Source organism: Paenibacillus sp. MT86 (assembly GCF_058792535.1).
Genome location: NZ_CM179499.1, coordinates 2,329,043 through 2,790,415, shown reverse-complemented (window position 1 = coordinate 2,790,415; position 461,373 = coordinate 2,329,043). Strand labels below are relative to the sequence as shown.

Genomic DNA, 461,373 nt, shown 5'->3' with positions numbered 1-461,373 from the left:
TTGCTCCTCTGAACCTATCACAGCTTACGGGGCCGGTCAATTACAATGTTCTTATAGCATTTATCAGTTTTCCTGATAAATCGGTTTTCCTAACGTTTGCTGGATAAAAGCAAGCCGAATTATGGAATATCGCCATCCCCGAATGGTAATGATACCAATGATAAGGAGGAAGACATCGGATGCACAATCATGACTGCAATTTTACGCCGCTGAAACGCAAATTAAAGGAACAGCTCTCGGATATCACGGGCCATCTGCAGCAGGTTATCGTCAATTTAGATCAAGACGGCTCCTGCCTGTTAGGGGAGCTGGACTCGATACGAACCAAGTTCATGGAAGCCGAATCGATTTCATCAACGTATTATCTCAATTGTTTTCTCTTCCCCTTCACCAGCAAATATCAAGAAATCGCGAAATCTGTATACCATCTCAGCCAAAAAAATCTGGGTGCGTTGATTGTTATTCAACGCGAGGACGGCCTGGATTCCATAATAACGCCCGGCATTCCCTTGTCGGCAGAAATCACGAGCCCCCTGCTTGAATCCATATTCGTTCCAGGCAGTCCGCTCCACGATGGGGCTGTGCTCGTGCGCAAAGATATGATTATTTCGGCTGCGAACGTGCTCCCGTTAACCGCCAAAACCTACGGGGATCGCAAGCTCGGAACCCGTCACCGTGCAGCCATAGGACTATCCGAGATCAGTGATGCCTTGGTCCTCGTTGTATCGGAAGAGACCGGGAGAACCTCCTTCTGTATGGAAGGCACAATGTATCCTTTATCCATCAGCAGCCCCTAGCATTGGCTGTTGATTCATTCTGCCTCCTAGAAGCAAATGAAGAGTTACCCTCTCTGACCGAAGCCGACATATCTCATTAGACTAAACCTTGAAAAAAAGAGCCGCAGATGCTGAGTCTGCGGCTCTTTTTATGGATCCAACCGATGGTGGATCTTTATGCAAAGGTATAGGTCCAGAAGCGCTCCGTTCCGAAGCGCTGCTCCACTTCCTTGGCCTTCATCTGTTTCTTGCCAAGCAGCTCGGCTGCTTGGAATTGAGAGCGATGAGCTTGAATGGAGTTCAGCTTCTGCACCATAAACATGGATACGTCTTGGTAGACATCCGGTTTACCCAGTTCCTGTTCACAGTTGTTGGAGAAAGCCAGACATTGGACCACGGGTCTTTCTTCGGCAGGCATCCGACCAATCGTTCGAATGACGGCCGCGCCTGTTGCATCATGATCGGGGTGCACGCTGTATCCTGGGTAGAACGTGAACACCAGCGATGGCTTGATCTCCTGAAGCAGAGAAGCAATCACGCCGTCCAGTTTGTCCTGATCCTCGAACTCAATCGTTTTATCATGGAAACCAAGCAATCTCAGATCCTGTATGCCGATGGCTTTGCAGGATTCTTCCAGCTCCGCTTTGCGTATCGTTGGAAGCGTAATGCGATTCGCGAAGGGAGGAATGCCCATATTGCGGCCCATTTCCCCCAGCGTTAAACACGCGTAGGTTACATGTGCGCCTTCAATAATATATTTAGCCAGCGTTCCGGACAAACCAAAAGCCTCGTCATCCGGATGCGGCAATACGACCAGTATGTTTTGCTCCATCGATCCTCGTCTCCTCTCTCTATTAAAAAGGTTCCCGGCTCAGCTGCAAAGCGACAACCAGTTTCCCCTGACTGTCATGACCCGCCATGATGAGCCGTTCGGTGTCCGTCTGCTCGAAGTGGGTGAGTCCTTCCGTATATACCCAGCCTTGGCCCATCTTCAATCCGACCCTGTAAGGTCCGTTGCCGGATATGGAACCATGACTGTAACGAATGGTTGCGTTCGTTATAAAATTAGCCGCCGGGTGTTTGGAGCTGTCATAATGGGCAGCATAGGCGCCTGTCGTCATCTCAAGATGGATATATAAATCCTGATCCTTCAATTTATCAATCATTTGCTGTACTTCAGTTTGATTTATGAGTTCCATATTTCCCTCCAATATAAAGAATCACTACGCCATAAGCAGTCGATAGGATAATTCTATCATAATTATTGAGCAGGACGAAAACCCTCAAAACCGATGAACAAGATTATCTCTCGGCAAAGAGAGTTGCGTATTCCGGCTGTGCCGCATAAACGCTTAGCTCGTGCTCAGATATAACCGTATAGCCTTCCCGGCGCAGAAGAGCCGTAGTCACGCCATAACCGGCCTGTTTCACATTGTCAAATTCTCCGTTATAAATCATGGCACTTCCGCAGGAAGGACTTCCCTCTTTCAGGACGATCAGCAAGGCTCCAAGCTCTTGTGCCATTCGAAGAGCCTGGTATGCACCTTGGATATACATCTCGGTCACGTCTCTGCCCGATAGCTCCACCACTCTGGCATTTCCCGCCAGTACATCATCCCCGTTCCCTCCAACGATCTCCGCAGGTTCTCGAGGGATGGTGAATCCACCCAGCAGTTCGGGACATACGATTACGGCTTTCTTCGCTTCAACGAGCAGCTGAATATTCGTATCCATGCTGTCAGTCGCATTATAGCGAACTTTCATACCGGCTAAACATGAGCTTACAACAATCACAGATGCCACCTCAAATCTTTCGTTCATACAAACTTACAATCGAAGCCGTTCGCCCTCATTCAAGTATCATGAATCAGAACCCAAATGTCAACGAAATGCAATGAAGAGCTGCCGCTGCGTTCGGAAGCCCTTAATGCCAAAAGTGTATCCATTTTACGAACCAGACCGCTTCTCTCCATCATGACTCATCTCAGCATGGGAGCAACCCTCTTAAGGAAATGATTCATTAAAATCGGCAAGGAAATCAGAATCGGCGGATCATCCAGCCGGGGAACGTGGAGCGTAACATGAAGATGCGGCGTCCTGGCGTACGGCTTTACGATAACGGGCTCCTTTGAACGGGTACGCAGCGTAGTGGACTGAGGAAGCAGGAAATCGACCGCCTGCATGCCCCATGGGACCGAAGTAGCCATCAAATAATACGTGCCGGGTCTGACGTCGGTAAAACGAAAGGAGCCGACGGATGAAAGCAAAGTACCGTATAGGGGAAACCCTTCGGGGATCGGCTTGGCAAACAGCCCGATCAAAATCACGCCCTGAAAGGGAGCCGCGGCCTCGATCGTGCCTTCAACCGTCAAATCGGGATTTTCTACCGGCATGGACTCGCGCCAGCTGTTCAGCTTCTGCAGGGCTAACAGATGCTCGTCGGCCTCCTCCTTCGAGTTCCGGAATTGCGAAGGGGTCACCCCCACCCTCTCTGTGAAGCGTGTCGTAAACGTCCCCAGACTCTGCTGGCCGATCTCCATGGCGATATCCCGTATGCTTAGATGCGTATGTAACAGCAAATCCTTTGCCTTCTCCAGGCGAAGCGATGAAACATAATATAACGGAGGCAGCCCGATTCGATCCTTGAATATACGCGAGAAGTGATATGGGCTGTACCCGATGTAATCCGCAAGCGTTGATAACGGGAGAGGCTCGTAAATATTCTTGTGAATATAAGCGATTACTTCATCGATTTCAGCATATCGATCAGTCATCAGGTCTGCACCATCTTTCATACCGGATATGTTATGTATGGATTCCAATTCATCTCTGTCGAAGAACAATTGTTCGCATTCATACTATCATATCCATTTAAAAAATGGAAGCATTTGCAATGCTATTTTCACGAATTAAATAATTAAAATTGCAACTAAAAAGCCGCGCTGGTTGCACGGCTTTCATCATCTTAATCCATATCCGGAATATGGATTTCCACTTCTTTTTTGCTTTGGGAGGATCGCAGAATACCGTCCAGTATCGCTTGATTGCGAAGCACCTGCTCACCCGGAATCGGCGCCGGCTTGCCTTCGCGCACCGCGCTAACGAAATCCTTGATTTTCTCCTGGAATACATTCAGCTCATGGCTGATCAGCGGTATTGCGCTTTCGGTATGATGGCCCTGGATATCGTGGAACAAGGAAATCGAGCCTACCTTCCCGTCCCATACACCGCTCCAAGGGCCTGAGCCTGCAGGCGTAATCTTCATGCCCGCGTCCGTCCCAAGGAACATCGTTGCCCCGAGCGTATCCATATGCATAGCCCAGGATGTTTTAAAGTTAAGCACAAGGTCGCCTTCAAACCGAATGATGGCTACCCCGAAGTCCTCTACGTTAAACGCTCCGGCTTCCGCATGGTATTTGGGATTCGTCCCGAAATAATTCGACGTATAAGCGGATACCGTTAATGGCTTGGGATATCCCAGGGCGTTCAGCGCCATGTCCAGGGAATAGCATCCGATGTCCGCCATAGCGCCTGCCCCGGCGATTTCCTGGCGTACAAACGTGCCGCCTGGCATTCCCCGTCGGCGGCCGCCCCCGGTTTCCACATAGTACACTTTTCCAAGCTCGCCGTTCTGGATCAAATTCTTAATGATGCCCATGTTCGGGTCATATCGCGGCTGGAAGCCTACATTAAGCATATTCCCGGTCTTCTTCGAGATTTGAACCATCTCGATCGCTTCATCCAAAGTGACCGACATCGGTTTTTCAAGCATAACGTGTTTGCCCGCCGACAGCGCATCGATCGTCGTACGGTAATGAGCGACGTTCGGCGTACAGATGCTTACGCCGTCCAGGTCAAGATCCAACAATCTGCGGTGGTCATCGAATCCGATGGCTCCCTGCAATCCCCAGCGCTCAATAAACTGATCGGCTCTGCCGGGTAAAATATCAGCTACGGCAACAATTTGCACATCGTCAATTTGTTTATAGTACTTTGCATGCTCCCCCGCAATGCCGCCGCTTCCAATAATTCCAATTCGAATGGTTTTGCCCATGGCTGATACTCCCCCTACAATTTCACATTCATGGCTCGGTATGTTGTTGGCGTATATCCGTATCTCTTTCGGAAAACGGTATGCAGATAACTGCCGCTGGAGAAGCCTTCGTGAATGGCGATTTTGTCAATCGACCAATTGGTATCGATCAGCTTCCTGCACACGGCTTCCAGGCGGACATGCTCCAGGATCTCGCTGAAGGACTGACCTTCCGCTTGCTCCTTGAATATCCGCTGCAGCTGTCTTGAGCTGATATGCAGCTTCTCTGCGACGTCATCCAGCACAACCTCACCCGAAGAATTCGCATGGATATACTCCAGCGCCAATTGATAACGGTAAGCCTTCATATCGCGCGAAGGCAGCTCCGCTTCCGATGGCTCGGATTCATATGCGCGCACAGCGCGCAGCAATATCTGAATAAGGCATTGCTTGATCGTTGTGTACAGACCCGAATATTTCTCCTGCGAAGCCTGATAAGCCTCAAGAAAATAAGGCATCGCGCGATGGATGTCCATCGCCGGCTTCATCGGCAATTCTCTGAGCTTCTCCATGCAGTCATCGGCTTCCGCCATTTCCCAAGGATCCGAAACAGGCAGTGCCGGGCTCTCAGGCTCGGAAATCTCATCGCGGGGAATGATGTCGACGTGCAGGCATAATTCGTCCATCGGTTCCGCGGTATCCGCTTCCTGATAATGAAGCACGTTCGGACCCGTTAAATAGAACATCCCTTCCCGCAGCGCATACGGCTCATCCTCCATAATAACGGTCCCCTTGCCGCGGGGTATGAAATGAAATTCATACTCCGCATGCTTATGGAAGGAGACAATCTTCCCGGGCGGGAAGGTGGTCAGATGAAACCGAAGGACCCGGATCTCGTAACGTCCCCAATAGACCCTAAGATCAAGCCGCTCCAAGGCATCCTGCCGCTCTTTCATCATTTCGTATGGAAAATGGTTATTCATCCCGGTGCATCATCCCTGTATCTTATGCTTGAAGTTCATCCAATCTTACAGCACGATGCTCCTTGGCCGAACGATTGGCTGCCTCCATCAATTTGGTCAATTCAACCGCATATGCGATATTTTCTTCGGCAACGGTATCTTCTTGAATATGAGAAATCCATTGTTCAAAAGCACTTGCGCGGTTCGCCGGTACCGGCAGCTCAACCCAAGCATCCTTGTACTCTTCTTTTTTCGTTGAACGAATCAGAAGCTTGCTATCCGGCGTACCGTACAGGATGGTTCCATCCGTGCCATGAATCTCGATCGTGAACGGAGAGAAGTTGTTAACGAATCCGGCTTCCACCACGCCGACGGCACCCGCCGCCGTAGAGAGCGTGGCAACGGCGTTGTCTTCTACCTCTTTGCCGGTTATGTATCCGAAATTCGCTTGGACGTCAATGGCTTCCTCGCCAAGGAACAGGCGCGTCAAATACATCGGATGGCAGCCCAGATCGATCAGGGCACCCCCGCGGCACTCCTCCAGGCTGTAGAAATGCTCAGGCAGCCAACCGGCGGTTGCGCCATTGTGGGACAAGCGAACGCGAACGAGCGTCACGGTTCCCAGCAATCCCTGCTCCAATACCTCACGGATCGCCAGCGTATAACCGTCATTCAGCCGCGGTAGCGATACCGTGAATTTGACCTGATTCTCCTTCACGGCTTTAATGATATCATTGACCTCCTGAAGGGTTGCAGCAATTACTTTTTCCGTGAAAATATGCTTGCCTGCCGCTGCGGCCTTCAACATGACTTCTCTGTGCATGGATGTCGGAGCATCCACGATCACGGCATCAATATCGTCGCTTTGCAGCATGTCATCCAGCGATTCATGAAAACGCACGCCTTGCTTCTCGGCGGCTTCTCTTCCCCGCTCCGGATTCTCATCCCATACCGCTACGATCTGAGCATCGGGATGCTCCTGCGCTTGTTTCGTATAATCCCATGCGTGCACATGCCAATAACTAATTTTTCCGATTCTGATCATTCTAGTCACCTCAGTATCTAATATTAAGACATCATGCCATTAATCTATCACACGTACCGCCTGATTCACAGTGTAAAATTGCGACAATCAAGTTAGAAATCACGACATGGCCTTACACAAAGAACCCCGTCGTATGACGGAGTTCAATGTGATTTCGACTAAAATCCAAATCGTTCTCTGGCTGACGTGATGTGGGCAATGTGGTGATTTCCATGCCATGCATACATGCCTGCGGCGTATTCCAAACTCGTTGTTCGCTGGTTTTCGGGATGGTAGAACGTTCTCAGATAGTCCCCATCCTTCATATTCTCCAATAAAGCGACCCATCTGGCATGTAATCCGTCGATCAATGCAAGCGAAGCCTCAATGTCTTGTGTCAATGAATCGTGCAGGGCAGCCCATTTCTGTTCGTCATACGGTTTAATCGTCGGGTTCTCTTCCGTCAACGCAAGTTTAAACCGGATATAGCTGTTCATATGACTGTCAGCAAGATGGTGAACAACCTGGCGGATCGTCCAGCCGCCCTCGCGATAAGCCGTATCCAGTTGTTCGTGGCTTAACCCCTGGACCGCTGCCCTCAGCTTCTCCGGCATTCCCTTAATCTCTCGGACCCAGACTTTCCTGTGCTCAGGCGACGTGCTGCCTCCCAAGTCAAACTGTCCTATCGGATACCTCAAATCCATGTTCCTCTCTCCCTTCCATTATGTTTGAGATCATTCCATGTCATGATTTTAGCATCTCCGCCGAAAAATAATAGTGTCTGCACTCCTGATGGATGCTGCTTATTTCCGTCGAAAAGGCCCTCGGCATCTGCCAAGGGCTTCTCTCCTGCTACATAACTGGAATGTGACTACATGGAGACCAGTATTCCTTCGATTTCGTTCATCTGTCCAGCCGTTAAAGGTTCAAAAGCAACGGCTCCTATTAGTTCTTCCGCTTGCCTTCTCGTTTTGAAACCCGGAATCGGAATCGCCGCGCGGCTTCTTCCCCAAATCCATGCTAACGCTCCTTGAACTAAAGTACGGTCTTCACTCGTCAAAATCTCCCGCACCGCTTCAAGTTTAGCGAGGAACGACGGTACGGCCTTACCCTCCTTGAAATAGGCGACCCAGTCGTGACCGCTTCCTCGCACATCTTGATCATTGAATCGGGTGTCCTGATTAAATTTCCCGCTTAACAGCCCCATGGCCAAAGGCGTATTATTGATGCTCGCCAAACCATGACGTTCGCAAAGGGCAAGCATCTCCTTATTGTCACTGAGAACATTCAGCACGTGCTGAATGGCTGCCGCTTCGGATCGCTCTGCAAATAACTCGGCATTGGCCGTATCCCAGGTACTCCAGCCATATGTACGGATCAGCCCTTCTTGACGAAGACCGTTTAAGGCATCAATCACCGTTTCCACCTCATCCGGTCGTAATCCGCCTACATGAATCTGATAGAGATCGATATAATCCGTATCGAGTCGCTGAAGAGACCGCTCGCAAGCGTAGCGGATATAATCCGGCGTAACATTATAACGCGTAAAAACTTCCTTCGTTGTTTCATCATAGGTATATCCGAATTTGGTGGCTATCACGGCTTCGTGCCGCTTTCCTTTTAATGCGCGGCCAAGCACCCGTTCGCTATGCCCGGTACCATAAACGTCTGCCGTATCAAAAAAGTTAACGCCCCTCTCCAGGGCCGCATGAATCCCTGCAACGGATTCACGTTCGTCCACCTCGCCCCATCCGTCGGACAAGCCGTCCAACGTAAAATTCCCGCCCATTGCCCAGCAGCCTAAGCCGAGCGGGCTTACCGGGATTTGCGATCTGCCTAACGTTCTATCCATGATAGTTCCTCCCTTTTCGAATTGGTTCGCCTTCATTATAATTAGGAAAATGGTTTGTGATGAGATCCAATGATGGTGAATTTGGAGGAACCAATTAAAGGAGGGATACGGTGTACGGCATTTATATCGACCGTGAATCGAAACGATCCGTTACCCATCAGGTATGCCAGCAGCTGCGAAGGCTGATCGAATCGGGACAGCTGGCAGCGGGAGCACGGCTGCTTCCGACCCGGGTTCTGGCCAAAGAGTGGGGCATTGCGCGCAATGTAGTCATCGAGGTATATGAGCAGCTGACGGCTGAGGGATATTTGGAAGGGCGCGTAGGATCAGGCACCTATGTAGCGGGCGGGATAATACCTTCTCCCCGTCCACGAAACGAGCCATCTGTCGGCGAGCAGCCGATCCATAAAGTTACATCGACTGAACATTCGCACATGATCGATTTTGCCGCCGGCATTCCCGATCAGAAGATGTTTCCAAGGCACATCTGGGCCAAGTACTTGAAACAAGCTGCTGAGGACTCCGTGAATGCAAACCATGATTACGGTCACATCAAAGGTGATAAGATGCTGCGCTCTGCCATTTGCGACTATGTATTCCGGTCCAAGGGCATCCAATGCTCATCCGATCAAATCGTGATCGTGTCCGGCGCTTCCGAAGGGTTGCTCCTCCTTGCCAAATCGTTAGCTTCCAGGTTTCATTCCATCTATATCGAAGACCCCACGATCGATATTACCCGCGATATTTTTCAGATGATGAACTATCGGCTTGTGCCGGTTGAGGTGGATCACAGCGGCATGCGCATCGACGCCGTGACGAGTTTCGCACCAGGTCATCTGGTTTTATTAACGCCGTCACATCAGTTTCCTTCCGGCAGCGTACTATCCATACAGCGCAGACATCAGGCCATCCGGATGCTGGAGGAAGCCGACTCCTTCGTGATCGAAGATGATTATGACAGCGAATTCCGGCTTCGAGGAATCCCGGTGCCTCCTCTGCAGACGCTCTCGCCTTCGAGAGTCATTCACGTGGGAACATTCAGTAAAACCTTAACGCCGAGCCTCCGGATCGGATTCATGATCGTCCCGCCTGATCTAACCGATGCCATAACCGAGATGAAAGATAAACTGAATATACATACCCCAACCGTCATTCAACAAGCGCTAAGCCAATTCATTCTGGACGGCCATCTGGAACGGCATATCCATAAGATGAAAAAAGTGTACAAGAAACGCCGCAATGTATTAACGGAGCGGCTCCATCACTTGTTCGGGCAGGATATTTCCATTGTCGGCGATGATGCGGGGATGCATCTTCAGGTGATATTCGGTCCTCAAGCTTACGCTCTCCTCCCATGGAACGATACGGTCTCATACGGGTTTCGCGTCGAGCCTGCTTCTAATTACAGAATCTCGCCATCGCGTCCTCCGGGTTCGACAGGGATCGTATTGGGATATGGAAACCTTTCGACGGAAGAGATCGAAGAAGGCTTAAGCAGGCTTTACGCATTTGCTTCCCCTTGCAGGGATTCATCTTGATTTGCGGGCATATCTTCCCTTCTCCAAACAACAATGGCTCGGTTCGCTTTACGGCGAACCGAGCCATATCTGTTTCATCCTCAGGATCTTGCCATCATATCCCTTCAATCCGGTCAAAATTACGCAGCGTCCGCAGCGCATTCAGTGTCATAACGCCCTTCCATTCTTCCTTGGCCGACGGCCATACCTCTTCGAATTGGTACCAGCTCCAATTCGGCTCCCAGGCCCCATCTTCGCCCTGGTTCTCTATAAGCAAATCCAGCTCCGCCGGAAGAAGCGCTCGATATTTTGGAAAGTAAGGAGAGTTCGGCGTGTCCATAATGCTCAGCGGTGTTGCCCCGTATCCCTCCCGGCTGCCGGGGTCCAGGCTAATGCAGTTGTCCATGAAAGCCTCCAAAGCCTCCCTGATCTCCGATGCCTGTTCCTTTGGCAATCGCTCATTCAAGCGCAAGTAACAAAACAGTTCATGCATTTCTTTTAAATCGCTGGTTCGATTCAGATAGTCCAGAGCATAACGAACCAAGGAATCCAGCGATTCCAGAGGATACAGCTCCCGTTCATCGATAAAATAAGCGATGATGTCTGCATTGGGATTGCCCCAATGGTCCTTAAAAGCGCCGTATTGCCACCAAATCGCTCTAGGTGACTGCTCCGCTTCTTTGGGGATAATGTCCCATCCTGAGCGTTCAGGCACATACGTATGCTCGAGATACTGTAACGCGGATATAACCCGTTCGTTCCGCTCGGGATGATTCGGATGTAACCGGAGGATCTCCAGCGCTCTGGTCGTCGCCAGGGCGGATGATTCCTTGCAGCGAAGGTCAGGCTCAAGACCATGACCGAATCCGCCATCCTCGTTCTGGTAGCTGGAGAGCTCAATCAGCACATCCGTAAACGACCCGTTCTCGAATTCATATCGGAACAAGGCCCGTTCAAGGCTTCTGGCCCCCTGCAGCATATATTGCCTTGCTTGTTCCCATCGTATCTCGTTTAGCTTCATCACTCGGGTTCCATCTCCTCGTAGAAAGTGATTCGATTGCCGAACGGATCCGTTACACGTACCTCTTTGCTGTTCCATGGGGCGATCTCGATTCCGGGTCTCTGATACGGATAGTTCTGGTTTGACAGCTGTTCGTGAAAAGCTTCAATTCCTGCGATCTCCACGCGAATGGCTGCTCCAGGGGAGCAGTCACCGTAATGCTCCGTTAAATGGATCAATAACGAACCTTTGGATATTTGCATGTAAAGCGGCGCCGAATCGTCAAACCGGTGCTCCCAGTCCAAGGTGAAACCAAGATACTGCAAGTAGAATTCCCTTGCCTTCGTTTCGTCGAACACCCTGAACAACGGTATGATTTTGCTCATGCCAGCCCCTCCCTCCTCTCATCATTCGTTTACATTATGTATGTGCTGCTGTTGACTTAATTTAGATCTTATCACAATTCACTTCACAGCTCGTCCCTATCTTATATAAACTAAACCCGAGCAAACCAATGATCCTTCGCCGGGTCATGGATCCAAACTATTCATTCCTTGTCGCGTTGGTCAGTTTCTTGGCCTTCTCGCGTTTCACGCGGCTCCAAACCAGCAGAACGAGAAACGAACCTGCCAGACAGAGAAAGATGACTTTCAAATAATGCTCCACTACATTCAGAATGTACTGCCACTGCTCCCCGAAAATAAAGCCTATGCTGAAGAAGGCCAATACCCATGCAGCCACTCCCGTGTATCCATATATCCAAACCGTCCGATAGGGAACTCGAATCATGCCGATGAAATACCCGATAAACTGCCTGACTCCGGGTATGAAAAAACAGACAATGAGCAGCTTGTTCCCATACTTGCTGTAATACGCCTGTGTTTTCTCCACAAGGGACGGCTTGATGAACAGCCATTTTCCATAGCGTTCAATCAGCGGCATCCCTAACCGGTAGCCGAGGATATAGGTAATGGTCAGTCCCATCGCCGCTCCTATAAAAGCAGATCCCATGGCCGGAACCATGTCGATGACCCCCTTATAGGTAAGGAACCCGGTATACGTCAGGGTAGTATTTCCTGGAGGAATTGGAAGAGCAATAAAATCAAGAGGGAGCCCAATCAATAACACCAGATAACCATATTGTTCAAACAACCGCTCAACCAATTCAAACAAATTCATTGGGAAAACTCCTTCGTCTTACCGATAACTGTCATGGTAGTGGTGCAGGGCTTCATTCACATAAACTTCCCTGTTCAGCACCTCGTAGGGCACCGGGTTCTTTTCTTCGGCCCATTCTCGCGAAGGGCGGTAACGCCGTTGAATCTCCATCAATCGGGTCAGAACCGATAGCGCCGAATCTTTATGCGTGTTAATGGCCGCTTTTCGCTTCATCTCTTGCAGCAAGGACGGATCCGTCATTAGCGTCATGAATTGAAGCTGCAGTTCTCCCGCCATAGCTTGACGAGCCACGCCAATGCCAACCAGGTAGTCGGCATTATCCTGCTCTTGGCCAGGCAAGGGTTTAACCAACAGCATGGGACGTTCCATCGTTAATGCTTCGGAAATCGTGAGACCTCCCGGCTTCGTCACCATCAAGTCGGCCATCGCCATCAATTCATGCATACGATCCACATAACCCATGACGGTGATTTGCGGATGCTCCGCAAACTCTTCCAGCAGCGATTGATATAATTTCATATTGCGTCCGCACACGACCATAAACCGAACATCCTGCGGGTATGCCCTGGATTTCAAGAGCTCGATAATTTCTTTATCGATCATCCCTTCTCCGCCGCCCATGATCAGCACGACCTGCTCGGATGGTTTCAAGCCATAATAATCGCGCAGCCGTTCCTCATCCACCGGTTGACTATAGAGCGGGTTGACGGGTATTCCGGTCACCGAGATTTTTTCGCTCGGCACGCCTTTGCGCTCCAATGCAACCTGGACCACATCGGAACCCACCATGTAATAATCCGTATGCGAATGGATCCAATAGCTGTGATCCGTATGATCCGTCATGACGGTGGCCGTCGGCACGTCCGTGTAACCCATAGCTTTCAACAGCGACATGCCTGCCGCTGCCGGCGGAAACGTACTGACTACGATAGCCGGCTTTTCGATTTCCAGCATTGCGCTCAGTTTTTGAAGACTGAAGGTACTGAAGCGTTTCAGCATCTGAATGAGCGTGTTTTCCTCGCGCGTTTTTTGGAACAAATAACCGTAAACGGATGGAAAATGCTTCATCCACTGCACAAAGAAAAACTGTCCGGCCACATGCAGCCGCGGATGGGTTAACTCCATGTAATCAATGACTTTAACGCGCAGATGAGGGTATTTTCTTTTTGCTGATTCCACAATGGCCTTTGATGCCTGGTTATGACCCTCTCCCAGACTTCCGGTTAATATGATGATTTTTTGCTCATATATGGATCTCATTGATATTACTCCTTATCTAACGTTATGTGTTTCCCAAGACATGCATCAGGTAAACGACCAGCCATCCCGATCCGAATCCGATCAGGCTTCCCGCCAGACAATCGGTCGGGTAATGATATCCCCAATAGATACGGGATAGACCGACCAGCGCAGCCAGCATGATCAGCAGTATCGTCGGCAGCGGCGAAACCAGAAACAGCAGCGGGGTAATGACTGCAAAAATCGCCGTCGTATGACCGGAAGGGAAGGAGTAATCCTTCAGCGGGAAATTTCCGATCTTTACCTGCTCCAAAACCCGGAAGGGACGATCTCTTCTGACGATACTCTTGATGAGGACCACGATCAGATGGCTAACGGTTAACGCAATGGCACTCTGATATGCCGTTATATCCCAAGCTTCGAATGCTGCCCAGGCGATAAGCAACGCGCTCAGAATGGTGAAGGTGGCTCCGCCGAGATGGGTGATGCCGCCGAACAACCGGTCAAAGGCTCGGTTGCTGATCGTCTGGTTGCACCAGACGAATACCCGGTGATCAAAACTTTGCAGTCGCTTTATCATTCATTCTTCACCTGCCGTTACGTCAATTGAATCTTTTGGTCCCTTCACCACGGGGACATCCGAACGTTTATCCCTGCTCTTCTTGATAAGCCGCACCGTCAACCAAATGCCCCCGATCAGAGCACCTACGGACAACAAAATAATCGTAAGCACGCTGTCCACCATATTCTCGGCAGCACGGCCATATACGTAGAACAGCACACCCACCGTGTAGAACTTCACGGCGCGTCCGAGCGCTGCATAGCTGATAAGCTTCCATAAAGGATAGTTCATGCAGCCGGATAGAATGGTGAATATTTTGAAGGGAATCGGCGTAAACGCACCGACCAGGATAGCGGCTTCGCCATGCTTGGTGAACAAAGCGGTGGCAGAATCATACCATTTTTTCTTCATGATCTTGGTCAACACCAAATGACCTGAAGCCTTGCCGATTCCATATCCGATGGGCGTTCCGATCAAGCACCCGACAAACCCGATCGTGGCGAGCCAGATCGCACGATCCGGACTCAAGGCACTTAAGGACAACTGCGAGAACAGTGCCGGAATCGGAAAAATGATCGCGTCGATCATGGCATGAATGAATAATCCGATATCGCCTAAATTACGTAAAAAATCCATCAGGCCTAATCTCCTCTGCTTGGCTGACCCTTGGGCAGCCCGTGTATCGTGCGATATCGTTGCTTACATACGAATTTGAAATCATCGGTTCACATTCCTCTCCCGTATCATGTTAATGCAAGGATATCACGAATGGAGGAGGATGCCTTCCGTCTTCAGACGATAATGAACCTAGACTTAGGTCTAGATCCTAATAGTAGATATAATATAGTAGATATAGTATAAACGAGTTTTATGATCAATAAGTTGGGTTTATAACCAATTGGACCAAAAACAAAAAAACAGCTCAGCCGCAATGTGCGCGGCCAAACTGCCAGGATCCAAGACCAAGCCCTATTCAAATTGGCAAATCCTCAGAACGTCCCCGATGGAATCCACGACATGATCGGCTTGCGACAAATCCTGATTTCCCGAATTCGGGTTCACGAAGCCGATGCATGTCATGCCGGCCGCCTTCGCTGCAGCAACGCCATGCCGGGCATCCTCCAGCACCATGCAGTGCTCGGGCTCCACGCCTAACAATTCAGCCGCTTTGAGGTACACATCCGGCGCCGGTTTTCCTTTTTCCACTTCTTCACCGCTCACGACGCATTCGAATTGATCCAGGAGATCGAACTTGCGCAAGACGGCCGTAATAAATACGGGAGGCGAGGATGATGCAATCGCAGCAGGGATACTACGTGCTTTAAGTTCAGCCAGAAGCTCCCGAATGCCGGCAATCGGCTCCATTTCCCGAGAGGTGAGCATCTCGATTTTATTGGACAATTGGTATTCGATAATCTCCGATACGGATTGCGCAAGCTGATGCTCATGTTTAATGGCTGCCCACATCTCCGGATTGGTCATGCCTACATACTTCTCCAATTGTTCATGGGTTATCGAGGATCCGTAGTAGTTCATCACCTGGATATCCACTTCAAAGTGCAGCGGTTCGCTGTCAATTATGACCCCGTCCATGTCAAAAATAAATGCCTGTATCATGTTCATGCTCCTTTGCTGAATGTTCTGTTAGTTAACCCCAGATGAGATCGAGCACCGTTCCCAGCACTCCGGATTGATGTCCGCGGAGGACATCGGGATTGAATACCTCGACGAAACCGCACCGCGTACAGGATACGAAGAGATAATGATGATAGTCGATATCGAATATTTTGCTTATGCCCGTACCGCTCATGCTGACTTCCTGCGAGCTGCATTCACGGTGACCGCAGCGGCGGCAATGGAACTTGCTGGCCATTAATTCCTCAATGCTTAGGTAATCCATTTCGGCTGTTGAATCGTATCGGTCGGTAGTCTGTTCATTCGTCTCTGTGCTCAGATGCTCCGGCAATACCTCATGCTTGCATTCCGGACACATACTATCAATCAACGTTACCTCCTGCGCACACCATGGACACTGAACCACCTCTGCACCTTCCTCCCTTTTCGCATGGAACCTATTGGAAAACCCTCAGCATAATTGAAACATCTAGAAAGGATTATATTGCCCCAACTTCATCGATCTGGCCAAAGCACGGTCATTCGGATGAAATGATGTCGTGAAGCTCCTCCAAAGTATGTATTTCATACTTGGGGTGAATGGACGTCGGATTGGCCTTTCGCTGCGGGTTATACCAGCAGGTATCTATCCCGTAACGGATGCCTCCTTGTATATCGGAAGTTAACGAATCGCCAACAATGAGCACCTCGCTTTTATCCGGGTGGTTTAACTTATCGAAGGCGTAATCGAATATTCCTTCGTGCGGCTTTTGAGATCCTGCATCCTCCGAAACCACGATACATTCAAAGGAATCGCACAGCGCCGATCGGCTGATACGATTAAACTGCACTTCCTTGATTCCGTTCGTGATGATGGCCATGCGTTGACCGCGCTCGGACAGTTGACTGCACAGCTTCTCTGCCCCTTCCATGAGAAAGGAGCCCTGTCCTAAATACTTTATGTATATATTGCTAAAGGCTTCAGCGTCCAAAGCGCATTTGATACTATGTTCCTCCAGGAGTCTTTCGAACCGAGCCGTACGCAATTCGCCCTGCGTCACGATCCCCTGCTCGAAATCGTTCCACAACTGCTGGTTTATGCGCCTGTAACTGTCTACGATCGCATTCGTGCACTCCTGGTGGATTTCGCCAAAAACGCCGGCTAACGCAAACGCCTCCGATTGGGCATAGTCGTATAGCGTATCGTCCGCATCAAATAAAATAACGTTGTATCGCAAGGCTGGGCCTCCTTTCTTGCTGCTTAACTTCAACCATTACCCTTTCGCTACCCAGCATAACATTTTATTCATCCGGATTCATCGAACCATTTTCGGATGTCGAAGTTAATCTGGATTGCCGGTTCAATTCCTGGATCCTCTGCCTTTGTTGATGATCTAGACGGTCTCTGTTACTCTTCACCAACTCCGTCAGACGCATGAAAATTAACAATAATATCGTAATGATTACACCTGCTGAGAACACCATCATTGCCCATTCGTCCACGCCTAAAAGCGTGATCAAAAGCAATTCCGTCACAATGAAGATCCCCGCTCCAAGGGCAAGCTGTTTCATTGGGCCTCCCTGTTACTCATCGCATAATTTATAGTGATGATACCGCTCCTGCTCAAGTTCGATCTCGCCGATATAGGCAAATCCGCACTTTTGGATTACTTTATTGGAAGCATGATTATGAACGACGGCGATTGCGTTGAGTTCTCGCTCCCTTGTATTCCGGAACAAATAACGGATTAACGCCCGCACGGCTTGGGTGGCATATCCCTTATTGTAATACCGATTGGAGATTCCGTACATAATCTCCCGGTTAGGCGGGGGCAGCTCTTCCTTAGGACCGCTATTGCACCAGCCGATGCACTCGCCTGTTTCTTTCAAGACGATGGCTAACCGCAGACGCAGCTGCCCCACATCCCCGCCGTCTTGAACGGCTTGCAGGAACCGCCGATTCTCCGGCATTTCATAGTCGGTTAACCATTCTCGCCGCTGTTCCCTTGATACATCCCAGCCAGGCAGGAACTGTCTGATCTCCGGTTCGTGCGTGATCTTGCAGATCGCATCCAGATCTTCCAACAAATATTCCCGAAGGAAGATGTCCTCACATTCAATCGTAAAGGGCTTACCCTGGAAATCGATCGTTGTCTTGCTGTTCAATATAACCCCTGCTTTCATTCGCTCAATGATTCCTCGCCATGATCCATGTTATCAACTGATCGGGCCGTGTAAACATATAGTCGGGTTCCACCGCAAATTGTGCATTCTGAACGGTATCAAACCAATGCGCCCCGATGGTTAATACCTGAGCTGATTTGCCAGCCGCAATGTCGGCATCGCTGTCCCCGACAAAAACCACGTCCGATGTCCTCAGACCCAACAGTTGAACGGCTTTGAATATCCCTTCCGGGTCCGGTTTGGAACGTTCAACCTCATCTCCCGTAATGGTAGCGGCAAAATACCCGTCCAGTTTCAGGTTTCTTAAACATATATCCAGGCATCTTCTGCTCTTGCCCGTGATAATAACCATGGGTAAACGTAAATCCGAAAGCTTCACAATTAGATCCTGTACGGCTTCCGATACCTGCACATGCTCTTGAAAATTCTGCTCAAACACTTCGTAATAATATTCTACGGCTTCATCAACATGGGCCGGATTCGAAAGATAATTGGCAATGATCTCTTCCTCCGTTGGCCCAAACGTCTGAACGATCTCGGCATCGGTCAACCGCTGGCCTTCGTACTTCAAGAAAACCGCCCGGAACGCTTTAAACGAGAGCGGCAGCGTATCTGCTAAAGTACCATCGAAATCAAACAGCACCGCTTGTATGGTGTTCATCCCAAAGCTCCCCTTTCACCTCAGAATCCGACTGAACAACACGACTTGCTCAGACCAAATCCAGCTTCATCTGAATGGTAATCATTTTCCGATCGTCATCTAACGCCGTGATGCGGACATCGAACGGCTCGAACCCCAACTTATGATAAAAAACAAGCCCTCTGGAATTGGTATTATGACAGCTTAGATAAAAACGTTCCATTTCGTATTTTTCTTTGGCGATGTCCATCATGGTACGCAACAGCTTCTGCGCTGCACCGAGTCCACGGTGCGACGGTGCAACAACGACATTGCCAAGCCACAACGATCCATCCGCATCTTCATAAAAATTCGCGTAGGCGACGACCTGCCCGGTGGATTCTTCAACGATAACCGTGGGATCAAAGCGGTTCTCAAGCAAACTCAGGATTTGATCCGGCGTCAAAGGGAATTCCGATCTCGGGCTCATGTAAAACAGTTCTTCCGGCGTTTGAGGAAAGCTGCAAATCGCTTGCAAATCCTCATCCCTCAGCGGTCTATGCGCATACATATTTTGAGGTCCTCCTTACTAAGCTATTCGGGCAATATACATGCCTCTTCCGATCAAGCCTTGCGTATCGTGCTCCACATCCAGTCCCGCTTCCCGAAATGCCCCGATCATCTCTTCCACGGTAAACAGACCCATACGATGCTCCTCCGTGTAATGCTCGATTCCAACCTCGCTGCCAAACAAATACGAAAAATTCATGATCGAAACATTACCTGCGCGATCCGAATGGGACATTCTGCTCATATGGATCCCATGGCGCTCGGTCGTGATCGTGTCCACTCTTCCGGTTGTCCAAACGTCCGGCGTAAGCCATGGCTCAACTAGAATGATACCTTCCTCGTTCAGATGTTCCCTAAACTGCACAAGGGTTTGAACCAACAGCTCCGGCGTCTTCACATACCCGATGGAGCTGAACAGACACATAATCACGTCATACTTCCGGCCGAGTCGAAAACGGGTCATATCAGCCACCGAATAATCCCCCTTGGGATTCTTCGACTTCGCTATAGCTACGAATTCGGGGTTCAAATCGATTCCATCGATTGCATAGTGCTGCTTCAAGAAAACAGCGTGTTCCGCCGTACCGCAGGCTACATCCAGAATGGTTTGGTACACCTTGCTTTGTCTTTCGATATATTCCCGGACCTGCCGCGCCTCCTGCTCATAGTCCTTGAAGCTGTAGATCACGTCATAATACTTCGAAGATAAGTCAAACATGATTTCACCAACTTTCTGTATCCTTCATGAGTACGGTAGAAAAAGGGAAAACGCGATTTATGACTGCGAACAGCCCATTTGACTAAAAAGACCCAACTTAGACAGCTTCATCTAAGGCGGGGTCCTCTGTGGCAGGCATCTTCCATGATTATACAACTGTTCATTCGATTGGGTAACCCCTGGATCTGGATCCGATAAGCTCAGATTCACCGGTTCATACGCTACGGATGCTGCCTTTATCCTTCGATACGCTTATGTCTATACCAATAGGAATAGATCTCCCTGTACTGAAGACGATCGTACAACCGGTTTGCAGCAACATTGTTCTGGACCACTTGTAGATAGCTGCTTGCGGCTCCATTCTTCTTGGCCCAATGCAGAATATGTAAGAGTAACTGTTTTCCGAACCCGCGATTTCGGCATGCCGGAGCTGTGGCGAGATCAAATATGCCGACGACGCCTTGCTCTATTGCCCCGATCCCGCATGCCACAGGCTCAGCATGATCATATAGGATGAAGAATCCGTATTGAATCACGGAATAGTTGAACAGCTTTCTTTTTACAGCCTTATATTTCTCGGATATTCCAGTTATCTCGGTCAGCACGCTCAGCCATTCATCCGTCAGCCGTTCTTCGATCTTAACCTCCTTATGCGTTGGAAGCTCCAGATGATCCAGATGATCTAACACCCTCAGACTGGTTGGATCGAGTATGGAATAACCCCTGGAATCCAACATACGGTCCAGCTCCTGCGGATTGAACGGGGTGATTTTAAATACGACGTCAAGCCCAGCCTTAACATATAACCGCTCGCATTCATGAATTTGGGCGTCAAGGTCTATCGATGGATCCGTGTATAAGGCATTAATCGAGTTGGATCTCTTCGTATAACCGTCTGCAAAACGTAACAGCCACCCATGGTGCGTCAAGGTTTGAAGCGCCGGCCAAGCGTTTAAGGCAAGTTCTTCGATTCTCTTTAGCACGTATACCACTCCTACCGTATGATAGGAATTAATATACATTTATTTGTATTATTATTCAAGTAGAATGATCTTCTTCATGTATCCTGCACGCCACTCGATTCTGCTAATTCCTTGGATCTATCGGCGATACTAAACACAATGGGAACGTCCGTCATCCTTCTTCTCCATATCATATGGTCGATTCCGCGCCCCCAGTGATCTTGAAGGACGTAATCGGGTTCACCTAGTTTCTTCTTCCATATTTTCTGAGCACGCGTATATCCGCTATCCAAACAAAATTCCGTTATCCCCTTATTGAGCAGCGTAAGATACATGATTTGAAGCATCAGACTGCCGATTCCCTGTTGCTGATAATCAGGATGCACAAATACGGTTCCGATTTCAACCACGTCACGCAGTACTCCATTGGAACTTTTCCGTATCAATGCATTGGACGGGCCAAACTCCATGCTGCTTACAACGCTGTTGTCTATAAGTCCGATCAGAAAATACCTCTGCTCTCCGTTCGTTGCAATATCCGCGTTCAAGCACCTAATTTTGCTGTCAATCTCCTGCTCGATGTCCTCCGATAAATCTGCCAAGCCTTCTTTGGCAAACGTATCGGTAATCACGAACCGGAAAAAATGCTCCATCGCTTTCATATCACTACGATTCGGCCGCCTAATCTCTACATGAAACATGAGGAGTCCTCCTCCTATTGTCAATTACATATAGACTCACCATTTTTGGGTGTGTTTGATAACATGGGCTTTTATTTCATCCTTTTGTTGATCCGATAGCTGAACGGGTGTCCAGGAATGATTGTCGGGGATGTGGATGGTTAGAGGTGTTTCAAGCTCCTTTTCTTGGCTGCTGGAATCCTCGTTCGGTATATTTTTCCATCTTTTATGACTCTGATCATACACCCTGGTTTTCACAAACTTCCCTCCGCTATCGTAATAGTCTTCAATCGCTCGTACACGCGACAGCGTGGCCCCTTGATTATCTTCATGATTGGTTATCGAATTCACTTTTTTATAACCTGAAGACATGTTGAGTCCATCTGCAGTTATCATCACATCTTCAACGATAAAAGCCTCAATGTGCTCTACCCGCTCCCCTCCATTCTGACAAGAGCATAATGCCAACACGATCCATAGGATACAGATCCACGAACCCGTTTGTCGTATGTATTTCAGTAACACGCCTAACCTCCTTGTACATGGATCCCTTCGGGAGCCAATAATATGCTCAACTCCGCAGCCGTGTTCTGTACGAACCTCTCCACTTTATCTCTTACTCATCAAAATACAAAAACTCAGCACCTTCCGTACATGGAATCTCAGGTCCCAGTCTAGATGTTGTCATGATGAAACGAGAAGAATAAGTGTAGAGACTCTCTTCCACATGATCTACTCCATACGTTCGTTACGGAGCACCATGTGAAGGTGGTCTTCCCATACACCGTTTATCTTCAGGTATTTGATCGCCAGACCTTCCTCATAGAAGCCCAGTCGTTTCACGACGTTCATCGAGGCTTTGTTTCTCGGCATGATGTTGGCTTCCAAACGGTGCAGCTCCAGCGTATCAAAGCAATAGCCGACCACGGCGCTCAGAGCTTCGGTCATATACCCTTTTCCCGTATGAGATTGCGCCAGCTTATACCCGACATGAGCCGATTGAAAAACACCCCGCACGATATTGCTGATCGCAATCGAGCCGATCATCTCATCGTTTTGATGCAGCCACACTTTAAGCAGGGAACCGTCAGCGATGCTTCGACTTTCCGCTGCCAGAATCTCAGCCTGTTTCTCCAGGGTATAAAACTCCGCTTCCCTGGCAGGCTCCCAAATCTTCCAAAACTCATCGTTCCTGACGATAAAATCCAACACATCCGCTGCCCGTTCCCGATCCACGGTTTTCAACTGCAGACGTGAAGTTTGTAGCGTTATGGACATGTGATGCTCCCCCTGAACAGCTTTAAACAAAAATTGCAACACCATATCAATCCCTGGGGTATCATGCTTTAGCATGGATCGTGTAATTCCACGGGCTTCCCCCTCAGGCGTCAATCGGTATTCAAACTGCATAATCGTATCATGGGCAAAATAAATATACTCTACCTCAGGCTCGTCTTTAAATACCACGACGGCATAAAAAGGAGGCAGCTTAACGCCCCAGATGCCTTGGACCGACTGGATTTCATCCTGCGTATAATGTTCTTCTTCAAGCAGGTAGGTTTTCACCTTCTTGGCATAGATCATTTTGTTGGCTTGCACATACACAAAGGGAGACAAAAGCACAAGCACTAGCAAAACCAACAATGCGATTTTGATTTTCTTCATTGGATTCCCTGTTGTTTGCATAGCATAAAATGACGCCTGACCTCTTCGTAGTTCTCCCGAACACTTCGGCTCCCGTCCACGAACATCACCTTGAATCCGCGGTCCAAGGCATCCTTGGCCACGTATCTCGCAAACCCGATATCCCGGTCCATCCAGTTTCGAAACGCGGCGCCGGGATCATCGCATGATACCAAAATTTCGTGGATCCATTCCCGTTTGGCATAATGCTCCTTCTGGAATGCCGGAACCGGGACGATCCATATCGCATGATGCGGGCTGGGTACCAGGTGCTCGACTTTTTCCGGCAATAGAGCCGCACCTTCAACGATGATGGGGCTCGTGTCCGGCAGGGCCGAAACATCATCCATAATCATGCCAAATTCCTCTCGGTAAAATTCCAATTCTTCCTCAACCTGCTGCTCCACCGGCCGCGACCACAATGCATTCCAGGACATATCCTTCAATCGGGACATGGTGGGGTGCTCCGACGGATGGCATATGGTCACATGCTTCTCGTTGAATAGATCGCATTGATAATAGGTGCAGCTGTAATCCTTCGCCAATTTTTCGGCAATCGTCGACTTGCCCGAGCAGGGGGAGCCTCCGATCCAGTATACATGGGAGTAGTCTTTTTTCTCGCTCTGCATCGTATCACGCCCCTCTGTCGCCATCACTTCTTAACTCGTTTCGAATGTCCAGCAACACGTTCCAAATTGCCCTCAAATATACCACAACGAACAAAAAGCCCACAACTAGTATCAGTGCGACCAGCTCCATGTTAACTCCCCACCTTTACTCTGCGACTGGGCATCCCGTCGACCTAAGATCTACGGATCTTATGCCCCGGAAGCATGTGGTTACGCAACTTTATCCCTTCATTTATTATAACTGTCTTTTCTGCGACAAAGTTACGCTATCCTTGCATTCATACCAGATGTCCTAAACAACAAAAAGAACCGGTTCAAAACCCGGTTCTTTCATTTAAGCCTATGATACTTACTCCTCTCCCTGAGCCTAGCTCACCACGGCATCCAGTTCGGACTCTTTCCGTTCATGCTCAGGTACCAGCACCTCTACCACCACTCTGGTCGGCACGCAAATAATCTGTTGATAAGGTTCCGAGATAAAACCCATGTCCAGCGCGATTCGCTTCGGAGCATCCGAATATATCATCTGGATCCCGTAGTCATAAACTTTCAATGTATTGTGTCCAAACTTGGTCTTAATGTCGATGATGCGTTCGTCCCCGTTCAGTGGGACGGTTTCGTATTCTTTGCCATTCACCGTGATCAGCGCCTGAAGCTGACCCTGCTGATATTCCACGTGACTATGCTTCCACCATTGCAGCCCCGTGAAGGATCCAAGGATCAGGATGATGGCGAACAAAATCATATCCCCGCGTCTTATTCTGGACAAGGTGCTCCCTCCCGACGTGCAAAGTCTTCGGAACCCAAGTATGAACGATGCTCGAAGCCGTGGAAATGAGTTTTGTCACATTCGCTATCCGGGTTAAACGGCTGCCCGGTTTTATGAATTGATGACTGTTTTGCTCCAGCAAAATATTCAGGACGGCCAGTCGCGACCTTGGCACAAACCTTTGAAAACGTCCTTCACTATGTAGACGAGCATTACATGGATCCTGATTTGACGGTAAAACAGCTGGCGCACATGGCTCGATTATCTTCGACCTGGCGTTTCACGCCTATATTCCAGGAACTCACAGGGAAGAAACCATTGCATTACGTAACCGATTTGCGTATTAACCGTGTCAAAGAACTTCTGCTACGGAAAAATGAGCCGATGCGATCCATTGCCCAAGAAGTGGGATACACGGATGAGTACTGCTTCAGTCGCCGTTTCCGCCAGATCACGGGGATGTCGGCTTATCGACAGGGCTGTACCAAACACGAGGGTTTCAGCCGACGGAACCTGTCCGTACGGTTCTGAGCGACGGGATGGGTATTCTATGCATGCCTCATTCTTCGATCAATACATTTCCGTTGAACGGCATGCACAGATTACATACCGCCCATAGACTCTGGCCCCCTGGTAACACCAGTCCCGTCCGACATAAGGATGTACGTATTGCGAGATGCAATCCTGACACTTGGCCCGATGTCCCACCGGATCGCTTGTATACCACCACCCGGAAGGATAAGGACATAAGCCCTTGCAATCGTTGATCACCGTCTTTGGCGTGCAAATGATATAATCGGACGGGCAGGAGGCATCTGCGCCGCAGCCCGTGCAATATTGTCCGTGCGGAGGTCTGCAGGGCCCCGCGGCAAACGCTTGTTTGAGGATATCGTCATCGTTGGGCCGTACCAACACTTTGGCGAGCGCCTCGGCCGTCCTTTGCGCGACTTTATTCAGGATCGTCTTGCGGTTCATTTTCCGGGTAACCCGGCTGATCAGCACCTGCGTCTCTTCGTCCTTGCTCTCCGGCTTCCTCCACATGCTCTCACCTCGTCTTAGGAAACTCTTGATGCTTTCGCATACGCTTCAAGCTGCTCCCGGCTGTTGACCAGACCCTTATGCCGGATGATGCCGTTTGTATCCACCGCATAGGCGTAAGGCGTGACCTGTACATCCAAGTGATTTGCGAACTCCGAGCTTACGATCAGCACCTCATCGTCATATGCTATTTTGCGGACATAATCCGAAGCCAAATCCGCGGACGAAAATAACAGCAGGATCGGTTTCACGTTATTCATCATGGCGATCCGTTGAAAATCCGGCAGGATCTCGGCGCATTCCTTGCACGTCGGTGATCCGAACAGCATGAGGGATGGCGTGCCAATCAGCTCGCTGGTGGACCACTCGGCTCCTTGCAAGGTTGTCGTTGTGGCTCCGGGCATTTTGTTGCCGACCGGGATACCGGACTGATTCACTCCTCTTGCGGTGCCCATTACCATAATCCCGAGCTGCCGGAACAGGACCAAATTCAGAATCACCAAAGGCACGACCAAAATCCACAGTATGGCATATGAGATCCAGAAGAACGTGTTCATCGCGGCCTCCTCTACCTTCTTTTTATCTTTGAAATATGCGGTGCGGCAATTCCGCGGTATATTCGGATCGCGTGTAAGGCATCCGGAACCCCTACTACAACAAACAGCGCAAGCAGTAACATCATGCCTTCCATTAGCAGACCCGTTACTGTGAACGACTGTTGAAACGCAAGCCTTGCGGTATAGCTGCAAACCAATCCCGCGAAGCCCATCGCCAGATTAAACCCAATCAACGGAAACCCCAGCCTGGAGCTGATCTGAGGCCCGAAGCAGCCGCAGTCCACCCTTCCTTTTTTACGGATGAAACAAGCCACGCCCAGTCCTTGAATGAAATAGAGCAAGGAAATGCCCAGGAAGCTGATCAACGACGGAAAGCTGTATACCAAGGTCACCGTCAAAATTTGCAGAAGAATGAGCAGCACATGCAGCCGGGCTCCCCCGGGGAATGGATCCGGATCACCGAAGGCTCGGCCCCAGACATAACTTGCCACCGACAATAGCATGGGAAGCGTAACGGATATCGCAAGAACATCGTACATGGACCTATATGCTCCTTTTTGGCTTCATCAGCTGATGATGCAGATGATGGCTCCCATGATCAGCAGCATGGAAACCGACAGCCGCACCGCGGTCAGCAGCGTGAAGCTGTATACTCTTCTTTTAAGCATGCGGTAGACGATGGACCGGCTCAGAGGAAGGCTGAACACGGTGCCTCGAACCATTCCAAACGTCGCGCCTGCCAGCAGGCTCAACCACCAGGGAGCCGCAAACAAGGAAACCACGATGTAGGCATGAAAGAGGACGCCCACTTGCAGCGTGATAAAACCCAAGCCCAAAATCAGCCCCCATAACGCCGCGGATCGGTACCCTGCAGCCTTGATCCATTCCGAGGGAACGATAAAATTTCCGGAGGGTAGGATTCCCGTTTTTTGTATCAACTCCAAGACCAGAAACACAACCAACAGCACAACGATGACGTAGTTTTGATATAAGCCCGCGGGGGTTAATTTCAGCACATAATTGATGCCCCCGAGCGCAAGCCCCGTTACGGCGCCGCCAAGGGTACAGGTCACGATATAGACTAGCGCATATTTGAATTTACTGACCTTCGTGCTGTCCAGGCTGCCTAGCACGTTCAGTCCGCAGGTGGTATCCACGCTGGCCACTGCGGCACCGACAGCAAACATAAAGAGCAGCATCGTCAACAAGCCATGCCACCTCCCCACAATCCCGTTACATGAATCCTTAACACTTCATCTTATGAGCGACAGCCTGTCGATTATTTGCACGAATCTCCGATGGCTTGGGCATATTTGCCCGTGGCTATCTTATCCAGAAAAAAGAAACCGTCCATGGATGATCTCCGTGGACGGTTTTTCTGTAAGCTATTCACTTTTTCTAATTAAAACCAAACATAACACGCTTGCCTAACCGCGTGGAGCCGATTTGGTCCACTCCATATAAATCCGGTCGTTGAAGCCTTTCTCATCCGAGTCCTCGGATATACGCTTAAACTCCCGAAATCCTAATTTCTGATATAATCGAAGCGCGGTTTGGTTGCTGTCCGTCACTTCCAGAACGTAACGCCTGTATGGCAGCTCCGTCATGACGTGTTTCATCAAAGCGGTTGATACGCCTTTGCCGCGTGCTTTTTCGGTTGTGGCCACGCATTCGATATATCCGGTCTCGTCATCATAGGGCAATGCCGGGTTGAATTCGTCCTTCATGACGTTATATGCAAGCTCTCCCGTCTTGTCTCCAAAAGCATCCTGAAGCGGGGCTAACGCGACCGGCATGGCCCGCTGCCCATTATGGGAACAAGCCAAGATTCCGACTATGATTCCCTGGACCTCCGCCACATAAAACACCTCCGGGCTGAACAACGTCCGGAAGGCGTTCTCCAGCATGTTCCGTTCTCGGGTGAAATAAGACAACTCCTTATAATACCCGTTAACAAACACCTCGGCCACTTCGCCGCGAACATCGCGTTCGTAATCGGCCATGCTTCTAACCGTGATCGCGCACATCGTGATTACCTCCTGTCAAAAATGTAGTCTGCGCTTCATTTCCTTGCGGAATCCCTTGTCTGCAATCAGGCACATCCCGCCGAATGTCAGCAAGGCGTACACCGCCGCAGCTACGGCTGTCCATAATACATGCGACATGCCAACGGCATACAGCAATAAGGGAACGATACCAAGAAGGATCAGAGTTAATAAGTAACCTGCGAACTCCCGCCAGCCCATTTTTCGCGAACAGCATATAACGGTAATGAGCAAGGTTGCCGCCATCATCAGGAACGGAATGACATAGCCGGTCGACCAGTAAGACGTTCCCGACGCCACGTTGATCCACAGCAGCATACCGGACAGCCCGAGCAGCTGAACGATAATTTTGCCGCCGAGATGCGACCCGGACATCAGGGTATGCCTGATGGACAGCCACGCATACAACACGCAGGGTATGAGAGTTAAACTCCACCATACCTCGCGATTTCCAAGTAGGTTAATCAGGACGGATATCCCCATGACGGATACCGCAAGAAAGGTAAGCCACTTGGATACAAGACTGCTGCTCGCATGCTCCTCCTCCGCAGCCTCATAGACGGGATACCATGAATTACTTACGAGGTACTTATCATCTTTACCTTGCACATTCCTGCGGCATAAGGGACACGCTTGATGCGCCGGATCTACGGATACGCCACAGCTTTCGCATTTCATGCGCCCATCCCCCAATCATTGCTGACAATCGTAATGTCCAATTCGCTTAGGCTGGCAAGCTGGCGAAAAAAGCGCATGATCACATCGCTTTCGACGATATTTCGCGCAAACGTGATGGTGAGCTGATCGTTGATCGAGCTGACGGCACAGTTCATGGGACTTTTGGCTGTGGGATACATCGTGGTTTCCATCGCCTCGATATGCGAGGCCATGCTAGCTGGAATGTCGACTCGACCTAGGTTGGTAAGCGTAAGCGTTTTGGCTTCTTCCCCGAAATGGTCAAAGCCGTAACGGATTGCCAGATCCTTTAATTTCAGCGGCGTGAATCGGGAAAACAGGTTTTTTTCGTACTTCATGCTGCCGGCCATCGCTTGGCTTAAATAAGACTTGGTCGTTTTCTCTTTCATCTGTGCATGAACGATTTCGAGCACCTGCTCGAATGTCATGCCTTCCTTTAGTTGTACACCAATGTTGATGACCGCAAAAAAGTTGCGGAGGCTGCTGGAAGGGAACATTTTTCGCAGGTTCACCGGCATGCTGATCACGACCGGACGGTTATCCTTATTGAAAGGCAGTGTGGTATCGTAAACCGCCATAATCAAAATTGCCGTCAGGTAAGCGGTAAGGGTTGCTCCCTTCTGCTTGGCTGCCGCATTCAGCCGCGATGCGTGAACCATCCCGTGTATGACGTTGTGTCCATAAGGCGAGAAACGGGTGCCCGGAATTTGAAGTGCATCCTGCATCCTGGCGTCAGGAGTGGCCGAAGTATAATGCGCTTGAAAGCTATCTTGAGCTTCAGCATATCGGGCAAATGAAGCGGGCGGCAGAATCAGGCCTTCCTTGTCCTCCATGTCCTCGCCGAGCAGAGATAAATACTGGAATACCAAGGTTTTGAGGAACTCCAATGCCCCTCCTCCGTCCGTTAGAGCATGAAAAATTTCCACGCTGATCTTGCTGCCGTAATACAGAACCCTTACCAAGCTTCCGTTCTCATGCGAAAGAGTAACGGGGGCACAGGGATAGGCGGATTCCTGCTCCACCGTCAAGCGTGTCTCCTTCTCCCGCAGAAATTTCCAGAACAGTCCATTTCTTAGCTCGACATTGAGTAGAGGAAATCTCTTAATCACGCTATCGAGCGCCTCTTGCAAAACCGATGGTTTCACCCGGCTTGTCAGCATCATCGACAGCCGGTAGGTGGATGAGTTCTCCCTCCCCGCAACCGCGGGGAACAGCTTTCCCGCGTGGTCAAGTTTATACCATTCTTCCATGTACGTTCTCCCCGTTTCTTCATGTTCTCCTGTTTAAACAGCATACCGGTCTACTATATGGATATATCGCCCTTATACTCAACCTTCTACCGCAGCCGATACGAAGACCGCGTTCCCCTCTTCATGTGGCTGTCTCCGATCTCCCATCGAAAATCGCTTCCTTAAAGAGGATCGGGTATGAATCAACTTCATCGGTACGAGCAATTCGGTTCTTCGATCGATGCGGCTCTTCCCCTCCGGGTGCATCACGGACAACAGCATGCGCAGATAGGAAGTGGTCAGCTTCTGGAACAGATCCGGTTTCATTGCTTGATGCTCAAAACCAAGTCCATGCGTTAATCCCCGGTGAAGCAGCGTAATCCCGACCAATGCGTTAACCTCGCTGAACTCGGACTGGCTTTCATAAGCCCGGCTAATCTGCTGCATGGATTTTCTTCCAAGTCTCGCAATCTTCAGGGCCGCGCGGTCCGGCCCTTCTGCTCGAATGAGCTTCAGCACCGTCTCATTATCCAAATGAAGCTCGCCTACCAGATCCCCATCCTGAATGACCGTGGAATCCTCGCAGACGATGCGCTCCCCCCGATGCTTCTTGATCATGACCGTGCATATGCCAAAACGCGAGATATGCGAGCTGCGGAATCTGGAAATAAAGCTGAAGAAGCGTTCCCATATCATCCAAGTGCTCTGCATGATGGTTTTAAATGATTTTTGCAGCAGATCCAACACCCCATTTTTTGATGAATATTACATTCCATCATTAGTCAGGAAAAAATCGTTACTCACATCTTAATGGAGATCTGCGCAGGTTCACACCGCCTCAGGTATAGAGTTTTACTCGGTCTCCAGGCGGAGGCCCATTTCAAACTGCTCTTGTCGATTGAATGGACGCCCATTCGAGCACAACAAAAATAACCTGACACATGCCAGGCATCGGTTCTAATCGATCTTTTTCGTAATATTTAAAAAGTAAGCGCTTTAAATTTGCGCAGCATGGTATTTTTAGGCTCTTCCGATCATGATGGCTGCCGTTGAGTCCATTTGGTTTACATCAAAACTGACAAGGATGTGACTAAGATGATGCTTTCACATTTACGAAGGTGCGGGCTTTTGTTTCTGGCGGCCGTTCTGTTTACTACACTCTGCGTTCCATTGCCGCAGGTTAAAGCGGCAGCGTTCATTACGATTGACTCCCATCAGGACGGGCAAGCTATACAGCCGGGCGTAACGGAGTTATTCGGAACCTATTCCGGGGTGTATGAGCTTCAACTCATCGTGAACGGTGAGTTCATGGCGGATGTTCAGATGGAGGATCCAAACGGCGATGACAGCGGGAACTGGTCCTATAAACTCGACACAAGCCGACTTGACGGCCCCGTCGAAATGGTCCTGAAAGGCAATGACGTGATAACGCGTTATGGCATCTGGTCTCCTTGGATTCACTTGAACATCGATAATCCTGCAGCTGATACACCGGAAGTGGAGATTACCAGCCCAACCGAGTCTACGCTGCAGCGCAACAAAATGAAAATCAACATATCCGCAGAAGGGAAGAATCCGATTGCGCTGGTTGAGCTCCGCATCGACGGCGGCGACTGGCTGCAGGTTTCCCCTGCCAAGAACGGATATCAATATACATTGGATCTACGACAATCCCCTCGCCAGGTTCATAGTCTGGAGGCAAGGGCAACCGATTCACGCGGCAATACAGGTTATAGTCTGACGGTCTATGCAAGAACCGGGGGACAGACGTCGGCTCAGCAAGATCAGGATTTCGCAGCGGTTACGAATACCGTTTATATGTCGGATGATCATATCAACCCACATCTCGCTAATGTAATGGGTGATGTTTACAATCCCTCGGCGACGAATCCTGAGACGGTAACCAGCAGCACGTATGACCCGGAACCGCTGCCGGATCAGGATCGTGCGATCTGGATCTGGGAGAATGCCTCCTATCCCCTGGTCCTGAATCCGAATTCCCGAGCCGTTCTCTCTTCTATGGCGAAGGATGTTACGACTTTTCATCAACGTCCCATCACGACGCTCTATTTGGCTGTGGGGCAATATAATGGAGCAAAAATGTTGGAGGATTACCGGAGCGAAGTCCAACAGTTCGTCGAGTGGGCTCACGCCGAGGGTTTTTATGTTCAAGCTTTAATCGCCGGGGGGACCGTGCCGCCTTACTTCGGAGCCTACAGCCGATATCAAACTCACGCCGTGCGGGAGTTTGAGCAAATCCTGAATTACAACCTGGCTTCCGGCGATTCCGCTCGCTTCGACGGCGTGAACGTGGATACGGAGCCGTATATCCTGCCGGACTTCAAAACCGCAAAGCCCTCCGTCCAAATTCAGTATCTGGATATGCTGCAGCTGCTCATGGAACGCAAACAAGCATCGGGACTCACCTTGTCGGTTGGCGCAGCGATCCCGAGATGGTATGACACTTCGGCCGATGCGAGCAATATCCCGTGGAACGGGCAAACCAAATGGCTGTCTGAACACATTCAGGATACCGCCGATTACATCTCGATCATGAATTACCGCGATCAGGCGGATGGCAGTACAGGCATTATCGCGCAAGCGCTGAATGAGCTGGCCTACGCCAATCTGATCGGCAAGCCGAAGTCGGTTGTGATCGGTGTCGAGACCAAAGACATCGCGGATGGCGGGGATCCCGAAACCATCAGCTTCCATGAAGAAGGACGAATTTATATGGAGTCGGAGTTAAACAAGGTGTACGACACTGTTCAGAATGATCCAGCGTTTGGAGGCATTGCCCTCCACCATTACTCCTCAATCTTGGATTTTCCAAGCGAATGGGGACCTGGCGGCTATACCTGGCAGCCTCCTGCGGACCATGAACCGCCAAGCGCGGTCAGCGGAGCGGCAGCTATCGCATTTGATTATCAACGGATCAATATAACCTACGATATGGCTATGGATAACAGTGCCGTAAATGCATACCGGATCTATCGTGGGACCGAAGCCGGCTTTGAGATTGGACCCGCTACTTACGCCGGAACCTCGAAAGGACTTTCTTATAAAGATACAGGGCTGCTGCCGGACACCACCTATTATTACAAAATCACTGCAGTCGATATCAGCGGCAATGAAGGAGCTCCCAGTTTGGCTGCATCCGCATCAACGATGCCGTCTGCGATGAAACCGATGGTGATCGACCAGATGAACATCACTTACACCGCCGGCATCGCCAAAGTCACTTTTAAGATGGTCGATATGGAGACAAGAATGCCTGTTGCGGCCAAGATCAGCGGACGATTCACCCATATGGCAGGCAAATACGTTACGGCCGCGACGAGTGCGGAAGGCATATTCCAATCGCAGTCCGAGCTCGTCACCGTATCCCGCGGCGAGATCGGCTTCCTGCCGAGGCGAATCATGGGGGACTCCTACTACTGGGCAAGTGCTTATGACCAACTCCCGTATCCAACGGTGATATGGGAGCCGTGAAACTCAGTTTGTATTTCAAAGCTATATTCAGATAGAAGATGCGCCCTGGCTTTAGGCCGGGGCGTATTGCTGTTATTGCACTGTCTGCATCAAAGAATGACCGTTCTCCCTCAAATATTGCTGGGTAAACGGTCGCTTCATTTCTTTACTAGGCAATGCAGCACTACGCATGCGGATCATGCTTCCGATCCCTGTTGCCCCCAGATTTCTTATGATCCTATTATATGGTGAAATCCGGGGACAAAGGGGACCTCTCTGCTTCTCCAGCATGATTCCGCCTGCTCCGTTGAGGCTAGATATCCATACAGAAACCTCTCTGTGATCATGATGGTTTGAGACCACCACTCATCTAGGAGAGGTTTCCTTATTTTATATAAAATCTACTTAAGTTGTACAAATATCATGCTTATTAAGGAAGGGTGTTTAGGAATGGTTTCACCGTTTTGGCAAGCGCGTAATTCGTAGTCGCATCCCAGTTAATGGACCACGTCATTGCTCCCCGTATATCAGGGTATTTAGCCACAGGCTTATAACTTCCACAGTTGTTTCCGGTTGCTAGACAATTCAGGGCATTATTTACGACCGCTGGAGAAACATATCCACCTCCGGCAGCTGAAGAGGTAGCAGGTACTCCTATTCCCAATTGGGAAGGCGATACCCACTGCAGCGTTAAGTCCGAAAGAGCCGTCAGGAAATCAACCGTGCCTTGGGAATAGCATTTCCCGTCGCGTCCTAACATGCATCCAGAATTATAATACTGGACGTTAATTACGGTTGTCATATCCTTCAGATTGTTATATAGCTGCATGTAAGAAGTGTTTGGATTCTGCATGTCTATCGTTTGGGGAGCCATCGTCAGAACAAAATCATTTCCTACTTTTTGTTTTAGTTGGCGGATCGCATTGGTTACATTAGGTACATTCATGCCATGCTCCAGATCAATGTCTATCCCGTCAAGCCCATATTGAGTGATGATTCCGTACATGCTGTTCACAAAGTTCGCTACATTCGGGGAAGGATTATTCAAATTAATGTTCCCTAATTCCCCTCCAATGGATATGATGACCTTCTTACCTTGAGCGCGTTTAGCCTGAATATCCGCGATTAGTTCGGCACTGGTGTACCCGCCAAGAGCTGCGGATAGTGCGGAATCAACATTGAAAGTGACACCACCAGGGTTAGCAGGATCCATCTCGGCAAACGCTAAAACAATGATGTCGTACTGATCCGGTATATCTCTAACTTTCAATTTGCTGGCACCATTGACAAAGTTCTGCCAGTACCCTGTCAATATATGCTTCGTCGGCTGGGGACCCCCACCCGTTCCATCTGAAGTGGTGGCATTGACGATCGCACTGGCAGGAGAAAGGTTCCCGGCAGCATCCTTTGCAATGACCTTAAAAGAATATGTCGTGTTCGGTGAGAGACCCGTTATTGTCGCTGTCGTTCCTGTAACAGAGATGGCAAGGGATGTTCCTCGGTATACATCATATCCTGCCACACCTACATTGTCCGTAGATGCTTGCCAGGATAAAGTAACGGTTGAAGAGGTGATTGCGCTTACAATTACATTCGTAGGAGTTGTCGGAGCTACTGTATCATTACTTCCACCACCTTGAACAAACTGCCACAATGCAGGAACATTGGGTGGTTCCCATCCGGGTAATGAGGTATGAGATTGAATAGCTTTATACGCCTTCCCGTCGTACGTCACGTTGTCGTTAACGACATAAGATACATTGGGTGCCCAAGCGCCCCGTTCTGCTGCAGAAACTTCAAGGGGAAAAAAGTTCATAATCATAGACATGACGACCATTAAAGGCAATAACATCACTCTCGATTTGTCCGGCAATCTGGATAAATCCCTTTTCATCCATTAATCCCTCCTCAATCATTGATAATTAAACGTTAGCCTATCTTGATGTAAGCCGGCATCACCTCCTTGATGAAAACTATCTTGTAAATTTTAAAACCAAGTCGATGCATTGTTCTTACTCAATTTTGATTCTTTTACGTATTTTGTAAGTTGATTGATATGTAAAAAATTTACTTTATATGTTAATCATTATCAATAGCTCAAAAGGATCAATTTGGTGAAAAGAAAAACCACAAGTCGAGTTTTAATCGAATTGTGGTCAGAACATTTCATTTTTTCAATTTCATCCAATCTAGGATTTCATAAAAGGACCGAGTGCCCGATCGTCCCAAACCTGCACTTCAATATACCGCTCAGGTCCATGACGACCGTCTTTGTTCCAATCTTGAGGCCAGCCAAACTCGTCTACAAGCTGAAGGATTTCGTTTTTTACATATACCTTTCCTCTATAAGGCTTGTCGTCTTGATACCGCATGGTCGGAAATAAGTCGCCATAAGTGAAACTCATCATTTCGGGTTGCATATCATCCAGCAGAATCCTGATTACTTTTCCATTCGGATACCATTCCTTAATCCATTCGCAAGATCCAAGCGTCATGTAATGCGGATATTCTTTTGTTGGTTTGCCGCCTTTGGCCCTGAATAGAGCTCTAGCCCGTGCTTCCAGATCGCGACGGATGATCATATAATCATCCGCACGTTGACTCGCAAACCAATTTTTGTTTTGTTTGAGCCTCCTCTGTACCTGCAACGCTTCTTCGATGGATAGCGAGGATAGATTTTGAAAGGGTCCTGTTGCCGCATCATAATAATGATATAGATATAAATCCATGGCGACTGTCCTTTCTTCGTCAACCTGTGTAATGGTTTGTTCCAAACTTTAATTACCGCTGTTCATACTCGAGTTTCTTCTTCTCACGATCTATGTAGGCATATATATTTGCGATTTCTTCTTCATAGTTCTCTTGAATTTCAAAATAAGGGACATTCGATGACGCACACTTTTCACGGAATACATCATGCTCATGAGTATAGTCGGCAACAGTTCTCTCTTCAGGATACATTCGCGCTTCGATAGCATTGCGGTGTTGAACGATGTTGGATTGGAAATTCTGCCGGATGTACGAGGTGGAGAATCCTAAGAACAAGGAAATGATGTGTTGTGAATAGGACGGCTCAAAATCTTGCAGATGATGAGGCAGAATGTAACAGCCTTCAATGATTAGATTTTGCTTGTTTTCGATGTTTGTCATGATGATCCCTTTGATGATCGGCCATAATTGTGCACCGATATGCTCGGTTGAATCCACCGGCGTGAAACCGCAGTTCATGTCGGCTCTGTACAAGCCCATTTTCAAATGATCGATGGACAGATAAGGCACGTGATACTTTTCAAGTAATTGTTGAGCCATATATGTCTTTCCCGTGCAGCTGTTTCCGCTGATTAATATGATCATTTACATGGCGTCCTCCCTGCATGCTTGATGCTTCGTTCAAATCTCTGGAATGATTTCATGAAGTGTGCTACTCATCGAAAAATCGTAAGACTTCGTTGTTAATTCAAGTATTCTCGACTCATAAATGCAGCCCATCGCTCTCAGTTCATTTATTAAAAACTCATTTAGGTCGTACGTGTGGGTCAACAAGATGCCCGCTTCTTGAAGATCTGCAATGCAGGCCAGTTTATTCTCTAAGCAAGCCTCTTGAAAAAACTCCCGCACTTTATTGTTCAATACATCATATTTATCATATTCCTCTACATTAAAGGTTGGTCCTAACTCACGCGCAGTCATTCGTTTGACGCCGATTCCGTTTATGGTTTGCACAACTTCTTTGGAACGCTCCCTCAGCATGTTCTGACGGTAAGAAACCGGTTCTATCTTTTGGATTCCCAACTCATGAATAAGTTTGGCTTCTACGGCTGATAAATGAGGGTGCGTTTCAACAGCACTCGGTTCTTGACTTGGTTCATTAACCGTGGAAAACATATTTATCATACATTTATAGGTTAAAAATAAACCCAGGTAATCCCTTATGTTTCTCGCAATTAGAGTGACATGAAACTCCTCTGATGGTAAAGCTTGGACAAACACGACAGGGGCATCCTCGAGATCAGTCACCGATCCAAAATCGGTCAAAAATCCGAAATGCTCGCCTCCAAAAGCGGTAAAGGCAAATGGAATTACATCCAACGGATGGCCGCTGTATGCAAATTCGGCGTCTTGATTGTTAAGATCATAATCCATATAGATTTCCAGAATATCGTCCAGTTCCACCTCGAGATCATGTACGATTTGCTCATTCATTTCTTTCATCTTGAGCAGCGTTGCGGGTATAGGGTACTTTTGATTCCCTCGTCCAAACATTTAGAATTCCTCACTTTTCATTGACTACATTTCCGATATCATTTTTTCCAGTGGTTCTCGGCTGACTTACAAGACGTTTGTCACCAACATAGGTCCCACTTGTTCTATCCATTTATGCTCTTGATCGGCCAGCAAGGTTTTCCATCCAAGGTCGATAGCCGGTTTCAGGTTCTTTTCCTGATCATCAACATAAACAACCGTCAGTTCTGAACGTTCGAATTGTTTCACAACATGTTTATAAATTTGCAGATCAGGTTTCCTCAAACCGACTTGATTCGAAATGGTAATGCTCCTAGCATAAGGTTCTACTTTTTCTAAAATCGGCTCCAGCCATTCCTTGCAATGATTGCTTAGTACATGGATATCCGCGATTTCGCTCCATTGCGCCAAGTGATTTAATCCAGGAAGCGGCTGCAACGATTGAGTTATTAACTCCCTGGCTTCCTCTTTGTTGATTTGCTTCATTCGCAGGCTCATCCATCCCCAAAACTCATCTTCCTTCATCTTTCCTGTCCATAAGTCTCTACGAACCTCATCAAATTGTACCCTGATATCTTGAAACGAGATTTCGGAGCCCTCCGCTAATGTAAGCCAAAAAGCAGATGAAAAATTACTCACCAATACGCCAGCTAAATCCAATACCAGTTGTGGTTTTGCCGTCATCGTCTCGTCTCCTTCTATCTTACTGAATTCCTGAGATCTATGTATTCGTGTTTACGAGGGACCGTCCGCATAAACACTAGTCGTCATTGCCGACTTCCCAAACTAACAATCGTATGCCTTTGATGCCTCGATTAATTCCTGATGGTTATCCAGTTCTTCAAGCACTCTTTGTATATCGCTTCTTTGATAGCTTCTAACTATAATCATATGTTTGATATGAAGCCCTGGTGGGTCAATATTTGCCCTATTCAAATTATTATTCAGTAACCTTTCCGGCGTATACAAAATACTCCATCTTTTAGAGCCATCACCGAAAACCATAGTGATCTCTATCCAGTTCCACTCATCTGGGTCATCAACTACTTCGTCATCAAATTGCCAGCTAATTAACTTAGGTATATATGTATTTTTAATCTCCATTGCAACCGCTCCTTTCGTATGAGGTTCATTAGGAGCTACTTTAAATTAAAGCCACCTCCACGAACTTCGCCTATCCTTAATCGCAATGCGAATCCGAAGTTCGTGGACTTTTCACACTTTCAATCCATGGGTCGAACCGCTAAATCCCCACCATCACATTGCCGCCGCATACCGGAATATAAGCCCCTGTGATAAATGATGACAAATCCGAGGCCAGGAATGCCACGGCATTGGCAATCTCCTGGTCCGTTCCGCGGCGTTTCAGGGGCACGGAAGCTTCGTAGGAGGCGCTATGCTCGGTACCGTTCTCCCGATCGCGGTCGCTGATCGTCCAGCCGGGCGCGACTTGATTGACGGTGATCCCATGCTCGCCGATTTCTTTCGCGAGTACGCGGTATACGCCGTCCATGCCGCGCTTGCCAGCTACGTAGGCGGATTGACTCGGAAAGTTCTGGATCGAACATTCGGTATTGATGCCGATGAAGCGGCCGCTCTTTCGCTCGATCATGGCAGGCACGAAGGCTTTTGCCAGGTAGACGCTTTGCATGACGCAGGATTGGAACTGGCTCTCGTAATCTTCCGGCGCTTGCTCCAAGACAGACGTCCATTGATAGGATTCCACGGCATTCGCAACGATGATATGAGGCAGCATGCCAAAGTGTTCAAGCACTGCATCCCGCATGGCATTCACGGATGCTTGATCCGTCACGTCGGCTTGCACCGTGTACGCGCGTCTGCCCATCGACTCCACCTCGCGCTGAAGCTCTTCCGCCTTGGCTAAGCTTCCCCGATAATGGATAACCACATCTGCGCCGCATTCCGCCAAGGTTCGGACCATGACCCGGCCCAATTGGCCCGCAGCACCGGTGACTAACGCAATTTGATCCGTCAAATCCAACTTCATTGTTCATTCGCTCCTCTACGTTTGACTGGTGATTTTCGCCTATCATACCATAATCATCTACTGCTCGGCATGATAAAAAGACCGGAAGCTATCTCCCGGTCCTTACCTTTTAAACTCTTTCATTTAACATCTTACACAGCAAGCGCTCATCTGCTAGACGAGCCATCTAACGTTTAAGGTTCAAAACCCTTCTGACTGACAAATAGCTGCTCTTGCGGAAACGCCCTGTTGAATCGATCGTAGACCACCTGATAGGCGGCGGGATCATACCATTCTTCCAGACCAAGCTTCTCGTACAATGCCTGAACGGGCAGCCGTTTCGTACGTTTGCCTCCGCTGCCGTCCCCCATGAAATAATCGTCGATGCACACGCGATTGACGAGCGGTCTGAGGATCTGAGGAAATGCCTCCGTGCTTGGAAGGACGGGAGCAATCGCTGCTTGCGTTGGTATACCTGCGTCTCTTAGCAGCTCAAGGCTTTTCAGTCTGGCTTGGATCGGCGGAGCGGAAGGCGTAAAATGCTTGCGAATATCCTCTCGATCGGTCTCGACCGTCATGCTTACCCGCACGCGTGCTCCTAACTGCTGCAGCAAATCGATATCCCGTCGGACCAACGGACTGCGCGTCTGCACCAGCAGGAAATCCGGCGGCTCGCTAACCATGGCCTCCAGCAAGGCACGGGTCACTTCTTCCTTGGCCTCAATCGGCTGATAGGGATCGGTACTGGATGACATGAAGATCGTGACGGGCCCCTTGGACTTGGCACGCTTCAGTTCTTTACGCAGAATGGCAGCAGATTCGAGCTTAACGTCAACCCAACTTCCCCATTCCTGATTTCGGAATATCGAAACCGGCATTTGCCGGACGTAGCAGTAGGAGCAAGCGAAGGTACATCCTGTATACGGATTCAAGGTATGGCTGTATCCATTCAGGAAACCGGTTCCTTTATTGAGCAGGGTCTTCGGCGTTTTATAAAGCACTTCATGTTTCACCTGGGACACCTCATTCCTATACTTTCTTCTATTATACGACTTCCCTCCTTTCATTACGAATGAGTGAATGCGCATCCAGCTCCTTTACTTCGCGTCATGAAAAATAATCCCCAGGCTGTATCTTGTCCCCGACGTGACCGTGCTGACGCCATGCCGGAGCGTAGTCCGGTAATATCCCCTTGTTCCCTGCACCGGACGATGGTTGGTCGGAAAGATCAGTCCCGCTCCCTGATCCAAGGCGATCGCATGTCCCCGGCTCTGTGCCCGCGGCCGCTGCTCCACCAGCAGAAACTCCCCGCCCGTGTAATCGACTTCCTTCTCATTCAGCACAAAGACCGCTTGGAACGGAAAGAACTCATCACCGTACAAATCCTGATGCAGGCAATTATATCCGCCAGCTTCATATTTTACAATCAGCGGCGTTGACCGCTCCTGACCTTGGGCATGACACATCCCCAGAAACTCATCCAGACTTGCCGGATACTTCTCTTCATGCCCTAGCCGGCTCAACCAGCGGTTCACCGTCAGCGCAAGTTCAGGATACAAGCCTTCCCGAAGCTGCTGCAGCGTTTCGGGAAGCGGCGCCTGATAATATTTGTACTCCCCCAGTCCGAACCGGTGCCTGGCCATTTGGATCGTGCTGCGAAAACGCTGCTTTTCCGTATACGTGCCTATGATCTCTGCGCATTCCTCGGGCAAGAGCAGCTTGGGAATGACCGCATATCCCTGTTCATCCAAAGCTGCCTGTACGGCAGGCCAATCCAGATTCTTTATGCGCTGCAGCAAAGGATTAGGCATACTCCTTCATCTCCCTCACGGAGACGTTCATTCGCTCCAATTGCAGCAATCTTGTCTTCATTTCAAGTCCCCCGCGATATCCCGTCAATGCGCCGCTTTTGCCGATTACCCGATGACAAGGCACGGTGATGAGCAGCGGGTTCGCCCCGATAGCCGCACCAACAGCACGCACAGCCGCCGGCTTGCCGATCTGGTGCGCAATGTCAGAGTACGTGAAGGTTTGCCCATACGGGATCTGGCACAGTGCATTCCATACCGCCATCTGGAAATCGGTACCCTTGTAATCCATTGCGAACTCAAACCGTTCCCGTTTCCCCTGAAAATAGTCCGCCAGCTCGGCGGCATATGGCTGCATGCCCTCATCATTCTGGAATAGTTCACAGCCAGGAAATTTCGCGTTCACCCATTCCTCCAGCTCTTTGAACGGTTTATCCGGTGATCCGATATAACATAAACCTTGCGGCGTGGCCGCGATATATATGTTCCAGTCATCATGCCGCAATCGTGTCCAGCTAATGATCGAATGATTAGATTTCATGATTATGCACCTCCGCACTCGTATTGTTCATATATTGCCCTCGATAGCTTAGGGGGGTCATTCCCGTCTTTTTCTTAAACAGCGTGATAAAATAAGCCGTGTTCTCTATGCCCACTTGATGGCCGACATCCGAAATAGCCAGGCTGGTATTCGCAAGAAGCTCTTTGGCCTTGCCGATCCGGTAATCCTGAATGTATTCCATCGGAGTCTGCCCTTTGACCCGCTTAAAAATCCGGTGCAGATGGTACGGACTGCCGTGGCTTACATCCGCCAAGACATCCAGCGTCAAATGATCCGTATAATGCGCATCGATATACTCGGCAACGAGTTCGATCCATTCGTGGTCCGGCAGGCGCTCGCCGGTCGGCTTGCACCTTTTGCATGGCCGGAAGCGTTCGGCCCTCGCTTCATCCGCGGTTCGAAACACGCGCACATTTTCAAATTTCGGGGGCCTGGATTTGCAGGATGGCCTGCAGAAGATTTTCGTCGTCTGCACCGCGTAGAAAAATTGGCCGTCACTGTCCTTGTCATTGTCGATAATGGCTTTCCACTGGGCTTCGGTCGGTTGTATCCGGTTTGCCACGTTTCCTCACCTCCGCTAACATTATAACCACAGGAAGATCCGGTTGTACGCTTTTTGGAATATAAGAGCAAGATAACAAAATTATGAGGTCCGCGTTTATGGTACAACTAGTATAGAGTAGATCAGGAACGAAAGGAAACGATGATCATGCATGAACCGGACTACAATCGCGGCGACAAGCCGTATACCATGGACCAACAACAACGGCTTCCCAAGGACAGCTGGGAGGATCATATCCATACGCTAAAGCTATTCGTGCCGAAGGAATTCAGCTTTCAGGAGAACCTCAATTATTTGCAAAGATCGCCGAATGAATGTCTCTTTACGATTCGGAACGACAGCATCTACCGGGCGATCCCGCTTGAAGATGACGTTGCCGTGATCGAAGTCAGCGCCAGGAATCAAGCGCAAGCGATCCTGGTTCGATTTTTGGGGAATACCACCCCGACCGAACCAAGCAAGCGGGCGGAGGTAGCCATTTATGTCCGGGACTGGTTCGATCTAAACACCGATTTAGTGCCGTTCTATTCGATGGCAGAGACCGATCCCCTGCTCAGTCAAGCCGTCCAGTCCTTCTACGGGCTTCGCAACATGGGCATTCCCGATCTGTTCGAGGCTTTATGCTGGGGCATTCTGGGACAGCAGATTAACCTGGCTTACGCGTATACGCTAAAAAGGCGTTTCGTCGAGGCCTTCGGCAGACGCATCGAGTGTGAAGGCGAGGTTTACTGGATGTTTCCAAGGCCTGAGGACATCGCGCCGCTGCGTGTTGAAGATCTTGGTGGACTTCGGATGACCGTGAAAAAATGCGAGTATCTCCTCGGAGTAGCTGGGCTTATGACGGATGGAAAATTAACGAAAGAACTGCTGCTGGAAGCAGGCAGCTTAAAGAAAGCGGAGAAACAACTGGTCGGCATCCGCGGCATCGGACCGTGGACGGCCAATTATGTGCTGATGCGCTGTTTACGAATGCCGGCGGCTTTTCCCATCGATGATGTGGGACTGCATAATGCCATCAAACATCTGCTGGGTCTGGAGGCGAAACCGACGAAGAGGGAGATTCTGGAGTTGTCCGCAGGATGGGCGAACTGGGAATCTTACGCCACTTTTTATCTGTGGAGGTTTCTCTACTAACAAGTCCACACATAATAAAGAGGACGTCTCCCTCTTCTGCCATACAACAGACAGCTGGGAGACCTCCCCTATGATCACTTCATGGATCGGAGACTGCTATTCAATGAAATACAGTTTACCGTCAACCTCAAGCGAAATGGCAGATTGCGAAAGATCATCCTTGAGTTTCTTCGCATAGTCTACCACTTGATTGAGCGAATCCTTGTCGAGTTTCTCGGCAAAAGCGTACACGATGGTTACTTTTTCCTTGATCAAGGTTTTGTTGTTATCCACCCAAGCCCCTTCGCCCGGTATTGCCGTTGCCCCGCCAAACCAGCCGGACAGCTTCGTCAACGCTTGATTGACAAACTTTTGGTGAGCCGCATCCGTGATGGGAATATCCCCCTTTACGGTGGAAGGCACGTAAATCTTCACGACGTGATCCAAGTGGAACTGATTGTTCAGGGCGCTCTGCGTAATGGCCGTTGCCGTCGGATTGCCCTCTGCGCTAAAAGACTGCTGAACCGGTACTACGATAAGCGTTAACAATAATGCCGCTGCAAATGCGATTAGCCAACCTTTTCTTTTCATGTCCATTTCTCCCTTATGTATAGTTTCGTGTCCGTACGGAATCAGCAGAGTTTCAGTTGTTAAATACACTTCTTGCCATCTGTACGGTACAAACTAGCACATATTATATACTGACCTTTGCGTATCAGCTATGGGACGTACGGATTATATTATGCAAAATCATGTAAAAAAGCCGATATTCCCGATGAACAAACTTAGGGAATTCAGCTTTGGTCAACTAACTTCTTATTTTATCGTCCCGATCCAGGATAAACTCTCCACCGTTCGATGATCCATGCTGCCGTTCAATATGGCTTGCACGTCATGCAGCGCCTCTTGCAAGTGGACCCGCTCGCCTGGCAGTCCGGTATAAGCTTCAGCAACGTAAAAAGGCTGCGTTAGATAAGCTTCGAGCCGTTCTCCCCGCTCATAAACCTCCATTTCGGATGACGGAATGGCCTCCAATCCTCGTACTTGAACCAACGAACGAAGCTCCCGATAGCGGCGAAGCAGCTTCTGGGCCCGCTGTTGGACCGCTAAGTGAGCCTGATCCAGATGAACGCCTTCTAATACGGAAGAGGTGGAATATAACGGGTTCACGGCAGGAAACAGATGTCTTGCCGCCAGATCGGCATCGAAATACCACAGCGTCTCCAGCGGCCCGTAAGGCATGTCTTCATCAACAACCGCACCTTTGAGGTCCACAAGAAAAGTCGTGATCTGCTGCATGCCTTCCTGTTGAAAACGTTCCTGTAGATCATAGATTTTGCCGGTTAAGACATGCTCCCGATCCGCGGCAAACACAATTTCTTTATCGGTATTCGCATGCGATACCATAGAATAGATTTCTTCTATTGAAGAAGCAACCCGCTCTACGTCATTCAGCATATCCTGCAGCTCCGGATAGTTCCCTTCCGGCTTCAGCAGAATCGTCATATACCCTTCCTGCTTGAAGTGATGAAACAACTCCCCGAGCAGCACCAGCTGCCCCATACCGGGACGAGCTACCAGCCCGACGGTGCCGCCTTTTGCCAGAGGAGCGAATAGATCAAGAGGCTTAATGCCCGTTTCGATCATCTCCACACTTTCCCCGCGCAGGATCAGTTCGTCAAGGCTGCATTTCGCCAAGGCTGCCAGCGCGGCTATGGTGCGAACTTCCGCCCGGCCTATGGGTATTTTTCCCGTACATAGATTGGAAACCGTGGCGGGCCGCAATCCGACGGATTTGGCCGCGCTGGTCAGGTTCGGAACCCTTTGTCGTAAAAGTGATACATTCAGCTTCAGATTGTCCAAGTCCGTACACCCTTCTTGTGATAGTTTATTGATTTCTTCTTAATCTCTCTCAGAAAAGAGTCTGCGGTGCGAACAAACTCGTCCGCATCCGGTTCGAAAATATTATGATCATGCTGCTCGAATTCCACGATTCGTGCCTGCGGCAGCGATAGCTTATATTGTTCCACTGCTTCTAATGATAACCCGGGATGCGGTTTTGCGCCACGTATAATGAGAACAGGGCATGTGAATCGGGACAGGTCGCTCCAAAATTCTACCTTCGCGGAATCCTTCTGCAGGGCATGCAGGGCCGATGGTTTCATCCGGTCGAATAGCTTCTTCCCTCTCCAAGGCGGCAGCGTTGCAAAGAAATCCACCCATCCCGCTGGCAGCTGGGTATGTATCGCCGGATAGTCTCCGATGATCAGACCTTCAATGCGTTTCGGGTTCCGAATGGCATAACCTAATTGATAGGCTACCCCTCGTGAGTACCCCATGAGTACGAACTGTTCCAGTTCAAGATGGCGAATGGCCGCATCCAGATCGCTGATATGATCCTCGAGCGTGTATCCCGAATCAGGAGAATCACTTCGGCCACGGCCTCGGAGCGTAATGACAACGATATGCCTGGGCGACAGCGTTACCATTTTTTCCATAATGTCGATATAATCCTCGGCCGACTCGGAAAGCCCCGGGATGATAACCAGTGAGCTTTGTTCATTTCTAAGTTCCCGATGTACCTCCGTCACATGAATATGTAACCCATGGTTATTGACCATCGTTTCGTATAACTGCATGCATGAGCCCTCCTATAAAATCTACATTTAAAAAAACCAACACTTGGTGCATTCGTTCACCTCAACGCGCCAAAAGGCAAAAATGCATGCACGCCCTTCAGGATATTCACGATCTGGGTTACTCTCAGATCCACCGTCAAGGTGGCGTATGCGTACGCCTCCGTTCTCGAAATGGAATAAAGCTCTGTCATGAGATCCAGCATCCCGCTCAAGGCCATCCACATCGCTTCGTCCAGGTCCTCGTGGAATCCCATCGTCAGCCAACCGGTACTCGTCTTTGCTCTGGGCATCTTGATGGGCATGTCGTCACGGACATGAAAGGTTAGGCTCACCTTCTCCATGGGACATTCCAAAGCGGGACCGCTAACTTCGCCGTCGCCTTGAGCCGCATGTCCATCCCCTGTTGAGAACAGCCCGCCATCTACCGGAATCGGCAGATACAAGGTGCTCCCGGCGGTTAATTCTTTGCAATCGAGATTTCCTCCATAAGGGCGCGGCACAAAAGTCGTATGCTGACCTTCTTCCTCCGGCGGCATGCCCATAATCCCCATGAATGGCTTCAGTCCGACGCTGTACTTGAAATTTTCGAACTGACTCCTGCCAGTCATTGTTTTGGCATCCAATTCAAAGTCCAATGTCATTTCCTGGGTATCGGTCATGCCCAGCTTCTCGTTCCAATAGCTTGGAAACCCTCCGGCAGAGGTCCAACCCCACGGCCCGGGAACGACCTCGTTGATCTGAATCTCCAAGGTAAGACCCGGTTTAGCCCCTTGGATATGCACGGGACCCAATAAGGCATGCCCGAACTGCTTCTCCACCCGCTCCGGCGCACGCTCCGTAAACTTCGTTCTCGGCGCTCCCGGAGCAGAGCGCTTCGCAAGTCCCCATCCCGCATCCAAGGTTCGATACACCACGGTATCCCCGGACTGAATATATAGTGCCGGTTCCAGCTCCTTGCTAAAAAATCCGTGAAGCGTGTGAATATCCGGTTGAAGACTATGGATTGTTGACATCCGTTTCTCTCCCTTCACAACAACCATGATTCGATTGGACTTTTTCAATGTGAACCTCCTTGTTACTTTATAGAGTATTTTAAATTACTTTAATAGTCAATAAATTTTACTCTGAGGAGTAATAATTATTACCCTTACAGCGAACACCTCCGCTTCTCAGTTCGCTATGATCCTACAAATCCTTGGTCCACGACAAAGTCCCCAACCCGACCACGCAAGCGCGAAGGTTGGGGACTTCCCCACCAAAGATCATTTCCTTACAACAAAAAAAAGAACCGTTCTCTTGGCAGTTGTACTGCTAGGAACGGTTCAACACCATATTCAACGCAAGCATGCTAGTTCATGATGGAGCCTTTATCATGACGTTCATGTTCATTCGGAAACAACCCATTATACTCCATCCTCGCTTCATATCTTTACGCTGGAATCGCGCACGACCATCTGCGGCATCAATTTCACGGCCCGCTCCTCCCTCGGAATTCCCATTATGCGATCCATCAGGATCTGGGCCGCTTTTCGGCCGATTTCCTCCTGCTGCAAAGCAACGGACGTCAGCTTGGGATATACGCGGGAGGCAATGTCCAGATTATCCATGCCCACAACGGCAACGTCATGGGGAATTTTTAATCCGGCTTCTTCGCAAGCTTTCATGACGCCGATCGCCATTAGATCGTTCGCGGCAACGATGCCCTCCGGGTGGTCGGGCCCTTGCAGCCACGCTTTCGCCATCGCATAACCGCCGCTTTCCGTATAGTCGGATTCGGCGATAAAACGAGGAATCAAGGGGATTCCTGCCTCCAGCATGGCATCCCGATACCCGCAGAACCGCTCATGGCCGGTCTGCTCGCTGAGATTACCGCCGACATAGGCGATGCTGCGCAGGCCTTGCTTGATCAGATGCTCCGTGCTTTGCTTGATTCCGTCATACGTATCCACATATACGTAATCGAAGCGGTCGCTGCCATCCGGCGACACGTATTTATTCGTCAGCACGACCGGAGCCTGCAGCGCATTGATAGCCCCGATATTTTCTTCTCCAAAATCGAAAGACACCATGATCATGCCGTCGGCGACGTTTTCCCGAAGCGTCTGGATCGCCTTCATCTCCTCCTGGAGCCTGTGCTTGGTGTAGAACAGAATCATCAGGTAATCATGCTCCTCCAGCACCTGATTGATGCCGTTGATCATATCGAAATAGAAAGGGTTGCATATATCCGGAACGGCAAAAATGATTTTATTGGTTTGCCTCATTTTCAGCATCTTCGCTGCATGATCGGGCGCATAGTTCATTTCTTGGGCAGCCGCCAGAATTTTGCTCTTCGTCTTGGGACTGCAGTAACCTCTCCCCGACAAGGCTCTGGACACCGTGGAAGGAGATACGCCTACCCGATCTGCAATGGTATAAATTGTATGTTTGTCCATCCTATCCTCCATTAACGACCATGAAACCGACAAGCAGATGCAAAAGGGTCCATGGCTTCACACTATCACCATACCGGAAGCTAAGCAATAGCGCCTGCTTATATAACCTCCCGCTCATCGTTATCCGGTAGTTCCGGGAATGGCGCATGGGGCTCCGCCTGATACCAGAACGCCGTCGATGCAATATCGCTCTGCTGCGGCAGGTATCTGCCTCCTGACCTCCAGCCGAGATCCTGGATCGTGACGCGAAGATCGCTTTGGAAGCGGATCGGATCCATGACATGCCATCGATACATGCCGAAGCGCTGCTGGCTGCGATATAATCCGTCCGGCTTCAGCACTTGGTGCATCCCCAGATAAGGCGTCGAGTAGGTTCGGTACGTACCGATCGGCTGTTCCCAGTTCCAAGCTCCGCCGAAATAATCCTCCGTTCCCGTACCGCAGATGGTCGGGTAATCCTGGTCCCCGTCCATATAAAACTTGATCTCCCCTTCGCCCCACCAGCCGCTGTTGTTCACCTGCCAGGCTAGGTAAGTCCCTACATAGTGCCCCTGTCCCTTCACGCCATCCAGGATCGTGTAAACGTCCTTATAAGGAACGGGATTCGTTCTCCGCCACTGTGCATGAAAATAAGCCTCTTCTTCGGGGATGTCCGTCAGGGTATAGTCGATTTGGTAGTAAAGGACCGCCTTTTCCGGCGCGCGATTCTCCATCGTCAATCGGGCTTGCTTGCGAAACGGCATCTGCCAGTAGCTGTTCATGCCGCCGGCCGGATTGACGGCAACCGGAATCGAATTGACATCGCTACGTTCACCCCACCCGTTACAGAACAAATCGCCCACCGGAACCTCAACCGAAGGGTCCTGCTCTTCGTCCCAATACATGCGGATAATCATATTGCGCCACAGCGACGGATGACAGGTCAGCCAAATATGCTGAATGGCCCCAGGGCCTTGAATGTCACCCATAGTAAAGGTTTCTCCCGGCATAATCTCCACGGAAGGAGACACCTTCCAGCCCGCGCCCAGATCCCTGGAAGCCGCTGCACCCGTGCCGTCCGTCGCCATGCCCCCTTTTCCTTTCTCGCCGGTAAAATTCTCCGCGCTGATGGATCTCGTCTGCGCATTAGACAGCTTGGATAAGTTTCCGAGATGCATGTTGAGCCCGTTAAAGTTCATCATCCGTAATCGCTCCTTTAATGTGTGATATCGTATCCGTACCGGTCTTTCAACGTCTGACCCAGATGGGCCTTGATCCGCAGGTAAGCTTCGGCGGCCGCGCCGTTCCCCCAATCAAAAATGGTGAAAGTCCCCATGCCCCGCCCGTTCTCACCTACATCGCCGTCATGACCGTAATTCTCCATCATGAAGCCGTAATCCTTCTCGTTAAAGAAAGGATACGCCCGTTCCCACTGCTGTTTTGTTTTTATATTCTCGGGGCAATACATCATGGCAAAAGAGGCCTGCAATGCGGCAACACCGCGTTCAATATATTCCGGCTGGTCCAATTCCACGCCATATTGAAGGATCAGCTCGGCAAACAGGCTTTGCCTCGCATCATTCCACTCCCCGTCGCAGTTCATGACGCCGAATCCGCCCAATACGTCAACATACAGATAGGGAGGCTGCCAGGAGGCTTGCGTCATCAGCATTTCATCCAGCACACGTGTGCCGAGTGTCAGATATTGCATCTCGCCGGTCGTCTTGTACATCTGAAATAAGGCCTCCGCCGTCCAGAACATGGAGAAATTGCACTGCTTGAACATGTTATTCCTAACCACCTTGCAGCCGGGGAGCTCTTCGCGGCCATAGGAGCAGCAGGACCAATACGTCTCGAAATCCTCCCATCTGCCGGACGGCACGATCTCGTTGACGACAACCTCCAGCGCCCTTACTGCCGTTTCCAAATATGTGGGATCCGGCCGCATGTCGTGCAGCTTCAGCAAAAACGTGACGGAGAGCGACGTCTCCGGAGACTCTCGAAGAATATCCAGCGGCGCTAACGTCTCTTGGTCAAGCCAGGCCGGAAAATAGCCCTTCTCGTCCTGAAGAGCCAGAAGCGCATCCGCATAGCGTACGGCGTATTCCATGAGCCTTGGATCCGGCTCGATTTCATCATGCCAGCGAAGCATGAGCAGCGCCGTCCAGCTCATGTCCAGCACATGGTAAGGCGCTTCCGCGATCGAGCCCCAAGGATCGGCCGGATTGCGATTGGAATTCCCCCAGAAGGCATGGTCCCAACTACCTGACCGGTTAACTTCCTGTCCCTCCACCATCACCCGCTTCATCTCCGTCGCAATAACGGCGGGAAAGAACCCGCTTCGCTGCGGAGCAGCAAGAGCCAGCTCTTTCATGAGCCTGGCCTTGCGAACCAGTTCCGGATCATCCTGTTTCTTACCGTAACGATAGAGGCCTTGCGCTGAACGAAGGGAGCTGAACCACGCTTGGTTCCAGATCGATCGGCTTTCCCGTTCGTTCGGAACGCCAGGATAATTCGGGCTTTGACTCACGTCGGCAATGAATACGGGAGCCCCGACCTTCAGTCCGTTCCATTCGAATTCCTGCCACACCGTATCTTTCCAATGGCGAAAAGCCCAGTCGTACGCATGTTTTACATAGTGTTCGAGAGGAGCTCTGTCATGGATACCCTGACGGAGTCGGGAGTGACCCCATCGCTCCCATAAAAATTGCAGCACCGGCCGCCAGGGGTTCAATGCAGCTTGATCATCCTCCAACGTCATGAGGTAGAAGCCGATGCAGAACGTTCCGGGCGAATAAGCAGCACCCTCCACCTTCTCAAACAGCACGTGATCACTCACACGGGTCCGGCTCATTCCCAAGACGAATTGGTTGTTCGGAGCATCCAGATCCAAGTACCAACGAGCGTCCGCATCCTTCGCGATCAGATCCAGATCCGGTATCAGTGTGAGCAGTCTGGTGCCGTCATGAGCAATGAGGGCAGGCGACCGAAAGCAGTGCTGATCCATCACATGCCGGGAAGTCGGCGTTATATGAGGAGCCCAGTGAAAATACGGCTGGAACGCAGGCTCCAGGCGCAGCTGCCAATCATCCTGTCGAATCTCCTGATCCAGCTCAAATGTCATTATGCAGTGATAAGTGCCTTTATCGATTTGTTTAAGACTCAGCTTGGGAGCTGCACTCCCTAATTGGTCATAATCCCACCGCTTTACATAAGCGTCCGGTAATTGTGCCATAAGTCCTCCATTCTGCTCGTTTTCCGGCAAGAAATCCCCCGCCAGCGACACGTCGTCCATTCTTTAACAGGCTGAAATCGTCAATCTGATCCAATTGTCCGACGTCGCCGCCCCAATTTCTATCATCCTCCGCCTCAGAAAACCGCGTCATTGTGCCAAGTTAAGGCGAAGTCAGTTCCAACATTGCTATGCTTCGTGCCGGCAGCTTAAGCAAACGCAATCCGCCTTGTTCCATGGAGCAATCAATGGCCGGCTCTCCCGCTTTCGTGTACAGCTGCCCGGTCACTGTCGTCTTTCCGAAGTCTTCCGGACGGAGCTCGATGCTTATTGTCTGCTCCTCTCCGGTCACATTCGCAAAGAACAAGCCGACATCCCCTTGATCATTCTGCCATGCCGAGTGGATAACGGCGTCTGTCAGCAGTTCTCCCGAGTTGTTATATTCCGGCGTATCCTTGCCGTGGTTGTAATGAAACCACTTCATCGGCGTCATAGGAACGTCGAAGGAGAGCGGCCGAAGCATCGTGCCATACGACCAATACGGCTTCGCGGCACCGATTCGCAGCCGTGCATACAGAGCCAAGTAATCGGCCCTGTTCGCCGAGAAGGCATACCCGCGCGGTTCAAACGGATAATAATGCTCCTCTGCGGTATTTTCGTTGCCGTCCAGCGCCTCCATCGGACTGTACTCGTAATTCAATTCGTACAGGCCGCCCCAGAGATACGTGCGTGCTACCGTAAAATAGTAAAGCTCTCCGATTTCCTCGGTCAGCTTGCCCCAGCCGTCCAATCTCAGCGCGCCGTACTCGTGATATACGTAAGTAAACATCGGGATGAGATAGGCCGCACCTGTTTTAAGCAGCTCCCGGATCGGCCATCCTTCGAGCGGCGCCGCCGGCTGCCCCCCTGCCCGGGCTTGATAGTAGTCGATCAGATCCAGCATCGTTTCATTCATCATCTCGGTACCCATGGGGATATAGCGTCCGGCTGTTTCGCACATGGCCGCCTTCGTATCGGCAAAGTTCCGCCGGTAAGCCTCCTCAATGATGCTGCCGGCTCCGACCGGATGACCGTGGCTGTCATCCATGCAGATCTTCAGAATGTTGTTGGCGGAGATATCGTAGTAGATCGAATCGATGTCATCGCTCTGCTGCAGTGCCGTATCCCGCCTCACATGAAAATCGTGGGTGTACGGATGCGCCGGACAAAGGAACGGAAAGCGGTAAGCATCCACGCTTTTTTTCAGCTCGGGGAACTTCTGCTCGGCTGCTCTGCCAAGCTCTCCGTCGGCTCCGTCAAAATGATAAAGGTAATCGAATTCGAACGGAGCGAAGCGATGGCCCAGCTTTCGGATCAGAGCGATGTTTTCTGGGTTGAAGCGGGTCGGAAACCAATCATCATATCCCCCCGGCACGCCGCTGCCGAAGGTTTGCGGCCGATGCGTCCAATCGGGGCCCAGGATGTGGAGCATCGGCGTTCCGATGCTGTCGTTGTATTGTTGTATCCATGCCGTACGATCCGATCCCGCATTGATACCGAAGGTTGCCGCGCCCATATCCTCATGCAGCCATGGACTGCCTTCCTTCGCAGCCCTCTCCGAAAGCTTGCCGCGTCTACACCACTTCTGTTGCACGGCCCAGCACTTGTACCGGTCAGCAGCTTCGTACCAGCCGCTTCCTGACAGAATCGACACTTGCACCGGATAATGCGGCTTGATCCCCTTGCCGGGTCCCATATCACTGCAGCCATGGATCACGGAGGCTTCCAGCAAGCCGTTCCCGTTCTTGAAGAAATTGAGCCATTTCGGATGGCCCAGGGCAGCGAGTTGCAGCCCGCCCCTGTCTTTGCCGTAATAGGCAAAAAACTGCATCGTTGCCCCGGAGAAGCTCTCCGGATACGGCATGAAACGAAATCCGATTCCGTCCGTTTCAAATACCTTCATCGGGTTGTTGACCTCAAAGCCGGTTGCAAAGGAATGGGCGATATAATCCTCCTCGCCGTGCTCCGTGATCGTGGTCAAATTCGGAATAACCGGATATTCCAGGCTCAGCAATCGGATTCCCGAATGGTTCTCTGCTGCGCATCGGAAATCAATGCAATCCGCTTCTTCTGCGAGCTTTACGGAAGCCGTGACGATCATACCTTGCTGCGTGTCCCAGCTCAACTGAACCTGATCTGTCCCGTCTTCCGTATTTTCCCTGCTCCATCCGAAGTTCTGAAAGGAGCTGCTGAAACCCGCGTCCGTCTCCAAGCGAAATGGATCCGCCGTGCCCGTATCCGCGATAAGCCCGATTCCTCTAACGTTATCGCGAATGCCTCGAACCGTGCCGTCAATCTCACTGATTTCCAGCCGGATATGCCTGTTCTCAAGTATAATCATGCCCCACCTCCACCTGTTGGCTTAGAATGTTACTTCAAACCGGAGATTTTGATTCCTGAAATGATGTGCTTCTGGAAGAAGAGGAACAAGATAATGGTCGGCAGGCAGGAAAGCGCCGATCCGGCCATCAGCATGCCCATTTCGGTTGCCCGTTCGGAACGGAAAGTGTATAAATATTGCATGATTTGAAAGAGCTCCGGGTTGGTGATCGTCATCGTCGGCCATACGAAGGAGTTCCAATAGGCCAAATAGGAGCCTATGCCCACGATGACGAAGACCGGAAACGACATTGGAATGAAGATATGCGTAAAAATCTTGATCCTTCCTGCTCCGTCAATCAACGCCGCCTCTTCAAGCGCCATCGGAATATTCAAGTAGAATTGGCGGATGAAGAACATATGACCCGCGGAAGCAATGCCGGGCAATACGAGCACCGCCAGCGTATCGAGCATTCCCATCTCATTCACCACAATGAAGGAGGTCAGCAGAATGGCCATGCCTGGAATGAACATGGTGACGATGACATAAACCCACAGCATCGTCTTGAACCTGAATTCCAGCCTGGCGAAGACGTAAGCCGCGGTGGCGTTCACGGCCAAGCTCAGCGCCGCGAAGAGAACGGCGCCCCCGAATGTGACCAGCATCGATTGAATGAAGGTCGCGTCGCTCAGAATATCCGTGTAATTCTGAACCATCCATTTCTTCGGGAAGAAACGGAACGGCGTTGCAAGCACCTCCGCCTTATCTTTGAAACCGGCAATGATGACCCAGAGCAGCGGGAACAGCGCCATGATCGTCACCAGTCCGGTCAAGAGCGTCATCAATGTTTTTTGGACACCGTTTAACGATTTCATCATGTTATCCTCCTGCCTTCTTATCCGTCGATCGCTTTTTCCGAATTCAGTACTCTGAAGATAATGGCCGAAATACTGCCAAGGACCACAAACAACAGCAGCGATGCCGCGATGGAGTTCCCGACCATGACGTCGTTTCGGAAGTGGTTCAGGATGTAGAGGTTCGGCGTCGTGGTCTCGCTGAGCGGGCCGCCGCCCGTCATGACGAGGGACAGCTCGAACTGGGAGATTTGCGCCGTAAATCCGGTTACGAGCAGATACAGGATCACATTGCGCATGAGCGGAATCGTGATGTACCACATGCGAACGAAGGTGCCCGCCCCCTCGAGTTCGGCAGCCTCATAGTAACTTTTTGGGATATCGTGGAGGCCTGCCAGCATGATGAGCGTCGTGAGTCCGAAGCCCAGCCACACGGCTGGAGCCGCGATGCTCGGCAGCGCCGTTGCCACGTCGGCAAGCCAGGCTTTCGGCTCCGATCCGAACAGCCCGATGATGTAATTGGCCAGGCCTCCGGCATAATCGAAGATGAAGACAAAGATGACCGACGCCACGATTCCGGAAATAATGGTGGGAATGTAGACGGAAGTCTTAACAACGCTTGCGAAACCGGAGCCCAGATTCTTAATGATGTTCGCGAACAGAAACGAGAGAATCAGCATCGTCGGAACGACCATCAGCGCGAACTTAAGCCCTACCCAGATGGATTGGAGAAAGAGGTCATCGGTCAGCACCATATAGAAATTCTGCAAGCCCACAAAGGTGGAATCCTGATAGAAACTCCAATTATAGAAGCTCACCCGCAGTGCATAGAAGAACGGAATGATGACAAAGACGGTCAGCAGGATGACGATGGGAGCGAGCAGCATGTAAGCCACGCCGTTGTCCTGCCGATAATTTTTCTTGAACATGTAGCGTCACCACCATTGGCCAAGGATGAAGCAGCCATCCGAAAATAACATTTCGAAAACCGGATTTCCGGACGGCTGCCAACACTATTTTTTCGGATTCGTACCGGCAAGCTTATTCTTCGCGATGAAATCGTTAATGTCTTTCTCTGCCTTCGCCAGCGCCTTATCCACCGAAGTACCCTTCATGGCGGACTCGATGGACGTGGCGAGCGCGAAGCTGATGTCCCACGGATAAACCGGCTCAGCCTGCGAATGCGGAATGATCCGCTCGGATACGAGTGCACGCCATTCATCCTTGGATGCATCCGGATCGGATTTCATCGCTTCGTCCACGGATTTGCGCGGGGAGAACTTGGAGAACTGGGACGTCTTGAAAAAATCGATCATGATGTTCGGGTCGCCTGCGAGCAAATAGGAGATGAAATCGGCCGATTCCTGCGGATGCTCGGATTTGCCGTCCACCGCCAGCGACCAGCCGCCGAGCGTTGCCGTCGGCTTCGTCAAATCGCCGTCCATCGATGCCATCGGCGCAATCCCTACCTTATCCACCATGTCTTTATAGGTGTTGCGAAGCTGACCGATCGCCCAGGAACCGCAAATCTGGATGGCGATCTTGCCTTCGCCGAAAGGCTTGATGTCCGCATATCCGGCCAACGCCTGCTTCGGCATGACGCCGGACTGGTACGCTTTTTGGTAAAAGTCCAAAACGGCCTTGTAACCGTCATTGTTCACGTCCGCTTGGGACCAGTCCTCCGTAACCGCCAGATGACCTGCCCCGTTATACTGCAGCCCCCAGCTCGACCAGCCCAGATCCGGCGCAGTTTGCGCAATCGATAAGCCGAACACGCCTTTCTTGGTCAGCTTCTGGGCCGCATCCAGAAGCTCAGCCCATGTTTTCGGCGGCTGATTGGGGTCAAGCCCGGCTTCCTGGAACATATCCTTCCGATAGAACATCACGGCAGACGGCTCAACCAGCTTCGGATATGCATAGTACTGACCGTTAACGGATACGAAGTCCTTCATATTGTCGTACAAATCATCGAAGGCTGAAGGCTCCATTAAATCGTTCAGGGCCATCAGTTGACCCGTTTTTGCCGCATTGGCCACATTGCCGTAGTTGATCGTTCGGATGTCCGGTGCCTTGCCTGCGGCCTGCGCTGCTTTCATCTTCTGGTCCCAGGCGTCGGCCGGAACGATGGTCAGCTTCACTTCAACCTCGCTCTGGGATTTATTGAACTCGCCGACCCATTTCTTGAACCAGGCATCGGTGGTATCCTCGAATTTTTGCGCCCAGAAATCGATCACAACCTTGCCGCTGGCTTCATTCCCGTTGTTTGCGCTTTCATTTTCCGGTGGATTGCTTAAAGCTCCTCCTCCGGGACCGCCAGATCGTCCGCCGCAGCCCGTAACGAGCATCGCCAGAACAAGAACAACGGAGAACAGAACAGGCCAGGATTTGAAGCCGATGGTTTTTTTCTGCATCATGAACCCTCCTTATAATGGATCAAACTATTTAAACGCTGGTCCGCATTTAAACCGATCATTCTTGGAATCCGCGCCTCACTTTTCGAGCGAAGCCTTAAACCAGAAAACATTGTAGGGATCCCATAAAGACAATGTGAAATAGATCGTCTGCCCGTCATTCTCCGTATACCGATCGTTCATATAGGGCCCGTATAGCCCCGGATAATCCTCGGCTCGGACCAAATCCAGGGGCTCGCCCCATGGCCCCCAAGGCGTCATGCCTTCACGTATGACAACCCCTTGGCCTTCCTTCAAATAGGTCATCAGCCAGCGTTCCAGATAAGAATTCCACACTACGGACAGCTCGCCGACGGTGTCATCCACCACATACCTGGCATCCTTCATATCCGCGCTCCACCTGGGACTGCCGTCATCGTTCAATCCGCTGTAATATCGGTACTCGGACATATTCTCGATGTGCTCCTCGCCCACCTTCATAAGCTGAACGCCGCCAAAGCGGCCCGAAGGAATCCCCCAAAAATAAATATCCGAACCGCCTGCTTCATTCTCCACCTTATAGGGGCTAACCTGGATGAAATTGCTGTCTCCCGGCCAACGGAGCCGGTCCTGCAGCTCCCAGGTTTCACCGTTATCGGTCGATTTGGCCACGCTGCTGTAATTGGCGTCCCACTTCCCCGGATCGCCCCAATGGTTGACCGACATGTAGTGCATATACAAGGCGCCGCCTGCCGCAATGCCATGGGTCGGAATTTTCGTCATTTCTTCGTAATCGATTTTGGCGGAAGGCAGCAGTTCCTTCGCCGTGCCGAATTCATCCGTGATCATTCCCTCGAATGCGATACCGTCAGCCGGATGAGCGTCCGTTGTATAGGCTATCGTATTGGAGCGCCAATAGCTTCCCCCTCCGCCTGTCTGATCAGGCGCCCTCTCGCCGAACGTATCCCCGAACACGAAGTAAGTTCGTTCCCCGTCATTCATCATGGAACCCAGATCGGTGCCGTACACGGCGTATTGATCGGTACGATTGGGGGAGGATTCCCCGGTTAATTGCGAAACCTGCTCCACGCCGGTCATGCCTTTTAATAATAAGCTTTTGTCTGTCGCATCAAGCAGAGGATTCACCTTGCCGCCCCCCGCGCAGCCGCATAACAGCAAAATCATGCCTGCGAAGAGGGCATTTTTCCATTTCAAGCTCATCTCCCCTTTCGATCTGATTGTGGATTCCTCTATTCCACCCGTGAACATCAGGGATTGTTATGACCGAATATCTGTTTCAAGCTTGCAGGATTGAGCGGCTTCGTATCCGGCATTGGCAAGCGTTTATCCACCTTTGGCAGCTTCGGGAAAGAACGATGGGGTTCCGCCTGGTACCAGTACGCCGTCGAGGAAATATCGTCGCTCCGATGATTGTTATGACCGTGCTCGATCGTGACCTTGATGCTGCTATCGAACATGATCGGATCCAGGATATGATACCGGTACGTGGAGATTTTTCCGCTCCAGTTCGGGCCGCCGCCCATAATGATGCCATGATACGGGGTGCACACCTCCTGCTGCGGACACCAGGCCGTATTGAAATAATCCTCCATGCCCGTGCCGTGCAGAGTCGGAGGCCATGGCTCCCCATCGATGAAGATCATGTCGTCTCCTTCGCCGTACCAGTTCCATTCCCGCGTATCGCGGAGGTTATGGACATTGAAGTTGCAGCCGATGTAATGGCCCTTCCCAACCGCGTCCAAAATGACATAGTTGCCGCTGCCCGTGGTATTCTTGCCGCCGAATTCGTAGAAAGCGTTATCCACCCCGTGATCCGCGATCCCGTCGGTCGGATTTTCCCGGTGCCACTGGGCATGGAATCGCAGCTCCTCCTCGGGCAGCTTATCGTACGATTCATAATCCACATAGAAATAAAATTTAATCGGATGCTCCGCTTCGCTCTCGATCGTTATACGAGCGCCATTCCCATACGGCATGCGAAAAAAGCTGTTGAATGCTTTGCCGTCCTCGGGACTCATCATCAACGCCGCTGACGTATAATTTTTGGTGAGGCCGTGCCCCATTCCGAAAAAATCGCCAATCGGCGCTTCCACGCTGGGCTCGGTCTCCTGGTCCCAGTACATGCGGAGTACGATTTTGCGCGGCAGATACAATTCCTCGGCAGGGGCGTCGGTCGCCATGGTCATCCAAATATGGGTGATGGCACCCGCTCCCGGAATGCTGCAAATTTCGGTCAGGTCGCCCGGCTGGATGGAGAAGTAATCCTTATTCCCTCCCGAACGGTCGTAGCTGGATTCCCTTTTTCTTTTTCCGGATCGCTTGCGGCTGAGTGAAAATAACGCTGTTTGATTGTCCATGGATGATCGCTCCTTATAAGTTGATGGCGTTGGTAAAAAGCGCTTCTTAAAACGATTTGCCAACAATGTGACATCGATTGCAGAATGGGTGGTTAAGGAATGCAGGCCATGCTACCAACACGACAGCCTGCATTCCTTATGTGAGTCATAACCCGTTGTCTATCCTCGGGCCGAATCCGTTGATCCTTCAGAGTTAAAACTGCTTCTTAACGCTTTCAACCGTTTCAACACCCCATTTTCGTCCCTGCCCAAATAATCATGAAGTCCTTTATACTCCTTGTATAACAGGTCATACATTCGGACGTTAGCTTCAATCGGCTTGAATGTTTCTTCCCGAACGCGGGCCATCGCCTCCGAAGCTTCCACGATGCTTCCATATCCTCCCTGATCTTTGCCTGCCGCAACCGCACCGAACATGGCTGCGCCAAAAGCGGCCGTCTGGACGGTATCCGCGATCTTGATCTCTTTGCCGGTAACATCGGCATAAATCTGCATCAGCAGCCGGTTGCGCTGCGGCAATCCGCCGCAAGCATAAAGCTCCTGAACTTCAATGCCGCTATCAGTAAACGCCTCGATAATAGCCCGGGTACCAAAGGCTGTGGCTTCGAGCAGGGCCCGATAAATCTCCTCCGGCTTGGTCTGCAAGGTGAAACCAAGCATGACGCCGCTAAGATCGGCATCCATCAGCACGGAACGGCTTCCGTTCCACCAGTCCAGGGCAAGCAGTCCGCTTTGTCCAGGCGCGTATCGGGCCGCTTCCTTCTCGAGCCACTCATGAACGCCAAGCCGCTCTTCTGCAGCCTTAAGCCTAACGTATTCCGGAACTGCCTCATCCACATACCAGGCGAATATATCGCCAACGGCCGATTGTCCTGCCTCATACCCGTAATAACCGGGAATGATCCCATCCTCGACGACGCCGCAAATGCCTTCGCCGGTCACTTCTTTGTCGCTTAAAATCAAGTGACAAGTAGAGGTTCCCATAGCGAGTACCAGCTTCCCCGGGGTTACGACGCTGACGGCCGGTACCATCGCATGGGCATCGATGTTGGCTACGGCTACCGCGGTTCCCGGCAGAAGCCCCGTCATCGCCGCCATACTTTCGGTTAATCCGCCTGCTTTCGAACCCAGGGGCTTGATCGCTCCTCTCAGCTTCGTCTCGACGAGATTTCCGAACCTTGGATCGAGTGAATGCAGGAACGCCTTGGACGGATAACCCTCCCGTTTATGCCAATTGGCTTTATAACCGGCGGTGCAGCTGCTTCGCGCGAGCTGGCCGGTCAATTGCATGACCACCCAATCGGCAGCTTCCATGAACAACACGGACCGTTCATATAATTCGGGAGCTTCCCTCAGAATCTGAAAAGACTTTGCAAGCATCCACTCGGAGGACAGTTTTCCTCCATAACGCGCAAGAAATTTCTCGCCCCGCGAAGCTGCGGCTGCATTGATCAGGTTCGCTTCTTCCTGCGCCGCATGATGCTTCCACAGCTTCACCCAGCTGTGCGGATGGTCCCTCCATTCCTCCGTCATACAGAGCGGGGTCCCGCCTGCATCCAGCGGCATCATCGTACATGCCGTAAAATCGATGCCAATGCCGATGACTTGATCAGCCGATATCGCTGCATCCGACAGCACGCGGGGGATCGATTGCCTAAGAACCTCCAAGTAATCCTCCGGATGCTGCAGCGCCCAATCCGGCTCCAGCTTCAAACCCGAATGGACCAGCACCTCGTCCATGACTCCATGCGCGTAAGGCGTCACATGCGTCGCTACTTCTTGGCCCGTCGTGATATCGACAAGCAGGGCCCTGCCCGATTCCGTACCGAAATCAACCCCGATGGTGTATAACTGCTTCATATCATCTGCCTCCTATTTGTACAAAGGACCATAAGACGCGCATGCCCGGTAATCGGCAGAAACCGGCTCCAGCCCGCCGAAAGCGGTCCAAGCGCTTGGCCGGAAGATCCGCTCCTCCGGCACGTTGTGCATGCATACCGGAATGCGGAGCATCGACGCCAAAGTAATCAAATCTCCGCCGATATGGCCGTAACTCATGGCGGCATGGTTGGATCCCCAATTACTCATTACGGTGTAAACATCCTTGAACAGTCCCTCGCCGGTAAGGTTCGGGACGAACCAGGTCGTCGGCCAAGTGGGGTCGCTTCGCTGGTCCAATACATCGTGCACGGCCTCCGGGAGCTCCACGGTTATTCCCTCCGCGATGTGAAGGACCGGTCCGACACCCGCGACCATATTGATTCTGGCGATCGTTGACGGCATGCCTCCCCGCGTCGTGAAGTCCGTGGAGAATCCCCCGCCGCGGAAGAAATCAATAGCCGGACACCACTTGACTGCATCCAGACAATCCTGGACTTCCTCCTGCGTGATGTCCCAGAACGGCTTCATGGCCGGCTTGCCGTCTTTCGATTGCCTTCCCGTTCCGTCTAGGGCAGCCGGTCCTGAATTGATCAGGTGGATCACGCCGTTGGCCGCAACGCCCTCCAGCTCGTATCCCGTCACTCGCTTCACGGCATCCGGACTCCAGTATGTACGAACGTCTGCAAACAGATGGGCCGCATTCGTCAGGAGATGACCGAACAGCATCGTGATTCCATTCAGATTGTCATTCTCCGTTGCGACGATATACGGCTCCCTCAGACCGTTCCAATCAAAAGAGGAATTCAATATCGCCTCCATGAAATCCCCCGTCGGAAAGTAATCCGTCCAGGCACGCTGTCCTTGGAATCCTGCAGCCAGTGCATGTCGGCCGAGCGCTTCTTCTCCATATCCCATGGCCGCCAGCTTCGGATTGCCCACCATCAAATCGCGTGCAATCAGCGCCATCTTCGCGACGGTTTCCCAATCCTGTTCCTTCTGTTCTTCGGACCGCTTTAAATGCTCCGGATTAACGTCCGTTCCCGGCTTGCAATTCTGTTTAATCCAGGCCAGTGCCCGCTCATATTCGTCATGATCGTAAATTTCCAGCTCGATCCGCCTTACGAATTCGGTCATATCCACATATTCGTTGCGCATCCCCAGATACCTCTGAAAAAAGTTTTCGTCGACGATGCAGCCCGCGATGCCCATGGATACGGTGCCCATCGATAAGTAGGAGGTCCCCTTCATGGTCGCTACGGCAAGGCCAGCCTTGGCAAATTGCAGAAGCTTCTCCTGAACATCCGCCGTTATTTCGGTATCCCCGATATCCTGTACATCGCGTCCATAGATGGAGAAGGCCGGCAGCCCCTTCTGATTATGCGCTCCCAGCGCCGCCGCCAGATATACGGCCCCGGGACGTTCCGTCCCGTTGAAACCCCAAATTGCTTTTGGCCTGGTAGGGTGGGTATCCATCGTTTCCGTCGGATAGCACCAGGATGGTGTCACCGAAATGGTAAGACCTACATTCTCCCTGGCAAATTTCTCTTCGGTTCGTGCGGCCTCAGCTACCCCTCCGATACAGGTGTCGGCAATCACGCATTCCACTGGAAGCCCATTGCTGTGCCTTAGCCGTTCGGTGAGCAAGCGAGCGGTTCGTTTCGCCATATCCATGGTGACATCCTCTAACGATTCCCGGATACCACCCCGCCGGCCATCCACGATAGGGCGAATGCCGATTTTAGGCAATTCGTTCTGCAATCGATTGCAGATGTTTGATTGATTATGCATCTCCATCATCCTCTCTGTTTTTAGAGCGGCGGCATGTACGATCAGTTCAGCTGTTTGACTTCATTGCTGTATATTTCATAAGCCGGTGGATCCTGCCGGACTTCTTCCCGTATTCGGCTTAGAAGGATTTCTCCGGCCTTGATTCCCATATCGTAGGGATGCTGCTCCATGTAGTAGAGCCCCGATTCCTTGAGTAAAGGCCCGGCTTCCACCTCGCCAAAAGAAGCTACTGCCATGTCGGCAGGAATCTTCAGGCCGCTGCGCACAATCTCGAGCAGGACGCCAAGGCTCATGCGGTTATTCAGGGAAATGATGGCGGTTGGCCTGCGTTCTGCGTTCAGAAATTGCTGAACTGCCCGGATTCCGTCCTCCGTGGAAAAATCTCCGTTATACACCATGGGGCCCTCGTTCAGGCCAAATGCCTTCATCGCGTTCCGGACGCCTTCAAGACGTTCCCTCCCCGTGCTTGATCTCGTTGGCCCGTTAACTACGCCGATAGCCGTATGTCCTTCCTCCAGCAGCTTCCGGGTTAGGCGCGAGGCTCCCTCGGTATTGTCCTCGGCTACCAGATCGAGCATCGATCCTGTTTCCGGCGAGTCCAGCTTCCTGTCCACGAGCACGATCGGCATGTTGGAATCCGCGATCTGCTTGATCGCCGGGTCGTTCCCGCCCGACGTTGCCAATACGACGGCATCCACGCGCTTTTCCTGCAGAAGCTTTAGCAATCGTCTCTCCTTCTCCGGGTTTTCGTCCGAGCTGCAAAATATTAACTGAAAGCCTTCTTTGCCTACAATATCCTCAACGCCTCGGGATATGCCCATGAAATAGGGGTTAGAAAAATCGGGCACGATCACGCCGATCATGTACGTCCGGTCCTGCTTCAGGCTGCGTGCGATGGCGCTTGGACGATAATTCAACCGGTTCACGGCCGCCATCACCCGCTCTTTAATTTCTTCGCTTACGTAATCGCTGTTGTTAAGCACTCTTGAAACGGTTGCCGTTGATACTTCTGCTGCCGCTGCTACTTGTTTAATCGTTGCTTTTGCCAATCATCGTTCACCTCAAAATATCATCCTGATTCCTGTATGTAATCGATTACGTAAACGATTACATACACAGATTACAAGAAGGGACATGCTGCTGTCAACCCTCTTTTTTAGAATTTTCCGAAAATACAGATCCGGGCGGAACGAATGCGTTTGGCAGCAGGAACTATTCCGCGCAAATTAAAAATCACCGCCTTCGATGGCGGTGATGGAATGCCTATAATGCGTGCCGATTTTCTAGTCTACGCACTTTCGGGCAGCCCACAGCCCGCTCTCCCGAATCAGATGACGCACGGATTCTATCCGAAAAGACGGCAAATGATGACCTGGCATCAGATATACCACCCGGCCGGAGCCGTATGGATGTGCCCACGCCGCAGGCCAGCGCTGGCCGTCATGCTCGTATTCCGCAAAGACGACCGTTGTTTCATGCGGACTCAATTCGAACCGATAGGGTTCTTCATCGATCGTAAAATCGGTTAAGCTCTCCACGATCGGATGGCTCCCCGATTGATATCGAACGGGCAGCGACGTATATGCCGGATGTCCCGTAAATCGCCCGCCGATTAACTTTTCCAGCTCCGTGCTCCGCTGCAGTGAGATGCCGTTGTGGATAACTAACAGCCCCCCGCCGTTGTGCACATAGGATATAAGCGCTTGTACCTGATTTTCGGGCATCTCCTCATCCGAAAACTCTGCGTACGATATGAACAGATCATATCCCTCCAGCTTATCTTTTTGCAGTACGGCGTAATCATCCGTGCATTCAACGTCCATCGCAGGTTCGAAGATGGTTTGCAGCTCGCGGTCAATCTGCGTAAACGGATGATATTTCGCTCCCTCGTATTGTCCCAGCGCAATGGCTTTCATTGATTTGCAGTCTCCTCTCCCGCCCTTTTACCAGGGCCACACTTGTCCTTCATAATCCAGAAAAATCGGCTGTTCGCCAACGTATGCCTTATGGTCCATCACAAGGTTCATGATGCGATCGGCAGACACGTCCGGCGGCACGGCCGCTTCTTGATTCAGTTCGCCGCTCATGTAGGATTGCAGCCACCCGGGATAGAACACCATGACCTGTCCTCCATCGGCTGACAGATGCTGATGCAGTATCGAGGATTGCATATTGAGCGCGGATTTCGACATACAGTAACCGTACATCTCCTTGCGTTTATTTCTGCTAACGCTGCCGGCTTCGGATGAGATATTGACCACGAGCTTGTTATTTCCTTGAAGCAGCAGTTCGATAAGAGCATGACTTACCCGAAGAGGTCCAAGGGTATTGACGTTGTAGATTTGGGCCATGTCGGCAAAATCCAGTTCGCCCTGAATGTTCGCCAGATCGGACCGTTTCGTGATGCCGGCATTGTTTATGAGCAGATCCAAATGCGGCGCCTTATCCCGGATCAGCTTGGCTGCCTGCTGCACGCTGGCATCGTCGCCGATATCAAGCGGAATCAGCTCCAACTGGTCCGGATAATCCTCCAGCAATCGATCCAGCGCGTCCCAATCCTCCATATAGCGTCCGGCAAACACGGTGTATCCGTTTTCAAGAAGCCATTTCGCCAAGCTCAATCCCAACCCCCGATCGGCTCCCGTGACGCAAGCGATTGTTTCCAATGGGCAACAACTCTCCTTTATCCATTAAATGCGGTGCAACCGACATACGGGAGTTTCCCCAAATGCCATTCCTGCGTAATCTCTTCTAATGCTCTTTAGCAACCGTTTAAGCATAACCTGATACTGCTACACATTTAGCTTGATTTTCATCTAGGAGTGCTTTAGAGCAATTGGTCGTTTAAATATTCGTTTTTGGACAATATGGACCTAAACCTTGAGATGGTACGATGACCGATAGGTACATCATTCGCCTTAAACAGCATGATTCCTCTCAGACAGGCTATGGCTTCAAACAATTCAAGGTCATGTTCATCATAACGATACTCGGCACAACATGCGGCACGATAGATGGAGGCTTGCTTTTCGCTTGCAAATACCCACATTACGATAATCGACCAAGCAACATCATATCTGGGATCCCCCCATTGGGCGTTCGTCCAATCGATTACCGTCAGCTTGTCTTTAGTCTCAAGAATATTGCCTAGGTGGTAATCGCCATGGATCAAACATGATGGTTTCATATCCGCACGCTGAAGAAGTTCTTCCAGAAGAATCCGGATATCGGGGTGCTCCTCGATGCGAGGAAAGAAATAATCAATGAACTCATATCGGGGTAATCGGTCACCAATAAAATCTTCAAGCGGGAGTTTATGTATATCCGCTAAAATCTTCACCAGCTTCGTTAGTTTACGCTGATCGACCGTTTGCACGGGCGTTCCGTCATAACTGGTCAGCAATGTTGAATCGCCATTTCGGTTCGTTCCCCAGCCCACAGGCTCAGAGACTGAACTTCCATGCGTGAATAATGCATTCAAAATCTGATATTGAGCATGTACATTCGGCTTGGACGCTTTGTTCCATACTTTCAGTACGTAGTCTGCCGTTGGCGCGGCGATTTTCATTACCTCTGCCTCCAGCCCCGAATCCAAGGAGACTGTTTGAAATGAACCTTTATGATCGAGCAAAACTTCAAGGGTATTGCTTTGCTCCACCCAATTGATTTCCCGCAATGGGTTTCCGATGTTCATCACAGCCTTTCAGAGGATGTTAGCTTAGCGCTTAGTGTCCAACAGCTTACAAGTTCATTCGGTATACCCCAGCCTCCCCGAGAAAATCTTTCCTGGTCAATCCTTTTTCTCCAAGCAATATCCGATAATTCGTTATCGTACCATCATGTGAAATAAAGAATATTTTTTTATAACTTTCCCCGATCCACTCTAACAACCGCGCAGCATATCCTTCGAAAATATTCTGTTCGATCCTATTGATCCCTTCTTTCCAGCAATCCAAATTGAAATCAAGAATTTCAGTATCTCCATACAGATCGGTAATTTCCGTTTTAGAAAGGATGTGATCGCAAGCTAAAAAAGGAAGTTCGGGGTTCTGAGGAAACATTCTCGGACCAACCAATGGAGAAATAATGAAGTCCATGCCATTTTTTATAATCGTTGCCGTCTCAATTGTACGTTTAGTGGGACTTACAAGAACTAAATCATCAGGATCCATTTTAATTTCATTTCGTAGCTGCGTTACTTGAAATTTGCCGTACTCTGTAAGACTAGGATGGAGCGTATTCAACCGATTTGGATAATCGTTGAGATGTTCTCCATGACCGTGCCGAATAAATGTGAACTCCATATCCGCCCTCCTAAGATCAAATCCCATATTAGGTATTCTATGATTTAACTGAGTAATCCTGCCCGTTAGCTAATGAACTATGTGCAGTGAAATATAACTAAATGCTTATCTAATCGGTTCATGAATTGCGGAGAGTTTAAAAAAGGCAGCCGATCACAAATGATCAGCTGCCTTCTAATTTGGATAGGAGCAATCGATTCCCGTTAACTTAGATCAATGGATCACATTTGTAGTCTTAGTGCAGCCTACCCATTATTCCGCGAATCTCCCTTTGCTTCATTATGCTGCGGAATTAATTCATATAAAGCACGAACGTCACAACCGATGGAATCGGCGATCGATATGGCAATTTTGAGTGGCATCACTCTTTTGTTCTCCATAAAGTCGTATACTCGTTCCGGTTTAATAAGCAAGTCTTTTGCCAACCATTCCGCTGACTTCCCGGATTCCACCAATCGTTCATTCAGTAAGCAACGTCCTAGTTCAAATTTCAAGAAATTATGACCTCCCACATAAGATTTACTTAACCTTAAGCGTTGTCCGTTGCCAGCTTGAATATACTTCATAAATGGGCCCGTAACGATGAAGTTCTCCATACGTCTGCCCCATTTGTTGGACGAGTTCCATTGCCGGGCTATCGCTGCCCATGCAACAATTTGCTCCATTTATTATTTATAGATGGATAAGGATATTGATAAGTTTCCCGAATGGGTCCCTAACAAAAAAACGCCGAACCCCCCATGGCTCCTCGGTTGGTCCATACTCAATTGGAATTCCTGCTTCTTTTATCCGAGTTAACGCCTCATCAAGATCATCAACCTCAATTGACAGATCAGGCACAGGTGCTCCGGAGCCTCCCTCTGATAGGAAACTAACCTGAGTGCCCATTTTCTCATGCGAACCGTATGTTGCAATAAATCCCATATCCATTAGTTGATCAAGTCCAAGTACTTCCCCGTAAAAATACGAAGCTTTGGAAATGTCCTGCGTCGCAACATTTGTAACAATTCGTTTGACCTTCATTTTTCATCCTCCTAAAGTTTTGATATCAAATTTTTACTCAACAATGGTCCCGTTCGAGGAACAACCTCATCCTTCTGCTCTCAGAATACCATAGTTTTACTTTTATACAATTATATATAAATTTGTTTTCACTCTATTCATAAAGACGATTGGGAAACAGGTATATATACGTGGCTTCGTGTTTCCAGCTTATGCTTTATCATTGTTTATGGCAAATTTATAGGCTTCTTTCTCTCATCTACCCTTTCGTCATCTCCCTCATAATCAACAACGCGTTCAAGAATAAGCCCAGCGAGATGACGGGATGTGCCGCTGCCGCAAAACCGATTTCTTCCGAAAAGACAGCCGTCGCGAAGATCAGAAGGATTAGGCCGATCAGCACCAAACTCTTAACTTTCATGCCCTTGGGCAGTCTGGCCGGAAAAGACAATATAAACAACAATACGGGGATAGGCGCGAAGTACATGGCGAAATTACCATGCATCCCCCATTGAGACGAATCCACGAACAGCGCGAATCCAGCCAAGAACACCTGTAGCGCGATGCAGATCGCAAAAAGCACGTTCAATATACTAAAACCTAGCCGCGCATATTGAGCGGCTGCCGGCAGCGAAGAGCGGATTGCGGTTATTTTTTGTACTTCCATCGTTAATTCCTCCCTTAGACTAACCTTTCGGAAACCGCACGAATGGTGTAAGGGTACGGATCCAATTGAAACTCCCCTTCTTTGGAATCGAGAATCGTCATTCCGATAGGATGAACTTCCGGAATCTTCATCGAAGGATACCATCCGATGGCCATATCCCCCAGGATGAACATTCCGTACTCGTCACCGAGCATCTGAAACGTCTTTCCGTCCCCGATATAACGCGTGACGTCAAATCGAGAATCTAGGCGCTGAACGGCCTCGGATACGCTTCCGCGAAGCGGAAAGCCGATCTCGCTGACATTCAGAATGGATTCATGATCGAAAGGCTCTGATAATGCATTATCCATTCGATGCCGCGCGATGAACTCCACCAGATTCCCCGAAGGATCCTCGAAATAGAAGGCATGCGCATCCGTTCCTTCGAAATAGGCGATATCTTCGTTTGCCTGGATTCCAGCAAACGGAAGCGGTGCAGCGGAAAGCACCTGACAGCCTTTGGCCAGGAGCCAGCTTTTCGCTTCGCGAATTTGGTTCTCGGGGATGTTCATTGCCAAATGGTAGGACGGCCGTACCCCTTCCTCCTCCTCTCGAACGAAAGTCAACCTCGTTTCACCGGCAACGATCGTGATGGAATGTTCCGTGATATCTGCTAGAGCAAATCCAAGTCTTTCAGTGTAGAACTCCTTCAGTTCAGCTAACCGGGCGGTTCTCAGTTCCAATTCGATGATTCTCATCTCACTACCTCCTCTAGATATTTGAGTTTGTCAGGTCTCTCGCTAAATAAAGAGCCGCGGTCAGTCCGGCAATACCTCCACCCACAATGGCCACATCATGCTTTGCATTCAATCGAAGAAACCTCCTTCATGCGTTGTCATTAAACAAGACAGGAAGGAGGCCGATTATGTGACAAAATGAAAACAGCGATCTAAAAATAGCCCGTATAGTGCAGCCCACAATTGTCGTCTATCTTGATTCGATTCTCCGCGCTGAGTGTAAAGGCTATTTTTAGGCCCGGCCCGCAATGGATACATATCCCGCATTCATGAATACCTGCGGTGCTTACCGCTTGTTCGCATTCTTCATGCACTACGGAACAAGGGTTGCGACATCTTTCAGAGGTAATCGCAATATTTCTGCTCATTCCTTTTGGTGATTTGGACATAGATTCGTACAACAAAAAAACCGCGATATCCGCGGTTTTCGAATGTGTTAACATACCTGCTTAATTCTTAGCGATTCTGGTCCGATCCCCGATCAGAGGGAATTCTCCGATCCGAAGCTTCGCGCTTCCGTACGGAACCAACTCCAATTCCGTAACGGGCTGGCCGTCCGTGTTCGGATGCAGCGGTGGGTTTCCGGCGTTGTTGCCTTCCATTTTCCAATCCCGGATCAGCTGGCCCTTCACCTTCACCCGTACAGGCGCATCGGCAGCCAGGAACGGTTGACGGACCACCTCCCGCTCCAGCACCTCGAACGACGTATCGGCCATCAGTCCGTATTTCCATGGGGAAGCAGGATAGAGCTCCCAATCGTGGAACATCTCACGCTGCCGGATCATCTGCCAGTTCTCCTTCACAGGCAGCACGTACACCAGCGGTCCTCTTGTAATGCTGGTTGCATACATGCTGCGTGACTCGGTCTTCACTTCCATAGGCAGATACAGTTCCAGCAGATCGCCGCTCTGCCAGGTCTGCATGATCTCGGCATAACCGGACTCTGCCTGAATTGGCATTTCGCGCCCGTTCAAGGTAATGACGGGATGGTCGCACCAGGCCGGGATGCGCAGCGATATCCGGAATGATTCCGCGCGTTCAAGCGACAGATGGATTTGAATGCGATCCTTGAATGGATATTCGCCGGTGACCGCAATCTCAGCGGACACGCCCTGGCGGCCAACCGTTGTTCTAACCGTGCAGGGAGCATAGGAAACGGCAACTACCCCGTCCTCCTGGTCCTTCATCCACAGGTGCGAGGCCAGCTTGGGCCAGCCCTGATGCATATTGGCCGTGCAGCACCCGAAATTCGGCTCCAGACCGAATACGTTGGCATCGGGACTGTTGCTCCAAGCCCGCGGAGCGACGTTGCATATCATTTGGTTGACCTGCTGATCATACTGATGCGAGGTCCAATCCGCAGAGATGGCGGCAGGCAGCGCATTAAACGCGACCTTCTCCAAAATATCCCCGAAGCGTCCCTCCCCGAAAATGCGCGTCAGCTGCTCCATCGAAAACATATACTCGACGACGGCACACAATTCAACCCCTTGGCTCGGATGGGTGCCGGACAACCACTCGTCTCCCGAGAACATGCCGTGCGCTTGCCCGTGGTACGTCATCAAGGAATCGATGCCCCGGTGCACGCTTTCCCGCTCCACCGGATTTCCGTGTAATTCATACAGCACGCCCGGCGTTTTGATGCCCATCGCCACGTTCACGACATGGGTTGTCCAATCCCACTCTTCAACCTTGCGCCAGAACGGAAAATCATGAAAAATACCGCTCCAGTCCGTGGTTTGTTCCGCGATCGTATCCGCAAGCTGCAGCAGGAAAGGCTGCGCCGTTCGTTTATGCAGCCACGCGATGCACAGCAGCATCTCGGCCCCCCTGGTTTTGGCCCAGCCCCGCAGCGGCTGTTCCTCAATGACCGAATGGACGTAAGTAAAGAACTTGGTCAGAAACGGAATGATGCGTTCGTCGCCCGTTGCTTCCTCATGCTGCATCATCACTTTCAGCATGATCATATAATGCCACCAATCCTGATCCTTATCGATATCCTGATTCACGGAGGTGATGCGCGCCGGACCGAACATGCCGTTCTCCTGCTGGCTGGCAAGCGACCACTCGACCCATCGATTCGCTTTAGCGATCAAAGACTCGTCCTCCAGCAAATAAGCTAAAGGAAGCAAACCGTCGACATAATAAGGTCCCCGCTCCCAGCTCTCTCCCTGGCCGCCAAGCCATCCGTTGTCTGCTCCGACGTCCTTCCACTGTTCCTCCAGATGTCCCGTAAACCCGCTTGCTTGAATCTCCAGCTGATCCTTAAGCCAGCCGGCCGGCTTAATCGCTCTAAGCGGCAAACTATTAAAAGCCGTCTGATGCAGCATCGACTTCCACGCTCCTTGTTCTGTCTTATAGGTGCTTACTCAGGTAGAAATATATCATCTCAACCGGCGTTTCCCTATACACAGAAACAACATCTTTTTATCCGATTACAACATCATGATTTATTGAATCCGGAGCAACAAAACGATTATCATGGAGAAAAGCCAGTTGGAGAAGGAGGACCGGCCGGAGATGATTTTCCAGTTTACGGCTCCGCCATTGCCGCATTATATGATTTGCGGAGAAGATACCTACCAGGAGGGAGATCGACATCCGGATCGGTATAACATCGGTGTCTTTGATCTGATTCTCGTGACCAGAGGGGAGTTATTCCTGGAAGAGAACGGAGTATCTTACAGCGTAAAGGCAGGGTATCACCTGATTCTAAGACCCGATGCCGCACACCGTACGTACCTGCCCTGTCAGGAGGAAACCCATTTTTATTGGCTGCATTTTCAGACGGTCGCACCGTGGATTGAAGCGGAGGAACGGATCCCGTTTGCCTTATCGCAATCGGATCACCCTTATGTGCAATTTGATAATTTCTCTTTCTATATTCCCAAGTACGGAGAACTGTCTTCGAAAGCGCAGGCCGGACGTCTGATTGAACAGCTGCAGCTGCTTCAGCAATCGCCATCTTCCGCGGCACGCTGGAAACAGCAGCAGCTGATGCATGAGCTGCTGCTGTTGTTCCAAGCCGAAGAAGAAGGAATCCAGCAGCAGCATCCTCATTATGCCATTGCCGAACGAACGGCCAACTATTTAAGAGCACATTACAAAGAGCCGGTCAGCTACCAGCAATTGTCCGATGCCATGCACTTTCACCAGAATTATATTTCCATTTGCATGAAAAAAACGTTCGGCTGCACGCCCCTGGAGTTTCTGACGCGGCATCGGATCGAGCAAGCAAAACGCTTGCTGATCCACACCAACGAGCCGATCGGACGCATAGCCGAGGAATCCGGGTTCGGCTCGTTTCCGTATTTCATTCGCTGCTTTGTTCGTTATACCGGGTTTAAACCCAACTCTTTCAGGCTAAAGTACCGTTCATCCCGATAGCATGCCATCGAATGCGTTAGGCTTTGGCTTGCTCAGAATACGCTTCGTACCAAGCCGCCGTCAATCCGGAGTGCCGAACCGTTGATCGCGGAGGATTTGGGACTGCTCAGGTAGGCGACGAAATCGGCAATTTCCTCCGGACGAATCAGCCGCTGAATAATGGAAGTCGGCCGATTTTCCTTCATAAACCGCTGTTCGGCTTCTTCGATGGTAAGATTCTCATCGGGATACAGCGTATCCAGCATCATTTCGACGCCTTCCGTAAGGGTGGAGCCGGGCATAACGGTATTCACCGTGACGCGGGTTCCTGTCGTCAACTCGGCCAAGCTCCGGGAAAGGGACAGCTGCATCGTCTTCGTAGCGCTGTAATGCGCCATCTCCTGGGACGGCATGACGGCTGCTTCGCTCGCGATAAAAATAATTCGGCCTTCATTGCGGCTGATCATGTTCTGCAAATAGTGTCGGGTTAAACGGACGCCGCTCATAATATTCGTCTCGAAGAACCTGAACCATTCCGCATCCGATATATCGAAAAATTCGGCAGGCTCGAAGATGCCTAAATTGTTGATTAGAATATCAACGACCGGGGCGGCTTCCCTGACCTGATGGCAGCCCTCCTCGGTTCCGAGATCCGCCACGGCATAACGCAGCTCGGCATCCGGATGGACGGCGCGAATGTCATGGATCGTCTGCTTCACCTTATCCTCGTGTCTTCCATTGATAATGACGGACGCTCCTTCGGCTGCCAGCGACATGGCGATCGCTTTGCCGATGCCCGATGTCGAGCCTGTGACCAATGCGACTTTACCCTGTAAATCCAAGTTCATGATCCTCGCTCCTTTTCGTTATGTAGGAATGGACCCTCCCGATCCCCACCAGGGTGGAGAAGCTCAGGAGAGTCGCACTATTCATTACACTTAAATGCTTGCGGTAAACGCCGATTTTTTAGAAATCAAAATTGTCCGGGTCCGGTCCCACACGGTGATCCTGATTCAAGCTGTCGATGCGCTGCATATCCTCCATGGACAATTCAAAATCAAATAGATCGGAGTTCTCGGTGATCCGATGCTCTTTGGTCGATTTCGGAATCGTCACCACACCGTTCTGTAGATCCCAACGAAGAATGATCTGCGCGATGGATTTATGATGCTTCTTCGCGATGATCTGAAGGTCCTCCTGATCCAGCAGCTGACCCTGCATTAAGGGAGACCAAGCTTCTAGCTGAATATCGTTCGCCTGGCAGTACGCCTGCAATTCTTTTTGCGTTAATCGGGGATGATATTCCACCTGGTTCACCATCGGTTTGATGTCGGTTTCCTTCATTAACTTCTCCAGATGATGGATTTGGAAATTGCTCACGCCGATGGCTTTTACGCGCCCTTGCTTGTACAACGTTTCGAGCGCCTTCCACGCCTCTATATATTTCCCTTCAACCGGCCAGTGTATAAGGTATAAGTCCAAATACTCCAATCCCAGCTTTCGCAAGCTTTCCTCATAAGCCTTCAAAGTCGATTCATAACCCAGGTCGGCATTCCACACCTTGGATGTGACGAACAGATCTTCTCTTTTTAATCCGGTAGCTGCCAAGCCTTCGCGAATGCCCTGTCCGACACCTTCTTCATTGCCGTATATGGCGGCGGTGTCCACGCTCCGATAGCCGTGCTGAATGGCCGTACGAACGGCATTCACCAGCTCCGGTCCTTCTTCAACTTTAAATACGCCTAGACCAAACCAAGGCATGTTGACGCCATTATATAAAGTGGTTGTATCTTGTAAGTGTTTTGCTGTCATGTTGATAAACCTCCGAAGTTTTTTTGGATAGTGATAAATTGATGAACCTATTGTGCAGTATCTCCCATGATCCGCTCCGTCATCACCTCCCTTCATCCTAAATGTTGCTTCATGCCGCTGGCATATCCGGTTTATCCGATTTATTATCCGAATCCTTTCGTTCCAGCTTCAAGCTCCAGCCCGTGAGCACGACCGCACCGGCCACCATCAGGGCTCCGATCCATGCCGTATGAATCAGGCCCATGGAATTCGTGATCAAGCCGCCTAGAAATGCGCCGATGGCGATACCGGCATTAAATGCGGCAATGTTCAGCGCGGACGCCATATTCACGGCTCCGGGCGCAAAGCGCTCGGCCAGCATCACAACGTAAACCTGCAAACCCGGCACGTTCATGAACGCCAGGAATCCCATAAGAATAATCGTGATGAGTCCCGCCGCTTGAAACGGTGCGGTAAACGTAAGCGCGAACAGTACCAGGGCTTGGGCTATAAACATATAGAGCAAGGCTTTCAGCGGGTTGCGATTGGCCGCCTTTCCGCCGATCACGTTACCGACTGCAATGGCTATCCCATAGACAAGCAGGATGACGGCCACCGTATTTTCGTTAAAGCCTGTTATATCCTGAAGCAATGGGGATAAATAAGTGAAGACAACAAAGGTCCCGCCATAACCGAGTGCCGTAATCAGGAGCATGAGCAGCAGTCTGCCGTTCGTCATCAATTTAGCCTGGTCGCGGAATGAAGTCCGTTCTCCCTTAGGCAGGTCCGAAGGGACCAGGATGCTGTTCGCAATCAGCGCAACGATGCCGACGGCAACAATCGCGACAAAAGCAAACCTCCAGCCCAACTGCTGACCGATAAACGTTCCGAGCGGAACGCCGGTGACCGTGGCTACAGTAAGGCCCGTGAACATAATGGAGATCGCCGATGCCCTGCGGTTCTCAGGCACCACGCTTGCGGCAATAATCGAGCCGATCGACATGAATACGCCATGTGAAAAGGCCGACAGGACCCGTGCTGCAAGCAGGACGCCAATGGAAGCTGCGCTCGCTGCCAAGCTGTTACCGATAATAAAAATGATCATAATCCAGAGCAGCAAGGTTTTCCTGGACATTCTGGATGTGAGCGACGTGAGAATCGGCGCACCGAAGGTAACGCCCAGCGCATACATCGACACAGTTAATCCGGCTGTCGTCACGGAGATATTCATATCCTCCGCAATCAACGGCAGAAGCCCTACGCTGATGAATTCCGTTGTTCCAATGGCGAAGGCACTGACGGCAAGCGCTATTAGCGCAAGCAAACTTCTTTTTTTATCTATAGTCATGATGTTCCTATTTTCCCCCTATCCTATTCTCTTGCTTGTATATTGTAAAAATATGACGTATGGTGTAATCCAGCTGGCAAATGCTATTATGATTCATATCATCACTTGTGTGAAGAACGTACTTTTTTGTAATGTAGGTACCTGACAGTACCCTAGGCACTTTTTAGTGCCTATCAAGAATAGGAGGCTCCATATGCAAACGAAGAAATACAATATAGCCGTCGAAGCAACATTGGAAGTAATCGGGGGCAAGTGGAAATGCGTGATCCTCTGCCATCTGACCCATGGCCGTAAACGGACCAACGAGTTGAAGCGCCTCATGCCGCACATCACCCAAAAAATGCTGACGCAGCAGCTGCGAGAGCTGGAGGAAGATGGCGTGATCAATCGCATTATTCATAATCAAGTGCCGCCTAAAGTGGAATATGAGCTCAGCGAGTACGGCAGAAGTTTGAGCGGAATTCTAGATATGCTCTGTGCATGGGGCGAAAAACATATTACGAAAGTATACGGGGACAAATTCAGCGTGCTTGAAGACAGCATCCTGAACGATAAGTTAAAAGTCTCAGACGAGCCCACAACCTCAGATGCACGCTTGACCTGATTTATAAGTATAAGCACTCCTGATACAACAGCAAGGGCAAGGTCCGTGATCACGGACCTTGCCCTTTTCATATATTCCATCTCTATCGCATGTTCGAAAATTGATTATTTCGCATTCTCCTTCTCTTTTTGGCTGACGATCATGTCCGTCACTTCCTCGGCCTGAGCCAGGACCGCAATGGGATCAAACGGCCAGAATCGCTTGGCATCCAGATAAAACACGCGATCCTGCTTCACCGCTTCAATCGAAGTCCACACCTTATCCTTCTTATCCATCTCGGCCCCGTTGGACTCATCAAAGAAAATATAATCGCCAGCATAATCTTTGAGCACTTCCAAGGAAACCTCCTTGTAAGTCACGTTGGCATCAATCAATTCCTTTTGGATCGTTGCCGGAGGCGTTAGCTGGAGTTCCTTATAGATGGCCAAGCCCCCGCGATAAATGCCGTCACCGTACAGGTAGAAGGTTTTGCCGAATGCGCCGAAGATCGAGAACGTCTCACCTTCTTCCAACACACCGTTCACTTTTGTGCGCAGCGCTTCGATTTTTTCATCAAAACCGGCAAGCCATTCTTTTGCTTCTTCTTCCTTGCCAAGGATTGCGCCGAGTCCCTCTACTTCTTCGTGCACGCCTCGATAGGTTTCATAAGGAAGAATGACGGTCGGTGCGATTTTGGACAATTTCTCGTATAGCTCCGGGTCCGAGTTCGCGCTGATAATCAGATCGGGGTTAAGTTCCACTATCTTCTCCGCAGAGCTATCCCCGGTGTTCTCTATGCCATCGATCAGGTCCTGGATATGGACGTTCTCCAAATCCGTCGCGGTGGCGCCTACCGGCTTTTCACCGAGCAGCAGCAGCGTTGGCAAGTAGGCATCCACTACAATACGCTGAGGATCCGTCGGAATTTCGATGTCTCCGTTAATTGTCGGCACCTTTTTGATTGTTGGGGCTGAGGCTTCAGTCTTCGCAGTATCCGTCCCTGTTGCTGTTTCGCCTGCGGAACCGGCTTGATTCGCCGTATTTCCATTTGCGCCGCATGCCGAGATGAAGATCGAGCATAAGACAAGGATGGTGAGCATGACGCGTAATTTTGACTTGAACATATTTTACATCCTCCTAAGTATGGTGTTAGTTGAATCAAGCCCCGAATTGAGCTCGATGCAAACGGCTGTATATGCCGTGCGTCGCGAGCAGATCCTCATGGGCTCCTTGTTCGGCGATGCCTTTGTCCGCAACGACCACGATGCGATCCGCATTCTTGATGGTTGCGAGCCGGTGGGCAATCACCAGCGTCGTTCGTCCTTCCGAGAGCTCGGCAAGCGCCTGTTGAATCGCCGCTTCGGTTTCCGCATCAAGCGCGGACGTCGCCTCGTCGAGAATGAGGATCGGCGGGTTCTTGAGGAACATCCGGGCTATCGACAGTCGCTGCTTCTGTCCGCCGGACAGCTTCACGCCCCGCTCGCCAATCAAGGTGTCCAGCCCATCCGGAAGCGAAGCAACCAGCTCTTCAAGCTGGGCACGGCCCACCGCTTTCATGATGTCGCTGTCGTCAGCATCTAACCTGCCATAAGCGATATTTTCGCGGATGCTGCCATCAAACAGGAACACGTCCTGCTGGACGATGCCAATATGGGAACGAAGGGATTGCAGCGTCATGTCGCGAATATCGATCCCGTCTATCGTTATCTTTCCGGCTTCCGTGTCATAGAAACGAGGCAGCAATGAGCACAACGTGGTCTTGCCCGCTCCGGACGGCCCTACAAGCGCGACGGTTTCGCCTGCGCGAATGGACAAATGGACATCCTCCAGGACGTGGTCTTTGTTCTCGTAACCAAAGGTTACGCCGTGAAAGGCAATGTCACCACGTACATGGCCGAACGGCTTGGCACCCGGCATATCCGCGACGTCGGGTTCGCTTTCCAGAAGCTCCAAATACCGCTTAAAGCCGGCGATTCCCTTCGGATACATCTCAATGACCGCATTGATTTGTTTAATCGGACCGAGGAACACGTTAGACAGCATGACAAAAGCGATAAATTCCCCGTTGGTCATCCGGCCCTCAATCACGAACCAGGTGCCGCATACCAGCACGAACAGGGAGATGAATTTCATCAGGATAAAGCTGATCGACGAGTTCCAAGCCATGATGCGGTAAGCAATCAGCTTCGTCACGCGAAAGCGGTTGTTGTTCTCGGCGAAACGCGTGATTTCATGCTCCTCGTTCGAGAAGGCTTGAACCACGCGGATCCCGCTGACGTTGTTCTCCACGCGTGCATTGTAATCGGCAATATCGGAGAACATGCGCTTGAACGCTGCCGACATTTTCCCGCTGAAATACAGCGATAAATAGATCATCAAAGGAACGATCACAAACGTCATCACGGCAAGCTGCCAGTTGATCCCGAGCATGATGCCCAGCGCTCCGGCAAGCGTCATGACGGCGATGAACAGGTCTTCCGGGCCATGGTGGGCAATCTCACCGATATCCATCAGGTCGTTGGTCATTCTCGAAACAAGATGTCCCGTCTTGTTGTTGTCAAAAAAACGGAAGGATTGCTTCTGAACCCGATCGAACAGCTTTTTGCGCATATCCGTTTCAATGTTGATACCGAGTTTATGACCCCAATACGTAACTACGTAATGCAGGAAAGAACTGACGACATAAATGCCGAGAAGCCCAAGGCAAGCGTATAAAATCCACTTCCAGTTCCCGCTTGGCAGCAAGTCGTCGATCACGCGGTTGACGGCTACCGGGAATATCAATTCCAGCAAAGCGGCAAAGATAGCGCAGCAAAAATCCAATATGAATAGCCCTTTATAAGGCTTGTAATAGGAAAAAAATCGGCGCAGCATAAGGACCTCCTTAAATCCGTAATGGCGTTAAAAAATGTGCAAGCCCTTACCCGTCGCAAGATTGCGCTAGATCCCAGCGATCTTGGGCAGCTAAGCTTTTGTCCTGGATAGCAGGTACAGGAAGTACGGAGCGCCAATCACGGCAACCACGATCCCGGTCGGAATCTCGGACGGTTGAATGATCCAGCGGCCCAAAGTGTCGGCAGTGATGACCAGCAAGGCTCCGACCAGCGCCGTTACCGGAAGCAGCATTTGATGCTTCGCACCGACCAAGCGCCTGGCCAGATGCGGCGCTATAAGCCCGACGAATCCGATGCCGCCGCTCACCGCGACGCAGGAGGCAGCCAGACCGACCGCCGCTGCCAGCAGCTTCAATTGCTCCCTTGTAACGGAGGCTCCCAGTCCGGTCGCCGTCGGCTCTCCAAGATTGAGAACGTTCATCACCTGCGCTTTGTACATCACGAAGGGCAGCAGCACAAGCATCCATGGGAGCAATGCCAGGACGAACTTCCAGCTCGAGCCCCAGATGCTGCCTGCTAGCCAGGTGGCAACAAACTGATATTTTTCCGGGCTTAAACGCAGCGTCAGCACGATCATAGCCGCACTAATGCCGGCCGCTACGGCGATTCCCGTCAACAGAAGGCTCGTCGGCTTAAAGCCTTGATTCTTCTTGTAAGCCAGCACGCATATCAATGCCGCGGTGCCGCCCGCACCAATCAGGGCGAGTACCGGCAGCAGAAAGACCGGAGCCGCGGCCGTGCTCGGAAAAAATGAAATGAACAGCATAACCATTAATCCGGCTCCCGCATTGATCCCCAAAATGCCGGGGTCCGCCAGCTCATTACGGGAAATGCCCTGCATAACGCAGCCGGATATCGCCAACCCGGCACCAATCAGAAGCGAAATGACGATCCGCGGCAAGCGGAATTCGAACAGCACAAGCTCCTGTTTGTCCGTCCCGCCGCCAAACAAGGTTTTTATAACCTCAAGTGGCGACAAGCGAATGACCCCCGTGTTCATGCTGATGAGAAACACCAGTATGATTAATGCACCCAGGACAGATAGCGTCATAATCTTGCGCTTCCTGCCTTTACGCTCGTGCATGGTATTGGTAACGGCATCCATCTACAGCTCCCTCCTTTCTTTGCGTGCCAAGTAAAGGAAGAAGGGCACACCGATCAGTGCGATGATCGAGCCCACAGGCGTCTCGTATGGGGGATTCACCATTCTTGCCGCCAGGTCGGCTATGACGACCAGCAAGCTTCCCAGTACGGCCGAGCAGGGAATGATGAGCCGGTAGTCCACGCCGACAAGCTTCCGGGTAAGGTGCGGAATCATCAGACCGACGAAGCCTACCGCACCGACAACCGAGACGGCAGCCCCCGCCAGCACCAGCACGATTACCGTACCGCCCAGCTTGACAAGTCCCGTTCGCTGACCGAGTCCCTTGGCGATATCGTCGCCGAGGCTGAGCATGGTAATGGAACGCGACAATGCTATTGCGCCCAATATAGCAGCTGCTATCCAAGGCAGCATAATTTTCAGATGAACCCACTTAATCCCCGCCGTACCGCCGGCATACCAGAACGCCATGTCCTGTCCGACCTGAAAATACAATGCGATGCCTTCGCTCAGCGCGCTTAGCAGAGCGCTCAGCGCCGCACCCGCCAGAACGAGACGAACCGGTGTGAGACCGCCTTTTGCCATGGAACTGACTCCGTACACGAGCACGGCACCCAGGCCAGCCCCCAGGAACGAGAACAGAATCAGGTACATATACGGCAATCCCGGAAAAAATGCAAAGCAGATCGCAATGACAAATCCGGCTCCCGCATTTAATCCGAGCAGACCCGAATCAGCGAGCGGATTTCGGGTCATGCCCTGCATGATCGCACCCGATACGGCAAAGCAGGCACCCACCATCGCTCCGCCGAGGACCCTCGGCAGCCGAAGCTCCTGAATAATCTGATGCTCCGTCACATCGGGATTAAAGAAGAACACCGCTTCCCATACATTTCGCAGATCGATGTCGGCCGCGCCGAGCGATATGGATAAAGCTATGCCAAGCACCAATGCTGCCACGCCCCCGGTAAGAATCAGGGTCGCAGCCCATGGGCGCCCTTTGATATTGGCGTGGGTCTTGGCATCCGTAATACTTGGATTGGACGTGTTTGATGACATCATGTTCCCCTCAATTTTATGATATTGATTATCATTATCATTGGTAACTATAAAATAGACACCTTTCTTCGTCCATGGACAATTTGAATTTCTCCTTGGAAAAAAGTCCATGTCCAAGTCAAGCACTTTTTTCCAGGTCAATCGCAGCAATCCGAATTAAGTGTTCGTTTAAACCCTGATTTGTTGTCTGTTGACATATAAGCCGCCGGTCCATTACAATAAATGCTAATTGAATGAGGCGATGGAGTTCGCCATAACCGCTTCCATAGCTAATGACTCCTACCAGAGGTCGCTTTCCTGGTAGGAGTCTGTTTGTGTATGGGGGGTTAGCGGCGAATCTATAGAAACGGGTGAGCTTGCATGATGAAAAAATGGATTGAGAGCGCCGGGAAATGGTCATTGGCCATGTTATCCGGTTACTTCATCAAATGGGTCGTTCTGGGAAGCCTCGTGGGATTGATGACGGGCAGTGCCTCCGCCTTCTTTCTCTACAGTCTGGACTACGTGACCTCCCTTCGCTTGGGAAATCCATGGCTGTTATACCTTCTTCCCTTGGGAGGCGCCGCAGTCAGCTTCCTTTATTACAAGTTCGGCAAGAGCAGTGCCAAGGGAAATAATCTCATCCTGGAACAAATTCATGGCGGAACCGAAAGCATTCCATTGCGAATGGCGCCGTTGGTCCTGATCGGTACTTTAATCACCCATCTATTCGGGGGGTCGGCAGGTCGTGAAGGCACCGCCGTTCAGATGGGGGGCAGCTTGTCGGAGTGGCTCGGCAAACTTATCCGCGTAACGCCGGCGGATCGAAAAATACTGTTGATCTGCGGAATCAGCGGCGGTTTCGGATCGATCTTCGGCACGCCGCTGGCCGGCACGCTGTTCGGGCTTGAAGTCCTTGCCATCGGGCTGGTCTCGCATCAGGCTCTCCTGCCTGCATTCGCGGCCAGTATGGTCGGAAACCTGACCGCTACCTCTTTATGGGGCGTCAGCCATCTGCATTATCCGATAGGAGATATTCCGGCATTGGGTTTTATGGTGATCATGAAGGTCGTCTTCGCCTCATTGACATTCGGTCTGACAAGCCGGCTGTTCAGTGAGCTAACCCATTCGCTCAAGCGGTGGTACGGTTATGTTTTTCACAATCCGATGGTCAAAAGCGCTGCAGGAGGCGTCATCATCATTGGGCTGGTCTACCTGCTCGGAACCCGCGATTATCTGGGGCTGGGCATCCCGCTGATTGAAGCGGCCTTCGCTGGCGAAGTTTCGCCTTTTGCTTTTCTGGGCAAAATTATCTTTACCTCGCTGACGCTCGGAGCAGGGTTCCAGGGAGGCGAAGTCACCCCGTTATTTGCTATCGGGGCAACGCTGGGCAGCGCATTGTCGGAGTGGATCGGATTGCATGCCCCTTTCTTGGCTGCTTTAGGTTTCATCGCGGTATTTTGCGGAGCGACAAACACCCCGATTGCTTGCTTTATTATGGGAATCGAGCTGTTCGGCGGTGAAGGCGCGGTGTATATGTTTATGGCCTGCGTCATCAGCTACCTCTTTTCCGGTCACTCCGGCATATACACATCGCAACTTATAGGCACTTCCAAACACCCGCAGCTTTCGTACCCGCCGGGCACGACCCTTGCCGGATCGAAGGCGTTTAACCAACGCAAAGACAACAAAAAGACGTCCGAGTAATCGGACGTCTTTTGCCTTTACACCGAGCTTTTACGAATCGAGCGGTAGCTGGAGAGTGCGAGGATAACCGAGATGGGAATGAGCCACAGGGACAATTCAAAGGCAGTGTATCTGACAACCCAGTCAATCACTTGCCCCCACCAGCCGTAGTGGGTGACCAGAACGCTGGCCCCCGACAATAGAATGAAATAGGCCGCGAACATAACAAAGGTCTTGATGCCGCGATGACGAAGATAGAACACGCCGATTCCTATCCCGATAAAGGCAAAGGTAAGCAGCAAAATGAAATAAATGATGAATTGTTCGAATAACGTGCCGTCATTCAAATACGGCAGTTTGAAGAACGATAACCGTTCTCCCCAAGAGCTCGTTAAGCTTTCTATTTCGGCTAATGCCAATAATATAATCGACGTTAAGACGCTGTACGATACCACCATCAGAACAGAGCCCAGATAGAAGTCCGTTCTTCGAATGCTGAATCCGAGGGAGAAGGGAAACAGCTGGAGCACCGATACCAGAGCCGCGATAAACACATAGATAAAGATCGTTGCCAAACCCCCGGCATAGATCGCTTCACCATTAACCATTACGCTAATAATGTAATTGACCAGAAAGCTGAATGCCGTGATGGCCCAGGGCAAGTAAAACCAGGATAGTTTCTGTCTCGAATAAATATGGATTACGCCAGGAATTCCGTTCATGGTTGGACCCCCACCTTTTCGCGCTTAGTTAAATATACGATCAATTGTTGAAGGGAAACGGGGGTTGTTTCCAAGCCCAATTCCTCCGCCTCTTTTTGCAGCCTCGTTGTCGCGCTTCCCATCACCGTGACGGACAACATGGAAGCGAACGATTCCCGATGTATCACTTCGTGCCCTTGAATAAACGATTCGACCGTTCCGGAAGGACCGACGATCTTAAACGCACGCCCCCGCAAGTCATCCGTAGTATCATCAAGTAAGATTCGGCCGGAATCAATGACGATAATATGCTCCAGCAATCTGCTGACCTCATCAATCAAATGCGTGGACAGAATAATCGTGCGCGGATGATTCGTGTAATCCTCGATCAGATGATCATAGAACAGCTCCCTGGCCACGGCGTCCAGTCCAAGATAAGGTTCATCAAAGATCGTTATGGGCGCGCGGCTGGCGAGTCCGACGATGATGCCTACCGATGAGAGCATGCCGCGGGACAATCTCTTTACGAGTCGTTTCATAGGCAGCCGGAAAACCTCGATCAGTTTATTCGCATATGCCGCATCCCAATTCGGATAAACGTTGGCGGCAATTCCCATAACGTCCTTGACCGTAAAGATATCCGGATATTTCTGGCCTTCCTTAATGAAGCATACCTGCCGGATCACCTTATGATTTTCGTATGGATGTTCTCCGAATACGCGAATCTCCCCTTGGCTCGGGAACAGCTGCGCCGTTATCATCTGCATGATGGTCGTTTTGCCCGCGCCGTTCCTGCCCAGCAATCCATAGATCTTATTCGCCTCGATGGTAAAGCTTACATTATCGACAGCCGTCGCATCCTTGTATGCCTTGCTCAAATTCTTAACTTCGATCACGGTTTGGCTCATCAGTCTTGCTCCCCTCTGCGAATCATTTCCGACAATTGATCTTTGGTAATCCCAAGTTTGGCCGCTTCCTTAACCATGGCGACCACATACTGTTCATAAAACTCCGTCTTGCGCTTCTCCATCAGCAGTTCACGAGCTCCAGAAGCTACAAACATGCCAATCCCCCGTTTCTTGTACAAAATTCCTTGATCGACCAGCAGATTAACCCCTTTGGCAGCTGTAGCCGGATTGATCTGGTAAAAGGCTGCAAACTGATTCGTTGATGGAACCTGCGTTTCCTCAGGCAGTCGTGCTTCGATGATGTCGTCTTCAATTTTGTCGGCAATTTGCATGAATATCGGTCTGCTGTCATCAATCTGAAATGCCATTTACCTCACCAACTTTCGTTTATAACCTCGTTACATAATTGGTTAGTTACTTATGTAATTAACCATATAAGAGATGAGCTTCTTTGTCAATGGGTGATCGGAATTTTTTTACAACGCCGTGCCATGAACATGGACTTTTGTCCTAAACAAATAGTCCCTGCAAGCCGATAAAATATAGGCACTAATACTACGCCCAATACAGATATAGAGACAAAGGAGCTTGAGAGGAAACATGAAAAGAATCATTGCAATCGTTGTACTGGCCATGCTGACGGTCATCACGCCGCTTTATGCCGCATCCGCCCCCAAAAATTTGGCCTACGTGGACAAGAACAGCCAATCCTTCATCTCGGTCGGGGTACTCAAGACCTATGACGGTGTAAAGGTAGCTTATACAGCTGCAGAGAAGAAACTCAACATCACACGAGACGATACAGCCCTCACGCTGTACCTGGGCAGCCGAAATGCTTATGTAAACGGCAAAAAGGTGCAGGCAAAAGCAGCCCCGTTCTCCGAGAACGGCACCACATATGTACCGCTGCAATTTGTCAGCCAGCATCTTGGCCTTAAGCTGTCCTGGAGCAATAACAGATCCACCCTGAACATTACGGACGGCAGCGTGTCAAACACCCTTCCCGTTCTTTCGGGGAACATGATGACCGGTTCATCCAAGGCCGTGACGTCGGCCAGAAAAACATTTAAAGTAGGAGCGCGTTCCTTCAGCGCCCAGGTCGTCACCGTTTCGCTGCTCCATCCGAAGGTGGAGCTGGACGTTGTTTTGGCAGGCAATAAAGCAGGCAAAGTCGAAGACTTGCGGAGCATAGCGAAGCGCAGCAATGCCGTGGTTGCCATCAACGGGACGTTCTTTGACGCCTATACTTCGGGAGCGTACAAAGCACCGTACGGTTATTTGGTCAGCAAAGGCAATATTTTTCACAAGGCCTCGGGAGATAACCGGACGATCTTCACCTATGACAGCAACAATCTGGCGACGATGATGCCGGGACTCGACTTCAAATCCGTATATGAAACAGGCCGTATGGAAGGAGCACTTCAAGCGGGTCCGCGTCTGTTGACCAATGGCAAGGTGACGCTGGACGTCAAGAAGGAAGGATTCAAGGATCCGAAGATACTGACGGGCGGCGGTGCGCGAAGCGCGCTCGGCATCACGAAGGACCACAAGCTGATTTTGTTGACGACAGGCGGCGCTACCATTCCCCAACTGGCGGAAATCATGAAGCAGGCAGGTGCCTACCAAGCGATGAATCTAGATGGCGGGGCCTCCAGCGGATTGTATTATAACGGCTCTTACTTAACGACGCCAGGCCGTCAGATCAGCAATGCCATCGTCGTAAAATATAAATAATGAACCCTCTCCTCTGGTTAACCGGATCTTCCGCCGGCCGCCAGAGGAGTTTTATTTTATGAGCAGCACTACCTCCGTCTCGAACCGCATATGCTGATCAAAGAAATGTTTCACTATGAGGACCATTTGTGTAAATATATAGCAAACTGTCTATCGGGAGCCATGGGATAGTTTGTGGTTGATTCAGCGGGGGGTGAATTCCATTACATCGTCAATAGCGGTTATTCGGACGAGAGTCAGGGACACCATGGAGCGGATATACGGGGTCTTAAGGGAATGGATCGGAAAATATCCTATCCTTTCCAAGGTTTATCACTTGTTTTCCTGGATTTCCTTGGCGGTGCTCGTTGTAAGTCTGGTTCTGATCGAAGAATCGCGTACCATGCTTGTTCAATATTTATGGTCCTTCTACGTGCTGCTGCAATTTTGGCTGTTAAGCCGGAGCAAAACGGTCGCCTGGAAGCAGGTCAGCTTATTTGTTCTCTCGGGCGTTCTCTTGGTCATTCCCTTGACCAACGGGACCATGCAGGGTCTGCATATGATATTCGGAGGACGGACGACCGACACATGGTCATTTGCCGTCATGACCCCCATCATCGAGGAAATTTACAAGCTGCTGCCGCTGGCAGTATATTTGTTTTTTTCAAGAAGAGCCACTTCATTGAGCCTCGGCGATTACGTATTATTGGGCGCTGCTCCCGGCATTGGCTTTCAATTTATGGAGGAGCTGTCTAGACGGCTGGTCCAAAGCAATTACGGAGTTTCTTTTCTTGGCGGCAAAACGCTGCATTGGGAGTTCTTCGATTGGTTTCCCGGCTACTTCGAGGAAAGCTTTATTCCTACCATGATGAATGTTACGCATCCTGTACATAGTTCCATGATCGCGCTCGGCATCGGCCTCGCTTTTCGTTTCTCCAAACGCCTCACACGCTGGGCCTATGCTTTTCCGGCGATCCTGCTGCTCTGGGCTATCCTGAATCACGCGGCCTGGAATGGCCAGAATCGGCTGCCGGATTGGATACTTGCCCTTCATGAGTGGACCGGGGAGGGCTACCGAACCGAAGGATTCTTCCTGACCCTGCTTGTTCTCGGCTTGTTCATCGACTACTGGGACCTGCATCGAATACGGGATCGATTGCCTGTGCTTAAGGGGGAAGCCCTCATCAATCCGTTAACGGAGCTTTGGCAGATGACGCGGGCTTTGTTTACGGACCGGAAGCGCCTGGGCTACTTGATCGGTTTCTACCGTGAGCGGCGCGAGCTCGGATACTCGCTGCTGTACGGCAATCTCGAAGCCGCGGACCAAAGGGATCAGGTTCAGGACAATGTAAGAAAGTATTCTGCCGTACTGGGAGCCATCGGAATCCTCATGCTAGCTGCCGGGATCCTATCCAGCGTTGGCGACTTCATGACGGCAGCGGACTCCTCCTGCTTTGCGTGCCTGTTCGACTCCCTCCAGAATTGGTGGGATCGGCTTAGCGGCTGGGAACAAGCGGGAATCATATTGGGTGCCTTTGCCCTGTCCCTGCTGTTTGTCAGCTTCTGGCCGGCACTCGGCATTGCCATGACAGGTGCCGGCATTGCCGCAGGGGGACACGAAATCGCTGGATACATCCGCGATCCGAAGAAGCTGCTTTCTCCTCAAAATGCGGCCGCTGCCGTGTTAGCCGTGATCCTCAGCCGGATCCCGGTCGGCAAAGGCCTCTCGTGGCTGTCCAATAAACTGGGCCCGCGGGCAAGAAGATGGTTCGATTCGCTCACCGATAAATTCGGCTCGAAGACGCGCGAAAAGCCGGATGGGCCCCATGAACAACCGCGAGAGAATCCACGGAAGCCTGACGATGACCATGAGCATAATAAGCCGGACGAAGACAAACCGAATCAAGATAAACCGGATAACGAAAAGCCTGATGAAGATAAGCCGAGTGACAAACCCGATAACGAAAAGCCTGACGAATCAAACGACACCCCCCAAGAGGCACCGAGATATTCCGGGGAGCTGCAGAAGGTCAACAAGCCGGACGCGGCCGCCGATGCGCTGGCGGAACGGCTCGGCGGAGAATCAAGGATGAAGTTTGATTCCGATCCCATCGGCCGGGAATTCGACGCGATTAGCGATGAATACATCGCCCAGACCAAGCCTGCCCTCCAGCAGGTGAACAAAAAGGTGCGCGATCAAATGAAAGCGACCTTCGAAGCTGCCGAGCAAACCGGCAGAAAGGTCTATTATCATTTTGAAGGGGAGCCTGCCCAATCGGTTATTGACAAACTGCATGAATACAGCCAAAGATATGGAATAGAAGTCCACATCGATACCGATCCATTATAACGACAAGGAGTGAGCTTTCATGTACGAATTTCACGGCTGGGCTACCATTCAAGAGAGTCCTGCGGAAGCGGATGCCGGGCAGCTCGATATGATCATTCAGAAAATACAGCTTAAAATTACCGAATTCGCATGGGGCAGCGGCTTGTTATCCTTAAATGCGGCCAACGGCTCATATTATCTTCATGTCGGCGGGTTTACCAACCGCAAGGGAGCCGAAGCTGCCGAGATTGTAGCGTTGTACCAATTGATTGGCGAAATCGCTCCCGGTTCATACGGTTTGCTGTACACCCGGGACGATGAGAACTTGGAAGGCTACGATAACGAGTTCCGGGTTCAAGTGCTGGCACGCGGACAATTACAGGAGCAGCGCGACGCGTTCCTCTCTCCTTGCGTGCCGGTGATCGAAGATCAAGTCGACTAACGACGATATCCGTAGGGTCCTTGCTTCGAATCTATGCGTTCCGTTGTCTTAAAAAATCCCGCATCCCTTCATGCCATGTTTCCATGGAAGACGGGGTGCGGGATTTCTGGTTTATTTGAATATGGCCTGGTTCGTAGTAACACTTGGCGAACGAGCTTTCAAAAAGGCTTAAACACGTCCATTCAATTCATCGATCGTTGCTTGAACGATGATTCGCAGGCCGTTCAGCATCGTTTCATGCGATAGGGTCGGCAGGGTCGGCTTCTCCACGGCCATCTCCGTCGAAGCCGGAAAATGCACGAAGCCGGCAATAGCAGACCGTTGCTCGCGCCGGATTTCATTCAGAATCGCATACATCGTATTGTTGCAAATATACGTTCCGGCTGTATTGGATACCGATGCCGGTATCCCTGCTTCCTTCAGCCGGTTGACCATCAAACGGATCGGAAGGGTTGAAAATAATCCGTCCGGTCCGTCAACGTCTATAGGCTCGTCTTGGGGCCGTGCACCCCGGTTATCCGTCATCGTCGATTCCGGGGGTATGTCCTTGATGTTAATCGCGATCCGTTCCGGCGTAATGGCGGTCCGGCCCCCCGCCACGCCGCAAGCGATGACCGCATCGGGTTCGCCTGCCTTCATCTCCTGCAGCAGAATGTCCGCGCATTCGTCGTAATGCACGGGAAGAAGCAGCGTCCGGATCTCGGCGCCGGGAAAGACCTCTTGCCGGATCTCCTCAACCAGTCTCTCCGTAGGATTGACGGAACTCCCGCCAAAGGGCTCAAAGCCTGAAATTAATATTTTTAACATATGGCATATCTCCTGTACTCGGTTATGTAAGCTGCCTGGGTCATTCGTAAATATTTAACTGATCATTACGATTGGATCGCTTGTACGTTGACGCCCTCGGCTTCAAGCCGGGATCGCAAGGTGGTGGCGAATAGCGATGCGTGCGCACCGTCTCCATGTATGCAAACGGTGTCCGCTGTTATCGGGATCAGCTTGCCGGTCAAGGATACCACCACGTTTTCCTTAACCATCCTCACCACCTGCGCGACGGAAGCTTCGGGATCGGTGATGACGGCATCCGGCCGATTCCTCGGCGTGAGGGAGCCGTCGTCCTGGTACGTGCGGTCCGCAAACACTTCACTGGCTGTTCGAAGCCCTGCTGCTTCCCCTGCCGCGATCAGCTCGCTGCCCGCCAATCCAAACAGAATGAGGGTCGGATCGATTTGTTTGATGGCGGAGGCAATCGCGTCTGCCAGGGGCCTGGAGGCTGCTGCCATATTATAAAGGGCTCCATGCGGCTTTACATGCTGAAGCCCGGCCCCTTCCTGTATCGCAAAAGCCAACAAGGCCCCCACCTGATAGGTGACCATGTCATAAGCCTCAACGGGCGTAATGTCCATCCTTCTTCTTCCGAAACCGGCCAAATCGGGCAAGCCCGGATGCGCGCCGATGGCGGCGCCTCTCTCGACCGCCTGACGCACCGTTGCCCGCATGACGGCCGGATCGCCTGCATGGAATCCGCAAGCGATGTTAGCCGAGGTGATGCTTCGAAGCAGCTCCTTATCGTTGCCCAGCTTGTAAGCTCCGTAGCTCTCTCCCATATCGCAGTTCAGGTCCACTCGAACCATGGCGAAATCACCACTCCTTTAATTTATGCTTGATCATCGCTTCCATCATTCGAATCTCCCGGGCGCGGGCCGCGTATAACCGTTCCGCTGCCGCCAAGGAAATTTCCGCAAAACGGATGCTGGCGCCTGGCGGCAGCTGGGCGATCAGCGGAATATCGACCGAAGCCACCTGCGCGATTTTGGGATAGCCGCCAAGCGTCTGCCGATCCGCCATCAGAATAATCGGCTGGCCATCGGAGGGAACCTGTACCGTTCCCAAAGCAACCGGCTCGGATATGTATTCCTTTGCTTGCCTTAATGTCAGCGGCGGACCGGACAATCGGTAGCCCATACGATCCGATTGCGGAGTAACGGTGAACCGATCCCGGAACAACGCTCGCTGGCTGTCGTCGTCAAAATCATCGAATTGACGTCCGTTCAGGACGCGCACCACCGCATCTTGCCCGGTGAAGTCATACCCTGAAGCAGAAACGGACCATTTCGCGGTGAGAAAGCCGCCGGAATCGTCAACATGAAGGTTTCGTTCAGACGAATCCACCGGAAGCCGGGAAGGATGGGCATGCAGCGTATCCCCTTGCTTGAGTGCTCTTCCCTCATATCCGCCGATACCTGCCCTTAAATACGTGCTGAGGCTGCCCATGACCGGCGGGACATCAAATCCGCCGGATACGGACATATAAGCGCGGCACCCCGCTGCCGGCTGTTGAAAGCTCAGCACACGCCCCGCTTTGACCAGCACCGAGCGCCACATGGGCACCTTTACGCCATCGATTAGCGGCAATAAATCCCCGCCTGTAAGGGCAATCCAACAATTGTCGTGAAATTCAACGGCCAATCCTGACCATGTGATCTCCAGAACGGCGTGTTCACCCTCATTGCCGACAAGTCGGTTGGCAAGCCGATAGGCATAGTCGTCCATGGCTCCAGCCGTAATGATACCGTACCTGCCGTAACCCCGTCTCCCTGAATCCTGAAGAGTCGCCAGCAGACCCGGCTTGATGACGGTCATGCTCATAGTCTCACTTCCCTTAACCGCTCGTATTCCTCGGCTTGAATGGGCCGGAACCGAATATACTGCCCGCTTTTCAACAGCGTTGGCGGCTCGGCGCCGGGACGAAACAATGCGAGCGGCGTCCGGCCGATAATCTGCCAGCCGCCCGGCGTTTCAATCGGATAGATGCCGGTTTGCGTCCCGGCGATTCCAACGGAACCAGCCGGTATTCGCAGTCTGGGCGTCTTTCTCCTCTGGGTTGCGATTTGCTCCGGGATTCCTCCTACATACGGAAACCCGGGGGCGAAACCGATGGCATAGATCAAGTAATCCTGCCCGGAATGAATCTTGACGACATCCAAGGGCGACAGATGATTCTTCCGGGCCACCTCGTCCAAATCGGGCCCGAATTCGCCTCCGTAACAAACCGGAATATCGACAACCTCGTAAGGCCTCCGGTTCTCGTCTGCCGTGTTCGCATCCATCCGCTGTTCCAGCATCGAGCATACATATGCAAATACCGTATCGAATCCGTCAGGCTTTTCGATCTTATGAAAATCGTAGTAAACCGCGATGCTCGTAAACGACGGGATACATTCGATCCAGCCCATAAATGGCTCCCGTTCCAATCGCCTCGTCATATCTGTGACCTGACGATGCACCTTCTCGCTCACGAAGTCCGCAAATTGAATGAGGACGGCCGAATCCCCAAGGGGGTAGAGCGTATAGGACTTGCTCATCGTACATCCTCCGTTCTGTATGTACTAACCTGATCTCCGTCTATCCTGAAAGGATTATCCCTATGATAGCAGAGAAACAGGCATTCGTTGAATACGAAATTCTATTATCATCGATGAACATGAGAAACGGTCAGCTTCGTTCCGAACATGCCGCCGGATGCTGTTGCTGCCCTTTTTGCATAAAATTTAGGCATCCTTGGCAAAATACAGAAGTCGTACTAGCATAAGGAGGTGCCACTATGAGCGAACAAAACCGTAACGGCAACGAACCGACAAAAGCGGAAGTCCAGACTACGAAATTGAACAAAATGCCGGTTCCAGGTGAATTTGACACCGAGTTCTCTGCCGAAGAAGCAGCCGAGGTGTTTGAACAGCAGCAGCCTAACGCGGGTCAAAACACCGATAACCAATCATAATAACATGCAGAAGACCTCACGTATGATCCTTTACGGGATCACGGTGAGGTCTTTTTAGTCGGTCATCTAACAAGCGAACCGGATTTGCGGCTTAAAGCACCCCGCCCTGGATCAGTGTTTATATCCCTTTGGTGCCAATCCGCTTCGCGAGCTCCGCCAAATCCTGCCCTTTGAGGGCGCCCTCCACCAGCTGCGGAAGAAGCGCAGGAGTGCATGCGAAGCAAGGGGTGCCGTCCCGGGACAGCTGTTTGGCTACCTGCTCGTCATAGAAGGGTTTACCCTCGTCGGATAAAGCGAGAAGACACATCGTCTTGACCCCCGCTTCCCGCAATTCGCGCATGCGCCGGATCAGTCCGGCCTGATTGCCGCCTTCATACAGGTCTGAAATGATGATGAACAGCGTCTTTTTCGGCTCCTCGATAAACTGCTCGCAATAAGCGACCGATTTATGAATATCCGTCCCGCCGCCGAGCTGGATCCCGAACAGCATATCCACCGGGTCATGGGCACACTGCTCGGTCAGATCAACGACTTCCGTATCGAAAACCACCACGCGGGTGTCCAGCGAGGGAATGCTGGCAAATATGGATCCTACAACCGAAGCCCAGATCACGGATTCCGCCATGGAACCGCTTTGGTCGATATCCACGATGACGGTCCATTCTTTGCTCCGTTTGGCTCTGTCAAAATAATAAAAACGCTCCGGCACGATCTGTTTGCGGTCCGCATCATAGTTTTTCAGATTGCGCTGTATCGTCCGCTTCCAATCGATCCCGCTGAGCGAAGGGAGCGGCGTATGCTGCCTGCGGTTCAAGGCCCCGGTCACCGCCCGGCGGATATCCTCGTGAAGGCGCTGAACCAGCTCATCCACAACCGCCTTCACCAGCTGTCGTGCCGTGTCCTTCGTTTTCTCGGGGATTTTCCCCTTCAGGGACAGCAGCGTGCCGACCAGCTGTATATCCGGCTTGACCGTAGCCAGCACCTCGGGCTCAAAAAGCAGCTGCTTCCAGCCTTTTCGTTCCATGGCATCATTCTGGATGATGGACACCACGTCTTCCGGAAAAAAGGAGCGGACGTCACCCAGCCACTGCGCGAGCCGAGGGGCCGACTTCCCCTGTCCGGCTCCCCGCTGTCCCGAGGGCGCGCTGCCTGCATCCGTCCCGCCGTCCGTATTATCGTATATTGCAGCAAGCGCGCGGTCCATGATGCGTTCTTCCTCCGACAGCTGAATGCTCCCGTCGGGACTGAAGCCCGCTAGCTGAGGCTCTGCCGACTGGCCCAGAATGAGCCGCCATCGCGATACTTGGTTGGATTCTTGCATACTGCTCATAGTCTAAAAATCCTCAAAATCAAAATCATTCAATTCGTCCAGCATTTTTGCTTCTTCCTCCTTCAAGTCACCGGTCAAAATCTCGGCAGCCTGCTCTGCGTTCACGCCCCAAAGTTCGCCAAGCAGCTCGGCTATCATCGTCTTTTCCTTTGACGAGAAGCTGCTGAACGCCCTGCGCAGAAAAACAAGGGCGCGCGCGAACTCCTCATCGTCCAGGGACAGGATGTATTCATTCAGCTGCTCCCACAAGCTTAACCGTGATAGCAGGGCATAACGGTTCCTCATCGATAAGCCCTCGAACCATCCCGCCCCCAAATCGGCCGGAATGCCGGGGGAGAGTCTGCGCGAAACTTCTTCGGCGCACTGCTGCGGGGAAATCGCGTTCCGCTCCATTAAGACCGCGCATGCATACCCCGACAGCCGTGCATTGAGGTCATCCCTTTCCGACAAATGCCGAAGCTCTTGCAGCCAAAGTTCCTCGTCTACCTGCTCGGTATGCTCCATCGCAACGCTGTTCAGCTCATTCATAGCGGTGATCATCGAGCTGGACACCTCATCGCTGCACTGGCTGCCATCAAGCAGGAACAAGCAAGCGCGCATAAACAGCTGCTGAAGCAGCGGCACTAACGGCTCCGTATCCATTCGCCGGACCCCGCCATAACGGATCATCACGGATAACGACCGGGAAGCGGCCGCGATCTGTACGACATCACGGCTGTCCACAGCCAGCTTCTGCAGGGTCTGCCTGCCTGCTTCCATCTGGTGAATCATCCCGCACTCATAGGCGATTCGGATAAGCGAAGAGGCTTCGGCAATCGAGCTGCAGTCCGCCAGCTTCTGTTGGAGCATATAAGCGGCAGCTACTTCTACCGTCTCTCCCAGCAGCGTGGACTCCACGACCTGGATTTCAACCTCGGGCGTCCATTTCACAACCCAGTGCTCCGCCCACGCCGCCTGCTCCTGCCCGCTCGGTCTCGCGCTGACGAAGTCAATCCCCAGCAGCTTCAAGCGGTGAAACAAGAAGGAACGGTTCAAATCCAGAAAGGCGGATTCTTTCGAAGCAACCCTCCGGTTTTCGCGCAAATCCAGAATTAAATCGTTGGCCACAACCGATTTATATTTCTCCAGCTTCAACCTTTTGAGCTGGCGGTTCAGGTCGTCCTGGATCGGCGTCTGGCTGACGCCTTCGGCCAGCTCGCCGAGCGCCGTACCGATATCCGTTCGGGCAAGCTCCTCTGCCACGACGGCAAGCTCACCGCGCCCAAGCAGCGTCTGGGCCGCATCCCGCAAATCCCGCAAGGTGGGGATGCCGCCCCCATGGAGCACGGCGAGCGACTCCGCCAGCCGGACGGCTTCGATCACTTCTGCCGTTGACCGGTGGGTCCCTTTCTTTCTCATCGAGCCTGCCACCAAGGATAAATACTGGTGCGGCAATTCCGCTAGCGCGCCCTTCAGCATCCGTTCCCACATCATTTCAAAATAATGGGGAGCCGCATTTCCGGCACCGTAGCCGGAAATAGACGACAGTTTATAGTAAGAGTATGGCATCAGGGTCAGTTTGGTTGCCCGGGAAGGCAGCTGAGTTAATTCCTCGTCGCTCATCGGGTTTGACAAATCGCTAAGGGCAGGGGCATGGTATGCCCCGCAGACGACGACAATGCGTTCGGGCTCATGCCCCGCCGCAATCGCTTCAACAATCTGACGGCGCATGTAAGACTCCCGGACGGCATTGTAGGCGTACTCCACTGCATCCGCAACCCGTTCTCTCTCCTCCGAAAGCTCTCGCATCTGCCCGGAAAAAGCCGTTATGGATTGCCGGTAAGACCCCGCGTTTAAATTATGTTCATAACTCCGCTCCCAGTACATATCGTAATCGTATTCGCCAGCAAGCTCGGCAATCCGCTCATATACGGATTTTCCGGCCGGCAGGCTATCATCCGACGGCTCTGCCGCACCTGAAACGCTTCCCGGCTTCCCGTCTTCGGACTCTTTCCCGCCAGAACCGCCTACCGGGCTGCGGCGGAGCTCCTGAAGGCATACGGCAGAGGACGACGGCAGATCGATAAATGCGGCATAGGCTCCATGCTTCTGCGCCCATTTCATCGCCTGATATTCCGGAGAATATACCGCAAAAGGCCAAAGTACGGTTTGTACCGGCACTTCTTCGGTAAATGCCAATATGGCAACCGGCGGCTTTGTCGTAGCATGGGCCAGATGCCGGATTTCCCCGCTCGCGTCAGACGGTCCTTCAATGAGGACGGCGGTGGGATCAATCTCATCCAGAAAGTCTAATAGATGCTTCGCACCAGCGGGTGACAAGTGCCGAACGCCAAAAACATGGATGCCGGCGGCATTCACTTGTTTATCTCCTTACATGCTTGATATAAGCCCCGCCACTCGGCACCGCGCTTTTTCATCACGTTGTCGAGATATTCCTTCCACACGAGCCGGTCCTTATCATCATCCTTCACGATCGCGCCTTGGAGTCCTGCCGCCAAATCCTCGTCGGTGAGCTCCCCGCTGCCAAAGCTGGCTGCCAGCGCCATGCTGTTGGTCAGGAGCGAAATCGCTTCAGCCGTCGAGATTACCCCGGCAGGAGACTTCACCTTTTCCTTTTTATCCAGGGTCATGCCGCTGCGCAGCTCGCGAAAGATGGTAACTACCTTAAGCAGTGCTTCATCTGCAGGAGCAGTAGCCTGAAGATCGTAAGAGGAAGCAATCTCCGACACCCGTTTCTTCACGATTTCGATTTCGGTTTCCAGATCCGCAGGAGCCGGAAGCACGATGATGTTGAAACGGCGCTTCAGCGCGGTCGACATCTCATTGACCCCGCGGTCTCTCGTATTCGCTGTAGCGATAATCGAGAAGCCTTTTCGGGCATTCATTTCTTTTCCGAGTTCAGGCACCGATATCGTCTTTTCGGACAAAATGGAGATGAGGGCATCCTGTACCTCCGAGGCGCAGCGGGAAATCTCTTCGAACCGGGCGATCCCGCCCGCTTCCATCGCCCGCATGATCGGGCTCTGCACCAGCGCTTCGGGGGTAGGGCCTTGGGCAAGCAGCATGGCGTAGTTCCAGGAATACCGCACGTGTTCTTCGCTTGTTCCAGCCGTGCCCTGTACGACCAATCCGGAATTTCCATAGATTGCTGCCGCCAGATTTTCGGACAGCCAGGATTTGGCCGTGCCCGGTTCCCCGATCAATAACAGGGCGCGGTCGGTTACCAGGGTAGCGACCGCCATCTCGATCAGTCGTTGGTTTCCGATATATTTAGGCGTGATTTCCGTCTTGCCGGCCTTGCCGCCAACGATGAATTTGAGTACGGATTGAGGGGACATCTGCCATCCGGCAGGAATTTTCCCGGTATCCTCCTTGCGCAGCGCTTCCAGCTCATGACGAAACAGTATTTCCGCGGGCTGACGCATGATATCTTCCAATTGCTCTTGACCTGCTCCCATGGTTCCACTCCTTAATATTTATTGTTCTTTCATCTTGCGAAGGATATATCGAAGCTGATCCTCGGCGTTGTCCTTGTAGTTACCCAGGACCGCATGAACGCGGTCATGATAATCTGCAGGCAACCGGCACAGCTGCGAGAATGTAAAAGGCTCGATCATGTAGCAGTCCTGATTGCGCTTATCCTCAAGAGCGGCCACAACAGCTTCAAACAGCTCTTCATCCTTTATGCCGGTACGAACAAGACCCATAATAATCAGATTGGCAAACCGGTTGCGGAATTCCGGCGAATTCTGCAGCTTTGCCAGCAAATACGATTCGGCTTTCCGATGTCCCCGGCGGGCGAACGCGCTGACCAGCGCCAGCTCATCCTGCTCGATCAACAGCTCCAGCCATCTGTCATCCCAGCACGCCAGCAGCTGCTCTTGCGGGAGCATCTCCACGTAATACGTGTAGCTCTCCTTGCCCGCAAACGGCATTACTTCCTCATAACGCTTATACTGCCTGGTGATTACCAGATCAGATAGGGTATCCAAAAGCTTTTTCCGCTCTTTGGCCGCGTTGCTGAGCGGCGACGAGGCGAAGCCTTGCAACAGAACGTCCTTGTATTGTTCATATACGCGTTCAGGCGGCAGCACGCGCGTTGCTTTTTGGAATACCTCGCGGACATAAGAGCCGCTGTGTCTATATTGCTCTAAATCATTCTCCGCATTTTGGCGCAGCAGTTCCCTGGCTTCCCCGGAATCCACGCGATTCATGTAGATGACCGCTTCATTCATCAGATAGGTCCATCCCAGAGACTTGATGTATAAGGCATACTGCTGAAGCACGTTCCGGTACAGCTCCTCGAGCTCCGGATTTTGTTTGTCGTGCAGGGCCCACAAACAGCGTTTCACCTTGATCCAGCTTTCCTCCAGCTTTTGCTTGTCGCCCAGGGATTCGGAAACCGATTGAAGCTCCGCCGACAAGTCTCGTACAAGCCAATCCGTCAACAGGGCGGAACGGCATCTGCCTAAGGCAGGATTCACCAGCTCTTTGTCTTTTCCTTGAGCGGCTTCATACAACCGCCCCACGGCTTGATCGGAACCGTTCTCGGCCAGCGCGCCGTAGGCCGCCTCGCGGATGACCTTCTTCTTGCTCCTGCTCCATTCCATCAGATCCGCTTCAAACTCTTCGTACGGCGCAAGCAATTTGATCGCCATGCACCGCACCTCGTCGCTGCCGATCTCGGCCGCTTGGCGGATCAGCTCCAGCGCTTCCTTCCCGCCTGCTGCCGCCATCACCTTCAGCTTGCGTGATTCCGGCTTTCCGCCCGCCGGATTAAAGCTTTCCATCAGAAACGGAACGATTTCCGGGCCGTACGCCGGCAGTATCTCATTGGCCGCGAGCTCGCCAATCTCGACGTAGGGGTCATTCAACGCTTCGATTGCAAGGTATACCAGACGGAAATCTTGGAACACCCCTTCCTTCCACGCTTCTTCTATGATCTCGTAACGGCCGCTGCCCGTCGTGGTCAGGGCGGTCTGTACTGCTGAAAGCTTGCGGTAGGATAAATGGGATGACAGCGGAACCGGATGATGGTCTGCCTGAAACAGTTCTCCCTCGGGTGCTGTCGTTCCTTGCGTATGCAGCACGGAGCTCAGCAGCTGGTTTAAATCCTGAAGCAACTGTGCGGACTGGTTTTCCTTCCCGGAATCCGGCTCGATCAAGGCAAGGATTCCTTCGCCCAATCGTTTGAACACGGGAGCGCGTTCTCCCAGTTGTTGAAACTGCGGCAGCAGCCGCTTCAGGCGGAAATCGCCTGCCGCGAGCTCGCTGCCGGCGATATATAAACGCCTAACCTCTTGGTTAAGCTCCTGCAGTAATGCCGTACTCATGTTCGCTTTCCTCCTTCGTTACCCTGCTTAGTACAATAGCCGGATGATTTCGTTCGTCGTAATGATGCTTAGCGGCTGTGCCCAGAGACGGCCCGTCGCAAGGTTGTGCTCAAACATAACCAGCATGGATACGCTGCTCAGCTTCTCCTCCGGCAAATACCGCAGCATCGGCACGGTTGGTTCCATATACACATCGGCCAGCCCGATCGACTGCCCGGATTCATCCGTAATGGCGTATTGCCCTTCAGCGTTCCGGCCGATCCCGGATACATGCAGCAGCATGACGGGGTTGCTGTCGCTAAGCGGATTCTTGAGCTGGTTCTTCACCTTTTTAACGGCTTCAGCATAAGAACCTGCCGCATGGTTGCGAATCCATTCCAGATCCTCTTCCGTTACCGGACTTGAGGTCATTTCTTCAAAGCGAACACGCCGGTTCATATCTCCCGGGTAGCGATACAGTACAGGGACATGGGCTTTATCAAAGAAGCTGTCTTCTTCCCGCATCAGCTTGGCGGCTTTATAAGGACGGTATTGGATCGTTCGGTGGATTTCGCCGCTGTCCTTCTGGATCCAATATCCGGTATCCACATGCTCCAGCCGCGCATCGTCGGCATAACTCAGAAATGAAAGCTGCACCAGCTCTGCTCCTTCGTTCACTAACCCATAGCTCTGCAGCTCGGTCAGCTGCCATGCATGCCCCAGCCATTCCTCTATCGTCGACTCGTGGTCCAGCCTCATATCCGGATCCTCAAGTTTTGTGGTCAGGAACTGTTTGCCCTTCTTGATCATTGCGTTCATGACGGCAAGCTGCCCCACCGCATATGTATAAGCTTTCTCCTGGTCTTCGGATGACAGAACCAGCGCCAGGCGGCGGAGTTCCGTCTGAGCACCCGATAAGTAATAATTGCCCATCTGCTTCACATGCTCCTGGATCCGCTTATGTTCTTTTTTGTCCAATGTCCCGAGACCGTTCCGGATCAACGAGTGTATAAGCTTTTCCAATACGTCCAAGCCTTCCAGCTGCGCTTGGAGTTTCTTTTTTAACGCCGATTTGTTAACCTTCTTCGGTTTGGGTGCTGCTCCTTCGGCTGCTTCTTTGAGCTTGCGCTCTTCCCGCTTCTCCGCCTTCTCCCGCTTGGCGGCCAAATCCTCCGGCACCTCGGCGGGGGTGAACGACGCTCCGCCTGCATAAGCATATAGCAGTCCAAGCACATGTTTGCACGGAAACTGCCGGCTCGGGCAGGTGCACCGCATGACCGGCTTCTCCGGCACCGCAAAATCGGCAGACGGCTGGTAATCGGAACTTCCGCTGCCGGCACAGGTGCCGAACAACACGGCTTGATCCTCGGAATGATGCAGCTTGAGGAAACGTCCTTTTTTTACCAGACCTTGCCCGTTCTTAATGGCGGCGCTATTCGGTGCCTGCGAATCGATCCATGTCTCTGTAATCTCGACCAAACTCATACCCTCCTAAATCAAATCGCTGCGTTCAATAAACAGCAATAATATCCATTACGTTTAATCATATCGAATCTTCGCCCTGCTCCCTACCCTTCTAAAGACCTATTTAAGAACACCCATTCCTATTTAATCCATCATCCTCCTCCTTAAATGGAACATATTGTTATATTATGCTGCCGTTAAAATAAAAAAGAGCCGGCTTAGCCGGTTCTTCGAAATTTGCTATCACCCAGGAGTAGACGAACGCGCGCAATGCGGACTTAAAGATCGCCTCCGGCGTTCGCTTATCCCTTTTGTCTCCGATGCCGTTAGTCTTTTCGCGCTTGATACCGCCCTGTTCGAATCTCGAGAATATACGATTCAGGGTGGGGCATGCCGGACTCCAACGCATCCTGCACGGCTTGTTCGATCGGATACGGCACACGGATGCATTGAATGTTTAACGGCGCGGGATCTTCGCTTCCATAGACTCCCTCCAGAACGACGTAAGACGCCTCGGGCAATTCAAGTGGATTGCCGACGCTGCCGGTATTAAACAGCGTTCTCCCGTCCAGATGCTGGTGATAGGCATTATGGATATCGCCGTAACCGGCGACGTCCGCAATTCTCGGGCTGCCGCACAGCGGGGAGCTGTGAAACAAGGTAGCCCGCTTCTCCTGGTCATCCCAGGGCTGGATCCGTTCGTACACGCTTCGCGGCGAAGCATGAAACAGCCGGACCCATTTACCGCTCATCATGAATTCTATGACATAAGGGAGGCCGGCAAGATATTGCAGCCTCTCGCTTCCGAGTCTATGCTGATGCCATAGCAGCGACGGATCATCGGTCTCATTGCCAATAAAGTCGTCCCAATTCCCCTTAATGACCTGCTGGCAATGGGTTCGTACCATATCCACCGCCACATCGCCGTGCGGGCCCTTGCCGATCAAGTCGCCCAGGCAATAGATGGTTTCTATTCCGCGGCGTTGGATATCCCTAAGAACCGCCTCCAGTGCAGGGATATTTCCGTGTATGTCGGAGATTAATGCAAATTGCGCCATCAGCCGGCCTCCAAACTTTGTTTATTTCGGTTTGCTATGGTTATGGCGGAGTTGCTTTTCGTATATTCATCCTATGTCTCTTTTTAGCCAAGGATGAACCGGTTCAGCGATTCACGCCGTGCTCCAAAATCAGGTCTTTGGATTTACCAATCCAGCACTTCATTTTCCATACAATATTAACTTATAATGAAAATAGTTTGAAGCTATTCTATAAGAAAGTCAAAGGAAGGAGGTTTTGCCGTTCCATGCATTGCCGTCCGGAAGCGTTCGGGCACGCGATGCTTGTTTCAACTACATCGGCAGTACATAACGTGCATTGGAAGGAGGCAATTATACGCCGGAACGTGCCAAATCCTTATTTTGGATGTTTTAATTTTTAGTCTATTGTATTAAGGTAATCATATATTTTTACTCACGCAAGCTTGGTAACTGAATAAGATTTAAGCATCACCGACTTCACCACGTTAGGAGGCTGACGATAGTGAATACACGCAGGATGGTTAGCTTAGGGTTACTGATTCTTGTCTTGATCATCAGCGGTTGTACGGGAAATGCTTCAACCGAAAAAACGAAAACGCTTACACTTTGGTATTGGAACCGAAGCCTGGACGATGAGCTGATTAAGTCTGTTGAAAAGGAGTTTCCGGGTATCCGCATCGACGCGCAAAAAATCGGAGGCGACTTCAAATCGAAATTAAAAACAACGCTGGCCGCCGGCTCCGGAGGGCCGGACATCGTCGCATTTAACGACTGGGTGGCGGAGCTGTTTACGAGTTCGGATCGCTTCTACGATCTGTATGAGCTTGGCGCCAAAGAAATCGAACCGGATTTCCTGGATTGGAAATGGAAGCTCGGCGTTACGCCGGAAGGCGCCATGATCGCCCTGCCGATCGATACGGGGCCAACGGCTTTATACTACAGAGCGGATTTGTTCGAGGAAGCCGGACTTCCGACCGAACCGGAAGATGTCCACGAGCAGCTCGGCTCCTGGGTTCAATATTTCGAGGCGGGACAGAAGCTGCAGGAGCATTTTGATCAAAAAGTGAAAATGCTCGATAACATCACGAACATTTATACCCAAATCAATGCCCAATCCGATCGCATCTATTTTGCCGAGGATGGAACGTTCATCGGCGAGTCTGCGGAATCCTCGATGAAAACGGCCTGGAATACGGCGGTAAAGGCCTCCCAAATGAAGCTGAGCGCCAACGTCAACACTTCTTCCTCAGAGTGGAATGCCGCCATGAACAACGGGCGGGTCGCTTCCTTTGTCGGTGCGGTCTGGATGAAGGAAATACTCATGCAGGCGGCGCCGGACACCACCGGCAAATGGAGGGTAGCCCGTGCACCTGGCGGTGACGGCAACAACGGCGGTTCCTTCCTTGCCATTATGAAGACAAGTAAATATCCGCAGGAAGCATTTGATGTCATGAAATACATTCAGAACCCGGAAAATCAGGTTCAGTCCTTTAAGAAGATCAACCTCTTCCCTTCCGCCAAGGACGCGCTGGATGCACCCGTCATGAAGGAACCCGAAGAATTTTTCGGAAATCAGGCGACCGGCGAGGTGTTCTCGGAATCTGCACGAAACGTTAAGCCGGCTTATTTCGGCGGGAAGTTCGCGAATGTCAACGGCATTGTCAATCGAGAGCTGTCCTCGGTTGCCCTTCAGGGCAAAAATCCCGATAAAGCCTGGGCCGACGCGCTGGCCAGGGTCAAAAAAGAACTGCTGCGCTGACCAAGGTTCTTGTTTTGCGAGGTATGGCTTTCCGATTGTTAGGAGTACTTAAATACCAACCGCTACAGGAGGTACAGTACGATGGATAATCCAATGCTGAATCGCACGCCCGTGGAACAGAAGCCTGTTCCCAAGCATCCGAAATCCCAAGACCGACTGTCTGCACAGATCTGGAAGCACCGCAAAGAATATTTGGCGATATCCCCTTTTTACATTCTATTTGCCATCTTCGGGCTGTTCCCGATCGCCTTTTCCATGTTCCTGTCCTTTCAAAAATGGGACGGCATCGGCGAGATGACCTATAACGGTCTCAATAACTATCAATTCATGCTGACCGATCCGGAATTTTGGAGAGCCGTCGGCAATACACTGCTGATCTGGATTTACTCCACGATACCGATGCTGTTCATCGCGCTGGTCGTGGCTTTCCTGCTAAATGCATCGTTCGTCCGTTTCCGCACCTTCTTTCGCATCGGTTATTTCCTGCCCAACGTCACCTCGCTTGTTGCGGTTGCCATCGTGTTCGGCACGGTCTTCTCGAACAACTACGGTCTCCTCAACTATATGTTGTCCTTGCTCGGCCTCAACTCCGTCGAATGGTTGAATAAGACGTGGGGCATTCAGCTAGCCATTTCGGTCATGGTTATATGGAGATGGGCGGGATATAACGCCATCATCTATCTTGCCGGGCTGCAGAGCATCCCGACGGTTCTGTACGAGGCAGCCAAGATCGACGGAGCCACCGGCATTCAATCCTTTTTCAGAATCACCATTCCCAATCTAAGGCCCATCATTCTCTTTACGGTCATTACGTCAACCATCGGCGGCATGCAGATCTTCACCGAGCCGCAAGTGCTGGTCGGCAATGACGGCGGCGTAAGCGGCGGCGGGATGACCATCGTCCTCTACCTGTACCGCGAAGCCTTCGTGAACAACTATTTCGGATATGGCGCTGCCGTCGGCTGGGGCATGTTCCTGCTCATCGCCCTCTTTTCCATCGTGAACTGGAAAATGGTGCAGGGCAGTCCTTCCAATGACTGAAAATGGGGGTGAATCGTATGTTCAAATGGAAATCCATTCTGCTGCACACCGGGTTGATCGCCGGATTGATCTTATCCATTTTTCCCTTCTACTGGCTGCTTGTGATGGCGACGCGCACCACTTCGGATATCTACAGCTTTCCTCCGAAACTATGGTTCGGTCCGCACTTGCTTGATAACGTGTCGAGGGTTCTGAGCAGCATCGACTTCTTCGGCGCCTTCTGGAATACCCTGTTCGTCGCTTCCGCTTGTACGCTGCTGGTCTTATTCTTCGATTCCCTGGCCGGATTCACGTTCGCCAAATTCCAGTTCCCGGGCAAAAAATGGCTGTTTGTCCTGCTGCTTGCCACCATGATGGCGCCCGCACAATTATCCTTGGTGCCTTCGTTTGTCATTATGGCAGAATTCGGATGGGTGGGCACCTACAAGGCCCTGATCATTCCGGGAATGGTCAACGCCTTCGGAATCTTCTGGATCAGGCAGTATGCACAGGAATCGGTACCTTCGGAGCTTCTCGATGCCGGTAAAATCGACGGCTGCGGTTTCTTCCGCCTCTATTGGAACATATCGCTGCCGATTCTGCGGCCCGCTTTATCGTTCTTGGCAGCCTTCACGTTCATCGGGGTATGGAACGACTATCTGTGGCCGCTCATCATTCTAAATGATGAGAACAAGTTCACCTTGCAGGTTGCGTTATCATCATTAAACGGAATATATACCACCGACTATTCGATGGTCATTGCCGGCACGCTGCTCGCGGTCATCCCGCTGATCGTCATGTTCTTGTTCATCAGCAAGCAATTCATTTCCGATATCGCCGCAGGCGCGATTAAGAGTTAACGGCAAAGGAGCTGCCTCCAGGTGTTATGCCTGACAGGCAGCTCCTTTCTATATTCCGGTCCAAGACGTACGCGCTACGGCACCATGACCAGCTGTTCATTTTCTTTCGTCCCTGCCTCTTCTGCTGAATCGGCTGTCTCCTCCCTTTTCAGTTCTGCCGTTTCATCCAGCTTTTTGCGTCCCATTAAAGTTGCTGCCAGAAGCGCTAACGCTGCAGGAACGATAGCCCAGGCAAACGTAGCCGCGATGGAGGAAGCGAGCGTGTCCGAGATCGGCTTGAGCAGGTCGGACGGAATCCATGATCTCGTCTCCGGTGCCAATAAGATGTGAGGATCCTTAAGATCGAATCCTTCAGGAAGCCCACCGGTGTTCATCACGTCCGATCCCGATGTTAAGGAACCGGTGAAGGATCGGCTCTGTATCAACCCGAACACCGTAATGCCAATGGTCATTCCAAGCGACCGCGTGAAATTGAAGGTCGAGCTCGCCATCCCGCGCTGTTTATAGGATAAGCCATGCATGACCGCCGTTCCCAGCACGGAGAACGATCCGCCGATGCCAAGCCCGATCAGAACCATGTACAGGGTAACGATGAACCTGCTGGATTCCGCGGTTAACGTCGAAGCGAGCACCATCCCTCCCGTAAACAGGATCAGCGTCGGGATCATGATGCTTCGATACGAGATTTTACTCATCAGAAAACCGCTGACCGTCGCCGTGACGACCGAGCCCACCATCATCGGCAGCAGGACCAGCCCCGAGTTCGTTGCGCTTCCGCCGAGCACGCCTTGTATGAAAATCGGAATGTAAACGGAAGCCACGATGAAGGATCCTCCGCTAAACAAGCCGCACAGCACGCTTGAGGTATAGAGTTTATTCTTGAATAAATGAAACGAGATGATCGGCTCCTCCGCCCTTCTCTCGGCAAGCACGAAGAGCACAAGCATAACGGCGGCAGCACCAAACAAAGCCAGGATGAACCAGGAATCCCATGCCCATTGCTTCCCTCCAAGCTCAAGCGCGAACATGAAACAGATCACGCCCGCAAGGAGCGTGGTTGCTCCCTTCCAATCAATCGGCTGTTTGGAACGTTCATGCGATTCCTTATAGAATACCGTCACCATCAGGAAGGCCACGATGCCGATCGGCAAATTAATATAGAATATCCATTGCCAGGTAATATGATCCGTAATATAAGCGCCTGCGAGCGGCCCGAAAATGCTGGATAATCCAAAGACGGCTCCGAACAAACCGGTGAGCTTTCCGCGCTTCTCCAGCGGCACGGTGTCGAACATGATCGCGAATGCAATCGGGATGAGCGCACCGCCCCCTACGCCTTGCACGGCCCGATACAGCGCCAGTTCCGTGATGGAGCTTGCCGTACCGCACAGCACGGAGCCCAGCATGAATACAATCATCCCGAACACAAAGAATTTTTTGCGCCCATACATATCGGACAGTTTGCCGAAGATCGGCATCCCCGCAAGCTCGGCAACCATATACGCGGAGGTCACCCATACGAAATGATCAAGTCCTCCGAGCTCCCCGACGATGTTTCCCATGGCGGTTGCTACGATCGTATTGTCCATGGAGGCCATCAAGATGCCGAGCAGCAGGCCGGCAAGCACGATAGGCAGTTTGTTGTTGTTGGCTGTTTGTGTCTTCAAGTTCTCATACACTCCTTCTAAGTAGGTTTCCTTAGTACTGCAGTCATTGTAAATCGAAAAGTATGACAGGTGACTGTCACACTTTTGTCCCCGATTCCGTTATTTTTTATCAAACGCTCTTATTCAAGCAGCCTAATGGCTTTATGTTCGCATGCAGGGTAGCGTATAATCGGTTTATCTTAGCTCATGCCAAGGAGGTCATGTGATATGAAGATCAGTGAATTATCGCAGCGCAGCCAGGTCAGCGCACGCTCGATCCGGCATTATGAACAAAAAGGCCTGCTGGAAGCCGACAGACTCGATAATGATTACCGCCATTTTAACGCGTCCGCCATCGAACGGGTCAAAATGATCCAATTGTACTTAAAGCTGGGCTTGACCACGGATCAAATTCGCGTATTGTTTCGCGGTGAAGTCGCTTCGCCGGACGATTATGAATATTGCGAAGAAATGCTCTCCTTTTATGAGGACAAATTAAGCAGCGTGGACAGTCAGATTGCAGCGCTCCATGAATTGAAACACCTGCTGGAAAGGCAAATCTCCCGGACCCTTGGCAAAAAGAAGAGTCAGCAGCAGCCCTCCGCAACGTGATAGAATGAAGTGTACATCTGAAATGGAGGATATCTACATATGGACAATTTCGAGAAAAATCTGGAGAAATACGCGGAGCTGGTCGTGAAGGTTGGCGTAAACGTTCAACCGGGCCAAGTGCTGATCATCAATGCTCCAATCGAGACCGTAGAGTTGACACGCCGCATCGTGGCCAAAGCATATGATGCAGGCGCCAAATATGTGCAAGTCGACTGGGAAGACGAAAAAATCACCCGAATTCGCTATGAGAAGGCACCGGAAGACTCCTTCCATTATTATCCGCAGTGGCAGGCCGACGCCATGCAGCAGCTCGCTGAAGGCGGAGGAGCCATTCTGCGCATTAAGGTTCCGGATCCCGAGCTGTTCCGCGGCATTGATTCGGTAAAAGTATCTACAGCCGTTAAGGCTGCTGCCATGGCTAACGAAAAATATCAGGTATACGTCCGCAACAATAAGATCAGCTGGTCGCTCATTAAGGCGCCTACCCGAGCCTGGGCCAATAAAGTATTCCCGGACCTCCCCGAAGAAGAGCGCATCCAAGCGATGTGGGATGCCGTATTCCTGATGAATCGGGTAGGCAGCGAAGATCCGGTAGCCGCGTGGCGGGATCATATCGCCGGACTGAAGCTGCGCCAGAACCACATGAATGCCAAACGCTACAAGAGTTTCCACTATCGTGCGCCGGGAACGGATCTGCGCGTCGACATGCCGGAAGGTTACCTTTGGCTCGGCGGCGGTGACGAGAATGAGGCCGGGGTGTATTTCGTAGCGAATATGCCCACCGAAGAAATCTATACAATGCCTCATCGCACGGGCGTGAACGGGACCGTATCCAGTACCCTTCCGCTGAATCTGAACGGCCGCCTGGTGGAAGGCATAAAGCTCACGTTCAAGGACGGCAAGGTTATTGCATATGAAGCCGAATCCGGACGGGAGCATCTCACGACGCTGCTGGAAACGGACGAGGGCGCCTCGTATCTTGGAGAGATGGCACTCGTGCCGCATGATTCGCCGATCTCGCAGCTAAACCGCGTCTTCTATAACACCGGCATCGATGAGAACGCCTCCTGCCACTTTGCGCTGGGAAGCGCCTATCCCGTGAATATCGAAGGCGGCACCAAGATGAGCAAGGAAGAACTGCTGGCTCGCGGAGCCAATGTCAGTCTGACGCATGTCGATTTCATGATCGGTTCCGCTGAACTGGACATTGACGGCGTGCTGGCGGACGGTACGATTGAACCCGTATTCCGCGGTGGACGGTGGGTCTAAAGTTCGTTTGGGTAAATTGGGGCGCCTTAGCGTGCCGTTTGGCGTCATATGACCAGGGGCAACCCTTTAAGCCTACAACTGTAAAAAAGGCGGACACTGGAGCAATTGCTCCATGTCCGCCTTTTTCTATGTTCTACATTCGTATGGTTACTTTACTCTGCATGCTCCAGCATTCGAAGTATCATCATGACCGCTTCCGCACGGGTCGCAGATTCCTGAGGTGCAAACCGGTTACCCGAACGTCCGTTCACGATGCCGGCCTCGCCCGCGGCTGCGATTTCCTTCTCTGCCCAAGCCGGAATATTCTGCTGATCGCGGAAGTCCGTTCCGGCACCTGGCTGGGTAAGGCCTAGGTAGCGTACGATCATCACCGCCATTTCCGCACGGTTAACGGATTCGTTCGGTTTGAATGTCCCGTCTTGATATCCTTTCACGATGCCTTCGGATACGGCCCATTGAATCGCTTCAAGCGCCCAGGATCCGATGGAGGAGCTGTCTTTGAAGTTCAGTTTCTCAGATCCCGCTTGACCTTTCAGTGCTTTTGCCATCATCACCATAAATTCGGCACGCGTGACCTGACGGTCCGGTTTGAAGGTCTGATCCGGATAGCCGCCAACGATGCCGAGCGAAACCGCCTGCTCAATCGCGGATGAAGCCCAATGTCCGCCGATGTCGGTTAACAGCACCGGCTGGGGTTCCGGCTTCGGTTCTTCTGTCCCTGCTTTCGCCTTACGGTGTATGGTTAATTGATAGGTTTTGGTCGCACCGTTCTCGGCCCGAACCACCAGCTTCAGGACGTTATCCCCTTCCTTCAGCTTGATGACCTGATCATTCTTCAAAACCTCTCCTTCCAGAAGGACAGCGGCCTTGCCATGCGCAGCCCCAACGCGGAGCTGCACGGATTCCGCATCCGTTTCAAGCCGGTACTCCGTCGTGCTTTCGTTGAACGCAGGGGTTAATGCAGCCGCTACGCCGCCAATGATGACTTCCAGCGCTTTTAATTGATTGTTTCCGGACAAGGGGACTCCACCGCCAGAGGATTCCGATCCCGATGACGGAGGATTCTCGGATGAAGGGATCACCGAAGCGTTATAGGCGCGGATCGCGGCTTGCAGTGCGGTCATTGCGTCCTTGACATCCTTCGCAGTTGCATGATCCTGCTGCGCTATGGCGCTGGCGTTTGCAATCGCGTCACGGAGCGCTGACCTTGCGCCTGCCGGATACTGCCCTGGCGATGAGCCTTCCCGTGTTTCGTCGAGCCTTTGCTGCGCCGAGGCGATTAATCCGATTAACTCGCTCTTGTCCACTCCTGCAGCCGAAGTCGTGACCGAGTTATGGAGTCCCACGCTCTCGCCGGCAGCGTTATAAGCTTTGACGGTAAAATGATAACGCGTATCCGGCGTAAGCCCGGCTGCGGTATGCGAATACACATCGCTGGTCACGGTCACCACCGGTTCCTCCCGGCCTTTCAAATATACGCGATATCCTTCCACGCCATCGCTTGCAGCCGCCTCCGGCCAGCTCATGGTTACACGGCTCGATGTGATCTCCGAAAATTCCAGCTCCCCGGGCGTCCATACCGGCGCACCCGGTACGTCTACAGCGCTCGTGATCACCGTTAAGATCTCGCTTGGTGGCGATTCCGCTCCATGCTGATCCGAGGCGGTTACTTTGAATTCGTACGGGGTATCCGGCGTAAGCCCTGTCGCTTCGTATACGCTGTCCGTAACGGTAGCCACTTGCTGTCCGTCCTGATACACATGATAGCTCACGACTTGCTGGTCCGGACGGTTCACAGGGTCCCAACCGATTTGAACCGAGGACGACGTGACCTGAAGTGCTTTCAGATTAGTTGGGGCCGCGAGATCCCCTTCATCCGTTGTGAATGTCCATACGTCCGATACCGTTCTTCCCCCGAATTCATCTTGGGCGACGGCATACCAGGAATAGGTTCCATTGGATAACAGTCCTGCCCACGGCTGAGTAACCTCCGTGCCGCTCGCTGCCTTTTGCGGCGTACCGATGGCCTCTCCTCTCAGATGATTCACCTGAATCGAATCGGTGGCTACCCGCTTCAGTTTCGGCTCAAGATCCAGGTTCATCGTAAATTCATCCACGCCCGGATTCGTATAATAATTGTACTTATCCAAATAAGGAGAGTACGTATTCACGTAAATCTGATTGCTTTCCTTATCAAAATGCAGCAGTCTCAAATATCCGCTGCCGCCGTCCGCATGTCCTTGATAGTCCGCCAGCATCTGATACACGGTTCGGTCCGTATTGCCGTCACCGTCATCGTCCAATTCGTTCTTAAGCAGGCTGGCTCCCGTGTAATGGCCGCTCAATACGGCAACCACGTTCGGATTAGGGACGACTACTTCCTTGTACAACTTGTTGCCTACGCCGGAACGCGTTCCGTTCGCGAGCATGTAATCATGGAAATTCAGGAATGCGATACGATCCGGATATTCAGTCAGAACCTCGTTCATCCACTTGATATCCTCGTCTTCGACGCCCCATCCCATATACATCATGATGAAGTCGTTGCCTTCGACGGAGACCAGATCGTAATGTCCCCGGTTGTTCTTGTAGGAGCCTCCGTAATAGGGCTGATCCTTATAACGGTCTTCCCCGAAATATTGACCGTAGGTCGTGTAATCCCAATCGTAGCTGCCCACGTCATGATTCCCGGCAAGCACGCCGTGCGGCAGCTTGGCATCCTCCAGCATGTTCATGTAAGCATCGGCACGTTTCCATTGGTATTCGGCTGTTGGATCATTCACGATATCACCGGTATGGAACAAATATTTGATGTTCATCTCATCGATGGAATCAACGATCCATTCGAACTGCTTTTGCTGAATATGCGGATAGAGCTCCGTCAAGAACTGCGTATCGGATACCCATACAAAGGTGTAATCATAATCCCCTCGGGAAGGAATTTCATCCTGTACGATCACATCGACTTTGTTGTTCTGTACATAGTCCGCTGCCGTCAGTTCGCCTCGAAGCGTAAAATCATCTTCAGACTGGGCAATATGCTTGGTTATTTCCGTCCATTTGCTCAGCTTGTGGTTCCACGCATACATCGTGACCTTGCGGCCGGACACCGTGTGTCCTTCCCAAGCGACTTCGACGCTGTCGCCGGGCTCGACGGCATGCTCCAGCTCTGCCTCGAACCGGATGTATGGGAATTGAGACGTTGAATCTACGGTGACATATTCATCGTTGGATTCGGATACCCGCTTCAATTCCTCTTCGGTCAGCACAGTTTCGCCCGCAGGGAATCTATCCTTTGGCGGTTCTTCGTCCGAAGCGTTCTTGGACAATTTCACCCGATCCCCGCTTAAAGCATGATACGAATAAGCCTGATGGAAGGAGACCTCGAGCTCGTCATCCGATGGATCGCTGACTTGAACCTTCAGCTCCGGCGACAGCCCGGTGCCGCTCTCCTTATCTGCCGGCGACACCAACACAGGTTTATTCGGATGCTCCTGAGCCGTGTTAAACGTCACGGTTCGTTCCGAGCGGTTGCCGATCTTGTCCACTGCTCGAATTTCCAGCTTATGATCGCCTGGTTCAAGCTCAGCCGAGGAAGTATTGTACGGCAGCTGGATGGCGCGTCCATCGAGCGTAACCTCGACCCGGTCCACGCCCGATACGCGATCCGTGGCGGTCACATCGATCGGGATGCCGCCCTTGTAACTCTTGCCCTCTTCAACGGTTTCGCTAATTTCCGGTCCGTGGTTATCTACCTGAACATCGGCAGCTGCTTCAGACTGACCATTGACCTTCAATTGAATGGAATGCGTTCCGTCAGAGACGGCCGAGGTATCCCATGCGTAGGACAATGCATTTACTTTTTCGGCAGGAATGTCGAATTGAAAAGTTACGAAAGGCAGGAAACGTCCATCGTCGCCCAGGTCATGGATCCGTGCGGGATCGCTGTATTGCGGATCCCGGATTTCCGTTCCGTCGCCCAGGAGCAGCCGCACGTTGCGCGCATTGAAATCATCCATATTGCCCGTCGGCTTGTCGTCATCGAAATAGGTCTTCTCGTTATCGCCGGCCCGAAGGGTAATTTCGTTCGATCCGCTTGTCAGCCACTGCGGTTCGATCGGGACCACGATGGTTTGATAACCGTCAATGTTCGCCTCCGTCTCGAAAAGAACCTCCTTGCCGATGGTTACCGTGTTGATTCCATCGTCAATGCCGTCGCCTTCAAATATAAAATAGGCGGAATGCTCCATGGCGGGAGTGCCTTGAACCGGCGTTCCGTCCACTTGAAGCTCCAAATCGGAAGGCCCAGCCCCATCAGCTGCACCCCGAATATACGTGATGCCCGTAACCGTTTGTTGATCTTTAACGTTCAGGCTCGCGCTTGCACCGCTGCCCGTGAGATCAACCTCATATTTAGGGCTCTCCACTTTCTTAAACGTGTTGGACACCGTGAAGAAATACTCCAGCTTGGCATGTCCCAGCAGCTCCAGATAAGGTATCGTATGATGATAGCCTTGCTGTCCTTCCTGAAGCTGTACGACCTTGTAATCGTTCTGTCCGTCGACACGATACGATAACGCGAGCGATGTCACCATTCGGTCATCGTGCGCTTCTGCGGCGATTTCCAGATTGTCTCCCGGCTCCACGTTCGTGGTGGTCGTCCGATTGACAACGGACGGCTCCTTGGTCACGTCGATATGTACCGGCTCCGCGGGCACTTCCGAATGCGCGAGCGAACCCGGCGTAGCCTTATGCTCCAGCTGGGAGATCCGCTGCATTTTTAGACTTCCGTCTTCGGGATATTTATAGAAGATACCCTGATCGGGACCGTTATGAACTTCACCGTCGTTGTAAAACGCGGACACGACCGGGCGGCCGGTGTTCGTTACGACCACGAGCTCCCGCATGCGCGAATTGGACATGCCGCCTGAGAATATTTTGACGACATCGGTGTTTTCGTTCAGGTTGGTACCGTAATTATGATTAAAATCAGCAATCGTGGATTTGCTGTTCTGACCGTTTATGATCCAGAAGACCAGCGTGCCTCCGGATGGAATGGTCACCTCGTCGGGTACATGAGCCCACAGGGTGTCGCTCTCCAAGTAACGGTAGCGTATCTTATAATTGCTGAAATCGATGGCTTGATCGGAATTGTTGTAAACCTCGATAAATTCGTAACCGTCGGCGGTTCCTACGTTCGTGGAATCAGGCACAAGCTCGGTGATCAGCAGCTCGGGCACTGGGTTAAGCGCAGTGGGTGTCTGGGCGGAAGCTTGTCCTGCGAGAGCAGTAAACGAGGCAGACATAACGATACAAAGAATCAAGAAACAGGAAATACATCGTTTAAGGACGATCTTAGACATGGAAAACCTCCTAGAAATGATTTTTTGAGCAATCAATTCAGTTTCCCAATTCTCCAGGTCTCCATGGGATCTCCAAATTATAATTAAAGCGTTTTCAACATAAAATCCCTCGCGATTTCAACTTAGGCTTTTCCCCTTGAGGGGTCCTTTTCCTCTTCACCTCCCAAGATCAATAATTGCATATTCCGATCGTTTTTTAAACCACTTTATGTAAAATTTGATAAATGATATAAAGGTCCCGATATTCGCTGAACCTCTAGTACAATAGGACAACTTAACGCCGCGTCTTTCTGTCCATGGCATATGGCTCATCCGTTTCTCAAGGTACATATTTCGGGATCCAACAACCTCTATTGTTCGATACTTCAGCACTATGAACGACTTATTTTCAATACATCTTTGAGCAACAACTCCCGCTCCGGCGTATCTTACATACTGTAACTATTGCTTAATCCGCACAAAAAAAAGACCCCGCGAATGATATCGCAGGATCCTTATCAGTGGGAAGCGATTTTATTATTCATTATGCAGCAATTTTCCAATTGCTAGGGTGCCTTACCTGAAAAGAATCGAAGAAACTTCGCTCTCCTTCTCCTTTTGCGAGTGTTCATGGCGAATCAACTGCCTTTCGGAATGACATGATGTTCTTCCGTCCGTCGATTGACAATACCACTTCCCACTTGTTCTATATTTACCCGGTCCACGGGAAGTGAAACACGCCGGCCCAAATTTCCTTCGAAATCGGATGCCGCCTATGCCTCCTCCGTCACCTTGAATCCACTATAGCGGCTGTTCATTTTGCATCGTTCGGGACAGCTCTACCAGCTTGTTCATGGTTTTCCAATTCCGCATCGTCATCGGTACGCCGAACTTTGCCATTTGCGCCGCCAGCTTGGAATTCCGAACGCTTTCCTTAAACAGCAAATAGATTTCTTCTCCGATCGCTTCAAAAGTTTCTTTATCGTTCACGTAGAGCCTCAATCTCTCAACGTCATCGGGAGTCGGTGCTTCCGGCAGCATGGCAACATAAAGACTCTCAAACTCCGATGCTGCCTCCGCCGCACGTATCGTTTCTTCCGAAAAAGGACAATGCCGGACGATGCCCTCGATTTCCTGCGAGGTTCTGAGTATCACGGTTATCTGGAAGCCGAACGCTTCTTGTATTCCTTGCTCCATTTGGACCTGCAGCGTTTCCTTGGAATCCGCAGATTCGAAGAGCACGTTTCCGCTCTGAATGTATGTTTGCACGCGGGCTAGGCCCATGCCTTCAAGCATTTTTCTTAAATCGGCCATTTTGATTTTATTGTGTCCGCCGACGTTGATTCCTCGAAGCAAAGCGATATAGATGGTCATTTGAGTATCCTTTCCATAATCATACCTGCCGTCTTCTCGCCGTTCGCGATGCAGTCCGGGATCCCCACACCATAATATGAGCAGCCGGCAAGCATCACGTTAGGATAAAGGTCTTCCATTGCGAGCTCCAGCGACTCCACGACCTGCCTGTGCTTCAGATGATAGTTCGGCATATTCTCATGCCATTTGGTAACTTCGCAGGACACGGGTTCAGCCTCTAAACCTAAGCTCTGACGGATATCCTCCATCCCGACATGCTTCAATTCTTCGTCCGACAATCGGATTAATTGGTCATAATACGGATTGGAGCTTTTGTAGAATAAACGCATCAATAGCCGATTATTCTCGGAGGTGTGCTCCCATTTCCGGCTCGTCCAGGTGCATGCGTCACACTTCAGCTTCGTCCCCTTGGCCGTAATGAATCCCGTGCCGTCGTAAGGAAGCTCTTCATCTCGAATATCATAGGCCAGATACACGCTAATGAGCGACTTCGTATACAATTGGTCAAAATCCTCGTGAAGCCGCGGATCTTCCAGCAGCTCCTTCGCGCTTGATCCCAGCGTGCTTATTACAACAAAATCCGCTTCCATCTGTTCGCCGTTCGCCAGCATCAATCGATAGCCGTTAGGCGTTCTCTCCAGCTTCTCAGCGGCAACGCCCTTGGAGATCTTTGCGCCTGCTTCTGTCAGGCTCCGTTCCAGTGCGTCAATCAACACCGAGACACCGTCTTTGAAGGAAATAAATTTCTTATTGCCGGTGCCAAGGAACTTCTGTTTATTCTCGGCCAAACCGCCCATGATGCTGCCGTAGGTATTTTTGTACTCCAGCAAATAGGGGAATGTGGACGCAATGGTCAGGTCATGGAGCTCCCCGGAATAGACGCCCGATATGACCGGAGCGATCTGGTTCTGAACAATTTCCTTTCCTAGAAAGGACTCAAGGAATTCTCCCAGGGAATCATGCTTGGTGAACGTCTCATTCGGCGTGTAATAGTCCTTGAGCGCTTCCACCTTCCCCTCCGCGGATACCAGCCCGCTTTCGGCCAAGGATTTCAAGCTAAGCGGTATGCCGAATACGCTCTCCTCGGGAATTTTTTTTAGGCCGTCGGTTGTATATATGAAAGAAGTCCCCGTGGCATTGTACACAACCTGGTCCGTTATCTGAAGCTCCTCCAGAAGCGGCGCCACATTCGTTTTCCGGGATACGATCGAATCCGCTCCGGTTTCCATAATAAATTCACCGTTCTGGACGGTTCGGATTTTGCCTCCCAGCACATCGCTTGCCTCAACCAGCACCAAGTCCATGTCCCGTCGATGATGTTTCAGCTCTTTTTGCAGATAATATAAGGTCGAAAGTCCGGTAATGCCGCCGCCGATGACTACGGTAGTTGTCACTGTACATACACCTCTATTATGTAGGTTTATATCAATAATATATAATGTTACGTTAACATTGTATCCAATTCCTAAGTATATCATAGTGACCGTTCATTCGTTGGGTGCCATTCCCTCAATATTGTGAACAGAACCGTTCACAGCCACCGATTTCCCGGACATCACCCCTGAACAATCTATAATTGTTCGTGCTGAACTCATGATCCAGGTGCTGGGATGGTCGTCGACAGCAAAAAACTCCGCGAGATCACTCGCAGAGTTTTTTTCGTGGGAAGCGGTTATATCCTTTTTGACGCTATCATTCCATTGCTTTAATAGCTTAAGGTGTACGCCGGAATAATTCAGGCTGTGTCGTCCTTATTCCTTGTTTCGTTGTACATGGGTATCAAATCCTTTCGGTAATTCCGACTTAACGTCTTGTTATCCGTCTGGTGTTGATGTGTTTCCACTTCCCACTTAGGATATATATACCCGGTGCATGGGCGATGAAACAGGTCAGGCATTCCTTTTTTGCGCCGCCCGGGTACGTCTTAATTATCCTCCGTCAAAACTTCGAGCAAGCCCGCCGGGAGCTCATACTTGCGGTTGTTGATCTGGATGCTTTTTAATTCCTCAAGAAGCGAATCGTCGCTTTCCGAATCCTTAATGGCCTGCACTTCGCGATGCAATTGCTCCATCTGACGGTCCAGCGCGTTGGCGGTATCCGCCGCCTTCTTAAGCTCTTCGAGCAGGTGCTGGGGAACCGACTTATTATATTTGTAAAAGATCTTATGCTCCAGACTCGCCCAGAAATCCATGGCAATCGTTCGAATCTGGACTTCAACGCATACCTTCTCCACCCGGTCAGAGAAAAAGACGGGCACTTCCACTAACAGATGCAAGCTTTGGTATCCGTTCGGCTTCGGATTCTTGATGTAGTCCTTGACGTTCAGGACCGTTAAATCGCTTTGATTCTGCAGCATGTCGCTGATTTTGTAAATGTCGGTAATGAATGAACAGGTGATTCGTAAACCCGCAATGTCCTTAATGTTATCTTCTATGGAACGGAGCGATATGTTTCCGCCCTTGCGAAGCAGCTTCTTCATGATGCTCTCCGGCGATTTCAGGCGGGATTTCGTATGCTCGATCGGGCTATAGTCATGAAGAGCCTGAAACTCTTCTTTTAATATCTCCATCTTGGTTTCGATCTCATCTAAGGCGAATTTGTATTTCATCATGAATCGGGTAATTTCGTTCCGAATGATTTTGAGCTGTTCGATTTGCAAAGAATTCATGGGATACTTCCTTTCGATTGTGTGATTCAGAGCCGTGACGACTCGAGTAGTAAATAAAAACAAAACGCGTTGCTAACATTCTAGAAGTTCTGTCCCTCTTTAAATAGTAGTTGATATTGAGGTGCGACTGCAACTTTAGTGCAATAACGTCAAAAAGACGCCGCAACTACAAACGTCGCAGGCGTCTTTATCTTATGCTTATTCATTCCAATCATTGCGGCAAGGATTAAGCCGCTAAACCAACCTGGATTCAGGAGGACAGTGTAGAAAACATCTGGCCCAATTTCGCAGCAGCTTCGATCTCCAAGGCCTTAATCCCCTCTACCAGCGATATGGCTGTTGCTGCTTGTTCTGCCGTATTAGGCTCGCCACCCTTCGGAAATGGGAACATCCCATGCAGGACACTGAACTTCTTGCAGATCTCCGTATACAGCGCGGCGGCATCTTCGAACGATGTCGTCAAATCCGGACCGTCCTCCATTGCTTTCGGCCAAGCGGTCACCAGTTCCTTGAAGAACTCGGCGGCATAGTACCGGGCATCCCGCAGCACTTCGATGTTGTAAGCATGACCATTCGGCTCTATTTCACGACCATGCAGCGATTCAATCCAAGCATCGTAGGCCGCAATTCCCTTCACAGCCGTCGGCACCGCGTTTTCCTTTCCTTCATATAACTCGGTGGCGGTTTCGAGTGCCAGTCGCAGCTGCTGCCGAAGCGTCAAATCCACGGAACCCTCAATCGCCAGGACGAATATTTCTTCCAAGACGCTCTTGCCTAGATTTTCGTAAGGCAGCGTATCGACTCTTCCGCACTCCTCCGCATATAAGGTTCTCGTCTCGTCATCGTACCCGTACAGCGTTCCGAACTCCGGAAAGAAAATATCCCAGGCCAGGACGGGATATCCGCGATCCAATGAGGCATGGATCAAATCAAGGGCTCTTGGCAGCTCTTGATGAATGCTGCGTTTATTCATCGCTCCCTTTTCCATAAGGGCAGGATCCAGCAGATTGGCGTTTGTCCCGATGCCGTCCGACATGCCGTCGACGAATTTGGAATGGAAGCCGATATTATGAAGGCCGCGAGATAAAGATTCGCCGAAAAAATAGGCGGTCGGGCCCGCGATATGGACATCATTCGGTATGATATTGATCCGGAATGCATGCCCTGTCAGCCCCATGACGATCGGCAACGATAGCTTGCGGTCTGTAAACTGAAGCATTTTGTACGTGGCATCCGCTGCGGATGTCCAGGTTTTGGTTTCTTTCATCGGTCCTTCGTAAGGCAATATGTTCTTCTTCATAATTCCCAGGTCCCTTCTCGTCTTAATATAAGCGTCAACGGTAACGCGGATTTTTTCTTGGATCACTTTTTTCCGTGATCTCGAAATAATCTGGTACACATTGGCCGAAGAGAGCTGAAACAAGTCGGCAATTTCCTGCGGGGACAGCTGATCGAAAAAATGGGATTCGAAAATAAGCCTCTCGCGCGGCTTCAGGCATTGAATGATGCCGGTTAAAGCACGCAGCGTTTCCTGCTGCACGAGGCGTTCCTCCGGTACGTTAAAACCCAAGGCCGCTTCGCTTGCGGAATGGTTGAGCCTGCCCAGAATGCTGTCCAGATCGTTCCATTGCTCCAGACTCCCCGAACCGTTAACTCTTCCCATGCCTTCTAGCTCGGTGAAAGTCTGCTCTTTGCACGCGGAGCTCCCTTTAAGGCGGGTATAGGCCTGATTCCGGACGATGCGGTGCATCCATGGAAGGAACCGCCGGGCATCCACCAATTTGCCAAGATGCATGAATGCTCGGATCAGGGCATCTTGCACCACGTCTTCTGCTATGTAGGACTCCCGCGTTATCGCTCTGGCATAACCATACACCTTGGAGCGATGGCGCCGAACAAGCTCCCCGAATGCTTCCCGTTCCCCTGCCTGCGAGTATTTCACCAGCTCGTCATCTTCCATCTCATCCCATTGAATCGCGCTGTCTGCTGTCGTTTCCAATTGCTCGAACCCTCTTTCGTGTCGTTGACTACTTATATGACTTGAGAAGATCGTCATTTCTGACAATATCACCCGAGAAATAGTATAGCTTTTTTTTCGTTTGAAGCGACAAAAAAACGTCCCAAGCTGACCTGAACCCTCGGTCGCTTGGAACGTTCCCCGGCTTTTCACGCTTATATGGCATCCGCGGCGGCCTGTTGAACCTCCCGGCGAAAATGTCCCGGTTCAGGACGCGTTAGGCCCAGATGCTCCCTCAGTGTATGGCCGCTGTATTCGGAACGGAACAGGCCCCGTTCTTGCAACACCGGGATAACCGCATCCACGAACTCGTCCAGATCTCCCGGCAGCACCGGAGGCATGATATTAAATCCGTCGCAGGCATAGCCTTCGAACCAATCCTGCATCATGTCGGCCAGCTGCTCGGGCGTCCCGACAAATGGCATATGACCTCTCGAGGTCAGTATCTTTCTTCCTAACTCTAAGATCGACAGATTATCCTGATAAGCCATGTCCATATATAACTGGACCCGGCTTTTCATGCCGTTGGATGCGGCCACGGGGTCCGGGATGTTTCTTGGCAGCGGCTGGTCCGGCGGATAACCGCTCAGGTCGTAATTCAGGAACCCGGACAGAACGGCGATCGCCGAAGCTGGCGGAATCAATTCCAGCAGTTCTTGCGCTTTGCGCCGTGCCTCCTCCTCGGTTGAGCCGATGACAGGGGACAGGCCCGGCATGATTTTCAGGCTTCCGCTCGCTCTTCCATATTGGGACAGCTTCGAGTGCACGCTGGCGTAAAACGCCTGCGCTGCCTTCTTGGACTGCTGTGCCGTAAAGATGACCTCGCCATATTGAGCGGCAAAGTCCTGTCCCGGACCGGAAGAACCGGCCTGTATCAGGACCGGGTAGCCTTGCGGCGCCCTCGGAACGTTCAGCGGGCCTTTCGTGGAATACCATTGCCCGTTAAAGTCCACGGGACGCACCTTCGCTCCATCGGCAAATTTCCCGGACTCCCGATCCAGCACAAGCGCATCGTCCTCCCAGCTGTCCCATAACCGGGTAACCGCTTCAACAAACTCGCGTGCCATTTCGTAACGCAAGCCATGCTCCGGGTGCTTCGGCTTGCCGTAATTGTGGGCTTCGATGTCCAACTGGGACGTCACGATATTCCAGCCCGCTCTTCCCCCGCTGATCCAATCGAGAGAAGCAAATTTCCGAGCCACGTTATACGGCTCATTGTACGTTGTGGAGACCGTGGCGGTCAGCCCCAGTTTGTCCGTCACGGCGGAGAGTGCGGATAACAGCGTTAACGGGTCCAGCATGCCGGAAGCGGAATTTTCGACCTGGGTCACGTACAGCAAATCGGCAAAAAACATCATGTCGAACTTTCCCCGCTCTGCCGTGGCTGCCAGCTGCTTATACAGCTCAATGCCAAACATGCCCTCCACGTCCGAGGTTGGATGACGCCATCCGGCGTGATGATGTCCTGCATAATAGATAAACGCTCCCAGGTGCATCTGATGATCTCTGCGGTTGGTTGTCCCCATCTTCGTACCACTCCAATTCATATAAAATTGTCAGCCAACCATCCTTGATCAGCCCTTATATGTCTCTCTCCAGCCCAGCAGCCTGGATTCCAGCCGGCGTACAACGGAATCGGAGAGCTTGCCCACGACCGCAAAAATAATAATGCCTACAAACACAATGTCCGTTTGGGAATAGGCTCGGGCGTCTTGAATCATGTATCCGATGCCCGCGCTGGTCCCCATCATCTCCGCTACGACCAGCACAAGCCAGGAAACGCCGAGCGACAGGCGGATGCCAAGCAAGATGTTCGGCAGTGCAGCCGGTACGATCAACCGGATCAGCAGCTGCAGCTTTGAATATTGAAAGATCCTCGATACTTCATATAGCTTTGCATCCACGCTGCGAATGCCAAGGAAGGTATTTACATAGATCGGGAAAAAGGCTCCGAGGGAGATCATGAGAATCTTCGAGAATTCCCCGATGCCGAACCATAGAATAAACAGCGGAATCAGCGATAATAACGGTACGGTACGCAGCATTTGAAATGAAGGGTCCAGCGTACGCTCCGCCATTTTGCCAAGCCCCGTGGACAATCCCAGAGCCAGCCCCGTCAAGCCGCCCAGCAAAAAGCCCGATAGCGCTCGAAGGAGACTGATCCGAAAATGCTCCCACAGCTCGCCGTCGGCCCCCAAACTCGCGAATTGCTTGGCTATCGTAAGCGGAGTAGGCAGCAGGGACGCCGAAATCCAGCCAAATCCGCCGGCTGCCTGCCATAAAGCCAAGATCGCTGCGGGCACAAGCCAGGCATGGAGGGGCTTTGGAATGGCCTTCAGCCAGTCCCGCCCCCCTGTTTCTGAAGTGTCTGCATGACTTCTCATGACGGGTCGCCTCCCTTATAGCTGTCCTGCCAACGCAGAAGTCTGCCTTCGAGCCCTTTGACGAGGGAATCCGACAGCTTCCCGACGAGCGCAAACACCAAAATTCCGACGAAGACCACCGTGGTCCAGGAGAAGGAACGCGCATCATTGATGATATAACCGATGCCGGAACTGGAACCCATCAGCTCCGCCACAACCAGGCCAAGCCATGCCACCCCGATCGAGAGGCGTATGCCGAGGAAAATATGGGGCAGCGAAGCGGGAACGATCAGCCTGCGGATCATATCCCAACGGCTGAATTGCAGGACGCGGGCTACGTCAAACAGCCTGTTGTCCACGGAGCGGATGCCGAGGAATGTGTTCACGTAGAGCGGAAAGAACGAGCCCTTGGCAATAAGCAGGATTTTCGAGGTTTCCCCGAATCCGAACCATAGAATGAACAGCGGCGCAATGGCCAGATGGGGAAGCGTCCGCAGCATTTGCAAGGTAGGATCGACAAGCCGCTCGGCCTTGTACGAGAAACCAACCCATATCCCCGCGGCCAAACCGAGGCTGCCGCCGAGCAGAAACCCGAGCAGCGCTCGCCAGGATGAGATGCCCAAATGCCGAATCAGCTCGCCGGAGCTTGTTAAATGAACGAATTCCTTCCAGATATCGAGCGGAGTCGGAAGCAGGATCGGATTGAGCCAACCCATGGCCCCAGCCGCCTGCCACGCGATGATGATAAAGAGCGGAACAAGCCAGCCGATCCATGCATGGGTAAGTTTAAACAGGAACCTGCGGTCAATCCGCTTAGGACGGAGACGGGTTTCGACGGGGTCGGCGGTCACGACAACCGCCCCTTTGCTGATCCCTTCCGGGAGCATAAGCGCTACCTCCTTTCAATTTCAGATGATGTGCCGCTTATTGGCTTGCAGCCTCAATGTACTGATTATCAAACACCTCTTTGACCTGGATTTTTTTGCGGATCGTTTTTTGCTCGAATTGGAAGTCGGCGGTTTTCTGCTGCTCCGCGATGATGTCATCCGTTACGGGAATGTTGATCGACCTTGAACGGTCAAACGTGCCTTGAATGACTTCCTGCGGGATGCCACGCTCATCGGCGTAACGTTTAATCGCCTCCGCTTCGTTTTCTTTCTCCCAGGCGAGAGTCTTGTTCAGCACGGTCAGATAGAGCGTGACCAAATCCGGATATTGATCGGCAAAATCCTTCCGCACGATATTGAACGAAGGCGACAGGACGCCAAGCTGCTCGCCGTCCGCCAGCACGTTGCCTTTGCCTGTCAGCGTGTTCAAGGTAATGTACGGGTCCCAGGTTGCCCAAGCATCGACGCCTCCCGATTCGAATGCAGGCTGGGCTTCGTCGGGCTGAAGCTGAATGATTTCGATGTCGGATACCTTGAGTCCTTGATCCGCCAATCCCCGGTACAAAAAGTTAAAGGCATTGCTCCCTTTGGTTACCGCTACCTTCTTTCCCTTCAGATCACTGAGGGTCTGCGCAGTGCTATCCGGCGGCACGATGATGGCCACATTCTTCTGGCCGTGCAAGCTCTGGGAGATGACCTTAAACGGAATATCGGCCGCCTGGGCGGCGATAATCGGCATATTGCCGAGCCCCGCAAAGTCCAGACGATTCGAAGCCATCGCTTCGGTCATGGGAGGGCCGCTCTGAAACTCTGCCCACTCCACCTTGACGCCTAGCTTGCCGAACTCCTCCTCGAACCATCTCTCCTCGCGCGCCTTGCCGAACAAACCGCCGCTTCCCTGGACCCCGAGCCGTACGGTCAAATCTGTGTATTTGCCGTCTGCTCCCTTCTTGACGGCTTCAGCCGCGGGCTGGCTGTTTGCCCCGGCGCAGCCGGATGCGAAGACGGAAAGGATAAGCAATAGCATAATGGCGACGTTCTTTTTCTTTATATTCATGATCAGATTCTCTCCCCCTGTTCTCGTTCTCTATCGTTCATTTGGTTTGACGCTCGACAACCCTGGACCGATTAAATTCCTGCACCGGTATCGAACTCCGGTTCTTCCACTTTCTCGAACTCTCGCAGCACTTTGGTTCGCAGCTCCTGGAAGGAGGATCCGGTCCGTTTCCGCGGAAACGGCAGATCGATCGGCAGGATGGAACGAATATGGCCCGGTCTCGGGTTCATAATGACGACCCGCTCGCCAAGAAACACAGCCTCATCCAGATCATGGGTAACAAATAGCATGGTCGTGCGGTTATTTTGCCAGATGTCCAGCAGCACCTCCTGCATATGGGAGCGAGTGAACGCATCCAGCGCGCCAAAAGGTTCATCCAGCAGCAGCACGTCCGGATTCCGCAGCAGCGCCCTGGCGATGGCTACCCGCTGGGCCATCCCTCCCGACAGCTCCCTGGGATATGCCTTCTCGAAGCCTTTCAGCCGAACGAGCTCAATGAATTCATCCACCTTTTTCCGGACGTCCTTCTGCTTCAGCGATAAATTGCCTGCGATATTCTTTTCCACCGTCAGCCATGGAAACAAGCGCGGCTCTTGAAATATAAACCCCTTCTCAATGCTTGGGCCCGATATCGGCTTGTCATTCAGCAGGACGCTTCCCTCGTACGACGTATCCAGGCCCGCAACGATTTTGAGCAAGGTGCTCTTCCCGCAACCGCTCGGTCCGATCAATGTGATGAATTCCCCTTTACGAACCCGCAAGTCAATGCCTTTCAGCGCCGTAACATTCCCTGTCGGGGCTTGAAAAATTTTGTTTACCTGTTCAATAATCAATGTATCTGCTGACATTTTCCTCACCATCCCCTATTATAATTATTCACACCTGTTTACTTGGTTAAGAGGTGAAAAAAAAGAGATATCACGCTGATCAAAGTACGCTCAATCGTCGTACTTGTTCCTATGCGTGATATCTCCAGTTATCTGGTCGATAATCTTGGTATTCATTTGGTATGCCGTTATATTACAACTGCTGGTAATGGTTGTCAAACCTTTTTTTCGTTCCCTGGTAACAGGTTTGTCAGAATATATTCAACACCAGCAATGGACAAATACCGCCCAATAATGCGACAATATACTCTGCATGTCATATCTTATATAGTAAGAATAACGAAATTTGCACCATTGCGCTTATAAAAGCAACATTGCACCTATAGGAAGGGAACGAAAGCATGGCTCAATTATTTTTCAAGTACGGCTCCATGAACAGTGGTAAATCTATCGAGATTTTGAAAGTCGCCCATAACTACGAAGAACAGAACAAACCGGTGCTTCTCTTTACGTCCGCTCTCGATGACCGGGATGCCGTCGGTTATGTATCGTCGCGAATCGGCCTCCGCCGTGAAGCGATACCTATATCCGATACGACCGATATCTACGGGATCGTGAAGGATCATCAGCCTAAGCCCTACTGCGTTCTTGTTGACGAATGCCAGTTCCTGTCCAAGGACAGCATCCTCCAGCTCGTTCGAATCGTCGATGAGCTTAACGTGCCTGTCATGGGCTTCGGACTAAAGAACGACTTCCGCAACGAGCTGTTTGAAGGCAGCCGCTGGATGCTGATTTACGCCGATAAAATCGAGGAAATGAAGACGATCTGCTGGTTCTGCGAGCGCAAAGCGATCATGAACCTTCGCGTCATCGACGGCAAGCCCGTCTATGCCGGCGAACAGATCCTGATCGGCGGGAATGATACCTACTTCCCTGTCTGCCGCAAATGCCATACCAATCCCCCTTTAGCATAGGACGTTATCGCAATCAAACCACCTTTTTACGTTAGGAGTTGGTCATCCATGCCGATCGTCAGACCGTTATTGACCGACCAGGACTTTCAAGAAGTCATGGAGCAGCAGATCCGTATACGCATCTTCAAGGATAATCATTTGATTGATTCAGGGAGTCTTGTCATCCGTTTCACCGACGATACCGTCATTACGCAATCCAGCGTCAGTTCGCTCGGCTATCACAAACGGGACGAATGCGAGTTTTTTGAAGTACGGAAGTGATCGGCGGATTGCCGATCACTAAAACAGCGGCCCTCTGCAGAACTTATCTGCAGAGGGCCGCTTCGTTAATCAGCATATCAAGACGATAGCTTAAACGTATCCCTAATGAATATCGGACTTTGCCATGCTTCCGCCCAGCACGTCCGCGACATTTTGAATCGAAATAAATGCGTTCTTGTCTATCTCCTGCACCACGGTCTTCAGCTTCGCAATCTCCAGCCTGGTGATGACGCAATAAATCATCTGCGTGTCCTCTTTCGAATATCCGCCCTTAGCATAGATCATGGTCGTGCTGCGTCCCAGACGCTGCATGATGGCACTCGAAATTTCCTCATATTCGTTGGATATAATCGTAACGGATTTGGACTCGTCCAAGCCCTCTACCACAATATCCATCACTTTTGCCGCTATGTAGTATGAGAAGATCGAATACATCGCCGAATCTGCACCGAATACAAACCCTGCGGTAATGAATATGAAAACGTTGATGATCATGATGATCTGACCGACCGGCATTCGCAGCTTCTTGGACAGCAGGATGGCTACGATCTCCGTCCCGTCAAGCGCACCGCCGTAACGGATGACAAGACCGACCCCGAGGCCCAGAACCAATCCGCCGAATAATACCGCCAAAATCTTCTCGTTCGTGAACGGATCTACATGATGCAGGAAGGTTGTCGCCACCGAAAGCACCACGATTCCGTACAGCGTGGAAAACGCAAACGTTTTGCCAATCTGCTTGTAACCGATAAACAGAAACGGTAAGTTGATGATAAACAGGAATACCCCCAATTTGATGGGCGTAATCGATGATAATACGATGGAAATACCGGTAATTCCACCATCGATGATTTCGTTGGGCACCAGGAAGATCTCAAGCGCCACGGCCATCAGAATTGCACCGACGGTGATAAAGATGAACCGTTTCAGAATTTCGCCGACTGTCAGTTTTTTGTGATTTTTGACCATGCCATTCTCCTTTTGTATCATTTTTCACACGCTAAAGCCTGTCGAAGAACCATTGTATTAAAAAAAGGAATGGCGTGTCAATGTTGACACACCATGTCACATGGATCTTTCAGACCATGACCGGGTCCCTGGACATAAGGAGTACAGTCCCGCCCCATATACCTTTCGATCTATTCCTGACCCATCGCTGCAGGGCATGACCGAATCGACTGGAACCAGGCAGGGCCAATACTTGCAATTTATAATATTGATTCCGGTTATGATATAATATATTCCATCCGCGATCGACGAGAAAATACATAATTTACCCCAGGCAGGGAGAGGATTTACTCATCATGTTGGAATGGCTTCAGAACGTGTGGACCCATATGAAAGAAATTGACATGGATCAAGTGCAGGGATGGCTGCAGCAGTACTCGCGGCTGGGTCCCATTCCGGGTATTTTGCTTCCATTTATAGAGGCGTTTCTCCCCTTTCTGCCCCTCATCGTCCTGGTGATGGGAAACTCCGCAGCCTATGGTTTATGGTGGGGATTCCTGCTGTCCTGGATCGGCGTTTGCCTTGGATCCGTCACGGTGTTTTGGATTGTTCGCAAGCTGGGAGGCAAACTGGGATTGCTTATACAAAAAAGAATGCCGGGATCCCAGCGTTTCTTCCATTGGATTGAAGAAAAGGGCTTTACGCCGATCTTCATCCTGTACTGCTTTCCCTTTACGCCTTCCTCGCTGATCAATATCGCATCCGGCATCAGCACGGTATCGGCTACAACGTTCACGATCGCCGTTATGGCAGGCAAATCCGTGATGATCTTCATGGTGGCATTCATCGGACATGACTGGCAGGCCTTTATCCAGCAGCCTTGGCGCATTCTTATCGCGGCCGTCGTCCTCTGGCTGTTGTGGCTGGCCGGCAAAAAGATGGAAAACCGTTACCATCACGATGATCAGCCCGGAAGCGTCGTCATCAGCAGTAAAAAGAAGAAGCGTTAGATGTTTAACAAGAAGACCCGCCGGTCCCGATTGCTGGGATGGGAGGGTCTTCTTATTTATGGGCGTGCTATGTTGGAAATCATCATGTTCACTCCAATACGTATGCCGCCAGTTTATGCACCGTTTCAAAGCCCGCACGATGATACAGCTGGAGCGCCCCTGCATTGTCCTGGTCCACGCATAGCGAGATTTCTTCCAGCTGCAGGACCTGGAACAAATAATGGAGCGCTTGATCAAGCAGGATCCGGCCATAGCCTTTGCGCCGGAAATGTTCGGATACCGCAATGTACTCTATGCTTCCTTCCTGGAATTCGGGGTCTCCCTCCACATACACATACCCGGCGAAACGGCCATCTTCCGTAAGTATGAAGAGCCGGTGATCCTCATCCAGCTTCCGCAAAATAGACTCCGAGCTGAGATAGGTATTCGGGAAGGCCTTGCCATGCAGATCCGCGAACTCATCCCAATACTCGGGCGTGATATCCTGCAATCCAGGCGCGGCATTCGTTAACAAGGTGGATTTTTGGAATCTCAGTACATGATGCACGCCTGTCTTTCTTCCCCCTTTGTCCTCCATAAACCTCGCAGCGGACAGATGAGCTGCATTATAAAATCCGAAATAGCGTGATACGCTACCATTCAGCTTCGTTGTTCCTTCAACCCATAGCTCCTTCGCCAATCGATGCCAAAGCTCGCCTTGTCCATCGATAAAAGGTCCCCATATCTCAGCAGTTCCCTCTTGTTCGTCCACATCGAAACCCAATGCGCCTACGATCTGATCTTGATCATAGATCACGGTAAATCGCTGGCTGCTCAGCCGGCCATTTTCCGAAAAATCTTCCAGCAGCGTGCTATAAATCTCCCCTTCCTGTTCGCCGCAATATCCGACATGATGATGACGATCCCCATTCATTCGGGCAAGAAAGGAAGACAGCTCTCTTAATTTCGTTTGATCTGTATCCAATACCATCTGTACACATTCTCCTTGTTCAGGATCAGCTTTCCTAGCGTGATATCCCATCACTCCGCGAACCCGTTTTGGTCAATTTTACCACGGAATGATATTCGTGAGCCAGGCATGCAATCCAGAAATGGGCTTCCCATATGCTTGGAAAGCCCATCTCATCTTCTCCATTATTCATCGGGAACTTGTTTACGGTTTGCGGTCATCCTTTCTCGGAATGTTCGGCCTTCCGGGAATCGCGCATGCGTTCACGTTCGCGCTTGAGAGCAGGCTTCAGGTCATCATGAACGCTTTTCTCCCACATGGATACCCCAGACCGGTAAGCCGCCCTCCCGTTCAAGTGGCCGGCAACCGGACCCGTAATGAAAACGAACACGATCCCCAGCAGCAGCTTCGCGCTGACATGCTCCAAGTAAAAGGTGAAATACAGAAATGCGCCCGCAAGAATAAAGAGGACGCCAAGGGTAGCGCTCTTCGTGGCTGCGTGGGATCTCATGTACACATCCGGCAGGCGAATCAGGCCGAATGCGCTCAATGCGCCGAGTAAAGCTCCGAGCAGCACCATCAGCGCAATCAGAAACTCACCGATCTGACTCATCGTTTGTGCGTTCAATGACGTCACCCCTTTCGATATATCTGGCGAGTGCGGTCGTTCCGATAAACGTTAGAATTCCGATCAGCAATATGATGTCGAAATAGACCGTTGTGCGGAAGAGCATGCACAGCACAGCGATCATGGACAACAGGATGATTCCGATCGTATCCAGCGACATGATCCGGTCGTTCATGGAGGGTCCCTTGATCAAGCGATACAAGCAGCCCAGGATGGCAAGCGACAAAATCACCAGCGAAGCAATCAGCATGCTCTGGATCATGTGCGGGTCACCTCCTTGATCGCCCGTTCGAAGGTACCGCGAATCTGATTCGACAGCTCTTCGACGTCCTCGATATCCATCGCATGAATATAAAGCGTCTGACCCTCGCGCGACACTTCCAGGGTAAGCGTTCCTGGCGTCAAGCAGATCAGGCACGATAGCACCGTGATCTCCCAATCGGATTTCAGCTCCGTGGAGTAAGCGAAGATGCCGGGACGAACGTTCAGCTTCGGTCTTATGATCTGACCGATGACCGTGACGCTCGATTTAAACAGTTCGCTTAGAAACAAGAGCAGCAGCATCAGGATGGACCACAGCTTGCGCAAATAGAAGTCGTTCGGCCAGAAGCGCCGCAGCATATAAATGAGCAAGATGCCGATCAGGTATCCAACAATGAATTGCTGGGGAGACCAGTTATTGTTCAGGAACATCCAGACAATGGCAATGATGATATTTAACAGGATTTGATGGCCCATATCCACTACTCCTTTAATACGGCATGAATGTATAGTGACGGATCGGATAATACGGCGCCTGCTTGGGAGGTATAGGAATATACCCATTCTGAACCGACCCCCAGGACAATCACTATGATGGCAAGCCCGATCGCTCCCGCATATGCGGTCCGATGGATTCTGACCGGCCGCGATTCGTTAAGCCCTGGGAATTCGCCCCAGAATGCTCCCATAAACACTTTGATCAGGGAGTAGAGCACCGCCAGGCTTGATGCCAGCGCCAATCCCGTCAGCGCATAATGACCCTCGCTCAGTCCGCCGCGAACGATAAGGACTTTGCCAAGAAATCCGCTAAGCGGCGGGATGCCGACCAGCGCCAGCGCCACGATGAAGAACATCCACCCTACCAGGGGATGGCGCTTCATCAGGCCGCCCATATCGCTCAGCTTGCTCGCGCCCGCGCTCGCCATGATGATGCCGCCCAGAATAAAGAGCAGCGCCTTAGCGATCATATCATGCATCAAATAGAACACGGCTCCGTTTAAGGAATCGGAGGAGGCCACTGCTACACCAAAGGCGATGAAGCCCACGCTAATGATGATGTTGTAATTCAGGATGCGTCCGAGATCCTTATACGCAACCGCGCCCAAGCTGCCCAGAACGAGCGTGGCCGCAGCCATCCAGCCGATGACGGCGTGAATGTTGCCGGTATCGTGATGGAAGATCAGCGTAAAGGTTCGGATAATCGCATATAACCCGACCTTCGTCAGCAGGGCGCCGAACAGAGCCGTTACGGCCGCCGGAGGTGCGCTGTAGGAACCGGGCAGCCAGAAGAACAGGAACAAGCCTGCCTTCAGTGCGAATACGATCAGGAACAAAAGGCCAATGACCGACAAGATTCCGTCCTGCTGTACTTCTGCCACACGCAGGGACAGATGCGCCATGTTCAGCGTGCCGACCGTGCCGTACAAATAAGCTACGGCTGCAACAAACAAGGTGGATGAAATAATGTTAATCAGCATGTACTTCAAGGTTTCTCTCAGCTGTCGCTTGGTGCCGCCCAGCACGATCAGCGCATAGGAAGCGATCAGCATGACCTCAAAGCAGACAAACAGGTTGAACAGATCCCCCGTCAGAAACGATCCGATCACGCCTGCCAGCAGAAATTGAAAAAAGGGATAGAAGTAATGCTTCTCTCTCTCTTCCCCGATGCTCCGAAAAGCATAGAACAGGCAGGCTCCCGCAACGATCAGCGTCGTAAGCACCAGCAGTGCCGCCAGCATGTCCGCCACGAACACGATCCCGTACGGGGGCTGCCATCCGCCCATATGAAGCGTCTGGATGCCTTCGTTACTCACCTGGTTGACGATGAACAGGGCGCCAAGCAGGTTGATTAGAATACTACCCGCGCTGATCCACCGCTGCGCGCGGACGTATTTGGAACAGAAAATAAGCATGACGGCCGTAACCAAAGGAATCAGGAGCGGAAGCACAATCACGTTATTCATCGTCCATCCCCCTTAACTCCTCCATGTTGTCCGTGCCCAAACGTTGATATGCTTTATAAGCCAGTACGAAAAAGAACGACGTGACGCCAAAGCTGATGACGATGGACGTCAGTATCAATGCTTGCGGAACCGGATCAACGTAAGAGGAAGCCTCCTCGCCAAGCAGCGGCGCAGCCCCGGTCTTCAGCCTTGACATGGTGAGCAGCAGCAGATGGACGCCGTGGGTTAACAGCGAAGTGCCAAGAATGATCCGCAGCAGGCTCTTGGATAAGATCTGGTAGATCCCAACCGCGAAAATAATTCCGATGGCAAGCGACATATATAGTTCCATGGTCAGTTATCCCTCCCGATCGAATTGATGATGGTCATCGTCACGCCGACTACGGCCAAATAAACGCCGAGGTCGAAGAGAACCGCAGTAGCCAGCTCCGTTTTCCCGAGCAGCGGCAGGTTGAAATAACCGAAGGAATGACTTAAGAACGGTGCGTTAAAAGCAAAGGAGCCGATCCCTGTAAGCAGGGCGATGGCAAGTCCCGCCGCCGTAACCTTCCGGAACTCGAAAGGCACGATCTTGCGGGTCATATCCATGCCGAAAGCCATGGATAACAGAACCAGTGCCGCAGAGGTCATCAGTCCTCCGATAAATCCGCCGCCCGGCTCATGGTGTCCCGAGTTGAACAGGAACCAGGAGAAGGTTACCACGATAAAGATAACCACCTTGGATACGGTTCGAAGAATGACATCATTGCTGTTGGGCAGATATGCCCCTTCATAACGATCCCGCTCTCCCAGAATCCCTTCTCCCAAATCGATTTTGATCAAGGCATAAATTCCAAGGGATGCAATGCCCAGAACCGTAATTTCAAGCAGGGTATCAAAGCCGCGGAAATCCACCAGAATGACGTTGACGATATTTTTGCCGCCAGCGGAGCGATAGCTCTCTTGAATGAAGTAATCCGCAATGGAGTCGAAAGTCCTGCCACTGCTCGCAGCCAGGGCGATCAAGGTCACGACAGCACCGACGCCTGCCGAAATAAGCAGATTTCTCCATTTCAAGCTCATCGGCACCTTCTCCCGCTTCAGCTTCGGCAGATGATAGAAACAGAGCAGGAACAGCATCACGGATACCGTCTCGACGACCATCTGGGTCAGCGCCAAATCCGGCGCCCGGAACAGGACGAAGAACAGAGTCACCATGTAACCGGCAGCACCGGTCAATATGATCGCCATCAACCGCGTCCGGACGAACGGCAGCGCGATGACCGGAATGACCAGGCCGAGTATGGCGACGGCCTCATAGAAGGACATCGGCGCGTAAGCGGTCCTATCAAAACCGATATTGTCGACCAACAGAAGCCCCCCGCCAAGAACGGCTATAAAAAACACGAAGATATACATCACGTAATGACGGAGAGAGCCTGTCATGTAGGTTGAGGTCAGCGTTTCGCCGCCTCTTTCTAGGACTCTCAATCCCCCGTCATACAGCTTGTTCCATGTCCATCGCTTCATCAGCGATGTATTCAAAATTCGAGCTCTGCCGTGAAGCTTATACAGCACGATACCGAGAACTATGATGCCGATGGTCATGAAAATCTCCGTCGTCCAGCCGTGCCACATTTCGATGTGTACGTGAAAACGATCCTCCGCCCCGAGCAGCCCTGGATGAATCGCGGCCATCGCCGGTTCGATGAGCGTTTGGGACAACAGGTTCGGAAACAAACCGAACACGATGGCGAGCGATGCCAGAATGACCGGTGGAATCAGCATTCCCAGCGGGGCTTCGTGCGGCTTCTTCTCCAGCTTTTCAGGCTGGAAGCGTCCGGTAAAGGTTTTGAAGACCAGGATCATGCTGTACAGGAACGTAAACACGCTGGCAATCCAGGCGACGACCGGGATCAGTATGCCCCAGGTCTCTGCATTCCAGAAATTCATGTCAGAGGCCTGAAGGACCGCCGTAAAGAACATCTCTTTACTCAAGAATCCGTTGAACGGAGGCAGCCCGGCCATGGAAAAAGCCCCTATGACCGCCACGGTAAACGTAATCGGCATGAGCGACATCAGCCCGCCGAGCTTCCGCAGATCCCGGGTGCCCGTCTCATGATCCACGATGCCGACGACCATAAACAAGGCGCCTTTGAATATGGCATGATTCATCAGATGAAAGATGGCCGCCGTCGTCGCTTTCGCGTAGAGCAGCGTGTCCACGCCGCCTCCATAATAAGCGGCGGCGGAGCCCAGGCCGAGCAAGCTCATGATCAGCCCCAATTGGCTGATGGTGGAGAATGCCAGCAGCGCTTTTAGATCCGTCTGCTTGATCGCGCGGATCGAAGCGTAAATCAGCGTGGTCAAGCCCGTTATCGCTACGATCCAAAACCAGGATGCCTGCCCGGCAAACACCGGACTAAACCTGGCCACCAAATAGATCCCGGCCTTCACCATGGTCGCGGAGTGCAGATAAGCACTTACCGGGGTCGGTGCTTCCATCGCATCCGGCAGCCAGATATGGAACGGAAATTGCGCGGACTTGGTGAAGGCCCCGAGCAGGATCAGAATCATGGCCGGAATAAACATCGCATCTCCGGCAATGCTCCCTACATCGGCGACGATCTCCCGTACGCTAAAGGTGCCCGTCATGGCATAAAGCAGGATAAACCCCGCGAACATGGCAAGTCCGCCGAATACGGTGATGAGCATGGATTTTAAGGCTCCGTATCTGGAGCGGTCCCGATGATGCCAGAATGCAATCAGCAGGAAGGACGAGATACTGGTCAGTTCCCAGAAGCCGTACAGCACCATCAAATTATCGGAAAGCACGACGCCCAGCATGGCGCCCATGAACAGAAGCAGGTACACATAGAATCTGTGAACCGCTTCCTTGTTTTTATCCATATAAAAGATAGAGTACAGGACAACGAGTGAACCAATGCCGGATATTAATAGTGCAAAAATCAAGCTTAATCCATCCAAATAAACGGTAAAGTTTATTCCCGCGCTTGGAATCCATTCCAGGACGGCTTGGAGCTGTTCACCTCCCTGAATGGTTGGGATAACTCCCAAAAAATAGGCGAACAGGGCAATCGGGACCGGCAAAACCACCCATCCGGTGTGGACGCGGCCGATGAGCTTGTAGGTCAGCATAACCACAAGCGCTACGATAAAAGGTGCCAAAACGGCGATGTGCAGCAAAGACAAAGTCTACTCCTCCTATAGTCCGATTTTTCCTTCATTAGTAGTATTTCCCCATAATTTAGGCATAAGTCCAAAAAAACACAAAAAGAGCCCGCTGTTGGCAGGCTCCTCCAGGTAAAACCATATGGTATTTTTTCGAATCACACTGAAAATCAGTATATCTTGAGATCAAAGCTTTGTCAAAGGGTATGTCGGGGAATGAAGTGGAGGCTCTCGGGAAATTACTGTATGTAAAGGAGTGGTTCCCATGATGATCAAAAAAGCGGCAGTTTGCGCCTTCGTCTTTCTCATGATATTGACGGCGGCCATCGTGATGAATCTACGCACGCAGTCCGCCTACCTACAGGAAAACCCGTCAAACGGCGTATATCACATGCAGCATTCCCAAGGAGGAGCCCCCTTGTTCTCTCCCCGGGAATACGTGAAAATCATTCGCCATTCACCCGAAACCTTGCCGGATCAGCCTTAAGCAAACGCAGAACCCAATCCGTGGGCCTATCCATGAAATTGGATCTCATTATTCTCCTTGCTTCGTTTATTTCTTCGCATCCACCACGAAATGATCAGGATGACGGCCAGCGCCGCAACGATTCCAGCCGCATAATAACCGTACCGGTTAATCAGCACGCCAATATGATCGACGACCTGATCGCCTACAAACATGCCCAAAGAAAAATAACCGGTGGTCCACACCAAGGACGCGGTATACGAGTAGATCGCAAACCGGCGATACGGCATTCCCTTCATCCCGACCGCATACGGAGTAACATTGCGCAGGATGGGCAAAAAGGCGCTAATGCATATGGCATAATTGCCATATTGGCGGGTCAAGCGTTCGGATACATCGAGAAACTGGCGAATCTTCGACTTTTCCCCTACGCGGTTTAACAGCTTGCTGGCGGTAAAGCGGCTAAGCATGAAACCGACCGTCGATCCCGAGCACACGCCGAGAAAGGTCATGATAAAAGACGGGGCCGGCGATAATATCCCGGATGCCGCCAACGCTCCGCCAGTCATGGCCACGACTTCATTCGGCACGGGAAGCCCGACCAATCCCAGGCATAATACGAGGAATAATGCGTAATGCCCGATTTGTTCAATAAAATTCAATAGCGTATCCACGCCCTGGCCCCCTAATCCGTCCCTGGAATATATATCAGCTTATATGACAACGCGGCTTTCGCAAACGTGCTGTAGACGAGGATATGAACTGGACCTGAGACCAGGTTTGTTTGGAATTATGCTCGTTCAGAGATTTTTAAATGCCGAAATGAAGGACCCCGGATCCTCCTTCACCGTGTACGAATACACCCCTTGCTGGGTATGCAGGTACAAGAAACCTCCGCCGTCTCCCATCGGCCGATAGGACAGGTCAAACACCTGCCGGATCGGAAACTCCCGGTATTTGGTTACGATTCGATCCTCGTACAGGAACATCTCCCGCCCTTGCTCTTCCGTTCGTTGTTCAATGCCGTCCACGATTCGGTTGATTTTGTAGTACGGCTGTACGGCTACCCAATCCACAAGCTCCCTCCTTGCCGTCTTCATATTCTCACTTGGAAGATCGCATGTCTCCCCTCTTCTTCCTGCGGCTCTTCATTCGTTCCAGCAGCTCCAGCGCCCCGATAAAAAGCACGAATACCACGAAGAGTGCGGCGGCACGGCCAGGCTCGATCAGACCGGTAACGGACGCTATAATGCCTGTAATGCCTACAATAATAATACCTATTACAGATAGTTTCCAACCTGTTAACATATGTATGCTCCTATAAGTAAACATAATTGCCGTCCCATATGATCGTAGACCTTCATGATCAACCAACTCTCCGGCACACACGGAATGTATCATAAAGAACACCCTATATTCAAGTTATGGCCGCTATGCCCGAATCCAGAATTTCGATTGCCAACCTGCGATTCATTTGCAATAATTTACACATGGAGAGAAATGATAGTCCCGCCTCCGCATACCAAAATAGACAGGAGGAGAATGTATGAACTCAACAACCTGGATACTGCTCATTGTATTCATCGTGGTGGATGTATGGATTATTTCTTTTTTCGTTAAACGCTCGTTACGAAAACAAAATAGCCAGCTGGTCCCTAAGGGAAATAAGCCTCGGCGAGGGAAAATACCGGAGCTGCCGCCGATCGTCAAGGCCGGAAGCCCGGCAAACGAGCTTGTCGGCAGACTGGAGGCTGCGCTGCCCGATACTTATCAGAGCATGCTGAAACAGCGCGTGATGAGTGAGCATCCGGACATGTCCGAACAGGAATATGAATGGAGATGGCAGGAGCTTAAACGTTTCTTTATCATGTGCGCCGTATTGGACCGCGTACCGATGTTCAGCAAGGACGTCGATGAGGTCTGGCATGAAATGCTGATGTATACATACGAATATCAACAATTCTCGGACCGCTTTCTTGGCCGGATGCTTCACCATGCTCCCAACACCGGTACCGAACAAGTGCCGATTCCGAATGAACGCGCCTGGTTCGATACCGTATATGTGCAATTATTCGGCTGGCATGAATACAGTGCCAAGCTATGGGGAGCTTTCTTCCGCGTCCCGCTGCCGCGTGAAGAGCTGGACCTTTGCACCTCCCCCCATTTTGCCGTGAATCATGGCCAGAAGCGCTTTAATGCCTGGACCTATGAGAAGATTCCTGCAGCACGCATGGCCATTGATGCTATGATCCGGGATCTGCAGGATCGGGTCAGAACCGCTCAAACCGAGCCGGGGCGTCAAGAGAAGAGGGTCAACTTTCAGAATAGCGATGTGCTCCTGGCAGCGGCCGTCTATTTTGCCTGGAATGCACCGGATCAATTCACTGATCATATGATCCCGGATGAGCGCGAGCTTCATAAGAACAACAGCAGCTCCTCCTGCACCTATGCTTCGGCTTGCGGCTCAGGCGGCTCGGATTCCCATGACGGATCGTCAAACGATGGTTCATCAGGCGGCGGTTCCTCCTGCAGCAGCGGGTCCTCTTGCAGCAGCGGTTCGTCCTGCAGCAGCTGCGGAGGCGGCTGCAGCAGCTAAATACAAACTTAACAAGAATGCTTGCTTATTCATGAATCGAACAAAAGCATGGACCTGAGAATTCAGGCCATGCTTTTTGTTATATCCAGCGTTCAAACCCCGCCATATACAACTTGGCCTCGTCTTACCTTGATATCGCCAAGCCAGTTAATATTAAGAGATTTCGTATTAACCCAAAACAAATCCGGATGATCCGACACTTGAAAATGCAAATGCGCTTCGGTTGAGTTGCCGGAATTTCCGCATAGACCTATCAGATCCCCTGCTTCGACCTCAGAGCCTTCCTTCACGCATACCGATCCCTGCTTTAAATGTGCATATAGGCTATATTCTGAATGTCCATGATCGATGATGACATAGTTGCCGACGGGCTTGGTTTCGTTGGTCTCACCCACAGGCTCATTGTCCCTGATGTTATTCTCGATACCCACCACCTTCCCGCGGGCACCAGCAAGAATCTCCTCTCCAAACGCGAAGTAACTCTCATTCTTGGCTGGATCTCCTTCATAGGACATGGCGTTCTCCGTCTTGATGACGTCTATTGCGTACCGCTGGCTTTCCTCTGCGTAATGGTAATTATCCGTAACATTCTCGCCGCCCCAGAACACATACCATTTCCCCTTAAACGGAGCTCGGAAAACCGTGACGGTTTGCTTGGCATCCGATTCAGGAAATCTCTCAATAGGCGATAGCATAAGCCCTACAATGGTACCCGTTTCATCGATCATCGCTTGAATGCCTTTTTGCCCGCTATCATCCATCCAGTTTATCAATCGGATTTGGTTGAGCGTGTCGTCCAACGTGATATGGAACGTTTTTACTCCTGCCGTATACTCCACTGCCATCGCTTCAAATTGTTCGATCGTTGCAAGTGAACGCAAATCCTCTCCGAACAGCTCGTACAGCTTGCGATGTTCCCCATTCAACAGGAATCTAGAAACATCTACCATATTCAAACCTCCTTAATATTCAAACCCAATGTTATAAATAGTATATCTGACGAAATGAACCTGCATTGAAACAGAAACTTAACATTGGTTAAACTTTCAGTTCCCGTAGGTACAGATGCCCGGAAAAACAGCCTTCCTCTACAACTAAAACAAAGAAGCACCCGAACCCATTCGTCAAGGTTCAGATGCTTCTATTCTTAATATACATACAGCCGATTAATGGTTAGATGTGAGTACCAAGCCGGAACGGGTTTGCGGTCCGACCTTGCGCACGGAAACCTGATTTTGCTCGGCCCAACGCGTGAGACTCCGAATGCCTTCACAATTCTTCTCTTCAAATTTAAAGCAGCAGTACATCGGATTTACGCTCTTATCCTTGAGGCTAATTTGAAAAGCGGCTTTATGGCAACCGGAAACCTTGATTTCGCGGATCTGTTCAGCGTGAATCTCTACGCCGTTGATCGAAATCGTCTCCGAATTCTCCTGAATATTCACTTCCCGCTTCACCAATCTCGCATAACCTTCAATAGCCAGTGCCGCAACGACAACGACATTCACGGCCATCTGCATATAGAAGAAAAAAGGATAGGAATATTCGGTCAAGGTGGCTACCTGAAATAGGATAATGCTAAGGACAAAGGAAAACAAAATAACGTCTTTCATTCTGGTAGAGTAATGGATCGCATATTTCATGATTAATCAGCTCCGTTCATTCTGTAAGGGTTTTCATTTAGCTCTTACCTTATTATAACACCATTGTACATAATTTTGACACATATCATTCACATTTTTGTCAAAAAAATTATTTGCCTCGCTCCTTATCCTATGCTTATCCATTTCGCGTCGTGTCGTTCATGGTCCAACCAAAATATAAATACACGGTTTGTTTCCTGACAACAAAAAAAGAGAGCATCCCGCCAGATCCAAGATCCGTTGGGACGCCCTTCGCTTCAACACTTTTATCTTTACTTGGTTAACGCCGTATTTCCTTCCTTTCCCCGAAACCATTTCATCACGACAGATACGGTATCAATAAGGGTAATGATCACAATGATGTAAATGAGGCCGTCCCTGGATCGATCCCAAATTGATTTTACGGTCTCATACGCTTCATCCCCCGGTGTTACGAAACCTGCTTGAACGAGCTGATCCATGAATGTCGGATTCCAAATCGTCATATCGGAGAACAGGATCACCGTAACGATAACGGAAGCAACGTTAAATATGACATGCATGACGGCAATCTGCGGCGTCCACTTTCTTGTGATTAATTTCCTGGCTTCATTGAATATGCTGAAGGCGGTAAGAAGCCATATCAGCGGTAAATACTTGGCGAAGGCAGCCTGTTCAAACACCGGAATGGCGATCGAGTTTTCGTCGAATCGATGAACACCGATCAGGTTAATGGAAAACGTGAACAGGACGAAGAACAGCACGGAAAACAGGATGCCGAGCACAGGCTCGATCGGTTTAATCCGAGCGGCTGGTTCCGGAATTGCCGGCAATTCCGAGGGTTTCCATGGATCATCGGGGACTTGGCGAGCCCCGCGGTATTCGATAAAGGCAAAAATAACGGTAACCCATGCAAATCCGTGGATTCCCACGCTAAGCAGCGAAACAAGTAATTCCAGCAGCTTCTCGGCAGTGGGTTCCGTGCTTGTAAAGAAATCAATGATGTAGACGATGCCAAGAGCAACGGCTATCGAATACAGTACGATCCTCAGGACGGACCAATAGCTGTTAATCAAACCCGGACCTATGAGATACCTTTCCCTTCCTCTGTACCTGGCTGCCATTTCCCCGGGCGGGCCGAGCTCAAGCAGCACCTGCTCCACCTCTTCCAAACTTGCGGTCTCTACGCCGACTCCCCGGTCTTCCAGCATGTCTTCGACGAGTCCTTGAAGCTCCTTCTCAATATCCGTCCGCTGCGATTCGGGCAGCTTCTGGGTCACCGCATAAATATACCTGTTAATCAGATCCATCACCTTAGTCCTCCTTGTCATTCACAAGTCCCTCCAGACTTGTCATCATATCCTTCCATTCATGGTAGAGCTGCCGATATATGTCCTTGCCTGTCTGACTTATGATGTAATATTTTCTGGGCCGGGCTTCATTCGTATCCCACTCGCTGTTAAGCAAGCCTTGTTTCTCCAGCCGACGCAGCAACGGATAAAGCGTACCCGCTTCCACGTTGATCCCCCTCTCCTGCAATATGGTCACCAATGAATATCCATACTGCGGTTCGGACAACTGACTGAGAACACCAAGGATGATCGTACCCCGCCGAAGCTCCTGCACCATACTGTTTAGAATTTCTTGATCCTCTGGCATATCATCATCTCCTGGAAATTATTATACTGTACATCACACACTAATGTAAATAAACAATTAATGAATTCATAAAATTATTTTAGTTAGCCTAATGTTAACGACGCCAAGCTTGATGGCTACCATAATTCGAGCATTTCCTTGTACGCAAAAAAAGGTTATCCTACAGCCGTGACGGACTGTAAGATAACCTTCTCTAATTACGCTCACGCATTACCGGGTTCCTGATCATGTTCACTTTCAGGGAATGATATGCCAATCTCCATCGTTCGATGGCAGCTATATGTTCAGCCGCCTATCTCGAATTTCTGGGAAAACCGTTCTGGTATTGTGCCGGAATCGCGATCTCCTTCTGAAGCACCGTTGCTGCTTCTAATGCCCAGTACGGATTGCGCAGCATTCCTCTTCCAACAGCGACGAGATCAGCGTCTTCGTTGCCTATTACCGCATTCGCCAAGGCGGGTTCATCCAAACGGCCCACGGCAATGACGGGGACTTGCAGCGTTTCTTTGATCTGTCTGGCTAGCGGTACTTGGTAGGCTACGTGGGTGCCCGGTCTTCCTTCCGCCGCGATTGGTCCTTCGCCGCCAGCGCTGACATGGAACATGTCAACGCCTGCAGCCTGATATACCCTGGAAAATGCGATGCTCTCTTCGATGCCATAACCACCCGTAACATATTCTCTAGCCGAGATTCGCATGATTAGCGGCATGTCCTCAGGCATTTCGCTTTTTGCGGCTTGAATCACTTCTTGGCCGAACTTGGTTAGATCCTGGCCGTATTCATCCGTTCTCCGGTTGGTCAGTGGAGAATGGAATTGATGAATCAGATAGCCGTGGGCTCCATGCAATTCAATCGCGTCAAAACCGGCCTTCACCGCACGGCGTACAGCCACGCGGAATTTTTCCACCATCTGCTTAACTTCTTCGGTTGTGAGCGCCCTTGGCGTTTTCGAGTGCTCATCGAAAGGAATAGCCGATGGGGCAACGGGCGTTTCCGCGTCCTCCGCTTTGCGTCCGGCATGCGCAATCTGAATCGCCGCCTTCGCGCCATGCTGATGTATCGCTTCAACTATGCGGGCCAAAGCGGGAATCTGCTCATCCGACCATAACCCAAGATCATAATCGGAAATACGGCCGTCCGGTTCCACATCCGTCATCTCCACGATAACGAGTCCGGCTCCGCCGATTGCCCGGCTTGTATAATGCAAATAATGCCAATCGGTGGCAATGCCGTCTTTGTTCGTTACCGAGTATTGGCACATGGGGGGCATAATCACCCGGTTTTTCAGATCTAACGATTTCAATTTATATGGACTGAATAAATGTTCCATTCAGAGACACGCTCCTTCTATCCTCATGATATTGATCTCTTTAAACAAAATGCATGCACATGCATCTAAGTTAGCAAAACAAAGACCATTCGTCAAGAATGGCTGTTGAAACGAACTAGTTACCCTCGGATATGCTTCAATGCATCTTCCAGACCATGCTTCATTTTGGGCATTGCGAATTGCTGCTCCAGCACGTCTTGGACCGTGTTCTTGGCTTTTTGCAGCTTCTCTTCGCCAATCGGAGTCAGTGACGTGTAGATTCCTCTCCTGTCATCCTCGCAAATCGCCCTTTGCATGGCGCCGCAGCCTTTGGCTTCAAAGCGGCTGACCAGTCTCGACATCGCACTCTGGCTTAGCCCCACCATCGTTTGCAGCTGCTGAAGCCTTAACTTTTGCCCGGGAGCCTCGGACAGAAATAACAGCACGTAAAATTCATTCAGCGATAAATCGTGCTTCTGCTGGAGCTTTTGTTCCAGCTCGTTGGAAATCAATGCATGAATCTGCGTCAAGGATAGCCAACTTGTGATGAGTTGTCGCGTTTGATCGGCTGACATAGGGTCTCCACCTGTTCCGGTATATTTCCGCCAGAAGGTTCGTATTACCATATAGCGGTCACTGTCAGTTATTAATAATAGCAAGTCCCTGTTTCCGTCGTCAAACCTGCGACTGGGCGCAGCTGCGGAACAGAAATACATGCCAGTCCTCACGCACCGCAAAATGCGCTAAGACTGACACGCTGTCCAGGCTTTTTTATCGTAAAACCCGTTACTTAATCTCCTGCGGCTCCTTGCCCAGCAAACCGAGCATGCGAAGTCCGTATTGTATTCCGTCTTGGCCGACATCGCGGGTGACATGCCTGGCCGCCTGCTTCACGATCTCCGGCGCATTGCCCATTGCCACGCCGTGGCCCACGTACGACAGCATCTCCAGATCATTCAGATAATCGCCAAACGCGACGGTATCCTCCAGATCGATGCGCAGCAGCTGAATCAATTGTTTGATTCCTTCGGCTTTGGAGCCCCCTGCCGGTAACACGTCAATTCCATAGGGGCCCCAGCGCACGAAATCGAACCGCCCTTCGAATCTTTTTACGTAATCGGCCTCCTCATCCTCGGTACAGAATACAATGGCTTGATATATATCGCGGCCCAAGTAATATTCCGGATCGTATTCCGGGATCGTCAGTTTCAGCTCCCCCCAGCTGGAATCGATATGGACATGCTCGGTTACGTTCATCTTCATCGCTTCGCTGCCGGCATAGATAATCGGATGATCCAGCCGGACCGCTTGTTCCGTCAGCTCCTGCAAGGCATCCTCCGCCAGAGGATTACCGTAGATCGGTTTGCCTTCATAAACCACATACTGACCGTTCAAGCAAACATAAGAATCGATGCCAAGCTCTTCCCGCAGCTCCTCAAAATGATAGGGGGCGCGCCCCGTAGCAATGGCTACGATATGGCCGGCCTTCTTTAATTCAGCAATGGACTCCTTCGTTGTCGCCGGAACCTGCTTCTCATGATCCAGCAGCGTACCGTCAATATCAAAAAATAGGATCTTCTTCATCAATAACGCTCGCCTCTCTTTACGTATATTCAAGCTTGTAACTGTATTGTAAATGATGAAAAGCATTTCAGAGCAAGCCATAATTTTACCAAGCCCTCTGGGACCAAGTCCAGCTAACGCCAAAAAATGCAGGGGAGCACTCTTTTCAGATATCCATTTTTATAGAACAAGAAAGCCGGTCAGCCAGACGATTTACCAGCATCCGGACCAAAAAAAGGCCCGCCTGTTCAGGGCGGACCTTTCGCTTATGGCTTTATTTCGCTTCCGAGCGGACCTCTTCAAGCATCTTATCATTGAATCCGAACATCCAGGTCAGCACGAACGTAATCGCCATCGCCGTCAGGTTGCACAAAATGTAAAGAGGAAGCTGGCTGTTCAAGTACAACAGCGTGCCCGGGATGACGGTAATGGCCATGCCTGTGGCCTCAAGCTGAAAGATGGAAGCCATGAAACCGCCCACGCCGCCGCCGATCAAGGCGATAACAAACGGTCTGACGTAACGCAGGTTGACCCCGAAGATCGCCGGCTCGGAGATTCCCAGCAAGGCGGAGAATGCCGATGGCAGGGATAATGCCTTGAGCTTTTTATTTCTCGTCTTGAGTCCGACAGCCAGACAAGCTGCACCCTGTGCTGCCATGGCGCTGGTCACGATCGCATTGAACGGATTGCTCCCTGTCTTCTCAAGGAGTTGGATCTCCAGGAAGTTGAAAATATGATGCACCCCGGTGACCACAATGATCTGGTTAAAGAAACCGATGACCAGACCCGCGATACCGAACGGCAGCTCCAGCAAGAACGTCGTCGCGTTCAGAACCACTTCTTCCAGGGAGTGGAACACGGGGCCGATCGCAAACAGGCCGAGGGTTATCATAACGAGCAAGGTCAGAAACGGGGTAACGATCAGATCAATGGCGTCAGGAATGCGTTTTCGCAAAAATCTCTCGAATTTCGCGCCCAGCAGTCCAATGAAGAATGCCGGCAGGACCGAGCCCTGATACCCGACAACCGGAATGAAGTCAAAGATCATGAGTGCCTCAGCCGAGCCGTTCGCCACGCTGTACGCGTTGGGAAGAGCCGGGTTAACCAGCATCAATCCCAAGACGATACCCAGCACGGGGCTGCCTCCGAACACCCTGAACGCGGACCAAGCCACCAAGGCGGGCAAGAAAGCGAAAGCCGTATCCGTCAGTACCTGGGTGAAGAGCAGGAAATTAGCCGAGATATCATCCGGTGTCGCACCGAACCAGGCAAGCACGGTATCCTGGGTCAGCAGCCCCCGTAATCCCATGAACAAGCCAGTGGCGACCAATACCGGGATAATCGGCACAAACACGTCACCGAATGTACGAATCGCCCGCTGAAACGGATTCCCCGACTTTTTCGCCTGAGATTTCAGTTCTTCCTTGCTTGTGCTCTCCATTCCAAGGGATTCGACCGCTTCAAAAATCTGATTGACGGTTCCTGTTCCGAAAATGATCTGGTATTGCCCGGAGTTGAAAAAGGCTCCTTTGACCTTGTCGATCTGCTCGACCTTCTTCTGGTCAATTTTCTTCTGATCATGAACCATGATTCTCAGCCTGGTGGCACAATGGGCAAAGGAAGCGATGTTCTCCCTGCCGCCAATGGCTTCCACTACCTGCCTTGCGATTTCCCGATTATCCGCTGCCATGTTCATTCAGCCCCTTCTTTATCTTTTACGGCTTCGGTCAGATCCCATTTCTCGACCTTCAAGCCGGCACTGCCGTTCTGTACGAAAAATCGAATGTTTCGGCTGTTCCACTTCGGAAAAATTCTGCTTGTAAACACCTCTTCGCCATCGTTGATGAACAGCTCGACCGAAGAAATGTCCACGAACAGATGAAATTTGATCGAATTTCTTTCGGTTGGCAGCATACAGGATCGTTCCGCTCCGTAATCACTGACAATCGTTGCACCCGAAGAAGAGCGATCCAGCGTAACCTTCCGTTGGCCGGATTCATATCGAATAACGGTTCGTTCCCCTTCGCCAGCCCGAAATTCAATGCCAACGACGTCCGCCTCGATGGCTTGGAACTCGCATATCATTTCGAATGCGGTTCCTTGAACCCCCTCGTAACTCCTCACTTCGCTGTGAAGCGTATCCACTGCCTGAGCGGCATGATCGCGGAGCGCTTGAAGCTCGGGAACCGGCTGTTGAATCAGCCTGCCTTCACGGAACGTAAGCATACGCGGAAGCGTCAAACAATGGGCCCAGCCATGCGAATCGGTGGGATACCCGATATCCGGCAAACCCATCCAGCCCACCATGATGCGCCGGTCTTTCTCATCCAGCATGGTCTGCGGCGCGTAGAAATCAAAACCTCTGTCCAGCTCGCAAAAGGGACCGTGATCAAACTCCAGCGTATCCCTATTGAGCGGCTTGCCTGAAATATAGCCGGATTGGTAAATGTTTCGAAAATGGTCGTCCTCCGGAAGCAGCCCTTGCGGGGAAAACAGAAGCACGCCCTGGCCATCCAGTTCAAAATAGTCGGGGCATTCCCACATATAGCCGAAATGCTGAAGTCGGGTTTGTATCTCCCCCTTGAATTCCCAAACCAACAGATCCGAGGATTCATAAACGACAGCCGCACCTGTCTGATTAACCCTTTGGGCACCGATGACGAACCGGTACTTGTCTTTGTCTTGCCATACTTTCGGATCCCGGAAGTGTTCGGTATATCCGTCCGGCACATGGTCGATCAGCGGCTTATCGAGCTTCGTGATGGATCCGTCGCGGTCCATCACAGCCATGCATTGATAAGATTGCCTGTTCCATTCCTCATCCCGGGCATTCCCGGTATACATGAGGCATAGTTTGCCATCTTTCACGATACCGCTGCCCGAATAAGCGCCATATGCATCATGCGGGTGACCGGGTTCAATAGCGATGCCTTGGTTCTGCCAAAACACCAGATCTTTCGAGGAAGTATGGTACCAGTATTTCAAGCCGTGAAACGTGCCCAGAGGAAACCATTGGTAAAACAAGTGATACTCTCCGTTGTAATAAGAAAATCCATTGGGATCATTCATCAGGCCCATGATGGGCTGCACGTGAAATTTTTGCCTCCATTCGCTCAATCGCACTTTCTTCCTTAAGGAGGAAAGCTCTTCGGGAGAAGCCTGATCCAGGCGTCGGTATTTCAGTTCTCTGTCCATATCTCTTCTCCTTATAAATAGGCTTCCTGAAAAATCAAGCAGATCGTGCTACGCGTGCACGCGAATAAATCCAACTGCAGTGGAACCGGTTCCAATCAAAGGTAAAAATAATGAACTCAGTTCCAATACCAAGCAAACACTCGGTTTGGAACCGGTTCCGTTATTTGAAGTATAAAATACCTAATTCAGATTGTCAACGCTTTCCCGATGAATCATCTCGCAATTCATGACCGTCAGGAAATCCACCGGCTCGTCGTTGACCAGCTTCATAATATGCTGTGCCGCGAGGTGGCCCGCTTGGAAATATCCATATTTCACCGTTGTTAACCCGGGATGAATCACCTCGGTTACGTCGTATCCGCCAAATCCGGTAACGGAAAGTTGGTCGGGAATAGGGATGCCTTTCATGTGCGCCGCTTTCATCACGCCCAGCGCAATGTTGTCCGTGGCGCAGACCACGGCCGTTGGCAGCGTTCGGTTCAGCTCAAACATGGAGCATGCCGTCTTCACACCATCCGACATCTTGAATCCACTCTCATAGAGAACCGCTTCCGCCTCTTCATACTCGCTTACCGCTTTGAGGAACCCTTCCTTCCGCTTGACTCCGACGGCTACGTCCTTTTCCGTCACCCCGATATAGGCAATTTGACGATGTCCCATCGACAGCACGTACCGGCCCATGTCATAACCTGCGGCATAATCGTTATAGATCATGCTGTGGACATGGTCATGCTGTTGTCCGAGCAGAATGACCGGAATGCCGATCTCTTGAATCGCGGCAAGATGTGTTTCCGTCACCTGCGTGGCGAACAGAATAATGCCTGATATTTTTTGTCTGGCGAGATCATACAGCGCTTCGATCTCCCTGGATAAATCCTGGCTTGCGTTGATGATCAGTAGCTGATATCCGTGTTTTCTTAATTCTTCGTCCATGCCGGCGACAGTCTGCGATGCGGAGAAGGAGTCCAGACGCGGCATAATGGTGCCGATCATGCTCGTTTTTTTCGCTTTCAGGCTTTGCGCAAAAGAATTCGGGATATAGCCGGTTTCCTGAATAACCTGCTCAATCTTGCGGCGTGTCGCATGACTGACGGATCCTCCGTTCAAGAAACGGGAGACCGTGCTTTTGGCAACTCCGGCTTTGTGGGCAATATCGGCGATCGTGTTCTTCATGCCAAGATCTCCGGAGCCGTTAGCAGCGCTGCATCGAACGGATCATTCTCTGGAGCTCCCTGTTGTCCCGCACAACAGGCCATGATTCGTATAAACATGAATCTCTCCCCTTCGTATTTCTCTTATTCCTAACTATACCATGACGTCCAGGGGTCCGTGAAATGGGGCTCCAAGCCTAGCATTGCATGGTCCATATTGGCTTCTATGTTCCAGGCTCTGGCATGAAATGAAAGATTCGAAGGGGATGATTCATGGGTGCAGCCTTGCTTCACGTGCAAGTAGTCAAGTGCATTCCCTTAAGCTTGGACGGTTCGCTCGGCCGATTCGACGGTATGCTTCAGCAAAGTCGCTATCGTCACGGGGCCGACGCCCGCCGGTACCGGCGTGATTGCGGAAGCCGCCTTGGCGCAGGCTTCGTAATCGCAGTCCCCGATATTCCCTTTATTGTAACCGGCGTCCAACACGACGGCACCCGGCTTGATCCAGTCCCCTTGAATGAAATTAGGCTTGCCTACGGCCGCAACCACAATATCCGCTTGGGACACAATCTCCCCAAGGTTCTTCGTTCTCGAATGGCAGATCGTAACCGTGGCGTTGCGATTGAGCAGCATCATCGATACCGGCTTGCCCAAAATCGGACTGCGTCCGACCACCACCGCATGCTTCCCTTCGATCGGCAAGCTGTAATAGTCCATAATCGCGATAATCGCCGCCGGCGTACATGACGGGTAATCGGCGAAACCAAACGCATTTTGCGAGAACCCGAGCGTGGTTACTCCATCCACGTCTTTTTTCATGTCGATGGCATCAAAAGCCGCCCGCTCATCGATATGGTGCGGTACCGGGTGCTGAAGCAGAATACCGTGGACGTCCGGATCCTCGTTCAGTGCTTGAATCGCGGCGATCAGCTCCTCCGTCGTTGTCGATGTCTCCAGCACTACTTTTTTGGATATGATGCCAAGCCGCTCGCACGCATTTCCCTTCATCCGCACATAGGTCGCCGAAGCAGGATCATCGCCAACCAGAATCGTTGCCAGACAAGGGGTTACCCCTTGCTGTTTCAATTCCTGTACCTTCACCGCCAGCTTTGCCTTGATATCATCGGATACTTTTTTTCCATCCAAAATTACGGGTTCCTTACTCATGCTAATCCGCTCCTTCGCCATTGTATTAAAAAACATAAAGAGGCAAGGCGACTCGAACGTCTCCTTACCTCTTGCCCAGGCGTACGGCATATGATCCCATGTGCTCCCTCTTGGTAACCCAAGCTACGCCAGTAACACATGGATAACTTTTTTTAATATATCACGACTTTGGACTTCGCGCCACCGGCTATGCGGCCGCCCTTTAATCGTAAAGTTTTTGATTTGTTGCCTGAAATCACGTATGTTGCCGATGGTACAAGCATAGAATGTCCTAAGAACAATTCGTTCCAGGAGGCCTTGATGAGATATCCGGCGATCTTCAAAATGCTGCCCTTTATACTGCCGCTTGTGTTCGTGATTCCGGTCTTGACGATATGGCTGCAGAAGGACTTAAACCCCATACCCAGCCAAGACCTGCAGCAGGTTAAAACCGTCTTCACGGGCATCTTCCTTGAGGCACTTCCTTTCATTTTGCTTGGAGTGCTGCTGTCGTCCCTTCTGCAGCTGTTCGTAAAAGAGCAATGGGTGCGGCGTCTCACGCCGAAGAATCCGATGGTTGGCGTCCTGTTCGCTTCCATGCTCGGCATCCTGTTTCCCATCTGCGAATGCGGGATGATCCCGGTCGTTCGCAGGTTGATGCTGAAGGGGATGCCCGCCTATATCGCCGTCACCTTTATCCTCAGCGGTCCTATTCTGAATCCCATTGTATTCGCATCAACGATCATGGCCTTCCGTTCGCATCCCGAAGTGACGATCGGACGAATGGGACTGGCTTTTGCAGTCGCGGTGACGACGGGTTTGCTCGTTTATGTTTTTTCAAGAAGCAGCCCCCTGAAGCGTTCCTTTCAAGAGTTCGCCGAACAGGGCTCCAGCAAGGGGGAACGTTTGTTGCATGAGCATCCCAAAACCTGGAGAAGCATGTTTGTCCACGCCGGAGACGAGCTGATCGAGATGTGCAAATATTTAGTCCTGGGCGCTTTCCTGACGGCCTGCATCCAATCCTTCATTCCGAGGGAGGAGCTGCTGGCTCTGGGGAACGGTCCTGCCGCCTCCTATCTGTTCATGATGGGATTTGCCTTCATCCTGTCCCTCTGCTCAACTTCGGACGCCTTCGTGGCATCGGCATTCACGCACACCTTTACCGTCGGCCCGCTGGTTTCCTTCCTGGTTCTCGGCCCGATGCTGGATTTCAAAAGCCTGCTCATGCTGTCGGCTACCTTCAAGACCAAATTCGTGATCGGCTTAAGCCTGCTGGTGATTACGCTTGTCTTTATCGGCTCTGTAGCCGTCAACGCGCTATTCGGCGGTTAGGTGTAGTAAACAAACTGGAGTGGCAATACACGAAAACGGTTGGAATAACGGCACCTTCAGGCTGTTATGCCTTCGGATATCCACTTGAGATTGGAGGTGTTCGGGACGTGAAGCCCCGTCTGAGCCTGCGAAGCCACTATATACTGCGATCGCTGCTTATCGCAGCTCTGGCCGCCTATATCATGCATCTGAACGCATCAAATTCGCTGGACTATTACTTGGCTCCCCATATGCAGACCCTGCTTCTGCTCTGTCCGGTGCCGCTGTTGTTCATAGCTTTCGGCATGCTGTGGCACGCCATTGCGGGAGCTTCCGGCGAGGTGTGCGATTGCGAGCACCCCCTGCCCAGCGGACTGATCAAAAACATATCGGTTTACGGGTTATTCACGGTGCCGCTGCTGTTCGGCCTGCTCCTGCCGGACCAAGCCCTCGGCAGCGATATGGCGGCCAAAAAAGGCATGATCTACACCTATCCGAACCCCGATGTTCGCCGTAAAACCGAAGAGCGGAATGCTTCCGCCGTTTCGGGCATGGAGAAGCATGGAACGAATGATGACCTGGCGGCAGCGGAGGACATCGCACTGAACGAGCGTTTTGTTCCCAAAGACATCTACAGCGTGGAATTCGCGGAGCTGGCCAAGCGCTTATATACCTTACCCGTCATCCGAGTGGAGCCGGACATTTTCTCGGAGACCGTTGGGGCCATGGATATGTACAAACAGCATTTTCAAGGAAAGGCCATCACCGTCCAAGGATTTGTTTTCCGCGATGGACATATGAACGAAGACGCCTTCGCCGTCAGCCGCTTCCTCGTGATGTGCTGCACGGCAGACGCCGTCCCGTTCGGGGTCATGGTGCGCGCCGCGAATGCTTCGTCATTCGCGAATGACTCGTGGGTTCAGATCGATGGCACGATCCAGGTCACCACCTCGGACGGTAAGGAAACGCTGCAGATTCAAGCGGAACGGATTCAGCCGATCGAGCAGCCGTCATCCCCTTACATTTTCACGAATCCCGACTCTGTCGCAGAGTTTGATGAACTGTATTCGAATGATATCGAGACCAAGGAGGTAATCAATAAATGAACAAGATACCCGTCGTGCTGATTAGCGGATTTTTGGGGAGCGGCAAAACCACGCTGCTCCTCAGGCTGCTGGCGTATGCCGCCAATCGGCAATGGAGAACCGCCGTCCTGATGAATGAGATGGGCGAACAGGACGTGGATGGCGATATCCTATCCGGTGAAATGCCTGATCTTCCGATCGAGAAGCTGCTTGACGGCTGCATCTGCTGCACCAAACGAGACGAGCTGGGGCAAGCCCTGAAAAGCCTGTTAGATCGGAAGCCCGATCTCGTCTTCATCGAGACGACCGGAGTGGCGAATCCTGAACAGATTCTTGAGGATTTGCAGGATCCGTCATTGGCTGATCGAATATCGATCCGTGGCAAAATCGCCTTGGCCGACTGCAGCAAATTCCTCGAGTATAACAGCTTCTTTGCATCCAGTCGCGAGCTGGTCCGTACCCTGCGGGGACAAATCAGCTTCGCGGACTGGATCATCCTGAACAAGGCGGGAGAATGCGAAGAGAAACAGATCCATAAAGTCATTACCTCCATTAGAAAAATCAATACGACGGCAAGCCTGTCCGTAACCGACTACAGCCGTTTGGATGAGCATGAAATGTGTACGGCCCTTCAGCTAGAGCCAACGGAGAATCATAGCCATTCATCTCATGCTTCCAACCGGCAAGGGAGTCCTGCGGAACGCCTGCAAGGCAGCGCATGGACCAGCGAAGAAGATCGGAGCAAGCTGGGGCACCGCAACCATGAAGGAGCTTTCATTCATAATGAGCATCGCCATGGTCACGGAGAAGAGGCCGGGCATGGCAGCCATTCCTATACCGGCCTGGATACCTTGACTCTATCTGCCCCGACCCCTTTCCCGCTTGAGATCAGCCTCATCGAAACCTTTCTCGCTGCACGCGGTTCCGGCCTGCTACGGGCCAAAGGATATATTCAGCTCTCCACGGGTCCCTCCCTGGTTCAGTGGGCAGGTTCACAGCTTGCCATCGAGCCCAGCACGCTGAAGCTGCAGCGGGGCTATCTTACGTTAATCGGCCATCGCCTGGACAAAACGCGCATTGTCCAGCAGTGGGAGGACTTGCTCAGCGGCGTGGTGCAGTGACATTTGAATGCATGCAGGGATATGAAAAAAAGATAAGGAGATCCTCAGGGATCTCCTTTTTTTCGGTTCGTTTATGATTAGTCCCTAGGATAATTCACTTCCATAATATCCATAAAAGGAACCTTCGTAATGACGCCGTTCTGTTTCATATGCACCTTCCCTGTGCGGGAGTCCATTTGATCGATTTGTCCGCGGACCGCCTCTTCCCATCCCCAGACCGTCAATACAATGACCGATTCCTCCTGGTAAGCTTCCGTTAGCTGATTTCCGAGCTCTTCCAGTACAAACTCATCCCTAGTGGGTCGCTTTGGAACTTTTGCTTTTGCCATAATCTTGTCCTCCTGATTTATGTTGTTCATGCGTCAGCATTACATTCTCAATGAAAATGAATCTTTCATCCATTCTATGAATTAGGAATCTACTACCTATTATACATCAAATGCGATTCAGAATTCTCGGGCTCTCCCAGGATTCAGAATATCTGAAGGAACTATGGACTCGATTCGCTTTTTTATACAAAAGACTTGATTTTCAGAAAATAATCCTATATGATTGACCCATCAACCATTGACCAGTCAATGAATTGAAGGAGGTCTTTATCATCTCTACATGCCATACACAAGACCTGCTGTACTTGCTAATGCATCTGAATAAGCACATTGCGACTCGGTTTGAACGATGTGCCGGTGTTAGTCCCAATCGGCTGGAACTCCTCTGCAAACTGACCGGCGGCGAAATTAGCCAGTCGGATCTCCAGAAGGCAGTGTCTATCGATCCAGCTGCGGTGACCCGTCATGTTCAACAGCTGGAAGCGGAAGGATTGCTTCTGCGGACGAGATGCGAGAATGACAACCGGATTACGTTGGTTCAGCTAACTGAAGTGGGCAAAAGTAAAGTCGCAGCGTTTAAGGCGGAGAAAGATCGATTTATGGAGGAACTGCAGGCAGACCTCACGGAATCAGAACGACTTGCGCTTGTTCATGCTTTACAGAAATTGAACAGCCAGATTCAACAGATGAAACACCCAAGCAAAACCGATTAACTTATAGAGACTAAAGGAGAGAATACCATGTCTGTAACGACCCTAAACAATGATTATAAAGAAATTATTACTTCCCGCCGCTCTGTGCGGGTATACGACCCATCGGTCAAAATCAGCCGTGAAGAGATGACTGAAATTTTGGAAGAAGCGACTTTGGCTCCGTCATCCGTTAATCTTCAGCCTTGGAGATTTCTAGTCGTTGATAGCCCGGAAGGAAAAGCGACGCTTGAAGAGCTTGCACCAGGGAACAAAACACAAGTTTCAACTTCTTCGGCAGTCATTGCGGTGTTTGGAGATATGAACGCATTCGACAATGCAGATGAAATTATGGGCACTGCTGTGGAACGCGGTTATCTGCCGCAAGAGATAAAAGATCAGATGATGGCGAACTATACCGATCTGTTCGGACGTATTCCGGCACAGGCTTTCCGCGAAATGATCCTTATAGATAGCGGCTTGGTTTCCATGCAGCTTATGCTTGCTGCCCGTGCCCGTGGATATGACACGAACCCCATCGGCGGATATGACAAATCCCGAATTGCAGAAGCATTTGGTATGGAGAAGGAACGTTATGTGCCGGTCATGCTCATCTCGGTAGGTAAAGCTGCCAAAGAGGCGCGTTTGACGACTCGTCTTCCTATTGATCGTATTGCAGAGTGGAAGTGAGGTCACAGCGATGATTATTATTCATGCAGAAATGAAAGTAAACGGCGAACGTGAGGCTGAATTTCTGGAATCCGTAAAAGAACTTATTGAAGCATCCCGTGCGGAACAAGGAAATGAATCTTATAAGCTGCTCAAAGATACGGAGCAGGATAACACGTATCTCATGGTTGAACAGTGGAAAGACCAGGAAGCTGTGGGGCTCCACAATGCGAGCAGCCATTTTCAGGCGTTTGTGGCTAAAGCTCCAAAATACCTGACAGCTCCGCTAAACGTGCAGGCCTATGCAGGCCAACTGATCAACAAATAATGAAGCAAACTACAATCCGTATTAAAAAGCCAACTCGTTTAGACGAGTTGGCTTTTTTAATTCTATTACCGCATTCCATATCGGATCGAACAGATAAGCAGCCTTACAGCGATAGCTCTTCGATGGCCATCCATGGCAGCGGATTGTGAAACGTTGACCAGTCCAGCTGCATTTCCCGGTCGGTCAACAAACACTCGTCCAGCTCCCGCTCGATTTGTTCCTGTTCCATCCCAATCCCGATCATCACGAGCTCGGTCATCCGATCTCCCCAGACGTTATCCCATTTCCTCCGAACATCCGGCTCACTTCGTAACAGCTCCTGCTGCTCCTGCTCGGTTAAAGCCGCGACCCAGTATCCTGCAGGCCCGAACTGAATCGAAGGCCCGGCCTGGCTTACACTTGCCGCAACATCCTCGCGCACGGCCAGCCAAGCGATCCCTTTCGCACGTACGACTTCTTCCGGCCAATCACCCATGAATGCCGCCAACCGCTCCGGATGAAACGGTCTTCTTCTCCGATAGACAAAAGAGCTGATGCCGTATTCATCCGTTTCCGGCACGTGCTCCTCCTTCTGAAGCTCCTGGATCCAGCCGGGGGACTGACTGGCTTTTTCAAAATCGAATAAACCGGTATTCAGAATTTCCTCAGGTGCCACTTGTCCCTTCACGGTGCGGATGATTTTGGCGCTTGGCTGAAGTTTTCGCAGTATGCCCTCTACCTTGGCCAATTCGTCCTCGCTTACCAGATCGCATTTGTTCAACAGCAGCACATCGCAAGTCTCTACCTGGTCGATTAACAAATCCACCACTTCCCGCGTATCCTCTTCGCCCAGCGCTTCCTTCCGATCAAGCAGGCTTTGCCCCGAAGAGAAATCTTTCCAGAATCGGTTCGCGTCCACCACCGTTACCATGCAATCCAGCCGGGCGAGATCGGACAGCTGTACGCCGGACACCTCATCCGGGTAAACAAAGGTCTGCGCAACGGGCACGGGCTCGCTGATTCCCGTCGATTCGATCAGTATGTAATCAAAACGATTCTCTTGAGCCAGCTTCTGAACTTCCTGCACCAAATCTTCCCGGAGCGTGCAGCAGATGCAGCCATTGGACATTTCGACCAGCTTCTCATCCGTTCGGGACAGGCTTCCTTCCCCTCTCACCAAATCCGCATCGATGTTCACTTCGCTCATGTCGTTCACGATGACCGCTACCTTCAACCCTTCGCGATTATGTAGCACATGATTCAGGACCGTCGTTTTGCCTGAACCGAGGTAACCGCTAAGAACAGTAACCGGAATTCTATTGTTGTAATTCATCAAATGAACTTCCTCCATTCGTTAATCGTAATAATTACGATTTATGGTATGATGATATATCCCCTCCATTAAATTGTCAATCCTTCACGTTTAAAAACATTTCTACAAGCAGAAAAAATCTCCGCAATCAATTTCAAAATATTCCTTTACAAGAATATTCTCTTGATGGTATATTACAATTAATCATTGGTTAATATTTACAAATAAGGAGGATACGTTATGAGCCAAGACGTAATTTCGTTCATTGAAAACCTGAGTTTGCCTTGGCAAGCAGAAGTCGGCAAAAAGCTTCGACTTATGGTCCATGAAGCCATTCCGGAGGTAGAAGAACGGATTCAGTACAAAAAACCGCATTTTCTCAAAAACGGACACTATGCAGCCGTGATTTCGCCATCCAAAGATGCAATCGCCTTTATGATCATGAACACAACCAATCTAGAAGTCCCTTCAACTTTCGATGGTCCACCCGAACGGAAATGGCTTAAAATTCGAAAAGACGATACTCCTGACTATGAACAGCTATCCGAATTATTAGTTCAAGCATCAAGTTCGTTGTAATAACCAGATCGGGGGTAAGGTCCCATGAAACAGACAACGTTGAACGCGCTAGCCGAACCTAACCGATTACAGATGGTCGAACTGTTACGAGAAGGTCCTTTAACCGTCAATCAGATTGCTGAACGTCTTCAAATCCGGCAACCTCAGGCTTCCAAACATTTAAAAATATTACATGAAGCTGGACTGGTAGAAGTCCAAGCGGAAGCTAATCGACGAATTTATAAACTACGTCCTGAACCGCTTCAAGAAATGGACGAATGGTTGGACTCGTTCCGCAGTATTTGGGAAAAGCGCTTAGATCAACTTGAGGATTATTGGGAAAAAATACAAAAGAAAAGGTAGCTGCCGCTACCCTTCTTCTTAGGAGGAATTCAAATGACCGAGCAAAGCAAACAAGGCTTACTTCTGTCACGTGTTTTCAATGCCCCCCGGGAACTGGTTTTTAAAGTTTGGACCGACCCTGAACACTTCGGCAAATGGTGGGGTCCTCAAGGGTTTTCCTTAGACGTTATCAAAATGGATGTACGTCCCGGAGGCATGTTTCTAGGCTGTCAGAAGTCTCCGGACGGCAGTCAAGCCATGTGGGGTAAATTTGTATATCAGGAAGTTATCGAACCTGAGAAGCTGGTATTCGTTCAATCATTCTCTGATGAGAAAGGGAACACGATACGTGCACCTTTTAACGCAAACTGGCCGCTTGAAATTATGAATATCATCACATTTGAAGAAATCGACGGAAAAACAACGCTTACCATGCAGGGAGGCCCCGTAAACGCGACCGCGGAAGAACGGGCAGCGTTCGATGAAATGGCTCCAATGGTGAAACAAGGATTTGGCGGTACTTTTGATCAACTCGCTGAACACCTTGAAAGCCAGCTATAATTACATCGATTAAGGAAGCTCAACCGAGCGGAGGCGAACCTGTTGGTTCGCCTTTTTTTTATTCTTCAGAATGCAGCATCATCACGCTCGAAAACCCCCCTTAAAATTTAAGGAGGGTTTTTCATACTTGCATTCGCATGCAGGTTCGAGAAATTACAGCTTTTGGGCGACCGCTTGTTCCGCTGCCTGTACATCGTCTTTATTCTCAGGCAACTCGCCGTCTTTCCAGATGACTTGTTCGCCGTAATCTTTTCCCCAATCGTACATCAATTTCAAAATCGGCATCAAACTCTCCCCGTAAGGAGTAAGCGAATATTCCACCCGAGGGGGAACCTCAGGGTAAACCACGCGGTGGACCAGCTGGTCTTCCTCCAATTCACGAAGCTGATTGGTCAGCATTTTTTGCGTGATGTGGGGAATCATCCGGTTCAGTTCACCGAAGCGTTTCACGCCCTCCAAACCGAGATGCCAGAGGATGATCAGCTTCCATTTGCCGCCGATGACCGCCAGGGTTAACTCCTTATGGCAGTTTATTTCCTTCAGATTAATTCGCTGCTTGACCTCGTTTGCCATAATGCATCACCCCTTCTTCCCTATAGTATACAACGGTTGCGGGGATATCATCAAAGCGGCAAACTTATCATCATTACCGTTTCTTCTTATTCCAAATTGGCATGCAGGCTAAACATTTGGTCTGAGCGAAGCTTGCTTTTTTCCATCAATCTCAGGATAACCGCATCGAGCACGATCAGCATGCTTTGCTCAAATAATGAAGCCATCGGTTGAACGGTGACGAGGATATCCTGATTCTGCTCCTTCGTTGTTCCCGGAAGCTGGACCATCGCATCCGAAAGCTTGCCGATACTCGATTCCGGTCTCACGGTTACGACCGCAACCGCGGACCCGATCCCTTTGGCTTTCCGAGCCATGGATACCAATCCTTGCGTTTCGCCGGAGCCCGAACCGATAAGAAGCAGGTCATTCGCTCCGATGGCCGGTGTTACCGTATCGCCGACGATATGAACCTTAAATCCCATCTGCATTAACCGCATACCGAAAGCCCGGATCATCAGGCCGGATCTGCCTCCCCCTGCCAAGAAGACGGCATCGGATTGCACGATCCGTTCAATCAATTCCTCGATCTGGCCAGCATCCACCTGCTGAACGGATTCCGATAACTCCTTGGCAATGACGGATGCATGTTGAAAGATGTTATGACTCATGGCGACTTATGCCTGCTTCACAAGCTCGTTCATTTGAGCCGCTGTGGCCTTTTTGTCGGTTTGGCTTGTAATTCCGCCGCCGACGATGACGAGATCGGGATTTGCCTGAATCACCTCAGGGAGCGTCTCCATTTTGATTCCGCCCGCAACGGCAGTTTTGGCTTGTTTCACGACACGTTTGATCGCCGCCAATTCCTCGAATGAGTTTTTGCCTTCCGCCTGGTGGTCGTAGCCGGAATGAACGCAGATGTAATCCACGCCGAAAGCATCGATCTCCCGCGCCCTGCCTTCAATGTCCTTTACATTGATCATATCCACCATTACCTGCTTGCCTTGCTTGAGGGCTTCCGCTACCGCGCCTTTGATCGTGGAATCGTCGGATACGCCAAGCACCGTAATGATATCCGCACCGGCTTCGGATGCCTTCATCACTTCATAACCGCCGGCATCCATAATTTTAAGGTCGGCCAGCACGCGCAGATGCGGGAACGCCTCTTTAATCGCTTTGACGGCATGAAGCCCTTCGTTAATAACAACCGGCGTACCGATCTCCACGATATCGATAAACTCGGCTACCTCTGCCACGACTTCTTTTGCTTCCGGAATATTCACCAAATCCAACGCCAATTGAAGTTCCATATTGTCAATCTCTCCTTATGAGTGTATTGGTTAATAACTACACGATCATTGTAGAGTAGACAGTTTACTTTACGGAAGTACGTACTTATAAGTGAGATACTTACGTGGAAGTAAGTAATAGGGAGGGACAAGGGTTCTCAGGTTTTCGTTTATTTGCGGATCGTTCGTCTCGATGCTGGTAAAAAACAATTAAGCCTGTTTGTTCACTTTAGTCCAGTCTTCGGCTGTGGTTTAATATAGTTGTCAGGCCGGACAAAATGATCGGAAAGGAGGCTGAACGAATTGATTCAGAATATGGAGGTGGCATCCGCGTAAGCGGGTGTCGCGTTTAGGGGAGCCCCGTACAGGGCTCCCTTTCATTTGAAATCCACAGAACCGGAGGTAACATGATGTCCTATTCACGTCAACCTGCCGTTATCGTTGTCACCGGCGTCATGGCTTCAGGGAAGTCGACCGTAGCCCAGCTGCTGGCCGAGAAGTTTGATCGCGGAGTCCATTTGCGGGGAGACTCGTTTCGGAAAATGATGGTCAGGGGCAGGGAAGAAATGCTTCCGGATGCTTCCGACGAAGCTATGCGGCAGCTTGCCTTGCGCTACAAATTATCCGCCTCCGCTGCCAAAGCTTATGCCGAGGCCGGTTTTCATGTCGTTCTGCAGGACGTCATTCTCGGCCCGGCGCTGCAAGAAATGACCGTTATGTTAAGAGGCGTTCCCGTGTTCGTCGTTGTGCTGAATCCTTCCGAGGATACCATCCGTGCCCGGGAACAGAATCGAGGCAAAAAAGGCTACGGAGTCTGGGGCATTCATGAGCTGAACCGGCGGTTAACCGACGAAACGCCCAGAATCGGCCTCTGGCTGGATACTTCCGATTTAACACCCCAAGAGACCGCCCAAGAGATTTGGAAGCGGATTTGGGATGAGGGTAAGATCCATTAACCCATACCCTGCATCTTCACGACCGGACTTCCTGGTTAAAAACAATTAAGCTTGTTTATTCACTTCAGTCCTGCCGCCGGCCGTGGTTTAATATAGATGTCCGGCTGGACCAAATGATCGGAAAGGAGGCTGAACGAATTGATTCAGAATATGGAGGTGGCATCTGCGTAAGCGGATGCCGCGTTAAGGGGAGCCCCTACAGGGCTCCCCTTCATTTCATTTATTCATAGATTACGGCTTTGATTTCGTCGCTATCGATATTGTTTTTGTCGTACCAGTAGAACCCCGTATCGATCTGCGGTTCGACCTTCTCCCCTTTGATGGCCGCCACGGCGGCTTTTACCGTCTCATATCCGATGCCGACCGGATTTTGCGTGATGGCTCCCGCCATCGTTCCGTTCTTGATCGCGTCGATCTGAGCTTTTCCGGAATCGAATCCGACCACGATGATTTGGCCTTCCTTCTTCATCTCCGTCACCGCATTGATGACGCCGACGGCGGAGCCTTCATTCGCGCCGAATATCCCTTTTAAATCCGGATGCGCCTGCATCATCGCTTTGGCCAGGTCCGTCGACTTCAAGTGATCCCCGCCGCCATATTGAATGTCCACGATCTCGATATTCGGATACTTCTCTTCGATCTGCTTCTTGAAGCCGTCGCGGCGGCTGACCCCGGTTACGCTGGTCTGGTCATGGACCACCATGGCGATTTTGCCTTCATTCCCGATGAGCTCCGCCATTTTGTCCGCCGCGAGCGCCGATGCAGCCATATTGTCCGTTGAAGCCGTCGTCACCGGAATGTCGCTTTCCACGCCCGAATCGAAGGCGATGACCGGAATGTTGTTTTCCTGGGCTTTTTTCAGATAAGGTATGGAGGCCTGGCTATCCAATGCGGCAAAGCCGATCGCGTTTGGTTTCTTGTCGAGCGCGGCCTGCAGCATTTCGATCTGCTTATCCACCTGGGATTCCGTTTCCGGACCTTCAAAGGTAATCCGCACGCCAAGCTCTTCCCCTGCTTGCTCGGCACCGGCTTTCACCGCCTGCCAAAACTGGTGCTGAAAGCCCTTGGAAATGATCGGGATGTAGATCTCTCCTTCGGCTTGAGAACCGGCTCCTGATCCGGATCCGCCCTCGCCTGGACTGTCGGTACCTCCGGCAGCGTTATTGCCCGATGAACCGCAAGCCGCCAGCATGCTTGCAGTCAGCAAAAGAATCAGAGTTAATACGGAAAGCTTTTTCATAATGCAATCTCCCCTTGTTTAGACATATTGGTACAGCTATAGATCTTCCGTTATGGAAGCTTCTATCGAGATCAAGCCAACCTACGGCCAACCGAGCTCCGGAGCAAGCACTAGTAAGGGCTTACGCTTTGCGTCTGCGCAAAATATCCGCATACACCGCGAGTATAATAACGAACCCTACAACAACGGTTTGCCATTCCTGGGGCACGGACAGAATGCGCAATCCGTTCGTCAGCACGCTCATGATCAACGCCCCGATCACCGTTCCGATAATGGTACCCTTCCCTCCGCTGAGCGAAGTTCCCCCGATCACGACCGCCGCGATGGCTTCCAGTTCATACCCGGCACCCAGCGCCGGATTGGCCGAGTTCAGCCTCGATGCCATCATGACGCCCGCCAAACCGGTAAAAGCGCCGGTTACGGTGTAGATCACGATTTTCCAGAAGCCCACGTTGACGCCGGACAAGCGGGTCGCCTCCTCGTTGCTGCCCAGCGCAAAGTTATACCGGCCGAGGATGGTCTTCGACAAGATGAGATAGCCGAGGATCGCCGCAATGAAGAAAATGACGACCGCATTGGGAATATCGAGCCCCGGTACCAGCCAGCCCAGCACGCTGCCCTGGGACACCTCGGCAAAGCTTTCGGCATCGTTGAAATAGACCGGTTTGGCCCCGGAGATGATGAGCGCGAGACCTTTGGCGATCATCATCATCGCCAGCGTTGCGATAAAAGGCGGAATCTTCATTTTCGCCACCGCCGTCCCGGACAGAAGCCCGCACAGGGCGCCGGTCAAGATGCCGCCAAGAATGCCGACGGGGACCGGCAATCCCCAGAAGGTGATGCATACCCCGGTCATAACGCCGCTCAGCGTCATGACCGTCCCGACGGACAGGTCGATGCCGCCGGTAATAATGACAAAGGTGGATCCCAAAGCCAGCACGCCGATTACCGCCGTGGAAAGAAGAATGCCCACGATGTTGGAGAACTGAAAGAAATTGCTGGACGAGAACGTAAAGAATAGGACGAGAACGACCAAGCTGGCAAGAGCCAGCACTTGCTGGAGCGCGCCCGATTTGATTTGAATGTTCATCTGCTTGTTCCTCCTGACGTGAATAGATGACGGCGACGGCGTCTTACATCCTCGCTGTAGCCAGATGCATTATGCTTTCTTGGGTCGCCTCTTCATGATCCAGCTCGCCCGTAATCCGGCCTTCGCACATGACGAGAATCCGGTGGCTCATCCGAAGAATTTCCGGCAGCTCCGACGAGATCATGATGATCGACTTGCCCTGTGCTGCAAGATCGTTCAGCAATCGGTAGATTTCGCTCTTGGCCCCAACGTCGATTCCTCGCGTCGGCTCGTCGAAGATCAGGATGTCGCAATCCCTCGTCAGCCATTTGCCAATGACGACCTTCTGCTGATTGCCCCCGGAGAGGAACTTGACCTCCTGATCGACATGCGGCGTTTTGACCTTCAATCGCGACACCATATCCTCCGCCTGCTCGCGAATCCTGGCCGTATTCATCCAGCCTCCGGGACGGAGGAAGCTGCCGTATGAGGCGATAGCCACATTGCTCTTCACGTCGAGATCGACGACGCATCCATAGCGCTTGCGATCCTCGGATAGATAGCCGATCCCTTGCCGCACCGCATCGTGCGGGCCCTTGATCGTTACCTTGCGGCCGTGCACGCGGATCTCGCCGGATTGGATGCGGTCGGCGCCGAAGATGGCCCGGGCAAGCTCGGTCCGTCCCGCGCCGACGAGGCCGGCAATGCCAAGAATTTCTCCCTTTTTCAGAGTCAGGTTAATATTCTTCAAGTTTCTGCCTTGATTCAGTCCTATAACCTCCAATACCGTCTCGCGCTCACCAGCCGTCCTCTCCGGCTTCGAGGTCTCGTAAATCTGCCGACCGACCATCTTCGAGATAATGTCCTGGGTCGTGACTTCAGCCGTGGATACCGTATCGATGTACTGCCCGTCGCGCATCACTGTAATGCGATCCGTGATTTGTTTGATCTCATCCATTCGGTGGGAAATGTAAACGATTCCAACTCCGCTCTCGCGAAGCTGCCGTATGATGCGGAACAAATCCTCAATCTCCGTTTCGCTCAAAGCCGCTGTCGGCTCATCCATCACCAGCACATCGGCGTTGTAGGATAATGCCTTGGCGATCTCCACCATCTGCTGCTTGGCAACCGTTAATTCCGAAACCTTGATGGAGGGGTCCATGTCGAGGCCCATCCGTTCGAACAGTTCCTTCACCTGCCGGTGCAGCGCCCGGTCGTCCAGAAACAATCGGAGCTTTCGCCGCGGCTCCCGCCCGATGAAGATATTCTGGGCGACCGTCAGGTCAGGGGCCAGATTCAGTTCCTGATGAATCATGCTGATTCCCGCGTCCTGAGCCGCTTTCGGGTTCGATAACTCAACGGGCTGCCCTTTGAATTCGATCGTTCCAGCATCCTTCTGATAAACGCCGGTCAGGATTTTCATCAGGGTTGACTTCCCTGCACCGTTTTCACCCATAAGGGCATGGACTTCACCGGCCCGCAGGTCGAACCGGCAGTTATTTAATGCAAGTACGCCCGGAAATTCCTTCATGATTCCTTCCATCTGTATCAGCCATTCGCTCAACGTCACTCACCTCTCTAGCTGGCACCTTTTATGAATCATTGTACAAACCGCTACCCCGCGAAGGAATGGAATATTCTCTGATCGATGTTGAATAATCTATGATCCGCCGCAGAAACCCAAAAGAGAAGAAGCTACTCCTCCACAAAGGGAAAGAGCAGCTTCTGGTTCTCCTCGGTATACATATTGTCCTTATTGATGATAACGGAATCGGTGTATATATGCCGGGGCATCCTGTCGCCCTCGATAACGGATACGGCTGTTTTGATGCCCAAATAACCGATGTTGAAGGGCTTCTGAACGATCGTGGATTGCAAGACTCCCTCTTCGAGCAGCTTGACTTCCTTCACCGAGCTGTCGAATCCGACCAACTTGACTTTGCCCACCAGCCCCAGTTCCCGAATCGCTCTGCCGGCCCCCACCGTAGAAGGCTCATTCAGTCCGACGATTCCATTCAGGTCAGGCCTTTCAAGCAGGAGCTTTTTCGTGATTTCGTACGCCCTCTCCTCCTTGCCTTCGCTGTAGTAGGTGCCTACGATTTCCGTGCCGCCGAGCTGCTCCAGAATGCTTCGAACCCCTTGCTCCCTCTCGATCTGCGTCGAGGTGCCCTGCACGAAACTGATGATAGCAACCTTGGCATGTTCCGGCAGGCGCGACGAAAGCTCCTTGCCGGCCTTCTGTCCCGCATTCACATTGTCGGTCGCGATCAAGCTCTGCGCGTAATCGCCATTCACGGCGGAATCAATCATAATGAGCGGGATGCCGGCCTTACGAATCGACTCTGCTACGGGAACCAGGCGATGATAATCACCGGCGGCCAAAACGATCGCATCCGGCTTCTGCTTGACGGCTTCCTCCAACAATTGAATCTGCAAGTCAACCTCGATTTCCTGAGACGGTCCTACCACCGAGACGTCAACGCCGAATTCCCGGGAAGCCGTGTTCACCCCTTCAATCAGTACCCGCCAGAATTCATTCTCGTCCAGCGCCTTTACGCCGACGATGATCTTCTTGGTTCCGGGTTCTTCCTTGGACCACTGATAAACGGCATAACCCAGAAGAAGCAACGGAATCAGCAGCAGTACCATATAACGCATTCGCAGGTACGACTTCAAGGCACATCCCCCTCCACACGCTGCCACTCATCTGCATGAACGGCCGGAATGACCAGCGTTACGCTTGTACCCGATCCGGGCACGCTTGCATAGCTAAGACCATATTCCGTTCCAAAATATAACTGTATCCGCTGATGAACATTCGCAATGCCAACGCTGTTTCTCGATCGTGTGCCTTCTTTGGACGTGAGCAGCGTCTCCACCTTGGACTGATCCATCCCGATGCCGTCGTCCTTAACTTGAAATTCGATGCGGGTATCTCGACGCACCCCCGTAATCGTGATCGTCCCCGGCCCTTCCTTGTTTTTGATGCCATGATAAATGGCATTCTCCACCAGCGGCTGCAGCAGCACCTTCAGCGTCAGATACGGGTAAAGCCCGCGATCGATATCCAGGGCAAACGTGATTTTGTCCTGATAACGCATCTGTTGTATTTTCAAATAATTCGTTATATGCTCCACCTCGGTCGCAATCGGTATCATTTCCTTCCCCTTGCTGAGCGAAGCCCGAAACAGCCTGGCTAAAGCCGATGTCATCAAAATCACCTCGTCATGCTTCTTGCTCTCGGCCATCCATATGATGGAATCCAGCGTATTGTAGAGAAAATGGGGGTTGATTTGGGCTTGCAGGGCATTCAGCTCGCTTTTTCTCTTAATCTCCTGCTCTACCACGATTTGATACATCAATTCCTTAATCTTCAGCACCATCACGTTGAAGCTGCGGGCAAGTCCGGATATTTCCCTGGAATGCCCCACCGGGACCCGGATGTCGAAATTCCCCTTCTCCACCTCCATCATCTTCTCTTGCAGCTTCTTGATGGGACGCGTCAGATTGCGCGAGAGGACGACGGAGAACAGCACGCCGACGACGAGGCATAACAATCCCGCTATAGCAAAAGACAGCTGCATCTGCTTCTTATTGTCCACCAGCTCATTCTCATAAAAAACGCCTATGATTTTCCAGCCGAAATCCGTGTTCTTAATGCTGTAAATCCGGCTCGCGCCGTCCTCCTTCACGACAAAACTTCCATGTTTGTCCTGCAGCACCTGGTCCAATCTCTCCGTTTTCAGATTGCTGTAAAGCAGCTGCTGCTGGGGGTGATAAACAATCCGGCCTTCGCGGTCGATAACGAACACATACCCCCGGTTCCCCAGATCGAGCTTGCTGAGCATATCGTTAATCACTTTGAAGTTAAGATCGATTAGCAGGATGCCAAGCCCTTGGGTCGAATCCATGCCGCTGAGCTCACGGCTAAGCGATACAACCCAGCGGTACTCTCCCTTAATGACGGGCTGTACATGCGAGGAAGAGATCACCGTCTGTCCTTGGTTTTCCTTCGCCTGCCGATACCAGGGCTGATCGGATATTTCAATATAAGGATTTAACTCCGCGTTGGACCGATCGGATATGAAGGTTCCGCCCGCTCCGAAGATGTTGATCGAAGCAATGTCTTTGCGCGAAATGCGAATCGAGTGAAAATAATCCGATATCTTCGCCTTTAATACCGCCAGCTGCGCAGGCTCCAGCTCGTCGGCCGAGGCCAGGTATTCTCTTACGTTCGGATTGTTCATCGCGGCCAGCGAAATGTCCTTCATGCCTGTAATGTAGGTTTGGATATTCGCATTGACTTGATTGATCAGCTCGGAGGTATAACTTTCCGCCGTTTCGCGAACAGCCGATTCGGACAGCCGATAGGAGATGAAGATAAGCAGCAGCGCCGTGAACAGCACGAGCATCACGAAGGAACTGGCAATGCGGGACTGAATGCTTTTGATTCGCTGCGGAGTCTTCATGGCTGTACCCCGCCAGACGCCATTTTGTTCCGGTACTCCGTCGGGGTATCTCCGGTATGTTTCTTAAACAGCACGCTAAAATATTGTGGATCCTGATAGCCGGTTTTCGCCGCAATTTCATAGGTTTTTAACAAGGAATGCTTCAGAAGTTCCTTCGCTTTCTCCATGCGGACTTCCGTAACGTATTCGACGAAGGTCTTCCCGGTATGCGACTTGAACAAGGCGCTGAAATAACTCGTGCTCATGAAGATCCGGCTGCACACGGTCTTAATCGATAACTCCGCATCCTCATAATGCCGCTGGATGAAATCGACCGCCTCCAGCATCTGGGAGCGTGTAATATCCTTTCTGGTCTTGGCTACGTCCCTTAACGCCTGCTCGCATACCTCGTTTAACCATCGCTCGATCTCATCCAAGGACCGAAAAGAATACAGATCGGACAGCAGCCTCTTTTCCTTGCCGATCAGCTCGTTCCCATTGCTGCCGATTTCCATCAAGGTTTGAAGCACGGAAAGCATGACCCGAAGGACCCGTACGTAACAGATCTCGATTGAAATTGAAGCGCTTCCAAGTTCGCTGATCAGCCGCCGGATGCACGCCTTCACCTCTGAGCCTGTGCCCGCCCGGATTGCCGAAACCAGCGCCGTCTCCGTTTCGATCCCATCCAGGAGAGGACCGCTCCCCCGTTTTTCTAGATCGGTGATATGGACCACCTGATCGCGGCCGATCAGAAGCCGGTACTCCAGGGCGGCCTCCGAGGCCTTGCAGGAATATCGTATGTCCTGCAGCTGGCGGCAGATCGTTCCGATGCCAACCGTGACCGTGAATTTCATGAACTGCTTGGTGGAGCCGCGAATATCCTCCGCCAGTTCCTGGGCCCGGGCGTGCAGATCTTTCTCGTCGGAGCCCGACAGAATGGTCATGACCTTATTCTCTTTGTACCGAAACACGGCCGCACCAGGCTCACCCGCCAGGATCTCCTGCATGATGTTGTATAAGGCAAAAGCATGCAGTTCATTATCGGCGTGCTGTTCATCTGAGCGCAGCTCATCCATATCCGCTGCCATGGCGATATACAGCGGCCCGCGCAGCGGAATATCGAAATAAGCCAGCCGACTCTCCATTTCGGACCGCTTCATCGGCGATGACGCCAATCGTTCCAGAAAACGTTCCCTAAGCAGGACCAAGCTCTCGTTCAACTGCTTCTTGAGTCTCTTCAAGTGCTCGGTGTGACCGCGCTCCTCATCCATTTCCAGCTTGAGCTTGTCGAGCATGTCCCTTAATTCCGCCGCCGTAACCGGTTTCAAAATAAAATCCGTCACCTGCAGCTTCACCGCCTGCTGGGCGTATTCGAAATCGTCGAACCCGGTCAGGATGATGATCTTCGTCTTAGGAAAACGTTCCGTAATATGACGGGACAATTCCAAGCCATCCATGTACGGCATGTTGATGTCCGTTAACACGACATCGGGCTGATGGCGGGTTACGGCCTCCAACGCATCTCTGCCGTTCTCGCAATCCCCGATGCATTCATAGCCATGCTCCGACCACTGAATCCGGTTTCGGATCCCTTCCCTTACGATCGGTTCGTCGTCCACAATAAGAATCGTATACAATCAAAGCCTCCCCCGTTCAAAAGCAAATCCATTCGCTTTGGTTTATCGTGTTACGAGGTGAATAATACAGGAAAAGCCCTTCGGCAGGCAACTGCCAAAGGGCTCCAGACTTCATGTTTTATTTCCGGGCATTCATCCACGTCATGAAATTATTCACCACGATATCGATGAAACCGATCGTCGGTTCATGGATCAGCTTGCCGGACTCATCCATCTTCTCGTGCACGGCGCCGATATAAACTTCATTGTTAGGAAGCAGCGGCGAGGTGATGCCAACGGAGAACAGAATGTCCCGAAGATGCTCTTGGGCGCGAACCGTTCCGAGCTGCCCCATCGACGCCCCCATGATCCATGAAGGCTTCCCGTTCATGACCTTATCGACGCGCGATAACCAATCCAGCGCATTCTTGAGCACGCCCGGTATGGAATAATTATATTCCGGGGTGATCCACAATACGGCATCGGAAGCGGCAATCCGCTCCTTGAATTCCTTGACGGCCGCAGGAGGGTCCAACTCCGTGTCTTGATCGTAGAACGGAAGATCGCGAAGATCCACGATATCAAAGGCGATCTGATCCGAATAGCGCTGCTTCAAATATTCCGCCAGTTTCCGATTGTACGACTCTTTTCTAATGCTTCCCACAACGATTGCAACGTTCATGATATCCTCCAGTTCTATGCCTTTCCAGCACACATGATTCAGTTATTGGGTAACTTATTTTAGCGTATCACCATATTTTACCATTGTCAAAACAACCCCTACTTCATTAGGGAAAGCAGCTTGCACACATCGCGTTCCAGATCTCCCCTTCTTTCAACAGGCACATGCCGCAGCAGCGCCATGGCGGCGTAAGGAACCTTGATGGCATGCGGATCTTCATACAGCCGGCTCCAATAGGCCGATTCCGTGATGGAAGCCTTGGCAGGCGCATCGATCCCCTGAGCCATAAGCGCTTGAGGTCTGAGACGGTTAAGTTTCGTTTGGAGCCGGTGATTGCCTTGGCCCAGCTTGGCCAGCTGGGCATAACCGAGCCGTTCCAGCTCAATCAGCGCGTGGGCGTGGGTAATCCCATGCTCAAGCTCACCGGCAAAAAAATAATATTGGCCATCCACATGCTGATCCGGCAGCACGTGATCCAGCTCGGAAAGTGCGCGGCATGCCAAATCGGACGCATCCCGGTAAGGCGGTATTTCCGAGAGTGAGATTTCCGATAGATCCAGCTGCGTATAATCGTCAATGCCGTAATACCTTGCAAGCTTATGTTCACTCGCTGCATCGTCCATGAGCTTAAGCAAACCTCTCACGATGGACGGAGTCAGTAAGTCCGGACGGTCCCGCAGCGCTTTCAGTCCGAGCACGCCCAGGGTCACGCCGTGGCCCGAGGTGCTCAGGCTTGTCAGGTTGGGCAGAAGCCCTTCCAGCAATTGATCCATCAATTCAGGCTGTGCGGGCTCGGATGGATACGGTTCAAACCAATCTTCATGCTGAGCGCGCAGATGACGGCAATTGGCAGCCAATCCATGAAGCACATCTTGAGGCAGATCTTGCTCCTTCTGCATGTAATACGCTGCCAAATACGCTCCGCCGACATGCCCTTCAAACCAACCGACTTCGCCGCCGCGGCTCAAAGCCGTGAGACCGTCTATCAAATATTGGTCGTCAATGACCGGGTTCACCTCCTCCCCTTCGGCGGCACTCGGCAGATTCAGCTTGGCTGCAATGTCCTTGGGAAAGCTGGTTATCTTCAACCTGATGCTGTAGCCGTACATTCTAAAACGCAGTCCCTCATCGTTATCTGATAGGATCATCCGCCGATCCAGGGCCGAGCGGACCCGGTCTATAAATCGCTCGTCGGTGACGCCATACGTTAATTCCAGCGTCGGTGCCAGCGCGTACATGGAGATCGGGATCCATTTGCGCCTCGTGGATACCACAACGGCATGGGCCGTTCCGCCGATGACAAAAGCAAATTGTTCCGATTCCTTGGCGATGGTGAATCCGAGCGTCCGCTGCATCCACAGTCGGGCAGCTACCGGATCCTCGACAGGCAGTCCCACTTCTCGCAAATAGAGGACGCCATATTTACCGCTCGGGGTCAGGACCCCTTCCTTTATATCCGGATGGGCGATAAACTCCAGCAAATTTCCATCCCCATCCCTGAAGTATACGTTCACGCCCGAATCGGAGGATTCGACCACCTTGCCGTCCGGCCATTTCAACAACGGCACCTGCTCCGCGAGGCTCCGGACGGTGGAATCAAATTGGGAGAAAGCCACTTCAAACGCGATATGGGCAGGGGCTATGGGTTCAAACACCTCTTCAAATACAAGCGTGAAATCGGGTGTAGGCTGAAATGCAATTTCGGCCTCGCTTTCTCTGACGACCGGGAATTGAAGCAATCCGTGATAGAATTGCTTCACTCCCTCGATGGAGACGGTCTTTAATGTTAATCCGGCGAAATGGGTGATCATGAGATTTCAGCCTCCACTTTATTGCTGATCTTCTTAACCAGCTCCATAAAGATGGAAAGCGCCTCTTTCGCCCGATAATCCAGCACGATCGTGCCCTCAGCCGCTTCCGATTCGTAAATGGCCCGTTGAGATCCGCCGATGGAAATCCATTCCGGACTATTAATACCATGCAAATTGCGTATGGTGGCCTGCATTTGCTGCAGTGAACTTACGCCGACCGCCCCGCCAGCCGAGCTTACCGATAAGACGGGTTTGCCCGAGAAATGCATCTGCCCCAAATGATCCAGAGCATTCTTCAACACGCCGCTCATCCCGCCGTGATACTCCGGGGTAGTCAAAATGACGCCGTCCGCCTCCATTAATAAACGCTGCAGCTCACGCACGCCCTCATGCCGATTGAATATTTCGTCCGGGGAATAGAACGGGAGCGGCGTTTCATACAAATTAAACAGCTTCACTTCGACGAACAACCGGTTCATTTGCGCTTCCAAGGCTTTGGCCAAAATGGTGCTTGTCGCTTCTTTGCGATTGCTGCCTGCAATAATTACGATCTTCATGGTAATGCCTCCCTTATTCGTATTCGAATGTTTTGTTAAATACATTGTAGTGGAGGCATGCCATGAAATCGTCAACATATCGAGTGATTTTACGAGCAAAAGCTCTCATGCCTTCGGCTGAGAGCTTCTACGACTATAGTCTGAGAAATGATCATTATGTACGGTTATATAGCATAAGCAGCAAATCCCTAATCCTATACGATTCCATGCTTAAGCGCATAGATGGCAGCCTGTGTCCGGTCGGCAACCCCCAGCTTATCCAGCAGGTGGCTGACATGGGTTTTCACCGTCTTCTCGGTAATATAAAGCGCTTCGCTGATTTCCCTGTTATTCATCCCGGAGGCAATCAGCTGCAATACTTCCTGCTCTCGGCGGGTAAGCTTATCGAGCTGCGCAGCTTCCTGATGGCTGGATCCATTGGCCTCATCCTCTCCCGCCGGGGAAGTAACATGCGTCATGAGCAGGCCTGCTGCATCCGGATGCAATTCGACCTGTCCTTGGAACACGCGTCGAATCCCGGCTACCAATTCCTCCGGCTCGATATCCTTCAGGAGATAGCCGCGAGCACCCGCTCGAATCGCAGGCAGAACATGATCGTAATCAACAAACGAGGTCAGTACGATCACTTTGATATGAGGCAGTTCTTTTTTCAAACGTGCCGTGGTATCGATGCCATTCAATACAGGCATATTCAAATCCATCAACACGACATCAGGCAGCAAAAGTTTGGCCTGTTCCAGCGTCTCTTCGCCATTCGCGGCTTCTCCCACCATTTCGATATCCGGCTGCGTCGCCAGAAAAACCTGGAGGCCCCGCCGTACCATGGCGTGATCGTCAGCTATTAACAATCGGATCATCGGTTATCCCCCCTTTCTCTGTTGTGACCGCCTTCAAGGGTATCGTAACCTCAATGATGGTTCCCTCCCGGTGCACGCTGTATAAACGGAACTGGCCTCCGAGCGATTCGGCCCGCTCCCGCATGCTGGACAGGCCGATGGAATGCCGCGTCAGCTCGTTCCATCGCTGCTTGGTTATCCCGCGCCCTTGATCCTCGATCCGAAGCTCCGCTTCATCGTTTTGCAAGGACAACGCTACCGTTACTTCCTTCGTATCCGCATGCTTGCTCACATTGTTCAGCGCCTCTTGCCCGATCCTCCACAACGCCTCTTCCGCGATCCGCGGCAGCTCCTGCATCCCGGTGATATGTGTACGCACATGAAGCTTCAATCGTTCGCCGTATTGCTTTAGACCTGTCATCAGCCCCTCCTCAAGTCCGGGCGGGCGAAGCTGCATAATCAGCTCCCGCATTTCCTTTAGTGCGCTTTGCGATAATGACTGGATATCGCGGATCGTGTCCTGGAGCAAGCTTTTCTGCCCATCCGGTTCAGCGGCAATCATCCCCCCTACACCTTTGGACATCATCACCAGCGAGAACAGGGTTTGGCTTACCGAGTCGTGCAGGTCCCGGGCCAGGCGATTTCGTTCATCCATCCTTGCGAGCTCCCTCCGGTTCTCCTCCAAACGGATGCGCTGAAGCGTCATGCCGATATGCTCCGCTATGGCCTCGATAACCTCCATGTCCGCCCGATGCTGGTCTCCATACTGATCATAGCCCACCAAAAGCATCCCGGTTAAGGAGTCCGAAGCAACCGCAAGCGGTACCGCAACGGCTCGACGAATGGGAGCTATCCATCCTTTCTCCACCAGTTGATCCGCAAGTTGCTGCGCATCCGGATCGCCGACCGGCTCTGCTGAGCGCTTCACTGCATCAGGACCGTTCCGAGCCATGTCGGCTAGCGGAAATTTGGCATGGGGCAGCGTGGTCTGTCCGCCGCTGTATAGCGCACGCAGCGTGATTTCCTGGCCCACCGGTTCCAGCAGCGCCGCAACCGGCCAATCAAAATAACGGCCGAGCAAACTCATCACCTGCTCCGTTAATTCGGCCCGGCTCACCGCTTGGGATGCATAAGCGCCTAGCGCGCTGCTATATTCTCCTAGCCGGGCGAACAAATCAGCCCGACGCTGCTCAGCCGCGTACAGACGCATGCGCTCGATGGCGGTGCCGATTTGGTAGGCTACCGATTCCAGCAGCGCCAGCTCCTCCTTGGAAAAATGAAGCTTCCCGGGTGCGGCCACATTCAGCACGCCGAACCTGCGGCTGCCGGAACGCAGCGGAACGGTAGCATGATGGGTAATTCCCTCCGTGTCGCCCCACTGATAACGAACGGCGTTATCCAGACGTTTGCAATTCAAAATGTTCACGGCATTTTTCAGTCGGCCGTCATCATAGCGCTCCAGGCACCAGCAGCTGCCGCACCTCATCGGTTCGTCATCTTCCCGTCTCAGAGCGGGCGGCAGATTCCGGCCCGCTACGAATTCATGCGTTCTCTTCTCTTCCACCAGGAACAGCCAGCCGGTCGTAAGTCCGGTCAGCTCCAGCAGTTTGCCGATAACAACGTCCAGCATGGGGGCTAACTCATTGGATTCGTTCAGCGTTTCGGCAATCGTCTTCAACGTGATTAACTCCTGGATATGCGGGTCGTGAGTGGACATACAAGCAAGCTCCTTCTTTATTTTGCATTCTGAAGTAACTATATTATATAATCCTGTCACGCACCATCCAAATTCCGAATGGAATTCCTGGCCGGTGCAGATCATTCATCCCATGAATTGTGGTAAAAAACAATTAATATTGTTTTATCTCTTGCAAATTTCCACCTACATATGGCTTAATATAGAAGTCGGGCCGACGAAATGAGCTGAAAGGAGGCTGATTGCAATGATTCAGATCCGTGAGGTGGTATTCGCGTAAAGCGAATATCCGTTAAATGGGAGCCCGCCGCGGGCTCCCTATATCTATTTTCAACTCCAATAAAACCAAAATCTAAAAAAACCAATTTCACGAAAGGAGGAGGGCAAGCATGATCAATGCAATTGTTTTGAAACTCAGCGATAGCTTAAATATGTACACAGAAAGAGGAGGGCATCGATGGGCCATTACAAGAACGGAAGAGAAGTGCTTCCCCCCGAGCTGCTGCAGCAAATTCAACAGTATATAGACGGAGAATTACTCTACATACCGAAACAGAGCGAGCAAAGAGCCGGCTGGGGAGAGTTAAGCGGTTCCAAACAACGCATCGAAAGTCGCAATAAAGAAATGTATCGCGCTTACTGCAAAGGACGGTCCATTGAGGAATTGGAACGGACCTACTTCCTGTCTGGAGAAAGCGTGCGCAAGATCATAAGTAAACTTACCCGCGTAGGGACCTGAACCGATGAGGTTTAACGGTCTCCGCACGGATTAACATAGGACTGTTCCCACGGGGTACAGTCCTTTTCATGTTGCATGGATCGAGCACGGTGAACCCGTGATGTATCGTTTTTAGGGCTGTTCGGCATTTTTACCGCATTGCCACCCTGTCCGATTGGTCTGCACCATAGAAAAGGCCCGGCTGCAAACGAGCTGCAGCCGGGCTTGATTGTACCCTAAAGTTCTTCCCGCTTCTCCCCGGCTACATCCCATCGATGGCGGAATTTCTCCAGCCTCGGATGCAGAACCGGCGGCTCGGACAACAAGATCAGCCTCAGCTTCACGATCCATTCCTCGAAGGAAGAAAACGAAGCAAACACGTTAGCTACCTCCGGAGTCATGAGAAGAAAATGGGGACTTCCGTACTTCTCGACCAGATGTCGAAGCGCCGTATCGATCGGCGTGTATTTTTTTCGCTTCGACTCGAACGATTCAATCACGACCGAAGGTCTTCCAAGCTCCTCAATCCATTCCTGAAGCTGTTTCTCCCGCTTGTAATAAGGGCTCCCCGGCTCCTTGAACATCCGCTTCACCGTCTCTTCGTGCAGCGGATACAACACCAACTTTGCGAAGGATCGTTCCTCCAAGATGGCAGCCGCCTGCTCGAGGGCCACCTGATCCTGCTCAAAAAGATCGTAGAATATCAAGGTGCCTTTCGTGGTCGGCTTCGGGGGCTCGTAGCCGTATGGGACATATTCCAAATTGCGCGGCATGATGGAACATCACCTCTCTTTACTATGATGACTGGGATGAAAGCTTCGGCGGTACACGATGCTTGGTGGCCTGCTCGAAGCCGTAGGCTAACCGAATCAGCACCGGCTCGCTATAAGCCGTCCCGATGAATGTAATGCCCTGAGGACCTTTGGTGTTGTATCCTCCCGGAGCTATGATCCCATTCTCGGCATAACCGCCGGGAACGGTAACCGAAGGATACCCTGCGCGGGCAGCCAGATCGGGTCCATATTCATTACCCAGAAACAGCAGCGCGTCCAGCTGATGCTCCCTAAGTACATGGTCAATCCCCATGGTGCCCGCCCTTTCCTTGTTCCTCCGCCTGCTCTCCAAATACTCTTTTTCGGTCAACGCACCGCTCGTTTCCTCGGCCCAAATCAGCGTATCCTGTCCATATTTCAGGGCTGTGTCGGCGTGTGCCTCATTATAAGCGATAACCTCAGCTAATGAATGAACCGGCAGCGACGGAGCTACATTCGCCAAATAATCATTGACGTATTTCTTGAATTCATAGCGAAGTACGTTGGCATCCCAGCGGGTGCCCTGGCATGGCAGTTCCACCGGATCGATGATGGTCGCGCCTTGTTCGCGAAGAACATCAATGGCAGACTCTACGATATCTAGTCTATCCCGATCCAGATGCTTATAGTAATATCGGGGAATCCCGATTCGTGCCCGCTTCAGATAACTGGCGTCCAGAAACTTCGTGTAATCCTCTACCCTTGCTTGAGCAGCTGTCTTGGTCACCTCGTCCAGGTCATCCGCACTTGCGATCGCGCTAAGCAGAATCGCGGCATCTTCCACCGTTCGGGTCATTGGACCTGCCGTATCCTGCGTATGCGTGATGGGAATGATGCCCGTCCGGCTTACCAGACCGATCGTCGGCTTCAAGCCAACCAGACTGTTCTGGCTGGAAGGGCTGATAATCGATCCCGAAGTTTCCGTGCCGATGGCTGCCGCAGCCAAATTCGCAGCCACTGCAGCTCCGGAACCGGAGCTCGAACCTCCGACGAACATTTCGCCGGGACCGTAGGGATTTAAAGTAAGCCCGCGTCTTGACGAGTATCCTGCCCACATGGTCGAGGACATGAAATTCGCCCACTCGGTCATGTTGCTCTTGCCCAGAATAACGGCCCCCGCCTCTCGGAGTTTTGCGGCAACAAAGGAATCTTTGGCGGCGTACGAATCGGCCAGCGTGATGGAGCCGGCGCTCGTATGCAGCCGATCCCCGGTGTCGATGTTGTCTTTGAGCAGTATCGGAATCCCGTGCAGCCGTCCCCGTGCTCCCAAGTTTCTGCGCTCCTGATCCAGCTCTTGGGCAATCTGCAGCGCATCCGGGTTCACCTCTAGAATCGAGCGAAGCCATCCATCGTATAACCCGATCCGTTCCAGATACAATTGAACCAGTTCGACCGAAGACATCCAGCCTTCTTCCATGGCATGCTGCATATCCGCTATGGTTGCTTCCACAATCCATGTTCTTTTATCCAAGCTCATATATGGTCCCCCTTATTTTTCTGATCTTGCGGCAGGTGTGGGGTTTAACGTTTCATATTTTAGCCTCCAGACGTTTCAAGTCCCTATTCAATTCGGGACTCAGACACGAAACTCCTTCTGGCACGCAATCGGTCGGCATCTTAGCGGCTCTCTCGTCTCCCATGGCGGCTTGCTCCTCCTAACGTAAACTAAACGCAGGAAGCGGACCAAGAATGACTTCTTGATCCGCTCCGCTTAACTTTCGCATGCGCTTCAAAACCGGTGCCCCATGCTAGCGATACCACTGGGCCTGCTTATTGAACATCTCGGCATAATGGGCTCCCTGTCCGATTAATTCCTCATGTTTTCCCTCTTCAACGATTCTCCCTTCCTTGAGGACGAGAATGCGGTCCGCATGTCTGCAGCTTCCCAATCGGTGCGATATGAAGATGGCGGTTTTGCCTTCGGTCATGGACATCAGGCTCTCGAATATCGCGGATTCCGTAAGCGGGTCTACGGCCGCCGTCGGCTCGTCCAGATAGATCACTTCGAATTCCCGATAGAACGCCCGGGCGATCGCGACCTTCTGCCATTGGCCCTGAGACAGTTCGCGCCCGCCGGAGAAGCGCGTACCCAGCTGGGTTGCTACTCCGTCCGGCAGCGAATCTACTAGCGGGGTCATCGCGGCCTTCTCCATGGCATGATTCAATCGGCGATGGGCTTGCCGGTCGTCCGGATCATGCTCACGCAGCGCAATGTTAGCCTCAAGGGTCCATTCATATCGATAAAAATCCTGGAACACCGCCGTTACTTTGCTGCGGAAGCTGACGGTATCATAATCCTGGATCGGGATGCCGCCATAGCGCACAACGCCATGCGTCGGTTCATACAAGCCTAGCATAATTTTTACGAGCGTGCTCTTCCCCGCACCGTTCTCCCCGACAATGGCAACCTTTTCTCCGGGCTTGATGCGAATCGTCAAATCGTCAAGCACAGGCTTATCTTGATTCGGATAGCAAAAGGTAACGCAATCGACTTCGATTCCTTCCCGCAAAGGCGTGGTCATCGGCAGAGCTTTTTCCGGCTGCGGAACCGGCGTATCCAGAAATTCGAACAATTCGTGGATAAACAGACCGTCATGATAGATTTGCCCGATGTTCTGACTGATGTTCTGGATGGAATATCGCGTGTCCTGGACCGCTTGATAGAGGGCGACATAGCTGCCGATGGTCAGTTTGAGGCGTGAGCCGAGCCATACGAACACGGCTAAAATGCTAAAAGAACAAATCGTCACCGCCCCTTCCACGATCAGGCGATTCTTCATGTTTTTCCGCTCGACGCCCAGCATTTCATACGTATTTTTGAAATGAGCATTTTGCATTAATCTGAGCCCTTGATACACAAGGATTTTCAAACATAAAAAAGGGACTTCACCCCAATTTGGAGAAGTTTTCAAGTGACCAAACCCAAAAACTCCGAGAGGAAGTGAAGTCACTTGTATATTCTCCAAGAAAGTCTATTTTCCTTTGAGGATCTGTTAAAAATGCAATCAAAAGATCGATTGCCCATTTTTTTTAGCGTCTTGGATCTTCGCCCTTATGCCAAGCAATTGAGAAGTCGTTCACCCCGTGGCGCTGACGGGCACTGTAGAGAAGGAATTCTTCGTGCACTTTTGGCTGCGCCGCTTGAGCATATTCAAACGTTTACTGGCTTGCATCATCGATTGGAAACAGATCTTCGATTTCGCTATCAGTGTGGACTTTCATTAGATCGCAAAGCACCGTCTATTTCTACGCTAAGCCGGGTCTTCGCCGAACTGACAAAGAAAAAATTGGCACAGCAGCTATTCGAGAATCTGGTCAACCTCTGTCAGCAAGAGGGCATCATCGACGGCAGCCACATTGCGATCGACAGCGCCGCCATCCATGCTTATGAGAAGAAGCAACCCAAGCGCAAAAGTGAGCAGACCGGCGATGCCAACTGGGGCGCAAAGTTCGATTCATTCGGCCACAAAGTCACTTGGTTCGGATACAAACTCCACCTAGCTGTTGACACGAAAAGCGAACTTCCGCTAGCACTAGAAGTCACGCCCGCACATGTCAATGACGGAGAAATGGCACCTGGTCTGATTGCGAAGGTAGCTGCCAAAACGAGCGCGAAATTCTTTATGCTCGATGCGGGCTACGATCAAATGAAAGTTTACGAAGCCGCTCGAAACGTGAAAGCGCAAGCCATCATCCCTCTGAACCCCCGAGGAGAGAAAGAACCTCCTGCCGGGATGACAGCAACCGGAACGCCATGTTGCTCGATGGGGTTCGCCATGACTTACTGGGGTGCTGACGGCGATTACTTGAAGTTCCGTTGTCCTCATGCCACGGGCAAAGTCGACTGCCCATTAGGCATGGCGGCTTGCTCGACTTCCAACTATGGTATGGTCGTCAAGGTGGATGCGAAGGACGATCTTCGGCGATACTGCAGCCCTCATCGAGATACAAAACGCTGGAAGGAGCTTTACAACAAGCGTACAAGTGTGGAACGATGCAACTCCAGAATGAAAACCTATCTTTCGGCTGATGGCATGCATGTCTGGGGCATCCAGAAAGTAACGACTCACCAGTATTTGAATGCCATCGTGCTGCTTGTATCCGCTCTTTCCATTGTTTCTAGAAAACAACAAACGGCAGCTTAAAAATTGAAACTGATGAAATTCTGCTGGTCTGCCCATTTTTAGAATCGAGTCACTTAGTAGTCTGGGGCTATTGATTTCTGCTGTCTGTTACACAAAAACGGAATTATGCAAAATGCTCAAATAGATGCCCCGCCATTTGTTCAATAAATAATCTTTGGCATGAAACAGCCGGATTTCCTTGGCCGCTTCCTTCGTCTGCAGCAGTTGGTTCATGTAGGCCGCCATACGGGACGAAGCCGTCTGCTGATGAATGACCACGAAGCGGGAAGCCCCCTCTTTCTTCTGGATGATCAACAGCGGAACGATCAGAAGCAGCATAACGATAGGCAATATGTAATGAAAGCTGAACAAGAGCACGAGCAAACCCGTCAACGTGATGAGGTTCTGAATAATCGAGAACATGTAAAACACCATGTTAAAATTCCGCATATATTCAGGTTGCGAAGAGCACGCTGCAGCTTGTCGTAGCTTTCCGGAGATTCAAAGAATACGAACGGAAGCTTGCTTAGCTTCTCCGACACTTGGAGATTAAACCAGTAGGATACATAAGCATTCATCTTTCGCTCGGTATACTTTTGAAGAGATGCCAGCACGAGGCCAATCAGAATGACCGCCATCTGGAGTAACAGCCAATACAATGCTTGGTATGGAGCTTGATCCCGAATCAACACGCCGGTAACGGCGTCTATGACTTGAGCCGTAATATAAATCTGGGCAACGGGCAAAAAGGCCTGCATTAAATAAATCATGGTCGATCTGGTGAACATCCGCGGAGAGACGCGGTACACCTGCTTCATAACCTCGAACATCAGGTTCGCATATTTCATGTTGTATAACCTTGAGCCTCCTTCGTCGCTAAGCCGATTTGTTTAGGGCTGAAGGTTTAGCATGAGGCAGCTGGTTGATCATTTGTTCTAAATGATGCAAATAATTCGTGACGCTTTTGTTGATGACGAGCTGCTCCTCGGACAGGTAGAACGCCAACGGAAACCGGTTCACTTTAAACGAATCGATCATAGCCCGGTCTGCCCACACGACCTGCATATCGGTTAACTCATTGGCAACCGCCATTTCTGCGGCCTCATCCGCATCATGGGCATATAGGAATAGCGTGACCGAAAGATCCGGATGCGAAGCCATAAACGCTTTGATGGCCCCGTACGTTTCTTTGCAGGCATTGCAATGGTTCATCGTGAACAATAGAATTTTGGGCTTGCCGTCGTACAAATTCACGGTATCACCGGCCATGCTCGTATAGGCTGCCCGAGGAATCTGCGTGCCAAGCTCGAGCCCTTCCTTCGGAACCGCAGGCATCTCGTGCCCGGTCACGACTGTCTGCGGCTTCAACTTCAACTCCCGAACCTGACGGTACAGTTTGAACACGAAGAAAGTCAAGCTGAATATCAAGCCATACTGAATCACGAGCACGGTCGTAATCAAATTCATGGATTCGTTCCCTCCTTTGCCTGTAATGAATCAAGAGTATACGCATTCACCGCCACCAACGAAATAACGGCAATGCCGCCGGCCGACAGCATAGTAAGAACCGCTTCTTGGGCCGGCATGAGAAAGAGATTCACGGGTTCGGACAAAAGCCAAATTAGCGCATTCAATATACCTAAGCATGCAATCCTAACGACCGTATTCAAGCCGAGGGCCTCACTAGACCATGAGCCAAAGCAGCTGCATTGGATCTCCTGATTCTGCACCACCCTGGCTTGATAAACGGCGTAGCCGAACCCTGCCAGCAAAGTAAAAATCGCGATCTGCGCAGCGGCTCTGCTCCAGGAAAACAATAAACCCGCCCCGGCTGCAATCTCAGCGGCGCAGATGAGAACAGGTACAATCCGTAAGCGGCCTGCAGGCATCTGCAACCGTTCGATCGTCGTCCTGAAATCCGCTAACGATAACAGTTTCGACACTCCCGAAAACACAAACACCAAGGTCAGAAACAAAAGGCAAAGCGCGCTCATGGACACGGTTCATTCTCCTTCCCGACAACCAGTGGGACCAAGCCCCCATTCGATGACTTTGATATCTTGCTTGGACTGCACCTTGCCGTTTTTCTTCGCTGTTCACCCGTTCACGATCATACTGCAATGGACCCAAAACCATATTCGACCCCTCACTCTTCAACCGTAATAGGAAGCCGCATGCCCTGCGTGAAATATAAACAGCGGAACAAGAAGTTCCGCTGTGTATAAGTGATAGGTTCATGCGTTTACAAAAAATTAACAGCCGCAAGTATATCTCTCTTCGGAACCGTTGCCGCAGTCCCATACTTCAAGACGAACGCCGAATTTGTCGCGTCCGCATTGCTCCGTAGTGTTACAGGAAGTATGACGAAGAATGCACATTAATGCTCACCTCCTTTCAAGTCATGAAGTTCATTCATTTATATGAAAGGTGTTGCTATGCAAAAAGCTTTGGAGTATGTTGAACGCTGGCTATAGGGTTCTTCCAATTTTTTTATGCCGAGTCGTTTGTATGCGGGTTCAATTTCTGAGGGGTGTAAGTGGTTTATGCTAACTAGCTGGCTTGCAGGATAATTTTAATATACTATATTTATCATTTCTTACAAGGATAATATCTTATAGTGAAATAATAGAATATTACCCTTAATTAAAGAAATTACATACACAAAAGGCCGCCCCATTTTGTTAATCGGGGCAGCCCTTTGCTTACCAATTTAACTGATGATCGTAATGACCGGCGCCGAAATGGTAGGCTGTGTCGTGATGGCGGAGGCCGTATTCGTGAAGCTGGCAATTTCCAACAGTACCGGTATTCCCGCCGGAACATCCGTCGTATCGAGCACCAAGCTGGCGGTTGTCAAAGTCGATAACGCAAGCTGCTGCAGCATCCCGTTAATATACACATTAAAGTATTCAGTGCCTGTCAACGCGGGAAATGCCGTCACGGGTGCTTCGGCATCATCGATGAAACTCGTGGCCGGCATGGTAATCGAGTCTGCACCGATCATCGCTTCGTCGACCAGCGCAAAATAACGGGTTACGGTTGGCGTTACCGTCGTGGTGATCGTGCCGCCGGTTGCAACGGGAACCGATGCGACCGCGGTAATGATAGGTTTAATAACTGGCATTATCTTCACTCCTCTCTTGTCTTAGATAGAAAAAATATGGCTGTGCCACATTATCATTAAATGATAGATTCTGAGATTTGGTTCTGACATTCTCCCACTATATAAAAAAACAAACAGTGAATGAATCCATGCTCAGGCCAATATATCACCGAAGAAAGGATAAATGTCCACTCGAGTCCTTCTCCAATGACATAAACTAAGTACAGACATTCATCCGGGGGAGGGGGGATAAGACTGAAAACTCCCGTGATCAAGCGGAAACGATATCGAATTCTAAAAGCTGCAGAATATCGAAAACGAAGGAACTGCAAGAAGCGAAAATACAAACGAGTCGTGTCGGCAGGCAAACGAAAATGGAGATGCAACCCTAGATCCACTCATTGGACCACCCCCTCAGCTCTTCAGCATAGACGTCAAGTGGGACGCAGTCCAAAAAAATTCTTATCGACACTATTACCTCTATTCCCTCAAGTCGTTCCTGGGAACCCGGGCTTGGCGGGGCCAGCCGGGCTCCAAGGACCCCAGGGCATTCATGGCAACCCTGGCTCGGAGGGGGCAGCGGGCATTCCCGGACCGGTGGGACCCCAAGGCCCTCAGGGCGCTCTAGGCACTCCAGGTGTGGAGGGGCCGGCGGGCATTCCCGGATCGATGGGACCCCAAGGTCCTCAGGGCGCTCCAGGCAACCCTGGCATGGAAGGCCCGGCGGGCATTCCCGGACCGATGGGACCCCAAGGCCCTCAGGGTGCTCCAGGCAACCCTGGCATGGAAGGCCCGGCGGGCACTCCCGGACCGATGGGACCCCAAGGTCCTCAAGGCGTTCCAGGCACTCCAGGTATGGAAGGCCCGGCGGGCATTCCCGGACCGGTGGGGCCCCAAGGTCCTCAGGGCGCTCCAGGCAACCCTGGCTTGGAGGGGCCGGCGGGCATTCCCGGACCGATGGGACCCCAAGGCCCTCAAGGCGTTCCAGGCACTCCAGGTATAGAGGGGCCGGCTGGAATCCAGGGGCCCACGGGGCCGCAAGGCCCTCAAGGAATCCCCGGAAGCGTCATCGTGCCGGAGATTAACGTGCTGCCGACCACGCTTCGCTATTTTTACGTATTGATGTCCGAGGTTAGTCTGGATGATCCCTTCGTCATATCTGCCGGACAATTTACGGATGACGACGGTAACCAGGCATTTCAGAGCATTATGGTAGGTCCGAACAGCTCCTCGACCGTTTATATCAACGGCATGATTCAGGAAGGCCGTATCTACACCATCACTTCGGAGGCACTAACCTTATATTCTCCCGGCGATGTGCTTCTGGCCGGAACGCCCATCTTGCTGGAGGTGCTGTATCTCACCGTTCAGGTGGTAGCTTGAACGGTGAGCAAAATACCCCGCTGCGGCGGGCAGCAAGGTTCGCGCAAAAAGACATCTCCGCAAGGAAGATGTCTTCTTTCTCTGCTTCTTAACATGTTACCGAAATAAACGGTCCCCTCTCTTTCATCTTATCGAATTCGACTATTCGGCCCGGCTATCGATGACTTCATAATCGAACCAGTCGAACAGCGCAGGGGTTGTTCCATTGTCGCCGAATGCATACATAGCAATCATTAACCCTGTAAATCCGCCGGCTACTTCCGTCGCAAGCAGATGGGTTTCACCTGATCCCATATTCAGGACCTCTGATGAACTTTGTCCCATGGAGAATCGGAAATGCTCGGGCATTGCTTCGATTCGTAACACGACAGGCCCCTCCGGACATCGACTGGTTTGTTCTACGCTAAGCGACCCCACGGTACGTCTGAATACGATCGTTTTTTCCCCGTTTATAAGCTTTACGGCCAGATCATAATGATACCTTTCATTCATAAATACGGTTAATCCCGCTTCTTCTCCCTCGTTTGCAGGCTCAAAGTCCAGAGCAGCGGATATATTGCAAGAAAAGTGCTTTAATCGTCGCCCGACAAAAGCAGGGCATGCCGCGTCGTTCAAGGACGATGGGTTGCCCCGCAGCATGAGATATCCCGGATGTTCCTGCAGCGACCAGCTCCCTGGCAATGGGTTGCGCAAAAAGACCCAGTCCAAACCGAGGGAGGCGTGATCGAAATCGTCTCTGGACGGCTTTGCGGGCCACCGGCATTCCGGCAGCTGAGGACTGTCCATTACCTGCTCGACCCGTCCCTCGAAACCGATGCTCGGCCAACCGTCCGCGGTCCATGTGACCGGAGCCAGATAAGTTTCTCTGCCGAGATGATGGCGCATGGGGTATGAAACAGGCCTGATTCCCAAGAAAACGGCCCACCACGTGCCATCCTGAGCCTGCACCAGATCCGCGTGCCCTGTCGCGTGTATGGGGCTTCTCCTGCTTCGATGGGACAGAATCGGATTATGGGGACAAGGCTCAAACGGCCCGTAAGGATGTCGGCTTCGCGAGACCGTGACCATATGTCCATACTCGGTTCCGCCCTCGGCAATCATTAAATAATACAGATCGTCTATTTTGTATAAATGCGGGGCTTCCGGACTGGCTCCCCCGGTTCCTCTCCAGATTAAGCGGCTTTCCGTCAGCTTCTTGCCGCTTGCAATATCGATTTCACATTGATAAATGCCCTCTCCCTCGTCGCCGCAGCAAGCCGTCTGAAAATAGACGCAACCATCGTCGTCGAATAGCATCGAAGGATCGATGCCTTGCTGGGCGACAAGGATCGGGTCAGACCAAGGACCCGCAGGATCCGTGCTTTTGACGTAAAAGTTGCCGATTCCGCTGACGTTGGTTGTCGTCATATAATACCAGCCCTCGTGATAGCGAAGGGTCGGGGCATAAATTCCCCCTGAGCTCCCGGCGTTCTTAAGGGGCAGTTGTTTTTCCGATGTAAGGCAATGGCCAATTTGCTTCCAATTTACCAAGTCCTTGCTATGAAAGATGGGAACGCCCGGGAAATACTCAAATGTGCTCGTCACCAAATAATAATCTTCGCCAACACGGCAAATGCTTGGATCCGGATAAAAGCCCGGTAGGATGGGGTTGCTATACTTCATGAAACAAAACACTCCTCTGCACTCCTTATTTATGTCTAAGAAACGATGGTCTATGAAACAATGGCGAAAACAGATTGGCATAAAAGAGAGGCAGCTTTTGGGCCTGCCCCTCAAATCAAACGGTTCAGTTATTCCACAGCTCCACCCGATCACGAACCAGCTCCGAATATTCCTGCTCCATTTTTTCCGCCCCGGCAGCGTTCAGATCTTGAATGAACTGATCGTAAAGGGCATCGAATTGGGACGGGTCCGCAAGGATGATCTCCGGAATGCTTTTGCGAACAATCTCTTCAACCCGCTTGTAGGTGATTGCAATGTTGGAGTCGATCGGCGGGGAAATAAGATATGCCGCGCCCCACGGCTTCGTCGGAAATTCCTCCGACTTTGGCCAGAGATCCTTCCACATTTCCGCACCATACGCTTTCAGCGTCTCTTTGGCTGATGGCGTATAATTGGCCTTGATTTGTTCCGGGAAGTTGGTCGTATAATAATTTCCGGTCGAATCCTTCGCGCCGTCGCCATAACGAGGAAACAAACTGTTATATAATCCAATTCCGCTCTCTTTGGTAAAGCTGGCGTTGTCGTTAACTTTGCGGTCCTGCACGTCCTCCGGAATGACGCGTTTGCCGTCTTTGACATTGTAATGCTCGCCTTCAATGCCCCAGTTCATCAATACTTGCCCTTCTTCGGAAGCCAGATAATCCAAGAACTTGATGATCCGTACCGGATCCTTCGCGGATGTCGTGATGCCTACGCCCCAGCCTGCTGCATACCCCGCATTTTGGAACGAAGCATCCTTGGTCGTCCCATCCAATTGGATCGGGAATCTCGCATAGGTACGGTTCTCTTTGCCGGCCGTTCTCAGCGCATTCGTCGGGTTTCCAAACCCCCAATCGGCGTCAATAACGCCAAGAACGCGGCCTGAGGCGATCTTTGCTTCGTACTGGTCCGTCTTCTGAACGAACGTTTCATTGTCCAATATGCCCGTAGCGTTGAGATGATTCAACCAGCGGAAGTATTCCTTGTCCTCCGGACGTCTGTAGTGCAGTTTCGCTTCATACGTTTCCGGATCAACATAATACTCCCCATCCCCTGACAAACCGGTAGCAATCACGGCCGCATCCGTTACGGAGATCATGAATCGCCAGCCATCCGCATTGAGCGTCAACGGAATCGTTGGCTGACCGTCGATCGTCGGGTGCTTCTCATAATAATCCTTCAGCGCCTTCTCAAAATCCTTGACGGTCTTAATTTCCGGATAACCGAGCTCTTTCAGCACTTCATGCTGGATATGAAAGTTTCCGCCGGCATCCAATTGCTGATGATCCACCGCATTCAGCGTCGGAAGAACATAGATCGATTCATCCTCGTTGCTCCACTTCAGACGGTTCATGTAATCCCGATAGAGCTTTTTCAGGTTCGGTGCATGTTCTTCGATCAAATCGGTAAGGTCGATAAAAGCGCCCGAATCAACGAACAGATTCGCATCGCCTTTAGCGAAAACGAGATCCGGATATTCACCGCTCGCTACCATCAGCGGCAGCTTCTGATTGGAACCGTCAACCGCAAATTCGGCTTGGATCGTAACGCCCGTCGTCTCGGTCAGCTTTTTGCCGACGGCATCCTGCATACTTGCCCAGTTCGCGTTCGAATCGGCGCTGAAATACGTAATTGTAACCGGTTTCAAATCTCCCCCTTCGCTGCCTGCGGAATTGCCGCTGTCACCGCTGCTGCACGCAGCCAGAATAAAAGTAACCAGCAGCATCATGGCCAAGAGCAGCGATAATCCCTTCCAGTGTTTCATGCCTTTACCCCCTGTTCAATATCTTCTTGTCAGTCGCCAGCAGATCATGCTTTCGAGCTTTTTTGTATGAATGGTTTAGAGCGACTCACTTTCAGGTCCTATTATATCTTCTAGTTTTGTCCTTATTCCTTGATCTTAGAGCCGGATTATAGCATGATAAGGACATCAAGATGCGACATAATATACTTGGGAGGGTGGCCGAATGAGAAGCGTACATTTGGATTGGTTTACGACCGATGAGCAGTTTCAGTTCTTTATTCAATATGGCGGACACGAAGAGGACATGTACGTGCATCACCATGTTGATTTCTCCGAACTCGTTATCGTTTTGCATGGTCATGCGACCCATATCGTCAACACAGAGGAATCGTTTATCAAGAAGGGGGACGTCTTTGTCATTAACGGCACCACCTCCCATGGATATAAAGACCCGCATGAGTTTCGTATTTGCAACATCATGTATAAGCCCGAGATGTTGGAATTGGCGGGTCCGGAGTTCAAAAGATCGAACGGGTATCAGGCGCTTTTCGTTCTGGAGCCGTATTACCGCAATATCAACCACGCCTTGAGCAAGATGAGCCTGCCGATCTCTAGTCTGGATTACGTATCGTCCGTTGTTGACTTCATGATTGAGGAATACGCGAACAAGCTGCAGGGCTACCAGACCATCCTGCGTTCGCGATTTATGGAGCTCGTCGTCCAGCTGTCACGGCAGTATGAAAAGCAAGAGCGTCACGGAGCCCAAATTCATCTGATGCATTTGGCGAAAGCCATCTCCTTTATGGAGGATAACTATTTGCTGCCCATTTCCCGTGAAGAAATTGCGGCCAAATCCAATATATCCGTCAGGCATCTGAATCGGATATTCCAATCCTATTACCAAACAACGCCTTTCGCCTATCTTCTGCAGCTCCGCTTGGAGCACGCATGCAGGCTGTTAAAGACGACACCCCTTCCGATTTCGGAAATTTCTTATCGGAGCGGATTCAATGACAGCAATTATTTTACCCGTCAGTTCTCGAAGGTGTATGGCCTATCTCCTAAAGTGTACCGAAAGCGCAGGTAAGCACTTTGCATGGCGCGAGAAATACCGTCCGCCACAAATCCGTGAGTTTCAATGCAACCTTGGATCCTGCAGCAGAAGCAAACCGTTCGAAAAAATCATCCTACCTTTAAATTAGCTAAATCGAGGTGAACTTTATGAGAATGACTTCCACCGATATGCAAAACTATTTCGGAAAGTATCTTAAGTTAGCTGAGGCTGGCGAGGACATCATCGTGACGAGAAACGGCAGAGATATTGCCAAATTAATAGCCTATGCCGGCACAGATGAACCTGTCCTGAGAGAGGAGGCTGTAAAGTATACAGCCGACAATGACAACGTCACTTACGAGGATTTCCTGAAACTAACCGAAGGCTCGGAACAGCGCCACGAGCTGATCGACGGGATCGTGTATAACATGGCTTCCCCTTCATACAACCACCAACATGCGGTTAATGAACTGCACGGCACATTTTACAATTGGTTCAAAGGAAACCCTGTACACCGCTGACTTCCCCACTTGATATTACATTAAAGAAGGAGGAGGCAAATATCTGTGTCGTACAGCCGGATCTGGTCGTCATTTACGACAAAGATCAAATCGATGAGAAGGGAAAATATATGGGTACGCTGACCTCGTCGTCGAGGTGTTGTCTCCGCCCACGCGTAGCAAGGACATGATCCCGAAGCTTGATCTATACCGGCAATGCGGCGCAAAAGAGTATTGGATCATCGATCCGATGAAAGCTCAAGTCATCCTCTTTTCCTTGTCCGACGGCGAGATCGCGGATGTGAACTACTTCTCGCAAGCCCATGACTCTTTTGCGGAATCCAAACTTTATCCAGGCTTACAGGTTTCCATGCAAGATTTGTTTGCGTGACTACTATACCTTAGGAAACAACCGCCTATTGGCCACCTGCTCTGCAAATTCAATAAGCATTTTCTAGCGTATAATTGTCTTCTTACGCCCATTCATGAAACCAATCCTCTTCTGTCGGCGTACTAAAAGAAAGCACTCACGCTGGTAAACGATCGTATATTTCCTAGTACTGCTATCCAAATCAGCATCAGGTGAAAGTGTTTTTATTCGTAAACGCTATATAAAAATTATTTGAAAGAAGGAATATCATATGATTATGACAACAACATCTACCATTGAAGGTTACCCGGTTAAAAGGTATATCGGCACTTGTGAACGGCGAAGTCATTATGGGCGCTAATGTAGTGAGGGACTTTATGGCCTCCATTACCGATTTTGTTGGTGGGCGCTCGGGAGCCTACGAGAACAAGCTGCAGGAAGCAAGGGATGTAGCGTTTGCCGAGATGAAAGACAAGGCTGAGCGAATGGGGGCCAACGCTATCGTAGCGGTGGACATCGACTATGAGGTCATTCGTGAGGGAATGCTGATGGTGGCCGTCAGCGGAACAGCAGTGGTGGTATAGCCTGTACAGTGACGAACGACGCCAATCAGCCAGTTATCGGCTTATGGCAGTTTGATGAAGCCACGACCAGTCAGACCGATTACGGTCTGACTGGCGCTGTTTTCTCCATCAACCATTGGCATGAAACCGACCCGTCCGTTTCCATCTGAGTAAATCTCCATTTTCAACCGCCTGTGCGGATTTAGTTTTTTGGCTGTGCCTCAAACCACTTCAGGAAAGCATCAGCAATCACCGCTCCTGCTTGGCCGTTCGGATGCGGATCATCGGAAGAGCTCATATACTTCGGCTCGATCCGATGTTCCTCCGGAGCAGGGCAGGACAGAATATCTGCGATATCGAACACGGCGTCCACGCCTTCCGGAGGGCGGGTGCGAATCGCTTCGTTGACGGTTCGCCATACCGCTTCCCTGTCTCCCATAAAATTGAACGGGGGTACTGTAAAGAGAATGATTCGAGCTTTTGTTCCATCTCCCCTCTGTTTCAAACGCTTTACAATCGCTGATAAATCATCCAGCAGTTCCTGGGAGCTTCTCGCTCCGATATCGATATCGTTTACCCCAAGCGCTATTGCAACAATATCTCCTTCGGCTGCCTTCGCTAGCCACGGACCGTCTGCCGAGGCATCATATGCCCTTGCCCAGCCGGAACCGATATTCCATACGCTGTAGTCCTGCCCGAGGCCATCCGCAATGCGGGACACCCAGTACTGGTAGCCGTCTTTCGCGGTTCTTACGCCTTGTGTAATAGAGTCCCCTAGGAAGATCATCCGCTGCTTGACCGATCTGGCATACCCGGCAAATGCAGGCATGACCAAGCGGCTCGCTGCCGGGACGAACGCTGCTCCAAACTCGTCATCCGCCTTATTCCCTTCAGCTTCATAAGCCGTTACAAGCAGCCCCTCCGTATTGTATGGCACCGTTTTACCTGATGAAAGCGTCGTAATCGTCCACGTGAACGCCAAATCATGTCCCTTGGGCAGTTCGATCTGCAACGGATCGCTCCAAAACGTCTCGCCGGGAGCTACCGTTTTACCCGGATTCCCGTCAAACATAACCTGCACGCTTGTCCCAGGCACAACCTGCCCATCCCGACCGATGCCGCCATCGGCAGCATAAGCCGCTTCAATCCGCCATGCTCCCCCTGGCATACTCCCTTTGGCCACCGAGCCCACATCCCACGTGGAATCTACCGAGTTGCTGTGCCAGAATCTCAGCTCAAGCTGCCCGGACTCTCTCGGTTTGATATAGGTACGATAGGTGCGCGTCATTACATTGTCTTGCTCCATAATATAATTGGTTGCCGTTGATACGACCGATAAAGATGCGTATGTTCCTCTCACAATATCTCACCTTCATTTTTATGATGGTTTGTATTTGCCAGAATCATCTTGGCGTCTTTCTTTCCCGCTGTGTTCCTGCGTTGCCTGTTCTCCTCCATTGACTTGATCATCATAAACACCAGCTGAGGTTATCTGGCCTAATGCTCATTGTAGTTCAATCCGGCGGTGTTGTGTTTATTTTTTACGCATGATGATGAAAACCGCTTGAACCATTGGAAACCGAAAAAAAAGACCGCCGCAGCGATCTCTTCTTTAACACTTGCATCGGTTAGTCTAAACGACTACGCCCTTTTTAAGGATAACATTGGCATACAGCGCTTGTTCGCCCGTCGACACGATGGCATACGCATTCTTGGCGCGTTCATAGAACGAGAAGCGCTCCATCTCGTCGAAATCAACGGGAACGGCGTGAAACTGCTGCACGATCTTGCGATAATCCTCCCAGATCGGCGTTTCCACGGTATCTCCGGGGGTGACGGCCATCAGCGCTACCGGGGATTCGACGTACGTATCCAGCGGAAATAACGGCAATATGGCGTTTAATAACGCAGGGATTCCGTGTCCGTCTGCCCGGACCAACCGCCGGGCGTGACTGGCTGCAGGGAAATTGGCGTCGCCGAGAACGATTTCATCCGCGTGCCCCATCTCCATAAGTATTTTCAGCAGCTCAGGCGAGAGCAAATGAGATATGCCTTTTAGCATGGAACGACATCCTTCTTTATCAGATTTTGAAGCAAGTTGAGAATCTTAACAGGGAGCTGTCAGTCCCTGAACGCTCTCATGATCACGGCTGTGCCTGCTGCTGTCCGATCAAGGACTTGTAACGCCGGAACGCCGCCTCCCAATCCTCACTGGATTCGGGTTCATACCAGGCCAGCGGAAAAGACCGCTTCACGAGCTCGACTCCCTCTTCCCTGCTGCGCAGCGTGCCATTGGCCACAAATTGAACCAGCATGTTCCCGATGGCGCTGGCTTCGACCGGACCGGCCCATACCGTACGGCCCATGGCATTCGCCGTGTACCGGCATAACAGCTCGTTTTGAATGCCGCCGCCAACCATATGAAGCCCATCGTACGCTTGCCCTGTCAGGACTTCCATCCGTTCAAGCACTTCCCGGTATCTTAGGGCCAGGCTTTGCAGTATGCACTGGACATACTCACCGGCGCTTTGCGGAACGGGCTGCCCGGTCTCCAGGCAATAATCCCGAATTTCAGCCGTCATATCGGCCGGATTCATGAAGCGCAGATCATCGGGATGGATGAGGCTGCGGAAAGGCTCCGCGTCCTCCGCGAGCTCAATCAGCTCTGCATAAGAATACTTCAGTCCCTCATTTTCCCACTGCCGCTTGCACTCCTGAAGAATCCAGAGGCCCATGATATTCTTCAACAATTGAAAGGATTGATAAGCCCCACCCTCATTGGAGAAGTCTTCTTCCAGCACGTCCGGGTGAACGAGCGGCTCCGGCAGCTCGGTTCCGAGAAGCGACCAGGTCCCGCATACGAGATAAGCAAACCTGGCGGCGTTCGCCGGAACGGCCACCACGGCGGATTCCGTATCGTGCGACGCCACGGCAATCGCTTCGATCGCCGGAACGCCAAGCTCTTGCGCCACGGCATCCTGCAGCCTGCCAATCACGCTTCCCGGCTGTACGGTTTCAAGGAACAAGGACGAGGGAAGTCCCAGCTCATCCATTAACCGTTCATTCCACTTGCCTTCCGTAACATGATACAGCTGGGTCGTGGTTGCCATGGTGAACTCGCATGCTTGAACCCCTGTAAGAAAATAATTCAGAAGATCCGGCGTGAGCAGGAACTTGTCCGCGATATCCAGCATCGGCGACTTCGCCTTAATCATCGCATTCAATTGGAAGATGGTGTTGAACGGCATGAATTGCAGGCCGCTTTCTTGAAACAGCCGCTCTCTGCCAACCTGCTTGCAGGTTTCCTCCACCATGCCTTCCGTCCGGAGGTCCCGATAATGATAAGGCACTCCGATGAGCTCCCCATTTCGGTCAATCAGTCCATAATCGACGCCCCACGAATCGATGCCATAGCTGACCGGCCGATAACCGTCCTGAAACGCTTTACGGATGCCGTGCTTGACCTCCTGGAGCAGCATCGGGAAGTTCCAGTGCAGATGATCTCCCATCTGAACAGGGGTATTGGCAAAACGATGAATCTCCGTAATCTTCAGTATGCCGGGGGAGTCATGATCAGAAGCGGTGATTTCGCCCAGCAGCGCCCGGCCGCTGCTGGCCCCCAAGTCAAACGCAAGCACCGCAGATGAATTGCTCATACGCCGCATCCTTTCTCACCTTAAGTACGATACCGATTCAAATTTCAACGACCCGAGATCCGAACCTTAACTCGACATTTATTTCATCTTCTGCAGAAGCTGAATCCGATAATCCTCGCTCTCCAGAGCAGCAATATCGTCTACTTCCTGATCTGTCAGCGGCACCGGCGTGCCGGCCGCCTTGGCGCTCAGGTAAATTTTGGAGCTTTCTTCAACCACTTGGGTCCGGTAGTACGCTTCGCGCAGATTCCGGCCGGTTGTGACCAGTCCATGATTACCCAGCAGTATGGAGCTGGCCGTGGTCACTTTCTCCGCGACGGCATCTGCCAACAAATCCGTCGTTGGTATGATGTACGGGATATAAGCCGTACGGCCGACCAATGCCGCCTGATCGGGGAACATCACCGGCAGCTCCTGTTCCACCAGCGTAAAGGCAATGCAATGGGACGGGTGCGTATGCACCATGGCCCCGATGTCAGGGTTGCTGCGGTATCCGTACAGGTGCATCAGCACTTCGGAGGAAGGCCGCAGTCCAATATCGGTAATATCGCCCGTCGGGATATCCACTTCGATCCATTGCTCCGGCTCGATCTCCTCCAGCGCGAAGCCGCTCGGGGACAAATACATTTTGTCCCCTGCCCTGGCGCTGATGTTCCCTCCAGGCCCTACAACGAGTCCGCTGTCGACGATTTTTTTGGCATATTTGCAGAGCTCGTTTCTCGTTTCTACATTCAGCATGATTCGCTCTCCTCTCGAATGACCTTATTTATATAGAGGACCGAAGTTCTGGCAAGCGCGGAAATCGGCGCTTTCCGGATCGGACGTTCCAAACATGCCCCATGCACGCGGGCGGAACACCTCATTAGCGGGCACATTATGCATGTTGACCGGAATTCGCAGCACCGAAGCCAGGGTGATAAGATCTGCTCCGATATGTCCGTAACTGATCACGCCGTGATTGGCGCCCCACTGGTTCATGACCTCATAAACGCTGGAGAAGGCTCCCTCTCCCGTGAGGTTCGGTACGAACCAAGTCGTTGGCCATGTCGGGTCTGTACGCTTATCGAGCGTATCGTGCACCTCCGACGGCAGGTCCACAGAATAGCCTTCGGCGATTTGCAGGACGGGACCAAGTCCTTTCACCAGGTTAAGGCGGAACATCGTCATCGGCATGCCGCCGCGCGTCAGGTAGTCGGTCGAGTAACCGCCGCCCCGGAAATACTCCAGGTTAGCCGGTCTCCACTGCGTGGCCTTGAGCGTGCGATCAACCTCTTCATCGGTGATATCCCAGAACGGTTTCATGGCCGGTTTGCCGTCAAGCTCCTGCTCGCCCGTTCCGTCCAATGCAGCCGAACCGGAATTGATCAAATGCAGGATGCCGTTCTCCGCCTTGCCTTCAAGCTTATAGCCGGTAACCCGTTCTACCGAAGCCGGACTCCAGTACGTCCGCACATCCGCGAAAATCTGTGCCGTATTGGTTAACAGGTATCCGAACAGCATGCCGACTCCGTTCAGGCTGTCATTCTCCGTTGCCACGATATACGGCGAACGTCTGCCGTTCCAATCGAAGGAGGAGTTGAGGATGGTCTCCAGAAAGTCTCCGTTCGGGGAGTGATCCGTCCATTGGCGCTGCCCCTGGAAGCCGGAAGCGATCGCGCTGTGGCCTTGGGCTTCCTCTTCGAAACCAAGCTCCTTCAATCGCGGATTGCCGATCATCAAATCACGGGTGATCAGCGTCATTTTGACGACGGTTTCCCATTCGAGGTCCTTGCGCTCCCGGCTGTTCTGCAGATGATCCGGATTGTTATCCGGTCCTTCCGTACAGTTCTCCTTCACCCAAGCAAGCGCCTTCTCATACTCTTCAGGATCATAGATTCCTTCTTCCAAACGGCGCGTAAACTCGCTCATATCCACATATTCGTTCCGCATGCCCAGATATTCCTGGAAGAAGCTGTCGTCCACGATCGAGCCGGCGATGCCCATCGACACGGAGCCCATGGACAAGTACGATTGTCCGCGCATATAGGCCGCAGCCAGCCCGCTCCGCGCAAAGCGCAGGAGTTTCTCTTGAACGTCATCCGGAATGCGGGTATCCCCTTCATCCTGAACGTCTTCGCCATAGATGCCGAATGCGGGAAGTCCCTTCTGCGCATGGGCCGACAAGACGGCTGCCAAATACACCGCGCCCGGACGCCCTGTTCCGTTGAAGCCCCATACCGCCTTCGGACGCGAAGGATCCGCATCCATCGTTTCCGTTCCGTAACACCAGCAAGGCGTAACGGTTATCGTCAGGCCGACCTCGGCATTCTTGAACTTCTTGGCCGCTGCGGTCGCTTCGGCAACGCCGCCGATGCAAGTATCCGCAATCACGCATTCAACCGGCTCGCCGTTCGGATATTTAAGCTCTTTGGTCAGCATCTCGGCGACGGCCTTGGCCAGATTCATCGTCTGTTCCTCAAGGGATTCCCTTACCCCTCTCCGTCTGCCATCTATCGTAGGGCGAATGCCGATTTTCGGAAATCCGTCCCGCCATCTGTAATCGTTTTCAATTGTCATGTATGTCACGCCTCCCTATAAGGATTATGACATCATTGTAAGTTGATTCGGGCTCAAGGATAACCCACTATATTGTTATATCGGTCCCCAATTTCAGCAAGACAGTGTACCTATGCGTAAGCGGGTTGCAAACGATTTCGGCATCGAGGAGCAATATGCATTATAATAGGAAAAGGATGCTGCTTTCAGGAGGGACGAGACCTTGCCAAAAATCGAAATCTCGCATAGTAAAAGCGATCACTTCCGCTTCATCAAAAATCCGCAGCTGCTCTTTGCCGGCCAGGTCGTGGACGAGGACTTCTTTTATGGCCCGCCGCAAATCCACGATTTCTGCGAGATCATCTATGTGGTTGAAGGTCGCGGAGAATTCACCATAGCAGGTAAAGTATATGAGCTTCACAAAGGCGATGTCGCTATCTATAACCCTGGCATTCCCCATGAGGAGAAATCCATCACGGACGGGCCATTCAAGGTAATCTATTGCGGCGTGGATTCGCTTCACATTGAAGGCGTACCTCAGGGGATGCTGCTGCCGGCCTATGTCGAGCCGGTCATATCCTGCGAGAAATACGCTTATAAAGTGGAGAGCTATCTTTCCGAGATCCTCCGCGAATGCGATTCGCAGGTACTGGGATATGAAACGCTGAGCACGAACCTGCTGATGTCATTGATTACCGTGATTTATCGCATCGTGGACGTTAAACACCAATTCCAATCCTTGAAGGGCAAGAATGAAATCGCGCTGCGGACCAAGCACTTTATCGACGCCAACTACACCCAGAGCATCAGCCTCAAGGACATTGCCGATACGATGTATGTCAGCCAGCATTATTTATCCCATCTGTTCAAAAAAGAAGTCGGCGATTCCCCCTTCAATTACTTGATATCCCGCCGGATTGAAGAGGCCAAGCGCCTGCTGGCGGATTCCGAAATGCCGGTGCATGAGGTTGCTTCCCAAGTCGGCTACGGCAACGACAAGTATTTCTCGATGTTATTCAAGAAAATTACCGGTCAAACGCCAAGCTCGTTCCGGGAACAGAGCAAAATGGCCGTGGAGTGAAGGAATTTTCGTTTGTTTTCCTTTCAATAAAGCAGGCAGCCGCAATGGTACGGCTGCCTGCTTTATATATATTACTGTCATATGTCCTTCTATATCGTCAAAAGTATGGAGCATGCTTGATTTTGACGGGGCCGACCGTTTCGATCCTGCTCTGGCATCCGAGACGGTACCCCTCTTCGATTTCTTCCGGATCCAGGCGCCGTTCTTCGGACAGATTGGGTTCGGACAGATACTCGATTCCCTCCACCACCATGCAGCGGCAGCGCGCACATGTCCCTCTTTTGCAAAAAGAGTTCCAATCCACCTCATTCCGCTCGGCCAAGTCAAGCACCGTCATGCCCAGAACAGGGGCCACGCTGCGCTGAACCTCGCGGCCCGTAAGCTCGATGATCCGGTCCGGCACGGCTTCCATTCTCTCTTCCGCTGCCGGGAGCGACGATTTCTCTCCGCTGTTCCCGCCCTTTTTGTTTTTCCAGAATTTAAACACGCCTTTATCCCCCTATGCATGTACAATCATCAGGTTATGTATGAATTCCTTCAATTATTATACTGGAAAGTTTAAAAAATCAACATCCCTACTCTTATCGATTCTATGACATCATGCAATTGGAACTCTATGAAAATTTTGCTATACTAGCGTATGCTAAAAGCAAATTCCATATTCTATGAGAATCATTCTATTATTTTATTGGGTTGGAGGGAAAACAATAGCATGCTGCATAAACCATTAGGAAAAACAGCCGTCGCTGCCGTTCTTGCCTTATCTCTGCTCGGAACCGCTCCCCATAGCGGCCAGATACAGGCTGCGCCTGCCATTTCGGTAAAGCTGGATGACGTTGCGCTTACATTCGACGCAGCTCCCAGGATAGACAAAGGGGTCACGTACGTGCCGTTCCGGACGGTCGGTGAAGCGCTGGGCATTCAAATCACGTGGAACAGCAAGACGCAAACGGTGAAGGCCATTGGCGAGGTGAAAGGTCAAACGACGGAAGTGCTGCTTCAAGTCGGAAGCACGAGCGCAACCGTCAACGGTAAAAAAGTGAAGCTGGCCGCTCCCCCTGTCCAGCGGGAAGGCCGCGTTCTGATTCCGCTGAGCTCGTTCAGCAGCCAATTCGGCGTTAATGTCGGCTGGAATCAGGCGACTCGCACGGTCTCCCTCGTGTCGCCGCAGCGCGAAATGCATCTAAGAGCCTTTTACGCTTTGCAATCTTTCCAAGAGCGGGATCTCGTAGCATCCATGAATTCAGTCGCCTTCGGCTGGAGCCGCATTGATCGGGAAGGTCAGTTTACGCTTCAAGGCGACGAGTATCGTCTGCCTGCGGCGGCCGGCGACGTGACTCCGCAATCGATTGTTGCGGATGCAGCGGATCGGGAGATTAAACCGTACCTTATGGTTTACGCTTTGGACGGAAACGGCGAATTAACCAAAGTCCTCAGCGACAGCAGCCTTCGCCAAAAGTCCATTGAGGGCATCACGACCGCGGTGGCGGATAACGGATTCGGCGGCGTGGTGCTTGATTTCGAAGGGCTCGGTTTTAAACTGGATGCCGCGAAGCAGCAGAAGCTGCTTAATGATTACGTCAAGCAATTGAAAGCGGCATTGCCGAGCGACATTGCTCTGTCCTTAGCGGTTCCGCCATTGAACAGCGCCTATAAAGGCTATGATTACAAGACGCTGGCCTCCCTTGCCGATGATCTCATCGTCATGGCGTATCAGTACAATCCGGTTGGCACCAAAGCCCAGGTTCCTGAACCCAACAGTCTGGTGGACCAAGCCATTCAGCAGGCACTTCAGGCAGGCGTTCCTAAGCAGAAGCTCCTGCTCGGCATCAGCTTAAGCAGCGAAACCGCCACATCCGTCGACGATAAGCTCGGCTTGGCCAAGCGCTATGATCTGAAAGGTGCCGCTTTCTGGCGTCTGGGCTTGTTCCGTTCCTATAATAATGGCATGGAAGCCGCCGTGAATGCCTCTGTCGTAAAAGAATAATCTAGTGAATCCTTTCGCAGAATCCCAAATTATAATCTTCCATAAAAAAAGAAAGCCTGACAAGATCATCTCTTGTCAGGCTTTCCGGTTATGTATCGAACTCTAAACTGCGTATTCCAATTAGCTCGCGCTTCCTACCAGTTTAGCATAGTTCTCTTGACTCAGTACACGGCGCGCCGTTACATAACGCGGTTCGTAATAGGAGTCGCTAAGCTTGCTGATTCTTACGCCCTTGCTGCTGGAAGCATGCGCAAATTGTCCATCTCCAATGTAAACGCCCGCATGGGAAATGCCGCTTCCGCTTGTATTGAAGAATACCAAATCTCCGACTCTCAGGTCCTCGCGATCCACATGAACCCCGGCTTTAGCCTGACTCTGGGATGTGCGCGGAAGATCCATGTCGAAATTTCTAAACATATACAGAATAAATCCGGAGCAATCAAATCCGCTTGTCGTTGTTCCGCCCCATTTATAAGGCGTTCCTACCAATTGCTTCACTTGATGCTGAAAATTCGGTTGTTGATCAGCATAAGCTGATACGGCACCTGAAGAAAAAATAATTGCAGATCCAAGCAATGTGATGACAAATTTCTTCAAAATATGTTCTCTCCTTCGATGCCTACGGAGTTAGCTAAGGGTTCGGTTGAAGGTTCCCTATACTCTCTATGGTACAAGAATAATTCACCCAAGACGGTTCCCCCGTTTTCACAAACGAAATTCGGCAAAATTCATTAACATTTTGTAACCTTCTCTTAATATAGTATACAAGCAAGGATGCTGTCAATAATATCCTAGAAATCTATCACTATATGTTAATCAATGTCGTATAGGCTGAAAATTTTCATGTTTTTTCATTATGCCATCTCGTATACTCATGACAATTATGTAACACTCCATCGAACCTCCGGCGACGTTTTGTTAACGGGCATGCAACTTTTTTGCAGTTCGGAACGTTTACATATTCAGACAAGAAATCAAAGAGGTGATCCTTCGCTTATGAGTCAAATCACGATGGCTGAAGCTTTGGCAGTCCGGGCAGCAATCAACCGTCTCATGAATCAATTGATGACGGAACGCTTGAACAACAGCAGCACGATCATTGAAAAAGGGGAAACGGCGGAGTATCCTGCTCGCAGCGTGGATGCCATTACGGAAGAGATCGAAGCCGCCGCAGCGGATTACAGAAAGCTGGATCTGCTGATGGCAATCTCCAACACGACGCAGACCATTAGTTGGAACGGCTCCGACATGACCATCATGGAGGCGATCGAGCTCGCCAAACAAATGCGCAGCGATATCGGACAGCTTGCCCATCTCGGCTCCCGCAAGAAGCTGGAGCGCCAGAGCGGCCGGGGAAGCGGAGATGGCGCCGTAACGCTGTTTAACGTGGCCTTATACGATCCGGAAGCTTATCAGGCGCAGGCGCGCAAGAAGGAACGCGAAGTGACCAGGCTCTCCTCACTGATCGAGCATGCCAACCATACGAGCATGATTACGTTCGACGCATCAAAATACATGGAATAGCGGAAGCCGCCGGCTCCAAGCCTGCAGGCCGCCTCGCGTGCGGGTTTGGAGCCGGCGGCTTCCGTCGGCGGGCGGGAAAGTGCGGGCAACCGCTTATTGTTTGTCGGATACAAACAAACCTAATAGGAAACCAAAAACTCGACTCCAGTGAAAACGGATGACGGCTTACGGTTTACGCCTATCACCTGTCACAAGTTACGGACTTCGCTTACGCAAATATGATCGCTCCGTTTCCCGCTCTCTTCATGAATAATCAGAAAGCCGCCCTTGAGGGCGGCTTTTGTTGCCTTTTCTTACGAATATATTATTGGAACAAGGCTGCGGCTCCCACCAGGCCAACATCGTCCCGCAGTCCCGCAGGAACGATCTCGTAGGTTCCTAGATAGGACGGCATGACCAGCTTATCCGTCATTTCCCGAAGCTGCGGGAAAAGAAGCTCGCCTGCTCTGCTCACACCCCCGCCAACCACGATGCGATCGGGGTTGAAGCTGTGAATGACGTTAACCAGTCCAAGTGCCATGTAATAGACGGCACGATCGATGACCTCCACTGCGACGGGGTCATGAAGACGTTTAGCCTCGAATACATGCCTGGCGTTCACGCCTCCATCGGCTGCGGCCAGTTCAGAAATAACGCTGGTCTGGGTAAGCATCCGCTGGGATGCTGCCAGGCCGATGGCCGTTCCTGAAGCAAACACCTCCCAGCAGCCATGGCTGCCGCAATTGCACTGCGGACCGCTGGGATCAATGATATGATGCCCAAGTTCCCCTGCAAAGGAATTGCTGCCCAGAAACAGCTTGCCATCCAGCACGATGCCTGAACCGATGCCTGTGCTGAGCGTCACGTAAACCATGTTCGTCGACCCTCGGCCGGCACCTCTTACATATTCGCCCCATGCGGCTGCATTGGCATCATTCAGCACTTGTACTTCCGTATTCAGATCTCGTTCCATCCAGGCTTTGAGAGGGACGTTGGTCCATTCCGGCAAATTCGTGCCGTGAATGACAATGCCCTCCCGGCTGTTAACCGTTCCCGGCGAAGCCATGCCTACGCCTCGAAGCGGGTGGCCGCCCGACACGCTGCGAATCATGTTCGTAATTCTCGCGACCACTTCCTCGGCCGTACGCGCTCCGGCTGTCTCCATTTGCTCCCGGTTCAGCAGCTGTCCTTCGGAATCAAAGAGCGCTGCCGCGATCTTCGTACCCCCAAGGTCAACGCCAACCACAAATTCTTGCTGTTTATTCAATTCGGTTTGCAATTTTTGTTCACCTGTTTCCGATAGGTTTGCTACTTCTATTGATGTAAGCTGTCAGCCAAGGATCGCAGTTCAACCGGATCAATGGGCTTCAGCCCTGATCGGCCATACCGGACAGCTGAGCCGAAATGAACCTCGCTCACGCCGGTCTGGTCGATGAAATCGCGTATGATTTCCCACTTCAGGCCATTCCCGGCCAAAATCTTAAGCCCGGTGCCTGCGGCTTGTTCCACAAGCTCGCGAATCCTCGGGATCGCTTGCGGTGCCGGCTGCGGTCCTCCCGACGTCAAGACGCGGGTGACGGCCGGATATTTCTGCAATGTACGCAGCCCTTCGAATTGATCCTCCAATTCATCAAAAGCCCGGTGGAATGTCACCTGCATATCGCCCGTCCATTCCAGCATTTGGGCCAAGGCGGCCTCGTCGATCTTTCCTTCCGGAGTCAGCATGCCAAGGACCACGCCAGCCGCACCCGCCTTGCGGATCGCCTTAACCTCCGCAACCATGGTTGCTATATCCAGCGCGTTATACACAAAGGATCTGCTATGGGGCCTTACCATCACATGGACCGGAATCCGAACGGCTTTCACGACCTCTTCCACGAGACCGATGCCCGGCGTGAGCCCGCCTTCGGTGATCGCCGTGATCAATTCCAGACGGTCCGCGCCATTCTTCTCGGCTGTGATGGCATCGTCCACGCATGTTGCGATAATTTCAAGCAGCATGTTCTTCACTCCTTACTGTCGTTGGTTCGCTTATGCAGGGCGAAACTGCTTCTCCACATAGTCCGCCAGCAGCCTGGCTCCATAGCCGGTAGCCCCTGCCGCGGAGTGAGGGAATTCCCGTTTATACTGGACCGTGCCTGCCATATCGATATGCACCCATTTCATGGTCTCCGCCACAAAATGGCGGATAAACAACGCAGCCGTTATGGCACCTGCCAAAGTCGACGTGCCGACATTCCTCAGGTCGGCATAATCGCTTCTAAGCTCGGATTCATACTCGTCCATCAGCGGCATGGGCCATAAGCGCTCTCCGTTGCGCTCCCCGATCTCAACCAAATCGGCCGTTATCTCTTGATCGCCCCAAATGCCGGCAATTTCCAAGCCCAATGCCGCACCGACATTGCCGGTAAGAGTTGCGATATCGATCACCTTGTCTGCGTTAAGATGGGCCGCGTGCAGCAGCGCGTCCGCAATGATCAATCTTCCTTCCCCATCAGTATTCGCCACCTGAACGCTCAAGCCGTTCGGATAGTGAACGACGGAAGAAGGAAGCATCGCATCCGGCCCCGATAAATTATCCGCTACGGCGATCAATGCCGTAACCCGTACCGGAGATTTCCGCGATACCAGTATATCCATGGCGCCCACGACGGCGGCTGCGCCGCCCATATCCATGCGGGCATCGCTGATGTCTCGGCCGATCTTAACGTTCATGCCGCCCATATCAAAGGTAACGCCTTTGCCGATAAGCACGATATGAGGGTATTCCTTCCCGGATTCCGCTCCATTGTAGGAAATCTCGATCATGGCAGGCTCGTATTTGCTGCCGGCACCCACGGCGATCAGTCCGTTCATCTGCCGGTCGTGAAGCTCTTGACCGCGGTATACATGAAGGTCTACGGGCGCTTTTTTGAAACGATCCTCAACGACCGCAACAAACGCCTCCGGATTTAACGTCTCGGGTGATTCATTCACCAAGTCTCGGGTGAGCTGCGTTCCTTCGATCCGGATTTCCGCCGTCCGGATGACGGCTTCCATATCTTCACGGGAAAGCCCTTCCCAATCATCTTGTCGAAGATGAAGAGACAGGGCCTGTAGATTGGCCGTAACCCCGCGATGCTTATTGAATTGATACAATCCGTACAGCCAGCCTTCCAGCCACGCTTGGAGCTCTTCCTCCGCCGAGATACCTGGAGTTACCCCGACATCGCGGGCTGCCGGTCGGATCAGCACGGCGCTTGATTTATTCTCCTTGAGCAGCGCTCTCGCGGCCGAAGCGCCCGTTCTTCGCACTTGCTCCGAAGTGAGGTTCGAACGTTGCCCCATTCCGGCAACGAGATCGTCCGACTCGTGCTCGGAACGTCCATAGAACCAGGTCAGCGTCTTGCTTTGCTTCCGGGATTCCGTTACGCGGTAATGAGACTCCTCACCCTCATAAACCGCATAGATCGAAGTATCTGCCAGCTGAACTTCATCGATGGTAATGTTCATATCGAGCCCTTACCTCCTTTTATGAGAAAATCGCGGTCTGTTACGCCTTCTTCATGATTTCTTCGTCATATAAATGGCAAGCCACCTGATGTCCCGGCTCAATCTCACGGTATACAGGCGTAATCTGTTTGCATACTTCCATGCAGGAAGGACAGCGGGTATGGAATCGGCAGCCTGTCGGCGGATTGACCGGGCTCGGCAGATCCCCCTTTAGAATGATCCGTTCCTTCTTCTGCTTCGGATCCGGAACCGGCACCGACGACAACAGCGCTTGCGTGTAAGGATGAAGCGGGCGATCGTACAGCGTATCCTTATCGGCCGTCTCCACGAGCGCGCCCAGATACATAACGCCGATCCGGTCGCTGATATGCTCTACCACGCTGAGATCATGGGAGATGAACAGATAGGTCAGGCCGTATTCTTCCTGAAGATCCTGCAGCAGGTTCAATACCTGGGATTGAATGGATACGTCCAGTGCCGATACAGGCTCGTCGGCTACAATCAGATTGGGGCGCACGGACAAGGCTCGGGCAATGCCGATGCGCTGGCGCTGCCCGCCGCTGAACTCATGGGCGAAGCGTTCGGCATGGAAGCTGTTCAAACCGACCGTTTCCAACAGCTCGCAAGCCAGTTTATCGCGCTCTTTGGAACTCAGCTTGGTATGAATCAACAAGGGTTCCGCTACGAGCTCTTTGACTTTCATTCTTGGATTAAGGGAAGCGTACGGATCCTGAAAGACCATCTGCATGTCTTTGCGCAGCGGACGCATCTGATTCTCGTTGTATCCGCTAATGTCGGTTCCGTTAAAAATCACTTCGCCGCTATTCGGCGTCAGCAGTCGGGTCACCAGCCGGCCGGTCGTCGATTTGCCGCAGCCGCTCTCGCCAACCAGGCTGAAGGTCTCGCCCTTATGGATTGCGAAGGAGATGCCATCCACGGCACGGAGCTGCTTGGACGTACCGAAGAACCCTTTTTTCACCGTGAATGATTTCTGCAAGTTTTTTACTTCTAATAAAGGTGTTTCTTTCATGCGGTTTCTCCTCCCTTCGAATGACCTTCCTGTGTCAGCCAGCAGCGGCTTTTGCGATGTTCTTCATTTACTACGGGGAGAAGCTCCGGCTCCCGGGAGAGGCACTGCTCCATGACAAACGGACACCGCGGAGCAAATTTGCAGCCTTGCGGCATATTCCGCAGATCCGGCACATTCCCGGGAATGGATTCCAAGCGGCGCACCTTTTGTCTAAGCTTGGGGACCGAATTAATGAGTCCTTTGGTGTACGGATGCTGAGGGTTCTCAAACAATTCCTCGACCGTCGCCTCTTCGACGACCCGGCCAGCGTACATGACAACCACCCGGTCACACATTTCAGCCACAACGCCAAGGTCATGGGTAATGAGCAGCATGCCCATTTCCTGTTCCGTCTTGAGCCGATTCATCAGATCCAGGATTTGAGCCTGAATCGTAACGTCCAGGGCGGTAGTCGGCTCGTCCGCGATCAGCAGCTTCGGATTGCACGACATCGCCATCGCAATCATGACCCGCTGGCGCATGCCGCCGGACAATTGGTGCGGATAGTCGTCCACGACCTCGTCCGCCCGCGGAATGCCAACGAGTTTGAGCGAATCGATGGCATGCTGCCGCGCTTTTTTGCGGCCGTATCCCAAGTGCAGCATAATCGCTTCCTCCAGTTGCTTCCCGATCCGAAGGACGGGATTCAGCGACGTCATCGGCTCCTGGAAGATCATGGCCAGCTCGTTTCCGCGATAGCGGCGCATTTCTTTTTCCGACATTTGTACGAGATCCTTGCCCTCAAAGCTTACCGAGCCCCCGGATATTCGGCCGGGCGTGTCTTTAAGAAGCCTCATGATGGACAGGGAGGTCACGCTTTTGCCGCATCCGGATTCACCCACGAGCCCGAGCACTTCGCCTTTATTGATGTGAAAATCCACGCCTGCTACGGCAAGCACCGATGAGCCATCGCGTTTGAATTCGGTTTTGAGACCTTTAACTTCAAGCAATGTTTGCGTCACGATCTATCCCCCCTATTAGTTTTTCGTCTTCGGATCAAGGGCATCATTCAGTCCGTCACCGATCAGGTTGAATGCGAGCACGGTCAGGAATATGAGAAGCCCCGGGTAATATACGATATGGGGTGCAATACTCAAGTAGTCCCGACCCATGCTGAGCATGGCGCCCCAGTCCGGTTCCGTCGGCTTGGCCCCGAGGCCGAGAAAGCTTAACGAGGAAGCCGCCAGTATGGCGCCGCCGATTCTCATCGATACGTTGACGATAATGCTGGGAACCGTCTCGGGGAAAATATGTTTCCAGATAATCCGGTTATGCTTGGCACCCATGGACCGTGCTGCCTCTACATATAAAGATTCCTTTGCGGAGAGCGTCACGCTTCGAATGATTCTGGCAAACGACGGGGTCCCGAAGACCGCCACCGCGATGACTACATTGGATAAGCCCGGCCCCAGTATCGCCACGATACCGATGGCCAGCAGCAGGTCAGGGAACGAGAACATGACGTCACTGCCCCGCATGATGAGGCGATCCAGCCACCCGCCATAGTAGCCGCTAATCAGACCAAGAATCGTACCGAGAATTGCGGATATAAAAACAGCGCTTAAACTGACCGCCATGGTCAACCTTGTTCCGTCAATCAAGCGGCTCAGAATATCACGGCCGTACTCATCCGTACCTGCCCAATGAGCAGCCGACGGGCCTTGCATCATCGCATCATAGTTCGGCTCATTCGGAGGATACGGAACGATATGCGGACCGATCACCGCCAGCACAAGTAGTAACAAGATAAATCCGCTTGATATTACGGCAAGCTTTTGCTTCATGAATTTAGTTGTAAACGCTCTGAATTTGCCAGTTGCCTGGCTCTTTGCAAGCATATCCTCCGGCGCGGAGGAATGGACCGTCACTGTTGAATTGTCGCTCATGGGTTCCCCCTCCTATTTCGATGCATACCGGATTTTTGGATTCAGTACACCGTACAATAAATCAACAATCAGGTTTATCAGGATAAATTCAGCTGCGAACAGCAATAGAAGCGCTTGAATCACGGTGTAATCCCGGAACGCGATGGAATCTACCAAGAGACGCCCCATGCCGGGAATACTGAACACCGTCTCGACCATAACCGAGCCGCCCAGCAAAAATCCGAACTGAAGGCCCGCTACGGTCACGACCTGAATCAGGGAGTTGCGCAGCGCGTGTCTTCCGACAACGACGAATTCCCGCAGACCCTTCGCCCGTCCCGTCCGGACATAATCCTCGCGCATCGTTTCTAGCATCGAAGTACGGGAGTATCTCGCCAGCATGGACATAATCCCCGCTCCCAGCGTAAAGGAAGGCAAAATATAGGATTGCCAGCTGTCGACGCCTCCTGTAGGGAACCAGCCCAGCTCCACGGAGAAAATTTGAATCAGGACAAGACCAAGCCAGAAGCCTGGCAGGGAAATACCGGATATCGCAGTCAACATTCCGAGATAGTCCGGCCACTTGCCGCGGTTGACGGCAGATATGATACCAATAATCAGACCAATGACCAGTGCCCAGCCAAGGCTGGTAAAGGTCAGGACAATCGTCGGGAAAAAGCGGCTTTCCAACATGTCCGTCACCGGTAAGCCGGAAGTAACGGATACACCCAAGTCACCCTTCAACAGATCACTCATGTAGTTTACATACTGCTGCCATAGCGGCAAGTTCAAGCCTAGCTGCTCTCGAATCCCGTTGATCTCCTCAAGGGTGGCATCCTTACCTGCAACAAGCCGTGCCGGATCTCCAGGAATCAGGTGAATGAACATAAATACAAGGATGGATACAACGAACAACAGCGGGATTACACCCAGCAGCCTCTGAATTGCATATCTTCCCAAAGGATGTGCCTCCTTTCAACATGCCAGCTTTTAAAATACGATGGGCCGCTTCCTTATTGATTCAAGAGGCGGCCCACCACAAGGTATACGTTTAGCAAGCTCTTCGCTGCCTGATTATTTGACTTCTGCGTTGATCACGCTGATCGATCCGTCCGGTAGGGCCTTCACGCCTTCAAGGTAAGCACGTTTGCCCGTGATGACCTGATCGACTCCGAGGAATACCCAAGGAGCATCTTCCCAGATTTGTTTTTGGATGTTTGCATAGATTTCTTTGGCATCTTCAGCTTTGACGGATGCGTTAGCATCTTTGATCCATTGGTCAACGTTGTCGTTCTTGTAGTAAGCGGTGTTGGAACCCGCTGGCGGGAAGAACTCGCTGCTGAACAGACCTTTTGTCGCGCCGTCGGCATCGCCAGACGAAGGAGACCAGCTTACGTACCACATTTGAATTTTCGCGTTTTCCGGCGTAGCCGAGTTAATCTGATCGGACAGGGTTGCACCTTCCATCGACTTCGGTTCAGCTTTGATTCCGACGAGGGCAAGCTGCTGCTGAATAAACTGCATGCCTTTTACCGTTTCGGAATCATTCTCTCCCCAAATCTCAGCTTCGAATCCATCTGGATATCCTGCTTCAGCCAAAAGGGCTTTGGCTTTCTCCGGATCGTAATCATAACCGGATTGCTCGGAGTAGTGCTGGGTCATGGAGGACATGGAAGAAGTCAGCTTCGAACCCAGTCCGGATTTAACGACTTTAATGTAAGCATCTTTATCAATGGCATAGTTGATGGCTTGACGAACCTTCAGATCGTCGTAAGGCTTCTTCATCGTATTCAGCGTGATATAACGCACGATCGTAGAATCAGTCTTATCGATGACGATATTGGAATCGCCTTCTACTTCGGACACTTGCTCTGTCGGCATAGGATAAATGAAGTCCGCTTCTCCCGTTTTCAGCATCGCGATCCGGGAACCGTTCTCCGGTACCGGTTTGAACGTAATGCTGTCCACCTTCGGAAGTCCTTCTTGCCAGTAATCTTCATTCTTCACAACGACAAGGCGGTCGCCTTGAATCCATTCCTTGAATTTGTAAGCTGCCGTACCTACTGGGTTCTTCGTGATGTCGGCGCTTTCCTTAAGAGCCTTCGGGCTGATCATCAGCGCCATGGCCGTCTTGTTCAAGAAAGCGTTATACGGCTGGCTAAGGGTGATGACAACGGTGTGTTCATCCGGAGTTTGAACATCGGCTACTGTTGAGAAGCTCTTGCGCATTCTGAGGTTGTTCTTTTCATCCATGATGCGATCCAGATTGGCTTTTACCGCTTCAGCATTGAAATCCGTTCCATCATGGAACTTGACGTTCTGGCGCAGATTGAATGTGTACGTCAGGCCGTCTTCGCTGATCTTGTAGTCTTCAGCCAGCACGGGAACGAGTTCCATTTTCTCGTTGAAGCCCATCAAACCTTCATACATCGTGCGAGCACCGGAAATGGAGTGCGTGTCTCCGGCATTGTGAGGGTCAAGCGTGATGAAGTTGGCGTTAATCGCAATGACAACATCTTTGTTATCTTTTGTCACCGGCTTGCTCTCGCCGCCGCCTTCACTTGCCCCTTCGCCGCTTCCGCTGTTTCCGCCGCAGCCTGCCGCAACAATCGTAAATGCGAGCAGCAGCATGAGCAGTGACCATGTTCTACCTTTGAATCTCATTGTTTTACTCCCCCTTTGATGTAGTGAATATCTATAGATTCACTCGCCGCTTCGGCATGTAACAGCCTGCCTGCCGCTTTGAGTTCCTCACCGTTTAAGCATTCCATTCGTACACAGCGCGCCGTTCACCGACAAGCGTGCCCCCATCGTTGAAAATGGCATTTGGAACCAGCTCATACAACCGGTCAATCGTAGACTGATCGCTGTAGCCGAGACGCTCCAGGATGGAAGCGATGATGCACGGCCATACTTGCTCGGAGCCGTCGGATACTTTGAGCGAGATCGCCAAGCGTTCTTTCCGAAGACCGATGCCGTACACGCCCTTCGCGCCGCCCTTGGCTGTCAGGTTGTGGTCCCTGAGCAGAGCTGAGCACACAAACTTGGTGTCTGCAATGATATCCGGATACTCGTTCATCAGCTTCGCCATTCTGGCTGCAGCTTCTGCAGTCTCTGGATCCTCGATCAAATCCGGGCATGCCAGCTTGAGGAAGGAATACCCGATACGATCCAGGGGAAGCGCGAAGATGGGAAGTCCGCAGCCGTCAATGCCTTGCGGGATCGAGGAAACCGGAACCTCGGCGAAATAAGCCAGCGTCTCGAGGATTTCTTGCTGAGCCGGATGCCCCGGTTTGTAATACGTGCTTTCGTCCCAGCCCATATGCTTGCATAGGGCAATCAAGCCGCTGTGCTTGCCGGAGCAGTTATGGAAGATTCTGCGCTTCTCCTCATGATCGCGATGGCGCTGCGCCTTGGCATCCTCATTCAATGGATAAGTTGCGCAGCAGTGAAGCGCTTCTTCCCGAATGCCGGTTTTCTTCAGAATGGATTCCAATGCATCAATGTGGAATCGCTCGCCCCGATGGGAGGCGGCAAACAAGGCCGTTTCTTCCCCCGTTAGTCCGTACACTTCGTCAATCCGGCGTTTCATTACCGGAATTGCCTGGAACGGCTTGGCCGCCGATCTCAGAAAGGTCATATGATGCGGATCGCCCGCTGCGTATACAACCTTTCCGTTCTCGTCTACGACGCTGATCGCGCCGTAGTGCACATTCTCCAATACGTTCCCGCGATATTCCTCTACCAATGGCACAAATCCCATGTTCATGCTCCCCCGATCTCCAGATGAATTAATTCAATTGAAAGTAACGATCCTGTGCGACAAGCCCCGACCCGATGGTGACCCCATGCTCGTGAAGCTCCGAGCGAACAATCGAAAAGGAATCTTGAAGCGGTTCCCAGATATACTGCGAGTAGCACAGATCCGTGATCTCTTCGTATACTTCGGGAAACTTGTCCAGAAACTCGCCGCTCAAAATGACGCTGTCCGGATTGTACATGCTGACGACGTTATTGATCGTAATCGCCATATAGGCAAGGGCCCGATCGATCAAATAGCTTGCCCAGCGCGTTCCGGCCCGCCTCTCCGCGAACAGCTCCTCGATCGTGCGGACGGGTTTGATTTTGCTGGCTTCCGACAACAAGGACGGTATATTGATATACGTTTGGAGGCATCCGGCTTTCCCGCAGTCGCACATCATGCCTTCTGGGTCCACGGTCGTGTGACCGATCTCCCCGGCGCTGTTCGTCACCCCGCGGTAAATCTCCCCCTCCAGAATGAGCGCCGATCCGACGCCATTGCCGAAGCCCAGGAGCACCGTACGGTTGGAGCCGTAGGCCGAACCTTTGAGCTGCTCCGCCAACGCCTTCACCTTCAGCTCATTGTCCACGACAGCTTGAAGCCCGGTTAGTTCCTTGAGCCTCTCGGCGAGCCCCACATTCTTCCATCCCAGCTGTACCGAAAAATTGACGATGCCGGCGTCGACATCGATGATGCCCGGCAGTCCAACGCCAATGCCGACCACCCGTCTTCGGTCGATATCGCATTCGGCGATCAGCTCTTCAATGGTTTCCGCAATCCGGGTCACCGTGACATCTGCCGTTTCATCGGATGATCTTGAAAAGCTTCCGCTGCACAATACGTTACCCTGAACGTCAATGAATCCGATATTCGCTTGATGGCGATCCAGCTCGACGCCGATCGAGATGACCGCCGTATCCAGCAGCCTTATTAAGGAAGACTTTCTTCCGCGGCCGGCCGAGGCCTGCTCTTCCGTTTCGTGAACGTATCCTTCCTCCGTCAGCTCCGATACGATCCGGCTGACCGTTGTCGGACTCATGCCCGTCTGTTTGGCTATGGCTGCTCTTGAAATCGGCTGTTCATTCTTGATGATTTGAAATACTGTGAGTCTGTTCTGCCGCTTCATAAAGTCTTGATCATGCTTTTTCATGAAGACATCCCCTATTTAATTTCACCAGTAGATTAATTAGATCAATTTTCCAAGTAAAAAGATCCGAAATCATCAAAAAACAGTGATTAATATCAGTTTTAATATTTTTATTCTCCAGTGATATTAATAATAAATCGTGTTTTGTAAAAGTGTCAATATATATGACACATTTAAATAAATATTTTTTTGATTCTGGAAATGTAAGCATTTCACTTTTTTACGAAAGAAATTCAATCTCCTGCATACATACATATGACCTCCCATCACGCACAATATGACATGAACATGACGTAAAATCTCCTAAAATGTAGGTAACAACGTCGTTTCACCCCAACAATAAAGCCACCCGAGAAAAGAATGATTGGAACATTCTTCATCCCGAATGGCTTTAAGAGCAGTAAATTATGATATTTTCAGTATTCACCCAGATCGCTAGGGACTTCGTTGCATCATCCGCCTAAAACGAATTAAACCACCCGAGAAATTAATTCGAGGGGGCCTCGAATATCCCGGATGGCTTATGTATAGATCGAAGCATGAACGCAGTTCAAGTCGCTCTATTTTGCACGCTATTGATCTCTTTTAAGTCTCTTATCTTTAATCTTAATCTCTTAATCTCTTAATCTCTTAATCTCTTAAATTTCTTATCTTTATCTTTAGTCTTTTAATCATTCCCACCAGCGGAGGTTTGAGGATAGCCGATCCTTTGGGAGTCCGTTTCTACCTTGCCTATTTCCATTTCGGAAACGGACGGACAACAGAGCGGATAGACTCAAACCGGAGCGCCCGATAGCCGATCCTTTGGGAGTTCGTTTCTCCCCTGTCTAATTTCATTCCGGAAACGGACGGACAACAGAGCGGATAGCCTTAAACCGGAGCGCCCGATAGCCGATCCTTTGGGAGTCCGTTTCTACCTTGCCTAATCCATTACCGGAAACGGACGGACAACAGAGCGGATAGACTCAAACCGGAGCGCCCGAGCGCCCTACTTGTTTTTGTAATATTCAACCGCTTTATCGAAATAATGCTTCTGGTCTTCCGGCAGATCCTCAAAATAGAAGATGGCCGCCACCGGACAAGCCGCTTCGCAAGCCCCGCAGGAGATGCAAATATCGGTATCGATGTAGAACTGGTCATCTCCTTCTTCTATACAATCCACAGGGCAAACGTCAACGCATTCTCCCGCCTTCTCTTCGATACAAGCTGAGCCGATAACATACATCCGTGATTCCACCTTCCCAAGTGTTATAAGAATCTTTTAAATTCTATGACGCACTATCATTACAAAAAGCCCATTACTCATCCATTGCTTGGTTTCTATACTTTTTATACTAAAATATATCATAATTATGTGGTTAATCATGCCAGTTGTCAACAAACCGCGAGAGAACAGCCTCGAAAACGCCCATTCCGGTTGACTTATAGAAGGTAAAGACATAAGATGAGACATATTGCTTTTTAACCTTTTTTGTTGCAAAAGAAAGCATTCATCGAGAAACAAGGCGGTGATTATAGTGGATCAAGAAGTTGCATACAGCACCCGCGAGTATATCATGCAAATGTTGAAAATAAATGGTGAACTCAGCACGAAATCCATAACCGAGGCACTGGGCATTACAGGCATGGCCGTCCGTCGCCATCTGGAGAGCTTGAAGAATGAAGGGTACATCACGTACAGAACCGTGAAGCAGCCGATGGGAAGACCCGTCTCCCTATACAGTCTTACCGAATCTGCAGAGGATTTTTTCCCTAAGAACTATCATTCGCTTGCCCTCGATCTGCTTAACGAGCTCCAGGACGAAGCTGGTGACGAAATGATATCCTTACTGTTCGACAAGCGCAAAGACACGTTGCTAAACAAGTACACGCCGACGGTAAAAGCCGAAACTCTCGAAGATCGGGTTGCGGCACTTGCCCAGATTCAAAATGACAACGGATATATGGTGGATTACCAAAAAGTCACGGATGAAGAATATGTGCTTGAAGAACTGAACTGCCCGATTTCCCAGGTAGCCAACCGGTACCAGCATGCATGCCGCTGCGAGCTTGATCTGTTTCAATCCTTGCTGGAAGCGGATGTGGAACGTACCGAATGTCTTGCCAAAGGCGATAAGAAATGCGTGTACCGGATCCGAAAGCAAGCTGAAGCCAAACAAACATAATATCTGTTATTGCCACTTCAGGCTCCTTCCATACGGGAAGGAGTCCTTTTTTTGTTAAGAGATAAGAAAGTATAAACTTCAGAGGCTTACCTACCTTATCTCGCAAGAAAAACCTCCGCTATATGCGGTCTGTCTTCTGAGAAAGTACGTCGATAGACGTTTTTCTTATAGCACTTGTCCTATCCTATTCTCTTGAATCACGAGTCATGTATGTTTCTCGGAATTATTCCAGTACAAGCAGTCGATCATCCTGATCGGACGGCACGCCCCGGCCATCGGTATTGTTGGTAATGACATAGGTTTTGCCGTTATGGACTTTAACGTCTCTTAATCGGCCTTCGCCTTCCAGTTCGGTCTCGAGCGCGTCTTTCTCCGGCTGGAACCGGTACAGCTTCTGTCCCCGAAGGGTCGCCACGTACAAGCGGTCCTGCTCGTCAAAAGCGATGCCGGAAGGAGCAATTGCCGTTTCGCCGCTATGGTAAAGCGGGAGTTTCATGCCTTCCAACGTATCATCGCCATAAATTTCGGGCCAGCCGTAGTTGCTGCCAGCCGTGATTTCATTAATCTCATCGTGTCCGCCCGGCGTGCCGGAAGGCCCGTGCTCCGAGCTGTAGAAATCCCCATCCGAATTCCAGGCCAGGCCCTGCGAATTCCGATGCCCTAACGTATAGACGTAGGAACCAGCCGTCGGATTGTCCGCTGGGACTTTCCCGTCCAGCGTTAATCGCAATATTTTGCCTGCCAGGTTCTCCTGATTTTGCGCAAGCTCACCCTCGCCCGAATCTCCCGTCGTAACATAGAGCATCTCGTCGGGACCAATCGCGATTCTGCCGCCATTATGGACGTTGGAGCCGGGAATGGACTCAAGGAAGACTTGGGACTCTGTCCATTGGTTTCCCTTCAACTCCAGCAGGACCAGCCGGTTCATGAGCGCTCCACCCTGATCATAGGTATGATAGGCGAAGGCTTTTCCGGAATCCTGAAAATCAGGAGTTAATGCAAAACCCAGAAATCCCCCTTCTCCTTGATGCGAAACCGGCTTCTCGGTATGTACCGATTGTCTGTTCAATGTGCCGTCCTTGATCTGAACGATATTCCCTTCCCGCTCGCTGATATAAATTGTCTCGCCGTCAAAATCGATGGACCAAGGCGTTCTCAATTGCTCGGCAAGCACCTGATAGGATGAATCCGGAGTCGCTTCCCGCCTCTCCTCCTGCGTTCCTTCGTTCGCCGAAGGGGACGACTGGCTTGTACAAGCAGCAAGTAGCAGCAGCGCTGCTGTAAACATCATGCCGAACGTCTTTCGTTTCAAATCCAGCACCTCCCAGGTTTGTTTAGGGTTCCGGTGTCATAATCAGGATGTCCTGCTCTATGCCCTGCAAAGAACTCATCACGATATCCTCATCGCTAAACGATTCGATCCGGCTGCCCGTAACATAACGGGTTTCGTGCCCTCGTCCGGTTATAATAATCCTGTCCTCGTCACCGGCCATTTCCACTGCGCGTTGAATCGCTTCTTTGCGATCTAAGACAACCTCCCAGTTTCCCGATTCGCGGGAAGTTAAGCCGCCCAGCATCTCGGCCATGATCTGCTCCGGATCCTCCGAAAACGGATTGTCGGCCGTGAACAATACATAATCCGCATACGAAGATGCAATATCGGCCATGATCGGCCGTTTCGATCGGTCCCGCTCGCCCCGGCAGCCCATCACGCATATCATTTTGCCTGAAGTAATGGCCTTGGCGGATTGCAAGGTTGCCTTAAGACCGTCCGGATTATGCGCATAATCGACCACCACGCCAAAACGGCGTCCTGTTTGTATTTCTTGAAACCGGCCATGAACCCCTGCAAATTGTCCCAAACTTTCGCGGATTTCTTCCAGCGGTATCCCTTCCAGCAGGCAGGTCGTCATGGCGGCCAGCGCGTTGTAAATGTTGTGTGCTCCATGCACCTTCAGATTAACTTCGCTGCTTCCCCAAGGCGTTTCTGCATGAAAGGCGCAGCCTTCCCTTGTGTGATGAATGTGCGTTGCCCGGACATCCGCCTGATTCTGAATGCCATAGGTTATGATCTGAGCGGATGTGCGTTTAGCGTAATAAGAGGATGCATCATCGTCAGCGTTCAAGACGGCCTTCTTCAGCATGTCACGGTTACTGTTGCCCAGTTGGGCGAACAGCAGCTCCTTCGTATTGCGATAGCTCTCCATTGTCTTATGGAAATCCAGATGATCATGCGATAAATTCGTGAAGACGACGGTCTGAAAATCGCATCCGCGGACCCTGCCCATATCCAATCCGTGCGAAGATACCTCCAGAACACCGTATTCTCCGCCATGCGAGATCATCGTATGAAAATAACGCATAAGTTGGATCGTATCCGGCGTTGTATTCAGCGTCTTCTCCGCATGATTTCCGATTTTCATATACAAGGTGCCGATGATCCCTGTTTTGCGGCGGGCGTCGTTAAGTATTTTATCTACCATATGGGTCGTCGTTGTCTTGCCGTTCGTCCCGGTAATCCCGATCAATTTCAAACGCTGCGTAGGATCGCCATAAAAAGCGTTTGCGAGAATCGGCAGGATTCTTCTGGTGTCCGGTACGGTTATCAGTGTTACGTTTTCAGACAGTCCCGAAAGCTCCCGCTCGGCCACGATGGCTACAGCCCCGTTTCGTATCGCCTGCTCGGCGTAATCGTGGCCGTCCACGTGATATCCCGGAACGCAGACGAACATGCCGCCTGGCCGGATTTCTCTTGAATCTGTATCCAGGTTCGTGATATCCACGGAAAGACTGCCCGTAATCGTCTTAAGGATCAACCGCTCCGTCAGTGATTTTAGAATCATGTCAGCTTCCTCATCTCGTGATGTAATCATAATCCCAGGGTCTGGTGGCAGTGTGATGTATAAGATGTAGAATTTACGACTATGTATCGTTTTAACCAGCATTTCTAATTAACCTAACCAAGCAAGGGCATTCTGAAACTGAATTAGCGGACTTTGTTCTGCTACGGCCCGATTTCTTTGGAGGAGTTCACTTTATGCGCTTACGCCATATCACATCTAACAAAGTGGTGACTGGATTCGCTAACCATGTTACCCTGAAAGTAAGCGGTTGCATTAAGCATGACGATGTATGCAGCCTGTTCTATAAAGAACGCGGACAAAGGATCTGAAAATCCATATCTGCCTGAAAGGGGATCTTTCGATGGGACCGTTCACCGACGATTTGCTTCGCCATAAAGTCGTTTTAATTACGGGAGGCGCCACGGGCCTGGGGCGCGCCATGGGAGAGAAATTCGCGTTGCTGGGCGCAAAGCTCGCCATATGCGGACGCCGGGAAGAAGTGCTGCAGCAGACCGCTGAGGAATTAAAGCAGAAGGGCTGCGAGGTATGGTACAAAAGCTGCGATGTTCGCGACCCTGCGCAAATCTCGGCTCTTGTTGAAGCGGCAGAGCAGCATTACGGAGGCATTGATGTGCTTGTCAACAATGCGGCCGGGAACTTTATCAGCCCCACGGAGCGCCTTTCTCCTCGGGCTGTGGATGCCGTGCTCAACATCGTCCTGCACGGCACCTTCTATGCCACCCTGGAGGTCGGCAAACGCTGGATTGAGCAAGGCAAAGGCGGGACGATGCTCAACATTGTCACCACGTACGCTTCAACAGGCTCAGGCTACGTTGTCCCGTCCGCGGCTGCCAAAGCAGGCGTGCTTGCGCTGACACGTTCCTTGGCCGTGGAATGGGCCCCGTACGGCATACGCCAGGTAGCCATCGCCCCGGGTCCGTTCCCAACCGAAGGCGCCTGGTCAAGATTATCCCCTACGCCGGAACTGGAACAGAAAATGATCGACCGCATCCCCCTCAAGCGCGTTGGCGATCCAGAAGAATTGGCTAATCTCGCCGCCTATCTGATTTCCGATTATGCCGGCTATATTAATGGCGACGTGATCACCATCGACGGCGGCGAATGGCTGCAAGGGGCAGGGCAGTTCAACGACTTATCGGAAGTGACCCATGAGCAGTGGGATCGGCTGGCCGAGCTGACGCGCAAAGGCAAATAGGATATACGCAAGAAAAGCAGCTATCCATCTACTTTCACCGAAGACGGAAACGGAAGAAGGAATAGGTGTGAATCGAGTTTTCAGTTTCTCTGAAAACGTATGTATCTCTATAATCTAAATGAGCCCCAAGCCGGGAGCATCCAACGGACTGCTCCCGGCTTGGGGCTCATCTTGCATTAAAGATTAAATATTATGTTTCGTAGGAATCTACCAGCAAGGCATATACGATGCCGGGTCCGTGAACGCCAATCGTCAGATCGTTCTCGATATCGGCGGAACGGCTCGGACCCGATATGAAATGGATTCCTGCTGGCAGCTGCTCACGTCCGGCCTGATCGAACTGAACGAGAATCTCGCCTAATCGGGTAACCATTCGCTCGACTGGAATAATAGCCATCAGCACGGTCGGCAGCAGGCTGACCGAACGGCCCTTATGCGGGGCGGACTTCACCGTAATCGAACCGGTGTAAGCCGCAGCGTAATCGGCCATGACAACGCCGAAGTCGGCTCTGGCAGCGACTGCCTTCCAGTCGGTGTCCGCCGCTTCGTTCCAGGAGAGAACCAGCGCATCCGGCAGACTCTCTTCCAGGCCCAGTCGATCCAGCGCGTCCTCCTGCTGACGAAGAATCGTAGCTGCGCTCATCTCCATCGCTTTATCCCTGATAAACCGGGTGACCTCATCGCGATGGCTCAGTCTGACCACATGGCCTCCGGCTGCTTCAAAGTTCGCGGTAAACTGCGTAATTTTCTCCTCGAGCGACCAATTAAATTCTTTCCAGAAATCCGGGGCACCGCGGAAAGGGTGCTCCGGAGCGGAGCGAATCCGATCTCTACCCAGCTTCGCGGCGATCCCATCCATGAACAACTCCTGCTTCCTGCGGGATTGTTCTTCTAAACGGGTTAACCAGCCGCGATCGGTTTCGTTAGTCATGCGCGTTCTCCCCCTTTCCGGATTTCTGCTGGCGAAGCCGCTCGCTCAACCGATCGGCGATTACAGGATCCATGGTCCCCGAGGTTCTGCGAATATCCTGCTCCATTTCGGGCCATCGATCACGGAAGGAATGTTTGGGGAGGCTTGGGGTCACCCTGTACGAATTCCATCCCTTCAAAGGACCGATTCTCGTTCGGATCTCGCCGCCCCGCACGACCAGCTTCTGACCCCATTTTCCGAGGGATACCACGCTGCGGTAACGCTTGGCATTACCCATGACCGCCGAGAAGCCTTTCATCCCCATCGCTTCCAGCTTATCGCCGCGTCCGGCTTCAATCTTCCGGCGGCGCAAGGATACCAGCATGTCATGCAGCGGGATCTTGACCGGGCATGCTTCATAACAGGCGCCGCACAGGCTGGATGCGTTGGCGATATCGTCCCATTCCGCGACGTTTTTGTTCAAGGCCGGCGTTAATACGGCACCGATTGGGCCGCTATACGTGCCTCCATAGGCGTGCCCGCCAATATGGCGATATACCGGACAAGCATTCAGGCAGGCGCCACATCGTATGCAATTGAGCAGCTCCTGGAATTCCGGATCGCCGAGCTGGAGAGAGCGCCCGTTATCAATTATGATAATATGCATTTCGTCTGGTCCATCGGCATCCAGCTCTCTCTTCGGCCCGCTGATGCCGGACATGTATACCGTCAGTTTCTGGCCGGTCGCGGACCGCGGCAGCAAGGTTGCCATTACCTCGAGGTCAGACCATGAAGGAATAATCCGCTCCATGCCCATTAGGGTGATCTGCGTCTTCGGCACGGTGGTCACCATCCGGGCATTGCCTTCATTCTCGAACAGGACCATCGACCCCGTCTCCGCGATGGCAAAATTACAGCCCGTCATGCCAATGTCCGCTTCGAGAAATTTCTCGCGCAGTTTCATGCGGACGAAACCCGCCATAATCGCCGTATCCGGCGGCAGCGCTTCGCCCGCCTCCGCGGACAGCAGCTCTGCGATCTGATAACGGTTTTTGTGGATGGCGGGAATTATAATATGGGAAGGCGTTTCATCCGCAAGCTGAATGATGTACTCGCCGAGATCCGTTTCCACGGCCTCCACCCCGATGGAATCCAGTGCCTTGTTCAGGTGCAGCTCCTCGGACACCATCGATTTCGATTTGACGACGGATTTGGCCGACTTATGCTCCGCAATCTGCAGGGAGATCGCAACCGCTTCTTCTGCCGTCTCCGCAAAATGGACATGTGCTCCGTTCGCCCTGGCCTGCTCGGCAAACTCATTCAAATAATAATCCAAATGCGCAATGGTATGGAGCCGGATCTGGCGCCCCCGTTCCCTCCACGCATCCCAGTTCCCATGCTCCTCCGACGCCAGCTTTTTACCAAGCCGCAGCCGTTCTGTCGTAAACTTCACCGCATTGCGCAGAAATTCATTGTTCAGAGCGTAACCCGCACGCTCCTTCACCGTCTGCGCTTTCGTCTCAGCTGTGCTCATGCACGCTCACCCCCTCGTACAAAAGCTCGGCCAAATGCTTGACCTGAACCTTCTCGCCCCGGTGTCGCAAATTGCCGGCAATGTTCATGAGGCAGGCCATGTCAAGTCCGACCAGCACGGACGCCTCGGTTTCCAGCACATGATCGCTTTTCTCCGTTACCATCGCGCCCGAAATATCCGCCATTTTCACGGCAAACGTTCCCCCGAACCCGCAGCAATCCTCGGCAAACGGCAAAGGGACGAGCTCCAGCCCTTTGACGTGACTCAGCAGTTTCATCGGTTCGTCCTTCACCCCGAGAAGGCGGCTGCCGTGGCAGGAAGGATGATAGGTTACCTTGCGCGGATAGACGGCGCCAACATCGGTCACGCCCAGCACGTCGACGAGGAATTGCGTAAACTCATAGCATTTGGATTGAAGCGCTTTCGCTTTATCCAGGTAAACGGGATCGTCCTTGAACAAATCCGGATAATGATGAATCATATACGTGCAGGACCCCGAAGGGGACACCACAAAGTCGCTGTCGTCAAAAGCGTCCAAAATCGTCCTGGCGCTAATGCGCGCCTCTTCCCAATAACCGCTGTTGTAGGCAGGTTGGCCGCAGCAGGTCTGGATTTCCGGGAATTCCAGCTGCACGCCGTACCTTGCGAACAGTCTTGCCATCGATTCAGCTACCCGCGGGAACAAGGCATCGCTGAGACAAGTGACAAACAATGAAATCTTCAACCTCTTCACCCCGCTAATCGTCAGGATAGGCCGATGAGTCGGCCTCTAGCAAGAACCCCCCGGAACGGGGGGATTCCATGTTGATATGATCTAGCAACTTGATTTATACGGATTCGATTCGAAGACCCAGCGCCCGATAAGGCGCCGCTTCCTCTTCCGTCAATCTCCGGTCGGTGATGATCAGGTTCACTTCGGCGAGGTCGGCGACCTGCGCAAAAGCCTGCGTGCCGAATTTGCTGGCATCGGCAAGCAGAATGGTCTCATCCGTCATCCCGATCATTTTTTGCTTGATTCTCGCCTGCAGCTCATTGGATTCGCTCAAGCCCCGGTCCATGTGGACGCCCTTGCAGGAGAGGAAGGCTTTATCCACGTAATAAGCTTCCAGCGAACGCTCCGCCAGCGGACCGACGAAGGACAAGGAGCGATGAGCCAGAATCCCGCCCGTCGAGATGACCTGAACGCGCTCCTTGGTGCTCAGCTCAGCGGCCACCTTAATCGAATTCGTCAGCACGGTAATCGGAATGTCCGGTATGATCTTGGCCATGTACCACGCGGTTGAGCTTGCATCCAGCAGGATGCGGTCGTTCGGATGGATTCGCTTGACCGCTTCCTCCGCAATTCGCTGCTTCTCCAGCGCATGCATGATTTCCCGTTCAGCATACGGTATTTCCGGCTGAGACCGCTGAATTTCCGGTTGATCCTTCACGCTAACCGCTCCCCCGTGGGAACGGCGCAGGCGCCCTGCTTGCTCCAGCCTGTCAAGGTCGCGGCGAATCGTTTCCTCCGTTACGCCGCAGAGCTGACTCAGCTCGGAGACGCGGATGCTCCCTCTTTCGTTGACCAACTGTACTATTTTCTCATATCGTTCTGCAACCAGCATCATACCGCCCATCCTTACTGTTCGTATATTCTATCTCTTCCCGGTCCGCTGACCGAACACCCCGTAAGCTTCCTCCCATAAGGGAGCATCCTGCGGCTCGTAGGTCTTGACCGGGAAGGATTCCCTAATGACTGCGCGCGCTTCCCATATATCGGACAGCTCACCCTGCGCAATGAACTGTACGGCCATATTGCCGATGGCGCTGCCTTCCGCAGGCCCCGCCCATACCGGCTTCCCAATGGCGTTCGCCGTCCACTGGCATAATGTTTCATTATGAATGCCACCGCCTACCATATGCAAGCCCTGAAATTTCCGTCCGGACAATTCCTCGGTCAACTCCAGCACATATCGGTATTGCATGGCCAAGCTTTCCATAATGCAGCGCACAAGCGCGCCATCGTTCTGCGGAACGCCCTGGTTCGTGCGGGCCGCATATTCCCTTACCCGTTTCGGCATGTCACCCGCAGGGAGGAACATGGAATCGTCTGGATCGATGAAGCAAGCAAATGCCGGTGCCGCTTCCGCCATATGAACCAATTCGGGATACGAATACGACATCCCTTCCCGCCCCCAGGTCCGCTGACATTCCTGCAGGATCCACAGCCCCATGATGTTCTTGAGCAGCCGGTACGTGCCGTATGCGCCTCCTTCATTCGTGAAGTTCAGCTCGCGGGCCCTTTCATGAATGACCGGCTGGTCGACCTCGGTCCCCATCAACGACCAGGTGCCGCAGCTCAAATAGGCGAACGACCGCTCCAATGCCGGAACCGCAACCACGGCGGAAGCCGTATCATGCTCTGCAACCGCATAAAGCGGGATGGATGGAAGCCCCAGTTCCTCGGTTACGGCAGGCCTTAACCCCCCGACATGGGTACCGGGTTGAACCACAGGATGAAATAACCCATGAGGGATCTTCAATGAATTCAATAGATGATCATCCCAGCTGGCCGAGTGCGGGTTATACAGCTGCGTCGTGGTCGCATTCGTGAATTCGTTCGCCATCTCGCCCGTCAAGAAGTAGCGCAGCAAATCGGGGATCATTAAGAATCGCTCAGCCTCTTGAAGCAGATAGGGTTTCTTCCGTTGGAGCGAAGCAAGCTGGTACATGGTATTGAACGAAAGAAATTGAATGCCGGTCCGATCAAAAATTTCTCCAGGCGTCAGCTCGCGGAAGACCTGTTCCATCACGCCATCCGTGTGCGTGTCCCGATAATGATACGGATTCATGAGCAGCTCCCCGCCCCGATCCAGGAGACCGAAATCTACCGCCCAGGTATCAATGCCGATGCTCGACGGCAAGCGATGTTTCCCCTTCAGCTTGAGCAAGCCCTGTTTCATCTCATGGTAGATCCGTAAGATATCCCATTGAAAGCGGTCGCCGATTCGAACGGGATCGTTCGGGAACCGGTGAATTTCCTCCACGCCGATGGTGCGGCTGTTCAGCTGGCCCAGCATCGCCCTGCCGCTGCTTGCTCCCAAATCAAATGCAAGAACGCTCAACGCTCCCCAGCCTCCTTGTCAGATCATAATCAACGGTTCGGGCATGAACCCGATGACGATTCCATCTCTTCTCATGCCTGCGAACGCTTCAGCAATACGTCCAGTTCATACTGTTTCACTTCGGACAGCCACTCTTCTCTGACCGGTACTCCCAAACGTTCGCAGTAGTAATCCCACACCGCTCCGAACGGATAGGATTTAAACTCTTCGGTCAACGCCAGGCGGGTCGTGTAATCGCCTTCAAGTTCAGCCTGCTTCAGCCGATCGACCGGTTCAAGCTTGGCGCGCAGCAGCGCCTTGATCGTATTGCGGGTTCCGATAACCCACGCGGCGATGCGGTTAATGCTGGCATCGAAGAAATCCAGTCCGATATGGGTAACATCCAGCAGATGATTGCGCACCAGTTCGCGTCCGATCTCGGTCAGCTCATCGTCCATGATGACGACATGGTCGCTGTCCCAGCGCATCGGCCGGCTGACGTGAAGGAGAAGTCCATCGGTGAAAAGGGCGAGCGACGACAGTTTGCCGGCAATGCTCTCGGTTGGGTGAAAATGACCCGCATCCAGGCAGATCAGCTTGTTGTTCCGAATGCCATACCCCATGTAGAACTCGTGCGAGCCCACAACGTAGGCTTCGGAGCCGAGCCCGAACAGCTTGCTCTCGACGGCATCCAAATTCCATTCCGGATTGATCTCCTCGGCAAAAATCTCATCCAGCGAATCCTTCAGCCGCTGTCTCGGTGCCATTCGGTCTACCGGCATATCCTTGTAACCGTCCGGAACCCAAATATTCGTCACGCAGGTCTGACCCAGCTGTTCTCCGAAATAAGCTCCGATTCTTCGCGAAGCCTTGCAATGCTCAATCCAAAATTGACGGATCGCCGGGTCGGCATGACTCAACGTAAACCCGTCCTTCGACTTGTCGTGGGAAAAGCAGGTGGGATTAAAATCGAGTCCGATCCCCTGCTCCTTGGCCCAATCCACCCAGGACTGGAAGTGCCTCGGCTCCAGCTGATCCAAATCAACGGACTCGTCGGTATCCGCATAAATCGCGTGGAGATTCACTTTGTGGGATCCGGGAATGAGCGATAACGCTTTTTCCAGGTCGGCCCTCAGCTGGTCCGGCGTTTCGGCTGCCCCGGGATATTCCCCGGTCACGGAAATGCCGCCGGACAGGTCCTGATCACGGAACAGGAATCCGCGCACATCATCTCCCTGCCAGCAATGGATGGAGATTTTGATGCGCTCAAGTTCCGTCAAGATTTGGTCCACATCGATGCCATGCTGCCCATAGAGCTGTTTAGCTTCCTCAAAGTTCCTTGCAACGTCCTGCCTCATCGCATATCCTCCCATATGAATGAGGACAGCCGGGTTGTATCAACCCAGCGCCCCATCTTAATAAGAAATCTTGATACCTTGCGTTAGGTTGGTTACTCATTCATTCGATTATCGAGTAAACGCTGCGGGCACTCCCCCGTCAATCGTCAGCATGCAGCCGGTCGTCTTCGATGATTTGGACGAAGCAAAGTAAGCAATGCCTTCGGCAATGTCCTGCGGGTAGATGTTCACGAGCAGTGTCGTGCGTTTCCGATAGTGCTCTTCCAGCTGATCCGGTTCGATCCCGTAGGCTGCAGCCCGCTCGTTTCTCCAGTTCGAGTTCCAGATCGCAGAGCCTTGCAATATCGCGTCAGGCAGGATCGTATTCACTCGGATGCCGTATTCCCCGCCCTCGGCAGCGATGCAGCGGGCCAAATGCGCCTCGAGCGCTTTCGCGGAGCTGTATGCGGTCACATTTTTTCCGGCATAAACGGAGTTCTTCGATCCGATAAACACCATGCTCCCGCCAATTCCCTGTACCTTCATCAAGGAGAAGGCTTCTCTGGCCACGAGGAAATAACCTGTGCCCAGCACGTTCATGTTCAGGTTCCATTCCTTTAGAGACGTCTCGTCAAACGGGCTGGACGTTGCAAGGCCCGCATTGTTCACGATAATATCGACACCGCCATAAGTTACGGAGGTTTCGCGATAGGCGCGCTGCACGGCCTCTTCGTCGGTTACGTCCATTTTAACAGCAAATGCCCGATTCTCCCCGTACTTTGCATTGATTTCCTCGGCAACCTGCTGCGCGCCTTCGAGATTTAAGTCCGCCAGCACGACATGGGCTCCTTCGGCTACCAGCCTGCGCGCCGCGGCACTGCCGATCCCCCCGGCTCCCCCGGTGATAAAAGCAATCTGCCGCGAAAACTCCGCTTCGGCCGGTGCAAGGCTCAATTTATACAGCTCCAGCGGCCAATACTCCACGTTGTAGGATTCGTTCTCGCTCAGGGATACGAAGTCGCCGAGCGCCGTTGCGCCGCGCATGACCGCGATTGCCCGGTGATACAGGGCGCCGCTGACTTGCGACATCGCCCAGCTCTTGCCGGTGTTGATCATTCCGATTCCGGGAATCAGGATGACGCGCGGAGCCGCTTCGAACATGACGTCGCCTTCATGATGGTTGCGTTCAAAGTAGGCTTGATACTGCGCTTTGTATGCCGCAATGCCCTCGATGAGCTTTGCCTTAAGGCCTTCGATATCTTCAGCGTTCGGCGTCCAATCGATGAAGAGGGGAACAACCTTGGTATGAACCAAATGATCCGGACAAGCGGCGCCTACTTGGGACAGCTTCGGCGAATCGATGCCGCCGACGAAGTCCAGCACATCGTCTTGATCATCGAAGGACAGGATCATTTTCTTCGCGTCGCTGACGGCTCCGCGTACGGCAGGCATCACTTCCGCAGCGATGCTCCGGCGGATTTCCGCGGCAAGCGGCGCATGCTTCCGGCCGCCGAACAGCTTGTCGTTGTTCACTCGGGCTTCAATGAAGGCTTCCGCTTCACTTATGATGCGAATCGTCTGTGCGTAACAAGCTTCCGAGGTGTCGCCCCAGGTTACAAGGCCGTGCTTCTCCATAAGCACAAGCTCGGCGTTCGGATTAGCCAGCACCCCTTCCGCGATCATCTTCGACAGCGTAAAGCCAGGGCGGACATATGGAACCCACACAAATCGATCGCCGAAAATTTCCCGGGCTAATTCTTTGCCGTTATGGGCGCAGCACAAGCTGATAATGGCATCCGGATGCGTATGATCCACATGCCGAAACGGCAAGAACGCGTGCAGCAGCGTTTCTATGGATGCTCGCGGGTGCTTCGCATCTACCATGCAATGACCCAGGTATGCCACCATTTCCTCATCCGACATCGAATCTCGTTCGAACAGCGGCCGGATATCCTCCATGCGCAAGCCTGTGAAATTGCCCGCTTTCATGGTGGCCAGATCGGATCCGCTGCCTTTCACGTACATTACCTCGACGTCGTTGCCGCGAAAATCCTGAATCGTTGTTTTACTGGATGTGTTGCCGCCGCCCCAGTTGCATACGCGCCGGTCGGCACCAATCAAATTCGAGCGATAGACAAGCTCATCCAATGTATTTTGTGCCTGCTGTGCCTTTGATTGTTCCCATAAGCTCTGAACCATGAAGCTTCCCCTCCGATTGACCATATGAATTTGCTTTCATTTGTTTCCCATATTAACACGCCCGTTTATTTTTGAATAGTATATTTTCAAAAATAAACAAAGATATTATATTTGTTTGTTTGGTTTTCAATGTAAATCCCGTACAAACAAAAAAGCAGCTCTTGTCAGAGCTGCTTTACGAACCGAGCTGCTATATTTGATTTATGAATGGTCCGTGCCGGAGCCCGCGGCCGCCATTTGATCCGCTTTTGCAATTCCTTCCAACAATGCATCACGGAATGCAATTTCATCCTCGTTGACGTAACCCGTGAATACGATTTCCGAGATGTCCTTATGGTTGAAAAAGATGTTGGAATCCGCGGTCAGATTTCCGTGAGGATAGAAGCAGGCAACGTAATCCCAACGCTTTAGCGTCTTGGAGTCGTTCTGCATCCGGCCATAGATCATCAGCGTCTGGTCCCAATCCTTGAACTTGACTACAGATCCGATTGGCAGCAGCTTCTGCTCCGTTTGCTCATGCTGTTCCATGTTGATCAACCCTTCATTATTTTTTTACCGATCCAATAGACAATCGACACTACGAGCGGTACTCCAATGAGAAAGGATAGGCAGATGACGGCTTTTTCCGCTGCCGCGTAACTCGTGTCCAGCAGATTCGGAATCACCGTGCCCAGAACGCCGACGATAGCAATAATCACCATTATGTATTTGAACCGTTTTTGTCTGTCGCCCATAGGCTGTGCGCCCCCTTCTATTTTACCGTAATCGCTCCGCCGACTCCGACGAGGCTTGCTCCCGGTCCCAACGGGATGTGGAACTTCAAGCCGCTCTTGCCCACCTCCGCGGATGCGCCGAGCACGCCCAGTGAAGCGGAACCTCCGATGTGCAGCTCTTTATCCGTCCAAGGAAGCGGAATATTCACGCCGCCCTCATATTTGTTTAATGTAGCCTCAGCTCCGACGCTAAGCGTACCGTCCTTGACCGCCGCCTCGACTTCGGCCTTCACCAGGCTAACCGATCCTTCGACATGATCATTCGCATAGCCTGCTTCAACAACAGCCCCGCTGGCATGCGCTCCTTCGGATAAGCTCGCTCCCGCGCTGCCTGTTATTGCTTTGGCATAAAGTCCATTCTCTTCGTGCTTGATTACGCTGCCTTCCACTTCTACTCCTTTGAGCGCTGCGTCCAGCGGGTTGCTTGAGGATTTAGCGGCCACGCCGGAAGTCTTGGATGCAGCGCCTGCCGCCGCAGCGATTCCCGCTCCGGTTGCCGCCCCGGCCATAATGCCCGCGCCTGCTGCGGCTCCTCCAGCTGCAGCACCGTTCACCATTTCATCCGTGGAACGGAATTTGACGGAAATTTGCTTCAGCTCGGCGGATATCGTTTGCAAGCACTCCACAAACTTGAGCATCGTCGTCCTGGCATGCTGATAATCCCCGTAAAACCGCTCGCGGGTCATCCCTTCCCACTGACCTTCCATTTCGTGAATGCTTCGCTGGAGCCGCTGCACCAAATCGCCGCTAAGTTGCCCTGATTGGGCAAATTGCGCGGATACCTGCTCCAGCTGCTCGGGTGTAACTAATATTCGATTGGACATAAATACGGACGCCCCTTCTGTCTCGCCGCCCTGCTTCTTCAGGCAGTCTACAAACAAATTTCAATTCCATAAACTATTAAACCGATCTACCAAGCAATAACCACATTTTTCAATTTTAGTAGGTATACAGGAAAGGAACAATCAAGCGAAGGATTCATTTTCATCAGGTCCCGATCTAGTAAAAAAGCACTGACCTCCTCATTCCCCATGCGGAAACAGCCATCTCATCCCCGGCTTAAGCCCAGCCATGAAATCATCCCGGGGTACGGTGCCCATTACATCCCCAGCCCGTTAAAGCAGCTCCCGTTCTCTTGTACATTAGAAACAATTCATCTTTCCGAAAGAGGGTATTCATTATGAACCGACTTGCACGTGAAGCGGCCAGCGGGGCATACCGGCTGTATAAACAGGAGACATGGCTCATGCTGACGAGTCTGCTCGGCTTTTTGCTGGCCGGAATTTGCGGGGTATGGGTGCTGCTCCATGGCGGACCTGTCTCACCGGACGGAGATGTCTCCAAAGCCTTTTCCTTCAACGCGGCCCTGGGAATATTCATCCTATCAACCGCAAGCGTTCTACCGGTTTCCGGCATGCGGCCACGAAGCCAATCGATCTACCGCTGCTGTTACATTCCCCTAGTGTTGTTCTCCTACTTCGCCGAGACCGTACAACATTTCCGCGGCGTCGATCCGAGGTTCGTTCGGAACGGTTCATCCTTCGATCATGTCATCTCCACGATTTTTCCTGCCGTTGCGCTTCTGCTCATCGTGTTCTACCTGATCCTGGGGGCTCAATATTTCCGCAAGCGTGTAATAGAGGCCCATCCGGAGCTTGGTCTCGGCATCCGTTATGCCATGATCGCGGTGCTGGTATCTTTTGCGGCAGGCATCTGGATTTCCATCAACGCGGGTCGTTTCACCGGGATCGGCGGCAATATCATTTGGCTGCACGGACTCGGGTTTCATGCACTGCAGGCCATTCCTTTGGTGGCCTGGCTGTCCATGAGAAAATCCGTCAATGCTGCCGTCAAACCGATAATCATCCATATCAGCGGCCTCGCCTATTTATTCGGACTGATCGCCATCGGATGGCAGACGCTTCTCGGTTACTCCGTGGCGGAATGGTCCTTGCTGCCGATTCTGGCGGGCAGCTGTTTTCTCGTTGCCTTTACCCCTGTGATATGGCTGATCAGTCAATCCGATGCATCCGCCGAACCCTTCAACCGTACCCAATCCACGCGAAATTTATAAAATGGACATAGAAAAAGAGACAGTATGGGGCACCTTCCCCGACTGTCTCATCGAAAACTGCTGGCCTTGATCCATATCCTGATGTGGGTTTAGATAAATAAAAACGGAATGAGGAACAACAAGGCAATGGCTTCCCAAGCAAGCACATTGCCTGCGAAACCGTAGCCTCCATACGGTCCAAAACCGCCGTAGCCGTACGGTCCAAATGCGGACGTTTGTGCACCGCCTTTGGTCGACTTCGAAGATTTTCTGCCCTTTTTCCCTTTGGCGGACAATATATATGCGGATGGGTTCGCAAATTCGAGTTCAAGACCCCGATCATGTACACCGCGAATCGTCCCCACGACTTCCGTCCCATCATGCATGACAGCGCAAACGGTTTTGCCGACGTAACCTTTGCATCCTTCTGCCGAAATTGGTATTGGCTGCAATCCTTCTCCCCCTCCCAAGCGTTTGTGTATTATATTCCTCCTGGGGAGAAGGCGGCAGAGATAGAAGTCCACGCAACCAAAATTCCGCCATTAACCTAGCTTAATCGCTAGCCTTGCGGTAAGCTCTGGCCATGATATCTTCGTCGATCGCGCCTTGAAACCGTTCTGATACGATGCCGCCAGGCGAAATGACGTAGGTGGTCGGATAAGCCACCACCTCGTACCGCCCGGTGTTCTCACCATGCTGGTCGTACAGGACGGGAAAGGTGATGCCGTTCTTCTCAACAAAAGACTGTACTTCGCTCTTGCTTTTTTCCAGATGGGTCATATTGACGGCCAGTATGATAACGTCGTCATCCTGATGTTTCTCGTAAAAATCCTGCATATAAGGCATTTCGACCTTGCAAGGCGGACACCAGGAAGCCCAAAAATTAAGGAGTACGGTTTGCCCGCGGTAATCGGACAGCTTGATCTCCCTGCCTTCTGAATCGGTCAGCGTGAAATCCGGCGCGCGAAGCCCAGGCTTCAAACCTTCCGCTGCGATTTCCTGGCTCCCCTCTTGGTGGGACGGTGCGGCTGCTTCCTGCTCGCTGGCCGTGTCCGAAGCGAAATCATAGATGACCCACGCGAAGAGAGCCGCCATCACGACCATAACCGCCTTGTTTTTTCCTAATCCCAGCGTAAGGAATTGCGGCAGCGGTGCCTGAAAGCGAAGCCAGCTGACCGTCAGCAAGACGCCGAACATCAGAGCATAGAATAAAGAAGGCGTCACACTCGCACCATCCGCCCACAGCCACTGAAAGAGATACCCTGCCGTTCCGCTTGCAAAGGCCGATAACAGCGCCGATTTCAGCAGCAGGCCAGACTCCCCCCTCTTCCTGTTCCAGCGAAGTGCAGCGTAGACGATAGCGAGAACAACCCCCAGCCATATGCCCCTGACTCCCCCCGTCATGTAGATCAGCGAGGTCGGATGCTGGAGGGTGCGGATCGGATCGAATACCAGCATCCCGAATTTCCATGAGAGAAAACCTATGATGATGACGGATAAATAGGTGTCCAGGATCCATTCCCGCTGCGGCATCTGGCGCAAACGAATGCGAAGTGCGGCGAACCCGGCCGCGGCGCAGATCAGAAATATCACCATATCGGCTCGGATCATCAACGGACCTATCGGAATAATACTCAAATGCGAACCTCCTATAGTGCGGCAAAATCAAAAATCGAGTTACCCGCCGGGGTATATCTCCATCATAGTGGATTCTCTCATTAATGTAAAACCGAGCGAAGACCTTCAGGAAGATGAGCGGATTTGGTCAAGGGAACTCCAAAGCAGTGCCAATTCGGCATGTCTTTTTCCCCCGATGACAATCTCTTTTTGCTTCAGCTCTTGAGCGCCCATATATCTATAAAATTGCTCGGCTTTATTGCCTACCAGCACCCAAACCGACAACGAACGATATCCTCTCGTTTGCAGAAATTCCTTCAACCTGGCAAATAGCCGTTTTCCCCATCCCTGCCCTTGAATTTCTTCCAAGAGATAGATCGCGTAGAGTTCTCCTTCATGGGAGATCTTCTGCTCTCGCTCCGTCCCGTACGACATAAACCCGTAAACCTTGCCATGTTCGTCTGAAATAACCAGTAGCTGTTCGTCTTCGGGCATATTGGCAAGCTTCCTGCGCCAGCCTTCTACGCGGTCCGCAACGGAAAGCTTTTGCAAAAAATCATCATCGACGATCCCCCTGTACGTCGTTTTCCAGCTGTTTACATGTACGCTAGCAATGCCTTCGGCATCTTGCTCATTTGCAATTCGAATCTGCATGGTCTTCCACTTCCTCCTGTTCCTCTCTTGATCTCTTGGTATTCGCGGAGAGGCTCGAAGATCCTCTTTTTATCATTGATTGCTTCATCCTGATGACGCTAAGCCCACAACTAGCATAAATAAAATGTATCGGATACCACATGGCGCTCGGATGCCCGTGAAAGGAGGGTCTGTACATGAATAAAGCAATGATACGGCTTGAAGATATCGGCCCTGGCGGATGGTACGGGACGGAAGAACAACAAGCAAAGCTGCTTGTCATCGCAAGATTCCTGCACCAGCTGCAAATCCCCTTTCATCTGGCCGTTATTCCCCGTTATGTTGATCCGGCGCAACATACGGACCGTTCGATAGCCGACCTGCAGGATGAAGCTTCCCTTCGGTTTGTGCGGCTGCTCCGCACGATGGCAGCGCTCGGCGCCTCGCTTGGCATTCACGGCTATACGCATCAGTACGGGAGATCGGCAAGCGGTGACGGATTCGAATTTGCATATTCGGAATGCACCGCCGATTGTCCGCCGGATGATCTCCCCGAGGCTGTGGCTTCGCTCCTGCAGCTGCAGCAATCCTATGCCTATCGGCGGGTTCAGCTGGGGCATCAAGCGTTCCAAACGGCGGGCTTTGCCGCGGCCTGGTTCGAGACGCCGCATTATGCCGCATCGCCGGTTCAGCGGCAGATCATCGAGATCTGCAACGGGGTCCTGTACGAATCTCCGCCGGACGAACCGAATGCGAAGACAGCCGTGCTCCGGCACAACCTGGACGATCCGTTGACGAACGGAACAATCTATGTTCCCACGCCGCTTTATTATGTTTCAGGCCATAACATCGAAGCCGAAGTTGCTCGCATGGAACAGACTTTAAAAGATTTCACGGGTGAACGCGAACTGGCCTCGTTCTTTTACCACCCTTATCTTGAATTTCCATATATCCGATTCCTTGATGACGGCACCGTGCATTATGACCAACACTCGCCGCTCAGAAGGATCCTTCGGTTCTTCGAGAGGGAGCGTAAATCGTTTGTATCCTTAACCTCCATCCTCCCCTTCATACCGGATTTCAGGGAAACCGGGCTGTCGGACAGGTTGAGCATGAAGCGTCCCAAGTTTCTGCACGCCAAAAGAAACAAGCTCCCGAACCGATGGATCATTCGGGACGAGGCCAGCAACACATGGTACGCCTTGGATCTTGGGATCCGGTCCCCCCTTAGAATCCATAATGGCATACATTCGATACGTCCGCTATCGGCCGACTGGCCGCCATCCCCTAGCGGCACCGCAATGACAGGCGATTTCGACGGCGACGGCTTTATCGATGCGGCAGTATGGCATGCAGAGCTTGGGATATGCCATGTTGCCTTGGGCGCCGGCAGCAGCCGTTTAGCACCTGACGGGATTTGGCTGTCCGAGCCCGGAGCCCTGAATTGGAAATCCTTAACGGGAGATTTTAACGGGGACGGCAGAGATGATTTATTTCTATGGGATGACGTCACCGGTAAAGCGGCCATCGCTTACAGTTCCGGGGGGAGCTTTTCTCCTCCCCTTATTCAGCATGAGGTTTCCTTACAGAGCAATGATATGATACCGTGCATCGGAGATGTAAATGGCGATGGCCTGGATGATCTGGTGGTGTGGAACTCCGCCTCCGGAGCATGTCAGGTCTGGCTAAGCAGCGGTACACGGCTTCGGAATGCCGGCGTTTGGTATTCCGCCGAGGATCCCTTTGGTTCGCCCCTGTCCGTGGTGTTAGGGGATGTCGATGGAGACGGGCCGGAAGATTTGGTTCTCGTTCAACCTGCTTCAGGTAAGTGGTTCATCCTGTACAGCTCGGGAACGGCCTTCGGGCGGCAGGAAGAATGTTTTGGGCCATGGGCTGCCGGAGAACAGACGACGCCTTTCCTTGCTGATCTATCGGGCAACAGCCGCGTCAGTCTGCTGGCATGGTCACCGAATCGGCACGGCGGAACCCTGGACGCCGCCATCAATGCGAGGGACCGGACAATGGGATAAGGACATGTTATACTTCTATTCAAACCTATGCGGTGTGTTCCGTTAAGTTATTATTTCAATTCTTATTCCTATGTTTGGAGGAAAAAATCATGGCACCCCCCAATACGGCCGGTTCATCGGCACCGATCAAAATCGTGAAACCCAAGCTCCCCAAGCAGCTTGAGCCTGTGATCCTGTCCGACGCCGGTGTTGACGACGAATCCTCGTTCGTTCAATCCGCTTGTCAGGACGAGACGCTTGTCTATGTTACGGCCAACAAGGTTCAGTTCGACCAAATGATCTTCGATAACGTGACGTTCCAGCACGTCACGCTCCATCATGCCGAACTGACGGACCTCGTGTTCAATCACTGCGACTTGTCCAATGTTGATCTCAGCGAGGCCATCATGTATCGGGTACAATTTAATCATTGCAAAATATTGGGGCTCGACCTGACGGCCGCCACCATTCGTAATGTCGTATTCGACCATTGTACGGGCGACTATGCCACGTTCCGGTTTGCCAACATGAAGCAGGTATCCTTCCAATCGACATCGCTCGTCAAATCGGATTTTTATCATTCCGAGTTAAGCAAGGTAGAGTTTATGGACTGCCAGATCGATCAATCGCAGTTCTCCGGCACGAAACTTGCGGGAATCGATCTAAGCCGAACGGACTTCCACCATATCGGCGCAACGCTGGAAGATCTTCAAGGATGCATTATATCGCCGCATCAAGCCATTCCGCTAACGAAAATATTCGGTCTTGTCGTAAAAGAATAACCTCTTGTCGCTCCATTCCAGTTCGGAATAGACAGGTTAGCCAGTGCGATATAGAGTTCCCGACACAGTGTAAAGCGGCTTACCCCGGGTCCAGTTGACCTTTGGGGTAAGCCGCTATTAACATGTGACGCAATATTATTGATCCAGGGTGTACTTCGGCAAATCAAGCGGAAGCGGTGCCGGGATGTCGCAGGTGCTGGACATCTCATACCGTTTGCCGACATCTGAAGCATCATGGAACCCCCACATGGCTTCAAGCACATGATAGGCAAGCTCGCCGCTCGCTCGATGAGCTCTTCCGCTCCGGATGGCGTAGGCCATATCCGCAGGGCCGATCCCCCTCGTATTCTCGTTATACCCCGGAAGCAGAGGTTCTTCCGTCCACTCGGTTTCACCGGTCAATCGGTATTTTACCGGCCCGCCGAAGGTGTTGGGATCCGGAACGAGAAGCGTACCCTTGGTGCCGTAAATCTCAATATTAGGAAGCGTGCTGCCTCCGAACACATCGAAACTCGTAATCAGCGTGCCGATGGCTCCATTCTGAAAATCGATAAGTCCGGCTACATGCGTAGGAATGTCTACCTTAATCTTCTGCCCTTGCTTCTTCTCGCTGGTAATGGTCCGCTCCGCGAGCGCAGCGCCGATCATTCCGCTAATACCGCGGATCGGTCCCAGCAATTGGACCAGTGCCGTCAGATAGTAAGGCCCCATGTCAAACATCGGACCGCCGCCGGCGGCATAATAAAATTCCGGATCCGGATGCCAATGCTCATGTCCGCGGCTCATCATGAATGCGGTTGCTGCGATCGGCTTGCCGATACGTCCATCCTCAATCAGCTTCAGGGCCGTTTGGATACCGGCTCCAAGGAATGTCTCGGGGGCGCATCCTACCAGCAGCCCTTTGGCTGCTGCCATGTCCAACACCGCTCTGCCTTCTTCCCGGGTTACGCCCAGCGGCTTCTCGACGTACACATGCTTTCCGGCTTCCAATGCATCCAGCATAATTTGCGCATGAAGGGCAGGAATCGTCAGATTAATGACCAGCTCAATTTCCGGGTCCGCGAGCAGCTCCTCGGTGGTATAAACATTCGGGATATTATATTTGGCGGCCTGTTCCTCGGCACGGGCTCGATCGATATCCGCACAGGCCGTCAGCTCCAGGATGTCGAACTTGTGGCAGTTTTCCATATAAATGCCGCTGATTTTACCGCAGCCGATAATGCCTACCTTTACCTTCTTCATGATCCCAGTCTCCTTCTGCCTTTATTGGCTGTCTCCCATGCCTGTGTAGCCCTGACCTTCGGTAAAGAAACTCATGTCCGAGCCGGCATACAATGACTTGCCCTCGGCGGCCCACAGCAGTCCTCTCCGCATCATTTCCTTCACCTGCGGCATGTCGACGATATCTGCATGATGACCCAGCGAATTGTAATAGACCCGTCCGTATCCCCAGCGCTTCGTCCACGCCACCGGCATGTCAACCGCTTTGTTCAGCAGATGCGGTCCTGCCGCAACCGGAAAACGGGTGGTGGCCAGCACTTCGACGGCCGGATCCACATGCAGATAATACTGCTCGGATGCCACGGTGAAATCCTGCAGCCCTTCCACAAGCGGACTGGAGCTGGATTTGATCTCGACCCGGTACTCCACTCCGTCGTTCCCCGGATGCGCAACCCAGTTTCCTCCCGTCATGAACTGCCAATCCACATTATTGCGGAAAGAATCGCACATCCCGCCATGACAGCCGGCCAAGCCGGTTCCCTTCTGCACGGCAAGCGATACGTTCTCCACTTGCTGCTTCGATATTTCGCCCATCGTCCATACCGGCACGATCAGATCCAAACCCTGCAGCTTCTCAGCATCGTTAAATGCATCCAGCGTGTCGGATACTTCCACTTCATACTGCTCGCCCCGAAGCAATTCCGCAAAAATGCCGGCAACCTGCTCCGGTTCGTGTCCGTCCCAGCCGCCCCATACGATTAAAGCCTGTTTCATGCGTAGCACTCCTTTTTTATGTGTCCGGCCAAGCCCTGGCCGAATGACTATGATTACATTTCAGACAGCTGCACCCAGCGGCGTTCTTCAATCGATTTATCCACGGCTTCCAGGACGGCTTGGCATTTTACGCCGTCCGCGAAATTAGGCACGGGCTGCCGTCCTTCCGAAATCGCGTTCGACAGCTCAAGGATTTCATGCGTAAAGGTGTGTTCGAAACCGATCGTATGCCCCGGCGGCCACCATGCTTCCATATAATCGTGTACGGGATCGGTAGCCAGTACCCGGCGGAAGCCCTGAACGTCCTCATCGTCGGTCGTGAAGTAAACCTCCAGTTCGTTCATCCGTTCAAAATCAAATTTCACGCTGCCCAAGCTGCCGTTGATCTCGAAGGAATTGGTGCTGCGGTGTCCCGCGGCAAACCGCGTGGCCTCGAAGCTGCCCAGCGCCCCATTCTCGAAGCGGGTCATGAATAACGTAGCGTCGTCTACCGTAACTTGGCCCATGGGGCCGCCTTCGCTTCCTTTTGCGCTTAATCCGGTCATCTCGCTGGCAATGGGACGCTCCTTGATGAAGGTCTCGCTCATCCCGATTACTTCCTGCATATCCCCGACCAGATAATGCGCGAGGTCGATCAGGTGAGCGCCCAGATCCCCGTGCGAGCCGGAGCCGGCCACTTCCTTCTGTAACCGCCATACCAGCGGGAACTGCGGGTCCATGATCCAGTCCTGCAGAAACCAGGCACGGAAGTGATAGATCTGGCCCAATCTGCCGCTGTCAATCAATTTCTTGGCCAGTCTTACGGCCGGAGAAAATCTGTAGTTAAATCCGACCATATGGGTGACTCCCGCATCTTCCGCAGCCTGCAGCATCTCTCTGGCGTCGGCCAAGGTCAGCGCAAGCGGCTTCTCACAAAAAATATGCTTGCCGGCCTTTGCCGCGGCCATGGCAATTTCCTTATGGGCGTCGCTTGGAGCATTGATATCGATCAGATCGATATCCTCCCGATTCACGAGCTGTTTCCAATCGGTAACGCTTTCACGCCAGCCCAGCTGATCCGCCGCTTCTTGCACGGCCGACGCATTGCGGCCGCAGATGGCCACCATTTCAGGCTTCAGCGCCTTCGGAAAAAACATCGGAAGGCTTCGATATGCGTTGCTGTGGGCTTTGCCCATGAATTTATATCCGATCATGCCGACACGTAATTGTTTCATCTTTCATTCCTCCTTGAATAAGGGTTCATTGATTTCGATGAAGCGAAGATGCGCGGACCACTAGGCGAGTAGGCAGCTGCCGATGCAGCGCGGCGTTCGATCCGCTGCCGTCAGGCGAATCGGAGTCGTCCAGCAGGCGGAGCACATGCTCCGCGGCAAGACACCCCAGTTCATAGAAAGGAACTCTTACGCTGGTAAGCGGCGGGGTGCAGAGCTCTGCAGCCTCCGAGTCGTCATAACCGACAAAGGCAGGCATTCGATCTTCTGCAATACCTAACGCGCGCAGGCCCTGCTGCAATCCGATCGCCATGCGGTCATTGGCCGCAAACACCGCTTCAATCCGGTCCAGCTTCCCGGCGATTAGCTCAGCTGCGGCATACCCGCTCTTGCGGCTGAAGTTGCCCTCGAACAGCAAGGATTCATCCGGCTTGATTCCCGCTTCGTTCAGTGCCCGGGTGTACCCCTTCAGCCGGTCGCGACTGTTGGAATACTGGGGCGGGCCATTAAGAAAAGCAATCTGCCGGAACCCCTGCCCGATCAAGTGATGAACGGCTTGATAGCTGCCTTCTACATGATCCGCATCCATGACGTGAAACGCCTCGCCGTCAAAGTATTGATTAATAAGGCAATAAGGGCGATCCGCTTCACTCAGCTGTTGGATGGCTGCGCGCTCGCCTTCATCGTCCCGGGCGCCGAGAATGATGCAGGCATCCACCTTCTGGGTACGAAACAGGTTCAAGTAATCCATCGAACCGCCGGGTTCACGGAACAGCATCAACAGGTCATGCTTGCTCTCCAGCGCCTTACTGCCGATACCGCTTAGGATCTCCGAAAAATAATAGGCGGAGAATATGCGAGCTTTCGGCAGGTAAGGCATAACGACGCCAAGATTACCGCTCCTGCGCCGCGCAAAACTGCGGGCTAGCGCGCTTGGGGTATATCCAAGCCGATCCGCCGCTTCCAGCACGCGCTGCTTGGTCTCCTCCTTGATCGGCCCGACCCCGTTCAGGACGCGGGATACCGTTGCTTCCGAAACGCCGGCCAGCTGTGCTACCTCTTTACGACTAGCGATAATCATCAAGCCTCCTGCAATTTATGTACGCGCGTACATTTTCTCATGGAGCATGGCAGTTGTCAACCGCTTTCCCATCCTTCATCCTATTCTTTTTGAAACCTACATATTGTTCTTGCACCGTCTTATCGGATGTGCAATAATCATCCCCATAGACTTATTAAATACGTTTAAAAAGAGTGGAAGAGGTGATTCATACGCGCAAAGAAGCTTTGCCTACGCCGCAATCCATGAAATTCGCCGTCCGGCGCGCACTCCGTTCGTCGCTTCTGGAGCTGGGGAGCGGAACCAAAGCCGAGCTCAGCGAAAGACTCGGCATCAGCTTTCCGACGGTGAGCAAAGTTGTGGAGCTCATGGTGCAGGAAGGTGAAGTCAACCTGCTCGGACTGGATGAATCCAGCGGCGGCCGACGTGCGAACCGCTATGCTTTTAATCCGGATTACATGCTCGGTCTCGCCGTTTATTATGAGAAAGAGCAGAGCGTATACACTGTTTTTAATTGGAACGGCGACTTGCTCGAGCGGAAGGCTGAAGACGGCATCCTTCATCATGGACCGGAAGCCTTGGCTTCCCAAATGGCAAACTGGACCCGCCGTTATCCAGAGATTCGCTCCATCGCCGTTGGCATGCCGGCGGCGGTGCGGGACGGTATTATTTTTCATGTGCCGTCGTATGGAACATTCCAGGATTACAATCTCCAATCTTACCTGGAGGATCTGTTCTCCATTCCTGTCATCATAGAGAATGACATGAATGCTGCCGTGCTCGGTTACCACAATCTCAGCGGCTCGGAGGAGGCTTCCCTCGTATACGTATACCTCGGTCACAACGGACCGGGGGCCGGACTGCTCATTAATGGAAACGTCGTTCGCGGCCGCTCGTTCTTCACGGGCGAGATCGGCTTCGTCCCGATGAGCGAGGGCAGCAATTTTCAAGACATATTGGAACGTAATCGTTCTGTGATGAGCAGTCTCATCGAGCCGGATCAGGAGCAAATCGATGCGTTAAGCCGGCTAAGTGCCGCCTTCGCCGCGATTCTCAATCCCGATGCCATTCTGTGGTGCGAGCATAATCTCTCGCCCTCCGCCCTGCTCTCCATTAAAGAGCGTGCTTCCGCCTACGTGCCGGAGCGGCATCTTCCCGAAATGCTGCTTCGCGATTGGGAACACGACTATCTAGCCGGCTTGCAGCGGATCGCTCTGGATATGATGATATCCGATACAAGCGCAATGTAAAATTCAACAATGACGATTGGGGATTAACCGTGAATACTGACCTTCAACCAAAAACAAAACCTAAATTGAGCAAAGACTACACCCTGCATTTGGCAACGATCTTTCTCGGCTTTATCATATTTGGGATATCGGAGAATATTAAGGGGCCCGCCATTCCGCGGATCCAATTCGATTTTCGATTGGATGAAATGCAGATCGGCACCTTGCTCTCCCTGAACGCGCTCGGGTACCTGATCGCATGCTCTTTCACCGCGCTGTTGACCCGGAAGATCGGAATCAAGTGGGTCAGCATGGCTGCCTTCGGATCGATGGCCATCTCGGGCGTGTTGATTTTCCTGTCCCACAGCTACCCTCTGTTTACCGCATCCTACTTCTTAATGTACATTGGGAACGGTATGCTGGAGATCGGCCTCGCGATATTGTCAGCCCGGATCTTTGTGCGCAATACGGGCACGATGATGAACCTGTCCCATTTCTTCTACGGTATCAGCTCAACGGTGGCCCCGATGATTGCATCCGGTCTCATGACCGTTACCGTGTTTAATTACACGCTGGATTGGCGGGGTATGTACCTGGCCATGCTGATGTTATCCATACTTCCCATGATCCCGGCACTCATGAGTAAGTTTCCCGGGGACGATCTATCCGAAACGGAACGGACTCCGCTGAAGCTGCTGGTCAAAGATCCCGCGCTGTGGCTGGTCGTCATGATCCTATCCTTCGGCGTCGTATCGGAGATGGCGGTTGGCGGTTGGCTCGTCAACTTTCTTGAAAAATCGTACAAATGGGAACCTGCAGCGGCAGCCGGCATGCTATCCGCGTTCTTCCTCTGCTTCTCGGCGGCACGCCTGCTGCTTGGCCCGATCACGGACCGGATCGGCTTCACGCTGTCCATCATCATTCTGTCCGGACTGACCGGAGTATGTACGTTTGTCGCGATTTTCGGCGGAGAATCCTACGCCTTCCTGTTTGCGGCGGCAGGCATCGGGATTGCCCCGATCTATCCGACGGTTATGGCTCTCATTGCCAAAAGATATCCGAATGAGAGCGACACCGCGATTACGTTCACCGTCACCATGATGGGGATCGGCAGCGTCATCGGCAATTACGCGATCGGCGCGATCACGAACGGATTCAAGCAAATGTACGGTAGCGGTACAGAGCTCGGCCTGCTGCGCGGGCTCCAGGCCGGCTATGGCTTCATTGGATTATGTGCCGTTCTGTGCTCGCTATTCGGTATCGTCTTGTACCGATATTTAAAAGTCCGCAAGCAATTAATCTGATACTCATTCCAACATGAAAGGGAGCCCTCTCAGTTTACAAGAAGGCTCCCTTTTTGTTTATCCATCGTCGGTCTGTTCCGGCCGAATTAACCCAAGTCGGGTGTGTCGACAAGCTTGATGCTTGCCGTTTCGGTATGATGCAGCTCAAATACCAAGATTTCATTCCGTCCCTGCTTCAGCAGCGGTCCAGGCAGATACAGCGCTGCTTGCGGCCCTTGCTCCCAGTAGCGTCCCAGATTGAATCCATTGACCCAGACGACCCCTTTTCCCCATCCGTCTAAGCGGATAAACGTATCGCCAATGTCATCCACATAGAATTCGCCGCGATAGAAGGTAGGTCGGTCCTGCTGTTCAAAAGGCCCCTCCAGCGGTTGAAACGGTGCCGCATTCGGATGATCAAGCGGTAAGGGATAGATGCTCCAGTCATACAGGAACTGGTTGTTCATTCGGACTCCCTCCGTGATTCCTTTATAATCCTTCAGCTTTGGACCGTAATTGATGCGTCCCATATTCTCGACAACGATCTCCAGCTTGGCGCCGGCTGCCGGAACATCGATTGGCAGGGCTTTGGGATCCCAACGTTCGACCGTCCCTTGATACTTTCCATCCAGGAATACCTGTGCCCGGTCATGCACCTCTTGCAGATGCAGGGACTCCCCTTGGCGCGGCCCGGATATATGCGTTGCGTAAACCGTGAAGCCATAGCTTTGGCCCAGCCGTTCCATCGGTACGGGTGCCGTGCGTTTCTGCTCCTCGGAAAGCGCAGGCAGATGCTCCAGCAGGTCGGCATAGTGCGTCATGCTCACAGAGCCATAGCTTATTTTCTTGACAGGCTGCGGAAGACTTGGCAAATCGGAGAGCTCTTTTCCCTGATGCTGTGCGATCGCGCTTCGAATGGCTTCGAATTTGGCCGTCACGTCCCCGCACTCCGAGAGAGGCGCATCATAATCGTAGCTGGTTAGCGTCGGCTCATACTTTTCGTGAAAATTCGCCCCGTTATAGAATCCGAAATTCGTTCCGCCATGAAACATATAGAAGTTCACGGATGCATTCAAGTCCAGCATTTCCTTGAACACGGCAGCAGCATCCTCCGCATCCCGGGTATGGTGTGGCTTCAGCCAATGATCAAACCAACCGTTCCAGTATTCCATGCACATCAGAGGATCTTCCGGACGGTACTCCCGCAGTTTATCAAAAGCCTCCTTCGTTCTTGATCCGAAATTGACCGTGGCAAGCACGCCGGGAACGGCTCCGCCCTGCAGCATTCCGTCCGTGGGACCATCCGAAGTGAACAGCAGCACGTCCACGCCCCGCTTGATCAAGCCATCCTTTAGATACTCCAGATATGCCGTATCATTTCCGTAACTCCCGTACTCGTTCTCGATTTGCATCGCAATCACGGGACCACCCTTGGAGGTCAGTAACGGAACCAATCGCGGAATCAGCTCATCATAATATTGGTCGACCTTCTCCAGATAAACCGGGTCCATGCATCGAAGCTGAATATCCGGATTTTGCAGCAGCCAGGATGGAAGTCCTCCAAATTCCCATTCTGCGCATATGTAAGGGCTCGGCCGAAGAATGACATGCAGCCCGAGATCGCCGGCGATACGGACGAATCTTTCCAGGTCGGCAATGCCATCAAACACAAATTGTCCTTCCTTCGGTTCATGCAAATTCCACGGAATATAGGTTTCCACCGTGTTCAATCCGCAGCTTCTCAGCTTCATCAGCCGATCTTCCCAATATTCCGGAACCACTCGAAAATAATGGATGGCACCAGACAAAATCTGAATCGGCTCATCCCCCAGCAGGAATTGTTGGTTAACCGCTTTCAATTGAGCTTTCATAGCTTGTTTCCTCCTAACACGTTTCATTTGCTTTCTATTGCCATCATCTATCAAAATCCCATGCTGCTCAATCTCCAAATGGGGCATTCTTTATACCTTTTGTGCCGAATCATCGTTATGATACAATATAAGGCATCATTATCGGCGTTTTGTATGCCCAAAAGGAGCCAGCTGTCATGGATATCGCTTTTCGCTTTCCCAATATGATTCAAACGCTGCAGGTAACCGGATGCCATTTTGATTCCCAGCCGCCAGGCTGGAGTTATCCGAGGCATCACCATCACCTGTTCGAGCTGCTATACTGTCTGGAAGGCGAAGTCCTGCAGGAAATTCATCGGGATTCCATTCAGCTCCGCGAAGGGGAATGGCTTCTGATCAAATCCGGGGTGCCCCATCAAACCTCGAATGCATCCAACAAGCAGTATGGGTACTTCAATGTTCATTTCGATCTGGATGATGCAGAAATTCGAAGCTCATTATCCGCTGCCCCTTACCGACATATTCGCCAGCACGAAAGCGAGCGCAGCAAACTGGCTGCCTACGTTCAAGAGCTGGAGGGAATCGTCCGGCGCAGCCAGCCGGCAGCCCATTCGGTCCGTCCGGAGAACCAGCCCAGCGATTACAATCTCACTTTTGAGGACAGGCTTCTGCTCCAGTCCTACACCCTGCTCATCATCCATGATGTGCTCTCTCTCTTGAAGAGGCAGGATGCGCTGAAGCCGCCCCGCGCTTTATTTGCGGCAGCAGGCACCCCTAAACCATCCTCCCTGCTTGCAGCGGATGCGGCTCATGCCATCGAAGCGAAGCTGTCGTCGGGATTGACCGAAGAGATATCGGTCATGGCTGTGTCCCAAGAGCTTAATTTAAGCCGAAGCCAATGCTCCAAGTTATTCCGCCAAGTGTACGGGATCTCGCCAAGACAATATATCAGCCGCCAGAAGCTCAGCCTGGCCAAAGAGCTGCTGGTCACGACCCATCTGCCGATGAACGCAATCGCCGACAAACTCGGTTTTCGCTCAGCCAGCCATTTTTCCAGGCAATTCCGCCGCTGGACCGGGCAGTCGCCGACGGAATACCGGCCCAGGCACTAAGCCATGAACAGCATTAAAGAACCTCCAATATCGAGTACCAGAACAATAGCCATCCCTTTGAGGATGGCTATTGTTCTGTATTGGCTGAACTTCATCTAATCATATGGCATCATGATTGGATATTGTATAATCCAAGTATTTTTAGTTAGTTACTTGACATTCAATAGTTAAATTGAGTATGATACAACCTATAGTTCTCAGCTATATTTAAGTTAGTTGATAACATTTTAAACCAAAATGACAAGGAGTGGTCTATTTCATGGGTAGTTATTCTTCTGCAGGCACTTTCATAATTCGGGTGATTCTGGGGGTCATCTTTATGGCTCACGGTTTGGATAAATTCCAGAGCGGCATCGGGAATATCGAAGGATTCTTCGCAAGTCTGGGAATTCCTGCCTTTATGGCAACCGTTGTAGCCATCATCGAAATCGTGGGCGGAATTGCGCTGATTATCGGTTTGGGAACGAGAATCGCTTCTCTGGTTCTTGGGGTCGTGCTTGTCGTGGCGATTTTTCAGGCGAAGCTGGGCATGGGTTTCCTGGGTGGCTATGAACTGGATATCGCGCTGCTGGCCATGGCCGTACATCTTGTTCTAAGCGGCAGCAGCCTGCTCTCGGTTGATTCGCTGTTCAGCAAGAAGAACAAGGCCTAACGCGGACAAGAGCGTCCTCAAGGTTGTCGGAGCGTCGATTCCATGAAAAAGAGCTGTGCGCAGATCCATTCCGAAAGGAATGAGACTGGTACAGCTCTTTTTTTAGTGATTTCATGAATAGAAGCTGCCTCCCGCTTCCGCCGCTGAAGCCGGCTTCCGCTGCAGCCTCAGGATTGTGAACGACAGCCCTGCGGATATGGCAATACAGATTGCCCCTGCAATGTAAACCATGCGAATGCCGAGCGTATCCGCGATAAGACCAATAACGGCAATCGATACACTTGTTACCGATGATAATAAGATATCCCGAGAAGCATATATTTTCGGCAGCATGTCCTGATCCACACTGGATTGGAGAGCGGTTTGCTGCGCCACATCCCTCAGCTGATAGGCCGGCCCCATCGCAATACATAAGATTAAAGCCACAACCGGGATACTGTTCAGGCCGTACCACAAAGTAAGCAGACTGAATACCGCGGAACCCGCAGCCATGCAGGGTATCAGATTTTTCTGGATGAAGGAAGACAGCAGCAGCATCAGCAAACCGCCAAGAATGGCGCCGACGTAATAACTGGCATTAATAAATCCCCACCAGGCCTCGCCTTGATGCAGCACTTCCTTTACGTATACCAGCGTGATCGCTCCCACCCAGATGGTTCCGGCTATCCCCTCAACCATATCCATGATCGTGACGATTCTTAGCGTAGGAATTCTCCACAGATAGAACCAGCCTTCACGGATTACTTCCCAGCTTGCTTTCCCTCGTCCGGCTGCAGCAGGAGCTTTCGACTGCATGAATCGAGCCGCAATCCAAAAACACAATACGGATAGCCAGATGAGCGTACAGCTCATGATTAATGTCGGCATATGTCCGTAGCGTATGACCAGAAACCCCGTAAACGTATACCCGGCAATCTGCAAGGATTGGCTGGTCACGGATAACGAGCTGTTGGCCTTTACCAACCGGTCAGGAGCAACCATTCTTGGTACCATGGACTGGATCAGCGGGTTCCCCCAACCTTCGGTAAACGCTATGAATAATATGAAGATACACAATATCACGACCTGGGATGATATGTACGGGAACAAGACTACCAGCGTGGTCAACAGCAGGGCTTTCAGAACTTGAAGCCTCAACAGCAGCTTGGAGAAGCCGAATTTCTCCATGACGAGCGGAGCCGTAAAGCCGGCGGCAAACCGCGCCACTGCGTTAAACAGCGGGAACAATGCAGCAATAAAAGCCGAACCGGATTCCTGATACATAAAGGTAGTCAGCACCATGATATAGACAACGCCTGCCAGCGAAATGCTCGAGTGCGCGGTCCAGTAATATAAAAAGCCTCCTTCTTTCATGTCACACCCTATCCTAACGTGCCGATCTTTTTCTATTAGTCATAACATAGGTTGTAAGTTTCTGTAAAGCTAATGAACCCTTCCCGTTCTAAAAAAGCCTGCTCCCATGATCCATCTATGAGAACAGGCCTTTGACTATGCGTTATTTTCTATGAAACACTAACGGTGATCGACCAACGGTCTTGCCCCGGGCACGGGCAGCGCTTGTCTTTCAGCTTCGCGGCAATCTGTACGATGCATCCGCACAGCGTACACGTGGTGCCCCTTTGCAGTTTAGGGCATGCGAAGCACGCACGAAGACGGGCATCATATTCGTCATCCGGCACGCACCGGTCCGATGAGAACATCGGGGAGGACAGCACGCGCGTTATCTGCTCATCGCTGACCCGGTAATCGTCATGACAACCTTTACACCGATTATCCGCCATGACCTTCGTTTATTCCGCCGTGATCTCGAGAACGGTAACGGACATCGGTGCCAGCTTCGCACGCAGTACGTCACCTTCCTGTTCAAATGCAGTGAATGCAGCCGGCTTGAGAACCTCCGGCGATTCAAAGGTATTATGAGCGTCCAGCGAATCGGCGGCAAGCTGCCGGCCTACGATTTGCTTCACCGCACCGCTTAATCCCCGAAGCTGGATCTTCACGTCGCTCTGCTCCGCGTGACTAACATTACACAAGCTTACATGGATTTTGCCGGCTTCATCCCTCGAGGCCGTTACGGATACTTGCGGGATCTTCTCGCCATTCATCTCATAATCGGCCCCGCTGTGATGGGTAGCCAAACGTTCGGCATCCTGATGCACTTTGTACATATCAAACACATGATAGGTCGGGGTAAGGATCATCTTCTCGCCTTCGGTCAAGATGACGGACTGCAGGACGTTGACGATCTGCGCGATGTTTGCCATCACCACCCGATCGTTATGCTCGTGGAATATATTCAGCGTCAAACCCGCAACCAGGGCATCACGGATCGTATTCTGTTGGTACAGGAAGCCAGGGTTCGTGCCGGGCTCGACATCAAACCAGGTGCCCCACTCATCCACGATGAGCCCGATGCGCTTATTAGGATCATACTGGTCCATAATCGCCGAATGTCTCGTGATCAATTCATCCATATGGAGTGCTTTCTTCATGGTGGTGAACCATTCCTGTTCGCTGAATCCGGTGGCAGGTCCTTTGCCTGTCCAGAATTCGCCCGGAATCGTGTAATAATGAAGGCTTATGGCATCCATGTACGGATGTGCTTCCCTCATGACGGTCTCCATCCAGCGGTAATCGTCCACATTCGGGCCGCAGGCAATTTTGTAGATCTTGTTCTCGCCATAGTTGCGGACGTAAGTCTGATAGCGTCTGTACAAGTCCGCATAATATTCCGGCCGCATATTGCCCCCGCAGCCCCAGTTCTCGTTCCCGACTCCAAAATATTTCACGTTCCACGGCTTCTCGCGGCCATTCTCCTGACGCCATGCGGCCATCGGCGACACGCCGTCAAAGGTCATGTATTCAACCCATTCCGACATCTCCTGAACCGTGCCGCTGCCGACATTGCCCGATATGTAGGGTTCGCAGCCCAAAAGCTCGCAGAGACGCAGGAATTCGTGCGTGCCGAAATGGTTGTTCTCCACAACGCCGCCCCAGTGCGTATTTACCATCTGTTTCCGATTCTCCCGCGGCCCGACGCCATCTTTCCAATGGTATTCGTCGGCAAAACAACCGCCGGGCCAGCGCAGAACAGGTATATTCAGCTGTCTCAACGCATCCAGCACGTCATTGCGGATCCCTTCCGTATTAGGTATCGGCGAATCCTCGCCCACCCAGATTCCTTCATAAATGCAGCGGCCCAGATGCTCGGAGAAATGTCCATAAATATTGCGATTGATTTTGCCTTTGGATACGTCCGAATGAATGGTAATAACCTGACTCATGACTTTTTCCGCTCCTCGCTATTATTTTATAGATATTTATATGAAACAGTTTAAAAATCTTTAAAACAATGATATCGATCAATTCCGATTCCGTCAACCAATAATTTAAACGCTTTCACTATATGGCCTTATTTTTTGCCAAAAAAAAAGACCAGCCCACAGCCGATCTTTCGATCCAGCTTTGAGCCAGTCCTTTTTAACGCGCGGCCCGATTTAAAAACTCGCGGGTCCGCTCCATCTTCGGCTGGTTAAATATTTGATCCGGCGTTCCGGCTTCGACTACTTGTCCGTGATCCATGAAGATGATCCGGTCCGCCACTTCCTTGGCAAAACTCATCTCATGCGTCACGATCACCATTGTCATGTGCTCCTCGGCCAGCTGCTTGATGACGGCCAGCACCTCGCCGGTCAGCTCGGGATCCAGCGCCGATGTCGGTTCATCAAACAGCATGATGTCCGGATTCATCATGAGCGCCCGAGCAATGGCCACGCGCTGCTTCTGACCGCCCGATAGATTTCCGGGGTATACATCCGCTTTATCGGACAAACCGACCTTTTGCAAAAGTGCGGTGCCGTTCGTTCTAACTTCTTCTTTGCTTTGTTTCTTGACATGTTTGGGCGCGAGGCCCAGATTCTCCTGTACCGTCAGATGCGGAAACAGGTTGAAGTGCTGAAATACCATGCCCATCCGGGACGTGATCGCTTTGATCTGCGGCGGACTGGAATACACGCCGTCCTTCACCAAATACTGATCCTGCACCTTGATCGATCCGCCGTTGATTTCCTCCAGATGCACCAGGCTGCGGAGCATGGTGCTCTTTCCCGAACCGGAAGGCCCGATGATGGCAATCACTTCATTCTTCTGAATCTCAAAGCTGACGTCCTTCAGCACGTCCAGCGAGCCGAAGGATTTTTTCATATGGGTTACTTCGATAATTGCCATTGCGCGACAGTCCTTCTATTCATATTTGAATCGGCGTTCCAGAAATTTAAACAGCAGCGTTAACACAAGCGTCATCAGCAGGTATATCACGCCCGCAATAACAAACGGCATAATCGTGAAATCCCGATTGACCGCCGTATACGCGAAGTGCAGCAGCTCCGGTACCGCCACGGCATACAGCAGCGCCGTATCTTTTACCAGCGTAATGGATTCGTTGGATACCGCAGGCAGGGCTACGCGGAACATCTGGGGCAGAATTACTTTCGTGGTCGTCTGCCAGCGGTTCAAGCCCAGCACCTTAGACGCTTCATATTGTCCCTTGTCAATCGCCAAGAGTCCTCCGCGGAAGATTTCCGCAAAATAAGCGGCATAGTTCAGCACGAATGCCAAGCATGCGGCTACAAAACGATCCAAAACGAGATATTCTCCGATCACCGGCAGCACCGGCAGCCCAAAGCAGAAGAACAGCAGCTGCAGCAGCAGCGGGGTACCTCGAAAAACATATATATAGGCATTGGCTAACCAAGCCAGCGGCTTGATTGCGCTTCGAACCATTAACGTGAACACAAACCCGAGCGGAATGGAGGCCAAAATGGAAATCAAGAACAACAGGATCGTGGTCTGCGCGCCCTCCAGCATCGGTTTGCCGATTTGAACGATGTAATCCATACTCATATCTGCTTAACTCCTAATGGAAAAACTTCCGGAATGCTGAAGTTCTCCGATGATTTCATTGTACCGACCGATTGGAACAGAAAACCGGAGCCTTTGGTCAAAGTCCGGTTTCTTGGAATACCTATGGGAGGTTGGATGACCAACCTCTTGGGAATGCTTACTTCAACACTTTGTCTTCCCCGAACCACTTCTCGGAAATCTTGGCGGCCGTACCGTCGGCATTCATTTCGTCCAAGGCTTTCTGCAGGCTTTCCAGCAGTTCCTCATTGCCTTTCTTAACTCCGATCCCGTACTGCTCCGGCGCCAGGGACTCCTCCAAAATCTTGTACGTTCCCTCTTCCTTGGACATGTAGTATTTCATGACCACTTCGTCAATGATCACGGCGTCTACGCGTCCATTCTTCAAATCGCTCAATGCCAGCACGTTATCGGGAAATTCGGAAATGTTCTTCACTTGCTCGTGAATGGCATTGGCGCTCAGCGCGTCGGCTGCCGAGGATAGCGACTGCAATCCGACCTGTTTGCCGGCCAAATCGCCGATCGTTGCGATATCCGAATCGTTCAGCACCGCGACGACCTGACTGTTCTCCAGATAAGGCTTGGTGAACAGCACTTTCTCCTTGCGCTCATCGGTGATGGTATAACCGTTCCAGATCAAGTCAATGCGGCCGCTGCTAAGCTCGGATTCCTTCGCTTTCCAGTCAATTGGCTGGAACTTGACTTCCTTGCCCATTTTCTCGGCCGCTGCGCGGGCATAATCAATATCAAAGCCGACAATTTCATTGCTCTCGTCGCGGAATCCCATGGGCGCGAACTTGTCGTCAATTCCGACCACCAGCTCATTCCCCCCGCTTGCCGAGCTCGAACAGCCGACTACAGTAAATAAAAGCATGAAGCCTGCTAACACGGATGCTATCTTTTTCACCAAAAAATCCCCCTCGTAGACGTTAAGCGCAGTCATATTCTAGGATCTGCATCAATCCTCGTCCTATGCATAACTGCTTTTTCACTTTAATACGTTATCAAGACTCCATGATAGCATATTAGCAGAGAAGAGTCGATAGTTTCATAGAATGGCCACTTTTCACCATTTGCATGAAATTTATGTATTTTCATCCTATTTTAAGGTTATTTTAAGGATGAGTTCAGTTTAGCGGGAAAGAATGATGGACTGTAAGACCAACAACATGAAAGGCGGTAAACAACAATGACAACCCACTTGAAGTCAGTGAAGCGGTTGGTGCTGCTCGCCATCGCTGTAGTCATGGGCCTCGCTTATCTTCCCGTCTCGGTTTCGGCGGAACCGATCGGACAGCAATCGGAATCACCGGCTGTTCCTTCGTCCAAGGACGAACGCGGGCAACATAAACCCGGCCATATGTTCAAGGCCATCTCCGAGTTTCTGAAGCTGGAGCCGCAAGTTCTCCGGGATAAACTCAAAACCTCGACCCTCGCGGAAATAGCCAAAGAGCAAGGCGTATCGCGGGATGCCATGAAAGCCAAGATCATGGAGCTGCTGAAGGAGAAAATCGCTTCGCATCCAAAACAGCTGGGCAAATCCATCGATTACTCCGCAGCGGCGGATAAGCTGCTTGACGCCAAGGGCGGATGGCACAAGCAGCGGATGCATCAGCGGCACGGCCGGCTGATCTCGGATAGCGACGAGCTGGCCAAGCTGCTGAAGACAACGCCGGACCAACTTAAAGCATCGCTTCAATCCGGAAAATCGCTGGCACAGATCGCGAAGGAGCAAGGTATACCCGTCCAGTCCGTCATTGATCAGCAAGTCCAGGCACTCACGAAGCGCCTGGATCGGAAGCTGTCCGAGGGCAAGGTGACGAAGGAAGAATACGAGGAACGGAAATCCAAGATAGCACCCTTCGTCAGCGACGTGGTCAACGGCAAAATCAAACCGATGAAACACCAGCACTACAGCAAAGATGCCGGTTAACGCTTGCCGTTAGGCTTAGAAACAAACATAAGAGCCGCCCATCGGTAGGATTAACCGAAATGGAGCGGCTCTTCATCAGTTCGCTTCTCTATTTTTCATGATAAATTAAGGTACATACTGTTGGATGATCTTCACGACGACGCCGTCTTCAACGGTAATATGAAACGGAAACCATTTCATGTCCACGATATCATCCTTTTTGTAGATGTCCGCGAATTTGCTCAGGCTCACCGGCTGATTCCAGGAAATCTGGGCATCCTCATATCGTCCGGTATGGTCGTACAGCTGGAGCAGCACTTCTGCATCGTCCGCTACTGGAAGTTCGATATGCTCTTCCGTATCGTTCACGATATAATAGCCGTCCGGGGCCTCGGTCATCTCAGGGTCCTGCTCCCGTTCGCGGAACACCTGATTCGCTTCCTCTCCCTCATACCACTCGATTGGATCTACTAGAAGAAAGACCTTGCCGTCTTTGATCTCCAGTCCGTTTATGTAGGCAGCTTCCTGATTCGAAGCTTTCGGAACCGGCTCATAATTGTTGCCTGAGGCTACACCGACGGTTGTCATCATGATCAGGACAAGCAGCATCATTGCTCCCAATTTCCAAGCCGACCTCTTCATCTTCTCATCGCTCCCTCTTCATACTTCTATTATAGATCAGATTTATACCACTTTCTGCCTCGGAATCCGACTCAACAAACATTAATGGTCATTAACCCAATTCTTGGGATTTGAAACACCTATGTACTTGTCGTTCCTATTTCTTTCCTTCATTATACGAATCGCCGCCGTAAAAAGGATGTCATTTCGATGTAAATTCATTACAATATTTCAATTTTCGAAAGCGCTTCATATAGGTTGGAGCGGTCCTGCATGATGCAGAAATCCGAGAAAACAGCAAAACAAAAACAAGCCCGCCCCGCTGATTCCTCAGTCGATGGTCAGGCTTGTTCCAATAACCAGCTATTATTGATTGAATGCTTCGGTCAGAACCGGAACGATCTGCGATTTACGGGAAACCACGCCTTTAAGAAGCGCCTTGTTCTCCGACAGAGATACATTGTACGCTCTCTCCACGGCTTTGGACTCTTTACCGAGCGCCAGCGCGATGGAATCGTTGTTCAGGATGTCCGTCACCACGAAGACAAACAAGTCCAGGTTTTTGTCCGTAATAATCGATTGAATCGCATCCTCGAGTTCTGCTTGGCGGGACAATACATCATTCGTATCCACCGCGTTGACCTGGGCGATTTCGACTTTGGCACCGCCCATTTGGAATTCCTTGGCATCGAGGGAGATCAATTGAGCGATGGTTTTGTCGCTCAGATCAGCACCTGCCTTGAGCATGTCCAAACCATAGCTGTCGGCATCCACGCCGGCGATTTCAGCCAGCTCGCGAGCAGCAGCCACATCCTCGTCCGTGCAGGTTGGAGATTTAAACAAGAGGGAGTCCGAGATGATCGCGGACAGCATCAAGCCGGCAATTTCTTTGCGAACGGCTACGCCCTTCTCCTTATAAATCTTGTTCAGGATGGTAGCAGTGCAGCCGACAGGCTCCGCACGGTAGTACAGCGGATGGCTTGTCTCAAAATTAGCGATGCGGTGATGATCGATAACCTCGATTACGCGAACCTGATCAATGTCGCTGGCGCTTTGCTGACGCTCGTTATGGTCCACGAGAATGACGTCCTGCGCTTCGTTTGCAACCGTCTCAACGAGGCGAGGCGCCTCTACTTTGAAGAAATCGAGCGCGTACTGCGTTTCGCCGTTTACGTCACCAAGACGCACGGGCTCGGCCGACAGACCAAGCTGGTTCTTCAAGTCAGCATATGCAATAGCAGAGCAGATGGTGTCCGTATCCGGATTTTTGTGTCCAAAAATTAAAGTTTTAGCCATATTTAATGCCCCTCTCGCAACATGAATTTCATCGTTTATACCAATAAACAGATGATCACCTATCTGATTATAGCGTTAAATTCTACTTATTCCAATTCCTTTACAGAGATTATTTTCAGAGAGCGTTTATACCAATACAATCTCCGGTTCCGGAACGAACCCGAATTGGTTGTTGATCGACTCCGAAATCAGATTCATCAAATATAGTATGTCCGTTGCCTTTGCATGCTTCTGATTCAGAATCATGTTGCCGTGGTGCGGAGAAATGATGGCGCCTCCGTATTCGGTCCCCTTCATATTCAGCTGGTCCACGAGCGAGCCTACGGCTACCCCGTAATCATAATTGTTCTTGAATACGGAACCGCAGGACGGATAGTCGAAATGACGCTTACTCGTCCGGTACTTGATGATGTCGAGCATCGACTGCGGCGTCTCGATTCCCCTTCCGGCCAAAGCATGGACCTCGCCCAGAAAGAACGAGAAAAAGGACGGCAGCGAGGACGGATGGCTGCCGCGGCTCTTCCACTCCGCGAGCAGCGCCGAAGTCGAATGGATCTGCTCCTCCGAGCTGACCGGTATGTTGAGATCGGCGCCTACGATGATCCATGGATGCTGCTGGAAGATGGATTGCTTGTATGCAAATAAACAATCCCCCGCCGCAATGGACTGCACCTTCAGGCCCGGATCCATCGTATCGATATAATATACCGTATCCAGGATATCGCAGATTTGGCGCGCATTATATTTGGCGTTCATATAGATGCCGGCGCCTACGCAGCCCGGCAGCAAAAAAGTAAAGTCGAGCAAATCGGTTCCGCCCATTAACCCCATCAAGGAAAGCAGGGACATCGGCGTTCCGGATGAAACGTACCATTTGTCTCCCGAAACCTGCAGCTCCACCAGGTTTTTGAGCGAGATAAAGACCAGATCGCGTTTCGGTTCGTCCGGGAACAGGATATTGGAGCCCATGCCGAAAATGTACCATGGCAACCCGCGTTTTTTGCAATCCTGCAAAAGTTCCGCCAGGTCGGCTGCCGTTTCAGGCATGGCCAGATAATTGGCTGAACCGCCGATCCCGTACGTCGAAAAGGCAGACAGCTCCACATTGCGCTTGCACAATCGGTCAATAGCAGATGTATGTAAAGTCATCGTAGACATGTCACTCCCTATTCTTCACATTAGGCACAACAACCCTTACTAAATGTGGGGATGTTACATCATTATGATGCAACTACTCGGATGGTGTCAAACTGGGGCGAAATCCTGGCCATATAGCAAAAAATCCCTGGATTACGGCTCGTAGACCGTAACCAGGGATTCGTTCATCATCAGATGATCCGTTACCAAAATTTATTCGAGGAAATCCTTGAGACGCTTGCTGCGGCTCGGATGACGCAATTTACGGAGCGCCTTCGCTTCGATCTGGCGGATGCGTTCGCGCGTTACGCCGAACACCTGCCCCACTTCTTCCAGCGTGCGGGTCCGTCCGTCCTCGAGTCCAAAGCGAAGCCGAAGCACGTTCTCTTCACGCTCGGTAAGCGTATCGAGCACTTCCTCCAGCTGTTCCTTCAGCAGCTCGAAAGCCGCCGCATCTGCCGGTGCCAACGCATCCTGATCCTCGATGAAATCGCCCAGGTTGGAGTCGCTTTCCTCTCCGACAGGCGTTTCCAGGGACACGGGTTCCTGAGATACCTTCTGGATCTCGCGCACTTTCTCCGGTGAGATGTCCATCTCCTTGCCGATTTCTTCCGGCGTCGGTTCGCGGCCCAGCTCCTGAAGGAGCTGTCTGGAGACACGAACAAGTTTATTGATCGTTTCCACCATATGCACCGGAATCCGGATGGTTCTGGCCTGGTCGGCGATCGAGCGGGTAATCGCCTGACGAATCCACCAAGTGGCATAGGTGCTAAACTTAAAGCCCTTGGAGTAGTCGAATTTCTCCACCGCTTTGATCAAGCCCATGTTGCCTTCCTGGATCAGATCAAGGAACTGCATTCCCCGACCGGCATAGCGTCTTGCTATACTAACAACGAGACGAAGATTCGCTTCGGCCAAACGGCGTTTCGCTTCCTCATCTCCCTCCTCTATACGTTTGGACAGTTCCACTTCTTCATCGGCTGAGAGGAGGGGAACACGACCGATTTCTTTCAGGTACATGCGAACTGGATCGCTAATCTTGATGCCTGGCGGAAGCGAGAGATCGTCGTGAACCGAAAAATCCTCTGTTGGAGAATTAGCCGATTTCTCTGTATCCGTAACCTCGCGTTCCAATGCAAAATCCGCACTCTGACGGTTCTCCATTCTATGCCCCCCTGTTGACAATCCCATATTTTCATGCTAATCTAGCATTAGATCATTATGACATTAAACCAATAGTTATTTATCCTTCATTCTAGCATATTTTATAGACTATATCAACTTCTAATATATTCTAGTCCGTTGTACCCGATCTCAACTCTGAGATCGGGTTTTTATATATTCCTATTATATATGTTACGTTTACTTCATTTGATCTAGTACTGCTTTCGTATGCTGATTTAACGGCTTTATATCGGGAGCCTTCACGGGATCATCGCTTAGCTCATATTTGTGCTTTAGCTCAAGCGTCGCCTTTACCCGGTCGTTCAGCATCTCCTCCGGGATCACGCCGCTCCGGACAGCCTTGGTCAATGCCTGGATGACAGCTTCCTCCAGCGCATATTCATGTCCGATCAGTACCATGTTGCTTCCTGCGACAACGGATTTCACGGAAGCCTCACCTACGTCCGTGCTACCGGATATAGCACCCATTGTCATGTCGTCCGTAATGACAACTCCCTTAAATCCCATCTCTTCCCGTAACAAATCGTTGATCACGGGCTTTGAGTACGAGGATGGCGTATCCGGATCGATGCTCTTCATGAGCAGATGCGCAACCATGACCACATCGGCGCCTTCATGAATCGCTTGTTGAAACGGAACCAGCTCCATTTCATGCAGACGCTTCAAGTCATGTTCCACCACGGGCAAACCGAGGTGGGAATCGACCGAAGTGTCGCCATGCCCTGGAAAATGCTTCACGACGGGAACGACTCCCTTCTCCTGTATTCCCTTCATGGAGGCAATCCCATGCTTGGTTACGGTCTTCGCCGTAGTGCCAAAGGATCGATCGCCGATGACCGGATTGTTCGGGTTGCTATGAATGTCCAGCACCGGGGCGAATACCATATTGAGCCCGAGTCCCGCAACCTTCTGCGCGATAAGGCCGCCAACGCGCTTCGTGAGCGCTAGATCCCCCTTGCTTCCGACTTTGCCGCTTGACGGCAGCTTTACATATTCCTCGGGAAAACGCGTAACCCGTCCGCCCTCCTCGTCTATACTCAGCCACAGGGGCACCGGATTGGCAGCATTGGCTTCCTTCAGATCATTGAGCAGCTTTACCGACTGCTCTACGCTCTCTATATTGTCTTTGAAGAGGATAAACCCGCCAACATGGTGATCCTTCACCAATTTACGCGAAGTTTCATCGATGGCCGTTCCTTCGAGTCCGACCAGTACCAGCTGGCCGATCTTCTCCTCGACAGTCATGCCGTTCATAAGCTCAGCGATCTCATCTTCGGTTTCGTACGGAGGCAGGCTGCCGCCCTCGCTTTCATTGTCGGCACTGCCTGATGGAGGCTCGGTTTCGTTGTCATTCTCTTGAGAAGGGGGATTCTGGTCCTGTCCTACCTCCGATGGCGAAGTTCCTTGGCCATCATTGCCCGCATTCCCCGTCTCCGAACGGCCCTGGCAACCTGCCAGAACCAGCAGCAAGATGACAACCAGCATCGTTAAGCTCATCCATGGTGTCCTTCGCTTCAACATTGTCACCTTCCTTCATGTTCACACTACTGTATTCGCCCTCTGTCCCGCAGAGTCCTTCCATCATAACATGATTTCGTTAAGGGCCAAAACGAACCACAACGAAAGCCCCCCGTTGCAAAACAAGAAGAAAAGAGCCGCAGCGATGGCGGCCCTTCCTCTTCTATTTAAGCAGTCCGAGCTGACGGGCCTGCTCCTCCGTCAATATAAACTGCTCCGTCTCCCATACTTCATCCTCGTCCGTTCTTCCGAACATCAGCATGATATCGTCCCATATATTCTTTTGCATCGCCTCGGCTTGCGTGATAATAACCTTCATGTCTGCCTCATTCCTTTCCTTGGGTTCATCCCTACTATTACATAATAAAACCATGGAGGGCAGAATAGAATCGATAAGCAAAGCAAAAGCCTGCAAATAGTATCTGCAGGCTGGGGCGGAAGTATAACTAAGAATAGGCAGGATGGTGTTTAATCCATGACATGGCAATGGTGCCTTCGCCTGCATGGATGCCTGCAACAGGGATAAAGGTCATGATTTCGGTCTTAAGCGACGGATGGGCCCCGCTGATTTCCTTCTGGATCTCCTCGGCCTCTTCCACGTTGTTCGCGTGCATGATGCACACCTTCTTAATTTTCTGTATGTCTGTTTTCATGATATCGATCATTTTCTGCTTGGCTTTCTTAAACGTCCGGATCTTCTCCTCCACAATGACTTTGCCTTCGTCAAAACGGAGCAGCAGATGTATGCGGAGCAAATTGCTCAGCAGCAGCTGCGTGCCGGATACCCGGCCGCTGATATGAAGTCGATGCAGGCTTGCCGGTATGAGATAGAACGACATGTTGTGCACCATGGTCTGAATTTTATCCTTTATCACCTGTACGGTATCCCCCTGGCTATGCCAGTGAATGCCGGACATAATCATTTCGCGCACCGGAAACGCTCCCGCTTGAGAGTCGATGCCAACCACGGGTACCTCGGCAATCTCGGCCGCCTGCAGGGAAGAATTCAAAGTTCCGCTGAGCTCCGAAGAACAGTGAATCGCAATAATATCGTCATACTTCACTTTCAGGGTTTCGTAAAGCTCAATGAATTCTCCGATGGGAGGCTGGGAACTGCTGACTTTCGGCTCGTCTTTCATTCGTTCATAAAAGGCTTCTGCCGATATGTCGATTCCTTCCCTGTAGGCCTCTTGTCCCAGAATCAACCTCAAAGGCACAATGTAAATATGATGCTTCTTGGCGAATTCAGGGTCGATCGTGCTCGTGCTGTCGGTTACCCATGCAATGGATCTCATGATCGTGTTCACGTCTCGCTTTCGTGTAGTAAGAAATAGGAATGGAAGCGATTTAAGCCGCTCATTTCATCATATCTTACCCTTGCCGCGCTTTGCAAATGGAAGGGGGTTAATTTCACGTCCTACGCATGGGTTCGCCACACAAAAGCCTTATTTTCCGTCTCCGTTGTACCCTTTTTCCCCAAAAGGTTCCAGCCGTTCGATCCAATAGGCTTCCCGCTTGCTGACCGCTCCCTTCAAATCGAAGAACGGGTCTTCCTTCGGCTCAATCTTCTCCAGGATCTCAAAAACAAACGCATCCTCTCCAAACTCCTTCCAATCCTGCTGAAGCGGCTTGTTGTAGCTTGTCCCCATCTGCAGCTCGAAACGCTTGCCGTTCATGGTTTTCAGATTGTTCGTTCCTGCGACGAATATTTTATCGTTCTTCGTGTTCCGAATTTGATACACGCCGGCTTCAATCTTGATCTCCTTGTATATCTGATTCAGTTCCTGTCTGCGATTCATGGCCTTAACGCCTCCTTCTTGCTTTCAATTATGTCGTTAGCCAATACTGGCTTCCATCATCCTTGCGATCCAAAAAACCATATTCGATCAAATATCGGCGAATGGTCACATAATCGGGATTGTCTCTTCCGATCGTATCGTTGATTTCCTGCTCGGAATACAAGACATCGGGTTTAAAACGGGCAGCGATTTCGCGCAGCACGACGTACTTCTGCTTCTCTTTAAGCTTAAAAGTCTTCAACGGGCCATCGGTCCCCTCGGGGAACGCCTTGGCCAGGATCGATTGCCTCTCTTCTTCCGTAACATTGTAGCGTTCGTCGATCATTTTGGCCTGCTTGGGGATTTCCACGAACGCCGGAGCATGGCTGTCCTTTTCCTTCAACAGCTCCATCAAGGTCAGCAGCACCTTGGACTGCCTCTCCTTCTCTTTCAAGGCAAACCGGTGATTGCGTATCGTCGACGCGCTTCCGATGCCGAGCTCCTGCTGGACCTCCTTGTCGTTCATGCCTTGATAGAAGAGCTGCAGCAGCCGGTTCTGATGCTCGGTCAGTCCGGTCAGCTTCTTATCGAGGCCGGACAGATACTGAAACACGGAGCCATGCTCCCGGCGAATATGAACGGTCATGTATCGTTCCGATTCGTACAGCACATCCTCATCCGGGTAGATGATCCCTTTCTCCAGCGTCTTACCGCACAAGAGACATACCCAGACGGGGCCTTCGTCGATATAGCCTTGTTTAAGTTCATCTATGGAAGCATTCCAGAAGCGTTCATTAAGGTCCATCGCACACACCACTCCCCCCAAAGTTATTTACATAGACATTTTATATTTTTGTCTATAGCATGTCAATCAAGCTCCACGACGACATAATATTTCTTCCTCCCTCCCGTGGAACCTGCTAGAATAGAGGTTGCTGCTGTAAAATTTAGGGGGTATCATCATGAGATTCATACAACAGTCGGCAAAAGAAATGCGTTCTTGGCCGCGCAACATCAAGCTGTTTTTTCTAGCTAACGTGCTGTATCAGTTCGGTACCGGCATGTTCAGCGTGCTCTACAATTTGTACATACAAGGCCTGGGTTATAACGACTCCATGAATGGAACAGTGGTCAGTATTCAATCCCTCGCCACGGCATTGATGTTTATCCCGATCGGCTTGATCGGCGACCGCGGAAGCCGCAAGCGAATCCTGGTCCTTGGCGCGTTGTTAAGCGGCGCCGGACTGATTGCGCGAGCTTTTCTGGCGAGTGAGTTCAGCTTGCTTGGTCTCGCGGTATACACCGGACTGTTCGCATCCTTTTTTCAGGTGCTGGCGATTCCGTTTCTGGCGGAAAATACGGCGAAATCGGCTCGTATGCGCATCTTTAGCATCCATGCCTCGCTTGTGCTTGCTTCTCAAGTGTTAGGCAGCATGGGAGGCGGCTTCCTGGCGGATGCCCTGCAGGCATTCGGCCTGAACAAGGTCGATAGCTTGAAAACAGCCCTGTTCATCGGCGGTCTGGCAACCTTTGCGGCATTTATCCCGCTCTTGTTCACGACCGACAAGAACGACGCGCATGCACGGCCTCTGGATGCACCCATACCGGATCAACCCCTGCGCCCTGGAGGAGCGGTTACCGCCTCCGGGATCGGAAATTTCAAAGTCATCGGGCAGTTCGCGCTTGCCCAGCTGTTAATCGGCCTCGGGTCCGGACTGGTCGTTCCTTATTTGAATTTGTATTTTACCAACCGTTTCTCGGTATCGTTATCCGCGGTTGGGATTCTGATATCGCTCGGACAAGTCATGACGATTGTATCCATGCTGATCGGCCCTTCGCTGGTGAATCGGGTAGGAGCCGTCAAAGCCGTGGTTCTCTTTCAAGTCCTATCCTTGCCCTTCCTGTTGTTAACCGGCTTCACGAATGTCCTCCTCATCGCATCGGTCGGCTTCCTGTTCCGTCAAGCCTTGATGAATGCGGCCAATCCGATACAGTCGTCGATTCTGATTGACCGCGTACCGGATCACCGGAGAGGCATCGCCAATTCCGTCACGCAAACCGCCTTTATGCTGGGCTGGGCGACGATGGGGCCCGTACAGTCGAAATTGGTCACCACATACGGCAGCTACTGGGGATACGCAATCACCTTCTGCATTACCGGAACGCTGTACGTCGTTTCCTCGTTCCTATATTACCGAATGTTCCGCGAACGCAAGGGCAGCGGTCTTTCCCCGGATGCTTCCGCTACTCTCTAGCCTCGACCCGCAGCGGTTTGACATGGGGCGGGACATCCCGTTCGCCCGCAGGAACGGTCCGGGCCTGAAAGCTTCCCTTATACCGGAAGACAGGCCCCCATATCGGGTTGACCACCTCAACGGATATCCGATATAACTGATATTCGTCATCATACCATTCGCATACATCGGCCGTTCCGGTGAGCCACCGGGGAAATCGAAACTGCAGCCGCCCTTCATAAAACCTCTGCTCCCCCGATTGAATGCGAATTCCGCCATGCTCCGCGGCAGCGATCCGAAGATCGACTGCCAAGTGCTGTTTGTTTCCCAAATAATCCACGACCCGGCTGCGCTGTGCGCTATAAATCATCGTGGCGTCAAATCGTCTTCGAATGCCAGGAAAATCAAAACTTCGGCACCACGTCACCGTTTCCCTTCCCCAGTCATCCCGATAAGCGTAGTTCTCAATCCGAAACGGGATCCCTTTCCCCCGGTTAGGAAACATGATATGCCGCATCGTACCTATATACAGCGGCAGCGCAGCCCATCGAGCGTACCAGATTTCTTCCATGATGCCTTCGCCGATCGAAGCGACGTTATCCTTGCTGTCAAACCCGAACCGCTCCTGGATTTTAGGATGAAGCTTGTGAAACTGGCTTCCAAGCGCCTGCTCATAGATCGAGGTCATGTTCATTCACTCCTTTGCCGGATGTATGCCCACGGACAGTTCTTTGTCTTCGAACCGGACGGTAAGCGCTTGGCAAGTCCGATGCGGACAGCGAAGCCATGAAGCAGAATCCAATCATCGATCCGCTAAGCGTTAACGGATTGAACGGGGCTTTCATTAATTCGGCATCCGTCATCCATGCTCCAAGCATCAAGATCGCAAGCAAGATTATGATCAGCCTGTACCACAACCGGTTCTTGTGAAAGAGCAATGTCAATAAACCGACGCCGATCTCGGTGATGCCGAGCAAGGTCAGCACTACCCCTTCCCGACCGGCTGCCAAACCCGACTGCCTCAGCAGATCAAGCTCTCCCGCTTCCGGGAACAGAAGCTTCGGAACCAGTCCTTCATAGCACCATAGAACAACCAGCATAAACACACTTAAAGCGTGGATGATTGCCTTCCGGATCGTGACCGTAGGCGGAATATCCTTCTCGGCCCATAATCGGAGCACATCGAAGCTCCAAGCCGTCGCTGCGCCGAATAAAGGCCGAAACAGCAGGCGGTCAAACCAGGCCCCCGGCATGCCGAACCGCGTCCTGTAATCGTATTGGGTCGAGAAACGGATGACGCCGTTGCCGCTGTCGGCGTATTTCCAATAGCCGCTCCCCTCCTTAACCAGGGAAATGCGCTGATCCGAGCCGAATCGCAGCACCGAGATCCGGTTCCCGGTCCTCGGGTGCACGGCCGTTTTCGTAGCGCCCGTTCCCGTAACTTCCAGTCCGAATCCGATGCGGGTTTTGTATAAAAACCGCTGGACGTCCGAATCAGCCTGCGGCAAATCATGAATCTCGGAAAAACGCAAATCCCATTGTTGATGCAGCTCGGGTCTCTGTGTCAATGACCACAATGTTTCCATATCCGTGTTGATGTCGAGTTCAACATAGATCGGATTTCTCTTCATGCGCACTCAGCTCCTAATGGATAACCCTTCTCGCTGACAGCCGGGCCCCTCTATTTACAAGTCATTTTACCGCTGAGGGGGATTCCCTGTTAGACCTCACTTTTATAGAACAAACGAAGAAGAGGTACTACGTTTCGTAGTACCTCTTCCATTTCTTCCATATGATCCGTCTTCCGTCCCGAAGCTAGTTGTCGTTCTCTCTCACGATCCCTTTTCGGCGGACCTTCTCTACGGCCTCCCTGCTGCTCCTCACCCCGAGCTTTTTCAGAATTTTATTGATCTGATTCTTGAGCGTGCTCTCGGTTTTGAACAGCTTCTTCTCCATTTGGGAATGGGTGTAACCCTCATCCAACAGATCAAACACTTCACGTTCCGCCGGAGTCAAGCTCCGCAGCTGTTCTTCCCGCTTGAGGCGGGCAAATTCCTTGAGCAGCACCTCCATTGATCCCGGTTGACGTACGGCGCTTCGGATTGCGGTCGGCAATTCCTCGAAATTCGATTTCTCAATGTAATTGATGGCTCCGGCCGTATAGGATTGCGTGATCACCAACTCGTCATCCAGCGAGGTCAGCATGATAACCTTGGCCTCGGGCTTTCGTTCAAGGATTTCTGCAGCCGCGTAGATGCCGTCGAGTCGGCCCGCCGTCAGCTGAATATCCATAAGCACGATATCGAAGGACAGGACTTGCGCCATCGCAATCGCTTGTTCGGGGGACTCGGCCGCGCCGACCACGATCATATCCTCCTGCGCATTCAGAAAAACGGTCATTGATTTAATCCAATCCGGATCGTCCTCGACCAGAAAGACGTGTATTCGATTCAAGGCTCTTCCCTCCCGGATAAACGAATGATTTTGCTGCGGGGAAAATACAACGTGATCTCGGTACCGACCGATTCGCGGCTCTCCAATCCCACGGAGCCGCCGCTTTTCTTCATCACGTTGTACGCATAAGTAAGGCCAAGTCCGAAGTTTGACTTCCTGTGGCCCTTGGTGCTGTAGAACGGTTCAAACACAAGCGGCTGCTGCTCTTCCGGAATGCCCATGCCGTTATCCTTGACGGAAATCGCGGCTCCCTTGCGGTCGGCCGTTACCGTCAACGCGATCACTCCTCCGTCAGGCATCGCCTCGACGCTATTGCTTATGAGATTGCTGATCGCTTCCTTCAAGTGGACGGCATCCGCAAGCAGCCAGGGACGCTGTGTGCACAGCACCTTTAACTCGATGCCGTGGCTGCGCAGCCGTTCCTGTTCACGAAGCTGCAGTTCAGCAAGCAGCTGATCCGCGCGGACAGGCTGTTCCGCCAGCTTAAACGCCTTCATCTGCTGCTGCATGCGCCCTGTCATCGCTAACAAATGCTTGGAAGCGTTAGCGATGACATCAAGCTGCTCCAGGGCCGTTTCGTTATCCGGCGACAGCAGCCGCTTCACGTTATCGGTGCTCATGGCGATTTTCCCGACCTCGTTCTTGATGGTATGATTCAGCATCGTTGTACCCGAGTTGACCGCTTGCATCGTCCGATCCAGCGGATCGCGCTCGAATTTCAGGCGGACGCCCAGGACGCCGTACACAAAGGTGCAGATGACGGCAACGCCCATCGAATACAGAATAAACAGGGACACGTACCGGAATGAATCGTAACCGGGCCAGATGACATTCCCTACATTTATCAACAGCATCACACCGAGCAAGGTTGGCACCATAATCCAGGTGGTAATCCACATGCTTTTGCGTTTCTGCGGGTTCTTCTCAGAGGATAAGGCTCCAATGAGCAGAGCGCATGCAGCAACATAATACGGGCCGGTCCATACGAACAGCCATCCGTAATGAATCCGGTAATCTTTTGTAAGGAGCACCTGGACCAGCATCGCGAACACAGGCAGCAGCAGGCCTATTTTGAGATCACGTTTTCTCCTATGGTGCCGGGGCCTGCCGGTATACACCATGCAAAATATCAACACGCCGTAAGGTGTCAGGGTATGGTTGAGGAATTGAATCCACGGCCCGTAGGCGGTCGCAATAAAACCGGTAGGCGCTAGCCAGTCCGTCAACCCCCCGATCCCTGCACTCCACAGGAAAAAAGCCGCCCAGCGGTTCACCTCGCTTCGAGGCTGATTGAACAGCAGCACGGCCGCTGCAGTCCAAAGCGCGAACACATAATACATCAAGACGCATCGTTCCATTCTCTTCCCGAATATAGTTTCATCCTACCATAATTGCGCCAGCAGGGGGACCTCCCTTCTTACCCATGCCGAGGAAATAAAGATCACTGATATATGACATTGTTTATTTCTTCAATACCTTCATTTTACATTGCGAAAACATTCAGTTTACATTCAGCCGCGCTTAAGAAAGATATCAGGAACGATTGATAGGATAGATCTCGTAAGCAAACAAGCATACGAAAGACAGAGAGAAACGAGGTGGAAACATGACAACCCCATTAAAATACCGGAACGAGCTGAAGTTCTTCGTGAATCTTCACCAATATCGGATCATCAGCCAACGATTGAAAAATCTGGTGACCTACGATCAGCATGCCGGACCCGCCGGGGAATATCACATTCGAAGCTTGTACTTTGATGATATTAATAATAAAGCCCTATACGAGAAGCTGGCGGGCGTCCGGGATCGGGTGAAATACCGCATCCGTATTTATAACGTAGCCGACGACACGATCCATTTTGAGAAGAAAATCAAATTCCGGGATTACATCGCCAAGCTGAAGGAGCCGCTCACAAGGGAGATGACCGATCAGATCATGGCCGGACAATACGACTGTCTCTACCAGCCGGATAAGCCTTTGATGATGGAGCTGTACCACGAGATGAAGCATAAGCTGCTGCGGCCCAAGGTCATTGTCGATTATGTCCGCGAGCCTTACGTCTGCGCTAACGGAAATGTGCGGATTACGTTTGACAAGGAGCTGAGAACCGGCCTGCACTCCACGGAACTGTTCAATCGAAATCTGCTGCCGATCCGGGCGATCGATGAGAATCTGATCATGCTCGAGGTCAAATACGACGAGTACATTCCGGATTACATCAAAATCGCGCTGCAGTTGGAAGGCCTCAACCGGCAATCGGCATCCAAATATGTAATGTGCCGTAAATTTCTGAAATATAACACATGGGAGGATCAATAGTTCATGAACACCACATCGACTTCAAGCAATACGAACACCACCAATTTTTCGGATATCGTCAAAAAATCCGTCATGGAAAATTTCGTATCCGACATCAGCATCGCCAAAATTTTGATCACGCTCGCCGTTGCCTTTGTTATCGGGCTGTTTATTTATCTGCTCTATAAAAGGGTCTTCAGCGGCGTCCTGTATTCCAAGAGCTTTAACGTGTCGCTGATCGGGATGACGATGATCACGGCCGTTGTCATCATCGCCATCAATTCGAATCTCGTGCTCTCGCTCGGTATGGTCGGCGCGCTCTCCATCGTCCGTTTCCGTACGCCCATCAAGGACCCAACCGATCTGATCTTCCTGTTCTGGGCCGCGGTTGCCGGGATCGTAACCGGAGCCGGATTCTACACGCTGGCTGCCATCGGCTCCGTCGTTGTCGGTCTTATCCTGTTCTTCTTCATTAAGAAAGCGACGGTCGATACCCCTTACCTGCTGGTCGTCCATTGCGATAACGAGCAGGCCGAGCAAGCCGTTCAAGGACAAGTCGGTCAGGCTGTGAAGCGTTACAACCTGAAGCAAAAAACCGTGACGCCAGGCAGCATCGAGCTGACGCTGGAAGTACGGCTGCGCGATGCCGAAGGCCAATTCGTGAACAAGCTGTCCCAGCTGCAGGGCGTTCAACATGCGGTTCTGATCAGTTACAGCGGCGATTATGTATCCTAAGTCAGGCGGTGGTCAGAAATGATGAAGAAAAGAACGACAGTCCTGCTGTCCCTTGCGCTGGCCATAATCCTTCTGCTCACAGGCTGCCAAAGGACAACACAGGTTGCCGGGACGGCTGGAAGCTCTGAGAACGATAGCCTTCAGGAGCAAATCGATTCCGCGGTTTTTCCGAAGGACAAGGTCATTGACGTTAAAATCACGATCGACGAAGCAGACTTCCAGGATATGCTGGACAACGCCAGCGCTGAAGAATACAAAGAAGCGTCCGTCAATTACAACGGCATGCAATTTGATCATGTCGGCATTCGCACCAAAGGCAATTTAAGTCTGCGCAGCGTGGTCAATTCCGATTCCGACCGCTACAGCTTCAAGATTTCTTTTGACGAATATCTCAATCAAACCTTGAACGGGATCAGCAAAATCAATCTGAACAACAACTACAGCGACGCCTCGTATATGCGGGAATTCCTGACCTACGAGCTGGCGGAATCCGTCGGTCTGCCCACACCCGGCTTCTCTTACGTCAATGTATACGTTAACGATGAATTATGGGGGTTCTACCTCGCAATCGAACAGATTGGCGATTCTTATCTGCAGCGTCATTTCGATCATTCGTACGGCGCATTATACAAAGCCCAGATGACAGGCACGGGCAGCGACCTGGCTTGGCTCGGCAGCGACCCCGATTCGTACACCGGGCTTGTCATGAAATCCAAGTCCTCCAATGACGATGTATTGATCGACATGCTCGACGAGCTGAACAACGGCACCGATTACGAGAAGGTGCTGGATGTCGATAACGTGCTCAAGTACGTTGCCTTGAACGTCGTTGCCTCCAATATGGACAGTTACTTGGGGATGAACAAACAGAACTACTACCTGTATGAGAACAACGGCATTTTCTCCGTCCTGCCCTGGGATTATAACATGGCGTTCGGAGGGTTTGGGGGCTCCGGCATCCTGATTGACGAGCCCACTCAGGGTGCTTTGGCGGAACGTCCCCTGATCGCCAAGCTGCTCGAGGTTGACGAATATAAGGAACGTTACCACGCCATCCTCTCGGAGATGCTGGAGGGATACATGCAGCAGGACCATTTCGAGGAACGCGTAGCGCAATTGCAGGAATTGATATCCGAGCACGTCAAGCAAGACCCCAGACCGTTCTACTCCTATGAGGAGTACGAGCAATCGCTCCCGACATTGACCTCATTCGCGGAAGAGTCCATGGATAATATCCAGCAGCAGCTGGATGGGACGATCCCTTCGTCCGGCGACGGAAGCGGCAGCGGCGGCGGGATGGGGCCTGGTGGCGGAGGAGGTATGAGGCCTGACGGCGCCGGCGTGCGACCTGGGGGTGACGGGATGGTACCTGGCGGCAATACGAATTCCAATGATGCCGCCCAGGAGAGCTCTACCGGCACCGGGACAAGCACGGCACCGGATGGAACAGCCGGCAGCGGGACTAACGGGACTGACGGGACTGGGATCGTTGTCCCTAACGACGCCCCGGGCGGAGGCATCTCTGGCGAAAACACGCCCGCCAACAACGACGGTGCCGCTTTTGCTCCTTCCAGCAACGCGGATGTTACTTCCAGCGGCATTGGGGAAGGCTCTGGCGACGCTCCTGACGTGGATGAATCTGTCTCGTCGATTGTATCGGCGGTTGGACCAGGCACAAGCAGTTCCGACGAAAGAACAGCGATGGATGCTGCTTCTGCCGTTAATCCAACAAGTCATGCAGAGGAAAGTAACGCAGAGGAAAATTCTACAGATTCAACGCAAGCTCCGAACCAGCCCTCTACAGGCGGCAATCAACCGACCATGCCGCAAGCGCCGGCTCAGAATGGTCAAGGGCAGATGCCGGATTTCCCTCAAGGCCAGATGGGGAACGGGTTCGGCGGACAAATGCAGGGAGGACGCGGAATGGGCCGGCCTGGCGATTGGTCGAACGAAGCAGCCCAGGAGCAGGGCAGCACCCAGGAAGCCTTGTACGCAGGAGTTTCCCTCGTATTGCTGCTGCTCTCATGTCTTTTTGTGGCTCTATATAAACGAAAAAGATTGTAATCAGCAAGCAAGGGACAGTTCCGAAGGCATCGACCTTTGGAACTGTCCCTTTTATATACGCTAATCGTTTATTAGCCGATATCCGTTACATAATCATGCAATTATTAAGCGGTGATCCACGTTAAAATAACCGGTGCCGCGATGAGGAGCGCGCCGAGCGCTACGATGGTTCTCGTCGCATTTCCGGACAGTTTGCGCTGTGTCTCCGCCGAACGATACCAGCCGCTGAATTGCAGGCGATTGCGATAGAGGACCAGGAACCAACATACATTTCCCGCAAACAGAAACAGGAAATATAACCCTTCCCAAGGAATCCAGGACTTCAGGATCTGATGCTCTATACTGCCCAGAACCGCAGTCACGACCATCAGAATGATCATCATTCGAATGATTTCCAGAATGGATGAGGCCAATTTGGTCATAAATGCTTCCTCCTTTCATTCATGCCGATACTGGATATTTTACCATTATACAGCAAATACAAGGACTCCGCATCCATTCCCGTAGAACGATCAGGAACGGGGAGCTCAATTGGAGTTGAGCTCAGCTTCTTGATCGTGAAACGATTGTTTTCTTACAAAGTATGAATCCAGCTTCCGACTGCCCCATAGGGACAGCAAGATAAAAGCTAGGACACCGAGCAATTTGAAGGGCTCCGCCATAAAATCCGAGAGATTAGCCCCGATGTATGAAACGCAAAACACCATAATGCCCTTGCCCAAGGTTACGGCCATGAGATAGGACATGACGTTCATTCTCGCCAGTCCGGCGGCCACGTTGACAGCGACAAACGGCCCGACGGGAAGTATGCCCAGCAGAAAAACATAACTGAAGCCGTTGCGTTGAATCCAGCGCATGCCGCGCTGAACCTTCGGTTTTTTCGCCCAGCGTTCGATCAGGGGAGTACCGGATATTTTCCGCACGAGGAGAAACGTCGTCAAGCATCCCGCCACCATTCCGATCCAGGAGTAAAGAAATCCCGCCCACAGCCCGTACACCGCTGCATTAACGCCAACGATCACGATCGTGGGCATCGGAGGAATAAAGGATTTCAAGAAAGTCAGCAGTATGCCCGGCAGAGGGCCTAAGGCTCGAAACTGGTCAAGAAACCATTCCAGATTGCTCTGTGTAAAATAAGACATGATGTCCAAGTAGCCATTCAATGACTTCACCCATTTCCGCTAAGTATTGCTTGTCCTAACCGACTTGCACCACCTGATTCAGCTGAGCCAGATGGTGATTATCGTGCCAGATGAAATCCCGCATAAATTGCGCCACTTCAAAGGGATGTCCGTCTCCGTCCGCGTACCGCTCCTCATACTTCGTTTCCGGCAACGCTTCAATGGTCCGAATCAGCTGTTCCCTTGCGGTTATCGTCCGGTCCACCAGCGCTTCCGTCGATAACGTTTTGGCATATTGCTTGGCCTCCTCATTGAAGGCGTCATAATCCAGATGCCGGACGGTCAATGCATCTCCCGTTGAGATTTTGGCGATAGCCTCATTAAAAAAATACTCATCCCATCGCATGATATGGCACACCACATCGCGCACGGTCCATTTCCCATCCGCAATCGGGGAATTCCAATAGTCCTCATCCAGGACACCGAACTCCTTCACCTTGCCGATCCATTCCGAATACTCGTTTAACAGCTGCTGTTTGTCATTCATATACATTCTCCTTGTCCATATATGATTTGATATAAGCGTCCAGTCGAGCCTCCGGCCAGCGATACATCTCCAGCAGCTCCTCATAAGGATCGCCCGGTAAATGCAGCAGCTTCGCAAAGGCAGGTTCCGTCTTATACCCCGCCTTCTTCAGCTCAATGATGGTTTCTCTTGCAGCTTCGCCGAGCCGCTTCAACAGCTTGTATTCCACTACCATATGGCGGTAGCCATTCTGCTTCACGGAAGGCACCGGCTGGGCAAAAATCTCGAATTCCCAGCCTTTGTACCGAAATCGCGCTACTGCTCGCTCTACGTTCCCCACACTTCGGAAAGAGTATGTGAAATCCGAAACAAGTCGGTCGTATGACGCTCTGAGTTCTCGCTCGAACCGGTCAAACTCCGTCACATGACATATGATATCGAGATCGCTTGAAGCGATGTCAATCCCTATAGGGATCGTGCCCACCAATATAGGACTGCAGGATTTCAAATGCTCCCATAGTTCCAGTTCATCTATGACCGAAGCTGCCTGCCTCTGCTTGGCCGTGCCTTGACGTAAATACTCCAGGTTTAAAAAATCCGACTCTGCTTGCATCGCTTCCCACCTGCCCTATTCCGCTGAACTTTCAGGTTGACGCTCGGTCCAGGTCGTCCGGACATAGCCCAGCTTCATGCCGACGGCTTCCATGTCGCGATGGCTCTGGGATAAGAAGGCGCATTGACCGACAACCAGATTGCACCCCTCCCGCTTCGCGTCCCGTATTCTTCTGCGAAGCAGCTCCTGATGCAGCCCCCGTCGACGGTATTCCGGCAGCGTAGCGGCAAATGTAAGCGAAGCCGTGGAATGGTTCATATGCATGACACCGGCCGCAGCCGGCTGCTCATCCACATAAGCCATATAGAACCTCCAGCCCGGCCTTGCATGCAATACGCGATTGTTCAATGCTACGGATGGGATCCCTTGCACCGGCAGTCCTGTTCCCAGGCAATGAACTTTAGCATAATCTTCAAACTCGTCTTTGTCTATTCTTTTGATCACAATTCCGTTATCCGGCATATCCACCAGTTCTTGCGGGTTCATATACATGGAATTATGAAAGGCGGATTGGAAGAATCCGCGATCGGCAAGCGCCGAGAGCAATGCCTGATTCAACATGGCGGGCACGATCTCGAACTGGAATTTGCGGTCCCGCGATTGATAGAAGTCGATGATTGCGTCCAGATCCTTCAGATTCTCCGAACGGAGTCCTTTGACCGTGTTAAAAGAAAGCCAAGGCATCGTTTTGCTGTACAAGCACAGCGCTTGGCCGAAACGAACCATCTCGATCCCTTCGGGATTTCCGGTCCGCCCTTCGATGGCTTGCATTCGATCATACATATACTCCGTTTCCGAACGCTGAATGCGATGGATTAGCTCCTCGGATGGAAGATGCGGCATGGTTACCTCCTATGCATTATGTATTCAATTTTAAAGATCCGTGATAAATAGAGCCCGAAGATCGTGTACGGATGCTTCGGGCTCTAGGCTTGCTGTGTATGGTTTATTTCGCGCTGCCCGGCAGATCGCAAGATCCGTCGGCACACATGCCGTCGTTGCTGTCGGACTCGTTCACCATGACCAGGGGATTCGCTTCACGATAGGCTTTGTCCAGTGCATCCGTGAAAACTTCCAGCGGTTGTGCGCCGGACACGGCATATTTGCCTCCGAGCACGAAGAACGGCACTCCCCGAATTCCAAGATTCGTCGCTGCGGCTTCATCTGCGCGTACCTCGGATTGGAAAGCATCGCTTTCAAGCACCGCCATAGCCTGCTCCCGCTCCAGTCCGACCTCCGCCGCCAGATCGGCGAGCAGGTTCTTATCTTCCAGATTCTCGGCATCCGTGAAATAGGCGCGGAACAGCCGCTCCGTCATGTCTTTCATTTTACCATGCTGCGCAGCAAAATGAACCAGTCGGTGAGCATCAAATGAATTGGCAGGGATCACGCGGTCCATGTGGTAGGTAAGTCCAACACTGGCCGCTTGTTGAGTCACGTTGGCATTAGCTGCCTTGGCCTGCTCTATGCTCATGCCGTATTTCGCCGCCAATAACTCGTCCATGGACACCCCGGGCTTATACGACGCATTCGGATCAAGCTCAAAGCTGCGATATACCACTTCAACCTGATCCTTATGAGGGAACTGCTCCAATGCCGATTCGAACCGGCGCTTTCCAATATAACAGAACGGACACATAAAATCCGACCAAATTTCAACTTTCATTTAATTCGCCTCCTAGCGAGCAGGAATACTAACTTACTAATTGTAACCCGCTTTCGCCCTGATATCAACACTCATATGAAAACGGCAATGCTGCACGGTAATCCATGATATGAGCACCCGGTAAACAGCCTTCAGCGATGCTTCCTGCTATCTTGTATCCTGGCCTGAATCCAGTCCATCACAACCGCACAGCCAAGCTTCCCCTCCAGGGAGCCGTTCATCACCAAATCCGCATGCCAACGGGTAGGCTCGACATATTGATCATGCCTGTATCGCACAAGCTGCAAATATTCCTGTATCACGCTTTCCTCGCGATGACCCTTCTCCATGAACCGTCGGTTTCTGCGAAGCATTCTTTCATCCGCGGGACAGTCGACGAACAGCTTCAGATCCAGGGAGTTTCGAAGATCCTCGAATTGATACAGAAGAAACCCTTCAATGACGATGACATCATGGTCACCGCAACGGGCGGCTTGTTCTATCTCATCGGTCAGACGCTGGATGTTGACGGCGTCCGGATGGTTAAAATCCTCAAAGATTGTATTCGTAAAGGGCGCTTTAGACATAGGTCTGACGGACTTATAATATTTGTCCATATGAAAGAGCGCCACCCGATACTCGACAAGCTTCTCCTTGAGTTGGAGGCTTAGCGTCGTTTTGCCGCTGCCCGTCCCCCCGCCAATCCCGATCCTTATAGCACGGCCATGATTCATGTTCTCGTTCTTCCTCCGCATTTGGTTCACTGTGTAGACTTCAGTCGTTTATATTGCATTACCAGATAGGCCAGGTTTTTTAAACCTATCCTTATCTGATGTCTATATTAAAAAACAGACAGCGTGCCGCCGCCTGTCATTTGTACTTTTTCCAATCCATCTCGCTGTGTTCCAGCAGATATTCAAAATCGTTATCGCGACGCTTCTGTTCCGCCTTGCGTGCAGCTTCCCGTTCCTGCCGCTCCTTCTCCAGCCGCTCGGCTTCAGAGGCCTTTAAGGACTCGGTTGTCGCCTTCAGCTTTGCCAAAACTTGAGGGTCCAGCATATCTTTTAGCGTTGCGGGTTTATCGGCAGTTTCCGTCCGCGGCGCCGGGGACGTTCGTTTCTTTTTTGCCATAAATACTCACCTCGATTTCAATCCATTATACCATCTTAAATGTCGTCTGACATCCGTATCTATTGAAGAGGATTTACGAAAAAGGAGAGCCTCTCGGCTCTCCTTCTCGTTATGTATACTTACTTAAGGGCGATCGATGGGACTTGAACCCACGAATGCCGGAGCCACAATCCGGTGCGTTAACCCCTTCGCCACGACCGCCATGACAATGGACATATCATCATGCCCGAGATCATAATATATCAGATATTCAGCCGTTTGGCAAATTGTAATTTCTTACATCGTCCCTTGATTTCAACGACGAGTAAATACTATACTTACTTGAACTCCGTCGTCTGACCAAGAGTCCACATACGCTACAACATGATGATTCAGCATAGGGGGTAAGACATTCATGATCTATCATATCGATTACGTCTCAGAGGGATTGCATGTGAAAGGATATCTGGGTCTGCCGCCGCTATTGTCCCTTAATCGCAGCCAGGAGATGTCCGAAACGGTCGACGCCATACCCGGCGTTACGGTAACCGGCACGCTTGCATGCTCCTTGTATAAGGACCCTGTTCCGGAAGGAGCCTCCGGGTCGATCGAACCGAAGCTGCCGCTGGTCCTGTATTGCCGCGGAGGCATAGGCCGGATCGGCGCGGTCAGGTTGAAATGGGTCGAAGAATTCGCGGCGCAAGGCTATGCCGTGTTTGCTCCGGCCTATCGCGGAAACGAAGGCAGTGAGGGCAGGGATGAGTTTGGGGGCGCCGATACGATGGATGTGATCACCGCCTTGGAATGGTTATCCCGCATTCCATGGATAGACAACAGCCGCATGCATCTGCTGGGCTTCTCCCGCGGGGCGATCAATGCCGCCGTGGCAGCCGCCCGGTCATCTCATGTATCCAAAATGATTCTATGGAGCGGCGTCTCCGACCTGGCGCAGACCTACGAGGAACGGATCGATCTGCGCAGAATGATGAAACGCGTCATTGGCGGTACGCCGACCAAGTTTCCGGAACGATACCTTCTTCGGTCCCCGATTCACTATGCGGATCGAATCCGATGTCCGGTCCTGATTGTGCATGGTACTCGGGACGAGCAGGTCCTGGTTGAACACAGCTTCCGGATGCTGGACAAGCTTCAAGAACTGGGACACCAGCCAGAAGCCCACCTGTACGAAGGGCTGGGACATCATTTCCCGCCGCTGCAGCACGCCGCGGCGATCAACCGGATGTTCGACTGGTTGAAGCGAAGTTAAGGCGTAATTAATCTAAAGCTCATGAGGATCGGTATCTACACCCCTATTCCAGCCTAGCGGCCGTATCGATCCAGTATTTGCAATTCCCGTCCGCAATGGAACTGAGTACCCCATGGTTCCATTCTATGATGCGACGGGAAGCCCGATTGGTTTCATCGCAGGTTAGAAGGACCCGGCTTATGTTCTTCTCACAGGCTTTCTTAACGAGCCCCGCCAGCATCTGTTTGCCATATCCTTTCCCCCGCTCCGACGGCCTGATGACATACCCGATATGCCCCCCTGACTCCAACAGCTTCTCATTCAAGCGGTGTCTGAGCTTGCCGTAACCTACAGGCTTGCCGGTATGATACAGCCAATAAATCGTCTGGGGAACATACTCATCCGGCAGATTGATGCTTCGTGCCATTTCGTAATTGCGACGGACCTTGGAGGAGAATTCCTCCATGCTGCTGCTATTTAAGCCGTTAACAAAGCCGTTCTCGCCGGAGCCAATCTCCTGGACCATAAACAGCAGACTCTCATCCTCCTTCTCCAGCAGCTCCCTTAATGCTAACGTCAAGTCTATCCCTCCACTTGAAAAATCGAATCCACAATGACAGGCAGCTGATCCCGCAAGGATACCGCGCCGAATACGGATCTGGCGTGGATCCCTTGATCCCCGAACACCTCAAGCATCAAGTCCGAGAATCCATTCAACACCATATGATGCTCTTCGTAATCGGTTGTTGCGTTAATGAAGCCCTGAACCTTAACCACCCGCTTCACTTTATCAAGCGATCCAAGGCCTTCCCTCAATACGGCCAAGACTTCGATTCCGGTCAGCCGAGCATATTCGTATCCCTGCTCCGTTGTGTAATGCTCGCCCAATTTGCCCCTTGGCTGCCCGGATGGACCCTTGCCGGAAACATACATCAACCCGTTCACGATGACGTAGTTGGCATACTTGGCTGCCGGCGATCCGGCTTTTGGCAAGCTGATGCCCAGCTGCTGTAAACGTTCCTCCGCACAAACGTTCATTTGATCACTCCTACAGGAAAATCATTCAAATTAAATTTCAATTATTGTATCACGGAATAACCGTTTTACAAGCAAAAAAAGACCAACCCCATTCATCGGGATTGGTCTTGGATGTAGCCTCTCTGCTCTTAGATCCGGAACGAATACGAAGCGTAACGCTCCGCATTGTCAATCGCCTGCCACACGTCCGTCGTTTCTGCTCCCGGATACCAATAGGCATACCCGGCAATTCGGTATTTGGCGGCCATGAGATGTTTCCATGACAGGGAGCGGGAATCCTCGGTCCATATGCGATGCTGGATGCCTCTGCTGCTATAAGCTGCTTCATATTGCGCCACGCTGGCATTCCAAGTTAAGGAAGCCTGGGTCAGACGGATGCGATGTCCCTGTTCAATCAAACTGATATCCGACGAGGACACCGATGAAGCAATCTGCCAATCCCTCGTATAGAGCGGATACGCAATGATGCTCTTCTTAGCCGGCACTTGGGTCAGCAGCTTGCTCAGCGCGGATTCGCTCCATGGCAGCGAGGATACGGAGCCCGCTTTCGGCGAACCGCCCCAGTGCTGGTCATAACTCATGAGCACCATATAGTCCACTAGACTGCCAAGCGCCGCATAATCGAAGGCAGCCGTCCAATCCGTATTCAGATCAGGTGAAACATCAATGGATAACTTGGCTCCAAGCCGTTTCATTTCCATGGATAACTGCGTGATGAAGGCCGTCAGATTCTGCCTGTCCTCAGGCATGACGTTCTCAAAATCGATATTGATCCCATCCAATCGGTAGCGGGATACGCTCGCAGCGATGCTGTCTACGACAGACTTCCGTGACTGCGGACTGCTTAGAACCTGGTGGGTTCCTTCCGCATTCGCGCGGTTGCCCACCATAGCCCACACCTGCCGGCCATTGTTATGTGCCCAATTCAGCAGCTCGATGTCGGTGCTGTCCGACAGCTTCCCGTTAGACTCCATGTAATACCACCGCGGCACCAGCACATTCAACCCGGCCCGTTTGGCATAGGAGATATATTGCTTGGTCGAGCCATTGTACAACCAGCCCATATGAATATTCGCAGCCGGCTGGCTGTCGATCATGGATTTCACGTTTCCCGATTGAAGGACCCTGTCCAGCAGCATCGCCGTTTCTTCCCGGGTGATCGGGTCCAGCGGTCTGAATTGGCCTTGGCTTCCTTGCAGCCAGCCTGTATTCGTCGCTTGGCCGACCGCACGCCAAGCCCATGCCGCGATCGATTCCGAATCCGTATAGTAGCCGGCGGTATATCCGTTATCGTATCCACTATCCTTCATGGCACGAATTACGATGACCGCGGCTTCCTGTCTTGTTATCGAAGCATTCGGAAAGAACTTGTAGCCGTTCCCCTCCACGATGGATAAATTAAGGCCTGCATGAACCCAGCCGTAGTACCAAGCTGAACGGGATACGTCCTGAAAGGCGGGCAGATCGTTCGGAACAGGCTCCATGTTCAGCATTCTGGCAACCATAGCGATAAATTCGGCCCGCGTAACCGGATTTCGCGGCAAAAAAGCTCCTGTGCCATCCCCGCTTACGATGCCTCGCTTGGCCAGACGGTAAATCGCGTCTTTTGCAAAGCTGGACGAAATATCGTGAAAAGCGGTCGGGCTAGGAGCTTGAGCTGCTGATGCCTGGAGGGGGCTTATAAACGCTGTAAATGACAAAAGGAAACAAAGTGACAGGATATATTTCTTCAAAGGGGCGCCTCGATTCTATCATCTGATATTCTCAGCATATCAGATGATGATAGAATCAGGCATTATGCATTTCTTGGGAATGTGGGCAACGGTCAAGGATTTAACAAGTCAAAACGACCGCGCCTATACCTTCGACTACAAGGGAATCCCGGCTCAATCCCTTCACATGCTCTTCTCCAAACAGAACGTTCCAATCGCCCAGCTCGGGTATCGTCAGGGAGGACGGTTTGCGTCCGGCATAATAGAGCACATAGATATGCTCTGCCGGGTCGCCGCCCGCATGATCGCGAAGCGTGAAAGCAACGGCATGCTCCGGGCACGGCTCGAAATGAAGATGCTTGCGGATCGACGCGGCATCCCTCATTCTGAACGCTGGATGATTCCTGCGCAGCTGAACGAGCCGCTGGATGTACTTCACCCCGTCCTGGTGTTCCGATGCCATTCCCCAATCAAGCCGGTTCACCTCATCGCTGGCATTGTAGCTGTTCTCCACACCGTTCTTGGAGCGATAATACTCTTGGCCGGCGTGCAGGAAAGGAATGCCTTGGCTGGTAAGAATCATGGCCGATGACAGCCGGTGCATATCGCGGCGAACGGCATCCGACTCCCCATCCGTAGACAGCATGATTTTATCCCAGAGGGTATGGTTATCGTGACACTCCACATAATTCACGCACTGAATCAGCTCCTTCAATTCACGGATCCGAACCTCCGGCACATACGGATCGGTAACTTGGATTCTTGGGCTTGGTAGGTTAATCCCAAGTCGGTTCCGTCATAATAAAACAGCTTGTCAAATTCCTTATCAAAAACGGAGACGCCCCCGGTTACCGCGGGATCCCCGTAGTGAATAACAGCGTTGCTTTCTTTTTGTACCGACAAGATGTTCACTCCTCATTTAGGCTTCCGGTCAAGTTGCAGTCCTTCCACTTCTTCTTTCGTAATGGCGCGGTTTCCATAGCGGGCTTCCTCGTACAGCTCGATCAAGGACTGCGGAACGCGATCCTTCCGTCCGTCCCATTCCTTAAGATCGTTTTCGGTCTCCCGCGGTGTAAATGACGCTTTCCAATTATAGCCTTCCCTGATGCTTCGGGAAAGTATCAAACGATACATTTGTCGGATTTTCTCATTCAGATGTTCCGGACCTTCTCCTTCCCGATGCCTTCCGCCGATACGCACGCCGGACAACAGCCGTCGCAGCCGCTTGGATGCCGGGTCATGCTCTATATTCTCCACTTCGTCCTCATAGCCCAGCTGGGGCTGGACGTTCTGCCTGTTCATCATCCTATTCATCCACGCGGAGAATTTTCTGTAGAGGCTGGGCAGCACTTTACCAAACCGGAACAGAACGTATAGCATGCCGATCCCGATCACGGTGAACACGCCATAAATCAGCACTTGCTCCAGAACTTTCATCCACTGGCTGGGCGGCTTGGTTTCTTCATCGAGAAACGGCATCTCGGGAGGAGGCTCCGACATTGAAGGCGGCTCCGGCGCTTGCTCTGCACCCGAGCTGAACCATCCGGAGATCCAGGCGGCGATCCCCCTCGCCATATCGGAGACCCACTGCTGCAGCTGCGGAAGAAAAGCGACCAGCGCAATAAGGATCAGCAAAACGAGGATAAACCAGCGATTGTAGCGCAGCACGCGCCGTTCCAGCACGGGCTGGTCATTGCCTGGCAGCGTTTCGTCCAGCACGTATTGCCGGTTGACGATCAGCAGGGTCAATCCTAACGCAGCCGCTCCCATCCAGGTCAGAGACGATATTCCGCCGCGGAAGGAGTCCATGAAACCGAGAAAAAAGCTGCTGACCCCGTACAGAATCAACCCGATCAGGAAGTATGTTCCCGGGAACATCAAATTCCAGTTCACCTGCTCCATCCGGCTTCCGCGAATACTGGCAATAAACAACAGCGGAATAACGTAAGCAAGGGCGATATCAACCCCTACGAAGGCAACGGATACAGCAACGGAAACCAGGCAAGCCCATACGAACGCTTTGAACTGACGATCCATGTTGAACCAATGTGCACCTGCGTAGCCCAGGACGTACCCGCCTAAGACCAGTGCAGGCCATATCCATCGATACGATTCAGGCAGCAGATAGAATGCCGGGATGAAGAGCACCGGGAAATACAATATACACTCCACTAATCCCTGCAAAAAAGCCCTTATAAATCCGGAGCCTCGGCTGGTCATGCGGACACCTCCTTCGCGGGAGAAGGCACGTCGCTGAGAAGGAATACCTGGATCGTGTGCCCGTTATCCCGGAATCGCTGAAACATCTCTTCCAGCCTGGGACTGACGTAAGTGCTCAGAATGAGGATATCTTTAGCTTCTTCATGCCGCGACAGCTCGTGGGCCAAATAATCATGAAAAGAAAGCCGGCGGGTCAGCTCCAGCCTGGCCAGCATTTCGAATATCAGCTCCTGCTGCATCATGCCGCCTGCGACCGGAACAAATGCTTCATCGCTTGAATCCTCGCCAAGGGTTCCATTGGTCCCCATCCCGATCTCCATGCCCTGTGACAATAAATGCGCCGTAATGCCGGCAGCCAGGCGGATGCCATATTCAATGGCCTCCGGACGCGTTGCCTTGCTCCACATCTGCTCATGATCTTCAATATTCAAATAGATGAAGAGCCGGCTGTCCGCGGTCGTATCCCGCCTGTGAACCTGCAGGGTTCCCGTCCGTGCAGTCGCTTTCCATTGGATATCCTTCAGCGGATCACCGTCCCGATATTCGCGAACGCCCGATATCAGGAACGGATCCTCCATGATCCATCTGCGGACCAGCATCTCCCCCATCCAGGTCTGAACCGGGAGCTCCATGTCCGACGCATCCATCGGCATCGGATACACGATAATTCCGCCGGACAGGGTCTTGCTCTGGACAACCGACTCCATGCCGACCAGATCCCCTGTCGTCATCGATACCGTTCCCAGCTTGTACAAACCTCTTCTTTTCGCGGTAATTCGATGTCTTCGAAGAATCTTGGTCCACGGCAGCAGACTGAAGAAGCTTTTATGGTTCTGATTGAATTGCCCCTCGCTGATGTCCAGGTTCAATTGGTTATCGAACGCCAGACCCGAGCGGAACTGGGATTCTACCCGAAGCCAGGGCACCGGCAGCGCTTTACGGTTCTCGATGATTTCGATCAATTCCACGGAATCTCCCTCATAGCAGGTCGATACCTTGAAGGAACGGCTGTAGTTCAGCTTTTGGAGTGCCGTCCGTTTGAAAATCTTGCCCTGCACGACTACAACTACAGCAGCGATCAACAATATCCAGTAGGCTCCCATCGCCATCGCCCCCTACGACGAGATGCCTTCTTCTGTCGGTACGGCAACCTGCTGCAGCAATCGTTGGATCACTTCTTCTGACGCAGTCGCGCCGCCGCGGTTGTGGAGCGTCCCCCGCAGCTTCAAGCGGTGCGCCCACGTCGGCACGGCGAGCTCCTTAACGTCATCAGGCGTAACGAACTCTCTCCCGTTCAGGACGGCCTGTACCTGCACCGCCTTCAATAATGCCTGGCAGCCCCTCGGGCTTACGCCGGAGGCGACGGCTTCATCCCGTCTCGAATGCTCGGAAAGTTCGACTATATAAGCCAACATCTCATCGCTGACATGTACTTTGCTGACGATATGCCTGGCTTGTACGATGCTGTCGGACGCTGCGATGGCCGTCAGGGATTCCAGCGGCTGTTCGTCTTTGAAGCGCTTCAAAATATTCACGCTTTCCTCCGAGGTAGGATACCCCATGTTCAGTTTGAATAAAAAGCGGTCCAGCTGTGCCTCCGGCAGCGGAAACGTTCCTTGCTGCTCCAGCGGGTTCTGCGTGGCGATGACCAGAAACGGTTCTTTCAGTTGATGGGTTACTCCGTCGATGCTGATCTGGCGCTCCTCCATGCACTCGAGCAGGCTGGACTGCGTACGAGGCGTGGCCCTGTTGATTTCATCAGCGAGCAGGATATTGGTGAACAGCGGACCGGGACGGAATTCAAACGTCGCGGATTGTTGATTATAGAAATAAATGCCGCTCAGATCGGACGGCAGCAAATCCGGCGTAAACTGTACTCGCTTAAACGTGCAATCAATCGACCTGGAGATGGATTTGGCCAACAGCGTCTTCCCGGTTCCCGGAACATCTTCCAGCAGAACATGACCCGATGTGACCATGGCAATAAACAATCTGTCGATCAGCTGCTCCTTGCCTACCATAACTTTGGAAACGTTTGCCCGAATGTCGTCGGCAAGACGGCGGACGCCATGATAATCTGTAATGATTGTAACCACCCCTTATGTAGTTTAACTTAACAACAAAGTTCGTCACGACATCCCATAATTCCTGTTATTCGGGACAAAATAAGACCGATTAGCCAAGTTTGGCCAAGCCTTCAATGACCAGGGCGTGCCTCTTCCAATAACGCCAAGAAGCCGTCCAAGGACGGCTCCCGGGAAATCACCCTCAGTAGGGGATACTCATGCCGTGTTGTATTAGCCGATAAAATGAAGCCCATTTTATTCTGACGGCCTGTTTTCCTCGGCGGAATCCGAGCCGCTTTCCGGAATCAACAGTTTAGCCAGCTCCGATTCCGCCTGCTCTCGGCTGTCGATCCGGATGTCGATATAATGCTTGACCTCAGGCGCCTTTGCATAAAACGGTTCCAGAGAGGCAACCCATTTCTTATAGTCCGGGTGCCCGCGGAAGCCGATCAGGTGATCCTTAATGCCGCTCCAGCGGACAAGGAATATATATTCATCCCGGTTCTCCACGCACTTGTGAAGTTCATGGCCTACATACCCCTTTTTGGATAACAATACGCCGGAAGCCTCCCGAAAGGCACTTTCGAATTCGCTTGCCAGCCCAGGTTTAATATAAAGAATGGCTGATTCCAGTATCATAACGTTCCCCCTCTTTCGACATCGATCCGATCAACGGTAAGGCAGCGCTTCAGACTTCGCAGCACCAGGCTATGAAAACAAGTAGGTGCAGTCAAGTATATGCTGGTATAATGAGAAGAATGAATATACGAATGAGGATGAGACTAACATGGCATTCGGCATCTCGAAGCAGGAATTACAGCAATGGAAACAGAAAGTCGCCAAAGGCGATATCGCGTTTTTAACCCATTATTGGTACGACAAGCGGTTTCCGGAGTTTCATACCGTAACCAAAGTAGGCTGCTCGGATATTCAGCGCCTGAAGGACTGGTGCATATCCAATGGATTAAATCCGCAGTATATCCATCACCGCCAGCCATACCCGCATTTTGACCTGATCGGTCCCAAGCAAACGGAATTGCTGCAAAAATATAAACTCGAAGATCATATCACGAGATTCGGTCTGTCATAACGTCTAGTCGCTCGACTTGAATTCAAGGTGACAGTCCGCTGATAGCACAGAAAACCCGCCTTGATCCACGGTATCGCTCCATACATTCCGTGCCCGATCAGGCGGGTTCTTTAGTCATCATGTCAAGGCCTGGACCATGCCAATATTCCAGCCTGGCTCATAACATTATGTTACGGCTTGGCTTGTCATCTTTTTCAGCGTTTTATGGATCCAGATCGCAGCCGTTGCGCCTTCCCCCATCGCCACGGTGGTTAATTCGGAATGGACGCCCAGGTCGCCTGCAGCCCACAGCAGTTCGACGTTCGTCATTTTGGATCGGGGATCGGTCTTCACATGCCGGTTGTGCTCCAGTTCCGCCCCCAACTGCTCGGCCAATTCGGAATAGATCATGTTCCCTCCAAAGGAAATGAAACCGCGCTCCGCGCGGATGATGCTGCCGTCTTCCAGCACGACAGCCGATAGGATGCCCCCTTCCTCCTGAATTTCGGTTACTCTTTTCTCTATATACGGAATCCCAAGATTCGCTAACTGCGTCATGTTCTCGGACGAAGCCGGCTGTCCCTCATGATTGACATAGATGATTTCCTTCGCCCGCTCGGATAACAAAATGGACATATTGGCACCGGGATCGCCCGATCCCAGCACAACGGTTTTTCGATCCTGAATTTCATACCCATCGCAATCGGGACATACAAAAACGGATGTGCCCAGCGTAGACATCAGGCCCGGCAGCTTGGGAAAGCGATCCATCAAGCCTGTTGCAAGCAGCATGCTTTTTGCCCTGTACCTGGTTCCGTCTTTACCGGTTAACACAAAACACTTCGCTTCATCCCGTTCGGCCTTCCGTATATCATCGGCTGCAAACGTAACGCCCACGGCCTCCGCCTGCTTCCGCCCTCGCTGTCTGAGCTCTTCACCGGACACCCCTTCCGGCCATCCTAGTATGTTGCGGTAGCTCTTGCAGATGGTGGAACGCCCCGTTCCCCGGTCGATGACCAGTACATCGTAGGCCGAATACCGTCCCAGTTGTATAGCTGCCTGCAGACCTGCAATTCCGCCGCCAACAATAATGCAATCTTTCACGTCTCTGTCCATCATGTAGGTTTATCCACTCATTTCTGTATCGAATTAAGAGCTAAAAACTCTTGTGATCAACGCATGCTTCCCGAATAGAGATACACCCTAATATTTAACCAATCCGATGCGATTTACTCCTGATCAATCAAATAACCCCCGGCACATCATGCCGAGGGCTATTCAATAAGGCCTTTACAGGAGAAACTGTCCTGCTAATGCGCCAATGATGACAACTAGCCACGGGGGACTCTTCCAGAACATCAGCATCCCGAACAGTCCCGCGCCGATCACAAATTCAAGCGGGCCGTGGATGGAGGAAGTCCATATGGGATGGTACAAAGCGGCCAGCAGAATTCCGACCACAGCCGCGTTCATGCCTGTCAGCATGCCCTGCAGTTTCGGGTTTCTTCTGATACCGTTCCAGAATGGCATGGCTCCTACAATGAGCAGAAATCCGGGCAGAAAGATGGCAAGCGTGGCAACGATGCCTCCGGGTATTCCCTGAATCAGGGCCCCAAGATAAGCGGCAAATGTAAACAACGGGCCAGGAACCGCTTGTGTCGCCCCGTAACCGGTTAGAAAATCCTCTTTAGACATCCATCCGTTCAGTACCGTCTCGCTTTCCAGCAGCGGAAGAACGACATGCCCTCCGCCGAATACAAGCGATCCGGCACGGTAGAAGCTGTCCACAATGGCTACCCATCCATTATCGGTTATCCCTTTAAGGAGCGGGAGACCTACTAACAGAACGACAAACGCTCCCAGGCAAAAGAGTCCGGCTCTCCGTCCGATCGGCATTTTCATCTCGGGTGTTGCCTCTTCGTTTACTTGACGCTTGAACAGCCACAATCCCGATAGGCCGGCTAGAGCGATCACCGTCACTTGAGACACGGGACTCTGCCACAGCAGCACGACGGCCATGGCGATTAACGCTACAGCTGCCCGGACAGGGCCTGAGGCCAGCTTTCCTGCCATACCGAGCACCGCTTGCGCTACGATGGCTACCGCGACGATTTTAAGTCCCTGAATCCAGCCTGCCGAGCCGGGATCGAAGGTTTGCATCAGATAGGCAAAAATCATAAGCATGAGCACGGACGGCAGCGTGAAGCCGAGCCAGGCGACAAGTCCGCCCCAGAGTCCGGCTCTCATAACCCCAACGCCAATGCCTACCTGGCTGCTGGCAGGTCCGGGAAGGAACTGGGCCAAGGCCACCAGATCCGCGTAGCTTTTCTCATCCAGCCATTGTTTGCGTCGTACGTAGGTCTGGTGAAAGTATCCGAGATGGGCAATCGGCCCGCCAAATGAAGTAAGTCCCAGCTGCAGAGCAGTCCACCAGGTTTCGCCGAGCGCACGCCACCTTCCGGACGGTTGTCTGTTGCCAACTTGAGACTGTGTTTGCTCTTTATGTGTCTGTAGATTCAAGATACCATCGCTCCCCGTTTGCTTGGTGTAATGTGATAGAACTCTTAACCCGTTCAGTCTTAAGTATATAGATCATCTTTATCAAATTTCAGAGTATACCATATTCTCATGATCAATCTACCCATTTATGTAAACGCAATGTAAATTTTTCAGACTTGAATGCTTCGCGTGAATGTCCGCACATGCATTAAAAAAAGAGCGATCCAACTGGAGTAACTCCATGGATCGCTCTTCATATCGTTCTAATAGCATGATGCATCACCAGATGCTGACTTCTGCAGCTTTAAGCCTCCGTCTTCGTTTCGTCCGGAACGGACAGATAACCTGGCTTCGCTGCCCCAAAACCAAAGATGAACAACACCACGACAACGGCGGACAGCACCGTCAGAGGCACCTTCCACCCTCCCGTTGCGTCATGCAGGAACCCGATCAGCATCGGACCGACGGCAGCCAGCAAATAACCCAGCGACTGGGCCATGCCCGATAACGCGGCGGCTTCGTGGGCCGTTTTGGTACGAAGGGTGAAGAACATCAGGGACAAACTGAAATTCGCCCCGCCCGAAATACCTACCAGCATCACCCATAGGAGATTCAATGAAGACATGCCGGATAACAAACCGGCATAACCGATCAGCATGGACAATGCAGAGATCGTTACCAGTACGCGCTGGTTCGGATTCCGGCCGGCCAAGACTGGAATGATGAAGGAAAACGGCAGGCTGACAAATTGGAGAATCGAGAGCATCCATCCTGCGGCGCCGTAATCCATGCCTTGGCTTCTCAGAATTTCTGGCAGCCAAGAGATGTTCACGTAGAACGTAAACGATTGAAGCCCCATAAATAAAGTAATATACCAAGCAAGCGGCGACTTCAGCACGCTCTGCTGCTTTCCGGCAGCCGAACTGACCTCAGCTGTTTTTCCGGAACTGAGGCGCTGGATCAGCCATACGATCATCGCCAATATGGACAAGGATCCCCAAATTAACAGGGAGCCCTGCCAACCAAGCCCGGCTTGGGTAGCCAGAGGAATGCTGACCCCCGATGCAATCGCGGCGAGCAGGTTCATCGAGGCGGAGTAGGTGCCTGTCATCAAACCGATATGGCGCGGGAAGTCCCGCTTGACCAGACTCGGGAGCAGCACGTTCCCTACGGCTATGGCCATACCTAGAAATGCGGTACCTATCAACAGCGTATAGGGAGACGATATCGAGCGTATGCCGATGCCGAAAGTCAGCACGACCATACTCAGCAGAAGGGTTGTCTCCAGTCCCCATTTTTTGGCCATGGCCGGCGCCATCGGCGACAGTAAAGCAAAGGCTAATAGCGGCAGCGTTGTCAGCATGCCTGCCAATGTGTTCGAAATTCCCGTATCCTCTCGAATGATTCCGATCAGCGGACCTACCGAAGTAATCGCCGCCCTGAGGTTAATGGCAATAAGGATGATGCCTGCAAAGATCAACCATGTGCGCCCTGTGGAATTGGTGTTTGGATCTATCGATGTTCTTGATGTCATGACATGGACTCCTTACTTTTCATGCGATATGTAAAAATAAACTTATCCGAGTTTATCACAAACCCGGACTTTAGGCCATAGCCCCGGGAGGTCAACATCCTGGCGGCAATGTCATGTAATAACGCATGGACGCACCGAAGAGCCCTACACAACCGGGCTCCAGGCATACACGGATAATTTTTGGACATCGCGAATCAATTCATTATACCGGTTCAGGATATCCTCGGTTGCAGCATGGCGGAACTGCTCAAAGATCCCCATGCACCGCAGCATCCCGTTATCGCTTTTGATTCTGATCGAATACTCGAGACTGTCCAGGATATAGGATAAACCGCGATCATACTGTTTGGCATTTAAATAGTATATCCCTAATTCGGCGAGAAGGCGGGTATATCGGTTTATTGTGACCTGATCGCTTATCTTTCCAAGCTCATTTTGCTGCGATCTATAATGCAAATGCTCTTTAAAACGGTCCAAAATCGGATCAACATGAAGTTGATAACGATTGGCTGCGACCATGATATTGCATAGAGCAAGAAAGATCTCATTTTCTCTCGATTCAACGTAATCTACATACTGATGTAGGGCACCTGGTTGTCCGCTCATTAAACTAAACATATAGCGATTTGCTTCAGCCCATTCGCTAAACTGACCTAAGATATGAGATTCCTCAGAACTGGGATTTATAACCCAATCTGGTTTATCGTACAATGATACATAGTGGAAAGCATTATCGTAATCTCCTCGTTCTTGACACAAATATGCCTGAACCAGGTACGAATAAAGTAAATAAAAAAGAAGAGGTCTATTAGGAAATTCAAGCGATTCAAAAGTATTTCTATTTTGCTGATAATGAATTCTGGCTTGATGTTCCATTCTTTTGGCAAGAGCTTCGATTTTATCCATACGCTGCAAAGATATATTCAGATTTATCAGCTTAACATATGCATCCAATTGATATATTTCATCTAACCTATCTATATAGGGCTCGAAATATACGGCAGCTTGTAAATTTTCCTCTTGGTTCTCACCTAATCTGATTAAGAATAGTCGATATTGGCAAAGAGCTAACCGTTCGGAATACTGCAATTTTTCGCATTCGGCTACGCATTCGTATAACAACGCAGCCGCTTTATACTTTTCCTCGATGAACAATTCTTCCGCCATTTCGAAAAGCATTGGTGCGTAATTGATGTTTTCCAACGTCATTCGTGCAGCTCTATGCAAACAATCCAATTTATCCAGTTCAGCACATCGCTCAAGAAAAGGCCTCAGCCTCCGCCAATCCGGAGTGGTATGGAAAATACTTTCCGTTATGTAAAGATTGTAGAAGTGCCCCTCTTCCAGACCCATCCCTTCGGTAATCCGGTCTAACTGGTGCATGGACATGGGACGATTACCATTCAAGATATTACTAAGTGTTCCGCTGTTAATGCCGGATATCCTGGCGAATTGGTTAATCGTCATACGATGATTCTGCAAATACCTTACTATTTCTCCGCGAATCGTGGCTGTCGTCTCCAAGTTACAACACCCCCAGATGGAAAACCAAATATTAGTAGAGTAAATAATTAATTACATGCTATATTTTTACATTCGTTAGGTCAATAGTGAATAACCGGAATAAATTTAGATGAAGGTTAATTGAATAGTTAATATGAAAAAGGCGGACCAGACTACCCACTGGAACCACCTTTTTCTTATAAACTATTCAGCTATAAATTACGTCTCTTGTCCTGAACCATGTCCTCCACTTAAAGGCCTGACCTGTTTATCTTGAGGAAATCTTGTGTCTGCATCATGCTTAGTATCCGAAATATTAAATATCCAAATAAAACTACAGATAACCAACAGATAAGCCAATTTTCTTTTCATTTCTTTTATGCACCTCACTGACCAAATTTTTATATTGTTTCTGTTTTTCAAATGATGAAACATGGCGAAACTGCTCAAATAACCCCATACATCTCAACATACCTTTAACACTATTAATTCTAATCGAATACGTTAAACTTTCCAATAAATAATCTATTCCTCTATCAAAATGTTCTCTTTTAAAATTGTATATAGCAAATTCAGCTAGCAAACGTGTAAATCGATCTAAAGTCACCTGTTTGCTTATTTTCCCAAGATGACTCTTTTGTTCTTGAAGAACCAAATAATCTTGAAAACGTTCAAGAATATGGTCGATTTGAATATAATATCGATTAGCAGCAATCATAATATTACATAGTGCTAGAAAAATTTCATCTTCTCTCTTGGCTACATATTCAACATAATCAATTATTACTTCGGCCTGTCCCGCCATTAGTTGATACGAGTAACGGTTTGCTTCAGCCCATTCCTTGAACTGAGTTATAATTTTTCTTTCTTGAGGATCGGGTTCCTGTATCCAATCGGGTTCAGAATATAGGGATATATAATATAAACCTTTTTCATAATCTTCTTGTTCACGTGAAACATCTGCTTGAATTAGATAAGCATACAAAATATAAAAAATAATTGGCTGCTTAGGATACTCTTGATTTTTGAAATCGTTTCTCAGTTGCTTATACTGAGCTAATCCTTTATTCTCCAATCTCTCAGCCAAATCTTTTATTTTATTCCATCGATGCAGAGAAAGGTTTACGTTGATTAATTTCACAAGCGCATCCAACTGATACATTTCATCTAAACGATCCACGTATGGCTCAAAATAAACGGCCGCTTGCAAGTTTGCATCCTGATCATCCGTAAGTTCTAATACAAACAACCGATACTGGCAAAGGGCCAGCCGCTCCGAATGCTGGAATCTTTCGCTCTCAGCCACACTCCTGTAGAGCAGCACGGCCGCCTCATGCTTCCCCTCTTTGAAAAAAACCTCGGCTGTTTCAAAGAGCAGCGGGGAGTATGAAATATTATCCATCGTCATTCGGACAGCCTTGTCCAAGCAGTCCAGCTTCCCCAGTTCCGCGCACCTGTGAAGAAACGGTCCCAGTCGACGCCAATCCGGCGTAGCATGAAAAATACATTCATCTATGTACAACTCGTAGAAATAACCCTCTTCCAGACCCATGCCTGACGTAATTCGGTCCAGTTGCTGCATGGAAATCGGGCGGTTCCCATTCAGAATATTGCTGAGTGTGCCGCTGTTGACCTCCGATATTTCAGCAAACCGATTAATCGTCATTTCGTTCTTATGTAGAAACTCTTCCATTTGTTCGCGAATCGTGGCTGTCATTTCCAAGCTAACACCACCCTCCAGGATCAGAACCCAAATATTAGTATATTTCTCTATACAGTAATCATATTGATTAATATTCCAGCGGTCAATACTTATTTACGTCATTTTTTTACATAAAATACCCAATAAGATTTAAAAATGCCAATTTCCTTGTAAATCTTATTCTATTTATATATCGTCAAATGAAATGACACGATGAGAAAAAGCGCTCCGAAATTTTCGGAAGCGCTTTTTTTTGCTGAATCTATGAACATCTTATTAATCTTCTGATCAAAGATTCCTTGTCTTGAAGTAGAATTTCACCCTAGAACCAAACGATCATCGGACAGCTTATGGCCGCTAATCTGCTCAAATTCCCCAAGCAACTGCTCCACCGTCAGGGATTTCTTGCGCTCTTCGTCCACATCCAGAATGATGCGTCCCTTATCCATCATAATGAGACGATTGCCAAGACGGATGGCTTGCTCCATGTTATGCGTGACCATGAGCGTGGTCAGCTTCATGTCGCGTACGATGTCATCGGTTATTCGGGTAATCAGCTCCGCACGAGCCGGATCAAGCGCTGCCGTATGTTCATCGAGCAGCAGGATTTGCGGCTGCGTGAAGGTTGCCATCAGCAAGCTTAGCGCTTGACGTTCCCCTCCCGACAGCATCCCTACTTTGGCTCGGAGCCGATCCTCGAGTCCAATGCCAAGCCGCTCTAGATGTTTGCGGAAGCCGGCCCGCTTGGATGCTGTAACGCCTATGCTGAGCCCGCGGGACTGGCCGCGACGATATGCCATCGCCAGATTCTCTTCAATGGTCATATGCGGCGCCGTGCCCGCCATAGGATCCTGAAATACCCGGCCGATCCAGCGGCTGCGACGGAATTCCGGCAGATGGCCAATCGAAGTGCCGTCAATGCGCACTTCACCCGCGTCCGGCTTCATTACCCCGGAAATGATATTCATCAGCGTGGACTTGCCTGCACCATTACTCCCGATAACCGTCACGAAATCCCCTGACTTCAAGTGAAGGTTGACGTCCATCAAGGCGATTTTCTCATCCACCGTCCCCGGGTTAAACAGCTTGGACACATGGTTCATTTCCAGCATCAGAGGGCACCTCCTTTGGTCTTCCCTTGCGTAGCTAACAGTTCGGTTGAGCGCCTCCGTGCCTGTGAACGCTGCTTCATCGCCCGGTTGATGGTCGGAACCACGAGAGCGATAATAACAATGATCGCAGTGATCAATTTCAAATCCGAAGCCTCCAGCCATGGAATTTCATAGGCAGCGGCAACAACAATCCGATAAATAATCGAACCGCATACGACCGCGAGCGTTGTCCGGAATACCGAGCCGGTTCCCAGAACAGCCTCGCCAATGATAACGGACGCCAAGCCAATGACAATCATTCCAATACCGGAGCCGATGTCCGCAAAACTTGATTGCTGGGCAACCACAGCGCCGGATAAGGCCACCAGCCCGTTCGAGATGCTTAGCCCCAGAATGGTTGTCGTGTCCGTGTTGGCACCAAAGCTGCGGATCATCCGCTTGTTATCGCCTGTCGCGCGGAGCGCAAGGCCAAGATCCGTGCGGAAGAATGCATCCAGCAGCAGCTTGCCGATGATCACAATCACTAACATAATATAGATCGGATCAATGGATCCGAAGATATTCGCTTCCTGGCTCAACGAAATATTAGGCTTGCCCATTATCCTCATATTAATCGAGTACAGCGCAATCATCATAATAATACCCGAGAGCAAACCGTTGATTTTACCCTTGGTGTGCAGCAGGCCTGTACAGATACCGGCTAACATACCTCCGGCAAATGCGGCCAGCGTGGCAAGCCATGGATTCACACCGTTGGTAATCAGAATCGCCGCAATCGCCGCGCCTGTCGTAAAACTTCCATCCACCGTCAGATCCGGAAAATCCAGAATCCGGAACGTAATATACACGCCAAGTGCCATCAGCGCATACAGCAGCCCCAATTCAATCGGACCATCCAGCCTCATCACGAATTCCAGCATGTCATGACCTCCTTAAGGATTAAGAAGTAAGGCGCGGGCTGTTATCTCCGCGCCTTACCGTTACTCGATGATGTTGTTGTCCGGGTCCTTGACTTCCTGTTTCATGGCGTCGGTCACTTCAATTCCATATTCAGCCGCAACCTTCGTGTTCAGGATCAGATCCAGCTTATCCGGCTTCGTGATTTCCATGTCCCCCGGGTTCTTGCCGTTTTTCAGTATCTCTACGGCCATCTGGCCGACTTGATATCCATGATCGTAGTACTTGAATCCAACCGTTGCAAAAGCTCCCTTCTCCACCGTATCACGGTCACTGGAAAAGAACGGTATTTTGTTTTTTTGTGCTGTCTGAATAATTGTCTCGACTCCACTTACCACGGTATTATCCAGCGTGATATAAAAGGCATCGACTTTACCGACTAGCGATTCCGCTGCTTGCTTCACTTCCGAAGTATTGGTAACGGAAGCTTTCACAAGCTCGATTCCATGCTCCGAAAGCACCTCTTCTGCCGTGTTGGCCATAACAACCGCATTTGCTTCTCCTTCATCTAAGACCAAACCAATCCTCTTAACATTTGGAAAATGAGTATTTACAAAATTCATCAATTGTTTGGTTGCTTCCGGGTTCGTGTCAGATGCCCCGGTGATGTTGCCCCCGGGTTTCTTCAAATCGCTGACCAGCTTCGCATCGAGCGGATCTGTTACAGCTGCGAACAAGACCGGCTTCTCCTTCACGTTCTGCGCCACAGCCTGTGCCGAATCAGTTGCAATTGCAATCACCAGATCCGCTTTCGTATCCTTCAACTTCTGTCCGATCGAGAGGTTGTTCGCCGGGTCACCTTGTGCATTGTTGTAATCAATCTTCAGCGTATTGTCTTCCTCGGAAATTCCGGCTTCCTTCAAAGCCGCCAGAATGCCTTCCCGCGTTGCATCCAAGGATGGATGCTCAACGATCTGCGAAATCGCGATGCTGTAGGATTTCTTCTCGGCATCTCCGCCGCTGCCCGTTTGAGTCGTACCGCCGCCTTCCGGCTTGTCCCCGCAGCCTACTGCCGTAACCAGCAGCGCGGAGAGTGTAAGTGATAACCACATTTTTCTCTTCATCATGAATCCCCTCTCTTTTATTAACCGCTTCAATAATTTTCTACATAAAGCGACAACGCTTCCCCGCTTTCATAGACGAAAGCATTAAAGTCAAAAAATAAGTCGTTCCTATTGAACAACGGTCTATTATGAACATTTTATATGTACCCAATTGTATTCGTCAATCAAGATTTTCTAAGGGAGGATGCTTTCCATAAAGAACATCCCCGGATGTCATACGTCTCCGGGGATGCCAGTATAACGAAACCATATTTATATAGTAGAAAAAATCTTAAAATAACCTCTACAGAATGGAACGGCCCTGCATGGTCGCAAGCCAAGCATCTGCCATAAGAGCATGCCCTGCCGGCGATGGATGCACGCCATCAGGCGCCCAATAACTCATCTCAATCTTGGCGCTGGCTGCAGCGAATATGCCGTCGAGCGGAACGTACAAGGTTTCAAATTCGCGCGACAATTCGCGAACGGCCTGAATTTTTGGGTCCAGATCTTCTCGCCATTCCTTCTTCGCTTCCGTAACGGGCAGCAGGAAGGGCTCCATGAGAATGAAACTCGCGCCGGTCAACTCGCGGGTTTGGATTAGCAGCTCCCTGTAGCCTTCATAATAAGCTTCCACGGACGTGGTTTCGCCGCGATTAAACCTCCTGCCGGTTTCATTGATGCCGACCAGGATGGATACCCATGTCGGATCCAGATCGATGCAATCTTCCTCCCAGCGCCCCCGCAGATCGACGACCCGGTTGCCGCTGATTCCCCGGTTTACAAAACGCAGCCTTTTCAAAGGCAGCTCCATACCAAGACGGGCAGCAGCCATCAGCGCGTATCCATGCCCCAAACTGTCCGACTCCTCGTAATTTCGCCCGCAATCGGTGATGCTGTCGCCTTGAAACAATACGAGTGCATTTTGCTCGATATGTACCATGCTGTTCAACGCCTCCAATAATGAAAGTGTTCACCTGCTCACCCCTTCATCATAACCGCTTTCAAGCATTCGTGAAACCCCTTAAATTCACATATCATGGCAAACTTTCTATACATTTAAGTTGACTATGTGGAATGAATTCACTACAATTCTATAGGTATACGTATGGCTGAATCTTAAAAAGAACAGGTGATTAAATCATGTCAGAGCAACAGAACTATCAGATCCTTCTCTATTATAAATTTGTTCAAATCCCGGACCCTGAAGCGTTCAAAGACGAGCATCTGCAATACTGCAAAGATCTCGGGCTTAAAGGACGCATCCTGGTTGCCTCCGAAGGCATCAATGGCACGGTATCCGGTACGGTTGAACAGACTGAGCAATATATGCAGGATATGCACGCCAATCCGCTATTTGCGGATATGGTGTTTAAGATTGACCCATCCGAAGGGCATGCCTTCAAAAAGATGTTCGTCCGTCACCGCGAAGAACTCGTTACGTTCCGTGTCGAGGATGAACTCGACCCTAACGTGGTCAGCGGAAAACGCCTATCGCCCCAGGAATTCTTTGAACACTTGCAGCGCGATGATGTCATCGTCATCGACGGACGGAATGATTATGAGTACGACATCGGTCATTTCCGCAATGCGATAAGACCAGAGGTCCAATCCTTCCGGGAGTTTCCGGAATGGATTCGCGAGAACCTGAGCGAGCACAAGGATAAAACCATCCTGACTTACTGCACAGGGGGCATCCGCTGCGAGAAGCTGACCGGCTTTATGCTCAAGGAAGGCTTCAAAGACGTTGCTCAGCTTGAGGGCGGCATTGTCACCTACGGGAAAGATCCTGAAGTACAGGGCCGTCTCTTCGACGGAAAATGTTATGTATTTGATGAGCGCATTTCCGTTCCGATCAATCAAACGGACGAGGATGTTATCGTGGGCAAATGCCATCATTGCGGAAAGCCCGAAGATCGGTACATCAACTGCGACAATGACGCCTGCCACCTGCAGCATGTGTGCTGCGAAGAGTGTGAGGAGCTTCATCATGGCTGCTGCTCCGCGGAGTGCGAAGAAATTGTTGCTGCAAGCCACAATGCTTCCTAATCCAATCAAGGCATGTATCAATAACCAAACGAAAGGGCAAGGCGCGAATCATTCGCGCCTTGCCCTTTTACTATACGTTCTCGTCTGCATTCAGACGTATTAAATATCGTGGAAAACAGCCAATTCAGCTTCGATAGCAGCTTTGATCTTCTCGACGCATTCTTCCGTCGTTGCCGCGAATACACGTTTACCATTCACCAGTGCATATGGCCGCAGCTTGCATAGACCGCAAAGATTCATGCAATCCGCCCGCAGGACAGCGATTTCGGGATACAATTCCTCAAGATGCTCAAGTTCCAAAGCACTCATCAAGTTGCTGTCGCATATTTCCACAACAACAATCCCCATCCCCATCTTTATCACCACTATTCATTTGACAATTCGTTCATTCATTATGAGGAAAACGCCCGGATTTGTCAAATCGATCGTAGGGTTTGATCAATGGATGAGGGATTCCGCACCATCGATATAAATTTCCGTACCGGTAATATGGGAAGCATCATCCGATGCCAGAAAGGCTACGAGCTGAGCAACCTGTGATGGCTGTCCCGGTCCGTCCGCCAAAGGCTGGTCTCCCTCAGGGTATTCAATCGGAATCGTCACCTCGTCCAGCTCCGGCTTCGCAATGGTGCTCTCATCAATATTCGTTGCAATCGCACCTGGGCAAATAGCGTTCACCCGGATTTTGTAACGGGCGAGCTCCAGCGCCGCCATCTTCATGAAGGCCACCTGTCCCGCCTTCGTGGTGCTGTATGCGGAGAAACCAAACCCGGTAAATACCCGGTTTCCGTTAATGGAGCTCGTAATGATGATGCTGCCGCCATGATCCTTTAAGTAAGGAATCGCGTATTTTACCGTAGCAAACGTTCCTCTCAAATTCGTGTTAATGGTAGCATCCCATTCATCCAGCTCCATGATCTCGATCGGAGCTTTGGTCCCATTAATACCGGCATTCGCAAATACGATATCAATCTTTCCCCACTGCTCGGCGGCTTGACTGAAGCAATCCTTCAGCGATTCCGCTTTGGAAATATCGCAGTTGCCCGTGAGCACTTCGCCCCCGCCATCTTCTATGGTCTTCTTCACTTTCTCTACGCGTTCACGATCGATGTCGATCAACAGGAGTTTAGCTCCTTGCTCTGCCATAAGAAGGGCTGCGGCCCGGCCGATTCCGGAACCAGCACCGGTAACGATGGCTACTTTACCATCCAAACGTTGATTTGTTGTCATTGCCACAACCTCCTCGTTTAAGTTTTCATGATTATAGATAACCCAACGAGTCCGTATCTGAATCTTGGCAATCCGAGCCTGCCGTGCAGCAAGCAGCAAGCAGCAAGCAATCATATCCCAGCGGTAATGCCTAACCCGATGAAAAAAAGAAATCGTCCCCCGCCTCATGGTAACACCTTACCACACGAGCCGTAAGAACGATCTCTTTGCATTCATTTCCTATGAGAGGATCAAGTCTTCCAGGCCTATCGTTGGAATACCGCAGGTTTAACGCATACCGGCTTGGATTGCGAAACCGTATACCCGGTAAAGTCAAGCTTGCCGTCTTCCGGATTCACGTTAAACAATACCAGGTTATTCCCGTCCCGATTGGCAACGATGAGGAATTTCCCCCTCGGCATGAGCGTAAAATGACGCGGATGGCCGCCCTCCGTCGAAATATATTGCACCGGGCTTAAACGACCGGTATCTTCATGCACGTTAAATACTACAATGCTGTCGTGTCCGCGGTTCGATCCGTATACCGTTTTGCCATCCGGGGACACGGCGATTTCGGCACAATAGCTCTCCCCGTCAAAATCCGCAGGCAGTGTCGATACCGTTTCCAGCACCTCTAAACGTCCCGCTTCTTGATCGTAGCGAAGCACCGTGACACTGGAATTCAGCTCGTTGATGACATAAGCATAGGAACCGCTGGGATGGAAAGCCAAATGACGGGGCCCTACGCCCGCGTCCAGCTGGGTTTCGCCGTGAAAGCTCAGCTCTTGCTTATTCTCATTTATCGTATATGCAAGAATCTTGTCCAATCCCAAGTCCTGTACGAACACATATTGACCATCCGGACTGTAAAATGCCGAGTGCGCCCTGGATTGCTGATCATCACGCACTGTCACGAGATCCGTATGTTTCTTCTCATCCAGCAGTTTGCCGGCTTGTCCATTCTCATCGATCGAATGAAGACCTACCAGGCCTCCATGATAACTCGAAACAATCAGATACTTGCTCGATTCATCACGCTGAATGTGGCAAGTGGAGCTGCTGACACTGCGGGTACGATTCAATTCGGACAGTTTGCCGGCCTCCGGGTCAATTTCAAAGCTGATGACCTCGGCTGCTTTGCCGCCTTGATCTGCAATTTCGCCGATGGCATACAAACGTCCGTTATCCGGATCGACGTTCAAGAAAGTGGGATTTTTAATGCCGGATACTTCATCAAGCAGCTTCAGCTCGCCGCTGTCCTCGTTAAATTCATAAACACATACCCCGCTTTGATGATCTTCCGCATACGCACCTGTAAACAGCAGTGTGCGCTGTGATGGATTCGCCATAAAATCCGATCTCTCCTCTCGTATATCTATCATTTCATGTCCTATGTAGTGATGCTTTCAGTTACCATGTTAACTTCAACCCTGATGAAAATCAAATGACTCGCCGTTTGCAGCCTGTTTGTCTTTTGCCATACCGGGTATGTATGTATTACATTGACTGAAGGAGGTATTCCCATGAATCAACCGAACAGCGAAGAAGTACGCAATCATCAGGACACGGAGAACGACTCCCAGGAACAACGCGACAAGGTGAAGAAGCATCAGGATGTGGAGCCTCAGGCTGAGAATTGGAATCCCCGGGATCTTCCCGATCCAGACGATAAAAATCAATCTAAATCCTAATCGCGCAATAAGAAAGGCCGCATGGACACTGCCATGCGGCCTTCTTATATAGGTGAGTCTCTTTGGCTTGGATGATTATCCTTCCAGAAGCAGCGACTCCGGATCTTCGAGGAGCTCTTTCACGGTTACAAGGAAGCGAACCGCCTCGGAACCGTCAACGATCCGATGATCGTAAGACAATGCGATGTACATCATCGGACGATTTTCCATGCGTTCAGCATCAATCGCTACCGGGCGAAGCTGGATTTTGTGCATGCCGAGGATACCCACCTGAGGCGTATTCAGGATCGGCGTAGACAACAGCGAGCCGAAGACGCCGCCATTCGTAATCGTAAACGTACCGCCTTGCAGCTCAGACAAGGACAGCGCGTTATTGCGGGCTTTGGCAGCCAGATTGCCGATTTCCTTCTCAATCTCGGCAAAACCAAGACGATCGGCATCGCGAACGACCGGAACGACAAGCCCTTCTTTGGCGGATACCGCAATACCGATATCATAGAATTTCTTCACGACGATATCGTCGCCGTCGATCTCGGCGTTCAGATGCGGGAATCTCTTCAACGCACCCACAACCGCTTTGGTGAAGAAGGACATGAAACCGAGCCCTACGTCATGCTTCTCTTGGAATGCTTGCTTACGACGCTTGCGCACGTCCAGGATCGCAGTCATATCCACCTCATTGAAGGTCGTCAGCATGGCAGCCGTATGCTGCGCTTCGACCAAACGATTCGCAATCGTTTGACGACGGCGGGACATGCGGGTACGTTCAACCGGTTTGCCATACTCGGCAGCAGGTGCTTGTGCTGCCGGCTTGCTAGGTGCCGCAGACGGCTTAGCTTCGTTATGATTCTTCACATCATCATGGTAAATCCGACCGATCGGGTCGCGGCCCTGTACCTGGTCCAGATCAATCCCGCGTTCACGAGCCAGTTTGCGTGCGGATGGCGATGCAGTCAGACCTGCTCCTTCCTCGTTCTGAGCCGGTACCGGAGCTTGCGGTTTCGGTGCTTCTGCGGCGGGTGCCGAAGCAGCTTCCGTTTGCACGGAGGCTGGAGCTTCAGCCGCCTTCGGCGCCGATGCGCTTGGAACGCCTTCCTGCGGAGAAATTTGACCGATCACTTCGCCGATCGTTACGTTCTCCCCTTCTTGACGAAGGATTTTTTCCACAACGCCTTCAGACTCTGCGCTAATTTCAAGATTAACCTTATCCGTTTCTAACTCGAGCAGCACATCACCGATGTTGACGCTATCCCCTTCTTTTACGTGCCATTTGAATATCGTTCCTTCGGTGATGGATTCGCCCATAGCTGGTACAGTAATTTCGCTCACAGCCGCTACCTCCCCAATGAGATCTCTTGATTTATAGTTTTACGATTAAGGGCAAAAGAAATGATGGTCTGTTGCTCATAAGCATGAACATCCTGATATCCGCTAGCAGGGCTCGAACGCTCAGGACGTCCGCTGTAACGGACCTCTGTGCCTTTAGGTGCAATTTCACGAATTCTCGGCTCCATGAAGCTCCAGCCGCCCATGTTCTGAGGCTCTTCCTGAACCCACAGAATCTCTTTCAGGTTCGGATACTTCTGCATCACACGGGAAATTTCTTCTTTAGGGAAAGGATACAGCTGTTCCACACGAAGAATGTGGATCCAGGATTGGTCCTCACCCTTCTGCTTATCCAGCGCGTCTTCCAAGTCGATCGCGATTTTCCCCGAGCACAATACAAGGCGTTCCACCTTCTTAGGTGTTTGACCTAGACCCGGCTGTTCCATTACCTTCTGGAAACCGCCTTCGCTAAACGCGTTCACAGGCGACGCGACACGCGGGTTACGGATCAAGCTCTTCGGAGCCATAACCACCAGCGGCTTGGCATCGTCCGTGTTGGTTAGGGAAGCCTGTTTGCGCAGCAGGTGGAAATATTGGGCGGCCGAAGTCAGATTCGCAACCGTCCAGTTATCCTCGCCGCTCAGCTGGAGGAACCGTTCCAATCTGGCGCTGGAGTGCTCTGGACCGTTTCCTTCATAGCCGTGAGGAAGCAGCATCACCAAGCTGGACTTCTGTCTCCACTTCGAACGTCCGGCCGTAATGAACTGGTCGATGATCACCTGTGCACAGTTGACGAAATCGCCGTACTGCGCTTCCCAGATCACCAAAGTCTCGGGAGAGTACACATTGTAGCCATATTCAAATCCAACGACCGCAGCTTCGGTCAGCGGGCTGTTATGGATCGCGAACGATGCCTTGGCTTGCGGCAGCCGGTGCAGCGGGCAGAAGGTTTCTCCATTAACCGCATCGTGAAGCACCAGGTTTCGATGGGCAAACGTTGCACGTTCGGCATCCTGTCCCGTGATCCGGATCGGCTTGCCGTCAGCGAGAATCGTAGCGAAGGCCAGCGTTTCGGCATGACCCCAGTCCACCTTCTCGCCCTCGTCAAGCGAATTGCTGCGCCGCTCGAGGATGCGTTGAAGCTTTGGATATACCGTAAAGCCTTCAGGCCACTGCAGGAGCTCGCGGTTAATGCCGCGCAGCACCTCTGCAGATACATTCGTCGCGGCTTCCGTCTTGGATTTGCCGTCCGTAGGGTTCAGTCCGAGCAGAATCTGATCAACCGGATCCTTCGTCTTCACGTTCTCGTAAGAGTTCTTCAAGACCTCCACGACGCCGTTCTTCAAACCGTCCACTTGTTCTTGGGTCAGAATGTTTCCATCCACCAGTTTCTTCATATAAATCGTGCTGACGGTTGGATGGTTCTTCACCTTCTGGTAGATCAGCGGCTGGGTCGTTTCCGGATCGTCCGTCTCGTTGTGGCCATATTTCCGGTAGCCGACAAGATCGATCAGAATGCTCTTCTTGAACTTGTTGCGGTAATCGCTGGCAAGACGGGCCACTGCGATACACGCTTCCGGATCATCCGCGTTCACGTGGATAATCGGAATCTCATAACCTTTTGCCAAATCGCTCGCATAATGGGTCGATCTGGAATCCTTGCCTTCCGTCGTGAATCCGATGCGGTTGTTCACGATGATGTGAATCGATCCGCCCGTACGGAACGCCGGCAATTTATTGAAGTTCAAGGTTTCCGGCACGATGCCTTCGCCAGGGAACGCGGAATCGCCATGAATCTGAATGCTCAGCGCTTTGTTCACATCCTGCTTCGGATAACCCGCTTCGCTGCGATCCTCCTGGGCGGCACGAGCAAAGCCCTCTACTACCGGATTGACGTATTCCAGGTGACTCGGGTTGTTCGCAAGCGTGATCCGAACCTGCCGGGCTTCATCCTTCTTCAGGTAACGGTCCGCGCCCAAATGGTACTTTACGTCGCCCGTCCAGCCATAGTTGATGCCCATGGAGCCTTCGGACGGCACCAAATGTTTATTCGGCGAGTGCATGAACTCCGAGAAAATCTTGCCGTAATCCTTGCCCAGCACATGAGCCAGAACGTTCAAACGTCCGCGGTGCGCCATACCCACGAGAATGGAGTTGACATCCGCTTCGGCCATTTGGCGAACGATCTCGTCGAGCAGCGGCACGAGTGCCTCATTGCCCTCAACCGAGAAGCGCTTCGCGCCTACGAACGTGCGATGCAGGAATTCCTCGAACTGCTCGGCTTCGAGCAGCTTCTTCAACAATCCCCTGCGCTCTTCAACGCTCATGTCGGACAAGTAGCGGCCTGATTCGGCCTGCTGGTTGAGCCACTTGCGTTCTTCTTCATCGTGGACGTGGCTAAATTCATAGGCAATGGAGCCTGTATATAGTTGCAACAGCCGCTGGATTGCCTCTAAGCCGTTCTTGATATCGCCAGGAGCCTCCTCCCAGACGATCTCTGCAGGCAGGGCGGCCAAATCCGCTTGGCTGAGTTGGTAGCTTTCCGGTTGAAGCAGACGCGTGTCGGCTTCGTTTCCGATTCCAATCGGATCAATGTCTGCGGCCAGATGACCGTAGGTTCTAATGTTCCACACCAGTTTGCCGGCAGCTACCCCTTTTTTCATCAATTGCGGGTCGTAGCTTACACCCTGTCCCTGCGAATCCGCTTTCTTTTCATTGTTTTCCAAAGATGGAGGCGGTCCCCAGCTTGCGAACAGCTCGCGGTATCCTGGCTCCACAGATTGCGGGTCTTGCAAAAACTTCTCATACTGATCTTGAATGTACCCCAAGTTCGGACCGTGATATTTCTGCCATGGTCCCTCTGTCATTCTGTCAAGGGTCTTCATCGCTGACTCCCTCCGTCAGATTATTTTGATTGCTCAAGGACGGAATTTCTAATTTTACATTTTGCATACTACATTTTACATTAAATAAACGTTTTCTTACGATTACATTATAATACACTTGGCCTCAATACCGAAAATACCCTTTATATATAATAATGATCTCAGAAACAGATGAATTTGCGTCAATTTTTTGACGATTTGTCCGCTCGTTCACCAGTTCCCTGTATGGGGTTCCATTTAAACCCATTTATTCGGAAAAAATATCCTCTTCCAGCCAATCCATCTGCCGCAGCGGCTCGGGGCCGGTGTCCATCCCCAGCAGTTGAAGAAGCTGTTTGGCGTTGTCGGAAGCATCGCCTCCCGAATTGTTGTTGAAGATAATCCAGCACTGCTTCGCTTTCTTTAGCAATTGCTCTATCCATCCTCTCAGCTGTTCCAATTCTTCCGGACTGTAACGGTACAAATACCGGACCTCTCGCCAGTTGGGCTGACCGCTGGAATGCCACCCATCGGCGTTTCGTCCGTGCATCCGGATCATCACGGCCTCCGTGCCCGATGTCTCAAGCACGACCGGCACCGATCCGATACCGGCTTGCGGCTCGTCGGCTATGCTGTGGATCCAGCCCTCGCTCCGCATAAATTCGAGGGTCTTCTCGCGAAACTCCGGCGCATACCAGCTCTGATGGCGAAACTCCAAGGCTACCGGAACGTCCTTCATCCATTCCCGCGTACGCTTCAGCGTGTCCACATGCTTGCGTTCGCAACCAAACCATGGCGGGTATTGGAATAGCACGGTCCTTAATTTGTCCGCCGCTCGCAATTCTTCGACCGATGCAAGCAAATGATCGAACATCGCTTTTACGCTGGGATATCTGTCCTTGCCCTGTCCGCGGGCATGTCCTGTCATGCCCTGATAGGCCTTTACAATAAAACCGAAATGGTCCGGGACGGCTGCCGCCCATTTTGTCATTTGTTCCGGCGAGGGTATGGCATAGAACGAATTGTCCATCTCCACGATGGGAAAATGCCTGCTGTACATTTCCAGCTTATCTGCAGGCCTTGCCCCTTCGTCGTACAGCTTGTCATGATCCCCCCACCCGGACAAACCTACCTGAATTACATCTTTTTGTTTATCTTCCTTTGACATAACAATCCTCACATCCACATGATTTACCATATCGGGGACTTCTATTAATTAACCTGATACGGGTGATTTCAAAAGCAGGCAGCCCCATACTGATTTTACCAATGCCTTGATTTCGTTCACTTCCGATCATAAAAAACATGATAGGCTTCCAGGTTACCGTCCAGGATCTCGACCCTTCCATGCGAATAACGGGGCTGCCGCCTTTTATCCGTAGCGGAACCGGGATTGAACAGCAGGAACCCCTGTACATCTTCTTTAAAGGGAATATGGGAGTGGCCGAACAAGATGCAGTCCACCTCCGTATCTGCAAAAGCTTTTCTGGCTCGTGATGGCGTCGTTCCGCCTTGACCGTGTCCGTGCACAATCCCGATGCGCTTGCCTTCGATTTCAACCAGTCTTTTATACCCAAAGCGTTCCACGATCCGCGTGTCATCCACATTCCCGGCCACGCCCTCCACGGGAGCATATTGACTTAACAGCTCGTAGAGCTCCCAATCGGACCAGTCTCCGGCATGAACAATAAGCTCCGATTGCCGTAAATCTTCAAGCAGCGGGTCTGGCAGTTCCTTCGCCTTTTTGGGCATATGGGTGTCTGACAATACCGTAATCCGATATGGGCGACTCATTGGGATGCACCTCTTCTTATGGTTATGTAATGCTGCAATACCAGCCATCTGACATTCATCTATATCCTACCAAATAAACGAAATCAAATAAAACCGCGCAGGGAGCTGCGCGGTTTTTCACGTCTTCTTTTAAGGCAGAAAAAATTCCCAATCCAGTTTTAGTTTGTCCGCCTGCCGAATACAATGTACGAGCAAGCAGGTACAAGCTGTGGTATCCATGTTCCAGACGAGAGGTGGAAGTTGATGAGTATTCTAATTAGCTACATGATCCTTGGCCTTTCCCTATCAGCCCCCGTTGGTCCGATTAATGCGGCGCAGCTTGATAAGGGGATCAAGAAAGGGTTCTGGCATGCTTGGCTGTTCGGCATTGGTGGATACTCGTAAATCTTGCCGGGCATGAGCAGAGACAGCACGATGGATACAATCAACCCGGCGGCGGTTAGGGAAAGGGAGAAGATGGGCGTATCGCGCTTAAACATTTTTCTGGAAAACAGCTTGGGCGCATCCTTATCCTCGGATAACGTGACCAGCATCGTGGTTACGGCATACAGCGAGGCAACCATCGTCGAGAATCCGGCAATGATTAAGACCGCATTGAATATATGGGGGATAAAAGGCAGCTGATACGAGCTAAGCGCCACAACGAAGGGGCTTTTCGTCGTGGAGAATCGATTCCAGGCTACCATCATCACGGCCATGCCAATAGACAGTACATATACGACGGACAGCAGGAGAATCATCACCTTGCCCGATTTCGGCGCTTCCTTCGGATTCTTCAAGCGGACGGCCATCACTCCCATGACTTCAATTCCGCCGAAAGCATAAAACGCAAAGATCAAGGACGACCATACGCCTTTACCGCCCGTCGGGAATAAGGCGTTCATGCTGCCCGGAACATGGGGCTTATTCCCGCCTTTCAACCATCCCATCCAAGCGGCGGCGGCAATGACAAGAAACATGACGATGGCCGCGACCTTAATAACAGCCAGCACATTCTCCAGGCGGTCGAAGCCCTTGGTGCCGATCCATATGACAAAAAGCCCCAATACGGCATAACCTGATGCGAATATCCACATCGGAACGCCAGGAAACCAAAAGCGGGAGAATATCGCCAGCGCCGTCATCTGGCTTCCCATGATCAACACTTCGGAGCACCAGTACATCCACCCTGTTGAGAAGCCTGCCCACCGGCCGTAGGCTTTTTTGGCGTAGGTTCGGAACGAGCCTTTTTGCGGATCCTCCGCCGTCATTCGCGCCAGCACATCAAACACGAAGTAGGTGGCCGTCGCCGCCAATATAATAGAAAGAAGAAAAGCCGGTCCCCCAAGCCGGATACCCAGCGCGGATCCGAGAAAATACCCCGTGCCGATCGTTGATGCGACTCCCAGCAGCGATAGCTGCCACCACTTCAGATTCCCTTTTGCTTCCCCTGCCTCCGTTTTCGCTCCTCTGTTCACGGTTATGTCCTCCGGATATCGTGATGTGTTCGATCAAAACTTTCCTTATTATGAAGGGATTCTCCGTGATTTATGTACCATGCCGCCGAGCCTAAAAATGCCTTTTAAGTTCATGATGAAAAAACGAGCAAACGGTTCATGCAGCCCGAGGCTGGATGCTCTCGCATATTTTGGCTGTTCCCCGAGAAGTATAAACGGAAGAAAGCAGAATTGGGGGATCACACACACATGTCATTAGCTCGCGGTATTCCAACGAATCAGGCGTTTATGATTATGATGCTCACGGCAGGTTTGACCAATCATGTCATGATCATCCCTGTGCTTCTGGAGAAGTCCGGACGGGATGCTTGGATCACCATTCTCGTGTCGGCCGTGTTATTCATGCCCTGGATTCTGCTTATTTATGGAATCATCAAAAAAGTCGGCTCCCGTTCGATCAAGCAAGCGTTGGACGAAAGCAGCGGCAGGGCGGTTCGCATCGTTGCGATGGGCATGTCCGGCTTGTATTTCTTCGCTTTTGCCTTCTATACCTTGAAGGAAGTCATCGATTGGACGAAATCGACCTACATGATCCAAACCCCTGTCGTTGCCACCGCATTCGTGCTCATGATGCTATGCCTTATCAGCATTAACCACGGGATCAAAACCATCGGCGTTGCCGCCGGCATCTTGCTGCCTTGCGTCGTCTTGCTGGGCATATTCGTATCCGTGTCCAATCTGAAAGTGAAAAATTACAGTTACTTGCTGCCTGTCCTTGAGGACGGCTTCATGCCGGTTCTCAGCGGAGTTCCTATCATGCTCGGAGGGCTGTCCCAATTTATCCTGATCTTGTTTCTGCGACCTCACCTGCAGAAAAAACCCGGTTTTCTTACGATCCTGCTCATCCATCTGGTTCTCATCTTCCTCACGTTTGGACCCACGATCGGCGGCATTGCCGAATTTGGTCCGGAAGAAATGAAGCTTCAGCGGTACCCCGCCTATGAGCAATGGCGTCTCGTGAAGCTGGGCAAATTCGTGGAACACGTCGATTTTTTATCCATCTTCCAGTGGCTTAGCGGAGCTTATATCTCCATTTCCATTTCGATTTTTTTGCTCTGCGAAACCCTTCTTCCCAAGTCCAGACAGAGCGTTGGCGTATTAGCCGTCACCACGCTGCTCATCATACTGTGCGCCTCACCGATCAGCAATTTGAAAATGTATTATGCCATGGCCGACTATTTCTTGCCCGCATCCGCCGTTTATATCACCATCCTAAGCCTCCTGTTATTCTTCCTGATCCGCAAACCGAATCAGCAGGAGCCGCAGGATGCCAGTTCCACGAAAGGAGAAACGCCGCAATGAACATGACCGAACAGCAATTGCGCGATCGTTATGCCGATTCCGATGACGTCTATATAACGTCCTACCCGGGAATGGATGAAGAGCCTTGGGCGATTATGGTTTACAGCCCGATGATGTGCGATTCGAAAGTGTTGTCCGAGGTCTTTTTGCCTGTCATCAGCAAGGAATGGAATACTTCCGTTTCGCAAAAGCATCCGTTTGACCCGACCAGCCTTGAATATTATCTTACGCTGGATGTCGCCGATGCCGATTTGGAGTCCGTCGATGACATTGTTTATTCCGGCTACGTTGCCCTGTATTTTCCCAAGGACGATAAGCTGTATTCGTACAGCGCCGGCAAAACCATCGGCCGAACGCCGGAAGAAAGCGCCACGGAAACCTCGGTCAAAGGACCCCGCGACGGGTTTGTCGAGGAATTGGATATCAATGTAGCACTTATCCGCAAAAGGCTGAAATCACCGGGACTTGTCTATTCCTCCTTTAAGCTTGGAGACAAAAGCAAAACCACCGTCGGCATCATGTATTTAAAGGACAAGGTCATACCGGAGACCGTCACGGCCATCGTGGACAAGCTAAACCATTACGCCGGGGATCCTCCCGTAGGGATCGGCGAGCTTGCGGAGCATCTGACTCCGTACAGGTACAGCGTGCTTCCCATGTTTGACTACACGGGGCGGACGGACCTGGCATACGACTCTCTGACCCGCGGCCGTTTGGTCATTATTATGCAGGGAAGTCCCGTCCTATTGATCGCGCCTGCGAGCTTCATGCAGCTGCTGTTCGCTGCCGAAGACCCCCAAATGCCGTTCTATTTCGTGATGCCCTGGAGAATTCTGAGAATGTTCGGGTTCCTGATTTCCATTTTCCTTCCCGGCTTCTATATAACGCTATTAGCCTTTCACCAGGATCAAATCCCTTTTCCGCTGCTGGCAACGGTTGCGAATACCAGGCTCGGCCTTCCGATCCCGACCGGGTTTGAGATGCTGATTATCCTGTTTCTCCTCACTCTGCTGCGGGAGGCCGGCATGCAGATGCCTTCTCCGATCGCGTCGACCATTACGGTGGTTTCCGGTATCATTATCGGCGACGCAGCTATTCGGGGCGGTTTTTTCTCGCCGACGATGACCGTCATCGGCGCCCTATCCTTTGTGGCGGGGTCTACCCACTCCAATCAGGATTTTGTTGTCAGCCAAACGATCTTGCGTTTCTTTGTCCTTACCCTGTCCTCGATGTTCGGGTTATTCGGTTTCTTCATATCGGTCTTCATGATCGTTCAATATGCAGCCAACCATAATCCGTTCGGGCAGCCGTACCTTGCCCCTTTCTCGCCCTTCTCCATATCTAAAATCCTGGGCAATCTCTTGCGATTTCCGGGGAAACGGAAAAAGGGCGGCGCGTTATGAAGCGGGTATGGATACTCGTATGCCTGACATCTCTGCTGCTCTCAGGCTGCTGGGACAACAATGAAGTCCAGGATATCAACTATATCACGGCTTTGGGCGTGGATTACAAGGACGAGAAATATATCATATACGTGCAGATGCTTGACTTTGCCACGATTGCCAAACAAGAATCCAACAAACAGACGGAGAAAGCGCCTATCTGGGTTGGCCGTGGAACCGGCACCACGTTGACTGAAGCCCTCGTTGATCTGTACACGTCGAGTCAGCAGCGGGTCTCCTGGGGTCATGTGACGGCTTTGGTGCTTACGGAAGCCGTGTTAAAACCTAAGCAGTTGTCTCAAGTATTCGACCTGACCAACCGCTCGCAGGAAATCCGGTATACGAAATGGATATACGGGACCAAGGATAAGATGGAGGATCTCTTTACGGTGTCGCCGTTCTTTCAGCTCTCCCCCCTGCACTCGCTGCTTCATGAACCCAGGGAAAGCTATGTCCAATTCTCGTTTATACGTCCGATCCAATTCGTGAACTTTATTCGTCTCTATCGGGAAAAAGCTGCAACCGTTCTACTTCCCTCCCTTCATATTTCGACGCAGAACTGGTCGGAAAATCTGAAGCAGCATCCGATATTGGAAGTGAACGGCGGATTTCTGATCAAGAACAAAGAATTGATGGGCTGGCTCCCACGATCCGATCTGCTGGGGACCCGATGGTTAGCATCGAATAATACTCACGCTGCCGTCGTCGTTCGGGCGGACGGTGAAGCAGTCGGGAGCATTCGGCTGGAGAAGCCCCAATCTACCATCGAAGTCATCCGGAAGCCAAACGATGCTTCGTATCGAATCAAGCTGAACGTCATTGGCACGGTACAGAATATATACAAGCAGGTGGGGATTAAGGAAATGAAGCGATTAACGGAAGATACCCTGCGTAAGGAATTGCAGAACACCTTTCATAAAGCAGCATTGATCCACGCGGATCCTTATGAACTATGTCTCCAATTGTACCGAACAGACCCCAAGCTTTGGAAGAAATTAGCGGAACAGAAAAAGGAAATCTACGACGAAACGCCGCTTGAGCTTGATATCAATGTCAACATCCGGTATTGGGGACAACGTAAAAGCCTGAACCGATAATGAACCTGTGCAAAAAAAAGAAACCCTGTGCTTGGAATAGCACAGGGTTTCTCTCGTTAGCAGCAGCTGCCGCCACATTTACATCATTTTTTTGATTTCGTCTTTAATGGATTCCGCCTGCGGTCCGAATACGACCTGAACCGCGCCTTGACCCAGACGCATGACACCGGATGCGCCTAATTTTTTCAACTCCGAATCCTTAACGGCCTTCTCGTCTTTAACGACGAGGCGCAGACGCGTGATACAAGCATCGATGCTGGTAATATTATCCGCACCGCCGATGTTTTGCAAAACCTTGGCCGCTTTGGACTCATTGGATGCCGCGCCGGATAGAGCCGGGGCAGCTGTATCGCCATCGTCAGAAACCGTATCCATGTCGTCGTCTTCCTCGCGTCCAGGCGTTTTCAAGTTCAGTTTGACAATGAGGATTCTGAACAGCAGATAGTAAACGACTCCGAAAGCCAAGCCGACCGGCAGAAGCAGCCAAGCATTGGTAGACAGCTTCAGATTCACCAGGTAGTCGATCAGGCCCGCCGAGAACGAGAAGCCCAAATGCACATCCAGGACATACATGATCAATCCGGAAAGACCTGTCAAAATCGCATGAACTACATACAGTACCGGAGCAATGAACATGAACGCGAATTCAAGCGGTTCGGTGATCCCCGTCAGGAACGACGCCACTGCCGAACCGATAAAGATGGAGCCGACGAGCTTGCGTTTGGACGGCTTGGCGGTATGCATAAAGGCCAGCGCCGCAGCCGGCATCGCAAACATCATGATCGGGAAGAAACCGGACATGAACATGCCTGCCGTCGGGTCTCCCGCAAAGAAACGCCACAGGTCGCCGTGAACGACTTCGCCCGCGGCATTCGTGTAATCGCCGATCTGGAACCAGGCGATGGAGTTTAATACGTGATGCAGACCCAGAGGGATCAGCAAGCGGTTAGCCGTACCGAAAATGAACGAACCGATGCCTCCCAGACCGACAACCCAGTTGCCGAAGGCGGAAATGCCATCCTGGATCGGACTCCAAATCATGCCGATTAGCACTGCCAGCACCATCGTGGAGGCCGCCGTGATGATCGGTACGAAGCGTTTACCCGCAAAGAAGCCCAACCAATCCGGCATCTTAATGTTGTGGAATTTATTATACAGGTAGGCGGACCATAGACCGACAAAGAAACCGCCAAGAACGCCCATATTCAGCTTTACGTCATCCGGTATAAACGGCATTTGCAGCGGCACTTGCGCCAGCACTCTTGTAAGCACCATGTACCCGATAAGAGCGGAGAGACCCGCAACGGCATCCCCGGCGAATCCGATCGCAACGCCGATCGCAAAAATAATCGGCAGATTATCCAGAATGGCAAGGGCGCCTGAAGTCATGAACGGAGTTACATATTGATTCAAAAAAGCTCCGAGAGCTCCCAATGGTATGTCTTTTTGATAGTCGATCAATCCAAGCCCCTGCAAGATACCTGCCGCAGGCAATGTGGCCACCGGCAGCATAAGGGACTTACCCAGCTTTTGCAATTTAGCCAGCATGTCAATCATCCTTTCAACTTCAATAATTTAGCTTTTGCTGAAACCGTTTACATAATGCGTCGATATAATAACCACTTCTTCCCATTCACTCCGGAACAGAAATACCTCAGAAAATCCTCCTCCTTGCGGGCTCTTGTATTCATCATTTTAAGGCGGCATGGATACCATCATCATTCGAAGTCAACAAAAAAAGCCAAGAAGAACGGCGACTATGCATTAAATAGTCCGTTTCTTCTTGGCTCATGCCCATGTTTATGGTAACACGCCTTAAACGTATTCATTTGATGTTGTTATCTTAATTCACGTCTTCCCGTTTTGTCAATAACCAATATTTATTTCCTTATCGAATGAAAACTATTTCAATTCGATGGTCAAAACAGGATTTTGGCCGGACACGACGTCACCGGTCTGACCGTCCACCTTGGAAGCCACTTCATCCGCATTGGTTACGATAATCGGCGTAATCGTCGGATAACCGGCGGCCCGGATCGCAGCCATCTCGAATTCGATGAGCGTCTGGCCCGACTTCACCTGGTCACCGGCTTGAACATGGCTTGTAAAGCCTTCACCCTTCAAACCGACCGTGTTAATCCCGATATGGAACAAATACTGCAGGCCGGTTGCGGGATCCTCGAGCATGACGGCATGCTTGGACTTGATGACATGCGCAACGGTCCCGTCAAAAGGCGCGATTAATTTGCCCTCGGAAGGCTCGATGGCGATGCCTTGGCCCATGTGTCCGGCAGCAAATGCCTCATCGGGCACTTGCGATAAAGGCACGGCTTTACCCGACAATGGGGCTGTGAGTTGAATGACAGTAGCTGTTTTTTTCTTTTTCCAACGATCAAACATGTTAAGATTCCTCCCTGGGTTGATTCTTTTGCTGTAGTCGGCCTGTAAAGAGCCGGTATAAATGCATAGCCAGAAAGCAGACCTCCGCTTCGGGCACTTTCTTGCCAAGTTCTTTCTCCATCATGCCTGCGAGACGTGTTGCCAACTCGTATTCCTGCGTGAATTTGGAGCGGATCTGTTCCGCGAACGGATTATCCACATGGATTTCCTGATTCAGCATGCGGTCTACCGAGAACCTTAGATGCATGAGCAGACGAACATAATCCATGCTTCCCCGGTCAAAGGCGACCTGCCGCTCCTCTTCAATATACCTCACCAGGCTTCCCACCACGTTCGATGCCTTGACCAGATGGCCAACGGGTACATGACTGACGGCCGAATACACATGGTAGGTCAAGAAGCCACTCTCATCCTCAGGAACCTCTATACCGAAGGTCTTGCCAATCAATTCCGCTGCCTTGGCTGCGATATCATATTCTTTTGGGAAGCTAATCCGGGTTTCTTCAAGGAAAGGATTAATAATATCCATGCCTTTGCGGATTCTGTAAATCGTAAACTGGATATGGCTTGGAAGCGCCAAGTATACCTTATCATTTAATGTGCCCGGAAATTCCTGTCCGATGAGATTCAGTATCTGATCCGTAATCTCCATCACCTGCGGATCAAATTCTTCCAGCAGATGGTGAGCTTGGCTCCACTGCTCCCGATCCTCCAGCCTGAACAGCTTTTCGATCCGCTTATCGTCCGAAGCGATCGTGCCGCCTATTTTTGCGCCGAAGCCAATGCCTTTGCCTAAGATGACATATTCCGATTCTTTTTTACCGCCAGTAACCATCACGACATTGTTACCAATAACACGAACGACTGTAAACAACTCGATCCCGCTCATTAACTTCCCCCTTTCCTTTAAGTTTAAACAGTGTTCCGCCATAGGATTCATATGCGGAGAAATACTCCCACCGCATGAACATTGAAAAAGCCAAGAAAAGACCCCCTTAAATAAAGATGTCTCTTCTTGGCTCATGCCCTACTTCAGGTAACACGCCGTTTTATGTTTCTACTATGATTCCATCATAAAACAACCCGCTTGCATTCGTCAACTTACGACATGCCCTTGCAAGGAACAGCACATTAGCGCCGTCATATCCCGGACTTGACTTGATCGCTTATTACCCTATCCATTTCTGAAGGGTAAGGATGACCTCGCGGAGTTGGAGCGGCTTGTGAAGATAGCCGTTCGCACCTTCTCCAAGGTATTGATCCGAATCCCTCATCGCATTCGAGCTCATGACGATCAGTGGCAGATCGCTCCACTCCGGGTTCTCCCGAATCCGCTTCATCGTTTCGACGCCATCCATTTCAGGCATGACCGTATCCAGCAATACCGCATCGATGGATGAATGTTTGCTTAACAGCTCCAAGCACTCGAAACCGTTCTGGGCTGTGTGCACGGTCAACTGGAGTTTCTCCAGCGCATTGGTCAAAGCGTACACATTCCGTATATCATCATCGACGATCAATACGGTTTTGTTCTCCAACCGGCTAAGCTCCTCCTGTTCGTACTCTTCCATCCGGATATCGCTCAAGCTGTTGTCGCTTGCCGTGGCAGCCACTTCGGGCAGCATAAACAGGCTGTCGACTGCACCGCTCTCCGTGACGAGCGGCAAATATAATATAAAGGTGCTGCCGATTCCTACTTCGCTCTCCACGGTTATATACCCGCCAAGCAGTTTGGCTAAATGCAGCGATATGGATAAGCCGAGACCCGTGCCTCCGAATTTTCTGGCGGTGGTTTCTTCGCCTTGCTGGAATGCTTCGAAGATCGGCTGTAGATGCTCTGCCGCAATCCCGATGCCGGTATCCTCAACGAAAAAAGCAATGACGTCGCCGCTGATAATGAAATCCGAAGTGACAATCGAATTCATTTTCTTTACCTTCAGCTTCACGCTGCCGCTCTCCGTAAACTTAATCGCATTGGAGAGCAGGTTGCGCAGGATTTGATGAAGGCGCATCCCATCGCTGTACATCATGTCGGGCAGGTCATCCGCCATCTCGATATCAAATTCCAGATTTTTGGATTCCGCGCTTTTGGAGAAGTATCCTTCCATCAGCTCCGGCAGCTCCGTTAAGTTCACCAAGTCCATTTCGATCTGCATCTTACCTGCCTCGACCTTGGACAGATCCAGGATATCATTGATCAAATTCAACAATTCACTGCCTGAATTATGAATGACGGTAGCGTAATGCTGTTCTTCCTCCGTCAGATTCCCCTGCTTATTCTCCGCCAAAATCTGGGAGAGGATGAGCATGCTGTTCAGCGGCGTCCGCAGCTCATGGGACATATTGGCCAGGAACTGCGATTTATATTTAGAGCTCTTCTCCAGCTCCTTCGTGTATTTTTCCAATTCGCTGGCTGCGATTAAAGCCGCTTCCTTTTGGGCTCCCAATCGTTCATTCAGCAGATGCATTTCGACGGAGTGCGTTTGAAGCTCCTCGGTCTGCGCTTGCAGCTCTTCGGTCTGGCTCTGCAGTTCCTCGTTCAGCGTTTGTGATTCATGATACAGCTGCTGGATTTCCATTTTGCTTTGAATCGAATTCAAGGTCACTCCAAGCTGAAAATTCAACTGTTCGATCAGCTGAATCTCCAGCTCATCGAAGGGTTTGAACTTGGCCAATTCGATCACGCCGAGAACTTGTCCCTCGAACATCACGGGCGCCAGCAGCAGCGTCGAAGGCTCGGCATCGCCGAGTCCAGATTCGATCCGCACATAGTTGGGCGGTATATCGTCCAGTATGATCATGCGCTGCTCCAGCATGCACTGCCCCACCAAACCTTCGCCCGGCAGGAAGCGATCCCTGACCTTGTTCCAAGGCTCTCCGTCCGGATCGGCAAAAGCAGCAGCCTTTACCAGTTCCGATCCTGACCGGGTAATAAACACCGCCCCGTACGGAAGCTTCATGATCAAAGCCAGCTTATGGATGAAAAATTGCACGGCCGTCTCCACGCGATCGGACGATTGAAGAATCGTCGACATGACCGAAACATGGTCCTTGGCCCAGTTCTGCCTGCCAACCTGTGCGAGCAGTTCGTTGGTTGTATCGGCCAACTGGCCGACCTCGTCATTGGAATGCACATGGATTCGCTGGGAGAGGTTTCCTCCCTTGACAATGTCGGAGATGACGTTGGTTACTTGATTGATCGGCTTTACGATGCTTTTCGAAATGACCCAAGCCGCACATATGGTGATCAGTGCCGCCCCGGCCCATAACAGGTACATCGTGTACAATAAACGGGCATTGCTCTCCTTCATTTCTTCGATTCTGCTGGTTGTCAGTTCACGTTCCTTGCTTCGAAAGGAGAGGAACAGCTCATGAATGGAATTCATCGCTTGCTTTCCGGGATCGTTAATAAAGAAATGAAGGGCCTCTTCATCCTGTCCCAGCTGCATGAGTTGAACCGCAGGCTGTCCGGCGTTGGTAATCCACTCTTTGATATTCTCCTTAATATTTTCCAGATGATTGGCTTGCTCCGAGTTATCGCTCACAAGCTTGTACAGCTTGTTATAATTGATCTGCCAGGACGACAGCGCTTGGTTGAACGGCTCCAGGTAGGTTTCATCGCCCGTAATGACGTACCCTCTCTGGCCGGTTTCCATCTCCAGCATATTCTTCTCGATTTCATGCGTGAGATTATGTACTTCGATATCATGTTTCTCTATAAAATCCGCTTCTTGCTGCAGGGAAGAGATACGGTCGGAGACAATCCAGAGAAAAGCTCCAAGACACATTAATATCAATAAATAGCCGATGACAATCTTGCTGCGGATGTTGAATTTCAGGTTGTTAGACATACGGCTAACCTCCCTTGTTATCGATCAGTATAAGTCTGCTCATATTCTCATAGTAATTGTTATGAAAATGGTTTACAAGCAAAACCAGTTTTCATGACATTCAATGATTCTTTAGTCGTAGGCAGTCAGATTTATAAACGTTTGGGCATATATTGTTAGGGGACGTGCTTGTACACTTTTAATATATTCCAGCTAAAAAAAGGAGGACCGCTCATATGAGGAACGTCACAGCGTTTGCGGAGACACTGCGGTGACAAGGCATGTATATCATTCCAGGAAACAGGCTGAACGTACTGCCGGTCGAGGAGCAGCGAACGTGTCGTCCCTGGAGCTGCCCCTTCTGCAGGGCATGTTCATGTCGGAAATCCATCTCGGCCGCGGTGAGGGGCTTCCGCCTCACGGCCATCCGGATACCGATGAATTGTGTTACATCATTCAAGGAGACATCAGTTATTCCCTGGTGGATCCCGCAAGTCACCGGAATCTCGTGTTTCAAGCCGTACCCGGTCAGGTGGTACATGCCCCGATCGGTTGGTGTCACTGGATTACATCGCTATCCCCCGGGACAATCCTGCTCTTGATCTATCGGACCGGGCATCCGCACCAAATCGATTTTGCACCGTTATGGCCATATTCGCTTTTCGAAGAAGATGCCTATGAAGGTAACGACCCGAACAAGCAGCTTTACTCGAAGACACTCCTTACGCCCGTCCCGCTGCAAAACAGGATCGAGAGCGAGACTCCGGAGAAGCCCCTGCCGGGGCCGCCATGGCTCAAAACCGGGCACCTAAACAACAAAACCACACGCAGCCGGTGATCGGCCGCGTGTGGTTCTTGTTGCTGGGACACTTCTTATGTAATGATTTCGCTCGCATCGTATGGCATTAATCAATATAGAATCTTTGTTCTGGGCGAATCTGCTTCTTCAGAAGCCGCAAGTCGGCTTCCAGCTTCGCCACCGTCTCTTCGATCTCTTCGGGATTCAGTGCCGGACGCTCAGCTTCTGGCTTAACGCCAGCCCTCAGATCGCGAATGGTGATCTGCTGCTCCTGCCATTTATCCATCAGATCGGAGATGGTGGCATAGAACCGCTCATAATCTTGAATCACTTCGTCCAGAAAGGAATCCACTTCCTCCTGATCGTAACCCCTCAGTTTATTCGAAAAATTCTTTTCATGGATAGACAAAGCGTCCAGTTGAATGCCTAGCTGACGAAAAAGCTTTTTCTGTTTATCCAATCGGCGTTTCATGTGTTCATCCATAATGATTTACCTCCAAATATTGGTGCAGCCCTTCTTCCTAGCCTTCTCTCTATCATTGTTTATATCATATTAAGCACCGTGATTAAAACACTCCGGGGCTTTTTTGGAGAATGTTCCAAAAACGGCAGGCCGTCATTCCCATGCTTCATGTGATTGTTACCAATCCATTTCGGGTATTGAATTTACATAAGAAGTTTCTATTGTGCACATAACCCAGAAAGGAGCGACTATTCCTATGACCAGCATGACAAAACAACAATACAGTGAACTAAGACAACGGTTGCTCAGTGATAAAGAACGGTTGGAAAATCAATTGGAGTCCCGGGAAGACACCAACAAGGATCTTTCCCTGCGAGACTCCACGGGAGAGCTGAGCGCTGCCGACAACCATCCCGCTGACGTAGGCACCGAAGTTTTCGAACGCGGTCGGGATTTGGCCATTCAGGAGACGCTCGAGCGTGAATTGGAGCAGATTGATGCTGCCCTGCAGCGTATGGACCAAGGCGAATACGGAACCTGCGCCGAATGCGGACGGGAAATTCCGTATGAGCGGCTGGAAGCTTTGCCTTATACGGCCTATTGCCTCGAGCATACTCCCCGAAAAGACATCAACGACAACCGTCCGGTTGAAGAGGATGTCATGACCCCGCCCCCATCAGGCGCCGGCGTCAACCGCCAAGCAGCCGACGGTAAATTTGATGACGCCGGCGCCTGGGATGCCGTGGAAGATTACGGAACCTCCACATCGCCCGGCATGTCCATTAAACCAGGACAAGACGATTATAAGAAGAATGTATGAATTGATTTGGCAAATTAGAAGGGAAAGCTGGTACCTTACGTTCGGGTACCAGCTTTTTTTGCGTAATCAAGATTCTTTATGGTTCCGAACATTGGAAGCAAAAAACTCGTATTCGTCAAATTCTTCCCCGCGCTTCTTTTTATAAGGGGTCAGCATTTTATCCAGCTCAACAAATAACTCGCGCGCTTCATCTTCGCTCATATACAAGGTGGTATTGGTCAACATGGACGTTGCTTCGCCATCCTGGCTCATATTTTTAAAGAAACGGTCTCGATTCTGGTCGAACAGCTCGGATAATAATTTGTTCGTTTCGGATCGAATCAATTCCTTGATGACCGGCTCGTCGGAATCCGCCCCACGCTTGATCTTTACCGTACCGACAAAAGGCTCGTAATATTTAGCGATAATTCCGTTGATCTCTTTCGTCGATACGATCTTGACCAGGCCGATCCGCTCCAGCTTCTTCATATGATAATGAACCTTCGCAGGCACATCCCCGATCTTGTCCGCGACCTCCTTTACGGTTGCCGGACGATCCATCTTGTTTAATACATTCAAAATCTGGAGCCGATATGGATCTGAATATATTTTGATCTCTTCCAGTGTAGTCAATTCCTTCGTTTCCACACCGTACACCTCAGCTTCACGTTAATTTTTCACCTTTTCATTATAGGCCGAGAATGTCGAAATTACAAAAACGGCGATGGGTTCAGATGGCACGGAAACTCTTCTTTCGAATCAGGAACAGCACGGGCACCAGCATGACGAATCCCATCAACGAGAAGAGCGCGGGAGGGGATTGATGCTCTGCCACAACTCCCGTTATCAGGCTTCCGACAGGAATTGCAGCCGTGCACAATACCGTCATCAGGGCGCCAATTCTGCCCAGCATATGCCGCGGCGTTACTTCCATCAGATACGTCGAGATCGGGGCATTCAGCATGGAGACGGCAAAACCGGCAACGAACATGCAGACCGCCGCGGACTCCACGCGCCACGCCGGGAGATGTCCTGGAATCCCTAATGCAAAATATCCGATCCCGAGCATGATCGATCCTGACATGATCAAGGTGCTCTTTTTGAAACTTTTGCCGTAGCGACCAATCCATAGCCCGCTGCAAATCATACCGATCAGAAGCGCCGTTCCCATTACGCTCAGACCTCCCGCTCCGGCACCCAATGTCTCCTTGACGTAGACCGGCTGCAGCACGTTCAACGGTGCCAAGCAGAAATTATTGATCATCGCCAGAACCGTCGTGATGAGAAGCAGCGAATGCTGCTTCACAAACAGAAGCGCCTCTTTGATGTCGCCGAGCACCGTTCTGTTCTTCTCAGGCACCGGTCCAGGGAATTCGGACTTGTCTTCGGCCTGTTCGGCCGCTTCCGGATTCGGCATGAATGCAATAATAACCGCGGCAATTAGAAACGTCACGGCATCGATCAGGATCGTTCCCGAGATTCCGATCAAGGCGATCAGGGCTCCGGCAATGGACAGACCGATTAATTCGGCGCTGCGGCTAACGGATGTGGAGAAAGAATTGCCCGCGAGCAGCTGTTCCTTGGGGAGCAGCCGGGGAACGATGGAGGTTTCGGCGGGTCTGGAGAAACATTCGAGCGTTGAATTCAGGAACGTGAAGACAAACAGATGCCAGACTTGAAGAGAACCGATCGCATACAGAAAGGCCGTCAGAGACACCACGATGCCGCGGCTGAGGTAGGTTAAGGCGAGGACTCTTTTCTTAGGCCAGCGGTCTACAAAGGTTCCCGTAAACAAACTGAAAAGCAATCCCGGCATAAAGTTAAAAGCGAACAAGGTCCCCATTAACAGCTCTGAGCCTGTGAGCATATAAACCATCCAGCTGTAAGCGATGGAGTCCAAGGAATCCCCTAATCGGGTAATGGCTTGAGCAGATAAATAAATCAGGTACGGGCGGATTTTCAACAGTTGGCCAAAGCCTTGTTTTTCCAAAACGGCGGCATTTTGCATGTTTCTTTCTCCTCTTCGTTATGAAATGGTTTCATTAAACTTTTTTGTTCGTTAAAATTATGATTACGTTAAATATTTTTTAACGTTAAGTTTATTTTAATGATTTTGAAGAGGAATGCAATAGGCAAAAAAAATAAATCGCCATGTTGGCGATTTAAGTCTAGCGTTATTATTTGATAGCGCAGCTTTATTTAATTTCCACCCGCGATGAAGATCTCGCAGCTTGAAGGCATGCTTCGATGGCTCTGATATTGCTGATGGCATCTTCCGGACCGTATGGCAATGGCGCGCCATCCATCACGGCAGCAGCCATGGCGTCCGCTTGCAGGGCAAAATGGTTGTAAATCCCCACTTTCTCCTCGCGGGTTCCCTTAGCCGTATGAACGAATATCTGGGCCATATCCTCCATTCTCTCCCAGCCGAAGGCGGAGGGCAGCTCGATCCTGCCGTCGGTTCCCGCAATCTCTAACGAGCATCTGGAGTAGGTCCACATGCCGCAGTCAAATGTCAGGCCCAGTCCATTGTCAAATTCCATCATGCCATGGACCATCATGTCCACGCCGTCATGCTCCTCGGAGAAAAAAGCGTGGGCCGTCACGGCTTTAGGCTCCTGTCCGTATATCATTCTCGCCGCCGAGATGGGATAACATCCCACGTCGTAGATCGAACCTCCGCCCATGTCCTTGCTGTAGCGGACATTGCTTTTATCCTCCGCATTGTTGAAGGTGAACGACCCGTGTATTCCGCGAAGCTGGCCGATTTCGCCGCTTTCGATGATTTCGCGGACGCGCGCGTGCTTCGGATGGTAGCGGTACATGAAGGCTTCGGCGAACAGCACGTTGCGTGCTTTGGCCGCCTCTGCCATCTCACGGACATCCGTTTCCGTCAGGGCTGCCGGTTTCTCGCACAGGATATGCTTTCCGGCCTCAGCGGCCTTGATGGTCCAAGGTTTATGCAGGTGATTCGGCAACGGAATATACACCGCATCAATGTCGGGATCCGCCAGAAGCTCATCGTAAGAACCATAGTATGTTTTAATATGGTATCGTTCCGCGAGCTCCCTGGCTTTATCGGCATTGCGGCTTGCGACGGCCCCAACCTCACAGCGTTCCGATTTCAATATGCCGGGTATCATTGAATTTCTTGCAATTCGAGCGGTACTCATAATCCCAAAGCGCAGTTTCTTGCTCACGAGGTCATTCCTCCTTTGGCTGCATTCCGGATCGATATTTAGTAATTGTCGTTTACGGCTTTATGAAGGATCCCCAAGCATCGATCCAAATCGGTCTTAACCTGTTTTTTATAGAGTTTGGCCTTCTCGGCACCTTCGTCCGTAAAATGATAAAGTACGATTTCCTGGAAATCGACCCGCGGATCGTTTCCTTTCAACTGTTTGGTACGGTATAGAACACCCTCCTGCACCAATTCATGCAGCGCACGATAGATTTCGCTTTGCGGCGGCGAATATCCATGGCTCTTGAATTCCTGCCGAAGCTCTTCGAGCATCTGATATCCATATCCGCGCTGCTGCTCCACCATGGTAATAAGATATACCTTGATAAAAGCGCGCTGCGCGATCATAAATGCCATTCGGACGCCTCCTCCTTCACGAGCTACTTGTCCCATAATATACCTTATTATAACCCACAGTTTCCCAGTTTGCACAATAGGAAGCATCCTTCTCTTTTTAAACCAAGAAACCGTGGATTGAAACGTTGGCAGGTGATGGTCGCATGGGAATGAGGCAGGAAGCGCATGTTTTTCCTATTGTGAATTTTTCATATGTTGCAATTGTATAATGTTTAGTTTTTCAACTGTTGTTGGTTCGGTCGTTTGGTCGTTTGGGTCTTAGGAACGATGGCGCGAGCCCACGAAAAAGCCCACCCTAAAGGGTGGGCTTCATTTTATTTTCACATGCCGGTGGTTGTCCCGGCGGATGGATGCGATTTGCCGTATGGCCGAATAGAGCGAGGGTTCCGTGCACCCGCGATGCCGACGAGCCATTTTCCGAACGGCAGCTTTGCAAGCAGGCGCGTTGCGGCGTACGCTATCGCCACGCTGATGATCCATGAAGAGAGGATCCTCACCAGAGATGGCATGCCGATCAGCAGATACTCATCGACTGCATAGCTTATCCGGAGCGTTAATAAATGCATCAGGTAAGCTCCGTACGAATAGACTCCAATGGAGGTCAGGAGCGCATTCGTCCGCGCTCCGGCATGCCGGGTAATCCAGCCGGCCGTATCGTACATGACCATGATGGAGCTAATCAGGAAAAGCGCCATCATCGGCCGCAGCAGCGACAAGGAATAGAACGTGATCGCTCCATCCTCCGCTGAACGGATTTCATACACGGCCTGCATGAGCATCCAGCCGAACGTAAATGCAAAGACCAGCCATATGGCCGGCCGGGCCTTCCTGAGCCATTTTATCCAAGAGGCATGATATAAGCCGGCTGCTGCCCCAAGCGCAAAATAGAAGAAATAATAAAGTGCATTCCGATCCGCATAGGTTGTGAACAGCTCGCTCCACACCGGTATGCTCAAACTTCCCATCCAGTGTCCGATATCGTTGATAACTCCCGTTAAGCCCACGTACAGCAGCCCGGAAAGAACCAGTATCGTAAGCTGCGTCCGTATGCCGCATCGTTCCTTGATTCCCAGTATGGCGGATCTGAAGAGTGGATACAGCAAATAAAATTGGAACAGCATAATAATATACCAAAAATGCGAGCTGGCTTTTCCGGTTAACCATACTTCCCCAAGATATTTCCAGTCCCCGATCAATGCGGGATTAAACTTATGATTGATTAATAACGTGATCAGGGTCCATACCGCAAAAGGAACATAAATGTCGCCGAATCGTCTCTTGATGAACCTGCCGTAATGTAAACGGCCTTTATCATTATAAAACAGCACCATGCCGGTAATAAAAATAAAGACGGGCACAGCGAATTTCGTCGCCATCAGGAGGAAGCCCATCATCAAGCCATCGTTTGCCGTCATCCCCGGCGCTACCGAATAATGCGCGATGGAGTGCTGCAAAACCACAGCCAGGAAGGCCATTCCTCGGAGGCGCTCGATTTCCGGAATTCTTTGTTTGGACATACTGCTCCCCCTTCATGCTGGCTTCGTATAATCAACCTCATTGTAAGGGACTTCTCCCTTGACGGGCTAATCCAATTATTTACTGGGGCATGACGGCTGGCTCCATACCTAGCATTCATCCGTGTGATTATGTATATATTGAAAACTTCTATCGGCGTGCGTTCACGGAAGACTTACCGCGGGCAGCGACCTCATGGCTAAACGAATATCTCCAGGGCACAAATGAGGAAGTGTTGCTTTCTGACCACAAAAAAAACCGGTTCCGAATCGGAACCGGTTCAAGCGCCTTTACAGCAGCGTAGTTCCTCGAGGAGGCAATGTGTCGACCCGGTCTGGATCAACCGCACCGTATCGCCCCTCGTTTCTGTAATCGTAATCGCGGAAAATATCGTAAATGCCGGTATTCTCTTGATCGGCATCAACCAGGACGAGAATCCGTCCCTGCTCGACATAGGACTCATATTCCTTCGCCTCATCTTCCGGGATGCCAAGGCCGATAAAACCTCCGACCAACCCGCCGGCTCCCGCACCGACTGCTGCGCCCGTAAGCGTCGCTGCTATCGGTCCGGCCGCAAGAATCGGGCCGATGCCGGGAATGGCGAGGGCTCCCAGTCCAGCCAGCAATCCTGCCGTGCCTCCAAGTATGCCGCCTGTTGCTGCACCCGCAGCTACTCCTTCGGGAGCCATCGTTCCCGTCTGCTCGGCTATCATGTCCGCCTCGCGTTTATCCTTCGCTATAATGGAAATGGCATCGTTCGGAATTCCGTGCCGCTGCAGCTGCTCTATGGCTTGAGCGGCCTCCTGTTCCGAACGAAATACCCCAACAACTTTCTTCTCCATGATAAACCCTCCTCATCGGTGGTCGTTCATATTTAACATTACCCGACGGGAGGGGAAATTAAACGTGGCGCTGCCTTGTTATGCCTTGGGTCTGGTCCGATTTGTTGCGATCGCCTCCAGCGGATCATCAGGCCAATAATGCTTAGGATATCTGCCCTTAAGATCCTTTTTCACCTCGTAATACCCGTTTGCCCAAAAGCTCGACAGATCGGAGGTAACCTGGACCGGTCTCTGCGCAGGCGACAACAAATGTAAGGTCAGCGCAACGCGCCCGCCGGCAATTCGCGGCGTGTCCCGCATCCCGAACATCTCCTGCAGACGAACGGCCAGAAACGGCTGTTCAGGATTGCTGTAGTTGATCGGGATCTGCGATCCGCTCGGCACCTTGATATGCGTCGGCGCTTCTTTCTGAAGCTGCTGCTTCTGCTCCCAGCTGAGCATATGCTCCAAGAGCGTTCCGGGTGCCAGTCGCCTGATATCATTGCGATTCCGCAGCCCGTCCAAATAAGGAAGCAGCCACGCTTCCGCGCGATCCAGCAATCCTTCGTCCGATACATCCGGCCAATCCCCTTCGGCTTCGTGCCGGAACATAAAGGCCATCCGTTCTCTCAGCTGCACGGCCGCCTTGCTCCACTGAAATAAGCCAAGGCCCTCCTGCCTGATCCCTTGCAGCAAGGCGCGCGCTATTTCCTCCCCTGTCGGATTGGGATAGGCTTGTTCCTTGACAACGATGGCTCCCAGCATCAGCTTCTGCCTGGCCCTGATGCTGCCGGAAGCTGTATCCCATGCGACTTCTTTCTGCTGTTCCATCTCGTCAAGATAATACTGCTCAAGCCAGGCTTCATCCATTTCGGAAGCCAGCTGGATATTCCCGTCTGCACCTTGATCATCTACGGCTGCGGCCACAATGTACCGGGCACGGCTCATAGGCTGAACCGCAGCCAGCTTCACGCCCCTGCCGCTGCGCATGAGAAACCCGCTGCTTCCCCTATTCTTCGCGATCCGATCCGGATAGGCAAACGACAGCAGCAGGCCGCAGAGATTCAAGTCACCGTCAGCTGCATATTCGATATTCAGCTGGGCATGGAGCTTCCGAATCTCTTGTTTCATCCGCTGCAGCACGGCTTCGTTCGCCGTGTCCTGCTGGGCGGATCGCTGTCCATGCTGTTCAAACAAGAGAAGCCGTTCCACGCGCGAACGCAAATCCTGGTCCCGAAGCGCTTCGCTTCGGCTCAGTATATCGCGCTCCTGAAGCAGAACGGCGATTCGGATGGCTAGCGGGGCCTCGCCGATTTCCTGTGCCTTCAGCAGCATGTGAGCCAGCCTCGGATGAACTCCAAGCAGCGCCATCTCACGGCCGTGCCGGGTGATGCTGCCCGCATCATCCAGAGCCGATAGCTGTTTCAATAACGCTTGACCTTGCGTATAGGCCAGCCGAGGCGGCGCGTCAAGCCAAGCGAGCTGCTCCGGATCACGCGCACCCCATACGGCCAATTCCAAGGCCAGCGGCGCAAGATCGGATTCGCGGATCGCCGGAATGGTACTCTCCGGCAGATGGCGGTGCTCTTCCTCACTCCACAAGCGATAACACACGCCGGCCGAGACGCGGCCTGCCCTGCCCCTTCTCTGATCGGCGGACGCTCTGGACAGCCGCCTCGTGATCAATTGCGGCAGTCCCGTTCTCGGGGAGAATACCTCTGTTCGCATATAACCGCAGTCCACGACGGTTTTGATCCCCTGAATGGTAATGCTGCTCTCCGCGATGCTTGTGGACAGAACAATTTTACGCCTTCCGTTCACATCGCGTTTTATGGCTTCATCCTGCTTCTCCGCTGAAAGCGCGCTGTATAATTCACGAACGACGACTTCTGCGCTTAAGCCCGATCTTAATAATTCATTCGCGGTCCGCCTGATTTCACGAGCACCTGGCAAAAATACGAGTATGTCGCCTTCCTGTTCGGAGAGCGCGCGCGTAATGGCGTTAGCCGCACCTTTATGTATCTCATCCAGTGGGAACGAGCGCAGATAGCGAGTCGTTACCGGAAAAGCACGCCCTTCGCTGACGATGACCGGTGCGTCTCCAAGGAGCTTTGCAACCGGCTCCGCCTCAAGGGTAGCGGACATGACCAGCAGCCTTAAATCCTCCCGCAGCACCGCTTGGGATTCCATCGCAAAAGCCAGTCCGGCATCGGCCTGCAAATTCCGCTCATGAAATTCGTCGAATATAATCATGCCGATGCCGGTCAATTCCGGATCATCCTGCAGCATCCGCGTCAAAATGCCTTCCGTGACGACCTCGATCCGAGTGTCCCGTCCGATCTTGCTGTCCATCCGGACCCGGTACCCGATCGTTTCTCCTATCGCTTCTCCCAATGAGGACGCCATATATCCAGCCGCTGAGCGGGCCGCGATCCTTCTGGGCTCCAGCATGATGATCCGTTTGCCGGCAAGCCAAGGTTCATTCAGAAAAGCAAGCGGCACTTGCGTCGTCTTCCCTGCACCCGGTTCGGCGATCAACACGGCATGAGTTCCTGTTGATAAAGCCTTTTTCAATTGCGGTAATACTCGGTGAATCGGTAGTTCAGTCATGGATATCTCTCCGTCATCCTATCGAATATCAATATAATCCCTTAATTATATTAAACAGCCGATTTACGTCAAGTAGGCCATTGGCTGGCGAGAATCGATGCATATGCGCTACAATATGAATATCATTCCCATGGAAACATCAAGATTCAATTAGTCGGAAGGTGAAATGTATGGAGCAGCAAGCCACATTTCGCGGCCGCTTTGCCCCTACGCCATCAGGTAAGATGCATATCGGCAATGCCTTGACCGCTTTGCTTGGATGGCTGCAAATGAGGAGTATGAACGGTCAATATATACTCCGAATCGAAGATATCGATGTGCAGCGTTCCCGCCAAGAGCTCGCAGACGAGATCATGAGAGATCTGGAATGGCTCGGATTGGATTGGGATGAAGGCCCCGGCGTTGGCGGAGCCTGCGGGCCGTATCATCAGGCTGCTCGCCACGCGTTGTACGAACGGGAAATCGCCAAATTGAAGGAATCCAGTATGTTGTACCCCTGCTATTGCAGCCGGGCGGATATAACGGCAGCAGCCAGCGCACCGCATGGCATTGCATCGGAGGGCTTTCGCTATCCGGGAACCTGCCGAGAGCTGACCCGGGAGGAAGCTGCCCTGAAAGAGCTTCATAAGAAACCTTCGCTGCGCATGAAGGTGCCGCACAGAATCGTTTCCTTTGTTGACGGCATTGCCGGAGTGCAGCGCTACCGGCTATCCGACGGCGGAGATTTTGTCGTGAGGAGAGCCGACGATATCATTTCGTATCAGCTCGCGGTGGTGGTGGATGACGCGCTAATGGGCATAACCCATGTGCTCCGTGGAGCTGATCTTCTGGACTCCACCCCTCGTCAGCTGCTATTGTATGAAGCGCTGTCCTATCAGCCGCCGCAGTTTGCGCACACACCGCTGATGGTGGATGCGGAGGGCAAACGGCTGGCCAAGAGAACCCGCGGGCTCAGCCTCTCCTTTCTGCGCGGCCAGGGCATCGGGCCGGAACGCTTAACTGGCTGGCTGGCATGGACAGCCGGGCTCCTGGACCACCCGGAAGCAGTAACTCCTGCGGAATTGATCCCTGTTTTTGATTTATCGAAAGTTTCTTCATACCCCATAAAAATTACGGATCCTGTCAAAAACCGGCTGTTCGAGCTTTAACTTTAGCGAAAAACAATCAGCGCCAGCCCTTTCATTCTCGAGGCGAGAAGAAAGACTGGCGCTGTTATGTTATTCCTTACCGGTCAATCGTTCCCTGACCTTGGACTCATACTGCGTAAACGCGCTGTTACCGCTTAGCCCCCGCTGTTCCAGCAGCAACTGCAGCCTAAGATGCTTTTCGTTCAGCTTGCGTTTGAGCTGCTCCTGCTCGCCCTCGTTTCGGGTAGCGCCGAGCAAATCATAGAGCTGGACGCATTCCTTCCGAAGCGTGACTTCTTCAGGAACGTAACCCGCGTTTTTCATGATGCGGTAGGACATCCTCAAATCTTCCGGGATGTGCGAAAGATCGTCGATCGGGAGTTTTTTGCCGGCAAGAGGCAGGTTATCGAATTCTCCGTTGCGGATCGCTTCCTCGATCTTCTGCTCAGCCAATCTGGAAAAGATGCTCATGTAAGTCCAGCCTCCTCCTGTTCCTTCGTCCTCTCATCATAAATCAGCTCGCGGGATATTCCAAGTTCTAAATGTAGGGGATCACACGCAGCTACATCCGATCCCTTACAACATTTCGACATTACAACAGCGATTCCGCTCCATCTATGAAGATCTGCGCCCCTGTAATATGCCTCGACTGGTCGGAAGCGAGGAACGCCACCAGATCGGCGACCTCTTCCGGCGTCCCCGGCCCGTCTGCCAGCGGCTGACTTCCTTCCGGATATTCAACCGGTATCACGATTTCCTCCAAATCCCCTTGCTTCTTCGTGCTTTGGTCGATGTTGGTGGATATCGCGCCGGGACAAATCACATTGACTCTGATCTTGAATTGAGCCAGCTCCAGCGCAGCCATCTTCGCAAAAGCGACCTGTCCCGCTTTGGTAGTGCTGTAAGCGCTCATGCCAAAGTTGGAGAAGGTTCGAGTGCCATTGACGGAGCTCGTTATGATGATGCTGCCCTGTCCCCTCTTCTTGAGATGGGGAATTGCATATTTGACCGTCAGGAACGTCCCGTTCAAATTTACGTTCAGCGTCTTGGACCATTCCTCCAGCTTCATTTCATCGATCGGCGTCATGACGCCGTTGATCCCTGCATTGGCAAATACAATATCGACGCCGCCAAATATCTCCACCGTTTCAAGGACTGCCTTTTCCACCCGGTCGGGATCGGTTGTATCCACGTCGAATGCTCTGGCCGCCCCTTCGCGGATGGAGTTGATCTCCGATTCCGCTTGATGGGTCCGGTCATCCAACAGATCGAATAAGGCCACATTCGCGCCTTCCTTTGCCAGCTGAATGGCAGCCGCCTTTCCGATGCCTGATCCGGCACCGGTAATGATCGCCGTTCTCCCATGAAAACGTCCGTGTCCTTCATTCATGTCCAACACGCTCCTTTTGTCGTTATCCGTTATGCGTTCATCTGTCACAAGATTACCCAAAAGGAGTTGTTTTATAATCATGATTTCTAATTTTTTGCAAGATCCGGTTGGACTTACACGTCCGTGCGCGAAAAGATATAGGCTGAGAGCTGATATGAAGCGAAAACCACCAGGCAGGATATGCCGAGTCCATACCAAAGATAATCGGTTTGCAGGCCATCCGACCACAGCGTATTGATAGCCATCGTAATCGCGAACAACACCGCTACCAGCACCAGCTTCAGCGTTTGTCCGCCCTTGGGTCCCAGCCAATAATAGAGAGGATAGTACACGGCTATAAACAGGATCAAGGAAATGCCGGACACAATATTTTGATAAAGAACAGCGCCTTCTCCATCCCCGCCTAACCAGATATAAGCGATTTGGACCAGGAAACCCGCCAATAACCCGATCAACATAAACAAGAGGGAAGAGACATACTTGCTCAACACAATCTCCCGGCGCGGTATCGGCAAGCTCATGGAATATTTATGGAACGGATGCAAATCGGTATTCGATATGACGATGATCATCATCCCGGCCACCATATAACCTAGGATGCCGACGGCATTGCCAAACGAAAACAACGCCAGCCAGATCGCAAAGAGCCAAGCATATTTACGGATGACCATCCAATCCTTATGAATGAGGGGAACGATATGACTCATGAACAGCGTCTCCTTTCGAAGTGTAATACATAATATCCTCCAGGGCAGGCCGCTCGTATAACACGCTGTCTCCGAACAGCTTGTGCGCGGATTCCCGGTTTGCCGAGAGAGCCTCGAACCCGTACGGCGTTTCCTTGAGGCCGGTAAACTGCTTGCGGACATCCGCGTCCAGCAGGTCGCTGCTGCCTTTGACAATGACATATTTGTCGATAATTTCATCCTTGCCGTTACTGAACACGATGCGTCCCCGGTGAATAAAGGTGATGTAATCCGCGATTCGATCCAGATCATCCGTATTATGCGTCGAGAATAGGATCGTCCGGGTCTCATCCTGTATAAAATCGCTCAGCAATTGCAGCAGCTCTCTGCGAAATACCGGGTCAAGACCCGCTGTCGGCTCATCCAAAATCAATATTCGCGGATCATGGGCCATGGCCATCGCAATGGAAAACTTCATTTTCATGCCTTTCGAGCAATCCTTTAGTTTCTTTCTGCCGGGAAGCTCGAACATCCGCATGAGCTGATCCATTCTGGTGCTGTTCCAGCGTTTATAAAAAGGGGACGTCATCCGGATAATTTGATTCAGCGTTAAATACTCATAAAAAATATTCTCGTCCGAAACAAAACCGATCTCTTCCTTATAACTTGCATCGTCCGAGCGAAGCCGCCGGCCATTCACGACGATCTGGCCTGAATCCGGGACAATCATCCCCATGATGGAGCGGATAAGCGTGCTCTTGCCGGCTCCGTTGGGGCCGATCAATCCGGTAATGTATCCCTTAGGGATAAGAAGGGAAATGTCGTTCAGCGCAAACGATGGATATTTCTTGCTCAGATGGTTGATTTGCATTGCAGGTTGATCCTGATCCTGTATTCCGTCTACATGCTTCATTCGGATTCCTCCTTGTTTACTGTATGGATCATCTCGATCAATTCCTCGGCCTCTATAGGAATGCTTCGGCATTCCTCGAGAATGTCCCTGATTTTATCCTCGATCAGGCGCAGGCGCTGCTCCCGAATCATATCTTGATTGCCTCCCGATACGAAGGAGCCTCTGCCTACCATCGACTCGATCAAGCCCACGGCTTCCAGCTCGCTGTATGCCCTCTTCGTCGTAATAACGCTGATTCCCAAGTCCTTGGCTAGCTGCCGGATGGAAGGAAGCGGCTCGCCCGGCTTCATCTCTCCGCGCATGATGCTCTGCTGGATCTGTCTTTCAATTTGCAAGTAAATCGGCTCGCCGCTGGAATGGGATAGAATAATCTGAATCATCGCAATAATTTTTCACCGCCTTTTTAGTGCCTGATATTAGGATTTTGTATGTTGATGATGTGTATATAAAGTATTCATTGTATATATACAATATACACATTTAATAATGCCTCGTCAATTCCGTTTATCTGCGAATCCAAATAAAAAAAGCCGGACCTCATGGGTCCGGCTCGCGAGATAATCGGTCATTTCTGTACTACCATACGATCTCCAGAAAGGAAGCATCATCTTCCAGGCCGCCTGTATGGCGGGCATTCATTAATACTTGCACTTGCTCATCGGGAATCGGCTCCTTCATCGGGTCCAGATCCGTAAGCCCGTCGCTGTATAATTGAAGACGATAACCGGTCTCGGGTTCCAGCTTGCACGTAAACACGTGAGGACTGCCTCCGATCGGTCCGGTGCGGGAAGACCAGCGTTCGGCCGTTCGGAAGCGGTCTCCGAATATCGAACTAATCTCGTCCTGCTGACGCCATAATCGTACCCTGGAGTCTCCCTGCCAGGCAAGCCACAGCCTGCCTTTTCGACGAAAACCCGATGACCGCTCGATGCGTCCGCATATGTACATGGCTTCGCTTCCCTTGCGCTGCTTCTCCTCCAGCACTTCACGCAGCAGCTTGGGGGTTTCGGAGCTCAGCGAATGCGTCCGCATTTCCCGATCTGCTTCAAGCGTTAGTTCCTTCAGCTTGCGCTCCAGCGATGAGGACGTGGGCTCTTCAACCGTATCCAGCCAGTTCATCAAGCCCTGACCGAGCAGGCGCGAAGCCACATCGCCTCGGTAACTCAAGCCGACGCCGTCACACAATACAAAATGGCAGACCTCTTCATCCATTTTCAATGCAATGAAATCCTGGCCCGTCTCGGAGAGCATGACGGATTCCGCCGCTCTGCCATACGCATAACGACATGTGAACAAATCCCTAATCTTCGTAAGCGGCTCTTCCCCGGTCTGCTTGCTTTCGTAATAAAACGACGCTGCTTGAGCCTTCCGCTTGCGAATCCCCAACGTTTCCATGCTTCTAGCGTATGATCGCTTCATGTTGTGACCTCTTACCTTACCGGCGTGGCGGCTGACATCTGGAACCCGATGGACACCAGCTCGGAGCATGTGCCCGGAAGCATCATCAAGGCCCCCGGACTCAGCTGATAATCCGCCTCAACCAGCATTTCTCGGTAGCTTTCGGGAAGAACGGAAGACATCATCTTGAGTTTGCGCGCATGTTCATCCTCAAGCTGCGTATCAGCCAATATCCCCTTCCAGCGGCGTGGTTCGGAGATCGGCTGGTTCATCAGATGGTCGGAGATGAAAATATTCTCCACCAGTACGTTTCCGTCCGGAACGCTCATATTCATGATACGGCGGGCAATCGGTTCCGGGTCCTCTCCCGTGGCCACGCCATCCGTCATATGGCATACGAGCGGCGCAGGGCAATCCTGCATGTTGGGAATCTCCGATTGCAGAATTTTCTCGGCCTGAAGAAACGCTTTGGCCGAATCGGAGAAACGCTTCGGCGTCAAATCCGGAAGCGAGCCGATCGCCGCAATTTCGTCAATGCCCTTGATCCCGTTTAACAAATCATATACGTCATCGCTGTATGCAAGGATGGCGATCCGGTACCTCGGCGTCAGCCGGTTCCCCTTGGTGGAACGAAACACCATTTGCCGAATGGCTAAGGATAATGCTTCGTAAACAACATCAATCCTTCTTCGATCCTCCATCAGCATATTCATGGACGCGCTGATATCAATCAGATATATAATGAGCGCTGGCGTGCGCTGTGATGCTTGAATGGTATAGTTCATCGTGAATAACATTCACCCCTGCAATTTGTCATGTTTACTTCTTTACAGTTTAGGTATCCAGTGGCTGTCGTCACTGATGAATTGCTGCAGATTGTTAAGGCGGCTGCTCATTTTGCCAACCGTTTTGTAATAGGATTTGTCCTTGTTATATAGCGCTATGAATTCACGGGCGGCATTCTTCGCGCGGTCCTTGTTGCCGGCCACCTGCGCATTATACGCCTTGTTATACAAGGCAACCAGTTCGACAACGTTTTGGGACCGCTGCTTCTGAAGCTGGGCGGCTTGCGCTTGCTGAGCGGCCCGCGCTCGAGCCTGTCGTTCCGCCTCCGCCTTGGCCGCTGCCTCTTCCTGAGCCTGCCTTTTCTTCTTCTCTTCCAGCTGGGCTAAATACGCCTCGTATTTTGCCTGATTATCATATTTCTCCTGCAGCGCCTGCTTTTTCTTTTTCTCCTCAAGCGATGCCAGATAAGCTTCATACTTCGCCTGCTTCTCATACTTTGCCTGAAGCTCGGATTTCTCCTGCTCCTTGCGCGCCAACTCGGCTTCCTCGGCCTTCTTCGCCTCTTCCGCCTTCAGGCGTTCCTCTTCGGCTTTTTTGGCCTCCGCTTCCTTCTTTGCAGCCTCCTCCTGCTGCTTCCGCGCTTCTTCCTCCTGCTTGCGCGCAGCCTCTTCTTTCTCCTGGGCCTGCTGCTCCGCTAAACGCTGGGCATCCATCTGGCGGCTCTCGGCCTTCTCAGCCAATATCTGATTCACCGTAATCGCGGAGCCCGCTAAGATCACGATGGCCGCAGCGGTAGAAAGCATGAATTTGCGGGATGACAACAAAGCTTTAATGCCTTTGTTGGATGATTCTTCAGCGGGACGCAGTTGTTCCTCCAGCCCCTGTATGGCGGCCGCAAGCTCCACTTCAAGCGGACTGTCCTTCTTTACGAAGTGATACGCCGAACGGAATATCTCCAATGCTCCGGAAAGATTGCCTGCCTTTTCCAAATCGCGCGCCTGATGAAACAAGCGTCCTACTACATTGTCGTTAACCTCTCGCGTGCCCGGCTCGATTCCAAGCGATGCCATGATGTCAGCAGGCACCTCCCGGGAACGTTCAGATCCGGATTCATCCGAATCGTCCTCCTGGGCAGCCGCAGCGGCAGTGGCGGCGGCAGCCGGAGCTTCTTCCACCACTTCTTCCTCACTTACCGAGGATAAAGCGATGAGCCACTCGCCAAAGGTAGGGCAGCTGCTCAAATCCTGACTGTCCCAAGCTCTGCCGAACAGATCCGAGATCCGAGTGCCCCAACGCTGACCCAGCGATTTTTTAAGCAAAAAATAACGTTCGCACGGGGTCTGCATTTCATGCTGATCAAAATAGCTTTCGCCCCATGCCCGATTCACGATAGCCGGATCGCTCCACCCCAGCATCTCGGCAATGATGACGGCCCCTGCAAAACGATCGGCATACGCACTCCATAAACCGCTGTGCACCGTTCGATGCGCCGCATATCCCGGCGAGCCGGCGAGCAAAACGTCGGGACGGTCCATTTTTGGACTGTACATCTGCTCCACATCGACAAGCTCCACGGCGGCAGCGCCTTCCGGCAGCTTCACTTCCGAAAAAAACGGAAGCATGACATTGGGCGCAGACAGATCGCAATGCGCCAATCCACGCTGCTCCATGCTTGAGCCGATGGCTGCCAAAGCCTTGGCCAGCATCAGGCTTTCGGAACGTCCCAGATTACGCTGATCGCTTATAACGTCAAACCAAGTACATCCATGAATCCATGGCATGATGACCGCGTAGAGCAAATCCGGATATTCCGCTATCAAATCTCCGTTTCTTTCGGGAGTGAGCACCTCTCGACTGCTTACCTGCAAACCCGGTATCTCGCGATAATTCCCCATATGCTCGGATTGATAAACCATAGCCGGAATTCTGAACTTAGGAAAAAACACTTTAAGTGCTTTGGCTTCATGCAGCTCCCCATTCACGGGGATCAGCTGGTAGACGATCCCTTGCCTCCCAGCCTGGGCATAAGCTACGCCAGGTGCCGCCGGATGCTGTCCTACCGTATAAGCCGTTCCATTAACAACGATCCCATCGCCCGGGTTTGGCTGAAATGTCATGAACTTCACCCTCTCTTAACTCCATTACCTTGCTATATAACTCTATTAACCGATTGAACCGCGATTGATTCACGATTAACTACATTCTAAATATCCAAAATTGCAAGAAAACCGGGTTGCCTACCACCCGGTTTATTTTGCCTATTAAACTATTATAATGCATCAGAAAGCAAAAGTCTCCGAATGATATTAACGGGATTCGTCAGCCATACGGAATTTCTGAGCGATCGCCTTCAGCTCATTGCTGATGCTGTCAAGCGTTTGTACGAAGGAGTTCATCAAGCGGCTTGCTTCCTGGAATTCCTGGAAGAAGCGCTGCTTCGTCATACCATCCCATTGACCTTCCATTCCGTTGATCGATTGCGTCAGGCTGTTAACGATTTGCTGACTTTGATCACCGCTCTGTTTAAATTGGTTCGCTACTTGCTCCACTTGTTCTGGCGTAATTAAAATACGTCCTGCCATTTATGTAACCTCCTTGAAATTCGTTTTCTGGTGACACTTGACATCTTAGCCCAGAAGACTCGGTTTATCAAAATGTCCTCAGACCTAATTTCGAGTTACCCTATACGTCCCAATTTGAAACATTTTCCATCCCGAATTTCCCAAATGGAATAGGGATTTAGTTGGCAATCCCAAACGAAGACGGATCGGTAAAGGTCCAGCTCTGCCCGGCTAATGCGGCCTGTTTAGCCGCTCCCCCGTTGTCTCCGCTGGTCATGCCCACGGCTGCGGCTGCCGAACTCGGGTTCGAAATAACCGTGCCGGAGTTACCATATTCCGGAAGTATGGACGAGCGCCCATCCATCCCGGAAGCGGCGAACAGAGCCGTCGGTGATACGGTGCTTACGATTGCATGCTCCAAAATCGTATGGTATTGATGATCCGTTTCTTGAAATTGATCGGCTTTGCTTTGAAGATGCTTGCCCAGCTGAGCAAGAAGAGCTCCCAGATGCTCTCCAAGACTCCGGGCAGACTGCCATTCATCAATAACCGCCGCTTTGAGAGACGTCTCCCAAACAAGGGATTCCATGGCTTGGTTGAGCGTTCTCGTTATCGCTAAATATTCATCGCCACTATGCTGCAGCTGACGGCTTAACGTCCGGAGAGACTCCGGCTCGACAGAAATACGCATTGGTCCTCACCTTTCATACAGGCTCTGTTACTGTTTCAGCCACATGAGTAACATATGACGAAACTGCTCTTTGGTCGCTGGCGCTGCGGTTAGCCAGTCCTGGTCTCCCTCCAGGCTCATACGCAGCAGCCAATTCATGGACTCGTTCACTATAAATGCTGCATTTTGACTTTCCCAGCTGATTCCGTTCCAAATCGACAGCTGGAGTTCCCCCGAAGATACCTTGTTCTTCATGCATTTCGCCAAAGCGATTGAACCTTCCGCATCGTCCGTCAATCTGGCCAACCGATCGCCGATATCGTCGCAATTATGCTCGGTAACCGAGGTATAGATATCGCCGAATTCCTTCCGGCTAAGCAACAATGCCGGAATATCTCCCCAGTTTTGGTCGCTGAGGGCCAGATCCTGCACCAGTTGATCGCAGGTTTGTTCGATGGTACCGAGTTCGCTAAGCATGTAACACCGGTCGTCTTCATCGCTTCTGCATACTTGTATTACCCGTTCGTCAGTAACATGCAAATATCCTTCAAACGCCGAATCCTGATTTTCATATTTCAACCAGCACGCACGTTCCGCAAGACCGGCAATAGCCACTCGTGAGAAGACTTCGGGTGGGATCGACAATTCCCCGCCTTCCTCTTGAATCAAATATTGCTTGCTTAGGAGCGATTGTTTGGTTTTCTCCCACTCAACCGCGATTTCTTCCGTTAAATATCCTACAAAAGGATCTTCAACACCAAGTAATCGGTCCGATCCGATAATTCCAGCCAAGAAGAAAAATTCCTTGTCATTCAGCGTGATCGTTTCTTGTTTGGAAGCATGAATTGTCAACATTATGAGCCACCTCCCCTCAAACTACAACATGCCATCGGTCGCGAATTTCTGTGACCCATCTTTGGGCGTTCCATTCCTCATCGAACGGAACTGCGCCTTTTATTCTGGAAAATTTACGTTTTACGTAGTACCCCTGTCCCGGCGGAAGTATTTTTAGTCCTCCAGGACTATTAGAAGATTCGGAAAAAGGAATCCGGAAGAACGATAAATCGTTGGAATCCAAGGTTCCGAATAAAAATCCGTTTTGAGCAGCTTTGATATCGGTAAACCAGTCGACGCCATACGTCGGGAAATCCGCCGGCACGCCGGCAATGACGACATGAACCCTGCGGTCCCTTCCCTGTCTGACGATGGCCGACAGCTGGTCCTTCAAGGTGAAATCCGAAAGCTGCTTGCTGAGAACGTCGGCGTCATCAATCATGAGCAGGATGGCCGGGTCCTCGCTCTCCTTCGACCGGGTCTGTACCCGCTCATAAAGGCTCGTAATAAGCGGCCCCAGATCTTCCTCATTCTCCGCGTGGCCGCGGACATGCGGGAGATGGTTCATCCGGCTCAGGCCGCTGCTTCCATAGCGCGTATCCACCGTATAGATCTCCAGTTCATCCGGAGAAGTATGATATGCGAGCGATAGCATCCAGCTAAGAAGGAATGACGTCTTGCCGCCTTCCATTGGACTGGCCACGATAAAATGCGGCCCATCCTCCAGATTGATCGCAAAAGGAGTCAGATCATCCGTAGCCACCCCGACGGGCACCTGATACTTCACCGTTGCGGCCGCTTCATAAGGCTTTTGCACCTTAAGCAGCTGATGGAGCGGAATCTTGTCCGGCAGCGATTCGATCCGCGGGGCTTCCTCGCCATGCCATGATTCATGGTGTACCCGAATCCTGTCGCGAAGGGCTGCCGAACGGTCCCCCTCCTCCTGGCCGGAAGCCGGAAGTGCCGTCTGGAATTCAAGCGGAGGCACCTGGCCTTTGACCAGCCCTCTTCCTGGCGGAAGCTGGCTCGGGGCTCTCGTGGGACGACCCACCGCGTAATAATAGTCGGCCGGATCGGCAAGCTCGTACGATACCGCTTGCGAGATATTGCTCCGCACCTTCTCGAACATATCCGAAATCCGGTTCGCCGTGATGATAAACGTGATGCCCAGACTGCCGCCTTCCCGCAGCAGGTATTCCAGCATATCATTCTCGTCCGGATAGGAATTCCTAAAGTTCAGATAACCGTCGATAACCACGACCAGCTGTGGAACCGTCTCCGTGCTGCCACGGCGGTAGGACGCAACGGTCTTCACGCCTGCCTCGGCGATCATGTCTTTGCGTACAGCGGCCGTTTTCGCAAGAAAACGGAACAGGCGCTTGATCCGGTCATCTTCCTCTGCCGTCATGACTCCCCCGATATGCGGCAGTCCTGCAAAGTCCCGCATCATTCGGCCCATATCCACGATGTATCCATGCCAAAAGTCCGGGGTATATCGACTTGCCAACGACATGAGCATCGTTTGAATAAAGGTCGTCTTTCCGAGTCCTGGCATCCCGTATACGGCCCAGTGGCCTTGCTCCAGATTGAGCACCAGCGGCTTCTGGCATTGGTTTGGCAAATCGTCAACCATTCCGACATAGGACACGAGTGCCGAATCGCCGAACGCAGCCGGCTGTTCAATGCTGGATTGTACTGTCTCCAAGTCCAGGCTCTCCGGAAGCGGCGGAAGCCAAGGCCCCTGCAGCCGTTCGATCCCTTGCGCTTCGGCCACTTCCGCTACATGGTCGATAAACACCTGCAGCTGTTTGGGCACTTCCAGATGCGCTCCCAGGGATGGAGTCGACGCAAGCAGCGGTTCCGTCTTCCCGTTGATCCGGACCTCTCGGATCGAGACGGCGCCTGGCGTATCCTTCTCTTCAACGTAAGGAGCGCCGCTCCAAGCAAACTGCATTTCTTCAAACACTTCATCGCTGCCCACCTGGAAGTAGCCTCGTCCGGGCTTGTTGATCCAGGCTGCATTCGGAATCTTCAGCATGTCGCGGCTGTCGCCCTCGCTTTGTACCCGAAGACAGATGCGGAAGCGAGAATTACTCCAAATTTTATCGTCCACGACGCCGGCCGGCTTCTGCGTCGCCAAGATCAGATGGACACCCAGCGTTCGCCCGATTGCGGCGATGCTGATCAGTTCATCCATAAATTCAGGCTGGTCTTTCTTCAGCTGTGCAAATTCATCAATGATAATGACGAGATGCGGGAGCGGCTCGCCATGGCGATTGCGCAGCAGCTTGTAATACTCGTCAATGTGCTGCAGATTTCCCGCATCGTTCAATATTTTCTGGCGGCGGACCAACTCGGCTTTGAGCGACACCTTCGCCCGCTCGATCAGATTGTTGTCCAAATTCGTTATGGTGCCCACGACGTGCGGAAGGTTCACAAACGTATTGGACATGCCGCCGCCCTTATAGTCGATTAGCATGAATGCCAGATCATGAGGGTGAAACTCCGATGCCAGGGAAGCAACGATGGATTGGATAACCTCGCTTTTCCCGGAACCGGTCGTTCCAGCGATCAGGCCATGCGGTCCATGACCTTGGCGCTCTATTTTATCATGAAGATTCAAATTAATCTTCTTTCCGCCCGCTCGCACACCCATGGGAACGGGCAATGAATCCGGATATCGGTTCTGCTGCCAGCGTTTATATACATCCAAATCGTCGATTTTCTGAATATCCATCATCTCGAATAGTGCCAAAACGCTAGGAATATCGGATGCAGAAGACCGCTTCAGCCGAATCGGCGCCATATACCGGGCCAATGCTTCGATCTGTTCCCTGCTGATGTGATGGGATTGGAAGGATTGCTTGGAAACGGTGCCGTCCGGTTTCTTGATCGTGTACGCCGCCTGCTCCCGATCGACTTCGACGATAAGCTGGCAGTGCATCGGCAAGCTTTCTTTCCGGTCGGATAGAATGATGGTGACGGCGTCAGCCGCATCGGCATCTTCCATCAACAGAGGCAGCAGAGGTTCTTCCTCAATCAATTGGGCTGCGGATAGGATCACAACGTAAGCCGGCGTCTCAATCGATTTTTTTCCATGTTCGGAGCGATTGTTTTTACGCCGGTATAAATGGGTAAATATTTCATCAGCAAGCTGATGCGCATTGCTCCGTCGATCTGCAAGATAGCGGCTGGAACGGTCATCATCCCAGGTATGGGGCAGCCAGCGCAGCCACTGCCATTCATTCGCTTCCCTCTCCTCGTAGAAGGCGGCGATTTTCACTTCGTCAGGCGAGTGCCTGACGGCGGTTTGGGCCATCATGACGCGAAGCATGTTTAATACGCGTTCTCTTCCGCCGACGATCCCGATGACCTTGGATTCGAATAACGGCAGTGCAATCGAGGCATCGTCGACCGTCTGGAACTCGGATGACAGCAATTCGGCCGCTTCGATTAACGGGTCCTTATCATACCCGTCCGCACGGGGAGGCTTCACGTTAATGTGAAACGGCACTTCCCCCTTGCCCACGCAAATCTCCAGAAAATCCTTATCTTCCGGGGAACGTTCCCATAAACTGCTGCTCCGGTTCTTCACAACGTTGTAACAGACGTCCGGATCCCCATGGATGTCAAACAGAATATGGACCTGATCCTCCTGCCGCTCCTTCAGTTCTTCCCGATGCACGTCAAGCTGAGCCCGGTACTTCTGATTCCGTTCGGCCAGGTTCTTCTGATAGGTCTTCTTGTTGCTTAAATACATGAAGAACGGCAGCGTGTAGGATGTCAGCATCATAAAGATGGAGAGCATCTGGAACATCATGTAATTGGGATTCCCCATCTTACCGCTTACGTTCATATAGACATAGAAACCGATCGTCGCCGCCGTCATAATAATCGGGATAATGATGGCAATCATGGAAAACGACGGCTTGCTTGGCTCGGACGGTGGTCTCAGAATTTCCAAGTCTTCATTCGGTAAAGCCGGTCTAATGCGCGGCGAACGTTGGTACAACACGTTCATATGTCACTTCCTCCTAATCCAAAGCATCTGAAATGTACAATTATGTATTTGGCTGTTTCAGTTAAAACCAATGGGTTACTTACCCATTTTCAACTCTCTTGAAACAACGATCTTCTGCCATAGACAGGAGCTTCATCGGTGGTTGTCGAGAATGCGCGCTGCAACCGAACGTAGGAGCCTTCCCTCAATCCCGCTTCAACCAGGTTAGAGTGGCCGCCTACCGTAAACCACAAGCCTTCCGGGAATTTCGCTTCTAATATATATTGAATCCCTTCACTCGAGGGTTCGCGAAAAAGACGTAATCCCAGCAGCTCGTTCAACCGTTCAATGGAGCATTCATCGGGTACGTCGATATCAAACCAATCATCTTCGTTTCGACCGCTGATCACGGTGAGTATCATCTGGTCAACCTGCCTTCCTCAAAATGGTAATCCTATGTTTATTCCATATTGAAAGCCCAATCACCTATTTCAATAGTTGCAAAAAATAGTTACATTATTGTAACTATATCATTCCAGGGTCTGTTCTGTCAATTTGTGTCATATTTCCTATTTCCTATTTTCGATGCGGATTTGTTGGTTCCGAGGAACTATTTGTGTATTCATTATAGGGGAAATCCGGGTTTTTCGACGGTAAAATCCCGTCGTTCACAAAAATGTCACGCTCATAAAAATGATGCTGATTAATTCTATGAATTTAAGGTTATTTTAAGATTGGCAATTTATAATGCAAATATCATGAAAAAACTTTCGTGAGGTGATTGATATGAAAACACTGATCATGTTCCAAAACAAGCCGGTTCCCGTTTATTTTACTACGGATAGCAAGCAGCCGGTTCAAAAGGTATTGAAACTGCTAACCAGCGCGCTTGACCATAAAATCCAAACCGGCAAAAAGGCGCTGCAAAAATGCCTCAACTCCCTCATCAGCATTGAAATCGAGGGATCCGAGGCAATTCTACACAGCAAAAGCGAAAACGACTCTCTTGCGCTATCTCTCTTTTAATAAAAGAGGGGTAGCCCTTTTTTTGTTTGTCTCCATTATAACCCGTAATAACGATCCTCTGCTATCTGCGCCCGCTGAATTCGGATCTGGAACAATTTAACGAGATTTCTCCGCGTTGTGATCTCCTGGCAATTACTCAGCTTTTTTAATATAAACCGATCGATGGACATACTGTTCATCCCTCCATTCTTGTCTTGGAAAAACGACCCTATGTTCTGATAACTTCTATTAACCGTGCCTTTTCAAGATTAAACGAGGCTTCCGCCCTTATACAAAGCTTCTCACGGTTCGACGTTTTTTGATGCTAACCCATTTTATGATCAGTACCTTGCATTATTCAGTACTAAGTGATATCTTATTGTAGATCACTACTGAATATTAATTACTACCTCGTGATAACAGCATGAACATGAACTTACGAAAGGAGGTATCGCCGTATGAATGTCAGTATTCAATTCAAAAAAGGCGTTCTTGAACTCTGCGTGCTTGTGCTGATCCATCGCAAGGACCAATATGGCTACGAGCTGGCTCAAGCCGTCTCCCGGCATATCGAGGTAGCCGAAGGCGCCCTGTACCCTCTCCTTCGCAGGCTTGTTAATGAAGGCTACTGCACCACCTACCTCCAGGAATCGAGCGAGGGACCCCCCCGTAAATATTATAAGCTGACGGACAGCGGAGTGATTTATATGCGATCTATGGTGAAGGAATGGCAAGCATTTGTAAGCAACGTGACCAATTTGATAGAGGAAGGGAATTTGTATGACTAAAAAACAGTTTATTTCGATTTTGGAATCTCGCCTTGCCGCGCTTCCTCCGGGGGAACGCCGGGAATTCATTCAGGATGTAGAGTCCCATTTTGTCATCGGCATGCAGAATGGGCGTTCCGAAGAGGAGATTGCCCGGGAGTTGGGAGACCCTTTTGAGATGGCGAAGGAAGCTTTAGGCGACCGGTACGTGGATATGGAAATGCCTGCTCCCTCGGCGGTCAGAAGACCGTTTGCCATAGGCAAATATGCGGTGGGAACCGGTTTGTTCTTCTGTGCATTAGTGACCGTCCCGTTCCTTGCGGCATTATGGTCCGGTGGCGTCGCCATCGCTCTGGGAGCCCTGGCAACCTTGCTGAGCCCGGTGCTCGTTCTGCTCGATTACATCCTGAATGGAACGTTTTATCCGGCTAAATTATTCTTATCGATCTCCTTGATCGGAATCGGCATCTTCCTCGGATATGCCACACGCCCGGCCATGGTTGGATTGTTATCGTTAACCTTGAGGTACTCCAGATGGAATACACGTTTGTTGAAAGGTCGTGACGCACAGTGAACAGAAAATGGTTGTTCAGCTTAGCAATCGCACTTATATTGGTAGGAATCATCGGCATGGCTGCGAACAAGTTTAAATTCGGGGAAGAACTGGTCAGCTACCAGAACCGATGGGATCTGCAGGATGCCGTGAATTTGAAGAAATTAACAATCACCAGCAATATGAATGTCAATTTCGTTTTTGAGGACAGCGGCGATGATAACGGGTATATCGCTTTTGACGGCAAATTAAAGCCGGAGCATGTCGATATCCTTGAAGCTTTTAAGCCTGCAGGTCAAGAAATCGATTTGGATCTGACTACGGCTGATTCGTTTCAGTTTATGAGCGTGGACTTTCATTCGCCGAAAGGGAAAATAACCATTGTCCTTCCTACAAGCACGAAACTCGAGGAGCTCGATTTATCAACGTTATCCGATAACATCCAGGTAAGCGGAGCTTCGTCCAAGTCGATTGCCATTTCCGTAAAGTCAGGCAATATCAACATGAACGGAATCGTAGCTGACCAGTTGAACGTAGAGAACATTTCGGGCAGTATTCGCGGCTCCGACATTCAGGCCTCCGCTCAACTCGTCAATCATTCAGGAGACGTCGAATTGAAAGATATGGAAGGCCCCGTGGACATCGAGGTCACTTCCGGCAATGTAAACGTAGGATTGCTCGGCGTTTCGTCGGTGAATATCCTGTGCAGATCGGGCAACGTGAAAGTGCAGCCTGACCCTTCATTCCGCGGTTTCTATGACCTTAAGTCGCTCACCGGATCGATATCGGCGCCGGAGTCATTGAAGGAAACAACCGATACCATCCAAGTGGAAACCTACTCCGGTAATATCGATATCGTACATTGAGGCATTGTTGACAAACGATAGAAATGAAATATACTATAATTTATAAAGTAAACTATACAACAAGGAGAGTCTTCATACATGTCGAATGTACTATTCATCAAAGCTAACAACAGAGCGATCGAGCAATCGGTCAGCGTAAAAATGTACCATGAGTTTCTGGAATCCTTCAAAGCAAGCCATCCGGAAGATCAAATCACGGAGCTTGATCTGTTCGCAGAGAATCTTCCATATTACGACGGAACAGCCATCAACGGTATGTTCAAAGCTGCCAAGGGTTTGGAAGCTACTCCTGAAGAGCAAGCGGCTGCTGCCAATGTCAGCAAATATCTTGACCAATTCCTTGCCGCAGACAAAATCGTGCTGGCTTTCCCATTGTGGAACATGACCGTCCCTGCCGTTCTTCATACCTATATCGATTACCTGAACCAAGCAGGCAAAACGTTTAAATATACACCGCAAGGCGTGGTAGGTCTCGTGACCGGCAAAAAAGTCGTCATCCTGAATGCACGCGGCGGCAACTATTCCGAAGGTCCTATGGCTGCAGCAGAGATGGCTGTCAACTTCGTTATGGGCAATCTTCGTCAATGGGGCGTGCAGGATATCGAAACCCTCATCATCGAAGGTCACAACCAGTTCCCTGACGAAGCGGAAATGATCGTTCAGAACGGTCTTGAGCTTGTTAAAAAGGCCGCTGCCGGATTTTAATTGAACTTATACGTATTCATTCATATAGCACTTCGCAAAAGCTGCCTTCACTGACCCAATCAGTGAAGGCAGCTTTTTTGCTTTCGTTTAGAGCGCATCCCACTGCGTCCATTCCTCGCGCGGGTTAAGAATATAGATTTCCTGATCCCGGCTCATAAATCGATGATTGATAAATTCTCGCCGAATCGTCGCATAATCCTCGTGAAAGCGCTTGATAAACGCATTGATGTCCTTTTCCGGATATTCCCTCCCCGTCTCCAACTGCTCCACCAAAAATTCCATGATGACAAGCTTCTTTTTATACTGTGCCGGGATGGACCGCAAGGATCCGTCCTTAGCAATAAAACTGCGAAGAACGGATGCTTTGTAGGCTTCTCGGGCAGTCTGTTCCATGCTGGACTCCTCCTTTTCGACAAACAATTTAACGAATTTCTAATTTAACGTTTATCTAATTAGATATTAATTAAATTACAATTGTTTGTCAATCTCTTTCTGCATTTAGTCCCGCTCGGACGGGAGTGCGATCGCCTGCATTCTGGATTTATCGCGATAATTGCTGTAGGATTATAATGCTGATAGATAGCGTAAGGTTAATACATAAGGAGGTTCATCATGCTCGACGTCTTAATTATCGGCGCAGGCCCATGCGGTCTAGCAGCTGCCATTGAGTGCGGCCGCCAGGGCCTCAGCTGCGAGATCATTGATAAACACAACGTAGTCCATTCCATTTATCTCTATCCGACCCATATGCAGTTTTTCAGTACGGCTGAAATGCTTGAAATCGGAGAAGTTCCGTTCGCCATATCGAATGACAAACCGTACCGGCACGAGGCGCTGGCCTATTATCGCCGGGTCGCCAAACATTTTAACCTGAATATTTCCCCATACGAAGAAGCCCTCACCATTGCCAAGCAGCCTGACGGCAGCTTTCAAGTAAAGACGCGGCGACGCGGCGGTGAAGAGGCCCTTCGACAAGCCAAACACGTAGTCATTGCTACGGGTTATTTTGATCATCCGAATTATATTGGCATTCCTGGTGAAGACTTGGAGAAAGTAACCCATTATTTCCGGGAAGCCCATCCTTATGCCGGCATGAAAACGGCGATCATCGGCGGCAGCAATTCCGCGGTGGATGCGGCCATGGAGCTAATCCGTGTCGGGGCCGAGGTTACGATGGTCTATCGGGGCGAGGAAGTCTCGCAGAACATCAAACCTTGGGTTCGGCCCCTGTTCGACAGCATGGTTCAAAAAGGGCATATCCAGCTTCATCTGAACTCCCGCGTCGTTCAAATCGCGGAGTCCTCCATTACGGTGCTTTCGAATCAGGGACAGGAATCGATCATCGAAAACGACTTTGTATTGGCATTGACCGGGTTCCGTCCTGATCGCAAACTGCTCGCCTCTTCCGGCGTTCAGCTCGACGAAGATATGGAGAAACCTCTCTATAATCCGGATACGATGGAGACCAATGTTCCGGGACTGTACGTCGCCGGCGTAATTGCGTCCGGCCGCAATGCCAATGAGGTGTTCATTGAAACCGGCAGGCTGCACGGCCGATTGATCGCGGAGCATCTGGGCACAAAGGTGTAACCAACGTCTTCCAAAGCGTACATTCCGGGAAGACAACCCGCGTGCAATTGATGTTTATTGCGATATCAGGAAGGCTTGCTCATCGGTAATTCATACTTTCTGATATCTAAATCATAAGGAGTGATCTCCATTGGACGTAACCTCGCTCATTCTGCTGGCTATGGCGGGCCTGGGCATTATCAGCAGCAATTCCGCCGTGACCATAGCCATGCTGGCATTGCTGCTCATCCGCGTCACCGGCTTCCAGCAAGCCTTCCCATGGCTTGAGAAATACGGGCTGACCCTCGGCATCATAATTCTCACCATCGGCGTGATGTCTCCGCTGGCGAGCGGCAAAATGAGTCTCCAAACGATCGGCGAATCCTTCCTGAATTGGAAGTCGCTTCTGGCCATCGCCGTCGGCATGCTTGTCGCATATCTGGGCGGACGCGGAGCCACGCTGATGGGCAGCAACCCTACGGTAGTCGCCGGCCTGCTCGTCGGCACCGTACTCGGGGTAGCCCTGTTCCGCGGCGTGCCCGTCGGCCCGCTTATTGCCGCCGGCCTGCTGTCCTTACTTATCGGCAAATCGTGAAGTCTCACGGAACAACTGTTATTTATATAGGTAAATAGGATAAAGGCCAAAAACCTCCCTGCCGGTTTCATGAACCATAAGGGAGGTTTATTTGTTCTATATTTAAGTACCATGCCGGACGGGCCGTTACCATATATAGTCTATTTTATGGTATGATAGCTATCGTATTTTAACGTCTTTTCCCGTAATCCCCTAAGAATTAGGATGTATCAGGAGGTAACACAATTGTCTTTAACGAATACCGAATCGGCCGCTGCCCCGTTAAAGCAGCTTCCCATGCTGCTCTTCAGGCAGCTAAGGCCGAAGCAATGGACCAAAAATTTGTTAATATTTGCAGCCCCCCTCTTCTCGTTTGAAACGGTAAATCCGGGGTCGCTTGTTGAAACCCTGATCGGCTTCTTCCTGCTGTCCTTCGTTTCGGGCTGCGTCTACATTGTGAACGATTATGCCGATCGCGAAGCGGATCGCAACCATCCGGTGAAGAAATACCGGCCCATGGCCTCGGGAGCACTCCCGCCTAAGCTGGCTGTCGTGTTCGGCATACTGCTGCTGATCGCTTCGCTGGCCGTCTCTTATCTGCTCAATCCGCTGTTTACCGCATTACTGCTGCTCTATTTTGCCATGAACGTAGCTTATTCCTTCCGGCTGAAACATGTTGTCATCATCGACATCATGATTATCGCGGCCGGGTTTGTGCTGCGCGCGATCGCAGGCGGGCTCGTCATTCACGTCCCGTTCACGCCCTGGTTCCTTTTATGTACCATGCTGCTATCGCTCTTCCTGGCGATCGGCAAGAGACGGCATGAGCTTCATCTGCTGCAGCATGACAAGGGCTCTCACCGCAAGGTGCTTGATCAATACTCGTTTGATCTGCTCGACCAGATGAGCAGCATCGTCACAACGGCAACCATCATCAGTTATTCGCTCTTTACCTTTACGTCCGGCAGGACCGTTCATCTTATGTGGACCATTCCGCTCGTCATCTACGGGATGTTTCGGTATCTTTATCTGATTCATATCGAGAAAAAGGGCGGAGCCCCGGACCGGGTGCTCCTGGAGGACTCGCACATCCTGGTCACCGTGATCCTCTATGTCATCAGCGTTATCGGAATATTGATCTATTTTGAGTAATTAAAAAAACGGCAATTGAGGGAAATTTTATGAATCAGAAATTCGCTATTTTTGACATCGACAAAACGGTCATCCATACGGACTCCATGTTTCGATTTTTGAAGTACGGCATACGAAAACACCCGGCCACGACACCGGTCATCCTGAAAGTCGTGCTGCATTCCGTGCTCCACAAGCTCCGTCTCCTGGAAGCCGAAAAGGCAAAAAGCGCTTATTTTCATGCGATGCGCCATATGGATGACGCCGACCTGAAGCATTTTTACGAAACGGAATTGAAGCCTGCCATCTTCCCGGATGCGCTGAAGGAAATGCAGCTAAAAAAAAGCGAGGGCTATCATGTCCTGCTCGTAACCGCGTCCCCCGACGCTTACATGAGATATTTTGCGGAGCTGCCCTGCGTCGACGCGGTCATTGCCACGAAATTATCCGTTCGGGATGGGCGTTTCACGTCGATGATTGAAGGAAACAACTGCAAGGGGGAGGAGAAAGTGAACCGGATTCAGGAATACTTAAGCGAGCAGCGGCTGGCCATTGATTACGACTCTTCCTGCGCGTACTCCGATTCCTTATCCGACCTGCCGATGTTTCGGCTTGTTAAGCACAAATATTTGATCAATCAAAAGTCCGCCCATGGATGCGAGGGATTAACATGGAACAAGTAAAAGCGCAGAGTGCCCCGCGCCACCTAGGCAAGCTGTTTATGGTCTTATCGGCTTTTTTGACGGCGACCGGCCAGCTGTTCTGGAAATGGGGACACGCCCATTTGGTGTATATGGGAATCGGATTTGTGTGTTACGGCCTGGGAGCCATCCTCATGATCAAATCGTTTTCCCTGGAGAAGCTGTCCGTTGCTTATCCCCTGATGTGCATCAGCTATATCGTGGCTTTGTTTTACGGGGATTTCTTTCTGGATGAGCCGTTAACCTTGAAAAAGCTGGCCGCCGTGGCCCTGCTTGGAATCGGGGTGACATTAACCTCCTATGAAAAGTGACGTGCCGCTGTACTTGCTTCTGCTTCTAATGACCTTGCTGGGCTCGCTGGGCAGCGTATTCTTCAAAGGATATACCGCGGGTAAACGAATCAAGCTGCTGCTGATCGGTTTTCTTAGCTACGGTTTGGGAGCCTTGTTAAACATTTACCTGCTGGGGAAACTTCCGTATACGCTGGTGATGCCGGCCAATGCCCTTACGTTCCTGTGGGCGCTGCTGTTTGCCAAACTGGTGTTCAAGGAAACCATCGGCATTCGAAAAATCGCCGGCGTTGCCTTTATCATATCCGGATTGCTGCTGCTGATCTGGTAAACGAATGCCGCTAGGCCGAATCTCAATACATATCACGGATAGATTGGTGGAACGAAAAACATGACTTTTTTCAGTTATTTATTTGGAAATAGAAAAGATAATTTCACGGCGGTCGGGCTAAGCGTCTGCCTTGCCTTATGGTATGTATTCATGAACCTTCCCTTCGTGACATACATCAAGGATCACGCAGCCGAATTGATGCCTCACAGCCCCTTCTACGGTGCGCCCTTTACGCTGAATCTATTTAACTTCGACCCTTCGATGGAATATGGACCGGAAAATATTTCGATCATCCATCCGTTCATTAATTTCCTGACGAGTCCGCTAACAACGATGATCGGGAGCTCCAACCTCCCTTATCTTCTGATTCAATCCGTCTTGAACGCCTTTAGTGCAGCTTTGGTTTATTACATCGTTCGGCGAAGCGGAGCCGGCTGGCTGCTGTCCTTCGTAACGGCGGCTTTCTTCGGTATCAGCTCATATTCGCTGTTCACGGCATTCATTCCGGATTCATACGCGTATGCCCAATTCATGATCATTTTGTCGGCCGCTTATTTGCACTACAGCCGGTTGGAGGACCGGTATGCCGTCATGCCGAATGCCTCCCTGGCCCTGATTAATTTCGGGATCACGTCCACGAATGTGGCAACGTTCGCCGGAGCGCTGCTGATCAGCCTGTTCGATCGACGCCGAATGGATACGTTCAAAAGGTTTATCATCATTATGCTGATTTTTCTGGGAATGGTGGTGATCGTCACCCTGCTTCAGCACTTGCTGTTCTCCGGTAAGTCATGGATCGCGAACGTGTTTTCAAGCGTGCAGAATGGTGCGCTCAGCTATGTTTCGCCCTTTTCATGGGAGCATCATTCCCGGGTCTTCTACATGCTGTTTGTAAGCCCGATCCTGTCGCCTGAGCTTGCCATGATCGATCCGGGAATCGCGGCGTTCGTGACAGATCTGGCCAAACCGTATCCGATCCATGTCCATATCGTCGGGATCGGGGTACTGCTCCTAGCCGTTCTGTCCTTCATCAAGGGCATCCGTTCCCGGGATACCTGGGCATTTTCCATCTATATTCTGTTCGCCATTCTGCTGCACATCATCGTGGGGTTCGGTTTGGCCACATATGCTTACGATCTCTACCTCTACGCAGGACATTATCTGTTTGCGCTGTTCGTGCTTGCTGCGCTGTTCATTGCCAAGACGAAGAGCCTCCGGCTTCAACAAGTCCTCACCGGCATCATGGCGCTGTTCCTGCTCATCACGCTCGTCAACAATATCGTGCTGCACGGTCAGTCGCTGGACTATATTCAGACGACCTATGACACGGTGTTCAAACATATCGAGAAATAAGACTGTAAAAAAATCAAAAGACCCGTCCCCTGAAGCATGGCCGAATACCATGCCTAAGAAGGACGGGTCTTTTGTGTAATTAAGTCTCCAAATGCTGCACGTTGTACAGTCTGGCATAGCTTCCATCCAGAGTCATCAGCTCGCCGTGCGTACCCTGCTCCGTAATTCTTCCATTCTCCAGCACAACGATTTGATCGGCGTGCGTTATGGTCGAAAGGCGATGGGCGACGATCAATGTGGTGCGGTTGCTCGATAGGGATTGCAGAGCCTGCTGGATCAGATGCTCGGACTCCAAATCCAGCGCCGAAGTCGCCTCATCCAGCACCAGAATGTCCGGATCCTTGAGAAAGACGCGGGCGATCGCCAGTCTTTGCTTCTGACCTCCCGACAGCTTGACGCCGCGTTCGCCTACTTCCGTGTCATAGCCTTGCGGCAGCTGGGTGATGAAGTCATGGGCATTGGCGGCTTGGGCAGCGGCGACGATCGCGGCTTCATCCGCCTCCGGATTGCCGAACAGAATATTTTCTCGGACGGTGCCGCTAAACAGGAAGTTGTCCTGCAGGACCATGCCTACCGATCCGCGCAGGCTGTCCAGCGTCAAATCCCTGACATCGTGGCCGTTAATCTTCACCGCGCCCTGCTGCACATCGTAGAATCTCGGAATCAGTCCGATCAGGGACGATTTGCCGCCGCCGCTCATGCCGACGAACGCAATCGTCTGTCCCTGCCGAATGGTCAGGTTAATATCTTGAAGCACCCATCCCGCAGCGTCATTGTATTTGAAGGAGACACGGTCGAATTCGATCTGTCCCGCGGTCTTAAGCGTTTTGGCATTCGGACGGTCCACGATGTCATACGGCTCGTCCATTAGCTCCTTGACCCGCTCCAGCGACGCTGAGGCCTGCGTCAGCACCGTTGAAGAGTTTATCAGGCGGCGAAGGGGCGCATACAATCTGTCGAGATAACCGAAGAAGGCAACAAACGTACCTAATGTCAGATCTCCCTGGATCACCCGGTAGCCCCCGTACCCGATAACCAGAATAGGCGCAATATCGGTCAGCGTGTTAATCACCGAGAAAGTCAGCGCATTCCAGCGCGTCTGGGCCATCGCTTTATTCAGGAAATTTCCGTTGATGCCTTCGAATTTCTTCTGATCATAACGCTCCAGGGTAAAGCTTCGGATGACCGAGATCCCTTGAATCCGCTCATGCAGGTATGCCTGAATGCCCGCGAGAGCCTGCGACCGGTCTTTGGTCAAGCGCTTAAGCCGTTTATAGAGTAAGTTCACCGCTAGTCCGTAGAGAGGCAGAATCGAGATGGCAACCAGCGTCAAAACGGGGTTCATGAAGAGCATGACCACTAATACGAACAGCAATGTGAACATATCCAGCCAGATGTTCATCATGCCGACTTCCACCAGGTTTTTCGATTGCTCCACATCATTGATAAAACGCGATATCGCCTCGCCGACCTTGGTATTCTGGTAGTAACGGAGGGACAACCGCTGCAGATGCGCATACAGCCGGTTACGCATATCAAACAAAATACGGCTCGTAATGAACTGCGCAAAATACTGCCGCAGGTATTCCACCGGACCGCGAACGATGACAAACAGCACCAGCGTCCCCCCGAGAATCCACATCAGATCCTGGATTTTCTGCTCGATGCTCATCTGCTGATTGATCAGCAGATCATCCACGACATATTTCATGATCATGGGCAGCAATAACGGGATCGCGAATTTGATCATGCCGATGATGAGGGTGAGAATGATCCACTTCATATACGGCTTAACGAACGGATAATAGATTTTCCATGACTTCAAAGGTGAATCACAGCCCCTTTCTTCAGGTTATAGAATGCACAAAGTTTTCTGCGAAGGTGAACCCCTTCGATAATCGCAAGAAAAACGCCCTTCTAAACGCTGTCTGCCTTCTGTAAAGGTACATCGATGGAGGTTTTTCTCAAGGGACATCCATCTTGTGACAGACGAAGAGCAGTTGACATTTGAGAGCTTCAATGCTTTATTAGTTCTAAACTCATGAAATGTATCATGTCTGCAGGAGGATTTAGTCATGACCAGAATTTTCGTGACGGAGGCGGTCATGCTGGCCATTTACGGTCAGCTGTTAGTACCGCCCAAACCCGTCGAATACATCATTCCATACACCACGATTTTGGAATTATATGAGCTTCATACCACGGAGGAACATCTCATGAATAGCAGTGCTGATGACCAGCACGTCAAAATAAAGATCGGCGAATTGATATCATATTTCGAAGAGCCGCTGAACAAAAAGAAAATCGAGCGGGCCCTCCAGGTTCCCTGGTCCAAAAGCCCGACCATTCCCGTTAGCGAAACCACTCGGGTCTCGGTCATGAACACCATGGACACCGCACCGTACGGAGAGTCCTTCGATCCCATTGAGACCGAGCTGCTGCTGGCTTCCCAAAAAGCGGAGGCTCCCATATTGACCGATCAATACGAGTTGATTCAGCGTATCGTTGAAAGCGCTCTTCCCGTACAGGTCTATGATATCGACGATTTTGACTTTGCGCTGGAGGTCCCGTTATCCGGGCAGCCGTAAGGCTCCTGTGTACATGCATACACAAGGCAAAAGGAGTCCCTTCCCCGGTTTGAATGGGGCAGGGACTCCTCATGTTGACCGAAAAAAATTCCCCGTGCGGGGAATTTAAAGCATGCACATCTGCCTCCACCAACGAGTCTCAGCTCTTCTTTTTTATCTTATCGAGCAAGCGGATCGTGATCGCATCCATAGCGGGCAATGCCTGGAAATCAAAATATTTAAGAGATACTTCCGTATTCGGGGACAAATGAATGGCGCTGTGCAGACCGGTTGCCGCGTAAACGCCGATTACATAATATACCTCATCTCCACCAAGCTGCTTCTTCATATACTCCGGACCTGATACAAGGTCCAAGAGTCGCATATCGTCCGCGGTCAGGCCGCTCTCTTCCCACAGCTCTCTGGAGGCTGTGTCTTCAAGAGCTTCGCCGGGCTTCAGGTTTCCGATCGGGAGTCCCCACTCGTCCCTGTTCTGACGTTTCAGGAGAAGTATCTCTCCGTTATCGTTCAGCACAAGCACCGCCGCTTTCACACGGACCACCGAACGTTTGCCGATATACTGGCGAATATCACGGTGATATACGCTCATCTTGGGAACCTCCTTTCCCTAGATGGCGCTGCAGTCTCTCATCAGGTTAATTTACTGCGCCCTCTTCTTCATAAATATACGAAATGTCATCCAAGGATTCCTCATATTTCACGCGTAGCGTATACCCTTTCAAATACCACAGATCCTGCTCTTCCATATAGAAAGTTACCTCTTCCGAACGCTCCGTCAGTCCTGCTTCCCTTGGCTCTTCTACCGAAATACCGAGCGAAAAGCCGGGATGGAGCCCGCCGCCTGAGCTATAGCGTGGAAAGAAGCGAACGAACGTGCCGGCTTGAAGGTCGAGCTCCTTCTTGTACCAACGTGCTGCCTGATCGCTGACTTGAATTTGCATGTGTCGTGCACCCTCCTTAGACGTTATTTTATGTTGATCCCTATCTTTTTGGCAGACCGGAGATCATAGGGACGGTATCCATATTTAGCTGCAATATTATCATAACGCATACGCACGTTAGGATACAAATCATTTTGATAATTAAATAGTGACATAAGGTTCCGGCCTTCCTTCACTATAAGAATGACTCGCGGGGATCCGAAAAAATAAGTTTGACACATTCCAGTTCATGGTGATAAAATTCAGTCCATACGAGATCGATTTGAATAAAATGTAAAATGACGAAGAAAGGGTGAGTGACATGCTGAAATTGTTTGCGATGGATAAAGATCATCTGGATCATCATTCCCTACAATTCAATATGGATCGACTCCCCGCTGGTGCTGTCTCATCATCATCAAGCCTCGTTCGTTCGTTATCTGAATGAATTAGAACGAAGCTGCTGACCTTTGCGCGGAAGTCATGATCACCGTGCGTATGATAAGTTCAAAATTAATGAAGCATATCGTCCGTCGTCGGATGATGTGCTTTTTTTGGTTTTTGCGGATGATATGATGCCAGAACGATACGAAAGGAAGGGATAATGTGTTTGCCGTACTTAAAAATTTAGGCTGGTTTTTCAAGCGTGAGAAAAAACGTTATTTGATCGGCCTGGCGCTGCTCATCTTTTGCGGATTGGTTGAGCTTCTGCCGCCGCTCCTGCTCGGAAACGCCATTGACGATATCGTCAGCAGTTCCATAACCTGGGCGTCCCTCGTCCAATACCTGCTCATGATTCTCGGCATCGTTGCTGTCGTATATTGTGCCACGTACATATGGATGCACCGTTTATTCGGAGGCGCAAACCTCGTGGAACGCCTACTCCGTACCCGGTACATGAACCATTTGCTGCGGATGCTTCCTCCGTTTTTCGAGCGCAACCGTACCGGGGACCTGATGGCCAAGGCGACGAATGACCTTCGCTCCGTGGCTGCAACCGCCGGCTTCGGCATGCTCGTCATGACGGACTCCACCATCTACTTGATCGTCGTCCTGTTCGCCATGGGCTTCATCGTCAGCTGGAAGCTGACGCTGGCGGCGATTCTGCCGATGCCGATCATTGCCATCGGCATGGTGATCTACGGAAGAGCCATTCATAAGCGCTACACGCTGGCTCAAGATGCCTTTGGAGACATGAACGACCAGGTGCTGGAGTCCGTAGCCGGCGTGCGCGTCATCCGCGCTTATGTGCAGGAACGCGCCGATCAACAGCGCTTCCAGGATATTACGGATGACGTATATCGCAAAAATCTGGCGGTTGCCAAAGTGGATGCCTTATTCGAGCCGACCATCAATTTTTCCATCGGTCTCAGCTACGTCATCGGTTTGGCCTACGGGGTGTACCTCGTGTTCCAAAATCAAATCACGCTCGGAGATCTCGTATCGTTCAATATGTACCTCGGGATGATGATTTGGCCGATGTTTGCGATCGGGGAATTGATCAATATCATGCAGCGGGGTAACGCCTCGCTGGATCGGGTCAACGAAACCTTGAAGACGCCGCCGGATGTTGCCGACGTCGCGGATCCCGTAGACGTGAAGGTTCCGGACACGATTCAATTTAAGGATGTCACCTTCCGTTACCCGACCTCGACGATCGAAAATTTGCAAAATATCAGCTTTACGCTGCAAAAAGGGCAGACGCTAGGCGTTGTAGGACGCACGGGCAGCGGCAAATCGACGCTGCTGAAGCAGCTTCTGCATGAGTATCCGACCGGAACCGGGGATATCCTCATATCCGGCGTGCCGATGGAGAGGCTCGCGACCGATCAGCTCCACGGCTGGATCGGGTATGTGCCGCAGGAGCAGATCCTGTTCTCCAAGACGGTGCGCCAGAACATCCAATTCGGCAAGAAGGATGCCAGCGACGAATTGATCATGGAGGCGATTACGACCGCTGCGTTTGACCGCGATCTGGTCACCCTGTCCGATGGTCTTGATACCGTTGTCGGCGAAAAAGGCGTGGCGCTGTCCGGCGGGCAAAAACAGCGGGTATCCCTGGCCCGGGCTTTCATCGGCGATCCTGAAATCCTGATTCTGGACGATTCCTTGTCCGCGGTGGATGCGCGCACGGAAGCCAGGATCATCGATAATATCCGGAGCAAGCGCGCCGGTAAAACGACCCTGATCTCCACGCATCGCCTCTCGGCGGTCCAGCATGCCGATCTGATCGTCGTGCTGGAGGACGGCCGAATCACGGAGCAGGGAACCCATGATGAACTGCTGGAACTCGGCGGCTGGTACCGCGAGCAATTCGAACGCCAGCAGGTGGAAAACAATCTGACCTCGGAGGAGGTGTCTTAATTGACTCCAAGCGATACAACCATCTCGAATGAATCCGGAATTGCCAAACGGCTCTTCCGCTATGCCTTAACGGCTAAGGGCACCTTCATCACCGCCCTGATTCTGCTGGCCATCGGCGTTGCCGCGGAGCTGGCAGGGCCCTTCATCGCGAAAACGATGATCGACGAGCATATCCTGGGCATCGAGCGTCCCTATTATGAGACGACGCAGGCTCAGGGTGCCGCATCCTATAACGGAACATATTATAAACGCGAGGATCGCTTTCAGGAAGACGAGACGCGAGGCCGGGAAGTGCGCCTCGTTCAGGCAGGCCGCAGCTTCTATTTCATTGATGAGCCGGTAACCCGAACCGAGGGAAACCGTTCCTTCCAGGATGGCGTATTGACGATTTCCTACGCCTCGGAAGAGCTGCAATACCCGGCCGTCAAATTAACCAAGGAACAGCTGTTTGAATTTTACAAGCCCGAGCTGCCCAGCATTTATAAACTCGTCGGCCTGTTCCTGATCTGTCTTCTGATCTCCATGATAACGGTATTCGGCAGAACGTACTGGCTCCAATCGGCAGCCAATCGGGTCATCCAGAAGCTGCGTACCGATGTATATGCCCATATACAGCGCTTGCCCGTCAACTTCTTCGATAATCTGCCGGCTGGCAAAGTCGTTTCCCGGGTAACCAATGACACCGAAGCGGTAAAGGACCTGTTCGTTGCGGTATTATCCAACTTCAGCTCCGGCGCCGTCTATATCACGGGTGTTTATGTCGCCCTGTTCCTTCTGGACGTCAGACTCGGCTTGATCAGTTTGTTTGTCATCCCGATGCTGATTGTATGGACCATCCTGTACCGTAAATTCGCAACCAAATACAATACGGTCATCCGCTCCCGTCTGAGCGAGATTAACGCCATTATCAATGAATCCATTCAGGGTATGGCCATCATCCGTGTATTCCGCCGCCAAAAAGCGACCCAGGACGAGTTCGAGGCGCTAAACGCGGATTACATGGCCCATCAGAACAAAATGCTGAATCTGAACTCCTTCACCACGCACAACCTGGTCAATGTGCTGCGTAACGTTTCCTTTGTGGTCGTGCTCTGGTATTTCGGTTCGGCATCGCTGAACGGTGCCGGGATCGTTTCGATCGGCGTGCTGTACGCCTTCGTCGATCTGCTCGGCCGCATGTTCCAGCCGATTACCGGCATGGTCAACCAGCTGGCCGCGCTCGATACCTCCATCGTCTCCGCCAAGCGGGTATTCGAGCTGATGGATGAAACGGGCGAAAAAGTAACGGACGGCTCCATGCCGCGATATTTGGGGAATGTGGAGTTTCAGGACGTATCGTTCGCTTACAAGAAGGACTACGTGCTGAAGAACATTTCGTTTGAAGCGAAGCAAGGACAGACGGTTGCGCTTGTCGGGCATACGGGCTCGGGCAAAAGCTCCATCATCAATCTGCTGTTCCGTTTCTACGACCCGCAAAAAGGCACCATCACGATTGACGGCCAGCCTGTCACCGATATTCCGAAGCAGTGGCTCCGCAAGCATATGGGAATCGTGCTGCAGGATCCGTACCTGTTCACCGGCACCATTGCATCCAATGTCAGCCTGGGCGATCCGGACATTACCCGGGAACAGGTAGAGCAGGCCCTTCGCGACGTAGGTGCCGATCGGCTCCTGGCCCATCTGCCGCAAGGCTTTGATGAGCCGGTGCTGGAAAAAGGCAGCACGCTTTCCGCCGGTCAGCGCCAGTTGATCTCGTTTGCCCGTGCATTGGCGTTCAACCCGGCCATACTGATCCTTGATGAGGCGACCGCTAACATCGATACCGAGACGGAAGCCTTGATTCAAGACGCGCTGGAGGTTCTGAAGCGCGGACGTACAACGTTTATCATCGCTCACCGCTTATCCACGATCCGCAGCGCCGATCAGATTCTGGTCCTTCACCGCGGAGAAATCGTGGAGCAGGGTTCCCATGACGAATTGATGGCCTTGGGCGGAAGGTACTTTAAAATGTACCAGCTCCAGCAAGGAAGCTCGCCTTCGGTTCCGGAGAATAAGGAAACGGTGCTGGCCGCTTCCAACAGCAACTTGGCCGGAGGGCATTTATAGATTAAGTTAGGCAAAGCTAACGCAGTCATTGAAGACAGACCGAGGTTAATCGTAGTTTTTCTTGCGATATCCGGAAGTTCCAAGCTTCGAAGTTTATACTTTCCGACACTATAAAAAGGCTGTCCCCTGTCGAATGTAACATTCGCTTGGGGACAGCCTTCTTTTTTAGATCGTATTCTGGCGGCACATGACAAGAATTACTTTGCCGAATCAAGAGTACCGGCTGCTTTGACCGTGATTTTGGTGTATTTGGACGGCACGAGCACGTCATCGGACGATTTTGAGATGACCTGCGGGTACATTTTGTCCGGATCGGGTTGCACCACCTTGAAGTAGATTACGGCTTCGGTGTCGCTAACATAGTCGACCGAAGTAATTTTAATGCCATACCCCGGATTCGGCAGATCTTCCTTGGTTACCGTGACTTTGTTCTGCGATTCGTCCACCTTGACAACGCTTGTGCTTACATCCGGTTCAGATTGCGCCGGCTCTTCGGGTGTCATGTTCTTCTGATGCTCCTCAATGAAGCGAATGGAATTGTATACGAGCTCTGCGGCTTCGATTCGCGATAAACTCTTCGTTGGATGGAACTTGTCGTTCGCGTCCAGCTTCGCGATTTTGGTTAACAGCAGGAATTGCACGGCCCCCCGGCTCTCCTCTTTCATCAGATCCTCGTCGGCCACATGCAAATACATCATGATCACGGGATAATTCCCGGTCTTCTGAATCGCTTCCGAGAGCAAGGTCGCGAACCCTTCGCGCGTGATCGGCTCATTCCATTTCATGTCCGCGGATACCGACAATCCGTTCTGAGCCGCAATGTTCACGGCTTCGGCAAACCAAGCATCCTTCGGGACACTGTCGAACGAGCGGCCCGTAAAGTTCGGCTGCACCTCCAGGCCGGCCGCATTCACGATCATCTGCACCGCCTGAGCGGTCGTTATCGTCTTGGACGGAGCGAATTTGTCGGCGCTGATGCCCTGGATAATCCCTTTCGATTGCAGTTCCTTCACCATTTGCAATGGCTTCTCCTCTTGTATATCCGTAAAAGCAGAGGCGGCGCCGGCACCGAGCAATGACGAAGTGACAAGCATAGCGGTTAATAATTTAGTTGTTTTTTTCATAGTTACACCTCCTATTATTCCTGACGCAGAGGTGCTGGAATATGTTTCATCTGAAGCGCATTTTCTTCTACACGCTTTTTTCGCTATCCAGGCCCAGCTTTATATACATCTCGCGGGAGTAACCTTGAAGCTTCTGCTCCAGCGCTTGGGCTTGGTCCTTAAATGCCGTCAGCTCCCGAATCATTCGGGAACGGCCGGCCGGGCTAAAAGTCTCATGGATCCGTTCTTTGAAATAATCATGAACGATATAGTTTCGCTGCTTCCATACTTCTTTTAATTGAAGCGTCTCTTCCTCGGAGAACGGAAAGTAATGCTGGATCTCATGGACCAGCTGGCCCAGGGAGCTGCTTAGTTTCCGCTGATATAACTGGGTGAAATCTTCCTCTGAAGGCACATTCCCTTGAGAAAGCTTGATCAGCATCAACAAATTCGCGAGCTGCTGCTCAAGGGCCTGTGAATAATACACCGCTAATCCGAAATAGGCAAACAGCTCTTTGGAGTGGTCACTGTCCAGCAGTCGAGTTTGTTTCATGGTATCCTCCTCTAGTATTGGCTGTCTTTACCGTTTCTATTTGTGTATATTCCTATGGTAAAGGAAGACTCCTCCTACTTCAACCTACTTTTCGGATCATGGACGCCGCATCCTTGCGGGAAGCCGTCCATAAATAAACAGCCAGTAATATAAATCCGTAGATGAAGGAATAGGCGATCGTCAGGAGTTTGACGGCCGGTGACCGCTCGTCGGCATGCATGAACAGGTCCATCATGACGGAGACAGGCGGCAGCAAGTAATGGATGATTCCCCAATAAGCATGATCGAACCGGACAATGGATTGACCGGCCAAGGAAACAATGATCACGATGAATAGTAACCCTGCCGCTCTTCCCTGGTTCTCCATGAAGCCGAACTGAAAGAAAACCGACAGCGAAATGCCCAGCAAGGACATTGCGACATGTCCCGCATAACCAAGTGCAAGCTCGGAGAATGTAATCGGCTTATCGAACATCCCGAAGATGACAGGATAAAGGACAGCGAATGCACTGAATAGGATGGACAGAAGACTTACCGTGATATATTGGGCGGCATAAAACCGTAGGGCCTTGCCGCTATGAACAATCAGGAGCATCGTTTGACGCCCTTGATCGTGATTGTGGAAATTCAATCCCAGCCAAGCTGAGCCGACAAACAGAAAGGCTGCCGTCACGGCATAACTGTCCATGATCGGGTTAGGCCGGTAGGAATAGAGGAACACCACCGAGATCAGCATGAATGCGATCGGAGCGAAGTATCGATAAGATCTTGTGTAACTGGCAAGCAAGTAACGAATCAGGGATCCCATCATGCTCCCTCCCCCTCCATAGGCTGGCCCGAACCCGCGCGCTCGGGCTCTTTCATTTCCCCGCGCCAAGGCTCAAGCCGTATCAGCGAACCGCCAGACTGCAAAATATCCAGCAGCATGTCGTCCGTTGCCTGTCGCGTAACCATCATCGATGCCGGGTTGCCTCTGGATATCCAATAGAGAAACCCGGGGCGGCGTTCAAGCTCCAGCATGTTGTCTGGCGAAACGTGCGTGAATTCCAGCTTCATCCGCTCTAAATGCGGACTCCTTTCAAGCAATCCGTCCCGCTCGATCCGCCCCTGCCGCAGCCGCGTCTCCCGGTCAGCCAGCGATGCAATAAGCAGCGGCTCGTGAACGGACATCACGATAGCCGTTCCTTGTCTTTTGATCTCGGTCAGAATGCCGATCATCTCCATCTGGGAGGACTCGTCCAATCCCGAAAGCGGCTCATCCAGAAGCAGCAGATCGGGCTGGCTAAGCAAGGCCTGCATGATATTGACCTTTTGCAGCATCCCCTTGGAGCATAGCGTCATCTTCATGTCCTGCAATTGAAACACATTCAGCATGGCATCGATCCGCTTCGCGGCTTCTTGTTTGTCCATGCCCTGAATGCCGGCCATATGGCGCAAATATTCGGAAGGGCGAAACCGCAGCGCAGGAAAACGTTCCGGTACATAGCCGACGCGCAGCGATGTCCCATATTCGATCCTGGACCCTTCAGACGGGTTAGCAAGCCCCGCTATCACATGCAGCATGGTGCTCTTGCCTGCGCCATTGCTTCCCGTTATCGCAACGCACTCAGCGCGGGAGATGCTCCAGGTGATGTTATGCAGGACGGCATACTTGCCGAAACGCTTATGTACTCCGTTCAATTCCAGCAGCTCCTGCAAACACTTCAACTCCTGTTCACGTATTCTGGTGTTTGTATTTCGTTCAGGTATTTTTCGAACACGATCGTGCCGGCGCCTATGACGCCCGCATACTCTCCCAACTCGGATGGCTGAAGCACGATTTTATCGTGAAAGCTGGACAAGCTTCTGTTATATGATGTTTCTCTTACATATGTGAAGTAATCCGGGTACCGGTTCGCAAGGACTCCACCGATGATCATCGTTTCCGGGGTTAGCAGGTTAATGACATTAGCCAGGGATATACCGACATAACGAGCCGATTCGTTCAGCATATTGGCAGCCAATGGATCTCCGTCCAGACAGGCCGTGATCACATCGGTGATGTCCAATCCGTGATCATTGCCATCAAACGAGGATTGAAGAGAACTGACAGCTCCGCGCCGCAGCTCTTCTCCGACCCTGCGGACGATGGCCATACCGGATGCGATCGCTTCCAGGCAGCCGGTATTGCCGCAATTGCAGCGCGGACCGTCAATATCGATCGTGCAGTGCCCGATCTCACCGGCTCCATAAGGGTAACCCTGATATATTTTCTGGTTGAAGATCAATCCGCTTCCGATCCCGATATCCGCATCCACGTATACCAAATGGTTGAAATGCCTGCCGTTTCCATACCATAACTCACCGAGTGCCATCACGTTAGCGTCCTTCTCGATTTGCGTCGGAAGCTCCGTATTCTCCTCGATCAGTCCCTTTAATCGTACCTGATGCAGTCCGGGAAGGTTCGACGGAGACAGAATCTTGCCTTGGACCGGATCAAGCGGTCCCGGTGCTCCTACCCCTATACCGATGATTTGGGACTTCAGGCCCGACTCGTCCAATACGTCTTGGATCGTGGAGATTATGACATTCACCACGCTGCCGCGATTGGCGTTATTTTCAAAGGAGGAACGTTTTTCCATCATCGCTTTCCCCTGCAAATTAATGACAGCCGCTCTTACGGAGGAGGCGCTGATATGAACGCCAACCGTGTAAATATCACCGGGATTCAAGGAGATGAGTTTGGGCTTCCTACCCCGGCTGGACTCGTCGTAAAACCCGGCTTCAGCAATCAATCGATCCTTCATCAGCTCATCCACCAAATTGTTCACGGCGGTAAACGTCAAATTCATCTTGGCCGCGATTTCCGCTTTCGTTAAACTGCCGTAGTCGCGGAGCAGCGCGATAATGCCGATACGATTCAGGTTTTTGACATGCCGATTGTTCTTGCCAACGGAACTGTTCATCTTACAACCTCATTCTTTTTACCCATAATTGTTCTTGCCCTCTCACACATCTATCATAGGGGAAAATTCGGAGTTAGTAAAATCCATTACTCGAACCGCAAATGAAAAGCCTGACCTCCTAATCGGAAATCAGGCCTAATTATATCACGCATTAGAAACTTGTTAGATTAAACGTGGCTCAGCATTTGTCGGCATGCTTCGGCACATTTCCGGCATGCTTCCGCACATTGTTTGCAATGCTCATGATCATGCTTCTCGCACTCTTCCGCGCAAGCCAGGCATGCCTTGATGCACAGCTCGCAAATCTCCTTAACGTAAGGGCTTTTGCGGGACATGGCTTGAGCCGCAAACGCGCAAATATCCGCACACTCTCTATCGAGTGTAATACAATCGCGAAGCATGGCCAGCTCGTATTCTTTCAGGCAGGATACATAGCATACATTGCAAGCGTTCATACATTGGAGACATGCTTCGATGCATTCTTTATATTTGAGTTCATTTAACATTGGATAGATCCTCCTTGTAGTTATTACGCTATGCCTTTGTATTAAACGTTCGACTGCCCTCTGAATCAAACCCGGCCAGAAAGTCCCAAGGTACAATTGCCCAGAATGGTCAGGCAAAAAATGGCTGACTTATGCCCGGCTTGTCTTCCCCTCCAGCTGTTCAAGCTGCTCCCTTAGCAGTGATTTCTGAAAATGCTCCCCGATAAACACCACCACATCCGGCACTTGGCCCTTGGGCGTTATTTTCATGAAATCGGATTCGCGAAACGCGTACTGGAACAAAAAACGGCTGTTCGTATCGCTGAAAGTGAGAATGCCCTTCGCCCGGTATACATCTCTTGGCAGCCCGGCTATCAATCGTTCGAACTCCACGCTGTTTACCGGATGGCTGAAGTAGTATGTGTACGACATGACATGATCATGGGAGCCATGTTCATGTGTATGGTCGTGGTTGTGGTCATGCTTATGGCTGTTGGCTTGCTCGTTCTTGTCTGTGTGCTCATGGGCATCCCCGGCCTCGCGATGATGTACAATCGAATGCTCGTTCCGTTCCCCGGGATCGCTCTGCAGCAAATCTTCAACATTCAAGTCGCAGCGCACCGAAGGAACAATCGGGGCATGCGGATTCCACCGCTTCACCAGCTCTCGAATCGTCTCTCTGTCCCGGTCCTCGACCAGGTCCATTTTATTAAGGACAAGCGCGGAGGCTGCGCGAATCTGCTCCTGCATCAACCGGTAGGTCTTTCCCTTCTGCTCTATGTTCAAATGCAGCAGATGCGCGGCATCCACGACGGTGATCAGTTTTTTCACGTCAATTCTCATATATAATGAAGCTTCCGCGGTTGCGTCCAGAATCTCCATCGGATTGGCGATCCCCGTCGCTTCGATAACGATGACATCCGGCCGCTCCCGCTGGATCAGCATCGCGATTTCGGATGATAAATCGGAACGAATGGTGCAACAGATGCAGCCGCTCAGCATCTCTGCCGTCGGCACCGCTTCATCGGCTGCCAGCCCTTCAATGTTAACCTCGCCGATCTCGTTCATGACAATGGCCGGCCGCAATCCCCACTGCTTGAAAGAGGCAATGAGGCGGCTAAGCAATGTCGTTTTTCCACTGCCGAGAAAACCTGATAGAATATAAATGGGTGTTACGTGCTCCACGTTCCATACTCCTTTGCGCACATTGTTTATTATGCTAGCGAGTGTACTACATTTCATCCGTCTACCGCAAGCGTCCCGCCATTAACTGAACAGGAGTTGTTATAACGCATGAATTCGACGCAAGAACATAAACAGCAATCCCCCGCTTCCGTGAACTGTATGGTGATTACGGTTTCGGACACGCGAACGAAGGACACGGACAAGAGCGGCAAACTGATGATCGGCTTGCTTGAAGAAGCCGGACATGCCGTCGTGGCATACAGCATTGTTCCAGACGACTACGAAACGATCCGTGAAACGATTTATTCCGCGGTCAGCGCTCCGGAGATCGATATCGTGTTATTAACCGGCGGAACAGGCATCTCGAGCCGGGATACCTCCTATGAAGCGGTCTCTTCGCTGCTGGATAAAGAACTCCCGGGATTCGGAGAGATCTTCCGCTTCCTTAGCTTCACCGAAGATATCGGGTCTGCGGCTATATTAAGCCGCGCGATCGGCGGCACGATAAGCCACACGGCCGTCTTCTCGATGCCGGGTTCCAGCGGCGCCGTAAAACTTGCGATGAACCGTATCCTCCTGCCTGAGCTGCGGCACGTCAAATATGAGCTGGATAAACACCGATCATAACCAACTCACGCCTGGCACCATGCAAAAGGCCGGATGCATATGGGCATCCGGCCTTAGCTGTATCCTAACTGCTGGCGCGTCGTTGATGTTTGGCGAGCAGGGAGGGCGCTATTTTTTTGACCTGGTCATAATAGTTATCCGTTTTGTCGCCCGTCGACGTATATACGATGGACGTTTCCTTGTCACTTATGATCAGATTATGCCCGCCGGCCGCATTGGCATCCCCTTCCGTTACGCCATAGATTTCCTTGAGCCCTTTTTCCCTGGCCGCTTGATCCTGATAGACATACACGGTAATAAACTGGCTTGCATCATAATTGATCCGGTATTGATACGTGATATTGCCGACGTTGTCCTCTACATAGGTTTCGTTGGTCAACGGCATATTGGCCTGGTTGAACGAGGCTTGGAGATCCTCAAGGAATTTTCCGTTCATGCCCCGGCCTGATATCCGGGCCTCTCTGGAGCCTTCCTCGTAAGCCCTCATATTATATAGGCGCATCTCGTCCTTGGCCACCTGCTTGGAACAACCGACCGAAATGGCAAGAATGGAACAAAGCAATAAAGCGGTGACGATTCTGCGATAATTCATGTTCACTCACCCTTCCTTAGGTGTCAGAGGTTGCCTTCCCTTAGATTGCCTGAGGATGATGAACATTATGCGTATGCGAAATCAGGGTAATATTACAAAGCGATGACGCTTCTTCCAACCGCCGCGCCTTTAAGAATGGTGTTCAGCACTACAGGCAGATCGGTTAGTCCGTATTCGGTAATTCCTTCTTGAAGCACGGATGCCGGCTTCCATTCATCGGCCAGCTTCGACCATACTGATCGGCGGTAGGCCATTGGGCAGTACACCGAGTCGATGCCCAGGAGATTGATTCCCCTCAGTATGAACGGAAACACCGTCGTTTCAAACGCACCGCCGCCCGTCATGCCGGAAACGGCGACGCTTCCGCCGTATTGCACGCTTTTCAGGATGGCGCCCAAGTGATTACCACCGACGGGATCTACCACGGCTGCCCATCGCTCGGCAGAGATGGCCCCCTTGGAGGCTGCCGCAGCTTCTTCCCTGGATATCACTTCATGGGCTCCCAGCTGTAAAAGCCAGTTCCTCTGACTGGATTTTCCTGTGGATGCCGTCACGCGATAGCCTAACTGGCTTAGGATGGACACTGCGAAGCTGCCTACTCCCCCCGTTGCTCCGGTAACTAGGACGGAACCCTGTTCCTGCCGCAGTCCATTCCGTATCAAGGCTTCTATCGATAATGCAGCCGTAAACCCTGCGGTACCGATGGCCATCGCATCACGCGGTGACAAGCCCTGCGGCAGCGGGACAAGCCATTCTCCCTTAACCCTCGCATATTGGCTGAACCCCCCTTCATGAGATACCCCTAATTCATAACCGGTACAAAGAACGGCATCGCCTTCCTTGTAATCCGCATGAGCGGAATGCACGACCGTCCCTGCCAGGTCAATGCCCGGAATGAACGGATACCGGCGGACAATTTTCCCTTCCGGTATGCTGGCCAGCCCGTCTTTATAGTTAACCCCGCTGTATAACACCCGCACGATAACGTCGCCTTCGGGCAGCCGATCCAAACTCATGTTCTCCACGCTGCCGCGAACCCCTTGCTCATCTCGACGAAGCACATAGGCTTGAAATTCGGTTTCGTTGTCCACACATATCACTCCTTGGGTTAGTTTAGGTGCTGTAAAGCAATCTGGATTGGCACCCTGAACATGTCGAAGCTTTATACATGCTCTCGGAATATGGCGACTTATGCGCTTTCCCGAGAAATGATCCAGTATCGTCTTTTATAATCAGAATTGTGTTATTATGGAAAAAAGAATACTTTTATAAAAAAATTATCAGCTGGAGTTGAAATCCACGTTATGACTCATTTTGATTATGGATCTAGACGTAGATCCTTCCGCTTCTCATTCTGGCTCACTCTGGTGACACTATTTCTGTTACCGGTCGTCCATAAACCGATCAACCAGATTTTTGGATTCCTTGGTATACATACACAATCAGGGGGCATTGCCGGCTCGTTTCTCGTTTTCTTTCTAAGCTTGGGTCTCGTTCTAACGCTGTTTAGACTCGTCTTCTGGGTTTTCCCTTTAATTACCTGGCCTGGTCTCAAAGTGTACGTACTAATCGGCCTCCTCTTCATATTAATGACAGGGATCTACGAATACACAAGCACACACCGCTCGATCGAAGCGGCGGTATTCGAGGAGAAACATGCTTTTTTTGAAGCACCTTACAGCATTAATCATGCTGAAATCATACAATCCGAATTAACCTCTGAGAAGGCTTATTCTTTCGTGGTGACATCTAGAGCGGGACTACAATTATCCGTCTATACCAAAGGATGGTTCGGATGGAAGATGTCCGCCGTATCTATATTATACCCTTCTCCCAAGAATCCCTCTTCTCCGTCCGTATTCTCGGAGACAAGCATGGATTCATCACTCGTCTTTGGCCTGTATAGAAGCACAGAGCCCATTCGGATTCAAGTAAATGGTCAGCCGGCACATACCATACCCTACCAACAACTGAGGCCGGATGTCAGTGAAGATTTGTACATATGGTATTACGAACGCCAGCCCGACATGCTAGAGAACAAGGACAAGGTTCATCTCACCGCGCGTGACGTCAACGGAAGCATAGTGGATCGACTTGACCTATAGGCCAAGTACCAAAAGACGCTCCCTTCTCATGCCAAGCGGCAAGATTGGGGAAGCGTCTTTTTCATTGGTGTATTTTATATTCTAATCTTCATGCTGTTCCATGAACTCGGCCATCATCCGCTGTTTCACTTCCCAGACCTCTTCGCTCAGGTTCACGCGGTATATCTCCGGATTCAGCTTACGCAAATACTCGGGCCAGAACTGTCCCAGCTGTGCGTCATGATAGCTGCGGATTTCCTCCAGCTCCGGCAGTTCATACACCAATTCGCCATTCTGGAATATCGGTTCCAGCATGGACACCGCTTCAAAGTTCTTCACGTTTTTGCGCATGTAAGGATGCAGCGGATTAAATAGCTTCAGCTTGCCGCTTTCCGGCGGCATTTCCTCTTCCGGGAAGCAGATGTAATCGGCGATCGCTTTGCCGCTGCCCTTGGATATGATGCGGTACACGTCCTTTTTGCCGGGGGTGGACACTTTTTCAGGGTTGCCCGAGATTTTGATGGTCGGTACCATTTTCCCGTCAACCTCCCGCTCCACCAGCTTATAAACGCCTCCGAGCGCAGGCTGGTCGGCTGCCGTGATCAGCTGGGTACCGACGCCCCAAGTATCCACTTTAGCCCCCTGTGCCTTGAGATCCAGAATCGTTCCTTCATCCAGATCGTTGGAAGCCACGATGCCGACGTAATGAAGACCGGCCTCATCCAGCATCTTCCTTGCCTGAATCGACAGGTAAGCCAAATCCCCGCTGTCCAGACGAATGGCATTCATCCGCTTTCCTTGGGCCTCCAGCTTCTTCGCTGTCGCGATGGCATGGGGAATCCCGCTCTTTAACGTATCGAAGGTATCCACCAGCAGCGTCACTTGATCCGGCATGACCTCGGCAAAAATATCAAATGCCTCCTGCTCGCTCCGGAAGGTCTGCACCCAGGAATGCGCATGCGTGCCTTTGGTCGGAATGCCGAATTTCTCGCCGGCCAGCATATTCGAGGTAGCATGGAAGCCGGCCAGATACGCTGCACGGGCTCCCCACACGGCCGCATCCGCTTCCTGCGCGCGTCTTGTGCCAAACTCCAGCAAGGTATCGCCGCCGGCCACCTGACGGATGCGGGAGGCCTTGGTCGCGATCAAGGTCTGAAAATTCATGAAGTTCAGGAGCGCGGTTTCGACCAGCTGCGTCTCGAAAATGGTGCCTTCCACCCGAATGAGCGGTTCGTTCGGGAATACCAGCGCCCCCTCCTTCATGGAATGAATATTCCCTTGAAACCGGAAGCGGCGAAGCTCCTCCAGAAATTCAGGCTTATACTTCTCTTCCTGTTTGGCCAGATACGCGATATCCTCATCCGAGAAACGCAAGGACTCGATATAATGCACGATCCTTTCCAGTCCGGCAAAAACGGCGTACCCGTTACCGAACGGCAGCTTGCGGAAATATCCCTCAAACACCGCACGCGTACGATGAGAGCCGTTAATCCAATGCGCATACATCATGTTGATCTGGTATTTGTCCGTATGTAGTGCTAATCCTGCTGTCAGCATCACGATCATCCTCCAGTATGACCCGGTTCATCCATGCTTCCGGGTAGTTCGAGCTGTCTATCGATTAAGAAATTCTTCGCTTCGCACAACGGCTGCCCCGAGACTGCCCTGAAAGTGGCTTAACGCCCACTTATGCCCCTCCGGATTGAAGCTGGCAACGCCATCTTCATACACCGTTATTTTGTACCCGTAATTATACGCATCCACGGCAGTATGCAGCACGCAGATGTCGGTGCATACCCCGACAAGATCGACTTCGGTAATCCCGCGTTCCCGCAGCTTCTGGTTCAGATCCGTACCGCAGAATGCGCTGTATCTTGTTTTATCCATCCAATAGATCGTATCCTTGCGATCCTCATAGACCTGTTGTAACTCGCCGTATAATTCCCGCCCCCGGGTTCCCCGGATGTTATGCGGAGGAAACAGCTTGGTTTCGGGGTGAAAAGCGTCGTCCTGCTCATGCAGGTCCACGGCCATGACGACAAAATCCCCGCGATCGCTGTATAATCGGGTCAACTCTGCAATGGTCTTCTGAATGTCGATGGCGGGTTTCCCTACCGGCAGGTTACCATCCACGAAATCATTCGTGAAATCTATCACGATTAAGGCTTTCATCTGACACACTCCTCTACGATATGATTAATGTGATCGATAAAATAACAGCGGTTGAATCATCGACCTGCTACGTATAAATCGATAGCAGCGGCGCATGATCCGTAAATCGGTACAATTGGGCCGGACGTTGGGAATATTGGTTGGAGCTTAGCGGCTTGCCGTTCTCATCCCGCGCTTCTTCCAGTATCCCCTGTCTGCTGCGGGTCGATGTGATTTTACGGATAAAGTTGGGTTCGTTGAACTCGGGCACAACCGTCTGGATGACCTGGTATAACTCGCTCAGCGTAAAATGCTCCGGCAAAAACTGCCTGGCAATCGTCGTTTGCAGCATTTGCAGCTGAATCTTGCGGTAAGCATCCATAATAATATCCCTGTGGTCAAAAGCAAGCTCCAGCTCCTCCAAAGCTTCCGCGACCGTAAACAGGCCAACCTCTTCCGCGTCATCGGCAGCCTGGCGGTGCTCCAGCATCCACTCCTCTACGAGCGCATAGAAGGCATGGCTGATAATCCAGCCTCTTGGATCACGTCCCGGCGCGCTATACACGCCCAAGTACTCCAAGTGTCCGCCGTCCACCCCGGTCTCTTCCTTCAGCTCCCGTTTGGCGGCATCGTAAATCGACTCGCTTTCACGGCAAAAACCGCCGGGAAGCGCCCACATGCCGGCACAAGGCCATGACCTGCGCCGGATCAGCATCACCTTAAGCTCCCGAATGGGCAGTGTCTTGGTAAAGGTCTTCCGTTCCCGCTTCGTCAAGGTAAACATCACGATATCGGCGGGCACACCGTCCGGTGTTCTGTATTTCTTGGCACTGCTCTTTGGCGCCTGTTCGCGATCCGTCATTTCCATCACCATAACTATTAATTTGATAATTTCATTATGACATATTTAAAAACGATGTCAAGGATTTCCTAGCCCAATCTCTATATAAGTTTACTATGCCCTATCCATCCTCATTCTGTGCATGTTAACAAGAACAGAAAAGGTGCGGAACCATTCCGCACCTCGTTTCCTCTATCCGCAGCTGCTTGGCGGCGTATCTTTGCCTGTTTCCACGTTCACTTTTTCCGAAACGGTATCGTGAATCACGGACACGACCAGCTGAAGGAGATAATTAATGTCGCTCTGACTTTGCTGGAACTCCATCACGAGCGGAATGCTGTCAATCTCCTCCTGCAGCTCTTCGATCTCGCGTTCGATTTTTGCTACCATGTCCTTGTTCTGGAACGTTTCAAAAGCTACGATTTCTTTTTGCTTTTTCTTAATGGTTTTGATCAGGTTTTGGACCCGTTCGTGATTCTGGATCTTCTCTTCCGCTTGCTTAAACATCTGAACTTCTTCGCTTGTGGATATTAAATTCGCCAGCTCGCCGGCTTTCGCCAGAATATCGTCGCGTATAATCAATTCACGCGTATTGTAAGTGGACATACCGTAGGTGTTGGTACGAACATGATCATGTGCCAAGGTTCATCGCTCCAATTCTTCATCATCTATATGGGTATATGCAGGCATGGATCCATTGCGGTAACGGTCTATGCTGCATTGGCATGCTTCTTGCCCCTCCATTATACCGCATCTGAGGCAGGAATCGCGTCCGGGATCATATCCCCTTTGATATACCAGGTCTTCGTATCCGTGATCCGTACATTCACGAAGCTGCCTACGAGTTCCGTTGAGCCTTCAAAATGCACCAGCTTGTTCGTGCGCGTGCGTCCGGACAGCATGGAATCATTGTTCTTGCTGACTCCTTCTACCAGGACCTCCACCGTAGATCCAAGCAGCCTGTCGTTGCTCTTGCGGCTGTATTCATTAATGGCGGCGTTCAAGCGCTGCAGACGCTCGCTCTTAACCTCCATCGGCACGTTATCCTCCATCACCGCTGCCGGCGTTCCTTCGCGCGGAGAATAAATAAAGGTATACGCAGAGTCATAACCTACTTCCCGTACCAGGGACAGCGTCTCCTCAAACTGCTCATCAGTTTCGCCGGGGAAACCGACAATGATGTCGGTGGTGAACGCTACATTGGGAATCGCCTTCTTAATCTTATGTGCCAGTTCCAAATACGACTCGCGGGTATATTTCCGGCTCATTTTCTTGAGCACTTGCGAGCTTCCCGACTGCACCGGCAGATGAATATGCTCCACCAGGTTGCCGCCCTTCGCCAGCACCTCGATCAGATGATCGTCGAAGTCCCTTGGATGGGATGTCGTGAAGCGAACGCGCGGGATATCGATTTTGTGAATATCATCCATCAGATCGCCGAAGCGATACTGGATATCTTCAAAATCTTTGCCGTACGCATTCACGTTTTGACCGAGCAGCGTAATTTCCTTATACCCTTGACGGGCCAATTCGCGAACCTCGGCAATGACGTCCTCCGGACGCCGGCTGCGTTCCTTGCCGCGGGTGTAAGGGACGATGCAGTATGTACAGAATTTATCACAGCCGTACATAATGTTGACCCAGCCGCGGAGACCTTCTCTTTTCTTCGGAAGATTCTCGACAATGTCGCCTTCCTTGGACCACACTTCAACCACCATTTCCTTGCTGAAGAGCGCTTCCTGAATCAAGTGAGGCAGACGATGTACGTTATGCGTGCCGAAGATCAGATCCACGAAGCCGTGCTTTTGGAGAATTCGATTCACGACCGATTCTTCCTGCGACATGCAGCCGCAAACCCCAAGCAGCATATCCGGCTTTTCCGTCTTCAGATGCTTCAGGTGGCCGAGTTCGCCAAACACCTTGTCCTCCGCATTCTCACGAATGGCACATGTGTTGAGCAAAATGATGTCCGCCTGCTTGCGATCCTCGGTTGCCCGGTAGCCCATCTGCTCCAGCAATCCCTTAATCGTCTCGGAATCATGCTCATTCATCTGGCATCCGTACGTATACACGATGTAATGCTTGCCAGCCCCGATGCTTCGGAACTCCTCAGGCAGCTCGGTATCGTACAGGACTTCGACACTCTGTTTGCCGCGTTGTTTTTCCTGTCTATGATTAGGCTCCGAAAGAATGTTGATTTCCCGGCCGTTGATGCGAATTCTCTTCCCGTGTTCGTCTTCCGAGAGAACTTTGGCTCCTGAAAAATCAAAATACTTGGAGTAGTCCTTACTTTCTTTGGACATGCTAGGTCACTCCTTAGATCCGCAAAATCTCTGGTTTACATGACAATATTGCTTAATAGGCACTGTTTTAAATTATATCATGATCTTTATGCCTAAGCTACCACCCTGGTGCTATTAGAGCGTTCCTTGGCCGTTGATTTTCTTCTCCGCATGTTCGGCAGCACGCCGCCCGTAAACTTGGAATTTCCAAAAAAGAGCCTGGCATCGATGAATCGATCCAGGCTCTTCTTGACTGCGAACTTGTAAAAGCTGCGCATGCGTGACACATACAGTATGTTCTTATGGCTTTCTAAAGCCGCGGATTAATCAATAATTTCAGCAGTGTCTCCGGTTTTGGCGCCGGCTGCGTTGGCCTCATCGGTGTCGATGTGCATGTCGAGCGCAAAATTGTCGGATACGCGGGCAATGACGTTCTCCAGCACGAGGCCGCGTTCGCCGCCTAGGCGCACTTTGAGCAGGTCCTTGTCCTTGATGCCCCACTGCTCCGCATCGGATGTATGGAAGTGAATATGACGAGCGGCCACGATGACGCCTTCGTCCACCGTTACTTCACCTGCCGGGCCTTTAATCGTGATTCCCGGGGTTCCGGCAATGTTTCCGGATTCGCGAACGGGTGCTTTCACGCCGATGGCAAAAGAATCCGTACGGGAAATTTCCAGTTGGGTTGCAGGACGCGCAGGTCCCAATATTCTTACTTTATCGAATTGTCCCTTCGTTCCAATGACCGCTACCGTTTCGTTGGCCGCGAATTGTCCTGGCTGGGACAAAGGTTTGAACTCTGTAAGTTGATATCCAGGGCCGAACAATGCCTCAATATGCTCTTGGGTTAAATGAATATGGCGGGCGGATACACCCACGGGTACAGTTTTACTCATCTGTCTCACTCCTTGTTTTTCTCTATATGCTGTACATGCCATCACCTATTATACTCTCTATTACCCAAAAATAAAAAGGCAACCCGCGTGTTTCAGGCCGCCTTCTTTGGTTTCTTGCGCGATCTGCAACAGGATTGTCATAGTTATCCTCGAATCCAGGATGTTATGCGTCATGTTCATCTTCTTGAACCGGGGATGCAGGCAAATGCTGTTCAAGAAAACGCAGCGGATTATCCGACATCCAGCCTTTAACCGTCGATTCGGGATAAAACTTGAGCAGCAGCTCCTGAAAATCCGGATACCGGCCCGGATGCTCCAGCCCTTCGATCCACTGATCGATTCCGTCGAAATCCGACCCGAACATGATGTGCTTCTCTCCGCCCAGCTCACAAATCTTCTCGATGTGCGGCAGGACGTCCTCCGGCGTCACGCGCTGGACACCGCTGCGGATAAACCAGGGCACAAACGTGATGCCGATCATGCCGTTTAACGCTATCAGTGCCCGTATCTGTTCATCGCTCAAATTCCGGGGATGCGGGCAAATGGAGTAGGCATTGGAATGCGAAGCAATGACGGGCCGCTGAGTCAGCTCCGCCAGTTCCCAGAAACCGGCCTGGGACAGATGGGACACATCCAGAATGATGCCTGTTCTATGACATTGCTCGATCAGCTGACGTCCCCGTTCCGTAAACCCGCCGTTTCGCTGCTCCAGCACGCCATCCGCTGCCCAGTTGGCATAATTCCAGGTAACTCCCATCAATCGTACGCCCATATCAAATAAAAGCTGAACATAATACAGATTGCCCTCCAGCCCGTCAACGCCTTCCAGCGACAGGACGCCGTACCGCTCCGTTTTGCGTTGTCTCATCTCCCGGACTTGTTCCCGCCAGAGCAGGGGCTTCAAATGACCCGCGTTCACGATGCGGCTTCGGAATACATCCAATTGGGCCAGCACGCGCTCAAAGGAGGGCCTCCCGAATTTTTCCGACAAGAACACAGCGAATACCTGAAGCGCCAGATCCCCGTGCTCCAAACGCTGCATCGTTACATCCAAATGCGGGCCGTCCACAAAAGAGGCTTTGGGATCTTCCCACATTTTGCTCAAAACATCGCAGTGAAAATCAACCGTCCGCATCGTGCTGCTCATCCCCCTTCTGACCTGTCACAGCAAAAAGCCTGTTTACGCTAAGCAGAGTAAACAGGCTCATCCTCAACATTCGAAATTTATCTAGGTTCCACGATCAATTTAATTGCCGTCCGGTCTTCGCCATCAATCACAATATCCGTAAAAGCAGGGATGCATATCAGATCCACCCCGCTCGGTGCTACAAATCCCCGGGCAATCGCTACCGCTTTAATGGCCTGGTTCAGTGCTCCCGCCCCAATCGCTTGCAGTTCCGCTCCGCCCCGCTCCCGAAGAACTCCAGCGAGCGCCCCTGCAACCGAATTAGGATTGGATTTTGCTGAAACTTTTAATACTTCCATGGTAAGTACCTCCCCTGGGAATGTTGAGTGATGGTTTGCTTCCGCTTACTAGATGTTATTCGTGAGAGGGGAAAAAATTCCTGCTTTTTACCATCCGTACCTAATTTAATTAAACGGATTTTGACGTTTTTAATCCATCCGCCATTCATCTTCGTACATGCGGATTTTCTGGATCTTCCGGGCTTTTCCCGTCTCCTCATCCATGTCCACGCATACGGCGTGGAACTGCCATTTGCCTTCGTCGACCTGGAAACGGGCAGGAAGCTGGGTCTTGAATTTATACATGACCGCATCGCGCTGCATGCCGAGGATGCCTTCCTTGGAGCCCACCATGCCGGTATCCGTAATGTATGCCGTTCCTCCCGGGAGTATGGTATCGTCATTGCTCTGCACGTGGGTGTGCGTGCCGACCACCATCGAGGCACGGCCTTCCAGATGCCATCCCATGGCAATTTTCTCCGAGGTCGCTTCAGCATGAAAATCCACAAGGATGCATTTGTGCTTCTGGCGCAGTGTATCCACGATGTCATCGGCGGCCCGGAACGGGCAATCGATGGCTGGCAGGAATGTCCGTCCCTGCAGATTCACGATCGCCAGCTGTTTGCCGTTCGCTTTAATGACGGTGTATCCGCGGCCGGGCGTGCCGGGCGGAAAGTTCGCCGGGCGAACCATGCGGGGTTCGTCGTCGATGAATTCAAATATATCCTTGTTATCCCACGTGTGGTTTCCCAAGGTGATGCCATGAATGCCCCAATTGAAAAATTCATTGGCGATGGCCGAGGTGATGCCGCGTCCTGAAGCCGCATTCTCCCCATTGGCAATAATGATGTGCGGATTATATTTGGACTTCAGCTCCGGAAGGGAAGCTTTCAGCGCCTTGCGTCCTGTGCTGCCGACAATGTCTCCGATGAATAATACTTTGATGTCAATCACTCCTTCAGGGGAGCCTGTCCTGTCCTGACTTGATCCCAGGCAGGTCGGTTCCCGATTCATGGATAGTCCGATATGTATTTTCGGATATCTTAAAGATAAAAAGTGGCCGGAATGCGGCCACTTTTTAAGGTCCAAACTCTATTTCGCGTAATCGACCGCACGGGTTTCCCGGATAACGGTGACTTTAATATGACCCGGATAATCCAGTTCATTTTCAATCGTTTTGGTAATGTCGCGTGCCAAGCGGAATGCTTCGGCATCGTCGATTTTTTCCGGCTGTACCATGACGCGAACTTCACGTCCTGCTTGAATGGCGTAGGATTTCTCAACGCCTTCAAAGGATTCGGAAATTTCCTCGAGCTTCTCAAGACGACGGATGTACGTCTCAAGCGTCTCTCTGCGTGCTCCCGGTCTGGCAGCGGACAATGCGTCGGCTGCGCCCACCAGCATGGCGATAACCGAAGTTGCTTCGCAATCACCGTGATGGGAGGCAATGCTGTTGATAACCACCGGATGTTCCTTATACTTCTTCGCCAGCTCCACGCCGATTTCAACGTGCGATCCTTCCACTTCATGATCCAGCGCTTTACCGATGTCATGCAACAGTCCTGCCCGTTTCGCAAGCACGATGTCTTCGCCCAGTTCGCCGGCCATCAGGCCAGTCAAATAGGCCACTTCCATGGAGTGTTTCAACACATTTTGTCCATAGCTCGTACGGAATTTCAGTCGACCCAAAATTTTGATCAAATCCGGATGCAAACCGTGTACGCCAACCTCGAAAGTGGCTTGTTCCCCATACTCGCGAATGCGTTCGTCCACTTCCTTGCGGGATTTCTCCACCATTTCTTCGATACGAGCCGGATGAATCCGTCCGTCCGCCACGAGCTTTTCCAAAGCCGTACGGGCAATTTCACGGCGAATCGGATCAAATCCGGACAGAATGACAGCTTCCGGAGTATCATCGATAATAAGGTCAATCCCTGTAAGGGTCTCAAGCGCACGAATGTTTCGGCCTTCACGTCCGATAATCCGGCCTTTCATTTCTTCGTTCGGCAAGGTGACAACAGAAACCGTGGTCTCAGCTACGTGATCAGCCGCACAGCGTTGAATAGCCAGCGTGATGATCTCGCGTGATTTCTTATCTGCTTCTTCCTTCGCCTGCTGCTCGATTTCTTTGATCATCTGAGCGGTTTCATGACGAACTTCTTGCTCGACATTGCTGAGAATGATGCTGCGGGCATCCTCCATCGTCAGGTTGGAGATGCGCTCCAGTTCTGTCGTTTGCTTCTTGTAAATTGCATCGATTTGCTGCTGGGTTTCCTCTATTCGTTTCTCTTTGTTCGCCACTTGTTCTTCTTTACGTTCCAAAGATTCTATTTTTTTATCCAGCGACTCTTCCTTTTGCAACAATCTGCGCTCCTGCCGTTGAATTTCATTCCGGCGCTCGCGAGTGTCTTTTTCAGCTTCGGCTCTGATTTTATGAACTTCGTCTTTAGCTTCGAGAACCGTTTCTTTCTTCAATGCTTCTGCTTCCTTCTTCGCACTTTCGACGATCTGCAAAGCGGCATGCTCGGCACTGGAAATTTTAGCTTCTGCAAGGGATTTGCGAATAAAATAACCGAACCCAAAGAATATAGCGGCTACAGCGAGAACGATTATGATCCAGATCCAAGTTTCCATCTGTTCACCTCCTCGTTGTTTCCTCCAAGGCATTCCTTGGGAAAATGTGCAATTGTCAGGTTACTCATTCATACATAAAATTTTCCGGCAGTGGAAGCTGCCGTCCATACTGCGCACGCCATAATGATCGTACGCAAATCCCGCCTTAGCCAGCGGAATACATTTCACTATGAATTGGCGATTTAAGAATCTTTCACAAAGTAGTCACTTTTTTGGAAGGAAAAAGGATTCTAATTTATGATAAAAAGATTCATATTTATTTTAGTATTTATAAAAAGATATTGTCAAGGGAAAGCAATGGGTAAACGTCAGTTTCATCCAGTGAAACCATTTCTTTTAGCGAAAAAATGCACACCTGCTTGTGCTTTATTCAAAATCATACGGCTCTTCGTCCCATTCGCCTTTCTCCTGCTCCTCTTCGATCAGAATTTTGAGTGCCTGGCGCACAGGCTCTCCCCCAAAACCCCTACGCATTAAATATGCTCCGGTTTTACGTTTGCGATCCAGCAGCTCTCCTTGGGTTTGCTGCCATTTTTTTCGTCCCACGGCCAGGCAGCTCTCCAACTCCGATTCTGCGCTGATCTCGCCCAAAGCCTCCGAGATCAGCTCGGTGCCGATTCCCTTCTGCCTCAGCTCCTGCTTAACCCACAGCCGTCCCTTCTTATGGCTGGTCATGCGCTGCTCTACCCACATCTTAGCGTACAGCGCGTCATCCACCAGCTTGTCCTTCTCGAGGCGTTCCAGCGTCGTCTCCACGCTGCTGGGCTCGAACCCCTTTTGCTGCAAACGCTGCGTGATCTCTTGCGTCGTCCTTGGTTTCCGCGCCAAATGATTCAGCGCTTCCACGTAAGCCCGCTGCCGCTCATCTGCCACGACAATCTCCTGCAGCTCTTCCTTTCGAAAAACATTTCCCTTTAACATGCGATATTTAAGCATCACGTCTTCATGAACGGTCATAAGGTACGGACCGAACGCGATTTGATACCGGTGTTTGGGCTTTTTCAGCATTTCGACAGAGGTTATGACCAGATCCTCGTCTTCCGGAAAATGTCCAATTCCCGAGGAATCCGCCTGCCCCGACATTCCTTTATTCTCTATATCCATACGACGCTCCCTTCACGGCTGCACGCTTCTCGACACATCGTCAAGACCAATGATTCGGCAGAAATAAATGCAAAGAAGACCGTCTGGCGTTACCCACACCGGACGGTCCCCAACACTGTCATCGTTAATCAGCGATTTATTACTCTACCTTAAACAACTCTTGCTCTTCCAATTCCTCTTGTTCCTTCTCCTTATCGGAAGCCTCAGGAACAACCGTCGTCAGGTTACTCGCTTCACGGATCTTGTTCTCGATCACGCTGGCGATCTCCGGATTCTCCTTCAAGAACTGCTTCGCATTCTCGCGGCCTTGACCAAGACGGTCACCCGCATAAGAATACCATGCTCCGCTCTTATCCACGATATCCAGTTCCGTACCGATATCGATCAGGCTTCCCTCTCTAGAGATGCCTTCGCCGTACATAATATCAAGCTCGGCCTGTTTGAAAGGTGGAGCTACCTTGTTCTTAACAACCTTAATCCGTGTGCGGTTACCCACCACATCGTTGCCCATTTTGATGCTCTCAATTCGACGCACGTCCAAACGAACCGTGGAATAGAACTTCAGAGCACGTCCGCCTGGGGTTGTTTCAGGGTTACCGAACATAACGCCAACCTTCTCGCGAAGCTGGTTGATAAAGATGGCAATCGTTTTCGACTTATTGATGGCACCCGACAATTTACGAAGAGCCTGGGACATCAGACGGGCTTGCAGACCCACGTGGGAATCACCCATGTCACCTTCGATCTCGGCTTTCGGTACAAGCGCGGCAACCGAGTCAATAACGATCACATCGACGGCGCCGCTCCGTACCAGAGCTTCCGCAATTTCCAGCGCCTGCTCGCCCGTATCCGGTTGGGAGAGCAGCAATTCATCAATGTTAACGCCCAATTTGTTTGCATAGGATGGATCCAGAGCATGCTCGGCATCAATAAATGCAGCTTGTCCGCCAGCCTTCTGAACCTCTGCGATAGCATGTAGGGCTACTGTTGTTTTACCGGAGGATTCCGGTCCGTACACTTCAATAATCCGGCCTCTAGGCAAGCCGCCGGTTCCTAAAGCTATATCCAATGCCAACGATCCGCTTGGCACAATCTCTACCTGCATATGGGTGGATTCACCCAGTTTCATGATGGAACCTTTTCCGAACTGTTTCTCTATCTGGCGAAGCGCCATTTCCAGCGCAGCACGACGATCTGACAATTGTTCCACAACCCTTCACTGTTGATAGTCTTATCATACCTTGTTTTGACACGTTTGCCAAGCTTTTTTTCGAACATACATTCGTTTTTTTATTCAGCTCCCCTTCCCGTTCATGCTCCGAACCCTATGTATAAAGAACAAGAACCGTGGCAACATCAATCGATATGCCACGGTTCTTCCGTATTTCCCATTATACTTGGAACGGTTCCTGAATTCAAGAACAGCTATTTAGCAAGGTGTAAATTTTTTACTTTTCCAAATACCCGGTCGCCTTTGGCCACGAAGCCTAAGCCTGCTCAGAGGCTACGAGACGCTGCCAAAGCCGATATAACAGCGCCTTGGTTGCGCGGAGCCGGATCGTTTCGCGGTTGCCTTGGAGGTTCAGCTCATGCACTTCCGTTTCTTTGCCCCTTTGGGACAATCCGATGTAGACCAGCCCTATAGGCTTGCGTTCCGCGTAACCCGGACCTGCCACGCCTGTCACCGATAAACCGAAGTCGCTGTCGGTTACCATCCGGACATGATCCGCAAGCGCTTCTGCAACCTCCGCACTGACGGCCCCCGGCGCATCGTCCCCCTCCAGCAGCGCATGCGGGATATGCACAAGCTTCTCCTTGATCTGGTTGGTGTAACAGATGATCCCCCCAAGAAACATCGATGCGCTTCCGGGAATGGAGGTCAGGGTCTCCGCTACAAGTCCTCCCGTGCAGCTCTCCGCCGCGCTCAGGGTCCAGCTTCGATCTGCCATCATGTCCACGATGACCTTTTCGATGGGCACATCCTCGTTGGCATACATAAATTCAGGCCCTCTCTCCCGGATCCTGGCTTCGAGTTCATTCAGCCGGACCATCGCCTCAGACTCGCTGGAGGCCTTCGTGGAGATGCGGACGGTGACCTCCCCATCCTTGGCATACAAAGCAATCGTCGGATCGGTCTGGGCCGTAATCAGATCCTCCAGGCGCTGATCCAGCGCGGACTCCCCGATGCCCGCGAATTTGAGCATCTTCGAATAGATGGGAAGCTCATCCGTGAGCACATGCTGCAGAAGCCAAGGCTTGGCCTCCTGCTCAAACATCGGCATCAATTCTTTGGGCGGCCCCGGCAAAACGATATAATGAGTGCCTTCATAGGATACCGCGTTCCCGACGGCCAGGCCTGTCTCGTTCGGAAGCGGGGTGCCTCCCTCGATGGCGAGAGCCTGGCGCCGATTGTTCTCGGTCATGACGGATCCCCGCTCATGAAAGAAGCGTTCAATCCGGTCCATGGCCATCCGGTCGATATGCAAGGAACGATTTAGAAAGGAAGCCAGCGCATCCTTCGTCAGATCGTCCTGCGTGGGACCGAGACCGCCGGACAGGAGTACAATATCGGCTCTGCTGCTGGACAGGCGCAAGGCCTCCTTGAGCCTCTCCAGGTTGTCCCCGACAACGGTTTGATAGTACACGTCGATCCCCATTGAAGCAAGCTGTCTGGACAAATACTGTGCGTTGGTATTCACGATCTGTCCGAGGAGAAGTTCTGTTCCAACTGCAATGATTTCTGCTTTCATGATTCATCGATCCTCCCGTATCTTCTATCTCTTCGTTAGTAGCTGCCTTCGTTATTCTTACCCGGCGGAAGAAAAAAGCAATAGGATGGCTCCTATTGCCGTTATGCCCCGGTACCTTTGAGAAGGTGCCTGTTCTGGACAAAATATTCGATTCCCGAATAGATCGTAATCAGCGCGGCAGCCCAGATCGCAATGACATCAAACGGAATCCCCAAAAATACAAACGGGAAATTGTTGATCAGAAGCGCGACAATCGCCACGATCTGAATCACCGTCTTGATTTTTCCGGATTGACCTGCTGCGACTACCGAACCTTCCAGAAGCGCAATTTGTCTCAAGCCAGTCACCGCAAATTCCCTGCTGATGATGACAACAGCAATCCAGGATTCGCATTTTCCCATCTCTACAAGCGATATGAGTATGGCAGCAACCAGCAGTTTGTCCGCCAGCGGATCCAGAAGTTTACCCAGATTCGTCACCATATTGTTTTTCCGGGCCAGATACCCGTCAATGCCGTCCGTGCTTGCAGCAAGTATGAATATCAGTGCCGCAATCAATTGGTTATAGGGCAGGACAAAATCATTCCACACAATGGGATCCGGATAAAAATCAAAATCCACCAGCAGGAAAATCATCATGACAGGGATCAAGCAAATGCGGGCCAACGTGATACGATTGGGTAAATTCATGGGGCAACCTCCCTTGCAACGGGTTGTCTTGTTAACTCGGCAGACCCTGCAGCGGTTATCCTTCTGCATGTCATCAGGGTCGCTCTTCCCAAGAGCCTAAAGGGTTTGAAGCGTGCATCGCTGTCTGTCATTTTCATCCCCCAGTAATCTATGTATACGTTAATCCTTATATATCGTTTTTTAGTATAATATTTCCGTTGACGCCCTGTCAAAAGAAACAAACCAGCCGAGCCCACCCCTTATTGCTTGGAGGGAGAGGAGCGTTTATTTAAAATTGGTGAATTGCAGATCCAAGGAAAGGTCCGCTTTGCGAAGCAGCTGCATGATCTGCTGAAGATCATCCTTGCTTTTTCCGGTTACCCGAATCTGGTCGCCTTGAATCTGGCTCTTGACCTTCAGCTTGGAATCACGGATCAAAATATTGATCTTTTTGGAATTCTCCTGGTCGATTCCCTGCTTCAAGGTCAGACGCTGACGGACGGTACCCATGGAAGCCGGCTCGATCTTACCGTACTCCACATTTTTAAGCGACAAGCCCCGCTTCACCATCTTGGTCTGCAAAATATCGATAACGGCGTTGAGTTTGTACTCGTCATCGGAGGCAATGACCAGCGCGTCCTTGTCCAGCTTCAAGCTGCTCTTGCTGCCCTTGAAGTCAAAACGGTTTTCGATCTCGCGCTCCGCTTGATTAACCGCATTGGTAAGTTCCTGCATATCCATTTTGGATACGATATCAAATGAGCTTTCTGAAGCCATGGTGAATCCTTCCTTTCATTTGGCGATAATGCTTCTATTATAGGTAAAACCGAGAGACAAGTCTAATCCTGCAAGGAATCCGAGATGGATCAGGAACGAAAAAGACTCCGCTTATCGCCAACATCATCCGGCGAAAACGAAGCCCGCTCCCTCAACTGCTAGCTTTCTCATCATGCACCGGACGGCGGAACATACTCAGTATGCCGAGTAAAATATGTGCCAGCCCAAAGCCTAATATGCCATACCCCCAGCTGCTCGGAATCAAATAATAGCCCAAGAGGCTGACGATAACGCCTAGTCCGAATATAATCCAATTGACCGTCACAGAGCATCACCTCTTTCGGGAAGTGAAATAACAGCATGCAGCTGCATGCTGTTATGATGACCTGGGGGACAGGCAATTATTCGAAGTCGGTGGTATCCGATGTATCTGATGTATCCCCGGTACCCGTATTATCCATGGTGCTTGCGGAACCATCGGCCGGCTCCAGCACGATGCGCGACGTGGACTTGCCATCCGTTACGGGCTGGCCGCCAACCGTAATGGTCGTTGCAGCGGAATTCCCCGATTTCACGAAGAGTCCCTGGCTGTCCATGTCAAAGCTCAGCGAAGCACCGTTCTCGAGCATTTGGAAAGCCAGCTTCTCCCCGGAAGTATTGTTTCCGCGGTATACCTCGACCCAGCTCTTGCCTTCGCTCGTGGCCACAATCTCAACCTTCACGGACGAGCCCGATACCTTAAATACGGTGTTCTTGCCTTCCGTCCGGTCCTGCGTCACCGTAGCCGTTCCAGGCGTTGAATCACCCGGTTCATCGATGTCCGTTCCGTCTGTGCCTTCTGTTCCGTCCGGGGTGTCAGTTCCTTCTCCGTCCGTGCCTTCGTTAACCGTGCCGTCCGGAACATTGTCGCCGCCCTGCGCTCCGTCGCCTGGCGTCCCGGAATCCGTGTTATCCGGAGTTTGCGGGTTCTGCGCCTGATCGGTCTGCGTCTGATCATTGTTGCTGACCGGCGGTTCGTCCTTAGGCTCATTCGAATTGATGGCCACCAAATATATGACAACAACGATCAAGATCGGGAACGTCCACATCAGCAGCGTAGGCAGCCATTTCATGTTCCGTTCGGCTGTCGGTCTGCTGGCGCGCTTTTGAATAACCGGCTCCATGGTCGCTTCCGGTTCGGATTTAGGCACATCCTGTTTGTGCCCTTCAAGCAGTTCGTCCGGGTCAATCCCCACCGCTTCCGCATAGGTTTTGATGAATGCCCGCACGTAAAAACTGCCGGGAAGTACTTTGTAATCCCCTGCCTCGATGGCTTCCAAGTATCGCTTGCGTATTTTAGTCATTTCCTGCACATCATCAAGGCTCATCCCTTTTTGCAGACGCGCCTCCCTTAATTGCTGTCCCAGTTCGGACATGCCATCACCTCCTACTTTAGAATTTCGTGGTCAAAGTCAAACAAAAATATTACAAATCGTCACTATAAGAGCCCGTGAACGTATCATAAACGATTTCCTCTTCCGGATTGTTTCGCAATTCGATGATAATGTCGAAATCATCGTAGGAATATTCGGATTCGCGAACAAAGATATCGGGATGCTCGATCACCTTCGTGCTCTCCATTCCCATGATATCCTGCAGGAGCTGATAGTGGCGTTCATTGGATCGGATCGTGCTCACAATGCCGTCAATGATAAAAATGTTGTTCGTATTCATCTCGTCCTCGGAGAGTTGACTGCGAATGGTTTGACGGAGCAGCGTAGAGGAAACGAAGGTCCAGCGCTTCATCGCGCAGACGCTGCCGGCGATAATGGACTCGGTTTTGCCCACGCGTGGCATCCCGCGGAGGCCGATGACCTGATTACCTTCCCTTTTGAACAATTCACCCAAAAAATCAACAAGTAAACCGAGCTCATCACGCGTAAAACGAAACGTTTTACGATCATCCGAGTCCCGGTCGATATATCGTCCATGACGGACAGCCAGAATATCCACCAGTTTCGGGGGCCTCAAGGCTGATACCGTAATATTTTTCATTTTGTTTAACATTTTACCCATCAGAACAATTTTTTCTTCGTCATCCGTCTCGAGCAGCATTCCGCGGGTTTGGCCTTCCACGCCGTTAATGGTCAGTATGTTCACTTCGAGCATGCCCAGCACGGATGCAATGTCACCGAGCAAACCGGGCCGGTTCTTATGTATCTTATATTCCATGTACCATTGATTCGATTCCACAAAGACACCTCTTTGCACTTCTTTTCCATCAATATTCGACAAATTCCAGCGAAAATTGCACGCAAAAACAGGTCAAATGAAAAATGGGTCACGTTAATGATATATAAAATAAAAATGAAAGGCAAGTATTAACGGTGACATGAAAATTACATTCTTTTTTCTTGACAAAAAGCCCCCATTGTCGGGGGGCTTTTTGTTAATGGATTATGCGTTGTTCTTGGCCAATTTCACCATCAGACGCGCGATAACGTGGCGTTCTTCCTCGTTACCTACATCCCACAATTCTTTCAATGCCCGGTTGGATGAGTTTTGCGGATCAACCTTCTCATCGAGGAAATCACCGATCTCATAAGCCAGCTGGGAAATGGTGTCTTCACTCATGCCCGCTTTCTCGGCTTGAACGACGCGCTCGCCCAGGAATTTCTTCCAGGAATCAAAGTTTTTGATTACGGATGACATGAATTAAATCCTCCTTTTGCGTGATGGCAATTCAGATTTAAAGTAACAATAGTAATATGTCCCCGTAACCAATACCTTATGAGTGGTGAATTGCACCACGAACGAGATCTAGGTCACCCATCCTCCGTTCGGGCTGATCACTTGCCCGGTAATGTAGCCCGACTCGGGCAGCGCCAAAAAATACACCAGCGACGAAATCTCATCCGGCTGCGCCAATCGGCCGACCGGAATTTCATCCTCCAGCATGCGAATTTCATCCGACTCCAGATGCCCCAGCATGGACGTATCGACCGCACCGGGCGCCACGGCGTTCACCGTTACGCCTGACGGGGCAAGCTCCTTCGCGAGGGCCTTCGTAAAGGCGTTAACGCCGCCTTTGCTTGTCGAATACAATACCTCGCAGGAGGCTCCGGATAACCCCCAGATCGAGGATACATTGATGATCCTGCCAAAGCGCTGGGAAACCATGCGCCCCATAAAAGCCTGGGAACACAGAAACATCCCACGCAGGTTAATGGACATCAAAGTATCCCACTGCTCTTCCGTCACGTCGGACAAAAGCCCGTAATGGGACACGCCCGCGTTGTTAACCAGAATATCCGGCTCCATACCATGACTCTGCAGTTTCTCTTTCATCCGTAATATCTGCTCTTTGTCGCGCAGGTCGGCGGATACGGTTAATACCTTGGCTCCATAAGCCATGCAGCGGCGAGCTACTTCGTTGGCCGCTTCGTGCGAATTCATGTAGTGGATGACCACATTCATGCGGACCGAGGCAAAGCGTTCGGCGACAGCCGCCCCTATGCCTCTGCTCGCACCCGTAATCAATACCGTCATTTCCCCGATCGGCTTCAATTCTCTTCCCATGTCTTGCTTCATTACGGACTCACGACGATCGATACAGCCAGCTGGTTCCAATCGACATGCTCCTGCAGGCGGCGGTTGACATCCTCCAGGGTGATGGATTCATAAACCGGCAAAACGTTGAAGAAATCGGCGCCGCGGAACTGATAGCGAGTAAATTCATGGGCAATGTTTTCCGGGGAATTGAGCATGCGCAAGTATCCGCCCATTTTCTTCTTGCGGGCCCGTTCAAAGTCCGAGGCTTGGAATCCGGATGCCTTTAGCTTATCCACCTCGGTACGGATGCGCTCCAGCAGTTGATCCGGATCCTTCGTGTCCCCGCCAACCGCGGAGAACGCATACTGGGGCGAGCTGTTATATTCATGACCGAAGCTGTCGGAGATCAAATCCTCATCGTACAGCTTCTGATACAACTCCGTACTGGAGCCAAACAGGAGATCCATCATCAGCTTGGTCGTCAGGTCGCGGCGCAGCTGCTCATCGGCCGATAAACCCACCTGCTTCTCCTTGAAGCCGAACAGGCATTTCGGCAGCGATACGGCCAAGCGGCTCTCCCTCCGCTTCTCTTCGACCCCCTGCGGCTCCGGATCGAATAAACGCTCAATGGAACCTTGTTTGTCGTACGATTTTCGGGCTTGGTTCGATCGGATCAGGTTCATCGTTTCCTCGGGATCGACGCCGCCCACCACGAACAGCAGCATGTTGCTCGGGTGATAGAACGCATTGTAGCACGTATACAGATCTTCTTTCGTAATCGTCCCGATGGATTCCACCGTGCCGGCGATGTCGATATGCACCGGATGCACCTTATACATCGCTTCGATCAGTCCGAAGTACACGCGCCAATCCGGGTTGTCTTGATACATGTTGATTTCCTGGCCGATGATCCCTTTTTCCTTCTCCACGTTCTGGTCGGTAAAATATGGATTCTGCACGAAATCGATCAGCGTCTCCAAATTTTCATGAATGTTCTCCGTGGCCGAGAAGAGGTACACGGTCTGGTCAAAACTGGTAAAGGCGTTCGCCGAGGCGCCATTGGAAGCAAACTTGGCAAAAATGTCGCCTTCCGGCTCCTCAAACATTTTGTGCTCGAGAAAATGCGCAATTCCGTCCGGAACCCGGGTCTCGGACTCGCCTTGGACCTTGAAATGGTTATCGACCGAACCGTACTTGGTTGCGAAGGTCGCATAGGTTTTCTGGAAGCCGGGTTTAGGCAGCACATAGACGTGCAAACCGTTATCCATCACTTCGTAATACAGCGTTTCCTGCAGGTTGTCATAATGAATGCTCTCCACCGGCTATTCCTCCTTTTGACCTTTCAGGAAATAGATCGTATCCAGGGAAAATGCCGAAGCCGCCTGCTTCACATCGTCCACTGCAATGCCCTCGACCTGCTTCAGCAGCTCATCCGGCGTACGTTCCCGTCCCGACAGCGTGCGGTTAAAATCATACGCAATCATCTCGAAGGCCGAATCCTGCATTTCTTTGATCACGTTGCGGATCATGGCTTTCGTCTGGGTCATTTCGATGTCCGAGATGGCACCCTTGGCCATGTCATCGAGCTGTTGGCGAATGATGTCGACCGCCTTCTCGAAATTTTGTACCTCGATCCCGGATTGAATGGTAGCAATCCCTTTATGACCGTCATATCGGGAGGAAGCGTAATACGCCAGACTTTCCTTCTCCCTCACGTTAACAAACAGCTTCGAATGCGGATACCCTCCCAAAATCCCGTTATACAGGAGCGCAGCGGCATATTCATCATCTCCGTACGTAATCGTGCTTCGAAGGCCCATGTTGAGTTTGCCTTGATTGATGTCCAGCTTCTCCACGACCGTCTGCGTCTCGTTAGCGGCCGTCCGCGTGATAGAAGGAACATAATCCCTGCTTTCCGTCCGATTCAGTTTAAAATGCTCCTCGACGAGCGTCTTCACCTCATCCAGACTCGTATCGCCAACCACGTACAAATCCAAAACGGACTCTTGGAGCCATTTCTGATAAGATTCATACAAGCCCTCCGGCGTGATGCCGTCAAGGTCCTTCCGCTCTCCGAGCGGATGCAATCGGTACGGCTCGTTCTTGCACATAACCTCAATGCAGCGCTCGGCGGCATAACGGATCTTATCGTTTACGATAGACTCCAGCTTCTTGCGGACCGTGTCGCGCTCGGTCTGCACGTAAGATTTGCGGAATGCGCCATTCTCCAGCACAGGCTGGGTGAATGCCTCGCCCAGAAAAGCAAATGAGGAGCGCAGCAGGCTCTCAGGGCTCTTAACAAAAGAGTCATTGATCGTGTCCATGCGGAAGTGCACGATCTGATAATCGCCGCGCTTATACACGTCAAAGCCAAACCCGGCGCCGTACAGCTGCTCCAGCTGCTCGCGGAATGCTCTGGTTTCCGGGTAAGAAACCGTCCCTCTGCGCAGTACAAAAGGCATAAGCGCGGTCGAGGTCACGGTTTCCTCCGCTAACGGGCTTCCGGCGTAAAGCGATATCGCAAATGTCTTGAATCGGTTCGTCGGCAACACGTGAATCCGTATCCCTCCGGCAGTACCGTGTTCAAATTCCGTTTTCGTCAAGGTCCATATCCCCTTACATCATGGATTGTCGTTGCCATAATTTACTTCATAGATAACTTACATTCTAACCCATCGCAAAGTGAAGAAGCAACCGAAGACAGGCCCCGGTTGCCGTTGGTTGAGCTACATACAGAAGATATGTTGACCGATGGTTTTGACTTGAGGACGCGTCCAAATCCATGGCGAGGTGGCTGTTTTCGGATTGAAGTAGTACAAGCATCCTCCTGTAGGATCCCAGCCGTTCAGCGCCTGCTCCACCGCTTTTCGAGCCTGGGCGTTCGGCTCCAGCCATATTTGGCCGTCAGCGACCGCGGTAAATGCTCTCGGCTCGAATATAACCCCATGCGGCGTGTTCGGGAAGCTTGGCGATTTCACCCGGTTGAGAATAACGGCCGCTACGGCGACCTGTCCCTCAAACGGCTCTCCGCGCGCTTCGCCGTAAACGGCATTCGCCATGATTCTCAAATCATTGTCGGACAGGCCCATAGTATTCGATGAGGCTAAGTTGTTATTTCCTTGATTAGTACCGCCGCCGTTTCCGCCAGCACCGGCCGCTGCACCTCCGCCTTCATGAAGCTTCGGAGCGGTCGGACGGAAATCCTTGGTGGCGTTATACAGTTTCAGTTTGACCTTCGGCCCCACGATGCCGTCCACCTTCATGCCGAACTCGGATTGGAACCACTTGACGGCGCCTTGGGTCTTGGAACCGAACACGCTGTCGATTTTGCCGTGATAAAAGCCTAGGTACTTCAGTCGCCCTTGCAGCTCATACACGTCTTCGCCGGTGGAACCGAATTTGATGGTCTGCTGGCTAAAGGTCGGCAAAGCTTCCTGTAGAATCGAACTGTGATCCGCTTTCAGCCTTCCCTGGGCGAAGACGACGGCAGATAACAGTATCGCAATGCTGATCAGAATCCAGATTCTTGAGTTTTTCATGCTGCGCTCTACCTTTCTCTTGTGGTTTAACAAGCCTCGCTACCGTTATTATGACAAGCCTGCCAATATCCTATGCACCTATTCCCTGAGGACGGCATGAGCGCAGAAGATCCTATAAGCGCAAAGAGAGCTGCTCCTATGAGGGAACAGCTCCTTAAATGTTCTGTATCAGTTGCAGCGTTCAAACACGCTTTCATCCGTCGCTTCTGCCTAGCTCTACGCACGCCATGACCAACGCTCCGACGCCATGAAGGTCATTTTCGCATTGCTGCCTTTCCACATAATGCTTGTAATCGCCTACTCCCGTGCCGATGCAGATTTGGGGCATGACCAAATGTCCCTTGTCATTGCGATATACGGATTGGACCAGGCCTTGATATCCCTGTCTTGCATACGTCATAAAAGAAGGATCCAGAAAACCCAGACGGACTCCTTTTGCCAAGGTATAGGTGAAAAGACTGGAGCAGGAGGTTTCGAGCCAATTGTCCTCCCGCCCCCCTTTGTCCACAACCTGATGCCACAGACCGGTAGCCGGATCCTGATAACGCACCAGCGCTTCGCTTAATTCACGTAGCGCGGCAGCCAGCTCTTCCCTCGCCGAATGATGCTCAGGCAGTAAATCGAGGAACTCGACAAGCGACAGCGCATACCAGCCTATGGCGCGTCCCCAAAATTCCGGAGATTGCCCGCTGACCGGATCCGCCCAGGGCATCGTTCGGCTCTCGTCCCAAGCATGATAATACAAACCGGTAGCCTCATCCTTGGTATGGGAGCGCATCAGCTTCTCCTGGAACAATACCTCGTCAAATAAATGCGGCTCGTTATACTGCCTCGCATAGTTCATCGTAAATACGCCGCCCATATACAGTCCGTCCAGCCACATCTGGTATGGATACCGGTCCTTATGCCAATAGCCGCCTTCAGTGGTCCGGTTCAGCGTGGACAGCAAGCGGAGCAGTTTATCTGCTGCGGCCCTGTAGCGGTATTCGGGAAACACAGCATCCAATTCCATCAGGAGCAGGCCCGCTTGAACGGAATCCAGCTCTCCCCGCTCAAGCAGCAGGTTGCCGTTAGCGTCCACCAGATGATCAACATAGCCTTTGATATAATTCAAAAACTTGGCGTCCCCGTTAAATTTCCACAATTGAGACAACCCAACCAAAAATACGCCCTGATGGTAATGCCACCTGCCTGCAGGCGGAAGCTGCTCGGGCAAATACGTTTCCATGATCGATTGGCACGCCTTGGCGGCGAGTTCTATTGGTGACAAAGCGGACTGTGCCTGCTGCTGTACGGGATTGGACATACGTGCTCCTCCTCTTTCTAATCAATTACTAAAAAGCGATTGAATTTATAGAATAACGCCATCCTTGAAAATGGATATTTCCCGAAAGCCGTTCCGTTCATTTTGCGTCTTCTCAACGCCTGAGGCCAAATGAACGATGACCTCCAAGAGTTCCGCATGAAGCTCATCCATGCTTTTGCCCTCCAGCAGAGCTCCCGCATTATAATCGATCCAATGCTTTTTACGTTTGGCTAGCTCGGAATTGGTCGCGATTTTGACGGTTGGTACAGGCCCCCCAAACGGCGTCCCCCTTCCGGTCGTGAACAGCACGAGGTGGGCGCCGGCTGCAGCGAGTGCCGTAACCGATACGAGGTCATTGCCCGGCCCCTCGATCAGGTTCAGTCCCGGCTTCGAAGTTCTTACGCCGTAACGGAGCACATCGGATACGGTTGCAGTCCCCCCTTTTTGGGTGCATCCCAGCGATTTCTCCTCTAAGGTCGTGATGCCGCCGTCTTTATTCCCGGGAGACGGATTTTCATAGATTTCCTGTCCATGCGAGACGAAATATTGTTTAAAGTTGTTGATGAGCAAGGTGATATCCTGGAACACCTGCTCGTCGGCAGCCCGATCCATCAGGATCGTTTCGGCTCCGAACATCTCCGGCACTTCCGTTAGAAGAGCGGTGCCTCCATAGGCGGTAATCGTATCCGCGATGCGGCCCGCCAGCGGATTGGCCGTAATGCCCGAGAGGCCGTCCGACCCGCCGCATTTCAGCCCGATCTTCAGTTTGGAGAGAGGAACCTCCGTTCTTTTGAAGGTCTCCGCATATTCCACGAGCTCGGATATAAGGGACAACCCTTCCTCCAATTCGTCCTCCATGTCCTGGGCACGCATATATTTGATCCTATTCCCGTCCTGCTCCCCGATCATGGCCTGCATTTGATCGATCTGATTGTTCTCGCAGCCGAGCCCGATAATGAGCACGCCTGCGGCATTGCCATGCTGAGCCAGGGAGGATAATAGGCGCTGGGTATGGCTCAGATCATCTCCGAGCTGCGAGCAGCCGTAAGGATGCGGAAAATGATAAATCCCATCAATCCCTCTCCCTTGAAACTGCTGACCTGCCATTCGTGCCAGCAGCTCGCAGGTTTTATTAATGCAGCCGACGGTGTTGATGATCCAGATTTCGTTGCGGATTCCAACCTCGCCGTTCGGTCTGACATATCCTTGGAACGTTGACGAGCCGTGGCTGGCAGCTGAAGGCTCAAGCCCTTGATTCGCGTTTGGCTTATACTGATACTCCACTTCACCGGAGAGACCTGTTTTCAAATTGTGGGTATGAATCCAGGTCCCCGGCAAAATGGCTTCCTTCGCCAGACCGATCGAATAACCGAATTTGAAAACATGGCTACCCGCCTCAATCCACCGCAGAGCCACCTTATGACCCTTCGGGACGTCCTCCGTTAATTCGATGGCATGCTCCTTCCCGTTCAAGATCCCGATGGCATGTTCTCCTGCCGACAAAGGACGAAGCGCAATGCCGACATCATCCTTGCTGTGAAGTATGACGATGTCACTCATGTGTGTTGTTCAGCTCCATTTCTTCGATATAACTGCTTATCGTTTCATGAAGAGCGGGAATTCGGTTCAGATCCTCGCCCCATATCCTCTGGTTACCAAGAATGGAGGCCACAAGCTGACGTATAGTCCACTCCCCGCCGTCTACCTTTTGCCAAGCTTGCTGCAGTGTCATCAGGTTATCCGGATCATCTCTTAACGGCAGCCGTTCACCATCAAGTCGCGTGCCGTACCATTGCCCCTCTTTTGTGCCGATATGATACAGACGGATCAAGGAAGCCAATCCAAGAGTAATGGTGCTTGGCAGCTCATTATGCATTTTGATATATTCCTTTAAGCTCGGCAGAACCCGAACCCTAAATTTGGACATGCTGTTCATGGCGATGTCCTGCAGCCTGTGCCGAATGAAGGGGTTGCCGAACCGCTCCCACACGGTTGCGGCATATGCTGCAACCTCTTCCGGCGGGAGGGGCACCCCCGGGACGATCTCATCGAGCATCGCGTTTCGTATGCGGTCACCCCATTCAGGACTTTCCGTCATCTCCTTCACTTCGTTCAAGCCATGGAGCAGGCCTATCGAAGCCATAAGGGTATGCGTTCCATTCAAGATCCTTACTTTTCTAACCTGATACGGAGTCAGATCGGATACCCAGCTTACCTGAAGGCCCGCCGACCGTAGAGGCAGTCTGGACTCCAGTGACGGATCGCCCTCAATCGCCCAGAAATAATAGGGCTCGGCCGTGTTGAGCAATCGATCCTGATGACCCCATTTGTTAAAATAACGCTCCGCTTCTTCCGGATAACCGGTTACGATCCGGTCTACAAGCGAGTTCAGGAACAGATTATGGTCCGCCACCCAGTTCTGAAAGGCCGGCGAAAGCCCCCAATCCTGTGCATGCCGCAAAACAATGGATCGCAAGATGTCCCCGTTTCGTTCCAGAAGCTCGCAGGGCAATATCATCAAGCCCTTGTCCGGAGAGCCTTCATAATGCTTATAACGCCGGTACAGCAGCATGGTCAGCTTGCCGGGATACGACAACACCGGTTCGTCCGGATTCCATTCACTGCGCTGATAATCGAGGCCCGCCTCGGTGGTATTGGAAACGATGATATCCAGGGAATCCAACTCGGCGATCCTTAAGAAGTTCTCCCATTCCGCATAGGGATCCACGATCTTCGAGAACACCGGAATCCACTGCTCCTCCTCAACTTTTCGTCCATCCTGCAGACCTCGGGTCAGCAGGCCGTATATCCCTTCCTGTTCCCGCAGTTGCTCCAGCTTGGGCCTTCCGCCGGGTCTTGGCTGACTGACCGCGACGCTCCCTTGAAACAGCCCCTGCCGGTTGCATTCATAGATCATCCAATCGAAAAAGCCCCTGAGAAAATTACCTTCGCCGATTTGCAGCACCTTCACGGGGAAGTTCAACATCTCCGAGTCCTGGCGAATATCCTGCTGCTGGAGAAACTTCCGTCCGACCAACTTCAACGATCCGCTTCGGTCCGTGCTCGTACCCATGGTTTATCTCCCTTCCGTTTGGCCAAACCGGAAATAACGCTCGGCGTTGTTGTAACAGATATCTTCCACGATGCCTCCGAGCCAGGGAAGATCATCCGGCGCTTCGCCCCGCGTAACCCACTCGCCGAGAAGATTGCAAAGAATACGGCGGAAATACTCATGCCGGGTGTAAGACAAAAAACTTCTGGAATCCGTCAGCATCCCGACGAATCGGCTCAACAGGCCCATATTGCCGAGTTTGCTCATCTGCTCGACCATGCCGTCTTTGGTGTCGTTGAACCACCACGCCGAGCCGAACTGGATTTTGCCCGGAATGCCGTCTCCTTGAAAACTCCCGATCAGTGCTGCAAGGATATCGTTATCTCTGGGGTTGAGCGAATAGAGTATCGTTCTCGGAAGCGCCGACTCTTGATCGAGCCGATCCATCAGCTTAACGAGCGGTACGGCGATCGGACTATCGTGAATCGAATCATAACCGGTATCCGGACCCAATTGTCGGAACATCCTTGTGTTGTTGTTGCGTTGGGCATTGATATGGAACTGCATGACCCAGCCGAGCCTGGCGTAGACACGGCCGAGATGAAGCAGCGTATGCGTCTTGAACTGTTCCTCTTCTTCCCGGGAAACCCTCTCCCCTTGAAGCGCTTTCAAGAAAATGTCGCCCGCCTGCGCCTCGCTGACCTCTCGATAAGGCACGTAATCCAGCGCATGATCGGATACCCTGCCGCCAACCGAATGGAAAAATTCCGCCCGCTGCTCCAGCGCTGCCAGAAATGCCGGATAATCCGCTATCTCGATCCGGCTTCGCTCGGCGAGCAACTTCACCCAAGGAACGAACGTCTCCCGGTTAATCTCCAGCCCCTTGTCCGGACGGAACGACGGGAGCATCTGAAATCCGGCATCGCCTTCCTCTGCCAGCTTGATATGATATTCCAGGCTATCCGCCGGGTCATCCGTCGTACACACGACCTTCACGTTGCTTGACGTAATCAACCCCCTGGTCGTAAAATCATGTTCCTGTAGACGCTTGTTTGCCGCCTCCCAAATTCGCGGAGCAGTCTTTTCCTGAATGATATCCGATATGCCGAACAGCCTTTGCAGCTCCAAATGCGACCAATGGAATAAGGGGTTGCCAATCGTCATCGGCACGGTGCGGGTCCAAGCCAAGAAGCGGTCATAATCGTTCACGCCCGGCCCTCCCGTGATGTAGGCCTCTTCCACGCCTGCAGCACGCATCGCCCGCCATTTATAGTGGTCACCGTTGATCCAGGCTTCCGTTAAGTTCTCGAACCGGTGATTGTCAACGATCATTTGCGGACTCAAATGACAGTGGTAGTCGATGATTGGCATGGCTTTAGCATAATCGTGGTATAAGATGCGAGCAGTCTCGTTATGAAGCAAAAAATGTTCATCCATAAAAGGTCTCATGATTTCACCGTCCGTTTCTGTAGATTATCTACTATGTTACGGCATCATCAGTTGGATTTCTTCACGTTTATTGCGAATATAGAGGATTATTCAACATATCTTGCTTTGTTTTGCAAGAAGAAGTTGATACAATATAGCTGTATATATTGAAAAAGCTCCAAGATGTTATGATCTGAACGAAGCGGGGGCGATTGTCATATCCAGCGAAACCCATACCGTATCCTACGGAGAAGAAGAAGGCGAATTTTACTATCATCGCATTCACCGCACGAAGCCCTTTGAACGGAATAACCATTATCACGGAACTTACGAAATCTACTATTTGGTTTCGGGAGAACGCCATTATTTTATCAAAGAGAAGCTGTACTCCATACGGGCGGGGGACCTGATTCTCATCAATAAATTCGATGTCCATAAAACCTCGGGCCATGGAGACCCGGAGCATGAGCGTATCGTCATTAATTTCAGCGATTCCTTTCTCGGTAAAGGCCATCCCTTGCTGGCATCGGGATTGCTCGGCATGTTTAACCAGGATCGGCCGCTGCTGCGTTTAACCGTGCCGGAGCAGGCCATCATCATGCAAATTCTGAATAAAATGGCCGATGAGATCCGGGAACGCTCCGCTTCGTATGAGCATATGCTGCAGGTGCTGCTTACGGAGTTATTAATCAAAACCTATCGATTAACCCATTCCGCCTCACTGCCTGCCAACGTCTCCATGAATCCGCTCCATCAGAAAATCACGGACGTGGTGAAGTTTATTCACGTCCACTACGCAGACAAAATCACGCTGCAGGGATTATCCGAAACCTTCTACATCAGTCCGTTCTACCTGTCCCGGATCTTCAAAGAGATTACGGGCTTTACCATCATTAATTACCTTAACCTCACCCGGATTCGCGAGGCGCAGCGCCTTCTGACGGATACGGATCTGAAAATCGTGGACATCGCCGAATCGATCGGCTTCGAAAGCCTCACCCATTTTGACCGGACCTTCAAAAAAATCATGAACATGACGGCAAGCCAATATCGCAAAATCAACAGCGTCCCCTGAACATGCAAAAAAGGAAGCGAGCCACCAGGAGTCCAGGTTTGTTCGCTTCCTTTTTTAGTTGTGATCATACAATGAGTCGCTTAGCTGATTCGATTCTGCTGCTGCTGATATTGCTCGATGGACATCAGCACTTCCCGCGGCTTGCTGCCCTCATAAGGACCGATCACTCCGCGCGCTTCCATGGAATCGATGAGGCGGGCGGCACGGGTGTACCCTACACGCATTCTCCGCTGCAGCAGCGATACGGATGCCTGCTTAGCTTCCAATACGATGGTCACCGCCTGTTCATACAACTCATCCAATTCTTCTTCGTCCGCGCCTGCAGATTCCTCTATTTCAGGCACCAACGACTCGTCATACTCCGCTTGTCCTTGATCCCGGACGAAATCCACGATGTTCTCGACCTCATGATCACTCATAAAGGCTCCCTGAACGCGGATTGGCTTGGAGGAGCCCATCGGCATAAACAGCATGTCCCCGCGGCCAAGCAGCTTCTCGGCGCCCGCCATATCCAGAATGGTTCGTGAATCGACCTGCGAAGACACGCCAAAGGCAATACGCGACGGGATGTTCGCTTTAATGACCCCGGTGATAACGTCGACCGACGGACGCTGCGTCGCGATAATCAGATGGATTCCGGCTGCACGCGCCATCTGGGCCAATCGAGTAATCGCATCCTCCACGTCGTTGGCCGCAACCATCATCAAATCGGCCAACTCGTCCACGATGACAACGATATACGGCAATACCGCAGGCAGATTATCCTTCATCAGATTGTTGTAGCCCTCAATATTCCGCGTTCCCGACTTGGAGAACAGCTCATACCGCTTCTCCATCTCCACGACGATTTTCTTAAGCGCTAAGGAGGCCCGCTTCGGGTCGGTTACCACCGGCGCCATCAAATGCGGAATCCCGTTATAGACATTGAGTTCGACCATCTTCGGATCGACCATCAGGAACTTAACCTCATCCGGCTTCGCTTTATACAGGATGCTGGTAATAATGCCGTTGATGCATACGGATTTACCGGAACCCGTGGCGCCTGCAACTAGGAGATGGGGCATCCGTGCCAAATTACCGACAATCGTCTGGCCCGAAATATCGCGGCCGAACGCGATCGACAGCTTCGATTCCGCGTCCTGGAACGTCGGCGTTTCCATAACCTCTCGCATGGTGACGAGCGAAACTTCATTGTTCGGCACTTCGATCCCGATGGCGGACTTGCCTGGAATCGGCGCCTCCATCCGAATATCCTTGGCCGCAAGCGCGAGTGCGATATCATCGGTCAGATTCACGATCCGGCTGACCTTGACGCCGATGTCCGGCTGAATTTCATAGCGGGTTACCGACGGACCCCGGACAACCTCCAGAACCTTGGCCCGAACGCCAAAGCTTTCCAGCGTGGCCTCCAGCTTTCGCGCTGTCTGCATGTAATCGTTCTGGTCTCCGCCCTTGCCGCCGTTGTTCGGTTTGGACAGAAGCCGGAACGGAGGCAGCTTGTACGGCTTGGGCGGCGGAGCCGGAGGCGCTGTCGGTGCCGATCCTTCTTGCCCACCAGTATCCGCCATAACAGCTGAATTCGTCTCGCCGTTCAGCGTCTCCGGGTCAACCATGGCATCCGAACTTGATGCCGCGTTCCCCGAAGGGTCCTCATGTGCCGGAGGCATCACCGCTTCGTGATCATCTTGATCGTCATCCAATCGACCTTCTTGCTTCACCTGCTCAAAGAAATCGCGAATAATCGGCGAAGAAGGCACAGGATCCGGTGCAGAAAATGCAGCATCCGTCCCCTCCTCCGTTTGATCCGCTCGGCTGAACAGGACGACCTCGCCCTCATCATGCTCACCATGTCCGTTGCCAACCGTAAATACCGGAGCCGACTCATCCATAACATCCTCTGCCTCTTCTGCGGCTTCGTTCCGCTTGTTGCCCTTGGAACCAAACAGTTGGAAGAATTGCGGCGCTTTACGCTTCGGCAGCCGCATGCCTTCCATATCGTCGAGGTCATCGTCTTCATCCAGATCCTCCGGCAGCTGTATGCGTTGCTCCTTGGCGCTTGCCTTCGCCGCCGCCTTTGATTTCGTCTGCTGGCTGTTCATTTTCTTTTGGATTCGTTCCCCGGCTTTTACAACCCTGACGCGGAACATCCGCATTAAATCGACATAGGACAGATTCGTAATCAGCATGAAGCTGATAAACAGCATGACAATCACAATCAACTTTGCCCCGATGCTGCCGAACAGCATCAACAAGAGGGCAAACTGCAAGGCTCCAACATAACCCCCGCTGATATCCCGGCCCATGACGGGATGACGTCCGTCATCCGCCCCGGCATGAAGGAGCTCGCCCTGCAAATCACTATGTATCTGGCTCATCGCACTCGATGCATTCAATTGTCCGATCGGAGCCAATTTGGACTCCAGACCTGCAATACTGCTCATTAAGGTGAGCGATAATACCAGGAGAAGGACACCGGTACGCCTGCTGTTCCACCGTTTGGGCCATTTCCGGTGAATCATCACCATTAACCCGTAATAAATGCCGATTAGGGGGATGATAAAATAATACTTACCCAGCAGATATCCCGACATCTTGGACAGGGAACGCCCCACCGGTGCTTCTCCGGATAACGCGATGACCGAGAGTGTCATCAATACAATTCCATAAATTTCATATTTCAATACGGCTGCAAAGGCTGCCTTCTTCTTTCTTTTCCGCTTTGCCAAATGTGTCACCCCCGAATCCATATTATAGCATAATATTCGGTGGCGTACCTATGTTCTGTTTTCAGCCTTTAGCCTCATTTTCGACGGTCGGAATATAGCGAATCATGGTCCCTGGCGCGTAGCGCGGGTTCAAGTAATCATGAAGCCCGCAATCCAATAAACGAACGATTTTCGCCTGTTCTTCCGTTACAGGCTTCACTTCCATCAAAATGCCATCGACTTGAACTTCCCTGGACATGACCTCCTGCTCCACTTGAAGCAGCCCGGTCGTCGGATCCAAGGGCATGACGCTGTACCAAGTCATTGCGTAATCCCCCCGGGTTGAATCGTTTTACGCTCGGCGATCATGCTGTTCAGTCGGCTTAATGCCTGTCCGATTCCACCCACTTCGTTCATTAAGCCATACTTTACGGCGTCTGTACCCGAAACCGCAGTACCGATATCCCTGTTCAATTCGCCGGTCTTGAACATCAGATCCTTGAACTGTTCCTCCGTGATCCCCGAGTGGCTCGTCACAAAGCGCACGACGCGTTCCTGCATTTTCTCCATGTATTCGAAGGTTTGCGGCACGCCAATGACTAACCCGCTCATGCGAATCGGGTGAATCGTCATCGTTGCGCTCTCTGCGATAATCGAATGGTCTGCGGCAACAGCGATAGGCACGCCGATGCTATGACCCCCTCCTATGACAACCGTTACCGTCGGTTTGCTGAGCGATGCAATCATTTCGGCAATGGCGAGCCCTGCTTCCACATCGCCGCCAACGGTATTCAAAATGATCAAGAGTCCCTCGATTCGCGGATTTTGCTCGGCTGCCACTAGCTGTGGAATCATATGCTCGTATTTGGTCGTTTTATTTTGCGGCGGCAGCACGAGATGACCCTCGATTTGCCCAATAATCGTCATGCAAAAGACGTTGGATTCTCCGCCGGTCGGAAGCCCCGTCTGTCCCAGCTGCTGAATGGTTTCCGTCACGGCCGCTTTCTTGCCTTCCTCGGTCGGAACGACCGGAGGCGCCTCCGTCTCACCGGTCCACCCCGCTTTTCTGTTTCCCGTCATCCGTTGATCGTTGTCCATCGCGCATCCCTGCCTTTTTATTCTTAATGTCTAGCTGCTGCAACAAACACATAGCTAACCCTTAGTATGGCAAATGACGCGGCTTTTTTATGCTTGTGCAGAACATTCAGCATTAGGCCTTGCTCATAACAAACAAAAAACTCCTGCCGAACCAATCGGGAGAAGTTTCAATGATTTCCATATAAATAGCCCCTTTTTCGCGGAAACCGTCCAATTATTACCTGCGAAAAAGGGGCGACTGTGTGCCTGATTTATTGTATTGTCTCGTATCAGACTTCCATGATGATCGGCAAGATCATCGGTCTGCGACGTGTTTGTTCATACAAGAAGCGTCCCAAAGCGTCTTTCACGCTGGTCTTCAGTGACGCCCATTCATTCACGTTTTCGCTCATCAGCTTCTGAAGCGTGCTGGAAACGATACGGTTGGCTTCATCCAGAAGCCCTTCGGATTCTCGTACGTATACGAATCCACGGGAAATAATATCGGGACCGGAAACGATGGAGCCGTTTTGTTTGCTCAACGTAACGACAACGACCAGAATTCCGTCCTGGGACAGAAGCTTGCGGTCGCGCAGTACGATGTTCCCTACGTCCCCGACGCCAAGTCCGTCAATCAGCACATTGCCGGCGGTCACTTTGCCGGCTTTGCGAGCCGAGCCGCCTTGAATCTCCACAATTTCTCCGATATCGGTAATAAAGATGTTGTCCGGATCCACGCCAACGGATTCCGCAAGCAGGGCATGACGGCGCTGCATCCGGTACTCGCCATGGACAGGGATGAAAAATTGCGGTTTCATCAGATTCAGCATCAGCTTAAGCTCTTCCTGGCTGCCGTGACCCGACACGTGGACGCCCGAATTGGATCCGCTGTAAATGACGTCTGCTCCAAGACGGAACAACTCATCGATCGTACGACCCACGTACTTCTCATTTCCTGGTACTGGAGTCGCTGCGATGATGACCGTATCTCCCGGCAGAATGTCCACCTTGCGGTGAGTGGAACGTGCCATGCGCGTGAGCGCTGACATCGGTTCTCCCTGACTGCCCGTACACAATACGACAACGCGATCCGCTGCCATTTTATTTACCTCTTCGGGTTCGATCAGCATGCCGTCCGGAATGTGCAGGTATCCAAGCTCTGCGGCAATGGATACAACGTTAACCATGCTTCTGCCGATTACCGTGATTTTACGTCCGGTGGACTCGGCTGCGTTGACAACCTGTTGAATACGGTGCACGTTCGATGCAAACGTTGCAACTACAACCCGCTGCTCGGCTTTGCGGAAGATGTCTTCCAGCACGATGCCTACGTTTTTCTCGGAAGGCGTAAAGCCGGGGCGCTCTGCGTTTGTACTGTCCGACAGAAGTGCCAATACTCCCTTGCTTCCGATCTCAGCCATACGCTGCAGATCCGCATACTGGTCATTGACCGGAGTATGGTCAAATTTAAAGTCCCCCGTGTGCACCACATTGCCTTCCGGCGTTTCGATACAGATCCCCACGGAATCCGGAATGCTGTGATTGGTTTTGAAGAAGGTCGCTTTCAATGTGTTTCCGAGTTGAACTTCCGAATCCGCATGGATCAGAATCCGTTTCGTCTCACCAAGCAAATTCGCTTCTCTGAGCTTGTTTTCCACCAATCCGAGCGTCAATTTCGTTCCGTATACAGGAACGTTCAAGTGTTTCAATACGTAAGGGAGGCCGCCGATATGGTCCTCGTGACCGTGAGTCAGCAAAATCCCTCTCACTTTGTCGCGATTTTCCGTTAAATAGCTAATATCAGGAATAACAATATCAATCCCAAGCATATCTTCTTCTGGGAACTTCAATCCCGCATCCACGACAACGATGTCGCCTGCATACTGGATGACATACATGTTCTTCCCGATTTCACCGACGCCGCCCAAGGCAAAAATCGATAGTTTATCGCTGCTTATTTTCTTAGACAAATGTATCTAACCCTCCTATAGTTTTGGACGTCGTACCATTGTTATATTAAATTTCAAAAAAATACCGCACCCAGTCACTTGAATTCATTATACATGATGAAAAAGTGAAAACACAAGTCAGCCACCTTCGTGAGCCATAGGATGCCCAGAATCAAAAGGGTTTAAAACGAAGAAAGCCACCGCCTTCGATGAAGGCAGTGGCCCTGAAAATAGGTAAGCGGCAGCTTACAAGGAAGACAGCATATTACGGATAAAAGCAGCCTCGTTCTCGCTTGGAGCAACGAGCGGCAGGCGAACCCCGCCGACTTGATAGCCGCGTTCGTTCAAAGCGAATTTTACCGCCGCAGGATTCGGAAGCGGGTCAGGACATTCAAAGAGGCCTTTGAACAGCGGGAATAAGGATTGATGAAGCTTGGCAGCTTCCTTCACGTTCCCCTCCACGTAGGCTTCGATCATGTCCTTCATGCGGGCACCTGCAATATGGCTGGCCACGCTTACGATTCCATAAGCACCTACCGACAATGCAGGCAATGCCGCGGAATCGTCGCCGGAATATACAATGAATCCTTCGGGAGCACCTGCGGCAATGCCGGTAACCTGGTCAATAGAAGCGCATTCCTTGGTCGCAACGATGTTCGGAATTTGTGCCAGCCTTAACGTGGTGGACGTGCTTAGGCTGATGCCCGTTCTTCCAGGCACATTATACAGCATGACGGGCAAGGAGGTTGCCTCGGCAATCGCCTTAAAATGCCGGTAGAGTCCTTCCTGGTTCGGCTTGTTGTAGTAGGGTGCAACAAGCAAAATGCCGTCGACGCCGCAGCTTTCGGCTTTTTTCGTCAATTCCGCGGAATGTGACGTATTGTTGCTGCCGGTGCCCGCGATGATCTTGCTCCGTCCGCCCGCCTGTTTCACAGCGAACTTAAACAATTCAAGCTTTTCGTCTTCGCTAAGCGTTGGCGATTCGCCGGTCGTTCCAGCAATGACCAGGGAATCCGACTTCTGTTCCACAATCAGGTGCTCAATCAATCTCGCAGTCTCGTTCCAATTGATCTGGCCGTTCTGATCAAAAGGGGTTACCATAGCCGTAATCAGTCTTCCGAAATCCACAATGATTCCTCCTTAAAGCATTCCCGCGCGGGAATGCTTCCTTCGTAAGTAATCTTATCTATATTATTTCCTATCAAACGCTTTAAGGGAATATCCGTCTTTTAGTAACTTTATCGGTGAAGCTCAAATTTATGATGAAGTGCGCGCAGCGCTTGAGCCATATCCTCTTTTTTAACCAGTACCCATATCGTCGTATTCGAATCCGCGGATTGCAGAATCGGAATGTCGTGCTCGCTCAAGGATTCCACGATTTTGGCCATGATGCCCGGAACGCCGTTGATGCCGCCGCCAATGACGGACACTTTGGCACAGCCGGATAAGCTTTTCGGTTTCAGGTCCAGGCTCTGCAGCACTTCGATCGCCTTCTCCGAATCGCTGTCAAACACCGTATAAAGCACTCCGGTAGGGGTAACATTAATAAAGTCCACGCTGATGGAATGCTCGGCCATCGATTTAAATACCTTCAGTTGAAGACCTTCCGTGCGATCGCATTCCACCGAGATTTGCGTTATGTTGCTTACATAGGCAACTCCCGTCACAAAGCGGTCCACGATTCCGGATTGAATATCTCTGAAGCCTTCAGGCTGGGTTACCAGCGTGCCCTCATTATCCGAGAAGGTCGACCGCACTCTGACCGGAATTTGGGATTGCATGGCAATCTCAACCGCTCTAGGATGAATGACCTTTGCCCCTTGATGAGCCATGTTGCAAATCTCCGTGTAACTTACGTAACTAAGCGGCTTCGCATCCTCGACGATGCGGGGATCCGCCGTTAGAATGCCGTTGACATCCGTGTAGATATCTACCATTTCCGCGCGAAGCGCGGCACCGAGCGCTGTAGCCGAAGTATCGCTTCCGCCTCTGCCCAGCGTGGTAAAGTCGCCGGAATCGGTCTGCCCCTGGAAGCCGGTTACGATGACAACCTGATGACTCTCCAACTCTTTCAAAACCCGTTCAGGTTTTACGTCCTTGATACGTGCATTTCCGAAGTGATCGTCTGTGAGAAATCCGGCTTGTGCACCCGTCAGCACCGTTGCGGTTATCCCCTCATGCTGAAGGAGACTGCACAGCGTTGAAGCCGAGATAATTTCACCGCAGCAGAGCAGCAGATCCCGTTCTCTGTCTGGAAGCGCGTTTCCGTTATGCCCGATCCAGTCCAGGAGCGTGTCTGTCGCATAAGGCTCCCCTCTGCGTCCCATAGCCGATACGACCACGACCAATTGGTAGTGATTGGCCAGTTCACGCTGGATGTGCCCAATAACATGGGTTCTTGCTTGCGGTGTAGACAATGAGGTGCCGCCGAATTTTTGAACTAAGATGCGCATAAAATATTCCTCCGTTTATATATGCCCAGGAGACGTAAATTGCGGGCCGACCGACTGAAACGGCCGGCTATTAAGCCTGGCCGTTCCGTTGTTGATGATGATTTCTGCGATTTGCACAGCATTTCCATGCTGCACCCTTCAGAAGATGATCTAGCGATGAACTCCAGATCATAGTCCTTCTTGAATTCAACGTACATGGATTTCGAATGCCCGTTAACGACCGGGATGCGTACACTAGCAGCCGTCACTTCAATGGATTCGTCGCCCATCATTTTTTTGGTCTCGCGGACCATCTTCATTTCTTCCAGGGTATAACCGTTCTCTGTAATTTTATCGAGAATATTCAACGATCATCGGCTGGAGTTGTTTCCCTTCCAATGCCGCATAACAAGCTTCCGGAATCAGATTCATTTTGGCGACAAGCGAGTTCGGTTTCTGCTGCGGATTATCCTGTCCGTAAGGGACGAAATATATGTTTTTGGTAACCAGCAGCTTCGCGATATTGGCCGCATTCAGTCCAAGGCCGTCATTCGTTGAGATCGCCAGCACCAGCGGTCTGCAATTTCTCATCTGCGCCTTGGCTGCCATTAAGACAGGACTGTCAGTCATCGCATTGGCCAGCTTGCTGGTCGTGTTTCCCGTGCAAGGGGCGATAACCAGGACGTCAAGCAGCTTGGATGGGCCCAGCGGTTCCGCCTCCACAATTGTAGAAATAATATCATTCCCGGTTATATCTTTCAACTGTTTCTGCCAATTTTCCGATGTGCCGAATCGGGTATCGGTCGTCATGATGGTGCTCGATACAATCGGCACCACATTCGCTCCCCCGTCTTTGAATCGCTGGATCTGCGGCATCACTTCTTCGAGTGTGCAGTGCGATCCTGTCAGGGCATAACCCACTGTAATTCCATTCCAATTCATTTACGCATCCCCCCGAATCTTGATTTCTTCAGAAATCAGCTCCACCAGCGTGTTGGCCATGATGATGCCGGCTGTTTTTGGAGCCACGATTCCGGGTAGTCCGGGTGCGAGCATGGCTTTGATACCCCGTTTCTCGGCATAGCGAAAATCGCATCCGCCGGGTGCGGAGGCAAGGTCAATAATGACAGCCTCCCGAGGCATTTTCGAGATGATTTGTGCTGTGACTATCATAGTTGGAATCGTGTTAAAAAGCAAGTCAATATCCGACACATAAGAACCCAGATCCCTTACCAGGAAGGGCTTCCAGCCCATTTCCTCAGCTCTTGCGTAGTGCTCCGATTTACGTACCCCCATTCGAATTTTGGCACCCAGTCCCTGCAGGCTGCGAGCCATTGTAAATCCGGTCCGTCCCATGCCGAGCACCATGCTTGTAGATCCGTGGATCGTAAAATCCGTGTTTTGGATCGCCATCATGAGTGCGCCTTCGGCGGTCGGAATGGAATTATAAATAGCCACATCGTCCCTCTCCAATATCTCTACCAGCTTGATCTTATATTTGTCACATAGCGAGCGCAAATAGGGTTTCGCCATGCCTGTATAGATCACTCCATGTCCGGGCATCGCCGCGATATGTTCTTCCTGCAGTCGCAGCGGCCCTTCCGAGAATAGCGCGCTGACACGTCCCTCATCATCACATCCCACTACAGGCAGGATCAGAGCATCGGCGTCCGATAACAGCTCTGGCGTAAGCGGCTCGCGAGTCACTCCCTGAAAAGAATCCTGCAGTTTCTCAAACCCGGCGATCATGACGGAGGCATCCATCTCAGCGCATTTGCGAATCACTTCAATTTGCCTTGCGTCTCCTCCAACAAAGACGGTCCGGACTCCAGTCAGCATGGAAGGCCTCGCTCCTTTCTTCAAACCAACGTATAAAGCATCTTATGCTGCCGCCTATGGGGAGGTGAGCGCATTTCCCTTAAACTACCGCCTTAACGCAGTAAATAACGTTAGGAGAGATAAGTCCGGCTTCATGTCCATCCTGCTTCAAGACCAACGAAAAAAAACACCGCTCCGTTTCAACCGGAGCGGTGTTCATGCTGATATCATGATCCTGATGATACCCTTAAGCTTCCATGGTATGGTTTATTTGCCGGTATGACCGAATCCGCCCGCCCCGCGTACCGTATCGGACAGTTCGTCAACTTCCGTAAATTCTACGGCAGGCACGGATTTGAACACCATTTGGGCAATCCGCTCATTACGCTCAATCGCAAAAGGCTCCTGTCCCAAATTGACAAGCAGCACCTTGACTTCCCCGCGATAATCGGCGTCAATCGTACCCGGAGCATTCAGGCAAGTAATGCCATGTTTATAGGCAAGACCGCTGCGCGGACGGATTTGCGCCTCAAGCTCGGCCGGCATGGCAATCGCAAAACCGGTCGGGATTAATTTGCGTTCACCCGGGTTTAGCACCACCGGCTCTTGAACGGCAGCGTGCAGGTCGAAACCCGCGGCCAGCTCGGACATTTTCACCGGAAGTTTCACATCTTCATTTCCTGGCAATCTATTGATTTGAACGTAGTGCAACAAATTCATTCCTCCTAAGTACATTCAGTGCTTTATCTGAAGTTCCTACCATCGCTAGTGCATATGGAGTCCCAAACATACGGTCAAGAACCGCATTGACATCCTTCATGTCGACCTGCTCGATCCGTTTAATGATCTCGTCCAGACTGAAATGGCGGCCCAGCATCAATTCGTTCTTGCCCAAGCGATTCATGCGGCTGCTCGTGCTCTCCAGACTCAGGATGAGACTGCCCTTCAATTGTTCCTTTCCTTTGCGCAGCTCTTCCTCCGTCATCCCGTTCTGTGCCAAATCATGAAGCATTTCCGTGGTCAGCTGAAGCACTTCTTTTGTCTGTTTGGGCGCTGTGCCTGCATAGATGGTAAACATGCCGTTATCCGCGTGGGAACTGTGGTATGAATATACCGAGTACGCCAGCCCGCGCTTCTCCCGAATTTCCTGAAACAAGCGTGAGCTCATGCCGCCGCCAATGGCGTTATTCAGCAGAACCATCGCATACTGAAGCTCGTCGCCGATCGAGCAGCCGGGAAACGACATGCAGATATGATTCTGCTCCGTTTTCTTCTTGCGGAACTGCACGCCGTCCAAAAAGGCCGGTACCGCCAGCGGCTCCGACGTTCCATGGTTGGCAAAGCCGCCAAAATGGCGCTCCAATAACGCAATCACTTCATCATTGATGTTGCCGGCGAGGGCAATCACCGTGTTCTCAATGGTATAGTGCCGGTCCATGTAGGATCTCAGCGCTTGCGAATCCATCGACTCCAGCCGCTCCTTCGTGCCGAGAATCGGATAAGCAAGCGGGTGGTCACCGTACACCGACAACGACATCAGATCATGAACCAGATCATCCGGCGTATCTTCATACATCGCAATCTCTTCAAGAATGACATTCTTCTCCTTGGCTAACTCGCCCGCATCCAGCTTCGAGTTGAAGAACATGTCGGACAGCACGTCAACGGCAATCGGAAAATGCTCATCCAGCACCTTGGCATAATAACACGTATATTCCTTGGACGTAAAAGCGTTGACGTTACCGCCGATGGCATCAAATTCTTCAGCTATGGCACGGGCGTCAAAGCGCTCCGTCCCTTTGAACATCATATGCTCTATAAAATGCGTAATCCCATTGATGTCTTCCGATTCATTGCGGGATCCGGTTTTCACCCAAATGCCGAATGAAACCGAACGACTTGTCGGGATTTGCTCCATAACCACTCTCAGGCCGTTAGACAATTGTATTTTTTTCACGAATAGGCCCCCCTAACTGTTCCATCAAAGGCTCACTTCGGCTGACAATCAGCCTCATGCCATCCATTCATTCTATCAAACTTTACCATGCGTCTCAACTTCCCTTTGGCATGATTCGCTCCGGTGAAAGCGTCTGGCTGACGGTCCCGATCTCCAGTCCCTTGGCCCGTATTCCGTCAATCATCCCTTTTAATGCTTGGGAAGAGGAGTCCGTTGGATGCATCAATATCAAAAATCCCGGCTCCACCTTCGACGTAATCTTCTGAACGACGGCATCCGGCGCCGGATGCTTCCAGTCGACCGTGTCAAGCGTCCACAGCACCGTCTTCAATCCTCTTGCATGCGCGATGGATACGGTCTGCTGATTGAAATCGCCGGAAGGCGGTGCAAACCACTTATTTACTACGCCCAGGCTTTCTTTAAGCAGATCCTGCGTCTTTGCGATTTCCATCTCCGCCCGTTCCCTGCTGAGACGGCTCATGTTCGGATGCGTAAAGGCATGATTCTCCACCTCATGGCCTCGTTTCACGATCTCGGCGGCCAGCTCCGGGTTTTTCTTCAGCCAGCTGCCATCCAGGAAAAACGTAGTTTTCACCTTCTCCGCATCGAGCGTATTCAGCATCGGCACCAGAAATTCGTTCCCCCACGCCACGTTAATCATCATCGATACCATCGGCTTGTTGGGGTTCCCTCGATAGATCGGTTGTTCCCCCAGATCATCGAGCGTGACTTTAGCCGGTATCTGCCGGTAAACGTAGGGAATGGCATCGCCGGCTTTACGTTTCTTCGACGATGCTGCTTGATATGTAGCTTCGATATCGACTTCGAGTCCATTGTATCCGGGAATCGCTTTCCACACCGAGTCCACCCTGGCATCCACCGGCTCGATACGCGATTTAGCCGCAGCGGCTTCAATTTGACCCAATAAATCCAGATCCACTGCCGTCTCTGAACCACTGACGAGATGCGCCTCCGGTTTGTTCTCCAGCCCCGATACGTATTTCCAAGCCCCGCTGAACACAGCAACAGCCGACACCATTGCGGCACCGGTCAGCAGCACGGCCATCTTTTTTCCATTCATGGGCATATCCATCCTCCCTAGAGAAGCTTTGTCCCATTTTATGTGCGATCTGACGGAAATATGTACCGAAACATAAGGCCTTAAGCCGTGTAAGCCTGACCCGATGCTTATTCCGAAGCAAAGAACATAGGGAGTCCGGCGTCTGATGAGCAAAAAAGAGCCAGAATGATAGGTTCTGCCTCTTTTCCTTCTATCGATATGCGGTTAAACCTGCAAGCGCGAATTAAGATCCGCTCTTGCTGGCTTCGGTTGTCAACACGGCTTTGCGAGACAGGTTAATCCGTCCCTGCTGGTCGATTTCGGTAACCTTCACGGTAATGACGTCACCGATTGCAACCACGTCCTCTACCTTCGCTACGCGCTCAGTCGAGAGTTGGGAGATATGCACAAGCCCGTCTTTGTTAGGCAGGATTTCAACAAATGCACCGAATTTCTCAATCCGTTTTACAGTACCTGTATAGATTTCGCCAACAGCCACCTCACGCACGATGCCTTCGATAATCGAAAGAGCCTTCTTGTTCATCTCATCGTTGGACGATGCGATGAATACGCGGCCGTCTTGTTCGATATCGATCTTCACGCCGGTCTCTTCGATGATTTTGTTGATGATTTTGCCGCCGGCCCCGATAACATCGCGGATTTTATCCGGGTTGATCTGCATCGTAATGATCTTAGGCGCATATTGGGACAGCGTTTCTCTTGGCTTTTGAATGGCTTCCGCCATTTTTCCAAGGATGTGCATGCGTCCTTCTTTTGCCTGCTGCAGCGCTTCCTGCAAAATCGCGCGGTCGATGCCGTCGATCTTGATATCCATCTGAATGGCGGTAACCCCGTCAGGCGTACCTGCCACTTTGAAGTCCATGTCGCCGAGATGGTCTTCCATCCCTTGAATGTCCGTCAAGATGGAAACGTGGTCTCCGTCTTTAATCAAGCCCATCGCCACGCCGGCTACAGGCGCTTTGATCGGCACCCCTGCGTCCATCATGGCAAGCGTGCTTGCGCAAATGCTCGCTTGGGATGTCGAACCGTTCGATTCAATCACCTCGGACACGAGGCGAATCGTGTACGGGAAATCCACTTCATTCGGAATGACCTTCGACAATGCACGTTCACCCAGTGCACCGTGACCGATTTCACGACGGCCCGGAGCGCGAAGCGGACGCGCTTCCCCAACGCTGAACGGCGGGAAGTTATAATGGTGCATGAAGCGCTTGGTCTCTTCCAGATCGATTCCATCGAGAATTTGTACATCGCCTAGAGCACCTAGTGTACATACGCTAAGAGCCTGGGTTTGTCCACGCGTAAACAGACCGGAGCCATGCGTTCTAGGCAGCAGGCTGGTATCGCAATCGATAGGACGGATCTCGGACAGACCGCGGCCGTCCGGACGAACTTTATCGTGCGTGATCAAACGGCGAACTTCTTCTTTCACGATATCGTGAAGGACCTCTTTAACATCCTTCAACAACTCGGGTGTCTCGAGGTACTTCTCTTCGAACACGGTGTATGCTTCGTCGTTGATAGCGTCAATCGCATCTTGGCGAGCGTGTTTCTCCTCAATGCGAACGGCTTCAACAAGACGGGCTTCCGCAAATTCGCGCACTTCGCGATTCACGGTTTCATTGACCGCATGAAGCTTAACCGCCATTTTCTCTTTGCCGCAAGCTGCCACCAGCTCTTCGATCTTGGCTACGATTTTCTTGATTTCCTCATGCCCGAACATGATCGCTTCCAGCATGACTTCCTCAGGAACTTCGTTCGCTTCGGCCTCGACCATCATGATCGCGTCTTTGGTGCCGGCGACGACCAGATAAATATCGCTTGCTTCCTGCTCCGCAATGTTCGGGTTCACGACAAAGTTGCCGTCAACGCGACCCACCGCAACGCCGCCGATCGGACCGTTAAAAGGCACGTCCGAGATGCTCAAGGCAGCGGAGGTACCAATCATGGCCGCAATTTCCGGCTCGCAATCCTGATCAACGCTCATCACCAAATTCAGAACTTGAACGTCATTCCGGAATCCTTCCGGAAACAGCGGACGAATCGGACGGTCTGTCAGACGGCTGGCAAGAATCGCCTTCTCGCTTGGTCTGCCTTCGCGTTTGATGAATCCACCCGGAATTTTACCGACTGCGTACAAGCGCTCCTCATAGTTGACCGTCAATGGAAAGAAATCCAGATCCTTCGGTTCACTGGAAGCCGTCACCGTACACAGGACTGCCGTTTCGCCGTAACGAACCATAACAGCCGCATTAGCCTGCTTCGCAAGGCGCCCTGTTTCGAACACGAGGGGTCTTCCGCCAAGCTGCATTTCAACACGTGTTTCCATGTAATCCCTCCTCATGGGGATAAATTTTTTTGAAATCTTAATCATCAGCATGTTTTTGCCAAACGCTGTCCACATTTCCTAACCAGAGTCATCGAAGCGGTCGAATATCACGAACCTATGTACAGGAACAACCCGAACCGTATAGAAAACATTCTCCGTATAGATTGCCCCGGTTATACCATGAAGTGAAAATTAGCGAACAGACCACGCCTACCATCTATCAAGAATCTATATTAAGATAACCCCACAAAGTGGAGTTTAGGCTATGAAGCGTACGCAGTACTTTGTGGGGAAGCTTTCGTAACGGTAAATTGTACAATACTTAGAAAAGAGCCCGGCTGTGCCGCTGTCGTTCCAAGAAGGACAGTGGACAACCAGGCTGTTTTCGGCACATCTTATGGATGATTAGCGACGCAATCCAAGCTTCTCGATCAAAGCACTGTAACGTTTAACATCCTTGTTTTTCAAGTATGCAAGCAACTTACGGCGTTGGCCGACCATTTTCAACAATCCGCGACGGGAATGATGATCCTTCTTGTGCGTACGCAAGTGGTCAGTCAAGTTCGTAATGTTTTCCGTTAGGATAGCGATTTGCACCTCTGGGGATCCTGTATCGGACTCATGAGTTTTGTGCTCGTCAATCAGTTGTTGTTTACGTTCTTGAGTCAATGCCATCCTGTTCACCTCCCTCATTATAATCGCCGTTGGCCCAGGTACCGACGGTGAGATCGAACATCCAAGCCAAGGTTAGAATTGCCCGATCCTCGGGCAACCTCTAAGAGTATAGCATACTTTACCTGAAAAAGAAAATCCGTTTGCGAACAATTTGTCCCAAAACGTTTTATTCGCTGACATTCAATATTTTGCGGGCCTCGACGGCATCCCGCTGAATCCATTCCACAAGCTCCTGAACCGATTCGAATTTATGCTCCTTGCGGATATATTGAACGATATCCACCGTCATGATCTGGTCGTACAGATCCCCTTCGAAATCAAACAGATGGACCTCGAAGATCGGTTCAGTAATCCCTTCGTGGAACGTCGGCTTCACGCCGACGTTCATGACGCCCGGTATCCAGTCGCAATGCTTATCCGTGCGGGCACGGACGGCATAGACGCCCAATGCAGGCGCCACGAATGGATCCGTCAACTCCAGGTTCGCGGTAGGGAAACCGATCTTTCTTCCCCGCTTCTCCCCGTGAACGACCGTACCCCGGATGTGGTAATTCCGTCCGAGCCAGCGGTTTGCGTCCGACAGCTGTCCAGTTTTCAAGGCAATCCGTATGGATGAACTTCCTACCTTCTCGCCGTCGACCAGGAATGGCGGTACCGTAACGACCGACATTTTGCCTTCCCCGAGTTCCTGAAGTTTAACTGCGTCTCCTGCGCCTTTATGGCCGAACCGGAAATCAAATCCGACTACCGCCGTTTGAAGATTCAAGGGAAAGAGCATTTCTTCAACAAACGCTTCCGGACTTACTTGGGAAAATTCTTTATTGAACTCGACGACGTACAGAATATCGATGCCCATCTGCTCGAGCAGCTGCTGCTTGTCAGGCTGGGGAGTCAGATAGCCTTCGTAGCTCCCCTTACCGATCACGTCCTTCGGGTGCGGATAAAAGGTAATGAGCGCGGCCGGCACTCCATTCTCCCGAGCAATGCTGACAGCGGTCGAAAGCACGCTGGCATGTCCCAGGTGAAGGCCGTCGAACTGGCCGATTGCCGCTACCTTGGGCTCGGCAGCTTCTCGTACGATGTCGGAAGATACAGGATAAGATAATGAAACAATCCTCATGATTTCTCACCTCCACTCACTAAATCCAGTCATGCTTAGGAAAATACTTTCACGGGAACGATAGCGCCCGTCTCTTCCTGACGCCTATAGATGCCCAGAAAGTTTTCCTTTATATCGTACAAACGGATAGGCTCCGAACTGTCGACGGCCGGTTCTACCGCCCTGGCGGACAAGCGTTGCCCCTTCAGCGCGGCCTCCGCCTTCTCTTCGGAAACCGTATGCTTTGCTAGATGATGAATCGCTTGATCCACCGGAATAAGCCGGGTTTGCAGCGTTTCATCCTTCATGAACTGCTCAATTTGCTCTAGGGTCAAGCACTGCGCCTCGGTGATTCCCGCCGATATCGTACGTACCAGCTTAACCATGACGGACGGCAGGCCGAGCTTCCTCCCGATATCCACACAAAGCGTGCGGATGTATGTACCTTTGGAGCACAGTACACGGAAAGAAATTTCCGTATACTCCCCTTCCGCATCAAAATCCGTCATCTCGATTTCATGAATCGTTACGGTTCGGCTTTTGCGCTCCACCGTCTTGCCTTCTCTGGCAAGCTCGTACAATCGTTTGCCGTTGATTTTGACGGCGGAGTACATAGGAGGAACCTGAGAGATCTGGCCTGTAAAAGATTGCAGCGCTTCAAGCGCCTCGTCTCTGGTCACGCGGACTTCATCCGCAGTCTCCACCACATTCCCGGTAATATCCTCGGTATCGGTCGAGTATCCAAGGCGGAGGACCGCATGATACTCTTTAGGCAGCTCCTGCAGATATTCGACGACCCGCGTAGCTCTCCCCAAGCATAACGGAAGCACGCCCGTCACTTCAGGGTCCAGCGTCCCGGTATGTCCGATCCGCTTCAAACGAACCATTCCCCGAACTTTGGCTACCACATCGTGGGAGGTCCATCCGGCCGGTTTGTGAACGGCCAAGATGCCTTCTAATTGCGTCATAGCTTTAATCTCACCTGCTCTACTACTTTAGGGATGATGTCTTGAAGGGAGCCTTCCATGCTGCACCCTGCCGCCCGGACATGGCCGCCACCGCCAAAAATTTGGGCCAACGCGGCAACATCCACTTTGCCGGCTGAACGCAAACTCGCCTTGACCATTCCGGATCTCAGCGATTTGAACAGAATCCCGACTTCGACTCCCTGAATGTTTCGGGGATAATTGACGATCCCTTCAAGATCCTCGCTAACGGCACCGCATAGTTCCATATGCTCGGGGGTTACGTACACCCAGGCTATTTTACCGTCATCCGACAGACTCAACGTGTTTAACGCCTGAACCAACACCTTCATCTGCGGGAGCGTCATTTCCTCAAGCAGCGTTTCCGCAATTTCGGGGCCGTTCACGCCATAGGATAACAGATCGGAAGCCATGCTCATGACCTTGGGCGACGTATTGGAATAACGAAACCCCCCGGTATCCGTTAACAATCCGGTATAAATCGCAGTGGCGATTTCGGCATCCCAATCGATTTCAAACAAATTCAGCAAATCATAAAGGATTTCTGCGGTTGCAGCCGCCTCGGGCACAACCAGGTTAACGGCTCCGTAACGATCATTCGTTGGATGATGGTCAATATTAACGATGCTTGCATGATCGGCAAACACCTGCTGCGTATAACCTACTCTCGCAAAATCCGCGCAATCCACGCAAATGACGTTTGAAAACGTCCTTCCCGGCTGCTGTTCCGACAGATTGAGAATGTCTTCTGCATGCCACAGCTTTTTCATGCGCTTCGGGATGGGCCCCTCGTTGATCATCGTGAATTTCTTGCCCAGACATGAGAGAAGCCAGCCCACCGCAAGGGTGGAACTGACTGCATCTCCATCGGGCTGAACATGCGACACAACCAAATAATCATCGTGCTCCAGCAGAAACGACTTCACCTGCTGCAGCTCTTGTTCATAGGTCTGCATTCGCCCTCTCCTTTATAAACAAAAACTACTCTATTTCTCTTCGCGATCCACGATTTCGGTCAGCAGCTTCTCAATATGGCTGCCATACGCAATGGAATCGTCGAATTTGAAGATCAGCTCCGGAACATGCCGGAGACGAATTCGCTTGCCCAGCTCGGAGCGGAGAAAGCCGCTTGCCTTCTCCAGCCCTTTCAAGGAAGCCGCCTTCTGCTCGTCGTCGCCGAGCACGCTCAGGTATACCTTCGCTTGGGACAGGTCGTTAGTTACATCCACGCCGGTCACGGTAATAAAACCGATTCTCGGGTCTTTCAATTCCGTTTGGATCAGTTGGCTGAGCTCTTTTTTAATCTGCTCGCCTACGCGCCCAGTTCTGATTTTTGCCATGGTCTGATCACCTCATTCGTTAGCGCTCTACCGTCTCCATGATGAAGGCTTCGATTACGTCCCCTTCTTTGACGTCGCTATAGCCTACCAAGGTAATACCGCACTCGTAACCCTGTGCCACTTCTTTAGCGTCATCTTTAAAGCGCTTGAGGGAATCGATCTTGCCTTCATGAACGACAATGCCGTCACGGATCAAGCGAGCTTCTGCGTTACGCGTAATTTTACCGGATGTCACCATACATCCTGCAATCGTACCCACTTTGCTCACTTTAAAGGTGTTGCGGACTTCCGCATGACCGATCACGGATTCTTTATACTCCGGATCGAGCATCCCCTTCATAGCTTGCTCAATTTCCTCGATTACATTATATATTACACGGTGCAGACGGATATCAACCTTCTCCTGCTCGGCGGTTTGCTTCGCTTGAACGTCAGGACGAACGTTAAACCCGATTACGATCGCGTTAGAGGCAGCTGCCAAAATAATATCGGATTCGGTGATGGCACCGGCACCGCTATGGATAATCTTGACGCGCACGCCTTCCACTTCGATTTTGTTCAAGGAACCTTTCAGGGCCTCGACGGAACCTTGCACGTCACCTTTGATAATCACGTTAAGATCCTTGATTTCGCCGTCTTTAATGTGCTGGAAGAGATCATCCAGCGTCACCCGCGTATTCGTGTTCAATTCGGACTGACGATGGGTAATCGCACGCTTATCCGCGATATTACGCGCTTTACGCTCATCCTCGAACACCATGAACGGATCGCCGGCGCCCGGAACTTCAGTCAAACCGGTAATTTCGACCGGCGTAGAAGGTCCGGCTTCTTTTAAACGACGGCCTTTATCGTTCACCATGGCGCGAATACGTCCAAAGCAGTTGCCGGCTACGAAGGCGTCGCCCACCTTCAACGTACCATGCTGAACGAGGATGCGGGCTACCGGTCCTCTGCCTTTATCAAGCTCAGCTTCAATCACGGTACCGCGCGCGCGTTTATCAGGGTTTGCTTTATATTCGTTCACTTCTGCTACCAGAAGGATCATTTCAAGCAAGTCTTCCAGACCCATCCGCTGTTTCGCCGAAACGTTAACGAAGATGGTATCTCCGCCCCACTCTTCAGGCACTAACTCATATTCCGTCAATTCTTGTTTGACTTTATCCGGGTTAGCGTCCGGCTTATCGATTTTGTTCACGGCAACGATGATCGGCAAACCTGCCGCTTTAGCATGGTTAATCGCTTCGACCGTCTGTGGCATCACGCCGTCGTCGGCCGCGACCACGATGATCGTCATATCCGTTACTTGCGCACCGCGGGCACGCATGGCCGTAAACGCTTCGTGACCCGGTGTATCCAGGAATGTGATCTTCTTGTTATTGATCTCGACTTGGTAAGCACCGATATGCTGCGTAATTCCGCCAGCTTCGCCACTAGATACGTTCGTGGAACGGATCGCATCCAGCAGCGTCGTTTTACCGTGGTCAACGTGACCCATAATCGTAACGACCGGTGGACGCTCTTTCAGTTCTTCCGGAGCATCGTTTTCTTCTACGGTCTCAAAACGATCTTCCTCTACCGGAATTTTCACTTCGACTTCTACACCGAATTCGCCAGCGAGCAATAGAATCGTATCGATATCCAGCTCCTGGTTGATGGTGGCCATCACGCCGAGGAAAATCAGCTTCTTGATGACTTCGGAAGCGTCCTTATGAAGCAGCTTCGCCGTTTCACCGACGGTCATGTTGCCACGGACGATAATTTTCTTCGGCGTGTTGTCGATTTTCTCACGAGGCGGCTGCTGATTATGTTGATTCCGGCCGCGGTTGTTCTTGCCACCGCGATTGTTTCCACGGAATCCTCCCTGACGGTTGTCATCAAAACGCTTGGAGTCTGAACGATTGTTATTGTTGTTTCTGGAACCGCGGTTCTGGCCGTTGCTGTTATTGGATCCTGAGAATCCGCCTCCGGTTCCACCCGGCTTGCTCTGAGGACGCGCTCCGCCTTGGTTGTTGCCGCCCTGCGGACGCGATCCTCCTTGATTATTGCCTTGCGGACGCGATCCGCCCTGATTATTGCCTTGCGGACGCCCGCCGCCTTGACCTCCGCCTTGTGGACGGGATCCGGTCTGCGTGCTGCTGCCGCTCGGTCTGGAGCCTTGGCTGCGATTATTCTGCTGGCTTCCTTGTGCGGAGCCAGATTGGTTTCTTCGGGTATCCTGCCCTCCTTGGGGACGCTGGGAACCTGAAGCATGTTGTGTGTTTGAATTCGTTCTACTATTCATACCTACCTGCTTTTCCTGTTGTTTTTTGGGCTGGCTTTGACCTTGTTGTCCTGATACTCGTTGTCCTGAATGACGCATACCGTCCTGCCCATTACGGTTGCCGTCTGCACTCACGTTAGTGGAAGTGCCTTCTGTTTTAGCATTGGATACGGATGCGGCTGCATTCGCTCCGGAACCCGAAGGTTTGCGGTTCTCGGTTCGGGGAGCGTCGCCACTGTCCCGCTTGGCTGCCGCATTCGATTTGATATCTTTGAAGAACTGCTCTACCTTCGACACCGTATCGTTTTCCATTACGCTCATGTGGTTATTGACCGGAACGTTCAAACGCTTAAGGATCGTGATAATTTCTTTACTGCTCATGTTCAACGATTTAGCATATTCGTACACTCGAAGTTTATTGTCTTTGTTTTCCTGTTTACTCAATATACTCCACCTCCGACATTGTCTCCATTTTCTTGGAGATCATTTCTGCGAATCCTTGATCCGTAACTGCCAGCACAACCCGCTCGGGTTTACCTACACTTGTGCCCAGACTTTCCCGGTCAAATCCGATTACCAGAGGGATATTGTAAGAACCGCATTTGTCGCGGAACTTCTTTGTTGTATTATCTGAGGCGTCACCCGCCAGAATAACCAATTTTGCTTCAGAAGACCGGATGGCTTTGAGCACGATCTCATCTCCGGTAACCACCTTGCCTGCCCTCATGGCCAGGCCGAGCTGAGAAAGCGCCCTATTCATCATCGGCAGCACTCTCTTTTGCAGCCAGGAATTCATCCTCAACCTTGATGAAATCCTGTGCCAACTGTTCGTAGATCTCAGGCTTCACATGTTGTTTCAACGCTCGATCCAGTGCTTTATTTTTGTGTGCCAGCTTGAAGCAGGAAACCTTGCCGCATAGATACGCTCCCCGTCCCGACTTTTTGCCGGTGAGATCGATCAGGACAGCGTCATCGGGAGTCCTGACAATCCGGATGAGCTCTTTCTTCGGCATCATTTCCTGACACGCCACACATTTACGCAGCGGTATCTTTCTCTGTTTCAAGACGACAACCCCCCGTCATTTGGAATTAATCGACAGAGACGGAATCCTGGTGCATTTCACCTGATTGGGACTTCGGTCTGCCAAATTCCTGCTCCGCCTGACTTTCGCTCTTAATATCAATCTTCCAGCCGGTCAGCTTCGCCGCGAGACGAGCATTCTGGCCTTTGATCCCTATCGCCAGCGAGAGTTGGTAATCCGGAACGATTACGCGCGCCATCTTCTCATCTTCAAATACTTGGACTTCAAGCACTTTGGATGGGCTCAGCGCATTGGCCACGTATTCTTCGACCTGGTCGGAATAACGCACGATGTCGATTTTTTCGCCGCGAAGCTCATTGACAATCGTTTGTACGCGCAATCCCTTAGGCCCTACGCAAGAGCCGACCGGATCGACTTCATCGTTGCGGGAATACACCGCAATTTTGGAGCGGAATCCCGCTTCGCGCGCAACCGAGCGAATTTCCACGACGCCGTCGAAAATTTCCGGCACTTCCAGCTCGAACAGGCGCTTCAAAAGGCCCGGATGCGTACGGGACAGCATAATCTGAGGCCCTTTGGTTGTGTTCTCAACCTTCGTAATGTACGCTTTGATCCGGTCGCCATGCTTGAACTTCTCGTTGGGCATAAGCTCGGTAAGCGGCAGCGCCGCTTCGATCTTGCCAAGGTCGATATAGATGTTGCGCAAATCCTGACGCTGCAGCGTACCCGTAACGATATCGTCTTCCTTGTCAATAAAAGCGCTGTAGATCAGGCCGCGTTCGGCTTCTCTAATGCGCTGGGTAACAACCTGCTTTGCCGTTTGAGCTGCGATCCGTCCGAAATCACGCGGCGTAACCTCGATTTCCGCTATATCTTCGATCTGAAAATGCGGATTGATCTCACGTGCGGCATGCAGCGAAATTTCAGTGCGCGGATCCAGAACCTCGTCCACGATCAGTTTCCGTGCAAACACCTTGATAACACCCGTGTTGCGATTCATGTCTACCCGTACATTTTGCGCGGTGTTGAAATTGCGCTTGTAACTTGAGATCAGTGCCGCTTCAATGGCTTCAAACAGCACATCCTTGCTGATGCCCTTCTCTCTTTCCAACTCATTCATCGCTTCAATAAAATCCATACTCATTGAAAATCGGTTCCCCCTTTCAAAACTTCCGTTTAAAAAATGATGGCCAATCTGGCACTGGCTACTTTTGCATATGGAATCACGTGCTGCTTCTTCGCGGTCTGAATGACCAGCTCCTCGTTATCAAAGGATTCCAGCTTGCCTTCAAACTCCTTCAACCCGTTAATCGGCTCGTATACCGTAACAAACACGTTCTTGCCGACCGACTTCGCAACATCCTCTTTTTTCTTCAGGGGACGTTCCGCGCCAGGAGAAGAGACTTCAAGAAAATAAGCCGTCGGAATCGGATCGTTCTCGTCCAGCTTCTGGCTCAGGTGTTCACTGATTAAACCGCAATCGTCAATGTCAATGCCGCCGTCCTTATCAACAAACACGCGCAAGAACCAGTTGCTTCCTTCCTTAACGTATTCCACATCTACCAGTTCAAAGCCGTGTTCGTCCAAATACGGCTGCACCATTTCTTCCACAGTCGTTTTAATCTTTGATGTGCTCAAAGAACATAACCTCCAAGTTGATTTCCTATATACCAAAGAGTAAAGAGTGGGTTGCCCCACTCTTTACACAACGGTTTTATCTCCATGATTACCAAAAAAATTATAACATAGTCTGGTAATAGTGACAAGTATGACTCCTTGACTGTCAAGGCGTCACGGCCATGAAAGAATGACAAGAATCAGAACAATGACAACTGGTTGCTCTCCGGCAGACCGCGGAAGCATCCCATTTGGGTCAACAGCTCCACGGCGGTTTTGCTTGCCTTCGATTTTTGCTGGAAATCCTCGATGGAGAGGAATTCTCCGAATTCACGCGCGGCGGCAATATTGCGGGCAGCGTTATCGCCGATTCCCGCAAGCGCCGAGAACGGCGGAATGAGCGAGTCTCCATCCACCTTGAATTTCAAGGCGTCGGATTGATACAAATCGATGTTCTTGAATGAGAAGCCCCTTGCCGTCATTTCCAGCGCCATCTCCAGAATCGGCAGCATGCCTTTTTCCTTCGGGCTCGCCCCGAAGCCGAGCTGCTCGATCTCTTCAATCCGGCGATAGATCGCCTCATAGCCCTGACAGCATAATTCGATATCAAAATCCTCGGCGCGGACCGAGAAGTAGGTTGCGTAATATTCAATCGGATAATACAGCTTGAAGTAAGCCGTTCGCACCGCTGAAATAACATATGCGGCGGCGTGGGCTTTCGGGAACATGTACTGGATTTTGAGACAGGAATCAATGTACCACTGCGGCACTTTGCATTTCTTCATCTCGTCGATCCATTCCTGGGACAACCCCCGGCCTTTACGCACGCTTTCCGTAATCTTAAACGCGAGGCTCGCGTCCATGCCGGCCTTGTAAATCAGGAACAGCATGATGTCATCGCGGCAACCGATAACGGTTTTGATGTTGCAGGTTCCATTCTTGATGAGCTCTTGTGCGTTGCCGAGCCATACGCCGGTTCCATGTGAAAGTCCCGAGATTTGCAAAAGGTCAGCAAAACTCGACGGCTGCGACTCCACCAGCATCTGGCGCACGAACTTGGTCCCCATCTCCGGCACGCCGAAGGTGGCCACCGGCGAGCGTATTTGCTCCGGCTTCACGCCCAGCGCCTCCGTTGAATTGAACATGCTCATCACTTTCGGATCGTTCATCGGGATGGTCGTTGGGTCCACTCCGGTCAAATCCTGGAGCATTCTCATCATCGTCGGATCATCGTGTCCGAGAATATCCAGCTTGAGCAAATTCGCTTCAAAGGCATGGTAATCGAAATGCGTCGTTTTCCACTCCGCGTTGACATCATCGGCAGGGTACTGCACAGGCGTTATCTCTTCAACCTCGATGTAGTCCGGCACAACGACAATACCGCCGGGATGCTGGCCCGTGCTTCGCTTGACGCCGGTACAGCCTGACGCCAGCCGGTTTAATTCCGCGCCGCGCCAGCGCTTGTTGTTGTGCTCCTCGTATTTCTTGGCAAAGCCGAACGCCGTCTTCTCCGCCACGGTGCCGATGGTACCGGCACGGAATACGTTCTTCTCGCCGAACATCTCCTTGGTGAAATTATGGGCATGCGGTTGATATTCGCCGGAGAAGTTCAAATCGATATCGGGAACCTTATCCCCTTTGAAGCCCAGGAAGGTTTCGAACGGGATATCCTGTCCTTCGCCCTTCATCATGTTTCCGCATTCCGGACAAGCCTTGTCCGGCAAGTCGAATCCGCTCGGCACGCTGCCGTCCAGGAACCATTCGCTGTGCTTGCAGTCGCTGTTCAAGCAAATGTAATGCGCTGGCAGCGGGTTAACCTCGGATATGCCGAGGAACGTCGCAACGACGGAGGAGCCAACGGAACCCCGGGAACCAACCAAATAGCCGTCCCGATTCGATTTTTTCACCAGCTTCTCGGAAATCAGATAGTTCGCGGAGAAGCCGTATCTAATAATCGGCTCCAGCTCTTTCTCCAACCGGGCCACAACGACCTCGGGCAGGTTCTCCCCATAGATCGACTTGGCCGTGTCGTAGCAGGTGTTGCGAATTTCTTCGTCGGCTCCCTCCAGGATCGGCGTAAACAGCTTATCCGGGAACAGTTCCAAATCTTCAAAACGGTCGGCCAATTCGCTTGTGTTCGTCACCACGACTTCATAGCATTTGTCCTGACCCAAAAACTCGAACTCTTGCAGCATCTCTTCCGTCGTCCGAAAATGCGCGTCTGGCTTGCGCATATCCTTGAGCGGGCTGAAGCCGGTAATGCCATGGATGGTAATGTCCCGGAACAGCTTGTCCCGCGGTTCCAGATAGTGCACATTCCCTGTAGCGATGACCGGCTTGTTCAGCTTTTCGCCGATGCGCACGACTTTGGAAATCGCGGTTTTGATCTCTTCGGGGCTGCCTACCAGGCCTTTGTCCACCAAATGCATATACATCGTCAACGGCTGGATTTCCAAAACGTCGTAAAAGCCTGCAATCTCTTCGGCTTCCTCCTCCGTCTTGTTCAGCACCGTTTCGAAGAACTCCCCTTTTTCGCAGCCGGACAGCACCAGGAGTCCGTCCCGCATCTCTTGGAGCTTGGATTTCGGGATGCAGGGCACCCGCTTGAAATATTCGGTATGCGACATGGAGACCAGTTTGTACAGATTCTTCTTGCCCGTCATGTTCAAAGCGTAAATCCCGCAATGGAACGGACGGGTATTGGACAGGTCCATGCCCACGTAATCATTAAGACGGTCCAGCATCTTCACGCCTTTGGTTTTGTCTACGTCGCTGAGGAGCCCGTTCAGGATTCCCGCCAGCGCAATTGTATCATCGATCGCGCGGTGATGGCTTTCCAGCAGCACCTTGTACTTATCCGCCAATGTGTTAAGGCGGTGATTCTTAAGTCCCGGATGCACCAGTCGGGCCAGCTCCAAAGTATCCAAATACGGATTCTCCAGCGTGTCCATGCCTGCATTCTTGAGTGCTGCCTGAATGAACCCCATGTCAAACCGCGCGTTGTGAGCCACGAGCACGCCATCGCCGACGAATTCAACAAATTCCTTCAGTACCGGCTCCAGTTCAGGAGCATCCTTGACCATATCGTCATTGATGTTCGTCAATTGCTGGATATGATACGGAATTCGCTCGTGCGGATTAACAAACGTGGCGTACCTGCCAATCTCCTTGCCTTCGTGCATCTTCACGGCTGCAAGCTCGATGATCTTGTTCGCGGTGATGGACAAACCCGTGGTTTCAATATCGAATACCACGTAAGTCGCGCTGCTCAGCTCAATCGGCTGTGCCTGTTCCACGATGTTGACGGCATCATTCACGACATTGGCCTCGATGCCGTACATCATTTTGATTCCGTGTTTCTTGGCGTTCTTGGCTGCGTCAGGATAACACTGCACGCCGCCGTGATCACTTACGGCAATCGCTTTATGTCCCCAGGCGGCCGCGGTTTTGATGTACCGGTCGATCGGCGTGACCGCATCCATCGTGCTCATAGTGGTATGGAGATGGAATTCCACCCGCTTCTCGGCAGCGTTATCCTTGCGGGAAGGGGGCGCCTTGACTTCATTGAGGTCGGACGGGATCATGACCAGCTCCGGCACCTGCATAAACCGGTCATATTCCACGCGTCCGCGTGCCTTCACCCATTTGCCGTTCTCAAGAAGGCTCAGGACCTTCAAGTCATCCTTCGTTTTGCCAAACATCTTCATCTGCAAGGAATCGCTGAAATCGGTTAAGTTGAAGGTAAACAGCGTGCTGCCGTTTCGGAGCTCCTTGCGGTCCAACCCGAAAATGGTACCCTGGATCGTAATTTTCTTCTCTTCATCCTGGATCTCCTGGATCGAAACCGGCTGATCCTTGATATCATATCCGACCTGCAGCCGAATCTCGCCTTCTTCCTCGTCCTCGGCATCCAGCTCCGCTTCCATGCTGCTCATGATCTGTTCGATAACCTCGCGCTCTTCCTCGCGCTTCCTCTGCTCGAACTCCTCGTAAGCGGCCTGGCCGTTATCGCCGACCTGCATCTTCACGCGAAGTGTCAGATCGAAGTACTGCCCGAAGAATCGGGTTATGGCGGTATCGATCTGTTTCTTGCGGGCAAGTTCAAGCGACATGCCATCCGACATGGAGAGAAGGACCTGCCCGTCTTCCACCTCGTGTTTCGCCCTAGTCATCCAGCCATTGACCGATGGAATCTCCCGGTGTGCCCACTCCAGAAACAAGCCCCAATACTCCTGCACGATATCGGCCTCCGGAACGCCGCTTCCATACCGGAACACAAATTTGATCTTAGCGATATGTCCCATCTTCTCCTGAATCCTCAGGCAAAATGTGCGATAAACTTCGGCCGGGACCAAGGTCTCCTTCTGAACGGTTATCCTCCAGTCCTTGCTGTTCCTGCTGGTCTCTACTTGTTCAATCACACCGTCTAAAAAATAGGGTTCCACCAGATTGGCCGGAACTTCTCCCTGCTTGATCAGCAGTTCAAATCGCTTCCTTTTATCTTCAGTCGTGCCCATGGTTCCCTCCCCCTGCATAACATAAAGCTGTAAGAAAAACTTCTATCGACCTACATCCACAGAAGACAGACCGCGTTTAGCGGATAAAAAACAGAATAAAGCTTCCGCCGGCAGCACTCCATCGTCCTGCCCCGAGAAAGAGAGCGTCCGTCATACTGCCATCCGGAAGCTTACTCCAGATGATGAATCCCCGACGCGGACGAAAAATTGCCCTTCGTCATGCAAGTCGGAAACTCATAATATCGAATTCCTAGTACGCTCTCGCGAACAGCACCGTATGCTTCGCATCCTCGCCGCATACGAGACACTTCGTTTTGTTCTCGGCCGGTTCAAACGGAATGTTTCTGCTCGTCGCGCCGGTTTCTTGCTTCACGGTGTCTTCGCAAGCTTCCGAACCGCACCATCCTGCCAAAGTAAACCCGCGCTTGTCCTCCATGCTGTCCTTCATTTCATCCAGCGTCTCCACGGAATAGAAATGATCCTCGCGGAACTGCTTCGCACGATCGAACATTTCCTGATGCACCTGCTCCAGCATGCTCTGCACTTCCTGGATCAGGTTGGCCTGCTCCACAACCTTCTTCTCGCCCGTAATGCGGGAAACGAGCACGCAGACGCCATTCTCCATATCACGAGGCCCGATCTCCAGACGAACCGGAACGCCGCGCATTTCGTACTCATTGAATTTCCAGCCTGGACGCACATCCGGATTGTCGTCCACCCGTACGCGGATCCCGGCGGATTTCAGTTCACGGAACAGCTCGTCCGTACGGCCCACGACGGCGTCTCTCGTCTTCGGAGGCCCGATCGGAATCATGATTACTTGAGTCGGCGCAACTTTTGGAGGAAGCACCAAGCCCCGGTCGTCCCCATGGACCATGATCAAGGAGCCGATAAGACGCGTGCTGACTCCCCAGGAAGTCGTATGCGCGTATTCCAGCGTATTTTCACGGTTCAAATATTGAATATCGAAAGCTTGCGAGAAATTGGTACCCATGTAGTGTGATGTGCCTGCTTGTACAGCCCGACCGTCTTTCATCATCGCTTCGATGGAGAACGTGTCCACGGCACCCGCGAATTTCTCCGAAGGCGTCTTCTGCCCCTTGATCACCGGAATCGCGAGATAGTCCTCTACGAATTGCTGATAGATATCGAGCATTTGCATGGTTTCCCCTCTTGCTTCCGCTTCCGTTTCATGAGCGGTATGCCCCTCTTGCCATAAAAACTCGCTGGTGCGGAGGAACGGCAGCGTGCGTTTCTCCCAGCGCACCACGTTGGCCCACTGATTGATCAGCACAGGAAGATCACGATAGGATTGAATCCACTTGGAATACATGTGCCCGAACATCGTTTCGGAAGTCGGACGAATAGCCAGACGCTCTTCAAGCTTCTCGCCCGCCGCTTCGGTCACCCAAGGCAGCTCTGGATTGAAACCTTCCACATGCTCCTTCTCTTTCTGGAAAAAGCTCTCCGGAATGAACAACGGGAAATAAGCGTTCCGATGGCCCGTTGCCTTAAAGCGCCGATCCAGCTCCGCCTGGATATGCTCCCAAATTTCATAACCGTCCGGTTTAAAGACGATGCAGCCCCGGACTGGGGAATAATCCATCAAGTCCGCTTTTTTGATGACATCGATGTACCAGCGCGAGAAATCTTCTCCTTGCGGCGTGATCTCCGTCACGAATTGTTTATCCTTCGATTCCTTAGACATATAAATCGTGTTCCTCCCATTAATAAAACGCGTGGTCTAAGCCGTTCATTCAGGCGGCTTGACTGGACGTTATTGGCGATATGTGTGAACGGGCCGCGGCTATAAAACCCGCCCTGTGTTATAGAACTCCATGCTGGATATCGTTATGCGTGAAACTCTGCTAACAATAGAAAAAGGTACGGCTTTCGTCGCGGCTGGCGCACCGAGCCGTACCTTAAGGTCTATCCGTTGATCAAACGCAAAATATCGTTATAGGTGACGGCAATCATTAACAGGAACAGCATCGCAAACCCGATAAAGTGAACCATGCCTTCCCTGTTCGGGTCAACCGGCTTGCCACGTAATGCCTCGATCCCCAAGAATACGAGCCGGCTTCCATCCAGCGCCGGAATCGGCAGCAGGTTGAATATGCCCAGGTACAAGCTTAGAATGGCCGCCCAATAGGTCAGCTGTTCGATACCCTGTTTGGCGATTTGACCCGTGACCTCAAAGGTCCGCACAGGACCGCCTAAATCATCCATGGAAAACTTCTGAATCAACTGTCTGAAGCCCTGGAAAATAATATTGGTGGTGTCAACCATCGCCGTCCCGGAGCCGGTAATCGTCTCTCCAAGCCCTGCGGATCGGGTAGGAAGCTCAGGAACGATCCCGACCTTGCCGCCTTCCTGGCCCTCCATGGTCCGAGGCGTCAACGTCAAATCGAAAGATTCCTCTCCTCGACGTACGGTCCATTCCATCGGCTTGTCCTTGGAGGCCGCAATCAATTCGATCATCTTCTGATAATCGGCCCCAATCGCCGTTCCGTTGATGCTCTCGATGATGTCGCCCTCTTTCAGATTGGCTTCGTCTGCTGGCATGCCTTTCGTAATCTCGCCTATCTGTACGTAGGTTGGATTCTCGACCGGTATACCGGCCATCTGAATGTGAAGGGCAAACAGCACGAAGGCCAAAATAAAGTTCATGACAGGGCCGGCAAATATCGCAAGCGCTCTTTGGCCGACGGTCTTGCTGCCGAACTGGCGGTCTCTCGGTGCGATCTGCGTCTCGACACCTTTAGCTACCGTTAATGCTTGCGGATGGATCTCGTACTGCTGAAATTCACCATCCACATCAAGCCTCACCGACAAACGGTCCACCATGTCGATAAACTGGACTTCGCCGCGAATGACATTTTTACGGTTGTCGAGTTGATCCAGATAAATCTTTTTCACTTGATTCTCTGCATTCACTCGAACCGCAATCGTCTGACCGGGCTGAATCTCGACAAGTTCCGGATCTTCTCCGGCCATGCGGGCATATCCGCCGAACGGGAGAAGACGAAGCGTGAACTGCGTTTCATGGCGTTTATATGAGAACAGCTTAGGACCAAATCCAATCGCGAACTCGCGTACCAAGATTCCGGCACGCCGGGCAAAATAATAGTGACCCCATTCGTGCACGGTAACGATCACAAAAAACATGAGCACCGTTAAAAAAACGACCCGAACCATTTCCAATTCTTTACATCCCCCTTTTCCTCTGAGAACGCAGTATGTCCCTATAGATTATCATTATTCTCCTGTCGTCCACAAGAGAATCACAAGCTGTCCGCTTTTTTTCAAGGGAGATTTCAAAAACACTTCAAAACTTATAGTCGGGAAGCTATTTCACGTGCAATCCGATCATTCTCTTCAATCGTCTCCAGCGCCGGTTCCGGCACGTTATGGTGACTATGCAGCACTTCCTCGATAATCTCTTCGATTCGCAGAAAAGAGATTTCGCCGCGGAGAAAGCGGGCGACCGCGATTTCATTGGCCGCATTGAATACCGTTGGCGCTGTACCACCCATTTTACCACATTCATAAGCGAGCCTTAAACAAGGAAAACGCTCAAGGTCCATTTCCCGGAAGTGCAGCTTTCCTGCTTCTGCCAAGGAGAGCCTTGGTGCAGGCGAAGACCACCGCTCGGGATAAGTCAGCGCATATTGAATCGGGACCCGCATGTCCGGGTTGCCGAGCTGCGCGATAATGCTGGAATCGCGGAACTCCACAAAAGAATGGATGATGCTTTCCGGGTGGAGAAGCACGGAAATATTGTCGTACGGTATGCCGTACAACCAATGCGCTTCAATGACCTCAAGCCCTTTATTGACCATGGTCGCGGAATCGATCGTGATTTTGGCGCCCATGGACCAGTTTGGATGCTTAAGCGCATCCTCCACCGTAACGTTGACCAGCTGATCGCGGGTGTAATCCCGGAACGACCCGCCGGAAGCGGTCAGCGTAATCCGTTCGATATCTTCATGCCGTTCTCCGTTCAAGCATTGGAATATGGCGGAATGCTCGCTGTCGATCGGCAAGAGCTTTACCCCTTTTGCAGCGGCTTGAGCGGTAACCAGGTGACCTGCGGTAACCAATGTTTCCTTGTTGGCAAGCCCGATCGTCTTCCCCTCGTTAATGGCCGCAAGCGTAGAAGAAAGGCCCAAACTTCCAACGACCGCAGTAACGACCAGCTCCGCGTCTGTCGCTGCCGCAATCTCGATCAGGCCTTCATGGCCATGAAACACTTCGGTTCCGGCAGGAAGATCATGCCTTAAACTGTCAGCAAGCTCTTTCGTCGCAACGGACACTTTTCGCGGAGAAAACTCCTGAACCTGCTGAAGCAGCAATTCCTTATTGCTCCCCGCAGCCAAGCCTTCAATCTGAAATTGTTCCCGGTGCTTCCTCACCACATCCAAGGTTTGGGTGCCAATGGAGCCCGTGGAGCCGAGTACGCTGATCTTCTTCATGCTCATCTTTCCTTTCATCAGTAAGGCAGGAGACTCAATATATGTACAAACGGAAATACGACGATCCAACTGTCGCATCGATCCAGTATTCCTCCATGTCCCGGCAGCAGCCTGCCCGAATCCTTGATGTCATACACCCGTTTATAGGCGGATTGCACCAAGTCGCCGAGCTGGCCGATAACGGCGCAGGAAAGCCCAATCAGAACCGCATGTCCAGCCGTCAGGATTCCATCTGAGTAGAATGAAAAGAGCAGCGACGTGAACACGGCGATGATCACACCGCCGAGCGCACCCTCCACCGTTTTGTTCGGGCTTATGGAAGGCCATAATTTATGGCGCCCCATGGCGCGGCCGACAAAATACGCGCCCGCATCACTTGCCCAGATCGAGGCCAGCAGCAAAAAAGTCCAAAATACGCCATGCCCGTCCGGAGCATGCCGAGATTCGGCTATGAAGGAAAATCCGATGCCGATATAGACCGATGCCAAAAACAATAAAGAGATCCGCTTGATATCTATCGTATTTTTCGTGGTCACCGTCGCCAGCAAAAATAAGAGCAGCAGGAGCCAAAGCACATGTTCCCATGGGATCGGAAGTTTCAGATCAAGCGGACCCCATGGAAATACAAGCAGCAGCACTCCCGCATACCCGATCCATGCCGTTCCCCCGAACGGTGCCGTATGGGTCATGCGCACAAACTCATAGTAACCGACTAGCGCCATCGCCAGAATTAGAAGATGGTACCACAGACCGCCTATGAAACATAATCCTAAAAAGACCGCTCCCGCTATAATTCCGGTAATCAATCGCTGTTTCAAAACGTTCCATCCTCCATCGGCTACGACAGTCCACCGTAGCGCCTAGTTCTTTGTTGATAATCGGCTACGGCCTCCACCAAATGGTCTTTGGTGAACTCCGGCCAATAGGCATCCGTAAACCATAACTCGCTGTACGCGAGCTGCCACAACATAAAATTGCTCAGCCGCAGCTCGCCGCTTGTGCGGATCAGTAAATCCGGATCCGGCAATTCGCCTGTGAGGAGCCGCTGGCCAATCAGTTCCTCTGTAATGTCCTCAGGACGGAGAATTCCGTCTCGCACTTCCCGTCCGAGCGCCTTGACACTTTCGGTGATCTCTTTCCGGCTGCCGTAATTGAGCGCAAAGTTAAGCACAAGCCCGTCATTGCCGGCAGTTTTCGCAACAGCTTCTTCCATCGCAGACACGGTATGGGACGGAAGGTCTTCCGGATGCCCCATCATGCGGACCTGGACATTTTTCTCGATCAGCTCTTCCAGCTCAATAGCCAGAAACTCCTGCGGAAGCTTCATAAGAAAATCGACCTCATCCTTCGGACGCGTCCAGTTTTCCGTAGAGAAAGCATACATCGTCAATATTTTGATTCCCAACTCATCGGCGGCTATGGCGGCTCTTTTGACAGCCTTCATGCCATTCTGATGGCCAACGATCCGCGGCATGCCGCGCCGTTTCGCCCAACGCCCATTGCCATCCATGATGATGGCAACATGATGCGGGATGTTGTCCGGAGAGAGCTGATGCGTCTGCTGACTGTCCTCCTGATTCAACCACGATCGAACCCGTTTGATCATTCCATTTCCTCCAGGCATCTTTCTGCAAAAAAAGAGACAAACCCCACCATTGACAGGAGGGGCCACAAGTCTCTTATACTTCCATAATCTCTTTTTCTTTAGCAACGAGGACTTTGTCGACTTCTGCGATAAATTTATCCGTCGCTTTTTGGATATCTTCCTGATGTCTCCGGGACTCGTCCTCGGAAATATCCGTTTTCTCCAATTTTTTGATGTCGTCGTTGGCATCACGGCGAATGTTGCGGATGGCCACTTTCGCTTCCTCGCCGAATTTCTTCGTCATTTTCACCAGTTCGGTTCTGCGTTCTTCCGTCAATGCAGGTACGACGAGACGAATTTGATTACCATCGTTCGCCGGTGTCAATCCGATATCCGATTTCATGATCGCTTTCTCGATATCCGCCAAGGACGACTTGTCCCAAGGCTGAATCATGAGCGTTCTGGAATCCGGCGTGCTGATGTTAGCCAGCTGATTCAGCGGAGTTTGCGCTCCGTAGTATTCCACCGTGATCCGGTCGAGGAGCGCCGGCGCTGCCCGCCCTGCGCGCAGAGTTGCCAAGTCACGTTTCAAAGACAGGATCGCTTTTTCCATGCGTTCTTCTGCATTCTTTTTCACCGATTGCGGCATTAGTCTACACTCCCTTTAACGATCGTTCCGATTTTCTCGCCCAGAACGACGCGCTTGATATTACCTTGCTCCGTAATAGCGAAGACGATGAGCGGGATGTTGTTGTCCATACATAACGATGAAGCTGTAGAGTCCATTACCCCAAGGTTTTTGTTCAATACGTCTAGATACGTCAGCTGCTCGTACTTCTCGGCAGTTTCATCCTTAAATGGATCAGCGGAGTACACTCCGTCCACCTTGTTCTTCGCCATAAGAATCACTTCTGCTTCGATTTCCGCGGCGCGAAGCGCTGCAGTAGTATCGGTGGAGAAGTATGGGTTCCCTGTTCCTGCCGCAAAAATAACGACACGGCCCTTTTCCAAATGCCGAATGGCTCTGCGGCGAATATACGGCTCGGCGATTTGCTGCATGGAGATCGAGGTTTGCACCCGGGTCGGCACATCGATCTGCTCCAAAGCATCCTGAAGGGCCAAAGAGTTCATCACCGTTGCGAGCATTCCCATATAGTCCGCTGTCGCACGGTCAATTCCGTTCGCGCTGCCGGCAATGCCGCGCCAAATGTTGCCGCCGCCGCATACGATCGCGACCTCCACACCAAGCTCGACAACCTCGCGAACCTGCTCAGCGATCGATGAGATCGTCTCAGCATCAATACCATATCCATTCTGCCCTGAAAGGGATTCCCCACTGACTTTCAATATCACTCGTTTATATACAGGCTGTTCCAAATGATAACCCTCCACTTTAAGACGGCGCCTTAAGTATACGACGCCCGTTTGAAAAACGACAGACAGACACACCGGCACTGCTTGACGGTTTATAAAAATCGGGTAAAAACATCCGTCTCAAGTAGAAACTTCTGGTCGTCTAATCAAGACCTAAGTCCATTCTTTCTTGTGAGATAAGGGTAGCCTTTACTCCGAATTTATAACAATCTTATCTCTCTTATGCCTTTATATCTCTTAAAAAAGAAGGAACACAGGTGTGTTCCACTCTTTTCTATAACTTATATTAGCCTATCCGGCTTATTTATTCACCTGGGCCATAACTTCTTCTACGAAGTTGTCTTGTTTTTTCTCCAAGCCTTCGCCCAATTCGAAACGGGCAAAACGACGAATGGAGATGTTCTCGCCGATTGTGCTGATTTTTTCGTTAAGCAGCGTGCTGATCGTTTTGTCCGGATCCTTGATGAAAGGCTGCTCAAGCAGGCAATACTCTTCATAGTATTTGTTGATGCGGCCTTCAACCATTTTTTCAACGATTTTTTCAGGCTTGCCTTCGTTCAGGGCTTGGTTTTTCAAAATTTCTTTTTCTTTCTCAAGCTCGTCACTAGGTACTTCTTCACGACGAACGTATTTAGGGTTTGCAGCAGCAATATGCATTGCGATATCGCGAGCAAACTCTTTAAATTGATCCGTTTTGCCTACGAAGTCTGTTTCACAGTTGATTTCCACGAGAACGCCGATGCGTCCGCCACCGTGAATGTAAGACTCGACAACGCCTTCCGTTGCAACGCGTCCAGCTTTGTTAGCCGCTGCGGACAAGCCTTTCTCGCGAAGCACCGCGATCGCTTTTTCGATATCACCGTTTGTTTCGTCGAGCGCTTTTTTGCAATCGAGCATGCCCGCGCCTGTTCTTTCGCGAAGTTCTTTTACCGCACTAGCTGTTACTGCCATTAGAATTCCCTCCATATTGGTATGATCAAGTTTGGCGGTCGGATCTGAAGCAGCCGTCCTTCGACGTGCCCTCCAAGAAATCCGTACGCTTAAGTATTTGTTTCCCTTGCCCTGCCAGAAGCCTGATGTTTCTACCGCAATCCGGCCTGACATCTTAAAAAAAGGGCAGTGAGAGGTTATACACCTACCAACCACCCTTTTCATTTAATTCATGGTTTATACGTTTAATCCCGATTAAGCTGTTGTTTCTTCGCCTTGGTGAGCTTCAACAACGGCATCGGCCATTTTACCAGTCAACAATTTGACAGCGCGGATCGCGTCATCGTTACCTGGAATTACATAGTCGATTTCATCCGGATCGCAGTTCGTATCAACGATACCAACGATTGGGATACCCAATTTGCGAGCTTCCGCAACAGCGATGCGCTCTTTGCGAGGATCGATAACGAACAATGCGCTTGGAAGGCCCTTCATGTTCTTGATACCGCCCAGGAATTTTTCAAGACGATCTTTCTCTTTGCGGAGAAGGATGACTTCTTTCTTAGGCAATACTTGGAACGTGCCGTCTTCTTCCCAAGTTTCAAGCTGCTTCAAGCGGTTAATACGCTTTTGGATCGTTTCGAAGTTAGTCAAAGTTCCGCCGAGCCAACGTTGGTTGATGTAGAACATGCCGCAACGCTCCGCTTCTTCCTTCACGGAATCTTGAGCTTGTTTTTTCGTGCCGACGAACAGGATCGTACCGTTCTCACCAGCTACGCTTTTTACGAAGTTGAATGCTTCTTCAACTTTCTTGACCGTTTTTTGCAGGTCGATAATGTAGATACCGTTTCTTTCAGTGAAGATAAATTTATCCATTTTCGGGTTCCAGCGACGAGTCTGGTGACCGAAGTGAACGCCAGCTTCCAAAAGCTGTTTCATGGAAATTACTGCCATCTTCACGCACCTCCTAAGTTTGGTTTTTGTGTGTCCCTCCGCCAAGATCATTTTCCATTAAGACTCCCATTCCAGGAAGCACCCTCAACGGAATCACTCTGGCGTGTGTTTTAACACCGTCAATTACTATAACATAACCATGGGCAGGTTGCAATGTCTTTTGTGTGCATGACCAGCTCAAGCCAATCAGGGGCTTGAAGAGTTACGCTAAAGAAAAAAACCACTCTCAACCGGAGTGCTAGTTGGAGGGTTTTGTCGTGATCTTCGTGATAATCGAATTGTAGCTCTCGCCGATCGTAAACGAGTAAGTACCGCTCAGGATTCTGGTGTTGATTTTATTCTCGGTAGCTTTTTTGATGAATGCCTGTTTGTTGTCAATGACCCCGGCATTCAGAAGGCTGTTTGCTACATCGCTGAGATTGTTTCCGGATGGAATCTTTACTTGAATAGAAGCTTCGGCTTTAGCCGGTGTTTTCGGTTTGGCCGGATTCGTTACCTGGGAGGAAGCTTCCTGTTTCTTCTGCGCGTCCGTTTCTGGTTTCTCCGGGCTCTCCGGTTTCTCCGGCGCCTCAGGCTTCGTCGCTTCAGGCTTTTCGACCGGTTGGGCACCTTCGGACTCGCCTTCTCCCTCGCCCAGCTTCTTCTCTTCCCACTGCTCCGCCGTCATCAGCTCGTCCGTACCTTCGACGACCTGCATATCCAAAGCCTCCGCTGCAGCCACCAGCTGCTCCTTCGTTAACTCCTTTGTCTCCGAAGCGGTTGCGCCTTGGCCGATCCACATCAGCTGCAGCAGCACAGCGGCGATCACAAGACCGCTCCCGAGGCCCATCATAAACATTCGGTTCTTGATCACACGGATTCCTCCTGTTTGGCCAACTGGATAATGAGTTGAACTTCGCCTCGCTGAAGTCCCGTGGACTTGGCTATCATATCGATAGATTTGCCTTGTTCATATAAATCAAACAGTTCCGCGTATCTGGATTTGATGGAATGGACCGGAGGGGCATGATCCGCCTCCGATGACGCTGCAGCCGCTCCTGCAGACAAAGAAGCCGCCGCAGCTGCCTGCGCCAGCTTCTCTTCAGCCGTTCGAAGACGCGTTTGCGATTCGGTCATTTTCTGCTCCATGGCCAGCATGCGCTGCCGCAAATCGCTGACCTGCTCCTGATGCGCTTGCTGTTTGGCATCAAGTTCTTTCTTCATTTGACTAACCAGCTCGACCAGCTGCTCGTTCTCGTTCTGGATTTCCGCCATGTATCCTTCAAGCGTGTTCTCGACTTCCTTTACAACCCGCTCGCTGGACACGGTCTCTTCCCGGCGTTTCGGCAGCATGAAAGCATACAGCACGGCCGCAATGCCTAGCAGCACGATATATATCCACGGTTTCAAATCCATTAACTCCTTTGTGCCTATAAATTATCTAGAGCGAAACATCGAAATTTTTGCCTTTATAGGGGTGCTCCGCCGGCTGTTCCAAAGTCTCGCCCGCTTCTGCAGACCCCCGCCCTTGCTGCTGGCCTGAGGACTGGCGGCTCCCGTCATCCCGCACGGCTGTTTCGGCCGTCTCGCTCACTTCCGTGCTTCGCTGGGCTTCGGCCCGGCTGTTCTTGGTTTGTTCACCTGCTAGCAGCATCTGTTCGTTCTGCGGCCGCTGCTGGAATTCGTTATGAACCTTGCCCGCTTCATTGGTTCTCGGGACCGCAATTTGCATCTCAACCGATTTTAAACTCAATGGAATCACCTCATGGTATAGGGATCATGTCCACAAGCATTGTGAATGTCTTTCATTCCTACAACAACGGAACCATGGTGATATCTCCTTCATGATAGTAAAAAGAGACCCGCTGCGTGGGATCCTTAACAAATCGGGTGTACCGCCCGATGACGATTTTGGCGCCGCCGTAGATCGTCTTAACCACATTCACTCTGGCTTTGCCGGTATCCTCCAGCATCTTCTCGATTTCCAGCATGCGTTCCTTGATGTCGGCTTGCTCTGCCATGTTGGATTTTTTGGTCGCATTCAGCTTGATTCGCAGCGCCAGCTTGTCCGGCGACAATTGTCCGGAGGAAGCCAACTGGTTCAAGAGATAAAGCGCTTTATCGGTTTTGTCCATGCTCTCTAATGAAAGCTTCAATTGGGCTCTTAGATCCGCCAGTTCATTCCGCAGCTCGGGAAGAACGCCCACTTCAATGACGGTAGCCGTCGACATGCTGTTTCCGATCGTGCGCGCAACGACCTTTTCCCCGGCTTGCAGAATGCCGCCCACTACGAGCCCTTTCATCCCGTTGCATTCGATATTCTGGACAGCTCGTATATTGGAATGCATGATGCTCTGCGACACGAATACGCTGGCGCCCGCAACGACGTTCCCATCCTGAATGAACGAGCTTTTGACGTCCTGGCCCGCCTTTACGTAACCCTTGTTATAGCCGATGATCCCGCCTGATATATCAATGGATCCTTCAGCCTCCAGCTCGGCACCTTCCACAAAGCCCGTGACTCGAATGTCCCCTGCCGCCTTGATTTTGAACCCGGTCAGCACATTCCCGCGAATGACCACCGTACCGACAAAATCGATATTGCCAATGCTGTAATCCACGTCCCCGTTAATCTCATATACCGGGAACACATTGATTTTGCCTTTTTCGGTTTTGGTGAGCAGTCCGTCAAGCGCGGCGTACATGGCGCTTTTCTCGGCGTTGACCACCACGTTCTTCCCCACCTTGAAATGTGCTTCCTTTCCCGGCTTGCTCGGTATCTCTTCGCCGGTGACCGCAGTTCCAGGCACACCCTTCGTAGGCGGGATTCGGGTAGCCAACAGCTGGCCCTTCTTTACATTATTTAAACGAATCACTTCTTTGAAGTCCACTTTGCCGTCCTCGTCCTCCAGCGGCTTCAGATTCGTCTCATTCCCGAAATCGACGGTAAATTGAATTTTACCGTTCTGTCCGTGCGTCGGTTCCGTTCCCATGGCAATCGGCGTTCTGCTATATTGATATTCCTCCCCATGGTCCGCGATTCGCCGCAAGGTATCATATTGAATGCCATACCGAATCTGATGGCTTCTGAGAAACTGTTCAAGAGCCTCGACGGAGCAAGAAAAATCCTTCTCCCACTTGGTGAACTGTATATAGGCGACGACCTTGTCATCCGATAGCGAAACGCTAAAGTATTGATCCAATGCATAATCTACAGACAATCCAGGAACCCCCTTCATAAATGGCAAGCGTCAATCGTTTTGCATCAGCAAATCCCGATCTTTATCGAGCGCGCCCCGAAGTCTCAAAATCGCTTTGGAATGAAGCTGAGATATTCGTGAAGGTGATAGCGACATCACTTCAGCTATTTCGCTGAGTGATAAATCCTCATAATATAATAAGGAAACTACGGTCCGCTCTTTCGGGGTTAATTTACCGATACCCTTCATCAGGGCTTCTCGCAGATAAAATTCATGGACCTTGTGATCCGGATTCTTCGCTTTCTCATCAACCAGGAGCGACATTCGGGTCTCAGACTCCTCCTCGCGGATCGGATCATCCAAAGATGTCAATGTCATGACCGCCACTTCCTGCAGCATGTGCCGGAACTCCTTCTCGGTCACGTCAAGGTAATCGCTCATCTCGGAATCACTGACGCTGCGTAAATACTTCTGTTCCAACTGCTGATATGCAGTTTCAATCTTCTTCGCCTTCTCACGGACAGAACGCGGTACCCAATCCCCTTGGCGCAGCGAATCCAGAATAGCACCCCGCACCCGCCAAGAGGCATAGGTTTCGAATTGCAGCCCTCGTTTGTAATCGAACTTCTCGATGGCGTCAATCAGACCCATTACCCCATTGCTGGCCAAATCTCCCTTAGAAACGTTCTTCGGAAGACCGATGGCCAATCGGCTTGAAACATAGTCAACGATGTGCAAATGATATTCGATAAGTTTCTTCTTCGCTTCATGGTCTCCATCTTCCTTCCATGCGCTCCATAAATCCGCATGGTTAAGGACGGAAGTTTTACGTTCGTCCAATTGCCTTCACCCTCCTTATTTTTCCGTAAGGTGACGAACGGCCTTGGCCAGTTCTTCAGGATCTTTCGTTGAAACCAGCTTAGGAGGATTCAGCGGTACAAAGTCTCCATTCTCTTTGCTGCTGGATTCGGCATGGATCAAATCCATCAATTCCCGATCCTCATCAGGCGTGGATAAGTCAAGAACGGTTCCTCGGTCCTGCTCCCGCTGCGAGCCTGCGTCCCCTTTTTCGGCTGCTCGCGGCCCCGTAATGGCAGCAAACATCCAATTCAGCAGGAACGCCAGAAGAAACCAGATCGCGCATGCAATCAGCGCCCGATACATGCTAGTCATCCACAAATTGTTACGTATGGAGAAAATAAATGTGAACACAAACCCGGCAATTCCGGTAATCAGATAAAAACGGAGTTTTCCCATCATCGCTACAATTCCTTTATGCCCTTTTGTACGCTTCGTATTGTAAACTTACCCGTTGCGCAGTCCAACTCAACGGTTCTCCCGTAATTTCCTCCGGTGTCCTCGGCTATCAGCGTGATTCCCATCTGCTCGAGTCCCGCTTTGCATGACTCCACATTCCGGGGACCGATGCGCATCGTATCGCCCGAACCCGCAAAAGCAAACATCTGAGCCCCTCCGGCCATTTTGGCTACCATCCGCGCCGGAGACGCCCCCAAATTCCTCATCTTGTTCAGCAGGATCGGAAGAGCCGTATCGGCGTATTTGGCCAGATTCAGCTGCCCCTCCCTGGCAATCGCCGAGGATGGCAGCATGACATGCGCCATGCCGCCAATCTTCGTGACCGGATCATATAACGTCAGTCCTACGCATGAGCCGAGTCCCGTTGTACGCAATATACCGTTTGGACCTGCGACGTTCAGATCCGCCATGGCTACTTTCACTATTGCTTGTTCTTCAATCATGCTCTAAAGGCACTCCCAAAGCTTCGAATATTTGAGCAAATGATTGTGGATCAGGTATGAGGAAGAATTGGCCTTCCACCTCGTTTTGCCCTTCCAGGAACGTCGTGTTGATTAAGAGGGCATCGTCTCCCATTTCTCCGAATTGCAGCAATCCATAACTCAGGATGGCACCTGCCATATCCATTGCCAATGCCGGCACCGTGGGTGTCATGGACAGATTGGTGAAGTCAGCGAGCGACGATAAGTACGAGCCTGACAAAATATTTCCGATCTCGCATAAGGCGGACTGCTCCATCTCGGAGAATGGCTCCTCCTCCGATACTTCAATGCCCGCCAGATTCAGCAGAAGGTTCTTCCCCGCTTCCGGACTCATAATAAAGAAGAGATTCCCCGGAGCGCTCCCTTCAACCCGTAAAAATACGGCAAGTACGAGCTGTTCGCTCCCCCCGACGCTTTCGGCAATCTGTTCGAACGGCAGGAGTTGAACCTTAGGAACCGCCATATCAATAGGCTTGTTAAGCAAACGGGAGAGGGCGGTTGCCGCATTGCCCGCTCCGATGTTTCCAACTTCCTTCAAAACATCCATTTTGATTTCTTTGCCATGCTTAAACAGCTCCACTGTCTACTCCTCAAGGCCTTCCAGCTGAATGATCTCACTCTTGTTCAACACTTCGGACAAATTCAGCATGACGAGAAGGCGCTCTTCTCCTACCTTCGCGACACCGCGCAGGTATTTCGCTTTAATTCCGCCGACAACCTCAGGTGGAGAGTCAATGCTGTCCGTATTCAGATCGATGACATCACTTGCCGAATCCACGATAAAGCCAACCTGCATATCATTGACCGCTACGATAATAACCCGTGTTTGATCGGTTGCTTCAACCTCTTCCAGACCGAATCGGCCGCGCAGATTGATCACTGGGATGACGACGCCTCGTAGGTTGATAACCCCTTTTACGAAAGCAAAGGTTTTGGGAACGCGCGTAATGGGCATCATTCTTTCGATGGTTTGAACCTTGTCCACCTCGATGCCGTATTCTTCCTCGCCAAGTCTAAAGACGATAACCTTGATTTCTTCTCCCATGAATAAGTCCTCCTTCAGAATGTGTGGCCTGCCGTGCTTGATAGCAACCCATTATTTGATAAATGCATTTGCGTCGATGATAAGAGCCACTTGTCCATCTCCAAGAATGGTCGCGCCGGATACCCCTTGTATGGCAGGCAAATATTTGCCCAGGTTTTTAATGACGATTTCACTCTGTCCGATAAAATCATCGATGGTGAGCGCAGCCAAACGATCCCCTTTGCGGATTACAACAATCTCCGTTTCCTCTTCCCGCTCCTCATCAAAATCCGGAACTTCAAACAAACGGCTAAGCGAGATCACCGGTATCATCGACTCCCGGAACTGAATCATGCGGCTTCCGTGCACATGTTTGATTTGCCCGCGCTTGATGATGCCCGTTTCAACGATGGAAGACAACGGAATCGCATATTTCTCCGATCCCATCCGGATCAGCATGGCTGCAATGATGGACAGCGTTAATGGAAGCTGAACCGAAAAATTGGTGCCTTTTCCCGGGGTGGAGTAGATCGTGACGTTACCGCCCAAGGCAACAATCTTCGATTTAACGACGTCGAGCCCTACGCCGCGGCCGGATACATCCGAAATTTTCTCGGCCGTGCTGAATCCGGGAGCGAACAGCAGCTGATTCACCTCGTCATCGGTCATGGACGCTGCCTCGGTCTCCGTGACGACGCCTTTGGCCAGCGCATTCTTCAAAATTTTATCGCGGTAGATGCCGCGCCCGTCGTCTTCAATCTCGATGAACACATTGTTGCCGCTATGGAACGCGCGCAGGTGCACGGTACCGGTCTCCGGTTTACCGGCTGCAATGCGGTCGGCAACAGGTTCGACGCCATGGTCAGCCGAGTTCCGCAGCAAGTGGACCAGAGGGTCGCCGATCTCGTCGATCACCGTGCGGTCCAGCTCCGTGTCGGCCCCGGTAATAATCAAGTCGATCTTCTTGTCCAATGTTTTGGCAAGATCCCGCACCATCCTAGGAAAACGGTTGAATACCGTATCCACTGGCACCATGCGCAGCTTCAGGACGATATTCTGCAAATCGCTGCTTACGCGGCTCATATGCTCAACCGTGTCCGTCAGCTCCTGGTTCCTGGACTCGCTGGCCAGCTGCTCCAGGCGCACCCGGTCAATCAGAAGCTCGCTGAACAGATTCATCAATACATCCAGCCGTTCAATATCGACCCGGATCGTTCTGGAAGGATTGCCCCCACCCGCATTACGCGCAGGTGCCTTGGATTCTTTGGCAGGCGCCGGAGCGCTTTTGGCTTCCGTTGAAACCCCGGCCGCCGGAGCTACAGAAGGAGCTTCGGGCTTTACCGCTTCGGCTGTAGCCGCGCTCTCCTGAACCATTTGCTGCAAGGATTCATGATCGAGCGCCACCACTGTCGCAGCTTCAATCTCTGAAACGCCCAGAATCTGGCTTTCAATATCTTGCGTTTCTCTTTGCGTTATGTAATACAACGAAAATACGCGATCGAATTCACCTTGTTCAATCTCTTGAACGTCCGGATAGGTCTTGACGATTTCACCGGATCTCTCCAGCGCTTCGAATACCATGTAGGCCCGAACCGCCTTGAGTTGGCAATCCTCTCGCAATGTCACTTGGATATATAGAACCTTATGACCTTCTGAAATCGATTGATCCAGCACGGAAAATTGAAACTCATCCAATTCGATTCCCTGAACGGCCACAGCGGCGTTATTCCCTTCGACAGATCCCCCGTTAGCCGAGGCGCCTTCTCCGCGCACAATGGACTGCAAGGAAGCTACAATAGCGGACACGTCCGCCTTCCCGTCGCCGCCTTCGGTAATATCCTGCACCATCGATTCAAGAGCGTCCAAGCTTTTGAAGAGCGTGTCAAAGATAAAATCCTGCATCTTAAGCTTTTCGTTCCGGACAAGATCCAGTACGTTTTCCATCTGGTGGGTAAGAGAAGCCAGATCCTCAAATCCCATCGTTGCCGCCATGCCTTTCAACGTATGAGCCGATCGGAAAATAATCTGTACGATCCCGATATCGTCCGGGTTGCTTTCTAATTGAAGCATGTTTTCATTTAATGATTGCAGATGATCATTTGACTCATCAATAAACATTGTCAAATATTGATTCATGTCCATTGAGAGACACCTCCTCTTCAAGTTCACTTTCCGTTATTTACAGCTTGAACCATCCTCGGTGCAATTTCATGAAGCGGCAAAACGTGGCTTACGCATCCCAGCTCGACGGCAGATCTCGGCATCCCGTATACGACGCAGGTTTGCTCGCTCTCGGCAAAGGTGGATGTCACGCCGGCATCGTAAAGCTCCTTCATCATTCTTGCTCCATCGCTCCCCATGCCGGTCATCAGAATGGCGTGCCGCGTGACCGAGGTCAACGGCAGCAGGGATTCGAACAGCACATCCACCGACGGGCGATGGCCGTTGCGAGTCTCATCCTGGCTTATCCTGATTTGGTATGCACCGCCTTCCGAGCGATGAACCCTCATGTGGCTGCCGCCCGGAGCAATGTATGCCTTGCCCGGCTCTAATACCATGCCGTGTTCTGCTTCCATGACCTCCAGCTGACTGAATGAATTCAGGCGCTGGGCAAGCGATTTGGTGAAATTCGGCGGCATATGCTGGACGATGACGATCGGGGCATGGAAGTCGCCGGGAATTTTCTCGAGAAAAGCTTTTAATGCTCTTGGGCCACCCGTTGAACAGCCGACCGCCACCAAATCTTTCAGGTCAGTTGACGGCTGGGTTTTTGCCTCTCTCGGCGGGCGGCTCTCGTTCTTGGGAAGCACGGCTGGGGCCGACTCCGCTTCATTTTTGCGTTCAACCCGTTTTCGCTTGAAACCGGAAAGCTCCGGTACATCCGGGAGAGCCGCCTTCTCCCCGGCCGAGCGGGATACCGGCATGCGAAGCGGTTCAGCCGGCTTGCCGCGCTGATCCGTTCCTTTGGCCGCCGGTCTCGTTTCTTTCACCTGCGGCTTCTTTTTCGGCGTCGTCTCAGAAGGCTTTGGCGAAAGAGGAAGCGTGATGTCCGCACTCCGCCGTTTCTGCTCTTCTTCTTCCCACAAGGCCCTCCGCTGTTTAGCCTGCATCGCCGCATTCAGCTGCTTCATCAATTCGGAACGCACCTGCTCAATATCAAGCGCATTCGATATGGAAGGCTTTCGTATAAAATCAAACGCTCCTGCCTCGAGGGCAAGAATGGTCTCCCTCATGCCTTGTTCATTAAGGCCGGATAACATGATAACCGGACGGGGTCCCGCATCCATAATGAGTTTCAAAGCATCCAGCCCGTTCATTTCCGGCATTTCTACATCAAGCGTAATGACGTCAGGATTCAGTTCCTTTACTTTCTCAACAGCGTCAAGCCCGTTCTCGGCTGTCCCGACAACCTGGAAAGACTTGTCGCGCTCGATGAAATCGGAAAATATTTTCCTCATAAATGCGGAATCGTCCACGACGAGCACACGAAAAGGCTTCATAGATGTCCACTCCTATTTCCATTAATCCAACCGAAGAATCATTTCGTACGTTTAAGCCATCGATGCATAAATCCTTTGATTCCCTTCGGGGTTTCCGGCTCCGCGGCAGCAGGAACGGCCAAGTAACGAAGCGCGATCCGTCTGATATCGCTGGAAGCGTTGCACCGTGGATAAGCTGCCGTAAACGGAACCTGCCGCTTGACGGACTGGACTACATGCGTATCATCGGCAATCGAGCCGAGCAGCTTGATGTCGATGTCCAGAAAACGCTGGGCCGTCAAAATAATTTTGCCCGCCGCCTCACGAGCCTCTTCCTCATCCCCTGCACGGTTGACGATCAGGCTGAACGGAACCTTGCTTTCCGTGCCGTGGACCACCTTGATTAACGCATAGGCATCCGTGATGGACGTCGGCTCCGGCGTCGTAACGACAAGGCATTGATCAGCGGACGTAATAAACTTCATGTTTTCCTTGGATAGCCCGGCCCCTGTATCGAAGATAATGTAGTCCATCCCGGAAGCAATGCGCTCGATCTGGGATATGAAATAATCCATCTCTTCCTCGGACAGGGACATCATGTCCGCCAAACCCGAACCTCCGGCAATGTAAGGCAGCTTGTCCGGCCCATACTGAATCACTTCTTCTATGCTCTTCTCCCGGCGAATGAGATGATACAGGCTGTACCGAGAGCTTACACCCATCAGAACGTCAATGTTTGCCATGCCGATATCGGCATCAAAGACCAGAACCCTTTTTCCCATCGATTGCAAAGTCAATGCAAAATTCAACGTGAAATTGGATTTCCCAACCCCGCCCTTGCCGCTGCTGACCGTTATGATCTTGGCGGTTCTTGCGGAGGTCGCCTTGGCGCTCTCCCCGGGCTGCTGGGCTGAAACCAACTGGCGAAGCGAGTGAGCTTGATCCGTCATGTACGACTCTCTCCCAGCAGCAGACGGCATAACCGTTCAGGGTCGGCCATCAACAGATCATCGGGCACATTTTGACCATTGGTCATATAAGACAGGCGAAGGTTGTGGGCATCGATCAGATTAAACAAGGCGCCGTAGCTTCCGGTTTCATCCATCTTCGTGAAAATAACCTTATCCAGCTCGTATTTGCTGAAATGATCCGCGATTTCGATCATATCGCTGCTCTTGGATGTGAGGCTGAGGACAAGATAAGTTTCACTTTGATCGGAATGGGAGAACAGGCTTTGAAGCTCGGAAACGAGCAGCTCATTCCGATAGTTCCGGCCGGCCGTATCCATTAATACCAAATCGCAGTCCTGGAGCTTCTGAAGGGCTCGCTGCATGTCGCCGGGCGACTGCACGACCTCCATCGGCACATTGAGAATGGAAGCATAAGTGCGAAGCTGTTCAACGGCGGATATCCGATACGTATCGGACGTAATGAAGCCTACCTTGCGTTGATTGCGGAACAGCTGCTCTGCAGCGATCTTCGCAATCGTGGTTGTTTTGCCGACCCCCGTTGGGCCAGCGACATATACGATCCGCGTCCCGGGCTGAACGCCGTCGCCGATACGCCCCTCAAGGAACGCCTCGGCCTGCTTGTAAATCACGTTCAGAAGCTCGGTCTCGCTCATCTGCATTTGGCTGGCTTTCCAGGCATCTTCCGCGGCCGCGAGCCACTCTTCCGCCAGCTTGGCCGATAAATCCTGCTTCAGGAGCTGATCCCGGATAACATGCAGCGGCTCGGGAAGATGCTGCGCCTCCAGATTCTGCCTGGATAATCGCGCGATCCATTCCTTCATTTCCTTAAGCTCTTCAAGGACTCTCTGTTCGGATTCGCTGATTCCCAGTCGTGAACTTAACGACTCCTCCTGTCCCCCGCGGGATGGTTTCTTTGCTTCAAGAGAAGCAGCGGCTTCCGTTGAATCGCTGCGTTCCGCTGCCGGATCAGCCTCTGCAGGCTGCTGCGTCTGGCTGACCCCGTCCTTTTGCCTGTCCACAACCTCCTCGGAAGCTGCCACCTGGCTAAGCAACTCGGCAAAGCGGCTATAGTCGGCCTCTTGCCGCGCATCCGCTGCGGCATCCGCGTTATTCACTGGAAGCGGGGAGGTTTTAGGGCCTTGCTTCGAAATTTCAGCCGTTCGCTGGTAGGCTTTGGGTACCGCCCCTGATGGAACAGAAGGCGTAACTTTGGGCTTGACCGGCGCAGAGCCCTTGGGCTTTTCCGCCTGCTCTACCGCCGCGATCACCTCTATTTTCTTGCGGGTGAACATCCCGAGGAACCCGCCTACCTTGGTTTCCTTCGTGCTCAGTATGACGGCATCCGCACCCAAATCCGTACGAATATGCTGCATCGCCTCAGGCATCGTGTCGACGATATACCTTTTCACTCTCATAAGTTCACCACTCCGACACTTTGAATTTCGACGTTAGGCTCCAGCTCGCTATAGGACAACACCGGGATATCCTGCATGCTTCGTTCTATGACCTGCCGCAAATACATTCTTATGGCCGGCGAGGTCAGAAGCACGGGCTGCTGTCCCATCTGAATAATCCGATTGACCTGCTCACTGAGCTTTTGAAACACGCTCTGCGTGGATGCCGGATCCATCGCGAGATAGCTTCCTTGGTCGCTCTGCTGAACGCTCTCGGCGATCTTCTTCTCCAGCTGCGGTCCGACCGTGATGACCCGCATCGCCTCTCCTTCTTGAGCGTATTGCTGTGTAATCTGCCGTGAGAGGGCTTGCCTTACATATTCGGTAAGGACATCAGGGTCCTTCGAATAATGCCCGTAGTCGGCAAGGGTCTCGAGAATCGTAACCATATCGCGGATGGAGATCTTCTCGCGAAGGAGCTTGGCCAATACCTTTTGCACTTCCCCAATGGTCAGCACGGAAGGAATGAGCTCGTCCACGAGGACCGGATAGCTTTCTCGAATATTGTCGACCAATGCCTTGGTTTCCTGGCGTCCGATCAGCTCATGGGCATGTCTCTTAATGAGTTCCGTCAGATGGGTAGCAACGACGGACGGTGGATCCACAACGGTATAACCGGCCAGATCCGCCCGTTCCTTCATGGCTTCGTCAATCCACAGTGCAGGAAGCCCGAACGCCGGTTCCGTCGTTTCGATCCCTGTTACGGAATCGTCCTCGTATCCCGGGCTCATGGCGAGATAGTGATTTAATAATAATTCACCGCCGCCGACAGCATTCCCTTTTATTTTTATGACATATTCGTTCGGTTTTAGTTGAATATTGTCGCGAATTCGGATGACCGGCACGACGAGTCCCAGTTCAAGCGCGCATTGTCTCCGGATCATAATGATACGGTCCAATAAGTCCCCGCCCTGCTGAGCGTCTGCCAGCGGAATCAACCCATATCCGAATTCGAATTCGATAGGATCGACCTGCAAGAGGTTGATCACGCTTTCCGGGCTTCGCACCTCTTCGATCTGCTGTTCCTCTTCCAGCTGCTCCACTTCCACCTGCTTGCGATCCAAATTGTTCTGCATCGTCCGTGCCGCGATAAATAGTATGAGTGCAATCGGCGCGGTCGTGATCAGATGAATCGGTGTGAAGATTCCCAGCAGCAGGACGGTTCCTGCAACGATGTACAACAGATGAGGATATGAGAAGAGCTGCCCCGTCAGATCCTCAGCCAGATTTCCTTCGGATGAAGCACGCGTAACAATCAGGCCCGCGGCCGTGGAAATCAGGAGAGCCGGAATCTGGCTGACCAATCCGTCCCCGATCGTCAGGATCGAGTAGGTGCTCATCGCGTCTCCGAACGACATGCCGTGAATCGAGATCCCGATAATAAATCCGCCGATCAGGTTGATGAGCATGATGACGATCGTGGCGATGGCATCACCCTTGACGAATTTACTCGCACCATCCATGGCGCCGTAAAAGTCGGCTTCGCGCTCGATCTTGCTGCGGCGCTCCCTGGCTTGCTGCTCATTGATCAGACCCGCGTTCAGATCCGCATCGATGCTCATCTGCTTACCCGGCATCGCGTCGAGGGTAAATCTTGCCGCAACCTCGGCTACCCGTTCCGACCCTTTGGTAATGACGATGAACTGTACGACGACGAGGATCAAGAAGACGATGAAGCCAACCGCAATTTCGCCGTTGGCAATCCATTTGCCGAACGTGGCAACAACTTCGCCTGCGTTAGCTTCCGACAGGATCAGCTTCGTTGTCGATATGTTAAGCGCTACTCGAAAGAGTGTCGTGATGAGCAATAAGGAAGGAAAAATGGAGAAATCGAGCGCTTCCTTCGTATTCATGGCCACCAGCAAAATGATGAGCGCCAGCGAGATGTTGATAATCAGAAGTACATCGAGCAGCCATATCGGGATCGGAAGAATCATCATGAGTACGATGCCAATGACACCCGCAAGGACAGATAGATCTTTTATTTTCACTGCACAGACGCCTCCGGTCCCTAGTTATTTCGCTTTACCTTTTAGTTTATATACATAGGCCAGCACTTCCGCTACGGCCTGGAACAGGTCTCCCGGAATCGAATCCCCGATTTCCGACCGTTGGTACAAAGCGCGTGCCAGCGGCTTGTTTTCCATCGTTATAATTCCGTGTTCCTTCGCGATTTCCTTAATCCGCAAGGCCATGAAATCTTGACCTTTAGCAATGATTTGCGGAGCTTCCATCGAGGACCCGTCATATTTGATCGCCACTGCAAAGTGGGTCGGGTTCGTGATGATGACGTCGGCATTCGGAACTTCCTGCATCATCCGCTGAAGTGCCATCCGACGCTGGCGCTCCCTGATCTTTCCTTTGATCAGCGGATCGCCTTCCATTTTTTTGTACTCGTCTTTGATGTCCTGCTTGGACATCCGAATGTTTTTCTCGTAATCGTATTTCTGATACATGTAATCCAGAACGGCCAGAATGATCAGCCCGATGGCAATCTTAAAACCGAGCGACATAGTGATATCGGCCACGAAATGAAAGATGGTATCGGGTCCCATCGTCGATAAGGAGGATAAATCCTCCCTGGCAGCCCACAAGGTGCTGTACACGAGGTAACCGATAATGGTCAACTTGATGACCGATTTCAAAAACTCGACCAATGAACGCATCGAGAATATATTTTTGAACCCCTTGATGGGGTCGATTTTGCTGAACTTCATTTTCAGCGTCTCGCCGGTTAACATAAACCCGACCTGCAAATAATTAGCGACCAGCGCTATAACGAAAATCGAAATGAACAAAGGCGCGAGCAGAAGCAAGATTTGAACGCCATATTCCCTGAACAGCTGCATCACATTATCTTTCGTTACATTCATGGAGAGCCGATTAATGTATATATCGGTGAATAGTCGAACGGTGCGGTCCCTCATATAACCGCCAAAGATTAACAGGCAGAAGAAAGCCGCCAGCAAAACCGATGCACCCGATACCTCCATGCTCTTGGCAACTTGGCCCTTCTTACGCGTATCCTGGCGTTTCTTCGGCGTGGCTTTCTCCGTCTTTTCGCCAGCGAACAGCTGTAAGTCGACCGGATACCGGTATGACATCCGCTTCACCTCCATCCTCCTTAAGTCGGCTCGTCGCCAAGAACGCCGAGCAGCTCACGGAGCGCTTCAAACATTTTGGCAAACAGATGATCAAACAGGGACACCAGCATCGGCATGAGCAGCATCAGCAGCACGAGCCCAACGATGATTTTGATAATAATCCCGATGACAAACACGTTGAACTGCGGAGCCGTCCTTGCCAGAAAGCCAAGCCCGACATCGGTCAGGAACAGGGCTGCCACCAGCGGAGCCGCCATTTGAATTGCCAATACAAACGAGTGCGAGAAGGTCCGAACGAGAAAATCCGTTACGTTACCCTCATGTATCTTCCCAAACACGTCACCCGTGATCGGGATCCAATCATAACTGTACATAATCGCATCAAACAAATAATGGTGACCATTCATGCTCAGGAACACCAGCAGAGCGAGATAATACTTGAAGTTCCCGATTAATGGGGTGGACGTCCCCGTAAACGGGTCGATGACATTCGCCATGCTGAAACCGATCTGAATATCAATTAATGCCCCGGCGGTTTGGACGACAGCCATGATGAGATAAGCAGTGAAACCTAGAAGCAGTCCCACCAGCACTTCCTGGACAATTAAGATGGCGTAAGACAGATCTTGCGGAACCACTTCCCCGAGCCCGAACGATAGATAGACGATCAGGGCGATAATGGCCGACAGGGCTATTTTGTAAGAAGAAGGTATGCCGCGCGAAGCAAACACTGGCGATATTACAAAAAAAGATGTTATTCGACAAAAAATAAGCATGAAAACTGGTAAACTTTGCTGCAACCATTCCATGGACACTCAGCCTATCCGATATATTTGTAGAGATTGTCCAAAATACCGTGCGTAAAATCCACTAACGTCGTTAATATCCAAGGACCAAACAGCAGTAACGCTACAAGAACGATGATGATTTTTGGTACGAAAGCCAGCGTCTGTTCCTGGATTTGTGTTGTCGCTTGAAAAATACTGATGATTAGTCCCACAACCAGTGCGAGAACCAGCATCGGCGCGCTCACCTGGAGCACAATATAGACCGCTTGTCCTGCCAGACCGATAATAAATTCAGCGCTCACGGCTTAGTCCCCCTGTATTCGAATTGCTTGCCGCTTATTGCTACGGGTTAAAGCTCATCAGCATGGATTTCACTACCAGATACCAGCCGTCCACCAAAACAAAGAGCAGAATCTTGAATGGCAGCGAGATCATGACCGGCGGCAGCATCATCATCCCCATTGCCATCAGCACGCTGGCAACCACGATATCGATGACCAGAAACGGGATGAAGATCATAAAGCCCATTTGGAAACCCGTCTTCAGCTCGCTAATGGCAAATGCCGGAACTAAAACCGTTAATGGAATGTCCTCGTAGGATTCGGGTTTCTCCGCGCCGGTGTAATTCATGAACAGCAGCAGGTCCTTTTCCCTTGTGTGCGCGAACATGAACTTCTTCATCGGGTCTTGAGCCTTATCCAGTGCTTCCGCTTGAGTGATCTCCCCTTTGAGGTAGGGCTGCAGCGCGACCTCGTTCATCGAGGATAACGTGGGAGCCATAACGAACAAGGTAAGGAACAGCGCCAGGCCGATCAACACTTGGTTTGGCGGTGTTTGCTGTGTTCCGAGCGAAGTACGGACAAAGCCGAGCACGATAACAATCCTTGTAAAACTTGTCATCAGCACCAGAATCGCCGGTGCAATACTAAGAATGGTGATCAGGAGTATCAAGGACAAGGAGCTTGTCCCCGGTGCATCTCCCTCATTACCGATTTGAATATCAATGTTCGGAATCGGATCCGCGAATGCCGTATGGGAAAACAATAATCCAAACATGATGAAAATCGTGATACCGTACGAGATCTTTTTATTCATGAATCCTTATGATCCTCCCGCAGCAATTCTTCGACCTTTTCTTTCCGGTTCGGTACGCTGCGCAGCTTGGATTCGAACACTTCATGGAAAGAAGATGTATCGTCCAACTCCATTTCTTCCGGTGGTTTGTCTTTACGGAGTTTTGCCGCCAATTTCGTTATAAAAGGCGGCAGTGCCCCATTATGTATTCCAGAATCCTGTTCAAATGCAGCTTGGATAAGCGCAACTTCAGCCGGATCAGAAATTTTGTCCACCAACCGGACGTCTTCGCCAACTCCGATCACATAGATGCTGCCCCCAATTTCGACGAGCTGAAGGGATTTGTTAGGGCCCATACCAACCGCACCCAGAGTACGAATGGAGCGGCCCTGCATCCAGCTCTGATTCTTTCTGCCTAGAAAGCGAATCAGGAACACGATCAACGCAATGATGATGGCAAGTACGATAAAGACATAAAACAACTGTAAATAATACCCGGTAGTACTACTTGAGCCCAATCTGTCAGAAGCTGCCATCATCATAAGAAGAATCCTTATACGCCAAGCGTCTTGTTGATGGCTTCAATAACTCTGTCCGATTGGAACGGTTTAACGATGAAGTCTTTCGCTCCGGCTTGGATTGCGTCAATAACCATCGCTTGCTGACCCATGGCAGAGCACATAATTACTTTGGCATTGGCATCTACTTTTTTAATCTCTTTAAGCGCTGCGATACCATCCATTTCCGGCATCGTAATATCCATCGTAATCAGATCTGGACGAAGTTCCTTAAATTTCTCGATTGCTTGTGCACCGTCCTGTGCTTCCCCCACAACCTCGAATCCGTTCTTGACCAATATGTCACGGATCATCATTCTCATAAATGCAGCATCGTCCACGATCAGAATTCGGTTAGCCATTGATAAAAATCCTCCCTAAAATGTTTGTGCTATTGTAATTTTTGAATCCGGTCCCATTGGCTTACGATATCCGTCACACGCACACCAAAGTTCTCATCGATGACAACGACCTCGCCTTTGGCAATCAGTTTATGATTGACGAGGATGTCAACAGGCTCACCGGCCAGCTTGTCCAGCTCGATAATCGAACCTTGCGACATTTCCAGGATATCCTTAATTTGCTTTTGGGTCCTCCCTAATTCTACGGTGACTTTAAGGGGAATGTCCATCAGTAAGTTCAGATTGTTTTCATCCACCTGGGTGTACGGTGCAGATTGCAGATTAGCGAACTGCACGGGCTGTACATTCACATTGCGATTCGGCATGCCGCCATACTGTTGCGGCTGTGCTTGGTAAGGCATCTGCGGCTGACCGTATGGCATGGATTGCTGCGGGATGGGCCCGCCATGTCCTGGCATAGGCTGACCGTAGCCTTGTCCATAATCGTAGCCTTGACCCATGTCTTGGGTTTGTGCCGGATTAACCGGTGCTTGTGCCGACTCCTGGGCACTGGCCGGCGCTTCCACCGCTGGAGCAGCTTCCTGCTTCGCAGGCTGCGGTTCTTCTGTCCCGTTGATGAGCATGTGAACCATATCCTTGGAGAAATGAACGGGCAGCAGCTGCATAATGGTTGAATCAATAAGTTCACCGATAATTAATCGGAAAGAAATCTTAATCAGCGTTTCATCCGGCGGCAGGTTGTTGACCCCTTCCCCGTTCGCCATGTTGAGAATGTCAATGCCCGGCGGCGATATATTGACAAACCGGTTGAAAATCGTCGACATGCTTGTTGCGGAAGACCCCATCATCTGGTTCATCGCTTCCTGAACGGCACTGATATGAATCTCATTGAGTTCCTCTTCCACCGGGTTGCCTTCCCCGCCTAACATGAGATCGGCAATGACCTGCGCATCGCGTGTCTTAATGACCAGCGAATTAATTCCTTCAAATCCGTCCACGTACTTAACGTGTACCGCTACATGCGGCTTCGGAAATTCTTCCTCGAACTCGCTTCGCTTAATGATCGAAACTCTGGGGGTCGTGATATCCACTTTTTTGCCCAGCAAGGTGGACAGGGCGGTTGCAGCGCTGCCGAAGGTTATGTTACCGATCTCACCCAGCGCGTCCTGCTCCAGAGGTGTTAATACGTCATCGACAGTCGCCGCCGAAGGAATTGATGCTGGTGATGCCATTTCCGACTGTTTTAACAAAGCGTCGATTTCTTCCTGGGATAAATAATCTTTACTCGTCAAATTCTTCAGCTCCTTCGATGACAATTTCATCGATTTGTACAGCAACCCGGTCTTTTATCGTTCCGGGACTGCCAATAAACTTTAATTTGTCGCCGACCTTGATGGATAGTCCGTCATGCATCGGCTTGTTTAACGAAATAACGTCGCCGACGCTTAGTCCTAAGAACTCGGACACGGTAAGCTGCGAAACGCCCAGCTCGGCAACGATCGGAAGCTTGGCTTTGCTTACGCGCTGTTTAAGAGCATCCACTTCCTCCGGAACGCTCGCTTTTTTCTCCGAGATGAACCATTGATGCGCGGACAGCTTGGACATGATCGGCTCCAGAACCACATGCGGTATGCACAGGTTAATCATGCCCGTGGTATCGCCGATTTTTGTGCTAAGGGATATTAGCGCAATGGTTTCGTTCGGAGACACGATCTGCATGAATTGCGGATTCGTTTCCAATGCTTCGAGGCGCGGGGATATATCCAGCACCGTTTTCCATGCCTCCTGGAGGCTATCGAACGCCCGGCTGAATATGCGCTCCATGATAATCGTTTCGATTTCGGTCATCGAGCTGATGGAAGACGGAGCAATGCCCGTGCCTCCAAGCAATCGGTCCAGCATCGCGTAGGCAATGTTGGGATGGACCTCAAGCACCATCCGACCTACGAGCGGTTCGGCTTCAAATATATTAAGAACTGTCATTTTTGGTATGGAGCGAATAAACTCATCATACGGAAGCTGTTCAACCTGCACCACGTTGATTTGCACAAAAGTACGTAACTGCGCCGAGAAGTAGGTCGTCAAATAGCGTGCAAAGTTCTCGTGGATCCGAGTCAAGCTTCGAATATGATCCTTCGAAAAACGAAGGGCCCTCTTAAAATCGTAAGAACGGATTTTCTTTTGCGTTTCCTCTTTTTTCAGTTCTTCAGCATCCATTTCCCCTGAAGAGAGAGCGGCCAATAAGGCATCGATCTCATTCTGCGATAAAACATCAACCATCTACTCACCCCCTTACAGGTCGTCCGACGAACAGTCTAGATACCTACGATCATTACTTCTGTCATTTCGATTTGAATCAAGTGACCGGACGTTAACGACTTATTGATCAGGTTTTGCAGCTTGGCAATAAACTGTTCGCGCCCTTTGGAATCATTCAGTAATTCGGGTTTCGTGTCGGCCAGCGTTTTGATAATAATTGGTTTGATCTTGATTTCCTTGATTTTATCGAATTCTTCCTTTGCTTTTTTATCGTTAAGCTGAAAAGCAAAGGCCATCTGGGCAACAAAATCAGGATCTGCCAGATTCGTCTTGATACCGGTTATTTCCGATGTCATCTTTACGATCTCGTCGGCCGATAACTTGGATAAAGCCGCGGCATTGGCCGAAGCCTGACTTTTTCCGTTATCGCCAAGCAGCTTGTCCGACAACAGGAAGATGGCCAGGACAATCAGCGTAATCGATAACAGGATCGTAATTAACCAGGGGAGCATCTTTTTCATGAAGGTTCCTCCAATTGCTGCACTTTAATGGTGGCTTGATGAATGCCTACCTCGTGGTGATACGCCTTAACGGAAGCGATGATTTCATTTGCACTTTCAAGCACAATCATTCGCTTTCCATTAATCAAAGTAATGTAGGTGTCAGGAGTCTCCTCAACCATTTCTATCAACAGCGCGTTAAGCCACAACTGCGAACCATTTAACCTCGTTACCGATATCATGGATAGCCTCCTTGTTTAATTAGGGAGGGGAAGGCCCCTCCCTATCCATCCTTATCGTTTCAGATTGACAACTTCTTGAAGCACTTCATCCGAAGTCGTGATAATCCGGGAGTTGGCTTGGAAGCCGCGCTGAGCGACGATCATTTCAGAAAATTCGCCTGTCAAGTCAACGTTGGACATTTCAAGCTGACCGGCAATAATCGCACCGGTTCCTTCTTCCGCGTTGTTCCCTTCAAACATGACGGCAGCCAGATCGCCATCCGGAACTGCATTCAGGGTCACGCGATACATATTGCCTCCGATTTTTTCCAGGCCTTCCGGATTCGGAATTTTCGCAACGCCGATAATGGCTCCTTCTTCCGTCGTTCCGTCACTCATCTTCTGAATG

447 protein-coding genes, 1 tRNA gene, 5 pseudogenes and 3 riboswitches (1 of these 456 running past the window's edge) are annotated in these 461,373 nt (G+C 51.4%); of the genes and pseudogenes, 85 read left to right on the top strand and 368 right to left on the bottom strand.

Annotation, left to right across the window (positions count from 1 at the left end):
* The first annotated feature begins 179 nt into the window (after positions 1–179).
* The gene (gene cdaS / locus AC3RCL_RS12410; protein WP_492535492.1) at positions 180–797 is read left to right on the top strand and encodes a sporulation-specific diadenylate cyclase CdaS; all 618 of its coding nucleotides are present in this window, start codon (positions 180–182) and stop codon (positions 795–797) included.
* Positions 798–951: 154 nt separating this feature from the next.
* Here cdaS and bshB2 read toward each other — a convergent pair whose 3' ends face one another.
* The 9 genes from bshB2 to AC3RCL_RS12365 all read right to left on the bottom strand — a co-directional run bounded on the left by bshB2 (position 952) and on the right by AC3RCL_RS12365 (position 8,647).
* Positions 952–1,608 (bottom strand): bacillithiol biosynthesis deacetylase BshB2, encoded by a 657-nt coding sequence (bshB2, locus tag AC3RCL_RS12405; RefSeq protein WP_009596037.1) that lies wholly within the window; start codon positions 1,606–1,608, stop codon positions 952–954.
* 22 nt (positions 1,609–1,630) lie between these two features.
* On the bottom strand, positions 1,631–1,975 hold the full coding sequence (locus AC3RCL_RS12400) for a YojF family protein (RefSeq protein WP_015735930.1): 345 nt from the start codon (positions 1,973–1,975) through the stop codon (positions 1,631–1,633).
* Between the two features lie 103 nt (positions 1,976–2,078).
* Positions 2,079–2,570 (bottom strand): 2-thiouracil desulfurase family protein, encoded by a 492-nt coding sequence (locus AC3RCL_RS12395; protein ID WP_492535489.1) that lies wholly within the window; start codon positions 2,568–2,570, stop codon positions 2,079–2,081.
* 185 nt (positions 2,571–2,755) lie between these two features.
* Entirely contained in the window at positions 2,756–3,550 is a 795-nt protein-coding gene (locus AC3RCL_RS12390; protein ID WP_486047139.1) for a helix-turn-helix transcriptional regulator, read from the bottom strand.
* Between the two features lie 191 nt (positions 3,551–3,741).
* The gene (locus AC3RCL_RS12385; protein ID WP_009595639.1) at positions 3,742–4,830 is read right to left on the bottom strand and encodes a Gfo/Idh/MocA family protein; all 1,089 of its coding nucleotides are present in this window, start codon (positions 4,828–4,830) and stop codon (positions 3,742–3,744) included.
* 14 nt (positions 4,831–4,844) lie between these two features.
* Positions 4,845–5,792 (bottom strand): AraC family transcriptional regulator, encoded by a 948-nt coding sequence (locus tag AC3RCL_RS12380; protein WP_096774215.1) that lies wholly within the window; start codon positions 5,790–5,792, stop codon positions 4,845–4,847.
* Between the two features lie 22 nt (positions 5,793–5,814).
* Positions 5,815–6,816, bottom strand: a complete 1,002-nt coding sequence (locus AC3RCL_RS12375; RefSeq protein ID WP_096774216.1) for a Gfo/Idh/MocA family protein — start codon at positions 6,814–6,816, stop codon at positions 5,815–5,817.
* Between the two features lie 158 nt (positions 6,817–6,974).
* Entirely contained in the window at positions 6,975–7,499 is a 525-nt protein-coding gene (locus AC3RCL_RS12370) for a YfiT family bacillithiol transferase (RefSeq protein WP_492535485.1), read from the bottom strand.
* A 167-nt stretch (positions 7,500–7,666) separates the two neighbouring features.
* Complete coding sequence (locus AC3RCL_RS12365) at positions 7,667–8,647, bottom strand: aldo/keto reductase (protein ID WP_492535483.1); 981 nt, start codon at positions 8,645–8,647, stop codon at positions 7,667–7,669.
* Between the two features lie 110 nt (positions 8,648–8,757).
* Here AC3RCL_RS12365 and pdxR point away from each other — a divergent pair, with 110 nt between their 5' ends.
* Positions 8,758–10,185, top strand: a complete 1,428-nt coding sequence (gene pdxR / locus AC3RCL_RS12360) for a MocR-like pyridoxine biosynthesis transcription factor PdxR (protein WP_452515649.1) — start codon at positions 8,758–8,760, stop codon at positions 10,183–10,185.
* A gap of 94 nt (positions 10,186–10,279) precedes the next feature.
* On the opposite strand, the gene AC3RCL_RS12355 is transcribed toward pdxR, so the two are convergent.
* The 20 genes from AC3RCL_RS12355 to AC3RCL_RS12260 all read right to left on the bottom strand — a co-directional run bounded on the left by AC3RCL_RS12355 (position 10,280) and on the right by AC3RCL_RS12260 (position 24,572).
* Positions 10,280–11,185, bottom strand: a complete 906-nt coding sequence (locus tag AC3RCL_RS12355) for a hypothetical protein (protein ID WP_492536329.1) — start codon at positions 11,183–11,185, stop codon at positions 10,280–10,282.
* Entirely contained in the window at positions 11,185–11,550 is a 366-nt protein-coding gene (locus AC3RCL_RS12350) for a glyoxalase superfamily protein (protein ID WP_492535481.1), read from the bottom strand. The genes AC3RCL_RS12355 and AC3RCL_RS12350 overlap by 1 nt, the downstream gene beginning before the upstream one ends.
* Before the next feature lie 157 nt (positions 11,551–11,707).
* Positions 11,708–12,343 carry a DedA family protein gene (locus AC3RCL_RS12345; protein WP_015735941.1) on the bottom strand — a complete coding sequence of 212 codons (636 nt, stop codon included), beginning with the start codon at positions 12,341–12,343 and terminating at the stop codon, positions 11,708–11,710.
* 18 nt (positions 12,344–12,361) lie between these two features.
* The gene (locus AC3RCL_RS12340; RefSeq protein ID WP_096774223.1) at positions 12,362–13,603 is read right to left on the bottom strand and encodes an MGDG synthase family glycosyltransferase; all 1,242 of its coding nucleotides are present in this window, start codon (positions 13,601–13,603) and stop codon (positions 12,362–12,364) included.
* A 22-nt stretch (positions 13,604–13,625) separates the two neighbouring features.
* Complete coding sequence (locus tag AC3RCL_RS12335; protein WP_492535478.1) at positions 13,626–14,162, bottom strand: phosphatase PAP2 family protein; 537 nt, start codon at positions 14,160–14,162, stop codon at positions 13,626–13,628.
* Positions 14,163–14,780 carry a YqaA family protein gene (locus tag AC3RCL_RS12330; protein ID WP_492535476.1) on the bottom strand — a complete coding sequence of 206 codons (618 nt, stop codon included), beginning with the start codon at positions 14,778–14,780 and terminating at the stop codon, positions 14,163–14,165.
* 333 nt (positions 14,781–15,113) lie between these two features.
* A complete protein-coding gene (locus AC3RCL_RS12325; RefSeq protein ID WP_492535474.1) occupies positions 15,114–15,761 on the bottom strand; it encodes an HAD family hydrolase in 648 nt (215 codons plus the stop codon).
* A 31-nt stretch (positions 15,762–15,792) separates the two neighbouring features.
* Complete coding sequence (locus AC3RCL_RS12320) at positions 15,793–16,149, bottom strand: zinc ribbon domain-containing protein (protein ID WP_228468890.1); 357 nt, start codon at positions 16,147–16,149, stop codon at positions 15,793–15,795.
* Between the two features lie 148 nt (positions 16,150–16,297).
* Complete coding sequence (locus AC3RCL_RS12315; protein WP_492535472.1) at positions 16,298–16,996, bottom strand: YjjG family noncanonical pyrimidine nucleotidase; 699 nt, start codon at positions 16,994–16,996, stop codon at positions 16,298–16,300.
* Between the two features lie 64 nt (positions 16,997–17,060).
* Positions 17,061–17,330, bottom strand: coding sequence for a hypothetical protein (locus AC3RCL_RS12310; protein ID WP_492535470.1), 270 nt, complete (start codon positions 17,328–17,330; stop codon positions 17,061–17,063).
* A 12-nt stretch (positions 17,331–17,342) separates the two neighbouring features.
* On the bottom strand, positions 17,343–17,942 hold the full coding sequence (locus tag AC3RCL_RS12305) for a GNAT family N-acetyltransferase (protein WP_213579011.1): 600 nt from the start codon (positions 17,940–17,942) through the stop codon (positions 17,343–17,345).
* 4 nt (positions 17,943–17,946) lie between these two features.
* A complete protein-coding gene (locus tag AC3RCL_RS12300) occupies positions 17,947–18,603 on the bottom strand; it encodes an HAD family hydrolase (protein WP_096774228.1) in 657 nt (218 codons plus the stop codon).
* A gap of 49 nt (positions 18,604–18,652) precedes the next feature.
* Positions 18,653–19,132 (bottom strand): GNAT family N-acetyltransferase, encoded by a 480-nt coding sequence (locus AC3RCL_RS12295; protein WP_492535467.1) that lies wholly within the window; start codon positions 19,130–19,132, stop codon positions 18,653–18,655.
* Between the two features lie 18 nt (positions 19,133–19,150).
* Complete coding sequence (locus AC3RCL_RS12290) at positions 19,151–19,849, bottom strand: class I SAM-dependent DNA methyltransferase (RefSeq protein WP_492535465.1); 699 nt, start codon at positions 19,847–19,849, stop codon at positions 19,151–19,153.
* Between the two features lie 236 nt (positions 19,850–20,085).
* A complete protein-coding gene (locus AC3RCL_RS12285; RefSeq protein WP_492535463.1) occupies positions 20,086–20,832 on the bottom strand; it encodes a GNAT family N-acetyltransferase in 747 nt (248 codons plus the stop codon).
* 74 nt (positions 20,833–20,906) lie between these two features.
* Positions 20,907–21,512 (bottom strand): GNAT family N-acetyltransferase, encoded by a 606-nt coding sequence (locus AC3RCL_RS12280; protein WP_492535461.1) that lies wholly within the window; start codon positions 21,510–21,512, stop codon positions 20,907–20,909.
* Positions 21,513–21,548: 36 nt separating this feature from the next.
* Positions 21,549–22,016: a hypothetical protein gene (locus tag AC3RCL_RS12275; protein ID WP_492535460.1), complete on the bottom strand. Its 468-nt coding sequence runs from the start codon at positions 22,014–22,016 to the stop codon at positions 21,549–21,551.
* A gap of 207 nt (positions 22,017–22,223) precedes the next feature.
* Entirely contained in the window at positions 22,224–23,156 is a 933-nt protein-coding gene (locus AC3RCL_RS12270) for a GNAT family N-acetyltransferase (protein ID WP_492535459.1), read from the bottom strand.
* Positions 23,153–23,803, bottom strand: a complete 651-nt coding sequence (locus AC3RCL_RS12265) for a hypothetical protein (RefSeq protein ID WP_090908544.1) — start codon at positions 23,801–23,803, stop codon at positions 23,153–23,155. The genes AC3RCL_RS12270 and AC3RCL_RS12265 overlap by 4 nt, the downstream gene beginning before the upstream one ends.
* A gap of 367 nt (positions 23,804–24,170) precedes the next feature.
* Positions 24,171–24,572: a NusG domain II-containing protein gene (locus tag AC3RCL_RS12260; RefSeq protein WP_375120142.1), complete on the bottom strand. Its 402-nt coding sequence runs from the start codon at positions 24,570–24,572 to the stop codon at positions 24,171–24,173.
* 168 nt (positions 24,573–24,740) lie between these two features.
* Here AC3RCL_RS12260 and AC3RCL_RS12255 point away from each other — a divergent pair, with 168 nt between their 5' ends.
* The gene (locus AC3RCL_RS12255; RefSeq protein ID WP_192571484.1) at positions 24,741–25,103 is read left to right on the top strand and encodes a helix-turn-helix domain-containing protein; all 363 of its coding nucleotides are present in this window, start codon (positions 24,741–24,743) and stop codon (positions 25,101–25,103) included.
* A 39-nt stretch (positions 25,104–25,142) separates the two neighbouring features.
* On the opposite strand, the gene AC3RCL_RS12250 is transcribed toward AC3RCL_RS12255, so the two are convergent.
* From AC3RCL_RS12250 to AC3RCL_RS12215, 8 genes are all read right to left on the bottom strand, one after another.
* Positions 25,143–25,613 carry a hypothetical protein gene (locus AC3RCL_RS12250; RefSeq protein WP_213579014.1) on the bottom strand — a complete coding sequence of 157 codons (471 nt, stop codon included), beginning with the start codon at positions 25,611–25,613 and terminating at the stop codon, positions 25,143–25,145.
* Between the two features lie 14 nt (positions 25,614–25,627).
* Positions 25,628–26,167 (bottom strand): redoxin family protein, encoded by a 540-nt coding sequence (locus tag AC3RCL_RS12245; RefSeq protein ID WP_277746222.1) that lies wholly within the window; start codon positions 26,165–26,167, stop codon positions 25,628–25,630.
* An 11-nt stretch (positions 26,168–26,178) separates the two neighbouring features.
* On the bottom strand, positions 26,179–26,706 hold the full coding sequence (locus tag AC3RCL_RS12240; RefSeq protein ID WP_492535458.1) for a MauE/DoxX family redox-associated membrane protein: 528 nt from the start codon (positions 26,704–26,706) through the stop codon (positions 26,179–26,181).
* 27 nt (positions 26,707–26,733) lie between these two features.
* Positions 26,734–27,366, bottom strand: a complete 633-nt coding sequence (locus AC3RCL_RS12235; protein WP_492536328.1) for a hypothetical protein — start codon at positions 27,364–27,366, stop codon at positions 26,734–26,736.
* A 228-nt stretch (positions 27,367–27,594) separates the two neighbouring features.
* A complete protein-coding gene (locus tag AC3RCL_RS12230; RefSeq protein WP_452515669.1) occupies positions 27,595–28,194 on the bottom strand; it encodes a GNAT family N-acetyltransferase in 600 nt (199 codons plus the stop codon).
* 15 nt (positions 28,195–28,209) lie between these two features.
* On the bottom strand, positions 28,210–28,890 hold the full coding sequence (locus AC3RCL_RS12225) for a DUF6320 domain-containing protein (RefSeq protein WP_452515671.1): 681 nt from the start codon (positions 28,888–28,890) through the stop codon (positions 28,210–28,212).
* Positions 28,887–30,158, bottom strand: coding sequence for an alcohol acetyltransferase (locus AC3RCL_RS12220; protein ID WP_492535457.1), 1,272 nt, complete (start codon positions 30,156–30,158; stop codon positions 28,887–28,889). Before AC3RCL_RS12220 ends, AC3RCL_RS12225 begins: the two co-directional genes overlap by 4 nt.
* Before the next feature lie 78 nt (positions 30,159–30,236).
* Entirely contained in the window at positions 30,237–30,833 is a 597-nt protein-coding gene (locus tag AC3RCL_RS12215; RefSeq protein ID WP_255250515.1) for a YkoP family protein, read from the bottom strand.
* 399 nt (positions 30,834–31,232) lie between these two features.
* Between AC3RCL_RS12215 and AC3RCL_RS12210 the strand changes: the two genes are divergently transcribed.
* Positions 31,233–33,629, top strand: coding sequence for an Ig-like domain-containing protein (locus AC3RCL_RS12210; RefSeq protein WP_492535456.1), 2,397 nt, complete (start codon positions 31,233–31,235; stop codon positions 33,627–33,629).
* Between the two features lie 409 nt (positions 33,630–34,038).
* On the opposite strand, the gene AC3RCL_RS12205 is transcribed toward AC3RCL_RS12210, so the two are convergent.
* The 11 genes from AC3RCL_RS12205 to AC3RCL_RS12155 all read right to left on the bottom strand — a co-directional run bounded on the left by AC3RCL_RS12205 (position 34,039) and on the right by AC3RCL_RS12155 (position 42,769).
* On the bottom strand, positions 34,039–35,502 hold the full coding sequence (locus tag AC3RCL_RS12205; protein ID WP_492535455.1) for a chitinase: 1,464 nt from the start codon (positions 35,500–35,502) through the stop codon (positions 34,039–34,041).
* 295 nt (positions 35,503–35,797) lie between these two features.
* Positions 35,798–36,337 carry a hypothetical protein gene (locus AC3RCL_RS12200; RefSeq protein ID WP_492536326.1) on the bottom strand — a complete coding sequence of 180 codons (540 nt, stop codon included), beginning with the start codon at positions 36,335–36,337 and terminating at the stop codon, positions 35,798–35,800.
* A gap of 52 nt (positions 36,338–36,389) precedes the next feature.
* Entirely contained in the window at positions 36,390–36,917 is a 528-nt protein-coding gene (locus AC3RCL_RS12195) for a 2-phosphoglycerate kinase (protein WP_492535454.1), read from the bottom strand.
* A gap of 81 nt (positions 36,918–36,998) precedes the next feature.
* Positions 36,999–37,871 carry a hypothetical protein gene (locus tag AC3RCL_RS12190; RefSeq protein ID WP_492535453.1) on the bottom strand — a complete coding sequence of 291 codons (873 nt, stop codon included), beginning with the start codon at positions 37,869–37,871 and terminating at the stop codon, positions 36,999–37,001.
* A gap of 66 nt (positions 37,872–37,937) precedes the next feature.
* Positions 37,938–38,534 carry an HAD-IA family hydrolase gene (locus AC3RCL_RS12185; protein WP_192571473.1) on the bottom strand — a complete coding sequence of 199 codons (597 nt, stop codon included), beginning with the start codon at positions 38,532–38,534 and terminating at the stop codon, positions 37,938–37,940.
* A 102-nt stretch (positions 38,535–38,636) separates the two neighbouring features.
* Positions 38,637–38,954: a hypothetical protein gene (locus AC3RCL_RS12180; RefSeq protein WP_492535452.1), complete on the bottom strand. Its 318-nt coding sequence runs from the start codon at positions 38,952–38,954 to the stop codon at positions 38,637–38,639.
* Positions 38,955–39,093: 139 nt separating this feature from the next.
* Positions 39,094–39,858, bottom strand: a complete 765-nt coding sequence (locus tag AC3RCL_RS12175; RefSeq protein WP_192571471.1) for an SDR family NAD(P)-dependent oxidoreductase — start codon at positions 39,856–39,858, stop codon at positions 39,094–39,096.
* A 173-nt stretch (positions 39,859–40,031) separates the two neighbouring features.
* On the bottom strand, positions 40,032–40,850 hold the full coding sequence (locus tag AC3RCL_RS12170; RefSeq protein WP_492535451.1) for an SPL family radical SAM protein: 819 nt from the start codon (positions 40,848–40,850) through the stop codon (positions 40,032–40,034).
* An 84-nt stretch (positions 40,851–40,934) separates the two neighbouring features.
* Positions 40,935–41,648 carry a 2OG-Fe(II) oxygenase gene (locus AC3RCL_RS12165; protein WP_492535450.1) on the bottom strand — a complete coding sequence of 238 codons (714 nt, stop codon included), beginning with the start codon at positions 41,646–41,648 and terminating at the stop codon, positions 40,935–40,937.
* A complete protein-coding gene (locus AC3RCL_RS12160; RefSeq protein ID WP_213579027.1) occupies positions 41,641–42,186 on the bottom strand; it encodes a methylated-DNA--[protein]-cysteine S-methyltransferase in 546 nt (181 codons plus the stop codon). The genes AC3RCL_RS12165 and AC3RCL_RS12160 overlap by 8 nt, the downstream gene beginning before the upstream one ends.
* On the bottom strand, positions 42,176–42,769 hold the full coding sequence (locus AC3RCL_RS12155; RefSeq protein ID WP_213579028.1) for a bifunctional transcriptional activator/DNA repair enzyme AdaA: 594 nt from the start codon (positions 42,767–42,769) through the stop codon (positions 42,176–42,178). Before AC3RCL_RS12155 ends, AC3RCL_RS12160 begins: the two co-directional genes overlap by 11 nt.
* A 147-nt stretch (positions 42,770–42,916) precedes the next feature.
* Between AC3RCL_RS12155 and AC3RCL_RS12150 the strand changes: the two genes are divergently transcribed.
* Entirely contained in the window at positions 42,917–43,903 is a 987-nt protein-coding gene (locus tag AC3RCL_RS12150) for a DNA-3-methyladenine glycosylase family protein (RefSeq protein ID WP_492535449.1), read from the top strand.
* A 96-nt stretch (positions 43,904–43,999) separates the two neighbouring features.
* Here AC3RCL_RS12150 and AC3RCL_RS12145 read toward each other — a convergent pair whose 3' ends face one another.
* The 26 genes from AC3RCL_RS12145 to AC3RCL_RS12020 form a co-directional block, all read right to left on the bottom strand.
* Complete coding sequence (locus AC3RCL_RS12145) at positions 44,000–44,473, bottom strand: DUF3574 domain-containing protein (protein ID WP_492535448.1); 474 nt, start codon at positions 44,471–44,473, stop codon at positions 44,000–44,002.
* Between the two features lie 225 nt (positions 44,474–44,698).
* Positions 44,699–45,745, bottom strand: coding sequence for an ATP synthase beta subunit C-terminal domain-containing protein (locus AC3RCL_RS12140; protein WP_492535447.1), 1,047 nt, complete (start codon positions 45,743–45,745; stop codon positions 44,699–44,701).
* Positions 45,733–46,521 carry an alpha/beta fold hydrolase gene (locus AC3RCL_RS12135; protein ID WP_492535446.1) on the bottom strand — a complete coding sequence of 263 codons (789 nt, stop codon included), beginning with the start codon at positions 46,519–46,521 and terminating at the stop codon, positions 45,733–45,735. The genes AC3RCL_RS12140 and AC3RCL_RS12135 overlap by 13 nt, the downstream gene beginning before the upstream one ends.
* A 56-nt stretch (positions 46,522–46,577) precedes the next feature.
* A complete protein-coding gene (locus tag AC3RCL_RS12130) occupies positions 46,578–47,534 on the bottom strand; it encodes an acetamidase/formamidase family protein (protein WP_492536325.1) in 957 nt (318 codons plus the stop codon).
* Between the two features lie 408 nt (positions 47,535–47,942).
* Positions 47,943–48,956 (bottom strand): LacI family DNA-binding transcriptional regulator, encoded by a 1,014-nt coding sequence (locus tag AC3RCL_RS12125; RefSeq protein ID WP_015735988.1) that lies wholly within the window; start codon positions 48,954–48,956, stop codon positions 47,943–47,945.
* A gap of 98 nt (positions 48,957–49,054) precedes the next feature.
* Positions 49,055–50,137: a glycoside hydrolase family 172 protein gene (locus tag AC3RCL_RS12120; RefSeq protein WP_145037917.1), complete on the bottom strand. Its 1,083-nt coding sequence runs from the start codon at positions 50,135–50,137 to the stop codon at positions 49,055–49,057.
* A 14-nt stretch (positions 50,138–50,151) separates the two neighbouring features.
* Positions 50,152–52,170 carry a hypothetical protein gene (locus AC3RCL_RS12115; RefSeq protein WP_492535445.1) on the bottom strand — a complete coding sequence of 673 codons (2,019 nt, stop codon included), beginning with the start codon at positions 52,168–52,170 and terminating at the stop codon, positions 50,152–50,154.
* Between the two features lie 160 nt (positions 52,171–52,330).
* Positions 52,331–54,547 (bottom strand): DUF6259 domain-containing protein, encoded by a 2,217-nt coding sequence (locus AC3RCL_RS12110; RefSeq protein WP_492535444.1) that lies wholly within the window; start codon positions 54,545–54,547, stop codon positions 52,331–52,333.
* Positions 54,548–54,576: 29 nt separating this feature from the next.
* Positions 54,577–55,404, bottom strand: a complete 828-nt coding sequence (locus tag AC3RCL_RS12105) for a carbohydrate ABC transporter permease (protein WP_145037911.1) — start codon at positions 55,402–55,404, stop codon at positions 54,577–54,579.
* Positions 55,405–55,421: 17 nt separating this feature from the next.
* A complete protein-coding gene (locus tag AC3RCL_RS12100) occupies positions 55,422–56,309 on the bottom strand; it encodes a carbohydrate ABC transporter permease (RefSeq protein WP_015735993.1) in 888 nt (295 codons plus the stop codon).
* Positions 56,310–56,393: 84 nt separating this feature from the next.
* Positions 56,394–57,794: an ABC transporter substrate-binding protein gene (locus AC3RCL_RS12095; RefSeq protein ID WP_249732746.1), complete on the bottom strand. Its 1,401-nt coding sequence runs from the start codon at positions 57,792–57,794 to the stop codon at positions 56,394–56,396.
* 75 nt (positions 57,795–57,869) lie between these two features.
* Complete coding sequence (locus AC3RCL_RS12090) at positions 57,870–58,991, bottom strand: glycoside hydrolase family 183 protein (RefSeq protein WP_492535443.1); 1,122 nt, start codon at positions 58,989–58,991, stop codon at positions 57,870–57,872.
* Positions 58,992–59,038: 47 nt separating this feature from the next.
* Positions 59,039–60,148, bottom strand: coding sequence for a glycoside hydrolase family 172 protein (locus AC3RCL_RS12085; protein ID WP_492535442.1), 1,110 nt, complete (start codon positions 60,146–60,148; stop codon positions 59,039–59,041).
* Between the two features lie 159 nt (positions 60,149–60,307).
* On the bottom strand, positions 60,308–62,008 hold the full coding sequence (locus tag AC3RCL_RS12080) for a ribulokinase (RefSeq protein WP_492535441.1): 1,701 nt from the start codon (positions 62,006–62,008) through the stop codon (positions 60,308–60,310).
* Positions 62,009–62,020: 12 nt separating this feature from the next.
* Positions 62,021–63,817 carry an L-fucose isomerase gene (locus AC3RCL_RS12075; RefSeq protein WP_492535440.1) on the bottom strand — a complete coding sequence of 599 codons (1,797 nt, stop codon included), beginning with the start codon at positions 63,815–63,817 and terminating at the stop codon, positions 62,021–62,023.
* Positions 63,818–63,858: 41 nt separating this feature from the next.
* Complete coding sequence (locus tag AC3RCL_RS12070; protein ID WP_492535439.1) at positions 63,859–64,866, bottom strand: LacI family DNA-binding transcriptional regulator; 1,008 nt, start codon at positions 64,864–64,866, stop codon at positions 63,859–63,861.
* Between the two features lie 234 nt (positions 64,867–65,100).
* Positions 65,101–65,733, bottom strand: coding sequence for a ThuA domain-containing protein (locus tag AC3RCL_RS12065; RefSeq protein ID WP_036661178.1), 633 nt, complete (start codon positions 65,731–65,733; stop codon positions 65,101–65,103).
* A 27-nt stretch (positions 65,734–65,760) separates the two neighbouring features.
* Complete coding sequence (locus tag AC3RCL_RS12060) at positions 65,761–66,483, bottom strand: SDR family NAD(P)-dependent oxidoreductase (RefSeq protein WP_492535438.1); 723 nt, start codon at positions 66,481–66,483, stop codon at positions 65,761–65,763.
* A 161-nt stretch (positions 66,484–66,644) separates the two neighbouring features.
* Positions 66,645–67,385, bottom strand: a complete 741-nt coding sequence (locus AC3RCL_RS12055) for a phosphotransferase family protein (protein ID WP_492535437.1) — start codon at positions 67,383–67,385, stop codon at positions 66,645–66,647.
* Between the two features lie 172 nt (positions 67,386–67,557).
* On the bottom strand, positions 67,558–68,121 hold the full coding sequence (locus tag AC3RCL_RS12050) for a phosphoglycerate mutase family protein (protein WP_492535436.1): 564 nt from the start codon (positions 68,119–68,121) through the stop codon (positions 67,558–67,560).
* 245 nt (positions 68,122–68,366) lie between these two features.
* Entirely contained in the window at positions 68,367–68,717 is a 351-nt protein-coding gene (locus AC3RCL_RS12045; RefSeq protein ID WP_235201701.1) for an XRE family transcriptional regulator, read from the bottom strand.
* A 76-nt stretch (positions 68,718–68,793) separates the two neighbouring features.
* Positions 68,794–69,144, bottom strand: a complete 351-nt coding sequence (locus AC3RCL_RS12040; protein WP_015736006.1) for a VOC family protein — start codon at positions 69,142–69,144, stop codon at positions 68,794–68,796.
* A gap of 238 nt (positions 69,145–69,382) precedes the next feature.
* On the bottom strand, positions 69,383–69,790 hold the full coding sequence (locus AC3RCL_RS12035; RefSeq protein ID WP_015736007.1) for a DUF6220 domain-containing protein: 408 nt from the start codon (positions 69,788–69,790) through the stop codon (positions 69,383–69,385).
* Between the two features lie 14 nt (positions 69,791–69,804).
* The gene (locus AC3RCL_RS12030) at positions 69,805–70,527 is read right to left on the bottom strand and encodes a VOC family protein (protein ID WP_015736008.1); all 723 of its coding nucleotides are present in this window, start codon (positions 70,525–70,527) and stop codon (positions 69,805–69,807) included.
* Positions 70,528–70,540: 13 nt separating this feature from the next.
* Positions 70,541–70,621, bottom strand: a complete 81-nt coding sequence (locus tag AC3RCL_RS12025; RefSeq protein ID WP_410002345.1) for an NAD(P)-binding protein — start codon at positions 70,619–70,621, stop codon at positions 70,541–70,543.
* Between the two features lie 394 nt (positions 70,622–71,015).
* Positions 71,016–72,896 carry a beta-L-arabinofuranosidase domain-containing protein gene (locus AC3RCL_RS12020; RefSeq protein ID WP_015736009.1) on the bottom strand — a complete coding sequence of 627 codons (1,881 nt, stop codon included), beginning with the start codon at positions 72,894–72,896 and terminating at the stop codon, positions 71,016–71,018.
* Positions 72,897–73,062: 166 nt separating this feature from the next.
* Between AC3RCL_RS12020 and AC3RCL_RS12015 the strand changes: the two genes are divergently transcribed.
* Complete coding sequence (locus AC3RCL_RS12015) at positions 73,063–73,953, top strand: helix-turn-helix transcriptional regulator (RefSeq protein ID WP_492535435.1); 891 nt, start codon at positions 73,063–73,065, stop codon at positions 73,951–73,953.
* A gap of 32 nt (positions 73,954–73,985) precedes the next feature.
* Here AC3RCL_RS12015 and AC3RCL_RS12010 read toward each other — a convergent pair whose 3' ends face one another.
* The 3 genes from AC3RCL_RS12010 to AC3RCL_RS12000 all read right to left on the bottom strand — a co-directional run bounded on the left by AC3RCL_RS12010 (position 73,986) and on the right by AC3RCL_RS12000 (position 77,071).
* Positions 73,986–74,780: an SDR family NAD(P)-dependent oxidoreductase gene (locus AC3RCL_RS12010; RefSeq protein ID WP_492535434.1), complete on the bottom strand. Its 795-nt coding sequence runs from the start codon at positions 74,778–74,780 to the stop codon at positions 73,986–73,988.
* Positions 74,781–74,898: 118 nt separating this feature from the next.
* The gene (locus AC3RCL_RS12005; protein WP_015736012.1) at positions 74,899–75,744 is read right to left on the bottom strand and encodes an aldo/keto reductase; all 846 of its coding nucleotides are present in this window, start codon (positions 75,742–75,744) and stop codon (positions 74,899–74,901) included.
* A 109-nt stretch (positions 75,745–75,853) separates the two neighbouring features.
* Positions 75,854–77,071, bottom strand: a complete 1,218-nt coding sequence (locus tag AC3RCL_RS12000; protein ID WP_015736013.1) for an MFS transporter — start codon at positions 77,069–77,071, stop codon at positions 75,854–75,856.
* 193 nt (positions 77,072–77,264) lie between these two features.
* Here AC3RCL_RS12000 and AC3RCL_RS11995 point away from each other — a divergent pair, with 193 nt between their 5' ends.
* Positions 77,265–77,675, top strand: a complete 411-nt coding sequence (locus tag AC3RCL_RS11995) for a winged helix-turn-helix transcriptional regulator (RefSeq protein WP_015736014.1) — start codon at positions 77,265–77,267, stop codon at positions 77,673–77,675.
* Positions 77,676–77,779: 104 nt separating this feature from the next.
* Here AC3RCL_RS11995 and AC3RCL_RS11990 read toward each other — a convergent pair whose 3' ends face one another.
* The 4 genes from AC3RCL_RS11990 to AC3RCL_RS11975 all read right to left on the bottom strand — a co-directional run bounded on the left by AC3RCL_RS11990 (position 77,780) and on the right by AC3RCL_RS11975 (position 82,709).
* On the bottom strand, positions 77,780–78,778 hold the full coding sequence (locus AC3RCL_RS11990; RefSeq protein WP_015736015.1) for an ABC transporter substrate-binding protein: 999 nt from the start codon (positions 78,776–78,778) through the stop codon (positions 77,780–77,782).
* A gap of 34 nt (positions 78,779–78,812) precedes the next feature.
* Entirely contained in the window at positions 78,813–80,528 is a 1,716-nt protein-coding gene (locus AC3RCL_RS11985; RefSeq protein WP_015736016.1) for an ABC transporter ATP-binding protein, read from the bottom strand.
* A 90-nt stretch (positions 80,529–80,618) separates the two neighbouring features.
* A complete protein-coding gene (locus AC3RCL_RS11980) occupies positions 80,619–81,653 on the bottom strand; it encodes a FecCD family ABC transporter permease (protein ID WP_015736017.1) in 1,035 nt (344 codons plus the stop codon).
* Positions 81,654–82,709, bottom strand: coding sequence for a FecCD family ABC transporter permease (locus AC3RCL_RS11975; protein WP_049788715.1), 1,056 nt, complete (start codon positions 82,707–82,709; stop codon positions 81,654–81,656).
* A 228-nt stretch (positions 82,710–82,937) separates the two neighbouring features.
* A riboswitch (Fluoride riboswitch) is annotated at positions 82,938–82,998 on the top strand.
* A gap of 71 nt (positions 82,999–83,069) precedes the next feature.
* Here AC3RCL_RS11975 and AC3RCL_RS11970 point away from each other — a divergent pair.
* Positions 83,070–84,395: a voltage-gated chloride channel family protein gene (locus AC3RCL_RS11970; RefSeq protein ID WP_492535433.1), complete on the top strand. Its 1,326-nt coding sequence runs from the start codon at positions 83,070–83,072 to the stop codon at positions 84,393–84,395.
* Positions 84,396–84,412: 17 nt separating this feature from the next.
* Here AC3RCL_RS11970 and AC3RCL_RS11965 read toward each other — a convergent pair whose 3' ends face one another.
* Genes AC3RCL_RS11965 through AC3RCL_RS11955 form a run of 3 tightly spaced genes read right to left on the bottom strand, consistent with a single transcriptional unit; the run spans position 84,413 to position 86,351 of the window.
* A complete protein-coding gene (locus AC3RCL_RS11965; protein WP_096774275.1) occupies positions 84,413–85,096 on the bottom strand; it encodes a hypothetical protein in 684 nt (227 codons plus the stop codon).
* Complete coding sequence (locus AC3RCL_RS11960; RefSeq protein WP_096774276.1) at positions 85,093–85,983, bottom strand: ABC transporter ATP-binding protein; 891 nt, start codon at positions 85,981–85,983, stop codon at positions 85,093–85,095. The genes AC3RCL_RS11965 and AC3RCL_RS11960 overlap by 4 nt, the downstream gene beginning before the upstream one ends.
* Positions 85,983–86,351: a GntR family transcriptional regulator gene (locus AC3RCL_RS11955; protein WP_009591066.1), complete on the bottom strand. Its 369-nt coding sequence runs from the start codon at positions 86,349–86,351 to the stop codon at positions 85,983–85,985. The genes AC3RCL_RS11960 and AC3RCL_RS11955 overlap by 1 nt, the downstream gene beginning before the upstream one ends.
* 232 nt (positions 86,352–86,583) lie before the next feature.
* Here AC3RCL_RS11955 and AC3RCL_RS11950 point away from each other — a divergent pair, with 232 nt between their 5' ends.
* From AC3RCL_RS11950 to AC3RCL_RS11940, 3 genes are all read left to right on the top strand, one after another.
* On the top strand, positions 86,584–87,717 hold the full coding sequence (locus AC3RCL_RS11950; protein ID WP_192571444.1) for a phosphodiester glycosidase family protein: 1,134 nt from the start codon (positions 86,584–86,586) through the stop codon (positions 87,715–87,717).
* Between the two features lie 247 nt (positions 87,718–87,964).
* A complete protein-coding gene (locus tag AC3RCL_RS11945; protein WP_492535432.1) occupies positions 87,965–90,046 on the top strand; it encodes a restriction endonuclease fold toxin in 2,082 nt (693 codons plus the stop codon).
* A gap of 19 nt (positions 90,047–90,065) precedes the next feature.
* Positions 90,066–90,467, top strand: a complete 402-nt coding sequence (locus tag AC3RCL_RS11940) for an immunity 7 family protein (protein ID WP_096774279.1) — start codon at positions 90,066–90,068, stop codon at positions 90,465–90,467.
* A gap of 168 nt (positions 90,468–90,635) precedes the next feature.
* Here the strand turns inward: AC3RCL_RS11940 and AC3RCL_RS11935 are convergent, their stop codons facing one another.
* The 4 genes from AC3RCL_RS11935 to pxpB all read right to left on the bottom strand — a co-directional run bounded on the left by AC3RCL_RS11935 (position 90,636) and on the right by pxpB (position 93,832).
* Positions 90,636–91,274, bottom strand: a complete 639-nt coding sequence (locus tag AC3RCL_RS11935) for a pyroglutamyl-peptidase I (RefSeq protein WP_492535431.1) — start codon at positions 91,272–91,274, stop codon at positions 90,636–90,638.
* A gap of 65 nt (positions 91,275–91,339) precedes the next feature.
* Positions 91,340–92,101, bottom strand: a complete 762-nt coding sequence (locus AC3RCL_RS11930; protein WP_492535430.1) for a LamB/YcsF family protein — start codon at positions 92,099–92,101, stop codon at positions 91,340–91,342.
* Between the two features lie 7 nt (positions 92,102–92,108).
* Positions 92,109–93,116: a 5-oxoprolinase subunit C family protein gene (locus AC3RCL_RS11925; protein ID WP_492535429.1), complete on the bottom strand. Its 1,008-nt coding sequence runs from the start codon at positions 93,114–93,116 to the stop codon at positions 92,109–92,111.
* Positions 93,113–93,832, bottom strand: a complete 720-nt coding sequence (gene pxpB, locus AC3RCL_RS11920; protein WP_492535428.1) for a 5-oxoprolinase subunit PxpB — start codon at positions 93,830–93,832, stop codon at positions 93,113–93,115. The genes AC3RCL_RS11925 and pxpB overlap by 4 nt, the downstream gene beginning before the upstream one ends.
* 239 nt (positions 93,833–94,071) lie before the next feature.
* On the opposite strand from pxpB, the gene AC3RCL_RS11915 reads away from it, so the two are divergent.
* Positions 94,072–94,248 (top strand): hypothetical protein, encoded by a 177-nt coding sequence (locus AC3RCL_RS11915; protein WP_176502419.1) that lies wholly within the window; start codon positions 94,072–94,074, stop codon positions 94,246–94,248.
* A 118-nt stretch (positions 94,249–94,366) separates the two neighbouring features.
* Here AC3RCL_RS11915 and AC3RCL_RS11910 read toward each other — a convergent pair whose 3' ends face one another.
* The 6 genes from AC3RCL_RS11910 to AC3RCL_RS11885 form a co-directional block, all read right to left on the bottom strand.
* Positions 94,367–95,578, bottom strand: coding sequence for a VWA domain-containing protein (locus AC3RCL_RS11910; RefSeq protein ID WP_492535427.1), 1,212 nt, complete (start codon positions 95,576–95,578; stop codon positions 94,367–94,369).
* A 3-nt stretch (positions 95,579–95,581) separates the two neighbouring features.
* A complete protein-coding gene (locus tag AC3RCL_RS11905) occupies positions 95,582–97,936 on the bottom strand; it encodes a DUF5682 family protein (protein WP_492535426.1) in 2,355 nt (784 codons plus the stop codon).
* Positions 97,933–99,036: an ATP-binding protein gene (locus tag AC3RCL_RS11900; protein ID WP_492535425.1), complete on the bottom strand. Its 1,104-nt coding sequence runs from the start codon at positions 99,034–99,036 to the stop codon at positions 97,933–97,935. Before AC3RCL_RS11900 ends, AC3RCL_RS11905 begins: the two co-directional genes overlap by 4 nt.
* 18 nt (positions 99,037–99,054) lie before the next feature.
* Complete coding sequence (locus tag AC3RCL_RS11895; RefSeq protein ID WP_492535424.1) at positions 99,055–100,911, bottom strand: HEAT repeat domain-containing protein; 1,857 nt, start codon at positions 100,909–100,911, stop codon at positions 99,055–99,057.
* 27 nt (positions 100,912–100,938) lie between these two features.
* A complete protein-coding gene (locus AC3RCL_RS11890) occupies positions 100,939–102,369 on the bottom strand; it encodes an SWIM zinc finger family protein (RefSeq protein ID WP_015736032.1) in 1,431 nt (476 codons plus the stop codon).
* A gap of 311 nt (positions 102,370–102,680) precedes the next feature.
* Positions 102,681–103,412, bottom strand: coding sequence for a metallophosphoesterase family protein (locus tag AC3RCL_RS11885; protein ID WP_015736033.1), 732 nt, complete (start codon positions 103,410–103,412; stop codon positions 102,681–102,683).
* A 481-nt stretch (positions 103,413–103,893) separates the two neighbouring features.
* On the opposite strand from AC3RCL_RS11885, the gene AC3RCL_RS11880 reads away from it, so the two are divergent.
* From AC3RCL_RS11880 to AC3RCL_RS11870, 3 genes are all read left to right on the top strand, one after another.
* Complete coding sequence (locus tag AC3RCL_RS11880) at positions 103,894–105,150, top strand: extracellular solute-binding protein (RefSeq protein WP_015736034.1); 1,257 nt, start codon at positions 103,894–103,896, stop codon at positions 105,148–105,150.
* 81 nt (positions 105,151–105,231) lie between these two features.
* The gene (locus AC3RCL_RS11875) at positions 105,232–106,191 is read left to right on the top strand and encodes a carbohydrate ABC transporter permease (protein WP_015736035.1); all 960 of its coding nucleotides are present in this window, start codon (positions 105,232–105,234) and stop codon (positions 106,189–106,191) included.
* A 17-nt stretch (positions 106,192–106,208) separates the two neighbouring features.
* Positions 106,209–107,030 carry a carbohydrate ABC transporter permease gene (locus AC3RCL_RS11870; protein WP_015736036.1) on the top strand — a complete coding sequence of 274 codons (822 nt, stop codon included), beginning with the start codon at positions 106,209–106,211 and terminating at the stop codon, positions 107,028–107,030.
* A gap of 74 nt (positions 107,031–107,104) precedes the next feature.
* Here AC3RCL_RS11870 and AC3RCL_RS11865 read toward each other — a convergent pair whose 3' ends face one another.
* The gene (locus tag AC3RCL_RS11865; RefSeq protein WP_015736037.1) at positions 107,105–108,697 is read right to left on the bottom strand and encodes an MDR family MFS transporter; all 1,593 of its coding nucleotides are present in this window, start codon (positions 108,695–108,697) and stop codon (positions 107,105–107,107) included.
* A gap of 207 nt (positions 108,698–108,904) precedes the next feature.
* Here AC3RCL_RS11865 and AC3RCL_RS11860 point away from each other — a divergent pair, with 207 nt between their 5' ends.
* A complete protein-coding gene (locus AC3RCL_RS11860) occupies positions 108,905–109,288 on the top strand; it encodes a MerR family transcriptional regulator (RefSeq protein WP_009591074.1) in 384 nt (127 codons plus the stop codon).
* A 39-nt stretch (positions 109,289–109,327) separates the two neighbouring features.
* A complete protein-coding gene (locus AC3RCL_RS11855; RefSeq protein ID WP_015736038.1) occupies positions 109,328–110,557 on the top strand; it encodes an aminopeptidase in 1,230 nt (409 codons plus the stop codon).
* Between the two features lie 152 nt (positions 110,558–110,709).
* Here AC3RCL_RS11855 and AC3RCL_RS11850 read toward each other — a convergent pair whose 3' ends face one another.
* The 10 genes from AC3RCL_RS11850 to AC3RCL_RS11805 all read right to left on the bottom strand — a co-directional run bounded on the left by AC3RCL_RS11850 (position 110,710) and on the right by AC3RCL_RS11805 (position 127,113).
* Positions 110,710–115,920 carry an S-layer homology domain-containing protein gene (locus AC3RCL_RS11850; protein ID WP_015736039.1) on the bottom strand — a complete coding sequence of 1,737 codons (5,211 nt, stop codon included), beginning with the start codon at positions 115,918–115,920 and terminating at the stop codon, positions 110,710–110,712.
* 780 nt (positions 115,921–116,700) lie between these two features.
* On the bottom strand, positions 116,701–117,273 hold the full coding sequence (locus AC3RCL_RS11845) for a DUF1697 domain-containing protein (RefSeq protein WP_015736040.1): 573 nt from the start codon (positions 117,271–117,273) through the stop codon (positions 116,701–116,703).
* Complete coding sequence (locus AC3RCL_RS11840; protein ID WP_015736041.1) at positions 117,270–118,667, bottom strand: protoporphyrinogen oxidase; 1,398 nt, start codon at positions 118,665–118,667, stop codon at positions 117,270–117,272. The genes AC3RCL_RS11845 and AC3RCL_RS11840 overlap by 4 nt, the downstream gene beginning before the upstream one ends.
* Before the next feature lie 530 nt (positions 118,668–119,197).
* Positions 119,198–119,941, bottom strand: a complete 744-nt coding sequence (locus tag AC3RCL_RS11835) for a GTP pyrophosphokinase (protein ID WP_015736042.1) — start codon at positions 119,939–119,941, stop codon at positions 119,198–119,200.
* 250 nt (positions 119,942–120,191) lie between these two features.
* Entirely contained in the window at positions 120,192–121,940 is a 1,749-nt protein-coding gene (locus tag AC3RCL_RS11830; protein WP_492535423.1) for an RNA polymerase sigma factor, read from the bottom strand.
* A 173-nt stretch (positions 121,941–122,113) separates the two neighbouring features.
* Positions 122,114–123,484, bottom strand: coding sequence for an LLM class flavin-dependent oxidoreductase (locus AC3RCL_RS11825; RefSeq protein WP_492535422.1), 1,371 nt, complete (start codon positions 123,482–123,484; stop codon positions 122,114–122,116).
* Between the two features lie 48 nt (positions 123,485–123,532).
* Positions 123,533–124,342, bottom strand: coding sequence for an ABC transporter permease (locus AC3RCL_RS11820; RefSeq protein WP_492535421.1), 810 nt, complete (start codon positions 124,340–124,342; stop codon positions 123,533–123,535).
* Positions 124,339–125,208: an ABC transporter permease gene (locus AC3RCL_RS11815; protein ID WP_213579067.1), complete on the bottom strand. Its 870-nt coding sequence runs from the start codon at positions 125,206–125,208 to the stop codon at positions 124,339–124,341. Before AC3RCL_RS11815 ends, AC3RCL_RS11820 begins: the two co-directional genes overlap by 4 nt.
* A gap of 37 nt (positions 125,209–125,245) precedes the next feature.
* Positions 125,246–126,265: an aliphatic sulfonate ABC transporter substrate-binding protein gene (locus AC3RCL_RS11810; RefSeq protein WP_492535420.1), complete on the bottom strand. Its 1,020-nt coding sequence runs from the start codon at positions 126,263–126,265 to the stop codon at positions 125,246–125,248.
* A gap of 71 nt (positions 126,266–126,336) precedes the next feature.
* Positions 126,337–127,113, bottom strand: a complete 777-nt coding sequence (locus AC3RCL_RS11805) for an ABC transporter ATP-binding protein (RefSeq protein ID WP_096774302.1) — start codon at positions 127,111–127,113, stop codon at positions 126,337–126,339.
* 380 nt (positions 127,114–127,493) lie between these two features.
* On the opposite strand from AC3RCL_RS11805, the gene AC3RCL_RS11800 reads away from it, so the two are divergent.
* A complete protein-coding gene (locus AC3RCL_RS11800; RefSeq protein WP_036661246.1) occupies positions 127,494–128,066 on the top strand; it encodes a thymidine kinase in 573 nt (190 codons plus the stop codon).
* A 48-nt stretch (positions 128,067–128,114) separates the two neighbouring features.
* A complete protein-coding gene (locus AC3RCL_RS11795; protein WP_009592426.1) occupies positions 128,115–128,327 on the top strand; it encodes a hypothetical protein in 213 nt (70 codons plus the stop codon).
* A gap of 102 nt (positions 128,328–128,429) precedes the next feature.
* Here the strand turns inward: AC3RCL_RS11795 and AC3RCL_RS11790 are convergent, their stop codons facing one another.
* On the bottom strand, positions 128,430–129,296 hold the full coding sequence (locus AC3RCL_RS11790; RefSeq protein ID WP_009592439.1) for a YitT family protein: 867 nt from the start codon (positions 129,294–129,296) through the stop codon (positions 128,430–128,432).
* Positions 129,297–129,631: 335 nt separating this feature from the next.
* Between AC3RCL_RS11790 and AC3RCL_RS11785 the strand changes: the two genes are divergently transcribed.
* Positions 129,632–130,285 (top strand): TVP38/TMEM64 family protein, encoded by a 654-nt coding sequence (locus tag AC3RCL_RS11785; RefSeq protein WP_213579069.1) that lies wholly within the window; start codon positions 129,632–129,634, stop codon positions 130,283–130,285.
* An 88-nt stretch (positions 130,286–130,373) separates the two neighbouring features.
* On the opposite strand, the gene AC3RCL_RS11780 is transcribed toward AC3RCL_RS11785, so the two are convergent.
* The 7 genes from AC3RCL_RS11780 to AC3RCL_RS11750 form a co-directional block, all read right to left on the bottom strand.
* Entirely contained in the window at positions 130,374–131,255 is an 882-nt protein-coding gene (locus AC3RCL_RS11780; RefSeq protein ID WP_492535419.1) for a GNAT family N-acetyltransferase, read from the bottom strand.
* A 196-nt stretch (positions 131,256–131,451) separates the two neighbouring features.
* A complete protein-coding gene (gene mnhG / locus AC3RCL_RS11775) occupies positions 131,452–131,847 on the bottom strand; it encodes a monovalent cation/H(+) antiporter subunit G (protein ID WP_015736053.1) in 396 nt (131 codons plus the stop codon).
* Positions 131,831–132,124, bottom strand: a complete 294-nt coding sequence (locus tag AC3RCL_RS11770) for a Na(+)/H(+) antiporter subunit F1 (protein WP_009592424.1) — start codon at positions 132,122–132,124, stop codon at positions 131,831–131,833. Before AC3RCL_RS11770 ends, mnhG begins: the two co-directional genes overlap by 17 nt.
* Positions 132,121–132,600, bottom strand: coding sequence for a Na+/H+ antiporter subunit E (locus AC3RCL_RS11765; protein WP_015736054.1), 480 nt, complete (start codon positions 132,598–132,600; stop codon positions 132,121–132,123). The genes AC3RCL_RS11770 and AC3RCL_RS11765 overlap by 4 nt, the downstream gene beginning before the upstream one ends.
* Positions 132,601–132,605: 5 nt before the next feature.
* Positions 132,606–134,087: a Na+/H+ antiporter subunit D gene (locus AC3RCL_RS11760; RefSeq protein WP_492535418.1), complete on the bottom strand. Its 1,482-nt coding sequence runs from the start codon at positions 134,085–134,087 to the stop codon at positions 132,606–132,608.
* Positions 134,080–134,418, bottom strand: a complete 339-nt coding sequence (locus tag AC3RCL_RS11755) for a Na(+)/H(+) antiporter subunit C (protein WP_096774307.1) — start codon at positions 134,416–134,418, stop codon at positions 134,080–134,082. Before AC3RCL_RS11755 ends, AC3RCL_RS11760 begins: the two co-directional genes overlap by 8 nt.
* A gap of 2 nt (positions 134,419–134,420) precedes the next feature.
* Positions 134,421–137,279 carry a Na+/H+ antiporter subunit A gene (locus AC3RCL_RS11750; protein ID WP_492535417.1) on the bottom strand — a complete coding sequence of 953 codons (2,859 nt, stop codon included), beginning with the start codon at positions 137,277–137,279 and terminating at the stop codon, positions 134,421–134,423.
* Positions 137,280–137,523: 244 nt separating this feature from the next.
* Between AC3RCL_RS11750 and AC3RCL_RS11745 the strand changes: the two genes are divergently transcribed.
* Positions 137,524–137,745 carry a hypothetical protein gene (locus AC3RCL_RS11745; protein WP_375120196.1) on the top strand — a complete coding sequence of 74 codons (222 nt, stop codon included), beginning with the start codon at positions 137,524–137,526 and terminating at the stop codon, positions 137,743–137,745.
* Positions 137,746–137,771: 26 nt separating this feature from the next.
* On the opposite strand, the gene AC3RCL_RS11740 is transcribed toward AC3RCL_RS11745, so the two are convergent.
* The 3 genes from AC3RCL_RS11740 to AC3RCL_RS11730 all read right to left on the bottom strand — a co-directional run bounded on the left by AC3RCL_RS11740 (position 137,772) and on the right by AC3RCL_RS11730 (position 139,032).
* Positions 137,772–138,398: a DedA family protein gene (locus tag AC3RCL_RS11740; RefSeq protein ID WP_096774310.1), complete on the bottom strand. Its 627-nt coding sequence runs from the start codon at positions 138,396–138,398 to the stop codon at positions 137,772–137,774.
* A gap of 126 nt (positions 138,399–138,524) precedes the next feature.
* Positions 138,525–138,800, bottom strand: a complete 276-nt coding sequence (locus AC3RCL_RS11735) for a hypothetical protein (RefSeq protein WP_096774311.1) — start codon at positions 138,798–138,800, stop codon at positions 138,525–138,527.
* A gap of 28 nt (positions 138,801–138,828) precedes the next feature.
* A complete protein-coding gene (locus tag AC3RCL_RS11730; RefSeq protein ID WP_492535416.1) occupies positions 138,829–139,032 on the bottom strand; it encodes a hypothetical protein in 204 nt (67 codons plus the stop codon).
* Positions 139,033–139,270: 238 nt separating this feature from the next.
* Here AC3RCL_RS11730 and AC3RCL_RS11725 point away from each other — a divergent pair, with 238 nt between their 5' ends.
* Positions 139,271–140,320 carry a UCP032817 domain-containing protein gene (locus AC3RCL_RS11725; protein ID WP_192571421.1) on the top strand — a complete coding sequence of 350 codons (1,050 nt, stop codon included), beginning with the start codon at positions 139,271–139,273 and terminating at the stop codon, positions 140,318–140,320.
* 92 nt (positions 140,321–140,412) lie between these two features.
* Here AC3RCL_RS11725 and AC3RCL_RS11720 read toward each other — a convergent pair whose 3' ends face one another.
* The 11 genes from AC3RCL_RS11720 to AC3RCL_RS11670 form a co-directional block, all read right to left on the bottom strand.
* A complete protein-coding gene (locus AC3RCL_RS11720) occupies positions 140,413–141,270 on the bottom strand; it encodes a M23 family metallopeptidase (RefSeq protein WP_096774314.1) in 858 nt (285 codons plus the stop codon).
* A 216-nt stretch (positions 141,271–141,486) separates the two neighbouring features.
* Positions 141,487–141,963, bottom strand: coding sequence for a hypothetical protein (locus AC3RCL_RS11715; protein WP_096774315.1), 477 nt, complete (start codon positions 141,961–141,963; stop codon positions 141,487–141,489).
* A 272-nt stretch (positions 141,964–142,235) separates the two neighbouring features.
* Positions 142,236–143,252 (bottom strand): hypothetical protein, encoded by a 1,017-nt coding sequence (locus tag AC3RCL_RS11710; protein WP_492535415.1) that lies wholly within the window; start codon positions 143,250–143,252, stop codon positions 142,236–142,238.
* A 4-nt stretch (positions 143,253–143,256) separates the two neighbouring features.
* Positions 143,257–143,601, bottom strand: coding sequence for a PadR family transcriptional regulator (locus AC3RCL_RS11705; RefSeq protein ID WP_492535414.1), 345 nt, complete (start codon positions 143,599–143,601; stop codon positions 143,257–143,259).
* Between the two features lie 292 nt (positions 143,602–143,893).
* Positions 143,894–144,931: an NADH:flavin oxidoreductase/NADH oxidase gene (locus AC3RCL_RS11700; protein WP_492535413.1), complete on the bottom strand. Its 1,038-nt coding sequence runs from the start codon at positions 144,929–144,931 to the stop codon at positions 143,894–143,896.
* A gap of 119 nt (positions 144,932–145,050) precedes the next feature.
* Complete coding sequence (locus AC3RCL_RS11695) at positions 145,051–145,485, bottom strand: MarR family winged helix-turn-helix transcriptional regulator (protein ID WP_192571417.1); 435 nt, start codon at positions 145,483–145,485, stop codon at positions 145,051–145,053.
* Between the two features lie 211 nt (positions 145,486–145,696).
* Positions 145,697–146,497: a Cof-type HAD-IIB family hydrolase gene (locus AC3RCL_RS11690; protein ID WP_096774320.1), complete on the bottom strand. Its 801-nt coding sequence runs from the start codon at positions 146,495–146,497 to the stop codon at positions 145,697–145,699.
* Positions 146,498–146,747: 250 nt separating this feature from the next.
* Entirely contained in the window at positions 146,748–148,169 is a 1,422-nt protein-coding gene (locus AC3RCL_RS11685) for a sucrose-specific PTS transporter subunit IIBC (protein ID WP_009592374.1), read from the bottom strand.
* Positions 148,166–149,668, bottom strand: a complete 1,503-nt coding sequence (locus tag AC3RCL_RS11680; RefSeq protein ID WP_492535412.1) for a glycoside hydrolase family 32 protein — start codon at positions 149,666–149,668, stop codon at positions 148,166–148,168. The genes AC3RCL_RS11685 and AC3RCL_RS11680 overlap by 4 nt, the downstream gene beginning before the upstream one ends.
* A 180-nt stretch (positions 149,669–149,848) precedes the next feature.
* Positions 149,849–150,841, bottom strand: coding sequence for a LacI family DNA-binding transcriptional regulator (locus tag AC3RCL_RS11675; protein WP_036661270.1), 993 nt, complete (start codon positions 150,839–150,841; stop codon positions 149,849–149,851).
* Positions 150,842–151,137: 296 nt separating this feature from the next.
* On the bottom strand, positions 151,138–151,986 hold the full coding sequence (locus AC3RCL_RS11670) for a bifunctional 5,10-methylenetetrahydrofolate dehydrogenase/5,10-methenyltetrahydrofolate cyclohydrolase (protein ID WP_192571415.1): 849 nt from the start codon (positions 151,984–151,986) through the stop codon (positions 151,138–151,140).
* A gap of 66 nt (positions 151,987–152,052) precedes the next feature.
* A riboswitch (ZMP/ZTP riboswitch) is annotated at positions 152,053–152,132 on the bottom strand.
* A 154-nt stretch (positions 152,133–152,286) separates the two neighbouring features.
* Here AC3RCL_RS11670 and AC3RCL_RS11665 point away from each other — a divergent pair.
* The 3 genes from AC3RCL_RS11665 to AC3RCL_RS11655 all read left to right on the top strand — a co-directional run bounded on the left by AC3RCL_RS11665 (position 152,287) and on the right by AC3RCL_RS11655 (position 155,482).
* Complete coding sequence (locus AC3RCL_RS11665; RefSeq protein WP_096774325.1) at positions 152,287–153,297, top strand: permease; 1,011 nt, start codon at positions 152,287–152,289, stop codon at positions 153,295–153,297.
* A 107-nt stretch (positions 153,298–153,404) separates the two neighbouring features.
* The gene (locus AC3RCL_RS11660) at positions 153,405–154,382 is read left to right on the top strand and encodes a TIGR03943 family putative permease subunit (protein ID WP_492535411.1); all 978 of its coding nucleotides are present in this window, start codon (positions 153,405–153,407) and stop codon (positions 154,380–154,382) included.
* Positions 154,379–155,482 (top strand): CobW family GTP-binding protein, encoded by a 1,104-nt coding sequence (locus tag AC3RCL_RS11655; RefSeq protein ID WP_492535410.1) that lies wholly within the window; start codon positions 154,379–154,381, stop codon positions 155,480–155,482. The genes AC3RCL_RS11660 and AC3RCL_RS11655 overlap by 4 nt, the downstream gene beginning before the upstream one ends.
* A 77-nt stretch (positions 155,483–155,559) precedes the next feature.
* On the opposite strand, the gene AC3RCL_RS11650 is transcribed toward AC3RCL_RS11655, so the two are convergent.
* Positions 155,560–155,811, bottom strand: coding sequence for a YolD-like family protein (locus AC3RCL_RS11650; protein ID WP_090908448.1), 252 nt, complete (start codon positions 155,809–155,811; stop codon positions 155,560–155,562).
* Positions 155,812–156,122: 311 nt separating this feature from the next.
* Between AC3RCL_RS11650 and AC3RCL_RS11645 the strand changes: the two genes are divergently transcribed.
* Genes AC3RCL_RS11645 through AC3RCL_RS11635 form a run of 3 tightly spaced genes read left to right on the top strand, consistent with a single transcriptional unit; the run spans position 156,123 to position 157,497 of the window.
* On the top strand, positions 156,123–156,524 hold the full coding sequence (locus AC3RCL_RS11645) for a MarR family winged helix-turn-helix transcriptional regulator (protein WP_228468886.1): 402 nt from the start codon (positions 156,123–156,125) through the stop codon (positions 156,522–156,524).
* Positions 156,525–156,551: 27 nt separating this feature from the next.
* Positions 156,552–157,190, top strand: coding sequence for a nitroreductase family protein (locus AC3RCL_RS11640; RefSeq protein WP_096774329.1), 639 nt, complete (start codon positions 156,552–156,554; stop codon positions 157,188–157,190).
* Positions 157,191–157,200: 10 nt separating this feature from the next.
* A complete protein-coding gene (locus tag AC3RCL_RS11635) occupies positions 157,201–157,497 on the top strand; it encodes a putative quinol monooxygenase (RefSeq protein WP_015736075.1) in 297 nt (98 codons plus the stop codon).
* Positions 157,498–157,600: 103 nt separating this feature from the next.
* Here the strand turns inward: AC3RCL_RS11635 and AC3RCL_RS11630 are convergent, their stop codons facing one another.
* The gene (locus AC3RCL_RS11630) at positions 157,601–158,809 is read right to left on the bottom strand and encodes a GTP-binding protein (protein WP_277746280.1); all 1,209 of its coding nucleotides are present in this window, start codon (positions 158,807–158,809) and stop codon (positions 157,601–157,603) included.
* Positions 158,810–159,028: 219 nt separating this feature from the next.
* Here AC3RCL_RS11630 and AC3RCL_RS11625 point away from each other — a divergent pair, with 219 nt between their 5' ends.
* From AC3RCL_RS11625 to AC3RCL_RS11615, 3 genes are read left to right on the top strand one after another with little or no spacing between them, the layout of a single operon-like run.
* Positions 159,029–159,367: a DUF1801 domain-containing protein gene (locus tag AC3RCL_RS11625; RefSeq protein WP_145037820.1), complete on the top strand. Its 339-nt coding sequence runs from the start codon at positions 159,029–159,031 to the stop codon at positions 159,365–159,367.
* A 24-nt stretch (positions 159,368–159,391) separates the two neighbouring features.
* Complete coding sequence (locus tag AC3RCL_RS11620) at positions 159,392–159,709, top strand: ArsR/SmtB family transcription factor (protein ID WP_492535409.1); 318 nt, start codon at positions 159,392–159,394, stop codon at positions 159,707–159,709.
* Between the two features lie 33 nt (positions 159,710–159,742).
* Positions 159,743–160,249 carry an SRPBCC family protein gene (locus AC3RCL_RS11615; RefSeq protein WP_192571408.1) on the top strand — a complete coding sequence of 169 codons (507 nt, stop codon included), beginning with the start codon at positions 159,743–159,745 and terminating at the stop codon, positions 160,247–160,249.
* A gap of 153 nt (positions 160,250–160,402) precedes the next feature.
* Here the strand turns inward: AC3RCL_RS11615 and AC3RCL_RS11610 are convergent, their stop codons facing one another.
* From AC3RCL_RS11610 to hxlA, 3 genes are all read right to left on the bottom strand, one after another.
* Complete coding sequence (locus tag AC3RCL_RS11610) at positions 160,403–160,822, bottom strand: winged helix-turn-helix transcriptional regulator (RefSeq protein WP_015736080.1); 420 nt, start codon at positions 160,820–160,822, stop codon at positions 160,403–160,405.
* An 86-nt stretch (positions 160,823–160,908) separates the two neighbouring features.
* Positions 160,909–161,472: a 6-phospho-3-hexuloisomerase gene (hxlB, locus tag AC3RCL_RS11605; RefSeq protein WP_096774334.1), complete on the bottom strand. Its 564-nt coding sequence runs from the start codon at positions 161,470–161,472 to the stop codon at positions 160,909–160,911.
* A gap of 6 nt (positions 161,473–161,478) precedes the next feature.
* Entirely contained in the window at positions 161,479–162,111 is a 633-nt protein-coding gene (gene hxlA / locus AC3RCL_RS11600; protein WP_015736082.1) for a 3-hexulose-6-phosphate synthase, read from the bottom strand.
* A gap of 389 nt (positions 162,112–162,500) precedes the next feature.
* On the opposite strand from hxlA, the gene AC3RCL_RS11595 reads away from it, so the two are divergent.
* On the top strand, positions 162,501–163,046 hold the full coding sequence (locus tag AC3RCL_RS11595) for a phosphotransferase-like protein (RefSeq protein WP_277749068.1): 546 nt from the start codon (positions 162,501–162,503) through the stop codon (positions 163,044–163,046).
* Between the two features lie 220 nt (positions 163,047–163,266).
* Here AC3RCL_RS11595 and AC3RCL_RS11590 read toward each other — a convergent pair whose 3' ends face one another.
* From AC3RCL_RS11590 to AC3RCL_RS11540, 11 genes are all read right to left on the bottom strand, one after another.
* Positions 163,267–164,286, bottom strand: coding sequence for an ABC transporter substrate-binding protein (locus tag AC3RCL_RS11590; protein ID WP_492535408.1), 1,020 nt, complete (start codon positions 164,284–164,286; stop codon positions 163,267–163,269).
* A 121-nt stretch (positions 164,287–164,407) separates the two neighbouring features.
* Positions 164,408–165,376 (bottom strand): ABC transporter permease, encoded by a 969-nt coding sequence (locus AC3RCL_RS11585; protein ID WP_492535407.1) that lies wholly within the window; start codon positions 165,374–165,376, stop codon positions 164,408–164,410.
* Between the two features lie 43 nt (positions 165,377–165,419).
* Entirely contained in the window at positions 165,420–166,919 is a 1,500-nt protein-coding gene (locus AC3RCL_RS11580) for a sugar ABC transporter ATP-binding protein (RefSeq protein ID WP_492535406.1), read from the bottom strand.
* 131 nt (positions 166,920–167,050) lie between these two features.
* A complete protein-coding gene (locus tag AC3RCL_RS11575; RefSeq protein ID WP_492535405.1) occupies positions 167,051–168,031 on the bottom strand; it encodes a substrate-binding domain-containing protein in 981 nt (326 codons plus the stop codon).
* The gene (locus AC3RCL_RS11570; protein WP_492535404.1) at positions 168,028–169,824 is read right to left on the bottom strand and encodes a cache domain-containing sensor histidine kinase; all 1,797 of its coding nucleotides are present in this window, start codon (positions 169,822–169,824) and stop codon (positions 168,028–168,030) included. Before AC3RCL_RS11570 ends, AC3RCL_RS11575 begins: the two co-directional genes overlap by 4 nt.
* Positions 169,821–171,440: a response regulator gene (locus tag AC3RCL_RS11565; RefSeq protein WP_492535403.1), complete on the bottom strand. Its 1,620-nt coding sequence runs from the start codon at positions 171,438–171,440 to the stop codon at positions 169,821–169,823. Before AC3RCL_RS11565 ends, AC3RCL_RS11570 begins: the two co-directional genes overlap by 4 nt.
* Positions 171,441–171,558: 118 nt before the next feature.
* Complete coding sequence (locus tag AC3RCL_RS11560) at positions 171,559–172,101, bottom strand: NADPH-dependent FMN reductase (RefSeq protein ID WP_009592221.1); 543 nt, start codon at positions 172,099–172,101, stop codon at positions 171,559–171,561.
* 98 nt (positions 172,102–172,199) lie between these two features.
* Positions 172,200–173,912 (bottom strand): VOC family protein, encoded by a 1,713-nt coding sequence (locus AC3RCL_RS11555; protein ID WP_096774342.1) that lies wholly within the window; start codon positions 173,910–173,912, stop codon positions 172,200–172,202.
* Entirely contained in the window at positions 173,909–174,469 is a 561-nt protein-coding gene (locus AC3RCL_RS11550; protein ID WP_015736092.1) for an NADPH-dependent FMN reductase, read from the bottom strand. The genes AC3RCL_RS11555 and AC3RCL_RS11550 overlap by 4 nt, the downstream gene beginning before the upstream one ends.
* Positions 174,470–174,663: 194 nt before the next feature.
* The gene (locus AC3RCL_RS11545; RefSeq protein ID WP_015736093.1) at positions 174,664–175,326 is read right to left on the bottom strand and encodes a response regulator; all 663 of its coding nucleotides are present in this window, start codon (positions 175,324–175,326) and stop codon (positions 174,664–174,666) included.
* Positions 175,304–177,022, bottom strand: coding sequence for a GAF domain-containing sensor histidine kinase (locus tag AC3RCL_RS11540; RefSeq protein ID WP_192571402.1), 1,719 nt, complete (start codon positions 177,020–177,022; stop codon positions 175,304–175,306). The genes AC3RCL_RS11545 and AC3RCL_RS11540 overlap by 23 nt, the downstream gene beginning before the upstream one ends.
* 436 nt (positions 177,023–177,458) lie before the next feature.
* Between AC3RCL_RS11540 and AC3RCL_RS11535 the strand changes: the two genes are divergently transcribed.
* A complete protein-coding gene (locus tag AC3RCL_RS11535; protein WP_006211013.1) occupies positions 177,459–177,740 on the top strand; it encodes a CD3324 family protein in 282 nt (93 codons plus the stop codon).
* A gap of 215 nt (positions 177,741–177,955) precedes the next feature.
* On the opposite strand, the gene AC3RCL_RS11530 is transcribed toward AC3RCL_RS11535, so the two are convergent.
* The 3 genes from AC3RCL_RS11530 to AC3RCL_RS11520 form a co-directional block, all read right to left on the bottom strand.
* The gene (locus AC3RCL_RS11530) at positions 177,956–178,492 is read right to left on the bottom strand and encodes a hypothetical protein (protein ID WP_492535402.1); all 537 of its coding nucleotides are present in this window, start codon (positions 178,490–178,492) and stop codon (positions 177,956–177,958) included.
* 22 nt (positions 178,493–178,514) lie between these two features.
* Positions 178,515–180,008, bottom strand: coding sequence for an amidase family protein (locus AC3RCL_RS11525; RefSeq protein WP_492535401.1), 1,494 nt, complete (start codon positions 180,006–180,008; stop codon positions 178,515–178,517).
* A gap of 271 nt (positions 180,009–180,279) precedes the next feature.
* Positions 180,280–181,368 carry an ABC transporter ATP-binding protein gene (locus AC3RCL_RS11520; RefSeq protein WP_492535400.1) on the bottom strand — a complete coding sequence of 363 codons (1,089 nt, stop codon included), beginning with the start codon at positions 181,366–181,368 and terminating at the stop codon, positions 180,280–180,282.
* 114 nt (positions 181,369–181,482) lie between these two features.
* Here AC3RCL_RS11520 and AC3RCL_RS11515 point away from each other — a divergent pair, with 114 nt between their 5' ends.
* A complete protein-coding gene (locus AC3RCL_RS11515) occupies positions 181,483–182,676 on the top strand; it encodes a transposase (RefSeq protein WP_487717185.1) in 1,194 nt (397 codons plus the stop codon).
* An 87-nt stretch (positions 182,677–182,763) separates the two neighbouring features.
* Here the strand turns inward: AC3RCL_RS11515 and AC3RCL_RS11510 are convergent, their stop codons facing one another.
* The 5 genes from AC3RCL_RS11510 to AC3RCL_RS11490 form a co-directional block, all read right to left on the bottom strand.
* Positions 182,764–183,078 carry a hypothetical protein gene (locus AC3RCL_RS11510; RefSeq protein WP_492535399.1) on the bottom strand — a complete coding sequence of 105 codons (315 nt, stop codon included), beginning with the start codon at positions 183,076–183,078 and terminating at the stop codon, positions 182,764–182,766.
* The gene (locus AC3RCL_RS11505) at positions 183,045–183,503 is read right to left on the bottom strand and encodes a hypothetical protein (RefSeq protein ID WP_492535398.1); all 459 of its coding nucleotides are present in this window, start codon (positions 183,501–183,503) and stop codon (positions 183,045–183,047) included. Before AC3RCL_RS11505 ends, AC3RCL_RS11510 begins: the two co-directional genes overlap by 34 nt.
* A 28-nt stretch (positions 183,504–183,531) precedes the next feature.
* A complete protein-coding gene (locus AC3RCL_RS11500) occupies positions 183,532–184,122 on the bottom strand; it encodes a hypothetical protein (RefSeq protein ID WP_492535397.1) in 591 nt (196 codons plus the stop codon).
* A complete protein-coding gene (locus tag AC3RCL_RS11495; RefSeq protein WP_492536321.1) occupies positions 184,119–184,649 on the bottom strand; it encodes a MauE/DoxX family redox-associated membrane protein in 531 nt (176 codons plus the stop codon). The genes AC3RCL_RS11500 and AC3RCL_RS11495 overlap by 4 nt, the downstream gene beginning before the upstream one ends.
* Positions 184,650–185,365: 716 nt before the next feature.
* The gene (locus tag AC3RCL_RS11490) at positions 185,366–185,779 is read right to left on the bottom strand and encodes a DUF4183 domain-containing protein (protein ID WP_096774349.1); all 414 of its coding nucleotides are present in this window, start codon (positions 185,777–185,779) and stop codon (positions 185,366–185,368) included.
* 492 nt (positions 185,780–186,271) lie between these two features.
* Here AC3RCL_RS11490 and AC3RCL_RS11485 point away from each other — a divergent pair, with 492 nt between their 5' ends.
* Positions 186,272–187,141 carry a DUF4183 domain-containing protein gene (locus AC3RCL_RS11485; protein ID WP_492535396.1) on the top strand — a complete coding sequence of 290 codons (870 nt, stop codon included), beginning with the start codon at positions 186,272–186,274 and terminating at the stop codon, positions 187,139–187,141.
* Between the two features lie 141 nt (positions 187,142–187,282).
* Here the strand turns inward: AC3RCL_RS11485 and AC3RCL_RS11480 are convergent, their stop codons facing one another.
* Positions 187,283–188,803, bottom strand: coding sequence for a glycoside hydrolase family 43 protein (locus AC3RCL_RS11480; protein ID WP_492535395.1), 1,521 nt, complete (start codon positions 188,801–188,803; stop codon positions 187,283–187,285).
* Between the two features lie 124 nt (positions 188,804–188,927).
* Positions 188,928–190,607: an ABC transporter substrate-binding protein gene (locus AC3RCL_RS11475; protein ID WP_492535394.1), complete on the bottom strand. Its 1,680-nt coding sequence runs from the start codon at positions 190,605–190,607 to the stop codon at positions 188,928–188,930.
* Between the two features lie 202 nt (positions 190,608–190,809).
* On the opposite strand from AC3RCL_RS11475, the gene AC3RCL_RS11470 reads away from it, so the two are divergent.
* The 5 genes and pseudogenes from AC3RCL_RS11470 (at position 190,810) to AC3RCL_RS11450 (ending at position 193,243) form a co-directional block, all read left to right on the top strand.
* Entirely contained in the window at positions 190,810–191,673 is an 864-nt protein-coding gene (locus tag AC3RCL_RS11470) for a helix-turn-helix domain-containing protein (protein WP_492535393.1), read from the top strand.
* A gap of 134 nt (positions 191,674–191,807) precedes the next feature.
* Positions 191,808–192,161, top strand: coding sequence for a type II toxin-antitoxin system prevent-host-death family antitoxin (locus AC3RCL_RS11465; protein ID WP_492535392.1), 354 nt, complete (start codon positions 191,808–191,810; stop codon positions 192,159–192,161).
* 166 nt (positions 192,162–192,327) lie between these two features.
* Positions 192,328–192,531, top strand: a complete 204-nt coding sequence (locus tag AC3RCL_RS11460; RefSeq protein WP_492535391.1) for a Uma2 family endonuclease — start codon at positions 192,328–192,330, stop codon at positions 192,529–192,531.
* Positions 192,532–192,781: 250 nt separating this feature from the next.
* Positions 192,782–193,094 (top strand): annotated as a pseudogene (locus AC3RCL_RS11455) (YbjQ family protein).
* An 8-nt stretch (positions 193,095–193,102) separates the two neighbouring features.
* On the top strand, positions 193,103–193,243 hold the full coding sequence (locus AC3RCL_RS11450; protein ID WP_452515822.1) for a hypothetical protein: 141 nt from the start codon (positions 193,103–193,105) through the stop codon (positions 193,241–193,243).
* A gap of 32 nt (positions 193,244–193,275) precedes the next feature.
* On the opposite strand, the gene AC3RCL_RS11445 is transcribed toward AC3RCL_RS11450, so the two are convergent.
* The 5 genes from AC3RCL_RS11445 to AC3RCL_RS11425 all read right to left on the bottom strand — a co-directional run bounded on the left by AC3RCL_RS11445 (position 193,276) and on the right by AC3RCL_RS11425 (position 199,285).
* Positions 193,276–194,433, bottom strand: coding sequence for an SGNH/GDSL hydrolase family protein (locus AC3RCL_RS11445; protein ID WP_492535390.1), 1,158 nt, complete (start codon positions 194,431–194,433; stop codon positions 193,276–193,278).
* Between the two features lie 273 nt (positions 194,434–194,706).
* Positions 194,707–195,135, bottom strand: a complete 429-nt coding sequence (fucU, locus tag AC3RCL_RS11440; RefSeq protein ID WP_096774351.1) for an L-fucose mutarotase — start codon at positions 195,133–195,135, stop codon at positions 194,707–194,709.
* A gap of 82 nt (positions 195,136–195,217) precedes the next feature.
* On the bottom strand, positions 195,218–196,729 hold the full coding sequence (locus AC3RCL_RS11435; protein ID WP_492535389.1) for a rhamnulokinase: 1,512 nt from the start codon (positions 196,727–196,729) through the stop codon (positions 195,218–195,220).
* A gap of 78 nt (positions 196,730–196,807) precedes the next feature.
* Positions 196,808–197,467, bottom strand: a complete 660-nt coding sequence (locus AC3RCL_RS11430) for a class II aldolase/adducin family protein (RefSeq protein WP_492535388.1) — start codon at positions 197,465–197,467, stop codon at positions 196,808–196,810.
* 24 nt (positions 197,468–197,491) lie between these two features.
* Positions 197,492–199,285: an L-fucose isomerase gene (locus AC3RCL_RS11425; RefSeq protein ID WP_009592101.1), complete on the bottom strand. Its 1,794-nt coding sequence runs from the start codon at positions 199,283–199,285 to the stop codon at positions 197,492–197,494.
* 202 nt (positions 199,286–199,487) lie between these two features.
* Between AC3RCL_RS11425 and AC3RCL_RS11420 the strand changes: the two genes are divergently transcribed.
* On the top strand, positions 199,488–200,345 hold the full coding sequence (locus AC3RCL_RS11420) for an AraC family transcriptional regulator (RefSeq protein ID WP_096774353.1): 858 nt from the start codon (positions 199,488–199,490) through the stop codon (positions 200,343–200,345).
* 97 nt (positions 200,346–200,442) lie between these two features.
* Here AC3RCL_RS11420 and AC3RCL_RS11415 read toward each other — a convergent pair whose 3' ends face one another.
* Positions 200,443–200,832: a 2Fe-2S iron-sulfur cluster-binding protein gene (locus AC3RCL_RS11415; RefSeq protein ID WP_492535387.1), complete on the bottom strand. Its 390-nt coding sequence runs from the start codon at positions 200,830–200,832 to the stop codon at positions 200,443–200,445.
* A gap of 225 nt (positions 200,833–201,057) precedes the next feature.
* Between AC3RCL_RS11415 and AC3RCL_RS11410 the strand changes: the two genes are divergently transcribed.
* Complete coding sequence (locus AC3RCL_RS11410) at positions 201,058–202,332, top strand: stalk domain-containing protein (RefSeq protein WP_492535386.1); 1,275 nt, start codon at positions 201,058–201,060, stop codon at positions 202,330–202,332.
* Positions 202,333–202,452: 120 nt separating this feature from the next.
* On the opposite strand, the gene AC3RCL_RS11405 is transcribed toward AC3RCL_RS11410, so the two are convergent.
* A complete protein-coding gene (locus tag AC3RCL_RS11405) occupies positions 202,453–202,929 on the bottom strand; it encodes a C40 family peptidase (protein ID WP_015736121.1) in 477 nt (158 codons plus the stop codon).
* Positions 202,930–202,932: 3 nt separating this feature from the next.
* A riboswitch (cyclic di-AMP (ydaO/yuaA leader) is annotated at positions 202,933–203,066 on the bottom strand.
* Positions 203,067–203,328: 262 nt separating this feature from the next.
* Here AC3RCL_RS11405 and AC3RCL_RS11400 point away from each other — a divergent pair.
* Positions 203,329–203,856, top strand: coding sequence for a hypothetical protein (locus AC3RCL_RS11400; protein ID WP_492535385.1), 528 nt, complete (start codon positions 203,329–203,331; stop codon positions 203,854–203,856).
* 304 nt (positions 203,857–204,160) lie between these two features.
* Here AC3RCL_RS11400 and AC3RCL_RS11395 read toward each other — a convergent pair whose 3' ends face one another.
* The 11 genes from AC3RCL_RS11395 to AC3RCL_RS11345 form a co-directional block, all read right to left on the bottom strand.
* Entirely contained in the window at positions 204,161–205,114 is a 954-nt protein-coding gene (locus tag AC3RCL_RS11395) for an ROK family protein (protein WP_036661357.1), read from the bottom strand.
* A gap of 35 nt (positions 205,115–205,149) precedes the next feature.
* Positions 205,150–205,836 carry a copper homeostasis protein CutC gene (locus tag AC3RCL_RS11390; protein ID WP_015736124.1) on the bottom strand — a complete coding sequence of 229 codons (687 nt, stop codon included), beginning with the start codon at positions 205,834–205,836 and terminating at the stop codon, positions 205,150–205,152.
* Positions 205,837–205,866: 30 nt separating this feature from the next.
* Complete coding sequence (locus tag AC3RCL_RS11385; RefSeq protein ID WP_015736125.1) at positions 205,867–207,327, bottom strand: leucyl aminopeptidase family protein; 1,461 nt, start codon at positions 207,325–207,327, stop codon at positions 205,867–205,869.
* A 40-nt stretch (positions 207,328–207,367) separates the two neighbouring features.
* Complete coding sequence (locus tag AC3RCL_RS11380) at positions 207,368–208,357, bottom strand: ABC transporter ATP-binding protein (RefSeq protein WP_015736126.1); 990 nt, start codon at positions 208,355–208,357, stop codon at positions 207,368–207,370.
* A complete protein-coding gene (locus AC3RCL_RS11375; RefSeq protein WP_015736127.1) occupies positions 208,354–209,358 on the bottom strand; it encodes an ABC transporter ATP-binding protein in 1,005 nt (334 codons plus the stop codon). Before AC3RCL_RS11375 ends, AC3RCL_RS11380 begins: the two co-directional genes overlap by 4 nt.
* 15 nt (positions 209,359–209,373) lie before the next feature.
* On the bottom strand, positions 209,374–210,282 hold the full coding sequence (locus tag AC3RCL_RS11370; protein WP_015736128.1) for an ABC transporter permease: 909 nt from the start codon (positions 210,280–210,282) through the stop codon (positions 209,374–209,376).
* Positions 210,283–210,294: 12 nt separating this feature from the next.
* Positions 210,295–211,221 carry an ABC transporter permease subunit gene (locus AC3RCL_RS11365; RefSeq protein WP_015736129.1) on the bottom strand — a complete coding sequence of 309 codons (927 nt, stop codon included), beginning with the start codon at positions 211,219–211,221 and terminating at the stop codon, positions 210,295–210,297.
* A gap of 114 nt (positions 211,222–211,335) precedes the next feature.
* Positions 211,336–212,925: a glutathione ABC transporter substrate-binding protein gene (locus tag AC3RCL_RS11360; protein WP_015736130.1), complete on the bottom strand. Its 1,590-nt coding sequence runs from the start codon at positions 212,923–212,925 to the stop codon at positions 211,336–211,338.
* 94 nt (positions 212,926–213,019) lie between these two features.
* Entirely contained in the window at positions 213,020–214,024 is a 1,005-nt protein-coding gene (locus AC3RCL_RS11355; protein ID WP_015736131.1) for an asparaginase, read from the bottom strand.
* A 28-nt stretch (positions 214,025–214,052) separates the two neighbouring features.
* Positions 214,053–215,213: an ROK family transcriptional regulator gene (locus tag AC3RCL_RS11350; protein ID WP_015736132.1), complete on the bottom strand. Its 1,161-nt coding sequence runs from the start codon at positions 215,211–215,213 to the stop codon at positions 214,053–214,055.
* Positions 215,214–216,198: 985 nt separating this feature from the next.
* Positions 216,199–216,435 carry a ferredoxin family protein gene (locus AC3RCL_RS11345; RefSeq protein WP_015736133.1) on the bottom strand — a complete coding sequence of 79 codons (237 nt, stop codon included), beginning with the start codon at positions 216,433–216,435 and terminating at the stop codon, positions 216,199–216,201.
* Between the two features lie 292 nt (positions 216,436–216,727).
* Here AC3RCL_RS11345 and AC3RCL_RS11340 point away from each other — a divergent pair, with 292 nt between their 5' ends.
* Positions 216,728–217,375, top strand: coding sequence for a helix-turn-helix transcriptional regulator (locus AC3RCL_RS11340; RefSeq protein ID WP_009592087.1), 648 nt, complete (start codon positions 216,728–216,730; stop codon positions 217,373–217,375).
* 223 nt (positions 217,376–217,598) lie between these two features.
* On the opposite strand, the gene AC3RCL_RS11335 is transcribed toward AC3RCL_RS11340, so the two are convergent.
* Together AC3RCL_RS11335 and AC3RCL_RS11330 are read right to left on the bottom strand one after the other, a co-directional pair.
* A complete protein-coding gene (locus AC3RCL_RS11335) occupies positions 217,599–218,687 on the bottom strand; it encodes a PQQ-dependent sugar dehydrogenase (protein ID WP_015736134.1) in 1,089 nt (362 codons plus the stop codon).
* Positions 218,688–218,709: 22 nt separating this feature from the next.
* Positions 218,710–220,218, bottom strand: coding sequence for a UDP-N-acetylmuramoyl-L-alanyl-D-glutamate--2,6-diaminopimelate ligase (locus tag AC3RCL_RS11330; protein ID WP_492535384.1), 1,509 nt, complete (start codon positions 220,216–220,218; stop codon positions 218,710–218,712).
* Between the two features lie 361 nt (positions 220,219–220,579).
* Between AC3RCL_RS11330 and AC3RCL_RS11325 the strand changes: the two genes are divergently transcribed.
* Positions 220,580–221,434, top strand: a complete 855-nt coding sequence (locus AC3RCL_RS11325) for an SDR family oxidoreductase (protein WP_015736137.1) — start codon at positions 220,580–220,582, stop codon at positions 221,432–221,434.
* Positions 221,435–221,624: 190 nt separating this feature from the next.
* Here the strand turns inward: AC3RCL_RS11325 and AC3RCL_RS11320 are convergent, their stop codons facing one another.
* From AC3RCL_RS11320 to AC3RCL_RS11275, 10 genes are all read right to left on the bottom strand, one after another.
* Entirely contained in the window at positions 221,625–222,365 is a 741-nt protein-coding gene (locus tag AC3RCL_RS11320; RefSeq protein WP_015736138.1) for a LutC/YkgG family protein, read from the bottom strand.
* A complete protein-coding gene (locus tag AC3RCL_RS11315) occupies positions 222,358–223,878 on the bottom strand; it encodes a LutB/LldF family L-lactate oxidation iron-sulfur protein (protein WP_015736139.1) in 1,521 nt (506 codons plus the stop codon). The genes AC3RCL_RS11320 and AC3RCL_RS11315 overlap by 8 nt, the downstream gene beginning before the upstream one ends.
* Positions 223,865–224,602, bottom strand: coding sequence for a (Fe-S)-binding protein (locus tag AC3RCL_RS11310; RefSeq protein ID WP_041622021.1), 738 nt, complete (start codon positions 224,600–224,602; stop codon positions 223,865–223,867). The genes AC3RCL_RS11315 and AC3RCL_RS11310 overlap by 14 nt, the downstream gene beginning before the upstream one ends.
* Before the next feature lie 103 nt (positions 224,603–224,705).
* Positions 224,706–225,482, bottom strand: a complete 777-nt coding sequence (locus AC3RCL_RS11305; protein WP_096774604.1) for a DeoR/GlpR family DNA-binding transcription regulator — start codon at positions 225,480–225,482, stop codon at positions 224,706–224,708.
* Between the two features lie 30 nt (positions 225,483–225,512).
* Positions 225,513–226,982, bottom strand: coding sequence for a rhamnulokinase (locus AC3RCL_RS11300; protein WP_015736142.1), 1,470 nt, complete (start codon positions 226,980–226,982; stop codon positions 225,513–225,515).
* Between the two features lie 71 nt (positions 226,983–227,053).
* Positions 227,054–228,319 carry an L-rhamnose isomerase gene (rhaA, locus tag AC3RCL_RS11295; RefSeq protein WP_015736143.1) on the bottom strand — a complete coding sequence of 422 codons (1,266 nt, stop codon included), beginning with the start codon at positions 228,317–228,319 and terminating at the stop codon, positions 227,054–227,056.
* 108 nt (positions 228,320–228,427) lie between these two features.
* Positions 228,428–230,497: a bifunctional rhamnulose-1-phosphate aldolase/short-chain dehydrogenase gene (locus AC3RCL_RS11290; RefSeq protein WP_015736144.1), complete on the bottom strand. Its 2,070-nt coding sequence runs from the start codon at positions 230,495–230,497 to the stop codon at positions 228,428–228,430.
* A gap of 201 nt (positions 230,498–230,698) precedes the next feature.
* Positions 230,699–231,025, bottom strand: coding sequence for a DUF4176 domain-containing protein (locus tag AC3RCL_RS11285; protein ID WP_015736145.1), 327 nt, complete (start codon positions 231,023–231,025; stop codon positions 230,699–230,701).
* Between the two features lie 5 nt (positions 231,026–231,030).
* The gene (locus AC3RCL_RS11280) at positions 231,031–231,231 is read right to left on the bottom strand and encodes a hypothetical protein (protein WP_015736146.1); all 201 of its coding nucleotides are present in this window, start codon (positions 231,229–231,231) and stop codon (positions 231,031–231,033) included.
* Between the two features lie 17 nt (positions 231,232–231,248).
* Positions 231,249–232,094 carry a WXG100 family type VII secretion target gene (locus AC3RCL_RS11275; protein WP_015736147.1) on the bottom strand — a complete coding sequence of 282 codons (846 nt, stop codon included), beginning with the start codon at positions 232,092–232,094 and terminating at the stop codon, positions 231,249–231,251.
* Positions 232,095–232,450: 356 nt separating this feature from the next.
* On the opposite strand from AC3RCL_RS11275, the gene AC3RCL_RS11270 reads away from it, so the two are divergent.
* On the top strand, positions 232,451–233,344 hold the full coding sequence (locus AC3RCL_RS11270) for a hypothetical protein (RefSeq protein ID WP_015736148.1): 894 nt from the start codon (positions 232,451–232,453) through the stop codon (positions 233,342–233,344).
* Between the two features lie 89 nt (positions 233,345–233,433).
* Here the strand turns inward: AC3RCL_RS11270 and AC3RCL_RS11265 are convergent, their stop codons facing one another.
* From AC3RCL_RS11265 to AC3RCL_RS11255, 3 genes are all read right to left on the bottom strand, one after another.
* Complete coding sequence (locus AC3RCL_RS11265; protein ID WP_036661398.1) at positions 233,434–233,775, bottom strand: hypothetical protein; 342 nt, start codon at positions 233,773–233,775, stop codon at positions 233,434–233,436.
* A gap of 100 nt (positions 233,776–233,875) precedes the next feature.
* On the bottom strand, positions 233,876–234,961 hold the full coding sequence (locus AC3RCL_RS11260) for a redoxin domain-containing protein (protein WP_492535383.1): 1,086 nt from the start codon (positions 234,959–234,961) through the stop codon (positions 233,876–233,878).
* Between the two features lie 105 nt (positions 234,962–235,066).
* Positions 235,067–235,594: a GNAT family N-acetyltransferase gene (locus AC3RCL_RS11255; RefSeq protein ID WP_015736151.1), complete on the bottom strand. Its 528-nt coding sequence runs from the start codon at positions 235,592–235,594 to the stop codon at positions 235,067–235,069.
* 176 nt (positions 235,595–235,770) lie between these two features.
* Between AC3RCL_RS11255 and AC3RCL_RS11250 the strand changes: the two genes are divergently transcribed.
* Positions 235,771–237,603 (top strand): DUF2334 domain-containing protein, encoded by a 1,833-nt coding sequence (locus tag AC3RCL_RS11250; RefSeq protein ID WP_492535382.1) that lies wholly within the window; start codon positions 235,771–235,773, stop codon positions 237,601–237,603.
* A gap of 89 nt (positions 237,604–237,692) precedes the next feature.
* The gene (locus AC3RCL_RS11245) at positions 237,693–238,364 is read left to right on the top strand and encodes a pentapeptide repeat-containing protein (protein WP_213579117.1); all 672 of its coding nucleotides are present in this window, start codon (positions 237,693–237,695) and stop codon (positions 238,362–238,364) included.
* 135 nt (positions 238,365–238,499) lie between these two features.
* On the opposite strand, the gene AC3RCL_RS11240 is transcribed toward AC3RCL_RS11245, so the two are convergent.
* Genes AC3RCL_RS11240 through AC3RCL_RS11225 form a run of 4 tightly spaced genes read right to left on the bottom strand, consistent with a single transcriptional unit; the run spans position 238,500 to position 242,651 of the window.
* Positions 238,500–239,606 carry a Gfo/Idh/MocA family protein gene (locus AC3RCL_RS11240; RefSeq protein WP_492535381.1) on the bottom strand — a complete coding sequence of 369 codons (1,107 nt, stop codon included), beginning with the start codon at positions 239,604–239,606 and terminating at the stop codon, positions 238,500–238,502.
* A 21-nt stretch (positions 239,607–239,627) separates the two neighbouring features.
* On the bottom strand, positions 239,628–240,359 hold the full coding sequence (locus AC3RCL_RS11235; RefSeq protein WP_492535380.1) for a ThuA domain-containing protein: 732 nt from the start codon (positions 240,357–240,359) through the stop codon (positions 239,628–239,630).
* Positions 240,360–240,412: 53 nt separating this feature from the next.
* Complete coding sequence (locus tag AC3RCL_RS11230; protein WP_009593136.1) at positions 240,413–241,573, bottom strand: Gfo/Idh/MocA family protein; 1,161 nt, start codon at positions 241,571–241,573, stop codon at positions 240,413–240,415.
* A gap of 25 nt (positions 241,574–241,598) precedes the next feature.
* On the bottom strand, positions 241,599–242,651 hold the full coding sequence (locus tag AC3RCL_RS11225) for a LacI family DNA-binding transcriptional regulator (RefSeq protein WP_251497090.1): 1,053 nt from the start codon (positions 242,649–242,651) through the stop codon (positions 241,599–241,601).
* 182 nt (positions 242,652–242,833) lie between these two features.
* Between AC3RCL_RS11225 and AC3RCL_RS11220 the strand changes: the two genes are divergently transcribed.
* Both AC3RCL_RS11220 and AC3RCL_RS11215 read left to right on the top strand, forming a co-directional pair.
* On the top strand, positions 242,834–243,880 hold the full coding sequence (locus AC3RCL_RS11220; RefSeq protein WP_015736157.1) for an ROK family transcriptional regulator: 1,047 nt from the start codon (positions 242,834–242,836) through the stop codon (positions 243,878–243,880).
* 29 nt (positions 243,881–243,909) lie between these two features.
* Positions 243,910–245,163: an MFS transporter gene (locus AC3RCL_RS11215; RefSeq protein ID WP_015736158.1), complete on the top strand. Its 1,254-nt coding sequence runs from the start codon at positions 243,910–243,912 to the stop codon at positions 245,161–245,163.
* Positions 245,164–245,249: 86 nt separating this feature from the next.
* Here the strand turns inward: AC3RCL_RS11215 and AC3RCL_RS11210 are convergent, their stop codons facing one another.
* Complete coding sequence (locus AC3RCL_RS11210; protein ID WP_015736159.1) at positions 245,250–247,013, bottom strand: glycoside hydrolase family 35 protein; 1,764 nt, start codon at positions 247,011–247,013, stop codon at positions 245,250–245,252.
* A 176-nt stretch (positions 247,014–247,189) separates the two neighbouring features.
* Here AC3RCL_RS11210 and AC3RCL_RS11205 point away from each other — a divergent pair, with 176 nt between their 5' ends.
* Together AC3RCL_RS11205 and AC3RCL_RS11200 are read left to right on the top strand one after the other, a co-directional pair.
* Positions 247,190–248,104, top strand: coding sequence for an AraC family transcriptional regulator (locus tag AC3RCL_RS11205; RefSeq protein ID WP_015736160.1), 915 nt, complete (start codon positions 247,190–247,192; stop codon positions 248,102–248,104).
* Between the two features lie 259 nt (positions 248,105–248,363).
* Complete coding sequence (locus tag AC3RCL_RS11200) at positions 248,364–248,756, top strand: DoxX family protein (protein ID WP_015736161.1); 393 nt, start codon at positions 248,364–248,366, stop codon at positions 248,754–248,756.
* Between the two features lie 111 nt (positions 248,757–248,867).
* Here AC3RCL_RS11200 and AC3RCL_RS11195 read toward each other — a convergent pair whose 3' ends face one another.
* The 6 genes from AC3RCL_RS11195 to AC3RCL_RS11170 all read right to left on the bottom strand — a co-directional run bounded on the left by AC3RCL_RS11195 (position 248,868) and on the right by AC3RCL_RS11170 (position 254,550).
* A complete protein-coding gene (locus tag AC3RCL_RS11195) occupies positions 248,868–250,109 on the bottom strand; it encodes an MFS transporter (protein ID WP_492535379.1) in 1,242 nt (413 codons plus the stop codon).
* A 149-nt stretch (positions 250,110–250,258) separates the two neighbouring features.
* The gene (locus AC3RCL_RS11190) at positions 250,259–250,537 is read right to left on the bottom strand and encodes a hypothetical protein (protein WP_015736163.1); all 279 of its coding nucleotides are present in this window, start codon (positions 250,535–250,537) and stop codon (positions 250,259–250,261) included.
* A gap of 9 nt (positions 250,538–250,546) precedes the next feature.
* Positions 250,547–252,040 (bottom strand): alpha-N-arabinofuranosidase, encoded by a 1,494-nt coding sequence (locus AC3RCL_RS11185; RefSeq protein ID WP_009593122.1) that lies wholly within the window; start codon positions 252,038–252,040, stop codon positions 250,547–250,549.
* A 196-nt stretch (positions 252,041–252,236) separates the two neighbouring features.
* Positions 252,237–252,983: an amino acid ABC transporter ATP-binding protein gene (locus AC3RCL_RS11180; RefSeq protein ID WP_036661415.1), complete on the bottom strand. Its 747-nt coding sequence runs from the start codon at positions 252,981–252,983 to the stop codon at positions 252,237–252,239.
* A 15-nt stretch (positions 252,984–252,998) separates the two neighbouring features.
* A complete protein-coding gene (locus tag AC3RCL_RS11175; RefSeq protein ID WP_009593110.1) occupies positions 252,999–253,658 on the bottom strand; it encodes an amino acid ABC transporter permease in 660 nt (219 codons plus the stop codon).
* Positions 253,659–253,815: 157 nt separating this feature from the next.
* A complete protein-coding gene (locus tag AC3RCL_RS11170) occupies positions 253,816–254,550 on the bottom strand; it encodes an amino acid ABC transporter substrate-binding protein (RefSeq protein WP_492536318.1) in 735 nt (244 codons plus the stop codon).
* A 315-nt stretch (positions 254,551–254,865) separates the two neighbouring features.
* Here AC3RCL_RS11170 and AC3RCL_RS11165 point away from each other — a divergent pair, with 315 nt between their 5' ends.
* The gene (locus tag AC3RCL_RS11165; protein ID WP_036661419.1) at positions 254,866–255,609 is read left to right on the top strand and encodes a hypothetical protein; all 744 of its coding nucleotides are present in this window, start codon (positions 254,866–254,868) and stop codon (positions 255,607–255,609) included.
* Between the two features lie 105 nt (positions 255,610–255,714).
* On the opposite strand, the gene AC3RCL_RS11160 is transcribed toward AC3RCL_RS11165, so the two are convergent.
* From AC3RCL_RS11160 to AC3RCL_RS11120, 9 genes and pseudogenes are all read right to left on the bottom strand, one after another.
* Positions 255,715–256,230 (bottom strand): hypothetical protein, encoded by a 516-nt coding sequence (locus tag AC3RCL_RS11160; protein ID WP_036661422.1) that lies wholly within the window; start codon positions 256,228–256,230, stop codon positions 255,715–255,717.
* Between the two features lie 345 nt (positions 256,231–256,575).
* On the bottom strand, positions 256,576–257,505 hold the full coding sequence (locus tag AC3RCL_RS11155; RefSeq protein WP_009593146.1) for a manganese-dependent inorganic pyrophosphatase: 930 nt from the start codon (positions 257,503–257,505) through the stop codon (positions 256,576–256,578).
* Between the two features lie 126 nt (positions 257,506–257,631).
* On the bottom strand, positions 257,632–258,654 hold the full coding sequence (locus tag AC3RCL_RS11150) for a UDP-N-acetylmuramate dehydrogenase (protein ID WP_492535378.1): 1,023 nt from the start codon (positions 258,652–258,654) through the stop codon (positions 257,632–257,634).
* A gap of 201 nt (positions 258,655–258,855) precedes the next feature.
* A pseudogene (gene rpoD / locus AC3RCL_RS11145) lies at positions 258,856–259,722 on the bottom strand (RNA polymerase sigma factor RpoD); the annotation flags it as partial.
* A gap of 282 nt (positions 259,723–260,004) precedes the next feature.
* The gene (gene nagZ / locus AC3RCL_RS11140) at positions 260,005–261,348 is read right to left on the bottom strand and encodes a beta-N-acetylhexosaminidase (protein WP_492535377.1); all 1,344 of its coding nucleotides are present in this window, start codon (positions 261,346–261,348) and stop codon (positions 260,005–260,007) included.
* Between the two features lie 160 nt (positions 261,349–261,508).
* Entirely contained in the window at positions 261,509–261,664 is a 156-nt protein-coding gene (locus AC3RCL_RS11135) for a hypothetical protein (RefSeq protein WP_009593107.1), read from the bottom strand.
* A 127-nt stretch (positions 261,665–261,791) separates the two neighbouring features.
* Positions 261,792–262,640, bottom strand: a complete 849-nt coding sequence (locus tag AC3RCL_RS11130) for a DegV family protein (RefSeq protein ID WP_036661431.1) — start codon at positions 262,638–262,640, stop codon at positions 261,792–261,794.
* Between the two features lie 150 nt (positions 262,641–262,790).
* A complete protein-coding gene (locus tag AC3RCL_RS11125; protein ID WP_340967639.1) occupies positions 262,791–263,144 on the bottom strand; it encodes a GIY-YIG nuclease family protein in 354 nt (117 codons plus the stop codon).
* A gap of 28 nt (positions 263,145–263,172) precedes the next feature.
* The gene (locus tag AC3RCL_RS11120; protein ID WP_096774396.1) at positions 263,173–263,928 is read right to left on the bottom strand and encodes a DUF2087 domain-containing protein; all 756 of its coding nucleotides are present in this window, start codon (positions 263,926–263,928) and stop codon (positions 263,173–263,175) included.
* Between the two features lie 157 nt (positions 263,929–264,085).
* On the opposite strand from AC3RCL_RS11120, the gene AC3RCL_RS11115 reads away from it, so the two are divergent.
* A complete protein-coding gene (locus tag AC3RCL_RS11115; RefSeq protein ID WP_340967642.1) occupies positions 264,086–265,378 on the top strand; it encodes an MFS transporter in 1,293 nt (430 codons plus the stop codon).
* Here AC3RCL_RS11115 and AC3RCL_RS11110 read toward each other — a convergent pair.
* The 4 genes from AC3RCL_RS11110 to AC3RCL_RS11095 all read right to left on the bottom strand — a co-directional run bounded on the left by AC3RCL_RS11110 (position 265,368) and on the right by AC3RCL_RS11095 (position 269,169).
* Entirely contained in the window at positions 265,368–266,045 is a 678-nt protein-coding gene (locus AC3RCL_RS11110; RefSeq protein ID WP_340967643.1) for a DUF4166 domain-containing protein, read from the bottom strand. The genes AC3RCL_RS11115 and AC3RCL_RS11110 overlap by 11 nt on opposite strands.
* Positions 266,029–266,988 (bottom strand): DoxX-like family protein, encoded by a 960-nt coding sequence (locus AC3RCL_RS11105; RefSeq protein WP_340967644.1) that lies wholly within the window; start codon positions 266,986–266,988, stop codon positions 266,029–266,031. The genes AC3RCL_RS11110 and AC3RCL_RS11105 overlap by 17 nt, the downstream gene beginning before the upstream one ends.
* Positions 266,989–267,172: 184 nt before the next feature.
* Positions 267,173–267,811: a response regulator gene (locus AC3RCL_RS11100; protein WP_492535376.1), complete on the bottom strand. Its 639-nt coding sequence runs from the start codon at positions 267,809–267,811 to the stop codon at positions 267,173–267,175.
* Positions 267,808–269,169, bottom strand: a complete 1,362-nt coding sequence (locus tag AC3RCL_RS11095) for a sensor histidine kinase (protein ID WP_492535375.1) — start codon at positions 269,167–269,169, stop codon at positions 267,808–267,810. The genes AC3RCL_RS11100 and AC3RCL_RS11095 overlap by 4 nt, the downstream gene beginning before the upstream one ends.
* Positions 269,170–269,417: 248 nt before the next feature.
* On the opposite strand from AC3RCL_RS11095, the gene AC3RCL_RS11090 reads away from it, so the two are divergent.
* The 3 genes from AC3RCL_RS11090 to AC3RCL_RS11080 are packed head-to-tail and all read left to right on the top strand — an operon-like array spanning position 269,418 to position 272,909.
* Positions 269,418–270,131: a polyphosphate polymerase domain-containing protein gene (locus AC3RCL_RS11090; protein WP_492535374.1), complete on the top strand. Its 714-nt coding sequence runs from the start codon at positions 269,418–269,420 to the stop codon at positions 270,129–270,131.
* A gap of 3 nt (positions 270,132–270,134) precedes the next feature.
* Positions 270,135–270,845, top strand: a complete 711-nt coding sequence (locus AC3RCL_RS11085; protein WP_015736180.1) for a DUF4956 domain-containing protein — start codon at positions 270,135–270,137, stop codon at positions 270,843–270,845.
* A gap of 18 nt (positions 270,846–270,863) precedes the next feature.
* Positions 270,864–272,909: a CotH kinase family protein gene (locus tag AC3RCL_RS11080; RefSeq protein ID WP_492535373.1), complete on the top strand. Its 2,046-nt coding sequence runs from the start codon at positions 270,864–270,866 to the stop codon at positions 272,907–272,909.
* A 104-nt stretch (positions 272,910–273,013) separates the two neighbouring features.
* On the opposite strand, the gene AC3RCL_RS11075 is transcribed toward AC3RCL_RS11080, so the two are convergent.
* The 9 genes from AC3RCL_RS11075 to AC3RCL_RS11035 all read right to left on the bottom strand — a co-directional run bounded on the left by AC3RCL_RS11075 (position 273,014) and on the right by AC3RCL_RS11035 (position 278,146).
* Positions 273,014–273,331 carry a hypothetical protein gene (locus AC3RCL_RS11075; protein ID WP_015736182.1) on the bottom strand — a complete coding sequence of 106 codons (318 nt, stop codon included), beginning with the start codon at positions 273,329–273,331 and terminating at the stop codon, positions 273,014–273,016.
* Positions 273,332–273,436: 105 nt separating this feature from the next.
* A complete protein-coding gene (locus tag AC3RCL_RS11070; RefSeq protein WP_015736183.1) occupies positions 273,437–274,081 on the bottom strand; it encodes a TVP38/TMEM64 family protein in 645 nt (214 codons plus the stop codon).
* Between the two features lie 25 nt (positions 274,082–274,106).
* Positions 274,107–274,577 carry a DinB family protein gene (locus tag AC3RCL_RS11065; RefSeq protein WP_340967652.1) on the bottom strand — a complete coding sequence of 157 codons (471 nt, stop codon included), beginning with the start codon at positions 274,575–274,577 and terminating at the stop codon, positions 274,107–274,109.
* Positions 274,570–275,169, bottom strand: coding sequence for a DUF4269 domain-containing protein (locus AC3RCL_RS11060; protein WP_404563368.1), 600 nt, complete (start codon positions 275,167–275,169; stop codon positions 274,570–274,572). Before AC3RCL_RS11060 ends, AC3RCL_RS11065 begins: the two co-directional genes overlap by 8 nt.
* A 15-nt stretch (positions 275,170–275,184) precedes the next feature.
* Complete coding sequence (locus AC3RCL_RS11055) at positions 275,185–276,012, bottom strand: GNAT family N-acetyltransferase (RefSeq protein WP_340967655.1); 828 nt, start codon at positions 276,010–276,012, stop codon at positions 275,185–275,187.
* A gap of 103 nt (positions 276,013–276,115) precedes the next feature.
* A complete protein-coding gene (locus AC3RCL_RS11050; RefSeq protein ID WP_277746328.1) occupies positions 276,116–276,835 on the bottom strand; it encodes a DsbA family oxidoreductase in 720 nt (239 codons plus the stop codon).
* Positions 276,836–276,966: 131 nt separating this feature from the next.
* Positions 276,967–277,548: an AAA family ATPase gene (locus AC3RCL_RS11045; protein WP_009590685.1), complete on the bottom strand. Its 582-nt coding sequence runs from the start codon at positions 277,546–277,548 to the stop codon at positions 276,967–276,969.
* 136 nt (positions 277,549–277,684) lie between these two features.
* Positions 277,685–277,945: a YqkE family protein gene (locus tag AC3RCL_RS11040; RefSeq protein ID WP_015736189.1), complete on the bottom strand. Its 261-nt coding sequence runs from the start codon at positions 277,943–277,945 to the stop codon at positions 277,685–277,687.
* Between the two features lie 128 nt (positions 277,946–278,073).
* Positions 278,074–278,146, bottom strand: a tRNA-His gene (locus tag AC3RCL_RS11035).
* 193 nt (positions 278,147–278,339) lie between these two features.
* Between AC3RCL_RS11035 and AC3RCL_RS11030 the strand changes: the two genes are divergently transcribed.
* Entirely contained in the window at positions 278,340–279,191 is an 852-nt protein-coding gene (locus tag AC3RCL_RS11030) for an alpha/beta hydrolase family protein (RefSeq protein ID WP_277746329.1), read from the top strand.
* A 43-nt stretch (positions 279,192–279,234) separates the two neighbouring features.
* On the opposite strand, the gene AC3RCL_RS11025 is transcribed toward AC3RCL_RS11030, so the two are convergent.
* The 9 genes from AC3RCL_RS11025 to AC3RCL_RS10985 form a co-directional block, all read right to left on the bottom strand.
* A complete protein-coding gene (locus tag AC3RCL_RS11025) occupies positions 279,235–279,750 on the bottom strand; it encodes a GNAT family N-acetyltransferase (RefSeq protein WP_192571352.1) in 516 nt (171 codons plus the stop codon).
* Positions 279,751–279,752: 2 nt separating this feature from the next.
* Positions 279,753–280,208: a RidA family protein gene (locus AC3RCL_RS11020; protein ID WP_192571351.1), complete on the bottom strand. Its 456-nt coding sequence runs from the start codon at positions 280,206–280,208 to the stop codon at positions 279,753–279,755.
* A gap of 128 nt (positions 280,209–280,336) precedes the next feature.
* A complete protein-coding gene (locus AC3RCL_RS11015; protein WP_192571350.1) occupies positions 280,337–281,941 on the bottom strand; it encodes an S-layer homology domain-containing protein in 1,605 nt (534 codons plus the stop codon).
* A 100-nt stretch (positions 281,942–282,041) separates the two neighbouring features.
* Complete coding sequence (locus AC3RCL_RS11010) at positions 282,042–282,614, bottom strand: hypothetical protein (RefSeq protein ID WP_492535372.1); 573 nt, start codon at positions 282,612–282,614, stop codon at positions 282,042–282,044.
* A 17-nt stretch (positions 282,615–282,631) separates the two neighbouring features.
* Entirely contained in the window at positions 282,632–282,823 is a 192-nt protein-coding gene (locus tag AC3RCL_RS11005) for a hypothetical protein (RefSeq protein ID WP_492535371.1), read from the bottom strand.
* Positions 282,824–282,835: 12 nt separating this feature from the next.
* Entirely contained in the window at positions 282,836–284,140 is a 1,305-nt protein-coding gene (locus tag AC3RCL_RS11000; RefSeq protein WP_192571348.1) for a DUF4129 domain-containing protein, read from the bottom strand.
* Positions 284,137–285,243: a DUF58 domain-containing protein gene (locus tag AC3RCL_RS10995; RefSeq protein WP_096774417.1), complete on the bottom strand. Its 1,107-nt coding sequence runs from the start codon at positions 285,241–285,243 to the stop codon at positions 284,137–284,139. Before AC3RCL_RS10995 ends, AC3RCL_RS11000 begins: the two co-directional genes overlap by 4 nt.
* A gap of 12 nt (positions 285,244–285,255) precedes the next feature.
* On the bottom strand, positions 285,256–286,236 hold the full coding sequence (locus tag AC3RCL_RS10990; RefSeq protein WP_096774418.1) for an AAA family ATPase: 981 nt from the start codon (positions 286,234–286,236) through the stop codon (positions 285,256–285,258).
* 225 nt (positions 286,237–286,461) lie between these two features.
* Positions 286,462–286,845, bottom strand: coding sequence for an antibiotic biosynthesis monooxygenase family protein (locus tag AC3RCL_RS10985; protein WP_015736198.1), 384 nt, complete (start codon positions 286,843–286,845; stop codon positions 286,462–286,464).
* Positions 286,846–286,993: 148 nt separating this feature from the next.
* On the opposite strand from AC3RCL_RS10985, the gene AC3RCL_RS10980 reads away from it, so the two are divergent.
* Complete coding sequence (locus tag AC3RCL_RS10980; protein ID WP_096774419.1) at positions 286,994–287,296, top strand: hypothetical protein; 303 nt, start codon at positions 286,994–286,996, stop codon at positions 287,294–287,296.
* Positions 287,297–287,461: 165 nt separating this feature from the next.
* Here the strand turns inward: AC3RCL_RS10980 and AC3RCL_RS10975 are convergent, their stop codons facing one another.
* The 9 genes from AC3RCL_RS10975 to AC3RCL_RS10935 form a co-directional block, all read right to left on the bottom strand.
* Positions 287,462–288,394 (bottom strand): NAD(P)/FAD-dependent oxidoreductase, encoded by a 933-nt coding sequence (locus AC3RCL_RS10975; protein ID WP_452515907.1) that lies wholly within the window; start codon positions 288,392–288,394, stop codon positions 287,462–287,464.
* 171 nt (positions 288,395–288,565) lie between these two features.
* Positions 288,566–289,795 carry a chromate transporter gene (locus tag AC3RCL_RS10970; RefSeq protein ID WP_492535370.1) on the bottom strand — a complete coding sequence of 410 codons (1,230 nt, stop codon included), beginning with the start codon at positions 289,793–289,795 and terminating at the stop codon, positions 288,566–288,568.
* A 283-nt stretch (positions 289,796–290,078) separates the two neighbouring features.
* Entirely contained in the window at positions 290,079–291,308 is a 1,230-nt protein-coding gene (locus tag AC3RCL_RS10965) for a CynX/NimT family MFS transporter (protein ID WP_492535369.1), read from the bottom strand.
* Between the two features lie 144 nt (positions 291,309–291,452).
* Positions 291,453–292,832: a helix-turn-helix domain-containing protein gene (locus AC3RCL_RS10960; protein WP_492535368.1), complete on the bottom strand. Its 1,380-nt coding sequence runs from the start codon at positions 292,830–292,832 to the stop codon at positions 291,453–291,455.
* 313 nt (positions 292,833–293,145) lie between these two features.
* Complete coding sequence (locus tag AC3RCL_RS10955) at positions 293,146–294,534, bottom strand: transcriptional regulator (protein ID WP_492535367.1); 1,389 nt, start codon at positions 294,532–294,534, stop codon at positions 293,146–293,148.
* A 296-nt stretch (positions 294,535–294,830) separates the two neighbouring features.
* Positions 294,831–295,625 carry an ABC transporter ATP-binding protein gene (locus AC3RCL_RS10950; RefSeq protein ID WP_096774427.1) on the bottom strand — a complete coding sequence of 265 codons (795 nt, stop codon included), beginning with the start codon at positions 295,623–295,625 and terminating at the stop codon, positions 294,831–294,833.
* Positions 295,625–296,545: an ABC transporter permease gene (locus AC3RCL_RS10945; RefSeq protein ID WP_492535366.1), complete on the bottom strand. Its 921-nt coding sequence runs from the start codon at positions 296,543–296,545 to the stop codon at positions 295,625–295,627. Before AC3RCL_RS10945 ends, AC3RCL_RS10950 begins: the two co-directional genes overlap by 1 nt.
* Positions 296,546–296,605: 60 nt before the next feature.
* Positions 296,606–297,646 carry an ABC transporter substrate-binding protein gene (locus tag AC3RCL_RS10940; RefSeq protein WP_492536317.1) on the bottom strand — a complete coding sequence of 347 codons (1,041 nt, stop codon included), beginning with the start codon at positions 297,644–297,646 and terminating at the stop codon, positions 296,606–296,608.
* Between the two features lie 283 nt (positions 297,647–297,929).
* Positions 297,930–298,568: an SGNH/GDSL hydrolase family protein gene (locus tag AC3RCL_RS10935; RefSeq protein WP_015736208.1), complete on the bottom strand. Its 639-nt coding sequence runs from the start codon at positions 298,566–298,568 to the stop codon at positions 297,930–297,932.
* A gap of 200 nt (positions 298,569–298,768) precedes the next feature.
* Between AC3RCL_RS10935 and trhO the strand changes: the two genes are divergently transcribed.
* Positions 298,769–299,674, top strand: a complete 906-nt coding sequence (gene trhO, locus AC3RCL_RS10930; protein ID WP_009590706.1) for an oxygen-dependent tRNA uridine(34) hydroxylase TrhO — start codon at positions 298,769–298,771, stop codon at positions 299,672–299,674.
* 99 nt (positions 299,675–299,773) lie between these two features.
* Here trhO and AC3RCL_RS10925 read toward each other — a convergent pair whose 3' ends face one another.
* The 3 genes from AC3RCL_RS10925 to AC3RCL_RS10915 form a co-directional block, all read right to left on the bottom strand.
* On the bottom strand, positions 299,774–300,022 hold the full coding sequence (locus tag AC3RCL_RS10925) for a YuzB family protein (protein ID WP_015736210.1): 249 nt from the start codon (positions 300,020–300,022) through the stop codon (positions 299,774–299,776).
* A 90-nt stretch (positions 300,023–300,112) separates the two neighbouring features.
* Complete coding sequence (locus AC3RCL_RS10920) at positions 300,113–300,904, bottom strand: SDR family oxidoreductase (RefSeq protein ID WP_096774430.1); 792 nt, start codon at positions 300,902–300,904, stop codon at positions 300,113–300,115.
* 245 nt (positions 300,905–301,149) lie between these two features.
* Positions 301,150–302,232: a lactonase family protein gene (locus tag AC3RCL_RS10915; RefSeq protein WP_492535365.1), complete on the bottom strand. Its 1,083-nt coding sequence runs from the start codon at positions 302,230–302,232 to the stop codon at positions 301,150–301,152.
* A 174-nt stretch (positions 302,233–302,406) separates the two neighbouring features.
* Between AC3RCL_RS10915 and AC3RCL_RS10910 the strand changes: the two genes are divergently transcribed.
* Entirely contained in the window at positions 302,407–302,574 is a 168-nt protein-coding gene (locus AC3RCL_RS10910) for a hypothetical protein (protein WP_492535364.1), read from the top strand.
* A 75-nt stretch (positions 302,575–302,649) separates the two neighbouring features.
* Here AC3RCL_RS10910 and odhB read toward each other — a convergent pair whose 3' ends face one another.
* The 4 genes from odhB to AC3RCL_RS10890 form a co-directional block, all read right to left on the bottom strand.
* The gene (gene odhB, locus AC3RCL_RS10905; protein WP_492535363.1) at positions 302,650–303,903 is read right to left on the bottom strand and encodes a 2-oxoglutarate dehydrogenase complex dihydrolipoyllysine-residue succinyltransferase; all 1,254 of its coding nucleotides are present in this window, start codon (positions 303,901–303,903) and stop codon (positions 302,650–302,652) included.
* 5 nt (positions 303,904–303,908) lie between these two features.
* Entirely contained in the window at positions 303,909–306,785 is a 2,877-nt protein-coding gene (locus tag AC3RCL_RS10900; RefSeq protein WP_096774433.1) for a 2-oxoglutarate dehydrogenase E1 component, read from the bottom strand.
* A 247-nt stretch (positions 306,786–307,032) separates the two neighbouring features.
* Positions 307,033–307,932, bottom strand: a complete 900-nt coding sequence (locus AC3RCL_RS10895) for a DUF72 domain-containing protein (protein WP_492535362.1) — start codon at positions 307,930–307,932, stop codon at positions 307,033–307,035.
* Positions 307,933–308,048: 116 nt separating this feature from the next.
* Positions 308,049–308,558, bottom strand: a complete 510-nt coding sequence (locus AC3RCL_RS10890) for a metallophosphoesterase family protein (protein WP_492535361.1) — start codon at positions 308,556–308,558, stop codon at positions 308,049–308,051.
* A 243-nt stretch (positions 308,559–308,801) separates the two neighbouring features.
* Between AC3RCL_RS10890 and AC3RCL_RS10885 the strand changes: the two are divergent.
* Positions 308,802–308,930, top strand: a pseudogene (locus AC3RCL_RS10885) (amino acid transporter); the annotation flags it as partial.
* Between the two features lie 2 nt (positions 308,931–308,932).
* Here AC3RCL_RS10885 and AC3RCL_RS10880 read toward each other — a convergent pair.
* Positions 308,933–310,015: pseudogene (locus AC3RCL_RS10880) on the bottom strand (amino acid permease); the annotation flags it as partial.
* Positions 310,016–310,243: 228 nt separating this feature from the next.
* Between AC3RCL_RS10880 and AC3RCL_RS10875 the strand changes: the two are divergent.
* Genes AC3RCL_RS10875 through AC3RCL_RS10865 form a run of 3 tightly spaced genes read left to right on the top strand, consistent with a single transcriptional unit; the run spans position 310,244 to position 313,895 of the window.
* Positions 310,244–311,356 (top strand): GerAB/ArcD/ProY family transporter, encoded by a 1,113-nt coding sequence (locus tag AC3RCL_RS10875; protein WP_192571333.1) that lies wholly within the window; start codon positions 310,244–310,246, stop codon positions 311,354–311,356.
* Positions 311,353–312,759: a spore germination protein gene (locus tag AC3RCL_RS10870; protein ID WP_277746345.1), complete on the top strand. Its 1,407-nt coding sequence runs from the start codon at positions 311,353–311,355 to the stop codon at positions 312,757–312,759. Before AC3RCL_RS10875 ends, AC3RCL_RS10870 begins: the two co-directional genes overlap by 4 nt.
* Positions 312,756–313,895: a Ger(x)C family spore germination protein gene (locus AC3RCL_RS10865; RefSeq protein WP_492535360.1), complete on the top strand. Its 1,140-nt coding sequence runs from the start codon at positions 312,756–312,758 to the stop codon at positions 313,893–313,895. Before AC3RCL_RS10870 ends, AC3RCL_RS10865 begins: the two co-directional genes overlap by 4 nt.
* A 78-nt stretch (positions 313,896–313,973) precedes the next feature.
* Here the strand turns inward: AC3RCL_RS10865 and nagE are convergent, their stop codons facing one another.
* The 4 genes from nagE to AC3RCL_RS10845 all read right to left on the bottom strand — a co-directional run bounded on the left by nagE (position 313,974) and on the right by AC3RCL_RS10845 (position 320,146).
* Positions 313,974–315,443: an N-acetylglucosamine-specific PTS transporter subunit IIBC gene (gene nagE, locus AC3RCL_RS10860; RefSeq protein WP_492535359.1), complete on the bottom strand. Its 1,470-nt coding sequence runs from the start codon at positions 315,441–315,443 to the stop codon at positions 313,974–313,976.
* A gap of 354 nt (positions 315,444–315,797) precedes the next feature.
* Entirely contained in the window at positions 315,798–316,295 is a 498-nt protein-coding gene (locus tag AC3RCL_RS10855; RefSeq protein ID WP_492535358.1) for a PTS sugar transporter subunit IIA, read from the bottom strand.
* A gap of 1 nt (position 316,296) precedes the next feature.
* Positions 316,297–317,184: a PRD domain-containing protein gene (locus AC3RCL_RS10850; RefSeq protein ID WP_492535357.1), complete on the bottom strand. Its 888-nt coding sequence runs from the start codon at positions 317,182–317,184 to the stop codon at positions 316,297–316,299.
* 280 nt (positions 317,185–317,464) lie between these two features.
* Positions 317,465–320,146, bottom strand: a complete 2,682-nt coding sequence (locus AC3RCL_RS10845) for a CHASE3 domain-containing protein (RefSeq protein WP_492535356.1) — start codon at positions 320,144–320,146, stop codon at positions 317,465–317,467.
* Positions 320,147–320,396: 250 nt separating this feature from the next.
* Here AC3RCL_RS10845 and AC3RCL_RS10840 point away from each other — a divergent pair, with 250 nt between their 5' ends.
* Positions 320,397–320,963 (top strand): cupin domain-containing protein, encoded by a 567-nt coding sequence (locus AC3RCL_RS10840; RefSeq protein WP_452515939.1) that lies wholly within the window; start codon positions 320,397–320,399, stop codon positions 320,961–320,963.
* A 67-nt stretch (positions 320,964–321,030) separates the two neighbouring features.
* Here AC3RCL_RS10840 and AC3RCL_RS10835 read toward each other — a convergent pair whose 3' ends face one another.
* Positions 321,031–321,408 carry a DivIVA domain-containing protein gene (locus tag AC3RCL_RS10835; RefSeq protein ID WP_009590687.1) on the bottom strand — a complete coding sequence of 126 codons (378 nt, stop codon included), beginning with the start codon at positions 321,406–321,408 and terminating at the stop codon, positions 321,031–321,033.
* A 235-nt stretch (positions 321,409–321,643) separates the two neighbouring features.
* On the opposite strand from AC3RCL_RS10835, the gene AC3RCL_RS10830 reads away from it, so the two are divergent.
* Positions 321,644–322,207 (top strand): TraR/DksA C4-type zinc finger protein, encoded by a 564-nt coding sequence (locus tag AC3RCL_RS10830; protein WP_015736229.1) that lies wholly within the window; start codon positions 321,644–321,646, stop codon positions 322,205–322,207.
* Between the two features lie 66 nt (positions 322,208–322,273).
* Here AC3RCL_RS10830 and AC3RCL_RS10825 read toward each other — a convergent pair whose 3' ends face one another.
* The 7 genes from AC3RCL_RS10825 to hrpB all read right to left on the bottom strand — a co-directional run bounded on the left by AC3RCL_RS10825 (position 322,274) and on the right by hrpB (position 330,730).
* Positions 322,274–322,834: a winged helix-turn-helix domain-containing protein gene (locus tag AC3RCL_RS10825; protein WP_096774444.1), complete on the bottom strand. Its 561-nt coding sequence runs from the start codon at positions 322,832–322,834 to the stop codon at positions 322,274–322,276.
* 82 nt (positions 322,835–322,916) lie between these two features.
* Positions 322,917–324,194 carry an MFS transporter gene (locus AC3RCL_RS10820; RefSeq protein WP_492535355.1) on the bottom strand — a complete coding sequence of 426 codons (1,278 nt, stop codon included), beginning with the start codon at positions 324,192–324,194 and terminating at the stop codon, positions 322,917–322,919.
* Between the two features lie 187 nt (positions 324,195–324,381).
* A complete protein-coding gene (locus AC3RCL_RS10815) occupies positions 324,382–325,386 on the bottom strand; it encodes a Gfo/Idh/MocA family protein (protein ID WP_096774446.1) in 1,005 nt (334 codons plus the stop codon).
* A 38-nt stretch (positions 325,387–325,424) separates the two neighbouring features.
* Positions 325,425–325,784 carry a replication termination protein gene (locus AC3RCL_RS10810; RefSeq protein WP_009590710.1) on the bottom strand — a complete coding sequence of 120 codons (360 nt, stop codon included), beginning with the start codon at positions 325,782–325,784 and terminating at the stop codon, positions 325,425–325,427.
* A 320-nt stretch (positions 325,785–326,104) separates the two neighbouring features.
* Positions 326,105–327,301 (bottom strand): acyltransferase, encoded by a 1,197-nt coding sequence (locus AC3RCL_RS10805; RefSeq protein WP_492535354.1) that lies wholly within the window; start codon positions 327,299–327,301, stop codon positions 326,105–326,107.
* Between the two features lie 288 nt (positions 327,302–327,589).
* Positions 327,590–328,141: a general stress protein gene (locus tag AC3RCL_RS10800; protein WP_096774448.1), complete on the bottom strand. Its 552-nt coding sequence runs from the start codon at positions 328,139–328,141 to the stop codon at positions 327,590–327,592.
* Between the two features lie 78 nt (positions 328,142–328,219).
* Positions 328,220–330,730 (bottom strand): ATP-dependent helicase HrpB, encoded by a 2,511-nt coding sequence (gene hrpB, locus AC3RCL_RS10795; RefSeq protein ID WP_492535353.1) that lies wholly within the window; start codon positions 330,728–330,730, stop codon positions 328,220–328,222.
* Positions 330,731–330,900: 170 nt separating this feature from the next.
* Between hrpB and gluQRS the strand changes: the two genes are divergently transcribed.
* A complete protein-coding gene (gene gluQRS, locus AC3RCL_RS10790) occupies positions 330,901–331,878 on the top strand; it encodes a tRNA glutamyl-Q(34) synthetase GluQRS (RefSeq protein WP_213579156.1) in 978 nt (325 codons plus the stop codon).
* A 69-nt stretch (positions 331,879–331,947) separates the two neighbouring features.
* Here the strand turns inward: gluQRS and AC3RCL_RS10785 are convergent, their stop codons facing one another.
* The 13 genes from AC3RCL_RS10785 to AC3RCL_RS10725 all read right to left on the bottom strand — a co-directional run bounded on the left by AC3RCL_RS10785 (position 331,948) and on the right by AC3RCL_RS10725 (position 345,517).
* Positions 331,948–332,328, bottom strand: a complete 381-nt coding sequence (locus AC3RCL_RS10785) for a DnaJ family domain-containing protein (protein ID WP_009590658.1) — start codon at positions 332,326–332,328, stop codon at positions 331,948–331,950.
* Between the two features lie 121 nt (positions 332,329–332,449).
* Complete coding sequence (locus tag AC3RCL_RS10780; RefSeq protein WP_213579157.1) at positions 332,450–333,247, bottom strand: SDR family oxidoreductase; 798 nt, start codon at positions 333,245–333,247, stop codon at positions 332,450–332,452.
* Positions 333,248–333,360: 113 nt separating this feature from the next.
* Positions 333,361–333,954, bottom strand: coding sequence for an ABC-2 transporter permease (locus AC3RCL_RS10775; RefSeq protein WP_192571322.1), 594 nt, complete (start codon positions 333,952–333,954; stop codon positions 333,361–333,363).
* A complete protein-coding gene (locus AC3RCL_RS10770; protein ID WP_277746355.1) occupies positions 333,926–334,846 on the bottom strand; it encodes an ABC transporter ATP-binding protein in 921 nt (306 codons plus the stop codon). The genes AC3RCL_RS10775 and AC3RCL_RS10770 overlap by 29 nt, the downstream gene beginning before the upstream one ends.
* The gene (locus AC3RCL_RS10765; RefSeq protein ID WP_492535352.1) at positions 334,843–335,226 is read right to left on the bottom strand and encodes a GntR family transcriptional regulator; all 384 of its coding nucleotides are present in this window, start codon (positions 335,224–335,226) and stop codon (positions 334,843–334,845) included. Before AC3RCL_RS10765 ends, AC3RCL_RS10770 begins: the two co-directional genes overlap by 4 nt.
* Before the next feature lie 196 nt (positions 335,227–335,422).
* Entirely contained in the window at positions 335,423–336,265 is an 843-nt protein-coding gene (locus tag AC3RCL_RS10760) for a hypothetical protein (protein WP_277746356.1), read from the bottom strand.
* A gap of 11 nt (positions 336,266–336,276) precedes the next feature.
* Positions 336,277–337,029, bottom strand: a complete 753-nt coding sequence (locus AC3RCL_RS10755; RefSeq protein WP_036661656.1) for a vWA domain-containing protein — start codon at positions 337,027–337,029, stop codon at positions 336,277–336,279.
* A gap of 42 nt (positions 337,030–337,071) precedes the next feature.
* Positions 337,072–339,147 carry a hypothetical protein gene (locus tag AC3RCL_RS10750; protein WP_452515954.1) on the bottom strand — a complete coding sequence of 692 codons (2,076 nt, stop codon included), beginning with the start codon at positions 339,145–339,147 and terminating at the stop codon, positions 337,072–337,074.
* Between the two features lie 189 nt (positions 339,148–339,336).
* A complete protein-coding gene (locus tag AC3RCL_RS10745) occupies positions 339,337–339,612 on the bottom strand; it encodes a WXG100 family type VII secretion target (protein WP_006211202.1) in 276 nt (91 codons plus the stop codon).
* Positions 339,613–339,769: 157 nt separating this feature from the next.
* The gene (locus AC3RCL_RS10740) at positions 339,770–340,282 is read right to left on the bottom strand and encodes a WXG100 family type VII secretion target (RefSeq protein WP_015736242.1); all 513 of its coding nucleotides are present in this window, start codon (positions 340,280–340,282) and stop codon (positions 339,770–339,772) included.
* Between the two features lie 27 nt (positions 340,283–340,309).
* Positions 340,310–341,116, bottom strand: coding sequence for a hypothetical protein (locus AC3RCL_RS10735; protein WP_492535351.1), 807 nt, complete (start codon positions 341,114–341,116; stop codon positions 340,310–340,312).
* 16 nt (positions 341,117–341,132) lie between these two features.
* Entirely contained in the window at positions 341,133–345,116 is a 3,984-nt protein-coding gene (gene essC, locus AC3RCL_RS10730) for a type VII secretion protein EssC (RefSeq protein ID WP_492535350.1), read from the bottom strand.
* Between the two features lie 89 nt (positions 345,117–345,205).
* The gene (locus tag AC3RCL_RS10725) at positions 345,206–345,517 is read right to left on the bottom strand and encodes a hypothetical protein (RefSeq protein ID WP_009590697.1); all 312 of its coding nucleotides are present in this window, start codon (positions 345,515–345,517) and stop codon (positions 345,206–345,208) included.
* Positions 345,518–345,881: 364 nt separating this feature from the next.
* Here AC3RCL_RS10725 and AC3RCL_RS10720 point away from each other — a divergent pair, with 364 nt between their 5' ends.
* From AC3RCL_RS10720 to AC3RCL_RS10700, 5 genes are all read left to right on the top strand, one after another.
* Complete coding sequence (locus AC3RCL_RS10720; RefSeq protein ID WP_006211206.1) at positions 345,882–346,121, top strand: hypothetical protein; 240 nt, start codon at positions 345,882–345,884, stop codon at positions 346,119–346,121.
* 437 nt (positions 346,122–346,558) lie between these two features.
* Entirely contained in the window at positions 346,559–346,888 is a 330-nt protein-coding gene (locus AC3RCL_RS10715; protein WP_009590638.1) for a PadR family transcriptional regulator, read from the top strand.
* A complete protein-coding gene (locus AC3RCL_RS10710; RefSeq protein ID WP_492535349.1) occupies positions 346,881–347,441 on the top strand; it encodes a DUF1700 domain-containing protein in 561 nt (186 codons plus the stop codon). The genes AC3RCL_RS10715 and AC3RCL_RS10710 overlap by 8 nt, the downstream gene beginning before the upstream one ends.
* Positions 347,438–348,286: a DUF4097 family beta strand repeat-containing protein gene (locus AC3RCL_RS10705; protein WP_492535348.1), complete on the top strand. Its 849-nt coding sequence runs from the start codon at positions 347,438–347,440 to the stop codon at positions 348,284–348,286. The genes AC3RCL_RS10710 and AC3RCL_RS10705 overlap by 4 nt, the downstream gene beginning before the upstream one ends.
* A gap of 78 nt (positions 348,287–348,364) precedes the next feature.
* Complete coding sequence (locus AC3RCL_RS10700; protein WP_009590690.1) at positions 348,365–348,991, top strand: FMN-dependent NADH-azoreductase; 627 nt, start codon at positions 348,365–348,367, stop codon at positions 348,989–348,991.
* Positions 348,992–349,078: 87 nt separating this feature from the next.
* Here AC3RCL_RS10700 and AC3RCL_RS10695 read toward each other — a convergent pair whose 3' ends face one another.
* The gene (locus tag AC3RCL_RS10695; RefSeq protein ID WP_492535347.1) at positions 349,079–349,384 is read right to left on the bottom strand and encodes a DUF2087 domain-containing protein; all 306 of its coding nucleotides are present in this window, start codon (positions 349,382–349,384) and stop codon (positions 349,079–349,081) included.
* Between the two features lie 219 nt (positions 349,385–349,603).
* On the opposite strand from AC3RCL_RS10695, the gene AC3RCL_RS10690 reads away from it, so the two are divergent.
* The 7 genes from AC3RCL_RS10690 (at position 349,604) to AC3RCL_RS10660 (ending at position 354,940) form a co-directional block, all read left to right on the top strand.
* A complete protein-coding gene (locus tag AC3RCL_RS10690; protein WP_492535346.1) occupies positions 349,604–350,581 on the top strand; it encodes a YpdA family putative bacillithiol disulfide reductase in 978 nt (325 codons plus the stop codon).
* Between the two features lie 130 nt (positions 350,582–350,711).
* The gene (locus AC3RCL_RS10685) at positions 350,712–351,155 is read left to right on the top strand and encodes a DUF441 domain-containing protein (RefSeq protein ID WP_015736251.1); all 444 of its coding nucleotides are present in this window, start codon (positions 350,712–350,714) and stop codon (positions 351,153–351,155) included.
* 276 nt (positions 351,156–351,431) lie between these two features.
* The gene (locus AC3RCL_RS10680; protein ID WP_249732810.1) at positions 351,432–352,286 is read left to right on the top strand and encodes a decaprenyl-phosphate phosphoribosyltransferase; all 855 of its coding nucleotides are present in this window, start codon (positions 351,432–351,434) and stop codon (positions 352,284–352,286) included.
* Positions 352,287–352,315: 29 nt separating this feature from the next.
* The gene (locus tag AC3RCL_RS10675; RefSeq protein ID WP_492535345.1) at positions 352,316–352,948 is read left to right on the top strand and encodes an HAD family hydrolase; all 633 of its coding nucleotides are present in this window, start codon (positions 352,316–352,318) and stop codon (positions 352,946–352,948) included.
* Complete coding sequence (locus AC3RCL_RS10670; protein WP_375120285.1) at positions 352,936–353,277, top strand: EamA family transporter; 342 nt, start codon at positions 352,936–352,938, stop codon at positions 353,275–353,277. Before AC3RCL_RS10675 ends, AC3RCL_RS10670 begins: the two co-directional genes overlap by 13 nt.
* Positions 353,267–353,587, top strand: coding sequence for an EamA family transporter (locus AC3RCL_RS10665; RefSeq protein WP_096774462.1), 321 nt, complete (start codon positions 353,267–353,269; stop codon positions 353,585–353,587). Before AC3RCL_RS10670 ends, AC3RCL_RS10665 begins: the two co-directional genes overlap by 11 nt.
* A gap of 60 nt (positions 353,588–353,647) precedes the next feature.
* Positions 353,648–354,940, top strand: a complete 1,293-nt coding sequence (locus AC3RCL_RS10660; RefSeq protein WP_492535344.1) for a DUF6080 domain-containing protein — start codon at positions 353,648–353,650, stop codon at positions 354,938–354,940.
* A gap of 79 nt (positions 354,941–355,019) precedes the next feature.
* Here the strand turns inward: AC3RCL_RS10660 and AC3RCL_RS10655 are convergent, their stop codons facing one another.
* Positions 355,020–356,765 carry an ABC transporter ATP-binding protein gene (locus AC3RCL_RS10655; RefSeq protein WP_492535343.1) on the bottom strand — a complete coding sequence of 582 codons (1,746 nt, stop codon included), beginning with the start codon at positions 356,763–356,765 and terminating at the stop codon, positions 355,020–355,022.
* A 250-nt stretch (positions 356,766–357,015) separates the two neighbouring features.
* Between AC3RCL_RS10655 and AC3RCL_RS10650 the strand changes: the two genes are divergently transcribed.
* Positions 357,016–357,528, top strand: coding sequence for a hypothetical protein (locus tag AC3RCL_RS10650; protein ID WP_009590651.1), 513 nt, complete (start codon positions 357,016–357,018; stop codon positions 357,526–357,528).
* A 139-nt stretch (positions 357,529–357,667) separates the two neighbouring features.
* Here AC3RCL_RS10650 and AC3RCL_RS10645 read toward each other — a convergent pair whose 3' ends face one another.
* Together AC3RCL_RS10645 and AC3RCL_RS10640 are read right to left on the bottom strand one after the other, a co-directional pair.
* Positions 357,668–358,117 (bottom strand): NUDIX domain-containing protein, encoded by a 450-nt coding sequence (locus AC3RCL_RS10645; RefSeq protein ID WP_009590665.1) that lies wholly within the window; start codon positions 358,115–358,117, stop codon positions 357,668–357,670.
* Between the two features lie 46 nt (positions 358,118–358,163).
* Positions 358,164–358,469, bottom strand: a complete 306-nt coding sequence (locus AC3RCL_RS10640; RefSeq protein ID WP_009590696.1) for a HesB/YadR/YfhF family protein — start codon at positions 358,467–358,469, stop codon at positions 358,164–358,166.
* Positions 358,470–359,054: 585 nt separating this feature from the next.
* Between AC3RCL_RS10640 and AC3RCL_RS10635 the strand changes: the two genes are divergently transcribed.
* Positions 359,055–360,812 (top strand): ABC transporter ATP-binding protein, encoded by a 1,758-nt coding sequence (locus AC3RCL_RS10635; protein WP_192571311.1) that lies wholly within the window; start codon positions 359,055–359,057, stop codon positions 360,810–360,812.
* Entirely contained in the window at positions 360,813–362,918 is a 2,106-nt protein-coding gene (locus tag AC3RCL_RS10630; protein WP_492535342.1) for an ABC transporter ATP-binding protein, read from the top strand. It abuts the gene before it with no gap.
* A 197-nt stretch (positions 362,919–363,115) separates the two neighbouring features.
* On the opposite strand, the gene AC3RCL_RS10625 is transcribed toward AC3RCL_RS10630, so the two are convergent.
* The 7 genes from AC3RCL_RS10625 to AC3RCL_RS10595 form a co-directional block, all read right to left on the bottom strand.
* Positions 363,116–364,042, bottom strand: a complete 927-nt coding sequence (locus AC3RCL_RS10625) for an S-layer homology domain-containing protein (RefSeq protein ID WP_192571309.1) — start codon at positions 364,040–364,042, stop codon at positions 363,116–363,118.
* A 67-nt stretch (positions 364,043–364,109) separates the two neighbouring features.
* Complete coding sequence (locus tag AC3RCL_RS10620; protein ID WP_015736261.1) at positions 364,110–364,574, bottom strand: hypothetical protein; 465 nt, start codon at positions 364,572–364,574, stop codon at positions 364,110–364,112.
* Positions 364,575–364,653: 79 nt separating this feature from the next.
* A complete protein-coding gene (locus AC3RCL_RS10615; protein WP_492535341.1) occupies positions 364,654–365,385 on the bottom strand; it encodes a hypothetical protein in 732 nt (243 codons plus the stop codon).
* The gene (locus AC3RCL_RS10610) at positions 365,382–366,272 is read right to left on the bottom strand and encodes an ATP-binding cassette domain-containing protein (RefSeq protein WP_213579169.1); all 891 of its coding nucleotides are present in this window, start codon (positions 366,270–366,272) and stop codon (positions 365,382–365,384) included. The genes AC3RCL_RS10615 and AC3RCL_RS10610 overlap by 4 nt, the downstream gene beginning before the upstream one ends.
* Before the next feature lie 5 nt (positions 366,273–366,277).
* Entirely contained in the window at positions 366,278–367,519 is a 1,242-nt protein-coding gene (locus tag AC3RCL_RS10605; protein ID WP_492535340.1) for an ROK family protein, read from the bottom strand.
* Between the two features lie 167 nt (positions 367,520–367,686).
* Complete coding sequence (locus AC3RCL_RS10600) at positions 367,687–368,025, bottom strand: four-helix bundle copper-binding protein (protein ID WP_492535339.1); 339 nt, start codon at positions 368,023–368,025, stop codon at positions 367,687–367,689.
* 129 nt (positions 368,026–368,154) lie between these two features.
* Positions 368,155–369,189, bottom strand: a complete 1,035-nt coding sequence (locus tag AC3RCL_RS10595) for a CobW family GTP-binding protein (RefSeq protein ID WP_492535338.1) — start codon at positions 369,187–369,189, stop codon at positions 368,155–368,157.
* 108 nt (positions 369,190–369,297) lie between these two features.
* Between AC3RCL_RS10595 and AC3RCL_RS10590 the strand changes: the two genes are divergently transcribed.
* Positions 369,298–369,816 (top strand): MogA/MoaB family molybdenum cofactor biosynthesis protein, encoded by a 519-nt coding sequence (locus AC3RCL_RS10590; protein WP_492535337.1) that lies wholly within the window; start codon positions 369,298–369,300, stop codon positions 369,814–369,816.
* A gap of 64 nt (positions 369,817–369,880) precedes the next feature.
* Here the strand turns inward: AC3RCL_RS10590 and AC3RCL_RS10585 are convergent, their stop codons facing one another.
* From AC3RCL_RS10585 to uxaC, 29 genes are all read right to left on the bottom strand, one after another.
* Entirely contained in the window at positions 369,881–370,408 is a 528-nt protein-coding gene (locus AC3RCL_RS10585) for a hypothetical protein (protein WP_096774472.1), read from the bottom strand.
* 92 nt (positions 370,409–370,500) lie between these two features.
* Positions 370,501–371,499: an NADPH:quinone oxidoreductase family protein gene (locus AC3RCL_RS10580; protein WP_492535336.1), complete on the bottom strand. Its 999-nt coding sequence runs from the start codon at positions 371,497–371,499 to the stop codon at positions 370,501–370,503.
* Between the two features lie 1,095 nt (positions 371,500–372,594).
* Positions 372,595–374,049 (bottom strand): nicotinate phosphoribosyltransferase, encoded by a 1,455-nt coding sequence (locus AC3RCL_RS10575; protein ID WP_096774474.1) that lies wholly within the window; start codon positions 374,047–374,049, stop codon positions 372,595–372,597.
* Between the two features lie 57 nt (positions 374,050–374,106).
* Positions 374,107–374,664 (bottom strand): cysteine hydrolase family protein, encoded by a 558-nt coding sequence (locus AC3RCL_RS10570; RefSeq protein WP_015736271.1) that lies wholly within the window; start codon positions 374,662–374,664, stop codon positions 374,107–374,109.
* 67 nt (positions 374,665–374,731) lie between these two features.
* Entirely contained in the window at positions 374,732–375,517 is a 786-nt protein-coding gene (locus tag AC3RCL_RS10565; RefSeq protein WP_015736272.1) for an NUDIX hydrolase, read from the bottom strand.
* A 159-nt stretch (positions 375,518–375,676) separates the two neighbouring features.
* Complete coding sequence (locus tag AC3RCL_RS10560) at positions 375,677–376,126, bottom strand: YlbF/YmcA family competence regulator (protein WP_015736273.1); 450 nt, start codon at positions 376,124–376,126, stop codon at positions 375,677–375,679.
* 101 nt (positions 376,127–376,227) lie between these two features.
* Positions 376,228–377,787 (bottom strand): tRNA (N6-isopentenyl adenosine(37)-C2)-methylthiotransferase MiaB, encoded by a 1,560-nt coding sequence (miaB, locus tag AC3RCL_RS10555; protein ID WP_492535335.1) that lies wholly within the window; start codon positions 377,785–377,787, stop codon positions 376,228–376,230.
* A gap of 302 nt (positions 377,788–378,089) precedes the next feature.
* Positions 378,090–378,662, bottom strand: coding sequence for a phosphate propanoyltransferase (gene pduL / locus AC3RCL_RS10550; protein ID WP_096774477.1), 573 nt, complete (start codon positions 378,660–378,662; stop codon positions 378,090–378,092).
* Positions 378,663–378,825: 163 nt separating this feature from the next.
* Positions 378,826–379,797: a dipeptidase gene (locus AC3RCL_RS10545; protein ID WP_213579175.1), complete on the bottom strand. Its 972-nt coding sequence runs from the start codon at positions 379,795–379,797 to the stop codon at positions 378,826–378,828.
* Positions 379,798–379,886: 89 nt separating this feature from the next.
* The gene (locus AC3RCL_RS10540) at positions 379,887–380,147 is read right to left on the bottom strand and encodes a stage V sporulation protein S (RefSeq protein WP_006211249.1); all 261 of its coding nucleotides are present in this window, start codon (positions 380,145–380,147) and stop codon (positions 379,887–379,889) included.
* Positions 380,148–380,276: 129 nt separating this feature from the next.
* Complete coding sequence (locus tag AC3RCL_RS10535) at positions 380,277–381,071, bottom strand: TIGR00282 family metallophosphoesterase (protein WP_176502442.1); 795 nt, start codon at positions 381,069–381,071, stop codon at positions 380,277–380,279.
* A gap of 147 nt (positions 381,072–381,218) precedes the next feature.
* Positions 381,219–382,760: a ribonuclease Y gene (rny, locus tag AC3RCL_RS10530; RefSeq protein WP_009589303.1), complete on the bottom strand. Its 1,542-nt coding sequence runs from the start codon at positions 382,758–382,760 to the stop codon at positions 381,219–381,221.
* A gap of 366 nt (positions 382,761–383,126) precedes the next feature.
* Positions 383,127–383,864, bottom strand: a complete 738-nt coding sequence (locus AC3RCL_RS10525) for a regulatory protein RecX (RefSeq protein WP_492535334.1) — start codon at positions 383,862–383,864, stop codon at positions 383,127–383,129.
* 139 nt (positions 383,865–384,003) lie between these two features.
* Positions 384,004–385,065, bottom strand: coding sequence for a recombinase RecA (gene recA / locus AC3RCL_RS10520; protein ID WP_277746374.1), 1,062 nt, complete (start codon positions 385,063–385,065; stop codon positions 384,004–384,006).
* 286 nt (positions 385,066–385,351) lie between these two features.
* The gene (locus AC3RCL_RS10515; RefSeq protein ID WP_036659261.1) at positions 385,352–386,614 is read right to left on the bottom strand and encodes a competence/damage-inducible protein A; all 1,263 of its coding nucleotides are present in this window, start codon (positions 386,612–386,614) and stop codon (positions 385,352–385,354) included.
* 101 nt (positions 386,615–386,715) lie between these two features.
* Positions 386,716–387,303, bottom strand: a complete 588-nt coding sequence (gene pgsA / locus AC3RCL_RS10510; protein ID WP_009589313.1) for a CDP-diacylglycerol--glycerol-3-phosphate 3-phosphatidyltransferase — start codon at positions 387,301–387,303, stop codon at positions 386,716–386,718.
* Between the two features lie 264 nt (positions 387,304–387,567).
* Complete coding sequence (locus AC3RCL_RS10505; protein WP_009589306.1) at positions 387,568–388,059, bottom strand: YajQ family cyclic di-GMP-binding protein; 492 nt, start codon at positions 388,057–388,059, stop codon at positions 387,568–387,570.
* 151 nt (positions 388,060–388,210) lie between these two features.
* Positions 388,211–388,384, bottom strand: coding sequence for a hypothetical protein (locus AC3RCL_RS10500; RefSeq protein ID WP_009589315.1), 174 nt, complete (start codon positions 388,382–388,384; stop codon positions 388,211–388,213).
* Between the two features lie 76 nt (positions 388,385–388,460).
* Positions 388,461–389,474 (bottom strand): helix-turn-helix domain-containing protein, encoded by a 1,014-nt coding sequence (locus AC3RCL_RS10495; protein WP_192571300.1) that lies wholly within the window; start codon positions 389,472–389,474, stop codon positions 388,461–388,463.
* 49 nt (positions 389,475–389,523) lie between these two features.
* Positions 389,524–390,291 carry a DUF3388 domain-containing protein gene (locus tag AC3RCL_RS10490; RefSeq protein ID WP_009589314.1) on the bottom strand — a complete coding sequence of 256 codons (768 nt, stop codon included), beginning with the start codon at positions 390,289–390,291 and terminating at the stop codon, positions 389,524–389,526.
* Between the two features lie 204 nt (positions 390,292–390,495).
* Positions 390,496–390,750: a DUF3243 domain-containing protein gene (locus AC3RCL_RS10485; protein ID WP_009589302.1), complete on the bottom strand. Its 255-nt coding sequence runs from the start codon at positions 390,748–390,750 to the stop codon at positions 390,496–390,498.
* Positions 390,751–390,858: 108 nt separating this feature from the next.
* Positions 390,859–391,629 (bottom strand): elongation factor P 5-aminopentanone reductase, encoded by a 771-nt coding sequence (gene ymfI, locus AC3RCL_RS10480; RefSeq protein ID WP_096774484.1) that lies wholly within the window; start codon positions 391,627–391,629, stop codon positions 390,859–390,861.
* Positions 391,629–392,909 (bottom strand): EF-P 5-aminopentanol modification-associated protein YfmH, encoded by a 1,281-nt coding sequence (gene yfmH / locus AC3RCL_RS10475; protein ID WP_213579177.1) that lies wholly within the window; start codon positions 392,907–392,909, stop codon positions 391,629–391,631. Before yfmH ends, ymfI begins: the two co-directional genes overlap by 1 nt.
* A 3-nt stretch (positions 392,910–392,912) precedes the next feature.
* On the bottom strand, positions 392,913–394,193 hold the full coding sequence (yfmF, locus tag AC3RCL_RS10470; RefSeq protein WP_492535333.1) for an EF-P 5-aminopentanol modification-associated protein YfmF: 1,281 nt from the start codon (positions 394,191–394,193) through the stop codon (positions 392,913–392,915).
* Between the two features lie 123 nt (positions 394,194–394,316).
* On the bottom strand, positions 394,317–395,129 hold the full coding sequence (sleB, locus tag AC3RCL_RS10465; protein WP_452516004.1) for a spore cortex-lytic enzyme: 813 nt from the start codon (positions 395,127–395,129) through the stop codon (positions 394,317–394,319).
* Between the two features lie 193 nt (positions 395,130–395,322).
* Positions 395,323–396,435 (bottom strand): glycoside hydrolase family 88/105 protein, encoded by a 1,113-nt coding sequence (locus AC3RCL_RS10460; RefSeq protein ID WP_492535332.1) that lies wholly within the window; start codon positions 396,433–396,435, stop codon positions 395,323–395,325.
* A 45-nt stretch (positions 396,436–396,480) separates the two neighbouring features.
* Complete coding sequence (locus tag AC3RCL_RS10455; protein ID WP_096774489.1) at positions 396,481–397,995, bottom strand: UxaA family hydrolase; 1,515 nt, start codon at positions 397,993–397,995, stop codon at positions 396,481–396,483.
* On the bottom strand, positions 397,988–399,508 hold the full coding sequence (locus AC3RCL_RS10450; RefSeq protein WP_492535331.1) for a tagaturonate reductase: 1,521 nt from the start codon (positions 399,506–399,508) through the stop codon (positions 397,988–397,990). The genes AC3RCL_RS10455 and AC3RCL_RS10450 overlap by 8 nt, the downstream gene beginning before the upstream one ends.
* A 3-nt stretch (positions 399,509–399,511) precedes the next feature.
* On the bottom strand, positions 399,512–400,936 hold the full coding sequence (uxaC, locus tag AC3RCL_RS10445) for a glucuronate isomerase (protein WP_492535330.1): 1,425 nt from the start codon (positions 400,934–400,936) through the stop codon (positions 399,512–399,514).
* 190 nt (positions 400,937–401,126) lie between these two features.
* Here uxaC and AC3RCL_RS10440 point away from each other — a divergent pair, with 190 nt between their 5' ends.
* Positions 401,127–401,990 (top strand): helix-turn-helix transcriptional regulator, encoded by an 864-nt coding sequence (locus AC3RCL_RS10440; RefSeq protein ID WP_015736289.1) that lies wholly within the window; start codon positions 401,127–401,129, stop codon positions 401,988–401,990.
* An 80-nt stretch (positions 401,991–402,070) separates the two neighbouring features.
* Here AC3RCL_RS10440 and AC3RCL_RS10435 read toward each other — a convergent pair whose 3' ends face one another.
* From AC3RCL_RS10435 to AC3RCL_RS10150, 58 genes and pseudogenes are all read right to left on the bottom strand, one after another.
* On the bottom strand, positions 402,071–404,716 hold the full coding sequence (locus tag AC3RCL_RS10435; protein WP_192571293.1) for an FtsK/SpoIIIE family DNA translocase: 2,646 nt from the start codon (positions 404,714–404,716) through the stop codon (positions 402,071–402,073).
* 61 nt (positions 404,717–404,777) lie between these two features.
* Entirely contained in the window at positions 404,778–405,020 is a 243-nt protein-coding gene (locus AC3RCL_RS10430; protein WP_492535329.1) for a YlzJ-like family protein, read from the bottom strand.
* Positions 405,017–405,793 carry a ClpP family protease gene (locus tag AC3RCL_RS10425; protein ID WP_009594727.1) on the bottom strand — a complete coding sequence of 259 codons (777 nt, stop codon included), beginning with the start codon at positions 405,791–405,793 and terminating at the stop codon, positions 405,017–405,019. Before AC3RCL_RS10425 ends, AC3RCL_RS10430 begins: the two co-directional genes overlap by 4 nt.
* 269 nt (positions 405,794–406,062) lie before the next feature.
* Complete coding sequence (locus tag AC3RCL_RS10420) at positions 406,063–407,742, bottom strand: ribonuclease J (RefSeq protein ID WP_009594732.1); 1,680 nt, start codon at positions 407,740–407,742, stop codon at positions 406,063–406,065.
* 225 nt (positions 407,743–407,967) lie between these two features.
* The gene (gene dapA / locus AC3RCL_RS10415) at positions 407,968–408,849 is read right to left on the bottom strand and encodes a 4-hydroxy-tetrahydrodipicolinate synthase (RefSeq protein WP_492535328.1); all 882 of its coding nucleotides are present in this window, start codon (positions 408,847–408,849) and stop codon (positions 407,968–407,970) included.
* Positions 408,850–408,959: 110 nt separating this feature from the next.
* Positions 408,960–410,174 (bottom strand): aspartate kinase, encoded by a 1,215-nt coding sequence (dapG, locus tag AC3RCL_RS10410; protein ID WP_015736294.1) that lies wholly within the window; start codon positions 410,172–410,174, stop codon positions 408,960–408,962.
* Positions 410,175–410,331: 157 nt separating this feature from the next.
* Positions 410,332–410,512, bottom strand: a pseudogene (locus tag AC3RCL_RS10405) (Asd/ArgC dimerization domain-containing protein); the annotation flags it as partial.
* Entirely contained in the window at positions 410,505–411,095 is a 591-nt protein-coding gene (locus AC3RCL_RS10400) for a dipicolinate synthase subunit B (protein WP_009594715.1), read from the bottom strand. The pseudogene AC3RCL_RS10405 and the gene AC3RCL_RS10400, both read right to left, overlap by 8 nt.
* The gene (gene dpsA / locus AC3RCL_RS10395) at positions 411,096–411,992 is read right to left on the bottom strand and encodes a dipicolinate synthase subunit DpsA (RefSeq protein ID WP_015736295.1); all 897 of its coding nucleotides are present in this window, start codon (positions 411,990–411,992) and stop codon (positions 411,096–411,098) included. It abuts the gene before it with no gap.
* 246 nt (positions 411,993–412,238) lie between these two features.
* Entirely contained in the window at positions 412,239–412,685 is a 447-nt protein-coding gene (gene dut, locus AC3RCL_RS10390; protein WP_015736296.1) for a dUTP diphosphatase, read from the bottom strand.
* A complete protein-coding gene (locus AC3RCL_RS10385; protein WP_009594719.1) occupies positions 412,660–413,928 on the bottom strand; it encodes a M16 family metallopeptidase in 1,269 nt (422 codons plus the stop codon). Before AC3RCL_RS10385 ends, dut begins: the two co-directional genes overlap by 26 nt.
* Positions 413,929–414,022: 94 nt before the next feature.
* The gene (locus AC3RCL_RS10380) at positions 414,023–415,015 is read right to left on the bottom strand and encodes a polysaccharide deacetylase family protein (RefSeq protein ID WP_015736298.1); all 993 of its coding nucleotides are present in this window, start codon (positions 415,013–415,015) and stop codon (positions 414,023–414,025) included.
* 217 nt (positions 415,016–415,232) lie between these two features.
* Positions 415,233–417,338 carry a polyribonucleotide nucleotidyltransferase gene (pnp, locus tag AC3RCL_RS10375; RefSeq protein ID WP_192571289.1) on the bottom strand — a complete coding sequence of 702 codons (2,106 nt, stop codon included), beginning with the start codon at positions 417,336–417,338 and terminating at the stop codon, positions 415,233–415,235.
* 405 nt (positions 417,339–417,743) lie between these two features.
* On the bottom strand, positions 417,744–418,013 hold the full coding sequence (rpsO, locus tag AC3RCL_RS10370; RefSeq protein ID WP_006211281.1) for a 30S ribosomal protein S15: 270 nt from the start codon (positions 418,011–418,013) through the stop codon (positions 417,744–417,746).
* Between the two features lie 166 nt (positions 418,014–418,179).
* Positions 418,180–419,133 (bottom strand): bifunctional riboflavin kinase/FAD synthetase, encoded by a 954-nt coding sequence (locus AC3RCL_RS10365; RefSeq protein ID WP_213579184.1) that lies wholly within the window; start codon positions 419,131–419,133, stop codon positions 418,180–418,182.
* A gap of 35 nt (positions 419,134–419,168) precedes the next feature.
* Complete coding sequence (gene truB / locus AC3RCL_RS10360) at positions 419,169–420,080, bottom strand: tRNA pseudouridine(55) synthase TruB (protein WP_492535327.1); 912 nt, start codon at positions 420,078–420,080, stop codon at positions 419,169–419,171.
* A complete protein-coding gene (locus AC3RCL_RS10355) occupies positions 420,077–421,054 on the bottom strand; it encodes a DHH family phosphoesterase (RefSeq protein ID WP_096774500.1) in 978 nt (325 codons plus the stop codon). Before AC3RCL_RS10355 ends, truB begins: the two co-directional genes overlap by 4 nt.
* Positions 421,055–421,084: 30 nt before the next feature.
* On the bottom strand, positions 421,085–421,438 hold the full coding sequence (gene rbfA, locus AC3RCL_RS10350; protein WP_009594729.1) for a 30S ribosome-binding factor RbfA: 354 nt from the start codon (positions 421,436–421,438) through the stop codon (positions 421,085–421,087).
* Between the two features lie 19 nt (positions 421,439–421,457).
* Positions 421,458–424,142 (bottom strand): translation initiation factor IF-2, encoded by a 2,685-nt coding sequence (gene infB, locus AC3RCL_RS10345; RefSeq protein ID WP_192571287.1) that lies wholly within the window; start codon positions 424,140–424,142, stop codon positions 421,458–421,460.
* On the bottom strand, positions 424,135–424,458 hold the full coding sequence (locus tag AC3RCL_RS10340) for a YlxQ family RNA-binding protein (RefSeq protein WP_175320809.1): 324 nt from the start codon (positions 424,456–424,458) through the stop codon (positions 424,135–424,137). Before AC3RCL_RS10340 ends, infB begins: the two co-directional genes overlap by 8 nt.
* Positions 424,451–424,762, bottom strand: coding sequence for an RNase P modulator RnpM (gene rnpM, locus AC3RCL_RS10335; protein ID WP_009594698.1), 312 nt, complete (start codon positions 424,760–424,762; stop codon positions 424,451–424,453). Before rnpM ends, AC3RCL_RS10340 begins: the two co-directional genes overlap by 8 nt.
* A gap of 25 nt (positions 424,763–424,787) precedes the next feature.
* Positions 424,788–425,885: a transcription termination factor NusA gene (gene nusA / locus AC3RCL_RS10330; protein WP_009594773.1), complete on the bottom strand. Its 1,098-nt coding sequence runs from the start codon at positions 425,883–425,885 to the stop codon at positions 424,788–424,790.
* Between the two features lie 32 nt (positions 425,886–425,917).
* On the bottom strand, positions 425,918–426,379 hold the full coding sequence (gene rimP, locus AC3RCL_RS10325; RefSeq protein ID WP_009594781.1) for a ribosome maturation factor RimP: 462 nt from the start codon (positions 426,377–426,379) through the stop codon (positions 425,918–425,920).
* Positions 426,380–426,558: 179 nt separating this feature from the next.
* Complete coding sequence (locus AC3RCL_RS10320; protein WP_096774502.1) at positions 426,559–430,875, bottom strand: PolC-type DNA polymerase III; 4,317 nt, start codon at positions 430,873–430,875, stop codon at positions 426,559–426,561.
* Between the two features lie 250 nt (positions 430,876–431,125).
* A complete protein-coding gene (proS, locus tag AC3RCL_RS10315; RefSeq protein WP_009594764.1) occupies positions 431,126–432,583 on the bottom strand; it encodes a proline--tRNA ligase in 1,458 nt (485 codons plus the stop codon).
* Between the two features lie 221 nt (positions 432,584–432,804).
* Positions 432,805–434,073 (bottom strand): RIP metalloprotease RseP, encoded by a 1,269-nt coding sequence (gene rseP, locus AC3RCL_RS10310; RefSeq protein ID WP_374705884.1) that lies wholly within the window; start codon positions 434,071–434,073, stop codon positions 432,805–432,807.
* A 137-nt stretch (positions 434,074–434,210) separates the two neighbouring features.
* On the bottom strand, positions 434,211–435,350 hold the full coding sequence (locus AC3RCL_RS10305; RefSeq protein ID WP_096774503.1) for a 1-deoxy-D-xylulose-5-phosphate reductoisomerase: 1,140 nt from the start codon (positions 435,348–435,350) through the stop codon (positions 434,211–434,213).
* A gap of 17 nt (positions 435,351–435,367) precedes the next feature.
* Positions 435,368–436,168: a phosphatidate cytidylyltransferase gene (locus tag AC3RCL_RS10300; protein WP_452516023.1), complete on the bottom strand. Its 801-nt coding sequence runs from the start codon at positions 436,166–436,168 to the stop codon at positions 435,368–435,370.
* A 20-nt stretch (positions 436,169–436,188) separates the two neighbouring features.
* Positions 436,189–436,956, bottom strand: coding sequence for an undecaprenyl pyrophosphate synthase (gene uppS / locus AC3RCL_RS10295; RefSeq protein WP_009594721.1), 768 nt, complete (start codon positions 436,954–436,956; stop codon positions 436,189–436,191).
* 73 nt (positions 436,957–437,029) lie between these two features.
* On the bottom strand, positions 437,030–437,584 hold the full coding sequence (gene frr, locus AC3RCL_RS10290) for a ribosome recycling factor (protein WP_009594750.1): 555 nt from the start codon (positions 437,582–437,584) through the stop codon (positions 437,030–437,032).
* Positions 437,584–438,312, bottom strand: coding sequence for a UMP kinase (pyrH, locus tag AC3RCL_RS10285; RefSeq protein WP_006211297.1), 729 nt, complete (start codon positions 438,310–438,312; stop codon positions 437,584–437,586). Before pyrH ends, frr begins: the two co-directional genes overlap by 1 nt.
* A gap of 297 nt (positions 438,313–438,609) precedes the next feature.
* Complete coding sequence (gene tsf, locus AC3RCL_RS10280) at positions 438,610–439,260, bottom strand: translation elongation factor Ts (RefSeq protein WP_009594741.1); 651 nt, start codon at positions 439,258–439,260, stop codon at positions 438,610–438,612.
* A gap of 234 nt (positions 439,261–439,494) precedes the next feature.
* Positions 439,495–440,193, bottom strand: a complete 699-nt coding sequence (gene rpsB / locus AC3RCL_RS10275; RefSeq protein ID WP_009594753.1) for a 30S ribosomal protein S2 — start codon at positions 440,191–440,193, stop codon at positions 439,495–439,497.
* A 238-nt stretch (positions 440,194–440,431) separates the two neighbouring features.
* Positions 440,432–441,046, bottom strand: a complete 615-nt coding sequence (locus tag AC3RCL_RS10270; RefSeq protein WP_492535326.1) for a hypothetical protein — start codon at positions 441,044–441,046, stop codon at positions 440,432–440,434.
* The gene (locus tag AC3RCL_RS10265; protein ID WP_036659224.1) at positions 441,043–441,588 is read right to left on the bottom strand and encodes a DUF6115 domain-containing protein; all 546 of its coding nucleotides are present in this window, start codon (positions 441,586–441,588) and stop codon (positions 441,043–441,045) included. Before AC3RCL_RS10265 ends, AC3RCL_RS10270 begins: the two co-directional genes overlap by 4 nt.
* A gap of 25 nt (positions 441,589–441,613) precedes the next feature.
* The gene (locus tag AC3RCL_RS10260) at positions 441,614–441,925 is read right to left on the bottom strand and encodes a hypothetical protein (protein ID WP_015736311.1); all 312 of its coding nucleotides are present in this window, start codon (positions 441,923–441,925) and stop codon (positions 441,614–441,616) included.
* Positions 441,926–441,983: 58 nt separating this feature from the next.
* Entirely contained in the window at positions 441,984–443,393 is a 1,410-nt protein-coding gene (locus tag AC3RCL_RS10255) for a flagellar assembly protein A (RefSeq protein WP_015736312.1), read from the bottom strand.
* Positions 443,394–443,423: 30 nt separating this feature from the next.
* Positions 443,424–444,212, bottom strand: a complete 789-nt coding sequence (locus tag AC3RCL_RS10250; protein WP_492535325.1) for a FliA/WhiG family RNA polymerase sigma factor — start codon at positions 444,210–444,212, stop codon at positions 443,424–443,426.
* 15 nt (positions 444,213–444,227) lie between these two features.
* Positions 444,228–444,632: a hypothetical protein gene (locus tag AC3RCL_RS10245; RefSeq protein ID WP_009594747.1), complete on the bottom strand. Its 405-nt coding sequence runs from the start codon at positions 444,630–444,632 to the stop codon at positions 444,228–444,230.
* Positions 444,633–444,634: 2 nt separating this feature from the next.
* The gene (locus AC3RCL_RS10240) at positions 444,635–445,132 is read right to left on the bottom strand and encodes a chemotaxis protein CheD (RefSeq protein WP_015736313.1); all 498 of its coding nucleotides are present in this window, start codon (positions 445,130–445,132) and stop codon (positions 444,635–444,637) included.
* The gene (locus AC3RCL_RS10235) at positions 445,125–445,718 is read right to left on the bottom strand and encodes a chemotaxis protein CheC (RefSeq protein WP_285857496.1); all 594 of its coding nucleotides are present in this window, start codon (positions 445,716–445,718) and stop codon (positions 445,125–445,127) included. The genes AC3RCL_RS10240 and AC3RCL_RS10235 overlap by 8 nt, the downstream gene beginning before the upstream one ends.
* Before the next feature lie 36 nt (positions 445,719–445,754).
* Positions 445,755–446,216, bottom strand: coding sequence for a chemotaxis protein CheW (locus AC3RCL_RS10230; RefSeq protein ID WP_009594767.1), 462 nt, complete (start codon positions 446,214–446,216; stop codon positions 445,755–445,757).
* A gap of 51 nt (positions 446,217–446,267) precedes the next feature.
* Positions 446,268–448,337, bottom strand: a complete 2,070-nt coding sequence (locus AC3RCL_RS10225) for a chemotaxis protein CheA (RefSeq protein WP_192571281.1) — start codon at positions 448,335–448,337, stop codon at positions 446,268–446,270.
* 23 nt (positions 448,338–448,360) lie between these two features.
* Positions 448,361–449,695, bottom strand: a complete 1,335-nt coding sequence (locus tag AC3RCL_RS10220) for a protein-glutamate methylesterase/protein-glutamine glutaminase (RefSeq protein WP_452516030.1) — start codon at positions 449,693–449,695, stop codon at positions 448,361–448,363.
* Positions 449,696–449,733: 38 nt separating this feature from the next.
* The gene (locus tag AC3RCL_RS10215; RefSeq protein WP_213579192.1) at positions 449,734–450,624 is read right to left on the bottom strand and encodes a MinD/ParA family protein; all 891 of its coding nucleotides are present in this window, start codon (positions 450,622–450,624) and stop codon (positions 449,734–449,736) included.
* Entirely contained in the window at positions 450,621–452,060 is a 1,440-nt protein-coding gene (gene flhF, locus AC3RCL_RS10210) for a flagellar biosynthesis GTPase FlhF (RefSeq protein ID WP_192571279.1), read from the bottom strand. The genes AC3RCL_RS10215 and flhF overlap by 4 nt, the downstream gene beginning before the upstream one ends.
* The gene (flhA, locus tag AC3RCL_RS10205) at positions 452,057–454,090 is read right to left on the bottom strand and encodes a flagellar biosynthesis protein FlhA (RefSeq protein ID WP_009594696.1); all 2,034 of its coding nucleotides are present in this window, start codon (positions 454,088–454,090) and stop codon (positions 452,057–452,059) included. Before flhA ends, flhF begins: the two co-directional genes overlap by 4 nt.
* Positions 454,091–454,114: 24 nt before the next feature.
* Positions 454,115–455,203, bottom strand: a complete 1,089-nt coding sequence (flhB, locus tag AC3RCL_RS10200) for a flagellar biosynthesis protein FlhB (protein ID WP_492536312.1) — start codon at positions 455,201–455,203, stop codon at positions 454,115–454,117.
* A gap of 20 nt (positions 455,204–455,223) precedes the next feature.
* A complete protein-coding gene (gene fliR / locus AC3RCL_RS10195) occupies positions 455,224–456,012 on the bottom strand; it encodes a flagellar biosynthetic protein FliR (protein ID WP_015736320.1) in 789 nt (262 codons plus the stop codon).
* A gap of 11 nt (positions 456,013–456,023) precedes the next feature.
* Positions 456,024–456,293, bottom strand: coding sequence for a flagellar biosynthesis protein FliQ (gene fliQ / locus AC3RCL_RS10190; protein ID WP_009594725.1), 270 nt, complete (start codon positions 456,291–456,293; stop codon positions 456,024–456,026).
* A 40-nt stretch (positions 456,294–456,333) separates the two neighbouring features.
* On the bottom strand, positions 456,334–457,086 hold the full coding sequence (gene fliP, locus AC3RCL_RS10185; RefSeq protein ID WP_492535324.1) for a flagellar type III secretion system pore protein FliP: 753 nt from the start codon (positions 457,084–457,086) through the stop codon (positions 456,334–456,336).
* Positions 457,083–457,607, bottom strand: coding sequence for a flagellar biosynthetic protein FliO (locus AC3RCL_RS10180; protein ID WP_015736321.1), 525 nt, complete (start codon positions 457,605–457,607; stop codon positions 457,083–457,085). Before AC3RCL_RS10180 ends, fliP begins: the two co-directional genes overlap by 4 nt.
* Before the next feature lie 11 nt (positions 457,608–457,618).
* On the bottom strand, positions 457,619–457,984 hold the full coding sequence (locus tag AC3RCL_RS10175; protein ID WP_006211317.1) for a response regulator: 366 nt from the start codon (positions 457,982–457,984) through the stop codon (positions 457,619–457,621).
* A 29-nt stretch (positions 457,985–458,013) separates the two neighbouring features.
* On the bottom strand, positions 458,014–459,276 hold the full coding sequence (fliY, locus tag AC3RCL_RS10170) for a flagellar motor switch phosphatase FliY (protein ID WP_192571276.1): 1,263 nt from the start codon (positions 459,274–459,276) through the stop codon (positions 458,014–458,016).
* On the bottom strand, positions 459,266–460,264 hold the full coding sequence (gene fliM, locus AC3RCL_RS10165; protein WP_009594751.1) for a flagellar motor switch protein FliM: 999 nt from the start codon (positions 460,262–460,264) through the stop codon (positions 459,266–459,268). Before fliM ends, fliY begins: the two co-directional genes overlap by 11 nt.
* Positions 460,265–460,299: 35 nt before the next feature.
* Positions 460,300–460,764 carry a flagellar basal body-associated FliL family protein gene (locus AC3RCL_RS10160; RefSeq protein ID WP_492535323.1) on the bottom strand — a complete coding sequence of 155 codons (465 nt, stop codon included), beginning with the start codon at positions 460,762–460,764 and terminating at the stop codon, positions 460,300–460,302.
* Positions 460,761–460,985, bottom strand: coding sequence for a flagellar FlbD family protein (locus AC3RCL_RS10155; protein ID WP_009594749.1), 225 nt, complete (start codon positions 460,983–460,985; stop codon positions 460,761–460,763). Before AC3RCL_RS10155 ends, AC3RCL_RS10160 begins: the two co-directional genes overlap by 4 nt.
* A gap of 51 nt (positions 460,986–461,036) precedes the next feature.
* On the bottom strand, positions 461,037–461,373 hold the 3' portion of the coding sequence (locus AC3RCL_RS10150; protein ID WP_119847462.1) for a flagellar hook-basal body complex protein. The gene runs 488 nt beyond the window's last position; the window shows 337 of its 825 coding nt (coding positions 489–825); the start codon falls outside the window, past its right edge — the gene reads right to left on this strand; it ends in the stop codon at positions 461,037–461,039.

Coding starts and splice junctions, on each gene's coding strand:
- AC3RCL_RS11155 (WP_009593146.1), bottom strand. CDS start 257,505: ATGGCTAAAACTTTAATTTTTGGACACAAAAATCCGGATACGGACACC.
- AC3RCL_RS11490 (WP_096774349.1), bottom strand. CDS start 185,779: ATGCCAGTTATTAAACCTATCATTACCGCGGTCGCATCGGTTCCCGTT.
- AC3RCL_RS11330 (WP_492535384.1), bottom strand. CDS start 220,218: ATGATTCTAAAATCACTGACGGAGCGGTTGATCCTTAAGACGATTACG.
- AC3RCL_RS10160 (WP_492535323.1), bottom strand. CDS start 460,764: ATGAAAAAGATGCTCCCCTGGTTAATTACGATCCTGTTATCGATTACG.
- AC3RCL_RS11725 (WP_192571421.1), top strand. CDS start 139,271: ATGAACTCAACAACCTGGATACTGCTCATTGTATTCATCGTGGTGGAT.
- AC3RCL_RS11320 (WP_015736138.1), bottom strand. CDS start 222,365: ATGACTAACGAAACCGATCGCGGCTGGTTAACCCGTTTAGAAGAACAA.
- AC3RCL_RS12110 (WP_492535444.1), bottom strand. CDS start 54,547: ATGATTATACTTGAGAACAGGCATATCCGGCTGGAAATCAGTGAGATT.
- AC3RCL_RS11665 (WP_096774325.1), top strand. CDS start 152,287: ATGAGATATCCGGCGATCTTCAAAATGCTGCCCTTTATACTGCCGCTT.
- AC3RCL_RS11675 (WP_036661270.1), bottom strand. CDS start 150,841: ATGAAGAACACGATCGCCGATATTGCCCACAAAGCCGGAGTTGCCAAA.
- uxaC (WP_492535330.1), bottom strand. CDS start 400,936: ATGAGACCTTTTATGGATGAACATTTTTTGCTTCATAACGAGACTGCT.
- AC3RCL_RS11715 (WP_096774315.1), bottom strand. CDS start 141,963: ATGAAATATGCGATCCATTACTCTACCAGAATGAAAGACGTTATTTTG.
- AC3RCL_RS10665 (WP_096774462.1), top strand. CDS start 353,267: ATGAAAAGTGACGTGCCGCTGTACTTGCTTCTGCTTCTAATGACCTTG.
- AC3RCL_RS11475 (WP_492535394.1), bottom strand. CDS start 190,607: ATGAAACACTGGAAGGGATTATCGCTGCTCTTGGCCATGATGCTGCTG.
- fucU (WP_096774351.1), bottom strand. CDS start 195,135: ATGCTAAAAGGCATATCTCATTTGCTCTCGCCTGAGCTGCTGAAAATA.
- AC3RCL_RS10320 (WP_096774502.1), bottom strand. CDS start 430,875: ATGGGCACGACTGAAGATAAAAGGAAGCGATTTGAACTGCTGATCAAG.
- AC3RCL_RS12165 (WP_492535450.1), bottom strand. CDS start 41,648: ATGCCTAATCCTTTGCTGCAGCGCATAAAGAATCTGGATTGGCCTGCC.
- AC3RCL_RS11835 (WP_015736042.1), bottom strand. CDS start 119,941: ATGAATTCTTTGCAAATCGAACAGCTCAAAATCATTCGGAACGAAATT.
- AC3RCL_RS11745 (WP_375120196.1), top strand. CDS start 137,524: ATGATGATCAAAAAAGCGGCAGTTTGCGCCTTCGTCTTTCTCATGATA.
- AC3RCL_RS11060 (WP_404563368.1), bottom strand. CDS start 275,169: ATGCAAGCAGAGTCGGATTTTTTAAACCTGGAGTATTTACGTCAAGGC.
- AC3RCL_RS11640 (WP_096774329.1), top strand. CDS start 156,552: ATGTCTGTAACGACCCTAAACAATGATTATAAAGAAATTATTACTTCC.
- AC3RCL_RS12150 (WP_492535449.1), top strand. CDS start 42,917: ATGCATGAACCGGACTACAATCGCGGCGACAAGCCGTATACCATGGAC.
- AC3RCL_RS10735 (WP_492535351.1), bottom strand. CDS start 341,116: ATGTTGACAATTCATGCTTCCAAACAAGAAACGATCACGCTGAATGAC.
- AC3RCL_RS12350 (WP_492535481.1), bottom strand. CDS start 11,550: ATGAGCAAAATCATACCGTTGTTCAGGGTGTTCGACGAAACGAAGGCA.
- hxlB (WP_096774334.1), bottom strand. CDS start 161,472: ATGAGTCATAACATCTTTCAACATGCATCCGTCATTGCCAAGGAGTTA.
- AC3RCL_RS11465 (WP_492535392.1), top strand. CDS start 191,808: ATGAGAATGACTTCCACCGATATGCAAAACTATTTCGGAAAGTATCTT.
- AC3RCL_RS11545 (WP_015736093.1), bottom strand. CDS start 175,326: ATGATCCGATTGTTAATAGCTGACGATCACGCCATGGTACGGCGGGGC.
- AC3RCL_RS10750 (WP_452515954.1), bottom strand. CDS start 339,147: ATGACATTTCAGCCAAACCCGGGCGATGGGATCGTTGTTAATGGAACG.
- AC3RCL_RS11525 (WP_492535401.1), bottom strand. CDS start 180,008: ATGAGCTTGGATAAAAGAACATGGATTGTGGAAGCAACCATAGCGGAT.
- AC3RCL_RS10675 (WP_492535345.1), top strand. CDS start 352,316: ATGAATCAGAAATTCGCTATTTTTGACATCGACAAAACGGTCATCCAT.
- AC3RCL_RS11390 (WP_015736124.1), bottom strand. CDS start 205,836: ATGCTGCTTGAAATTATCGCAACATGCGTGGACGATGCCATCACAGCC.
- AC3RCL_RS11820 (WP_492535421.1), bottom strand. CDS start 124,342: ATGAGAAGTCATGCAGACACTTCAGAAACAGGGGGGCGGGACTGGCTG.
- AC3RCL_RS11210 (WP_015736159.1), bottom strand. CDS start 247,013: ATGAAAGCTCAATTGAAAGCGGTTAACCAACAATTCCTGCTGGGGGAT.
- AC3RCL_RS10355 (WP_096774500.1), bottom strand. CDS start 421,054: ATGCAGACCTATGAACAAGAGCTGCAGCAGGTGAAGTCGTTTCTGCTG.
- AC3RCL_RS10305 (WP_096774503.1), bottom strand. CDS start 435,350: ATGAAGAAGATCAGCGTACTCGGCTCCACGGGCTCCATTGGCACCCAA.
- AC3RCL_RS12325 (WP_492535474.1), bottom strand. CDS start 15,761: ATGATACAGGCATTTATTTTTGACATGGACGGGGTCATAATTGACAGC.
- AC3RCL_RS10980 (WP_096774419.1), top strand. CDS start 286,994: ATGGCATTCGGCATCTCGAAGCAGGAATTACAGCAATGGAAACAGAAA.
- AC3RCL_RS11495 (WP_492536321.1), bottom strand. CDS start 184,649: ATGAGCGCGCTTTGCCTTTTGTTTCTGACCTTGGTGTTTGTGTTTTCG.
- AC3RCL_RS11935 (WP_492535431.1), bottom strand. CDS start 91,274: ATGTTAAAAATATTAATTTCAGGCTTTGAGCCCTTTGGCGGGAGTTCC.
- AC3RCL_RS11560 (WP_009592221.1), bottom strand. CDS start 172,101: ATGAACGTTGCAATCGTTGTGGGAAGCATTAGAAAAGAGTCGTACAAT.
- AC3RCL_RS11645 (WP_228468886.1), top strand. CDS start 156,123: ATGCATCTGAATAAGCACATTGCGACTCGGTTTGAACGATGTGCCGGT.
- AC3RCL_RS12075 (WP_492535440.1), bottom strand. CDS start 63,817: ATGCATAATCAATCAAACATCTGCAATCGATTGCAGAACGAATTGCCT.
- trhO (WP_009590706.1), top strand. CDS start 298,769: ATGTCAGAGCAACAGAACTATCAGATCCTTCTCTATTATAAATTTGTT.
- AC3RCL_RS11965 (WP_096774275.1), bottom strand. CDS start 85,096: ATGAACGGAATTCCTGGCGTAATCCATATTTATTCGAGACAGAAACTA.
- AC3RCL_RS11585 (WP_492535407.1), bottom strand. CDS start 165,376: ATGAACATTCAAATCAAATCGGGCGCGCTCCAGCAAGTGCTGGCTCTT.
- AC3RCL_RS12330 (WP_492535476.1), bottom strand. CDS start 14,780: ATGGATTTTTTACGTAATTTAGGCGATATCGGATTATTCATTCATGCC.
- AC3RCL_RS11785 (WP_213579069.1), top strand. CDS start 129,632: ATGTTGGAATGGCTTCAGAACGTGTGGACCCATATGAAAGAAATTGAC.
- AC3RCL_RS10740 (WP_015736242.1), bottom strand. CDS start 340,282: ATGCGTATTTCTGTCGAGCCGGAGTCTCTCCGGACGTTAAGCCGTCAG.
- AC3RCL_RS10380 (WP_015736298.1), bottom strand. CDS start 415,015: ATGCCCATGAATGGAAAAAAGATGGCCGTGCTGCTGACCGGTGCCGCA.
- AC3RCL_RS11795 (WP_009592426.1), top strand. CDS start 128,115: ATGCCGATCGTCAGACCGTTATTGACCGACCAGGACTTTCAAGAAGTC.
- AC3RCL_RS12370 (WP_492535485.1), bottom strand. CDS start 7,499: ATGGATTTGAGGTATCCGATAGGACAGTTTGACTTGGGAGGCAGCACG.
- AC3RCL_RS11470 (WP_492535393.1), top strand. CDS start 190,810: ATGAGAAGCGTACATTTGGATTGGTTTACGACCGATGAGCAGTTTCAG.
- AC3RCL_RS11055 (WP_340967655.1), bottom strand. CDS start 276,012: ATGCCGCATCTTCCATCCGAGGAGCTAATCCATCGCATTCAGCGTTCG.
- AC3RCL_RS12090 (WP_492535443.1), bottom strand. CDS start 58,991: ATGAGCTTGAAATGGAAAAATGCCCTCTTCGCAGGCATGATTTTGCTG.
- AC3RCL_RS12375 (WP_096774216.1), bottom strand. CDS start 6,816: ATGATCAGAATCGGAAAAATTAGTTATTGGCATGTGCACGCATGGGAT.
- AC3RCL_RS10760 (WP_277746356.1), bottom strand. CDS start 336,265: ATGAAGCGATCATACGCTAGAAGCATGGAAACGTTGGGGATTCGCAAG.
- AC3RCL_RS11850 (WP_015736039.1), bottom strand. CDS start 115,920: ATGTCTAAGATCGTCCTTAAACGATGTATTTCCTGTTTCTTGATTCTT.
- AC3RCL_RS10400 (WP_009594715.1), bottom strand. CDS start 411,095: ATGAATTGGAATGGAATTACAGTGGGTTATGCCCTGACAGGATCGCAC.
- AC3RCL_RS11770 (WP_009592424.1), bottom strand. CDS start 132,124: ATGATCCAGAGCATGCTGATTGCTTCGCTGGTGATTTTGTCGCTTGCC.
- AC3RCL_RS12195 (WP_492535454.1), bottom strand. CDS start 36,917: ATGGCTCAACAATTACTTGAAAAGTATCACGTGCCTTATCTGTCCATC.
- AC3RCL_RS11360 (WP_015736130.1), bottom strand. CDS start 212,925: ATGAGATTCAAAGGTAGAACATGGTCACTGCTCATGCTGCTGCTCGCA.
- AC3RCL_RS10920 (WP_096774430.1), bottom strand. CDS start 300,904: ATGACAACAAATCAACGTTTGGATGGTAAAGTAGCCATCGTTACCGGT.
- AC3RCL_RS12295 (WP_492535467.1), bottom strand. CDS start 19,132: ATGTATGCGCATAGACCGCTGAGGGATGAGGATTTGCAAGCGATTTGC.
- pnp (WP_192571289.1), bottom strand. CDS start 417,338: ATGGAAACACGTGTTGAAATGCAGCTTGGCGGAAGACCCCTCGTGTTC.
- AC3RCL_RS10800 (WP_096774448.1), bottom strand. CDS start 328,141: ATGGAGAAGAAAGTTGTTGGGGTATTTCGTTCGGAACAGGAGGCCGCT.
- AC3RCL_RS11430 (WP_492535388.1), bottom strand. CDS start 197,467: ATGCTGAATGTAGAAACGAGAAACGAGCTCTGCAAATATGCCAAAAAA.
- AC3RCL_RS10460 (WP_492535332.1), bottom strand. CDS start 396,435: ATGTCCAATCCCGTACAGCAGCAGGCACAGTCCGCTTTGTCACCAATA.
- flhF (WP_192571279.1), bottom strand. CDS start 452,060: ATGAGAGTGAAAAGGTATATCGTCGACACGATGCCTGAGGCGATGCAG.
- AC3RCL_RS11355 (WP_015736131.1), bottom strand. CDS start 214,024: ATGGGATTTGTGCCATTGGTAGAGGAATATCGCGGGAACGTATTGGAG.
- AC3RCL_RS10235 (WP_285857496.1), bottom strand. CDS start 445,718: ATGGATGTTTTGAAGGAAGTTGGAAACATCGGAGCGGGCAATGCGGCA.
- AC3RCL_RS10725 (WP_009590697.1), bottom strand. CDS start 345,517: ATGATACTCACCGTGATCAGCGGTCGAAACGAAGATGATTGGTTTGAT.
- AC3RCL_RS11710 (WP_492535415.1), bottom strand. CDS start 143,252: ATGGATCTGATTAACAGGTATATTTATGCGGTGACCCAGAAGCTGCCC.
- AC3RCL_RS11190 (WP_015736163.1), bottom strand. CDS start 250,537: ATGGCGGATAATCGGTGTAAAGGTTGTCATGACGATTACCGGGTCAGC.
- AC3RCL_RS12380 (WP_096774215.1), bottom strand. CDS start 5,792: ATGAATAACCATTTTCCATACGAAATGATGAAAGAGCGGCAGGATGCC.
- AC3RCL_RS12125 (WP_015735988.1), bottom strand. CDS start 48,956: ATGGACAAACATACAATTTATACCATTGCAGATCGGGTAGGCGTATCT.
- AC3RCL_RS10780 (WP_213579157.1), bottom strand. CDS start 333,247: ATGAATGAAGGACACGGACGTTTTCATGGGAGAACGGCGATCATTACC.
- hrpB (WP_492535353.1), bottom strand. CDS start 330,730: ATGACTGAACTACCGATTCACCGAGTATTACCGCAATTGAAAAAGGCT.
- AC3RCL_RS10940 (WP_492536317.1), bottom strand. CDS start 297,646: ATGAAGAGAAAAATGTGGTTATCACTTACACTCTCCGCGCTGCTGGTT.
- AC3RCL_RS10865 (WP_492535360.1), top strand. CDS start 312,756: ATGAAGCGGGTATGGATACTCGTATGCCTGACATCTCTGCTGCTCTCA.
- AC3RCL_RS12290 (WP_492535465.1), bottom strand. CDS start 19,849: ATGTTTGACTTATCTTCGAAGTATTATGACGTGATCTACAGCTTCAAG.
- AC3RCL_RS12040 (WP_015736006.1), bottom strand. CDS start 69,144: ATGAAGGTCAAACGAATTGTTACAAATGTTGCGACGCAGGACATTTCC.
- AC3RCL_RS10895 (WP_492535362.1), bottom strand. CDS start 307,932: ATGTCAAAGGAAGATAAACAAAAAGATGTAATTCAGGTAGGTTTGTCC.
- AC3RCL_RS10455 (WP_096774489.1), bottom strand. CDS start 397,995: ATGAGTGACATCGTCATACTTCACAGCAAGGATGATGTCGGCATTGCG.
- AC3RCL_RS11780 (WP_492535419.1), bottom strand. CDS start 131,255: ATGGTATTGGATACAGATCAAACGAAATTAAGAGAGCTGTCTTCCTTT.
- AC3RCL_RS12355 (WP_492536329.1), bottom strand. CDS start 11,185: ATGAAGCTAAACGAGATACGATGGGAACAAGCAAGGCAATATATGCTG.
- AC3RCL_RS12335 (WP_492535478.1), bottom strand. CDS start 14,162: ATGATAAAGCGACTGCAAAGTTTTGATCACCGGGTATTCGTCTGGTGC.
- AC3RCL_RS11480 (WP_492535395.1), bottom strand. CDS start 188,803: ATGAAGTATAGCAACCCCATCCTACCGGGCTTTTATCCGGATCCAAGC.
- AC3RCL_RS11500 (WP_492535397.1), bottom strand. CDS start 184,122: ATGAATTTGATTACGACCGTGCTCGTGATTCAGTATGGCTTGATATTC.
- dapG (WP_015736294.1), bottom strand. CDS start 410,174: ATGCGCATCTTAGTTCAAAAATTCGGCGGCACCTCATTGTCTACACCG.
- AC3RCL_RS10600 (WP_492535339.1), bottom strand. CDS start 368,025: ATGTTAAATGAACTCAAATATAAAGAATGCATCGAAGCATGTCTCCAA.
- AC3RCL_RS12215 (WP_255250515.1), bottom strand. CDS start 30,833: ATGATATGGGAACGCTTCTTCAGCTTTATTTCCAGATTCCGCAGCTCG.
- tsf (WP_009594741.1), bottom strand. CDS start 439,260: ATGGCAGTAACAGCTAGTGCGGTAAAAGAACTTCGCGAAAGAACAGGC.
- AC3RCL_RS11530 (WP_492535402.1), bottom strand. CDS start 178,492: ATGCCGCGCAATTTGGAATATGTCCCATACGGCTACGAGCCCCCGAAG.
- AC3RCL_RS10615 (WP_492535341.1), bottom strand. CDS start 365,385: ATGATGGGATCCCTGATTCGTTACTTGCTTGCCAGTTACACAAGATCT.
- AC3RCL_RS12180 (WP_492535452.1), bottom strand. CDS start 38,954: ATGGAGATTAAAAATACATATATACCTAAGTTAATTAGCTGGCAATTT.
- AC3RCL_RS12280 (WP_492535461.1), bottom strand. CDS start 21,512: ATGTTTCATGTAGAGATTAGGCGGCCGAATCGTAGTGATATGAAAGCG.
- AC3RCL_RS11205 (WP_015736160.1), top strand. CDS start 247,190: ATGGATATCGCTTTTCGCTTTCCCAATATGATTCAAACGCTGCAGGTA.
- AC3RCL_RS11685 (WP_009592374.1), bottom strand. CDS start 148,169: ATGAACATGGCAGCGGATAATCGGGAAATCGCAAGGCAGGTAGTGGAA.
- AC3RCL_RS10770 (WP_277746355.1), bottom strand. CDS start 334,846: ATGAAGCATGTAGACGGAATACAGGATCAGGATCAACCTGCAATGCAA.
- AC3RCL_RS10695 (WP_492535347.1), bottom strand. CDS start 349,384: ATGGAACAGACTGCCCGAGAAGCCTACAAAGCATCCGTTCTTCGCAGT.
- AC3RCL_RS12185 (WP_192571473.1), bottom strand. CDS start 38,534: ATGACGGCAAAACCACAACTGGTATTGGATTTAGCTGGCGTATTGGTG.
- AC3RCL_RS12045 (WP_235201701.1), bottom strand. CDS start 68,717: ATGGAGAACTTCATCGTTACGGGCCCATTTATGAAGTATATTCAAGCT.
- AC3RCL_RS11815 (WP_213579067.1), bottom strand. CDS start 125,208: ATGCTCCCGGAAGGGATCAGCAAAGGGGCGGTTGTCGTGACCGCCGAC.
- AC3RCL_RS11705 (WP_492535414.1), bottom strand. CDS start 143,601: ATGCCAGAGGATCAAGAAATTCTAAACAGTATGGTGCAGGAGCTTCGG.
- AC3RCL_RS11910 (WP_492535427.1), bottom strand. CDS start 95,578: ATGAGCAGTATGCAAGAATCCAACCAAGTATCGCGATGGCGGCTCATT.
- AC3RCL_RS10805 (WP_492535354.1), bottom strand. CDS start 327,301: ATGTCCAAACAAAGAATTCCGGAAATCGAGCGCCTCCGAGGAATGGCC.
- rpsO (WP_006211281.1), bottom strand. CDS start 418,013: ATGGCATTGACTCAAGAACGTAAACAACAACTGATTGACGAGCACAAA.
- rny (WP_009589303.1), bottom strand. CDS start 382,760: ATGGAAACTTGGATCTGGATCATAATCGTTCTCGCTGTAGCCGCTATA.
- AC3RCL_RS10220 (WP_452516030.1), bottom strand. CDS start 449,695: ATGAAGCCTTTTCGTGTGCTCGTCGTGGACGATTCCGCATTTATGAGG.
- AC3RCL_RS10485 (WP_009589302.1), bottom strand. CDS start 390,750: ATGTCATCCGTAATCAAAAACTTTGATTCCTGGAAGAAATTCCTGGGC.
- AC3RCL_RS11105 (WP_340967644.1), bottom strand. CDS start 266,988: ATGAAGAGAAATCCGATCTATGTTGAACTCGACATCAACACGGATATG.
- AC3RCL_RS11985 (WP_015736016.1), bottom strand. CDS start 80,528: ATGCTGCGCCGATTTTTTTCCTATTACAAGCCTTATAAAGGGCTATTC.
- AC3RCL_RS11625 (WP_145037820.1), top strand. CDS start 159,029: ATGAGCCAAGACGTAATTTCGTTCATTGAAAACCTGAGTTTGCCTTGG.
- rseP (WP_374705884.1), bottom strand. CDS start 434,073: ATGGTTCGGGTCGTTTTTTTAACGGTGCTCATGTTTTTTGTGATCGTT.
- AC3RCL_RS11170 (WP_492536318.1), bottom strand. CDS start 254,550: ATGCTTTTATTTACTGTAGTCGGCTGTTCGAGCTCGGCAAGCGGGGGG.
- AC3RCL_RS10525 (WP_492535334.1), bottom strand. CDS start 383,864: ATGGATATAGAGAATAAAGGAATGTCGGGGCAGGCGGATTCCTCGGGA.
- AC3RCL_RS11195 (WP_492535379.1), bottom strand. CDS start 250,109: ATGAAAGAAGGAGGCTTTTTATATTACTGGACCGCGCACTCGAGCATT.
- AC3RCL_RS11755 (WP_096774307.1), bottom strand. CDS start 134,418: ATGGAACTATATATGTCGCTTGCCATCGGAATTATTTTCGCGGTTGGG.
- AC3RCL_RS11655 (WP_492535410.1), top strand. CDS start 154,379: ATGAACAAGATACCCGTCGTGCTGATTAGCGGATTTTTGGGGAGCGGC.
- AC3RCL_RS11610 (WP_015736080.1), bottom strand. CDS start 160,822: ATGGCAAACGAGGTCAAGCAGCGAATTAATCTGAAGGAAATAAACTGC.
- AC3RCL_RS10935 (WP_015736208.1), bottom strand. CDS start 298,568: ATGGTACATATCGAGCAAAATGCACTCGTATTGTTTCAAGGCGACAGC.
- AC3RCL_RS12055 (WP_492535437.1), bottom strand. CDS start 67,385: ATGAAAATCGCCGCGCCAACGGCAGACTACGTACTGAAAGTATGGAAC.
- hxlA (WP_015736082.1), bottom strand. CDS start 162,111: ATGGAACTTCAATTGGCGTTGGATTTGGTGAATATTCCGGAAGCAAAA.
- AC3RCL_RS12020 (WP_015736009.1), bottom strand. CDS start 72,896: ATGCTGCATCAGACGGCTTTTAATAGTTTGCCGCTTAGAGCGATTAAG.
- AC3RCL_RS11670 (WP_192571415.1), bottom strand. CDS start 151,986: ATGAGTAAGGAACCCGTAATTTTGGATGGAAAAAAAGTATCCGATGAT.
- AC3RCL_RS12340 (WP_096774223.1), bottom strand. CDS start 13,603: ATGAGATCCATATATGAGCAAAAAATCATCATATTAACCGGAAGTCTG.
- AC3RCL_RS11535 (WP_006211013.1), top strand. CDS start 177,459: ATGGGCCATTACAAGAACGGAAGAGAAGTGCTTCCCCCCGAGCTGCTG.
- AC3RCL_RS11650 (WP_090908448.1), bottom strand. CDS start 155,811: ATGGCAAAAGCAAAAGTTCCAAAGCGACCCACTAGGGATGAGTTTGTA.
- AC3RCL_RS10835 (WP_009590687.1), bottom strand. CDS start 321,408: ATGGATGAACACATGAAACGCCGATTGGATAAACAGAAAAAGCTTTTT.
- AC3RCL_RS11345 (WP_015736133.1), bottom strand. CDS start 216,435: ATGTATGTTATCGGCTCAGCTTGTATCGAAGAGAAGGCGGGAGAATGC.
- AC3RCL_RS10175 (WP_006211317.1), bottom strand. CDS start 457,984: ATGGCTAACCGAATTCTGATCGTGGACGATGCTGCATTTATGAGAATG.
- AC3RCL_RS11045 (WP_009590685.1), bottom strand. CDS start 277,548: ATGAATCATGGCCGTGCTATAAGGATCGGGATTGGCGGGGGGACGGGC.
- AC3RCL_RS12210 (WP_492535456.1), top strand. CDS start 31,233: ATGATGCTTTCACATTTACGAAGGTGCGGGCTTTTGTTTCTGGCGGCC.
- AC3RCL_RS11410 (WP_492535386.1), top strand. CDS start 201,058: ATGCTGCATAAACCATTAGGAAAAACAGCCGTCGCTGCCGTTCTTGCC.
- AC3RCL_RS11895 (WP_492535424.1), bottom strand. CDS start 100,911: ATGAGTACGGCATTACTGCAGGAGCTTAACCAAGAGGTTAGGCGTTTA.
- AC3RCL_RS11225 (WP_251497090.1), bottom strand. CDS start 242,651: ATGATTATCGCTAGTCGTAAAGAGGTAGCACAGCTGGCCGGCGTTTCG.
- AC3RCL_RS11590 (WP_492535408.1), bottom strand. CDS start 164,286: ATGAAAAAGCTTTCCGTATTAACTCTGATTCTTTTGCTGACTGCAAGC.
- AC3RCL_RS11435 (WP_492535389.1), bottom strand. CDS start 196,729: ATGAGCAATTCATCTGCGGTGCTTGCGTTTGACTTGGGGGCCAGCAGC.
- miaB (WP_492535335.1), bottom strand. CDS start 377,787: ATGTCCAAAGAAAGTAAGGACTACTCCAAGTATTTTGATTTTTCAGGA.
- AC3RCL_RS10720 (WP_006211206.1), top strand. CDS start 345,882: ATGAAAACACTGATCATGTTCCAAAACAAGCCGGTTCCCGTTTATTTT.
- AC3RCL_RS11200 (WP_015736161.1), top strand. CDS start 248,364: ATGGGTAGTTATTCTTCTGCAGGCACTTTCATAATTCGGGTGATTCTG.
- AC3RCL_RS10365 (WP_213579184.1), bottom strand. CDS start 419,133: ATGAGGATTGTTTCATTATCTTATCCTGTATCTTCCGACATCGTACGA.
- AC3RCL_RS10340 (WP_175320809.1), bottom strand. CDS start 424,458: ATGAATAGGGCGCTTTCTCAGCTCGGCCTGGCCATGAGGGCAGGCAAG.
- AC3RCL_RS11240 (WP_492535381.1), bottom strand. CDS start 239,606: ATGAAGAAGGTAAAGGTAGGCATTATCGGCTGCGGTAAAATCAGCGGC.
- AC3RCL_RS11810 (WP_492535420.1), bottom strand. CDS start 126,265: ATGAATATAAAGAAAAAGAACGTCGCCATTATGCTATTGCTTATCCTT.
- AC3RCL_RS11185 (WP_009593122.1), bottom strand. CDS start 252,040: ATGAGTCAGGTTATTACCATTCATTCGGACGTATCCAAAGGCAAAATC.
- AC3RCL_RS10855 (WP_492535358.1), bottom strand. CDS start 316,295: ATGTTTGATCGTTGGAAAAAGAAAAAAACAGCTACTGTCATTCAACTC.
- AC3RCL_RS10240 (WP_015736313.1), bottom strand. CDS start 445,132: ATGATTGAAGAACAAGCAATAGTGAAAGTAGCCATGGCGGATCTGAAC.
- AC3RCL_RS10915 (WP_492535365.1), bottom strand. CDS start 302,232: ATGGCGAATCCATCACAGCGCACACTGCTGTTTACAGGTGCGTATGCG.
- AC3RCL_RS11845 (WP_015736040.1), bottom strand. CDS start 117,273: ATGACCATCTATATCGCTTTGCTTCGAGGAATCAACGTCGGCGGACAC.
- AC3RCL_RS11165 (WP_036661419.1), top strand. CDS start 254,866: ATGACAACCCACTTGAAGTCAGTGAAGCGGTTGGTGCTGCTCGCCATC.
- AC3RCL_RS12300 (WP_096774228.1), bottom strand. CDS start 18,603: ATGAACACCATACAAGCGGTGCTGTTTGATTTCGATGGTACTTTAGCA.
- AC3RCL_RS10745 (WP_006211202.1), bottom strand. CDS start 339,612: ATGGCAGGACGTATTTTAATTACGCCAGAACAAGTGGAGCAAGTAGCG.
- AC3RCL_RS11000 (WP_192571348.1), bottom strand. CDS start 284,140: ATGACCAGCCGAGGCTCCGGATTTATAAGGGCTTTTTTGCAGGGATTA.
- AC3RCL_RS11855 (WP_015736038.1), top strand. CDS start 109,328: ATGGACAATTTCGAGAAAAATCTGGAGAAATACGCGGAGCTGGTCGTG.
- AC3RCL_RS11960 (WP_096774276.1), bottom strand. CDS start 85,983: ATGAGCCAAACCGTGATCGAAGTTAAGAATTTGAGCAAGGCATACAAG.
- AC3RCL_RS12010 (WP_492535434.1), bottom strand. CDS start 74,780: ATGAACTTGGATTTACAGGGTAAAGTCGCATTGGTCACAGGCTCGACA.
- pgsA (WP_009589313.1), bottom strand. CDS start 387,303: ATGAATTTACCCAATCGTATCACGTTGGCCCGCATTTGCTTGATCCCT.
- AC3RCL_RS11540 (WP_192571402.1), bottom strand. CDS start 177,022: ATGTCCACTCACGACCCGCATATCCAGGAGTTAATCACGTTGAAGACG.
- bshB2 (WP_009596037.1), bottom strand. CDS start 1,608: ATGGAGCAAAACATACTGGTCGTATTGCCGCATCCGGATGACGAGGCT.
- fliP (WP_492535324.1), bottom strand. CDS start 457,086: ATGAATAAAAAGATCTCGTACGGTATCACGATTTTCATCATGTTTGGA.
- AC3RCL_RS10965 (WP_492535369.1), bottom strand. CDS start 291,308: ATGACATCAAGAACATCGATAGATCCAAACACCAATTCCACAGGGCGC.
- AC3RCL_RS11720 (WP_096774314.1), bottom strand. CDS start 141,270: ATGGTAGATGTTTCTAGATTCCTGTTGAATGGGGAACATCGCAAGCTG.
- AC3RCL_RS11870 (WP_015736036.1), top strand. CDS start 106,209: ATGTTCAAATGGAAATCCATTCTGCTGCACACCGGGTTGATCGCCGGA.
- AC3RCL_RS10975 (WP_452515907.1), bottom strand. CDS start 288,394: ATGATGGACAGAGACGTGAAAGATTGCATTATTGTTGGCGGCGGAATT.
- AC3RCL_RS10925 (WP_015736210.1), bottom strand. CDS start 300,022: ATGGGGATTGTTGTTGTGGAAATATGCGACAGCAACTTGATGAGTGCT.
- mnhG (WP_015736053.1), bottom strand. CDS start 131,847: ATGAGTCAGATCGGTGAGTTTCTGATTGCGCTGATGGTGCTGCTCGGA.
- nagE (WP_492535359.1), bottom strand. CDS start 315,443: ATGCTGGCTAAATTGCAAAAGCTGGGTAAGTCCCTTATGCTGCCGGTG.
- AC3RCL_RS10785 (WP_009590658.1), bottom strand. CDS start 332,328: ATGAGCATCTTTTCCAGATTGGCTGAGCAGAAGATCGAGGAAGCGATC.
- AC3RCL_RS11245 (WP_213579117.1), top strand. CDS start 237,693: ATGGCACCCCCCAATACGGCCGGTTCATCGGCACCGATCAAAATCGTG.
- AC3RCL_RS11160 (WP_036661422.1), bottom strand. CDS start 256,230: ATGAAGAGGTCGGCTTGGAAATTGGGAGCAATGATGCTGCTTGTCCTG.
- AC3RCL_RS10225 (WP_192571281.1), bottom strand. CDS start 448,337: ATGGACATGAATCAATATTTGACAATGTTTATTGATGAGTCAAATGAT.
- AC3RCL_RS11400 (WP_492535385.1), top strand. CDS start 203,329: ATGAGTCAAATCACGATGGCTGAAGCTTTGGCAGTCCGGGCAGCAATC.
- AC3RCL_RS12245 (WP_277746222.1), bottom strand. CDS start 26,167: ATGAACACGTTCTTCTGGATCTCATATGCCATACTGTGGATTTTGGTC.
- AC3RCL_RS10670 (WP_375120285.1), top strand. CDS start 352,936: ATGGAACAAGTAAAAGCGCAGAGTGCCCCGCGCCACCTAGGCAAGCTG.
- AC3RCL_RS12000 (WP_015736013.1), bottom strand. CDS start 77,071: ATGACTATAGATAAAAAAAGAAGTTTGCTTGCGCTAATAGCGCTTGCC.
- AC3RCL_RS10660 (WP_492535344.1), top strand. CDS start 353,648: ATGACTTTTTTCAGTTATTTATTTGGAAATAGAAAAGATAATTTCACG.
- AC3RCL_RS11075 (WP_015736182.1), bottom strand. CDS start 273,331: ATGACCAAATTGGCCTCATCCATTCTGGAAATCATTCGAATGATGATC.
- AC3RCL_RS10585 (WP_096774472.1), bottom strand. CDS start 370,408: ATGAATTATCGCAGAATCGTCACCGCTTTATTGCTTTGTTCCATTCTT.
- dpsA (WP_015736295.1), bottom strand. CDS start 411,992: ATGCTGACTGGAGTCCGGACCGTCTTTGTTGGAGGAGACGCAAGGCAA.
- rbfA (WP_009594729.1), bottom strand. CDS start 421,438: ATGGCAAAAATCAGAACTGGGCGCGTAGGCGAGCAGATTAAAAAAGAG.
- AC3RCL_RS11975 (WP_049788715.1), bottom strand. CDS start 82,709: ATGTCATCAAACACGTCCAATCCAAGTATTACGGATGCCAAGACCCAC.
- AC3RCL_RS11030 (WP_277746329.1), top strand. CDS start 278,340: ATGATCTATCATATCGATTACGTCTCAGAGGGATTGCATGTGAAAGGA.
- AC3RCL_RS10650 (WP_009590651.1), top strand. CDS start 357,016: ATGACCAGAATTTTCGTGACGGAGGCGGTCATGCTGGCCATTTACGGT.
- AC3RCL_RS11570 (WP_492535404.1), bottom strand. CDS start 169,824: ATGAAGACTCCGCAGCGAATCAAAAGCATTCAGTCCCGCATTGCCAGT.
- AC3RCL_RS11275 (WP_015736147.1), bottom strand. CDS start 232,094: ATGTCCAATCGAATATTAGTTACACCCGAGCAGCTGGAGCAGGTATCC.
- AC3RCL_RS12265 (WP_090908544.1), bottom strand. CDS start 23,803: ATGCAGAGCGAGAAAAAAGACTACTCCCATGTATACTGGATCGGAGGC.
- AC3RCL_RS12250 (WP_213579014.1), bottom strand. CDS start 25,613: ATGTGGAGGAAGCCGGAGAGCAAGGACGAAGAGACGCAGGTGCTGATC.
- AC3RCL_RS12050 (WP_492535436.1), bottom strand. CDS start 68,121: ATGGAGTTCACATTTATTCGGCACGGTCATGGAGAACATCTCAACGAT.
- AC3RCL_RS11805 (WP_096774302.1), bottom strand. CDS start 127,113: ATGTCAGCAGATACATTGATTATTGAACAGGTAAACAAAATTTTTCAA.
- pduL (WP_096774477.1), bottom strand. CDS start 378,662: ATGAGTAAAACTGTACCCGTGGGTGTATCCGCCCGCCATATTCATTTA.
- AC3RCL_RS11730 (WP_492535416.1), bottom strand. CDS start 139,032: ATGTTAACAGGTTGGAAACTATCTGTAATAGGTATTATTATTGTAGGC.
- AC3RCL_RS12200 (WP_492536326.1), bottom strand. CDS start 36,337: ATGGATTTATATCTATATCATTATTATGATGCGGCAACAGGACCCTTT.
- AC3RCL_RS10700 (WP_009590690.1), top strand. CDS start 348,365: ATGTCGAATGTACTATTCATCAAAGCTAACAACAGAGCGATCGAGCAA.
- AC3RCL_RS10820 (WP_492535355.1), bottom strand. CDS start 324,194: ATGCAAAATGCCGCCGTTTTGGAAAAACAAGGCTTTGGCCAACTGTTG.
- AC3RCL_RS12085 (WP_492535442.1), bottom strand. CDS start 60,148: ATGGACAATCAAACAGCGTTATTTTCACTCAGCCGCAAGCGATCCGGA.
- AC3RCL_RS11680 (WP_492535412.1), bottom strand. CDS start 149,668: ATGGACAGAGAACTGAAATACCGACGCCTGGATCAGGCTTCTCCCGAA.
- AC3RCL_RS12105 (WP_145037911.1), bottom strand. CDS start 55,404: ATGATGAAATCGTTAAACGGTGTCCAAAAAACATTGATGACGCTCTTG.
- AC3RCL_RS11315 (WP_015736139.1), bottom strand. CDS start 223,878: ATGAGCACAGCTGAGACGAAAGCGCAGACGGTGAAGGAGCGTGCGGGT.
- AC3RCL_RS11280 (WP_015736146.1), bottom strand. CDS start 231,231: ATGGGCGACAGACAAAAACGGTTCAAATACATAATGGTGATTATTGCT.
- AC3RCL_RS11955 (WP_009591066.1), bottom strand. CDS start 86,351: ATGGCATTTCAGATTGATGACAGCAGACCGATATTCATGCAAATTGCC.
- AC3RCL_RS11110 (WP_340967643.1), bottom strand. CDS start 266,045: ATGACCTCGATCTATGAGCAGGCGCTTGGAAGCCAGTTTCACAAGCTT.
- AC3RCL_RS12385 (WP_009595639.1), bottom strand. CDS start 4,830: ATGGGCAAAACCATTCGAATTGGAATTATTGGAAGCGGCGGCATTGCG.
- AC3RCL_RS12160 (WP_213579027.1), bottom strand. CDS start 42,186: ATGAAATCTAATCATTCGATCATTAGCTGGACACGATTGCGGCATGAT.
- AC3RCL_RS10575 (WP_096774474.1), bottom strand. CDS start 374,049: ATGCTGACAGCAGGATTAGCACTACATACGGACAAATACCAGATCAAC.
- AC3RCL_RS11385 (WP_015736125.1), bottom strand. CDS start 207,327: ATGAACATTACCATCGATGAAGTTCAGCTGGCAGATACTTCGATCTAT.
- AC3RCL_RS11380 (WP_015736126.1), bottom strand. CDS start 208,357: ATGAAAGAAACACCTTTATTAGAAGTAAAAAACTTGCAGAAATCATTC.
- AC3RCL_RS11040 (WP_015736189.1), bottom strand. CDS start 277,945: ATGGCAAAAAAGAAACGAACGTCCCCGGCGCCGCGGACGGAAACTGCC.
- AC3RCL_RS11175 (WP_009593110.1), bottom strand. CDS start 253,658: ATGAGTATGGATTACATCGTTCAAATCGGCAAACCGATGCTGGAGGGC.
- AC3RCL_RS11425 (WP_009592101.1), bottom strand. CDS start 199,285: ATGACAATTGAAAACGATTACAGATGGCGGGACGGATTTCCGAAAATC.
- AC3RCL_RS11990 (WP_015736015.1), bottom strand. CDS start 78,778: ATGTTCAAGTCAAAATTACGCGTCATGCTCACCATCCTTGTCTTATGC.
- AC3RCL_RS10505 (WP_009589306.1), bottom strand. CDS start 388,059: ATGGCTTCAGAAAGCTCATTTGATATCGTATCCAAAATGGATATGCAG.
- AC3RCL_RS10425 (WP_009594727.1), bottom strand. CDS start 405,793: ATGGACAACGATCAACGGATGACGGGAAACAGAAAAGCGGGGTGGACC.
- AC3RCL_RS11620 (WP_492535409.1), top strand. CDS start 159,392: ATGAAACAGACAACGTTGAACGCGCTAGCCGAACCTAACCGATTACAG.
- AC3RCL_RS11550 (WP_015736092.1), bottom strand. CDS start 174,469: ATGAAGATCGTAATTATTGCAGGCAGCAATCGCAAAGAAGCGACAAGC.
- AC3RCL_RS12120 (WP_145037917.1), bottom strand. CDS start 50,137: ATGATGAACTTTAACGGGCTCAACATGCATCTCGGAAACTTATCCAAG.
- AC3RCL_RS11630 (WP_277746280.1), bottom strand. CDS start 158,809: ATGAATTACAACAATAGAATTCCGGTTACTGTTCTTAGCGGTTACCTC.
- AC3RCL_RS10625 (WP_192571309.1), bottom strand. CDS start 364,042: ATGAAAAAAACAACTAAATTATTAACCGCTATGCTTGTCACTTCGTCA.
- frr (WP_009594750.1), bottom strand. CDS start 437,584: ATGCCGCAATCGGTGAAAAAGAATGCAGAAGAACGCATGGAAAAAGCG.
- cdaS (WP_492535492.1), top strand. CDS start 180: ATGCACAATCATGACTGCAATTTTACGCCGCTGAAACGCAAATTAAAG.
- fliR (WP_015736320.1), bottom strand. CDS start 456,012: ATGGAATGGTTGCAGCAAAGTTTACCAGTTTTCATGCTTATTTTTTGT.
- AC3RCL_RS10810 (WP_009590710.1), bottom strand. CDS start 325,784: ATGGCATTTATGATCGCGCAGCGCGCTTTTATCAAGGTATATCTTATT.
- nusA (WP_009594773.1), bottom strand. CDS start 425,885: ATGAGTATGGATTTTATTGAAGCGATGAATGAGTTGGAAAGAGAGAAG.
- uppS (WP_009594721.1), bottom strand. CDS start 436,956: ATGATCAAACGGGTTCGATCGTGGTTGAATCAGGAGGACAGTCAGCAG.
- AC3RCL_RS12225 (WP_452515671.1), bottom strand. CDS start 28,890: ATGAAATGCGAAAGCTGTGGCGTATCCGTAGATCCGGCGCATCAAGCG.
- AC3RCL_RS11255 (WP_015736151.1), bottom strand. CDS start 235,594: ATGCAGATTCGAATTGCAAATGAGCAAGATGCCGAAGGCATTGCTAGC.
- AC3RCL_RS11885 (WP_015736033.1), bottom strand. CDS start 103,412: ATGGCGCAATTTGCATTAATCTCCGACATACACGGAAATATCCCTGCA.
- AC3RCL_RS11090 (WP_492535374.1), top strand. CDS start 269,418: ATGACAACCCCATTAAAATACCGGAACGAGCTGAAGTTCTTCGTGAAT.
- AC3RCL_RS12310 (WP_492535470.1), bottom strand. CDS start 17,330: ATGAAACAGCTTGCCCTTGGAGCGGGGATCTTCATTGTGACGGAATTG.
- AC3RCL_RS11505 (WP_492535398.1), bottom strand. CDS start 183,503: ATGAAATATGCGAACCTGATGTTCGAGGTTATGAAGCAGGTGTACCGC.
- AC3RCL_RS12135 (WP_492535446.1), bottom strand. CDS start 46,521: ATGCAGTTATACGAAACGATGGTCAATAACCATGGGTTACATATTCAT.
- AC3RCL_RS10910 (WP_492535364.1), top strand. CDS start 302,407: ATGAATCAACCGAACAGCGAAGAAGTACGCAATCATCAGGACACGGAG.
- AC3RCL_RS10680 (WP_249732810.1), top strand. CDS start 351,432: ATGCTGCTCTTCAGGCAGCTAAGGCCGAAGCAATGGACCAAAAATTTG.
- AC3RCL_RS12065 (WP_036661178.1), bottom strand. CDS start 65,733: ATGAAAGCCATTGCGCTGGGACAATACGAGGGAGCGAAATATCATCCG.
- AC3RCL_RS11460 (WP_492535391.1), top strand. CDS start 192,328: ATGATCCCGAAGCTTGATCTATACCGGCAATGCGGCGCAAAAGAGTAT.
- AC3RCL_RS12270 (WP_492535459.1), bottom strand. CDS start 23,156: ATGAAGAAAATCAAAATCGCATTGTTGGTTTTGCTAGTGCTTGTGCTT.
- ymfI (WP_096774484.1), bottom strand. CDS start 391,629: ATGAAGCAAGACATGGGAAGAGAATTGAAGCCGATCGGGGAAATGACG.
- AC3RCL_RS12305 (WP_213579011.1), bottom strand. CDS start 17,942: ATGAAAGCAGGGGTTATATTGAACAGCAAGACAACGATCGATTTCCAG.
- AC3RCL_RS10620 (WP_015736261.1), bottom strand. CDS start 364,574: ATGAAACAAACTCGACTGCTGGACAGTGACCACTCCAAAGAGCTGTTT.
- AC3RCL_RS10890 (WP_492535361.1), bottom strand. CDS start 308,558: ATGAGTCGCCCATATCGGATTACGGTATTGTCAGACACCCATATGCCC.
- AC3RCL_RS12145 (WP_492535448.1), bottom strand. CDS start 44,473: ATGAAAAGAAAAGGTTGGCTAATCGCATTTGCAGCGGCATTATTGTTA.
- AC3RCL_RS12205 (WP_492535455.1), bottom strand. CDS start 35,502: ATGAAAAGGGATTTATCCAGATTGCCGGACAAATCGAGAGTGATGTTA.
- AC3RCL_RS11700 (WP_492535413.1), bottom strand. CDS start 144,931: ATGGAACATTTATTCAGTCCATATAAATTGAAATCGTTAGATCTGAAA.
- AC3RCL_RS10875 (WP_192571333.1), top strand. CDS start 310,244: ATGTCATTAGCTCGCGGTATTCCAACGAATCAGGCGTTTATGATTATG.
- AC3RCL_RS10180 (WP_015736321.1), bottom strand. CDS start 457,607: ATGATGATGGCAGCTTCTGACAGATTGGGCTCAAGTAGTACTACCGGG.
- AC3RCL_RS11595 (WP_277749068.1), top strand. CDS start 162,501: ATGTCCTATTCACGTCAACCTGCCGTTATCGTTGTCACCGGCGTCATG.
- AC3RCL_RS11760 (WP_492535418.1), bottom strand. CDS start 134,087: ATGAATAACGTGATTGTGCTTCCGCTCCTGATTCCTTTGGTTACGGCC.
- pxpB (WP_492535428.1), bottom strand. CDS start 93,832: ATGAGCAAGTCCTATACGCTCTACCCCCTTGGGGATTCGGCCGTCCTC.
- AC3RCL_RS11350 (WP_015736132.1), bottom strand. CDS start 215,213: ATGAAAAAGCATGATCAAGACTTTATGAAGCGGCAGAACAGACTCACA.
- AC3RCL_RS12190 (WP_492535453.1), bottom strand. CDS start 37,871: ATGTTTGGACGAGGGAATCAAAAGTACCCTATACCCGCAACGCTGCTC.
- AC3RCL_RS11800 (WP_036661246.1), top strand. CDS start 127,494: ATGGCTCAATTATTTTTCAAGTACGGCTCCATGAACAGTGGTAAATCT.
- sleB (WP_452516004.1), bottom strand. CDS start 395,129: ATGAAAAACTCAAGAATCTGGATTCTGATCAGCATTGCGATACTGTTA.
- AC3RCL_RS11130 (WP_036661431.1), bottom strand. CDS start 262,640: ATGAGATCCATTGCATGGGTAACCGACAGCACGAGCACGATCGACCCT.
- AC3RCL_RS11875 (WP_015736035.1), top strand. CDS start 105,232: ATGGATAATCCAATGCTGAATCGCACGCCCGTGGAACAGAAGCCTGTT.
- AC3RCL_RS10945 (WP_492535366.1), bottom strand. CDS start 296,545: ATGCTGGAATTCGTGATGAGGCTGGATGGTCCGATTGAATTGGGGCTG.
- AC3RCL_RS11790 (WP_009592439.1), bottom strand. CDS start 129,296: ATGGTCAAAAATCACAAAAAACTGACAGTCGGCGAAATTCTGAAACGG.
- AC3RCL_RS11125 (WP_340967639.1), bottom strand. CDS start 263,144: ATGAATCGCAGACAGGAACTGAATCAGATATACAAGGAGATCAAGATT.
- rhaA (WP_015736143.1), bottom strand. CDS start 228,319: ATGAGGCAGGACGTTGCAAGGAACTTTGAGGAAGCTAAACAGCTCTAT.
- AC3RCL_RS11615 (WP_192571408.1), top strand. CDS start 159,743: ATGACCGAGCAAAGCAAACAAGGCTTACTTCTGTCACGTGTTTTCAAT.
- AC3RCL_RS12030 (WP_015736008.1), bottom strand. CDS start 70,527: ATGAGAATCATCGAATTGGAACTGAGAACCGCCCGGTTAGCTGAACTG.
- AC3RCL_RS11080 (WP_492535373.1), top strand. CDS start 270,864: ATGATGAAGAAAAGAACGACAGTCCTGCTGTCCCTTGCGCTGGCCATA.
- AC3RCL_RS11695 (WP_192571417.1), bottom strand. CDS start 145,485: ATGTCAGCCGATCAAACGCGACAACTCATCACAAGTTGGCTATCCTTG.
- AC3RCL_RS10230 (WP_009594767.1), bottom strand. CDS start 446,216: ATGGGAGAAGAAATCAAGGTTATCGTCTTTAGACTTGGCGAGGAAGAA.
- AC3RCL_RS10545 (WP_213579175.1), bottom strand. CDS start 379,797: ATGCGGACGGTTGATTTTCACTGCGATGTTTTGAGCAAAATGTGGGAA.
- AC3RCL_RS12390 (WP_486047139.1), bottom strand. CDS start 3,550: ATGACTGATCGATATGCTGAAATCGATGAAGTAATCGCTTATATTCAC.
- AC3RCL_RS10950 (WP_096774427.1), bottom strand. CDS start 295,625: ATGCTGGAAATGAACCATGTGTCCAAGCTGTTTAACCCGGGGACGGTG.
- AC3RCL_RS12080 (WP_492535441.1), bottom strand. CDS start 62,008: ATGAAGCAGTTATACACCATCGGGGTTGATTTCGGTACGGAATCGGGC.
- AC3RCL_RS11555 (WP_096774342.1), bottom strand. CDS start 173,912: ATGATCACCCATTTCGCCGGATTAACATTAAAGACCGTCTCCATCGAG.
- AC3RCL_RS11135 (WP_009593107.1), bottom strand. CDS start 261,664: ATGAAGGTTATTATCACGCAAGCCGAGGCGATGCAAAAGAATATATGG.
- AC3RCL_RS12175 (WP_192571471.1), bottom strand. CDS start 39,858: ATGAAGTTGGATTTGACGGATCAAATTGCGTTAGTCACCGGTGCTGCG.
- AC3RCL_RS11325 (WP_015736137.1), top strand. CDS start 220,580: ATGGGACCGTTCACCGACGATTTGCTTCGCCATAAAGTCGTTTTAATT.
- AC3RCL_RS11970 (WP_492535433.1), top strand. CDS start 83,070: ATGATGAAAAAATGGATTGAGAGCGCCGGGAAATGGTCATTGGCCATG.
- AC3RCL_RS12115 (WP_492535445.1), bottom strand. CDS start 52,170: ATGGCACAATTACCGGACGCTTATGTAAAGCGGTGGGATTATGACCAA.
- AC3RCL_RS12100 (WP_015735993.1), bottom strand. CDS start 56,309: ATGTTCAAGAAAAATTATCGGCAGGACAACGGCGTGGCTTACATGCTG.
- AC3RCL_RS10775 (WP_192571322.1), bottom strand. CDS start 333,954: ATGAGTCATATCGTTCCCCTCATTCATAAGGATTGGATGGTCATCCGT.
- AC3RCL_RS10985 (WP_015736198.1), bottom strand. CDS start 286,845: ATGATACTGGAATCAGCCATTCTTTATATTAAACCTGGGCTGGCAAGC.
- AC3RCL_RS11115 (WP_340967642.1), top strand. CDS start 264,086: ATGAGATTCATACAACAGTCGGCAAAAGAAATGCGTTCTTGGCCGCGC.
- AC3RCL_RS10755 (WP_036661656.1), bottom strand. CDS start 337,029: ATGAACTATACCATTCAAGCATCACAGCGCACGCCAGCGCTCATTATA.
- AC3RCL_RS11860 (WP_009591074.1), top strand. CDS start 108,905: ATGAAGATCAGTGAATTATCGCAGCGCAGCCAGGTCAGCGCACGCTCG.
- AC3RCL_RS10515 (WP_036659261.1), bottom strand. CDS start 386,614: ATGAAAGCAGAAATCATTGCAGTTGGAACAGAACTTCTCCTCGGACAG.
- AC3RCL_RS12035 (WP_015736007.1), bottom strand. CDS start 69,790: ATGGAAGTACAAAAAATAACCGCAATCCGCTCTTCGCTGCCGGCAGCC.
- AC3RCL_RS10690 (WP_492535346.1), top strand. CDS start 349,604: ATGCTCGACGTCTTAATTATCGGCGCAGGCCCATGCGGTCTAGCAGCT.
- AC3RCL_RS11995 (WP_015736014.1), top strand. CDS start 77,265: ATGCAAACGAAGAAATACAATATAGCCGTCGAAGCAACATTGGAAGTA.
- AC3RCL_RS11950 (WP_192571444.1), top strand. CDS start 86,584: ATGAAAAGAATCATTGCAATCGTTGTACTGGCCATGCTGACGGTCATC.
- AC3RCL_RS11900 (WP_492535425.1), bottom strand. CDS start 99,036: ATGGGAGCAGGTCAAGAGCAATTGGAAGATATCATGCGTCAGCCCGCG.
- AC3RCL_RS10570 (WP_015736271.1), bottom strand. CDS start 374,664: ATGAAAGCCTTAATCGTGATAGATTTCACGAATGATTTCGTGGATGGT.
- AC3RCL_RS10900 (WP_096774433.1), bottom strand. CDS start 306,785: ATGAAGACCCTTGACAGAATGACAGAGGGACCATGGCAGAAATATCAC.
- flhB (WP_492536312.1), bottom strand. CDS start 455,203: ATGTCATACCGGTATCCGGTCGACTTACAGCTGTTCGCTGGCGAAAAG.
- AC3RCL_RS10870 (WP_277746345.1), top strand. CDS start 311,353: ATGAACATGACCGAACAGCAATTGCGCGATCGTTATGCCGATTCCGAT.
- AC3RCL_RS11085 (WP_015736180.1), top strand. CDS start 270,135: ATGAACACCACATCGACTTCAAGCAATACGAACACCACCAATTTTTCG.
- AC3RCL_RS11250 (WP_492535382.1), top strand. CDS start 235,771: ATGAATAAAGCAATGATACGGCTTGAAGATATCGGCCCTGGCGGATGG.
- proS (WP_009594764.1), bottom strand. CDS start 432,583: ATGTCTAAGGAATCGAAGGATAAACAATTCGTGACGGAGATCACGCCG.
- AC3RCL_RS11050 (WP_277746328.1), bottom strand. CDS start 276,835: ATGAAAGTTGAAATTTGGTCGGATTTTATGTGTCCGTTCTGTTATATT.
- nagZ (WP_492535377.1), bottom strand. CDS start 261,348: ATGTTGAAGCGAAGGACACCATGGATGAGCTTAACGATGCTGGTTGTC.
- AC3RCL_RS12230 (WP_452515669.1), bottom strand. CDS start 28,194: ATGTGCGCGATCACGGTTAGAAGCATGGCCGATTACGAACGCGATGTT.
- truB (WP_492535327.1), bottom strand. CDS start 420,080: ATGACGCAATTAGAAGGCATCTTGGCCGTTCACAAACCGGCCGGATGG.
- AC3RCL_RS10715 (WP_009590638.1), top strand. CDS start 346,559: ATGAATGTCAGTATTCAATTCAAAAAAGGCGTTCTTGAACTCTGCGTG.
- AC3RCL_RS11980 (WP_015736017.1), bottom strand. CDS start 81,653: ATGGATGCCGTTACCAATACCATGCACGAGCGTAAAGGCAGGAAGCGC.
- AC3RCL_RS10495 (WP_192571300.1), bottom strand. CDS start 389,474: ATGTCCGAACTGGGACAGCAATTAAGGGAGGCGCGTCTGCAAAAAGGG.
- AC3RCL_RS11825 (WP_492535422.1), bottom strand. CDS start 123,484: ATGGGGACAACCAACCGCAGAGATCATCAGATGCACCTGGGAGCGTTT.
- AC3RCL_RS11065 (WP_340967652.1), bottom strand. CDS start 274,577: ATGAATGACAAACAGCAGCTGTTAAACGAGTATTCGGAATGGATCGGC.
- AC3RCL_RS11235 (WP_492535380.1), bottom strand. CDS start 240,359: ATGAAACAGGCTTTAATCGTATGGGGCGGCTGGGACGGACACGAACCG.
- AC3RCL_RS10640 (WP_009590696.1), bottom strand. CDS start 358,469: ATGCAAATTCAAGTCAGCGATCAGGCAGCACGTTGGTACAAGAAGGAG.
- AC3RCL_RS12130 (WP_492536325.1), bottom strand. CDS start 47,534: ATGTCAACAATCCATAGTCTTCAACCGGATATTCACACGCTTCACGGA.
- AC3RCL_RS11180 (WP_036661415.1), bottom strand. CDS start 252,983: ATGGCAATTATCGAAGTAACCCATATGAAAAAATCCTTCGGCTCGCTG.
- AC3RCL_RS12345 (WP_015735941.1), bottom strand. CDS start 12,343: ATGAATTTGTTTGAATTGGTTGAGCGGTTGTTTGAACAATATGGTTAT.
- AC3RCL_RS11925 (WP_492535429.1), bottom strand. CDS start 93,116: ATGAGCATGACCGTCATCAAGCCGGGTCTGCTGGCGACTCTTCAGGAT.
- AC3RCL_RS10845 (WP_492535356.1), bottom strand. CDS start 320,146: ATGTCTAACAACCTGAAATTCAACATCCGCAGCAAGATTGTCATCGGC.
- AC3RCL_RS10565 (WP_015736272.1), bottom strand. CDS start 375,517: ATGGTGATGGAAATGACGGATCGCGAACAGGCGCCAAAGAGCAGTGCC.
- AC3RCL_RS11520 (WP_492535400.1), bottom strand. CDS start 181,368: ATGCAAAATGCTCATTTCAAAAATACGTATGAAATGCTGGGCGTCGAG.
- gluQRS (WP_213579156.1), top strand. CDS start 330,901: ATGGAGCAGCAAGCCACATTTCGCGGCCGCTTTGCCCCTACGCCATCA.
- AC3RCL_RS11930 (WP_492535430.1), bottom strand. CDS start 92,101: ATGGTTCGAGTGGACCTGAACTGCGATATGGGAGAGAGCTACGGAGCT.
- AC3RCL_RS11095 (WP_492535375.1), bottom strand. CDS start 269,169: ATGGAACGATGCGTCTTGATGTATTATGTGTTCGCGCTTTGGACTGCA.
- AC3RCL_RS12220 (WP_492535457.1), bottom strand. CDS start 30,158: ATGGAAGAATGGTATAAACTTGACCACGCGGGAAAGCTGTTCCCCGCG.
- AC3RCL_RS11915 (WP_176502419.1), top strand. CDS start 94,072: ATGAGCGAACAAAACCGTAACGGCAACGAACCGACAAAAGCGGAAGTC.
- rpsB (WP_009594753.1), bottom strand. CDS start 440,193: ATGGCAGTAATTTCCATGAAACAGCTTTTGGAAGCTGGCGTTCACTTC.
- AC3RCL_RS10245 (WP_009594747.1), bottom strand. CDS start 444,632: ATGATGGGAAAACTCCGTTTTTATCTGATTACCGGAATTGCCGGGTTT.
- AC3RCL_RS12240 (WP_492535458.1), bottom strand. CDS start 26,706: ATGTACGATGTTCTTGCGATATCCGTTACGCTTCCCATGCTATTGTCG.
- AC3RCL_RS10215 (WP_213579192.1), bottom strand. CDS start 450,624: ATGACGGATCAAGCTCACTCGCTTCGCCAGTTGGTTTCAGCCCAGCAG.
- AC3RCL_RS11635 (WP_015736075.1), top strand. CDS start 157,201: ATGATTATTATTCATGCAGAAATGAAAGTAAACGGCGAACGTGAGGCT.
- essC (WP_492535350.1), bottom strand. CDS start 345,116: ATGAACGTGTTGTACCAACGTTCGCCGCGCATTAGACCGGCTTTACCG.
- AC3RCL_RS12095 (WP_249732746.1), bottom strand. CDS start 57,794: ATGATGCAGAAAAAAACCATCGGCTTCAAATCCTGGCCTGTTCTGTTC.
- AC3RCL_RS11290 (WP_015736144.1), bottom strand. CDS start 230,497: ATGGTTCAGAGCTTATGGGAACAATCAAAGGCACAGCAGGCACAAAAT.
- AC3RCL_RS11510 (WP_492535399.1), bottom strand. CDS start 183,078: ATGTTCTCGATTATTCAGAACCTCATCACGTTGACGGGTTTGCTCGTG.
- AC3RCL_RS10155 (WP_009594749.1), bottom strand. CDS start 460,985: ATGATATCGGTAACGAGGTTAAATGGTTCGCAGTTGTGGCTTAACGCG.
- AC3RCL_RS10605 (WP_492535340.1), bottom strand. CDS start 367,519: ATGAACAGTTCCGTTGGCAAGAACAATCGGCATGTCAAAAACCTGAAT.
- AC3RCL_RS11940 (WP_096774279.1), top strand. CDS start 90,066: ATGTACGAATTTCACGGCTGGGCTACCATTCAAGAGAGTCCTGCGGAA.
- AC3RCL_RS12400 (WP_015735930.1), bottom strand. CDS start 1,975: ATGGAACTCATAAATCAAACTGAAGTACAGCAAATGATTGATAAATTG.
- AC3RCL_RS10265 (WP_036659224.1), bottom strand. CDS start 441,588: ATGGATTTGAAACCGTGGATATATATCGTGCTGCTAGGCATTGCGGCC.
- AC3RCL_RS10850 (WP_492535357.1), bottom strand. CDS start 317,184: ATGAGCGGGATCGAGTTGTTTACAGTCGTTCGTGTTATTGGTAACAAT.
- AC3RCL_RS12365 (WP_492535483.1), bottom strand. CDS start 8,647: ATGGATAGAACGTTAGGCAGATCGCAAATCCCGGTAAGCCCGCTCGGC.
- AC3RCL_RS10995 (WP_096774417.1), bottom strand. CDS start 285,243: ATGGGAGCCTACTGGATATTGTTGATCGCTGCTGTAGTTGTAGTCGTG.
- AC3RCL_RS11765 (WP_015736054.1), bottom strand. CDS start 132,600: ATGGGCCATCAAATCCTGTTAAATATCATCATTGCCATTGTCTGGATG.
- AC3RCL_RS10590 (WP_492535337.1), top strand. CDS start 369,298: ATGAATTCGACGCAAGAACATAAACAGCAATCCCCCGCTTCCGTGAAC.
- AC3RCL_RS10430 (WP_492535329.1), bottom strand. CDS start 405,020: ATGACTTGGTACAGCGTCATGCCCTTGGATCCGACGACCGGGCTGCTT.
- AC3RCL_RS10645 (WP_009590665.1), bottom strand. CDS start 358,117: ATGAGCGTATATCACCGTGATATTCGCCAGTATATCGGCAAACGTTCG.
- fliM (WP_009594751.1), bottom strand. CDS start 460,264: ATGGTTGATGTTTTATCGCAGAATGAGATCGATGCCTTATTGGCCGCT.
- AC3RCL_RS11020 (WP_192571351.1), bottom strand. CDS start 280,208: ATGAACGTTTGTGCGGAGGAACGTTTACAGCAGCTGGGCATCAGCTTG.
- AC3RCL_RS11285 (WP_015736145.1), bottom strand. CDS start 231,025: ATGGAACAGCATGAGCAAACGGAGCAGAAGCTGCTGCCAATCGGATCT.
- AC3RCL_RS11305 (WP_096774604.1), bottom strand. CDS start 225,482: ATGCTGGTTGCAGAACGATATGAGAAAATAGTACAGTTGGTCAACGAA.
- AC3RCL_RS11270 (WP_015736148.1), top strand. CDS start 232,451: ATGAACCGACTTGCACGTGAAGCGGCCAGCGGGGCATACCGGCTGTAT.
- AC3RCL_RS10765 (WP_492535352.1), bottom strand. CDS start 335,226: ATGATTCAGATTATTCTATCCCATTCCAGCGGCGAGCCGATTTACTTG.
- AC3RCL_RS11370 (WP_015736128.1), bottom strand. CDS start 210,282: ATGAGCGACAATTCAACAGTGACGGTCCATTCCTCCGCGCCGGAGGAT.
- AC3RCL_RS11945 (WP_492535432.1), top strand. CDS start 87,965: ATGGAGCGGATATACGGGGTCTTAAGGGAATGGATCGGAAAATATCCT.
- AC3RCL_RS11230 (WP_009593136.1), bottom strand. CDS start 241,573: ATGAAACAATTACGTGTCGGCATGATCGGATATAAATTCATGGGCAAA.
- AC3RCL_RS11150 (WP_492535378.1), bottom strand. CDS start 258,654: ATGACTTTACATACATCTGCTATTGACCGATTGTGCAAGCGCAATGTG.
- AC3RCL_RS10830 (WP_015736229.1), top strand. CDS start 321,644: ATGACCAGCATGACAAAACAACAATACAGTGAACTAAGACAACGGTTG.
- AC3RCL_RS11120 (WP_096774396.1), bottom strand. CDS start 263,928: ATGGACCTTAATGAACGCTTCTGGAATGCTTCCATAGATGAACTTAAA.
- AC3RCL_RS10710 (WP_492535349.1), top strand. CDS start 346,881: ATGACTAAAAAACAGTTTATTTCGATTTTGGAATCTCGCCTTGCCGCG.
- AC3RCL_RS10540 (WP_006211249.1), bottom strand. CDS start 380,147: ATGGAAGTATTAAAAGTTTCAGCAAAATCCAATCCTAATTCGGTTGCA.
- AC3RCL_RS12005 (WP_015736012.1), bottom strand. CDS start 75,744: ATGACAGCAAAACACTTACAAGATACAACCACTTTATATAATGGCGTC.
- AC3RCL_RS10450 (WP_492535331.1), bottom strand. CDS start 399,508: ATGGGTACGAGCACGGACCGAAGCGGATCGTTGAAGTTGGTCGGACGG.
- AC3RCL_RS12235 (WP_492536328.1), bottom strand. CDS start 27,366: ATGCTGCTCTTTATGTTTGCTGTCGGTGCCGCAGTGGCCAGCGTGGAT.